The organism is Mesorhizobium sp. NZP2298 (assembly GCF_013170825.1).
GTDB lineage: Bacteria > Pseudomonadota > Alphaproteobacteria > Rhizobiales > Rhizobiaceae > Mesorhizobium.
The window spans coordinates 5,778,412-6,239,784 of record NZ_CP033365.1 but is presented as its reverse complement, the minus strand read 5'-3'; the positions used below and the strand labels follow the sequence as shown (position 1 = coordinate 6,239,784).

At 61.3% G+C, this 461,373-nt stretch carries 393 protein-coding genes and 5 pseudogenes (2 of these 398 cut by a window edge); 212 read left to right on the top strand and 186 right to left on the bottom strand.

What is annotated here, in order from left to right:
• From EB231_RS29930 to glcF, 4 genes and pseudogenes are all read left to right on the top strand, one after another.
• Positions 1-490 (top strand): annotated as a pseudogene (locus EB231_RS29930) (DUF3422 family protein); it begins 833 nt to the left of the window's first position.
• Positions 491-650: 160 nt separating this feature from the next.
• On the top strand, positions 651-2,147 hold the full coding sequence (locus EB231_RS29925; protein WP_172353087.1) for an FAD-linked oxidase C-terminal domain-containing protein: 1,497 nt from the start codon (positions 651-653) through the stop codon (positions 2,145-2,147).
• A 64-nt stretch (positions 2,148-2,211) separates the two neighbouring features.
• Entirely contained in the window at positions 2,212-3,417 is a 1,206-nt protein-coding gene (locus EB231_RS29920) for an FAD-binding protein (protein WP_172352021.1), read from the top strand.
• Between the two features lie 10 nt (positions 3,418-3,427).
• Complete coding sequence (gene glcF, locus EB231_RS29915) at positions 3,428-4,753, top strand: glycolate oxidase subunit GlcF (protein ID WP_172352020.1); 1,326 nt, start codon at positions 3,428-3,430, stop codon at positions 4,751-4,753.
• A gap of 10 nt (positions 4,754-4,763) precedes the next feature.
• On the opposite strand, the gene EB231_RS29910 is transcribed toward glcF, so the two are convergent.
• Entirely contained in the window at positions 4,764-5,684 is a 921-nt protein-coding gene (locus EB231_RS29910) for a bifunctional 5,10-methylenetetrahydrofolate dehydrogenase/5,10-methenyltetrahydrofolate cyclohydrolase (RefSeq protein WP_172352019.1), read from the bottom strand.
• Positions 5,685-5,945: 261 nt separating this feature from the next.
• Positions 5,946-6,686, bottom strand: coding sequence for a L,D-transpeptidase (locus tag EB231_RS29905; protein ID WP_172352018.1), 741 nt, complete (start codon positions 6,684-6,686; stop codon positions 5,946-5,948).
• Between the two features lie 214 nt (positions 6,687-6,900).
• Here EB231_RS29905 and EB231_RS29900 point away from each other — a divergent pair, with 214 nt between their 5' ends.
• Positions 6,901-7,539, top strand: a complete 639-nt coding sequence (locus EB231_RS29900; protein WP_172352017.1) for a DNA-3-methyladenine glycosylase I — start codon at positions 6,901-6,903, stop codon at positions 7,537-7,539.
• Between the two features lie 3 nt (positions 7,540-7,542).
• Here EB231_RS29900 and EB231_RS29895 read toward each other — a convergent pair whose 3' ends face one another.
• Together EB231_RS29895 and EB231_RS29890 are read right to left on the bottom strand one after the other, a co-directional pair.
• Positions 7,543-7,932 carry a hypothetical protein gene (locus EB231_RS29895; protein ID WP_172352016.1) on the bottom strand — a complete coding sequence of 130 codons (390 nt, stop codon included), beginning with the start codon at positions 7,930-7,932 and terminating at the stop codon, positions 7,543-7,545.
• 56 nt (positions 7,933-7,988) lie between these two features.
• Positions 7,989-8,240 carry a hypothetical protein gene (locus tag EB231_RS29890; RefSeq protein WP_172352015.1) on the bottom strand — a complete coding sequence of 84 codons (252 nt, stop codon included), beginning with the start codon at positions 8,238-8,240 and terminating at the stop codon, positions 7,989-7,991.
• Positions 8,241-8,491: 251 nt separating this feature from the next.
• Between EB231_RS29890 and hisS the strand changes: the two genes are divergently transcribed.
• The 5 genes from hisS (at position 8,492) to EB231_RS29865 (ending at position 14,993) form a co-directional block, all read left to right on the top strand.
• Complete coding sequence (gene hisS / locus EB231_RS29885; RefSeq protein WP_172352014.1) at positions 8,492-9,988, top strand: histidine--tRNA ligase; 1,497 nt, start codon at positions 8,492-8,494, stop codon at positions 9,986-9,988.
• Between the two features lie 11 nt (positions 9,989-9,999).
• A complete protein-coding gene (locus EB231_RS29880; RefSeq protein ID WP_172352013.1) occupies positions 10,000-11,121 on the top strand; it encodes an ATP phosphoribosyltransferase regulatory subunit in 1,122 nt (373 codons plus the stop codon).
• Positions 11,118-11,816, top strand: a complete 699-nt coding sequence (gene hisG, locus EB231_RS29875) for an ATP phosphoribosyltransferase (RefSeq protein ID WP_172352012.1) — start codon at positions 11,118-11,120, stop codon at positions 11,814-11,816. Before EB231_RS29880 ends, hisG begins: the two co-directional genes overlap by 4 nt.
• Positions 11,817-11,917: 101 nt before the next feature.
• Positions 11,918-13,690: an AMP-binding protein gene (locus EB231_RS29870; RefSeq protein ID WP_172352011.1), complete on the top strand. Its 1,773-nt coding sequence runs from the start codon at positions 11,918-11,920 to the stop codon at positions 13,688-13,690.
• 199 nt (positions 13,691-13,889) lie between these two features.
• Positions 13,890-14,993 carry a calcium:proton antiporter gene (locus EB231_RS29865; protein WP_172352010.1) on the top strand — a complete coding sequence of 368 codons (1,104 nt, stop codon included), beginning with the start codon at positions 13,890-13,892 and terminating at the stop codon, positions 14,991-14,993.
• A 48-nt stretch (positions 14,994-15,041) separates the two neighbouring features.
• Here the strand turns inward: EB231_RS29865 and EB231_RS29860 are convergent, their stop codons facing one another.
• Positions 15,042-15,950, bottom strand: coding sequence for a LysR family transcriptional regulator (locus EB231_RS29860; protein WP_172352009.1), 909 nt, complete (start codon positions 15,948-15,950; stop codon positions 15,042-15,044).
• Positions 15,951-16,048: 98 nt separating this feature from the next.
• On the opposite strand from EB231_RS29860, the gene EB231_RS29855 reads away from it, so the two are divergent.
• Positions 16,049-16,573, top strand: coding sequence for a hypothetical protein (locus tag EB231_RS29855; RefSeq protein WP_172353086.1), 525 nt, complete (start codon positions 16,049-16,051; stop codon positions 16,571-16,573).
• Positions 16,574-16,614: 41 nt separating this feature from the next.
• Here the strand turns inward: EB231_RS29855 and EB231_RS29850 are convergent, their stop codons facing one another.
• Together EB231_RS29850 and EB231_RS29845 are read right to left on the bottom strand one after the other, a co-directional pair.
• Positions 16,615-17,301, bottom strand: coding sequence for a TetR/AcrR family transcriptional regulator (locus EB231_RS29850; RefSeq protein ID WP_172352001.1), 687 nt, complete (start codon positions 17,299-17,301; stop codon positions 16,615-16,617).
• Positions 17,302-17,505: 204 nt separating this feature from the next.
• A complete protein-coding gene (locus tag EB231_RS29845) occupies positions 17,506-18,450 on the bottom strand; it encodes a nucleoside hydrolase (protein ID WP_172351999.1) in 945 nt (314 codons plus the stop codon).
• 104 nt (positions 18,451-18,554) lie between these two features.
• On the opposite strand from EB231_RS29845, the gene EB231_RS29840 reads away from it, so the two are divergent.
• The 4 genes from EB231_RS29840 to EB231_RS29825 all read left to right on the top strand — a co-directional run bounded on the left by EB231_RS29840 (position 18,555) and on the right by EB231_RS29825 (position 22,318).
• Positions 18,555-19,568: an isopenicillin N synthase family dioxygenase gene (locus tag EB231_RS29840; protein WP_172351997.1), complete on the top strand. Its 1,014-nt coding sequence runs from the start codon at positions 18,555-18,557 to the stop codon at positions 19,566-19,568.
• Between the two features lie 91 nt (positions 19,569-19,659).
• A complete protein-coding gene (locus EB231_RS29835) occupies positions 19,660-20,517 on the top strand; it encodes an ABC transporter substrate-binding protein (protein WP_172351995.1) in 858 nt (285 codons plus the stop codon).
• Positions 20,518-20,573: 56 nt separating this feature from the next.
• Complete coding sequence (locus EB231_RS29830) at positions 20,574-21,515, top strand: amino acid ABC transporter permease (RefSeq protein ID WP_172351993.1); 942 nt, start codon at positions 20,574-20,576, stop codon at positions 21,513-21,515.
• A gap of 50 nt (positions 21,516-21,565) precedes the next feature.
• Positions 21,566-22,318: an amino acid ABC transporter ATP-binding protein gene (locus EB231_RS29825; protein ID WP_172353085.1), complete on the top strand. Its 753-nt coding sequence runs from the start codon at positions 21,566-21,568 to the stop codon at positions 22,316-22,318.
• A gap of 9 nt (positions 22,319-22,327) precedes the next feature.
• Here EB231_RS29825 and EB231_RS29820 read toward each other — a convergent pair whose 3' ends face one another.
• Entirely contained in the window at positions 22,328-23,236 is a 909-nt protein-coding gene (locus tag EB231_RS29820; protein WP_172351991.1) for a hydrogen peroxide-inducible genes activator, read from the bottom strand.
• A 162-nt stretch (positions 23,237-23,398) separates the two neighbouring features.
• Between EB231_RS29820 and katG the strand changes: the two genes are divergently transcribed.
• Complete coding sequence (gene katG, locus EB231_RS29815) at positions 23,399-25,597, top strand: catalase/peroxidase HPI (protein WP_172351989.1); 2,199 nt, start codon at positions 23,399-23,401, stop codon at positions 25,595-25,597.
• 72 nt (positions 25,598-25,669) lie between these two features.
• On the opposite strand, the gene EB231_RS29810 is transcribed toward katG, so the two are convergent.
• Positions 25,670-26,347, bottom strand: a complete 678-nt coding sequence (locus tag EB231_RS29810; protein WP_056565223.1) for an MIP family channel protein — start codon at positions 26,345-26,347, stop codon at positions 25,670-25,672.
• A gap of 307 nt (positions 26,348-26,654) precedes the next feature.
• Between EB231_RS29810 and EB231_RS29805 the strand changes: the two genes are divergently transcribed.
• The 6 genes from EB231_RS29805 to EB231_RS29780 all read left to right on the top strand — a co-directional run bounded on the left by EB231_RS29805 (position 26,655) and on the right by EB231_RS29780 (position 32,859).
• Complete coding sequence (locus EB231_RS29805) at positions 26,655-27,944, top strand: RsmB/NOP family class I SAM-dependent RNA methyltransferase (RefSeq protein ID WP_172351987.1); 1,290 nt, start codon at positions 26,655-26,657, stop codon at positions 27,942-27,944.
• Positions 27,945-27,996: 52 nt separating this feature from the next.
• Positions 27,997-28,470 (top strand): TspO/MBR family protein, encoded by a 474-nt coding sequence (locus tag EB231_RS29800; RefSeq protein WP_445299332.1) that lies wholly within the window; start codon positions 27,997-27,999, stop codon positions 28,468-28,470.
• A gap of 97 nt (positions 28,471-28,567) precedes the next feature.
• A complete protein-coding gene (locus EB231_RS29795; protein WP_023686843.1) occupies positions 28,568-29,026 on the top strand; it encodes a PaaI family thioesterase in 459 nt (152 codons plus the stop codon).
• Positions 29,026-29,691 carry a 5'-methylthioadenosine/S-adenosylhomocysteine nucleosidase gene (locus EB231_RS29790; protein WP_172351986.1) on the top strand — a complete coding sequence of 222 codons (666 nt, stop codon included), beginning with the start codon at positions 29,026-29,028 and terminating at the stop codon, positions 29,689-29,691. Before EB231_RS29795 ends, EB231_RS29790 begins: the two co-directional genes overlap by 1 nt.
• 55 nt (positions 29,692-29,746) lie before the next feature.
• Entirely contained in the window at positions 29,747-31,309 is a 1,563-nt protein-coding gene (guaA, locus tag EB231_RS29785; protein ID WP_056565210.1) for a glutamine-hydrolyzing GMP synthase, read from the top strand.
• Between the two features lie 293 nt (positions 31,310-31,602).
• Positions 31,603-32,859, top strand: coding sequence for a tyrosine-type recombinase/integrase (locus EB231_RS29780; protein ID WP_172351984.1), 1,257 nt, complete (start codon positions 31,603-31,605; stop codon positions 32,857-32,859).
• On the opposite strand, the gene EB231_RS29775 is transcribed toward EB231_RS29780, so the two are convergent.
• The 4 genes from EB231_RS29775 to EB231_RS29760 all read right to left on the bottom strand — a co-directional run bounded on the left by EB231_RS29775 (position 32,822) and on the right by EB231_RS29760 (position 35,898).
• Positions 32,822-33,049, bottom strand: coding sequence for a helix-turn-helix transcriptional regulator (locus EB231_RS29775; protein WP_445299331.1), 228 nt, complete (start codon positions 33,047-33,049; stop codon positions 32,822-32,824). The two genes, EB231_RS29780 and EB231_RS29775, sit on opposite strands and share 38 nt — an antisense overlap.
• 352 nt (positions 33,050-33,401) lie before the next feature.
• Positions 33,402-34,550 carry an amidohydrolase gene (locus EB231_RS29770; protein WP_172351980.1) on the bottom strand — a complete coding sequence of 383 codons (1,149 nt, stop codon included), beginning with the start codon at positions 34,548-34,550 and terminating at the stop codon, positions 33,402-33,404.
• 50 nt (positions 34,551-34,600) lie between these two features.
• Positions 34,601-35,464: an SDR family NAD(P)-dependent oxidoreductase gene (locus tag EB231_RS29765; protein ID WP_246740765.1), complete on the bottom strand. Its 864-nt coding sequence runs from the start codon at positions 35,462-35,464 to the stop codon at positions 34,601-34,603.
• A complete protein-coding gene (locus EB231_RS29760; RefSeq protein ID WP_172351978.1) occupies positions 35,461-35,898 on the bottom strand; it encodes a PaaI family thioesterase in 438 nt (145 codons plus the stop codon). The genes EB231_RS29765 and EB231_RS29760 overlap by 4 nt, the downstream gene beginning before the upstream one ends.
• Positions 35,899-36,267: 369 nt before the next feature.
• On the opposite strand from EB231_RS29760, the gene EB231_RS29755 reads away from it, so the two are divergent.
• The 6 genes from EB231_RS29755 (at position 36,268) to EB231_RS29730 (ending at position 42,040) form a co-directional block, all read left to right on the top strand.
• Positions 36,268-37,452, top strand: a complete 1,185-nt coding sequence (locus EB231_RS29755) for an acyl-CoA dehydrogenase family protein (RefSeq protein WP_172351977.1) — start codon at positions 36,268-36,270, stop codon at positions 37,450-37,452.
• Positions 37,449-38,552 (top strand): acyl-CoA dehydrogenase family protein, encoded by a 1,104-nt coding sequence (locus tag EB231_RS29750; protein WP_172351975.1) that lies wholly within the window; start codon positions 37,449-37,451, stop codon positions 38,550-38,552. The genes EB231_RS29755 and EB231_RS29750 overlap by 4 nt, the downstream gene beginning before the upstream one ends.
• Complete coding sequence (locus EB231_RS29745) at positions 38,549-39,355, top strand: enoyl-CoA hydratase/isomerase family protein (RefSeq protein ID WP_172351973.1); 807 nt, start codon at positions 38,549-38,551, stop codon at positions 39,353-39,355. Before EB231_RS29750 ends, EB231_RS29745 begins: the two co-directional genes overlap by 4 nt.
• 308 nt (positions 39,356-39,663) lie before the next feature.
• The gene (locus tag EB231_RS29740; RefSeq protein ID WP_172351971.1) at positions 39,664-41,181 is read left to right on the top strand and encodes a FadR/GntR family transcriptional regulator; all 1,518 of its coding nucleotides are present in this window, start codon (positions 39,664-39,666) and stop codon (positions 41,179-41,181) included.
• Positions 41,182-41,559: 378 nt separating this feature from the next.
• A complete protein-coding gene (locus EB231_RS29735) occupies positions 41,560-41,826 on the top strand; it encodes a DUF982 domain-containing protein (protein ID WP_172351970.1) in 267 nt (88 codons plus the stop codon).
• Positions 41,813-42,040, top strand: a complete 228-nt coding sequence (locus EB231_RS29730; protein WP_172351969.1) for a hypothetical protein — start codon at positions 41,813-41,815, stop codon at positions 42,038-42,040. The genes EB231_RS29735 and EB231_RS29730 overlap by 14 nt, the downstream gene beginning before the upstream one ends.
• An 8-nt stretch (positions 42,041-42,048) precedes the next feature.
• On the opposite strand, the gene EB231_RS29725 is transcribed toward EB231_RS29730, so the two are convergent.
• The 4 genes from EB231_RS29725 to EB231_RS29710 form a co-directional block, all read right to left on the bottom strand.
• Positions 42,049-42,300: a hypothetical protein gene (locus tag EB231_RS29725; RefSeq protein ID WP_172351967.1), complete on the bottom strand. Its 252-nt coding sequence runs from the start codon at positions 42,298-42,300 to the stop codon at positions 42,049-42,051.
• Positions 42,301-42,303: 3 nt separating this feature from the next.
• Positions 42,304-42,564 carry a hypothetical protein gene (locus tag EB231_RS29720; RefSeq protein WP_172351965.1) on the bottom strand — a complete coding sequence of 87 codons (261 nt, stop codon included), beginning with the start codon at positions 42,562-42,564 and terminating at the stop codon, positions 42,304-42,306.
• Positions 42,565-42,762 (bottom strand): hypothetical protein, encoded by a 198-nt coding sequence (locus EB231_RS29715; RefSeq protein WP_172351964.1) that lies wholly within the window; start codon positions 42,760-42,762, stop codon positions 42,565-42,567.
• 115 nt (positions 42,763-42,877) lie between these two features.
• A complete protein-coding gene (locus tag EB231_RS29710; protein ID WP_172351962.1) occupies positions 42,878-43,633 on the bottom strand; it encodes a hypothetical protein in 756 nt (251 codons plus the stop codon).
• Between the two features lie 565 nt (positions 43,634-44,198).
• Here EB231_RS29710 and EB231_RS29705 point away from each other — a divergent pair.
• From EB231_RS29705 to EB231_RS29690, 4 genes are all read left to right on the top strand, one after another.
• Complete coding sequence (locus EB231_RS29705) at positions 44,199-44,963, top strand: ImuA family protein (RefSeq protein WP_172351960.1); 765 nt, start codon at positions 44,199-44,201, stop codon at positions 44,961-44,963.
• A complete protein-coding gene (locus EB231_RS29700) occupies positions 44,875-46,398 on the top strand; it encodes a DUF6504 family protein (RefSeq protein WP_172351958.1) in 1,524 nt (507 codons plus the stop codon). The genes EB231_RS29705 and EB231_RS29700 overlap by 89 nt, the downstream gene beginning before the upstream one ends.
• Positions 46,395-49,661 carry an error-prone DNA polymerase gene (locus tag EB231_RS29695; protein ID WP_172351957.1) on the top strand — a complete coding sequence of 1,089 codons (3,267 nt, stop codon included), beginning with the start codon at positions 46,395-46,397 and terminating at the stop codon, positions 49,659-49,661. Before EB231_RS29700 ends, EB231_RS29695 begins: the two co-directional genes overlap by 4 nt.
• 101 nt (positions 49,662-49,762) lie before the next feature.
• Positions 49,763-50,419 (top strand): hypothetical protein, encoded by a 657-nt coding sequence (locus tag EB231_RS29690; protein ID WP_172351955.1) that lies wholly within the window; start codon positions 49,763-49,765, stop codon positions 50,417-50,419.
• 34 nt (positions 50,420-50,453) lie between these two features.
• Here EB231_RS29690 and EB231_RS29685 read toward each other — a convergent pair whose 3' ends face one another.
• Positions 50,454-51,773: a hypothetical protein gene (locus tag EB231_RS29685; RefSeq protein WP_172351953.1), complete on the bottom strand. Its 1,320-nt coding sequence runs from the start codon at positions 51,771-51,773 to the stop codon at positions 50,454-50,456.
• Positions 51,774-51,994: 221 nt separating this feature from the next.
• Here EB231_RS29685 and EB231_RS29680 point away from each other — a divergent pair, with 221 nt between their 5' ends.
• Positions 51,995-52,834 carry a hypothetical protein gene (locus tag EB231_RS29680; RefSeq protein WP_172351952.1) on the top strand — a complete coding sequence of 280 codons (840 nt, stop codon included), beginning with the start codon at positions 51,995-51,997 and terminating at the stop codon, positions 52,832-52,834.
• Between the two features lie 154 nt (positions 52,835-52,988).
• On the opposite strand, the gene EB231_RS29675 is transcribed toward EB231_RS29680, so the two are convergent.
• Entirely contained in the window at positions 52,989-53,582 is a 594-nt protein-coding gene (locus EB231_RS29675) for an SOS response-associated peptidase (RefSeq protein ID WP_172351951.1), read from the bottom strand.
• A 233-nt stretch (positions 53,583-53,815) separates the two neighbouring features.
• Between EB231_RS29675 and EB231_RS29670 the strand changes: the two genes are divergently transcribed.
• Positions 53,816-54,259: a very short patch repair endonuclease gene (locus tag EB231_RS29670; RefSeq protein ID WP_340163193.1), complete on the top strand. Its 444-nt coding sequence runs from the start codon at positions 53,816-53,818 to the stop codon at positions 54,257-54,259.
• On the opposite strand, the gene EB231_RS29665 is transcribed toward EB231_RS29670, so the two are convergent.
• From EB231_RS29665 to EB231_RS29650, 4 genes are all read right to left on the bottom strand, one after another.
• Positions 54,256-60,138, bottom strand: a complete 5,883-nt coding sequence (locus tag EB231_RS29665) for a DEAD/DEAH box helicase (protein ID WP_172351947.1) — start codon at positions 60,136-60,138, stop codon at positions 54,256-54,258. The genes EB231_RS29670 and EB231_RS29665 overlap by 4 nt on opposite strands.
• Positions 60,139-60,141: 3 nt before the next feature.
• The gene (locus EB231_RS29660) at positions 60,142-62,187 is read right to left on the bottom strand and encodes a hypothetical protein (RefSeq protein WP_172351945.1); all 2,046 of its coding nucleotides are present in this window, start codon (positions 62,185-62,187) and stop codon (positions 60,142-60,144) included.
• A gap of 59 nt (positions 62,188-62,246) precedes the next feature.
• Entirely contained in the window at positions 62,247-64,676 is a 2,430-nt protein-coding gene (locus EB231_RS29655; RefSeq protein WP_172351943.1) for a hypothetical protein, read from the bottom strand.
• A gap of 169 nt (positions 64,677-64,845) precedes the next feature.
• Positions 64,846-66,801: a DNA cytosine methyltransferase gene (locus EB231_RS29650; RefSeq protein WP_246740764.1), complete on the bottom strand. Its 1,956-nt coding sequence runs from the start codon at positions 66,799-66,801 to the stop codon at positions 64,846-64,848.
• A gap of 216 nt (positions 66,802-67,017) precedes the next feature.
• On the opposite strand from EB231_RS29650, the gene EB231_RS29645 reads away from it, so the two are divergent.
• Positions 67,018-69,111, top strand: coding sequence for a ParB/RepB/Spo0J family partition protein (locus tag EB231_RS29645; protein ID WP_172351941.1), 2,094 nt, complete (start codon positions 67,018-67,020; stop codon positions 69,109-69,111).
• Positions 69,112-69,974: 863 nt separating this feature from the next.
• Positions 69,975-70,286, top strand: a complete 312-nt coding sequence (locus tag EB231_RS29640) for a DUF736 domain-containing protein (protein ID WP_111542289.1) — start codon at positions 69,975-69,977, stop codon at positions 70,284-70,286.
• Between the two features lie 86 nt (positions 70,287-70,372).
• Here EB231_RS29640 and EB231_RS29635 read toward each other — a convergent pair whose 3' ends face one another.
• Positions 70,373-70,903: a MucR family transcriptional regulator gene (locus EB231_RS29635; protein WP_172351939.1), complete on the bottom strand. Its 531-nt coding sequence runs from the start codon at positions 70,901-70,903 to the stop codon at positions 70,373-70,375.
• 415 nt (positions 70,904-71,318) lie between these two features.
• On the opposite strand from EB231_RS29635, the gene EB231_RS29630 reads away from it, so the two are divergent.
• Positions 71,319-72,521, top strand: coding sequence for a DUF932 domain-containing protein (locus tag EB231_RS29630; RefSeq protein WP_445299330.1), 1,203 nt, complete (start codon positions 71,319-71,321; stop codon positions 72,519-72,521).
• A 228-nt stretch (positions 72,522-72,749) separates the two neighbouring features.
• On the opposite strand, the gene EB231_RS29625 is transcribed toward EB231_RS29630, so the two are convergent.
• Positions 72,750-73,013 carry a helix-turn-helix domain-containing protein gene (locus tag EB231_RS29625; RefSeq protein ID WP_172351937.1) on the bottom strand — a complete coding sequence of 88 codons (264 nt, stop codon included), beginning with the start codon at positions 73,011-73,013 and terminating at the stop codon, positions 72,750-72,752.
• Between the two features lie 115 nt (positions 73,014-73,128).
• On the opposite strand from EB231_RS29625, the gene EB231_RS29620 reads away from it, so the two are divergent.
• From EB231_RS29620 to EB231_RS29575, 10 genes are all read left to right on the top strand, one after another.
• Positions 73,129-73,407 (top strand): DNA -binding domain-containing protein, encoded by a 279-nt coding sequence (locus EB231_RS29620; protein ID WP_172351936.1) that lies wholly within the window; start codon positions 73,129-73,131, stop codon positions 73,405-73,407.
• A gap of 84 nt (positions 73,408-73,491) precedes the next feature.
• On the top strand, positions 73,492-73,788 hold the full coding sequence (locus EB231_RS29615; protein ID WP_172351934.1) for a transcriptional regulator domain-containing protein: 297 nt from the start codon (positions 73,492-73,494) through the stop codon (positions 73,786-73,788).
• Between the two features lie 16 nt (positions 73,789-73,804).
• Positions 73,805-74,341, top strand: a complete 537-nt coding sequence (locus EB231_RS29610; protein ID WP_172351932.1) for a DUF2285 domain-containing protein — start codon at positions 73,805-73,807, stop codon at positions 74,339-74,341.
• A gap of 133 nt (positions 74,342-74,474) precedes the next feature.
• On the top strand, positions 74,475-74,765 hold the full coding sequence (locus EB231_RS29605) for a helix-turn-helix transcriptional regulator (RefSeq protein WP_172351931.1): 291 nt from the start codon (positions 74,475-74,477) through the stop codon (positions 74,763-74,765).
• A 14-nt stretch (positions 74,766-74,779) separates the two neighbouring features.
• Positions 74,780-75,652 (top strand): replication initiator protein A, encoded by an 873-nt coding sequence (locus EB231_RS29600; RefSeq protein WP_340163192.1) that lies wholly within the window; start codon positions 74,780-74,782, stop codon positions 75,650-75,652.
• 315 nt (positions 75,653-75,967) lie between these two features.
• A complete protein-coding gene (locus EB231_RS29595) occupies positions 75,968-76,432 on the top strand; it encodes a DUF2840 domain-containing protein (RefSeq protein ID WP_172351927.1) in 465 nt (154 codons plus the stop codon).
• A complete protein-coding gene (locus EB231_RS29590) occupies positions 76,429-76,989 on the top strand; it encodes a S26 family signal peptidase (protein ID WP_172351925.1) in 561 nt (186 codons plus the stop codon). Before EB231_RS29595 ends, EB231_RS29590 begins: the two co-directional genes overlap by 4 nt.
• Positions 76,990-77,034: 45 nt before the next feature.
• The gene (locus tag EB231_RS29585) at positions 77,035-77,361 is read left to right on the top strand and encodes a DUF736 domain-containing protein (protein WP_172351923.1); all 327 of its coding nucleotides are present in this window, start codon (positions 77,035-77,037) and stop codon (positions 77,359-77,361) included.
• A gap of 451 nt (positions 77,362-77,812) precedes the next feature.
• Complete coding sequence (locus EB231_RS35750) at positions 77,813-78,427, top strand: lytic transglycosylase domain-containing protein (RefSeq protein ID WP_246740763.1); 615 nt, start codon at positions 77,813-77,815, stop codon at positions 78,425-78,427.
• 243 nt (positions 78,428-78,670) lie between these two features.
• Positions 78,671-80,410 carry a relaxase/mobilization nuclease domain-containing protein gene (locus tag EB231_RS29575; RefSeq protein ID WP_172353079.1) on the top strand — a complete coding sequence of 580 codons (1,740 nt, stop codon included), beginning with the start codon at positions 78,671-78,673 and terminating at the stop codon, positions 80,408-80,410.
• Positions 80,411-80,649: 239 nt separating this feature from the next.
• Here the strand turns inward: EB231_RS29575 and EB231_RS29570 are convergent, their stop codons facing one another.
• The 5 genes from EB231_RS29570 to EB231_RS29550 are packed head-to-tail and all read right to left on the bottom strand — an operon-like array spanning position 80,650 to position 83,418.
• On the bottom strand, positions 80,650-81,324 hold the full coding sequence (locus tag EB231_RS29570) for a hypothetical protein (RefSeq protein WP_172351921.1): 675 nt from the start codon (positions 81,322-81,324) through the stop codon (positions 80,650-80,652).
• Between the two features lie 2 nt (positions 81,325-81,326).
• Complete coding sequence (locus EB231_RS29565; RefSeq protein ID WP_172351919.1) at positions 81,327-81,734, bottom strand: DUF6527 family protein; 408 nt, start codon at positions 81,732-81,734, stop codon at positions 81,327-81,329.
• Positions 81,725-82,855, bottom strand: a complete 1,131-nt coding sequence (locus EB231_RS29560; RefSeq protein ID WP_246740762.1) for a ThiF family adenylyltransferase — start codon at positions 82,853-82,855, stop codon at positions 81,725-81,727. The genes EB231_RS29565 and EB231_RS29560 overlap by 10 nt, the downstream gene beginning before the upstream one ends.
• A 19-nt stretch (positions 82,856-82,874) precedes the next feature.
• Positions 82,875-83,150 carry a multiubiquitin domain-containing protein gene (locus tag EB231_RS29555; protein ID WP_172351915.1) on the bottom strand — a complete coding sequence of 92 codons (276 nt, stop codon included), beginning with the start codon at positions 83,148-83,150 and terminating at the stop codon, positions 82,875-82,877.
• 28 nt (positions 83,151-83,178) lie between these two features.
• Positions 83,179-83,418, bottom strand: coding sequence for a DUF2188 domain-containing protein (locus EB231_RS29550; RefSeq protein WP_172351914.1), 240 nt, complete (start codon positions 83,416-83,418; stop codon positions 83,179-83,181).
• A 271-nt stretch (positions 83,419-83,689) separates the two neighbouring features.
• Here EB231_RS29550 and EB231_RS29545 point away from each other — a divergent pair, with 271 nt between their 5' ends.
• From EB231_RS29545 to EB231_RS29475, 15 genes are all read left to right on the top strand, one after another.
• On the top strand, positions 83,690-84,085 hold the full coding sequence (locus EB231_RS29545; protein WP_172351913.1) for an antitoxin Xre/MbcA/ParS toxin-binding domain-containing protein: 396 nt from the start codon (positions 83,690-83,692) through the stop codon (positions 84,083-84,085).
• A gap of 101 nt (positions 84,086-84,186) precedes the next feature.
• Positions 84,187-84,792 (top strand): RES family NAD+ phosphorylase, encoded by a 606-nt coding sequence (locus tag EB231_RS29540; protein ID WP_172351912.1) that lies wholly within the window; start codon positions 84,187-84,189, stop codon positions 84,790-84,792.
• A gap of 446 nt (positions 84,793-85,238) precedes the next feature.
• Positions 85,239-87,236 carry a conjugal transfer protein TraG gene (locus tag EB231_RS29535; protein WP_172351911.1) on the top strand — a complete coding sequence of 666 codons (1,998 nt, stop codon included), beginning with the start codon at positions 85,239-85,241 and terminating at the stop codon, positions 87,234-87,236.
• Positions 87,237-87,290: 54 nt separating this feature from the next.
• Positions 87,291-87,692 (top strand): CopG family transcriptional regulator, encoded by a 402-nt coding sequence (locus tag EB231_RS29530; protein ID WP_172353078.1) that lies wholly within the window; start codon positions 87,291-87,293, stop codon positions 87,690-87,692.
• Between the two features lie 212 nt (positions 87,693-87,904).
• On the top strand, positions 87,905-88,867 hold the full coding sequence (gene trbB / locus EB231_RS29525; protein ID WP_172353077.1) for a P-type conjugative transfer ATPase TrbB: 963 nt from the start codon (positions 87,905-87,907) through the stop codon (positions 88,865-88,867).
• The gene (locus tag EB231_RS29520; protein ID WP_246740760.1) at positions 88,864-89,214 is read left to right on the top strand and encodes a TrbC/VirB2 family protein; all 351 of its coding nucleotides are present in this window, start codon (positions 88,864-88,866) and stop codon (positions 89,212-89,214) included. Before trbB ends, EB231_RS29520 begins: the two co-directional genes overlap by 4 nt.
• Positions 89,214-89,495, top strand: coding sequence for a VirB3 family type IV secretion system protein (locus EB231_RS29515; RefSeq protein WP_172351910.1), 282 nt, complete (start codon positions 89,214-89,216; stop codon positions 89,493-89,495). Before EB231_RS29520 ends, EB231_RS29515 begins: the two co-directional genes overlap by 1 nt.
• A 12-nt stretch (positions 89,496-89,507) precedes the next feature.
• Positions 89,508-92,057: a conjugal transfer protein TrbE gene (gene trbE / locus EB231_RS29510; RefSeq protein ID WP_172351909.1), complete on the top strand. Its 2,550-nt coding sequence runs from the start codon at positions 89,508-89,510 to the stop codon at positions 92,055-92,057.
• Between the two features lie 32 nt (positions 92,058-92,089).
• Complete coding sequence (gene trbJ, locus EB231_RS29505) at positions 92,090-92,803, top strand: P-type conjugative transfer protein TrbJ (protein ID WP_246740759.1); 714 nt, start codon at positions 92,090-92,092, stop codon at positions 92,801-92,803.
• 11 nt (positions 92,804-92,814) lie between these two features.
• Positions 92,815-93,165 (top strand): putative entry exclusion protein TrbK-alt, encoded by a 351-nt coding sequence (trbK-alt, locus tag EB231_RS29500; protein WP_172351907.1) that lies wholly within the window; start codon positions 92,815-92,817, stop codon positions 93,163-93,165.
• On the top strand, positions 93,162-94,532 hold the full coding sequence (gene trbL / locus EB231_RS29495) for a P-type conjugative transfer protein TrbL (RefSeq protein WP_172351906.1): 1,371 nt from the start codon (positions 93,162-93,164) through the stop codon (positions 94,530-94,532). The genes trbK-alt and trbL overlap by 4 nt, the downstream gene beginning before the upstream one ends.
• A complete protein-coding gene (gene trbF / locus EB231_RS29490) occupies positions 94,529-95,215 on the top strand; it encodes a conjugal transfer protein TrbF (protein WP_172351905.1) in 687 nt (228 codons plus the stop codon). Before trbL ends, trbF begins: the two co-directional genes overlap by 4 nt.
• Before the next feature lie 62 nt (positions 95,216-95,277).
• Complete coding sequence (gene trbG, locus EB231_RS29485; protein WP_172353075.1) at positions 95,278-96,276, top strand: P-type conjugative transfer protein TrbG; 999 nt, start codon at positions 95,278-95,280, stop codon at positions 96,274-96,276.
• Positions 96,273-97,487 carry a TrbI/VirB10 family protein gene (locus EB231_RS29480; protein ID WP_172351904.1) on the top strand — a complete coding sequence of 405 codons (1,215 nt, stop codon included), beginning with the start codon at positions 96,273-96,275 and terminating at the stop codon, positions 97,485-97,487. The genes trbG and EB231_RS29480 overlap by 4 nt, the downstream gene beginning before the upstream one ends.
• Positions 97,484-97,711: a DUF2274 domain-containing protein gene (locus EB231_RS29475; protein WP_172351903.1), complete on the top strand. Its 228-nt coding sequence runs from the start codon at positions 97,484-97,486 to the stop codon at positions 97,709-97,711. The genes EB231_RS29480 and EB231_RS29475 overlap by 4 nt, the downstream gene beginning before the upstream one ends.
• On the opposite strand, the gene EB231_RS29470 is transcribed toward EB231_RS29475, so the two are convergent.
• From EB231_RS29470 to EB231_RS29450, 5 genes are all read right to left on the bottom strand, one after another.
• A complete protein-coding gene (locus EB231_RS29470; RefSeq protein WP_172351902.1) occupies positions 97,703-98,122 on the bottom strand; it encodes a LysR family transcriptional regulator in 420 nt (139 codons plus the stop codon). The genes EB231_RS29475 and EB231_RS29470 overlap by 9 nt on opposite strands.
• Positions 98,123-98,226: 104 nt before the next feature.
• Complete coding sequence (locus tag EB231_RS29465) at positions 98,227-98,835, bottom strand: acyl-homoserine-lactone synthase (protein WP_172351901.1); 609 nt, start codon at positions 98,833-98,835, stop codon at positions 98,227-98,229.
• A gap of 77 nt (positions 98,836-98,912) precedes the next feature.
• A complete protein-coding gene (locus EB231_RS29460; RefSeq protein ID WP_172351900.1) occupies positions 98,913-99,695 on the bottom strand; it encodes a helix-turn-helix transcriptional regulator in 783 nt (260 codons plus the stop codon).
• Between the two features lie 424 nt (positions 99,696-100,119).
• On the bottom strand, positions 100,120-100,974 hold the full coding sequence (locus tag EB231_RS29455) for an SDR family oxidoreductase (RefSeq protein WP_172351899.1): 855 nt from the start codon (positions 100,972-100,974) through the stop codon (positions 100,120-100,122).
• 127 nt (positions 100,975-101,101) lie between these two features.
• Positions 101,102-101,896: a shikimate dehydrogenase family protein gene (locus EB231_RS29450; protein ID WP_172351898.1), complete on the bottom strand. Its 795-nt coding sequence runs from the start codon at positions 101,894-101,896 to the stop codon at positions 101,102-101,104.
• 343 nt (positions 101,897-102,239) lie between these two features.
• Here EB231_RS29450 and EB231_RS29445 point away from each other — a divergent pair, with 343 nt between their 5' ends.
• The 4 genes from EB231_RS29445 to EB231_RS29430 are packed head-to-tail and all read left to right on the top strand — an operon-like array spanning position 102,240 to position 106,196.
• Complete coding sequence (locus EB231_RS29445; RefSeq protein WP_172351897.1) at positions 102,240-102,809, top strand: VOC family protein; 570 nt, start codon at positions 102,240-102,242, stop codon at positions 102,807-102,809.
• 58 nt (positions 102,810-102,867) lie between these two features.
• Entirely contained in the window at positions 102,868-104,184 is a 1,317-nt protein-coding gene (locus EB231_RS29440) for a pyruvate dehydrogenase complex dihydrolipoamide acetyltransferase (protein WP_172351896.1), read from the top strand.
• A 58-nt stretch (positions 104,185-104,242) separates the two neighbouring features.
• Positions 104,243-105,118, top strand: a complete 876-nt coding sequence (locus tag EB231_RS29435; RefSeq protein ID WP_172351895.1) for an SMP-30/gluconolactonase/LRE family protein — start codon at positions 104,243-104,245, stop codon at positions 105,116-105,118.
• A gap of 58 nt (positions 105,119-105,176) precedes the next feature.
• Complete coding sequence (locus EB231_RS29430; protein ID WP_172351894.1) at positions 105,177-106,196, top strand: alcohol dehydrogenase catalytic domain-containing protein; 1,020 nt, start codon at positions 105,177-105,179, stop codon at positions 106,194-106,196.
• Between the two features lie 53 nt (positions 106,197-106,249).
• On the opposite strand, the gene EB231_RS29425 is transcribed toward EB231_RS29430, so the two are convergent.
• Positions 106,250-106,978, bottom strand: a complete 729-nt coding sequence (locus EB231_RS29425) for a GntR family transcriptional regulator (protein ID WP_172351893.1) — start codon at positions 106,976-106,978, stop codon at positions 106,250-106,252.
• A 579-nt stretch (positions 106,979-107,557) separates the two neighbouring features.
• Here EB231_RS29425 and EB231_RS29420 point away from each other — a divergent pair.
• The 5 genes from EB231_RS29420 (at position 107,558) to EB231_RS29400 (ending at position 115,944) form a co-directional block, all read left to right on the top strand.
• Positions 107,558-108,676: a sugar ABC transporter substrate-binding protein gene (locus tag EB231_RS29420; protein WP_172351892.1), complete on the top strand. Its 1,119-nt coding sequence runs from the start codon at positions 107,558-107,560 to the stop codon at positions 108,674-108,676.
• Between the two features lie 23 nt (positions 108,677-108,699).
• Positions 108,700-110,244: a sugar ABC transporter ATP-binding protein gene (locus EB231_RS29415; RefSeq protein ID WP_172351891.1), complete on the top strand. Its 1,545-nt coding sequence runs from the start codon at positions 108,700-108,702 to the stop codon at positions 110,242-110,244.
• Between the two features lie 92 nt (positions 110,245-110,336).
• Positions 110,337-112,286, top strand: coding sequence for an ABC transporter permease (locus EB231_RS29410; RefSeq protein ID WP_246740758.1), 1,950 nt, complete (start codon positions 110,337-110,339; stop codon positions 112,284-112,286).
• Between the two features lie 136 nt (positions 112,287-112,422).
• On the top strand, positions 112,423-113,715 hold the full coding sequence (locus tag EB231_RS29405; RefSeq protein ID WP_172351890.1) for an NADH:flavin oxidoreductase/NADH oxidase family protein: 1,293 nt from the start codon (positions 112,423-112,425) through the stop codon (positions 113,713-113,715).
• Between the two features lie 63 nt (positions 113,716-113,778).
• Entirely contained in the window at positions 113,779-115,944 is a 2,166-nt protein-coding gene (locus EB231_RS29400) for an alpha-ketoacid dehydrogenase subunit alpha/beta (protein WP_172351889.1), read from the top strand.
• Positions 115,945-116,315: 371 nt separating this feature from the next.
• On the opposite strand, the gene EB231_RS29395 is transcribed toward EB231_RS29400, so the two are convergent.
• From EB231_RS29395 to EB231_RS29370, 6 genes are all read right to left on the bottom strand, one after another.
• Positions 116,316-116,909 carry a hypothetical protein gene (locus tag EB231_RS29395; RefSeq protein WP_172351888.1) on the bottom strand — a complete coding sequence of 198 codons (594 nt, stop codon included), beginning with the start codon at positions 116,907-116,909 and terminating at the stop codon, positions 116,316-116,318.
• 14 nt (positions 116,910-116,923) lie between these two features.
• Positions 116,924-118,078, bottom strand: a complete 1,155-nt coding sequence (locus tag EB231_RS29390; protein ID WP_172351887.1) for a hypothetical protein — start codon at positions 118,076-118,078, stop codon at positions 116,924-116,926.
• Positions 118,065-121,574, bottom strand: a complete 3,510-nt coding sequence (locus tag EB231_RS29385; RefSeq protein ID WP_172351886.1) for a WD40 repeat domain-containing protein — start codon at positions 121,572-121,574, stop codon at positions 118,065-118,067. Before EB231_RS29385 ends, EB231_RS29390 begins: the two co-directional genes overlap by 14 nt.
• A gap of 488 nt (positions 121,575-122,062) precedes the next feature.
• Positions 122,063-123,928 (bottom strand): ABC transporter permease, encoded by a 1,866-nt coding sequence (locus tag EB231_RS29380; RefSeq protein WP_172351885.1) that lies wholly within the window; start codon positions 123,926-123,928, stop codon positions 122,063-122,065.
• A gap of 71 nt (positions 123,929-123,999) precedes the next feature.
• Positions 124,000-125,217 carry an alpha/beta fold hydrolase gene (locus EB231_RS29375; protein WP_206681868.1) on the bottom strand — a complete coding sequence of 406 codons (1,218 nt, stop codon included), beginning with the start codon at positions 125,215-125,217 and terminating at the stop codon, positions 124,000-124,002.
• A gap of 102 nt (positions 125,218-125,319) precedes the next feature.
• Positions 125,320-126,060: an SDR family NAD(P)-dependent oxidoreductase gene (locus EB231_RS29370; protein ID WP_172351884.1), complete on the bottom strand. Its 741-nt coding sequence runs from the start codon at positions 126,058-126,060 to the stop codon at positions 125,320-125,322.
• A gap of 545 nt (positions 126,061-126,605) precedes the next feature.
• Between EB231_RS29370 and EB231_RS29365 the strand changes: the two genes are divergently transcribed.
• Genes EB231_RS29365 through EB231_RS29345 form a run of 5 tightly spaced genes read left to right on the top strand, consistent with a single transcriptional unit; the run spans position 126,606 to position 131,396 of the window.
• Positions 126,606-127,457 (top strand): N-acyl homoserine lactonase family protein, encoded by an 852-nt coding sequence (locus EB231_RS29365; protein WP_172351883.1) that lies wholly within the window; start codon positions 126,606-126,608, stop codon positions 127,455-127,457.
• Between the two features lie 32 nt (positions 127,458-127,489).
• A complete protein-coding gene (locus EB231_RS29360) occupies positions 127,490-128,353 on the top strand; it encodes an alpha/beta fold hydrolase (RefSeq protein ID WP_172351882.1) in 864 nt (287 codons plus the stop codon).
• Between the two features lie 12 nt (positions 128,354-128,365).
• Positions 128,366-129,328: a C-terminal binding protein gene (locus EB231_RS29355; protein WP_172351881.1), complete on the top strand. Its 963-nt coding sequence runs from the start codon at positions 128,366-128,368 to the stop codon at positions 129,326-129,328.
• A gap of 14 nt (positions 129,329-129,342) precedes the next feature.
• Positions 129,343-130,329: a LysR family transcriptional regulator gene (locus EB231_RS29350; RefSeq protein WP_172351880.1), complete on the top strand. Its 987-nt coding sequence runs from the start codon at positions 129,343-129,345 to the stop codon at positions 130,327-130,329.
• 56 nt (positions 130,330-130,385) lie between these two features.
• Complete coding sequence (locus tag EB231_RS29345) at positions 130,386-131,396, top strand: mandelate racemase/muconate lactonizing enzyme family protein (RefSeq protein ID WP_172351879.1); 1,011 nt, start codon at positions 130,386-130,388, stop codon at positions 131,394-131,396.
• A 136-nt stretch (positions 131,397-131,532) separates the two neighbouring features.
• Here the strand turns inward: EB231_RS29345 and EB231_RS35565 are convergent, their stop codons facing one another.
• Positions 131,533-132,474, bottom strand: coding sequence for a LysR substrate-binding domain-containing protein (locus EB231_RS35565; RefSeq protein ID WP_172351878.1), 942 nt, complete (start codon positions 132,472-132,474; stop codon positions 131,533-131,535).
• A gap of 162 nt (positions 132,475-132,636) precedes the next feature.
• On the opposite strand from EB231_RS35565, the gene EB231_RS29335 reads away from it, so the two are divergent.
• From EB231_RS29335 to EB231_RS29320, 4 genes are read left to right on the top strand one after another with little or no spacing between them, the layout of a single operon-like run.
• Entirely contained in the window at positions 132,637-133,437 is an 801-nt protein-coding gene (locus EB231_RS29335; protein ID WP_172351877.1) for a transporter substrate-binding domain-containing protein, read from the top strand.
• 22 nt (positions 133,438-133,459) lie between these two features.
• The gene (locus EB231_RS29330; protein ID WP_172351876.1) at positions 133,460-134,116 is read left to right on the top strand and encodes an amino acid ABC transporter permease; all 657 of its coding nucleotides are present in this window, start codon (positions 133,460-133,462) and stop codon (positions 134,114-134,116) included.
• Positions 134,116-134,781 carry an amino acid ABC transporter permease gene (locus EB231_RS29325; protein WP_172351875.1) on the top strand — a complete coding sequence of 222 codons (666 nt, stop codon included), beginning with the start codon at positions 134,116-134,118 and terminating at the stop codon, positions 134,779-134,781. The genes EB231_RS29330 and EB231_RS29325 overlap by 1 nt, the downstream gene beginning before the upstream one ends.
• Positions 134,782-134,833: 52 nt before the next feature.
• Positions 134,834-135,886, top strand: a complete 1,053-nt coding sequence (locus EB231_RS29320; protein ID WP_172351874.1) for a RidA family protein — start codon at positions 134,834-134,836, stop codon at positions 135,884-135,886.
• Between the two features lie 40 nt (positions 135,887-135,926).
• Here the strand turns inward: EB231_RS29320 and EB231_RS29315 are convergent, their stop codons facing one another.
• Positions 135,927-136,898 (bottom strand): alpha/beta hydrolase, encoded by a 972-nt coding sequence (locus tag EB231_RS29315; RefSeq protein ID WP_172351873.1) that lies wholly within the window; start codon positions 136,896-136,898, stop codon positions 135,927-135,929.
• A gap of 4 nt (positions 136,899-136,902) precedes the next feature.
• The gene (locus EB231_RS29310) at positions 136,903-138,501 is read right to left on the bottom strand and encodes a class I adenylate-forming enzyme family protein (RefSeq protein ID WP_172351872.1); all 1,599 of its coding nucleotides are present in this window, start codon (positions 138,499-138,501) and stop codon (positions 136,903-136,905) included.
• A 504-nt stretch (positions 138,502-139,005) separates the two neighbouring features.
• On the opposite strand from EB231_RS29310, the gene EB231_RS29305 reads away from it, so the two are divergent.
• From EB231_RS29305 to EB231_RS29290, 4 genes are all read left to right on the top strand, one after another.
• Entirely contained in the window at positions 139,006-139,614 is a 609-nt protein-coding gene (locus EB231_RS29305; protein ID WP_172351871.1) for an FMN-binding negative transcriptional regulator, read from the top strand.
• A gap of 387 nt (positions 139,615-140,001) precedes the next feature.
• A complete protein-coding gene (locus EB231_RS29300) occupies positions 140,002-140,847 on the top strand; it encodes an ABC transporter substrate-binding protein (RefSeq protein ID WP_172351870.1) in 846 nt (281 codons plus the stop codon).
• A gap of 21 nt (positions 140,848-140,868) precedes the next feature.
• Complete coding sequence (locus tag EB231_RS29295) at positions 140,869-142,002, top strand: amino acid ABC transporter permease (RefSeq protein ID WP_246740757.1); 1,134 nt, start codon at positions 140,869-140,871, stop codon at positions 142,000-142,002.
• Between the two features lie 9 nt (positions 142,003-142,011).
• Entirely contained in the window at positions 142,012-142,755 is a 744-nt protein-coding gene (locus EB231_RS29290) for an amino acid ABC transporter ATP-binding protein (RefSeq protein WP_281411405.1), read from the top strand.
• Between the two features lie 672 nt (positions 142,756-143,427).
• On the opposite strand, the gene EB231_RS29285 is transcribed toward EB231_RS29290, so the two are convergent.
• The gene (locus EB231_RS29285) at positions 143,428-144,393 is read right to left on the bottom strand and encodes an IS481 family transposase (protein ID WP_172351869.1); all 966 of its coding nucleotides are present in this window, start codon (positions 144,391-144,393) and stop codon (positions 143,428-143,430) included.
• Positions 144,394-144,540: 147 nt separating this feature from the next.
• On the opposite strand from EB231_RS29285, the gene EB231_RS29280 reads away from it, so the two are divergent.
• The gene (locus EB231_RS29280; RefSeq protein ID WP_246741038.1) at positions 144,541-144,693 is read left to right on the top strand and encodes a DUF1365 family protein; all 153 of its coding nucleotides are present in this window, start codon (positions 144,541-144,543) and stop codon (positions 144,691-144,693) included.
• 230 nt (positions 144,694-144,923) lie between these two features.
• Here the strand turns inward: EB231_RS29280 and EB231_RS29275 are convergent, their stop codons facing one another.
• On the bottom strand, positions 144,924-145,268 hold the full coding sequence (locus EB231_RS29275; protein ID WP_246740756.1) for a DUF6894 family protein: 345 nt from the start codon (positions 145,266-145,268) through the stop codon (positions 144,924-144,926).
• A gap of 82 nt (positions 145,269-145,350) precedes the next feature.
• Between EB231_RS29275 and EB231_RS29270 the strand changes: the two genes are divergently transcribed.
• Positions 145,351-146,070 (top strand): Crp/Fnr family transcriptional regulator, encoded by a 720-nt coding sequence (locus tag EB231_RS29270; RefSeq protein ID WP_172351868.1) that lies wholly within the window; start codon positions 145,351-145,353, stop codon positions 146,068-146,070.
• A gap of 254 nt (positions 146,071-146,324) precedes the next feature.
• Here the strand turns inward: EB231_RS29270 and EB231_RS29265 are convergent, their stop codons facing one another.
• Genes EB231_RS29265 through EB231_RS29255 form a run of 3 tightly spaced genes read right to left on the bottom strand, consistent with a single transcriptional unit; the run spans position 146,325 to position 150,260 of the window.
• Positions 146,325-147,965, bottom strand: coding sequence for a family 1 glycosylhydrolase (locus EB231_RS29265; protein ID WP_172351867.1), 1,641 nt, complete (start codon positions 147,963-147,965; stop codon positions 146,325-146,327).
• Between the two features lie 2 nt (positions 147,966-147,967).
• Positions 147,968-149,098: a UDP-galactopyranose mutase gene (gene glf / locus EB231_RS29260; RefSeq protein ID WP_172351866.1), complete on the bottom strand. Its 1,131-nt coding sequence runs from the start codon at positions 149,096-149,098 to the stop codon at positions 147,968-147,970.
• A complete protein-coding gene (locus EB231_RS29255; protein ID WP_246740755.1) occupies positions 149,091-150,260 on the bottom strand; it encodes a glycosyltransferase in 1,170 nt (389 codons plus the stop codon). The genes glf and EB231_RS29255 overlap by 8 nt, the downstream gene beginning before the upstream one ends.
• A 171-nt stretch (positions 150,261-150,431) precedes the next feature.
• On the opposite strand from EB231_RS29255, the gene EB231_RS29250 reads away from it, so the two are divergent.
• Together EB231_RS29250 and EB231_RS29245 are read left to right on the top strand one after the other, a co-directional pair.
• Complete coding sequence (locus EB231_RS29250) at positions 150,432-151,256, top strand: amidohydrolase family protein (RefSeq protein WP_172351865.1); 825 nt, start codon at positions 150,432-150,434, stop codon at positions 151,254-151,256.
• Positions 151,256-152,452: a glycosyltransferase family 4 protein gene (locus EB231_RS29245; RefSeq protein WP_172351864.1), complete on the top strand. Its 1,197-nt coding sequence runs from the start codon at positions 151,256-151,258 to the stop codon at positions 152,450-152,452. Before EB231_RS29250 ends, EB231_RS29245 begins: the two co-directional genes overlap by 1 nt.
• 24 nt (positions 152,453-152,476) lie before the next feature.
• Here EB231_RS29245 and EB231_RS29240 read toward each other — a convergent pair whose 3' ends face one another.
• A complete protein-coding gene (locus tag EB231_RS29240) occupies positions 152,477-153,145 on the bottom strand; it encodes a methyltransferase domain-containing protein (RefSeq protein WP_172351863.1) in 669 nt (222 codons plus the stop codon).
• A gap of 136 nt (positions 153,146-153,281) precedes the next feature.
• Positions 153,282-153,467, bottom strand: coding sequence for a hypothetical protein (locus tag EB231_RS29235; protein ID WP_172351862.1), 186 nt, complete (start codon positions 153,465-153,467; stop codon positions 153,282-153,284).
• Between the two features lie 543 nt (positions 153,468-154,010).
• Here EB231_RS29235 and EB231_RS29230 point away from each other — a divergent pair.
• Positions 154,011-154,304: a hypothetical protein gene (locus EB231_RS29230; RefSeq protein ID WP_172351861.1), complete on the top strand. Its 294-nt coding sequence runs from the start codon at positions 154,011-154,013 to the stop codon at positions 154,302-154,304.
• A 422-nt stretch (positions 154,305-154,726) separates the two neighbouring features.
• On the opposite strand, the gene EB231_RS29225 is transcribed toward EB231_RS29230, so the two are convergent.
• The 3 genes from EB231_RS29225 to EB231_RS29215 all read right to left on the bottom strand — a co-directional run bounded on the left by EB231_RS29225 (position 154,727) and on the right by EB231_RS29215 (position 156,427).
• Positions 154,727-154,918 carry a DUF3606 domain-containing protein gene (locus tag EB231_RS29225; RefSeq protein WP_172351860.1) on the bottom strand — a complete coding sequence of 64 codons (192 nt, stop codon included), beginning with the start codon at positions 154,916-154,918 and terminating at the stop codon, positions 154,727-154,729.
• Between the two features lie 146 nt (positions 154,919-155,064).
• Positions 155,065-155,664: a general stress protein gene (locus EB231_RS29220; RefSeq protein WP_172351859.1), complete on the bottom strand. Its 600-nt coding sequence runs from the start codon at positions 155,662-155,664 to the stop codon at positions 155,065-155,067.
• Positions 155,665-155,686: 22 nt separating this feature from the next.
• Positions 155,687-156,427 (bottom strand): DUF4142 domain-containing protein, encoded by a 741-nt coding sequence (locus EB231_RS29215; RefSeq protein WP_172351858.1) that lies wholly within the window; start codon positions 156,425-156,427, stop codon positions 155,687-155,689.
• A gap of 344 nt (positions 156,428-156,771) precedes the next feature.
• Here EB231_RS29215 and EB231_RS29210 point away from each other — a divergent pair, with 344 nt between their 5' ends.
• From EB231_RS29210 to EB231_RS35605, 5 genes are all read left to right on the top strand, one after another.
• Entirely contained in the window at positions 156,772-157,926 is a 1,155-nt protein-coding gene (locus tag EB231_RS29210) for a zinc-dependent alcohol dehydrogenase (protein WP_172351857.1), read from the top strand.
• Between the two features lie 562 nt (positions 157,927-158,488).
• A complete protein-coding gene (locus EB231_RS29205; protein WP_172351856.1) occupies positions 158,489-158,956 on the top strand; it encodes a DUF6894 family protein in 468 nt (155 codons plus the stop codon).
• Between the two features lie 371 nt (positions 158,957-159,327).
• On the top strand, positions 159,328-159,558 hold the full coding sequence (locus tag EB231_RS29200) for a hypothetical protein (RefSeq protein ID WP_172351855.1): 231 nt from the start codon (positions 159,328-159,330) through the stop codon (positions 159,556-159,558).
• A 244-nt stretch (positions 159,559-159,802) separates the two neighbouring features.
• The gene (locus EB231_RS29195; RefSeq protein WP_246740754.1) at positions 159,803-160,048 is read left to right on the top strand and encodes a hypothetical protein; all 246 of its coding nucleotides are present in this window, start codon (positions 159,803-159,805) and stop codon (positions 160,046-160,048) included.
• A gap of 377 nt (positions 160,049-160,425) precedes the next feature.
• A complete protein-coding gene (locus EB231_RS35605; RefSeq protein ID WP_340163215.1) occupies positions 160,426-160,680 on the top strand; it encodes a cysteine hydrolase family protein in 255 nt (84 codons plus the stop codon).
• A 44-nt stretch (positions 160,681-160,724) separates the two neighbouring features.
• Here the strand turns inward: EB231_RS35605 and EB231_RS29185 are convergent, their stop codons facing one another.
• Positions 160,725-161,255, bottom strand: a complete 531-nt coding sequence (locus tag EB231_RS29185; protein ID WP_172351853.1) for a YciE/YciF ferroxidase family protein — start codon at positions 161,253-161,255, stop codon at positions 160,725-160,727.
• A 499-nt stretch (positions 161,256-161,754) separates the two neighbouring features.
• Between EB231_RS29185 and EB231_RS29180 the strand changes: the two genes are divergently transcribed.
• Positions 161,755-162,774 carry an ATP-dependent DNA ligase gene (locus EB231_RS29180; protein WP_172351852.1) on the top strand — a complete coding sequence of 340 codons (1,020 nt, stop codon included), beginning with the start codon at positions 161,755-161,757 and terminating at the stop codon, positions 162,772-162,774.
• Positions 162,775-162,816: 42 nt separating this feature from the next.
• Here EB231_RS29180 and EB231_RS29175 read toward each other — a convergent pair whose 3' ends face one another.
• From EB231_RS29175 to EB231_RS29165, 3 genes are all read right to left on the bottom strand, one after another.
• Positions 162,817-164,460: a M20/M25/M40 family metallo-hydrolase gene (locus tag EB231_RS29175; RefSeq protein ID WP_206681867.1), complete on the bottom strand. Its 1,644-nt coding sequence runs from the start codon at positions 164,458-164,460 to the stop codon at positions 162,817-162,819.
• Positions 164,461-164,595: 135 nt separating this feature from the next.
• Positions 164,596-165,045 (bottom strand): GFA family protein, encoded by a 450-nt coding sequence (locus EB231_RS29170; protein WP_172351851.1) that lies wholly within the window; start codon positions 165,043-165,045, stop codon positions 164,596-164,598.
• Positions 165,046-165,171: 126 nt separating this feature from the next.
• Entirely contained in the window at positions 165,172-165,438 is a 267-nt protein-coding gene (locus tag EB231_RS29165) for a hypothetical protein (protein ID WP_172351850.1), read from the bottom strand.
• 106 nt (positions 165,439-165,544) lie between these two features.
• On the opposite strand from EB231_RS29165, the gene EB231_RS29160 reads away from it, so the two are divergent.
• Together EB231_RS29160 and EB231_RS29155 are read left to right on the top strand one after the other, a co-directional pair.
• Positions 165,545-165,760, top strand: a complete 216-nt coding sequence (locus tag EB231_RS29160) for a hypothetical protein (protein ID WP_172351849.1) — start codon at positions 165,545-165,547, stop codon at positions 165,758-165,760.
• Positions 165,757-166,065 carry a hypothetical protein gene (locus tag EB231_RS29155; protein ID WP_172351848.1) on the top strand — a complete coding sequence of 103 codons (309 nt, stop codon included), beginning with the start codon at positions 165,757-165,759 and terminating at the stop codon, positions 166,063-166,065. The genes EB231_RS29160 and EB231_RS29155 overlap by 4 nt, the downstream gene beginning before the upstream one ends.
• Positions 166,066-166,096: 31 nt before the next feature.
• Here EB231_RS29155 and EB231_RS29150 read toward each other — a convergent pair whose 3' ends face one another.
• The 3 genes and pseudogenes from EB231_RS29150 to EB231_RS29140 form a co-directional block, all read right to left on the bottom strand.
• The gene (locus EB231_RS29150; RefSeq protein WP_340163189.1) at positions 166,097-166,402 is read right to left on the bottom strand and encodes a helix-turn-helix domain-containing protein; all 306 of its coding nucleotides are present in this window, start codon (positions 166,400-166,402) and stop codon (positions 166,097-166,099) included.
• Positions 166,403-166,438: 36 nt separating this feature from the next.
• Positions 166,439-167,262: pseudogene (ku, locus tag EB231_RS29145) on the bottom strand (non-homologous end joining protein Ku).
• 82 nt (positions 167,263-167,344) lie between these two features.
• On the bottom strand, positions 167,345-170,833 hold the full coding sequence (locus EB231_RS29140; protein ID WP_445299329.1) for a GAF domain-containing protein: 3,489 nt from the start codon (positions 170,831-170,833) through the stop codon (positions 167,345-167,347).
• A 732-nt stretch (positions 170,834-171,565) separates the two neighbouring features.
• Here EB231_RS29140 and EB231_RS29135 point away from each other — a divergent pair.
• Positions 171,566-171,973 (top strand): annotated as a pseudogene (locus tag EB231_RS29135) (SDR family oxidoreductase); the annotation flags it as partial.
• Between the two features lie 75 nt (positions 171,974-172,048).
• On the opposite strand, the gene EB231_RS29130 reads toward EB231_RS29135, so the two are convergent.
• Positions 172,049-172,522: an MgtC/SapB family protein gene (locus EB231_RS29130; RefSeq protein WP_172351847.1), complete on the bottom strand. Its 474-nt coding sequence runs from the start codon at positions 172,520-172,522 to the stop codon at positions 172,049-172,051.
• A gap of 654 nt (positions 172,523-173,176) precedes the next feature.
• On the opposite strand from EB231_RS29130, the gene EB231_RS35270 reads away from it, so the two are divergent.
• The 4 genes from EB231_RS35270 (at position 173,177) to EB231_RS29110 (ending at position 177,383) form a co-directional block, all read left to right on the top strand.
• Positions 173,177-173,659, top strand: a complete 483-nt coding sequence (locus EB231_RS35270; protein WP_246740753.1) for a phospholipase D-like domain-containing protein — start codon at positions 173,177-173,179, stop codon at positions 173,657-173,659.
• A 28-nt stretch (positions 173,660-173,687) separates the two neighbouring features.
• Positions 173,688-175,175: an ATPase domain-containing protein gene (locus EB231_RS29120; protein WP_172351846.1), complete on the top strand. Its 1,488-nt coding sequence runs from the start codon at positions 173,688-173,690 to the stop codon at positions 175,173-175,175.
• Positions 175,172-176,212, top strand: coding sequence for a sensor histidine kinase (locus EB231_RS29115; RefSeq protein WP_172351845.1), 1,041 nt, complete (start codon positions 175,172-175,174; stop codon positions 176,210-176,212). The genes EB231_RS29120 and EB231_RS29115 overlap by 4 nt, the downstream gene beginning before the upstream one ends.
• Before the next feature lie 91 nt (positions 176,213-176,303).
• Positions 176,304-177,383: a histidine kinase dimerization/phosphoacceptor domain -containing protein gene (locus EB231_RS29110; RefSeq protein ID WP_172351844.1), complete on the top strand. Its 1,080-nt coding sequence runs from the start codon at positions 176,304-176,306 to the stop codon at positions 177,381-177,383.
• A gap of 1,357 nt (positions 177,384-178,740) precedes the next feature.
• Here EB231_RS29110 and EB231_RS29105 read toward each other — a convergent pair.
• From EB231_RS29105 to EB231_RS29095, 3 genes are read right to left on the bottom strand one after another with little or no spacing between them, the layout of a single operon-like run.
• Positions 178,741-179,397 (bottom strand): hypothetical protein, encoded by a 657-nt coding sequence (locus tag EB231_RS29105; RefSeq protein ID WP_172351843.1) that lies wholly within the window; start codon positions 179,395-179,397, stop codon positions 178,741-178,743.
• A complete protein-coding gene (locus EB231_RS29100; RefSeq protein ID WP_172351842.1) occupies positions 179,378-179,791 on the bottom strand; it encodes a phage holin family protein in 414 nt (137 codons plus the stop codon). The genes EB231_RS29105 and EB231_RS29100 overlap by 20 nt, the downstream gene beginning before the upstream one ends.
• 12 nt (positions 179,792-179,803) lie before the next feature.
• Positions 179,804-180,328 (bottom strand): hypothetical protein, encoded by a 525-nt coding sequence (locus EB231_RS29095; protein WP_172351841.1) that lies wholly within the window; start codon positions 180,326-180,328, stop codon positions 179,804-179,806.
• 210 nt (positions 180,329-180,538) lie between these two features.
• Here EB231_RS29095 and EB231_RS29090 point away from each other — a divergent pair, with 210 nt between their 5' ends.
• Positions 180,539-180,910 (top strand): DUF1515 family protein, encoded by a 372-nt coding sequence (locus EB231_RS29090; RefSeq protein ID WP_172351840.1) that lies wholly within the window; start codon positions 180,539-180,541, stop codon positions 180,908-180,910.
• 48 nt (positions 180,911-180,958) lie between these two features.
• On the top strand, positions 180,959-181,294 hold the full coding sequence (locus tag EB231_RS29085) for a hypothetical protein (protein WP_172347045.1): 336 nt from the start codon (positions 180,959-180,961) through the stop codon (positions 181,292-181,294).
• A gap of 181 nt (positions 181,295-181,475) precedes the next feature.
• On the opposite strand, the gene EB231_RS29080 is transcribed toward EB231_RS29085, so the two are convergent.
• Positions 181,476-182,225 carry an outer membrane protein gene (locus EB231_RS29080; RefSeq protein ID WP_172351839.1) on the bottom strand — a complete coding sequence of 250 codons (750 nt, stop codon included), beginning with the start codon at positions 182,223-182,225 and terminating at the stop codon, positions 181,476-181,478.
• Positions 182,226-182,572: 347 nt separating this feature from the next.
• Between EB231_RS29080 and EB231_RS29075 the strand changes: the two genes are divergently transcribed.
• The 4 genes from EB231_RS29075 (at position 182,573) to EB231_RS35745 (ending at position 184,367) form a co-directional block, all read left to right on the top strand.
• Positions 182,573-182,926 (top strand): response regulator, encoded by a 354-nt coding sequence (locus EB231_RS29075; protein WP_172351838.1) that lies wholly within the window; start codon positions 182,573-182,575, stop codon positions 182,924-182,926.
• 77 nt (positions 182,927-183,003) lie between these two features.
• The gene (locus EB231_RS29070) at positions 183,004-183,183 is read left to right on the top strand and encodes a hypothetical protein (RefSeq protein ID WP_172351837.1); all 180 of its coding nucleotides are present in this window, start codon (positions 183,004-183,006) and stop codon (positions 183,181-183,183) included.
• A gap of 25 nt (positions 183,184-183,208) precedes the next feature.
• Positions 183,209-183,712: an ArsR/SmtB family transcription factor gene (locus EB231_RS29065; protein WP_246740752.1), complete on the top strand. Its 504-nt coding sequence runs from the start codon at positions 183,209-183,211 to the stop codon at positions 183,710-183,712.
• Between the two features lie 400 nt (positions 183,713-184,112).
• Complete coding sequence (locus tag EB231_RS35745; RefSeq protein ID WP_246741036.1) at positions 184,113-184,367, top strand: ArsR/SmtB family transcription factor; 255 nt, start codon at positions 184,113-184,115, stop codon at positions 184,365-184,367.
• Positions 184,368-184,640: 273 nt separating this feature from the next.
• Here the strand turns inward: EB231_RS35745 and EB231_RS29055 are convergent, their stop codons facing one another.
• The 3 genes from EB231_RS29055 to EB231_RS29045 are packed head-to-tail and all read right to left on the bottom strand — an operon-like array spanning position 184,641 to position 185,270.
• Complete coding sequence (locus EB231_RS29055) at positions 184,641-184,859, bottom strand: hypothetical protein (protein WP_172351835.1); 219 nt, start codon at positions 184,857-184,859, stop codon at positions 184,641-184,643.
• Positions 184,856-185,077 carry a hypothetical protein gene (locus EB231_RS29050; RefSeq protein ID WP_172351834.1) on the bottom strand — a complete coding sequence of 74 codons (222 nt, stop codon included), beginning with the start codon at positions 185,075-185,077 and terminating at the stop codon, positions 184,856-184,858. The genes EB231_RS29055 and EB231_RS29050 overlap by 4 nt, the downstream gene beginning before the upstream one ends.
• Positions 185,078-185,081: 4 nt before the next feature.
• On the bottom strand, positions 185,082-185,270 hold the full coding sequence (locus tag EB231_RS29045; protein WP_172351833.1) for a DUF3606 domain-containing protein: 189 nt from the start codon (positions 185,268-185,270) through the stop codon (positions 185,082-185,084).
• Between the two features lie 133 nt (positions 185,271-185,403).
• Between EB231_RS29045 and EB231_RS29040 the strand changes: the two genes are divergently transcribed.
• From EB231_RS29040 to EB231_RS29000, 8 genes are all read left to right on the top strand, one after another.
• Positions 185,404-186,267, top strand: coding sequence for an ATP-dependent DNA ligase (locus EB231_RS29040; RefSeq protein WP_172351832.1), 864 nt, complete (start codon positions 185,404-185,406; stop codon positions 186,265-186,267).
• Between the two features lie 63 nt (positions 186,268-186,330).
• A complete protein-coding gene (locus EB231_RS29035) occupies positions 186,331-186,537 on the top strand; it encodes a hypothetical protein (RefSeq protein WP_172351831.1) in 207 nt (68 codons plus the stop codon).
• Between the two features lie 11 nt (positions 186,538-186,548).
• Entirely contained in the window at positions 186,549-186,770 is a 222-nt protein-coding gene (locus EB231_RS29030) for a hypothetical protein (protein ID WP_246740751.1), read from the top strand.
• A gap of 103 nt (positions 186,771-186,873) precedes the next feature.
• The gene (locus tag EB231_RS29025) at positions 186,874-187,059 is read left to right on the top strand and encodes a hypothetical protein (RefSeq protein WP_172347044.1); all 186 of its coding nucleotides are present in this window, start codon (positions 186,874-186,876) and stop codon (positions 187,057-187,059) included.
• A gap of 663 nt (positions 187,060-187,722) precedes the next feature.
• A complete protein-coding gene (locus EB231_RS29015; RefSeq protein WP_246740750.1) occupies positions 187,723-187,878 on the top strand; it encodes a DUF1515 family protein in 156 nt (51 codons plus the stop codon).
• A gap of 685 nt (positions 187,879-188,563) precedes the next feature.
• Positions 188,564-188,857: a hypothetical protein gene (locus EB231_RS29010; RefSeq protein WP_172353064.1), complete on the top strand. Its 294-nt coding sequence runs from the start codon at positions 188,564-188,566 to the stop codon at positions 188,855-188,857.
• A 697-nt stretch (positions 188,858-189,554) separates the two neighbouring features.
• Positions 189,555-190,082, top strand: coding sequence for an ArsR/SmtB family transcription factor (locus EB231_RS29005; RefSeq protein WP_246740749.1), 528 nt, complete (start codon positions 189,555-189,557; stop codon positions 190,080-190,082).
• A gap of 127 nt (positions 190,083-190,209) precedes the next feature.
• Complete coding sequence (locus tag EB231_RS29000; protein ID WP_172351829.1) at positions 190,210-192,168, top strand: hybrid sensor histidine kinase/response regulator; 1,959 nt, start codon at positions 190,210-190,212, stop codon at positions 192,166-192,168.
• A gap of 1,018 nt (positions 192,169-193,186) precedes the next feature.
• Here the strand turns inward: EB231_RS29000 and EB231_RS28995 are convergent.
• Entirely contained in the window at positions 193,187-193,939 is a 753-nt protein-coding gene (locus tag EB231_RS28995; protein WP_172351828.1) for a Crp/Fnr family transcriptional regulator, read from the bottom strand.
• Between the two features lie 142 nt (positions 193,940-194,081).
• Here EB231_RS28995 and EB231_RS28990 point away from each other — a divergent pair, with 142 nt between their 5' ends.
• Positions 194,082-194,552 carry a DUF768 domain-containing protein gene (locus tag EB231_RS28990; protein ID WP_172351827.1) on the top strand — a complete coding sequence of 157 codons (471 nt, stop codon included), beginning with the start codon at positions 194,082-194,084 and terminating at the stop codon, positions 194,550-194,552.
• 247 nt (positions 194,553-194,799) lie between these two features.
• Entirely contained in the window at positions 194,800-195,174 is a 375-nt protein-coding gene (locus EB231_RS28985) for a hypothetical protein (RefSeq protein WP_172351826.1), read from the top strand.
• A 165-nt stretch (positions 195,175-195,339) separates the two neighbouring features.
• Here EB231_RS28985 and EB231_RS28980 read toward each other — a convergent pair whose 3' ends face one another.
• Positions 195,340-195,720: a hypothetical protein gene (locus EB231_RS28980; RefSeq protein WP_172351825.1), complete on the bottom strand. Its 381-nt coding sequence runs from the start codon at positions 195,718-195,720 to the stop codon at positions 195,340-195,342.
• Positions 195,721-196,741: 1,021 nt separating this feature from the next.
• Here EB231_RS28980 and EB231_RS28975 point away from each other — a divergent pair.
• From EB231_RS28975 to EB231_RS28955, 5 genes are all read left to right on the top strand, one after another.
• Positions 196,742-198,433, top strand: coding sequence for an amidohydrolase family protein (locus EB231_RS28975; RefSeq protein ID WP_246740748.1), 1,692 nt, complete (start codon positions 196,742-196,744; stop codon positions 198,431-198,433).
• Positions 198,434-198,753: 320 nt separating this feature from the next.
• Positions 198,754-199,533, top strand: coding sequence for a hypothetical protein (locus tag EB231_RS28970; RefSeq protein ID WP_206681866.1), 780 nt, complete (start codon positions 198,754-198,756; stop codon positions 199,531-199,533).
• A gap of 363 nt (positions 199,534-199,896) precedes the next feature.
• Positions 199,897-211,158, top strand: a complete 11,262-nt coding sequence (locus tag EB231_RS28965; RefSeq protein ID WP_172351823.1) for a hypothetical protein — start codon at positions 199,897-199,899, stop codon at positions 211,156-211,158.
• Between the two features lie 2 nt (positions 211,159-211,160).
• Positions 211,161-218,522 carry a hypothetical protein gene (locus EB231_RS28960; protein WP_172351822.1) on the top strand — a complete coding sequence of 2,454 codons (7,362 nt, stop codon included), beginning with the start codon at positions 211,161-211,163 and terminating at the stop codon, positions 218,520-218,522.
• Between the two features lie 76 nt (positions 218,523-218,598).
• Entirely contained in the window at positions 218,599-219,297 is a 699-nt protein-coding gene (locus EB231_RS28955) for a hypothetical protein (RefSeq protein ID WP_172351821.1), read from the top strand.
• A 123-nt stretch (positions 219,298-219,420) separates the two neighbouring features.
• Here the strand turns inward: EB231_RS28955 and EB231_RS28950 are convergent, their stop codons facing one another.
• From EB231_RS28950 to EB231_RS28920, 7 genes are all read right to left on the bottom strand, one after another.
• The gene (locus EB231_RS28950; RefSeq protein WP_172351820.1) at positions 219,421-220,176 is read right to left on the bottom strand and encodes a hypothetical protein; all 756 of its coding nucleotides are present in this window, start codon (positions 220,174-220,176) and stop codon (positions 219,421-219,423) included.
• A 500-nt stretch (positions 220,177-220,676) separates the two neighbouring features.
• Complete coding sequence (locus tag EB231_RS28945; protein WP_172347043.1) at positions 220,677-221,069, bottom strand: hypothetical protein; 393 nt, start codon at positions 221,067-221,069, stop codon at positions 220,677-220,679.
• A gap of 207 nt (positions 221,070-221,276) precedes the next feature.
• Entirely contained in the window at positions 221,277-222,071 is a 795-nt protein-coding gene (locus tag EB231_RS28940) for an N-acyl homoserine lactonase family protein (protein WP_172351819.1), read from the bottom strand.
• A 2-nt stretch (positions 222,072-222,073) separates the two neighbouring features.
• Positions 222,074-222,997 carry an NAD(P)-dependent oxidoreductase gene (locus EB231_RS28935; protein ID WP_172351818.1) on the bottom strand — a complete coding sequence of 308 codons (924 nt, stop codon included), beginning with the start codon at positions 222,995-222,997 and terminating at the stop codon, positions 222,074-222,076.
• A gap of 69 nt (positions 222,998-223,066) precedes the next feature.
• Positions 223,067-225,022 (bottom strand): heterodisulfide reductase-related iron-sulfur binding cluster, encoded by a 1,956-nt coding sequence (locus EB231_RS28930; RefSeq protein ID WP_172351817.1) that lies wholly within the window; start codon positions 225,020-225,022, stop codon positions 223,067-223,069.
• Position 225,023: 1 nt separating this feature from the next.
• The gene (locus tag EB231_RS34980; RefSeq protein ID WP_206681865.1) at positions 225,024-225,992 is read right to left on the bottom strand and encodes an electron transfer flavoprotein subunit alpha/FixB family protein; all 969 of its coding nucleotides are present in this window, start codon (positions 225,990-225,992) and stop codon (positions 225,024-225,026) included.
• A gap of 3 nt (positions 225,993-225,995) precedes the next feature.
• Positions 225,996-226,760: an electron transfer flavoprotein subunit beta/FixA family protein gene (locus tag EB231_RS28920; RefSeq protein WP_172351816.1), complete on the bottom strand. Its 765-nt coding sequence runs from the start codon at positions 226,758-226,760 to the stop codon at positions 225,996-225,998.
• 315 nt (positions 226,761-227,075) lie between these two features.
• Between EB231_RS28920 and EB231_RS28915 the strand changes: the two genes are divergently transcribed.
• The 11 genes from EB231_RS28915 to EB231_RS28865 all read left to right on the top strand — a co-directional run bounded on the left by EB231_RS28915 (position 227,076) and on the right by EB231_RS28865 (position 239,285).
• A complete protein-coding gene (locus tag EB231_RS28915) occupies positions 227,076-228,290 on the top strand; it encodes a substrate-binding domain-containing protein (protein ID WP_162258877.1) in 1,215 nt (404 codons plus the stop codon).
• Between the two features lie 73 nt (positions 228,291-228,363).
• Positions 228,364-229,905, top strand: coding sequence for a sugar ABC transporter ATP-binding protein (locus EB231_RS28910; RefSeq protein WP_172351815.1), 1,542 nt, complete (start codon positions 228,364-228,366; stop codon positions 229,903-229,905).
• On the top strand, positions 229,902-230,852 hold the full coding sequence (locus EB231_RS28905) for an ABC transporter permease (RefSeq protein WP_172351814.1): 951 nt from the start codon (positions 229,902-229,904) through the stop codon (positions 230,850-230,852). Before EB231_RS28910 ends, EB231_RS28905 begins: the two co-directional genes overlap by 4 nt.
• A gap of 2 nt (positions 230,853-230,854) precedes the next feature.
• Positions 230,855-231,823 (top strand): ABC transporter permease, encoded by a 969-nt coding sequence (locus EB231_RS28900; protein ID WP_246740747.1) that lies wholly within the window; start codon positions 230,855-230,857, stop codon positions 231,821-231,823.
• Between the two features lie 36 nt (positions 231,824-231,859).
• Complete coding sequence (locus EB231_RS28895; RefSeq protein ID WP_172351812.1) at positions 231,860-233,533, top strand: GMC family oxidoreductase; 1,674 nt, start codon at positions 231,860-231,862, stop codon at positions 233,531-233,533.
• A gap of 1 nt (position 233,534) precedes the next feature.
• Complete coding sequence (locus EB231_RS28890) at positions 233,535-233,942, top strand: hypothetical protein (protein WP_172351811.1); 408 nt, start codon at positions 233,535-233,537, stop codon at positions 233,940-233,942.
• A 28-nt stretch (positions 233,943-233,970) separates the two neighbouring features.
• On the top strand, positions 233,971-234,348 hold the full coding sequence (locus tag EB231_RS28885) for a carboxymuconolactone decarboxylase family protein (protein ID WP_056565175.1): 378 nt from the start codon (positions 233,971-233,973) through the stop codon (positions 234,346-234,348).
• Entirely contained in the window at positions 234,345-235,844 is a 1,500-nt protein-coding gene (locus tag EB231_RS28880) for an aldehyde dehydrogenase (protein ID WP_172351810.1), read from the top strand. Before EB231_RS28885 ends, EB231_RS28880 begins: the two co-directional genes overlap by 4 nt.
• A gap of 26 nt (positions 235,845-235,870) precedes the next feature.
• A complete protein-coding gene (locus tag EB231_RS28875; RefSeq protein ID WP_172351809.1) occupies positions 235,871-237,373 on the top strand; it encodes an aldehyde dehydrogenase family protein in 1,503 nt (500 codons plus the stop codon).
• A gap of 14 nt (positions 237,374-237,387) precedes the next feature.
• Complete coding sequence (locus EB231_RS28870; RefSeq protein WP_172351808.1) at positions 237,388-238,302, top strand: SMP-30/gluconolactonase/LRE family protein; 915 nt, start codon at positions 237,388-237,390, stop codon at positions 238,300-238,302.
• Between the two features lie 53 nt (positions 238,303-238,355).
• Complete coding sequence (locus tag EB231_RS28865) at positions 238,356-239,285, top strand: LysR family transcriptional regulator (RefSeq protein ID WP_172351807.1); 930 nt, start codon at positions 238,356-238,358, stop codon at positions 239,283-239,285.
• 239 nt (positions 239,286-239,524) lie between these two features.
• On the opposite strand, the gene EB231_RS28860 is transcribed toward EB231_RS28865, so the two are convergent.
• The gene (locus EB231_RS28860; protein ID WP_172351806.1) at positions 239,525-239,902 is read right to left on the bottom strand and encodes an ATP-binding protein; all 378 of its coding nucleotides are present in this window, start codon (positions 239,900-239,902) and stop codon (positions 239,525-239,527) included.
• Positions 239,903-240,169: 267 nt separating this feature from the next.
• Between EB231_RS28860 and EB231_RS28855 the strand changes: the two genes are divergently transcribed.
• From EB231_RS28855 to EB231_RS28800, 12 genes are all read left to right on the top strand, one after another.
• On the top strand, positions 240,170-241,330 hold the full coding sequence (locus tag EB231_RS28855; protein WP_445299328.1) for an ABC transporter substrate-binding protein: 1,161 nt from the start codon (positions 240,170-240,172) through the stop codon (positions 241,328-241,330).
• A gap of 97 nt (positions 241,331-241,427) precedes the next feature.
• The gene (locus EB231_RS28850) at positions 241,428-243,602 is read left to right on the top strand and encodes a YbhB/YbcL family Raf kinase inhibitor-like protein (protein ID WP_172351804.1); all 2,175 of its coding nucleotides are present in this window, start codon (positions 241,428-241,430) and stop codon (positions 243,600-243,602) included.
• A 35-nt stretch (positions 243,603-243,637) separates the two neighbouring features.
• Positions 243,638-244,042 (top strand): hypothetical protein, encoded by a 405-nt coding sequence (locus tag EB231_RS28845; protein WP_006326052.1) that lies wholly within the window; start codon positions 243,638-243,640, stop codon positions 244,040-244,042.
• 21 nt (positions 244,043-244,063) lie between these two features.
• The gene (locus EB231_RS28840; RefSeq protein ID WP_056565134.1) at positions 244,064-245,020 is read left to right on the top strand and encodes an alpha/beta fold hydrolase; all 957 of its coding nucleotides are present in this window, start codon (positions 244,064-244,066) and stop codon (positions 245,018-245,020) included.
• Positions 245,021-245,043: 23 nt separating this feature from the next.
• The gene (locus tag EB231_RS28835) at positions 245,044-246,423 is read left to right on the top strand and encodes an ABC transporter permease (RefSeq protein WP_172351803.1); all 1,380 of its coding nucleotides are present in this window, start codon (positions 245,044-245,046) and stop codon (positions 246,421-246,423) included.
• Complete coding sequence (locus EB231_RS28830) at positions 246,420-247,820, top strand: ABC transporter permease (RefSeq protein ID WP_172351802.1); 1,401 nt, start codon at positions 246,420-246,422, stop codon at positions 247,818-247,820. Before EB231_RS28835 ends, EB231_RS28830 begins: the two co-directional genes overlap by 4 nt.
• 9 nt (positions 247,821-247,829) lie before the next feature.
• Positions 247,830-248,519, top strand: coding sequence for a bacteriorhodopsin (locus tag EB231_RS28825; protein WP_172351801.1), 690 nt, complete (start codon positions 247,830-247,832; stop codon positions 248,517-248,519).
• A 59-nt stretch (positions 248,520-248,578) separates the two neighbouring features.
• Positions 248,579-250,774: a flotillin family protein gene (locus tag EB231_RS28820; protein WP_172351800.1), complete on the top strand. Its 2,196-nt coding sequence runs from the start codon at positions 248,579-248,581 to the stop codon at positions 250,772-250,774.
• 28 nt (positions 250,775-250,802) lie between these two features.
• On the top strand, positions 250,803-251,267 hold the full coding sequence (locus EB231_RS28815) for a hypothetical protein (protein WP_172351799.1): 465 nt from the start codon (positions 250,803-250,805) through the stop codon (positions 251,265-251,267).
• The gene (locus EB231_RS28810; protein ID WP_172351798.1) at positions 251,264-253,141 is read left to right on the top strand and encodes a hypothetical protein; all 1,878 of its coding nucleotides are present in this window, start codon (positions 251,264-251,266) and stop codon (positions 253,139-253,141) included. The genes EB231_RS28815 and EB231_RS28810 overlap by 4 nt, the downstream gene beginning before the upstream one ends.
• Positions 253,142-253,148: 7 nt before the next feature.
• A complete protein-coding gene (locus tag EB231_RS28805; RefSeq protein WP_172351797.1) occupies positions 253,149-254,099 on the top strand; it encodes a LysR family transcriptional regulator in 951 nt (316 codons plus the stop codon).
• A 617-nt stretch (positions 254,100-254,716) separates the two neighbouring features.
• Positions 254,717-256,201: an NAD-dependent succinate-semialdehyde dehydrogenase gene (locus EB231_RS28800; RefSeq protein WP_172351796.1), complete on the top strand. Its 1,485-nt coding sequence runs from the start codon at positions 254,717-254,719 to the stop codon at positions 256,199-256,201.
• A gap of 350 nt (positions 256,202-256,551) precedes the next feature.
• Here EB231_RS28800 and EB231_RS28795 read toward each other — a convergent pair whose 3' ends face one another.
• The 3 genes from EB231_RS28795 to EB231_RS28785 are packed head-to-tail and all read right to left on the bottom strand — an operon-like array spanning position 256,552 to position 260,109.
• On the bottom strand, positions 256,552-257,376 hold the full coding sequence (locus EB231_RS28795; protein WP_172351795.1) for an alpha/beta hydrolase: 825 nt from the start codon (positions 257,374-257,376) through the stop codon (positions 256,552-256,554).
• Positions 257,377-257,386: 10 nt separating this feature from the next.
• Positions 257,387-258,865, bottom strand: coding sequence for an NAD-dependent succinate-semialdehyde dehydrogenase (locus EB231_RS28790; protein WP_172351794.1), 1,479 nt, complete (start codon positions 258,863-258,865; stop codon positions 257,387-257,389).
• 17 nt (positions 258,866-258,882) lie between these two features.
• Positions 258,883-260,109 carry an iron-containing alcohol dehydrogenase gene (locus EB231_RS28785; RefSeq protein WP_172351793.1) on the bottom strand — a complete coding sequence of 409 codons (1,227 nt, stop codon included), beginning with the start codon at positions 260,107-260,109 and terminating at the stop codon, positions 258,883-258,885.
• A gap of 210 nt (positions 260,110-260,319) precedes the next feature.
• On the opposite strand from EB231_RS28785, the gene EB231_RS28780 reads away from it, so the two are divergent.
• From EB231_RS28780 to EB231_RS28760, 5 genes are all read left to right on the top strand, one after another.
• Entirely contained in the window at positions 260,320-261,021 is a 702-nt protein-coding gene (locus EB231_RS28780) for a GntR family transcriptional regulator (protein WP_172351792.1), read from the top strand.
• A gap of 11 nt (positions 261,022-261,032) precedes the next feature.
• Positions 261,033-262,628 carry a sugar ABC transporter ATP-binding protein gene (locus EB231_RS28775; RefSeq protein ID WP_172351791.1) on the top strand — a complete coding sequence of 532 codons (1,596 nt, stop codon included), beginning with the start codon at positions 261,033-261,035 and terminating at the stop codon, positions 262,626-262,628.
• On the top strand, positions 262,625-263,614 hold the full coding sequence (locus EB231_RS28770; RefSeq protein WP_445299327.1) for an ABC transporter permease: 990 nt from the start codon (positions 262,625-262,627) through the stop codon (positions 263,612-263,614). The genes EB231_RS28775 and EB231_RS28770 overlap by 4 nt, the downstream gene beginning before the upstream one ends.
• 56 nt (positions 263,615-263,670) lie before the next feature.
• Positions 263,671-264,621 carry a substrate-binding domain-containing protein gene (locus EB231_RS28765; RefSeq protein ID WP_172351789.1) on the top strand — a complete coding sequence of 317 codons (951 nt, stop codon included), beginning with the start codon at positions 263,671-263,673 and terminating at the stop codon, positions 264,619-264,621.
• A 69-nt stretch (positions 264,622-264,690) separates the two neighbouring features.
• Positions 264,691-265,284 (top strand): DJ-1/PfpI family protein, encoded by a 594-nt coding sequence (locus EB231_RS28760; RefSeq protein ID WP_056565099.1) that lies wholly within the window; start codon positions 264,691-264,693, stop codon positions 265,282-265,284.
• Between the two features lie 113 nt (positions 265,285-265,397).
• On the opposite strand, the pseudogene EB231_RS28755 reads toward EB231_RS28760, so the two are convergent.
• From EB231_RS28755 to EB231_RS28710, 10 genes and pseudogenes are all read right to left on the bottom strand, one after another.
• A pseudogene (locus tag EB231_RS28755) lies at positions 265,398-265,586 on the bottom strand (ribonuclease activity regulator RraA); the annotation flags it as partial.
• 302 nt (positions 265,587-265,888) lie between these two features.
• Positions 265,889-266,416 (bottom strand): cupin domain-containing protein, encoded by a 528-nt coding sequence (locus tag EB231_RS28750; protein WP_172351788.1) that lies wholly within the window; start codon positions 266,414-266,416, stop codon positions 265,889-265,891.
• The gene (locus tag EB231_RS28745) at positions 266,413-267,639 is read right to left on the bottom strand and encodes an NAD(P)/FAD-dependent oxidoreductase (protein ID WP_246741035.1); all 1,227 of its coding nucleotides are present in this window, start codon (positions 267,637-267,639) and stop codon (positions 266,413-266,415) included. Before EB231_RS28745 ends, EB231_RS28750 begins: the two co-directional genes overlap by 4 nt.
• Before the next feature lie 77 nt (positions 267,640-267,716).
• A complete protein-coding gene (locus EB231_RS28740) occupies positions 267,717-269,408 on the bottom strand; it encodes a hydantoinase B/oxoprolinase family protein (RefSeq protein ID WP_172351786.1) in 1,692 nt (563 codons plus the stop codon).
• On the bottom strand, positions 269,405-271,468 hold the full coding sequence (locus tag EB231_RS28735; protein ID WP_172351785.1) for a hydantoinase/oxoprolinase family protein: 2,064 nt from the start codon (positions 271,466-271,468) through the stop codon (positions 269,405-269,407). The genes EB231_RS28740 and EB231_RS28735 overlap by 4 nt, the downstream gene beginning before the upstream one ends.
• Before the next feature lie 85 nt (positions 271,469-271,553).
• Complete coding sequence (locus tag EB231_RS28730; RefSeq protein WP_172351784.1) at positions 271,554-272,507, bottom strand: ABC transporter substrate-binding protein; 954 nt, start codon at positions 272,505-272,507, stop codon at positions 271,554-271,556.
• A gap of 123 nt (positions 272,508-272,630) precedes the next feature.
• Positions 272,631-273,626, bottom strand: a complete 996-nt coding sequence (locus EB231_RS28725) for an ABC transporter permease (RefSeq protein WP_172351783.1) — start codon at positions 273,624-273,626, stop codon at positions 272,631-272,633.
• 35 nt (positions 273,627-273,661) lie between these two features.
• Positions 273,662-274,429 (bottom strand): ATP-binding cassette domain-containing protein, encoded by a 768-nt coding sequence (locus EB231_RS28720; protein ID WP_172351782.1) that lies wholly within the window; start codon positions 274,427-274,429, stop codon positions 273,662-273,664.
• A 94-nt stretch (positions 274,430-274,523) separates the two neighbouring features.
• Positions 274,524-275,795, bottom strand: coding sequence for a M20 family metallopeptidase (locus tag EB231_RS28715; protein ID WP_246740745.1), 1,272 nt, complete (start codon positions 275,793-275,795; stop codon positions 274,524-274,526).
• Between the two features lie 158 nt (positions 275,796-275,953).
• The gene (locus EB231_RS28710; protein ID WP_172351780.1) at positions 275,954-276,685 is read right to left on the bottom strand and encodes a GntR family transcriptional regulator; all 732 of its coding nucleotides are present in this window, start codon (positions 276,683-276,685) and stop codon (positions 275,954-275,956) included.
• 197 nt (positions 276,686-276,882) lie between these two features.
• On the opposite strand from EB231_RS28710, the gene EB231_RS28705 reads away from it, so the two are divergent.
• Both EB231_RS28705 and EB231_RS28700 read left to right on the top strand, forming a co-directional pair.
• On the top strand, positions 276,883-277,896 hold the full coding sequence (locus EB231_RS28705; RefSeq protein WP_172351779.1) for an SIS domain-containing protein: 1,014 nt from the start codon (positions 276,883-276,885) through the stop codon (positions 277,894-277,896).
• The gene (locus EB231_RS28700; protein ID WP_172351778.1) at positions 277,883-278,692 is read left to right on the top strand and encodes a PfkB family carbohydrate kinase; all 810 of its coding nucleotides are present in this window, start codon (positions 277,883-277,885) and stop codon (positions 278,690-278,692) included. The genes EB231_RS28705 and EB231_RS28700 overlap by 14 nt, the downstream gene beginning before the upstream one ends.
• 255 nt (positions 278,693-278,947) lie before the next feature.
• Here the strand turns inward: EB231_RS28700 and EB231_RS35740 are convergent.
• The 4 genes and pseudogenes from EB231_RS35740 to EB231_RS28680 form a co-directional block, all read right to left on the bottom strand.
• Positions 278,948-279,055, bottom strand: a pseudogene (locus EB231_RS35740) (hypothetical protein); the annotation flags it as partial.
• 288 nt (positions 279,056-279,343) lie between these two features.
• Positions 279,344-280,891 carry a hypothetical protein gene (locus tag EB231_RS28690; protein ID WP_172351777.1) on the bottom strand — a complete coding sequence of 516 codons (1,548 nt, stop codon included), beginning with the start codon at positions 280,889-280,891 and terminating at the stop codon, positions 279,344-279,346.
• A 243-nt stretch (positions 280,892-281,134) separates the two neighbouring features.
• The gene (locus EB231_RS28685; protein WP_172351776.1) at positions 281,135-282,187 is read right to left on the bottom strand and encodes a helix-turn-helix domain-containing protein; all 1,053 of its coding nucleotides are present in this window, start codon (positions 282,185-282,187) and stop codon (positions 281,135-281,137) included.
• 8 nt (positions 282,188-282,195) lie between these two features.
• Positions 282,196-283,176 (bottom strand): helix-turn-helix domain-containing protein, encoded by a 981-nt coding sequence (locus EB231_RS28680; protein ID WP_172351775.1) that lies wholly within the window; start codon positions 283,174-283,176, stop codon positions 282,196-282,198.
• A gap of 618 nt (positions 283,177-283,794) precedes the next feature.
• On the opposite strand from EB231_RS28680, the gene EB231_RS28675 reads away from it, so the two are divergent.
• The 3 genes from EB231_RS28675 to EB231_RS28665 all read left to right on the top strand — a co-directional run bounded on the left by EB231_RS28675 (position 283,795) and on the right by EB231_RS28665 (position 286,222).
• Positions 283,795-284,571, top strand: a complete 777-nt coding sequence (locus tag EB231_RS28675; RefSeq protein ID WP_172351774.1) for an META domain-containing protein — start codon at positions 283,795-283,797, stop codon at positions 284,569-284,571.
• A gap of 182 nt (positions 284,572-284,753) precedes the next feature.
• Positions 284,754-285,956: an alpha/beta hydrolase gene (locus EB231_RS28670; protein WP_246740744.1), complete on the top strand. Its 1,203-nt coding sequence runs from the start codon at positions 284,754-284,756 to the stop codon at positions 285,954-285,956.
• 71 nt (positions 285,957-286,027) lie between these two features.
• A complete protein-coding gene (locus EB231_RS28665) occupies positions 286,028-286,222 on the top strand; it encodes a hypothetical protein (protein WP_172351773.1) in 195 nt (64 codons plus the stop codon).
• Between the two features lie 232 nt (positions 286,223-286,454).
• On the opposite strand, the gene EB231_RS28660 is transcribed toward EB231_RS28665, so the two are convergent.
• The 10 genes from EB231_RS28660 to EB231_RS28615 form a co-directional block, all read right to left on the bottom strand.
• On the bottom strand, positions 286,455-286,799 hold the full coding sequence (locus EB231_RS28660) for a hypothetical protein (RefSeq protein WP_172351772.1): 345 nt from the start codon (positions 286,797-286,799) through the stop codon (positions 286,455-286,457).
• 73 nt (positions 286,800-286,872) lie between these two features.
• Positions 286,873-287,394 (bottom strand): DUF1269 domain-containing protein, encoded by a 522-nt coding sequence (locus EB231_RS28655; protein ID WP_172351771.1) that lies wholly within the window; start codon positions 287,392-287,394, stop codon positions 286,873-286,875.
• A 207-nt stretch (positions 287,395-287,601) separates the two neighbouring features.
• Entirely contained in the window at positions 287,602-289,281 is a 1,680-nt protein-coding gene (locus EB231_RS28650) for an alpha/beta hydrolase (protein ID WP_172351770.1), read from the bottom strand.
• Between the two features lie 205 nt (positions 289,282-289,486).
• Positions 289,487-290,029: an HdeD family acid-resistance protein gene (locus tag EB231_RS28645; protein WP_172351769.1), complete on the bottom strand. Its 543-nt coding sequence runs from the start codon at positions 290,027-290,029 to the stop codon at positions 289,487-289,489.
• Positions 290,030-290,706: 677 nt separating this feature from the next.
• Positions 290,707-293,865 carry an efflux RND transporter permease subunit gene (locus EB231_RS28640; protein ID WP_172351768.1) on the bottom strand — a complete coding sequence of 1,053 codons (3,159 nt, stop codon included), beginning with the start codon at positions 293,863-293,865 and terminating at the stop codon, positions 290,707-290,709.
• Complete coding sequence (locus EB231_RS28635) at positions 293,862-294,998, bottom strand: efflux RND transporter periplasmic adaptor subunit (protein ID WP_172351767.1); 1,137 nt, start codon at positions 294,996-294,998, stop codon at positions 293,862-293,864. Before EB231_RS28635 ends, EB231_RS28640 begins: the two co-directional genes overlap by 4 nt.
• Positions 294,999-295,020: 22 nt before the next feature.
• On the bottom strand, positions 295,021-295,602 hold the full coding sequence (locus EB231_RS28630) for an HdeD family acid-resistance protein (RefSeq protein ID WP_172351766.1): 582 nt from the start codon (positions 295,600-295,602) through the stop codon (positions 295,021-295,023).
• Between the two features lie 20 nt (positions 295,603-295,622).
• Positions 295,623-296,318: an MgtC/SapB family protein gene (locus EB231_RS28625; protein WP_172351765.1), complete on the bottom strand. Its 696-nt coding sequence runs from the start codon at positions 296,316-296,318 to the stop codon at positions 295,623-295,625.
• A 140-nt stretch (positions 296,319-296,458) separates the two neighbouring features.
• Positions 296,459-297,901 carry a metal-dependent hydrolase family protein gene (locus EB231_RS28620; protein WP_172351764.1) on the bottom strand — a complete coding sequence of 481 codons (1,443 nt, stop codon included), beginning with the start codon at positions 297,899-297,901 and terminating at the stop codon, positions 296,459-296,461.
• A gap of 79 nt (positions 297,902-297,980) precedes the next feature.
• Entirely contained in the window at positions 297,981-299,174 is a 1,194-nt protein-coding gene (locus EB231_RS28615) for a M14 family metallopeptidase (protein ID WP_172351763.1), read from the bottom strand.
• Between the two features lie 460 nt (positions 299,175-299,634).
• On the opposite strand from EB231_RS28615, the gene EB231_RS28610 reads away from it, so the two are divergent.
• The gene (locus EB231_RS28610) at positions 299,635-300,693 is read left to right on the top strand and encodes a helix-turn-helix domain-containing protein (RefSeq protein WP_172351762.1); all 1,059 of its coding nucleotides are present in this window, start codon (positions 299,635-299,637) and stop codon (positions 300,691-300,693) included.
• Here the strand turns inward: EB231_RS28610 and EB231_RS28605 are convergent.
• Positions 300,690-302,120, bottom strand: coding sequence for a basic amino acid/polyamine antiporter (locus EB231_RS28605; protein ID WP_172351761.1), 1,431 nt, complete (start codon positions 302,118-302,120; stop codon positions 300,690-300,692). The genes EB231_RS28610 and EB231_RS28605 overlap by 4 nt on opposite strands.
• A 266-nt stretch (positions 302,121-302,386) precedes the next feature.
• On the opposite strand from EB231_RS28605, the gene EB231_RS28600 reads away from it, so the two are divergent.
• From EB231_RS28600 to EB231_RS28585, 4 genes are all read left to right on the top strand, one after another.
• Positions 302,387-303,820 carry a basic amino acid/polyamine antiporter gene (locus EB231_RS28600; RefSeq protein ID WP_172351760.1) on the top strand — a complete coding sequence of 478 codons (1,434 nt, stop codon included), beginning with the start codon at positions 302,387-302,389 and terminating at the stop codon, positions 303,818-303,820.
• Between the two features lie 18 nt (positions 303,821-303,838).
• Positions 303,839-305,083, top strand: a complete 1,245-nt coding sequence (arcA, locus tag EB231_RS28595) for an arginine deiminase (protein ID WP_172351759.1) — start codon at positions 303,839-303,841, stop codon at positions 305,081-305,083.
• 306 nt (positions 305,084-305,389) lie between these two features.
• Positions 305,390-305,671, top strand: a complete 282-nt coding sequence (locus tag EB231_RS28590) for a YMGG-like glycine zipper-containing protein (RefSeq protein WP_172351758.1) — start codon at positions 305,390-305,392, stop codon at positions 305,669-305,671.
• Between the two features lie 254 nt (positions 305,672-305,925).
• Positions 305,926-306,966, top strand: coding sequence for an AI-2E family transporter (locus EB231_RS28585; RefSeq protein ID WP_172351757.1), 1,041 nt, complete (start codon positions 305,926-305,928; stop codon positions 306,964-306,966).
• Positions 306,967-307,164: 198 nt separating this feature from the next.
• Here EB231_RS28585 and EB231_RS28580 read toward each other — a convergent pair whose 3' ends face one another.
• The 4 genes from EB231_RS28580 to EB231_RS28565 are packed head-to-tail and all read right to left on the bottom strand — an operon-like array spanning position 307,165 to position 309,305.
• Positions 307,165-307,338 carry a hypothetical protein gene (locus tag EB231_RS28580; RefSeq protein ID WP_172351756.1) on the bottom strand — a complete coding sequence of 58 codons (174 nt, stop codon included), beginning with the start codon at positions 307,336-307,338 and terminating at the stop codon, positions 307,165-307,167.
• 32 nt (positions 307,339-307,370) lie between these two features.
• Positions 307,371-308,498, bottom strand: a complete 1,128-nt coding sequence (locus tag EB231_RS28575) for a WD40 repeat domain-containing protein (RefSeq protein WP_172351755.1) — start codon at positions 308,496-308,498, stop codon at positions 307,371-307,373.
• 13 nt (positions 308,499-308,511) lie between these two features.
• Positions 308,512-308,835, bottom strand: a complete 324-nt coding sequence (locus tag EB231_RS28570) for a hypothetical protein (protein WP_172351754.1) — start codon at positions 308,833-308,835, stop codon at positions 308,512-308,514.
• The gene (locus EB231_RS28565; protein ID WP_172351753.1) at positions 308,832-309,305 is read right to left on the bottom strand and encodes a hypothetical protein; all 474 of its coding nucleotides are present in this window, start codon (positions 309,303-309,305) and stop codon (positions 308,832-308,834) included. The genes EB231_RS28570 and EB231_RS28565 overlap by 4 nt, the downstream gene beginning before the upstream one ends.
• Positions 309,306-309,870: 565 nt before the next feature.
• On the opposite strand from EB231_RS28565, the gene EB231_RS28560 reads away from it, so the two are divergent.
• The 9 genes from EB231_RS28560 (at position 309,871) to EB231_RS28520 (ending at position 319,978) form a co-directional block, all read left to right on the top strand.
• Positions 309,871-311,544: an aromatic/alkene/methane monooxygenase hydroxylase/oxygenase subunit alpha gene (locus EB231_RS28560; protein WP_196772366.1), complete on the top strand. Its 1,674-nt coding sequence runs from the start codon at positions 309,871-309,873 to the stop codon at positions 311,542-311,544.
• 51 nt (positions 311,545-311,595) lie between these two features.
• Entirely contained in the window at positions 311,596-312,657 is a 1,062-nt protein-coding gene (locus tag EB231_RS28555) for an NADH:ubiquinone reductase (Na(+)-transporting) subunit F (protein WP_140775159.1), read from the top strand.
• A gap of 47 nt (positions 312,658-312,704) precedes the next feature.
• Positions 312,705-313,763 (top strand): aromatic/alkene monooxygenase hydroxylase subunit beta, encoded by a 1,059-nt coding sequence (locus tag EB231_RS28550; RefSeq protein ID WP_140610910.1) that lies wholly within the window; start codon positions 312,705-312,707, stop codon positions 313,761-313,763.
• 17 nt (positions 313,764-313,780) lie between these two features.
• Positions 313,781-314,152 (top strand): MmoB/DmpM family protein, encoded by a 372-nt coding sequence (locus EB231_RS28545; RefSeq protein ID WP_056565037.1) that lies wholly within the window; start codon positions 313,781-313,783, stop codon positions 314,150-314,152.
• Positions 314,153-314,243: 91 nt separating this feature from the next.
• A complete protein-coding gene (locus tag EB231_RS28540) occupies positions 314,244-315,320 on the top strand; it encodes an NAD(P)-dependent alcohol dehydrogenase (protein ID WP_172353059.1) in 1,077 nt (358 codons plus the stop codon).
• A gap of 41 nt (positions 315,321-315,361) precedes the next feature.
• On the top strand, positions 315,362-316,384 hold the full coding sequence (locus tag EB231_RS28535; protein WP_172351752.1) for an amidohydrolase family protein: 1,023 nt from the start codon (positions 315,362-315,364) through the stop codon (positions 316,382-316,384).
• A 5-nt stretch (positions 316,385-316,389) separates the two neighbouring features.
• Positions 316,390-317,187, top strand: a complete 798-nt coding sequence (locus EB231_RS28530) for an iron-sulfur cluster assembly protein (protein ID WP_172351751.1) — start codon at positions 316,390-316,392, stop codon at positions 317,185-317,187.
• Positions 317,188-317,264: 77 nt separating this feature from the next.
• Positions 317,265-318,896, top strand: coding sequence for a molecular chaperone GroEL (locus EB231_RS28525; protein WP_172351750.1), 1,632 nt, complete (start codon positions 317,265-317,267; stop codon positions 318,894-318,896).
• A gap of 38 nt (positions 318,897-318,934) precedes the next feature.
• Positions 318,935-319,978, top strand: a complete 1,044-nt coding sequence (locus EB231_RS28520) for an NAD(P)-dependent alcohol dehydrogenase (RefSeq protein ID WP_172351749.1) — start codon at positions 318,935-318,937, stop codon at positions 319,976-319,978.
• 104 nt (positions 319,979-320,082) lie between these two features.
• Here the strand turns inward: EB231_RS28520 and EB231_RS28515 are convergent, their stop codons facing one another.
• Together EB231_RS28515 and EB231_RS28510 are read right to left on the bottom strand one after the other, a co-directional pair.
• Positions 320,083-322,161: a sigma-54-dependent Fis family transcriptional regulator gene (locus EB231_RS28515; RefSeq protein WP_172351748.1), complete on the bottom strand. Its 2,079-nt coding sequence runs from the start codon at positions 322,159-322,161 to the stop codon at positions 320,083-320,085.
• An 86-nt stretch (positions 322,162-322,247) separates the two neighbouring features.
• A complete protein-coding gene (locus EB231_RS28510; protein ID WP_172351747.1) occupies positions 322,248-322,721 on the bottom strand; it encodes a hypothetical protein in 474 nt (157 codons plus the stop codon).
• 452 nt (positions 322,722-323,173) lie between these two features.
• Between EB231_RS28510 and EB231_RS28505 the strand changes: the two genes are divergently transcribed.
• Entirely contained in the window at positions 323,174-324,337 is a 1,164-nt protein-coding gene (locus EB231_RS28505) for an OmpA family protein (protein WP_246740743.1), read from the top strand.
• Positions 324,338-324,344: 7 nt separating this feature from the next.
• Positions 324,345-325,583 carry a caspase family protein gene (locus EB231_RS28500; protein ID WP_246740742.1) on the top strand — a complete coding sequence of 413 codons (1,239 nt, stop codon included), beginning with the start codon at positions 324,345-324,347 and terminating at the stop codon, positions 325,581-325,583.
• A 102-nt stretch (positions 325,584-325,685) separates the two neighbouring features.
• Here EB231_RS28500 and EB231_RS28495 read toward each other — a convergent pair whose 3' ends face one another.
• Positions 325,686-326,264, bottom strand: coding sequence for a DUF6931 family protein (locus EB231_RS28495; RefSeq protein ID WP_172353056.1), 579 nt, complete (start codon positions 326,262-326,264; stop codon positions 325,686-325,688).
• 189 nt (positions 326,265-326,453) lie between these two features.
• On the opposite strand from EB231_RS28495, the gene EB231_RS28490 reads away from it, so the two are divergent.
• Positions 326,454-326,990 (top strand): OmpA family protein, encoded by a 537-nt coding sequence (locus EB231_RS28490; RefSeq protein WP_172351746.1) that lies wholly within the window; start codon positions 326,454-326,456, stop codon positions 326,988-326,990.
• A gap of 59 nt (positions 326,991-327,049) precedes the next feature.
• Here the strand turns inward: EB231_RS28490 and EB231_RS28485 are convergent, their stop codons facing one another.
• The 8 genes from EB231_RS28485 to tagH (EB231_RS28450) form a co-directional block, all read right to left on the bottom strand.
• On the bottom strand, positions 327,050-328,672 hold the full coding sequence (locus EB231_RS28485; protein ID WP_172351745.1) for a caspase family protein: 1,623 nt from the start codon (positions 328,670-328,672) through the stop codon (positions 327,050-327,052).
• A 208-nt stretch (positions 328,673-328,880) separates the two neighbouring features.
• Positions 328,881-331,286, bottom strand: a complete 2,406-nt coding sequence (locus tag EB231_RS28480; protein ID WP_172351744.1) for a M23 family metallopeptidase — start codon at positions 331,284-331,286, stop codon at positions 328,881-328,883.
• The gene (locus tag EB231_RS28475; RefSeq protein WP_172353055.1) at positions 331,283-331,678 is read right to left on the bottom strand and encodes a DUF1036 domain-containing protein; all 396 of its coding nucleotides are present in this window, start codon (positions 331,676-331,678) and stop codon (positions 331,283-331,285) included. The genes EB231_RS28480 and EB231_RS28475 overlap by 4 nt, the downstream gene beginning before the upstream one ends.
• Positions 331,679-331,795: 117 nt before the next feature.
• Positions 331,796-334,354: a serine/threonine-protein kinase gene (locus tag EB231_RS28470; protein ID WP_172351743.1), complete on the bottom strand. Its 2,559-nt coding sequence runs from the start codon at positions 334,352-334,354 to the stop codon at positions 331,796-331,798.
• 5 nt (positions 334,355-334,359) lie between these two features.
• The gene (locus EB231_RS28465) at positions 334,360-335,133 is read right to left on the bottom strand and encodes a PP2C family protein-serine/threonine phosphatase (protein WP_172351742.1); all 774 of its coding nucleotides are present in this window, start codon (positions 335,131-335,133) and stop codon (positions 334,360-334,362) included.
• A 159-nt stretch (positions 335,134-335,292) separates the two neighbouring features.
• Positions 335,293-338,841 carry a type VI secretion system membrane subunit TssM gene (gene tssM, locus EB231_RS28460; RefSeq protein ID WP_172351741.1) on the bottom strand — a complete coding sequence of 1,183 codons (3,549 nt, stop codon included), beginning with the start codon at positions 338,839-338,841 and terminating at the stop codon, positions 335,293-335,295.
• 22 nt (positions 338,842-338,863) lie between these two features.
• Positions 338,864-340,339 (bottom strand): type VI secretion system protein TssL, long form, encoded by a 1,476-nt coding sequence (gene tssL / locus EB231_RS28455; RefSeq protein WP_172351740.1) that lies wholly within the window; start codon positions 340,337-340,339, stop codon positions 338,864-338,866.
• Between the two features lie 294 nt (positions 340,340-340,633).
• A complete protein-coding gene (gene tagH, locus EB231_RS28450) occupies positions 340,634-341,689 on the bottom strand; it encodes a type VI secretion system-associated FHA domain protein TagH (protein ID WP_172351739.1) in 1,056 nt (351 codons plus the stop codon).
• A gap of 249 nt (positions 341,690-341,938) precedes the next feature.
• On the opposite strand from tagH (EB231_RS28450), the gene tssI reads away from it, so the two are divergent.
• The 6 genes from tssI to EB231_RS28420 all read left to right on the top strand — a co-directional run bounded on the left by tssI (position 341,939) and on the right by EB231_RS28420 (position 348,295).
• Complete coding sequence (tssI, locus tag EB231_RS28445; protein WP_172351738.1) at positions 341,939-344,266, top strand: type VI secretion system Vgr family protein; 2,328 nt, start codon at positions 341,939-341,941, stop codon at positions 344,264-344,266.
• A gap of 10 nt (positions 344,267-344,276) precedes the next feature.
• Complete coding sequence (locus EB231_RS28440) at positions 344,277-344,702, top strand: DUF6484 domain-containing protein (protein WP_172351737.1); 426 nt, start codon at positions 344,277-344,279, stop codon at positions 344,700-344,702.
• Entirely contained in the window at positions 344,702-345,775 is a 1,074-nt protein-coding gene (locus EB231_RS28435) for a HEAT repeat domain-containing protein (protein WP_172351736.1), read from the top strand. The genes EB231_RS28440 and EB231_RS28435 overlap by 1 nt, the downstream gene beginning before the upstream one ends.
• Before the next feature lie 67 nt (positions 345,776-345,842).
• The gene (locus tag EB231_RS28430; protein WP_245303325.1) at positions 345,843-346,739 is read left to right on the top strand and encodes a DUF4150 domain-containing protein; all 897 of its coding nucleotides are present in this window, start codon (positions 345,843-345,845) and stop codon (positions 346,737-346,739) included.
• Between the two features lie 10 nt (positions 346,740-346,749).
• Positions 346,750-347,304, top strand: a complete 555-nt coding sequence (locus EB231_RS28425) for an SMI1/KNR4 family protein (protein WP_172351735.1) — start codon at positions 346,750-346,752, stop codon at positions 347,302-347,304.
• A 13-nt stretch (positions 347,305-347,317) separates the two neighbouring features.
• On the top strand, positions 347,318-348,295 hold the full coding sequence (locus tag EB231_RS28420; protein ID WP_172351734.1) for a type VI immunity family protein: 978 nt from the start codon (positions 347,318-347,320) through the stop codon (positions 348,293-348,295).
• Here the strand turns inward: EB231_RS28420 and EB231_RS28415 are convergent.
• Positions 348,282-348,926, bottom strand: coding sequence for a beta-ketoacyl synthase N-terminal-like domain-containing protein (locus tag EB231_RS28415; RefSeq protein WP_172351733.1), 645 nt, complete (start codon positions 348,924-348,926; stop codon positions 348,282-348,284). The genes EB231_RS28420 and EB231_RS28415 overlap by 14 nt on opposite strands.
• A 159-nt stretch (positions 348,927-349,085) precedes the next feature.
• Here EB231_RS28415 and EB231_RS28410 point away from each other — a divergent pair, with 159 nt between their 5' ends.
• Entirely contained in the window at positions 349,086-349,256 is a 171-nt protein-coding gene (locus tag EB231_RS28410; RefSeq protein ID WP_172351732.1) for a hypothetical protein, read from the top strand.
• Positions 349,257-349,368: 112 nt separating this feature from the next.
• Here the strand turns inward: EB231_RS28410 and EB231_RS28405 are convergent, their stop codons facing one another.
• From EB231_RS28405 to tssA, 14 genes are all read right to left on the bottom strand, one after another.
• Positions 349,369-350,424: a DUF2169 family type VI secretion system accessory protein gene (locus EB231_RS28405; protein ID WP_172351731.1), complete on the bottom strand. Its 1,056-nt coding sequence runs from the start codon at positions 350,422-350,424 to the stop codon at positions 349,369-349,371.
• Positions 350,425-350,503: 79 nt separating this feature from the next.
• Positions 350,504-351,046, bottom strand: a complete 543-nt coding sequence (tagF, locus tag EB231_RS28400) for a type VI secretion system-associated protein TagF (RefSeq protein ID WP_246740740.1) — start codon at positions 351,044-351,046, stop codon at positions 350,504-350,506.
• Positions 351,028-354,564, bottom strand: coding sequence for a type VI secretion system membrane subunit TssM (tssM, locus tag EB231_RS28395; RefSeq protein WP_172351730.1), 3,537 nt, complete (start codon positions 354,562-354,564; stop codon positions 351,028-351,030). The genes tagF and tssM (EB231_RS28395) overlap by 19 nt, the downstream gene beginning before the upstream one ends.
• 1 nt (position 354,565) lies before the next feature.
• The gene (icmH, locus tag EB231_RS28390; protein ID WP_172351729.1) at positions 354,566-355,888 is read right to left on the bottom strand and encodes a type IVB secretion system protein IcmH/DotU; all 1,323 of its coding nucleotides are present in this window, start codon (positions 355,886-355,888) and stop codon (positions 354,566-354,568) included.
• A 4-nt stretch (positions 355,889-355,892) separates the two neighbouring features.
• Positions 355,893-357,227, bottom strand: coding sequence for a type VI secretion system baseplate subunit TssK (gene tssK / locus EB231_RS28385; protein ID WP_172351728.1), 1,335 nt, complete (start codon positions 357,225-357,227; stop codon positions 355,893-355,895).
• A 39-nt stretch (positions 357,228-357,266) separates the two neighbouring features.
• On the bottom strand, positions 357,267-357,719 hold the full coding sequence (gene tssJ / locus EB231_RS28380; RefSeq protein ID WP_172351727.1) for a type VI secretion system lipoprotein TssJ: 453 nt from the start codon (positions 357,717-357,719) through the stop codon (positions 357,267-357,269).
• A gap of 3 nt (positions 357,720-357,722) precedes the next feature.
• Complete coding sequence (gene tagH / locus EB231_RS28375) at positions 357,723-359,186, bottom strand: type VI secretion system-associated FHA domain protein TagH (RefSeq protein WP_172351726.1); 1,464 nt, start codon at positions 359,184-359,186, stop codon at positions 357,723-357,725.
• Positions 359,183-360,268 carry a type VI secretion system baseplate subunit TssG gene (tssG, locus tag EB231_RS28370; protein WP_172351725.1) on the bottom strand — a complete coding sequence of 362 codons (1,086 nt, stop codon included), beginning with the start codon at positions 360,266-360,268 and terminating at the stop codon, positions 359,183-359,185. Before tssG ends, tagH (EB231_RS28375) begins: the two co-directional genes overlap by 4 nt.
• Positions 360,232-362,106 carry a type VI secretion system baseplate subunit TssF gene (tssF, locus tag EB231_RS28365; protein WP_172351724.1) on the bottom strand — a complete coding sequence of 625 codons (1,875 nt, stop codon included), beginning with the start codon at positions 362,104-362,106 and terminating at the stop codon, positions 360,232-360,234. Before tssF ends, tssG begins: the two co-directional genes overlap by 37 nt.
• Before the next feature lies 1 nt (position 362,107).
• Positions 362,108-362,863 (bottom strand): type VI secretion system baseplate subunit TssE, encoded by a 756-nt coding sequence (gene tssE / locus EB231_RS28360; protein ID WP_172353053.1) that lies wholly within the window; start codon positions 362,861-362,863, stop codon positions 362,108-362,110.
• On the bottom strand, positions 362,850-363,305 hold the full coding sequence (locus tag EB231_RS28355; protein WP_172351723.1) for an Hcp family type VI secretion system effector: 456 nt from the start codon (positions 363,303-363,305) through the stop codon (positions 362,850-362,852). The genes tssE and EB231_RS28355 overlap by 14 nt, the downstream gene beginning before the upstream one ends.
• A 48-nt stretch (positions 363,306-363,353) precedes the next feature.
• Positions 363,354-364,859, bottom strand: a complete 1,506-nt coding sequence (gene tssC / locus EB231_RS28350; protein WP_172351722.1) for a type VI secretion system contractile sheath large subunit — start codon at positions 364,857-364,859, stop codon at positions 363,354-363,356.
• 3 nt (positions 364,860-364,862) lie between these two features.
• Complete coding sequence (gene tssB / locus EB231_RS28345; RefSeq protein WP_172351721.1) at positions 364,863-365,402, bottom strand: type VI secretion system contractile sheath small subunit; 540 nt, start codon at positions 365,400-365,402, stop codon at positions 364,863-364,865.
• Positions 365,403-365,408: 6 nt separating this feature from the next.
• Complete coding sequence (gene tssA, locus EB231_RS28340; protein WP_172351720.1) at positions 365,409-366,581, bottom strand: type VI secretion system protein TssA; 1,173 nt, start codon at positions 366,579-366,581, stop codon at positions 365,409-365,411.
• Between the two features lie 337 nt (positions 366,582-366,918).
• Between tssA and tssH the strand changes: the two genes are divergently transcribed.
• From tssH to EB231_RS28320, 4 genes are all read left to right on the top strand, one after another.
• Positions 366,919-369,723, top strand: coding sequence for a type VI secretion system ATPase TssH (gene tssH / locus EB231_RS28335; protein ID WP_172351719.1), 2,805 nt, complete (start codon positions 366,919-366,921; stop codon positions 369,721-369,723).
• Between the two features lie 155 nt (positions 369,724-369,878).
• Complete coding sequence (locus EB231_RS28330; RefSeq protein WP_206681864.1) at positions 369,879-370,646, top strand: N-acetylmuramoyl-L-alanine amidase; 768 nt, start codon at positions 369,879-369,881, stop codon at positions 370,644-370,646.
• 355 nt (positions 370,647-371,001) lie between these two features.
• Positions 371,002-372,558, top strand: a complete 1,557-nt coding sequence (locus EB231_RS28325) for a peroxidase family protein (protein WP_172351718.1) — start codon at positions 371,002-371,004, stop codon at positions 372,556-372,558.
• A gap of 17 nt (positions 372,559-372,575) precedes the next feature.
• On the top strand, positions 372,576-372,980 hold the full coding sequence (locus EB231_RS28320) for a hypothetical protein (protein ID WP_172351717.1): 405 nt from the start codon (positions 372,576-372,578) through the stop codon (positions 372,978-372,980).
• Between the two features lie 22 nt (positions 372,981-373,002).
• On the opposite strand, the gene EB231_RS28315 is transcribed toward EB231_RS28320, so the two are convergent.
• On the bottom strand, positions 373,003-375,036 hold the full coding sequence (locus EB231_RS28315; protein ID WP_172351716.1) for a hypothetical protein: 2,034 nt from the start codon (positions 375,034-375,036) through the stop codon (positions 373,003-373,005).
• A 67-nt stretch (positions 375,037-375,103) separates the two neighbouring features.
• Between EB231_RS28315 and EB231_RS28310 the strand changes: the two genes are divergently transcribed.
• Together EB231_RS28310 and EB231_RS28305 are read left to right on the top strand one after the other, a co-directional pair.
• Positions 375,104-376,501 (top strand): YcaO-like family protein, encoded by a 1,398-nt coding sequence (locus EB231_RS28310; RefSeq protein WP_172351715.1) that lies wholly within the window; start codon positions 375,104-375,106, stop codon positions 376,499-376,501.
• Between the two features lie 281 nt (positions 376,502-376,782).
• The gene (locus EB231_RS28305; RefSeq protein WP_206681863.1) at positions 376,783-377,769 is read left to right on the top strand and encodes a DNA/RNA non-specific endonuclease; all 987 of its coding nucleotides are present in this window, start codon (positions 376,783-376,785) and stop codon (positions 377,767-377,769) included.
• A gap of 36 nt (positions 377,770-377,805) precedes the next feature.
• On the opposite strand, the gene EB231_RS28300 is transcribed toward EB231_RS28305, so the two are convergent.
• The gene (locus EB231_RS28300; RefSeq protein ID WP_172351714.1) at positions 377,806-378,606 is read right to left on the bottom strand and encodes an SDR family NAD(P)-dependent oxidoreductase; all 801 of its coding nucleotides are present in this window, start codon (positions 378,604-378,606) and stop codon (positions 377,806-377,808) included.
• A gap of 89 nt (positions 378,607-378,695) precedes the next feature.
• Positions 378,696-379,244 (bottom strand): glutathione peroxidase, encoded by a 549-nt coding sequence (locus EB231_RS28295; RefSeq protein WP_172351713.1) that lies wholly within the window; start codon positions 379,242-379,244, stop codon positions 378,696-378,698.
• A gap of 438 nt (positions 379,245-379,682) precedes the next feature.
• Between EB231_RS28295 and EB231_RS35260 the strand changes: the two genes are divergently transcribed.
• Positions 379,683-380,192 (top strand): hypothetical protein, encoded by a 510-nt coding sequence (locus tag EB231_RS35260; protein WP_246740739.1) that lies wholly within the window; start codon positions 379,683-379,685, stop codon positions 380,190-380,192.
• Positions 380,193-380,232: 40 nt separating this feature from the next.
• Here EB231_RS35260 and EB231_RS28285 read toward each other — a convergent pair whose 3' ends face one another.
• Genes EB231_RS28285 through EB231_RS28260 form a run of 6 tightly spaced genes read right to left on the bottom strand, consistent with a single transcriptional unit; the run spans position 380,233 to position 386,446 of the window.
• Positions 380,233-381,006, bottom strand: coding sequence for an SDR family NAD(P)-dependent oxidoreductase (locus tag EB231_RS28285; protein ID WP_172351712.1), 774 nt, complete (start codon positions 381,004-381,006; stop codon positions 380,233-380,235).
• 5 nt (positions 381,007-381,011) lie between these two features.
• On the bottom strand, positions 381,012-382,346 hold the full coding sequence (locus tag EB231_RS28280) for a dihydroorotase (protein ID WP_172351711.1): 1,335 nt from the start codon (positions 382,344-382,346) through the stop codon (positions 381,012-381,014).
• 22 nt (positions 382,347-382,368) lie between these two features.
• The gene (locus EB231_RS28275; protein ID WP_172351710.1) at positions 382,369-383,304 is read right to left on the bottom strand and encodes a polysaccharide deacetylase family protein; all 936 of its coding nucleotides are present in this window, start codon (positions 383,302-383,304) and stop codon (positions 382,369-382,371) included.
• Positions 383,305-383,316: 12 nt separating this feature from the next.
• Positions 383,317-384,342: an NAD-dependent epimerase/dehydratase family protein gene (locus tag EB231_RS28270; RefSeq protein WP_172351709.1), complete on the bottom strand. Its 1,026-nt coding sequence runs from the start codon at positions 384,340-384,342 to the stop codon at positions 383,317-383,319.
• 36 nt (positions 384,343-384,378) lie between these two features.
• Complete coding sequence (locus EB231_RS28265) at positions 384,379-385,128, bottom strand: SDR family NAD(P)-dependent oxidoreductase (RefSeq protein ID WP_172351708.1); 750 nt, start codon at positions 385,126-385,128, stop codon at positions 384,379-384,381.
• Positions 385,129-385,138: 10 nt separating this feature from the next.
• The gene (locus EB231_RS28260; protein ID WP_340163188.1) at positions 385,139-386,446 is read right to left on the bottom strand and encodes an MFS transporter; all 1,308 of its coding nucleotides are present in this window, start codon (positions 386,444-386,446) and stop codon (positions 385,139-385,141) included.
• A gap of 250 nt (positions 386,447-386,696) precedes the next feature.
• Between EB231_RS28260 and EB231_RS28255 the strand changes: the two genes are divergently transcribed.
• Genes EB231_RS28255 through EB231_RS28225 form a run of 7 tightly spaced genes read left to right on the top strand, consistent with a single transcriptional unit; the run spans position 386,697 to position 393,852 of the window.
• Complete coding sequence (locus EB231_RS28255) at positions 386,697-387,047, top strand: RidA family protein (RefSeq protein WP_056564911.1); 351 nt, start codon at positions 386,697-386,699, stop codon at positions 387,045-387,047.
• Between the two features lie 24 nt (positions 387,048-387,071).
• Positions 387,072-388,502: a dihydropyrimidinase gene (gene hydA, locus EB231_RS28250; RefSeq protein ID WP_172351707.1), complete on the top strand. Its 1,431-nt coding sequence runs from the start codon at positions 387,072-387,074 to the stop codon at positions 388,500-388,502.
• Complete coding sequence (locus EB231_RS28245) at positions 388,487-389,401, top strand: nitrilase-related carbon-nitrogen hydrolase (RefSeq protein ID WP_172351706.1); 915 nt, start codon at positions 388,487-388,489, stop codon at positions 389,399-389,401. Before hydA ends, EB231_RS28245 begins: the two co-directional genes overlap by 16 nt.
• Positions 389,402-389,413: 12 nt before the next feature.
• The gene (locus tag EB231_RS28240) at positions 389,414-390,730 is read left to right on the top strand and encodes a Coenzyme F420 hydrogenase/dehydrogenase, beta subunit C-terminal domain (protein ID WP_172351705.1); all 1,317 of its coding nucleotides are present in this window, start codon (positions 389,414-389,416) and stop codon (positions 390,728-390,730) included.
• A gap of 13 nt (positions 390,731-390,743) precedes the next feature.
• Entirely contained in the window at positions 390,744-391,910 is a 1,167-nt protein-coding gene (locus EB231_RS28235; RefSeq protein ID WP_172351704.1) for an NAD(P)/FAD-dependent oxidoreductase, read from the top strand.
• Positions 391,907-393,190, top strand: coding sequence for a Zn-dependent hydrolase (locus EB231_RS28230; RefSeq protein ID WP_172351703.1), 1,284 nt, complete (start codon positions 391,907-391,909; stop codon positions 393,188-393,190). Before EB231_RS28235 ends, EB231_RS28230 begins: the two co-directional genes overlap by 4 nt.
• Positions 393,187-393,852: a cysteine hydrolase family protein gene (locus EB231_RS28225; RefSeq protein WP_172351702.1), complete on the top strand. Its 666-nt coding sequence runs from the start codon at positions 393,187-393,189 to the stop codon at positions 393,850-393,852. The genes EB231_RS28230 and EB231_RS28225 overlap by 4 nt, the downstream gene beginning before the upstream one ends.
• Here the strand turns inward: EB231_RS28225 and EB231_RS28220 are convergent.
• The 5 genes from EB231_RS28220 to EB231_RS28200 all read right to left on the bottom strand — a co-directional run bounded on the left by EB231_RS28220 (position 393,837) and on the right by EB231_RS28200 (position 400,266).
• Positions 393,837-395,321: an N-acyl-D-amino-acid deacylase family protein gene (locus tag EB231_RS28220; RefSeq protein WP_172351701.1), complete on the bottom strand. Its 1,485-nt coding sequence runs from the start codon at positions 395,319-395,321 to the stop codon at positions 393,837-393,839. The two genes, EB231_RS28225 and EB231_RS28220, sit on opposite strands and share 16 nt — an antisense overlap.
• Before the next feature lie 12 nt (positions 395,322-395,333).
• Positions 395,334-396,875 carry a trimethylamine methyltransferase family protein gene (locus EB231_RS28215; protein ID WP_172351700.1) on the bottom strand — a complete coding sequence of 514 codons (1,542 nt, stop codon included), beginning with the start codon at positions 396,873-396,875 and terminating at the stop codon, positions 395,334-395,336.
• Between the two features lie 22 nt (positions 396,876-396,897).
• Entirely contained in the window at positions 396,898-397,866 is a 969-nt protein-coding gene (locus EB231_RS28210) for a D-2-hydroxyacid dehydrogenase (protein WP_172351699.1), read from the bottom strand.
• A gap of 8 nt (positions 397,867-397,874) precedes the next feature.
• On the bottom strand, positions 397,875-398,783 hold the full coding sequence (locus tag EB231_RS28205) for a dihydrodipicolinate synthase family protein (protein ID WP_172351698.1): 909 nt from the start codon (positions 398,781-398,783) through the stop codon (positions 397,875-397,877).
• A 64-nt stretch (positions 398,784-398,847) separates the two neighbouring features.
• On the bottom strand, positions 398,848-400,266 hold the full coding sequence (locus tag EB231_RS28200; protein WP_246740738.1) for an MmgE/PrpD family protein: 1,419 nt from the start codon (positions 400,264-400,266) through the stop codon (positions 398,848-398,850).
• Positions 400,267-400,433: 167 nt separating this feature from the next.
• Here EB231_RS28200 and EB231_RS28195 point away from each other — a divergent pair, with 167 nt between their 5' ends.
• From EB231_RS28195 to EB231_RS28180, 4 genes are all read left to right on the top strand, one after another.
• Positions 400,434-401,321 (top strand): LysR substrate-binding domain-containing protein, encoded by an 888-nt coding sequence (locus EB231_RS28195; RefSeq protein WP_172351697.1) that lies wholly within the window; start codon positions 400,434-400,436, stop codon positions 401,319-401,321.
• Positions 401,322-401,515: 194 nt separating this feature from the next.
• Positions 401,516-403,171, top strand: coding sequence for an ABC transporter substrate-binding protein (locus EB231_RS28190; protein ID WP_172351696.1), 1,656 nt, complete (start codon positions 401,516-401,518; stop codon positions 403,169-403,171).
• 125 nt (positions 403,172-403,296) lie between these two features.
• Entirely contained in the window at positions 403,297-405,717 is a 2,421-nt protein-coding gene (locus EB231_RS28185; RefSeq protein WP_172351695.1) for a GcvT family protein, read from the top strand.
• 111 nt (positions 405,718-405,828) lie between these two features.
• The gene (locus EB231_RS28180) at positions 405,829-406,731 is read left to right on the top strand and encodes an SMP-30/gluconolactonase/LRE family protein (RefSeq protein ID WP_172351694.1); all 903 of its coding nucleotides are present in this window, start codon (positions 405,829-405,831) and stop codon (positions 406,729-406,731) included.
• Positions 406,732-406,820: 89 nt separating this feature from the next.
• Here EB231_RS28180 and EB231_RS28175 read toward each other — a convergent pair whose 3' ends face one another.
• The 16 genes from EB231_RS28175 to EB231_RS28100 all read right to left on the bottom strand — a co-directional run bounded on the left by EB231_RS28175 (position 406,821) and on the right by EB231_RS28100 (position 425,185).
• Positions 406,821-407,726: an allantoinase PuuE gene (locus tag EB231_RS28175; RefSeq protein ID WP_172351693.1), complete on the bottom strand. Its 906-nt coding sequence runs from the start codon at positions 407,724-407,726 to the stop codon at positions 406,821-406,823.
• A gap of 32 nt (positions 407,727-407,758) precedes the next feature.
• Positions 407,759-408,940, bottom strand: a complete 1,182-nt coding sequence (locus EB231_RS28170) for a pyridoxal phosphate-dependent aminotransferase (protein WP_246740737.1) — start codon at positions 408,938-408,940, stop codon at positions 407,759-407,761.
• Positions 408,930-409,343 carry a hypothetical protein gene (locus EB231_RS35255; protein WP_246740736.1) on the bottom strand — a complete coding sequence of 138 codons (414 nt, stop codon included), beginning with the start codon at positions 409,341-409,343 and terminating at the stop codon, positions 408,930-408,932. The genes EB231_RS28170 and EB231_RS35255 overlap by 11 nt, the downstream gene beginning before the upstream one ends.
• Positions 409,344-409,492: 149 nt before the next feature.
• Positions 409,493-410,305 carry an NAD-dependent epimerase/dehydratase family protein gene (locus EB231_RS28160; RefSeq protein ID WP_172351692.1) on the bottom strand — a complete coding sequence of 271 codons (813 nt, stop codon included), beginning with the start codon at positions 410,303-410,305 and terminating at the stop codon, positions 409,493-409,495.
• A gap of 3 nt (positions 410,306-410,308) precedes the next feature.
• Positions 410,309-411,511 carry a pyridoxal phosphate-dependent aminotransferase gene (locus EB231_RS28155; protein WP_172351691.1) on the bottom strand — a complete coding sequence of 401 codons (1,203 nt, stop codon included), beginning with the start codon at positions 411,509-411,511 and terminating at the stop codon, positions 410,309-410,311.
• Positions 411,508-413,127: a hydantoinase B/oxoprolinase family protein gene (locus EB231_RS28150; RefSeq protein WP_172351690.1), complete on the bottom strand. Its 1,620-nt coding sequence runs from the start codon at positions 413,125-413,127 to the stop codon at positions 411,508-411,510. The genes EB231_RS28155 and EB231_RS28150 overlap by 4 nt, the downstream gene beginning before the upstream one ends.
• Positions 413,124-415,220, bottom strand: a complete 2,097-nt coding sequence (locus tag EB231_RS28145; RefSeq protein ID WP_172351689.1) for a hydantoinase/oxoprolinase family protein — start codon at positions 415,218-415,220, stop codon at positions 413,124-413,126. The genes EB231_RS28150 and EB231_RS28145 overlap by 4 nt, the downstream gene beginning before the upstream one ends.
• Positions 415,217-416,887 carry a thiamine pyrophosphate-dependent enzyme gene (locus tag EB231_RS28140; protein WP_172351688.1) on the bottom strand — a complete coding sequence of 557 codons (1,671 nt, stop codon included), beginning with the start codon at positions 416,885-416,887 and terminating at the stop codon, positions 415,217-415,219. Before EB231_RS28140 ends, EB231_RS28145 begins: the two co-directional genes overlap by 4 nt.
• A gap of 116 nt (positions 416,888-417,003) precedes the next feature.
• Entirely contained in the window at positions 417,004-418,410 is a 1,407-nt protein-coding gene (locus EB231_RS28135) for an FAD-binding oxidoreductase (protein ID WP_172351687.1), read from the bottom strand.
• A 54-nt stretch (positions 418,411-418,464) separates the two neighbouring features.
• On the bottom strand, positions 418,465-419,229 hold the full coding sequence (locus tag EB231_RS28130; RefSeq protein WP_281411403.1) for an amino acid ABC transporter ATP-binding protein: 765 nt from the start codon (positions 419,227-419,229) through the stop codon (positions 418,465-418,467).
• A 12-nt stretch (positions 419,230-419,241) separates the two neighbouring features.
• On the bottom strand, positions 419,242-420,315 hold the full coding sequence (locus EB231_RS28125) for an amino acid ABC transporter permease (RefSeq protein WP_172351686.1): 1,074 nt from the start codon (positions 420,313-420,315) through the stop codon (positions 419,242-419,244).
• A 3-nt stretch (positions 420,316-420,318) separates the two neighbouring features.
• Complete coding sequence (locus EB231_RS28120) at positions 420,319-421,482, bottom strand: ABC transporter permease subunit (RefSeq protein ID WP_172351685.1); 1,164 nt, start codon at positions 421,480-421,482, stop codon at positions 420,319-420,321.
• 82 nt (positions 421,483-421,564) lie between these two features.
• A complete protein-coding gene (locus EB231_RS28115; protein WP_172351684.1) occupies positions 421,565-422,599 on the bottom strand; it encodes an amino acid ABC transporter substrate-binding protein in 1,035 nt (344 codons plus the stop codon).
• 88 nt (positions 422,600-422,687) lie between these two features.
• Positions 422,688-423,635: a LysR substrate-binding domain-containing protein gene (locus EB231_RS28110; RefSeq protein WP_172351683.1), complete on the bottom strand. Its 948-nt coding sequence runs from the start codon at positions 423,633-423,635 to the stop codon at positions 422,688-422,690.
• Positions 423,636-423,713: 78 nt separating this feature from the next.
• On the bottom strand, positions 423,714-424,463 hold the full coding sequence (locus tag EB231_RS28105; protein ID WP_172351682.1) for an SDR family NAD(P)-dependent oxidoreductase: 750 nt from the start codon (positions 424,461-424,463) through the stop codon (positions 423,714-423,716).
• Positions 424,464-424,474: 11 nt separating this feature from the next.
• On the bottom strand, positions 424,475-425,185 hold the full coding sequence (locus EB231_RS28100) for an SDR family oxidoreductase (protein WP_172351681.1): 711 nt from the start codon (positions 425,183-425,185) through the stop codon (positions 424,475-424,477).
• 14 nt (positions 425,186-425,199) lie between these two features.
• Between EB231_RS28100 and EB231_RS28095 the strand changes: the two genes are divergently transcribed.
• Positions 425,200-425,439 (top strand): hypothetical protein, encoded by a 240-nt coding sequence (locus tag EB231_RS28095; RefSeq protein WP_172351680.1) that lies wholly within the window; start codon positions 425,200-425,202, stop codon positions 425,437-425,439.
• 38 nt (positions 425,440-425,477) lie between these two features.
• Here the strand turns inward: EB231_RS28095 and EB231_RS28090 are convergent, their stop codons facing one another.
• The 5 genes from EB231_RS28090 to EB231_RS28070 form a co-directional block, all read right to left on the bottom strand.
• Positions 425,478-426,266, bottom strand: a complete 789-nt coding sequence (locus EB231_RS28090; RefSeq protein ID WP_172351679.1) for a FadR/GntR family transcriptional regulator — start codon at positions 426,264-426,266, stop codon at positions 425,478-425,480.
• Positions 426,267-426,417: 151 nt separating this feature from the next.
• Positions 426,418-426,792, bottom strand: coding sequence for a RidA family protein (locus tag EB231_RS28085; RefSeq protein WP_206681862.1), 375 nt, complete (start codon positions 426,790-426,792; stop codon positions 426,418-426,420).
• Positions 426,793-426,832: 40 nt separating this feature from the next.
• Positions 426,833-427,639 (bottom strand): SDR family NAD(P)-dependent oxidoreductase, encoded by an 807-nt coding sequence (locus tag EB231_RS28080; RefSeq protein ID WP_172351678.1) that lies wholly within the window; start codon positions 427,637-427,639, stop codon positions 426,833-426,835.
• Positions 427,632-428,444, bottom strand: a complete 813-nt coding sequence (locus EB231_RS28075; RefSeq protein WP_172351677.1) for a shikimate dehydrogenase family protein — start codon at positions 428,442-428,444, stop codon at positions 427,632-427,634. Before EB231_RS28075 ends, EB231_RS28080 begins: the two co-directional genes overlap by 8 nt.
• Before the next feature lie 4 nt (positions 428,445-428,448).
• Positions 428,449-429,339, bottom strand: a complete 891-nt coding sequence (locus EB231_RS28070; RefSeq protein ID WP_172351676.1) for a 2-hydroxy-3-oxopropionate reductase — start codon at positions 429,337-429,339, stop codon at positions 428,449-428,451.
• A gap of 119 nt (positions 429,340-429,458) precedes the next feature.
• Here EB231_RS28070 and EB231_RS28065 point away from each other — a divergent pair, with 119 nt between their 5' ends.
• The 3 genes from EB231_RS28065 to fghA all read left to right on the top strand — a co-directional run bounded on the left by EB231_RS28065 (position 429,459) and on the right by fghA (position 432,628).
• Positions 429,459-430,223 (top strand): HpcH/HpaI aldolase family protein, encoded by a 765-nt coding sequence (locus EB231_RS28065; protein WP_172353046.1) that lies wholly within the window; start codon positions 429,459-429,461, stop codon positions 430,221-430,223.
• Positions 430,224-430,237: 14 nt separating this feature from the next.
• Positions 430,238-431,455, top strand: coding sequence for an NAD(P)/FAD-dependent oxidoreductase (locus EB231_RS28060; protein ID WP_172351675.1), 1,218 nt, complete (start codon positions 430,238-430,240; stop codon positions 431,453-431,455).
• Positions 431,456-431,770: 315 nt separating this feature from the next.
• The gene (gene fghA, locus EB231_RS28055) at positions 431,771-432,628 is read left to right on the top strand and encodes an S-formylglutathione hydrolase (RefSeq protein WP_172351674.1); all 858 of its coding nucleotides are present in this window, start codon (positions 431,771-431,773) and stop codon (positions 432,626-432,628) included.
• A 46-nt stretch (positions 432,629-432,674) separates the two neighbouring features.
• Here the strand turns inward: fghA and EB231_RS28050 are convergent, their stop codons facing one another.
• Together EB231_RS28050 and EB231_RS28045 are read right to left on the bottom strand one after the other, a co-directional pair.
• Complete coding sequence (locus tag EB231_RS28050) at positions 432,675-433,958, bottom strand: NAD(P)/FAD-dependent oxidoreductase (protein ID WP_172351673.1); 1,284 nt, start codon at positions 433,956-433,958, stop codon at positions 432,675-432,677.
• Between the two features lie 167 nt (positions 433,959-434,125).
• The gene (locus EB231_RS28045) at positions 434,126-435,229 is read right to left on the bottom strand and encodes a histidinol-phosphate transaminase (protein ID WP_246740735.1); all 1,104 of its coding nucleotides are present in this window, start codon (positions 435,227-435,229) and stop codon (positions 434,126-434,128) included.
• Between the two features lie 233 nt (positions 435,230-435,462).
• Between EB231_RS28045 and EB231_RS28040 the strand changes: the two genes are divergently transcribed.
• From EB231_RS28040 to EB231_RS28010, 7 genes are all read left to right on the top strand, one after another.
• Positions 435,463-436,236 carry an SDR family NAD(P)-dependent oxidoreductase gene (locus EB231_RS28040; RefSeq protein ID WP_172351672.1) on the top strand — a complete coding sequence of 258 codons (774 nt, stop codon included), beginning with the start codon at positions 435,463-435,465 and terminating at the stop codon, positions 436,234-436,236.
• 83 nt (positions 436,237-436,319) lie between these two features.
• Positions 436,320-437,642, top strand: a complete 1,323-nt coding sequence (gene hisD / locus EB231_RS28035) for a histidinol dehydrogenase (protein WP_172351671.1) — start codon at positions 436,320-436,322, stop codon at positions 437,640-437,642.
• Between the two features lie 15 nt (positions 437,643-437,657).
• The gene (locus EB231_RS28030) at positions 437,658-438,683 is read left to right on the top strand and encodes a zinc-dependent alcohol dehydrogenase (RefSeq protein WP_172351670.1); all 1,026 of its coding nucleotides are present in this window, start codon (positions 437,658-437,660) and stop codon (positions 438,681-438,683) included.
• A 31-nt stretch (positions 438,684-438,714) separates the two neighbouring features.
• Complete coding sequence (gene hutC / locus EB231_RS28025) at positions 438,715-439,446, top strand: histidine utilization repressor (protein ID WP_172351669.1); 732 nt, start codon at positions 438,715-438,717, stop codon at positions 439,444-439,446.
• Positions 439,447-439,708: 262 nt separating this feature from the next.
• Positions 439,709-440,716 (top strand): ABC transporter substrate-binding protein, encoded by a 1,008-nt coding sequence (locus EB231_RS28020; protein ID WP_172353044.1) that lies wholly within the window; start codon positions 439,709-439,711, stop codon positions 440,714-440,716.
• A gap of 28 nt (positions 440,717-440,744) precedes the next feature.
• Positions 440,745-441,608 (top strand): ABC transporter permease, encoded by an 864-nt coding sequence (locus EB231_RS28015; protein ID WP_172351668.1) that lies wholly within the window; start codon positions 440,745-440,747, stop codon positions 441,606-441,608.
• A gap of 10 nt (positions 441,609-441,618) precedes the next feature.
• A complete protein-coding gene (locus EB231_RS28010) occupies positions 441,619-442,401 on the top strand; it encodes an ABC transporter ATP-binding protein (RefSeq protein WP_172351667.1) in 783 nt (260 codons plus the stop codon).
• Positions 442,402-442,474: 73 nt separating this feature from the next.
• Here EB231_RS28010 and EB231_RS28005 read toward each other — a convergent pair whose 3' ends face one another.
• Together EB231_RS28005 and EB231_RS28000 are read right to left on the bottom strand one after the other, a co-directional pair.
• A complete protein-coding gene (locus EB231_RS28005) occupies positions 442,475-442,831 on the bottom strand; it encodes a hypothetical protein (RefSeq protein WP_172351666.1) in 357 nt (118 codons plus the stop codon).
• Positions 442,832-442,942: 111 nt separating this feature from the next.
• Complete coding sequence (locus EB231_RS28000; RefSeq protein WP_172351665.1) at positions 442,943-443,263, bottom strand: hypothetical protein; 321 nt, start codon at positions 443,261-443,263, stop codon at positions 442,943-442,945.
• A gap of 321 nt (positions 443,264-443,584) precedes the next feature.
• Between EB231_RS28000 and EB231_RS27995 the strand changes: the two genes are divergently transcribed.
• Complete coding sequence (locus EB231_RS27995; RefSeq protein WP_172351664.1) at positions 443,585-445,030, top strand: DHA2 family efflux MFS transporter permease subunit; 1,446 nt, start codon at positions 443,585-443,587, stop codon at positions 445,028-445,030.
• Between the two features lie 1,518 nt (positions 445,031-446,548).
• Here EB231_RS27995 and EB231_RS27985 read toward each other — a convergent pair.
• Both EB231_RS27985 and EB231_RS27980 read right to left on the bottom strand, forming a co-directional pair.
• Positions 446,549-448,444: an ABC transporter ATP-binding protein gene (locus EB231_RS27985; protein WP_172351662.1), complete on the bottom strand. Its 1,896-nt coding sequence runs from the start codon at positions 448,442-448,444 to the stop codon at positions 446,549-446,551.
• The gene (locus EB231_RS27980) at positions 448,441-450,297 is read right to left on the bottom strand and encodes an ABC transporter ATP-binding protein (RefSeq protein WP_172351661.1); all 1,857 of its coding nucleotides are present in this window, start codon (positions 450,295-450,297) and stop codon (positions 448,441-448,443) included. The genes EB231_RS27985 and EB231_RS27980 overlap by 4 nt, the downstream gene beginning before the upstream one ends.
• A gap of 265 nt (positions 450,298-450,562) precedes the next feature.
• On the opposite strand from EB231_RS27980, the gene EB231_RS27975 reads away from it, so the two are divergent.
• Positions 450,563-452,002 carry an NAD(P)-dependent oxidoreductase gene (locus tag EB231_RS27975; protein ID WP_172351660.1) on the top strand — a complete coding sequence of 480 codons (1,440 nt, stop codon included), beginning with the start codon at positions 450,563-450,565 and terminating at the stop codon, positions 452,000-452,002.
• A gap of 29 nt (positions 452,003-452,031) precedes the next feature.
• On the opposite strand, the gene EB231_RS27970 is transcribed toward EB231_RS27975, so the two are convergent.
• From EB231_RS27970 to EB231_RS27965, 3 genes are read right to left on the bottom strand one after another with little or no spacing between them, the layout of a single operon-like run.
• Entirely contained in the window at positions 452,032-453,300 is a 1,269-nt protein-coding gene (locus EB231_RS27970; protein ID WP_246740734.1) for an MFS transporter, read from the bottom strand.
• A complete protein-coding gene (locus tag EB231_RS35250) occupies positions 453,297-453,677 on the bottom strand; it encodes a hypothetical protein (protein WP_246740733.1) in 381 nt (126 codons plus the stop codon). The genes EB231_RS27970 and EB231_RS35250 overlap by 4 nt, the downstream gene beginning before the upstream one ends.
• A gap of 1 nt (position 453,678) precedes the next feature.
• The gene (locus EB231_RS27965; protein ID WP_172351658.1) at positions 453,679-455,883 is read right to left on the bottom strand and encodes a TonB-dependent receptor; all 2,205 of its coding nucleotides are present in this window, start codon (positions 455,881-455,883) and stop codon (positions 453,679-453,681) included.
• A gap of 231 nt (positions 455,884-456,114) precedes the next feature.
• Here EB231_RS27965 and EB231_RS27960 point away from each other — a divergent pair, with 231 nt between their 5' ends.
• Positions 456,115-457,041 carry a helix-turn-helix transcriptional regulator gene (locus tag EB231_RS27960; RefSeq protein WP_172351657.1) on the top strand — a complete coding sequence of 309 codons (927 nt, stop codon included), beginning with the start codon at positions 456,115-456,117 and terminating at the stop codon, positions 457,039-457,041.
• Positions 457,042-457,053: 12 nt separating this feature from the next.
• On the opposite strand, the gene EB231_RS27955 is transcribed toward EB231_RS27960, so the two are convergent.
• From EB231_RS27955 to EB231_RS27940, 4 genes are all read right to left on the bottom strand, one after another.
• Complete coding sequence (locus EB231_RS27955; protein ID WP_172351656.1) at positions 457,054-458,550, bottom strand: HAL/PAL/TAL family ammonia-lyase; 1,497 nt, start codon at positions 458,548-458,550, stop codon at positions 457,054-457,056.
• 136 nt (positions 458,551-458,686) lie between these two features.
• Positions 458,687-459,796, bottom strand: a complete 1,110-nt coding sequence (locus EB231_RS27950; RefSeq protein ID WP_172351655.1) for an alcohol dehydrogenase family protein — start codon at positions 459,794-459,796, stop codon at positions 458,687-458,689.
• An 8-nt stretch (positions 459,797-459,804) separates the two neighbouring features.
• A complete protein-coding gene (locus tag EB231_RS27945; RefSeq protein WP_172351654.1) occupies positions 459,805-461,184 on the bottom strand; it encodes an aspartate aminotransferase family protein in 1,380 nt (459 codons plus the stop codon).
• Between the two features lie 37 nt (positions 461,185-461,221).
• On the bottom strand, positions 461,222-461,373 hold the end of the coding sequence (locus tag EB231_RS27940) for an NAD-dependent succinate-semialdehyde dehydrogenase (RefSeq protein ID WP_172351653.1). The gene runs 1,342 nt beyond the window's last position; only the last 152 of its 1,494 coding nucleotides appear in the window; its start codon lies off the right edge, out of view — the gene reads right to left on this strand; it ends in the stop codon at positions 461,222-461,224.

The window sequence follows — 461,373 nt, the reverse complement described above, 5'->3', positions numbered from 1 at the left end:
CAGCCGCGCCTATGACGGCATCGTCGTCGAGCGGCTGGAAGCGCTCGAGGAGGAAGCCGTGCCCGGCTATGACACCTGGGGCGGGTTCCTGCAGCGCCGGGTGGCGCCAGCCATGCGCACCTGCCGCTCGGTCGAGGAGCGCCAGGCCAATTTGTCACGAAAGCTGACCCGCGCCACGACGCTGCTGCGCACCTGGGTCGATGTCGAGGTCGAGAAGCAGAACCGCGACCTGCTCGCCTCGATGAACAACCGCGCCCGCCTGCAACTGCGCCTGCAGCAGACCGTCGAAGGCCTGTCGGTCGCCGCCGTGTCCTATTACGTCGTCGGCCTCATCGGCTATGTCGCCAAGGGCGCCTCGATCTTCGGTCACGCCTTCGCGCCGGAGGTCGTCACCGCGGCTTCGGTGCCGGTGGCCATTCTGCTGGTCTGGTGGGGCGTGCGCCGCGTGCGCCGGATGCATTCCGAGCCGGCAAAGCACCCAGGCGAATAGCGGCTGCCTCACCCCTTGTGGGAGCGTAAAACAGCGGCAGATTGCCGCTACGGAAGCTCGTCTCGGGCCTTTGGACGAGTGTCTTCACATCGCGGCATTTGCAACCGGCTCGCTTAACTGGTAAAAGATATTGACCAGTCAAGCGAAATGGGGGCTGCTGATGTCCGGCCTGGCCATGCCGAAACCAGACGACGCCACGATGCGCCGGCGCGACGAGATTATCGCGGATATGCGCATCATCGTGCCGGGCGAGGGCGTCGTTGACGCGACCAACCAAATGCGCGCTTTCGAGAGCGATGGCCTGACCGCCTATCGGCAATTGCCGCTGGTCGTCGTGCTGCCCGAAACGGTGGCGCAGGTCTCCCGCGTGCTGAAATACTGCAATGATCGCAACATCCGCGTCGTGCCGCGCGGTTCCGGCACCTCATTGTCCGGCGGCGCGCTGCCGCTGGAAGACGCGGTCCTGCTGGTCATGAGCCGCTTCAACCGCATCCTTGCGATTGACTATCCCAACCGCACCGTCGTCGCCCAGCCGGGCGTCACCAATCTCGGCATCACCATCGCCGTCGAGCAGGAGGGTTTTTATTACGCCCCCGACCCGTCCTCCCAGATCGCCTGCTCGATCGGCGGCAACGTCGCGGAGAATTCCGGCGGCGTGCATTGCCTGAAATACGGCCTTACCGCCAACAATGTGCTCGGCATCGAGATGGTGCTGATGAATGGCGAGGTGGTGCGGCTGGGCGGCAGCCATCTCGACACCGAAGGTTACGACCTGCTTGGCGTCATGACGGGTTCGGAAGGCCTGCTCGGCGTCGTCACCGAGGTCACGGTGCGCATCCTCAAGCGGCCGGAGACGGCGCGTGCGCTGTTGATCGGTTTCCCGACCAGCGAGCAGGGCGGCCAGTGCGTTGCCGACATCATCGGCGCCGGTATCATTCCGGGTGGCATGGAAATGATGGACCGGCCGGCGATCCATGCGGCGGAGGATTTCGTCCATGCCGGCTACCCCCTGGATGTCGAGGCGTTGCTGATCGTCGAACTCGATGGGCCGGGCGTCGAGGTCGATCATCTCATCACCGAGGTCGAGGCGATCGCCATCCGCAATGGTTCGACCACCTGTCGCATCTCGCAATCCGAGCAGGAGCGGCTGACTTTCTGGGCTGGGCGCAAGGCGGCCTTCCCCGCCGTTGGCCGCATTTCGCCTGACTACTACTGCATGGACGGCACCATCCCGCGCAAGGAATTGCCGCGCGTGCTGGCCGGCATGCGCGAGCTGTCGGAAAAATACGGGCTCGGCGTCGCCAACGTCTTCCATGCCGGCGACGGCAATCTGCATCCGCTGATCCTCTACGATGCCAATGTGCCTGGTGAACTCGACAAGGCCGAAAGCTTTGGCGCCGATATCTTGCGTCTCTGTGTCAAGGTCGGCGGCGTGCTCACCGGCGAGCATGGGGTGGGGGTCGAGAAGCGCGACCTGATGCTGGAAATGTTCAACCAGGCCGATCTCGACCAGCAGATGCGCGTCAAATGCGCCTTCGATCCCAACCATCTGCTCAACCCGGGAAAGGTGTTCCCGCAACTGCGCCGCTGCGTGGAACTGGGGCGCATGCATGTGCATCGGGGACAGGTGGCGTTCCCGGATATTCCGAGGTTTTGAGGATGGCCCATCAGAACGGGGGTTCCTCGCCCCGCAAAGCGGGGGCGAGGAACCAGGGACAGCCATGACCACCTTCACCCCGACCACCTCAGACGAAGTCCTGTCCTCCGTTACCTCAGCGGTGGTGGAAGAGTCGCCGATCGAAATCCTTGGCCACGGCTCCAAGCGCGGCATCGGCCGTCCGCTGCAGACGGAGCACACGCTCGACCTGTCGAAACTCACCGGTGTCACGCTTTACGAACCCGCCGACCTGGTGCTGTCGGCAAAGGCCGGCACGCCGCTGGTCGAAATCGAGAAGCTGTTGGTGGAAAACGGCCAGCAACTGGCCTTCGAGCCGATGGACTACGGCCCGCTGCTCGGCGGCGAGCCGGGCAAAGGCACGATCGGCGGCGTGCTGGCCGCCAACCTCTCCGGTCCGCGCCGGCTGAAGGCGGGGGCGGCGCGCGATCATATCCTCGGCATCAACGTCGTCTCCGGCCGGGGCGAGGCCTTCAAGTCCGGCGGGCGCGTGGTCAAGAATGTCACTGGCTATGACATGTCGAAGCTGATGGCCAACAGCTGGGGCACGTTGGCCGTGTTCACCGACGTTACCTTCAAGGTGCTGCCGGCCGCCGAAACCGAGGTGACGCTGGCCGTGCGTGGCCTGCTCGACGATGCCGCGGCAAGCGCCATGGCCTTGGCGCTCGGCTCTAGCGCGGAAGTGTCGAGTGCCGCTCATCTGCCCGAGCGGATCGCCGCGCGGGTCGCGGGAGGCGCGCTGGGCAGTGAAGCCGCCACCTTGCTTCGGGTCGAAGGTTTTGGCCCGTCCGTCGCCTATCGCATCGCCGCGCTGAAGACGCTGCTTGGCAAGGCCGGGCCGTTGGAGGAGATTTCGGGCGAGGCTTCCCGGCTGACCTGGCAAGATGTGCGCGATATCAGGCCCTTCGCCGACGGCAGCGAGAAACCGGTCTGGCGTGTCTCGATGACACCTTCCCAGGGTCACCAGATGGTCCTGACGCTGCGCATGCAGGCCGCCGTCAGCGCCTTCTACGACTGGCAGGGCGGACTGGTGTGGTTGCGCATGGAAGAGGGTGACCCGGAAGCTGCTCTGCTGCGCGGACTGTTGCGCAAACATGGCGGCGGCCATGCGACGCTGGTGCGCGCCGCCCCCGCTCATCGCGCCGCCCTGCCGGTATTCGAGCCGCAGGCACCCGCACTGGCCGCGCTCAGCCAACGGCTGAAGCAGGAGTTCGACCCCAGGAACCTCCTCAATCCCGGCCGCATGGCTTAGGAAATCAGCGATGCAGACCAATTTTTCACTTGCCCAGCTTGCCGATCCGCATGTCGCGGAATCGGAAAAGATCCTGCGCAAATGCGTGCATTGCGGCTTCTGCACCGCCACTTGCCCGACCTATGTGACGCTGGGCAACGAGCTCGATTCACCGCGCGGGCGCATCTACCTGATCAAGGACATGCTGGAGAACGGCCGTCCGGCCGACAAGGAGATCGTCACCCATATAGATCGCTGCCTGTCGTGCCTGGCCTGCATGACCACCTGTCCGTCGGGCGTCAACTACATGCATCTGGTCGACCATGCGCGCGCTCACATCCAGGAGACCTACAAGCGGCCGCTGCCCGACCGCCTGACCCGCGCCATGCTGGCCTTCGTGCTGCCCTATCCCCAGCGCTTTCGCGTCGCGCTCAAACTGGCGAAACTGGGCAAGCCATTCATCGGCCTGTTCGAAAAGGTGCCGTCATTGAAGCCTCTCGGTGCGATGCTCAAGCTCGCTCCGGCGTCGATCCCCACGGCTTCACCGATGGCCTCGCCGGGCGTCCATGCCGGGCAGGGGGTGAAAAAGGGCCGCGTCGCCATCCTCACCGGCTGCGCGCAGTCGGTGCTTGATCCCGCCATCAACGACACGACGATTTCGCTGCTGACACGCCTCGGCGTCGAAGTCGTGGTGCCGCCGGGCGAGGGCTGTTGCGGCGCGCTGGTCCATCATATGGGGCGCGAAGAGGCCGCACTTGCCTCGGCGAGACAAAATGTCGATGCCTGGACACGCGCCATCGACCAGGGCGGGCTCGACGCCATCATCATTACCGCGTCGGGCTGCGGCACGACGATCAAGGATTACGGCTTCATGCTTCGGCTCGATCCGGCCTATGCCGACAAGGCCGCGCGCGTGTCGGCGCTGGCCAAGGACATAACCGAATATCTGGCCGCTTTTGATATGCCCGAGCCGGTGCGCAAGCCAGGCACGGTCGTTGCCTATCACTCGGCCTGCTCCATGCAGCACGGCCAGAAGATCGTCCGCCAGCCAAAGGAACTGTTGGCCAAGGCCGGCTTCATCGTGCGCGAGCCGCGCGAGGGTCATCTGTGCTGCGGCTCGGCCGGTACCTACAACATCCTGCAATCCGAGATTTCGGCCAAGCTGCGCGATCGCAAGGTGAAAAACATCGAGGCGACCGGAGCTTCCATCGTCGCCACCGGCAACATCGGCTGCATCACGCAAATTGCCGCCGCCGCCAGGATGCCGGTGGTGCACACGGTAAAACTGCTCGACTGGGCCTATGGCGGGCCAAAGCCGGGCGGCGTTCTGGACGAGAGCCTGATCGCCGCCGAGTAGGGGCCGGCGCTTATTCCGCCGCGAGCCTGTCCGCCGTGCCGTAGGTCGCCTCGTAGAGCGCGCGCTGGCGGCTGAGCGCCACCATCGTGTTGCGCAGCAGGATCGCGACCGTGATCGGACCGACGCCGCCCGGCACCGGCGTGATCCATGAGGCGACTTCACGCACGCTTTCGGTGTCGACGTCGCCGACGATGTGGCTCGTCCCATCCGGTCCGATCTCGGAATTGATGCCGATATCGATGACGGCCGCACCCGGCTTCACCATGTCGGCCTTGATCAGCCGGGGTTTGCCCACCGCGACGAACAGCGCGTCGGCACGGCGCGCATGTGCTGCGACCGATCGTGTCATGTGATGGCAGACCGTAACCGTCGCGCCTTCGCTCATCAGCAGGAACGCGATCGGTTTACCGACGATTTCCGAATGGCCGACGATGACGACTTCCAGCCCCTTGAGGTCGAGGCCGGTTTCCTTGAGCAGTTCGACCGAGGCGGCCGCTGTGCAGGGCGCCAGATCGAGCTGATTGTAGACGATGTTGCCGATCGAGGCCGGGTGCATGCCCTCGACGTCCTTCAGCGGATGCACCGCTGCCTGCAGCGTCCTGATCGGGATATGGGCGGGCACCGGCCGTTGGATGATGATGCCGGTGACGCGTGGATCCGCGTTCAGGCCGTGGATGGCGGCTTCGAGTTCACCCGCGGTGATGGTGGCGGGAAAACGCCGTTCCTCGAAATCGATGCAGGCGAGCTGAGCCTTGGCGCGCTGGTTGCGCACGTAGACGTCAACCGCATCCGTATCGCCGACGGTGATCGAGATCAGCTTGGGCGGAAAACCCTCTGCTTTGGCAATTGCCGCATCCTCGCGCACGGCGGCAATGATGCGCTGGGCAACCGGGCCGCCCTTGAGGTAACGGCTGTCATCGGACAGGGACATGGCTGAACTCTTTCTTTCGTTGGCGCCGACATAGCAAAAGAACATCGAAGATGGCAGCACGAAAGCGAACCGCCATGCCTTTTGCGCGACGCAACGACGCGGGCCGTGTCGCAGGTACGGGACGCCGATCAAAAGAAAGGGCAGCGCGGTCTCCCGCGCTGCCCTTCTCGACCGACCGCATCCCCATACGGCCCGTCCCCCGTTATTCCTTCCAATTTCCGGAAACGATGTATGTCCGGGTCAAGTGATTCGCTTAGGCTATTATATCACCTCAACCGTGGTTCCGACATTGACCCGTTCATAGAGATCGACGACGTCCTCGTTGCGCATGCGGATGCAGCCCGACGACACCGCGCCGCCGATCGTCCACGGCTGGTTGGTGCCGTGGATACGGTACTCGGTCGTGCCGAGATAGAGCGCACGGGCGCCAAGCGGATTCTCGATGCCGCCGGCCAGGAAGGTCGGCAGATAGCGGCCCTTGGCGGCCTCGCGCTTGATCATTGCCGCCGGCGGACGCCAGTCCGGCCACTCGCGCTTGTTGGTGATCTTGTGCGTGCCCGACCATTCGAAGCCGGGCTTGCCGGTGCCGACGCCATAGCGCCGCGCCTTGCCGTTCTTCTCGACCAGGAAGAGGAAATTCTGCGTCGTATCGATGACGATCGTGCCCGGCTTCTGCGGGCCGTCATAGGCGACTTCCTGCGGCAGGTAGATCGGGTTGATCTGTGGGCGCATCACCATGCGCTTGGCCGGCGCCTGCACGGCGGCCGTCTGCACCCGGTCGGGCTGTGCCGATTGCGCGGTGCGCAGGCGTGGCTGCTGCACGATCTGGCGGTTCTGCCGTACGATGCCCGGCGCGCGGCCAAGCTGCAGCACCCAGGGGGCGGAAAGATCGGGGCTCACCATAACCGGCGGCCTGTCGGCATAGCGGTCGCCAGCGGCCGAGGGTGTGACGCCGGCAAATACAGCCACGGCGCCGAGCACGGAAAACAAAACTCTCTTCATCGGGAACGCACCTTGATCGTCTGATACAACCGGGTGGAAACACTGCCCGGTTCAGCGATCATTGGCGCGCAAGCAGCAACCGAAACATGAATCGGAATGCGTAAAATGCGGTTCTGTCAGTAAACCTTTTGGTGTGGTTACCGCCCGGTTCAGGAATCTGGTAAAGCCACGGTAAAAGCGGCGCAGAAGCGCGTTAACGGATGGATTTTTCGCAATGAGCAATGAAAGCACCGGCCTGCTTGCCGGTCCCGACGGTGTCGCGCGCTGCTTCTGGCACGGCAACCTGCCCGATTATCTGCACTACCATGACCATGAATGGGGCCGGCCGGTGGCCGATGACCGCAGGCTGTTTGAAAAGATCTGCCTCGAAGGCTTCCAGTCGGGCCTCTCATGGCTGACCATATTGCGCAAGCGCGAGAATTTTCGCGAGGCCTTCGCCGGCTTCGACTTCGACAAGGTCGCCGCCTTCACCGACAAGGATGTCGAGCGCCTGCTCGGCAATGCCGGCATCATCCGCCATCGTGGCAAGATCGTCTCGACCATCAACAACGCCAAGCGCGCCCGCGAGATGGTGGACGAGTTCGGTTCGCTCGCCGCCTGGTTCTGGAAATTCGAACCCGGCAAGGAGGAGCGGCCCAGAATTGTCGATCTCGCCCATTTGCGCGCCAATCCGACCACGGCGGTCTCGGTGCGGATTTCGAAGGAATTGAAGAAGCGCGGCTGGAGCTTTGTCGGCCCAACCACGGTCTATGCCTTCATGCAAGCCATGGGCCTGGTCAACGACCATCTCGAAGGCTGCATCTGCCGCAAGGAGGTCGAGAAGGAACGGAAGGCTTTCAAGCGGCCGAAATGAGGCTCACCTCTCAAACCGTCCCTTGTGTCCGCTGCCGTTGATGGCCCACACCAGGCTGCGGCCGGAAATGGTCAGCACCAGACCGCTGAAGCCGCTGTCGTCGGGTGTGTGATGCGTCGATGCCGAACTGCGTCCAGCCGGAATGACCTCGACGGTCGATCCCTTCTTCACCCAGCAGCCCTTGCCGTACTGGTCGTTGGCACCGTAGGCGAGCATGAATTCGAAGCTGCCGTCCTTCCTGAGCAGCAGTTCGGAGCCAACCTCCATGACGCCGCGCAGGTAGTAGTGGCCGGCAAGGGCGGCATCGCTGGGCTTGCAACCCGCGGCGCTGGCAGGATCTGCCGTTCCAAGAAGAAGTGCGCAGCCAAGCGCGTATGCGTAGCCCAATCGCATGCTCAATCCCCCGATCAAGAAAATTCTTGGATATCGCTCCCGACGAAGCGGGCGGTTCAGGTGCCGTTGGCGCTGGCCAGGAAAAGTCCGGCAACGATTGCCACCACCGTGGCCACCGTCGGATAGATGACCAGCAGCCCGGTCACCAATGCGTCGCGCAGGGAAGTCCCGTTGTCGGTGGCGACCGGCACATCGAACGGGCCTGCAGCCTGGGCGAGCACTTTCGGTGCATGGATGCTCGCCGGGCGCAACCGCGCCGGCAACGCGCCAGCATCGCTATCGGCATGGAATTTCACTGCGCTGGTCATGTTCCGAACCCCTTCATGTCGATGCGGTGTATCGGTTCCGATTGTGTCGGTACGATGCCGCGCTCATGGCGGGATTGTTTCATTTTCAGCGCGTTTTGTTTCACGCAAGTTCGCTTCCGTCTTCTCTTGACCCGGGCATGCCCGAGGAGGCGACCCTTGCCGCTCTGGGCTTCATCGGTTAGGACACGCGCGTTGCGAAGATCGCAACATTGTTGACCTGCAAGCACCACGAAACTCCGGGCAAACATCTCATGGCCGATAAATCGGAAAAGACGAAAGCGCGGCTGCCGCGCGGTTTTGCCGACCGCAGCGCCGAGGACATTCGCGCCGTCGAGAAGATGATGGCGACGATCCGCTCGGTCTATGAGCTCTACGGCTTCGAGCCCGCCGACCAGCCGTTGATCGAATACACCGATGCGCTCGGAAAATTCCTGCCCGACCAGGACCGGCCGAATGAAGGCGTGTTCTCCTTCCAGGATGATGACGACCAGTGGTTGTCGCTGCGCTATGACCTGACGGCGCCAACGGCACGTTTCGTCGCCGAGAATTACGAACGCCTGCCAAAACCCTATCGCAGCTACCGCTCCGGCTGGGTGTTCCGCAACGAGAAGCCCGGCCCCGGCCGCTTCCGCCAGTTCATGCAGTTCGACGCCGACACGATCGGCACGCCGGGCGTCGCCGCCGACGCCGAAATGGCGATGATGATGGCCGACGTGATGGAAGCGCTCGGCATCAAGCGCGGCGACTATGTCATCCGCGTCAACAACCGCAAGGTGCTCGATGGCGTGCTGGAGGCAATCGGCCTCGGGGGCGATGAAAATGCCGGACGCCGCCTGACCGTGCTGCGCGCGATCGACAAGCTGGACAAGCTCGGGCCGGAAGGGGTGAAGCTCCTGCTTGGGCCCGGCCGCTGGGATGGCGGCAAGGAAGGCGAAGGCGACTTCGCCAAGGGGGCCGGCTTGAACAACGGGCAAGCCGAGGCGGTTCTTCAGGCAACAGCGAGAAATGCACAGGTCGGCCAGGATTCCATGGTCAATTCGAACGCGACCTACCAGGAAGGCGTCGGCGAACTCTCGACCATTGAAGCCTTGGTCAGGGCGGCAGGATATGGCGAAGACCGCATCGCCATGGATCGCTCCGTCGTGCGCGGCCTCGAATATTATACGGGCCCTGTCTTCGAGGCTGAATTGCTGGCGGAAATTCCCAATGAGGACGGCCAGATCGTGCGCTTCGGCTCGGTTGGTGGTGGCGGCCGCTATGACGGTCTCGTCTCGCGCTTCCGTGGCGAACCGGTGCCGGCGACGGGTTTCTCCATTGGCGTTTCCAGATTGATGACGGCGCTGAAGAACCTCGGCAAGCTCGACAGCGCTGATGTGATCGCGCCCGTCGTCGTGCTGGTCATGGACAAGGATACCGAGAGCCTCGGCCGCTACCAGAAGATGGTGAGCGAATTGCGCGCCGCCGGCATCCGCTCCGAAATGTACCTCGGCGGCGCCGGCATGAAGGCGCAGCTCAAATATGCCGACAGGCGCGGCTGCCCGGTCGCAATCATCCAGGGTGGCGACGAGCGCGCCAAGGGCGAGCTGCAGATCAAGGATCTGATCGAAGGCGCGCGCATGTCCGCCGAAATTACCGACAACGCCGAATGGCGCGCCGCCCGCCCGGCGCAGGTCACGGTGGCTGAAAGTGAACTGGTCGCCGAGGTGAAGAAGATCCTGGCGGCGCAGGCTGCCGATCGCGCGAAATAAGAGCGCGGCCAGTGACCTCGCGCTACCCCGCCATCGCAGCCGACATCACCAGCCTCTTCGCCGCGCGCGACACGCACGCGGTCGAGGTCGCCGTCCTGCAGCCGGCGGACCCGTTCCTCGACATGGCCGGCGAGGATCTGCGCCGCCGCATTTTCCTCACCGAAAGCGAGACAGGGCAGACCTTGTGCCTGCGGCCGGAGTTCACCATTCCGGTCTGTCTCGACCACATAAGCTCGCAGGCCGGCACGCCGCGGCGCTATTCGTATCTGGGGGAAGTGTTCCGCCAGCGCCGCGAAGGCGGCAATGAATTCTTCCAGGCCGGCATCGAGGATCTTGGCGACCGCGACACGGCGCAAGCCGATGCCCGCTCCGTGGCCGATGCGCATGCGCTGCTGTCGCTTGTGCTGCCCGGCCAGCCGCTGACGGTCACGCTCGGCGACCAGGGCATCTTCGAAGCGGTGCTGGCCGCACTCGGCCTGCCGCGCGGCTGGCGCATGCGGCTGGCCCGTGCCTTCGGCTCGGCGCCAATGCTGCAGGCGGCACTCGCCGACCTCGCTAACCCGCCGCGCAACGGCCAGCTCTCTGGCGATGTCGCCGCCCTTGTCCTCGATGGCGATCTCGAAGGTCTCTCGACCCGCATCGCTGGCGGCATGGAAGAGGCTGGGCTTTCGGCAACTGCCGGGCGCTCGCCCTCCGACATTGCGCGGCGGTTGATCGAGAAGGCCGAATTGCGCAGCGTTCGGCTGTCGAATGAGGCGTTCGCGGCATTGAAAGGCTTTCTGGCGATCGACGTCCCGCTCGATGGCGCGGCTGAGGCGCTGGAGACCTTCGCCGCCGGTGCTGGGCTTTCTCTGGGGGCCGCGCTGGAGAAATTCGCCGCCCGTGCCGGGGCGATCGAGGCCCATGGCTTGCCGGCAGGAAACATCCGCTATGACGCCGCCTTCGGCCGTCCGCTCGACTACTACACTGGTGTGGTTTTCGAAATCGCGGCGCAAGGCGGCGAGCGTCCCTTGGCCGGCGGCGGCCGCTACGACCGGTTGCTGACATTGCTTGGCGCCAAGACAGCCATCCCCGGCGTCGGCTTTTCCGTTTGGCTCGACCGCATCGAGGCGTTGCGGGAGACGGTACCATGATCACGCTGGCCATTCCCTCGAAGGGCCGGCTGAAAGAGCAGGCGCTGGACGTACTGGCCAAGGCCGGCCTCGCCATCAGCCTGCCTGGCGACGAGCGCAAATATCATGCCCGTGTCGAAGGCCTGGACAATGTCGAGGTCGTCTTCCTGTCGGCGTCCGAAATATCGGGCGAGATCGGCCAGGGTGCGGTCGATCTCGGCATCACCGGCGAGGATCTGGTGCGGGAAAACCTGGCCGACTGGGAGGCGCGTGCGGAAATCGCCGCCCGTCTCGGCTTCGGCCATGCCGACGTCGTGGTGGCCGTGCCCGAGATCTGGCTCGATGTCGACACCATGGCCGACCTCGACGACGTCGCCGCCGATTTCCGCCAGCGCCATGGCAGGCGGCTGAGGATTGCCACCAAATACTGGCGGCTGACACAGCAATTCTTCTCGCAGAAGCACGGCATCCAGGTCTATCGCATCGTCGAAAGCCTGGGTGCCACCGAGGGCGCGCCGGCGGCGGGACTTGCCGATGTCATCGTTGACATCACCACGACCGGTTCGACGCTGCGGGCCAACCACCTCAAGGTGCTGGGTGACGGCGTCGTGTTGAAGTCGCAGGCTTGTCTGGTCGCATCGAAGAAGGCGCGTGCCTCAGGCGATGAAGCCATCTTGCGCGACATCGTCACGAAGATGGCGGCGGCGGTCGTGTAACGATCACTCCCCCTCCATGGAACAGAACTCCAGTACCATCGGCGGGATTTCCACCGTCCCGGCAGGCTGATAGGCTCGATGCGGTCTGGGAGGAGACAGCGATGCCGGTCAATCTCGACGAGCTGAAGAACGCCACCAATCTGCGCGGCCGCGGCGCGCGCGCCGGCAGCGTCTTTATCGCACCCGTCGATGGCAGGGCGCATGTCTCGGGCGAGCGCAAGGTACCGCTGCTCGACAAGACCATTCCGGCACTTTTCTCCGACACCGCCAGCAAATACGCCACGCAGGATGCCGCCGTTTTCGTCGGCCAGGACAAGCGCTTCACCTGGAGCGAACTGTCGGACACGGTGGATGCGCTGGCTGCGGGATTTCTGGCGCTCGGTCTCGAAAAGGGCGACCGCGTCGGCATTTGGTCGCCCAACAGATGGGAATGGCTGGTGACGCAGTTCGCCACCGCCCGCATCGGCCTGATCCTGGTCAACATCAACCCGGCCTACCGGCTGACCGAACTCGAATATGCGCTGAACAAGGTCGGCTGCAAGGCGCTGGTGACGGCCGCCAGTTTCAAGACCTCGGACTATCTCGGCATGGTCGAGACGCTGGCGCCGGAGATCGCCAAGGCCACGCCGGGCAAGCTCAAGGCGCAAAAATTGCCGGCGCTGAAAATTGTCATCCGCATGGGCGACGACAATTCGCCAGGCATGTTCAATTTCGCCGACGTGCTGGCCATGGCGGGTCGCGACGAGCATGACAGTCTCGACCGCATTTCAGAGGGACTGAAGCCGAACGATGCGATCAACATCCAGTTCACCTCGGGCACGACGGGTGCGCCCAAGGGCGCGACGCTGACCCATTTGAACATCGTCAACAACGGCAATTTCGTCACCTCGGCGATCAAGCTCACCGTCGACGACCGGCTCTGCATCCCGGTGCCGCTCTATCACTGCTTCGGCATGTCGATGGGCACGATGGGCTGCGTGTCGAAGGGAGCGACCATGGTTTTCCCGGGCGAGGGTTTCGATCCCGGTGCGACGCTGAAGGCCGTGGCACAGGAGCGCTGCACCGGCCTTTATGGCGTGCCGACCATGTTCGTCGGCATGCTCGATCATGCCGATTTCAGCGTCTTCGATCTCTCCAGCCTGCGCACCGGCATCATGGCCGGCTCGCCATGCCCGATCGAGGTGATGAAGAAGGTGGTATCACTGATGCATATGTCCGAGGTGACCATCGCCTACGGCATGACCGAGACCAGCCCGGTCTCATTCCAGAGCGGCGTCGACGATCCGCTGGAAAAGCGCGTCTCTACGGTTGGGCGCATCCACCCTCATGTCGAGGTCAAGGCCGTCGATTCTGAGGGCGCCACCGTTGCCGTCGGCACGCCGGGCGAACTGTGCACGCGCGGCTATTCCGTCATGAAGGGCTATTGGGACGACGACGAAAAGACCCGAGAGGCGATCGATGGCGACGGCTGGATGCACACTGGCGACCTCGCCACCATCGATGCCGAGGGCTATTGCAACATCGTCGGCCGGGTCAAGGACATGGTCATCCGCGGCGGCGAGAATGTCTATCCGCGCGAGGTCGAGGAATTCCTCTATCGCCATCCCAAGGTAAGGGAAGTGCAGGTGTTCGGCATTCCCGACCAAAAGTATGGCGAGGAGTTGTGCGCCTGGATCGTGCTCAAGCCCGGCCAGATCGCCACCGAACAGGAGATCAGAAACTTCTGCGCCGGCCAGATCGCCCACTACAAGATCCCCCGCCACATCCGCTTCCGCACCGAATTGCCGATGACGGTGACGGGCAAGCCGCAGAAATTCCTGATGCGCAATGCGATGGTGGAGGAACTGGGGCTGGTGGCGCAGAAGACGGCGTGAGGGGTGGACGCCTCGATTTTGTCGTTGCGCTCAATAATGCCGACGTCGCGCGACCTTGCGGCATCTTCAGGAGCCGCGGGTCGGTGTCGTTTGCTGGAGTCGAACGCCGGGTGATGGGCTTGCCGGCCTTGCGATGACATTGGCTGAGGCGCTCCCCACAGGCTTTCCGCAAAGGTTCGCAGAACACATGGGGGCTTGAATGACTGGTTTCGGACGATCGGCGATTTCCTACGCGATGCCCCTCGCTGCGCTGGCGATGGCTGTCGCGGTCAGAGCCAGCGGGCTGTCGGTGGACCAGGGTTCGCTGAACGCCAGGATCCTTGTTGGTGCGCTGTCGAGTGCGATCATGTTCGTCACCATTTTCGTGGTGCTCGACCACGCCGAGGCGGTGGCTCGGCGGGTAGGGGAGCCGTACGGCACGCTGGTGCTGACGTTTGCCGTCACGGCAATCGAAGTGTCGATCATTGTTTCCATGATGCTACACGGAGAGAACAACCCGACGCTGGCACGGGAGTCCGTCTTCTCCACGGTGATGATCACATCCACCGGCGTTGTCGGCGTGTGTCTCGCGCTTGGCGGCTGGCGTCATCGCAAGCAGGCCATCGTGCGGCAAGGGACCAGTGCCTATCTGGCGGTTCTGATCGCGCTGACCGTCATGACGCTTATTCTGCCGACCTACACCCAGACCACGGATCCCGGCACGTTTTCGGCAGCCCAACTTGGTTTCGTCAGCGTCCTCTCGGTGCTGCTCTATGCAAGCTTCGTGTTCGCGCAGACCGTCCGGCACCGGGAAGACTTTATCCAGGGACAACCACACGACGTTTCGGTGCGCGCTGCCCCTCACGAGAGCATCTCTGCCAGCGCTCTTCTGTTGGTGGCCGGGCTGATCGGAATTGTCATGCTCGCCGAGCAGGTCGCGGCAAGCGTCGAAGATACGCTCGTTGCCTATCAGGTGACCCAGGCTGACAGCATTGTGGGGGCAATGATCGCGGGGCTGGTGTTGATGCCGGAGGCCATTTCGGCGGTGCGCGCTTCCCTCAACAACGAACTGCAGCGCGGCTTGAATGTCGCGATGGGTTCGGCTTGCGCCACGATCGGCCTGACCATACCGGGAGTCGCAGCCGCCAGCCTGCTGACGGGGAGAGGACTGACCCTGGGGCTGCCGGCTGCCGATGCGGTCCTTTTGGTCCTGGCGCTTTTCATATGCAATGTAAGCTTCAGCACTGAAAGAACGACGTTCCTGACCGGAATGGTCCATCTTGTGGCATTTTTTACTTATGTATTTCTGATATTTATACCGTGAAAGCTGTGGTGCAAGCGACACGCCAAGGTTCCGGCATCCTTCGCTATCTCAGACCGCGGATTTGAGGTGATCGATGAAGGCGCGCAGCTTCGGCAGGATCTGGCGCTTGCCGGGATGATAGAGGAAGACGCCTGGCGTCGTCGCGGCGATGGTGTCCAGCACGGGCTCGAGCTTTCCTTGGGCAATCTGAGCTTCGGCGACCGGTCGAGGGATTTGCGCCAGCCCTACGCCTTGCATCGCGGCCCCCAGCAACGTCGGATAGTCATGCGCGATCAGCGGGCCTGAGACTGCCGCCTCGATCGTTCCGTTGCCGTCGACGAAGGACCAGGGCGCGATGGTGCCGTTCGAGCGGCGCAAGCGCAGGCAGGCGTGGTGGCGAAGGTCGTCGACGCGCTCGGGGCGGCCGCGGCGCTCGAGATAGTCGGGGCTGCCGACAACCACGAACGAGAACGCCGGAGCGAGCCGCACCGCGATCATGTCCGGTGCGATGAACTGGCCGAGGCGGATGCCGGCATCGAATCCGCCGGTCGCCAGATCGACCATCTCGTCGCTCGCGGCGATCTCCAGTTCGATCTCCGGATAGGCCCGGCAGAACGAGGCGATCATCGGCTCCAGGATCAACGGCACGACGGCGCGCGGAACGGACAGGCGCAGCAGTCCGGTTGGCCGTTGGCCGACATCACGCGCCGCCTCGCCGGCCGCGACGATCTCCCCGAAGGCAGGGCCGGCACGGTCGAGGAACCGCTCACCGGCCTCGGTCAGGCCGACGCTTCGTGTCGTGCGGACAAACAGCACCGCACCAAGCCGCGCTTCCAGCGCGCGCACCGCCTGGCTCACGGCCGACGGCGTCACGCCGAGATCGGCGGCGGCGCGGCGGAAGTTCCGGCGCCTGGCGACAGCCAGGAACACCTCGACACCCTCCAGCGCACCGTGCCGGATTGTGTAGTTCTGCTTCATAGGTTGTTGTGATTACAGCGGATAGTCCAACGATGGAAGCAGGTTTAAATGTTCTCCTGAAGCCGAAAGGTCGCGCCAACTGCCAACAGGAGGCCAAATTGCCAACGGAAATGCTGTTCCAGACCCATCTCGTTCTGGGTTATGTCGCGTGGCTGCTTTGCTTCGCTGCGTATATCTGGCCCTGGCTGAGCGCGATGGACCGCGTCGCGGCGCATCGCGCCATTGCCACCCTGCATAGTTTCCGCTTCTTCGGGCTCGTCTTTATCCTTCCGGGCGTCGTCAGCCCAGATCTGCCCGCCAGCTTTGCCACCTTCGCCGCTTACGGCGACTTTGCAACGGGGGTGCTGGCTATGCTGGCGCTGCTCACGGTGCGGATACGCCAGCTTTTCTGGCCGTTCGTCGTCGCCTTCAATGTCGTCGGGATGGTCGACCTCATCGTCGATTATTACCAAGCCATTCAGGCTGACCTCCCTGCCCATGCAGGATTGTTTGGCGCCACCTATGCGATCCCGGTCATCTACGTCCCGCTGTTGATGATCACGCACATCACCGCATTCTATTTTCTGCTGCGCCCGCACCAGAACGCGACGCGCGCCGTCGCCAACGAGGCGACTGCTTCGTAGATTGTTTGGAGATCGGCTGGGTGTCCCGCAACCTGCCGCCGCTACGCCCCTTGCTGGCGACGGCCGATCCGCATTTCGCTCGGTCGCGGCGCCGAACCCGGCTCCTGCACGAGCGGTCCAAGCAGCACCTCTCCGAACAGCGGCTGGTAGCTTCTGCGCACCGCCGGATCCTCCTTGAAGGACAGAGCGTACTGGCCGATCTGGTGGAAATAGGTGATGCGCGCCCTGACCAGGCTTTCATCCTCGGGATAGCCCATGGCGCGGAAGGAGCGGATCAAGAGCGCGATGCGCAGGTCGTCCATGTCCTTGACCTCCTGCGTCAGTTTCTTCGACGTGCGCGACCAGTCGCGTACCGCCAGATCAAGCAGAGGGCTGAACGGCGCTTCGTCCACCCAGACATGCACGATGTCGGTGAAGAACTGCAGGCCGTCGATGCCGTGCATGTCGCGCATCGCCCAGAACGGCGCGCAATTGATGTTGCGCCATTCCTGCAGCAGGCTGTCGCGAAGGTCGGCCAGGCTGGCGAAGTGGAAGTAGAAGGAGCCGCGCGTCACCTTGAACTGTTGGGCAAGGCGGTCGATCTTGACCTCGCCGATGCCGCGCTTTTCCAGCACCTTGCGTGCCGCCGCGATCCAGGCCTCGCGGCTCAGCGTCTGACGCGCCGCCTTCGCACGCGAGGCGGTCCTGGGAGGTTTTTTGGCTCGGGCCGGGGCAGTGTCCGCTTTCATGTGGTCAAGACCTTCATCGCCATGCGCGACGCCTCCAGCCCGTTCGCCGGCTTCGGTGCGCTTCGCGATTCTTAGAGCGGTTCATCGTTTCATGGAAACGCCGAACTGCTCTATCTCTTTGTTTTGACGCAATTCCGGAAGGAAAACCGCTTCACACTTTTCCTGGAATTGCTCCAACTGCCCATCTATCGCGGAACGCCGGGCTCAGGGCAATGCGCTGATCCGCTCCAGCATGAGTTCGAAGAACGGCGCCGGGTCGATGCGCCGCAGCACGTTGCAATTCTTGCGTCGGCCGGTCACGTGCCACCAGTCGACGACGGTCATGCCGATCGTCTCCGGCGAGACGATGTCGACCGTCACCGCGCACTGGCGCTGCTCATAGATCTGCGGCGCCAGCAGATAGCCGGTGACGCAGGCATCGTGGATGGGGCGCGCCGCCGTTTCGAATTTGTGCGTGCCGTACTGGCGGAAGAAGTCGGCCAGGTTGGCGGCCTCGATCGCGGCGCGGCTGCCAGTGGCGCGCAGGCGGTCGAGCCACTCGGGCGTCATCAGCGCGGTGTAGGTGCAGTCTATGCCCGCCATGGTCACCGGCACGCCGCTGTCGAACACCTTGTGCGCCGCATGCGGGTCGACGAAGATGTTGAACTCGGCCGCAGGCGTGGCGTTGCCGCCCTGGAAGAAGCCACCGCCCATCAGCACGACTTCGCGCAGCCGGGGCACGATCCTCGGCTCCATGGTCATGGCCATGGCGAGATTGGTCATCGGCCCGAGCGTGCAGACGGTCAACTCGCCCTCCGGCGCATCCATGATGGTGCGCACCATGTAGTTGACGGCGTGTTCGTCCTGCAGTGGCGTCACCGGTTCTGGAAGGTCGGCGCCGTCAAGACCGGTTTCGCCATGGACATACTCGGCCGTGATCAGCTTGCGCACCATCGGCGCCGGGCATCCGGCATGCACCGGCACGTCCGCGCGCCCGGCAAGCTCGACGACCTTGAGCGCATTCTTCGACGTCAGGGCCAGCGGCACATTGCCGCCGACCGTGGTGATGCCGACCACGTCGAGCTCGGCCGGAGAGCCCAATGCGAAAAGGATGGCGAAGGCGTCGTCCTGGCCCGGATCGGTGTCGATGATGATCTTGCGTGGTGCCATGATGCCGCGACTCTCCTTTTTGCCATCGAAAGCCTATTGATGAGGCCGTTCGGATGTGTAGAAATACAGTACTGTATCTTATGTTCAAGACAGGGTGTTCGAAAATGGATGCACGAGAGCGCGGCGATTTTTCCGAAATTCCGATCCTCGACGTTTCGGCGCTCTATGGCGACGACGAAGGCGCGATCCGGGCAACGGCGGCGACGCTGCGCCGCTATCTCGAGACGATCGGCTTCCTCTACGTGACCGGACATCCCATTCCGCGCGCCGACGTCGAAGCCGTCCGCGAAGCCTCCAAGCGCTTCTTTGCCTTGCCCGAGGAGGAAAAGGCGAAGCTCAAGATCGACAAGAATTTCCGCGGATTCCTGCCCTTTGCCGGCTCGACCATCGTGACCTCGTCGGTGGCGACCGTCAGCAAGCCCAACCAGAGCGAATCGATCTTCTTCATGCACGAGGTCGGCGCCGACGATCCCAGGGCCCTGGCCGAAAAGCCGCTGCAAGGCCCTAACCAGTGGCCGGACGAGGCCACCGTGGCGGGCTTCAGGCAGACGATCGAGCGTTATGTCGATGAGATGGGCACGCTAGCCCGCAAGATGGTCCGCGCCATCGCGCTCTCGCTCGGACTACCCTCCGACAGCCTCGACCGCTATTTCGAGCAGCCGACGACCTTCCTGCGGCTGCTGCACTACCCGACCCAGCCTCAGGAAGAAGGGCTCTTCGGTTCGGCGCCGCATACGGACTATGGCTTCATCACCTTGCTGGCTCAGGACAATGTCGGCGGCCTCGAGGTCAAGAATAAGGCCGGGGATTGGGTTCCCGCGCCTCCGGTTCCGGATTCCTTCGTGATGAATGTCGGCGACATCCTTGCGCGCTGGTCCAACGACCAGTTTGTCTCGACGCCGCACCGCGTCATCAACCGGTCGGGACGCGAGCGCTATTCGCAACCCTTCTTCTTCGATCCCTCCATGGACGAGACCATCGAGGCGCTGCCGGTCTGCGTGCCGGCCGGCACGCAGCCAAAATACGCACCGGTGCTCTACGGCGACTATCTGATGGAGCGCATCGACAAGAACTACCACTATCGCAAGAAGAAGGCGGCCGAAGCGGCAGGCGCGTAAGCGAATGTCGAGCCCGAGCCGGCCCCCGAACGGAGGCCGGCTCGGGCTTTGCCTGGTGAAGACTGCAAACAAGCAAGAAAGGGGAACAGCAATGAATGCATATCTGCGAACGGCCAGCCTTGCGCTGGCGATATCCACCATGGCCTGGGGCGGGGTTTCCCGGGCCGCCGAGGTTGCGAAATCCACCGACGTCAAGCAGAGCGGAACGCTCGCTGTCGCCAACACGCTGGACTATGCGCCGTTCGAATATCTCGATGCCGACGGCAAGCAGACCGGCATCATCATCGAACTCGCGGGCGAGGTGGCCAAGCTGGTCGACGCCAAGCTGGATGTTCAGCGCACGCCATTCCCCTCGATGATCCCCGGCCTGGCCGCTGGTCGCTTCAAGATCGCCTGGGAGACATTCTCGGCCACGCCAGAACGGCTGAAGCAGGTCGATTTCGTCATGTTCCTGAAGGCCGGCCTCGCCGTCTCGACGTCGCCCGACAAGAAGGCGAGCTTCAGCGGTGACACGCCGCTCTGCGGCAAGCGCATCGGCGTTTCGGCCGGCAGCGCCTCCGACTTCCTGGTCGACAAGCTCGGCAAGGAATGCACCGACAAGGGCCAGGAGGCCATCGAGAAGTCGGTCTTCAACTCCTCGACCGATATCGTCCAGGCCGTGCTGTCCGACCGTGTCGACGCCCGGATGGACGATGCGACCGCGTCGAGCTATTTCGAGGTGACGAGCAAGGGCCAGCTGGTGGTGTTGCCTACGCTTTACGAGGTCGCGCCGCTCGGCATGGCGATCGCCAAGGACGACAAGGAAACCGCCGACATGATGGTGGGCGCGCTCGCCGAGCTGTTCAAGAACGGCACCTACAAGGCTATCCTCGACAAGTACGGCATGGGCGCTTACGCCATCAAGGAACCCTACTTCGTCGGGACCATGGACGCGCTGCGCGCCGAATAGAAACGACCCGGCGCCTGATCATCGTCAGGCGCCGGCCAGCAATCAGGAGACGATTGATGGGCGTGGCCCACCCGACCGAGATCGGCGTCGAGCCGGGCGTTGCCGCTGCCGTGTCACGACTGACCGTCGTGCCGCAGCGCCGCTATGGCATCTGGATCGGCACGGCGTTCGCCTTGCTGCTGGCGTTCCTCATCATTCGCGCCTTCGCCAGCAATCCGGCCTTCGCCTGGAGCACGGCCGCCGGCTACCTGTTCCACCCCTCGATCATGCGCGGCCTTGGCAACACGCTGGTGCTCACCGTCATCATCATGGTGTTGGCGATCGTGGTCGGCACTGTCATCGCCATCATGCGGGTATCGCCAAGTCAGGTGCTGCGCGCCTTCGCGGGCGTCTATGTCTGGTTCTTCCGGGGTGTCCCGGCCCTGATCCAGCTGATCTTCTGGTTCAACCTGTCGCTGCTGGTGCGCGAAATCTCGCTCACTGTGCCTTTCCTGGGCACGCTGTTTTCCGTACGAACCAATGATTTCATGACCCCGTTCTTCTCCGCTGTCGTGGCGCTTTCGCTGTGCGAGGCCGGCTACATGGCCGAGATCATCCGCGCCGGCATCAAGTCAGTGCCGCCGGGCCAGTCGGAAGCGGCGAGCGCGCTCGGCATGCCCTACCGCATGATCCTGAAGCGCATCACCCTGCCGCAAGCCATGCGCTTCGTGCTGCCGCCGACCGGCAACGAGGCGATCAACCTGCTGAAGATGACCTCGCTGGTGACGTTCATCGCCGTTGATGACCTGTTCTATACGGCGCAAAGCATCTATGCCCGTACCTTCGAGACGATCCCGCTCCTGATCGTGGTCGCCTTCTGGTACCTCGCCGTGGTCAGCATCATGTCGGTCGGGCAGCATTTCCTGGAGCGCCATTTCGGCCGCAGCGACACGCGCCGCGATCCCCTGACGATGCGCGCCTTGCGCAACTTGATCAGCCTGCGCGGCGTTGCCCGATGAGCGACGTGAAGTCCGAAAATCGCGCCCGCTTCGGCGTCCCGGCCGATTCCATGGTGTTCGCGCGCGGCGTGCGCAAAACCTATGGCCAGCTTGAAGTGCTCAAGGGCGTCGACTTCGACGTGGCCGAGGGAACGGTGGCCTGCATCATCGGTCCGTCGGGATCCGGCAAGAGCACGTTCCTGCGCTGCATCAACCATCTGGAAAAACTCAGCGGCGGCATCCTGCTGGTGGACAGCCAGTTCGTCGGCTACGACCTCCAGGGCGACAAGCTCCACGAGGTCAAGGACGATCTCCTGTGTCAGCGCCGGGCCGAGATCGGCATGCTGTTCCAGTCGTTCAACCTGTTCTCGCACATGACGGTGATGGAGAACCTGATCGAGGCGCCGACGCAGGTGCGGCGCATCCCCGTCGACCAGGCCAAGGCCGAGGCGGAAGTCCTGCTGCGGCGCGTCGGCCTTGCCGACAAGGTCGACCGCTATCCGCGCGAACTGTCCGGTGGCCAGCAGCAGCGCGTGGCGATCGCGCGCGCCATGGCGATGAAGCCGAAGGTGCTTTTGTTCGACGAGCCGACATCGGCGCTCGACCCCGAACTGGTCGGCGAGGTGCTGCAGGTGATGCGTGATCTGGCCGAGAGCGGCATGACGATGGTCGTCGTCACCCACGAGATCGGCTTTGCCCGCGAGATCGGCGATCAGCTCGTCTTCATGGATGGTGGCGTGATCGTCGAACGCGGCGCGCCGCGCGAGATGATCGCCAACCCGCAATCGCCACGAACCCGCGAATTCCTGTCCCGGGTTCTCTGACGCCTGGCTTTACGCGGCCAGCACCGTGGTGCCGAGGCCGCGGATGATCTTCGCCAGTTCCACGCACTCGCCGTGCCTTGCATTGTTGCGCCGCCAGGCAAGGCAGATCATGCGCTGCGGCATCGGCTCCTGGAACGGCACGATCTTGAGGTCGGGGATGGTGCCGGCGGGCCCCGTGGCCATTTCGGGGATGAGCGTGACGCCGAGGCCATGCGCCACCATCTGCAAGAGCGTGGTCAGGCTGGTGGCGCCGTAGCTTGCCATCGCCACCGGACGCACATTGCCACAGACCGCCAGCGCCTGTTCGCGCAGGCAATGCCCTTCCTCCAGCAGCATCAGCCGCTCCAGTGCCGGGCTTTCTGGCGGAACCGGCGGCGAGGCGAAGGCCGGATCGCCAGCTGGCACGGCGAGGAAGAACCGGTCGGGAAACAGTGCCTCGGTGGTCAGGCCCGGATGATCGAGCGGAAGCGCCGCGATGAAGGCGTCGAGCTTGCGCGATGCGGTGTCCTCGACCAGGGAGGTTGTGACGGCCTCGCGCAATTCGAGCAGCAAGGCCGGAAAATGCTTCTTCAGTTCGGGCAGGGCGCGCGGCAGAAGATAGGGCGCGACGGTCGGGATGATGCCCAACCGGAAGCGCCCCTCCATGGCCGTGCGACCGCGCCGGGCTGTCGTTTCGACGTCGCGTATGTCGGCCAGGATGCGTTCGATACGCGGCAAAAGGGCAACCGCCTCGTCGGTCATTCGGACCGACTTGCCGCCGCGCTCGAACAGCCGGCAGTTCAGCCGTTGCTCCATTTCCGCGATCTGCGAGGACAGTGCCGGTTGGCTGACACCGGCGAGTTTTGCCGCGCGTCCGAAATGCAGCGTCTGCGCCAGGGCGTCGAAATAGTGCATCTGTCGGACAGTCAAGCCTATCATAAGAAAATCCTATCGAAATGAACAGGAAAGGCAATTTGTTTTTATCAGCAATGCGGCCTAGTCTGGAATCATTCCAGATTGGTGCGGTCGCTGGCCGCCCCCAAAATCTTGGCAAAAATCAACCTCGGCGAAGTCAAACCTCGGCAAAATCGGAGCAGTAAGATGGACGCGAAAACCGACGACAACAGCGCGGGCAAATGCCCTGTGGCGCATGGATCCGCCGGCCGGACCAACCGTGACTGGTGGCCGAACCAGCTGAATGTCCAGATCCTGCATCAGCAATCGTCTCTGTCCGACCCGATGGGCGAGGCGTTCGACTATGCCGAGGAATTCAAGAGCCTCGACCTAGACGCTGTCATCAAGGATCTGCATGCGTTGATGACGGATTCGCAGGAATGGTGGCCGGCCGACTTCGGCCATTACGGGCCGCTGTTCGTCCGCATGGCGTGGCACAGCGCCGGCACCTACCGCATCGCTGACGGCCGCGGCGGCGCCGGAGCCGGCCAGCAGCGTTTCGCGCCGCTGAACAGCTGGCCGGATAACGTCAACCTCGACAAGGCCCGCCGGCTCCTGTGGCCGATCAAGCAGAAATACGGCCGCAAGATCTCCTGGGCCGACCTTCTGATCCTCACCGGCAACGTCGCGCTGGAATCGATGGGCTTCAAGACCTTCGGTTTCGCCGGCGGCCGCGCCGATGTCTGGGAGCCCGAGCAGGACATCTACTGGGGCCCGGAAGGCAAGTGGCTGGCCGACGAGCGCTACGCTGGCGACCGCGACCTGCAGAACCCGCTCGCCGCCGTGCAGATGGGTCTGATCTACGTCAACCCGGAAGGCCCTAACGGCAATCCGGATCCGCTGGCCTCGGCGCGTGACATCCGCGATACTTTTGCCCGCATGGCCATGAACGACGAGGAGACCGTCGCGCTCATCGCCGGCGGCCACACCTTCGGCAAGACCCATGGCGCAGGCGATGCAGCCCTTGTCGGCGCCGAGCCGGAAGCCGCCGATATCGAGCTGCAGGGCCTCGGCTGGGCCAGCAAGTTCGGCACCGGCAAGGGCGGCGACGCCATCGGCAGCGGCCTGGAAGTGACCTGGACAACGACGCCGACCAAGTGGAGCAACAATTTCTTCGACAATCTGTTCGGCTTCGAATGGGAACTGACGAAGAGCCCGGCCGGCGCGCATCAGTGGACGCCGAAGGGCGGCGCCGGCGCCGGCACGGTGCCGGATGCGCACAATGCTGGAAAGCGTCATGCACCCTCGATGCTGACCACCGACCTCGCGCTGCGGTTTGATCCTTCCTACGCGACGATCTCGAAGCGCTTCCACGAAAACCCGGATCAGTTCGCCGACGCGTTCGCGCGCGCCTGGTACAAGCTGACCCACCGCGACATGGGCCCGCTCGCCCGCTATCTGGGCCCGCTCGTGCCGAAGGAAGAGCTGCCCTGGCAGGACGTCATTCCGGCGGTCGATCATGTGCTGATCGACGAACAGGATGCCGAAGCGCTCAAGGCCAAGATCCTGGCGTCCGGCCTGTCGGTATCGCAGCTTGTCTCGGCGGCGTGGGCGTCGGCTTCGACCTTCCGTGGCTCCGACAAGCGCGGCGGCGCCAATGGCGCGCGCATTCGCCTGGCACCGCAGAAGGACTGGGCGGTCAACCAGCCGGCCGAACTCGCCAAGGTGCTCGACAAGCTCGAAGCCATTGCCAAGGACTTCAACGCCGCTCAGATCGGCGGCAAGAAGGTCTCCCTTGCCGACCTTATCGTTCTTGGCGGCAACGCGGCAATCGAGAAGGCCGCGAAGGATGCCGGTCACAGCGTGGACGTCCCCTTCTGGCCGGGCCGCATGGACGCCTCGCAGGAGCAGACGGACATCCATTCCTTCGCGCCGCTTGAACCGACCGTCGACGGCTTCCGCAACTATGTCAGCGGCAAGCAGCGGCTGACCGTCGAGGAGGCGCTGGTCGACCGGGCGCAGCTGCTGACGCTGACGGCGCCGGAAATGACCGTTCTGGTTGGTGGCCTGCGCGTTCTCGGCGCCAATGCCGGGCAGTCCAAGCATGGTGTCTTCACCAAACAACCGGAAACGCTGAGCAACGACTTCTTCGTCAACCTGCTCGACATGGGCACTGAGTGGAAAGCGACGTCCGATGCCAAGGACGTCTTCGAAGGCCGCGACCGCAAGACCGGTGAAGTCAAGTGGACCGGCACCCGCGCCGACCTCATCTTCGGCTCGCACTCGCAACTGCGTGCCCTCGCCGAAGTCTATGCGACGGCGGACGCCAAGGCGAAATTCGCGAGAGACTTCGTCGTGGCATGGACCAAGGTGATGAACGCCGACCGCTTCGACATCGCCGGCTGATCCGGAAAGAGCTCTATCCAACAAAAAAGGCGCGGGCCGTGGCCCGCGCCTTTTGCATTCAGGCTCTTGAAATCAATCCTTCTCGAAAACGCGCGCCTTGGCGACGACGCCGGCGATGGCGCCGCCGATCAGCGGTGCGACGATGAACAGCCAGAGCTGGCTGAGCGCGGCGCCGCCGGTGAACAGCGCCGGGCCGATGGAGCGGGCCGGATTGACCGAGGTGCCGGTGACCGGGATCATGGCGAAGTGGATGCCTGCCAGCGTCAGGCCGATGACCAGCCCGGCAAATGCCGTCGAGTGCTTTTCAGCGGTGACACCGAGGATCACCGTGACGAAGGTGAAGGTGCCGATCAGTTCCCACAGGAACGCCGAGCTCACGCCCCATTTCGTCTCATCCCAGCCATTGGCGCCGAAGCCGGTCGTGTGGCCGCCGGCCTGGCCGGAAACGATGATCCACAATGCCAGCGAAGCCAGGATGGCACCGATGATCTGCGCGATCCAATAGGGGATGACGTCCTTGGCCGGCAACCGCCCGGCAAGAAAGACACCGAGCGTCACCGCCGGATTGAGATGCGCGCCCGAAATCGGGCCGATCGCGTAGGCAGCGGCGATGAGGCCTATGCCGAACGCCAGACCGATGCCTTCCTGGCCGAGCGGCAGCGCGCCGCCGAAGCCGCCCGTCACCACCGACGCCGTGCCGATGAACACCAACAGAAATGTGCCTAGAACTTCCGCCAAATAAGTTTTCATTGCCCTCTCCTCGTAGCGATCCGCCGGTCCGCGTTTTCCGCGCCGCGAATCATGGTGTGAAGAGTATTACCAACCGAAAAACTTGGAAAGCAGAGCGGTTGCCCCACGGGTCGTGCTTGCAGTCGGCAGTTACGAACATTAGACACCTTGCATCTATTGATCGATCTGCTGTTGCCGGCCCGCGAGATTTATTGATCGGACAGATTTCAGGCTGCCTCTTCGTCGCGAGACGGAGCGGGGTTCAATCCGGACGCGAAAGGCTCTAAGAGCAGGCGATAGTCACGTGTTCGATTTGATGGAATGACCGATGCGACTGGGCGGACGGCTGGCTGCGGCCATCGAAGTGCTGGAAGACATTGGCCGGCGTCACCGGCCGGTGGCCGATGCGCTGAAGGATTGGGGCCTGTCACATCGCTTCGCCGGCGGCGGTGATCGCGCGGCCATCGGCAACATCGTCTACGACGCGCTGCGCCACAAACGCTCCGCCGGCTGGCTGCTTGGCGAAGACACGCCGCGCGCGATCGGCTTCGGCGCCTTGCTGCTCGAATGGGGCCAGACGGCGCAGTCGCTCAACGACGCGCTCGACGGTGACAAGTTCGCACCGCCGCTGCTCAGCGCCACAGAGTTGCAGACGATCGCCGGTCGCCAGCTTGCCGATGCCCCATCTGCGGTGCAGGCCGACATACCCGATTGGTGCGAACCGCTTTTCGAACGGGCCTTTGGCGAGGCATGGGTCGGGGAGGGCGCGGCGCTGGCGACCCGCCCGCCGCTCGACATCAGGGTCAACACGCTGCAGGCCGATCGTGCCAAGGTCCTCAAGGAGCTGGCCGATACCGGGGCGCAGGCCGCGCGGATCGCGCCGCTCGGCATCCGCATTCCGCCGATCGATGGCGACGGCAGGCACCCGAACGTGCAGTCCGAGCCGGCCTTCCAGAAAGGCTGGTTCGAGGTGCAGGACGAGGGCTCGCAAATAGCGGCCACGCTTGCCGGCGCCGAGGCCGGCATGCAGGTGCTGGACTTCTGCGCCGGCGCCGGCGGCAAGACACTGGCGCTGTCGGCTGCGATGGGCAATACAGGCCAGATCTTTGCCCATGATGCCGAAAAGGCGCGGCTGGCGCCGATCTTCGACCGCATCCGACGCTCGGAAAACCGCAATGTGCAGGTCGTCACCAAGCCGGCCGAACTTGCTCCACTCTCTGGCCATATGGATATCGTGCTTGTCGACGCGCCCTGCACCGGCAGCGGTACCTGGCGGCGCCGTCCCGATGCGAAATGGCGGCTGACGCAAAGGCAGCTCGACGCCCGCAAGGGTGAGCAATCTGCGATCCTCGATGCCGCCAAGGCGTATGTGAAACCCGGGGGCCTGCTGGTCTACATCACCTGCTCGGTGTTCGACGAGGAGAACAGCGAACAGGTCGCCGCGTTTCGCGAGCGCAACAGCGGCTTTGCCCCGCTCGATCACCGCGCCCTCTGGGATAGCTGTTTTCCGGGCCACGAGGCGGCCGCGAGAATTGGCGCTGGCGCGGATATTTCGCTGTCTCCGGCGCTGAGCGGCACTGACGGGTTTTACTTCTGCGCCATGCGCAAGGCGAGTTGAACGCTGCCGTTGACAAGGAGCGCTAGTGCCCCAGTTGCAGATGCGCGGCGCCATGTCGCTCCGGGTGGGATTCTTGAAAAAATATCTGTCGCTGCTGCTTTTCCTTGTCCTGGTGCTCGGTGGAGGCCTGCTGATCGGCTATGCGACGTTGCCGGGCGCCTGGTATGCATCGCTGGTCAAACCACCCTTCAATCCGCCCAACTGGGTCTTCGCGCCCGCCTGGACACTGCTCTACGTGCTGATCGCGGTGGCCGGTTGGCGAACCTGGGGGCGAGCACCGGCAGGTGTGGCGATGAAGGTCTGGGGCGTCCAGCTCGCCCTGAATTTCCTGTGGTCGCCAACCTTCTTCGGCGCAAAGATGATGGGACCCGCCTTGGTCGTCATCGTGCTTCTTCTCGCAAGCATCGTGCTGTTCATCGTGAGAGCCTGGAACCGCGACCGGCTTTCGGGTTGGCTGTTCTTGCCTTACGCGGCGTGGGTGGCCTTCGCCACCGTACTCAACGCCTCGCTTCTCTGGTTGAACTAGGCCCCTCCAATGTCGTTTTGTTGCAGTGCAGCAAAAGCATTTGCCTGCCGCTCGTGCCTCTGCGATAAGCTTCTCCGGCAAACTGAAGGCAATTGCGATGGCAGCAAAGATCGTACCGGCTCCGGACTATGAGGATCGCGTCAGGGCGTCCTTCGCGCGCCAGCAGGCGATGGCCACGATCGGCGCCGAACTGACACTGGTGACGCCCGGCATCATCGAGATCGAGATGCCCTATTCGGCGGCACTGACCCAGCAGCACGGCTTCCTGCATGCCGGCGTCATCTCGACGGCGCTGGATTCGGCTTGCGGCTACGCGGCCTTTTCCCTGATGCCGGAAAATTCGGGCGTGCTCACCATCGAATTCAAGGTCAACCTTTTGGCGCCGGGCAGGGGCGAGCGTTTCCTGTTTCGCGGCTCGGTGACCAAGCCTGGCCGCACCATCATCGTCGCCGATGGCCAGGCCTATGCCTTTGCCGCCGACGGCGAAGCCAAGCTGATCGCGACCATGACGGGGACGATGATGACGGTGGTAGGCCGCGATGGGATTGCGGGCTGATGGCTAATGTTACGCGAATTGGCGGCAAGGATGTCCTTTTCGTCATGGCGGCGCAGGCCGAATATGGCCCGCATCTGCAAAAACTGTTCACGCCGCTGATGACGGGTGTCGGGCCGGTCGAGGCCGCCGTCCGGCTCGGCGCCGAGCTGTCCTGGCTGAAATCGGAAAAGGCCTTGCCGGACCTTGTCGTGTCGCTCGGCTCGGCCGGCAGCCGGACCCTGGAACAAACGGAAATCTATCAGGCCATCTCGATCAGCTATCGCGACATCGATGCCTCGCCCTTGGGTTTTGAAAAAGGCGCGACGCCGTTCCTCGACCTGCCGGTCATCGTGCCGCTGCCGCTGCGGATACCCGAAATCAGGGAAGCCACGCTGTCGACCGGCGGCGCGATCATCACTGGCGCGGCCTATGACACGATCGCGGCCGACATGGTCGACATGGAAACCTTCGCCTGCCTGCGCGCCTGCCAGCTGTTCGATGTGCCCCTGATCGGGCTGCGCGGCATTTCAGACGGCGCGGCTGATCTCAGGCATGTCGGCGACTGGACGGAATACCTGCACGTCATCGACGAGAAGCTGGCCGAGGCCGTCATGCGCCTCGAACAGGGGATCGGGTCGGGCTTGCTCCGGGCGGCTCCATCCAACGACCAGGCCAGACCCGTCTGAAAGTCAGACTACGCAACCCATTGCGCAGACTCATTTCTTTCTCTAAACGCTCGCCATGACAACAGCCAATCACCCCGACACCGTCCTGATTGTCGATTTCGGCAGCCAGTTTACGCAGCTCATCGCCCGCCGCATCCGCGAGGCCGGCGTGTTTTCCGAGATCGTGCCGTTCCAGTCGGCCGAAGCCGCGTTCAAGCGCATCAATCCCAAAGCCGTGATCCTGTCCGGCGGTCCGGCCTCGACATCGGATATCGGCAGCCCGCGCGCGCCGCAGATCGTCTTCGATGCCGGCGTGCCGGTGCTTGGCATCTGCTACGGCCAGATGGCGATGTGCGTGCAGATGGGCGGTGTCGCCGAAAGCTCCAACCATCGCGAATTCGGCCGCGCCTTCGTCGAGATCGAGAAGGACAGCCCGCTGTTCGAGGGCCTGTGGGCGACGGGCCAGCGGCATCAGGTCTGGATGAGCCATGGCGACCGCGTCATCGCCCTGCCGCCGGGTTTTCAGGTCTTCGGCAAGTCGGAAAGTTCGCCCTTCGCCATCTTCGGCAATGTCGAGCGCCGCATGTACGGCATCATGTTCCATCCCGAGGTGGTGCATACGCCCGACGGCGCGAGGCTGCTCAGGAACTTCGTCCATAACATCGCCGGCATCGAGGGCGACTGGACGATGCGCGCCTACCGCGAGCACGCGGTCGAGGCGATCCGCAAGCAGGTTGGCAAGGGCAAGGTCATCTGCGCGCTGTCGGGCGGCGTGGACTCCTCGGTCGCGGCGCTGCTGATCCACGAAGCGGTCGGCGACCAGCTCACCTGCATACTCGTCGACCACGGCCTGATGCGCAAGGACGAGGCGGCAGGCGTGGTGGCGATGTTCCGCCAACACTACAATCTGCCGCTGATCCTGGTCGATGCCTCGGAAAAATTCATCTCGGCGCTGGAAGGCGAGGTCGACCCCGAGAAGAAGCGCAAGACCATCGGCCGGCTGTTCATCGAAGTATTCGAGGAAGAGGCCAAGAAACTTGGCGGCGCCGACTTCCTGGCGCAAGGCACGCTCTATCCCGACGTCATCGAAAGCGTCTCCTTCACCGGTGGTCCGTCGGTGACCATCAAGTCGCACCACAATGTCGGCGGCCTGCCCGAGCGCATGAACATGAAGCTGGTCGAGCCGCTGCGCGAACTGTTCAAGGACGAGGTGAGGGCGCTCGGCAAGGAACTCGGCCTGCCCGAGAGCTTCATCGGCCGCCATCCGTTCCCGGGTCCGGGCCTTGCCATCCGTTGCCCGGGCGGCATCACGCGCGAAAAGCTCGAGATCCTGCGCGAAGCCGACGCCATCTATCTCGACGAGATCCGCAAGGCTGGCCTCTACGATGCCATCTGGCAGGCCTTTGCCGTGCTGCTGCCGGTGCAGACCGTCGGCGTGATGGGCGACGGCCGCACCTACGAATTCGTCTGCGCGCTGCGCGCCGTCACCTCGGTCGACGGCATGACGGCGGACTTCTATCACTATGACATGGCCTTCCTGGGCGCCGCCGCCACGCGCATCATCAACGAGGTCCGCGGCATCAACCGCGTCGTCTACGACGTGACGTCGAAGCCGCCTGGTACGATCGAGTGGGAATGATTCACGCCTACTCAAACGCCGCCGAAAATACGCCGATCTGCGACGTAACGTACTGAAAATAAAAATAAATCCTTTCCGGGACAATCAGCGACAATCGGTACGCAGAGATTGGCTTTGACGGACCGCTTGACGGACCTTCCGCATATTGCCCACCCGAATTTTTCGAAGTACCGTCGGAGCTAATGAGGCTCGTGACGGTACTTTTTTGTGCCTTAAGGCATTGAATAAAAGAGGAATTTTCTGCCGCCGAGCCTCGAAATTGTACTGACGGTACTTTTCAGGAGGCAATGGGTATGTTGACGGACGCCGCCCTTAAGGCGCTGAAACCAAAGGAGAAAGTCTACAAAATTGTGGACCGTGATGGCATGTATGTCCGCGTCATGCCCAGCGGCGCGATCTCGTTTCGGCTGGATTACAGGCTTAACGGGCGCCGCGAGACGGTCTATCTAGGCAGGTATGGGCGCGACGGGATATCGCTTTCATTGGCTCGAGAGAAATGTCTCGACGCGAAGCGCGTCATTGGCGAGGGACGGTCGCCGGCAATCGAGAAGCAGCGCGACAAGCGCCGCCTGAAAGAGGCGAAGAGTTTTGGCGAGTTCGGGGAAAAATGGCTCACAGCCGCGGCGATGGCTGATAGCACGCGCGCCATGCGACGCGCCATTTTTGAACGGGAGCTTCTTCCGGTCTGGCGCAATCGCCTCCTGCCGGAAATTACCCCGGACGACCTAAGGGTCCTCTGTGGCAGCATCGTCGAACGTGGTGCTCCCGCGACAGCCATTCACGTACGAGATATCGTGAAACAGATTTACGGCTTTGCTATCCTGCATGGAGAGAAAGTCGCCAACCCTGCTGATGAAGTCGGACCCGCATCAATTGCGACTTTCGTGCCAAAGGACCGCTCGCTCTCACCTTCCGAAATTCGCGTAATGCTGAAGCAGCTAGAGTACATCCCCACACTTCCTACGATCCGTTTGGGAATGCGGCTTTATCTGCTCACTATGGTGCGCAAGAGCGAGCTGCAGGAGGCGGTGTGGGACGAAGTCGATTTTGAAAATGCGGTCTGGACGATCCCGAAGGAACGCATGAAGCGGTCGAAGGCACACAACGTCTACCTGTCACGCCAAGCGCTCGACATCATGATTGCCTTGAAGACCTGTGCGGGAAATTCCAGATACCTTCTTCCATCGCGGTACGATGCGGACGCCCCGATGTCGCGCGCTACATTTAATCGGATCACTTACGCAGTCGTTGAACGGGCGAAGGCGAACGGACTGCCTCTGGAGCCGTTTACGGTTCACGACCTGCGGCGAACGGGCTCGACCCTGTTGAATGAACTTGGCTTCAACAGCGATTGGATCGAGAAATGCCTGGCCCACGAGGATGGCCGGTCGTCGCGTGGTGTCTACAACAAGGCCGAATATGAAATGCAGCGCCGCCACATGATGCAGGAATGGTCAGACATCATCGATGCCTGGGTCGGCGGCAAGAAGTTCGTTCCGACGCTTATCCCGCCTATGATGCCGCTCCTGGAGCCTGATCCGGCTCTCTGAGCGGCCGGGTTCGGCGCTGCTTAACGTCCGGTTTGGGGGCGCGGAGAATTGGTTTTGCGCGGCGCGCAGCCAACCATGCTTGAATCTCGCCCAGATCCCAAACAACGCATCTTGGGGTCAAGGCGAAGCGTCGCGGAAATTCGCCACGCTGTTCCATTTCGTAAATCGTACTGTCTGCAAGCGGCACCATTTCACGCAGCTGATGCCTGCGGATTGTGCGTTTCAGTGGTTCTTCATTCGATCGGGTCATCTCGTACTCCTGAGCCGTGCTCCGAGATTGAAGGCGATTGTTTTCGATTGGAAAGAGCCTCAGTTCGGGCGTCGTGTAATCGGCGGTTTCGACCTGTAGGAAGGACAAGTCCAACGCGTTTCAGTGTGGCGCTTTTCAATTGCACGCAGGAACACGCGCCACGGGGACGCGACATACGTGGCGACCGGCCAGGTTGTATGGATGCGGCGTCGCCGCCCTGTGGGTCGAAGAGCCGCCTGAATTGGGCGAGTTCAACTAAGGGGGCAGGTTCTTTTGAAGTTGACCTACTCGATCAGCCCAACACGTCTCGGACAACCCGCATAAAGATGCGAGCGCCGGTTTCGATGAGGGTGTCGGGAAACTCGTAGTCAGGGTTGTGGAGGCTCGGGACATTCTCTCCCGCTCCAAGCAGAAACATGGCAGCCGGAGCGATAGCGCCGAAGCGCCCGAAGTCCTCCGAGCCTCGCATAGGCAGGTCGCCACGATCATGGGAGATGCCCTCGGCGTCGAGCGCACGCCCAAGATGTTCTACGGCTTCCGGCGCGTTTTCGCAGTGTGAAAAAATATCGGCGTATGAGATCGACAAGATGAGTTTCTGCTTTTCTGCAATATCTCGGGCCAATGCCTCCGCATCCCCGCAAAGCCGTACCATCCGGTCGTCGGTAAGGGTTCGCAGCGTAACCCAGATCTCCGCATGACCGGGTGCTACCCCGAAGGTGGGCTCACCCATTGTCGCATGGGTCACCGTCGCCATGGCAAAGTGCGGTGCTGGCGGCAGAGCAACGCCGAGGCCAGTTAGCGCCGACATCATCAACGCCACCGCCCTCATTGGTGATGTCCCATGTTCGGGTGAAGAGGCGTGCGCGGTCTTGCCGTCGAGTACGATCTTCATGCCCCGAGACGCACAATTTGCGGGGCCTTCTGCAAGAGCGACCTTGCCGAGCGGAATGCCGGGCATGTTGTGGAATGAAAAACACAGGTCGGGAGAAATTTCGCCAAAGCGCGGGTCCGCAATGACCGCAGCGGCACCCGCCCCATTCTCCTCGGCCGGCTGGAACATGAGGACTACCCGCCCGCTGGCTGGTCTTTGCCGGGCAAGCCCACGGCCCAATGCGGCGAGCGCCGCGGTGTGCCCGTCGTGGCCACAAAGATGAGCCTTCCCGGGAGTTGTCGAGCGATAGGGGACGGCTGTCAGTTCCTCGATCGGCAAGGCGTCGAGTTCCGAGCGGAACAACAATGTTCTCCCCTTTTTCGCGCCTTCAAAAATCGCGGCAATGCCGTGGCCGCCAAGACCGGATATGACGCGATCCGGCTTCATCGGAGCAAGGAATGTGAGGACTCGTCGTGCCGTGTCCCGCTCCTCGCCGGAGAGCTCGGGGTGGCGATGAAGCTCGTGGCGGAAATCGATCAGGTCGATCATGTCTTGGTTCGTCAGAAACATTGAAGGATCACTTTCCGTCAGACAAGGTCAGACACGTTGCCGCGTCCTCTTCAGAGTTCTCCGGCGAAGGCGTCGGCCGGCGTGCCCCAGGACATGTATCCGCCATCGACGGGCAAGGTCACTCCTGTGATGAACGCGGATTGGTCCGAGGCCAAGAATGCCATCGCGTTTGCAATCTCCTCGCTCGTTCCGAACCGGCCAGCGGGGGTTCGGCGACAAATCCGCTCCGCGTCTACCTTGCCGGCATCGATGAGCTCCTGAACGAGTGGTGTCAGTACATACCCGGGTGCAACCGCGTTGACGCGGACGCCGCTGGCCACCCATTCGCAACCCATGGTTCGAGTCATCATGCTGATCGCTGCCTTGGCAGCGCTATATGCGGTCCGCGGAACGAGCCCCACAATTCCGGCAATCGAACTCACATTGATGACTGAGCCAGCCGCGCCGTTTGTAAACATCGCTTTGGCCGCGACCTTGCTCATCATGTACGTACCCGTCAGATGAACATCGACCAAGCGGCGGAAATCACCGACATCTTGGTCGACAGTGGCCCGAAACGAATCCGACTTGCCTGCGCTGTTTATGAGAACATCCAGTCGGCCAAAATGGTCCAACGTCGCTTCCACGAAGCGGGATACGTCTGGTTCGTCGGAAACGTCGCCAACAAGACCGATATGGTTGCCTGTCAGCTCGCGGACGCGTGTGTCCACCCGACCTCTGTCCAGGTCGACGATCACCACCCTTGCACCCTCGGCGGCCAGCCTGCGAGCGGCAGCCCAACCAATGCCGCTTGCGCCGCCCGTGATAATCGCAACTCGTTCGTTCAATTCTGGATACATGATCCCACAATCCTCACGTTGTCGTTTCAATGCGTTGGCGAGTAACCGGTTCGTCGGTTGCAAAGCCCGCGTCATGCTGATTGCCGCGTGTGATCGGCCATTGCGTAGAAGGTTGCATGCGCCTCCGCGATTGCTCGATCGCCTACCTGAATCAGGCATCGTCCGAAGCGGACGCGGCCTTCGATTTTGCTAAAATGCGCATACGCTTCGACCCAATCCCCGCTACTGCAGCCACCAATAAAGTTGATGGAGAGGTTGAGGGTTGCGGCAGCCGCTACCTTCTCAGCCCCCCGCATGATGTTCATTCCTATCGCCACATCAGCGAGCGCCGCGAGCATCCCTCCATGCGCGGACCGATGGAGATTCAGGTGGCGTTCGCTAACCCGAAACGCGATCACATGGATGCCGTCGACGCCTTTCCTGGCGTACAGCTGGCCAATCAGATTGGTGAATCCCTCGTCCAAAGGTGCCGGGACGAAACCGGGTGGCGGGCTGTCGCGGTGGTTCATGACTGAATCAAATTTGGGCCGGTGAAGGAGTCTCGAGGCAATGGCATCGGCGCCAACTCCTTGAATCACACAAGGCGAATACGCGGTGACATTTCAAGGCGCCTGATGGGCGGTCCATAAGACCAGTCTGACTGTTCGCTCCAACAACTCCTTGCTGGCCGCAGCCCGGCATGGCGGAACCGATTGGTTACACGGGGAGGCCATCGACCACGTTGCAATATCGCGTCGGCTTCGCTTCCTAGCGGCGAAAGCGAGACCGATCGCTTGCAGCAGCTTCTCGCGAGCGGCCTTGCAGTAGGAGGTCTCGACATGTGCCGCCGAACCGGTCGGGTGACCCTTCGGCGGAAGCCCAGTTGGTGGAGAGGCAGTATGAGGGTTTTCTTCAACGACGAAGAATGGGCCTTCCGTGACGAGGTCCGGAATTTCATCCGGACCAATCTGCCCGGCGAGCTGGCCGAAAAAACCCGTCAAAGCATCCACCTGTCGCGGGCAGATGTGGCGCGCTGGCACCACATCTTGCATGAACGGGGATGGAGCGTGCCCCACTGGCCTTCAGAGTATGGCGGGCAGGACTGGACACCACTCCAGCGTTATCTGTTTGAGTCCGAATGCGCCCAGGCCGATGCGCCACCCCTAAGCGTGTTCGGGATGTATCTCGTTGGGCCGACGATCTACACCTTTGGAACCGCCGATCAAAAGAGCCGCTTCCTTCCCGGGATCATTTCGGGGCGGGCTTTCTGGTGTCAGGGTTATAGCGAGACCGAGGCAGGTTCGGATCTCGCCAAAGTTCGGACAACTGCCAGGAAGGTCGATGGGGGTTACATTCTGAACGGCTCGAAAGCCTGGACGACGGAAGGTCACATCGCCGACTACATGATTTGCCTGGCCCGTACAAATCCGGGCGTCAAGCCCCAGGCCGGACTGTCTTTGTTCGTGGTGGACATGAAGGCTGATGGGGTTTCAATGCAGCCGGTCATGACCATTGACGGTTGCCATTCGGTCAACACGACATTTCTGGATTCGGTGTTCCTTCCCGAGGATGCCCTGATAGGCGAGGTGGATCGGGGATGGGGCTATGCCAAGTTTCTTCTCAGCCACGAACGCACCAACAACGCCCAAGTTCACCGGTCTCGGCGTGAATTCGACAGGCTGGTGGACCTGGCAAGACGGACCCTCGACGCGCTTGGAAGTCCGCTCCTGAGCGATCCTGTCCTCGGATCACGCTTCTCGGCTCTGGAGGCTCAATTGAATGCCCTGGAGGTCACGATACTGAGGGTGCTTTCGGATCAGGCCGAACAGCGCGAACCAGGACCGGAAGCATCGATTGTCAAGGTGATTGGCTCTGAACTGCAGCAGCAAATCAGTGAGTTGGCGATGGAGATGCTAGGTGAGCAGGGTATTTGCCTGACGCCATTCGGAGATGATGCCGCCTCGCAGGAAGCCACTGGCTGGATTGAACGCCATCTCTATCGTCGCGTTGTCACCATCTATGCCGGCGCGAACGAGATTCAGAAGAATCTCATCGCGCGCAACATCCTTGGGATGCAATCATGAGGCGCTCCGAACAGGCCCGGGCGGAAGATGCGTTGCTGCGCGATGCGACTCGTCGTTTTCTCGAAGAAGACTACAAGTGGGCAGCAGATCGGACGCGAACCTCAGACCTGATCAAGACATGGCGCACTTGCGCAGACCTTGGGTGGTTTGCGCTGGGTCTACCAGCCACTCTCAATGGTGCTGGTGGCGATAGTGTCCAGTGTCTGGCAATCCTCGAGGAAGCCGGGCGGGTGCTCCACGATGCACCCCTGCTTGCAAACATCCTTCTCGCGCCGCCAGTGCTTTCCAAGATGCCGGCAGACATTGCAACCGAGCTCGGCAATGGTCTTGCTACAGGCGATGTACGATTTGCCTATATTCCGCAAGACACAATCACACTCTCTTCCGATGGCCGCCTTGACGGAAGCAGCGGTCTGGCACTCGGTGTGGACATAGCCACGCACTGGATCGTCCCGGCCAGTTCACCGAATCCTTCTGAAGCAGCGGTGATCATTGTTGACCCGAGCGACAGCGGCTACCGACGCGATACACGCCTCATCGATGGGCGTGCCGCGAGCGTCATCACGTTTGACCGGTGGCGCCTTCCTGCGCATCGCACGGTCATCCGGTCCATAGAAGCCTCACGCCTTGCCGCGAGCCTGTCAGACCGGGCAACGATTGGTGCATGTGCGGAAGCTTTGGGGGCGCTTGATGCCGGCTTGAGCCTGACCGTCGAGTATCTCAACCAACGCGTCCAGTTCAACGCTACGCTATCTTCGTTTCAGGCCATCCAACACATGATGGCCGAAAGCTTCTGCGAGATCGCACAGATCCGATCCCTGCTTATCTGGGCCGCGGCTGCCCTTGACTCAGATGCGCCGGAAAGGCCGCGCGCCGCATCGGCTCTCAAGACCTATACCTCAAGACAGGGGGTCAGGGCGGCCGCACGATGCGTCCAGGTAAGCGGCGGCATCGGGATGACTGACGAATATCGAATAGGCCACGTCTACAAAAAGCTGCTCGTGACCGCAGCTCTTTTCGGCAACGTCGACCACCATGCGTCCCGGCTGCACACGCTTTTGACTGCGCAACCGAAATCCATAGAGAAGGCAAAGGCATGAAGAAGATCCCGCTCGAAGAACGCTATGAAACATTAAAGATCGAGCGCCATGGCCGGCTTTTGACGGTGATCATGAACCGGCCGGAGTCGCTGAATGCCACGGACGCGTTGATGCACGAAGAGCTCGCGGACGTCTTCTACGAGATCAACTGCGATCTTAGCAGCGACGTCGTCGTTTTGACGGGTGCGGGCCGCGGCTTTTGCGCGGGAGGCGATATCAACTGGATGCAGGACATGATCGACAATCCCGACATGTTCGAGAAAACAGGCCGGGAGGCCAAGAGGATCATATTTTCGATGCTCGAGCTGGAGAAGCCGCTCATTGCCAAAATGAACGGCCACGCCACAGGGCTCGGCGCGACGATCGCTCTCAGCTGCGATGTAATCTTCGCATCTGAAAAAGCAAAGATTGGAGATCCTCACGTCTCGGTCGGTTTTGTCGCTGGGGATGGCGGTCCCGCCATCTGGCCGCAGCTCATAGGCCATGTCAGGGCAAAGGAATATTTGATGAGCGGCGAACTCATTCCGGCGCAAAAGGCAGCCGAAATGGGGCTTATCAACTACGCCGTTCCAGCCGAATCCCTTGATGAGAAAGTGGACGAGTACGTGCGCAAGCTTCTCAACGGGGCAACGAAAGCGATCCGTTGGTCGAAGGTAGCGACCAACATAGAACTGAAACGGGTTGTCCATGGCGTGATGGACGCCAGCCTTGCGTACGAGGCGCTGTCGAACCTGACTGCCGATCACCAGGAAGCGGTCTCGGCATTCAGGGAAAAGCGCAAACCTGTGTTCACAGGTCGATAAGAACAGGGTCGAGCTTCAGCTCCGATTTTGCCTTTGCAGCGACGACAGCGCACCCCCCAAAAGTATTGGCTTGATACCTGTGTGATTCGTGTAGCGCATGGGTGCCAATCCGATTGATGTGCCTTTGGCCATCGTGCCCGACATTGCTGAATTGGTCCTGTGACCAGTCCAGCCAGGCCCCTTGCGAAAGCGGGTTGCACTTTCCTGCCCCCTGCGGTTGCTCTAGGAAGGAATTGGAGGAAGCACGCCGCAGTACGAACCATGCCTGTGGATTTGCTGTTGGGCTAGGTTTTTCAACGGAGGACAACATGCAGGGCCTGGCATTGCAGCTCGCACTGCTCCGCGGCAATACGTTCTGCTCGATTGAGCTTTCCGAAATCGGCCGGCTTAGCCAGGTTCGAATGCAAATACAGAAAAAGCCAACACTGTCCGACGGCTTGGCGGTGAATATGATGAGCGCCATCGCTATGGGGCGGCTGCCATTGGGTGCTCCCCTTCCGGCAGAAAGGCGCTTGGCCCGAGCGACCTCGCTGAGCAGGATTTGCGTTCGCTACGCGCTCACACAGCTGAAAAGCCAGGGCTATGTGACGACCGTCCGCGGCTCCGGCACGAACGTAACCGACAGCGTCGAATTGCTTTCGAATTTGCTTGCTGCCAACCGGGACAACCTGAGCCAGGTTTCGCAATTCTGCAGCTACTTCGATGAGGTGCTGATCGACTATGCGCTGGAGGCCGGGGGTGAAGCGGAAGTCGCTGACGCGATAGGCGGCGCGACGCTGTCGAAGTCGAGGGCGCTCAGTCCCTCCCGGGAGTTCGAACTTCGCAGCAAGCTAGCAGCACTTTCCGGCAGCCGTACCCTCCAATTGCTCGTCCACAGCCTCCGCAGGGGGCTAGCAGCCCTGTTTGGCGATGCACAATTCTTCGTGCTCTCGGGTTCCGAAAGCATGAAACTGGAGGCGATTGAAGAGACGTTGCTGCAACATGTGTTCGCTGCCGATCGACAGGGGGCGCGACAAAGCATGCGCGAAAGAAGTGACTGGCTGAGTGGATTCGCCGTGCGGAATCAAACCAGGCAGCAGGACATCCTGAACCAAAACGAGGAGGAGGAACTCCTTCAATACCTGACGACGACGCAGCCCCTGAATTTGAGCGATAGTGTCGCTCACGAGATTGGGAAAATGATTGCGACCGGTCAGTTGGAGGTTAATGACGAGACACTTAGCGAAAGACGCTTGTCTGACCTTTTCGGCGTGAGCCGGACGACGATCCAGGAGGCGTTGAACAGACTCAAAGCCCAAGCGATCCTGACGCCCAACACCCGGCCCCGCAGCCCCGCGATGGTGGCGGCGATTGCACTGCCGTCAAAAAGTGAATCAGCCCGCAACGTGCGGGAACTTGCCATCATAAGTCAGATCAGGGTGCAGCTGGAATCCTGGTCGGCCCGACGGGCAGCGAACCATGGCAAGGACGAAGACAAGAAGAAGTTGCGTAGGCTTCTGCTGGAGATGCAACGCCCAACCGAGGACCGCCGGCGCCTTACGGACCTCGACATGCAGTTCCACCTGAGTATTGCACGCATCGGCGGAAACGCTTTGAATCTTTTCGTATCCGAAACGCTTCGAACCATGCTGCTGAGTTACTTCAAAGCGACGGTTCTCGACCCCACTGTTTATCGCCGGCCAGATGACCTGACGCGCGACGAGCATGCGGCTGTCGCCGCGGCGATCATCGGTGGCAACGGCGATTTGGCCGACCGCTCGATGCGCGCGCACGTTGACGGTTTCTTTCAGATTCTCCAGCGTGTCGCGCCATCCGCAACTCATTAGGTCATCGAAGTTCTGCATTGCGAGCCGCGACGACGAGATGAGAACTAGAATCTCGGCGTTCGGTGACAAATCTGAATCCGCTGTCGGTCCCATGGTTCAATGGAGTGCTCGCCGCATCAACTCTCCATACGAATGGATGAACCAAAACGTTCCGGATCGTCCCTCCACCGATCCTCCCTGCTGACAAATCTCGCCGACCGGGCGATGGCGGATGCAGCCATGGTGGGACCCTAAAGAGGTGAATGAGAAGGTCTGCAGCGCTTTCGCGATCAGGGTGGCGGCCGTCGCCAACAGCGCGGGCGGCATTCCGGAATGCCACGCCGGAACTGAATCGCGCGCCGATACTTGAATCGGGTTCGAGTAGCTCTGGGTGGCATGATGCAAGACAAGCGTTTCGACATGCCCGTTTCGGTCGCGTTAGGCCGGTCCGGCAACATTATTTACAAGGTTGAACGCGTGGCGCAGGCGGCCGATGTGCTTCTCAATCGTTGGCCGGCAGTGGCCGGGAAAAGCCATGTGGCCGCTCGAAAGGCCTGCCTGGCGGTCTTGGACGGGATCAAAGAAGCCAGCGTGGCAAGGGCGGCGTTCGTTAAGGCCGCGGCTGACGCCGACATCTTGCGCGAGGACGACTATGGCCGTGGCTAAGAGGGATCAGGAGCGCGTCGGATATGCCTGGCTCTATGGGGTACAAGCGCGCAAGGACGGAAGGGAACGCGTCGTGCCTGAGTTCTGGAAGGAATATGCCGACGCCTGGTTGCAAGGCTTCGATGGCGAGTCCATCCAGGGTGCCGTCAAGGCCGAGCCGGTCGGCGATCAGATGGAAGCGGAGGTCGATGAAGCTGGGGTCCGCAAACTTTAGCCGGCAGCCTAAAGCGGCTTGCCGGCGCGTACCAAAGCACGAGCGATCGCGAGATCGGCTTCCATCTTAGCATTCTCTTTCTGGGTCATGTTGTCGGCGGCAATGAGTCGCTTCAGCGCGCGCAAAGTCTCACTCCGGGTCCAGCCCACTTCCAACATGCAATCGATGATTGCCTGAAAGCCGGGCTCCATGGCCTCCTGGCAGTCTAGGGCGCGATCTGCGTAGTCATGGTCATCCAGGTACCTGGGTGGATCGATCATTCTTCACTCCATGTCCGGCACGTCGCCATTGGTGAACAGCACTGTTGGCTGCCCGTAGTCGCCAAGCGCCGGGTCGGCGTCGCGACTCCATGCTATGACACCGACGTGATTTGAAGCCAGCGCCTTTGCCGTGCGGATCGCACGGTCCTCGCTTTGCTGGTCGGTCGGGCCGTATGCGGTGAACAGGTCGCCGTCCTCGCCACGGTCGAACGCCACGACAACGATCAGCTTCGGCTTTTTTTGATCTGCCACATCGTCGGACACTCAGTGCGTCCTGCCGGAGCGGAGATGCATCTCGATCTTATTGATTGCCTTGGCGAGGACATCGACTGCCTGCAGATTAACGGCGAAGTCGAAGTTACCTTCCGCAGTTTCGAATATCAGAACGCCGACCTTGGTCTCGTCGTCGCTCATCATGCCCATTCCAATGCCGGTCGGCATATAGGGTGGTTTTTCTGACATGGTCTTTCTCCTCAGACGTGGTGTGGCCTCGTCAGCCTTTCGGCCATCTGGCCGTGCGACTGGAGTGGCCAATCACGCATCGATAGACGATAGCGGCCGTGTAACCCGTTCACCACTATTCGAAATGCATCGACTGGCCGCGCATCATCGCCAGGGTCAGTGCGATTGCAGGATTTGCAGGCGGCTTCTCCATAAGCAGGGAGCCGTCGAAATCGCGCCACGCCGCCATGCGCAATTCGTCACCGTCTTCCCTGGCTGCCGGGTCGAAAACGTGGGCATCATAGGGGTCCCGGTCAATCTCGATCGTCCAGTCCTTGAGCGCCTTGCGAGCCATTTCTTCAACCTGGGCAAGGTCGCTGGTGAAGAAGGGGATACGGTCGCCATCTTCCGAAAGCGGCTCGACCCGATCCAGCGTTGGCCGCTCGGGCACCCAACCAAGAACGAAGGCAATATCGAAATCGATCTGGCGGTCCGGACCAGCCGTAACCTCTAGCCGTTTGACCACGTCAGGATAGAGGTTCTTGCGCTCCGGCCAGGTGTCTGGAAGCGCCTCCGCTTGCAATTTCGTTCGGGGAACGTCGATCAGTTCCATGATCTGATGGCGCGGAACTTTGTCCTCCGGCCAGCCCGCACAACATGCAGTCGTCGCAGCCTCGTCGGCTTCCATCCAGACTGTAGCGGCTCGGTCCTCGTCCTCAGTTGGCTGGTCGTCTTCCGGAAAGCCTTTGATATCCCACCCTTCCAACGCGAACAAACCTTCCGCGCCTTGCAAAGCCGTAATGCCGGCTCGGGCGAAGACTGCTTCGGCTGCCGCGACACCGCGTGCCAGTTCCTCGGGCGTTGCACCTTCAATGCTCAAGCGAAGTTCCATGGTTCGCCTCCTGTGCCAATCGTATCGACAGTGAACAAAATAAGAACATTGGAGTCAATAGGCTCTTGGCAACAGTGGAATAAGGTCTGTTTTTTCAATACGGTAGCCAGCAGACAATGATCGGCACTTCGTCCCAGGTTCCCAAGGCAACTGCATTCATGGGCCGATGCTACACGCGGACCACCGCGGACGGGGACAGTCGGTCCCGCGTCCCGTCCTGCGGCCGGCGCTATGCTGACGCTCCTACGGCTGTCCTGTTAACCGCCCGCGGCGGGGGCGAATTTCCTCCGTCCCGCGCGCGACAATGTCCGCATTGCGGACGCGCGCAGGACTGCGGTTTATGCGCCGTCTTTCCTTTGGGCGCCGGCAGTCGCCGGCGCGACGTCCAGAGCGGCATAGTGGCCTTCGACCGTATCGTCCTGTCGGCAAACGACTCTATCGGTGTCCCGAGGCAGCGTTCGCGCCAAACGTTTCTTCCGCAACGCCACCTCACATGCCATTGACTCTTTATTAGGAAGAGAACAAATGAGGAACATACCGCAAGCTTTTCGCGTTCAGGGGACAGATGAGTGCATCGGCGTCAAACGCTGCCATTTCCGATCTTCGAAATCGCATTGCGCGGCTCGAAGGCGGCAATACGCGCGAAAGAGCGGTGCTTCCTTTCGGCATTTCCTCTATCGACAGCCACCTGCCCGGGGGCGGTGTGGCGCTTGGTGCTCTGCATGAGGTTGCCGGTGGCGGCAATGGCGCGATCGATGGTGCTGCCGCGTCGCTTTTCGCGGCAGGAATTGCAGCCAGGACGCAAGGCAAGGTGCTGTGGTGCGTGACGCGCCAGGATCTGTTTGCGCCGGCAATCGCCCAGGTCGGACTGCACCCCGACCGGGTGATTTATGTCGAAGCCGGTGACGACAAATCCTTGCTCGCCTGCTTCGAGGAAGGTCTGAGGCACGTGGGGCTTGGGGCTGTGGTTGCCGAGGTTGCCCGGCTGTCGATGACAGCGTCGCGACGTTTGCAGCTTGCATCGGAAGGCTCGGGCGCGATGGGCATCGCCATCCGCCGCTGGCGCCGCCAGACCGAAGCTGCCGATTTCGGGCAGCCGACGGCGTCTGTCACCCGCTGGCGGGTTTCTGTCCTGCCGTCGCGGCCGCTGCCCGTGCCGGGTATTGGCCGGGCGCGATGGCAACTTGAACTGATCCGGTCTCGTGGAGGCGAAACACTCGATATCGAAGTGGAGGCTTGTGATGCAAAGGGTCGTCTCGCTCTTCCTTCCAAGCTGGTCGACCGACCGGCTCAGAAGGAAATTGGGCGACGTCTCGCCGCCACCGGATAGGCCCTTGGTGCTTGTCGGGCGGCACGGCAACCGCCGTTTGGTGGTTGCAGCCGACCGCGTGGCACTGGAGGCCGGCTTGCGCGTCGGAATGCCGGCGACGAAAGCACAGGCCCTCGTGCAGGGGCTGGCGGTCATGGATGCCGAACCCGAGGCCGACGCGGAGGCATTGGAACGGCTGGCTTTGTGGGCATTGCGGCGCTACGCGCCGATCGTCGCTGTGGATCCTCCGGACGGATTGGTCATGGACACCACCGGCGCCGATCACCTTCATGGCGGCGAACGCTTGATGCTGGTCGATATGGTCGAACGCCTCGGCCAGGTCGGCTTCCTGGCGCGGGCAGCCATTGCGGATAGCTGGGGTGCCGCTCACGCCGTTGCGCGATACGTCAGGCAGACCGTCAGCGTGGTCGCCGCCAACGCAACCTGCGATGCGATCCTGCCTCTGCCCATCGCGGCACTGCGGTTGCCCGATGCGATCGTCAGCGGTCTTCGGGTTTTGGGTTTCGACAGGGTGGGTGAGCTTCTGAAGCAGCCCCGCGCACCGCTCACCCTGCGCTTCGGGCCGGAACTCGGCCGTCGCCTTGACCAGGCCACTGGCCGCCTCGCCGATCCGATAGAGCCAGTGCGGCCAGCCGATGTGGTCGAGGTCAAACGTGCCTTTGGTGAGCCCATCGGCGCGGCCGAGACGATCGCCCGCTATGTCGGCAAGCTTGTTCAGGTGCTGTGTGCCGAACTGGAGACCAAGGGCCTTGGCGCCCGCCGGCTCGACCTGCTGCTTTACCGCGTCGACAACCGCGTCGAAGCCATTCGCGTCGGCACTGCCTTGCCGGTCCGCGATGTGAAACGGCTGACCCGGTTGCTCTGCGACAAGATCGAGACGGTCGATCCGGGCTTCGGCATCGAGCTGTTGCGCTTGTCGGCACCCCTGGCCGAACCGCTGACACCCCGGCAAACCATTTCATCGCTCCTCGAGCAACGCGACGCTGACATCTCGGACCTGATCGACATACTCGGCAATCGTGTCGGCGAGGAAAAGCTCTATCGGTTTACTCCGGTTGCCAGCGACGTGCCGGAGCGCTCATTGCGGCGCGTAGCGCCGGCCTCGGTGGAAACGGGCGAGGCATGGCCGGACCATTGGCCACGCCCGGCCCGCTTGTTCGCTATGCCGGAACGGATCGAGGCGATAGCGCTGCTGCCCGATCATCCGCCGGCCAGTTTTACCTGGAGAGGTATTCGTCGAAGAGTGAAGCGTGCCGATGGTCCCGAGCGGGTGTTCGGCGAGTGGTGGAAACGTGACGCCGAGCTTGCCGCCGTGCGTGACTACTTCCAGGTTGAGGATGAAGCCGGCGAGCGGTTCTGGATTTTTCGCGCCGGCGACGGCGAGGATGCCGCGACCGGTTCGCATCGCTGGTTCCTGCACGGCATCTTTGGATGACCGCGTCCTATATCGAACTGCAATGCACCTCGCATTTTTCTTTTCTGCGCGGCGCCAGCTCCTGCGAGGAATTGTTTGCGCAGGCCGCGATCATGGACATGCCCGCACTTGCCATCTGTGACCGCAACAGCCTGACTGGCATTGTCCGGGCGCACGAGGCGGCGAAGGCGACCGGCGTCAGGCTGATCGTCGGCTGCCGGCTGGATTTGGCCGAAGAGATTTCCATCCTGGTCTATCCGACCGATCGTGCGGCCTACTCGCGGCTTTGCCGCTTGCTGTCTTTGGGCAAGAAACGGGGCGGCAAGGCGAAATGCGTGCTGCATTGGGCAGACGTCGTCGCTTATGGCGAGGGCTTCGTTGCGGTGTTCGTTCCTGACCAGGCCGACGATACATGTTCCCTTTGGCTGCGGCGGCTGAGCGAGGCATTTGGCGATCGGGCTTACATGGCGCTGACGCTGCGCCGCCGTCCCAATGACGCGTTGCGGCTGCACGCCCTGTCCAACCTTGCCGGACAGGCCGGCGTGCCGACGGTCGTTACCAACGATGTACTGTTCCATGAACCGTCACGGCGCATCCTGCAAGATGTCGTCACCTGCATCCGGCACAATGTCACGATCGACAATGCCGGTTTTCGGCGCGAGCGACATGCCGATCGTTACCTGAAACCATCAGATGAAATGGCACGGCTTTTTGGTCGCTACCCCGAAGCGCTCGCCCGTACTCTCGAAATCGCTCAGCGCTGCCGGTTCTCGCTCGATGAACTCGCCTATCAATATCCCGAGGAGCGCATGCTGCCAGGCCTGACGCCACAGCAGGCGCTGGAGAAGCTGACCTGGGAAGGTGCCGAGGAGCGTTTTCCCGAAGGGGTGCCCGACAAGGTTATCGCCACGCTCAAGCATGAATTGCAGCTCATTGAGAAGCTGCAATACGCGCCGTATTTTCTGACGGTGAATTCGATCGTACGCTTTGCCCGCAGCCAGGACATTCTGTGTCAGGGCAGGGGCTCGGCCGCCAACAGCGCCGTCTGCTATGTGCTGGGCATCACCTCGATCGACCCCGACCGCAATGATCTTCTGTTCGAGCGCTTTGTCTCGGAAGAGCGTCGCGAGCCGCCAGACATCGACGTCGATTTCGAACATGAGCGGCGCGAAATCGTCATGCAATGGGTGTTCGACACCTACGGCCGTGAGCATGCAGCACTGTGCTCAACCGTCATCCGTTATCGCTCGAAAGGCGCCCTGCGTGATGTCGGCAAGGCTCTGGGTCTGCCCGAAGACCTCATCAAGATGTTGTCGTCGCAAGTCTGGGGCTGGTCGGACGAAGGCGTTCAGCCGAAACATGCCGAGGAGCTGAACCTCAATCTCGGCGACCGCCGCCTGCGGCTGGCGCTCGATCTGGCCAGGCAGCTGATCGGCGCGCCGCGGCATTTGTCGCAGCACCCCGGCGGTTTCGTGCTGACCCGCGACAGGCTCGATGATCTGGTGCCGATCGAGCCCGCCGCGATGGAGGATCGTCAGGTCATCGAATGGGACAAGGATGATATCGACGCGCTGAAGTTCATGAAGGTCGACGTGCTGGCGCTCGGCATGCTGTCCTGCATGAAACGCGGCTTCGATCTGCTGGCGCAGCACAAGGGCATCACGCTCGATCTCGCAACAATCCCGGCCGAGGATCCGCGCACCTATGCGATGATCCGCAAGGCCGATACGCTCGGTACCTTCCAGATCGAATCCCGCGCCCAGATGTCGATGCTGCCGCGCATCAAGCCGCGGACTTTCTACGACCTGGTCATAGAGGTGGCGATCGTGCGGCCAGGACCGATCCAGGGCGACATGGTGCACCCCTATCTGCGCCGGCGCGAGGGCAAGGAAGACGTCGTTTATCCCAAGCCTGAGTTGGAAAAAGTGCTCGGAAAAACGCTTGGTGTGCCGCTGTTCCAGGAACAGGCGATGCGGGTGGCGATCGAATGCGCGGGCTTCACGCCGGGCGAGGCCGATCAGCTGCGCCGTGCCATGGCAACCTTCAAGCATACTGGCGGCGTGTCCAGCTTCGGCGCTAAGCTGGTCGGCGGCATGGTCAAGAACGGCTATGAGCGCGAGTTTGCCGAAAAGACCTTCAAGCAGCTCGAGGGCTTCGGCAGCTATGGCTTTCCCGAAAGCCATGCCGCGAGCTTCGCCCTGATCGCCTACGCCTCGTCCTGGCTGAAATGCCATCACCCAGATGTCTTCTGCGCCGCTCTCCTCAACGCCCAGCCGATGGGCTTTTACGCCCCAGCGCAGATCGTTCGTGACGCCCGCGACCATGGTGTTGAGGTGCGCCCGGTCTGCGTGAACACCTCGCGCTGGGACTGCACGCTTGAGCCCACTGAGGACGGGGACCGGTTCGCCGTGCGTCTTGGCATGCGCATGGTCCGTGGCCTAGCCAATGTCGACGCGGCAACGATCGTCACCATCCGTGCCGACCAGCCCTTTGCGTCGGTGGATGACCTTTGGCATCGCGCCGGCGTGCCCGCGGCCTCTCTGGTTGAGCTCGCCCAGGCCGACGCGTTCCAACCCTCCCTATCGCTGGAGAGGCGTGAGGCACTGTGGGCGATCAAGGCGCTGCGCGACGAGCCGCTGCCGCTGTTTGCGGCGGCCTCGGCTCGCGAGCAGCAAACGGTGCCGGAAATCCAGGAGCCGGTCGTGGCATTGCGGGCCATGACATCAGGCGGCGAGGTCGTTGAAGATTACGGCCATGTCGGGCTGACCTTGCGCGATCACCCTGTGTCCTTTCTGCGTGCCGACCTGCACCGCAAGCGCATCGTCTCGTGCCGCGAGGCCATGCAGGCGCGTGATGGTCAATGGCTGGAGGCAGCAGGCCTCGTGCTGGTCCGGCAGCGACCCGGCTCGGCCAAGGGCGTCATGTTCATCACGCTGGAGGATGAGACCGGCATCGCCAATCTGGTCGTTTGGGTCAAGGTGTTTGAAAAGTACCGCAGGGTGGTGCTCTCCGCGGGCATGATCGGCGTTTACGGGCGTATCCAAAGGGAAGGCGACGTGGTGCATCTCGTTGCGCATCGGCTGAGCGATCTTTCGGCCGATCTCGCCAGCGTTGGCGATCGGGATACTGCCTTCCCGCTGCCGCATGGGCGCGGTGATGAATTTCATCACGGCAGCCCGACGCCTGACCCGCGCGGGCTGCCGAAAGGACCAAGGCCGCGCGACATCATCGATCCCTATCTGCACATCGACCAGATCAAGGTAAAGACGCGGGATTTCAAGTAGGTGCTGGAGCCCCCAAACGGTAAATGCCATAGTTGGTGGGTGCGTCACGCGGCGGCTCAGAGCGCCCCAACTCAAGGCACGAACAAGGATAGTGGAGCACCATGAAGAACGCGCAATCGCTGACGTCGACTGAGCTCTTGTCGATCAGGGCATTACTGGATGAAGTCCCTTCGCTCTCACCGTTGACCAAGCTGACCGATTCTGAGCTCGACGGTGCGATCAACGCGCTCAGCGACACCGCCGATAGTCGTTGGCAGGAAGCTCCTTCTGAGATCATCTCGCCTCGCCGCGAAGGAGTTCTGGGAATGGTGCTGGTGCGAAAGCGCCGGCAACTCGCCTATTCTCTCAAACTTTCCAATCTGACGCGGGATCCTTTCGCCTCTATGCCGGCAATTACCATGACCGCTCTTCCCGTGCTCGTCGCAACATGGCCGTCAACGTTTCCCAGCTTTCTGCTAGCCATCGCGCTGGCTTGGTTGCGAGCATATGCGCAGCCCATCGGCTACGGGGAGGCGGCGCTGCTTCACCACATGAACCAAATCTCAGTTGTTAAGGGAAAAGTCTCCGAGCAGGATCTCGCCGATGCAGGACGTGTCCTGGTCGACTCCTACGGTTACGTCAAAGGCCAGAACAGCAACGAGATTTCGGCATTGCTAGCATCGTTGCTAGCCTGGAAGGCTATCGAGCACTTCGACGGTGGCTTTCGGGCTATTGAAAGCGTTCCCTTCGGCTTAGGTCCGATGGAGTACGTCTCGTAATTCGTCAGAGCGTGTCCCGCGACCCTCAGCACGCTTAGCGACAACCCGAAAGAAGGTTGCGGGTATATCCGTACAGAGCCCAGTCCAATTCGATCATAGCCTCAGGCACGAATCTTGTAAGTTCGAATTTGTCGTTCGGGAACAGATAGATTTCACCCTCCGAATCGAACATTGGCGGAACCACGCCCATATAAGATTGAGCGTGCATCGGGCTAAACGCCGGGTTGTTGGATCGACCCCTCGCGGCCAGTAGGCCTAGCTCAAGCATGTAGCGTTCAGCCTCGTCAAAGGGAGTTCCGTTTCCTCCGGGCTGATGCATCGCGATCACTTCTGTTGCCTGCTCTATGATCGATTGACGATCCGGGAGACCCGCGCGAATGAGCGCTCTATCGATCCAGTTGGTCTCGTCAATACCATCCTGCCATACCTCAAGATTGGAACAGATCACCGCGAACGCAAATGCGCGGTCGCCCCTCTGTTTAAAGGCTGGGTACAGGTTCGCCCACAGAGCCATGCTCTCAGGCAGTTTGATGCCCTCAAAATGGTCGTCACAGAGGTTGAGACAAATGTGGGCGATGGTGGCGGCTTGCCGATACGCTAAAGCAGCGTCCTTGATGCCGGCGTAGTGCGCAAACAGGTGGACCGGTGCGGAGTACAGGGTCAGACTCGGTGCGTATAGTCTGGAAAGAGCGTCCTTCGTTACGTCGTCGCCCATAGCCGTCCTTTGGTTTTCGGGCACCTTGGCCTCGAGATAAGTACGGACAACCGAATACTCGGACGCTACCGCCGTTGTTTCTAGGAGAGCACCGACGGTCAGCGGTTGGCGTATAAGGAGAGCGCCGGTTTTATGGTCGAGGAAGCGAACGAATAGGATAGGTTTGGTCGGATCCAATCTGCCTAAGGGGTCGATCTCCTGGCCGGCCGAGAAGCCGATTTGCCAGGGGTGCGCGGCGCTATGAGGCTGGTTGGCTTCCACTACGGTCTGATAATATTTCGGAAACGTCATGCGGCGCGCTTCGTCGTGAAGATCCACGAACGAAGGGAAATCCACCTCCGAGGGTGGTTTCTCCGGTGTGGGAAGCAGCCTGAAGGCTTGATAGACGCGTTTCATAAAAGTGCGTCCCCAAATGGTCCCCACTAGGTCAGCCCAATGCGTGAGTTCGTGACTTATGGTCGCCAAAATCTCCGCGGCCTTGCGGTGGTCGTTGGCCAGGAGCGCTTTGGGCAAGTCCGTGCGGCTGTATTGTTCCAAAGTAACCATTTGGGAATGAGGAGAGAAAAAGGCCATGGTTACGACGTTGGGGAAGCGGCTTTCCCTTCGTTCGGCCATCCACGCCCTCACGAAATCTGACATGCGTGTCGTGTCTCCCCTCTGCTTCAACACAGCTGGATAACAATTGTCTACAGTCCGTGTCGAGGCATTCAGTTGTGAAACAACGGCGATTCACCGAAAGGGCTAGGGGCAACGGTGTTCATTGATCCGCTGGACCACTCCATGTCGTTTCGAGTCGTTTGCCTTGCTGATGACGATCATGCAGTCTGGCGAATGAAGTGGCGAGTTCTTGAGTCGAATAGATGGACCAGACCGATGACAGTCCAGGTTGGGGACATGGCGACGCACTGGAGTTCTTTGGCCGTCATCTCTTGGCGATCTGTGTCACCTATCGATTGGCCAACGCCTCTAAAAACGACGCCCTATCCTTTGCCGCCTACATTGGAACGCTGATTGATATCGCGGGTTCGGTCTGCTTTCTAACAGCGGGCCACGTTCTGGCTGACCTCAAACAAAAACTCGCCGACGTCAGAGTAGAGATCGTTGATGTGGTTCTGGCCGACACCTTCGCGAAGGGCCGCGTCAGCGACAAGCCAGTTCCGTTTGATATAAGCAGCGAACCGTTCTTCTTCATCGATGACGACGAACAGGGGCTTGATTTCGGCGCGATTGTCCTGCGTCCATACTACGTCAATCTTCTGGCAAAAAATGGAACGATTGCACTCGACGAGGAACGGTGGATACACCAACACCGTGTTGATTTTGATGGCTATGCCGTGCTGGGTCTTCCTCGCGAATCAACCTCGCCCTTCGTCGACTCCCGGGGTAACGGAGCAGTTTCACCGACAATGATATGGGTGTCGCGCCGGGAGGCGGCGCCACAAGGCACGCGCCAAACGACATACCCTCGCTTCATTGCAGAAATCGGCGGAAGCCTACCTATCAATGATATAGTTGGCATGAGCGGCGGACCGATATTCGGCTTTCGGATCGAGGGCGAGAAAGCTGTTCGGTATTGGGTTGTCGCGTTGCAGAGTGCTTGGCTTCCGAAACAGCGTGTCATCTTCGGGTGCCCTCTACCCATTCTTGCGCCGCTATTGAAGAACCTAATGGCCGAAGGCTCCTCGTCCGCGGGACGATAGCAGCGACTTTCGCTAGTTGCGCTGCCCCGCACTTCCTAGACTTGTTGTTCCTGCACTCACGCTGCTCTGACGTTATGTGGTCCGATCTATGTTAGGATGATGTAAATTCAGGCTGGCAGGCGCCATCCTGGCAACAAAATGCCTAGCATCGAAGTCAGCCAGTCCCTTCTCGCACGGTTTGTGCCGTCAGCGACCCTGCGGGTAAGGCCTTCAGTATGTCGGCCTCAGGTTTCGTGAGATGGATCCATGCAGCCCAATCCTCCGGGCGCAACACTACGATCTGACGATTGTGAATGGGCGCAACGTCGGGTCCAGGCTCCGTCGTCAGCATCGTGAATGTAGGTGGCTTGTTGCCTTCGCCATCGCGCCACAGTCCCGCGATTGCCATGAACGGGGCATCGTTCAGCGTGAAGCGATGTTTCGCTTTTGGATATTTCTTCCCGGTGAATTCGAAGAAGGCTGATGCCGGGATGAGGCAGCGTTTGCTGTTGCCGAAACTCCGGCCTTCAGAGCGGAAGTTGAAGACTGGCCCGCCTTTGGGACCGGATGGGGGAAAAGCAAAGGTCATCCGCGTGAGTTCCATCGTGTCACCCGCGGCGCGCATAATCGGAGCGGGGTCATTGATGCGGATGTCGTCCGCCAGGGGCAAATCCAGTTCGGTTTGGTGGCTCGGAATATCGAGCGCCATCGATTGCATCATCCGGCAATATTCGGCCCAGGCGATATGCTGCTCGTAGTCATTGCACATAGCTGCCCCCGGCGTTTGGTTCGTTATAGAGTTGGGCAAAATAGCGCGCCTGGCCCGCAACGACACCATGTTGAGATTTTCGGCTATGCCCCGAAATCTTGGGCGACGCGCTCAAGTAGGCATGCAAGCACCATGCTTAGTTTGCATCGATAATTGCTGCATGTGAATTTCGTTCCGCGCCGACACTGCGTTCAGCCGCGTGGAGGTTCAACATCTGCGATCCAGTTGCTGTGATGTGCCGCGGCCTCGCGCAGGTAGGAGATCGAATGTCAAGTCCAGCGAGTCACAGAATGAGGAGGACGCCAAGCCGAGACAACGCTTTCGAACGATCGGTTCGCTCATTGCTATTCGCACGCGGACTGAGATATCGAGTTCACTTTTCGCTTCCTGGGATGCCACGCAGAACGTGCGACGTCGCGTTTCCCAAGAAGAAGATCGCCATCTTTCTCGACGGATGTTTCTGGCACTGTTGTCCTGTCCATGGTTCGCTAGCCAAGACAAACTCGGACTTTTGGTCGAGAAAATTCAAGCGCAACACCGATCGCGATCACGAAACGGACGTTCACCTATATTCCCAAGGTTGGCGAGTACTGCGTTTCTGGGAGCACGAGCAGCCATACGACATAGCCGATTGCATCGTCGCGGAGGTGGCGGCGAGGACGGCGGCAGATAGCTAGAGTCCGGTTGATCCCGTACGTTGACTGCGAGCTCGCTCGATTGCGAGAAGCGGTCGTCGTGCGAGTTCGAAGGTGTCGATCGGAACATAGCGGTCATCGAGGCCGAGAAGACTTAGAAGGCCCTCGCGCCTCCAAAGCGGGTGGACTACGACAGCCCATTTGTCGGAACCCTCGGATAGTGAGAATGCCGGCAAGTTGAGCGTGGAACCTACTATGGATCTTGAGTTTCGCGGGATGAATGTGGCGGAATCCGCCGCACTCCGGTCGGCCAATGCCCGCCAGTCGGTCAGCTCGTAGGCGTCGTAATTTCCGTCGAGACCACACGTATGGTTCTGGTCCACCAGCGATCTGAGATAAGAGAGCCCGAGGCGCCAATCGAGTAGGCCGTGGTAGTTGCGGTTGTTGTAACGCTGAAGGCATCGGTAGCACGAGGTGCCACATGCGTCCGAGTGGCCGCGGTCATCGAAAATCCGCCTCGGCCAAGCCGATGTGTCATTCAGAACACTATTGATGAGCGACGTCACCGGCAGAGAGCTATCACTCAGAAGATGTCGGCAAAATCCCGAGCCGTTGGGCAATGCGTCCGCGATCTGAATGTACGGAAGTAGGACGCCGGTCTTCCCAGGCATGGCATTGGGAACGAGCGCATCGAACTCTTCGGGCGCAATGTCGAGTTCGAATGCTGCCCGCTGCACCACGATCTCCGTCGCGGAAATGGCGGCAGCTCTAACGCTTGTCCGACCGGGGTTGCGATTTCCCATCGACAACCCACCGTCCAGCTCGTTTAGCCTCAGTCTATCGTTCAACACTGAAGCGCCGATCTGCAGCGAGTTGGTGATCTTGGGAGACGCGAGCCATGCTCTCTCGCTAGGTCCAGTGCCCACCCACCTTGTTGGTGCCTCAACGACGACATCCGTCATGATCGCTTGGTTGGACAACTGCAGTTTCTTGGGCGCGAAAGGGAGATTGGCGGCGTAGAGATCAATCGATGGAGTGACGTCGAACCCGGTGAACCCCTGTTCGTCGCGACCACCGGGGTTGACGATGAATATCTCGGAACGCTCGGCGAAATTGACCCGCAGATTTCCACTCTCGACCGTCTCGTCGGCTTTGCCCAAGCTCGCAAGGGTGATGCGTTGACCGACCTTCGAGGCGATCGATTCTTCGGACGGCCGCAGATCGCTCCTATACCCCGACGGGGTGATGCAGCGGATCGCGTTCTCTGCCAGATCGGTCCCGCATCCACCGCAGACGACGGAACCGAACGAACTGCGGGTCCAGGTGCCGCAATGATCGCAGTAGCCGAGAAGAAAATCATCTTTGAACCACGTGGAATAGGGCTCCATAGGCTTTGTAAGGTCATCCGTGAACTGGCTAGGTACTGGAAGGGGACCCGTGAAGCCTATACTTCTGTGATGCAGTTTTTCTCTCGTACGCACGCTACCGGGTGCAAAATCGAAGATCGCCATATCCTGGTCACGGTCGATCGTATCCCACTCTAGGGCACGATCCTGCTGAGATCCCTTCCAAAGCAGGTCGACATAGAGATCCCGGGATCTAGTCGGCATCCCATACATGGGAACGAGACCGCGCTCAGCTAAGGCGGAAGCGATGCCAACAGCCTGCATGGAATATTCTGCTCGCAGAGATTCCACATCGGCAAGCACGCTGTCGACAGCGACCACGTTCCGAAGCTGGTCGATGTCACATCCGGCGCCTCTTGCGAGGATGCCAGCGAAGAGCTCGTACTGCGGATTGGTCTCCACCAACGCGTCATGTAGGAGTTGGGGCCACGTCTTGTTGGGATCGAAGTACTCACGGCAGTAGAGAAACTCACCGTGGATGTCCCCGGGTATCATGTCGTCGCCGGCCCAAGCGCCGGCCGCGTCGTTTCTCAACTTGTTGAACGCCTCAACCAGCCAGAACTTTCGCAGCAGTCTCGACGGGATGTCCACGAGACCGGTCGTTATGAAAGGCGGCGGCGGGGCTGCACCAGTCATGTCGAGCGGGTTGCGGAAATAGTGTATGTCATGGCTCTTACTCCGGCACACCGTAAGAACCGTCGAGAACGCCTGTCCCCGCCGACCGGCGCGGCCCACTCGCTGTTGATAGTTGAAGCGCTGGGGAGGCATGTTGCCCTGATAGACGGCCTGCAACGAGCCGATGTCGACGCCGACCTCCATCGTGGTGGTGACCGATATGAGATCGACTTCATCGAACTTTTTGCGAAGTAAGAAATCGCTCTCACTCTCTCCGTCGTCCGGTACGAAGACACCCTTGAACTGCTGCAACCGGGTCGCCGGATCCTCCGTTTGACCCGTCAGCTCCTCGCATCTCAAGCGAAAGAGTGCCCCGCCAGTTTCGAGCGAGCGCATTACGCGGCGACCGAGGAAATTTCCCGATGACACCAACCCGGCAGTCAAAGCCGTTTCGGTAGGTAGGCGTTCGCCGCAGCGCGTGCAGCTCTCCAGGCCCCTGTGAAGGTGGACGCGACCGCATTTTGCGCAACGCCAAGCCGGCGCATCGGGGTTTGCCATCCTAAAGAATAGGCGCGTGACGTCGATCGTCCCATTGGTACGTTGTCCCAACTCGGCGCCGAGCTGGGAGAGGAACTCGTTCGCAGCGGCGGCTGGATCGGTGAAGAGCTTTTCCATCAAGTGCCGAAGTCGTCCCGTTCGTCGCGCGCCTAGCATATCGCGAGCGTCGTTCCAGTTCTTCTTGGCCTCGCTCTGAAACTCGTTGGGTACCAGTCGATATGCGTCGGCGAACAGTCTTAGCCACGCGTCCTTCTTGGAGAGCTCTGCCGTGTATTCGCTCGGTCCGTAGAAGCTAGGCCAACCCAGGCCTGTTTCCTCGAGCGCGAAATACGTCTTACTGAACAGTAGATCGGTAGCTTCTGGCTTCTGTTGTTCCTCGACCCAATTACGGGCTTTTCCAACCAGGCTATGTAACGGTTCTGGCTCATCGGATTTCCAAAAGCTTTCGCCATCGCGCTCGTTGAAGAAACGGTACCATGGTTGGCGCTGCACACGGTTCAGCACGGTGTCGGCGCCTTTCACGGGCAAGGCCCCGATCTTCAACAGTCCGCCGACGATGGGGCGGACGTCGTCCCCGGCTCTACCCCGATTGAATTCGAACAATTCCGAGAGCGGCAGGCTGGGCGAGTATTTGCCTTCTTCCTTTTTCTGCCGCAGAGCCTTTCTCTTGGCAACCATGGCCTCCAGTGCGTCCTCCTCTTCGGGAAGGTCGCGTTGCATGAGCGCCTTGATGTCGAGGCTTAGCTGCTCCAACACCCGTTCATCAGCGGCCGTAAACGCTCGCTCGCGAGCTAACCGCTCCGCTGAAGAGATTAGAATTTCTCGACGAAGGTCGGTCTGGTGTTGTACCTCGACGTCCAGGGCTAGGTTGGCAGCGTCTTCCCGGCTGTCGGAAAACGCGACGAGCTTGCCATCGCCTCCTTGCGACTTCAATGCGGCAACCAATTCTGTTGCCAGCAGCTGCGAGGTTTTGGAAAAGCCCGTTCGGAAGCTTCTGATGGGTGACAGCCTGCCCTCTCTCCGCAATGAGTTGGGGGCACGGTAGCGACCGGAATAGTCGGTCCCACATTTGGGACAGCAGTAGGGAACGGCCGTGCCGCCCGTAGTTCGATCGCGATCGTGATGGTCCTTCGCATCGCGCCGATGGAGGGAGTAGCCTGGGACAGCATCAGGAAGCTCCGATGGCGAGATCAAGCCTGTTCGAGAATCGAGAAACGCAGCGTTCCACCGAAACGCGGGATCATCGCGCAATTCGTTGATCGGCTCCGTCCCGCCTGGCCAGAACATTGCGAATTCCTCGTAGCTGGCGTCCTCGAAACGCAACGACGCAGCCACTTCAGGCAATTTCTCCAGCTCCTCCGGTGCGGGCAGCAGCGAAATGAAGCGGCCAGATTCGCCACGTTTACCGCCCACGTACAGTTCCCCGCAGGCTTCGCAATAGAGGAGCTCGAAGATACGTCGCTTTTCGCCATCCGTAGACGTGTCGTAGTCGACGCCACGTTCAATGCTCGGAGCGCCCCAGACGGGCGCCTTGTCGGGGCCAGGCAACACGGATGCAAACATCCCTTCGACATTCCGTACGAAGGTATGCATCCTGAAACTAGGGAGAGAGGAGATCTCGCTCCGCCGTGGTCTAAGATAGTCCGGCAGCACTTCGGTCGGAATGTCGGGAATCGCTCTGAGAACCAACAGCCCCCTAACCGCATCGTCATCGCGTTCCCCGAACAAGCGAGTACCAATTTCCCCAACCGAGCTGGGACGCCTCCTCCCGTGTACTTCAGGATCTTGTGTTGCGAACTCGAGCATAGCTGCGGCGGTCTTGGTCGCCTTCTCTAGGGCCTCCAGGTCCGTGTTCGCGCTCGGGTCCTCAATCGTTTTGGATGCTGTCAGAATGCTCGCTAGCAGCGCGCCCGCACCAGCAGGGGTCGAGGTGCCGCGTTCGACCGAATCGGCAACAGCTCGCAGCGATTCCGAGGTCGGAGTATTTTCCGGGCGGGGCGTAACTTCGGTCGTCCCTGTGACGACGCTGTCACGCCAGGCTCTATCGAGGTCTGTGCTCCCTGAAGTACCGGCGTTGCCGAACATGCTTTTCAGATATTGGACGCTGAAAGCGGAATCGGCCCCCTCCATAGGCAACGATGCGCTAGATGACAGTACGCGGAGCTTATGGGCATGATCGGGATGCGACAGCCCCAACCTTTCGATCAGGATCCTTAACAGCGAAGCCATCTCGGCGCCGGCAGATCCACGAACGAGATGCAGTTCATCCAGGATCAGGTAAAAGCGGGCTGAAGGTTCCCGCAATATCCAGTCGCGGGTCTGATCTATGATCGGTGCATCGATCTCGCGCACCAGCATGGCATTTAGGATCGACTGGTTGGTGACGAGGATATCCGGAGGCGTGGCCTGCATATCCCAACGCGAGATCAACTCTCCGCCATCGGTAGATGGGAACAAGTACCTCAGATCGTCGGGGAGCGTCGGGTCAGCACCGATCTTCGACTGGATTTCCCGGTAGCGTCGAAGCTCCTTTCGGAGTTCGCCAGTGGCCCGCTTCGAGCGCTTGTCCCAATATGGCGTGTCCGCCAAGCGTGGGTGTTCGAGGTACCCAGTAACGGGAGATTTGCCCGTGTACCGCCCAAAGAAAATTCGGTTCCCCGCGAAGTACCGATCCATCACGGCCCGGGCCTCTGGCGAATCCACCGCCTTCCTAAGTCGAACCATCTGGTCTTCGACGAGGGCGTTCAGCGGATAGAGGACTATCGCCCTCATCGCCTTTGGCCGATCGGGATGTTCGTTTCTGCGGTGGTATTTGAATCTTCCGTGCGGATCCAACCAGTCGTCGTCTATCGGCTGGAGGGGAGCCGGCCAGGAAGTCGCCTCTCGAGAGATTTGCGCCAGCAAAGGCAGAAGGAAGCTCTCGGTCTTTCCTGAACCCGTTCCCGAGGTGACGATACCCGGCAGACCGTCGGCGACCCCGCGGCGCAGCATGTCCATTTGGTGAAGGTATGGTTTGTAAGATCCCTTTCTTCCGAGCTCGGAGTCATCGGCAACGCTGTCGAAAAGACCGCACAGAACCAACTCGGCAAACGCTCGCCTTTGTACTTTGGAAAAGCCTTCGAGCCGCCCCTCGGAGTCGGCCACAAGTTCCTCGATGCCATGACACCACTGGACGTACCGTGGCACCGCCTCGAAGATTGGATCGAGGGCGAGCTCGCCGGGAGCCGATAGCAAGACGTGCCGCGCAGCTGCCACGGTCGGATTCTCGATTCGATAGGCGGTGTCGAGGTAGACCATGAACTGGTCGATCATACGCTTGAAGCCACCGATCGGATCGTACATCGTTCAATCCTCGAATTGCTGAAAATACTTGGTGCTCGGGTGCTGTGGCGAAGTCGGTCCACGAACGGCCGCGAGCCAATCAAGGCAGTCTTTGAGTGCGGGAACAAGGTCGATCGCGGCGATGTCGACCGATGCTTGGCAGTCGTTGGATATCTTTCCGAGGAACGCAATTGTCGTTCGATCTGAGACCTCGAGCAGGTCTTGAAGTCCGACACGCAGGTTCTTGGACTCTTCAGTCTGCATAGCGGGCAAGGCCGGCCATGCTCCCGCCGGCGTCAAAGGTGGCGGTAGATCGACCAACCGGGACCGATCGGCGCCGATGTCGATAGGAACGATTGCGCGAAGCAGAGAGTCGGGCAGGGGCACTCTGATCCCATCTGACGATACGGTCGCAAACAGCCTCAGGTTCTGCGGGAAATAGCCAGATCGCTGGCCATCTAAGAGCGCCGGCAGCCAGAATTCGCAGGGAGCCTTTGTGAGACCGCAGAGGGCTACCGCAACGAGTATGTCAGGATGTGCCATTGCGGTTTCGATCGCAGTAGATAGACCTGTCGCGCGCGTCACGGTCGGGGCGAACAAGTCCTGCAAAGAAACCAATGTCGGGTCGCAGAAGATTGCGACACCTTCATCGGAAATGCTCCTTGCCAAGGCCAATGCCACCACGTCGGGGTCGGATCCAACGAATACAGGAAGCAGTCCGGCTCCGCCAAGCGCGATCGCGAGCAACAGCTTAGCTTCATCGATGGACAGTGCAGAAGAGAGGGCCCGCAACGCAGCGATGCGCTTCGAACGAGGTAGGATGTCCCGCGGTGAAATGAGACGAACGTCGTGGACTACGGGTGCTTCGGTTGGAACGGGCTCGGCTTCAAACTTGCTTGCGTCCCTGATGAGTTCGACCTCGCCTTTCAGATTAAGCCATTCTTCGCGGTCCACATGCGGCTCGGCTTTGATCTCGGCTATGCGTTTCTCGATGACCGAGTCAATCTTGTCGCTCACCCTCTCCTCGATGTCTGCCAAGGTGTCTCGGTACGCTCTTTCTCGTTCACCGAGCCGAGAGAGCTGAGCCTCCCGTTCCCGCAGGACGATATCGAGAGCATCGATTGCAGCTTGTTTTTCAAGCGCTTCCGCCTTGAAACGAGATTCTAGCGCGTTGAGCTTGCGCTCGACCTCCCGATCCGTCGCTGCCTGAACCCTCGCAGACCAAGCGGCATTGCGATTGAGGATCTCGGGGAGGGCATCAACCAGTGCTGGGCGTTGTTCTAAGGTTGTCAGGGTGGCGAACAGGTCGTTCAGTTGATGATCGCCGACGGTCTCCTCGGCGTATCTGGTGAGCAACCCGCGCAGCTCTGCGATCCTGGCCCGATCCTCGTTCGTTGACTTGAGCGATTCCGAAATACGAGCTAACCATGCGTCTGCCGACTCGAGCACTTCCTCCTCGGCACGGAAGTCTCTTGTTCCGCGATGTTCGAACAGTGGAGGCTCTGGAAACAGAACGATATTCGCGCCCGCAGGAATAATTGACGTCTCGATTGGCAAAGTGACAACAGGTACCGCGAATTTCTTGATATCCGTGGCGAATCGGTATGTGCCGCTCCTTTCGGTGAACTCGGTATCGCGTAGCCAATAGCCTTGTCCGAGGTCGATCGCATCCACGCGGCCCTTGATGGGCGACTTCAGTGTTCCGTCGATCAAAGCATCAATGAGCTCCGCAGCCACCTCGCGGTCGGGTCTGTAACCAACGGTGAGCCTGGTGACTTCTTTGAACGATTTGAAGTCGGTCTGAGCTTCGATCGCTGGAAGCCCGAATACCTTTGACGGCACCGGTCTTGGCTTGCTGCCGTCAAAGATCGGAAAGGAGACGCTCTCGCCGCTCATGAGTGGCGAGGAGATCGTACGCTTGTCTCTTTTCGTCATCGACTTAGGCTTCGGCTCAGCACTCTCTCCCGAAACACGCCAAAAACTATCTGCTCCACCTCGAGCCAAGAGCGACGAGCGAACAACTCGGTCGGCAAGCATCGGGTCGGCATGCTCCGTGATGTCGGAGATCAAGACCGAGTCTGAGCCCAAAACCACTTTGACTCGAACAATTGCCACGTGGACTGGCGGGCTCACGTTGGGGCCCCATTACGCACTCGATTGGCTACCGCTATGCCGCTCTTGGCATCGAAGACCGATCGATCCCGCCTTGATCGAGAGGTGCCGAAATAGGGAACCCAAATGGAGGTTGAGTTCATCGTTGCATGATCGATCTTAAGTAGGATCGACAGTGCTCGCAAAGAGGCTTCATCGACTGGATATAGGTAGTCCCACCGTCCATCGATTTGGACCGGCGCAGGATTGCATGAGACCTTAGCTGCGAGCCAACGCGCCCAAGATGACGGCAAGAACAAGCGGGGCGCTTTCGCGACCAATGCGTTCCTCCGGACGAACATGGCAGAGACAGACATTCTTGAAATATGCGCCAGGATCGCGAGGGAGGGCGACCGAACGCGTGTCTCGGGCATGCCGGCCAATCGCGAGCTGAACACATGGGAAGCGTTTCCCTCGGTGCGCTCGTATCGGATCAAGCCGGTCGCCGGAGCCTCGGCCACTCGATCGAAGAATCCAGTCAACTGGTTCCATACGGCGCCGACGGCATAGCCTTCTAGAGTCAACTTCTCGTCCACCGTGTTCACCGGTGTTGCTACCGAGCCGTTGACGTACTTTCCCAGACGTGAGCGAGCTACGAACTCTTCGAGCTGTGACGTGGTGGCGAAGCGAACGAAAAATCGCGGCAATCCCCACTCCCCGATAGCCCCAACGCTTTCGAAAGTCCCCCCACAGGCAACAGCAGTCGCCGCAAGTCGAGCTTGCACTGCATCCGGTGTCGGTCCGTCGATCCAACAGCGCGTCGGGTCCGTCGGCATGATGGATACGGTTGTGGGTCTGAGCAGCAGGCGGCGCGCCGGCACGTGCCGCAGTATCGTGAGATCGAACCAGCCCGCGTCGGATAGAGCTCGAAGGATCGTCCAGGGGGATGGGCAGTCTGCGACACTTCTAACTACTCGGGCGATGATCCCAACCGCAGTTGACATAGCAAGGCCACGCATCGATTTGGCATAGAGGCCTTCGCAGATAGTGCTGAGAAGCATGTTTGTTGCGTGCCGCTCGCCGGACCAAAAAGCGGATGGGCCTGGTATGTCAGTTGGTATAGTTCCGAACAGTAGGCCATCCTCACTGAACTCATTCTGGTCATCGAGAATTTGTCTAGAACCGGAGTCGGATTCGCTGGCCTGTTCCACAAGATTGACCGACCGTTGAATGCCGTCGAGGGTTCCCGTGAGTCGCCCACGATAGCTCCCGGACGGTAGCGTCAGCTTTCCATCGACAACGATGCAGGAAATGCTCGCTGCTTCCACCGTCACTTCTGGCCAAATCTCACCCGTGAATTGAAGTGCTGGAGTGAGTGGTGCCCGTCCCAAGAGCGCTCCGCCCACCCTAATCCCTTCGACCCATCGCAAGGAGGTCGGGACGGAGGACGTCTGCCGTTGCTCGGGCATTCCATTGTTGATGAACGTGACGAGCGACCAGCCATTTCTTAGCGGTCGTACTGACCGAATCGCACTCGAGTGGAATTTGGCTAGGTGCGCTGCGGTCACCAACAATGTCGGCGATCCCGGCTTGGTATTGGATCGGAAACGTCCGAGGCCAAGGTCGTCCATGAACACCCAGCCTTTCTTGACGAAGGCCCACAATTCAGGTCGTAGACGGTCTTCATGTGCGATGAGGTCGATGACAGGGCTTGTACGACCATCCGGGGCGACAGAGAAAAGTTCGATCTCACAATACTCGCTCTCGATCGCCTCAAGTTCGTTCTGACTAGACCCCTGGAGCGTTTCCCGCCATGCTCGCCAAAACGGCATGTCTGCGGCCGCCAGGTCCCCTTCTAGCCGGGCTAGGTCCCACTGTTCGAAGGCATACTTGAACGATATTGGCGAACCGGCGAACGTTTGTGAATTTCGGATCCGATTCCCGATCACCAGTTCGTTGAGTTGGTATCGGCTTTCGATCGCCGCATGCAGCTTTGCAAGGACTCTCTGATCGCGCCACGTCGGAAAGCTAATCCGAATTGTCCGCCCGATACGCGAATGCGGCATCGCGCTGGGCAACGCGAGATGCACCGAATGCTTTGTCTCGAGGAATTCCTGCAACGACGACCAAAGTCGATTTAATCCTGCCAGACCCTGAAATCGATGGTTGAAATATCCTTCTAGAATGTCTCGAAAATTTCGATCGGCCTGTTGCCTGAGACCTGTGACCTGCATCCAGCATAGGAAAACGAGTATGCGAACGAAATCTGGTTTGCCATCGCAGAAGGGAGGACGAATCTCGCCATCGATAATTTGTGCAATCCGGTTCGGGTGAGGTAGAGCGCGTACAAAGGCGGAGGCGGCGCTTTCGATATCTGTTGTCTCGAACAAATCGAGCAAGTCATCGTCCGAGACCTGTACGCCATAAATTGGCCCCATGCTGCCAGGGCCGAGAAAGAAACGGTCCAAGCAGTTTTCCTCGACGGATAGACCCACGATCCCCCCTAGCTTCCTATCAAATTAGTCGTTGGCACATGAAAGTGCTCTCAGTTAAAGTAAATTGAAGCCGAGAACGTCGCGATTGCAATATCCGAAAATATTATTTTTGAAATGATCATCGGGCGGGACTGCTTTGCCTCTAGGCCGATGCGGTCGCCTTGGGTTGGGAGTGGAATGCGCTCCAGTCGTGCCGAGGCGCATCCAGCACGAGCAGGAGAGACGCGCCATCCTCCGCCGCCTTGCTACTGGCGAATTCACCAAAGCTCAGCCTTGCTGCGGATCTTTCACCCTTCGCGGAAACTAGCCGCACAACTCCGGACCGCGCTCGCCTATCCATGTGAGGCAGGCCGCCGGCATTCTGTTGCTTGAGAGACGTCCATAAGAGCTCGATGCGCGTTCTGAGATATTCAACCGGCAGTTCAATATCGATTTGCCCGGGAAGCGAACTGATGGATGCGAGTAGTTTCACGAGGGCATGATCGATCGAGTCGGTTCGACCAGCGGCGATCAGTGGGACCGCGAGCACCCGATCCGACAATGCCGCAAGTCTAACTGGCGAGTTATAGAGTGTGAGCAAGTCATGCTGGGAAAATTGATCGCGATCGACGCGCCATTCGTCCCGACGCCGATATCGTAGCGGAACGTTATGCAGCCGATTGCCGCTCTTGATCAATTCGTCCACGGTCAGACGTTCTCCCCAGCCCAGAGGCCAGTACGTTCCGCCTCCGTAGCCGCCCAACGAGCGGGCCGATTCCGACTTTTTCGTTTTGAACCGTCGTACCAGCGGAGGAAGTGCTTTGCCTGTATTCAACGCGGCAGAAGTGATCCGCGCAGGAATGCCGTGTTGTCCCGCAGCAATGTGCTCAACGATCTGAGCCATGAAGAATGGAGGTACGGCGTTGCCGACTTGCCGGTATTGCGCCGAGCGCGGGCCGGCGAATTCGAAGTCGTCCGGAAAACCTTGAAGCCTGGCTCCCTCCCGCACGGTCAGCGATCGATCTTTTCTGGGATGGGTGAAGCAACCCGAGGTCACGTTCGCGAAACCTGCCGAGATTGTATAGGCGGGATCGTCTTCATGCAGCCGTCCGTACAGTGTGGTGTAGTCTGTAAGTCGCACTCGCCGAAAACGATCGGGCAAAAGGTCTTGTGGGATGTCCTTCCATGAGCCGCCTTGCGGCACGCTAGCGATACGTCGCCGATTGATGTCGGAGACGTTCGCTCCCCAGTGGCAGGCGATTGTTTGGCTTGGTCTTTGTACGAAAGCTGCGAACTCCCCAGCGATACGCTGGGAGTTTGCCTTGACGATACCTGTGCTATTGTTCGGCTCTATGTCGAAGAGGTCGCCGATAGCATCACGCACACTGAGGTATGACGGGAGCCCGATGCTTGCGTCTTCCGAACGTTTGGCCCGAGGAAATGTGGCTGGAATTGCATCCGATGTGGCCACTAAAATGAACCGATTGCGAAGTTGCGGCAGCCCGTATTCGGCCATGTTCAGAACATCTGCGAAAACGTAGTAGTCGCGGGCCTCTAGTGCTCGGAACAATTGCCGTATGATCGTGACGTTCTTGCCGTAAACGACGCCGGGCACGTTTTCCAAAACGATTTTGTCGGGCCGACGGCCTGCGGTGATGAAACCGTCCAAAAGCCTCAGGAAGTGCACGAAGAGAGCGTTTCGGGGATCGTCGGGATGGAAGATTCCCATCGTGCTTACGGCCTGGCAGGTCGGGCCTGCGAAGAACCAATCGATACGGTCGATTGTCGCCCGCTCCAAAATATCGGTGGCCGACACTTCGGCAACGTCTCTGCAATCGACGACTGCCTTTGGATGGACTCTTGCGAACGTTTTGGTAGCATACTCATCGATGTCGAGGGCCCACTTGATCTCGAGATCAGGTAGCGCGGCGCAGGCGCCAGCCGACATGCCGCCACAGCCCGAGTACAGATCGATTCCTACCTGACGCATCGAAACGACCCCGGCGCAACTTCCATGAGAATATCGGAGTTTTTGAGGCTCGTCGAGCCGGCAAAATGGCATGATTTGGCCCTTTCCGACCTTGCAAGTTCGAAATGGGGGAGTGATGGTCTTGGCCATCTCTCCCCCGCGAGTGCCGACTGCGCAGAGCGGGGCCGCCCGCTCGCAAGGCGGCGCATGACCATCATCGTCTGAGCCGATCCGAACCACCCCGCTCGACGCGCAGCCCAGCTCCGCTCGCCGGCATTCGCCCCCCTCTCTGCCGCGCGCTCACGCGCCCCCGGAAGGCATGCCGAGGGGCATGCCTTCGGCATTTAACGGAGAAGGATCAGGACCATGACGACCACTGAAAAGAACGCGAAGGCCGGAACCGCCGGCGTGAGCGGCACGGAAGTTTTCATTCCGCTGAATAAGCTCAAGAAGTCGCCCCGCAATGCGCGCAAGACGCCGCACAGCGAGGCGATCATCGAGGCCTATGCGGCCAGCATCGCGGCCAAGGGCATGCTGCAAAACCCTGTGGTTGAGCCGGAGGTTGACGACGAGGGCGCGGAAACCGGCTTCTACTTCGTCACCATCGGCGAAGGCCGCAGGCTGGCGCAATTGCTGCGCGTGAAGCGCAAGCAGATCAAGAAAACAGAGCCGATCCGCTGCGTCATCGATACGGTCAACGATCCGCACGAGATCAGCCTGGACGAGAACATCACCCGCGAGGCGATGCATCCCGCCGACCAGTTCGAAGCGTTCCGCGATCTTCACGAGAAAAAGGGGTGGGGTGCGGAGGAAATCGCCGCCCGCTTCGGCATCACCGCGCATGTCGTACGGCAGCGCCTGCGTCTCGGCGCTGTCAGCCCCAAGCTGATGCAGGTCTACCGCGACGGCGAGCTGAGCCTCGACCAGCTGATGGCGTTCGCCATCACTGACGATCACGCCCGGCAGGAGCAGGTTTTCGAAAGCCTCACCTACAATCGAGAGCCCTACATCATCCGTCGCGAACTGACGCGGACCCATGTTGCAGCGAACGACCGACGAGCCGTCTTCATCGGCGCGGAAGCCTACATGGAAGCTGGTGGCGCTATCCTGCGCGACCTGTTCACCGAGGATCGTGGTGGCTTCTACGAGGATGCCGGGTTGCTCGACCGCTTGGTGATCGAGAAGCTGCAAGGCATCGCCGAAGCCGTCAGGCAGGCCGAGGGCTGGAAATGGGCAGATGTCCATATCGACTTCCCCCACGCAAACGGCTTGCGCCGCACTTACCCGCAGCCGGTGGGTTTGTCGGCGGAAGACAAAGCTGCCTACGCGACGACATCGGAGGAGTTCAACCGGCTGACCGAAGAATGGGATAGCGCCGAGGAACTGCCCGACGATGTCGATCAGCGTTTTGGCAGGCTCGAAGCCGAGATCGAGCGCATCGACGCTCAGCGTCACGCCTTCGATCCTGATATTGTTTCGCGTGGCGGTGTGTTCGTCGTGCTTTCCCATGACGGAGCGGCGCGCATCGAACGTGGCTTCATCCGCGCCGCGGATGAGCAGGCAAGACCGGAAGCGGAAACGCGGCCAGACGGCGAGGACTACGCCGTCAACGACGATGGCGAGATCATCGAAGACGGCAGCGGTTCGGATTCCGATGGTGGCAGCGACGAGGAAGGGGAGGATGACGGCAAGCCGTTGTCGGATCTTCTCATTCGCGACTTGACCGCTCATCGGACGCTTGGGCTTCGCCTTGCGCTTGGCGAACAGCCGGACATCGCCCTTGTCGCGGTGACCCATACGCTTGCCGCGCAGACCTTCTATCAGGGTGCGGAAGCCCACTGCCTCGAAATCCGCCCAACCAGTGTCTATCTCGCCGGTCACGCGGACGGCATCGAGGATACGGCGGCAGGCAAGGCACTGGCAGATCGACATGCGGAATGGGCTGCGGACATGCCTCGCGATGTGGTTGACCTGTGGGGCTTCATCGCCTCACTCGACCATGCAAGCGTCATGGCGTTGTTCGCCCATTGCGCCTCGCTCACCGTCAATGCCGTAAAGCAGCCTTGGGAGCGCAAGCCTCGCGCCCACGAGACTGCGAACAGGCTGGCGACAGCAGTCAACCTCGACATGACGGCACATTGGTCGCCGACCGTCCGGACGTATCTCGGGCGCATCACCAAGGCACATATCCTCGAAGCCGCGCGCGAAGCTGCCAGCGAAGAAGCGGCAGACAGGCTATCCGACCTGAAGAAGCAGCCGATGGCGGAAGCGGCCGAGCAGTTGCTCGCCGGAACCGGATGGCTGCCTGTGGTCTTGCGCACAGAGCGACCTGCGATGTCCGTTGAAAGGCAGGACGAGGCAGCAGATGCCAGATCGGTGGCCGTTTCCGAGTTGGACGCGAAATCCGCTCAGCCAGATACGGCCGAAGAAACCGAGGCCTTCAACGTTGCCGCCGAGTGAGCGCGACGGGGCAGGAGCCGCGACGCGGGTCCTGCCAACGCTCCAAGAATTTTCGGCCGCGCCATTGGCGCGGCCGGACACCTTGACAACACGAGGTTTTGAAAGCGTTCGAACCCCGATGACGCCCACCGAGGCGAACTTGGTTCCGGGGCGACCTGCCACCTAGCCACCGGCGCGTATCTGGGTCGGGCGCATTCACGCGTCCCTTTCCCGACATGCATCGCCATGCGTGGTTGCTCAGCATAGTCGGATCAGTCCGCCATGCCAGGGATCGGATGTGATTAAGTGCCAACGCGTTCGTTCTCAACCGGGCGCACGTCCTGCAAATCTGAGATGCGAAATCGTCTAGATTGGTGGCCTGGAAGTCGCTGCATGCACAAGTTAGTCGATCGTCTTCGCAGCGGCCCGGTACTCGATGGCGGTTTGGCCGAATATGAAGGGAAGTCGGGCTGTCCCTTTTGCACCTGATGGAGGAGGGACCGCACTCTCCCGGTGTTTAAGGCCAGTTCTTTGATAGAACGGAGTAGCGTCACTACACCGACGATACTAGCCGATGATCCATCGTAGCCTTTGGTGTTCCCTCCGTTTGCGCCAAGCCACGCCCACGGCGTCCTCGAATGGATTGGGTCTGACCGAAGACCGTCTTCGCTTTGCTTCGCCTCGATCGTCTTCCCGCAACGACGCCGCTGCGTTTTCTTCCCCTGGCCGCTGCGCGTCCATTCCTCGCGGTTCAAGAAAGCCTCCCGCCGCCATCTTCCACTTCGTTTCAGCCCCTTCGGGGTGCGGACCGATCGTCCCCGGTCTCACGACCACCATCGAGGCCGCGATCGGCGCGGCCCGAGAAAAACAGAAGGAACACCACAATGGCTACGATCGGCACATTCTCACGCACCGCGAACGGCTTCTCCGGCTCGGTCAAGACACTCAATCTCAACGTCAAGACGGTGACGTTCGCTCCGGCAGATGGCGAAAACGAAAAGGGTCCCGACTTCCGCATCTTCGCCGGCGCAACCGAGTTCGGGGCGGCATGGAAGAAGACCTCGCGCGAGGGCCGTGACTACCACTCCGTCAAGCTCGACGATCCCAGCTTCCCCGCTCCGATCTATGCGAGCCTGGTCGAGACCGACACCGAGGGCGACTTCTCGCTCATCTGGTCCCGCCGCGCCGCAGAGTGATCCGACAAAGCACGAAGCCCCGCCGCAAGGCGGGGCTTCGTCATGTTCAGGTCCGGCGGCGCCCGACCACTCGTCTGACGTGCCAGTTAAGCCTTGGCAGTCGTCTTGCGCGGCTTCTTCACCGGCGACTTGATTGCAGGAGCGGTGGTTCTTGCCGCCGCCGCTCGTACGGCGGGTTTCCTATTTCCTGCAACGGCGGATGTGGCCGGTGGCGCCTTGCGGCCGAGCCCAATTGATTTCGCCAGGGCCGACCGGGTTGCCGCATAGTTCGGCGCCACCATCGGATAGTCGGTCGGCAGGTTCCATTTCTGCCGATATTGATCGGGGGTCAGGTTAAAGTGCTGAAGATGGCGCTTGAGCGATTTGAATTTCTTTCCGTCTTCCAGACAGATGATGAAGTCCGGTGTCACCGACTTCTTGATCGATACTGCCGGCTCCTGCTTGACCACCGGTTCTACCGCTGGCGTTCCAATGCCGTTCAGAGCGGCATGAATATCGCCGATCAGCTTCGGCAACTCGCCGACCGGCACCGGATTGTTCGATACATAGGCGGCGACAATGTCAGCCGTTATCGACACGGTATCCAGTGCGTTGTCATGTTCGAGAGCAGTGGTCATATAATTTCCTTCTTTTGTACCGGATGAATTGAGCGACGTTCAATTTCAGCGCCCCGCCAACCAGGCAAATAGTATGTTTCTTTGTAAAATCCACGTCTCCGGCGCGACATTATAAGAGTAAGCTTCGCTTTTATCGTCCCGATCGGCTGCGGATGCCCTTGCCGATCCTATGGGAAGCGAGGAACTTCCCCTCGCTTCCCCGCCAGTGCCGGCTGTGCAGAGCAGGGCCGCTGGCTCGCAAAGCGGTTTACTTCGGCAATGATCTAGATCGAATTCCATCCGCTTCGCTCGACCATGCAGCCCGGCTCCGCGCGCCGGCACTGGCCCCCATCACTCCCGCGCGCTCTCGCGCCCCCGGAAGGCATGCCGGCGGACATGCCTTCGGCATTGACAAAAAGGAGCGAGCGAAATGAACATGACCACCACCATCAACAGTGAAAGCAACAGCCAGCGCGAGGTGCCTAGCGGCTTCCGTGTCGACATCACACGGGGCGAGCGGATCGGACGGGTTTCCTCGGAGTGGTTCTCGCGTCCCGATGACGAGCGCTATTTGAGCCTCACCGATCTTTACGACGCCGTGAAACGGCGGGCGGACCCCGCGACTGCCCGCACCGTCGAGAGTCGCGCCGTGCGCGTGGAAGCCACCCGCGACAATGCGGAGCGGCTTTCGCTTATCGTGCCCGGACAAGAGCAGCCGATTGCGCCGACGCATTGGAGTTTTGGCCAGCTTTGCAGCCTTGTTGGCGCACCGGCAACCTACATGCGTCAGCTGCCCGCACCGTTGGCAGGCATCAATTTGCAGCACGGCCTTTCGAGCCATCGGGCGGAATTGATGAAGACCCTCGAGACGGAGGACGGACGCCTTGAGCTTCGCGCCGTCACGGGTCCGGACTATGGCCGTATCTGGGATTATGAGCTTGTTGCCGCCGTGATGAAAATCGCGGGCAACGGCACTGGAGACACCATGTGGAAAGTCCCGGGCGTTCTGGATTGGGCGACGATGACGCACAATCCGTTTGTAGACATCACCAAGGATACCACGACGCTTTACGCCAGCGACCGCGACGTGTTCGTGTTTCTGGTTGACGATACGCATCCGATCGAAGCCGGGCGGCTCCCGAATGGCGAACCGGATCTGTATTTTCGCGGCTTCTATTGCTGGAATTCCGAGGTCGGCTCGAAGACGCTGGGCATTGCGAGTTTCTATCTCCGCGCTGTTTGCATGAACCGCAATCTGTGGGGCGTCGAAGGCTTCGAAGAGATTACGATCCGGCACTCGAAGTTTGCCGCGCAGCGTTTTGCCCATGAGGCAGCGCCCGCTTTGACGAGCTTTGCCAACTCAAGTCCCGCGCCGTTCATCGCCGGGATCAAGGCCTCGCGGGAGAAGATCGTCGCCCGTAGCGACGAAGACCGCGAAAGCTTCCTTCGCAAGCGCGGTTTCTCCAAGAGCGAAACGAGCAAGATCATCGAGGCGGTCTTGCAGGAGGAAGGTCGCCCGCCTGAAAGCATATTCGATTTTGTGCAAGGCATGACCGCGCATGCCCGCACCAAGGCGCATCAGGATAGCCGGCTGGAGTTAGAGGGTAAGGCGAAGACCTTATTGGAACGGGCGGCATGAGCAAACGAAAGACCGCGCAGCGGACGTTCGCTGCGCGGCCTATTAGGTCCGCCTCATCGACGAATCCCTCATATCAGAAGAACGCCGGTCGGCCGGTACCGTGGATCGGTACATATGGCCGCGCCAAGAAACCGGCGGCCGCTCGCCGGGCTCCGCCGGCTCGCGATGCAACTGCTGTCATGTAGGTAATAGCAACGAAGGGTCCAATGTCGTCCCGGCGCAGATCATCTATCTGCGCTTTCTGACGGGTGTATTCGGAACCGTTGCCACCTCATCCAGGATCTCATGAGGATCGAATCCGATTGTCTCGGCGAGATCAAGGAATTCGATCACGTCCAGGCGTCGGCCACCCGACTCTATGGCTGCGACTACCGACTGATACCGATCGATTGCTTTTGCCAGATCGGCTTGGCTCAGGCCCGCAGCCTTACGCCTGTCCACGATCAACTGAACAAGTCGCAAATGTCTTGGCGACCGAAGTGTCTTTTGCATTCGCTGCCGGTCCTTGACGAAGCCGGCAGATCAATTAAATGGAAATTCAGATAACCAGAAAATCTGGTTATCTGAAGAACGTAACCGCCTTTGATTCTGTGATTTTGGGTGCGCTGTGCTTCGACCACTCCTCGATCCTGATGTCGCCGACGTTGCGCCGGACGTGCCAATCCTGACGGGCTATGATGAAGAGCGCCTGCTCACCTACATCCGCCTGCTCGACGCTGCGGCTGAAGACGCGGATTGGCGCGAGGTGGCCAAGATCGTCCTGCACATCGATCCTGACCGAGAACCACAACGGGCGTTTAAATCTTGGGAGACCCACCTTGCCCGCGCGCGCTGGATGACGACAAACGGTTATCGATATCTGCTTGCAGGCGGCCCGCCACACTAAGAGCGGCCGGCGCTTGCCACGTTGTGCTGAATCAACACAACGGTGTGCTGAATCTCCGACTACCAAGCCTGCCCATGGCCGCCGATGCTGCTTCCGAAGCCGCACGTCGATGCGGACATTTGGCGAGGATCTGCAACATTGCAGCGCGATTGGATGGAGCCGAAAGCCTATGCTGATATGCGCGAGTATGACGCCGAGGAGTTCGCCGCCGAATACCTGATCCGCAACCACGACTTCATCGCCGAATGCAGCCAACTTGCATTGCCGGTCTCCGGCACCGGACAGCTGGCCGGTCCGGCCGAATTCGCCGCCCGTTGGGGCGCGCGATTTCGCGGTCACCAGTGGCGCCCTCCCGTCGGCCGAGAACATCGTCTGGACTGAAGCGGCCTCGCCGCGCGTGCTGCGGGTCACGCAGATTCATTCGTCAGTCAGTACCTCGCTTCAAACCGTTCAACTTGCTGAGGATGGTGGTGTCGCCCTTCTGAAATCCGACGAGCTTCACTTTCTTTGGCAGGCATCGACTGGGAAAAACAATCTCGTCGCTGACGTCGGTAGTGCCGCGACCGAATTCAACGCCATCGTCCTGCCACTCGACGACGCTTTCGAGACACGGCTCGACGCAGCACGTCGGCTCTGGCGCGGACTGAACAACCGGCCGCTTGGTTCGGCTTATGGCCGGCTGCCGAAACAAACGAAGACAAGACACACGCTCAATCTGCGCGCTCTTGATGGTCGGCGCGCGGGTGCCACTTACCGTCAGATCGCTGAGGTGCTGTTGTCACCACGTGAGCCGATCGCGCCGCGCGACTGGCGCGATCATCATCTGCGGCACAAAGTTCGGGCGATCCTGAGAAGAGCGGACCGCCTTGTGGCCGGCGGCTACCGAGATCTTCTCTTCTATCCGCATAGCCGCAGCCGAAAATCCGATCGCTGAAGTCGTTATTCGCAGGGGGCAAAAACACATCCCCCGATCTTTGCCCTCCCTCGTCTTTTCCCCTTTCGACCATCGTCCTTTTCGCGCGTCCCGGCAGGCCAGGACGACACCAGAACCGAATGGAGATCAAGCGATGTCGAAGGGTCCCGCGGACGCGCCCCAGAAATACCTGCGAACGAAGGAGGCGGCACCAATCGTCGGCCTTTGCACTCGTACACTGGAAAAGCACCGGACCTATGGCACCGGTCCCAAATACCGAAAAATTGGTGGTCGCGTCCTCTACGACATCGATGACCTGCATGCCTGGATCGAGCTTGGCACGCGCACGTCCACCAGCGATGCCGACGCGACCTTCGTTCCGCCGGCCAAGCCGCATGCCGCTCGCGCGCCGGCCTATGTCGGCAGGCGCGATCGCGCTTCCTGATCGGTGAAATGGGAATGCAGCTTCGCTCGACCGATCATGGCCAACTCGATCTGTTTCACGCACGCGCTAGCGTTCTCACGCCACGCGACGCGCAGGATCTCATGTCGTGGCCGTTCTTCTCGCTCGCCAAATCCCGCCGCGTGGCACCGATCGACTTTCGCATGGGCGACGTCTCAATCCGCGTCGAGGCGACGGTCGAACATGGCATGGCGACCATCTGGGACGCCGACATCCTGATCTGGGCAGCCAGCCAAATCGTCGACGCGCGCGACAAAGGCCTTCGCACATCGCGCCTGATGGCGGCGACACCATACGAAATTCTGGCCTTCATCGGACGTGGCGATTCCGCTCACAGCTACAACAGGCTGAAGGCCGCACTCGACCGGCTGCAATCCACCACGGTCGCCACATCCATCCGCCAGGCGTCCGAGCGGCGGCGACATCGCTTCTCCTGGATCAACGAGTGGAAGGAGCGAATGGATGTCAACGGACGTCCGCTCGGTATCGAACTCATCCTACCGGATTGGTTCTATGCCGGCGTTGTCGACGAGGCCCTGATCCTCACCATCGACCGACAGTACTTCAGCCTGACGGGTGGCCTAGAGCGTTGGCTCTATCGCCTCGTGCGCAAGCACGGTGGCCGCCAGACCTATGGTTGGAGCTTTGACTTTCGCCATCTCCATCTGAAGTCGGGCAGCCTGTCACCGTTCAAACGTTTCACGTTCGACTTGCGCGAGATCGTCCGTCGCCAGCCGCTGCCCGGCTACCGGCTTGCGTTGAGTGTCGATCCCGATGGGCGCTCGCGCCTGAACTTCCAACCCAATCCGGTCGATCCGTTCGCGAGTGTCCTCGTGCGGCGCGACCGCACGACCAAGGCTGTGAAATGACTGTGGACAGCGCCGTGCTATCAGGAACTGCTACTCCCGTGCCATTGGGAACCGGATTCCCGTGCTATCAGGAACCGGAATCAGTCGTAAGTCCTTGCGACGATTGCCGAACCCGCTCCTCTAACGTTTCTAACTGTGAATCCTTCGGATTCTTTCTAACGGAAAGCGCTGATCCGCGAGGTTGTGGGCGACCGCGCCGCCGTGGGTTTTCGGTCATGCCGAGAATGATCGGTGATCGTTGGCCCTCTCCGAGCATCGACTTCCCATCCGCCCGGTTTGCGATGTCGACAGTTGGCTCCTGCCACGGAGGCCACAATGAGTGATCTCACCCACGTCGAACTGTTGTGGCTGAAGAAGCGGATCGAGAACTATATCCGTTTCGGCGCGGTGGCTTCGAACAGGACCATCGACCGCACGCGCCGTGTCGTTTCCTTCTTGCCTGGCAGCATCTTCGCCTTCGTTCGCTGGACCGCGAACGACTTCGGTACGGTCGCCTCGCGTATCGACATTCTGCGCGCGGTCGCACCCGGCAAGCGCTGTTCGACCGTCGCCTATGTGCGGCCTGGCGCCGACATTCTGCTTACGGCCCTCGGATGGGCAAACGTCGAGAAAGTGTTGCAGATCATCGATGGGATCGAGGCTATCGGCATCGATCCCATCGACGCCTCGCCTGACTACTGGCGGCATGCACATGGTCGGTTCGCGGCGCGGGAGACGCCCAGGCGCTACACACGCCAACGCCATGACGCGTGGCTTCTGCGTCGGCGGATTGATCCATGAGCGCGCGCGCAATGACCATCGCCATGATCCTTGGCGGTGCGGCCCTGGTCGCCTTACCAGTGTGGGTCGGCCATCGACCGCGGCTCATCTGGAACGCATCGGCGAGCGTTCCGATCGGGCTTTACAGCGTCGAGGCGGGCGACAAGATCGATATTGCCGATCTTGCTGTCGTCATCCCACCCAAATCGCTGGCGACCTTTCTTGCCGAGCGCGGTTACCTGCCGAACGGGGTACCACTCTTGAAGCGCGTCGTGGCGCTTGGCGGACAGACAGTGTGCCGCTCCGGCGCGACAATAACCATCGGCGGCGTGATCTTGGGATATGCGCGCGAGCGTGACAGTCGCGGCAGAGCGCTGCCGCTCTGGCAGGGCTGCCGTGCCATCGCCAATAACGAAGTCTTCCTCATGAATCGGGACGCTCCCGACAGTTTTGACGGCCGCTATTTCGGCCCGCTTTCGCTCGCTTCGATCATCGGCCGCGCAGTCCCGATCTGGACCGAGGATGGTTCGTCTCTGGCGCCGAGTGGTTCCAACCATTCCGTCCCGGGCGAGCTGTGACGGCGATCACCATTCATCTCAACCGCTCATGAAAGGAGCATCCCAATGGCCCAGATAGGCGCCTTCACCCGCAACGAAGAGGGCTTCGTCGGCAACATCTCAACTTTGACACTCGACGCGAAGCTCACCATCCTGCCTGCCGAAAAGTCGGATGCGGAACACGCGCCAGACCATCGTGTTTTTTGCGACGGCATGGAGATTGGCGCCGCATGGGATCGAACCGGCGACAAGGCCGGCGCCTATCTCTCCGTCTCCATCGATGACCCGTCTTTCACGCAACCGATCCTCGCCAATCTGTTCCAGTCCGATGCAGACAAGGACACCTGGGTCTTGCACTGGAGTCGGCTGTCGAAACGCGACGAACGGGGCTGATCGGATGCTTCCGCAGCGCTTTGGCGAACGTCCTCTGTCAAACCCTTTGATCGATCAGGCGCCGGTCAAACCCTTCGACCCGATCGCAAAAAAGGCGGCCGCCGCGCGCAGCGAAGGTCAAGGATCGCTGGACACGTCCGGGTCGGTCTCATCATTCCCGATGAGAAAGAGCTCCAGCCGGCGAAGCCTTGTCCTTGACGGGAGCGAGCACGGTGGCAGGCTCCGGATGTCTATGTGTACGGACATGTGCGCCGCTATCTGGCGAAGCAGCGCAGCCCTGTCTGCAATCGTTGTGCTCGCACTTCAAGTGTCTCCCACCTATGCAAAGAGTTCCGCAGATCGTGGGAGGCCACCCCATTCCGCCAGCACCAAGTGCTCCGATACATGGTCGGCGCATATCCGCGAGGCTGCGAAACGTTTTGGCATACCAGAGCGATGGCTTCGCGCCGTCATGTACGTCGAGAGCGTTGGTGATGCCCATGCCATCTCGAGCAAGGGTGCAATGGGTCTGATGCAGATCATGCCGCCGACGTGGGAGGAACTGCGCACCAAGTATCATCTTGGTGACGATCCGTTTCAGCCGCGTGACAACATTCTTGCAGGCGCAGCGTATCTGCGGGAGATGCTCGACCGCTTCGGCACCAAAGGCTTCCTCGGCGCATACAATGCCGGCCCTGCGCGATATCAGGAGCGTCTGGTGGCCGGTCGGCCGCTGCCGCGCGAAACGATCGACTATATCAGAAAACTGGCGCCGTTGATCAATGGGTCGATTGCTCTTCCCGTGTGCCTACGCAGTGTGGAAGACAGATCAAGCGGAAGTCGATCGACGATTTTCCCGCATCAAGCGCACGTCCGGAATGACGCCCTGGCGCTTGACGCCGATCGCCCCGTTGACACCGAAATGGTGTTCACGGCGATCGTTGGCCCACAGACTTCGGCCATTTCAGTCACCGATTTGACAGCGTTCGAGCCGCAGCCAGCCGCATTCTCTGTCAAGTCTCTCTCGGCTACGGAACCTGCAACAGACAGCCTTTTTGTTCAGCGCGCTTCCACGACACGCCGATGATCACCGCTTCAGCTCAATCGCGTTCCGGCCTGTTCTGTCGCGGACGTTGCGGCGGTAGATCTGCCATAGGGGAGGCGAAGAGGGATGGCAGGATAAAGGGCCGCGATGTGCGGCTCGGTCGGTCGGTTGTTTTTGTTACGGTTTTCGACCCGTTTTGCGATGTGGCCGGGCAATCGGCGATGTGCGCGACTGCCATTTGTTCAATCTTTCCAATAGAAACCGCACCTCGTGGGTTCATCCACCGTGACCGGGGACGATGAGTTTCGTGTCCGCCCTGGCCGCATCCGCACTCGCGCCGGTCAGCGTGCACGTCCCTTCATTTTCCAGGCGCTCGCATCTGCCCAGCGGGCCGGCGGCCATGTCTCGCGCGAAGGCAGGATCATCTCAGCACGCGCTTCGACGTTCGGTCGCGGCCGATCGGCGAGCATCCGTGCCAATCGCCTCATCACCGGTCGCTCGCGCGGCGCGATCGTCAAGGCACGTGTCGTCCGTCAGTACCGAGGATCAACGCCGCTAGCCGCCCATCTGAAATATCTCCGCCGCGAGGGTGTCACGCGTGACGGCGAGAAGGCAAAGATGTTTGGCCCGGATACCGACAAGGCAGACCACGAGGACTTCGCGGAGCGATGCAAGAACGACCGGCATCATTTCCGGTTCATCGTCTCCCCAGACGACGCCCATGTGTTGGGCGACCTCAAGAGCTTCGCCCGCAACCTGGTGGGCGAGATGGAGCAGGACCTCGGCACGAGGCTTGAGTGGATTGGCGTCGACCATTGGAACACTGAACATCCCCACATCCATATCCTTGTGCGCGGCATTGCCGATGATGGCGAGAACCTTGTCATCTCGCGCGACTACATCCGTCAGGGGATGCGCGACCGGGCGGCTGATATTCTTACCCAGACGCTCGGGCTTCGCTCCGACCACGATATTCGCCAGACGATCGAGCGGCAGGTCGACAGCGAGCGTTGGACACAACTCGATCGCCAGCTTCTTCGTGACGCTGGTCGTCACGGCATCATCGACCTCGCTCCGCAATCGGATGGCCAGCCCGATGAGTTTCTGCCGCAGAAGGTCGGTCGGCTGCGCAAGCTGGAAAGTCTCGGTCTCGCCAACGAAATCCGTCCCGGCCAATGGACGATGACTGACGAAGTCGAGTCCACCTTGCGCGCGCTTGGCGAGCGTGGCGATATCATCAGACGCCTGCACCGCAGTCTTGCGGGCCAGGGCATCGACAGGGCGTCGACCAGTTATGTTCTCGCCGGCGAGGACTCAGGGGCATCCGTCGTCGGCCGGCTGTTGGAACGCGGACTGGATGACGAACTACGCGGGACGGCCTATGCCATCGTGGACGGTGTCGACGGTCGTACGCATCACATCCGCTTTCATGATCTTGACGCCACCAGCGATTCCGCTCCGGGCTCAATCGTCGAGTCGCGCCGCTTCGAGGATGCAAAGGGATGTGCCCGCATCACACTCGCCGTCCGCTCAGATCTTGCCATCCAGGATCAGGTCCGAGCTGCCGGCGCGACGTGGCTCGACCGTCAGCTCGTCGCGCGCGAACCCGTCGAAGTCGGGGAGGGCGGTTTCGGCAGGGACGTTAGGCAGGCCTTACAGGACCGCACCGATCACCTTGTCGAGCAAGGCCTCGCACGACGCGAAGGGCAGCGCGTAGTGCTCGCACGCAACTTGGTCGACACGCTGCGCAGCCGGGAGATCGAGACACTCGGCGCACAGCTCGCCGTCGAGACCGGTCTTGCGTTCGCGAAGGCCAAAGCTGGCAGTCATGTGGCTGGTATTTACCGGCAACGGTTCTCGCTTGCGTCCGGCCGGTTCGCGATGATCGATGACGGGTTTGGTTTCAGCCTTGTGCCTTGGTCGCCGTCTGTCGAGCGACAGTTGGGCAAACATGTTTCCGGCCTCACCGGTGCAGGGGGCGGAGTCGATTGGACCTTTGGAAAGAAGCGAGCGCTTGGTTTGTGAAAGCAGGCGACTATCGTGCGAATTCATTCAGCAGCGGAGATTCCGGGATCCGTGATCAATGGCCGCTATGCGCCTCATTTCGGTCGTCTAAGGGTAGAGCAGCTAGCTCGAAAGCGGACCGGGGCTGGGAGCACCGGGGTTAACGTGTAACGCCCTATATACCGCATTATGGCTCGATGATCGGCCTGCAGCCGGCATAACGCAAAGGACCGTTCCGGAACGCAGAGTGACAGCTCCGGCTAGCGTGTCTTCGCCGCGCGCTCGACCTGGTGCCGGATCGGGATCTTCCGACGTTTATGGGTACAGCGGGTGTTGAACAGTTTGATCCACGCAAATTGCACGTCCATTAGAATGCCCATAGTCCGGGCTACCAAGGTGTCGTCGATGGCTTCCGGATCGCCGTGGATGAACGCATTGCGGCGCTCCTGGATCGTGCGGATTTGCTCGGCCAGCGATACGTAGTCCAAGGCGGCAAGGTCCTCCCAGAAGGACATACCCCACAGCGACTTGTGCAGCTCGTCCAGTTGGCCGCCGACGAACTTGAACTTGCGTAGGATCTTAGCCGCCTCGGCTTCGTCGAGGTCGCCAAGTGCCGCGTGATAGAATCGGTCCATCAGGGACTCGAAGAATGTCCAGAACAAGATGACGATAACCAGCTTCCGCGATGTCTTGCCCATCGGCGCCGGGCCATCGTCCGCGCGCTCCCATTCCCGCCTCATCATCTCGAGCAAGAGATGGGTGGACCAGCCCAGGGCACCCGGCACGGTTCGCCGCTCGACATAGCTGCCGTCAGGCTGCCTGACCTTTTCGGCTTCTATTACGTGGCCGCAAACAGGGCAGGGGATGCGGTCGTACAGCGCGTTGCACTCGTAGCAATGCACCTGAGTTATCAGGCCTCTGTGAAAATCGTCCACACTTACCTTCCGAACAGCCGGACAATCGCGTTCCAGATCCGCCGCGGTAGGCCGGGCTTCGGTTCGCGCGACCGATAGTAGGCTTCGCGCTTCAGCTGGTCGCTCTGAAGAGCCGCGGTGGTCTGCGCCGCTGACATCGTTGCGGCCCAATCGACGCGGCCGTTTGATATGACGTAATGGGAATTGCAGGGCAGCTGACCGCTGCCGATGGACGGCCACAAACTCGGCTTGCCGTCCTTCTTACTGAATGTCCACTCGGCGGCGCCCAAGGGCACGGCTACCTTGCTGCCGCACCCGCAAGCGCAAAGGTGCACGGCGACGCCGAACTCTTCGGACACGTACAGAATGCCCGGCTCGAGTTCGCGGGGAACATACTGAACCTCCCTCAGCGCGATCTGGCTCAGGGGCATGTGAAAGAGAACAGGCGGGCTGAGGCGGTTTCCATAACCAGATGATACGTCGCGGCATCGCTCGCGTAAAACCCTCGCCACTGCTTGTAGCGGAGGACGGCGATGCCGGCGTTGATGGCATTCAACTCGGCAATCTGGATATTGGTGCGGTATTCGTCGCCTGGCTGATCGGACGTCTCGACCAGTTTCTGGCTGAGGATATCGGCCGCGGTAGCGGGCTGCAGGAGGGTCGCGCGCATCATCCCGGCCAAGGCATCGTCCTGCCGGGTGAGCCCCATGCCGACGTCGATGAACGGAATCCCCAGCGCGATCAACAGGTCGAAGATTTCCTTGCGGGCTGAGCCTTTGTCGACACAGACGAAGGCAAACGTGACGCCGGCCAGATCCTCAGCGCAGCCCGCGTCGATAAACTTGTCGACCAGCTTTAGCCCGTGGCGAAAATTGTCGTATCGGGCCTGATACACTTCGGCCTTCGGGCGCCGGAATTCGGCCTCGAGGACACTCCCCGGCGAGCGGTAAGCATTGTGAATGTAGTAGGCATCGGAATCGAAGCCCCTGACCTCTTTCACATTGGTTTTCACCAGGAAGTCCAGGAGATAGCTGCCGGTCCCACCCAGGCCGATCAAGGCCACCACATCTTCTTTGAATTTCGCCGCCAGATCGCCGATCTCGGCTCGGCTAGTCAGGGTGTCGTGGAACTTGAAAATGCTGTCTTCGACGACGTCATGGTCGACGTCGAAGGTGTAAATCTTCGCGTCTGGAAATCGGCTGAGGGCGGGGCCTGCCAGGATCGTAACGTAATGATCGATCTTCTCGGCAAGGTTGGCAAATCCGTTCGGGGGCTTGTTGGAGAATGAGCGCTGTACAACAACATCCGGCTTGGCCAGCTGCATAGTCGTGGCTCCGCCTGCGAGATTGGGAATGGGCTGCCCGTTCAGGCCATACGGCACGTTGCCGGCGAAGTAGATCTGATGGTCATCTTGAATGACATGGTTCTGGTCGGTGAAGACGAGCTTGGAGACGATGGCCCCGTAACAGAGTTCCAACTGTGAGTTCAGGTACGGGATGTCGCGTACGACCAGGCATTTGCTATCGAACCGGAGCGCGTAGCCCCGGTCCATCAGCTGCCGGATGTCCGCATTATGATTGGCTAGTGCGATTAACACGGAAAACCATCCCATCCTTCGCCTTCACCGAGGTGCCCGGCGCAAGGATGCCTTCCTTATCGTTGTGGCCCTTGGTGTACGTGACGGAGTAAGTCGCGCCCGGGTTTTGCGGGAAGTCGGGGTACGCGAGAGTGACGACTTCCTCGAACGACAGTTCTTCCTTCTTCGGCACCTCGTAAGGCGTGCCGTTGACAATGATCTCGATCATCTTGTCTTTACCTTTACCTTGGGCTTCGTTCTCGTTCTGCATTGTCTATTCCTTTGCTTGTTCGAGTGCCTTATCCCCGCGGAGGGTAAGGGTCTCGGCCGTGGCTATCGCTCTGCGCGATCTTGCCATCCTGATTATGGATCTTGAGCTCAGTCGATTGATTGCGGCTGACGCCGCGGCCGTAGTCGATGGCCTCGCGCTTGGTGTCGAAGTGGCCGGAGGCACGTTCGCTGCCGCCGCGCTTCACGTCCCAACCCCCATCGGGGTTATGGACAACATGATGGGTCTTTCCGGGGCCTTTACCAGCCATATGAAGCTCTCCTATCTAATTCCAGATACGAAAAGTACGCCTGCTCCGAGCGAGATGGGTGCGGGCAACCCGGCGGCGCGGTCCCGCCGGGGTTCGCTTTCCACTTGGCTGGACATAAGCTCCTCCTCTCCCGCCGCGTGTGTTTCATCGCGTCAAGCCTTGACGAAATCCCAATAGAGACGGATATTTAAGAATCAGTCCGTTCTGGGACTGTAGCTAATCGGACTACAATGAAAAATCAAGTCCGATTTGACACAACATCGAGGAGCAGATGGAAACGCATGAGACGGTTACGCCCCAATCGACAGCCACAACCCATCCCGAGCTGCCAAGCCCCCTCGGTTTTTTCTTCAAACTCGCCGACATCTGGGACCTGAACACCGACCAGCAGATCAAGTTGCTGGGATCACCATCACGATCAACCTACTTCCGGTGGAGAAAGGACGGCGGCGAAGTCTCTGCCGATACGCTTGAGAGAATTTCGCACCTCGGATCTATCTACAAGGCGCTGCGCATCGTCATGGATTCGGAGGAAGCCGCCATCGGATGGATCAGAAGGCCCAACAGGTATTTCGAAGGCGCGTCCGCACTCGACGTGATCATGACCGGTAATCTGAGTGACATCATCAGGGTCCGACATTATGTCGACGCCCAGCGTGGAGGTTAGCTTACGTGTACCCCCGGATCAGCATCGACGGCCTTTACCGGAGGCTCATTCCGTCGAAATACCCGACCATCGATATCTATGAACGTTTCGGCTCCCGCGAGATGCAGGCATTCGCGGCGGAGTTGGAGGCGGTGACGAATCCTCGACTTGCCGCGAAATCGCGCATCACAGGTGGCGATATCTCGGCGGATGCAAGTTCACCGCGTCTGCAGAATTGGAACCATGCCCCCTTCTCTTATCCCATGCCGGAAGGGAGCGATTTCCTTCCGGCACCCTACTCGGTAATGGACCTCGCCTCCGACACGCAGGCGGCACTTGCGCGTGCCGTCCTGCGCCGCGAGCTATTCTTGTCACGCACCGACGAACCGTCGTGTGGTATAGACATGCGAATGCTGGCGCACCAGGTCAAAGGTGAGGTCATTGACCTGCGGAGTGTCCCGACGGACATGTCGGTCGCCGCACGTCGGCTGATCGGTCGGCAATTGTTCGAGGACGGCGCCAACGGCGTTCTCTACCGAACCGAGGAGGTCCCCGGCCACGATTTCCTCGCAGTGTTTAGTGTCGAGATCCTCGTCGACAAGGCGGTCCAGGGTGCCCATTTCAGGTTCAGGTGGGACGGCCTTCAGGTTAGCCGAATATTCGATTTCACGCGCAACGAGGATATCGACCGCGGCGACGTTTTCGCCAAGCCGAGGGCAGCTGCCTAACAGCTACCCCATTCAGCGAACTAGCAACCCAACGGGCTGGACTCCTCAGCGCAGACACGCCGCCGCCAGCGCAGCTCGGTTGCCATCGGCTGGTCCGATCGAAAGATTGTCAGCTTCCAAAGACCTGGATCTCACAGTGGCCGTCCGCAGCTTCAGTTAGCAATGCGGCTGCTTCTCGCCATCTGTCCCATAAACCGGACTGTCAGCAGACGGCCCCATTGCGGCCATTTGAGAACTGGCGGCAGATGACCTCCTCTAGCGCAAAGCGGATGTGATTTTAACCGCATCAGCGATTGTCGCCTTTTCGCGATGGCAAACCGTGCCGCCGGCCGCAAGTCTCTGTAGGTCGAAATGCGACTCGTTCTGGCAGGCCACTCCTGGTTCTTGCATACGCGGAAATTCGACATTTTCTGTGGCTTCCGATCCTTAGCCAAAAGAGATGCGACGTGCCGGCAACTAGAATACTATGGGGCCAAGTCCTGACGGTCCTCTTGATCGTGCTCGTTACCACATGGTGCGCTTCACAGTGGACAGCGTGGCGGCTGGGATTTCAACCGCAGCTTGGTCAGCCCTGGTTCGAATTCGCCGGCCAGCCGATCTATCCACCCCCCGCATTTTACTGGTGGTGGTTTTTCTATGATGCCTATGCCCCAGCAATTTTCGTTGAGGGGGCGCTGATCGCGGCGAGCGGCAGTTTCATAGCAATTGCGGTCGCGGTAGGCATGTCGGTCTGGCGTGCACGCGAGGCGAAGAACGCGGCAACCTACGGCTCGGCGCGCTGGGCGACGCGCGACGAAGTCCGCGCCGAGGGTATGACTGGTCCGGACGGCGTGGTGCTTGGCAAGCTCGATCATGACTATCTGCGTCATGACGGCCCGGAGCATGTTCTTTGCTTCGCACCGACACGGAGCGGCAAGGGCGTCGGTCTGGTTGTGCCATCGCTGTTGACCTGGCCAGGGTCGGCGATTGTCCACGACATCAAGGGCGAGAACTGGGAACTGACCGCGGGTTGGCGTGCGCGCCACGGCCGTGTGCTGCTGTTCGATCCAACCAATGCGACCTCGTCCGCTTACAATCCTCTCTTGGAAGTGCGACGCGGTGAATGGGAGGTCCGCGACGTGCAGAACGTCGCCGACGTTCTCGTTGATCCTGAAGGTTCGTTGGAGCGCCGCAATCATTGGGAGAAGACCAGCCACGCGCTCCTGGTCGGAGCCATTCTGCATGTCCTCTATGCCGAACAGGACAAGACGCTCGCCGGTGTGGCCAACTTCCTCTCCGACCCGCAGAGGCCTATCGAAACAACGCTACGCACCATGATGCTCACGCGCCACCTCGGCGACGCCGGCCCACACCCGGTGGTGGCATCGGCGGCGCGCGAGTTGCTCAACAAGTCGGAGAATGAGCGATCGGGCGTGCTCTCAACTGCGATGAGCTTTCTCGGCCTTTACCGCGACCCCGTGGTGGCAAAGGTGACGTCGCAATGCGATTGGCGGATTGCTGAGCTAACCGAAGGGGATCGGCCGACGACGCTCTACCTCGTCGTGCCGCCATCGGACATCAGCCGCACGAAGCCGCTCATCCGCCTCGTCCTCAACCAGATCGGCCGCAGGTTGACGGAGGAGCTTCATGCGAAGGATCGACGGCATCGTCTACTAATGATGCTTGACGAGTTTCCGGCGCTTGGCCGGCTCGACTTTTTTGAAAGTGCGCTGGCCTTCATGGCGGGCTACGGTATCAAGTCTTTCCTGATTGCCCAGTCGCTCAACCAGATCGAAAAGGCGTACGGGCCGAACAACTCCATCCTCGACAACTGCCATGTGCGCGTGAGCTTTGCGACGAATGACGAGCGTACCGCCAAACGGGTCTCCGACTCGCTCGGAACAGGAACCGAGATGCGTGCCATGAAAAACTATGCCGGGCATAGGTTGTCGCCCTGGCTAGGACATTTGATGGTGTCACGGCAGGAAACGGCACGGGCGCTGATGACACCCGGCGAGATCATGCAGCTTCCGCCGACCGATGCCATCGTCATGGTGTCCGGCCTGTTCCCGATCCGGGCGAAGAAGGCGCGCTATTTTGCTGACCCCCGCCTTGCCGAGCGCGTCCTGTCGCCTCCTAAGCGCGAAACGGCTTCAGGGCCATCGCGTCCCGACGATTGGACAGGCGCAACGATCCTCTCGGCGTCAGAAGGCGGGCTACCGCAAGCGAAGTCTGCGATGGAGGCGCAAGACGAGGATCCAGCAGATGGCGGGATCCGACGCCAACCGGAGCTTCCAGAACATGAGGACATTACGCCGGTACGAACAGTTCAGCGAAACGAAGAATTCGACCTCGACCGAGACGAAGCTGATGACGACGCCCTGCGGCGTCGCGCGGTGGATCAAGCCATGCGGCGCACTGCGCGACAGGCGAGCCTTGATCCGAATGACGGCATCGAGCTCTGATCGGTGAAGAACGCGAAGAAGAAGCGGCTCTCCGCTTATCTCGATCCTGACGTCATGAATGCGCTTGGCGATTATTCGGCGAGGCGGGACGTCTCACTGTCGCTGATAGCCGAGGCCGCGATCGCGTCGTTCCTGTCACCAGACGCCGAGGAACGGAAGGAGGCAGCGATCACGCGGCGCCTCGACCAGATCGACCGGCGCGTGCAACGTGTCGAGCGCGATGTCGGCATCGCGATCGAGACACTGGCGCTGTTCGTCCGCTTCTGGCTCAACTCGACCCCGGCGTTGCCGGAATCCGCGCAAGCCGACGCCCGCGCAAAGGGACTGCAGCGCTATGACGCGTTCGTCGACGCGCTTGGCCGCAGGTTGAGCAAAGGGCCGAAGCTCAGGCAGGAAATCGCCGACGATGTCCCGCCGGCGCCGCCGGCCCACGAGGATGATTCCCCAGCGCGATAGACAGCGGCGACTACGCGGCAAAGCCGTCGCACCGCATTTTGCAAGTCTCTGCACGCCGGGGGGCGATCACCGATTTTGCTTGTTGCAAGGGTGCTATTCCTGCCTCTTCTAATCATCCCCGACCGCAGCACCAACAACTCGCTGCGGTGAATGGGGACACCGTGGCAATCAATTATCAAACCGGCACGGAAGCTGTCTCGCGCGGCGCGCGCATGCTGCGCACAGCGCTTGGACCCGCCATAGCCCGATTCCTTGAAGACCCGGCTGTGGTTGAGGTGATGCTCAACCCGGACGGACGCCTCTGGATCGATCGTCTGAAGGACGGGCTCTGCGCCACGGATGAACGTCTGGTCCCAGTCGACGGCGAGCGCATCGTCCGTCTGGTCGCTCACCATGTCGGCGCGGAAGTGCATGCGGGATCGCCGCGGGTGTCGGCCGAGTTGCCTGAGACGGGCGAACGTTTCGAGGGCTTGTTGCCGCCGGTCGTCGCGGCGCCAACGTTTGCCATCCGCAAGCCTGCCGTCGCTGTTTTCATGCTCGAGGACTATGTCGGCACCGGTGTCATGACGGAAGCCCAGGCCGATGTGCTCCGGCTTGCGGTCGAAAAGAGGAAGAACGTGCTGGTCGCCGGCGGCACGTCCACCGGAAAAACCACGCTGGTGAATGCCCTGCTTGCCGAGGTGGCCAAGACTTCGGATCGCATCGTGCTGATCGAGGACACGCGCGAGCTGCAGTGTGCGGCGCCCAATCTTGTGGCGCTGCGCACCAAGGATGGCGTTGCCTCGCTGTCCGACCTGGTCAAGTCCTCGTTGCGGCTTCGCCCCGATCGCATTCCCATCGGCGAAGTGCGGGGCGCCGAAGCGCTCGATCTTCTGAAAGCCTGGGGCACCGGTCATCCCGGTGGGATCGGCACCATCCACGCGAGTTCCGCGCTCGGCGCACTGCTGCGTCTTGAGCAGCTGGTGCAGGAGGCCGTCGTTACGGTTCCGCGCATGCTGATCGCCGAGACCATCGATCTCATCGCGGTCCTCGCCGGCCGTGGCTCGGCTCGCCGCCTCGTCGAAATCGCGCTGGTCAACGGGCTCGATCCGACCACCCGCGACTATCGCATGCTCGATGCCAGGCTCGAGAGCGACCCATCCGTGCAGTCCCAGTCCCAATGGAGGCCAGAATGAATGTCCTGCGTTCCACTTCGTCATCGTTTCGTCAGCTATGCCCATTGCTGACCCTGACTTGCGCCGCAGGCGCGGTCGCGATCCTAACAGTCGTGCCGGCTCGCGCGGCCGGCTCGTCGATGCCGTGGGAGCAGCCGCTCCAGCAAATCCTTGAATCCGTAGAGGGCCCGGTCGCCAAGATCGTGGCGGTGATCATCATCATCGTCACCGGGCTCTCGCTTGCCTTTGGTGACACTTCGGGCGGCTTCCGCCGGCTGATCCAGATCGTCTTCGGTCTGTCCATCGCGTTCGCAGCGAGTTCGTTCTTCCTGTCGTTTTTCTCATTCGGCGGCGGAGCGCTCGTCTGATGGCCGGGTCCCTGCTGGAAGACGAAGACGTCCAGGGGTTTTTCGCGCCGGTGCATCGCGCCCTGACCGAACCGATCCTGCTCGGCGGAGCGCCGCGCGCGGTCGCCATCGCCAACGGCACGCTGGCAGGCGCGGTCGGGCTGGGACTGCGCCTCTGGATCGCTGGTCTCGTCATCTGGGGGATCAGCCATTTCGCGGCCGTCTGGGCCACCAAACGCGATGCGCAGTTCGTCGACGTCGTTCGTCGGCACCTGCGGTATCCCGCGCATTTCGGCTGCTGAGAGGTCTTCGACATGATGAACCTTGCCGAATACCGCAAGAAGAATTCGGGCCTTGCCGACTATCTGCCGTGGGCGGGCTTGGTGGCGCCGGGCGTTGTGCTCAACAAGGATGGCTCGTTCCAGAGAACCGCCCGTTTTCGCGGCCCCGATCTGGCCTCCGCGACGCCGTCAGAACTGGTCGGCACGACGGCACGGCTGAACAGTGCGCTCCGTCGTCTCGGCTCAGGCTGGGCTCTCTTCGTGGAGGCGCAACGCAATCCCGCCACCGACTACCCCGACAGTCGGTTCCCCGATGCCGCATCGGCTCTTTTCGACATTGAGCGGCGTGAACAGTTCGAAAATGGGGACGGTCCTGGAGCGTTGCGGTGGAGCGATCGCCGGCCGAACGGAGAGCTGTTCGAAAGCAGCTATTTTCTGACCTTCGTCTGGTTGCCACCGGCCGAGGACGTCTCGCGGATGGAGAACTGGCTTTACGAGGGGCGGGAAAGGAACGGCGTCGATCCCTGGGGATTGCTGAAGGGTTTCATCGACCGCACCGACCGGGTGCTGGATCTGATCGAAGGCTTCGTTCCTGAAGCCGCCTGGCTCGATGATGTCGAGACACTGACCTACCTGCATTCGACGGTCTCAACCAGGCGGCATCGTGTCCGTGTCCCCGAGACGCCGATGCATCTCGACGCACTTCTTGTCGATCAGCCCCTTACCGGTGGACTGGAGCCACGCCTTGGCGACGTCCATCTTCGCACGCTCACCATCATCGGTTTCCCAACCGTAACCTTTCCGGGAATTCTCGATGATCTCAATGCGCTTGCCTTTCCCTACCGCTGGTCGACCCGGGCAATCCTGCTCGACAAGACGGATGCGACCAGGTTGCTGACGAGAATCCGCCGCCAATGGTTCGCAAAACGGAAGTCCGTCGCCGCCATCCTCAAGGAGGTGATGACCAATGAGGCGTCTGTCCTCGTCGACACCGACGCGGCCAACAAGGCCGCCGACGCGGACGCGGCCCTGCAGGATCTCGGCTCCGACCAGATCGGACAGGCTTATGTCACCGCTACAGTAACGGTGTGGGATGCCGATCCATCGATCGCAGACGAGAAGCTGCGGCTGCTCGAGAAGGTCATCCAGGGACGGGATTTCTCGTGTATTGGCGAGGGCGTCAACGCAGTGGAAGCATGGCTCGGCAGCATTCCTGGACACGCCTACGCAAATGTCCGCCAGCCACCACTATCGACGCTGAACCTCGCTCACATGATTCCACTGTCGGCGGTCTGGGCCGGGCCACCGGAGGACGAGCATTTTCGCGCTCCGCCCCTCTTCTTCGCCAGGACGGACGGCGCGACACCGTTCCGGTTCAGCCTGCATGTCGGCGATGTCGGCCATACCCTTGTCGTTGGCCCGACCGGCGCCGGCAAGTCCGTGCTGCTCGGCTTGATGGCAATGCAGTTCCGCCGCTACGAGAACAACCAGATCTTTGCCTTCGACTTCGGTGGGTCGATCCGTGCGGCCATGCTCGCCATGCACGGCGACTGGCACAATCTCGGCAGCAGTGCGGCGAACGGGGAGGGAGCGGACGATCCGCTTGCTCTGCTGACGCTCACAGACCTGTCGAACGACATCGACGCCGTTTCGCTGCAACCGCTTGGCCGCATCCACCATATTCCGGAGCGTGCATGGGCGGCGGACTGGCTCGTTGACATTCTTCTGCGCGAAGGCGTGCCGATCACGCCGGAGGTCAGGGAGTATCTCTGGTCGGCGCTGACGTCCCTGGCCAGTGCACCCGTTCAGGAGCGGACACTGACCGGCCTCACCGTGCTGCTGCAATCCTCACCGTTGAAGCAGGCGCTGCGTCCCTATTGCGTCGGCGGTCCATACGGCCGGCTGCTCGATGCGGAGCACGAGCGTCTCGGGGACGCATCCGTGCAGGCATTCGAGACCGAAGGTTTGATCGGAACGGGAGCGGCACCCGCGGTGCTCGCCTATCTCTTCCACCGGATTGAGCAGAGGATGGACGGTCGTCCTACGCTCCTGATCATCGATGAAGGCTGGCTGGCGCTCGACGATGGTGGCTTTGCCGACCAACTCCGCGAATGGCTGAAGACGCTGAGGAAGAAGAACGCTTCCGTAGTCTTCGCAACGCAATCGCTCTCCGACATCGACGGCAGCAGGATCGCGCCGGCGATCGTCGAAAGCTGCCCGACGCGGCTCTTCCTGCCAAACGAGCGCGCCATCGAGCCACAGATCACTGCCATCTATCGCCGGTTTGGGCTTAACGATCGCCAGATCGAGATCGTCGCCCGCGCTACCCCGAAGCGCGACTACTACTGTCAATCACGCCGCGGCAATCGGCTGTTTGAGCTGGGGCTGGGCCCGATTGCGCTGGCATTGGTCGCCGCATCGTCCAAGTCCGATCAGGCAGCGATCGACAGGGTGATCATCGAGGCAGGTCGCGAGCACTTCCTTGCGGGCTGGCTTTCCGAACGAGGCCTCCCGTGGGCGGCTGAACTCATTCCCGATCTCAGCGCCGTCATCGACCAATCCGCAAAGGAGGTTTTGTCATGAATTCCGTTCGCAGACGTCTTCGCCTTCGTCATATGGCGACCGCCAGTTTTGTCGCCCTCGCCATCGCGCTGTCGTCGGCGCCAGCCTCGGCACTCATCGTTTATGATCCGACCAATTATAGCCAGAACCTTCTGCAGGCTGCTCGCGCGTTGGAGCAGATCCAGAACCAGATCACATCGCTCCAGAACGAGGCACAGATGCTGATCAATCAGGCGAAGAATCTCGCCTCACTGCCGACGTCGTTGCTGGGTCAGATTGAAGGCAACTTTGCCGAAATGAAGAGCCTGCTCGGTGAGGCCGACAAGCTCGCCTACAGCGTCCAGAACATTGAGAGCCAGTTCGCCTCCAGCTACCAGAATTTTGGCTCGGACCTGTCCAGCCAGCAGCTTGTCGACGGCGCGCATGACCGCTGGCAGACCTCGGTTTCCGCCTTCGAGCATTCATTGAAGGCTGGGGCCGTCGCCGTCGACAACATCGAAGGAACGCAGCAACAGACAAGCGCACTGGTCGACACCAGCCAGTCGGCCGTTGGCGTGCTCCAGGCCACGCAGGCGGGCAACCAACTGCTTGCCGTGCAGGCAAAGCAGGTGGCCGATCTCACTGCGATGTTGGCTGCGCAAGGAAGGGCCGCCGCGCTTGAGCAAGCCAGGCAGGCGGCGGCGCAGGAGCAGGCACAAGAACAGTTCAGTCGCTTCATGGCCGGCAGCGGCTACAGCCCGTCATCAGTGCGCATGTTCCACGACTGAAGCTTCCAGCCATGAATCTCAAGATCGCCGCCCGGATGACAGCCGTCCTCGCCCTTGGCGCCGCCATGACCGCCGCCTTCATGGTGTTGCGCGGCGACGGCTCGCAGGACGCGTCCTCCCCGCGCTCCACGCATCCGGGCGGCGAGCCAGCAAAGGTCGAGCTCGCACGATGCCGGGATCTCGGCATGGCCGCCATCGCCGACGAGGCCTGCAGGAGAATCTGGGCGGAAAGCCGCAAGCGGTTCCTCAACCCACCACGGTCGGCTGCCCCTCATGCGCCTCCGTCAATTGAAAAGGATCAGAGCCGGCTTCTGCCCCTTCAGCCGTCGAACGCTCCGGGCACGAAGACGGTGTCGCCATGAACGACACTGGCGTCATCGATCGCTTTCTGGATACCTTCACCCGCTACATCGATTCCGGCTTTGGCCTGCTCGGCGGCGAAGTGGCCTTTCTGACGTCCACCTTGATCGTCATCGACATCACAATCGCCGGCCTGTTCTGGGCCTGGGGCGCGGACGAGGATGTGTTGCACAGGTTGGTGAAGAAGACGCTGTATATCGGTTTCTTCGCCTTCATCATCGGCAACTTCAATCACCTAGCCGGCATCGTTTTCGAAAGCTTTTCCGGGCTCGGCCTGAAGGCGGGAGGATCGGCCCTTTCCGGTTCCGCGCTCCTGCAGCCCGGCCGCGTCGCACAGGTCGGCATCGACGCTGGCAATCCGATCCTCGAGGCCGCCAGCCAGCTGATGGGCTATGTGTCGTTCTTTGAGAATTTTGTCCAGATCGCGGTGCTGATGATCGCCTGGGCGATCGTGCTGATCGCGTTCTTCATCCTTGCTGTCCAGATCTTTGTCACGCTCATCGAGTTCAAGCTCACGACGCTTGCCGGATTCGTGCTGATCCCCTTCGCGTTGTTGAACCGGACCGCTTTCCTCGCCGAAAAAGTTCTCGGCAACATCGTCGCTTCCGGCGTCAAAATCCTGGTGCTGGCTGTGATCGTCGGCATCGGCTCCGGTCTCTTCGGCGAGTTCACTCAAGGGTTCGGCACGGAGCAGCCGACGATCACGGATGCCCTGTCGCTCGTGCTGGGCGCCCTCTCGCTTATGGGGTTGTCTATCTTCGGTCCCGGCATCGCAACGGGCCTTGTTTCCGGAGCGCCGCAACTGGGCGCGGGCGCTGCGGTCGGCACCAGCCTCGCCGCCGTCGGCCTTGGTGCGGCCGGGGCCATGGGGGCTCGCGCCGCTTTGGGCGGTACTGCGAGTGCCATTGGCGCCGGAGGGCGCATGTCGGCAGCAGCTGCCCGTGGCGGCGCGCATCTTGCCGGTAGCACCTCGACCGCGTGGGGACTTGCCGCAGCTACATCCGGGCAGAGCGGCATGGGCGCATTCGCCGCCGGCGTGGCGGGGGTTGCCAAGGCCGGTGCCGGCGCCGCTCTTCAGCCAGTGAAGCAGGCGACGATGCGCGCAGGATCGGCGCTGTCTTCCAGTCAGCAGGCTGGTCGTTCGGCCGCATGGATCGCCACTGGAGGAGCGCAGCCGTCAGGAGCAACAGCTTCAGGACTTGCGTCGAGCATCGAACCCGGTGCCGGATCGCCGCCGGCATGGGCCGCTCGCATGAAGCGCGGCCAGGCCATGAGTCACGGCGCCAGCACGGCCGTGCATTCCGTCCGCTCCGGCGATCATGGCGGCGGCTCGATGAATGTTTCCCTCAATCAGGATGACCGCCGATGAAACTCTTCAGACGTCCTTCCATCCGGTATGGCAAGACACCGCAGCCAGAGACGCCCTATCAGCGTGCTGCACAGGTCTGGGACGAGCGCATCGGCTCGGCACGCGTCCAAGCAAAAAACTGGCGGCTGATGGCCTTTGGAACCCTCCTGTTGGCAGGCGGTTTCGCATCCGCCCTGGTCTGGCAGTCGGCGCGAGGCACCGTGGTGCCCTGGGTGGTTCAGGTTGACAAGTTCGGTGAAGCGCAGGTGGTCGCCTCCGCGGTGGCCGATTATCGACCGACAGATCCGCAGATCGCGTGGCATCTCGCCCGCTTCATCGAGCAGGTGAGAAGCATCCCTGACGACCCGGTCATCGTCCGCCAGAACTGGTTGCGCGCCTACGACTACACGACCGATCGCGGCGCCGTCGCCCTGAACGACTACGCTCGCCTGAATGATCCGTTTGCCAAGGTCGGCAAAGTCCAGATCGCGATAGAGGTTTCCAGCGTCATCCGCGCTTCGCCGGACTCATTCCGCGTCGCGTGGATGGAGCGGCGCTACGAGAACGGCGGCCTGACCGGCACCGAGCGCTGGGCCGCCATTCTCACCATCGTCATTCAACAACCCCGCGACGCCGACCGGCTGAAGGCCAATCCACTCGGGGTCTACGTCAATGCCATCAACTGGTCGAAGGAGCTTTCATGATGTCTGCGGCAGGAACGCGCAAAACGACGAGACAGGCCGTGGCTGACATCGCAAGGCTGCGCATGCTTGGGCTGGCATTGCTGTCGGCGACGATGCTGGCCGGCTGCGCTTCGAAAAAATACGTTCCGCCAGTGATCGACTATGACGCAGCGGTGCCTGCGTTGGAAAGGACCGATCCGCCAACTTCAGTGAGAGTGGTGGAAGTGCCGAAACCGCTTCCGCTGCCCGGACAGATGAAGCCGATCGAGGTCGGCAAGGCGAAAACCGAGCCGGCCGATCCCAAGCAACGGATCAGCCAGGCTAACGAGGCGGCAAGGATGCAGCCTGTTCGCGACGGCTTCATCAACGCGATCCAGCTCTATCCCTGGAGCGAAGGCGCGCTCTACCAAATCTATGCCGCGCCCGGTCAGGTCACCGACATTGCGCTGCAGCCGGGCGAACAACTCGTCGGTTCCGGACCTGTCGCTGCCGGCGACACCGTTCGCTGGATCATTGGAGACACGCAGAGTGGGGCGGGGGACCGACTCCAGGTTCACATCCTCGTCAAGCCGACGAGGCCGGATCTCCAGACCAACCTCGTCATCAACAGCGACCGTCGCACCTATCATCTCGAGCTGCGTTCCACCGAAAAAACCTACATGGCGTCGGTGTCCTGGCAATATCCGCAGGACCAGCTGATTGCTCTGCGACGCCAGAATGCTCAGGCCTCGGCCGCGCAACCGGTGGCAGCCGGCGTCGACATCCAGAAGCTCAACTTCCGTTATCGGATCGAGGGCGACGCGGCACCCTGGAGGCCGCTGCGTGCCTTCGACGATGGCGCAAAGGTCTATATCGAATTTCCCTCCGGCATTGGCCAGGGAGAGATGCCACCGCTGTTCGTTGTTGGTCCGTCAGGCGGCTCCGAGCTGGTCAACTATCGCGCGCGGCAGAATTATTATGTCGTCGATCGCCTGTTCGCCGCGGCGGAGCTGAGGCTTGGCGACAAGACGAGTGAGAAGCGCGTCCGCATCGTGCGCGCCGATGGGGTTCGACCGCAGCGTAGCGCGGGATTGTTCCGATGAGCGACCCTGTCAGCGGCGCGAGCCGGGACATTCGCGCTGAACTGCGCCTGCGACCCGAGCCTGCCAGGGTGACGCGCCTTTCGCGAAAGGCGCTGGTCGGTTTGGGAGGCGTCGCCAGCATCGCGATCCTCGGTGCGCTGGTGTGGGCGCTCGACACCAGGCGACGCGGCAACGAGCAACCGTCCGAGCTCTTCACCATCGAAAACCGCTCGACCGCCGATGGGTTGCAGACACTGCCTAAGGACTATGCCGGCGTTCCGAAACTCGGGCCAGCGCTGCCAGGCGATCTCGGCCGGCCGATCCTGCGTGCACAGGAGCAGGGCAGGCCGGTCATTGCGCCCGGCATAACCTCGCCCCGCGTCGATCCGGAAGAACAGCGCCGCCTCGCCGAGATCGAGGCCGCGCGCATTGCAAAGCTCTTTACTGATACCAACACGCGGACAAATTCAGGTCGGCAGGGTGCTGTCGAAGGAGAAGCCATGGCGGGGTCCATGTCCGGTCTGACGCTCCCTGCAGAACAGCGCCCGCTCGACACGGGCGCCACTCCAGACAGCCAGGACCGCAAGCTCGCCTTCGTCAACGCGAATCCGGATCGCCGCACCGTGAGTCCCGACCGCCTCGCCGGGAAAGCCTCACCATATGTTGTGCAGGCCGGGTCTGTCATTCCGGCCGCCTTGATCACCGGCATCCGATCCGACTTGCCGGGCCAGATCACCGCCCAGGTTACCGAGAACGTCTATGACAGTCCGACAGGATCCTATCTCCTGATCCCGCAGGGCGCGAGGCTGATCGGCCAGTACGACAGTCAGGTCGCTTTCGGCCAGTCACGCGTGCTGTTGGTCTGGAATCGGCTCATCCTGCCCGACGGAAATTCGATTGTACTCGAGCGTCAGCAAGGCTCGGACGCCCAAGGGTTCTCCGGGCTGGAGGACGAGGTCGACCATCACTGGGGTCAGCTGTTCAAGGCCGCCGCGCTCTCGACGTTGTTGGGGGTCGGCTCCAGCATCGGTTCCAGCAACAACGAGAGTGATATCGCAAAGGCTATCAGGGAAAGCGCTCAAGATTCAACGAGCACTGTTGGCCAGCAGATCGTGGGCCGCCAGCTCGATGTCCAGCCGACCCTGACAGTACGCCCTGGATACCCGGTTCGCGTGGTCGTCAACCGAGACCTTGTGCTGGCACCCTACGGAACAGGAAGGGACCCGTCATGACGAAGCTGAAGCTCTCCGCAATTCCCGATGATCGGCCAGTCAAGCTAACGGCCGAACTTCCTGCCGCCGTCCATCGTGATCTCGTCGCCTACGCCGAAGTGCTCGGTCGCGAGACAGGACAGGCGGTCCTTGATCCGGCGAAACTCATCGCGCCGATGCTGGCCCGGTTCATGGCGACGGATCGTGCCTTCAATCGGACACAGCGCGATCCCAAGTCACGGTAAGCGGGACGCGGCTTGTTTCGTCTCCACCAGGCGAAGGGCGACATCCGGCCGGCTTCGAATGACATCCGTGACGGCATCCAGGAACTCTGTTGCGGGCAGGGTTGGGTCGAAGCCGATAGAGAGGCGTTCCGCTTCTCGTCCCTTGGCCATCTTGACCATTGCGAGTGTTCCGTCGAGGTCGTTCAGGACGCGGCGAAGGTTTCGGATAAGGCCCGCACCCACCGGCGTCGGTCGAACGCCGCCTGCATGACGTTCGAACAGCACCGTTTCAAGCGACTCTTCAAGGTCGCGCATTCGCCGGCTCAGAGCCGAATGGTGCATTCCCATGCGCCGCGAAGCGCCAAGGAAGCTGCCTTCCTCGGCGACCACGATCGCGCAATCAAGAGTGATGAGCTGGACGCGTCGCCGCATCACTTTTCCTTGCTAAAATTCTGCTTGAAAGCGGAAGCCGGGGAGGAACGCTTTCCCGGCTCCATCTCCTCATTCCCCAGACGCCCCCTCAGGCTGTGCTAGGCTCAACTGTCGTCAGTGCCGGCGGGCTGGCTCGCCTTCCGCATCTCGCGCAGTCTGGCAAGGGTCCGCCCATCGAAGCTGGCAGTCACAGCCACCGTTTCCTCGCCGCCGATCATCTTTGGCAAGCCGAGCGGTGTGACCCGAAAATGCAGTTGGACAAGGCGCAAGAGCCATAGCGGATTCATCTCGATGATGATGGTGTCAACCCCGCAGCCAAGACCCCATTCGACAATGCCGGAAAGAAGGGCATTCGCGACGGGGCTCAGCATTCGCCCTCGCTCGCGATGACCCGCCTCGACGCAATAGCGGGTCCATTCCCAGATATTCGCGCCGACCGGTGGCTCGCTTTCGCAGAGATCGGAGAGCACATCCGAAAGCAGATGCGGACGGGTTGACGGCAGCATGCGCTGATAACCGATGACGCGCCCGTTCATCGCATAGAGCATGTGCACGGCGTGCTCGTCGTCGAAGCGGTCTGTTTCAAGGCCGTCCTCCCGTGCCAGGTCAGTCCAGCCCTTCTCGTCGACAAACACCTTGTGGCGCAGGCGGAATGCCTGCTCCATTTCCGTGCGGTATTGGTCAGCATTGCTCGCCGTTACAACATGAAGCATTTCGGTTGTCCTTTCCCTCAGGTCAACCGATCGTGCTTGAACCATGGACAGCGCGGCATCACGCGATGCCGTGAGGCTCAGCGGATTATTCGAAGGCGGAACGCTTCCGCTACCGCATGAACGGTGCTGGCGACGCCAAGCCTTTCGCGCACGGCCCGCAGATGGGTATCCACGGTGTTGCGGCTGATGTTTAACCGCAGGGCGATACTGTCGACGCTGAGCCCTTCGGACGCCCAATGAAGGACATCGCGCTGCCTCGGCGAGAGCCTCACAGGCTCACGGTTCAGGATCCCATCGACCAGAGCCAACGCACGGCCGAGCGCAAAGGCTGCGACGAATTGCAAGCTGACATACTCGCCAGAACCGATCTCAAGTCTTTCGCCAGCGATGGAAAAGCCAACCGCCTGCCGCTCGACAGTGGCGAACGAGACGGTCAACCCTTCATGCAAGCGAAACTCGGTCGCCTCGTCCATCACGCGACGGCCGGAGGGACCTATGTTCAAGGTCTCTCCGACCTCGCTCCAAAGGAATGGCTGGCTGCCGCGGCTGACGAGGCGAATGGTTGGATCCTGATCGAGATAGCCTCTTGAGAAATAGCGCTGCGACCATTCCTCAGGCCAAGCTGTTAGCAGCACATGGGACAGCTGTTTGCGTCTCGATGCGCGTGGTGGCGGGATTGCGCCCGCGAGAATGTGCGTCGCGCCGAAGCGCCCGCAGTGCTTCAGAAGACATCGACAGATCTCGTCGGCGCTACGGCAGTTCCAGATGCCCTCGAGAATGCTGTAGGTCTGGTCAAGATGACTGCGCCAATTGCGCGGTTTCATCTCCTGCCGAGGAGACCGGGAAAACGAACGCAACATCGTCCCTCCCGAGTGGTGATCGATTCCACCCTCCTTGACCATGAATCTCTACAGGGACAAGTCAGAGGACCTGCATAGAGGCCAAAGCGCCACGCTCGCGATGGCACATGATGGGACCACCGAACTGCACGGAATGGTCCCTGCGCGCGGCAAGTCGCGGGACATCCAGCTTGGAGAGATCTGGAAAGGGGACCTACTTTGAAATATTCGGAGAGCCGGCCAGTGAACTGGGTGCGCTGAAGCCCATCTCGGTTGGAGCCTGCCACCTGTTCACATTTGCCTTTACGGTGGATGACCTGACCGTGTTGCGCGATCTCCGATCTTGAAGCCCGCCTGTGGGTGAAGACCCGCTGCTGCGCAAAGCCTTTAGACGGATCCATCAGACAGTCTGTCGCGCCCGACCCATCAGGCCCAGAGGCAGGCATCACGCGCTTTGCCGGGGGATTTGACTCGCGAGGCGCTCGCTCTCCTCCCAAAGTCGGGCGGCGACGGCATCATCTTGCGCACCGGCCGATGGCGCCATCGGCGAGCATCTGTAGAAATACTGTCCCGTCACACCCTCAACTTCTGGAGAACTGGCAAGATATATGATCGTCTCGGCTCCGCCTTCCGGGGACGTCGCAAACAGTGAAACGATTGGGTTGATGAGCCTGACTATGCCTCCCATGTTGGCAGCTATTCGCGTGGCAACGAATCCTGGATGCAGACAGTTGGCCGTCACCCCTGTCCCCGCCAGGCGGCGGGCAAGCTCGCGAGTAAACAGGATGTTGCAGAGTTTCGAGCGGCCATAGGCGCTGAGAGCATCTGGCGACTCCAGGCCTTGAAGATCGGCGAAATTGAGTTTGGCGCCCTTGTGAACGGATGACGCAGTATTGACGATACGCGAAGGGGCAGAAGCGACCAGCCGATGCAGTAGTCCTTCGGTCAGCACGAAGTACGCCATATGATTGAGGGCAAAGGTTAACTCCAGCCCCTCCGGCGTTATTATCCGCCGATCGAGCATCGTGCCTGCGTTGTTGATCAGGATGTCGATCCTCGACTCGGCGGCGGCGATGTCGGCGGCGACGCGCCTGGTATCGGCGACGCTGCCGAGGTCGGCGATGAACATTCTGTGTTCAAGGTTTGGGGCGAGGCGATGCAGCTTTTCAAGGGTCTCTGTACCCCGGATGGGGTCGCGTGCGACGAAAATGATGCGCGCGCCCCTCTCGGCGAGCCGCATTGCAGCGACGGCGCCGATGCCGGAAGTTGCCCCGGTTATGACGACGACACTATCTTTCATGCTGTACTCCCATCTTGCTGCGTTCTGTGACGACACGCACGCGGTTGCGACCGCAGCGCGAGGTCAACGGTGTCCTGTGGACAGGTCTGAACCACTGGCAAAGAACGCCAAAGGGTTTTGCTTCGACTTAGAACGCTCCGACGTAACGACCCATCGCGTCGAGTTGCGCGGCGAGCATGTGGTACCCTTGGTGAACGGATGCGCCGTGGCTTTTGGCGATTTGCAAAAGCTCTGTTTCCGGCGGGTTCATGACTGCTTCGGCGACCATATGATTCGAGCGAATAGCGTCCGCAGGGATCGGAAGTTCGTCTTCCGCCCTCATTCCAAGCGATGTCGCATTTACGATCAGATCAATGCCCGATGTATCGCGGTGCGGATCAGCGCGCGAAGTCACTCCGGTCGATGTTCGCACCCGTTCAGCGAGCGCCTCAGCCTTATCTATGCTGCGGTTCCAGATCGCCAGATCTGCAACTCCGGCATCGGCAAGCGCAAAGGCTATTGCCGATGCTGCTCCTCCACTGCCCAGCAACAACGCACGTTTGCCCAGCACATCGTAGCCTGCGCTCAACAGCCCCTGAACGAAGCCGATCCCATCGAAGTTCTCGCCAATCAGCCTGTTGTTCTCGATCCTTACGGCGTTCAGACTTCCAGCCCGTTCAGCCGCTGGCGCGAGCTCGTCGCAAAGCGCCACCATGGCCTGCTTATGAGGGACGGTGACGATCAGGCCGCCAACGTTCTTGATCCTGCGGAGCCCAGCTATGAAGTCCGCCAGGCCCGCTGGTGCGACTTGAGTAGCGACCATCACGGCATCGGCTTCGGCTGCGGCGAGACGCGCGTTGAAAGCTGCTGGCGTCCTGACGTGATGAACAGGATCGGCGACAATGAAGTAGAGTCTTGTCGTCCCTGTGATTGGCTTTTCCATCCCTTGGCCTCCTCATCCAGCCCATCGTATCCGCGCGTTCATACGGACACCGCTTAGCACTTCCGCGAGCAACAGGCGCCAGTGCACCACCAGCGTTTGCCGCCTCGTTGCGTCCCCTGGATCGCGTACACCAGAACGCGTGCGGTGTGAAGATGTATCCATTGGAACACATAGAATCAGAATTTGAGCTATTTGCCGTTGACTAGACGCATAATTGGATACAATAGTCCCGGAATATGAGGTCGCCACCTTATGGGAGGCTGCATCCATTGCGGGGGAGGCCTGCGCAAGTCAGTTGATCGCGTGACCGATGGTAGCGCGTCACGCGAGCCAGGGAGGAAATATGAGTCAGTCGCGTGCGAACGCCACAGAGCGAGCCGGATCGACCGGCATGCCCGGGATGCGTGGCATTGATCACATTGGCATCACGGTACCCAAGCTCGAAGAGGCGGTCGAGTTCTTCGTGAACGTGCTGGGCTGTGAAGCATTCTACGAACTGGGACCGTTTCAATTCGCAGACGACTGGATGCAGCGGCAGCTGAATGTCGATCCGCGCGCCGTCATGCGGCGCCTGCGCTTCCTACGCTGCGGCCATGGATCCAACATCGAGCTTTTTGAGTATGAGGCAGCCGATCAGAAGCTCGTTCCACCACGCAACAGCGATGTCGGCGGTCACCATCTCGCGTTCTACGTCGACGACCTTCATGCCGCGCTTGCCTACCTCCGGGAGAAAGGCGTGCGAACGCTCGGTGAACCGATCGTCCGGACCGAGGGTCCCAGCGCCGGGCAGACCTGGATCTATTTCCTGACGCCGTGGGGCCTGCAATGCGAGCTCGTGAGTTTCCCGGGCGGCAAAGGATACGAGAAAGAAACCGAACGCCGCTTGTGGGACACAAGGCTGCCCGGCCGGTGAGCGTTGAGCCCTACCATGCATTGGTCAATCGAGGCCGTGGCCGAAGGATCGCAATCTGATGTCGCAGGAACTTTTGATGCCAGCGCTGGCTCCTTCAATGACGGAAGGCAGGCTCGCGCGATGGCTGGTCAAGGAAGGGGACACGATCAACGCGGGAGATGTTATCGCCGAGATCGAAACCGACAAGGCCACTCTCGAATTCGAAGCTCCAGGCGGCGGGAAGGTTCTTCAGATATTGGTGCCAGAAGGAACGGACGGCGTTCCGGTCCAACGGCCGATTGCCATTTTGCAGGGCGAAGGCGAGGCCGCGCCTTCACCCCTGATCAGGCTGCCGGAGAGGGAGCCGGCAGCGAGCGCGCTCGCCATGCCGCTGGAACACCCCCCGGCGATGCCCGGCGAGGCCAATCCGGACGACGCTGGGCCAGGTGCCCGGATATTCGCCAGCCCGCTGGCCCGCGCCATCGCGCGGGTCAACGATCTCGATCTCGCGGGGGTGATCGGAAGTGGTCCCAGGCAGCGTATCCTGAAGGCGGACGTGCAGCAATTGCTGGACCGCGGGTCTCGGGTCGCGCCCGCGACGTCCCCTGTGCGCGCGCCGACAATCGACACGGTCCCGGCGACCGATGGAGACGCGCCCTTGCCAGTTGGTGGGGCATCCGCATCGTCTGGGCACACGCCGTTGCCATGGCAGAAGCATACGGCAGTCCCCAACAACGCGATGCGTCGGACCATCGCCAGGCGGCTCCTCGAGTCAAAGCGGACGGTGCCGCATTTCTATCTGACGGCTTCGATTGACCTAGAAGAACTGCTTGCCACCCGGGCAAAACTGAACGCCCGCCCTGGCGCCGACTACAAACTGTCGATCAACGACTTCATCATTAAGGCGTCTGCAACTGCATTACGCCGCGTTCCTCAGGCCAATTCAATGTGGACCGAGGAGGCGATCCTTCAGTTCGAGGATGTCGACATTTCCGTCGCCGTATCGACCGACGGCGGGCTGATCACGCCAGTGATCCGCGATGCTGACAGGAAAGGCCTTGTCGAGATCAGCAATGAGATGAAGGCGCTGGCCGCGACCGCGCGCGCTGGGAAGCTCAAGCCCGAAGAATATCAGGGTGGCGGTTTCAGCATTTCCAATCTCGGAATGTACGGGGTTGAGCATTTCGCGGCGATCATCAACCCGCCCCAAAGTTGCATCCTGGCGGTAGGTGCCGGCGAAAAACGAGCCGTGGTGCGCGGCGATGAGATGGCGGTGCGCACAATGATGACTGCCACGCTTTCGGTCGACCATCGCTCGGTTGATGGTGCCCGTGGGGCGCAACTGCTGGCGGCTATCAAGGCCGCTCTTGAAGATCCGCTGAACATGATCCTGTGACGAAACAGCAGCGCGTCCGCGCTGATCGTGAATGCATGCCCCAAGGGAGGAGAAGACGATGAAAATCGAGGTTGTGTGCGATGTCAAAACGCACCTTGGCGAAGGCCCGCTCTGGGACGTCGAGCAGGAGCGGCTCTACTGGATCGACAGCACCGGGATGAACGTTTTCAGGTCGACTGCTGATGGGCGCGAAGTGCGTGCCTGGGATCTGCCCCAGATGATTGGTTCGCTGGCCCTCTGCAAGAACGACCGTGCCGTGGTTTCGCTGCAGCGGGGTTTTCACTTCCTTGATCTCCGCACCGGCGACGTCGAACTCATCTTCGATCCTGAGCCCGACAAGCCCAACAATCGCCTGAACGATGGCAAGGTCGACAAAGCCGGCCGCTTCATTGCCGGTTCGATGGACACCAAGGAATCGGGCAAGAACGCCGCGCTCTATCGTCTTGATCCCGACCTCACGGTGCACAAGCTCGACGACGGTATCATTGTCTCCAACGGTCCCTGCTGGAGTCCATCCGGTGACATCTTCTATTTCGCCGACTCCTGGTCCGGCGAGATCTGGGCCTATGACTATGATTTGTCGCGCGGTCAGGTTTCCAATCGGCGGACCTTTGCCCGACTGGACACATCGACCGGCGGCGCTGCAGACGGGTCGACGGTCGACGCCGAAGGCTTCCTCTGGAATGCGCAGGTCTATGACGGCAGGCTCATCCGCTATGCACCAGACGGTTCGGTTGATCGGGTGGTCGAAATGCCGGTCAAGAAGGTCACTAGTGTCATGTTCGGCGGGCCCCGCCTCGACATTCTGTATGTCACCTCGATGGCAAAGCGCCATCTTCCCCACCTCCCTGCCGACGGCGCAGCCCGCGGCAGTGTGTTCGCCGTCCATGGCCTGGGAGTGACCGGACTTCCGGAGCATCGCTTCGCGGGATGATCGAAGCGGCAGCGACCAACGAACCTTCCAAACTCAAGAGCCAAGCACGAGGTCCGCTATGAAGGGCGTAGCCAAACTGAGCAATGGTCCTGGTGACGTCGAACTCATCGACCTGCCGGAACCTGAGATCTTGCCCGGGCATGCCATTGTCGCCGTGCGGGCGACAGGAATTTGCGGCACTGACCTGCATATTCTGAAAGGCGAGTACAAGGTTACCCCGCCGGTGGTGATCGGTCATGAAGTCTGCGGACTGGTGAGTGAGATCGGTGAGGGTGTCGATCGGTCGTGGCTGGGCAAACGCGTGGTTCTCGAGACGTTCTTCGATACGTGCCGCCAGTGCCGCTACTGCCGGGGCGGACGACCCAATCTCTGTTCCAGCAGGCGGTCGATCGGCACGCATGTCAATGGCGGCATGGCTCCCTGGGTTCAGGTGCCCGTCTCGAACCTTCACGAAGTTCCCGACTGGCTCAGTGACTACGGCGCGTCCCTGGCTGAACCGCTGGCCTGCGTATGCAATGCGGTTTTTGCTTACGGTTGTGCCATCGCACCGAGCGACAACGTCCTGGTTATAGGCCCCGGGGCTATCGGCGCCGTCGCCGCCCAGGTCGCCAAGGCCTGCGGTGCGTCCGTCGTCGCGCGCGGGACTTCCAGTGATCGCGGCCGGCTGGATCTCCTGCAGTCGATCGGCTTTGACTGTTCGGTGGCGGGTGAAACCGCGCTCCCCCCGGACAGTTTTGACGTCGTTATTGAATGCTCTGGAAATGGCCATGGACAGGCCGATGCACTGAAGGCATTGCGCAAAGGAGGGCGGCTGCTGCAGGTCGGGCTGTTCGGCAAAAACATCGACGTGGATTTCGATGCCGTATGCCGCAAAGAACTGGTCGTTACCTCAGGCTTTGCCTCTACGCCTGCATCGTGGCTGCAGACCATGGCGCTGATCGAGAAAAGGAATGTCGACCTCGACGTACTGGTCACCGAAGCCGGTTCGCTGGAGAACTGGAACCATCTGTTCGACAGCGCCATGGCTCAGAAAGGCATGAAGTACATCATCGATCCGAGGTTGGGTTCAGCGAATTGACATATCGTGCGACGTGTCGCGTGAACGAGGGCTGGCGCGCCTACCGAGGGGCATTACTGCAATCCCAGTTCCTTGGCGCGCTTGGTAAGTTCGAGCCGGGTGCGGCGGATGTGCCCCAGAAGAATTCGCTCAGCCTCATCCTCGTCGCGGCGTTTCAGGGCTTCGGTCAGCAATCGATGTTCTGCATGGATGATCCAGGTTCCTTCATTACCCGCGCCCTGCGTAAAGGCACGCCTGTAATGCTGGGTGGTGTTCCAGAAACGTTCGATCATCTCTCGTAGAGTGGTCATATTGGCGCCGGCGTAGCTCAACAGGTGAAACTCGCGGTCGAGTTGAAGAAATTCTTCGACGCTTTGCGAATGATTGATCTGTTCACGCAGCTCATTGAGGTGTCGGATCTGTTCGTCGCTCAGATTCCGCAAACTCTCCCGGATGGCCAGCGGTTCGAGGCGTTCCCGGATTTTGTATATCTCGATGAATTCGGGCAGATCGATCTTGGCGACCCATGCTCCGCTGTTGGCGCGCAGCACGACCAGCCCGTCACTCTCGAGTTGCCGCAACGCCTCGCGGACAGGAATGCGGCTCACACCAAATTGCTGGGCGAGGTCTTCCTGTCTTATTCTGCTCCCAGGCGCGAGTTGGCCGCCCAGAATGCTCTTCCGGAGCGCCGTTGCTACGCGATGACCGAGAAGATTGGCCGAAGAATCGACGTCCTCAGAGTTTCCGTTTCTTCCGTTGCGTCCCGCCTCGTTCGAAAAAGTGTCGGCATCATCGTGTGACATTGCTATTCCATTCCTCCTGGACATACATCGCCGCTTCGCGCCGTACCGCTGGCAAACCGAATGTATCCAATGCCTACCGTTTAGCACAGGGGCGAAAATCAGGAAACGGCCGGTCTAGCCATTCCGCTTTTTGCTGTGACGCCGTGTAACCCGCCTCAGAGCGAATCCTTCATACATTTCAACGCTCGCCGTAGGTTCCGGGCCAATCTGCGCATTTGCGGCCTTGCTCCCCTCGGTGCGATGCCGGGTCGTGCTCGCAGATGCGTCCCGGCATCGCTGACGCCGGCAGCGTATCCGATAGGGCCTTAAAACAGCTGAAAACCCGCAAAAATTGGGCAAAATGCAGATCATTGTATCCAATGGGATTGACGTCGGTAAACTTTGATGTTTTTGTATCCATCTTGACGCCGCTTAGGCGCAGGGTGGACGTTCGCGGAGGAGCGCCCGTTCCATAGGCAGTGAGATGATTCAGCGCGGCTGGGGTTGAGAGCCGACGCAGACGATCATTCGGCCTGGGGACGTACTTCCTTCCGTTCGGCAGCACTGCAGGCGCGTCATTTCACGCGAAAGGGAGGAACTATGCGCAATTTCTGGAAAGCGTCGGTGCTGGCGTTGGCGGCGACCACGAGTCTGGTTGGCAGCTCGCATGCTCAGGACAAGATAAAGGCATTCCTGTCGATGAGCTACATCGGCAATGACTGGCAGGGCGAGGCCGCGATGATGGTACGCGCCATGACCCTGTCTGCCGCGTACAAGGACAAGGTCGAATTCGAGACCCAGGTAGCCGGTCCGAACGCTCAGAAGCAGATTCAGCAGATCAACGCGATGGTGCAGGCGGGCGCCAAGATCATCGTCGTCTACCCGATATCGCCGACCGCTCTCAATCAGGTCGTCAAGAACGCCTGCAGCAAAGGCGTCGCCATTTTCACCTACGATGCCGAAATTACCGAGCCCTGCGCGCACAACGTCCACATCGACCAGGTCGCGGCAGGCAAGCGCGCGGCGGAGTGGCTTGCCGAGGAACTCCACGGCAAGGGCAACATCGTCTATTTCTCCGGCGTCCCGGGAACCTCGACCGACACGCAGCGGACCGAGGGCTCGCTCAAGGCGTTTGAAAAATATCCGGGTATCAAGATCATCGCGCAGACCCCCGGAATGTGGAGCCAGGCGGTGACGCGCACCGAGATGTCGAAGATCCTCGCAACCCACGACTGGAAGGACATCGACGGCGTCCTTGGCCAGGCCGGCTGCTACACGATCTTCTCGATGCAGGACGAAGCCGGCATTGCCGACAAGGACAAGAAGCCCTGTTCTGGCGAAGGAACCAATGGCCATCGCCTCCAGATGCTGCCGGCCGACGCGAAGGTCGAAGGCGCCAGCGGCACCTATCGGCCGATGGGTGCACGCAGCTTCTCCTACGCCTCGCCGCCGGTGTCCGGTGCCTATGCGATGAAGCTTGCGCTTGAACTCACCCTCAACGGCAAGAAGGTCGGCCACGACGTCATCGTGCCACTTCCCGACATCACCAACGCCAATGTGAAACTCTGCAAGGAGGGTTCCTTCGCCGAAATGGCGGCGGGCTGCAACGTGCAGTCGCCGGTGCTCGTCGCCAATCCGGGCTGGTTCGCGGAAATCTACAATTCCGAGACGCCGGAAATCGGGCTGAACGCGGCGCTGACCGGCCAGCCGGAAATGTAATCCTGGCTATCGGGAACAAGGACATGCAGGAAATCTCCGTACCCGCGATAGCCCTGGATGGGGTCCAAAAGGCCTATGGTCCCAGTGTGGCGCTCCAGGATGCGAGCTTTTCCGTCGCCGGGGGGAGGGTTCACGCTCTCCTCGGCGAAAACGGCGCTGGCAAATCGACCACCGTCAAGATTCTGAGCGGCCTGGTTCGCCCGGATGCCGGCCGGATCAGTGTTTTCGGTCAGGACGTCTCAATGGAGCGGCCGCTGGATGCGCACCGTTACGGCCTTCAGACTGCCTTCCAGGAACTGACCCTCGTGCCGGATCTGACCGTCACCGAGAACATGTTGATCCCGTATCAGCCCACTGGGCTGTTCGGCCAGCTCAAACGCCGCGAAGCTGAAGGGCAGGTAGCTGCACATCTGGCAGGCATTGGCCTTGGGCAAATCTCGCCGCGCACCGAAATTCGCGATCTCGAACTTCCGCTGCGGCAAAAAATCGAAATCGCAAGAGCGCTTTTTCGCAAGCCGCGCGTCTTGCTGCTCGACGAATCGACGTCGGCCCTTTCAGGCGCCGACGTCGCCTGGCTTGCCGGCCTGGTGGAAGCCCAGAAGCGCCTTGGCACAACGGTCCTGTTCATCACCCATCGCATGCCGGAAGTCAGGCTGTTCTGCGATGAACTGACGATCCTTCGAAACGGCAGGAGTGTCGGTTCGTATGCGCTTGGCGACGTCAGCGACGACGAAGTCATCGAAATGATCATCGGCAGGTCAATCGAGAAGACGTTCCCGGTGCGCGTGCCGATCGAGACGGATGCAGCATCGGTGCTCGAAGTGCGGAACCTGACTTCGGGACGCGCAAAGGATGTTTCCTTCTCGATCCGGGAAGGCGAAATTCTGGGCGTCGCCGGCCTCCAGGGCATGGGCCAGCTCGACGTCTTTCTCGCGTTGTTCGGCGATCGTGCCCGACAGAGCGGTGAGATCCTCGTCGATGGAAATGCCGTCCGGATTGGCTCGCCACAGGATGCCGTCAGGGCAAAGATCGGCATCAACTTTGTGCCCGAAGAGCGCAAGACAGAGGCGCTGTTCCTGAAGCTTGACGGCCGGCGCAACGTGACGATGCCGATCATCAACAAGTTCACGCGCTTCGGCATCATCGATGTCGGTGCCGAAGAGGGAGCGGTGTTGAGTGCCCTCGATCGGGTGCAGGTGGCTGAACGGGCCCTTGACACGCCAGTCAACGCTTTCAGCGGCGGCAACCAGCAGAAGATCGTCATGGCGAAATGGCTGCTCGCCGGCAGCCGGGTGCTGCTTTTGTACGACCCCACGCGCGGCGTCGACGTTGGCACCAAGCACGAGATCTATCTCCTGATCAGCGACTATGTCCGATCGGGAGGAGCAGTGCTCCTGTACTCGACCGAGATCGAAGAGGTCGTGCATCTCAGCCACAGGGTCATCGTCTTCTACGCAGGAGGCGTCGCCGCGGAAATGGACGGCTCGGAAGATGAAATCAGAGAAGCCGCGATCATGCGGGCTGCGCTGGGATCGGATACCGGGATCATGACAAAGGCAGCGGAATGACAATCCAGGGACATATGGGAACCATGCCAATCGCTAAGGCCGCTCCACTGATCCGAATGAACTGGGGGCGCAGTCGTGGCTTGATTTTCGCAATGGCTTTCCTCGCCGTGCTCGTTCTGCTGGTCAACGGGCTCTCGACTGCCCCGCTTGGCTACTTCGATTTCGTCTATCTTTCATCGGGAGGCCTCACGCTGGCCATCGCTGCGGTCGGCGCCACCATAGTCATCCTGACGGGCGGGTTTGACCTCAGTGCCGGCGCGGTTATCGCATTGGTGAATGTGGTGCTTGCCACGCATCTCGGCGACGACCTTGCGAGCCAGGTGTTCTGGGCGGTTGCGGGGGTCCTGCTCGGGGCGGCAATTGGGCTCTTCAACGGGTTCTTCGTTGCGGTGCTTCGGTTGCAGTCCATCGTTGTCACGCTGTCCACGATGTTCATCATCGGCGGATTGACGCTGCTGCTTCTCGACATACCGGGCGGCCACGTTCCCGAGTCCTTTTCGAACTTCTTTGTCGGCAGCGCGATCGACGATCTGTTTCCGTCCGCGATCGTGGTCGTGGCGGCGGTGGTGGCTGTCTGGCTGCTCGTCAAGAACACCCGGTTCGGAATGGCGATCTACGCCATTGGAAGCGATCAGGATGCCGCCAAAGCGGCGGGCCTGAACGTCGTGCTCAACAAACTTGGTGCCTATGCCTTGGCTGGCGCTTTCTATGGTATCGCCGGCGTCGTCGTGACCGCGCAGACCGCGACCGGTGATGCTCTGGTTGGCGAGCCGCTCCTTCTCCAGATCTTCACTGCGGTGGTCCTTGGCGGGACGCTGTTCGGCGGTGGCAGGGGTGGTGCCGTTGGATCAATCGTGGGCGCCTACAGTCTGATGCTGATCGTCAACATCCTGCTTGTACTGAATGTATCAGCTTACTACTCGACCGTCGTTGAGGGATGCGTGCTTGTCGCAGCGGCCCTGCTCGGCGCCTGGTCTACCCCCGGCGTCCGCAACTGGTGGACGCTGTTTCGCCAGCGACTGGCTCCAATGCCGGGGACCGGGCAGGGCAGGCCGCTTGTTTCGTTGATCAGCCAGCGATCGGACAGGCGCTCGCGTTCCGCATGGCTTGCCCGTAACGGCGAGACGATACGCTATATTTCGCCTGCCTTTGCCTGCTTTGCCATCGTGCTCGCGATCACCGCACTGTTCATGGCACCGCTGAGCTTCAGCTATTTCAATTCCATTCTGCTGCTCAGCTCCTTCCTGATCATCCTTGCGCTCGGCCAGGGCACGGTGATCCTGGCCGGGGGGCTGGACCTCTCGATCCCGTGGACAATCGGCCTGTGCGGCATTCTCGCGGGAGGATGGTTGCATGGCAGCGATGCTGCGCTCTGGTGGACCATCCCGCTTGTTCTCGCGGTGGGAGGCACAATCGGGTTGGTCAACGGGATCGGCGTCGTCGCGTTCAGACTGCCTGCAATCGTTGTGACCCTGGCGATGAACGGGATACTCCAAGGACTGGCCCTGCTGTATTCGAATGGAACCCCGGACGGGTTTGCTTCCCCAGCCCTGCGATGGTTCATGACCGGTCGGTTTGCCGGCATTACGCCGGTGGTCTGGTTCGTCATCGCGTTTGCAATTTTCGGATTGGTGCTTCTATCGAGGACCCCCTTCGGGCGCCGTGTCTATGCGATCGGCAACAATCCCCGCGCGGCGCGGCTTTCGGGTGTCAATGTCGATCGCACCACTGTTGCCGTCTACGTCCTGAGCGGGTTGTGCTCGGCGGTTGTTGGCATCCTGCTGACCGGCTTTGGTGGACAGGCGAGCTTGGGGATGGGCGACATCTACCTGTTACCTTCCATCGCCGTCGTCGTCATTGGTGGCACCCTGATTACGGGCGGTCGTGGAAATTACATCGGCATGATCGGTGGCGTCCTGCTGCTGACCAGCCTCCAGACGCTGCTGGCAGGAACCACCGTTCCACCTTCCATGCGGGAGATCATCTACGGAATCGTCGTCCTTTTCGCCGTCGTGGCCTTGCGGGAGCGCACCAGCCACTAAGCGATCCAGATGAACCGCAGGCCGCCAGCTGACCTTGGCGCGCCTGACTTGAGAGAGACCACCTCACCGGTTGAACAGACTGACCGGGCTCCGCGGAATCATGTCCGCAGAGTGAGTAGCCTATTGGGAGAAATCTATGACCGCCGTCGCACTCGATACACCTCTGAACCTGCCCTGTGGAGCCGTCCTGCCCAACCGGCTGGGTAAGTCTGCAATGACCGAAGGCCTAGCGGATCCTTTCGGTCGCGCGACCGAAGACCATGTCCGGTTGTACCGTCGCTGGGGCGAGGGTGGCACCGGCTTGCTCCTGACCGGAAACATTCAGGTCGATCGTCGTTCACTGGAGCGCCCAGGCAACATCCGCATTGAGGGGCCTCAGGATGCCGAGCAGATGAAGCGACTGTCGGCGCTTGCCAGCGCCGCCCAGCATCATGGCGCCAAAGTATGGGGTCAGATCGCCCACGCGGGACGCCAGGCGCCTGCGGACGCATGTCCCGATCCCGTTGCGCCTTCCGCGGTGCCACTCAAGATGCTCCGATGGACGCAAAAGGCCCCGCGTGCGCTGACCGAGTCTGAAATTGAAGATCTCATTTCGCGTTTTGGCAATGCCGGGAAAGTCCTCAAGCAAGCCGGTTTTGACGGTGTCCAGCTTCACGGCGCGCATGGCTATCTGATCAGCGAATTTCTGAGCCCGAGCGTGAACCTGCGAACCGACAAATGGGGAGGCAGCCTGGAGAATCGCGCGCGCTTTCTGATGAGCGTGCTGCGGGCGGTACGGCAGTCTGTCGGTCCCGACTTTCCAGTTGGCCTGAAACTCAACTCCGCAGACTTCCAGAAGGGTGGCTTCAGCCATGCCGAAAGCCTGCAGGTGGTCGAATGGCTGAACAATGAAGGCCTCGACCTGCTCGAGATCACAGGCGGGACTTACGAACACCTCAGCATGATCGGCGTCAAGATCGACAACCAGTTCGATCGTGAACCGGCACGCGCATCGACGAAGGCTCGGGAAGCCTACTTTGCGGTTTACGCGGCCGACGCGCGTCGTATCGCAAAGATGCCGGTCATGGCGACTGGTGGGTTCAGGCGCCGCGACTCGATGGTATCCGCTCTCAATGACGGGACGTGCGATCTCGTCGGCCTCGCCAGGCCGCTCTGTGTCGACCCCACCATCTCGAAAAAGCTTGTCGCCGGTTCGTCCGCGGAAACCCAGACACTCGAATACACCATGAAACTCAGCGATGAAGAAAAGGCTGGGCTCGATCCCGACGAGCTCCAGATCTCAACTGTGCTTGGCCAACAGGCTTTCTTCTTTCTCACTCTGTTCGACATGGGTGAGGGCAAGGATCCGGATACCAGCCGCAGTCTGCCGGTTGCCCAGAGGGAATTGGCAGCACGCGAGGCTGCAATCACCGCCGCCCTGACCAACTAGTCGACAATCGACCGGCATCACAGGCCGGAAGTCTTCCGTATTCCCGACTTCGACGAGGTTTCCATGTCAAAAGCCAAGCGCCTGTCTCCCAAAGCGGAGTGGATCGAACTTGTTTCAGAAAAAGCAGACTGGGACAAGGCGGACCCGGCCATGCTGGGCACCATGCTGTCCAGCCTGCACCTCATTCGCGCATTCGAAGAAAAGGTGCTTGATCTGGTCGGTGAGGGGCTTGTCCATGGACCCGCGCATTCGTCGATCGGTCAGGAAGGCGGGGCAGTCGGATCCGCGCTGGCGCTTCGGGTTGACGACCAGGTCAACGGTTCTCATCGAGGCCATCATCAGTTCCTGGCGAAGGCCCTGAATTACGCAACACGAGGGGTGATCGAGCCGGATCACCCGATCGTGGGCGACACACGTGGCATCCTCTACAAGACCCTGGCGGAGATCCTGGGTCTCGCACCCGGATACTGCAAAGGACGGGGCGGCTCGATGCATCTGCGCTGGGTCGAAGCCGGCGGGCTTGGCACAAACGCCATCGTCGGGGGCGGTGTTCCGCTCGCGCTAGGTGCAGCCTTTGCCCACAAGCATTCCAACACAGACGCAATCGCCGTAAGCTATTTTGGCGAGGGCGCCATCAACATTGGCTCAGTGCTGGAAAGCTTCAATCTCGCCGCAGCCTGGAAGCTGCCGGTGTTGTTCTTCGTCGAGAACAACCGCTACGCGGTTGCCACGCATGTTGAAGAGGTTACAGCCGAACCAAGCGTTTCGGCACGTGGCCCTGGCTTCGGCATCCCATCCTGGCGGGTCGACGGCATGGATCCTCTTGCTGTCCTTCTCGCAACCCAAGCGGCCGTCGCGGGCATCCGCAGTGGCGCCGGTCCGGCAATCATCGAGGCCGACGTCTACCGCTATTTCCATCAAAGTGGCCCGATGCCGGGCAGTGCCTTCGGCTATCGAACCAAGCAGGAAGAAGCCGAATGGAAGAAACGCGATCCGTTGGACCGGGTCGCCGACAACATGCTGCGGCGTGGGCTCATCACGCGTGAGGGGATCGAAAACCTTCGTCACGTTGCCCTTCAGACAATGGCCGAACTGGCCGACGAACTGACGGAACGGACCGAAGGCAACAAGCGCAAAATCCGACCTTCATTGTGGCCATCGCCGGACTTTATCGATGTCGGCATACGCGGCGACCTTTCGGAACTGAACGGGGTGCGCGTCGAAGAACAGGCCAGCTACACGGGCCAACTAGTAGACCGGAAGTTCGTTGATGCAATCGCTGACGTCATCGGCCGTCGTATGGAATCCGATCCGCGTGTCGTTGTGCTGGGCGAAGATGTGCATCGGCTGAAGGGCGGTACGAATGGTGCCACAAGGGGACTGAAGGATCGCTTCCCGGAACGGGTACTCGGCACCCCGATCAGCGAGGCTGCCTTTCTCGGTCTTGGAACCGGAATGGCAATGGATGGCCGATTCAGACCCATCGTCGAATTCATGTATCCGGACTTCATGTGGGTGGCGGCCGATCAGGTCTTCAATCAGGCCGGCAAGGCAAGGCATATGTTCGGTGGCGAGTCCGCGGTACCACTCGTGTTGCGCACCAAGGTCGCGATGGGCACAGGCTACGGATCGCAGCATTCGATGGATCCGGCGGGGGTCGTCTCCTCCTCACCGGGCTGGCGAATTATCGCCCCGTCGACGCCCTTCGACTATGTCGGCCTGATGAATACCGCTCTGGCCTGCAACGACCCGGTGCTCGTCATCGAACATGTCGATCTTTATCAGCAGTCTATGCCGGTGGCCGCTGACGACCTCGACTATTTCATTCCATTCGGAAAAGCAGCTGTCCGCCGCACAGGTTCGAAAGCGACGATACTGACCTATCTGTCCATGGTGCATCGGGCAATCGAGGCCGCCGACGAACTGGGTGCCGATGTCGAAATCATCGATCTGCGCAGCCTAGATCGGGCGTCGCTGGACTGGAAGACGATTTCGGACAGTGTCATCAAGACCAACAATGTCATCATTGTCGAACAGGGCGCCCGCGGCACCTCCTGGGGTGGCTGGCTGGCCGACGAAATCCAGCGCCGCCTGTTCGACTGGCTGGATCAGCCCGTGCAGCGTGTCACCGGTGGCGAAGCATCGCCATCGATCTCCAAAGTGCTGGAGCGGGCGGCGTTCGCCGGCAAGGAAGAGATATCGGCCTCGCTGCGGGAATTCGTTAGGTAGGGTTTGCAGTCACTCTGAGCGCCATCCATCCTGATTTCCCGGAGCCCGAAAGGGCATCCTCCCCGGAGCGGATCGCGATGACCTGGATATGCGGCCAGGTCTCGCGATCCGTGACGCGGCATGCACACTTTCGGCCACAGGAGTCGGGCTTACGGTGCATCCCGCCACCCCTTTCGCACCTCGTTTCATTATCTGAGGTTCAAACGAAACGACACGAACCAAAGCCACTTGGCGATCAAATCTTTAAATTAACCGGGCATGGCCCGGCCACCAACGCCGTGAGACGGGTGGTCCAGACACGGTTTGAAGATAAGTATGCATTTTGCCTGTGGCATCGTATTGGGGCCCGATTTTTCGTGCCGGATAGAAAATCAGTGACGACCAAATTCGCCGAACACGCCTTCGCTGACGGCTAGCAGACTACTGATGATCGCCAACAGGCAGGAGATGTAGAGTGCCATAAGGATGATATAGGACCAAATGACGGCTCCCCACGGCCAAAGTCGAGGGATGACCTCGTCGCAGCCAAAGAATTTTATCATCTCAGTGGCATTGGCTAATCCTCGATTCTTGGCTGTCTGAAGACCCTCGGGATCTGTCCAGAGTCCGATCACGACCCTGTTTCCCGACAACTCGGGACTGCTGTCATAGATGGCTGCTGTAAGGCTTTGACGGGAAGCAAGATACGTAGGCGCCAGCACTATCGACGCGAGGAACAGGGCAATCGCCCACAACCACCAAGTTCGCTGCAGCGCGCGTGTTCGGCGCTGCCGGGTTGCTGCGAGAACGACTAGTGTCAGCGCTAACACGATGAAGGATGCGATCCCCGAGTTTGCGGTCTCGCTACCAAGCCCGTTACAAGCTGAGTCTGGTAGAGGCGGAGCAATAGCGAGCAGCACCGCACCGAACAGTGCGAGAACCGATCCTACAAATTGGCCCGCTCTGAGAATAATGTGAGAATCCATGGATCTCATGTCGATTACTGCTGGCATCGGTTGGGGGACTTTTGAGCTTTCTTGCCGAGATATATCAAGTCGACCGGCGGAGCCTGTTCGTCGAAATGATTGGGTGGCTCCAACATCGCTATCTCGGTGACGACCGTTCCAACGGGCTCCTCCGCCCAGACGCAATACATGCCGTACATCGCCGAAAACGTGACGGGCGAAGACAAGCCAGCACGGCGGAACTGGCTTGGATTGGTCAGATAGGGCTTTGAGTAGAAAATCGTAATTCCTCGTTGGGGCTTTGTCATCGCTAGGTCTCCCCATAGCCGGACTTCGACATTCATCGCCATCCGGGTGCCGCCAGCAGGGTTCAAAGTGCTGCCGAGTGTCTCGCTGAGGAAGCTCGCCTGATACTGTCCATCGGTGAAAATGTCCTCGGCCGTGGCAAGAGCGGTATCCTCCAACTTCTCGCCCCTTGAGAACCGCAGTATCAACTCGTTTAGCGTCTTATACTGTTCGTTGAGGTCTTCGAGCGACTGTATTGAAAACGGGCGCTGCCTTGCATCGAGCGCGTTTGCCCAAGCCTCGGAAAGTGGCCTCATCGCCCCGATCTGTTGCGCGAGCACTGCGTTGGAGCCAGCCATCGCTCCCAGCTCCTGTGTTGCCTTTCTGAAAGCCTCAAGCTCGTTTCTCAGATCATCCTTGAGTTTGCGGTCCAGGACGACAACCAGCTGATCGCCGCCTTCGATGCGCGCCCTGATGTCGGCGGAACCGATCTCCGCGGTTGGAACCAGAACAGTCGGCTTTTGTGCCAGACTGACAAGATCCGGAGCGTTGTTGACCCGAAAAAGAAACTCGACGAGATCGCCGTCGAGCCTGAAGTTGTGACTGCCCGTGATTTCCCGGATCTGAGACAAGAGTTGAGCCGGTTCCTGTTTGACCAATGTCACGCTACCTAGGCTTACCTTTGCGTCGGTTGCCGAGACCTGGCTCACCTCTGAGTTGTCCTTGTTAACGGCGAGCAGCTCAAACGGCAGCGCTCCCGGAATGGCACTATTTTCAACCGTATGGAGCACGCCCGACTCCTGAGCCTTGACGCCATTGTTCGACAATCCGAACAGGCAGATCAGGGCGCATACAGTCCATGCAACAGAATTGAAGTGCCTGCCGTTATCCCTATGGCTTATCATCTTCCCCTCCGCCACCAGATGAACTATCAGTCGAAATGGGCAGCCCGGCAGGCTGTCTCAGAGTTATCTCTCGCGCGCGATCCTCTATCGACTTGCTAAGCCTATAGAACCGCGCACGCTCCGCCTCATTTACTCCTGCAGTGCCCAGACTTGGCGCGATCAACTCGACGTAGTCGAGAAGATCCTTGAGGCTAGAGTGCGAGGGATAGGTCCACAGCCCCTTGGCTGCCAGCGCATCGTCGAAGAACGCTTGCGTCAGATTGGTCTTGCCGAGCGCTGTGGCCCGCTTGGTTGGCTCGGATGATGACATCACGATCATTTGCTTGTCGTAAATCAACTGTCCAAGCTTCGCACCGTTGAAAGGACCGGGCTTTCTTCCTTCCGCAGTGACCGCCGACGCCGACGAACAGGTATCAAGTACAACGACGAGATGTCTGGCGTCGATCGCTGCAAATGAGGTGGCGAGTTCCGAGTCCGTTATTGCGCAACTGCAAAGCGCCCCGCTCGTGACGTCGAAGCCAGGTGTGGTGTCCTGAGGCATGATCTGGAAAACATTTTCTTGCGCGATGCCGTGGGCGGCAACGTAGAGAACCACCGCGTCGTCGGCACCCACAGGCTTCAGACTCTCGACGATCTCTGGCGGCCAGCCATCAGTGTTCGCATTTCTCCCGGCCAGAATATCAAGAACGCCAAGGATGGTTTTCTTGTCTGCCGGCAGGACAGCCGGCTTGCGCTCTCCTGGAATGAGCCGTCCGGGCGAGCGTGCTTCGATAGGGATCTTCACGAGTTGGTAGTGCAGTCCCGCAAGATCAACCGCGCGAGGAAAACCATCAAGGAAAACTTCCGCGCTGGCGACCGCATGGCTGAGGACCAGACTGCTATTGTCGTTCGCATTGATACCGATGGCAATGACATACATGGTTTTGCTGAACGACTGTCCGGTCCGCCCCTGCAGGGCAAGGTGAAACGGTTTTGACGGCACTGAGCGCACTCCTGTGCCGTTGAAGGCGTAGGCGGAAAAAACTGTATCGGAAACAGCCGGGTCCCGTGGCAGCATCACACCATACGTCACCTCGATCGTCCCGTCGGAGGCGATTTTCGCCTCGTGCGATTTCTGGATTTCGCCCGACGTCCCGGCTACAAGCTGGCCGTCGCGAAAAAGCTTCAGGTTGAACGCAGTTGTTTGCTGGCTGGCAGCCGAGGACCCCGGTTTGACCTTGACGGTGACCTCGGCGCGCGCCTGACCAATCAGACGAGCTGAGTCAATCGAGACTTCCGGAAGTTCTTCGCGCAATCCATTTTCCGCAACAATCTCCGGTAGCTTTCCTTGCAGCACAGTACCGATCAGGCCGGGAGTGAAGTAGGGCTCCATCAATGCTTCAAACGATATCGAGCTCAGCAGATCGTGTCCGGACAAGCGCCACCGAAAGTCACCCAGAATATCGAAGTTGTTGGTGTCGAAACGGCCCGTCGGATCAATCGCGATCCAACTGCCATTCGATGTTTCGAAGACGCTTAATTTTGGCTCAAGAGTGGCTGCGTCGAATAGGTCAATGCCAAGATTGGCTGCCAGCAACAGCTTCTTGTCCGGGCTGAAAACGACGCGCCGCACATCCTCGTACGGCCCCCAGATTCGCCGTGGCGCGCCAAAGGCTGTCCCGCTCCGGGGCACGGAGATCAGCTTTCCGCCGTCTGCGCCAAGCACCAAGCTGCCATCCACTGGAGAGATGGCCAACGTGCGGACAAACTGGGTTTCGGGATCGGAGTTCCACTGGCTGACGGGTACTACAAGTTCGGGCTGGCCACCGGTTCGGAAGTTAAAGCGCCAGACACCGTTCCGTCCTGCGAACAATACAGACTGATCGTCCGTATCGAACACCGCATCCATGACCACGTCGTTGCCGTTGAATTCCGCAATTGGCAGTGGGTTGCCGGATCGAAAGACACGCAGGCCGTACTCAGTGCATTGGATAAAGAGATCGGAACCGGGATGTGGCACGAGACAGGTGGTACGCCACTGCGAGGCAGGCACGTATTGGGTCTCGATTTCGAATGAATCAGCGCGCAACTGATACAGCTGTCCGTAGATCGTGGCGTAGAGGAGATGTTGCCCATCTGCGAGATAAGCGATTTCGGACGCTGGGTAGAAACCCCGTTTGATGCTGGAGACCTGCGTCGGTCCATTGGCCGACCAGAGCGTAAATTCGTGCTGCGGCGGATCTACATCTTCATCGAGGCGCTGAATCGTCAGCATGTTTCCGTTCTTGGGATTCAACGCGAGGATTCGTCCCGCAATATCGACGTCGCGTCCAGATATCGCATCGAGCAATCTGATATTGGGAGGAGGAGGATCGACATCCATACGCCTCGGTCCAGAAATGGTGTTCGCAAGCGCAAGAGCGGTCGTCTCCCCTAGAAAAGACATTTTGGCGCGACGCTCGAATTCAATCTTTGGATTCACACGGCTTGAAATAGCGGGTGATGGCTGGCCGCCCTGTGCCTGGGCGCCAATATCCCAGACAGCCAAAGTTCCATCCTGGCACCCGACAAAGAGATGGTCGTCATCCAGAAAGGAAAGTACCAGTGTGTCGGTACTGCCGAACCGATCGAAGGCCGCATGGAAACGCGTGTGCTTCGAGGGATCGGGCAAGTACGCCAAGTCGATATTGCAACTTGTATCCCCATGTGCCAGCCAGGATCTGTTGGGAGACACCGCGAGCGTATGCCCGTCGAGTCCATCGATCCCCGGCAAGCCTATCGTAGGCTGGGCAGGTGAAAGTTTGTCATTGAGGATCGAGAGTGCCAGGTGGCCCCGGCCCGGCCCGGTCAATTTCAATTGAACGTTGTCTGCATCATCGAAAACGGCAAGCCCAAAGGCATCCATGGGACTCCTGCCGACTTCCACCAGGTTGCGTGTCTCCCAGTTTATAACGGCCGTTGCTTCGATGTAACCGAAGAGCTTTTGATCGTTGGCGAAGAATTTAAGGCTGCGTGGCCGTCGATCATAAAGGGGGGAATGTCTCAACACATGGCCGGTGTTGACGTCGACAGTAGTGACGTCAAAGGTTTCGTCGTTGTGCGATATAGACAGGGCGAGTATGGACCCGTCAGAACTAAGAGCGGCATCTTCGATCCAGTCGGGTTCCGTTGTGAACTTGGACCTGATGGCGCCCGTCGCACTCTGAAGCAGTTCGCCACGCCGTATTTCCTGAGATGAGAAAATCGTTTCGCCCTTGCGACTGACGGCGATCGTGTCGATCGCGTTCTTGTGCTCGGGATACCGTGAAACCGGTCGGCCGGTTTCAAGATCCCACAGGATCACTACGCCGTCGTCGCCGCCAGTCACAAGCCAACGGCGGTCCGCGCTGATGGCGGCGTCGCGCACTGGACCGGAGTGGCCGAAAGGTATGACCAGCCGCGAGAGATCGGCACCCAGGGAAGGTGCTGAAGCGAGCAGCGCAAATAGGAAAAAACCGCATCTAGCCTGCGGAGACATGGTCGCCCCCCCCTCGTCTAATTCTATTGGCGTAGTGAAAGCATATGTGCGGCTCTGTTCAATAGCATTCCTTCAGTCTGTTGAATACATCTGCTTGTCTTGATTGACGTGCTCCGTCTTTTCCCGCCAGCCAATAATTTGGTCAGATGGTCACTGCTCTGTTCCTGAAGTCTTGATCGCCGAAAACTGGCCATTCAGGTGTCCGGTCCACAGCAAGATTTCGCTGCCTTAGCAGCTCAATTCTGGATCACGTCACGGAGGAGCGTCGTCAGGCAGCAGGCCCCGTCCGGGAACTTCGGAGTGGCAGTTGACGGCAAAACACCAAGCTTAAACGGCCTCTCCGAAAATCCATGCCCCACGGTGTCGCTGGCTCCGCCGATTCTGCTTGGCGGCTACCTCGTCGTTTCGCTGATCCGGCTGGCAGGAGGGGAATGCCGGGATGCTTGGACAGCTTCGGCCAGCACACGAGCCCTTGGCGGCCAGGGAGATCATGGACTTCCCGGACGGCGCCGGATCTGGAAAGCACGAAAACACTCGCCGCAGATCAGCAGCGCCGCCAGGCCACCAATGCGCACCGCATAACCTGCCTCCCACATGACCAGGACCGTATCTCCCAGAACGAGCAGGACGGCGAGCGCCAGTACGGACAGTGTGGAACCCTTGTCGCCTTTCGACAGACTGCATGTGAGCATTGCTGCTGTGATCGCCGGTAGACTGTAGCTGTCGACAAGGCTGTAATGTACGGAACCACCGAGACCCGCGATGAAAACCCCAAAAACAGCTGCAGCGAAGCTGCATGCCAAGTAGCTGGGATATCGGTAACCTGGTCGAACATTGATCCGTGCCAGACGATCGAAAAACAGAGCCATCGCGCTGGCCAGGCCGATCATGACCCATGCAGAGAATGGCACACCGAACCAACGTGTCGTGGTTGTTGCTGCAAGCAGTCCGGGTGCATAGCCGGTCGGAAGTGTTATCAGCAATCCTGCGGACAGCGCCTGGGTGATCCCGGCCGTGGCCAGCGTGCCGACAATCGCAGCCCGCCCAAAACGCGATGCAAGCCAGCCGTGGAAAAAGCCGACCACCATTGCCAAGACGATGATCACGGTCAGAGCTGCCGGGAGCTTGGAGTCCGCTCCCCCGGTCAGGGCGACAGTCGCTATGGCCGAGACCGAAATCATGCTTGGCATGGAAAGATCGACAGTACCATGCCTCCACACAGCAGCTTGGCCAACGGCCAGCAACGCGATCCCGCTCATCAAAATAGCGAGATCGCCCGCTGCCGGCCGGAGGTTGAACAGGAGAAGAGAAACCGGGGCAAGTAATGCCAGATATCGAAGCCGCGAAGACGTCTGGCCGAAGCTCGCCAGGCGCTGCGGTTGTTCTCTGGCCCCTCGGGCTATCAAGCAGGCCGCAAATCCCAGAAGAAGCCATAGCGCGTCGATCGACGTCGAAAAATAGTCCTGGACCCCGAGTGGCACCAGAAGGTTTCCTGTCGCGACAACAATGAGGGCTCCAAGCAGCGAGCCAGCGACTGAGCCTCCGCGAAGGCCGGGGATCCCTCCACCAAGAGCGATCGCCGCAAGGATTTGCAGCAGCACTGGCGCACCCAGCGAGGCATTGACGCTGCCGAATGCACCAGCCAACAGGACGCCGCCCAGGGCTGCTCCTGCACCCGCTGCCGTGTAGCTCAGAAGCACCGGCCAACGGAAGTGACGCATATCTGTGATTGGGTGTGCGGCCCGCGCCCTGAGGGCCGCGCCTGTTCGCGACAACAACAGCAGTTCTCCTGCCACGCAGATTGCGAGCAGCACGACTGGCGGCAAAACCGAGATGCCGCCGGCGGTCCAGTTGTAGAGCAGGGATTGCAGGGGCTCGGGGGCAGGGACGTATGCTGTACTGAGGTGCTGCAGGGCGACGGCCATGGCAGCAGCCCCAGTTGCCAGCGTAACGGGGGTGGATCGCAGGCCGAAGTAGCCAATCAGGACGCCATTGAGGCATCCAATGCCGGCACCGATTGCGACGCCGAAGCCCACGGCCAGCACTGCATCGGCCTGTGACGACATTGGCGTGGTGGCCACCAGTGCGGTCACAAGGACCATCGTGGCGCCAGCTGAAAGTCCCTGGCCGCCGGCGATGATCGGAAGGGTCTGTGCCATCGCTGCGACAGCCAGGGGGGTCGCCGCAAGAATAAACCCTTGCCAATCATTGGCAGAAAGACCGCCCGGCGACAGCTGCCGCCACAACAACAAGAGGGCGCCTAGCAGGAGAAGTTCCAGGTAGAAAATGCCGCCAGGATGGAAGGCGGCATTCCTGTTTGGCGCGGCTACGGCTGGTTCAGCTGCGTTGGCCATCTCGTCAGGCTCTCGCCACATACTTGGATTGCGGGGCCCACGCGTCAGGCGCGTCGCCCCCGGACCGGGAGTCAGGCCGCTTTGCCGACGCCGTTCTTGTGCAGGAAGGTCCTCACCGCTTCATTGAACTCATAGGGGTTCTCGATCATCGGATAATGCCCAGTGCCGGCAAGGACCGAGATCTCGCTTCCCGGAATCCGCGCGGCGGTTTCCTCCACCTGTTGCTGTGAGACGAGCCAGTCGCCATCGCCCCGCAGCAGCAGCACTGGCGATTTGATCTTGCCCACAGCATCGCGTTTGTCGAAGCCGGCGTAACCGACAAGGTCGCCCCGCATCACCTCTGGATTGACCTTGCGGATCTGCCACACCACCTCGCGTGCGCGATCCGGTGGGGTCCGGTTACCCGTCAGTGACTGCGACCAGCCCTCCAGGATCTGCTGGCCGTTGACCAGCAGCATGTCGAGCAGAAACTGCGAGACGGTCGGCGTGTAATCGGCGCCTTCGGACGAGATGATGGCAGCATATCCATCTGGCCTGCGGCTGCCGAGTTCAAGCACCTGATTGCCCGACATCGAGCAGCCGATGATCACGGGTTTCACCAGGCCGAGCTTGTCCATCAGCTTTTCATTGAACGCCGCATGGCTGGTCAGGCTCTTGAATTCACCGTCCTTCGGCTCGAGCGATTTTGCATGCGAGGGGGCGTCGACGGAGATGACACGGAACTGGTCGGAAAGACCATCGAGCACATGACGATACATCAAGGTGTCCTGGCAGGCGGCATGGAAGCAGATGATCGGGTATCCTTCTCCTGCTTCTTCGTAGTAGGTCCGGATGCCGTCGATTTCGATATAGTGACCTTTTGTCGGCTTGCCCGATGGCTTCGGCGCCGGAGAGTAGGCCGGCGGTGCAGGCAGCGCGCGGCCAACGCGACTTACCGCCGCCAGCGTCAGCCACATTGTTTTGACATTGCGAAGGGCGCCGACAGCGTCGCCTTCTATGCCTAGTTCGCCAAGACCCGGCGACATGCCCTGAAACCAATCGGTTTCACCGTTCTGGACGCGCTTCCACTCATGGTCCGGGCCGGTGATGGTGATATCGGCGCCTAGCGGATGTGCCGACCCGATTGCCGAGACCGCGACGCCGTCGCGGATGTCGACCGTTCCGACAGCGTCTCCGTTTTTCAAGGCAACGCGCGCGGAGAAGTATTTGGACGCAGCCTTCCAGCTCTCGTCCTTGTTCAGTTCGGCTTTGAAAGCCTCCATCCACTGATCGCTTAGAAGTTTGGGCATTTGTATTCCTCCTTTGAAGATTGAATTCGGATTGTTCGCGGAACGCTGGTCGTCACGCGGATGCCCTGCCGATCGGCAGAGACAACGCTATCGAGACGCCGGTCAGCTCGTGATGTAGAGTCCGCCATTGACGTGCACCGTCTCGCCCGTGATGAAGCTCGCCCAGTCGGAGCAGAGGTAGGCAACCGTCTGTGCTACCTCTTGGGGGCGGCCAAAGCGTTTCAGCGGGGTTGAAGCGATCAGCTGCGGACCTTGTTTGTCGAGCAGCGGCTGGACGAGAGGCGTATCGATGATGCCGGGCGAGACGGCGTTCGCCCTTACCTTGGGCGCGAGTTCAAGCGCCAGCGTTCTGGTGAATGTCAGCACGCCACCTTTCGACGCGGCATAATGGGAATGCATGTAGCTTCCACGATGCCCCGCCATGGAGGCGACGTTGACGACAGCTCCTCCTTCCGCAAACAGCGGAATGGCCGCGCGACAGGTGTAGAAAACGCCGTCCAGATTGACCGCAGTGCTCTGGCGCCACTGCGCATCGGTCATGTCATGGATCATTTGATCCCGATACAGACCGGCGCTTGTCACGAGAAAGTCCAGCTTTCCAAACCGCTTTGCGATCGCTTCCGCGACCGAGATCGCGTCAGCTGACTGGCTGGCGTCCTGCTTCAGCCCTACAGCTCTCTGCCCGCGGGCGTCGAGGGTGCTTGCAAACGAGGCCACCCCCTCTTCGTCAAGGTCCGTCAGGACACAGGACGCCCCCAGTTCAAAAAACGTACTGGCAATCGCCCTGGAGATTGCGCCGTTGGCACCCGTCAGCCACAGCACCTTGTTTTCAAAATTCAGCATCTGCTCCTCCCAGACAAACGAATGTCAGCGGTATCGGGGAGACCGAATGCGCGGCGGCATGCAGATCGGTTGCGCGCAAGGAACGACTCGCGGTCGCGTCATTTGTCGTCATTTCCCTGAACCGCCGGTTTCATTGCCCGAAAACACCACCGGCGGATCCTTTCCACCAGAGGCTCGCTCGTGTTCGGACAGTGACCGCATGGACACAGTGGTCCAGTCGCACCCGCACACAGTCGCCGTTCCTCCCGCAGGTGCCTCCCATGCACCATCTTTCACGAAATTGACATCTCACTCTTTGGCTGGAATGTCAATTCAATTGGATACATCATTTCATGATTTGTCGGTTTTCGAAGGCATATCTTGCGCGAATCTCCTCGTATCGGATACAATCGCGCCGGTATCCGTGGTGCCCGCATATCGGAATTGTTATGACCTCGATCCAACTGCGCATTGGACGGCCTAAACACCCTCAAGTCTGATCATCGGCACATCAAGCGCAGCGGGAGGAGCCGCGCGAAAATTCGATGTGCTAACGGGAGGAAGTCATGCCGCTTACCATCTACCCCCTCAACCTCGGCGAGGTGATGCTCGATGCGAGTTTTCTGGTCCTGTTCCGCCATCCAGGTACCATCACCCGGGTCCCCTGCTACGGCTATCTGATCATGGGCGGCGAGGCCCCGGTTCTGGTGGATTCCGGGTTCAGGGATACCGCAATCCTTGCCAGCATCGGTATGGTCGCCGAGCAGCCGAAAGAGATGACAATCGAACATCATCTTTCGCAGCATGGGCTGCGGTTCTCCGATATCCGGCACGTGGTTCACACGCATGCCCACATCGACCATGCGGGTGGCGACGATCGGTTCCCCATGACCACGACGGTCTGTCTCGCGCGGCGCGAACTCGAGTTTGCCGTCTCGGGCGTGATGGGTCCTCAATATCCTCTTCAGGACACAAAGCATCTGATCGACCGCCTGCACACGCCCTGCGCTCTCAGGCTGTTCGATGTCGACGGAAGCTTCGAGGAAGAGGTCATCCCTGGCGTCGCTGTCAGACTGGCGGGCGGCCATACCCCTGGATCGCTTTCGGTGATGGTCGAGACCTCGGAAGGGGTCGCGAATATCTGCGGGGACATTCTCTACGATTTCCACGACAGCCTGGTCTCGCCCCTGCTGGATATCAATGACAGCGAACCAACGGTCACGGGCAATCACGCGATGGCCAAACGGGACGAAAAGACGGCGATCAAGAAGGCAATGTCTGACTGCAGGTTCCTGCTTCCCGGCCATGATCGACCGGCACTCATCGAGCATGGTAAGATCGCCGGCCGCCTCGAGCACGCAATACCTGGGCCGGTAATCAGGTCCCTCCCTTCACGCGTGACAGCCCCGGCCGCGTAGGCCAGCCCAGCAAAACCGAAGCGCGAGGTCAAATGGACATCCGACGTTCTACGGCGACGGTCAACGGTGTCAGGCTACACTACCTGGAGGCCGGCTCCGGGCCACCTGTCTATCTGCTGCATGGCTTTCCGGAGACCTCCTATGCATGGAGGAAGCAGGTGCCGGTGCTAGCAGAAAAATATCATGTGGTCGCGCCGGATCTCAGAGGGTACGGCCACAGCGAAAAGCCTGCTGCCGGTTATGACAAACGAAGCATGGCGAAGGACATCTACGAGCTTATGACTCGGCTGGGGCACAGCAAGATAGCCCTGGTGGGTCATGATCGCGGAGCGCGCGTCGCCACGCGGTTCTGCAAAGATTACCCTCAGTCCGTCGATCGCGTGGTCATGATGGACAATGTCCCGACAAGGTTTGTCCTGTCATCGATCAACAGCAACATGTTGCGCGGTTACTGGTTTTTCTACTTTCACCAGATTGCCGATCTGCCGGAAGCTCTTATTCACGGGAAAGAGTCTCTCTACATCAGGCATTTCCTGCGAGAGTGGTGCTTCAGTCCCGAGATCTTCAGCGAGGCGGAGCTTCAGGTCTACGACCGTGCCTACTCCGCTCCAGGCGGCTTGCGCGGCGCGCTTTCCGATTATCGCGCCGCCGCGATCGATTGGGACCAGGATCAGCAGGACGCGGACCAGCTGATCGCGTGTCCGACACTTGTGCTGTGGGGTGCCGATTTCGAATGGGTCGGCAAAATGGTCGACATGAACCAGGTCTGGAATGCAATGGCCCTCAACATGCGAGGGGTCGCCATTCCGCAGTGCGGTCACCTCCCACATGAAGAACAGCCCGAAATCGTCAACCGCGAACTCATCGAATTCCTTTCCGGTTGGACAGGGCAGTAGGGGGCAATTTTGTTGAAGGTTGTCATCACCGATTCAGTCTTCCCCAATCACGATCCGGAGGCATCAGCCCTGGCCGGACTGGCGGAAATCGTTGTAGCCCCGGCCGGAGACCATGACCGGCTCATTCAGCTTCTTGGCGAAGCAGACGCAGTGCTCAATTGCTACGTCAAGATCACGCCCGATATGCTGACATCCATGCGGCGATGCCGGATCATCGCCCGCTATGGCATCGGCGTCGATACCATTCCGGTGGCCGCGGCCCGAGCCGCGGGAATTGCCGTCACCAATGTCCCCGACTACTGCGTCGATGAAGTCGCAGACCACAGCATGGCACTCATCCTGAGTCTGCTGCGGAAAATTCACATCGGCCGGACCGTGACCGCCAGGGGAGAGTGGTCATTCGCGCCTCTGAAACCTCTGCATCGGCTAAGAGGACGGACCCTGGCGGTCCTGGGGTTCGGGCGCATCGCACGCGCTTTGGCCACGCGGGCTCAGGCCCATGGCATCCGTGTAATCGCCTATGATCCGTATATTGATGATGAGATCATAGCGGAGCATGGAGCGCAGTCCGTAAGTCTGGGCCAGGCGTTGAAATCGGCGGACATACTTTCGCTGCACCTGCCGCTGACCGAGGCGACGACAAACCTGGTCGGCGCCAGCGAACTTGGCCAGATGCGACGCGATGCCATCCTCATCAACACGGCCCGTGGTGGCTTGCTTGACCTCGATGCAACACTGGTCGCGCTCGAGGGGGGCGCGCTGGGTGGCGTCGGATTGGACGTACTGCCATCGGAGCCCCCACAATCGGGTCTTCTGAAGCGAATTTCCGCCTGCGCGAATGCCATTGTTACTCCGCATTCCGGCTTCTATTCCGAGGAGGCCATGGTTGAAATGCAGCTGAGGGCGGCGATGAATGTTGCGGCGGTGCTGCGTGGCGAGCCTCCCGTGACACCAGTAAACCAGCACTCAGGTTGAGGGTGGACCTGCAGATGGGCACCAGGCGTCATTCACTGCCATCACAGCGGTCCCTGGTGACGTTTGAATGTGTTGCCCGGCTTATGAGTTTCACCAGGGCTGCCGATGAACTCAATACAAGCCAGCCCTGCGTCAGCCGTTCAATCCGCGAGCTTGAGGCTTTTGTGGATGCCAGGCTGTTCGCACGAACTCCGACAGGCATTGATTTCACCGAAGCTGGGCGGGTGCTGTATGCAAAAGTCTCGTCGGGATTGGAGCAGATCAGCAACGGTCTTGCGGCGGCGAAACCGCGAGGGAATCCAAGGTCGATATCGATCCTGTGCAATTACGACATCGCCCATCTCTGGTTGATGCCGAGATACGATACGTTGCTGGAGGGGCTCGGCCGTGATGCCGAGCTGAGGGTGGTCACGACAGATGCCAGTCCCGATCAGCTTCTGGAAACAGGCAAGGTCGACATTGTCCTGACCTGCCAGCGTCCCGTGTTTCAGGTTTCTGCAAGGAAACTGTTGCTGGAAGAAGAGGTTTTTGCCGTCTGCTCTCCAGCCTTCGCGGCCAGGCACCGAACAGTCCTGCAGTCGGGCGATCCACGCGCCCTCCTTGATCTGGAATTGCTTGAACTCAACAAGCAGAATTTCGGCTGGATGACATGGGATCGATGGTTCGGGCTGCTCGATGTTGACGCTTCCGCGAAGAGGGGCAGGCGTGAATACAGCAACTACGTCTACACGCTCGAGGCCGCCTCACGAGGTGTCGGCCTGGCTCTTGGCTGGCATGGCCTCGTTGAACGTTATCTCGCTTCGGGCGAACTCTTGGCGCCAGCACAATGGCGTTTGAAGGGGCAGTCTGGTTTGCATGCTCTGATGATCGGTGACGGCCTGGGGTCCGCCCGGGGTCGCAAGGTCATGAATCTCCTTGCCAGCCTTGAGCCAAGAAAGCTCGATCATGGAGCGCCCAGCAAGGCAAACCTGACCGTGATATCCGGCCTCAGGAAAGCCTGAAACCGCCAGCGCACCGGCTGCGCGAAGAGCATAGTAAAATAGGACACGTCCACCGTATGCCAGTTGTCTCTCACACCTCCCCAAAATCCATGAAGATAGAGCAAGTCAGATCGCGCCTGATGGGAGGGGCTCATTTTGTCGAGGTTGTCACGGACCACGGTGTCGTCGGCACCGGCCAGTCGGCCTGCTGGGCCTACCCCGGGGCCGTGGACGCCATCGTCCAGACGTTCGGCAGATATCTGGTCGGTCAGGATCCCGGTCGCATCGAGCATCATTGGCAGCACCTCCACAGGATGGGGCCTTTCCGAGGATCGGCTCTAGGCGGCGCCCTTTCGGCAATCGATATTGCCCTGTGGGACATTAAGGGGCAGGTCCATCAGGCGCCGATTTGGGACCTGCTGGGCGGCAACTGCCGCGAGCGCATCCGGCTGCATCTTCTCATCCTTGGTGATTTCGGTCCCGAAGAAATCTCGAAGCGCGCACTGGCCGCAGCCGACGAAGGCTACACCGCCATCAAGTTTGACCCGATCCCGGCGCAGGAGATGGCACTCGACAGGTTGTCCCGGGAGGTGACCGCGCGCGTTGCCGCGGCCCGCGAAGCGGTAGGCAGCGATGTCGACATCATCCTGGAATATCATCGCCGGCTGACGCCGCTGCAGGCCTTGCCGCTTATCCAGGCCGTCAGCCAGTTCAACCCCCTGTTCGTCGAGGACCCGATACAGGTCGACAGCATACTCTCACAGGCGGACCTTGCACGCCGGCTGCCGATACCAATGGGCAACGGCGAGCGGCTTAACACGATCTGGGAATTCCGAGAGCTGCTGGCATCGGGAGGCACCCAGTTCGTCAGACCGGATCCCGGTCTTGCCGGCGGGATTACCCACTGCAGAAAAATCGCCGCCATCGCCGAGTCTTACCATGCGGCCGTCGTGGCCCACAATTTCCTCGGTCCAGTGCTCACCGCTGCCTGCGTGCACCTGGATGCCTCTATTCCCAACTTTGTCACGCAGGAATATTCAACGATCACGAGAGCCCCGCAGCAGTGGCAGCCTACAGGAGCGCTCTGAAAAGGGAGGGTGGATATCTCCTGCTACCCGAGGCGCCGGGACTCGGCGTGCAGCTGACCGGTGACGCGGATCAGTGGCTAAGTCCACTTGTCGGGCCTTTGCATGATATTCCGTTGCGCGCGGACGGCTCGGTCGCCTATGCGGTTTGACTGAACGGTTCGTCGCCAGGCTCGGTGTTGGATTGTTTGCGCCTATCCTGGGCTGACAGTTGCAAAAGCCAATTTTTAGTACGCTCTACAGAAAACCGCCGACTTGCCCCAGGCCTAACCACAAGAAATTCGCGGTAATCACTCGTACGTTCCGGTATGGGCAATCGGACCAGGGTTCCCCTGTCGATCGCGTCTCGCACATAGTGGTGCCATCCAAGCGCAACGCCGTGCCCAAAAAGTGCAGCCTCCAGGACCATGGCGTATGTTGTGAACCGTCGGACGATCGGCTTTTGATCCGGTGGCAACCAAACCCTCCAGTCCATCAAGGGGCTGGTATAATTGGCGAGTTGCAGCAACGGAGCCTTCGCTACCTCCTCGATTTGGTTCATCGAATAGGTTCGACAAAACTCCGGGGACGCCACCGGATAGACTGTCTCCTCAAGCAGGGGATAACTGTCCCATCCGGGCCAAGGCCCGACTCCGAAACGAATCTCGAGGTCAAAGTTTCCGCCGCCAAATTCCGGCAGTTCATCGATGCAAACCAGATGCAGGCGGATGTCTGGGAAACTCGCGTAAAACGCGCCTAGAGCTGGCATCAGCCAAAGAGACGCAGCAGCGACGTTGACGCGTAGCGAAACAATCCCGTCATCATCGCGGGGCAGCGTCCGTGCTGCCTGCTCGATGCTGCGAAAGGCGGTCGTTACAACGCTCTGAAACTGGTTCCCGGCAGCGGTCAGGCGAATCCGCGTGCCATTCCTTTCGAAAAGGTCCGTCCCCAGGGACTGTTCCAAGAGCTGTACGCGTCGGCTGACCGCTGGCTGGGCAACCAGAAGCTCTCGCGCTGCACGCGTAAAATTGCCGTGTCTTGCCGCCGCCTCGAACGCGACGAGATTGTCCAGCGACCCCACCGTCTTCCGTAAATCGCTCACATGGCGTCCTTCCGATCGGGTTCAGCTCTCATAATGACAGCTTATCAAGCCTATCAGCCTTTTCGACCTTCTCATACCTCTGAACTCACGTCAGGTTTCCGGTATCCGGCGCTTCTCGCTGCTCGACGCCAACGGGCTGCAGCGCCCACAACGGGGAACAGCATGATGAACAAACTCGCCTCAATCGTCGCGGCCGCACTTGTCTCGGTCTGCCCGCCAGCGTCATCAGCTCTGGCCAATGATCCAATCGACACCCTGGCTCTCATCAAGCAGGAAGGCGTTCTCAAAGTTGGGATGGCGGACTCGGTTCCGGCTCAACAGAAGAACCCGATATCTGGCGAGTGGCAGGGCTTCAATGTTGACATGGCCAAGAATCTCGCAGCAGCGCTCGGCGTCAAGCTGGAGATCGTCGACACCACCTGGTCGACCATTATCCCTTCGCTGACGCAGAAGCAGTTCGACATTGCGATGGTCGATATGTTCCGGACGCCGGCGCGCGCCGTGACCGTCGACTTCACAGACAGCTACATGACGACGGGAAATACGTGGCTCGTCGGGGCGGATCTCGATGTGACTGACTGGAAGCAGTTGGACGATCCGAAATACACCGTGATCAGTATCGCGGGGACGGCGGCAGTCGCCCAGAGCGATCGTTTACTGCCCAAGGCACAGAAAAAGACGATCGTCTCTGACAATGCCGTGGCCGGGCAGCTCGAAGTGGCGGCTGGACGGGCAAGCGCACATCTCAGCGACTATCTGCAGAACGCGCTCTTCATGAAAGCCAATCCGAGCGCGAAAGTAAAAGTGCTGGGCGGGGACGCGCCTATCGAGGCGACGGGGTATGCTTACGCCATCCAGCCTGGCGACTATCACTTCCTGGCATTCCTGAATACCTGGATCGCCTACAATACAACAACTGGATTCATCTCCGATCGCAAATTGACTTGGTACGGCATCAAGTAACGCCGAACCAACAGGGCTCCAGATGATCCCCGCTATCACTCCATTTATTCCCGCCCTGTTCAATGGCCTGCTGCTGACGCTGTTCTACTTCCTCCTGGGCGCAATCGGTTCAATGGCATTTGGGCTGCCAGTGGCCTTGGGGCTGGGCAGCCCGTCATTGACGATCCGGCTGCCAACCGTCGCCTATGTCGAGTTTTTCAGGAACACGCCTCTGCTGGTGCAATTGTTCTGGATACAGTTCGCGCTGCCGATCATCACAGGCGTCAACACCACCGCGCAGCAGACAGCAGCCATCGCCATCGTCGTCGTCATGACGGCCTATATGTCGGAAATCTATCGAGCCGGGTTCAACTCGGTGGCGCCGGGGCAGAACGAGGCAGGCCTCGCGCTGGGCCTGCGGCCGGTGCAACGCTGGTGGTTGATAATCATTCCGCAGGCATTTCGAACGGTTCTTCCGGCAGTCGGAAATACCCTGGTCAGTCTTTTGAAGGCGACCGCGATTCTGTCTGTTCTTTCGGTGCCCGAGTTGATGCGGACGACAGGCCGGATCAGTGATTACACAGCCAATCCGATGCTGTTCTACTCGGTCGCCTCGCTGATCTATATCGGCCTGGGTCTGCTCCTTTCGCATTCACTCCGCCGTCTGGAACGGCGTCTGGATCGTGCAAGGAAGGTTTGATGTTCGACTACACGTTACTTCTCAATGCGACGCCGGATCTCGTCATAGGTCTAGGCACGACAATCCTGGTCACGATTGCTGCATTCCTCATTGCAACTGGATTGGGCTTGGGCCTGAGCGCTGCGTCTTTTTCGCCAAGACGATCGATTGCAAAAGCGGCCGGAGGGTTCGTTCAGGTCGCCCGGGCCACCCCGGAAATCATCGCGATATTCTGGGCTTATTACTGCATGCCGATCCTGGTGGGTGCGAACTTGTCCGGCCTCACATGCGGGATCGGAGCCCTCGGATTGATCGGCGGCGGATATATGGCGGAGATCGTCAGAGGTGGAATTCTCTCGATTGACCGTGGCCAGTGGGAGGCTTCCGCCTCTTTGGGGCTGCCCCGGTATGTGGTGTGGTTTCACATCATCATGCCTCAGGCCACCAGGAAGATGCTTCCGGCGGTGGTGAACTACTTTACCGACCTGTTGAAGGCCACGACTTTGCTGGCAGCGATCGGGGTAAACGAGGTCGCCTATGCTGCCTACACAAATGGTTCCGCATCCTTCCGGTACCTGGAGCCGCTTACTGGCGTCGCGATCCTGTTCTTCCTCCTCATCTTCCCCCTTAGCCTTCTCGCCCGCCACCTGAACAACGCAAATGGCGCCAGCCGGAAGAGCCGTTAGGTCCATGCACAGACGATCTTTGAGTTTCCTGTCGTTCGACGACGTCTGGAAAATGAGAATTGAACATCCCTACTCGCTTTTTGTGAAGGATGGCGATCTCCTCTGGTCCTGTGGTCAATGCCCACTCGATAGCATCGGGCAAGTATTGGATCCAGGGGATCTGCTCAAACAGGCAGTCGCCGTTGTCGGCTTTATCAGACGCTTCATTGCCGAGATGGGCTGCGATGTCTCGGATGTCGGCCGGCTGGTCGTCTACTACGTCAAGACAAAGGATGGTGACGCCGAAGCTCTGATCAATCTGTTCGGACAGCAATTTGGCAAGAACGTCCTGATCACACCCGTAGCCATACCCTATTTCTACTACGACGGCATGTTGGTCGAGGTAGACGTCTTTGGCGCGTCTTCGGACAAGGAACATAGGAAAATCATCGATCAGAAGAGCGGCATCGAACTCGAGGTCGTCGATACCGGGACCCTGCTCTGGGCAAATCTGAGCGCCAGGAACCCGTCCGTTGACCGAGGTTCACTTTCGGCGGCGCTGGATTACCTTGCCACGGAAGCGGGGCTGTCCACGCAAAACATGCTTTCCGTGCAATGGTTTGTTGGCGACGAAAGCGCGTTGGCACTGGTCGATGCGGCAATCCTGACGGGCCTTTGCTGGAGCAGGTGTGATGTCGTGAACACCGAATTCGATGGGTACTGGGCCATGGCCGAGTTCACATTTTGCAAGGCACCAGTGAGCCATCATTCGGTTACGATGGGCGTTCGCGGGACAGAGGACGGGTCCATCGAGGTAAACTTTCGGCATTGCGACGATCGTTTTTACATCGACGGACGCGACAATTCGGGCACCAGAGGGCTGGTTGCACAGACCGAAGCGATCATGACAGCAATCGAACACGTCCTGAAGGCTTCAGGACTAGGATTTGCAGCAGTCCGCAAATCGACCACGTACTATGTCTCCAGCAGCTCCGCCGAAGAACTGCATGACAATATGGCGGTCAGAAACCGCTACTATTCGAAGCCAGGGCCAGCATCGACTGGTTTGCCCGTTAAGAGCTTCTGCAGATCGGATGCGCTTATAAGCGTCAAATTGATCGGATGAAGTCTGTATCGCCGCTGTCGCGCAACGAGCCTGGATTTCGTCACGCTATCATGCCGGAGAGCCAGACGGACGTCTCGGCGATGGCTCGGCGGCTAACCTCAGCGATGGACATGGCCTCTAGAAAACTATGAACGGTTCCAGGATAGACCACGGCCGTAACGTCGACGCCCGTGTCCCTGAGCGCTTTGGCCCAGGCAAGGTTGTCATCATAGAGCGGGTCGAATTCGGCGATCGCCATGAAAGTTGCGGGCAGACCGGTCTTGGCTGCCCGCAGCGGGCTCGCCCATGGATGCAACATTTCCTCGGCCGTGTTGAAGTAATTCATTTTGAACCAGAGCATTTCATGGCTTCCCAGGAGATATGCGCCACCGCCGTATTTAAGGACGGACGATTTGAACTCGCCCATATCGAATGAACCGTAGTTGTAGACCGTGCATGCGGGCAGCTTCCTGCCCTCGTCACGCCTGCAGATACAGCAGGCTGCTACAAGATTGCCGCCGGCGCTGTCGCCGCCAAGCGCTACCTGATCCGCCGAGAAGCCCAGTTCGCCGGCATGATCGAACAGCCATCCGAGGACGTCGTCGACTTCTTCGACGGGGCGCGGAAACCTCACCTCCGGCGCGCGCGTGTAATCGACGCCAATAACGATCATCCCCGTCCGCGCTGCATATTCGCGCATAAGGCGATCATGCGTGATGGTGCTGAACAGGGCCCACCCGCCACCTGGAAGGTAGACGAAGCAGCCACTGCCGCGGATTTCCTTTGGCTTGTAGATTCGAATGTGAATCGGTCCATAGGAGGTCGGCACATCCATATCGAGGATTTCCGCCATTCCCGGACCGCCCTCATACCATTGCGCGCGCGCCAGTTCGGCCGCCTTGCGCGACACCGCTGGTGGGACGTCGCCCAGAGCTGGCGAACCGGCTCCGGCAGCGTCGCTCCGGCGCACGAATTCTGCGATCTCCGGATCGAGGCGCGAAAGCGGGTCCGTAGTGGTCATTTCGACTGTCATCTGCTCACATCCGTTCGATTATTTGCTGACGCAGGTCCCGTTTGAGGATTTTCCCCATCGGGTTCTTCGGCAGCGCATCGAGCACATGCCATTTGCGCGGGGTTTCATAGTCAGCCAGATATCTGGCGCAGTGGGCGCGGATCTTGTCCAAGTCGAGCGTCGTACCAGGTGCCGCGACGACGCAGGCGGCGATGTCCTCACCCAGGCCGGGGTGAGGCACTGCGATCACAGCTGCCTCGGCTACTCCTGGAAACCGGTAGATCACGTCTTCGACGGCGGCGGAGGCAATCTTGAGCCCGCCGCGATTGATGATGTCCTTCTTGCGATCGAGAAAGTGCATGTGGCCTTCGTCATCGATCATGCCGATGTCGCCGGTGCGGATCCATCCATCGACGAAGGTCTGGTCTGTCGCTTCCGGATCGCGCCAATATCCCAACGCTGCCGACGGCCCCGCGAAAGCGATCTCTCCAGGCTCGCCGTCCGCAACCGGCTTGCCATGATCATCCACGACCTGGACTGCACAGCCAGGCTGGGCAATACCTATGCAACCCGCCTTTCGTGGGAGGAACCACGGCGGCAGATAGGAACCCGCAGGACCGGTTTCCGTCATTGCCCAGATGTGAACCTGATCCGCCCAGGGCAGTCTCTTGCTGAACTTCTCGATAATCTCCCGTGGCATGGCAGCGCCGCCATAGCCGATCCGGCGAACGCGACGCAGGTCGTAGCCGTCGTTCGGATACTCCTCGATCATAAAATGCAGCGGTGCTGTAACACCGTGATAGACAGTCGTACCTTCGGTCTCGATCAGTCGAAGGCGCTCTGCATTGTTCAGGCTGGCACCCTCCAGTACGACTCCGGCGCCGCTGACCCAGGCCGCCATGCAGGCAAGATTGAGCACTGAGCTGGTGTAGATCGGCCACGCACCCTGGTACGTATCCCTGTCAGTGAGCCCTATGGCCCCGCCGATTGCGTAACCCGTATAGAGCTGGCTGCGGTGACAATGGGTTACGGCTTTCGAACGTGCAGTGGTTCCAGATGTAAGAAGCAGAACGCTTGGGTCCTCTGACGCCGCGACGTCTGGCAGTAAGCCCTGGCGGAACTCCCGCTCCGGTTCAGGCCAGGTGCCGTCTTCGCCTTGCTTCCCTTCCAAAAGGATCAGCTGTGCCGTCGGGTAGAGTCTTCCAATACGTTCGGCACCAGACTGCATCGTGACGATGTGTGATGGCTGAACCAGGCCGAGCGCGTGGCCGAGTTCTTCGTCGGAAGCCCGGACATTCATGGGCGCAACAATTGCCGCCAGCCGGTAGCAGCCGACAGCTGTGAGGATGCATTCTCGCACCGCGTCGTTGGAGAGGAAAAGGGCGACGCGATCGCCCTTTCTTACGCCTCGTCGGGCAAGACCCTGGGCGACTGCCTCCATCCGGATTTCGAGCTGTGCAAAGGTGATCCGATCACGGTGCCCACGAAAACTCTGCGCTGACAGGGCCAGATTGAAAGGATACTGCCGCGCGCGTTCGCGCAGCAGATCGGGTATGGTCAATCCTTGTAGCTCGTTGAAGCGATTGAGGTCGTCATGATGCGTTCGCGCCATGTTGCGGGCCATGTGCAATCTCCTCCGTTACTGCCGTTCGAAATCGCCGCAGCATGATCCACACGATGAGAACGAGTGCGGGCAGGCGGACCTGTTCTCATCTGAGTCCCACTATTTGCCGTAGAGGGCATGTGCAAGGCGTGGGTTGGGCCGCCGGTAAGACCACCTGGAACGCGGCTCGGGCCCTCAACAGGGACGTTAGAACGCGATCGGCGGGTCGCCCTTGCGAGGGTGGGTGGTCATACAAAGTGGCCACGGCGGACGTTGTAATATTTGCGCGTCTCCGCTCTCTAAAGAGCAGGCTGGCTGAGCCGGGAAGGTTAACCTCCGACCAGGTCGGACGGATATGGGTGGCGGCGACGGTGTGACGCGCTGGCATCGGGAGCCTCCGGGTAAACCCCGATGAGCGATCGCGCAGCTCACAAGTCAATCCCGATAGGCTGATGGCTGGATGGTTCAGCTGGAACAGGCACGCTGATTGCGTGCCATATGTCTTCGCACCTTTGGAGTTTCGACATGGCAGGAAAATTCGAGATATGGACGAACCGCGATCTCGAGGACCTGATCGACGCCTACCCACTGGCATCCATCGTATCGAGTTCACCAGGCTACATCGTCAGCGAAATGCCGATGCTGCTCGATCTGGACGCGAATGGGACGCCGGTGAGTCTGACCGGTCACCTGCCACGGAACGGGCCTCATGCAGGCATACTGCACCGGGACCCCGCGGCATTGTTCATCTTTCGAGGCGCCAATGGCTACATTTCCCCCGGCACAGCCGGGAAGAAGGACTGGGCGCCGACCTGGAACTTCGCCGTCGCGCACGTGGTGGCGGAGGTGCAGCTGGATGACAGGCTGACCGACGAGTCTCTTGAGCGCGTTGTCGCGCATATGGAGCGCGAGCGGAAGGAACCATGGTCGATCGCCGATCTAGGATCCCGGTATCAAAGCCTTCGCGCTGCGGTCATCGGTTTTCGGGCGCCGATCCGATCCATTCAAGCGCGGTTCAAGCTGGGTCAGGACGAGACGCCTGACACGCTGCAGACCATTGTACAAGGTGTCGGCGATGAGGCGCTTGCCGGCTGGATGAGGCGGTTCAATCCGAGTCTTATGGATACGCGATGACGTTCCGGGTGCATCTCCAAGACTGGTCCTATCAACGGGCCATAGGACGGCTTGAATGGCTAGCATCCGAAATCTAATACGAATGCAGCTACGCCAAAGATAACAAGGGGCATCTGGGTAGCGCGAGGATAGATATTCACCGGGCATCCATAAAGTACATCAAGGATTTCCGCGATCAGACCGCCCGGTCGCGATCCGGTAATCTGACAGTCGCATCCAAGAAAATCTGGATCTGTTGTGCATTCCGTCATCTTGGCAGAGCGCCGTGACGGTTCACGTCACGGCATGCTCTGAAAATTTGCGATGAGACTGGCGACGACGACCAGATACTCCAGAAATACCTGCCAAAACCTGGTTCCGAATACCAGCCAAAAGGAGATCAAACTGATGAAGAGCACAAAGCCGTCCCGGACGCTTCTGGTTGCACTGGCCCTCTCCGCTGCGGGCGTTGCCAGCGCTCAGGCCAACGATATTTCCGGCTGCGTGCTGACGGGCCAGAAGGGATCGGTCTCTCTGCAGCCAGTCAATCCCGGTGAGATCACAGTCGAAACAGCGCTGCCCAATCCGGCCTGGTGGAATGGCGACACGGTCGACCAGATCAAGGATGGCTTCGAGTTCTGTCTCGCCGCAAACATCGCGCATCGTGCCGGGCTCGATAAAGTCAAGGTGATCTCGTCTTCGTTCCCGGCACTCATCGCCAACCAGAACAAGCAGAAAGACCTTTCGATGGCGACGATCTCCATCACGGATGAGCGCAAGAAGGTCCTCGATTTCTCCGTGCCCTACTTTTCGTCCGACATCGGCGTGCTGGTGAAGAAGGGCGTGAAGGTCGATCAGGAAACCATCAGGACGTTTCGCATCGGCGTGCTCCAGGGCACGACCGGAGCGAGCTTTGTCTCGGATCATATCAAACCTGCCGAGATCAGGGTCTATCCTGAAAACCCGGGTATGTATGCCGCGCTGATTGCCGGCCAGATCGATGCCGCCGTCAACGATACATCGATCATCCTCGGTCAGGCGTCGAAGTCCAATGGGACGCTCGAAGTCGCGGGTCAGTACTCGACCGGCGAGTCCTATGGGGCGATCTATCCGAAAGCGTCACCAAACAAGGAAGGCATGAACAGGATCATCGATGAGATGGCCAAGGACGGCACATTGGCAAAACTTGCCTCCACCTATCTGGCCGAGGCCTGGGGCGCCGATCCGACCAAGGTCCCGTACCTGAAGCCGTAAGCAAACAGAGACGAGAGAATGATGACGGCAATTCCGCGACAACTGGAGGGGAGGCGCTCTAGCCTCCTCAGCGAAAGACGGACATTCAGCGGGCCGACACCGCCGCGAGACGTGAGCGGGTGGGGAACTGCAGCCGCCATTGTCGCGCTCTTCGTCGTCGGCTCGACCTGGGCCACGCTGAGGCATCTCTTCGACGCTGCGACTTCCCTCGGAATCGATCGCATTCTCTGCGGAAGCATCCTTCTGGTCACAGGCGCGTGCGTGGTTCTTTTGCTATGGCCCGCGCTCAAGAGCGTGGCGCGCGCGAAATCTGCGCGCCTGTCGTTTTTGGCTGGTGATCTCGTTGCGGCACGGATCGCAACGTCAAAGGCGCTGGATTATGCCCACTACACGTTCGGGTTTGCTGCGCTGGTCGTCACCGCAGCGGTCTTCGCGCAGTTCCTTGTCGCCAACGACCTGGCAGTCAGCCGAACCTTCCTGTTCGTCCCACTGATGTTCGAATCGTTCCCGCTTGTGCTCCGCGCATTCTGGACGAACGTCTACATCTTCGTGGTCGCGGAGGTTTTCGTGCTGATATGGGGACTGGTCGTCGCCATCGCCCGCCTCATCCCCGGCGAGACCGCGCGGCCGGTGCGTGCGATAGCGACTTTCTACACAGACGTCTTCCGTGGCATGCCTGCGATCATCACGATCTATCTGATCGGCTTTGGCCTGCCCCTCAGCAACCTTCCACTGTTGAAAGACCTGTCGGTCGAGACCTATGCCATTCTTGCGCTTACGCTGACCTTTGGTGCCTATGTCGCCGAAGTCTATCGCGCCGGCATCGAAAGCATCCATTGGAGTCAGGTGGCGGCGGCTCGTTCCCTCGGCCTGTCCTATGCCCAGACGATGCGCTACGTCGTCGTCCCGCAGGCGGTGCGGCGTATCGTGCCTCCGCTTCTCAATGACTTCATTGGCCTGCAGAAGGACACTGCCCTGGTCAACGTGATCGGGGCGGTGGACGCGTTCAATCAGGCAAAGATCGTGGCGAGTAATCACTTCAACCTCTCGCCTGTTACAGTGGTGGCCTTCCTGTTCGTGGTTATCACAATCCCCCAGGCGCGTTTCGTCGATCGCATGATCGAAAAGGACCAGCGTCGAACACGTGCCGGCTGAGGTTTGTCCATGCCAATGATCGAAATAAAAGACATCTCGAAGCGATATGGCGATTTCCAGGTTTTTGACGGGCTGAGCCTCGAAGTCGAGGAGCATCAGGTGGTGTGCCTTATCGGCGCATCAGGCTGCGGAAAGTCGACATTGCTTCGCTGCATCAACGGACTGGATCCGATTGGATCTGGTGAGATCCGCATTCACGGCGACCGCGTCACGGGCCCGGGCGTCGATGTCAACGGTCTGCGCCGTGACGTCGGGATTGTGTTCCAAAGCTATAATCTCTTTCCGCATATGACCGTCCTGGAGAATGTCACGCTCGGGCCTCGGAAGGTGCTGAACCGTGGTCGCATGGATGCGGAGGTTGCCGCCATCTCGTTACTCGAACGCATCGGGTTGGCTCACAAGGCGAAGGAGTATCCCGACCGCCTGTCTGGTGGCCAGCAGCAACGCGTTGCCATCGTCCGCGCATTGGCGATGGGCCCGATGGTCATGCTGCTCGACGAGATCACTTCCGCGCTTGATCCGGAGCTTGTGTCCGAGGTGCTCAACATCGTGCGCGATCTTGCTGCAGACGGTATGACCATGCTGCTGGCGACGCACGAGATGGGGTTTGCGCGGGAAGTGGCGAACAAGGTCTGTTTTCTTGCTGAGGGCAAAGTTCATGAGGAGGGGCCGCCGGAGCAGATTTTCGGTTCTCCGAAGAGGGAGCGTACACAGGCATTTTTACAGAGAATTGTAGAGGCTGGCCGGCTGTAGTGTCGAGCAGGGGCCCCCGTTTGAAATAATACAATCTTAGCCCGCAGGATGTAGCTACCACCAGCCAGGAGAAAATCATTCCATCGGCGCCAAGGGTTCCCAGCTATGGTCGCCCAGACGAGGACGCGTCAGATATCATGTCCTTCAACCAGGCAGACCTTAGGATTATCGCGGTCGTCAATACGCTGACCGAGGAAGGGATGCGATCCTTCCCGTTGAACGAAGCAAGGTGCGCGCATGATGGTGACGGCGATGCTCTCGTTTCTCGATCTTATTGACGGATCTACTTCCGTGACACCGCCCAAAGGCCCCACAAACTGAGAGCAACCATCATCAATCGTCGAAGCTGCAGGACGACTATGACGACCGCGATGTGGACTGCCAAGAAGCAACAGAGCCCGGCCTCCAGGCGATAGTGGGTATGCATGTGGAAGCCGGCTGCCCCGGGGCGAGACCTTGCGGGCGCTGAAACGGCTGATTGCCGCCAACAACATGGCCCAGAAAGAGAACGCAAAAACGGAGAGGCCATGATCCTCGCCGGAAAGTCCCTTCTGCAGACAATGGCGATACCTATATCGCGCTTTCTGCGATCCACCACATAAGAAGGCACAGGGCCGCTGCGGTAGGATGTCGCGATCGCTCGGATTAGAGGATTGGAAATTTCATTCTAGACTAGGTGTGTGGTCCCGCAATGAGATGGTGCGGGTTGATCTTGAAGATTGACGGATCCTTTGTCCATGCGTCGCAGATCACCTGATAGGGTGTTTTCCATCTCAGGGCCTTGAGGTGCTTGGCGAAGTTGTAGGCGGTGACGAAGGTCAGGACATGGGCCTTGAGGCTTTCCAGATCGTCGTAGTGGTAGATCTTGACCGTGGCGTCCTTGATGGTGCGGTTCATCCGCTCGGCCTGACCATTTGTCCAAGGATGGTAGGGTTTGGTTAGCCGGTGCTCGATGCCATTGGCCATGCAGACCCGGTCGAAGATGTGCGGACCGAGGAAGCGTCGGCTGGGCCCGTGACGGTTCTTGGGCAGGTCGGCGAAGGCCATGCCATTGTCGGTGAGCACGGTGTGGATCTGGTAAGGGAAGACTTCGACCACGCTCCTGAGGAAGGCCGCGCCTTCCATCTTGCCGGCACAGTCATGGAACTCGACAAAGGTGAACTTCGAGACACGATCGATCGCCAGGAACATGACCAGCTTGCCGTCCGCATGGCGCAGTTCGCAGCTGTCGATATGGACATAGCCGATCTCGTAGGTCTTGAACCTCGTACGCTGATCCTTGATCGCCTCGACCGGCAGCCGGGAGATGCCATGGCGCTGGAGGCAGCGGTGCAATGCGCTACGGCTGAGGTTGGGGATGGTATCCCTCAGGCAACCGAGCACGTCGTCCAGCGGCAGCAGCGTCTTCTGGCGGAATGCCACCACGATGGCTTCCTCCGCCGGCGTAAGCACCGTGCTCTTGGGTGTCTTCGGACCCATCGGCGTATCGGCCGTCGTGGTCCGCTTGCGCCATTTGGCTACTGTCTTCGGGTTCAGCCCATATCGGATGGCAAGGGACCGGGTGCTCTCTTGCGACGCTTGGAGCTCGGCTCGAAGACGCGGCGTCGTGCGGGCGCTGCCGTGAAGAACACTTGCCATAGGGCATCCTCATCCTGACGACTCAGGTTCGATGATGCACCATCACACTCAGGGACTACACACCTAGAATACATCCTCGTTGTTTTCTCCAACTCCAGCGCTCGGAGTTTCTCCGGAAAGCGACGTGACGTGACCGATGCCGCGCTCATGCGCGCGTTCCTGTCGTATCCGCTGCTGACGCTGAAAGTGGTTGCCGGAATCCACTGGGAAGCGCTGCGGCTCTGGGCAAAGGGGCTACGCCCCCGCGGCGCCCCGCTCCGCCTTATCATCCCGTCACCCTCGTCGCCGTGCATAGCCTAAAAAAGACCGAGCCCGATGTCGTTGGGTACTGAAGCTAGGCAGCTAGGCGGAAAAACCGCTCTATGGTTCGGCATATTCGTCGGTCCGGCTGAAGATTAGCGTGAGCAACGATGCGCGATAGTTGATCACCAAACTGGCATATCCGGTCTTGAAGTGGCGGTGGTGCTCCATCGGTGGCGGCGCTACACGCCTGCTGGCGACCAGTCGTGGCCGAAGCTCGGCGATGATGTCTATGCGCTCCAGCCTGACGTCAAGATCAGCGACGCTTCGAACATCTGTGCGCCTCCGTCACTCCTGACCTTCACAGTGAGCTTGACAAGGTCGCGGTCAGGCATCTCATCTCGAGCTATGTCATGCAGGATTCGCAGCGCCTCGGCGCGGGCCCGATCCCGCGATTCGAAAAACTGGCCGTCATCATCGAGAACCTGGCCGTCACTGTTGTAGACATCGAAAAAATATCGGTTCATCGGGAAATCACCGCGGGATGCCACATCATAAATCCGCTCGATGAATCGTGGTTCCTTCACTGCTGGCGTTTGTGTGGAAAATACACCAGATTGTGGCGGCGAGCTCATTTTGAGGTAGGGACTGCCAGCTCTTCTCGCTAATCCGGCAAGGCAGTCAGCTATTGTACGCCTATACACTTCGGGTCACGTAATGCTTGAATCGCTCTTTTTGCAGCTGGAACAACATGATGCTCTCTCAGAGTCCGAACGGGCTTTGCTAACGCAGACGATATCAATCGGACGTGATTTCGCCATCGGTCAGGATTTGGTGTCTGCGGGCTCCCGTCCAACCTACAGCACCCTGCTGGTCGAGGGACTGGCTGCGCGATACAAAGTGCTGGAGGACGGCGGTCGCCAATTCACGTCGCTTCAAGTGCCGGGAGACTTCGTCGACCTTCACGCTTTCCTGCTGAAGACAATGGACCACGGCATTATCGCCTTGTCGGCTTGTCGCGTGCTCTTTGCCGATCATAATCGACTGCGAAGACTTACAGAGACGGCGCCTCACCTTACGCGCCTTCTCTGGTTGGATACGCTAGTGGATGGGGCGATACACCGGGAATGGATCGTTGCTATGGGGCGTCGATCGAAAATTTCCCATCTAGCCCATCTGATTTGCGAACTTTATGTCCGATTGAATGTGGTAAATCGCACAGCCGGCCGGAGTTTCCGTCTACCCATAACGCAGGCAGAACTTGCCGACGTGCTGGGACTGTCGGTAGTCCATATGAACCGAATCGTAGGCGAACTTCGTAAGCTTGACGCGATTACTTGGGCTGATCAGTTGTTGACAATCATCGATTGGGAGCGCCTGCAAGAGATCGCGGAATTTGATCCGACGTACCTCAGTATGGTGCGAGATCCGCGCTGACGAGCTCAGGTAACTTACCAACGAAACATCACACGTTGCAGCCATTGATATAGGTTGAATCGATCGCTCTTGCTGGGCGCCGCATTCATCCCGTCGGCGCAAGCGGAAAAAAACGTCCGAGATGACCCGCTACGGCCTGCACCCAAGGAATTCTGCAGCACGAACTTCCGAGGAACGGCGGTGGAGCGGGCGATCCGCTGCGTCCGCGTGTTATGCAAGTCGGCCAATAGGATCAGTTGAAGACCAGTGCTATATCAGCGCTGAAGCGACATGGTCGCGGCAAGGGAGATCGGGCGTTCGGCGATTCGATACTGGTTGTCCCGATGTGCGGAAACCAGCTCATAGGACCCTGTAAGGCCGTCGACTACCAAGTCGAGAAATGCGTTGCAGGCGGCAACCCAGTCCACACTATCAGACACCGCCAGCGAAAACATCTTGCTCCGGCAATATCTTCCAAACAAGACAGCTTGCGAGCCGCGTCCCGAGCCCCCCACGCTTAGCTCAACCCACGCATCCGGAGATCCTGCCTGCTGGGGCGCCGCCCTCGCTGAAAGTCGCCGGCGGCTGCAACATTCTCCCAGGATCGATAGCCGCCGGTCAAACCCTCTGAGCTGGATCGTGGGCGATTTTCCCAACCTGTTGCGCGGCGCGCGCCACCAGCCGGTCTGTGCAAGCACGGGATGGCAGAACGATTGCTTGTTGACCAAGGTCGAAATGGCATCGGCCATAATTGTGCGGCGCGGAAGATCCGCCCTCGCGTCGAATACTCCGCATTCGTAGTATCCATCCTGGCGCATCATCATGGAATTCCAGTCCATGGCGCCGAACATTGACCAAGCCGTCACAGCCCGTACGTCAATGCCCTCAGCCGCGCAGTCGGTAGCAGCTTCCCATCCCTCCATGAACCAGCGAAGCTGTTCCTCGCGGGTGCAGGCGTTGTGCACTTCTCCGATAACCACCGGTAGAGAATAGCGGCGCCACACCTCGCGCAGGCGCGAGGCAAACCCCAGTTCGCAGGCTGGCGCGTCGGTACGGAAAGCAGCGATGTCGACATAGGGAACGATGCCGTTGCCGCCGACCGGTTCTCGAGGGTGCCTATCGACCCGGTGGTCTAGGAACCGATCGCTGGTGAGGTAGTAATCAACGCCGATCAGGTCCGGCGTGCAGGGCGTGCCCTCCAACTCTGCCAAGTGGGCTGGATCGACACCAGCGTCGAGGAGGCGTTGATGGAACGGATGATACTGACCGACATGCCCACAAAGCAGATCCAGCGATAGCCATCGCCGGCCGTTCTCGTATTCAGCCTGATATGCTAGCTCTGGTGTGGCAAAAATCTTTCCGACATCCTCGGTCTGCAGGAGGCGCGCGTCGGGGATGATCTTGCGGATGGCCGACATTGTCATCGCTATCGCACGGCACTGGGCTACCAGAAGCCGCAGGCAAGTTGACTCGTCCGTCCGGTGTGGGTGCCAGAAGCCATAGAGGCCGCTGAGACGGGCGGTTGTCATTGGTTCGTTGATTGGCGTGAAAGTCTTTATCCACGGGTATCGACTTGCGAGCCGACCGGCAAACGCGGCTAGCCGTTCGGCAAAATCCGGAGCGAGAATGGACGTCCAGCACGGCCCACTGCCGTGATGGACAAGGGCAGCTATTGGAGCGATGCCGAGCTGGTGCATCTGTTGAAGCCGCTGGTCGAGCCAGCTCCAGTCATCGCTGCCTTCCACCGCCTCGACGTGCTCCCACAACGCAGGATATCGAAGCGTTTTGATGCCGAGGGACGCGACAAGATTCAAATCCCCGATACGCTTTGAATGCCCGGTTTCGGCGAGTTGATCGCGGATCACGCCACCGACTCGAACCACGCTGCATTCAATGCCTCCCCAAACTTCCACCATGACTACCCCGCCGCGCCCTTGGCGAGGGAAAGCTGCGGCGCGCCCGCCTTCTGAATGCGATTGAAGGCGGCCAGCGCCTGACCAATCACCTGATCCATATTGTAGTACCGGTAGGTTGCCAGCCGACCGACGAAAATCGCATCGGTTTGCTGAGCGGCGAGTGCCTCGTATCGCTTGTAAAGCACTTCATTCTCCGCCCTGGGCACCGGATAGTAGGGATCGCCGTCATCCGTCGGATATTCGTAGGTCAGGCTGGTTTGAGGATGCTGCTGTCCCGTCATATGCTTATATTCCGTGACCCTGGTGAAGGCCTCGGTTTGGGGGTAATTGACCACTGCGACTGGCTGAAACCGTGGCGTGTCGAGTGTGACGTGCTCGAAGCGCAACGATCGATACGGCAATTTGCCCAGCCTGAAATCGAAGAACTCATCGATTGGACCGGTATAGACGAGGCGGCGACAGGGGATGACATCTCGAACCTCGCGGTAGTCTGTCTGCAGCAACACCTTGATATTGGGATGGGCCAGCATCCGTTGAAACATGCGTGTGTAGCCGCCCGCCGGCATGCTTTGGAACGTGTCGGCGAAATACCTGTCGTCGCGATTGGTTCGTGTCGGCACGCGCGCCGTGACAGATTTGCTCAGCTGCGAGGGATCGACCCCCCACTGCTTACGCGTGTAGCCTTGGAAGAATTTCTCGTAGAGTTCGCGCCCCACCGTGCCCACGACAACGTCCTCGGCGGTGCGGATCTCTTCCACGCTCTCTTTGCGTTCGGACAAAAAATGCTCCATCTGCTCGGAATTCAGGTCGAGCCCATAGAGGCGATTGATCGTGTCCAGGTTGATCGGAATTGGCACAAGCTGACCGTCGACCTTGGCCAGAACACGGTGTTCATAGGGACGCCAAACCGTGAACTGAGACAAGTAAGTGACGATGGGTTCAGCGTTGGTGTGGAAAATGTGCGGCCCGTAGCGATGCACCAGAATGCCGGCTTCATCGTACCAATCGAAAGCGTTGCCACCGATGTGACTGCGACGGTCGACGACAAGGACTGTCTCTCCGCGCTGGCTGGCTAGCCGCTCTGCCAAAACGCTTCCGGCGAAGCCTGCGCCGACGACAAGCCAATCAAACATGGTCGACCAAGCTCCGGAAACCAGGATGACGCAAAACTTTCGCCGGCTTGAGCAGATCGTGCATCGCGCTCCAGGTCGTGTCCCAAGACATTCCCGAGAGGAACGTGTCGACCTTGGCCATGGGACCGCGACCTTGGCGCAGAGCGATGCTGAGAGCAGCTGGCATCGAGCCTGCATCCGCAATCTTGACCAGTCCGCGATGACCGTAGGTTTGAACCACATCGACGATTGCAGTCGATACGACCGGCAGCCCGCCGGCGAGGAACTCAGGCGTCTTCGTCGGGCTGATATATCGCGTGGCCTCGTTCAAGGCGAAAGGCATCCATCCTACGTCCCAACCAGCCAAGTATCTGGGCAATTCGGCGTACCGCTTGGCGCCCAGCCAATGAATATTTGAGCCGACCGGCAGAGTGGCCGCGTCGATCTTGACCACTGGGCCGATCGAGACGAACTGGACCTCAGGCATCGCCGCAGCGGTTTTAGCAACCAGGTCGATGTCCAACCGTTCGTCGATGACACCGAAGAAGCCTACACGGGGATGGACAATGCTCCGTTGGTCTGCTGGGTCTGCCTGGGGCCGGCGCGCCTGATGGAAGTGTGCCGCATCTATGCTGCTTGGAAATGCATGGACGGAGGGATGCCGGCTGCGCTTGGACTCATAGAGGCTCATTCCACCGGTGAACACGACGTCGGCCTTGCCGAAGAGCTGCTCTTCCAGTCGCTCGAGTTCGGGAGGTGCGTTTTTGAAGGCAGAAAGTTCGTCCATGCAGTCGTAGACGCAGACATCCTCCTGCAGCGCTTCCGTGATCTTCAAGGCCATGGGTGTGTAGTACCAGGTCACCAACTGGTCGTGCTCGATTCCGGCAACGAGCTGCTCAAGCAGAACGGCGATGGCTCGCTCGACATCCGTCCCGCATTGATGCTGCGGCACAATCGGAGTGACAACTTCAAGGCCTGGCGCAACCGCCTTGCGGCGCAGAAGAGCGGTCTGGACAGGCTCGAAGACGGGCTCTTCGAAGAACACAACGGCGTAATCCGCCGCGGCGCGCGTCATCAAATGCTGTGGGCGTTGATAAACAAAGTCCCACCGCAGGTGGGAAAAACAAATCAGAAGAGGCTTATCAAATGGCACGAGCATGGGGTTGGATACAGTTTGATCCATTGCAAAGATCCGCATTCGGGTTGGCTTGTGGTGGATCAAGCTCCGTTCGCAAATCGGGTTCCATGGCGACGCGGAATTTTGTCTTTCCCACCCTAGATCAACGAACCCACGATTTTCTTGGCAGGGCGGGAACGGGCATCACCTCCGCAAGTTGTCGGCGGGGAGGCGCCAATGATTGTTGATGCACACCTTCATACTTCGGGCCGAGAGACGACGGCAGATGTGCTACGGACGCTGGACGATGCGGGCGTGGACATTGCCTTCCTGCTCGCTCCGTTCCTGACCCCGCCTTACTCGCTCAACGACCGCGAGTCGCTGCGTGCCGGCAACCGGTACCTTTCCGAGCTCGTCAAGGGCCACTCGGATCGGCTGGTTGGGTTCGCGGTTGTCAACCCGCTCCATCCGCAAGCAGCCGACGATCTCGAGGAGGCAGCCGCGCTCCCCGGTATTCGCGCGCTGAAGATGGTCCCAACCGGATGGTATCCGTATGATGAGTGCGCTCACCGTGTGTACGCCGTCGCCGCGAAACTAGGTCTTCCCATCCTGTTTCATAGCGGAATTTTTATTGACGGCCGATCTGGCCGGTTCTGCCGGCCGTCCTTCTATGAAGCGGTTCGCGATCATCCCGGCCTTCGCGTGACTTTGGCCCACCTTGGCTGGCCTTGGTGTGACGAAGCCAATGCTGTCGGTGTTATCGACCGGATCAATGGCGTAGATCCAGCCGAAAGCCAGTTTCGCTTCGACCTGTCCTTTGGACCACCTCCGATTTATCGTAACGAGGTTTTTCGCAAGGCAATCGACGTGATCGGGCCACGCTCGCTGCAATTCGGAAGCGACCGTTTCTTGCCCTGCAGCGGTGCTCATATCCACGCTGCATTAGACGAGGTCGGGGGGATTCTCGATCAGCTCGATGTCGCTACCGATGAGCGAAATGCAATCATGTCGGGGACGGCAATGGATTGGCTAAGGCTGCGACCTGCGCAAGGAGGAAACTGATGGCCCGGACCCCACGAGTGCTACCAGGCGGCCAAACTGATGAGCGCACACATGTCCTTGAGGTGTTGGGCAATGCCATTGTCGGCGGCATGGAAAATTACGTGCGCAATCTGGCTGCGAACCTGCCATCGAACGAGTACAAAGTCTCGCTCCTGTGCCCCTATGAGAGCCCTTACACCGCATTGTTGAGATCGGAAGGCAGGGACGTCTACATTGCGCCGCTGCGTGACGATCCACCTTGGAAGACAGTCGAATTTATCTGTACGCTCGTCCGTGAAACGCGTGTCGACCTGCTGCACGCTCACCTGATGAACGCCCATACCGTGGCGGCGGTGGCCGGCCGACTGAGCGGGACGCCGACCGTTGCTACCTTGCATGGCATGAGCTTGCATCCGCAGGAAATCAGTGTGGCGCGCACAACCGAGAGCCACACCATTGTGGTATGCCGCGAAGCCTGGTCACAAGCACTTGCCGTGGGTTTGGCGCCGGAGCTTGTCAGTCTCGTTCCAAACGGGGTCGACCTGGCAATGTATCATCCTATGTCGGCTGACCCTTTGGATTTCCGCCAAACGATCAGCATCGGCCCTGACGATCTGTTGGTCGGGTTCGTTGGCAGATTGGCTTGGGAAAAAGGCCCCGACAAATTTCTCAAAGCAGCCGAATTCATATTGCAAAGGCGCCCCGAGGTGCATTTCGCAATGGTTGGCACCGGGTCCATGGAAAAGGATCTCACCGCCACAGTTCATCGTGCGGGACTGGGATCCCGCATCCATATGGTCGGGCTCGCACGCGAACCACATCGCATCTATCCGGCACTCGATTTGCTGTTGCATACGTCGCGCGCTGACGCGATGCCTCTCACCATCCTGGAGGCCATGGCATCTGGCGTGCCGGTCGTGGCGATCGGCGTCGGCGGCGTACCGGAAATCGTCGCGACGGGTGAAACAGGAATTCTTATAGGAACCACCGAATGGCCGGGCATCGTCTCGGAATACCCCGGCGACTGGGAAGGTGTGGCCCTTGCTGCAATCTCACTTTTATCAAACCCAGCTAAGCTAAAATCAATGGCTGGCGCGAGCGTGAGGCGGGCGCAGGCCAGCTTCGATATCCGCCAGTCTGCAACCCTGACGAGTCATGTCTTCCGGCAGCTGCTAGGATCCCGTCCCGACAGGGCCCGCCTTCACTCTGTTCCCTGAATTGTTTCGACGAGAACAGCAGGGTCAGGATTTGGTAGCCTTGATCCCTGTAATAACAGGGTAAAGGGGATCGACAATGTCGAGCCTTTCGCGGTCGATCTCCTCGAAAGAGAGGCCTTGCAGAAAGGCTGTGGCTGCGAGCACATTGCCGAATTGCTTTACCTCCACTCCGGCTGCCCCAAACTTTTCCTCGAACAGGCGTCGTGCAGCACTCTGTGTCATGGCCCAGAACCACTTTTCTGGCCCGTCATGCGCGTCGATCGGGGTGATGCCTGGTACTGTCGCCAACACGACGCCACCTGATGCCAGGGCACGATGGATCGTAGAAATTGCACCCCGCACGTCGTAGATCATGTGGAGAGTCTGGGTCACGATGATGCAGTCAAGGCGCCCGCCCTCCACGGCATTCTCGTTCTGGAGATCAATGCGCATCGTGGCGTGAGGATTGGTGCTCTCCGGCGAGTCGATAATGTCGGAAATTACAACTCGTGCCCGGCCAAAACGGCGCGTGTAGACATCGTCGCCGATCTCCGCGACGCGTCCTTGAATATCCTCCGCATGGCGCTGCAGGAAACTCTCGATGTAGTAGCGGTCGAGTGGTGTGCCGCGATCGCCGCCAAATTTACGGCTTAGGGGCTCGACCTCGCCAAGGTCACCAAAGACCACCGCGCCGGGCGCCGGGATATCGCGCATGTGAATTTTAAACCGCTGGGTCGTAGCGCAACGAGAACCTCGCTCGACGTATCGTCAAATCGCGCCGGACGAAACCAGCCGACCGGGAAGCAGGTCGCTGGCACTCCGGTGGAGATATTCCCGGGTTCCTTCTAGATCACCCATCGGAATTCTTCCTCGCTGCCTTCGCATTTTGACCGCTGGGAGCTGAAGTCTTTGCATCCTTTGAGTGGGCCGCCAGAGCGGGGCCAGCCCCGGTCGTCTTGCGCATGTCGCCGCTGCGCTTTTCTGGCTGTTCTCTTTTGCCCAAGAGGCCTGAAAAATACTTGCCGAAAAACCCCATCGTTTCCTCCTTGCTAAAGGTTTAGCTATGCCTGCTACGAATTTGCCGGGAGATGATTTGTTCCCTCTGGGAGCGCGTCGTGATGTCCTTCAACCCGTCAGAACGGTTTGCGGAAGAGGCCGTGGAACGTCCTTCATCGATCGACGTTGCAGCTGCTCTCCACTTGAGGACTCTTCGATATGGTGATGTTCGCCGAGACCAAGGCTCAACAGATAGCCGAAGACGGGTTGCTGTCTACGGAAGCAAAGATCGGTCTGTTGTGTGAATTGGACACTTGTCAAGACGCGTCAAGGCCGGTCTGCAATCACGCCCCTTGGTGGCGGTTTCTTACCTTAAGTCCGCTCCGCAAAGTGTATAGTGCATGCGTGGGCCGGGTTTCGACCAAGGCGAAATTGCTTGGGCGACCGAGGTCAATAGCAATGCGGGATCGGCGATCACAAGAGCGTACACGCTCCTTCCGTTTAGATGAATTCCCGTCGAAGCACGGCATGTCCGACAAGTCGTTCTTTATGGACCATCAAGGCTGGAATGCGACGCTGTGCGATGAACTGGATTCCGCTCGCGATTGAGTTGCCCAACCCGCCTCCGTCTGCGCCGTCAACCAAACTCCCGGAGGTCTTTTGCTTCTCGTTCGAGGATTGCCGCGACCTCCTCATGACCGAGATGGGTAAGCATCACCGCGATGCAACATTCCAAATACGTGAGCGACGAGCGGCGGAGAAATTGGGCGGTCGCGTTTTCCGCCAACTGGTCGATCCGTTCGACATCACTCCGACGAACCTCACCCATCGGGTCTACCTCTCAGCTTTTTTGATCCGCGATCGCAGGACAGCATGACACCTTGTCGACGTGCATGACGCGCGTGAAGCAGGACTGTGAGCGCTCGCGGCGATCATAAGAGAATCACATCCACATGGCACCAAACGCACGTTCGAATTCAACGTTTGTGATGAAGCGGGCCGACACCATCTGAACCTCACCATCACGATAGAATGGAGGGATGCACCTGGTCATCCTTCCAAGGCAAGCCATTAACCCAGTGGGCTTCAGGAAGACACGCCGTTGGGCCGGTGTGCACATTGCCCGCGCTGTCTGCTGCGGACCTGTGCTCTTGCGTTGGTCTTCGATCTTTTTTGGCGTGAGGGCGAAGATGCTCGTGCTTGACGGGTCTTGCGAATGATCTGGTAGAAGCCAACCGATACGGTTGGCAGAACCCATATAGCATTGCGCACCCGGCTCAACCACTTCGAACACCTACCTCAAGCTCGGCCTCGCAGAGCCTGTGCTTCCCTTTCCAGTTTATCGCGATTGTTGCCGTGCTTTGCGATGAGTTCTCTCACTTGCTGAGGAGTGATCCCTGCCTTGCTGGCGAAATATTCGACCTCATAGTCCTCGTCAGCGGACACGCGATCGCGGTCGCGAAAGTCTCGTTTGCTTCTATCATCAGCCATTTCAATCCTCCACAAAAAGGCGATGTACCCGACGCCACTTCAGTCGATTTATTGCAACCTATCAGTTTGGCGGGTTACCCAATTCATGCTGACTTGATCCCGAATTGGTGAAGCAAGGCGGCCTTGGCCGCCTTGCGAGTTTCGCTTCAAAGATCGCGTCCACGTCTAACCTGCTGCAGGTCGTCTCCGGTATAGACGTCGGCGTTCGGGTCGAAACCGGTCCAGCCTCCAGCCTCATATTCACTGCGTCGGCCTGCGACGTCGACCGAATTATATTGCTTGAGGATTTGTTCGGCATTCGGCGCAAGTCTATCGTCGACCTTAGCCGTGACCATCGTGCCGCCGCGGCGAACGCCTTCGGCATAGACATGCGCATCGTTTTCAGGGACGCCAGCGTTCGTCATGGCGCCGATGATGCCTCCAGCAGCACCACCAACCACTGCCCCGCCAACCGCGCCGACAGCAGCGGCAGCCAGCCATCCGGCTGCAACGACAGGTCCCACGCCGGGGATGGCCATCAGGCCGAGGCCTGTTGCCAAGCCGCCGGCGCCGCCAATGACGGCGCCCACGCCAGCTCCCGTAGCCGCATCCCCGGCAGCTTCGGTCTCGTCGTCTTCCTTGTGCCAGCCGGTCGCGTTGTTGGCCACAATGCTGATATCATCGCGCGGGACGCCGGTGGCTACGAGTTCGCCTACTGCATCATTGGCATCGTCGTAATTGTCAAACAGTCCTGTTACGGTTTTCATTTAAGTCTCCTCGCTTTCTGAATCACTTGGTGCCGGCAACGACGTTGCCTTGGTAGTCGAGCGCGATCGGCGTCGACTTACCGTCCTTGCTTGCTGTGCCGCGCCAGATGCCTTGGTCGTCCTTCTTCAGGCCAGAGACGTCGGCATAACCCGCCTTTTCGATCGCGCTCTTGGCCTGGGCCTCGGTGAAGCTGTTGGCACCGGGAACAGGAGCTGCCGGATTGGTGGCGCCGCTGTTGACTGCCGGTGTGGTGCCGTCAGAAGCAGGCGCCGTTATTGCGACCTTCTGAATCATATCCTGATGCATCCTGAGTGTAGGCAACGTATCGGCCGCGAAGGATTTAAGTGCGGCGTTGTCGCCGTCCTTGGCATAAGCCTCGAACAGCCCGACCGCATCCGCGTGGGCCGCCTTCTGCATTTCGAGATAAGACGCGTCTACTGGCGCCGTACCCGCCTGCAGCTTGTCGACATCGCTCTTGCGTGCAGCATCGAGGTCGGTGGGCACCTTCAACTTCTGTTCTCCGGCGATGCTCTCAAGCTTCGCGTTGGCGGCCCCATGATCGGAAATCATCTTCTGGGAGAAGTCCTTGAGACCTTGATCCTGCAGCTTGTCTTGGGCGGCCTTGCTTGACTGGACTTCGAACATTCCGCCGATCGCGGCCTTGGTGACGAACTCCTGGGCTGTCTCGACAGCGAGTGCTGGCCACGCAAATACCATCGACGTCGCTAGCGACAGCGACGCCAGGAGAAGACTGTTTCTCATGATATTATTCCTCAGTTGAGAGTGGTGAATCCAAACCTGCTTGCGGCGGGTTTGTTCCCAGACGATGGGAACGCGCTCAAATTGATTGGGGATGCTGCCGGCATTCACGCACTGAGCAGGCGACATCGTTTGGGCCGCGCGAATTCGCGCGTACGAGCCCCGATGGTCGTCATGGAGCCTGTGAGCGGTCTGCTCGGTGCACCAATCAACACCCGGCCAAGTTCGTAGCGGTCGCTCTCACAGGTCGTTGCGGTGTGGATATTCGAACCGAAGCATAAGCGCTGTATCAGGAACATTTTGTCGAGCGGCAGGTTAGCGGGCACACAAACCAAAGGAGAATGACGATGAAGGCGCTCACCTGGCACGGCAAAAGTGACATACGTTGCGAGCAGGTGGATGACCCGATCATAGCGGACGATCGCGATATTATTATCAGGGTTACGGCTTGTGCGATCTGCGGGTCTGACCTTCATCTGATGGGAGGATTTGTTCCGGAAATGCACGCCCATGATGTGCTTGGGCACGAAGCCATGGGCGAGGTCGTTGAGGTCGGGAAGGGGCACTCCAAGTTCAAGATCGGTGAGCGCGTCGTGGTGCCGTTCACGATTGCCTGCGGCGAGTGCCGGATGTGCAAGGGGCAGCTGTTTTCGCTCTGCGAGAGGTCGAATCCAGCCGGCAACAAGCAGGCCAAGCAGATGGGGTATTCAACTGCTGGCCTGTTTGGCTATTCGCACATGTACGGCGGCTTCGCTGGCGGCCAAGCAGAATTCCTGCGCGTGCCTTATGCCGACGTCGGCCCTATAAAGGTGCCAGATAGCCTGACGGACGAGCAGGTCCTGTTTCTTTCTGATATTTTTCCGACAGGCTATCAGGCGGCGGAAAATTGCAACATTCAACCCGGTGATACTGTGCTCGTCTTTGGCTGCGGACCGGTCGGCCAGTTCGCAATCAAGTCAGCGTTTCTCCTAGGCGCGGGCCGGGTAATCGCGCTGGACATCGTCCCCGAACGCCTGACGCTTGCCCAAGCGTCGGGGGCGGAGACGCTGAGATATGACGATGAAGATTTGCAAAAGCACATCCTGGCTATGACGGATGGTAAAGGCCCCGACTCTGTCATCGAAGCGGTCGGCATGGAAAGCCATGGACCCGGTGGCGTCATAGAGACCTTGCAGACGGACCTTACAGCAATGGAGAGACCTTATGCGCTGCAACAGGCGCTGATGGCCTGCCGCCCCGGCGGCACTGTCTCGTTGCCGGGAGTGTTCGTTGGGAGCGTCACCATACCGATGGGATTGTTCGTGGGCAAAGGGTTGACAATGAAAACGGGCCAAACACACGTCCAGCGCTACTTGGAACCGTTGCTGAAACTCATCGAGGACGGCGAGATCGACCCGTCCTTTCTTGTTACCCACCGCATTGGGCTGGAACAAGGACCGGAGGCATACAAGACCTTCCGGGACAAAAAGGATGGCTGCATCAAGGTCGTGATCAAACCGTAGTCTCGATCACCGGCCTGTCATTCGCTTTCGATGGTCGAGAATGGACTTGCTGCCGCAATGCAGCGTGTCGCAGAGCGTGGCGGCATTCTAGAACATCGGTAAATGCGGCGTTCGCCAACAGCACAAGCCCTATCGGCGCTTTTGGAATGCATGTTGGCTGTGGAACCTCGCCTCGTTTGGAAAGTTCCACGAAGGAGACCCGACGGGTAAACGACGCCTTGGAATTCATGTGGCGGAGCACGTTGGATGACGTCGCAAATCTTCAGCTGGAGGGGCTTCTTATGGCGATCGCGGCGACCCACAACGCCTTGGTTCGTAAAGGGCTCCTCACCATCGACGAAAATCGACGAGGCGTTGAGAACCGGGAAGGCTCCTTCACCGGCGATGAGCGCCTGTACGAGGATATGTCACCAGCTAACCGCGATGCCATCTACTTCCCCGTTGCGACTTGCAACTGGCGAACACATGTCAGTTCGAGGCCGGCGTGCCGCCAATTTCAGAGCTGGCCAGGTCGGAATCACCAAACAACCTTACAACGATCAGATGTGAAGGAATCATAGCCATGGAAGTTCTGGAAGTCCGCGTTGCCAACAACGTTGTGGAGTTCCGCGGCGAGGGGGGTGACAACATACTGGTTACCGTTGCGCAACAGGCAGCCCTATCTCCTGAAGAGCTGATCGAGAAATCCAAGATTATGCTTTTGCACGCCGCCAAATTTAGTGTCGACGAAGAGAGCGCTCGCAAGCAGCTGATACCCGACGCCGGGGACGAGTATCGGCTTGAGTATCATGACGATGGGGAAATCCGTGAGGTGGCTGGCCTGGTCTTTCCCAGTCTGGACGCGGTGCGCGATGAATGCAAGCGATCAGCCGAGGATTTGTGGAAAGACGCCCTGTCTCGCGGGGACGCACCGGTGGGATGGGCCGTCAGGGCGCGAGACCGTAGCGGTGACATCGTCGCCTCCGTCGATTTTTCCGAATTGCAACACGCCTCGGCCGAACTGGACCAACCGCCTCGTTCAAAAAATTGAGCCGATCATTCTCAAGCGTTTCAATGAAGAGCACTATGCCGGGCACTCCAGCAGCCGAAGCCAACGCATCGGCTACGTCGCGCCAGTTTTGCCGATCATTAAATCCAAGCTGCTCCGTTCTTCAACAGCCAGATCCCACCGGGCAAACGCCACGTTTGCTATGTCTCGCTGGTGACGTTTGGCACCTCAACGACGACTCTTACGCCGCGATCTGACCATTGCCGCTCGGTAGACCCTTGAAGCTGTCGCCTAATCTAAGTTGAGGACTTCGCACCTGGCTTATCGCAGCTCGTATTTCGGAAACGGCGATCTTGGATGTTGCGGGACCCTAGAGGAACCGGCAATTTCTGCCAGAACCTCCCCTGCACTGTATGACACGCCAAGACGTCGTCTCGGCCCTCGGATCGATCGACGACGTTACGATTACGGAGATCATCGCGTCCGGTGCCTCGCTCGAGGAATTGAGAGAGGCGTGGGCCTGGGCCTTTGCTGATGAGGCGCTGATGAGCCAGGGACGACCATTGCCGGGAACACGGGTGGCAACGCTAATAGACCTGATCGAGGCCGACGACGAAGACGGCGACCTGGCAGATCACGATTAATCCGGGATGCACGGATCGGCACGATGTTTCGGCGACTTAACGCCGTTTAAGCGCTCCCGCGTTGCCAACCGTTGGCGAATTCGTTGCTGGTTCAACTCCCGTGAAATCGTTGAAATGCGACACCTCGTGCCCGGGCGGGGGAACAAGGATCAGAGCCGCAAATTAACAGCGATTGAAATCCTAGCCGGGTGCCACCAGGGGCACTGTTGCGGTGCTCGATCTGGTGGAAAGATGGAGGATGAAGATGTCACACGAGGTAGAGGAGCGTCGCCTCAAAATGCTTATCGAGCAGTACGTCGAGGTGCGCAAGAAGCGGCACGATGTTGTATCGATGAGGCAGGCAGCGGCGGCTGTCCTGACTGTTATGAAAGCCTGTCCGGTTTCCAGAAGCGAACTGGATGCCATGATCGCCGCAAGCGCCGTGGCTCACGGCTTGGGTGTTGCGTTCGATGCGCAGCAATCCCCGTCGCAATTTTCGCTGTCGCGCTGACATGGCCGCCGACCCTACGTTGCGAGAGGAACCCATCGGCGGCAATGCAGTGCATATCTGCGTCGACATGCAGGCGATGTTCCGAGAGCCGTCGCTGTGGTCGTTGCCGTGGATGGAACGTGTGCTTCCCAGGATCGTAGACCTGTGCACAACGCAGCCGTCAAGGTTGGTCTTCACGCGGCTTATACCGGCGAGGCGGCCCGGGGACGGGCAGGGTACTTGGAAACGCTATTATGAACGATGGGCAGACATGACGCTTGAGCGCATTGGCCCGGGACAGGTGGACTTGGTGCCGGAACTTCGACCGTTTACGCCCCCTGCGCCAGTTATAGACAGCGGTATATTCTCCATGGCTTGGTTCGGACCTTCGCACTCTACTGGCGCAGCGGCGCTGTGACACCGTTATCGTCACCGGCGGCGAAACAGATATGTGCGTGCTTTCGACCGTGTTGGGCGCGGCGGACTATGGCTTGCGTACCATTGTGGTCCAGGATGCGGTCTGCAGCGCCTCTGATCAGGCCCATGATGCCATGATCGGGCTCTTCAGCAATCGATACGGGCAGCATATTGAGACAGCTACCACCGAGCAGCTTGTAGACCGTTGGACAAGCGGTGTCCTACGTGCACGGTAAGGGCCACGACGATGTCGCCATGGCCCTTCTTTTTCTGTCTGGGCTCAGGCCGCTTGTTGCTGCTCGGCTGCTCTGTCGTTCACGCCCGACTCACCCAGAGAGGTCAGGGCGTCATCGGTGGCCTTCTCCTCTTCAAGTGTTGCGTTCAGCAGCTCGACGATGTCATTCTTGCCAAGCGATGTGGCCCAAGCGATCAGCGTGCCATAGCGCGCGATCTCATAGTGCTCGACTGCCTGCGCGGCGGCGACAAGGCCGGCGTCGATCGAGGTCGAGCCCTTGTATTCCTGGAGGATCTCGGATCCCTCCTCGATGATGCCGTCGATGGCAGGACAGGTCTTGCCGCGCGCGGCAACGCCAAGGATATCGAACACCTGCTCAAGCCGCTCGACCTGGCCCTCGGTCTCGACAAGATGTTTTTCGAAGGCGGAGGACACCTCGGCGTCCTCCGCACCCTTGGCCATCTTCGGCAGGGCTTTGAGAATTTTCTTTTCGGCGTAGTAAATGTCCTTGAGACCGTCGAGGAACAGATCCTCGAGGCCCTTGGTGCCGGCACTGGCTTTCTTCGTGGGTGCCATCTGACAATCTCCTTTGGTTGACCCCCTTCGGGTGCTAATCCAACTTGTATGGTCGCGGCGGGTTCCTGCGGAAATCAGCTGTGATCGATTTTCTTTGCGGTTTCGAAAAGCTGTTCAAATGCGCGGCGCGCGCTCGTGTTGTCATTTTCCAATGTTTGTTGCTGTTCTGCAGCGCCGCCTTAGATGTCATAACGACAAGAGCGAGCGTAACTCTTGGACAAGCTCCCGGCGCATCGCAGAGAAAGCAGGCGGTCCAATTTGTCTCTTCCGATCGTAGTGACGACGACGATGATTAGGCGGAAGTAGCAATCGGGCCGTAACCCGTCATACACGATGGAACTAAACTTTCCAATCAAGCTCATCTTAGCGTGATACAAAGATATACACAGTCTACCGTGCCTGGCTTGCTGAAGAGGACGCTCAATCGGGCCGACTACGACCCGTCCGGGAGGTTAAGCAGCACTGCCGTCAAGCGGCTTGATCCTGCGAAGCTCGGGGCATGAATTCGAACACAGAAAGGCTATCTTTCGCCATTCCAGTGGTGACGGAGCCGATGGAGGCGAAGACCGCGAACGCGTTGCCGAGTGATAGAGGCAAATGGCAGTACGAACGCAAATGGGATGGCTTTCGCTGCTTGGCCTTCAAAGCCGGTAATGAGGTGGACTTGCGGGCAAAATCGGGCAAGCCACTCGGCAGATACTTCCCGGAAGTCGTTTCGATGTTGCGTGAGCTGAAGGCCAAAGACTTCGTGGTCGACGGTGAGATCGTCATCGACATGGACGGCTCGCTCTCTTTTGCCGCGCTGCAAATGCGCTTGCATCCAGCGGAAAGCAGGATTCGGAAACTGTCTGTCGAAACGCCGGCCAAGCTGATCCTTTTCGATATGCTGGCAAGTCCGGATGCCAGCCTGATGCGACAACCGCTGTCTGCACGGCGCGAGGCGTTGGATGCGTTTGTTAAGTCAGCGGGACATCCCGATCTCGAATTGTCGCCTTGTACTCGGGATTTGACAACGGCAACGGAATGGCTTGGCGAATCTGGTCACGGTTCAACAGACGGCGTAGTCGCCAAGCTTGTCGATGACGAATATCGGCCCGGCGAGCGCGCCATGGTCAAGGTCAAGCGGCTGCGCACAGCCGATTGTGTGGTCGGTGGCTTCCGCTACTTGGCGAACACGCGCGAGGTCGGGTCGTTGTTGCTTGGGCTCTACAACGACCAGGGCAAGCTCGACCATGTGGGATTTACGTCGACGATCGCGCAGGAGGATCGATCAGAGCTGACCCGGCAACTCGAAGCTTTGCGCGCGCCTCCGGGCTTTACCGGCAAAGCGCCGGGAGGACCAAGCCGTTGGAGCACCGAGAGGAGCGGGGAGTGGGAGCCATTGAAGCCCGAACTGGTGGTGGAAATCCAGTTCGACCATGTCACCGGCGATCGCTTCCGACACGGTACCAAGTTCATGCGGTGGCGCCCTGACAAGGCTCCGAAACAGTGCACGTTCGCGCAGATGCTGAAAACATGAGACAATCGCCGTTGATGGCGCCACAGGGGCGCGTGTTCCACATCACCGGATAGTGGAATTGAGAAGTGCCTCGCAGACATCCCGGAGGATCCGTGGCAGGACATCGAACGCATAGCCTGTGTGCAAACGTTCCAGCGGCGTGTGGTAGTCTCGGCCCCATGGACCGATGTTGATGGTCGGTATATTGGCTAACCCATTTGTCTTCGGCCATCGAACCCCGTCTCTCCACATTGGCGTGTTCCTGCCGACCACATCGAAACCCGACGAGGCGGCCTCGCCAAAGAAACTCATGTCCGAAATGCCGGCGAAGTACTCCGCGCAACTGATAGCGCTGCCGTAACGAGCGCTCGATCCAGCTGCTATGTCGGAGGCGACTGCCCTTAGTCTCGCTGCTATTGGCATGTCTGAAAGGCTCGTGGCCAGATAAGGGGTCGAGCCAAACCCCGTGATGATTGCCGGGCCTGATAGCTGGCTCAGCTTCCAGGCTTCCTCGGTCACGATCCGGCATTGTTCGGGCAAAGAAAGCAAGCCAGTGGCGAGGGAAGCGCTGAGCGCGTCAAGCTTCGATATCGCTTCCGCCTCGAGGCGGCCCAGCACGGCTTCGTATCGATACAGGGGGATGCTCTCGATGAAATCGCTGCGCCTCGAACCGATCCGCCGAGTGAGCTGCGCCCGATAGTCTCTCTCGGCATCGAGGCATAGCCTGTCGAAACGCTCCAGCACCTCGTCTGGCGCTCGCCGATAGCTCAGCACGTTGAACGTGGCAAAGGCTGTCGCAGGCGTCGTCACGTCATAGCCGGCCTTGCCATCGCGGATACTGAGAAGGCTTGGCGGGGTTCCCGGCAGCGCCTGGGAGCCGTCGGTAAGCTCCGGGGCCCATTCAATGCGCGCTGCGATGGCGGCAGCGATCGCGCCCGCATTGAGCCCATTCAAGGGAAAGCCGCTATGGACGGGAACGCCTGCCACGAAAACGGTGGGCAGCAATTTGCCGACTGTTCCCAATGCGATGACGCGACCCTTTCTGCCGTCGCCATCGTCGGCGATGGCGTCCAGGTTGACGGCGGCCCCAATATCGAGGTCATGCTCCCTGGCTATTTCGGGGAGCACCTGAACAGCCTTGCGCGCGCCTGCGGAATTGTTCTCTTCGTCGGGCACGGCGATGAAGAGCAAGTTGCCGATAGGCCCAACACGGTCGGCGAATTCCGCGCAGACGGCCAATCCAGCGGCAAGGCCAGCCTTCATGTCCAGGAGGCCACGCCCGGCAAGAAATTCTCCTGAAGCGAGATCCGTTTTCGCCAGTTGGGCGGCTGACGTCTCGGCCATGTGCAAGCTCTTTGCCAGGGCAAGGGTGAGCTGTTCAGGTTCGGTCGCCAGGTCTTCCAATTGTCCATAGTCATGGGTCGAGACCGTGTCGTAGTGCCCTGTCAGGACAATGGTGCCGCGCCCAGCACCCCGGACCAGCATGGCCACGCAGTGGCGGCCGTCCCCAGGTTCGATCTCGATCGTCCAGATTTTTGCGTCTCGAAACACAGTCTCCGCGCCAAGCATGTTGGCGAACCACAAACCGAACGACATCTCGCCATCGGTTCCGGTGACGCTTTTCTGCTGCGTTAAGGCGATAGCCCAACGCCTGGCGCGTCCAAACAGATTGCTTGCTGTCGCGTTGCCCATCATGTCCCCGGTCAAATGGCAAATCCGATAGTAGAGGTTGGGGACGGGGCCTCAAGTGCATGCGAGGCCGTGTGTGATCGGCCACCACCCATCGCCCATCGATCGCTGTCGACCTGGATGGTTGACGAGGCAGGACACGCCTGGTTGCAGTCAACTGTCCTGCTGCTGAGGTGGGGCTGGGATTTCAGGCTCAATCGATGGCGCGTCGATAGCACGCGGCTCTCGGTCATGCTCAAACTGCTCAGCCCACTGCAAATCCATCAGCCACGGTTCGCGACGGCCGATCCAAAGTTCATAGCCGGGTATGACATCGCTGGGGGCATGATCGAGGTTCCCGAGCATGATCTCGGCCTCTTCCTCCCGCAGCGAGGCAACGCGCGATCCGCATTCTGGGCAAAAGCTTCGTTCTTCGAAAGCCCGCAGGTTTCCAGCGCCTTGATAAGCAGGTCGCGGCCAAACGCCGAAGAAGGTAAACGCACTGCCGCTTGTGCGCCGACAATCCTGGCAATGGCAAAGTCCGACGCGCAGGGGTGCGCCTCTCACCAAAAAGCGAACCGCACCGCAAAGGCAGCCACCGCTGCGCACCACATCGATGCTCATTGCAGCGCTCGCTTCGGGGGATCACGGTTCTCGTCGGGATTGGGGAGAGGAAGTTCGTTCGGCAGAAGATCCGGGTCAGGCTCTCGCACGTCGGGAGTCCAGGCCGGGGCATCTACCGGGGGTTCTTCATTTGGCTCTGGTTTGGGCGGCATGATTATTCTCCCGGTCGGTTGGTCGGACGAGGTGCTTTGCCGGCCACCGGCCGCGCATCGATTCGTATGGCAGGGAAAGGGTTCTGCCAGCGGGCGTTTGTTTTAGGTAAAGCGCCTGCCGGCTTGGGGTGCGTGACGTTTGCTCCTCGTCGCTGCCGTTCAGGCCTTTACGCTCTATCTTCGCGCCGGCTGGCTCCGGCTCCCTGACAATCGCCCGGCCGAGGTTCTTGATCGTGGCCATTTCCGTGTCTCCTCTCTGGCCAACGACCGGCCGTAGGGAATGTTCCATCTGGGCGGAACTAGCACTGCCGAGGGTGGTTACATTTAACCACATGGAGAACCAACACATGTCTAACAACGAAAACCATCGCGAAACCGGGGCAACAAAATATCCAGCAAAGACCGGCGCCGATTCTTCGGATGCGTTCTCTCAGGACGCGGCGGGAAACAGGAGACCCAAGAATGGCGTTGGACTGACGCGCCCCGTCAATGAGGTGGACGACAAGACTCACCAGTCAGACGGGCAGAACCCATCCGACCAGGTAAAGAGTTCCAGGCCATGAACGTCGCCAATCTCCAGCTTGAAGGTCTGATGATGGCGATCGCGTCGATCAACAATTTGCTGGTCCACAAAGGCCTGCTTTCAGTCGACGACATCGATATCGCCTTGCGGAAGTCCGAAGCCAATTTCACGGGCGATGAGCGCACCTACGAAGACATGCCGCTGGCCAATCGCGACGCTATCTGCTTTCCAATCCGTCTTCTGCAGATCGCGAACAATTCCCAAGGCGAATCCGACATTCTACCGTTTTCGGAGCTGGCGAAGATGGTTGGACAAACGAAAGAGCCCTACAACGATCAAAGGTAACGTCCACCGATGGGCCGATCCAAGCGGCGGCTTACATTTCGCTGTTCTGAATAATTCCCGCTTCGCCATCCTGAATAGGCGAGCGCGGCGCCGTTGGCGTCTTGAGCCGAACGCCTGGTCCGCCATGGATCGTCTCTCCATCACCTAGAAAGGCAACTCCCGCCCGCTCAAGGGCGGATCGCATCGCAACCAGCATGTCGCCGGATGGAACGCGCTTGCTCTTCTCGAAGTCCCGAACGGTTCCCTCACTGACCTGCGCTTTGGCGCCGAGCCTGGCTTGTGACCAGTCCACCAAAGCTCGCGCCGCCCGACATTGCTCGACAGTCAATTGAGTCACAAATGGCTCCTTGATCAACTCTGTGGTGGGTTTGCATTAAGCGCTCTTGCGCCTCGGCGCGCTCGTCTTTGGCTTCGCCAATCCTTCCTGCGTGAGGCTTTTCTTGAGCACCTCGGCCAGGTTGATGACGTTCTCCTGAGGCTTGGGCGCCGCCTTTGGGGGCGCCTTGCCCCTGCGCTTCGCGTCGATCATGGCAATCAGCGCATCTTCGTAGGTGTCTTCGAATTTCGACGGATCGAAAGTGGTCACCTTTTTATCGACTAGCATGCCGGCGATTTCGAGCAACTCAGGATCGTATTTCGCCCCGGTAAGACCGCCGAAGACACTCTCTACGGAAACCATCTCGTTGTGGGTTCGCAGCTCGGTCACCACCATGCCCCTGCCGTAGGGCTGAATCACAACCTCCCGGCCGCGCTGATAGAGCATGATGCAGGACCGAGCAGCGACGCCCTTGTTCTTCATGGCATCGCGGATCACGCCGTAAGCCTTGACGGCCGCGCCGTCGGCTGGAATGAGAAAGTAGGGCTTCTCCAGATAGCGGGTGTCGATCTCGCCGATCGCGACGAACTCACCACCTCCAATGTGTGATCCGAGGTGAGCTTGAGTGCCTTAATGTCGTCCGGCTCGATCTGGAGGAATTCGTCCGTCTCCACCTCGAAACCCTCGACCTCGTCTTCCGTTTCGACCGGCTCCCCTGTCTTCTCGTCGGCGTAGACGCTTTTAACAGGCAGGCCGTCTTTGCGGTTCAAAATCTTGAAGTGAATCTTCGAAGCTTCGCTGGCGGCGCCCACAATCTTGATGCCGCAGGTGACCGAGCCAACCTTCAAAAAGCCTTTCCAGACAGCACGCGGCGCAACCATTTCATTCATCCTGTTTCCGGTCAGGGCAAACGACAGTGCATGTAAATCGTCCGTCGCGCGGGAGATGCTGAGCTGGTGCGTACTAGGAAGGATCGTCGAGAATCGTCCTCACCTTTTCGGCGAGGTCTTCAAGGCTGAAAGGCTTCGGCAAAAGCTGCGTTCCAGGATCGAGCATTCCGTTGTGAACGATTGCGTTGCGCGTGTAGCCGGTGGTGTAAAGAACCTTGAGCTTGGGGTTATTCTTGCGCAGGATATCAACCAGCTGCCGCCCCGACATCTCAGGCATGACGACGTCGGTAAAAAGCAGGGACAATTGCTGCCCGCCTTCAATCATCTTGATCGCTTCGGTGGGACCACTGGCTTCGACGACGGTATAGCCAAGCTCGCGCAAAGCTTCCGACGATACTGCCCGCACGCGATCCTCGTCCTCGACCACCATGACGATTTCACTTGGAAGGCCACCATCGATCGACTTTGATCTGGGCTTTTGGGAGTCTTGATCGGTGCTGCCGTAATACCGGGGCAGATAGATCTTGATCGTCGTGCCCACGCCGGGCTCGGAGTATATCTTCACATTGCCGCCCGATTGCCGGACAAAGCCGTAAACCTGGCTTAGGCCAAGCCCGGTGCCCTTGCCGACATTCTTGGTCGTGTAGAAGGGATCGAACGCCTTGGCGAGAACGTCCGCGGTCATGCCCGTACCGGTATCGGTCACGGCAATCAGCACGAATTGACCCGCGGCGATGGCGGACTCACGAGCGTATCGCTCATCGACATAGGCGTTCGACGTCTCGATGGTCAGCTTGCCGCCGCTGGGCATGGCGTCCCGCGCGTTGACCGACAGGTTGAGCAGGGCGCTCTCCAACTGACTGGGATCGGCCTTGACCTGCCAGAGACCGGCTCCGAACGCCGTCTCCACCGTGATCGTTTCTCCGAGTGTGCGCATCAACAGTTCGGTCATGCCACCAACTAGGCGGTTGGCGTTGATGGGCTCCGGCTTGAGCGGTTGTTGTCGAGAGAAGGCCAGCAATCGCTGAGTAAGGGCGGCCGCGCGATGCGCTCCATCCATGGCCCCTTCGACAAATCGGCTGACGTCAGTCTCGCCTTTGGACAATTTGCGCTGAAGCAGATTGAGCCCACCGATGATGACCGCGAGCATGTTGTTGAAGTCGTGCGCAATGCCGCCTGTCAACTGGCCGACCGCTTCCATCTTTTGAACCTGCCGCAGTTGCTCCTCTGTCTTCGAGCGTTCTGCCACTTCATCGATGACCCGTTGTTCGAGCGTGGAGTTGAGTGTCTGCAGTGCGGCCTCGGCACGCCGCCTTTCCGCCAACTCACGCTCACTGGATTGGAAGAGGCGCGCATTGTCGATCGCCGTTGCGGCATGGCCAGCGATGCCAAGAAGGGCACTTTCATGTTCAGGACGAAACTTGCCAGTCTCCGCGTGACCAAAGAACAGACCGCCCAGAACTTCGCCTGAGTTGGACACAACCGGTACCGCCAGATAGGATCGAACCGGCAGATGGCCTTCCGGCATACCTTTGCGCGGCGCGTTCTTGCCGTATCGTGGATCCTTGAGAATATCGTCCGATCGAACGACACCTGTCCCGAGGAAGGTCGGTTCGAACACAGCCGTCGCGCGCGGCATGGGGTAATCCTGGAAGGCCGAACGTGGAGCGCCTGACAGGGCATAGAGCATGTAGCTGCCGCCGTGATCGTCGAGCACATTGTAGAAGAAAGCCCCAAACTGGGCTCCGGAAAGTTCCAGGCCGGCATCGGTGGTGATTTGCACAATCTTGTCGAGATCGAGTTCCGCAGCGACCGCCGCTCCGGTGTCGTTCATGATCTTGAGGTGCCGCTCTGCCTTCTTGCGATCGGAAATATCGATAACTGTGCCGATAAATCGAACGGCCTTGCCGGCTTCGAAAATCGCATGCCCACTTGCGGCTACCCAACGCTCGATACCGTCCTCCAGGCCAATGGTTCGGTACTCGATGTTAAATCCCTCCAGACTGTCTGGAGCAGTTGCCCGCTTGACCGCCTCATCTGCCCGGATGCGGTCATCGGGGTGGAGGCCGCCGATGAAGGATCCCTCGTACGAAACTGTATCGTCCGACGTAATGCCGAACAATGCGCGGCATTGTGCATCCCACCGCAACCGGTCGGCGACCGGGTCGTAGTCCCAGATGCCGATCGCGGCCGCCTGGGTCGCTAGGCTCAGACGCTCCGCAGTCTCGGCAGCGCTCTGATCGGACCTGACGCGTTCTATATGGGCCCACGACCGCTCGGTCACCTCGGTCAGAAGCGCAAGCTCATTTTGTGTCCAGACGCGCGGAGCACTGTCGTGGATCGCCATAAGAGCGGTCAGGCGTCCTTCTTTGACCAGGGGCATGCAAATGGTCGCGGCAATGCCGATGCTTTGAAATGTCGCGGCTTCTTCCGGGGCGAGTTCGAGCCGATTGTCATTGATGATCAGCGGCAAACCCTGATGGAGCCGGAGAACGGCAAGTTCTCCAAACTCCCGCAGACTATAGTAGCCAACGATGCTGGAAGAGCCTTGCCGGTGCCAGTCTCCCCGGATGGTGAAATGGTCCTGGTCAGGCTCCATATCGGCATAGGCGCAGATTGCGACGTCGACATGCTCGCCAAGCATCCTGGTCGTGATTTCGAGCACCGCGTCCGCGTTTTTACTTTTCGACGTTTCTTTCCCAAGTCCGTCGAGGAAGCGCAAGCGACCTTCATTCTGTCGCAATTCCGCCTGTGCCCGCCGTCGTTCGACCGCGGTACGGGTTCGCTCCGCCATCTCCCGAACAAACTCTATCTCTTCCCTGGTCCAAGCTCGGGGCCTGTCATGATTGAGGTAGAGGAGCGCCACAAAACCACCCCGTTCGGTCACTGGCATGTTGATGAAGGATTGAGCGCTGATCGCTTTCAGAGCCTCTGGGTTCTGGCTCGTCCGAAGGTCCTTGTCCGCGTCCTCAACGACAACGGTAGTGCCGCGCTTGAGGTCATCGATATACGTGCCATAGTCACGAAAATGCAGCACTCCAGCCAAGCTCTTGATCCCAGGTGCATTCCAGTCGCGCTCGATCGAGATGGTCTCATTCGCCAGATCGATCGTGCCATATCCGGCCCGGCTTACCTCCAGTTCGCGCCCAATGATTTCGGCTGCGGCGTAAGCCAGTTCGTCAGGGTCTTCGACCAAGCGGACAATGTCCCCAAGTTCGGCGAGGGCGGCACTGCGCTTTCTCGCACGAAATGTGTCCGTAACGTCAAACCCTTCGCAGAATATTCCTGTGATGATATTCTCGCCATCGTAGAGGGGGGCGTAGATAAACGTCAGGTAGCGTGTCTCTTCGGGACTATCCGCCGATCGGCGAAATCGTGCCGGAACCCCCTGCGCTTCAAACGTCTTACCGCTTCTGAAGACATCATCGAGGCGTTCAAAGAAACCTTGTCCCTCGAGGCTAGGAAAGGCATCCCGTATGGGCTTCGAGAGCCAGTCACCGCTGTTGAACACTTGGCGATGGGCGTCGTTGACGAACTCGACCACATGGTCGAAACCGCGCATGATAATGATGAAACCAGGGGCCTGTTCGAACAGGTGGATTTGACGCTCAGCGGCAAGGCGCTCGCGCTTTTCGGCTAGAAATCGATCCGTGGTCTCCGTGCACACCCCAAACAGTCCGCCGATGGCCCCGGTTCCCGCCTCCGTGATCGGGTTGTAGGAGAATGTAAAATGTGTCTCTTCCGGCGAGCCATGCTTGTCGATCCTAATCTCGAGGTCATCCATGTGGACGGACTGGCCCTGGTAAACTTGATCAAACATCGGGCCGATCGTCTGCCACGCTTCCGCCCAAACCTGTTGGCTGGGCAGGCCGAGAGCCATCGGATGCTTGCGGCCAAGGATTGGGATGAAGGCATCATTGTAGAGCCAGATGCGATCCTGGCCCCAGACGACGAACATGGGCTGTGCGGAGCCTAAAAGGAGATCAACGAGTGTCTTGAGCTCGGTTGGCCACGAAGAGACCGGTCCAATAGAGGTGGCGCTCCAGCCAAACGTGCCGATACGTTCAGCCATTTCTCCGGTGCTGCGAAACACGGCGCTCGCCTTGCCCTCATTGGATGGTCCCAAGAAATCCCCCAAAAATATTGAACCGGCCAAAACGGCCCAACTCGGTTTTGGTTGCACTGGCAGGGGGCCGGAATACCCGGCACCGCCTTTTCCTGAACAGCACCATCCGAAACCCGGCAATGAGGCAGAGATCAAACCAGCCGTTTTATACGACGCGCTGTTCAGGGGTGGCACATGGGCAGGAATGGTCTGGTGATGAAGCCGGGCTCCGTAATTGTCGATACGGGATCGATCACCGGCATAGATGGGTTGGTCGATTACTCGATGACGAAGGGCGGAATCCACGCCAGTACGAGAGCGCTTTCAGGCAATCTGATCGACAAGGGAATTCGCGTGAACGCCACCGCGGCGGGCCCGGTCTGGGCCCCCTCAACCCATCTGACACCGAGCGATGTCGTAGTGTTCGGCGCAAAAACGCGCATGAAGCGCCTGCACAACGAGGTGCCGTCCCACATCCTGGTGAGTTCGGCAAGGAAACCGCCGCGAAGTAAGCGCAAATACTGCTTCGCGGCGGCGGATACCGCAAGCGGCGTGTATGGTCCCGGCGGTCGGGCGTCGCGAGTGAATTTAGGATGAAGGAACACGGCAGATTGCGACCTGTGGACGGGAAAACGACTTCGTGCGCCGCCCCGATAAAGAGCCAACCCTATTTCAATCCTTTTTGCCCGTTTGAAATAGTTGCAGAAGCCCCAACACGATCAACGCAAGTAACGTAGCTAGCGACGCGATCTGCCAGAACCCGAGTCCTACCGCTAAACCTATGGCTCCGGCCAGCCACATGCCGGCGCCAGTGGTAAGCCCCTGAACTTCTCCCTTCGAGAAAAAAATGATGCCGGCAGCCAGAAACGCCACTCCTGCGGTAGTGGCTTCAATCAAGCGAAGGGGATCAATTGCTACCTCCTGACCGTCAAATACATGGAGGTGGGTGATCTCGACTGCCAAGATAGCGATCACGGCCGTCGCAACGCAGACGAGAATATGGGTCCGCAATCCGGCAGGCCGGTTACGCCATTCCCGTTCGGCACCGACAGCCGCTCCGAGGAGCGCAGCAAGCATAACCCTGGCCGAAATTACGGAAAAGGGTAGCCAAGTCGTTTGCCCAAATCGCTCGATGAACTCGTCCATGTGGTCAGGAACGCAGCGTCGGTTGCTCGGTTCCCCATCGTGCTAGGGAGGCTCTGACATCCATACTACGCTACCATCATTCAAGACGATGATGGACAGGAGGGTCGTTTCGAACATTGTTGAGATTGATCGAAGTGTGTGCTGTACCGCCCTGGTAGACTTCGGCGAGATAAGAAGTTCGTCGACGGCATCGGGTTTGCCAGGACGCGAAACCCATGGAAGAACTCGCTTCGACCGCGCCAGGCGCGCATGCCGTTATTTTTGCGGGAAGCGACGATAAAACCCAGTCGATACTTTTGAGCGGTATAGGCGACAAGGGTTCCATCGCCGAACTTATAGCCGCTGGCCGCAGCGTACGGTGGACAGCGCGCGCGTGAATTCAGACCCTCGGGAAAGGTTCGAGGCTGAGACCGTGCGGTTGGCTGATGAAGGAGTTGCTCCCAATCATTCAGTCGGCGCGCAAGCGTGTCGAAATCGTGTCCCCCTTATTTCATCACACGCAAGAGGGGCTTGTGGGGTGCAGGTGGCTGTTTTGACAAACTCCTTGGCCGCAACCGATGTCGCGGCCGTCCACGGGGCCTATGCCAACTATCGCAAGCGCTTGTTGAGCACGGGGCCTATGCCAACTATCGCAAGCGCTTGTTGAGTAAGAGCGTGCAGCTCTTCGAGCTTCAACCCTTTAGCCGGCAAGCCAAGATCTCTGTATTTGGGTCCAAAGGCGCCAGCCTGCACACCAAAGCATTCAGTGTCGACGACCGCGTCGGTTTCGTCGGATCCTTCAACTTCGATCCTAGGTCCGTATCGTTGAATTCGGAAATGGGTGTGCTTTTTGAAGACGAGAAGTTGGTCGCGGAACTGCGGCACCGGTTCAAATCGGAGATAGCGCCGGAAGCGAGCTGCCGACTCGAGCTGAAGAATGAGATTTTACGTTGCACGGTTGCGAGCAAGGCGGATCGCGAACCTCCGCTCACCGACCCACGTCGATCCGCCGTATCCTTGGCCGCCCCTGGTCAAACACCTACCGATCAAATCCCAGCTTTAGCGATTTGTCGCCAATTCTGGGAATGCTTCGCCGACCGGCTAGTATTGCATCCAAAGTGCGCGTTGAGGGAACCATTGAAAATGCTATCCGTTTAGCAGCTCACGATAAAGCAGGCGGGGCACCGTGGACAAAAACGACGCTTCACCAATATCATCTGGCGTAAAAGGCCTCGACTACGTCCTGCGAGGCGGATATGCGAAATTTCGCTCACATCTTGTAGAGGGCAGGCCTGGTTCAGGTAAGACCACACTTGGTCTGCAGTTTCTAATCCAGGGCGCGGCGGAAGGCGAGAAATGCCTTTATATAACGCTGTCCGAAAGCAAGCGTGAACTGCATTCGGTCGCGGAAAGGCACGGATTTTCTCTTGACGGTATCGAGATCCTCGAACTGGTCCCTCCCGAATTAAGCCTCGATCCGTCACAGTTACAGACCTTGGTGCATTCGTCCGATCTGGAGCTCGGTGAGACGGTGCGGGCCGCGCTCGCCGAGATCGAGCGCATGAAGCCGGACCGTGTGGTGTTCGATTCTCTGTCGGAAATTCGCCTCTTGTCGCAGGGTTCGTTACGCTATCGGCGGCAGGTCCTGGCTTTGAAAAGCTTTTTCTTGCTCAACAATGCAACGGTGCTTCTACTTGACGATCTCACCGCTGAACATGACGATCTAAACCTCCATTCGATCAGTCACGGCGTCATCCGGATGGAACAGCTATCGCCGATCTACGGCGGCGAGCGGCGGCGGCTACGCATCATTAAAATGCGCGGCGTCCAAATTCGCGGCGGCTTCCACGACTTTGTCATTCGGCCGGGCGGCGTGGTGGTCTTTCCTCGCTTGGTTGCTTCCGAACATGAGATGGCCGAGCATGGAACGCCGGCAACCGGTAACGGTGCTGTCGACACGCTTGTGGGTGGTGGTCTTGATCGCGGCACCAGCACTCTCCTGATGGGACCTTCTGGCGTCGGCAAGTCGACCATAGCGTGCAGCTATTGCCATGCGGCTCTCAAGCGCGGCGAACATGTGCTGGTGCTTTTGTTCGATGAAACCAAGCGGATTTTCCTGGCGCGCGCTTCAGGCCTGGGGATGGATTTGGGGCCATTCTCCGCTGATGGCGGCTTGATTTTGGAGCAGATCGATCCGGCGGAATTGTCGCCTGGTGAGTTGTCGTCGCGCATCCAGTCCGCTGTCGAGCGCTCAAATGCAAGGATCGTCGTTATCGACAGCCTGACCGGCTACCTCAATGCCATGTCGGAGGAGCAGCACCTTGTGCTGCAGATGCACGAGATCCTGACATATCTCAATCAAAAGGGCGTTGTGACCATCCTCCTGCTGGCCAATCATGGGCTGATAGGGCAAATGTCCGCCCCTGTCGATTTGACCTATCTCTGCGATTCCATAATGCTGCTGCGCTTTTTCGAAAGCGGCGGCCGTCTGAGACGGGCTATTTCCGTGGTCAAGAAACGCGTCGGGCCCCACGAGGACACCATTCGCGAATTCAAGATAAGCGCAGACGGCCTGGCTGTCGGCGAACCTTTGGAGGAGTTCCGGGGGATCCTGACTGGCGTGCCCACTTACGAGGGAAAGCGAGGCAACCTGCTACAAGACAAGGCCTCGTGATGCTTTCAGATCGCATTGTTCTGGTGCTCGCGCCGGTCGGGCGCGACGCGAAGGTCGCGTCGTCTATCCTCGCGGACAACGGGATCAAGTCTCAGATCTGCGCCACGCTCGAGGAAGCAGTTCCGCTGTTGGACCAAGCACATTGTCTTTTGGTAACGGAAGAGGCCTTGATCAGTTCTGATCGAAATCGGCTCGCATCCTGGCTCAATCATCAACCGGCGTGGTCGGATTTTCCGATCGTGTTGCTCACGATGCGCGGAACGGAAATCGACAATCGCCTGGCCTTTCTGGACCGCTATCTGATCGTTCTCGAAAGGCCCTTCTTGGCGTCGAGTCTTACAAATTCGGTGCGGTCGGCTCTGCGTGCCCGCGCCCGTCAGCTTGAGGTAAAATCTTACATTGAACAGAAGCAAGAGGTCGCAGACCGACAGAAACTGCTGATCAGGGAGTTGCATCATCGCGTCAAAAACACGCTCGCAAATGTCCGGGCGATGATGGGGGCGACGGCTAAGTCGAGTGGTAACGTGGATGATTTCGTCCGTGATTTCTCAGCCAGGATCGTCTCTCTCGCCGACACGCACTCGATGCTCACCGATGACTATTGGCAGATGGCTTCCTTGCACAAGCTGCTAGAGTCGGAACTGCGCCACTATGACACGAGCCACAAGTCACGTGTAGTGCTCGAAGGGCCGTACGTAGCGCTAGTCGCCGATATCGCGATCCCGATCGGAATGGCCTTTCACGAACTCGCGTCCAATTCCTCCAAATATGGCGCGTTGTCCCGCTCGCACGGCCGTCTCGAGGTCAGGTGGTCGGTGGACAATTCGCACGACGAACGAGTCCTCAATCTGGATTGGCTCGAAAAAGGCGGACCGAAGGTCGAGAAGCCACGACGGCGCGGTTTCGGTACGACACTGCTCGAGAAAGTCGTCGCTGTGCAGTGCCAAGCCAAGGTTGAGTTGAACTATCATACTGAGGGCCTGCAGTTCACTATGGCCTTGCCCCTACGAGACACAAGGCTGGTCCCCGCCTATTGACCTCTGCAAGCAAAGGTGATGCCCCTTCGGCGGTGGCCTATCCGCCCTATCGCTGATACTGATTGGCGTTCTTTGCAGCGTAGGCGCAAAAATGACATCGGATCCAGGGAAGCCTGGGGCGGTCGAGCAGTTACTCGATACCCCCGAACTCGCCACCGCGCTGGAGAGCGAACAGTTCAAGAAATTCCTCGACCAGATACCCATCGCGATTGCCGTTTCCGACCTGATCAAAACCGAGCGCGTCGTCTATGCCAATCCGGAATTCGAAAAACTTTGCGGCCTGACGGCCGCCAGTCTGGCACGAAGAAACTGGGCCGCGCTTTCCGGTATCGGTATTCGTGAACAGAAGGACAAGGCGCTGGCTGAGAGCGTTGTCAAAGAATCGGATTTCGTGGGCACTTTCCGCCTGGAGCGCGGTGTCGACGCACCGGCAATCGTTGATGCCTATTCCAATTTGATAGTCGACGACGACGGCAAGACTTGCTTTCGGCTGGTTGCCTTGGTGGACGTATCCGTTCATGGCGAAGAGACGCCCTCAGTCGAAGAACGTGTTCGGGAAAAGGATACGCTGCTGCGGGAACTGCAGCATCGGGTAAAAAACAATCTCCAGATGATTACCGCACTCATCAGGCTGGAGACCCGCAACGCGGCGGAGCCCGATCAGAAACGATTCGAGAGGCTGGCCGGGCGTGTCGACGCTCTTGCGATACTCTACCAGGCGCTGTCGAATGACGACGGCCAGAAAGATGAGGTCGATCTCGGTGTCTATCTTAGCCAGATAGCATCCGCGGTGATGGCTTCACACGCGGTCGAAGGCATCCGCCTGGACATGAAGGTGGATACCTATCCCGTTTCGATCAACGTCGCTATGCCGACTGGACTGGTTGTGAACGAACTGCTCACCAATGCGCTCAAACACGGCTTCAGGGGACGGGAAGGCGGCACGATAACGCTCCACAGCGTCGTCGACGGCGACGGATGCCGCATCACGATCGCCGATGACGGGGTTGGATTGCCTGAGGGCGAGACATGGCCGAAACCCGGCAAGCTCGGCGCGCTGATCGCGCGCTCCTTGACCGAGAACGCCAAAGCGCAATTCGAAGTCAAATCCAGCGCCATCGAAGGGACAAAAGTCACCATCGTCTTCAAACGCTCCGCAGCGGCGAGCTGATGGCGATTTGCACGTCCATGCCAACAATCCTCTGAAGCGAAGTCCATAGCCTGGTCTTGGCGCCTACCGCGCGACATCGATACCGAGATCGTTTGGGTTGACGGCGATCGTGCAGGGATGACATCCCGTCTCGATCGCTAAACATTCTGGGTTCGCGCCCTATCGAAAGCTGAGCACCGCGACTCGACCGCGCGACGCCTCCGGTGCTGGCCATGAGCGCGCTTTCCGTATCCTAGCGGAGCGCTAAGTTGTTTCGGACGCTTAGTCTTTCGAAAGGGATATTTATGCCTGGGAACCCAAAGACATTGGATCCGAAAGACGAATTTGTGCGCAAGTCGCACGGCAGACAGGTATTTCTGAGAAGCAGGTGACGGAATTGATTTTGATGGTCCGCTACGATCTTGGTCGCTGATGGGCGAAGCCTGAATGCTCAAGAAACGCCAGCAATAGAAAGTCGATTGCTCTTGATCATCTTTCAGCGCGGGTCGACAGGGGGCCAGCTTAGCGTTGACATGCAGCGGCCAGCCGCCCGGAATTAATCGGAATGCGAGAAGCGAGATGGAACATTAGGCGGTTCTAAATGTTCAGTGCAGGTGGAGACTATGGCAGCCGAGGCTGCTTGGTCTGGTTTTTAGGAGGAGTCAATGAACAGCATAATCTACATTGTGGGGCTAGTCGTGGTTGTCCTTGCAGTTCTTAGTTTCTTCGGCCTCAGAAGGTAATCGAGCTGCAGCGCCATCGACCGCGAGAAATCGTTGCGCACTCACTCACCCTATCCATCCTAGACGCCGAATTCTGGTAGGCGGTCTCTTGTGCCGTGTCATGAAGAGACTAAAAGGCGTCAGCGCGGAAATGGCCGCAAGATGACAACGAAACGACGATTGCGAACCTGCAAGCGACGGGCCGGATCTTGCGCCCTGCGGTCAATTATCAGATGGGAGCTGTTCGCCATAGACGCCCAAATGCCGTTAGAAACGCCGCAAAAGCTAACTGGCGTCTTATCATCAGTGCTTTAGGTGAAGCAGATTGCCGCGAGATTGATCTTCCGAGCGCCTGTCTGCGATGCCGGCGGGCACCGAATATTTCCGAGGCCGATGACCGCCCTTGCCGAGAAAAACACCGCAATCAGATTATGGCAGTCAGTGAAGCCTGCGGATAACCTCCGCTTCGCCGATCGCCGCCTAATACCCTAGTCGGCGCCTCAAACGATAGAATAATGGTGAGCTTAGCAAATCACGCGCGGCATGCGTCATGAGCAGGATCACGAGAAAAATGAGTAAGGCGAAAGCAGTTCCGGCTACAATAGACATTATAGTCCTTTACAACTGTCGGAGCGAGTCGGATTGCCGCATAATCTTCAGTCCGAGCAGCTCCCAGGCGGACTTCCAATATCGTCACTTCTCACGAAATAGTCGCTGGCCACCGCTAGGATTGCCAAGAGCGTGGCGCCGTATCGTGCGAGGCCGAAAGCCTCCGCAGCGGCAAGTTTGGCGCCCCGCTTGTGTTCATGGACAAACTTGGCGGCCGTTTCCCGAACTGTGTCTCCAGCGGCGCCGAATAGGGCGCGTTCTTTGGCCGTCGTCCGAAAAGCCCGCCCGATGACGTGCCCGAGCGAAAGCGCCATGGCCGAGCCCGCAATTACCTTCGCCTGATCGAGCCCTGTCACCTCACGGGTCGCAACGTGACGGCCGGGGCTCGAGTCGGAATTCCCTCTGCGTGCAAAGTTTTCGAAGTCGGTGCCACCGGCATTGCCGTCCACACTTCTTCTTCCGGCATCGAAGACAACGAGGGCACCCAAGGCCACCGCCGCCGCAGTGCCGCCATTTTCCTTGACCGCGCCGGAGACGCGATCGATTGCCCCGGCGAATTTTTGTCTGGCGCAGTTTGTAGAGACTTGCACCAGATGTCTGGGTTGGAGTCTGCGGCTTACTTCGCTTACCGGACCAAACAGAGCCTGCCTTCCAGCGCGACTTTGGACCAAGATGTCCCGAATTTCATTGCTGGGTTGAGCCATACCGTATCCCCTGCTTTAAGGCCGCGAGGTCTGCCCGCACCTGATTTACGGTCTCAACAGGGGCGATGGTCCATCCGATCAGCGCGCGCTTGGCCAGATATAGGGACAGCATTCCTGCGCCGACTAAAACGGCACCGGCGGTGAGACAGGCGAACATCGCGTCGACCCCGAAATGGATCATCGCAAGAATGAGGAATTCAACCAGCGCGAACGCAGCCAGAACGAAGAAGAGCGCAGCCGCCACGCCACATGCGCCCGATGATACGATCGGTGTGGCTTTGGCTCGCATTTCTGCCTCGAGCAGGCGAAGATCAAGTCGCATCAATGAAGCGAATTGACCTATCGCGTCGTTGAGCACGCTCCCGAACGGCCGGTGATGCGCACCATCATCCATTTGAATGGCCTTTCAGGATCTGTCAGAGCTTCGCATGAACCGCGTTAGGACCACGCCGGCGAGGATGCCAACGCCAAAAAAGGCGGCAGGCTGGCGCTGCGCGAACTTGGTGACGGCATCGAGCAACTCGCCCACATTGCGATCTCTGATATCGCTTGAGACGCGCTCGACGCCTTCGGCTGCATTGCGCACCATGCCTGCGATCCGAGGCGACTGCTTTTCGATACCATCGGCCGCGTCTTTCACAGAATGGGCGATGTTGGCGATGGCGTCGGCACCTGCGGTCTTGTTGGCCTCGACAGCGTCCTTGAAGGCACCGGCGGCACCCGAGGCGACAGTTCCGGCGTAGTCTTTGGCGTCGCTTGACACGGACGCGGCGGCGCTTTTCAGATGCGAAGCGGTTTCCGCGGCACTCGTCTTCAAATTGCCGATTGCTTCCTTGGTGGCCGCGCCACGTTCAGTCGCCGCACTGCCCTGCCATTCGTTCTCGTTGGCATTTCCTGATCCCGAGAGATCGTCTGTATTTAAGGTGTTCACGGTGAGTCACTCCTGTTGTGTCAGAGGTGAACTTCGCCAGCATCAAGCGGTTCCTGGAGGTGGCGAAAATCGTTCCACATCCTCCCCTCGGCCATTGCATACTATTGGTGGCTCGGCCAACGAGTTTGCTCATGACGCTCCTTGGCGACCGGCTTGGCGTCTCGCGCCTGGTCGGCAGCGTCATCGGGACCATGCAACAGAAGCCTCGAAATGATGATCGGCGGTCTCCTCGAGGCGACGAAGAACATGCAACGCGACATCACCGAGATCCGTCGCGATATCAAGGACAGCGATTCCCGCGCCGCCCTGAGCTACGAGCAGTCGGAACAGCGGGCCGCCGCTAGCCGCGCGAAAATGTATCAGAAGACCGACGAGCTGGTGGAGCGAGTGAGCGCCACAGAAAGCGCGGTCAGCAAGCTCAATGCCGACATGACCAGCGTCAAGGAGGTCACGGCCGAGGTGACGCGCTGGAAGCTCATGGGCCTTGGCGCCCTTGGCGTCACCGGCATGGCGGCCGCTGCGGTGGCTTCGCTGGTAACGGCGTATTGGGGTGATATTTGGCGAGTGCTGCGCGGTGGGTGAGGGAACCTTGAAAGTCTGAAGTGGTTTGGCTTCAAAGGAGAACCACACATGCACCCCAAATCATCGCGCGATATTCCCGGCACCGATCCCCGAAAGGACACAGACCGGGAGACTCGAGAAGCTGTCGTCAAAACGCCAGACAAGACCAACGACTGGGACCGCGATCAGGTCCACGGTGAGGGCGAGACGATCGGCATCGAATCCGAAGGCGACGACAATCTCGCAACAGCCGAGACCAATGCCGGTATTCAAATGGATGGCGAAGTTGTCGAGGAAGACGACGACAACCCGTATCAGAACAGCGACGACGCCTTACCTGACGATGAGGAAGAGGCCGCCATCGCCCGTCATCCCACCCGCGAAGGTCGGTTTGACGAGATATAGTTACCAGGCAGTCCGTGGTCGCAACCAACCCTGCCGCCGCTCGTTGATCGCTGCTGGATGATCCCAGCGCACTTCCTGGACTTGCCCGCTGTTCCCCCAAGGGACAGCGGGCTTTTTCCGACACGTAAACGCAAAAGCCCGGCTATCTGCCGGGCCTTCTTGTGACTTTGTGGCTAAAAAATTACTGGCCCATTCCGAACTTGTAGGTCAGCCGGGCCATGACTGCATCAACCTTGGCCTTGGTGCGATAGGTCTCGGGATTGTCACCGAGGTGACCGTCATCGAACACGTTGTCACCCGTGCTCGTCTTATGGCCGAGGTCGACGTGGGTATAGTCCACGCCCAGCGAGAGGTTGTTCGTGAGGGCATAGTCGATGCCGGCGCCAAGCGCATAGCCGTTCTGCCACTCATTCTTCTCGTAGGTGACGAGGACGTCATTGTCTCGGGCGCGGAAGTCCACCTTGCCGCCGGCATAACCCGCCTTGGCGTAGATCAGCACGCGATCGAAGGCGTAGCCGACGCGGCCGACGACCGTCGCATAATTCGAGATTTTGGCGGTTTCTGTGTCCGTGTCCGGGAAGTAGGGGCTGGTGATGGTCTTGCGGATGCCCGTTGCCGTCCAGGTTGCCTCGCCGCCCAGAACCCATTGTCCCCACTGCCATTGCGCGCCTGCATGGATACCGCCTGCCACGGCGCCCTTGTTGAAGTCAAAGCCTTCCGTGCCGGCCGGAACGGCGTCGGTGAAAAAACCACCATCCGGCTCCGTTACGTCCGTAGCAGTGATGTCACCATTGGCAAAGCCGACATGGCCGCCGACGTAGAAACCGCTCCAATCATAGGTCGACCCCGCGATCGGTGCCACCATGTCGGCTGCGGAGGCGGTGCTTGCCGACAGGGCGGCAACAGCCAGAACTGCTAAGAATTTGTTCACCTATTTTCTCCCAACCCAAGTAAAACCCTCGTTGAGGATAATAGCCGAGATCGCTCGGAAATTGTGTGGCGATTGTGCAACCACTTTTATTTTATCTTGGACCAACCTCCTATCGATGTCTGGACCCGCATTGCGTGACACGCGCGGGAGGCAAAATGCCGACTAGTAAAGCTGCCCGGGCTCTTGCCAGGGTCCACGCATTTCTTCGGACTTCGGGCGGCATCTTTGATCTTGCCGACTTGGCGATTTTATACGATGACTCGGGCGCCGGACGCTTGGGAGCGTAGCGGGTGAAGCACTGACGATGCCCACTGCGTGTTACCAGTCATCGAGGTCCAAGCGTGGGCGTGGAAAAACAGACCGTCCTCGTCCTTGAGGATGAAGTGCTCATCAGCATGGACGTTGAAGAGGCGCTGATCGAGGCCGGCTTTCACGTGGCCGCTCTCAGGTCGTGTGTCGATGCAGCGGCTTTCCTCGCGGATCATAGGCCGGACGCGGCCGTCCTTGATGTTCGCCTTACTGATGGAGACTGCTCGGCCATTGCCAGGCACCTTGTGGACCAAGGCGTTCCCTTCGTCGTTCATACCGGCATGATTAGCGAAGGCCAGGATCCTGTGTTTTTGCTTGGCGCGCGGGTTACCAAACCGGCGGGCGCCACCGCGATAGTCGACCGGGTTAAGGCGCTTCTCACCGTGGCCTGAGCGGCCAGAATCTTTTTCCGCGATAGGAACACAATCCTGCTCCGGACGCTTACCCAAGCGAGCAGGAGTTCGCCGTGATGAGCGAAGAAGAAAAAGAACAAGAGCAGCGCTTTGATCGGAAAGCCGAGTTCGTGCGCAAGATGGCGCGCGAGACAGGAATTTCGGAGGCGCAAGTCAGGGACATCATCGCAATGGTCGGATATGACCATTCCTCGATCGTCCGCGAGGCCCGTATTCTAAAACAGGGCCGGACTTGATCCGAGGTCTTTCAGGCGCGCTCGCATGAGCGGAACCATGCTTCCCAGCCGGGGAAAACGCGACGCTGCTAGTCCTGCCTTTTTTAGAACCAGCTTGACAACCAAACCGATCGCCGAGATTTTGCCGCCCTGCGCAACGGTGAGCAAAAGCATGGCTTCGTACGTCAAACAGCGATTGGCGGAAATTCGCGCCGATACGACTGCCCGCCGGGTGCCGGCTGGACAAGCTCACCTTCGAAATCAGGCAGAGGTCGCAGCTCGCTGGCTAGCCAGCATGGGCAACAGCAAGCGCCTGTTGACCATCGTAAAATTGATGGACGGTGAGAAAAGCGTGGGCGACCTCGCCCTGGAAATGGGCCTCAGCAATTCCGCCATGTGCCAGCATCTCGGCATTCTGCTCGAACAAGGGATCCTCGAATACCGCTCCGAAGGTATCCGGCGGTACTATTCCTGCAACTCGGAAGAGGCCGGGGCTATTATCAGGATGCTGGATGATCTAGCCCAAAACGATAGGCTTCCCGATCTATAGCCTGGCATCCCACAGCGACCCATGAGACCTTTCACGGCCGCGCACATCCCCTGCCCACCCCCTGCAAGCTAATCGGCTGCTTGCCTTTGGGCGCGGGCTGTTTGTTGGAACCATTTTCAATCGGTGAAGTTTCCTACGTGCTCGGGCGTCCACCCGACCGAGCGGACAAACAAGAGCCCGTCACTGCCTTAAACGCGGTGGCGGGCTTTCCAGTGGCGCGGCCTCTCTGCGCTGAAAATCACAAAGGTCGGCCGTGGTGTCGTACGTCAGAAAGCGGCTCGCAGAAATTAAGGCGAATCCGGCATTGCGTCGCCGGCCGGCGACCCGTCTGAGCGTCCGCAACGATGCTGCCTACATTGCTCGTTGGCTTAGCACCTTGGGCAACGACAAGCGTCTTCTGATGCTCGTTCACTTGATTGACGGTGAAAAAACGGTGGGCGAGTTGGGCCGGCGGATCGGTATCTCCGCTTCAGCCACATCTCAGCACCTAGCGCTTCTAACAGGCCAAGGAATCGTGGAATCGCGAGTGGATGGACCGCGCCGCTACTATTCGTGCAAATCAGAAGCGGCGAAAGGCGTCTTCCGACTGCTGGATGATTTGGCCAAAACTGACAGGCTTCCCGATCTATTGCCTGGCCCTCCAACCCGACCGTAAGCCGTTGTGCCGCCGCGCCTACACCGGCTGGCCGAGGCGGCCGGATTGACAAAAATAGCCAGCTCCAACACATTTCGCATCGAGGGAAAAGCGAGAGGACACCACATGAAAAAGTCATATGAAAAGCCTACGCTGATCAAGCGCGAACGTCTCTCGAAGGTTACGGCAGTTTCCACCCCTTCGGTGATTGTCATCATACCCCCAGGCTGAGACAGCAAAATTCTTTCTCGAAAGCCCGCTGGCTCCGGCCGGCGGGCTTTTTGTTTCTAGGGGTTAATTCCGGGCCTCCGGGAATATCAGGATTGTTGCCCCGTCCTCCGGCTCCAACGGCTCGTGGCCCGGGCCTTCGTGCCACATCACCTGACGCAAATCGCGCTGGTCGACCATCTGGCCACAATAGGGGCAGGGATAGAAATTGTCCTCTTCCCGCTCCGGTTCGCCGCCGTGACGCTCGCCGGGGATCGGCGGGCCTAGATCTGAAAGCTTCGTCATTTCGCAAAATCTCCAGGCTTGCCTGGTTCGGCCAAGCTGAACTCGTGCACTGCGGATCGGCGTTCATCTACGACCCTGAACCAGTGCTCCTGCAAGGCTCTCGGCGAAACCGGGCCGCCAACCACTTGTTCAGCTGCTTTCATCGGCTCGTCATCCTGCACGGTTTTGGAGGAGACAAGCTTCTCACCATAGAACTCTTCAACCTGGTACGTCGGCATGGAGTTAGCGCCCCTTGAGCGCTTTGGCTTCCCGTTCCAGCGTAGCGCGATCGTTGCCGTGCTTTGCAATCAAGTCCCTGACCTGCTGGACTGTGATGCCGGCCTTCTCGGCGAAGTACGCCACCTCATAATCCTCATCGGCGGATACCCGGTCGCGGTCGCGAAAGGCGCGCTTGCTCTTGTCGTCGGCCATGCTCTTGTCCTCCAGTCATGAACGGATGGAGCGCAACGTCGTGACCCGCGATTTGTTGCAACTGGGAATTAATTGCGGTTTTGGAACTATTTTAGCTTAAGCTTATTGAATCGCGGTTTGTGCGAGTCAGCGTATGCGTTTGAAGTTCATCAAGCCGATGGAGCCGGAGCTTTACGATACCCCGCCGGAGGGTGACGACTGGATTCATGAGATAAAGTTCGACGGCTACCGGACCCAGGTCATCAAGGATGAAGACGGGATTCGGATGCTGACGAAGAACGGCTTCGACTGGACCGCTCGGTATCGTTACCTTGCCGAGGAAGCCGCCGCGATCAAGGCCGAAACCTTCATCTTCGAAGGCGAAACCATCATGATCAATGAGGCCGGGCTTTCCGATTTCCACGCGCTGCAAGGCATTATTGGCCGCCGCCGGCCTTCTCCCGACCTGTACCTTGTCGCGTTCGACCTGATGTTTCTCAATGGTCACGATCTGCGCGCCATGCCGCTGGCCGATCGACGCGAGATCCTGCAAGGCATGATCCCGGAAGGCGGGCGTATACAGTTCAGCGAGGCGCTGCCGGGCACTGGCGCGGCCGTCTATCATATCGTCGATAAGGCAGGCCTTGAAGGCGTGGTGTCCAAGAGGAAGGACAGCGCCTATCGCAGCGGCCCCACGATGGCCTGGCGCAAGATCAAGTGCTTCGAAGAGAAGCAGATGGACATCATTGGCGTGCAGCGCGAGCCCGGCAAAGCCGCCCAGGTGATAATGGCTGAAAAGGGCCACTATAAAGGCGGCGCGTTCGTGAGGCTAAGGGCCGACAAGAGGCAAGCCCTGTGGGACCGTGTGCAAGGCAAGGTCGGCGGTCCCGTTCCGAAAGGACACAAGAAGGACAAGGCCGAGTGGCTGAAACCTGGCCTGGTCGGGCGCGTGAAGACGCTCAAGGGCGAAGAAAAGCTGCGACACGCGAGACTGCTGGACTACTGGGAAGAGAATTGAGACGGCTTGCCTTGGGCAGGCGCTGTGCTTTTATCGCGGCTTCCGATTGTTGCGGAGAGATCGATGCCAATCCGACACAAGGCCCATGAGGCTGGTAACTTTGATCCATCCGAGGTTGAACTGCTGGGGCGTGTTTTCGACCAACTCAAGACGGATTTTCTGACAGAGGAGCGCGACGCGCTCGCATCCCGGATCATTGCCAATTACATGGCAGGTATCAAAGACGAGACCGAGCTGCTCACTCTGTCGAAGCAACCGCTCGGCCGGTAAGGAGAACGCTGATGGCCGTCGCAAAGAAGGACCAGGAGCGCGCGAACTACGCCTGGATGTACGGCGCGCAGGCGCGCAAGGACGGCAAGGAGCGCGTCGTGCCCGAGTTCTGGCAAGAGCATGCCGACGCCTGGCTGCAGGGCTTGGACGGCGTGGTGTTGGATAGTGAAGTCAAGGCAGGCCGGTCAGTGACCAGATGGAAGCCGAAGTTGACGAGTCGGCTTTTGCCCTAGGCCTTCATCACAATAAAAAATGATGTGAAACCCGAAAAATTTCGCCGGGAACATTTTCGCAGATCAGCACTTTTTTGGCCCATCAGACCAAAGGGAGGCTGTTATGAGCCGGCGCAAAGTGGATCGCGAAAAGATCGAGAGGGCAGACCGCGAGAGCAGGTTGGTGCTCGACGCGGAGAGGCAGGCGAGAGAAGCAAAGACCGCGCGGCTAAGAGAGTTGCGGCTCAAGGAGGCGACCCAGCAGGTGTTGCTGGAACTCAATTCGGGAAGCGAGCTTAAGGCTCGATGAGCACGCGCGGTATCAATTTTCTCGACAAATGGATGGCGGGACAACTGCCAGATACCATTACCGACGATCCGATGGCGATCGGCGTCCTTGCGGACCGAGCTATGGAGGCGACCATAAGGAGGGATTGCCCGCACTGAGATCAGCGAGGAAGTCCCGAGCGTGTTCGAGGTCATCGCTGAAGCAATGGACCACCGCGAAGGCGGCTCGCCCTAGTTCTCAACGTCGCTATCAGCACCGGGCTCGACATCATTGCCGAGATCGGTCGGGATCCGTCTGACCTGTTCGACGTTTAGCGACCGCCGGCGGGCTTTTAGGCGCCCTCGCTCCTCCAGTTCGGTCGAGAAAGGTTTGAAGCGCCAGCATCATAGTCTTGGCGCCTTGCTTGCTCAACGCGAACGAAGTGACGCCGTCTTCGGTCGATAGGCCTATGATGCACGTGGCCGGCCGTGGGTCATCGCCTTCCATGTCGAGCGTTGAGTCACGAACGGCTGACAACATCTGATCTTTAGGTCGTTTTCGCATCCTGAACCTCACAGATACCGATCGCTGTTGCGGCGGTTGTCGGCACCGGCACGGGTTGGGCTGTCTCCGTGGCACGGCGGCACGCTCAACATCTGACCGAGGCGGTGAAGTGGACCGGGGCGAACGGCACGTATTGCCGACATGACCAGCGTCAAGGAAGTGACGGCCGAGGTGACGCGTTGGAAGCTCATGGGCCTTTGGAGCCTTGGAGCCTTGGGGGTGACGGGGATGGCGGCCGCCGCGGTTGCTTCGCTCGTCACTGCCTATTGGGCTGATATCTGGCGCGCTCTAAGGTGATAGCGCCTCACATCATCTGTTCGGGCCGCCAATAGTGAAGGGCAAACCATATCGCTAGTGCGATCATCGCAACGATTGCTGCGTACTCGATTAGAAGACGTAGTCCGGGCATGAACGACCTTTGTCTAGATGCGACTGATTGGAGACATAGGCCTGCGCACCGAAAGGGAATGGTCCGGAGAACTCAGATCATCACTGTCTCGCCGATCTTGGTGAAGACCCATAGTGCGAATGCGATGATCGCGATAAGCGCGGCGTATTCTAAAATACAAAGCAAAGAGGACATACCGACCGTGTTGCGCTGGCCTGACGGCAGTTAACTAGTGTCGGCCGGTGCCGGATCAAGCTTCCCGCAACCAACGCTGCCGCCGCTCGTTGATCGACGCTGGATGATCCCAGCATGACTCCAGAACCTGCCCGCTGCTCTCCCCAAAGAACAGCGGGCTTTTTTGCGCATAAGCGGAACAAGATATTCGTCGGCTGGTTCTTGAAGTGCGGCAATTCCCTCCGCTGCGACTAGGGGAATTCGCTCCTGGCCGGGCCCGCTTCTTCGGCCATTGGGGCGGGCCCGCTTGAGATGCCCCTGTCGGACTGGTTCGCAATATCGCGGGCGAAACTTTTCATCGAGAACGGAGTTGATGGAACAAGCTGCTCTATGGGCGGCCCTCAACAGGAGGAATTTTCCATGAACTTCAAGATGATAACTATGGGCGCAATGTCGCTCGCAATGATTACAGGATCGGCGCTCGCAGGCGCCAGCACCGGGACGTCGGCGCTCGACGATCCGGCGAAAATGTCGCCGTTCTTCACCGATGCCGGCATGAAGACAATGAAGTCCGAGGCGGAATTCAAGGCCGCCTGGATGGCCATGAAGGAAGAAGACCGCGCGGGCATTATGAAGGAATGCGGAGACGAGGCCATTGCCAAGTCGCATGACAATTTCTGCAAAATGACCAAGCAGCTCGGCGGCGCAAACTGATTAAAGCGCATCGCCGGTCGCTAGCCCGTCACCTCACGGTGGCGGGCTTTGTTTTCCGGCGCAGGAACCAACCAACCTTTGGCGGGTTGGAAGACGGCGACTGTCCTCAACGGTCCCGTCGCTGACCAAGGCCTGCAATCTTGGTCGGCCCGCGCTCCTGCCGAGGTAGCGCGGGCCTTTTCATGTTTGATGGCAAGTTCCGAAATCTCGGGCCCGCTGACCGGCAGGGGTCTTAGCGGAACAATTTCCAGCTTGCGAAATTAGACGGCTACACTGCCGCCCATGCAGTGTGAGTTCCCCCTTGACTGTGCCCGCTGCCGAAAGGTGGCGGGCTTTTTTGGACATTTCAGAGGGGGATGTTTCATCTTGCGGAGCTAGCAATTTTATACGACGACTCGGGCGCCGGACGCTTGGGAGCGTAGCGGGGTGAGGCACTGACGATGCCCACTGCATGTTACCAGTCATCGAGTTTGGTTCTGCTTGGCGCGCGGGTTACCAAACCGGCGGGCGCCAACGCAATAGTCGACCGGGTAAAGTCGCTCCTCGCGGCTGCAAGATGGCGCGCGAGACAGGAATTTCGCAGGCGCAAGTCAGGGACATCATAGCAATAGTCGGAAATGACCATTCTTCGATCGTCCGCGAGGCCCGTATTCTAAAACAGGGCCGGACTTGATTGAGGTCTTTCAGGCGCGCTCGCATGAGCGGAACCATGCTTCCCAGCGGGGGAGACTGCGGCGCTGCTAGTCCTGCCTTTTTTAGAACCAGCTTGACAACCAAACCGATCGCCGAGATTTTGCCGCCCTGCGCAATGGTGAGCAAAAGCATGGCTTCGTACGTCAAACAGCGATTGGCGGAAATTCGCGCCGATACGACTGCGCACCGGGCGCCGGCTGGGCAAACTCACCTTCGAAATCAGGCAAAGGTCGCAGCTCGCTGGCTCGCCTGCTTGGGCAACAGCAAACGCCTGTTGACCGTCATACAGTTGATGGACGGTGAGAAAAGCGTGGGCGACCTCGCCCTGGAAATGGACCTCAGCAATTCCGCCATGTGCCAGCATCTCGGCATTCTGCTCGAGCAAGGCATTCTCGAATACCGTGCCGAAGGCATTTGGCGCTACTATTCATGCAAGTCGGAGGAGGCCGCGGCTGTAATCCGGATGCTTGATGATCTGGTCCAAAACGACAGCCTTCCCGATCTATTGCTTGTCACCACACAGCGACCGTAAAGCTTTGCACACCGCCGCACGCCGCCCTCGTAGCGCCCCTGCAGGCTCGTCGACTGCTGCGCGGGATTTTGATTGGGACCTCCACCGCGTGGTGGCTTTGTGATTGCAAAGCACTAGATAGAGTCTGATGCCTAACAACGACCACAGAAACCTAAAGCTTTCTCAGACCGCTGCAGAGCAACTGGTTCAAAGTGTCGTGGACTATGCGATATTCATGCTCGACACCGACGGCAGGATTCAGAGCTGGAACACTGGCGCGGAGCGCATCAAGGGATACACCGCCGGTGAGATCATCGGCGAACACTTCTCGCGTTTCTACACAGAAGAGGATCGGGCCGCGGGAGTGCCGGAGGTGGCGCTGAAACAGGCCGCAGAGGAGGGCAGATTTCACGCCGAAGGCTGGCGCGTTCGTAAAGATGGCAGGCGGTTCTGGGCGATGGTGGTAATCGACCCGATTTTCGAGAACGGAAAACTCGCCGGCTTCGCCAAAGTCACCCGCGATATCACGCACCATCGTGAGATGCAGCTCGCGGCCTTGGAGGGCGAGCGCCGCTTTCGGCTCCTGGTGCAGGGCGTGACAGATTACGCCATTTACATGCTTGACCCAGAAGGCAAGATCACGAACTGGAACACCGGGGCCGAACGCATCAAAGGCTATAGCGCCGCTGAGATATTGGGGCAGCATTTTTCGACCTTCTATACAATTGAGGATCGCGAGGCCGGTCTGCCGCAACGAGTCTTAGAGGCGGCGGCTAGGGAGGGCCGTTATGAAGCTGAAGGGTGGAGAGTCCGCAAGAACGGAACCCAGTTCTGGGCGAACGTGATCGTTGACGCCATTCGTGACGACAGTGGCCAGCTTGTCGGATTCGCAAAGGTCACTCGCGACCTAACAGAGCGAATGGAAATTCAGCGCCAGCTGGAGCAATCCCGAGAGCAGTTGTTCCAGGCGCAGAAAATGGAGGCGATCGGTCAACTGACCGGCGGTCTGGCGCATGATTTCAACAACTTGCTGACTGGAATCTCAGGAAGCCTGGACCTGCTGAAAACGCGTTTGGCCCAAGGGCGTGTCGATGAGCTTCCTCGCTACATCACGTCGGCTCAGGGAGCGGCGAAAAGAGCTGCCGCGCTCACGCACCGGCTCCTGGCCTTCGCCCGAAGACAGACGCTCGATCCGAAGCCCACCAATGCAAATGATCTGGTCACAGGCATGGAGGAGATGATCCGCCGCACGATCGGGCCAACGATCGAAATGGAAACGGCGCTTGCCATTGGCCTCTGGACCACGATCTGCGACGCAAACCAGCTTGAGAACGCAATCCTGAACCTCTGCATCAACGCCAAGGACGCTATGCCGGATGGAGGGCGGATCACGATTGAGACGGCGAACAAATGGGTGGACGACCAGATTGCAAAGGAGCGCGATATGCGTCCTGGACAATACATCCAGGTCAGCGTGAGCGACACTGGCACAGGCATGCCGCCAGATGTCGTGGCTCGTGCATTCGATCCATTCTTTACGACAAAGCCCACAGGAGAAGGCACGGGGCTTGGGCTTTCCATGATTTATGGCTTCGTCCGCCAGTCCAATGGGCAAGTGCGCATTTATACAGAGGTCGGCAAAGGGACGACCGTGGCGATGTACCTCCCGCGTCATTGGCTCAGCGGCAAGGCAGAGGAAGGCGAGAAAATGGTTGATGAGCCTGCCCATCAAGGTAGCGGCGGCACGGTTTTGGTGGTGGACGATGAGCCCCTCATTCGAATGCTGATCTGCGAAGTGCTGTCCGATTCCGGCTATCGCACAATCGAAGCGGGAAATGGCGCCACCGGCCTGCAGGCTCTTCGTGCCGGCGAAGCGATCGATCTGCTCATCACCGACGTGGGTCTTCCCGGAGGCATGAATGGGCGTCAACTCGCGGACGCAGCGCGAGAAATCCACGCCGGTTTGAAGATACTCTTCATCACCGGCTACGCGGAGAACGCCGCGGTTGGAAACGGACATCTCGCCCCGGGCATGCACGTGCTCACCAAGCCGTTCGTCATGGAAAAGCTAGCAGCAAAGGTTACCGAGATATTACAAAACGAGTAGTGCCTGCCGGCGTGCACCGGCTGTGCGGCCTAGCCAAGGGTGGTAGCGACACCGCCTCGAATTCGAGGGCGTCTCCTCGACCGCCCCGGACAAACAGGAGCCAGACTGCGAGCTTTCGTTTCCCCGAATGCCGGCATTGGCCGAGGCGAGGCCGGATTGACAAAAATTGCCAGCTCGAACAAATTTCGCACTGAGGGAAAAAAGCGAGGACATCACATGAAGAAGTCGTGTGAAAAGCCTACGCTGATCAAGCGCGGACGTCTTTCGAAGGTTATGGCAGTTTCCACCCCTTCAGTGATTGTCGTCATCCCCTGGGCTGAGACAAGCAAATTACTGCTCGAAAGCCCTTCGAGATCCAGCGGCGCGTGCTCTGGCTGTTCGTGCCACATCACGTGGCGAAAGTCGCGCCGGTAGACCTTCTGCTCACAGACGGCGCAGCTGTAGAAATTGTCGAGACCCTTATTGGCCGGTCCGCCCCGTGCGGATTGCCGGGGAGCGGCGGTCCGAGATCGGATGGTTTTGTCATAGCGAACTGTCCAACACGGGTTTAGGTTCGTTGGCGGATTGTTGACCAGCTGACGAGTTGACCGCTTCCTTGACGCACTGCTCGAACATCTTGACCTTCTCTTGGTAGCCGAGCTGAACCTTTGCTCCGCACCTCGCGCATTTAAAATTGCGGATGGTCGTCACCCAGGAACCTTTTCTGAGGGTTGGATGGGAACAGGTCGGGCAACGAAGCTCGAAAAGTTGATCGCGCAATTCAAACGACAACGGCATGGCAGGGCTCGCATCAGCTTGGGCCGCCGTAAATCTCTGTTTGCATGAAATGTTCCCTGAGCTTGGACCTTTGCGCGCTCGTGTCAGACTTTGGTCTGGTCAGTGCCATCGGCGCACACTACCTCGCGATGTCGCCGACAGTCTGGAAGCCGGCCGGCACCGAAGGGAATGAAGTGGCCGGGTGAAGCACTTGCGCGGCGAGGAGACTTACGGCCTGCTTCGCTACAGGATTTCCGCGAGGCTAATCGGTTGCAGGTCGGAAATCCAAATACGCGTAGTCCCGTAGGTTTAGATAGCCTGGATCGAAGTCTGCCGCCTCGCTTAATCTCTCCCAGTTAATGATAATCAGTCGCCCGCCCTTGTGCTCCAAGAGGCGGTCGGCGCGCATCTTCTTCAATACGCGATTTATGTGAACAACGCTCGCCCCGACGGTCTCGCCAAGCTGAACTTGGGTTAGTGGCAAGGGGTAAGAATTGTCCCTTACCAGGCCCATGACGTTCATGCGCACGTAGAGCTCACACGCGAGGTGGGCTAACCTGCCGAACGCATCATGCCCTCCCAACACCTTGACCCAGGCGCGTGCGACCGCCGCATCGACTAAACTCTCCCGCCAAAACAGGTTCACCAGGCGCGGTGATTTGCGGAGCACCTCGAGAATGTCGCGGTGCGCTATCATGGCGATCTTGCTTCTTCCGATCGACGCGAGTGTGTGATCCATCGTCCTAAGGTGCAGGCCCTGGAGATCTGGTATGTCGCCAGGGACATGAATTGAAAGCGTTTGAAGATTGCCGTTGCTTACAATGCTATATCGTCGCACAAGTCCCTCAACCACCAAACAACAGCGGCTCGGCTCTGCACCTTCAAGTTCAATCTGCTGACCGGGTGTCAACTGCTTACCTAGCAGCGGTATAGCTTCGACGCTTTCGCGTTCATCCGATGAAAGCTGACCTAGGCTTTCGAGTTTTCGGATCAGGGGCGTCGTCAAACTGGACATGGCTGACCATTAGCATGTTTCGCGATCAGACGGAGTGGATTTGGCCCTCTCATTCACGGTCCCGTGGAGGGGCTTCGGTGTCCGGTAGCGGGAGTCACACCAGTAAGGTGGAACTTTAGACTGCAAGCGAACTTAAGGCTCGATGAACACACGCGGTATCGATTTTCTCGACAAATGGATGGCAGAAGAACTGCCGGAAACCGCGACGAATGATCCGATGGCGATCGGCGTCCTTGCGGATCGAGCGATGGAGGCCGCTCATAAGAAAGGGATTGCCAGCACTGAGATCAGCGAGGAAGTCCCGAGCGGGTTTGAAGTCATGCCGAAGCGTTGCGCGTTGAGTTCGTCCAACCTCTCCGTGATCTTCTCGCTGCCCCGGCTGAACTGCAACGCCGACCCTCCCTTTGGCGAATGGTCATTAGCAACGATGCATAGAACGCCAACAGGTCATTTTCGTTCCGATCGCTTATCTGCGTCCAAGGCTCAAATGCTCGAAGGCGCTCGTCATTCGATTGATCAACGTCCACAGTTGGCATCTTGCCTCGGGGGCATTCTTTCGCGGCTTGGGCGCCTTCAGCAGGGACGGGGAGCTGGCCTGCGCCAGACAACTTGATAGCCTCCACCACATTAGCGGAGGTAACGGCTAGGCCGGAAAGCGCACCGTCCATGTTCTAGTATCCGGCGACGGGCGCGTTATCGCGCGCGTCGCGGATCTTGCGGCCGCCGACGTCGAGCTGGCGATTCTGGCGGCCGAGCGCGCGCTCTTGGACTGGCGCCAAGCGCCCGGCCAAGGAACGGGCCAAGCTACTGCGCGCTTGGTTCGACCTGATCACCGCCCGACGCAGGATTTCGTGGACGTCATGGTCACCAACGCACTTTCTCCCCTGCGCGTCATTGGAGCGCTCCACGATCTGGTCGATCCCGAAGGCGTTGTCGCAGCGATGTCTTCGGGTGTGGGCAGCATCAACGACAATGTCGGCGGCAGATGGGAGATCGATCGCGCCAGCAGCGAGGCCCTCAATCAGATGATGAAAGGTTTCGCGATCCGCAAAGGAAACGGGCGAACCTATATCGCCATGTCGACGGGATGGGTACGCACGGAGATGGGTGGCAATGGGGCGGCGCCGCTCGACATAGAGACGAGCGCCCACGCAATTGCCGAGACGCTGATCGCCCGTTCGGGCGCAGGTGGCGTTCACTTCGTCGATTTCCGCAACCAACCTCTTGCTTGGTAGGCGCTGCGCAGAGGGAGTGACGTCGCGCGCAGTTGTTTCTGTCCATCGTGCGTCGCTCGGCCTTGCCGATGCCTTTCCGCGTGGCGGTCGAAGGGGTCATCGGTTCATTCGTGGCGGCACTAATGCCATGTGGGCGCCGGGAACTTGTTGTGCCGATGCCCAAGACTAGGAGAGTTTTCGTAGCAAAAAGTCGAAAAATCTTTCGTCATCCGCCCGTGACACATTTATGCGGATCCCGGCGGCTATTGGACTCTGTTTGTCGACGCAAAAGACGCTTCCAGGCGCTATGAAAATGCTTTCCTTGGCGCCCAGTCGGGCGAGTTCTATGTCGTCGATGCCTCCGGGCAGCATGAGATAGAGGTAGTAGCCACCGCCATTGCCGGCGAAGATCGAATAACCATTCCGGCTGAGCGCTGAATGCACGCGAGTTGCTGCCGTCTCGATGCGTTGGGCAAGCCGCTTGAGGTGGCGATCATAGTGGCCTTCCGATGTCAGACGGTGAAGGAGCCGTTCTACGTGGCCAGAACTGTTCACTGTTGTCAGCATCTTGAGTTGCCGGGCCGTCTTGTTCCAGCTCCGGCGCCGAACGCAGGGCGGCTTACCCTTGCCCCATCATTTCACCCGGTTGCTTTGTGGTAACATGCTCATCTCGTAAAACGGCTCGGAAGCGTTTCCTGAAACTGTAATAGTCGACAAGCAATCTGATGACGACATAGGATGAGATCAGCTTCGCACCGAATGACACGACACTGACCCACTTGCTCGTGTGCACACCCGACACTTCAATATCGAAATAGTCTATGAAGTCCAGTATTATCCCGGATGAGATGGTCTTCGCGCCATATACCAACAAGTTGCATCGTTCTGTGCAATGGATGGCGTCAGGGATCCTGTAGCTGACGTAGTAAAGGAATATGAAGTAGTATACGATCGAGCATATCCCATAGGCTAGAGACCAAAGTTTGGATTCCATCAACGCCAAGGCATAATTCGCAAGTCGGTGCTGTGAGGCCATCTTGAGCTTTGGGATATTCTGGACTGTCGGATGCGGCAGGGTGAAAAGGGGGAGTTTGTCGCGATTGTTCCACTGGTAGAACAAGAATTTCCTTGAACCAATCAAAACTGAGTAAATAACCGCTATCATCATCAGAAACGCCAATAATAAGGCTCCTGCATAGGGGTAAAAATACTGATACCTAGAAAATGAAACGCAAATGTATATTGCTGAAAATATAACGTAAAATCGCAGCATATTTTTGAAAAATACGATAGGGATTTTTGGTATGGCAGGAATGAAAAAATCGACTATCGAAATGTGTCTCGCCATCAGTCGATCCTCATGACGTCCCAGCCTTGAGTTGTCTTTCGAGTTATCGCGCACTTGGACAAATCTACGTTTCACATGCCTAGAAGGCAAGGTAGCCGCACGATCGCGGCGATTAGTACTGGTTGTGGTGTTGCCTGTCGCCGCGGTCGGATATTATGAATGGATGGACGTGATCGCGCGGGCTTCGCCTCATGGCGTTCTGGGTCTGCCGGGGGGAGAGCGATGAACCGTCGAAGTTTCATGAAGCAGTCATCCTTGTCGCTGGTTGCCGTTGCTGCCGGCTGCAAGACGGAAGGCGCAGGCGAAGCCGGTCACGACGCACCTTTGATCGATGCTCATTGTCATGTGTTCAACGCATCCGACTTGCCCACAGCGCGCTTCCTTCGGCAGGTCGTGTTTGACGATTTTCCCAAGCAGTCAGCCAAGATCCTGGCGATACGCGATCCGGATGTCGCCGATGAGTTCTACAAGCTCATCGTGCGATTGCTGGGAGCCGACAAGGCGCCGAGCGCCGATCAGGAGGTTGCTTTCCTGACGACAGGGCGGCACGCGCAGCCGTCGGCGCAATCGGCCGACAAGGCGCGCGGGGCTGCGGTCGAGGACACCGCACGGCATCTGCTTGAGCTCGATCGGAAAAGCAAACGGATCATCAGCCTGAAAGGTCTGGCGGGCGGCTCCGATCGGGCTCCGTTGGCGCAGGAGAAATTCCTGAACTACATGGTTGGGGAACCGACGCTCACGATCCGCGCGGACAAGGCGTTTTCTTATGAGCATGCCCGAGCGGCAAGTCAAAGAGCATTCGATGGCCAGGGCGCGCTCGCCAGATATCTGAACTGGTTCAGCCTCTTCAGGCTCTATCGCCACGTTCTCGTCGAGCGCCTCGTCTCAGACACTGAACATCAGGGCTTCCGGCCTCTGATGCTGACCCCTGCGCTGGTGGACTATGACGAATGGCTTTACGAGGATGTCGACGCCTCGCCGCTGCCACGCCAGATGCTGGTGATGGACAAGATTTCCCAGCGCATGGCCAGGAAAGGCCCTGTCGTTCATGGCTATATGGGCTTTGATCCGCTGCGAGAGGTTGCCTATCGTGCCGGCAAGAGCGCTGTCAGTTCGCTGGCAACAACGCGGGCAGCACTGACAGAGCACGGCTTCATCGGAGCGAAACTTTATCCACCCATGGGTTTTCGCGCTTCCGGGAACTCCCGACCCTATCCCTTCCGCACCGTTGCGGCTCTGGGTTTTGATCCAAGCAAGCAGCTGGATGTCGCCCTTGAGGATCTCTATCGGTTGTGCGTGGATCTGGATGCTCCCATCCTTGCCCATGCCGCAGCGTCCAATGGCTCAGGTCCTGGGTATGAAAAGCGGGGAGACCCCTTCTATTGGATCCCGATCTTCCGGAAGTTTCCGAGATTGCGGGTATGCTTGGCTCATTTCGGCAGCTTCGATACGAAATCGGCAGGACGTGAAAACATGCCTTTGCCGCAGGGGAGTTGGGAATGGCGGCTCGGCGAGTTTGTCAAAGCCCACCCGCGGCAGAATGTTGTCGCTGACATCAGTTACTTCTCCGAGGTCCTGACAGCCAAGGCCGAGACGAGAAAATCCCTGGCATTCTCTTTCAGGCGCTGGTTGGCGGAATTTGATCCTGAATGTGACCACATCCTTTACGGAAGCGACTGGATCATGCTTGGCAAGGAAGCCGGCTACATTCATTATATTGAAAGCGTCAACGCCTTCCTGCGGACCGACTGTGGGCTGTCGGAAGACGCTTGCGATAAGATATTCCGGCGCAACGCATTGCGATTTCTTCCGCTTGCACAGGGCAGCCGCGGGCGGGACCGTCTCCTGGCATATTACAGAAAAAATGGACTTGACGCATCGCGTTTGCCGTCCATGAGCCCCCGCCTCCTGGCGGGTTTGTTCGGCAGTTAGGGATTTGTTCCCTGGACAGCACTGCCGGCCAGACCGCGCTGAAGAAGGCCAGCCTGGACTGTCGATAGTGCACATAGTCTTCGCGTCTGGGCGCGGCGCGAAAAAATCGAAAGAGATCGAAACTTTAATCTCGCACGCCGAGGCAAATCAAAGCAGTGGGGCGGTAGTGGCGCGCCGTGGCAAGTGTTGACTTTGAACGCTGCATTCAGGGCAAGGGGTATGCTGAGACATTTATTAGATGTTGCGCAGATTTAAGTAGAAACCCAAGGGCTCAGGTAATACGATCAAAGTCAGGGAGAGAACAAAAGGGGGAGGCGCAAGTGCCACTGGGACAGAAAAAGTCCGTATCTCGTCAAGCGGCTCCAAAGCTCGAGAGCGGACTTGACGAAGCCAGGCTCGACGGGTTGGCAATCGTCACGCAAGCCCTGCAGGCCCTGGAAGTCCTTTCTCGTCTGGAACTGGCGGGCGGGGCCCCAGCAAACCGAGTGGCGCTGCGGCGTAAGCTCGAGGGCGTATGCAATGCGTTCGTCAACGGGCGTATCGGCATCCTTGCCAAGACCCCAAGCGGGGCAAACTGGGTTAGTCAGTTTCCTGGAAGCACGTCGACTTCGGACCTGAATGCCTCATTCCGGCCCGGAGTGGACTCGTTCATATCGGCCATGCGATCTGCCGGGGCCACGGTCTCGATAGGCACCACGCTCAGGCCGGTGGAACGCGCCTATCTGATGCACTACTCATGGCGCATCGCGAAAATGGACATCGACCCGGCGAACGTTCCCGCCCTCGCAGGCGTCGACATCGAGTGGGTGCACGACACACTCGAGGCGTCGCGGCAGGCCGCTCAGGACATGGTGGCCGGTTATCAAATCGTCGCCAAGCCCGCCTATCCAACCAAGCATTCCGACGGCACGGCCATCGACATGACGATCAGTTGGACCGGAACCCTGGCGATTGTCGACAACAGCGGCACGTCAGTTTCCATAACAACAACGCCACGCACCGGCATGAACGCTGACCTGGCCGTCGTCGGGGCGACCTACGGCGTCATCAAGGCAACTTTCTCTGGCGATCCGCCTCACTGGTCAGATGACGGCAGTTGACGTCCAGCTCGAGCCCGATCTGCTTGCAAATCACGAGAAACTTCCTGTTGAGATGGAATAATCAACGGCGGGGCGCCGATAAAAGGCCAAGTGAGGGTCAGTTTGTGAGTTACAGATCATGAGATGGTTTATTCCATCTCTTGATTTACTGTACTTTTCTGTTTTTACGTTATGAAATGCTTGAAAATAGTCCAAATACTAAACAGATATATCTTGTTATTTACTTTCGTGCATGTCTAAATAGGGAAACCAAGTTCAAATCCTACTTTTAGATTGTCTTCCAGCGGGCGGAGTTCGTCGGGCTGGGTGATCCTGCCTCTCGTGAGGGACCATCACGCGACTGTGCAGGACGTGGGGGGTGATATGGCGGAAGTCCAACTCGTCCTATTCAGCCAGACCGGCGTCGAGAGCGCTACGCAATACACCTTCGAGCTTGTCGGATTGGGTGTATTTCTCAAAACCGGCGATCTGACACTTTCCAGCCTCACAACGGCGGTAAAATCGACGATGGCGACGTCGGTTACGACCGTCCAGTTGGAGTTGTACGACAAGCAGCCTCTGTCGCTCGACATACCCGCCAATCTCCTGATTTTGGACGATGGTCGTTACCGCTTCAAGAAGGGCGAAGAATTCCCCGACAAAGACGAATGGGCGGCGTTGAAAGACCGTGTGCGTCGGCGTTTGGCGAGCCCGATCGAGGCCAATGTCGGCGCTAGCAGCGACACAGGTCTGTTCGGCGTCAAGGCGATTGGCGCCGCCGAGCTCAAGGCGCGAATTTTCCTCAATCCAGCCCTGGTCGATGGCGCCATCAACGACCAGGATTGGGTCCTGCGGGCGGAAGCCTCCGCCGATGTCAGCCTCACTTACGAAAACGCCAGCGGGAAAGGGCTGGATCTCACGGGGCGGTTGCTCGCGACCGTATTGGTAAGAAAAGCAGCGTTCAAAGACTGGGTCGCCTGGGACGAGATCGGTTTCGACATGCCGGGTCTGTCTGGTTTGAACCTGAGGCTGCCCAGGATTGCATTCAGCACTTCGTGGCTGGACAAGACAATTCTGCATGTGCCATCGGTCGACGTCGACTTTTTGGACGCGCCGTCGCTGTTCAGCCTGGCTTTGCCCCCCTTTGTGTACAAACTCGACTACACATGGACGACTAACCCCAAGCTAAAGGTCACGTTCCTCAACGGCGCACTTTCGCTCTCAACCTCAACGGCCGGCGCCGGAACGTTCTATGTCAACGCTCAGCCCTGGGTTAACGTCACCAAGGTCACCCTCGGCTTCGATGATGCAAAAAAATTCACTCTGACGGCCGTGCTCGATGTCAAAGCGCAGACGATCAGCGTGCCGGACATGCAATACAGCCCGCCCCTGTCGCCGTTCACAATAGGGGTGTCTGGCAGCACCCTCACGCCAACTTTCAGCGACATTGACCTCGGTGGCGGCGAGGTCCTGGCCAAAGCCAGCCTCTCGATCAACTTCAAGAGCGACAAGATCGTCATAGCAGCCAAGGACGATCCCTCGATACTGATCGCCTTCGCAATCGAGGTCGAAGTCAGCTACTACTCACAGAAGACCAAGACAACCCTCAAGTCGCTCAGGATCGTTGAGCCTTATCCGATCGAATTGATCAGGCTGGCCGGCGATGTGCTCGGCGAACTGATCCGGCTGATCGCTGCTGTTCCCGTGCCCAAGCTCACCGCGACAAAGCCCGAGATGAACGGCTTTTTCGCGCTGCTGGAGCGCATCGCCCAGCTGTTGGCGGCCGCCGGAAAGTGGCTTGCCAGGCAGGCTGGCGATGCCGCGGCGGCGCTCGCGGGACTTGTCGAGGGGGTATTCGACGGACTGATCCAACTGGCGCGCAAACTGGCCGAACTCGGCGGCGACGTAGTGAGTCACATTGCAGTCGAGGTCCGGCTCGATCCCAAGACATACCAGCTGCGACAGATCGTTCTCATGCCGGCCGGCAAAGACGCCAATCTGAATACAACACTAAAGCTCAGCGCCCTGGGTTTCGATTTAGATCTCGATGCGGCCCTGAGGCCGTCTCTCGTCATTGACCTCGGTCCCTCGAGCTGGGTAGGCCTCGTGATCCAGCCGACCGCCGATAGCAAAGCGGTGCTTGGCACCGATCTGTGGTTGGACAAGGAAACCACGCCTCAACAGGCGATGGGCAGCACCGACGAGACAGGTAAAGAGCCTGAGCAGAGACTGATCCAGCTCAAGGCCAGTCCCTCGAAAGAGGCGAGCGGCAACAGAGTTCAGGAGATTGTCGTTGCAGCGGTCCAGAGTGGGCGACCGCGTTTTTTCCAGACCTTCGAGGACGGCAAGAAGTTCACCGAGCTCCTCGACTTCAAGGACGGCAATGTCGCTGCGGCGCTGCGCGAAACCGGAGTGCTGAAGGACGCCAGCGTGCGGTTGACCACTCCGGCGGGGTCGACCGATGGCGGATATCCGGTTATCGACGTCACTCTCGAAGCCCGGGCGCTCAAAAACAGGCTGCTGTCGTTGCTGACGAGCGCAGACCCCGCAGCGCAAGGGGACGGTTTCCTCGACAAACTTAAGCAGAAGGTCGAGGTCAACTCAGTCACCTACGATGGGAACGCGAAAGATTTCTCGATCGAGGTCGAGCTCGAGGTCACTGTCCACATCGACGATAGTTTCGCGCCGCAGACGGTCCTGGTCGTCTCAGCCTCGCTGCGCGATTTGTCGATGCGGATCACCGGCGGCGACAAGATCTACATCAACAGCAAGAAGGATCAGCCGACGGTAAGCTACCATCCCTTGGGACTGGACCTCACAGTCTCGCCGAAAGATCCGAAGAAGGATATCTACAAACAATTCTACCTCGATCTGTCACGGGGTGGAGAAAGCCTTGGCCTTGCTGATGAAGCCAACGCGCTGCTTTCCTATGGCAAGGTGTCGAGCGCGGGCAAAGGCCTGCAGTTCGACGTCTCGACATTTCGGGTCGGGCGTTCCGGCTTCGATCTGGAGGCGGCGATCCTGCCCGAGCCTGTCAGGCTCGGCGGTGTCGATATGCCTTTCCGCTTCACATCCGGCCAGGTGACGATCAAGGGATCGAAATTTGGTGGCGGTGCGCTGACCGGCGCCGGTCAGTTGCCGCAGGCTCTCGTGGGCGAAGCCAACGCGACTGTTGCCCTTCAGCTCGGCGCTGGCGGCGATGGCAACGTCATCGTCAAGGGGGCGACCGCCAGGCTGGATAAGGCCGGTGACCCGATCCGCTGCAACGCAACCCGCTTCGAACTGACAATCACCGAGCTGGGCTTCGACTTCGTCAATGCCGGCAGCTACCATTTCTACTTCCTCTTAACCGGCTCCGCTGTCTTCAAGCCCGGCAGCTCGGAATATACGACCGGGCTTCTCAAGAACTTCAAGGACATCACCATAAAGCTCGACAAGGCGCCGCTGGCGGCCGACCCGCGGGTGCTGATGAGTGCCATCTCCTTCCAGGTGAAGGTGGATCCGCCAAAGAAGATATCGCTCTTCGACGTCTTCGACTTTGAACTGCGTGGCTTCGGCTATCATCCCGCCATCCCGAAATTCGACGGTGCGCCGGGCATTTCGGTTTCGGGCCAGGCCAGGTTATCGCCGTTCGACAAAGACGGTCTGGGCCTAGAGTTTCATTCAATGTTGATCGGTCTGCCGCTAGAGGGCTCCGCGATGCCGCGGGTGCGCTTCGACGGGCTGACCGTCGGGCTCAAGACCGGCGCGGTCAATGTCGAGGCGACCGCGATCGCCGTCGACGGCTCCATGCCTGACCTTTACGATCCAGGCGTGCTGCCGAAGGATGTCACGGCGCAAGGGTTCCTGGCGTCGGGCAAACTCGACATTGACGGCTGGGCTTCGATGTCGGGCGCCATGGGCTTTCTCGAGCTGCGCAAAAAGAACGATCCGTCTTCGACGCCGAAATATTCCTTCTTCATTTACGGGCAGGAGGAGAAACTCGCCGAGCCGATCGACACGCCCGTCGGCCAGATCTATCTGCGCGAGTTCGGTTTCGGCTTCGGATACAAATACACGCTCGCCGGCATTGCGCAGGCCGAGGCGGCCACGTCGCCGCAACAGCTGACCAAGGTGCTCGACGATGTTTCGAAATATCAAGGCAACCTGGCGACCTTCAAGGCCTGGCAGCCCACCTATGAAAATGACGACCTGACGCTTGCGTTGCGCGGCATGTTCGCGCTCTCAGCGGCTACGCAGGGAACGGCGGAGTACAGGCCGAAAGAAGAAGCCAACCTGCCCAATCCGCTGTTGTTCGACATCGTTGCCGCCTTTCGCACGGACTTCACCTTCCTCATCAATCTGCGCGCCTGGTTGAGCGTCAATTACAACGACTGGGTTTCCTCCGGCCTCAACGAGAGCTGGAAGTCTATGCCCACCATGCGCGGCTATCTCTATTTCTCGGTGCCGCGCAAGGAGTTCCTTGGCCGCTTCATCGCCGACGGATCCGGATATGTCGGCGAGCATCCGAAATTGCCTGAACAACTGGTCAAGGCGATCAGGGCGACGAAGTTCTCGGCCACGCTTTATATCAGACCCGGCCTGTTCCACGTCGAACTCGGTTGGCCCTACGAGCTTGGTTTCACGCTTGGCGCCCCGAACGACAAGTTCTACCTCGACCTTAAGGGCGGGCTGATCCACCGCATCGAGGATCTGTCTGTGCTGAACGGCATCGCCTTCAAGGCGCAAGGTTCCGTCTATCTGGAGGGCAGGGTTGGCGGCAGCAGCCTTGGCGCTGCTGCGGTGGCGCGCGCCAACTTTGCCATCGAGGCGCGCGTGCTTTCTTACCTGTCGCTGAAGGATGTCGGCGATTCATTCTACTACGGCTACATGCGCATCGACGTTTCGGTCGGCGTCAGCGTCGAGGTCTGGCTGAGTTTCTCGGTCTTTGGCGGGCGCGTCACCCTTTCGGCGAGCTTTTCACTCACTCTTGCCGTCTCAATCGCGTTGGAGGCGGTGATCGGGCCGTCCTTGCTTGGCGGCCGGGCGGACGTTTCCGTCGGCGTGCGCGCCTTCGGCCGCTCGCTCTCGGTGCGTATCGCGCTGTCCTTCAACAATGACAAACTGGCGATCGCCAGAGCCAAGGTAGCCCGCTTCATGGACATGGGGCTGGCCGCGCCCATTCCCGACAAGGCGCAGGACGGACAAAGGATTGAAAAGAACCCGCAACCAGATCCGCCCCGCGGCGAGACCGCGGCACAGGGCGACAGCGCCGTCGAAGATCAGATTGGCGCAGAGCCACTGCCGCCGGTCGCTCAAGACGAGATCGTCAAGGGCAGGCCGATCGGTCCTTCCGACTTCTGGGCAATGCTCTATCCGACCCGCGCGCCGCTCTTCTACGCTGATCTTGCAAGCTATAGCGATGACGACGGCGAATGGTTCGTGATGCAGCTTCTGCCGCGTGACCACACCAAGATCGGCCCTGAGCCGGAGGCCGCAACGCCGGAAGAGAAGGCGCGCGAAACGGCGCGCGCGACATTCTACGCCTCGCCAAAAGCACCTGTGGTCGAAGACTTCACCGCCCCAGGTCACAGACTGATCTTTGCCGGCGATATTCCAACATCCAAGGGAAAGCCTTATCTCGGGCACATTCCAGTCAAGAGCAGCCTCACCAGGGTCGATATCGCACCCAATGGCGCGGACACCAGCTATATGCTGCTCGACGCGCTTGTGGCGCGCCAGGACGGCCAAGAGCTTCGGCTCGGAAAAATGCTGCAGTCACTGTTTACCGGCAAGCCGGACGAGACCGGCTCTGGCGGTGACCTGACCGAACCCTCGGTCCGCAGCGTTGACGTGTCGATGACCGCCATAGATCCCGACGCCAGGGCTTCCGCCAGCCAGCTGGACCGGGCGGGACGCAGCCGTTCCAACCTTTCTGGAGACCAAAGGCGCGAAGCTGAGATCGAAGATACTCGCTCCGCAGTGCTGTCTTCCGTGACAGAGACGGCCGCCTCGCTCGCTGCAACCGGCGCGGACTCGCATGGCGTCTGGCCGGACCGGCTTTCGCAGATAGATGCCCGCGACTTTGGCCTGACTTTCATCGTCAATCGTTCCGCGCTCGACATCCTGTTTGACATCGACGACGCAGCCCTCACACCGCCGCCGGCACGGTTCGTCATCCTCAAGAGCGATGTCGTCGCCAGCGGCGAATACGACCGCAACGGCGCCGTCGCTCTGTTCAATCCGCCGGCCCGCATGTTCCGCGAGGCGCAGCCGAAATTCACGCCGAGAAACACGATTGATGCCCAGGGCATTAAGCTTAACTGGGACCTGGAGCCGGCCTGGGGCGCCTCGCAGGGCGCCTATGACGATCCGGAATTCCATCTCAAGCATTATCGCATCCGACGCACGGTGCGCGGCATCCCAGGCAAGGAGTACCGCGCCGATTTCCTGGTCAAGGCCGGATCTGCCCTCAAGTATCAGATCGGCATGGATGAAAGTGGCAAGACGACAACCGCAGTCAGCTTCCTGCGTCCCGACTTTCAGTTTGTCGACAGTTTGCGCAAGCAGGACGACGGCTCGGCCGCAAGCACGGCCGAAACAATTCCGGATCTGCTGCGAAAGATGCTGCTCGGCGAGGCGACGACCGTTGAGTGGGGACCCGAATTTCTGGGGGTCAAGGACGTCGACGTGAAGAGCGTCATAAACCTCCTTTACGAGATCGTACCGGTCGACAATGCGGGCACGTCGGACTTCGGGCTGGCTTATGTCGTCGATGGCTTCGGACTGGTTGAGACAGCGCTGATCTCGCCGAGCGAAGTGACGCTTCAAATCTCCTATCCAGCCATGCCAAGCCATATCGCGGCGCCCGGCGGAGCTGTTGCCGCCTCCCCGGCGAAACTTCGCTTCCTGCTCATGCCGGGCATGAAGCCGCAAAAGCAGGGCCAACAGATCGTGCTGGGTCCGCAATGGCCCGATGAGGTCGTCTATCTCCTGCGCATCGCACCGCAGCCGATTGCGCCGTCCGGCGGTTACGGGGCGGATGCTATCGATGAGGCCAGGCGGCGGCCCGACCAGGATGCCATCGACCGGCTCAGTTCAGTGGACATCCACCAATTCTATCTGCAGATGACAAAGGTCGAGGCCAACGACGATTATGCGCTTGTTGCGGAGTATCTTGAGGACGGGAGCGACACGTCGGAAATCCGCTACTATGCGGTGACCGCCTATGATGCTTCTGACGGCAAGACCGAATTGCCGAAGAAGGTCGACAAGAAATCGTCGCTTGGCGATCTCGCCAAGGCCCTGGATGCCCTCAATGAGCAGGCCCCTGAACGCCTGGGCTACAGGCTTTTCCTGGCCTCCGTTCCTTGGCACCCGCTCGAAACGAAAAAGATCTCTGTCGATCCCACTGGGCGCGGCGAGTGGAGAACTGCCGCCTTCAATATTGCGATCAGCAAGGCCAATGGGACGACAGCCATCAGTTCAGTCGTGGAGGTTCTTGAACAGCCGGTCCACTACGAGTTCAAGGCCCTCCAGCGCACCGACATGAGGGCTGAGAGCGGCCGACTGATTGTTATCCATCCCGGCGTCAGATCGACGATCGACAAGGTTGGGTATGCAAGCGTGCCCGACGCAGCGCGTCGCACCGCCGCGCGCCTGGAGTGGAACGCTAACCCGACATCGCTTGCGTTGACCACCAGCGCCGCCGATGTCGACAACCGCACGATCGGCGGCTTCGACCTGTTCTGCGTCGATCCCGACGCATTGCCGGGACGAGATGAAAAGGTCGTCGAAGACGTGGTCTCGGCCGCCCGGCCCATGGGTCGCGTGGCACTGCTTCCAGCGGAGATGGATGGGCTTGATCCCTCCGGCTTTGGCGATCTCGGGCGTATCGAGAGTGCCTACCCGAGCGAGACCCTGCGCCTGGTCAACGGTAACAAGATGCAGGGCGCCAGCGGCCTGCCCAAAGCCGGCTGGTATTCGGACGCAGATACAACGGCGATATTCCCGCAACCGGCCATCCGGCGCTCAATCATACCCGATCCTGACGAAGGGCTGATTGCAGCACTGTTTGCCGGCGGCAAACCGGATGCGATCCGGGTATCGATCCCGGCATGGCTGGCCGCCGACGGCAAGACGCCAGTGCTTGATGGCTGGACGATATCGGTCCGCAGTGCGGCGCAGGACGCAATCGGCTGGGACGAATACCAGGCCGACGCGCCCGCGGAGTCGCGCGACCCGCGCGGCTGGAGCGTGTCTTATAAGCTGGCGGAGGGGATGTCCGTGCCCAAGCTGCGGCGCCTTCTGCAAAACCTAAGACTCGCTCCGGGCGACGATCCAACGCTAGCCGTCAACCGCGAAGCGGAGGTTCTGCGGTTGAGAATAAGCCAGCCGGATTTCATGGCGTCTATTGGTGTTCTCATCGAGGCACTGCGCATCGGTCGCGATAAGCAAGTGCTGGTCGTTGCAAGCCAGGAACACAGTTTCGACCCGATGCCGGCCATGCATCCCATCCTGGCGGATGCGCTTGCCTTCCTTCAATACGATAGCCAGGACGACAACGGTCTGAAGAATGCTGACGGCAAAACCTATCGCCGCTTCGCCGTGGCGCCGGACACCAACCCAAAACTCAACTCCAAGGATTTCCTCGCGTACCTAGATGAGGTGCCCCCGGGACGCGATCCTTGTGGCTGGGGTGCCCTGCGTACCTTGGGCCTCGCCGCAGGATTCCGGCTCTACGACACCGACACGGGCGACTATGTCCGCTTCGGTGCCGGGCTCGAGAAGTGCGTCCAACTGGCGTTCGAGCGCGCGCTGGAACGCTACGGCGACGAAGGAGCTCGCGACAACGGGCAGCCATTTTTCGATCTTTTGACGCAGCCCTGGGGCAACGTGAAACTTGAGTGGTTCGACGGCGGCGATTTGGGCGTGTCCAGCGCCGAGGCCGACCAAGTTCGCGACCAGATGCTGGCAGTTGCGCAGATCGCGCTGCGGCCGCGTCCCGACCGGCTTTTGCCAATCGCCGGTGTCGACGAAAAGGCCGCCTTGCAGGCCCTGGCTGTCGCGTACTACGCGCTGGTAATCGACGCGAACCAGCCAATCGCCAGCGAGCCCTGGCGCATCACCCAGATGGACAAAACATTCGACAAGGTGCGCTACGATGTTCTCAGTGTCGTGCGCACAGTCACGACGCAGAAGCCAATGCGGCTGAGCGAGGATGCGCCTTACGTCGAGTTCCATGAGCCCGCCAAAGCCATCGACTGGCTTGAAACCGGTATGCGGCTGATCGCAATCGTGCGTGAGATCAGGATCGCCCCGCCAGGTCCCGACGCGCCCCTGCTGGTCATCCTGCCGCCGAAAGGCGCCACTGTCGGAACGGACGAACCATGGAAAAAGATCGTGCAGCCGGCGGTTTTCAATGCCCTCGAAGGGTCCGACGTTCCGGGAGAGGAGTTCTGCTTCGGGCGGTTTGAGCGCCTGATCGCGGCGGATTGGGGAGATGCGCTGTTCTCGGGCACCGGGAGCAGTATAGCAGTTCATCAAGCGGTTGATCGGCTCGCATACTATGCCGGCCGCCGCTTTGCGCCGCTCATTTTCCCTGTCAGTGCCGGCGAGGACGAAACCGACGCACGTCGGTTGCGGTCGGATATTGCCAATCGGTTTGTCGCCTTCTGGGGCCGCTTCCTCGATCATTGCGCTCCGGCCTGGGGCAAAGCGGCCTCGAGCGAAATCAAGCCGGCCCAGCCGCTTTCGGTCTTCCTGTCCCTGGGCACAGTTGCGGATCCAGGCCAGTGGCGGCGTGCGCCTGGTGCGAGTGGAACGGTCTCCGTTACCATGGTCGATGCTGACCGCAGGGGTGCCCGGCGCAAGTACGCCATACGTCCATATGGCCGCTACGAGGCATGGGCATGCGCGGCGCCTGACAAACTCGACGTCACCGGAAAAAAGAAGTTCGCATGGACTGGTCCGACCGATCTTAAGGGGGCGCTTTCAGACGTTGCGGCCGAGGCCGTGGGCAGGACTTACTTCGTTGACGTAACGCTGCCACGGACGGAGCCACTTGAGAAACCTGTCATACTGTCGTCGGTCACGCGTCAGCCCGGCGAAAAAGTGCCAGGTCGAATGGAACTGGTCATCGCCCACAGTTCAGATGTCGTGTTGGCGGAGGCCAACCGGCGCAATGCCGCTCTGCTTGCGCCTCTCGATATCTCTGTCGGGTTCTGGCGCGAGTTCGCCAACATGCCCTGGTTGACGTCATTGGAGAGCAAGTACGCTCTGACACTGCAGCCGATGGATCAACTCGGCACGCTCGACGGGCCAATCGACACCAGCAGCCTGGCGATCACACGCTATAGCGCCGATGAGCGTCTGACGGACCTCAGGAAACGCGTTCCCGATGCCTGGCTCGGATCGACAATGATCAGCGCGATGAACCTGCCTTACTTCTTCAGGGTGCACGCGCTTGTCCACGCGACGGCCGGCGTGGTCGTGTCCGAACAGGTGGCAACGACGTTCGAAGAAGGGTTCTTCAAGCTGGGCTGGCCGTATGACGCGAAAGGCTACAAATATCGAGAGCTGTCCAAGCAGCATCGCTACAGCGTAAGCCGCAGGCCGACCGAGCCGCCGCCAGACCCGGAGAAATACCCGGGCAAGCGCATCGGTGAAGTGACGATCATCACCTTCGACCTTGCCGCGATCCGATTCGTCGACTGCATGGCGGATGCTGAGGCTGAGACCTGGTTCGGCAAGGATGGCACCTTATGGTCAACGGCGTTCAAGGCCGTCGCACACCTTCCCGAGCCATCGGTCAGTTACCGGATTTCGGTCGAGACATCGTTCCGGGTCGTCTCCAGCGACACCGGCAGCAAGGAAGTGCTGGCGCGCACCTCCGAGATCGATGTGCTGCCAAATCCGCCAATTGAGACGACGGCGGACGACCTCTATCTGCTGCAACAGTCCGGAGTACGGTTTACGCCCGCTCTCGGCTTCGATGAGAAGGGCAATCCAGTTGCCCCGACCCCGGTCTACACCGCAACGCCTGTCCCGATCGGGAAAGACAAAATAATCTGGCGCATTGCGGTCCCGGTCCGTCTGGCGCGAGAACCGGCGCCAGTCACCCTGCCGGTCGATAACGACCTGGCAAAGGCCCTGCAAGAAGCCCTGAAAATGCTGCCGCCGCCCATAGCGGGAACCAGTCCAGCCGTCGCCGGACTGCAGACCTTGCCCGTGGAATGGAAAACCTTGCCGACAGCCACGCAGTGGAAGAACCTGGTTGATGCCCTCGAGGCACGCGCGGATTGCCCGGAGGCGCTTGCGCTGGCAGGAGCGGCAGCGCAGCAGGCACTTCCACAACAGGGCGTTCTCATGCTGCCGCTGCCGCCTGAGGCGTTGGAAGACGCAAATGTCGCTGCAGCTTTGAAATCCATCGCTGGCGTTGATCCGGTTCCCGGCATGCTCGATCTGCTCGTTCTGCGCAGGCCGCCCACCGACATGGAACTGAAGGCGTTTGTCGATGGCGGTGGCAAGGCCTCCGAACTTCGCGACAAGGTCTACGATCTCGCAGAGCAGCAGCTCTTTGGCGCCGGCCGTCAACCGGCCGTGGCCGCGTCGAAGAGCGCCACGGTGCTGCAGAGCGACGCCTTTGTTTCCCGCAAGGAGGCCTAAACATGGCTGACCTGAAGATCGACGACTTCCTGTCAGAAGCAGCGCCCGACAGCGAGAGGGATCTGGCTCGGGTCAACATCGCCGGTGGCGACCAAAATCCGTTCTACATCGCACAATTGCGATCGTTCTGGCGCGAGTATGAAGACGACACCCGCCAGGTTGTCGACGAAAGCTTTGGCCTGCGCAGCCTGCTTGTCGATGCCAGTGCGCGCGACATTCTAAACCCAAAGACCGCGATGAATCCGCCGACATTGCTGCGGGCCTATCCACGATCACGACAGTTCGCCTATGACCCGGGCCACGGCACGGGTGTGCGCTCGAGGCGTCTCTTTCTGTGGTCCACGAAGGCGGTGATTTTGGGGCGGCTTGAGGAATCGAGTGCCGCCTTCGATCTGATGGTTGTGCCGACCGACCCATGGCCAGAGACCAACAAGGGATCCAATGTCCGCCTGCCTGCTATGCGCCTGGTCGACGGCATCGCAGACGTCCGGCTCGATCTCAAGAACGCTGGTCTTGGCACGTTCTTCTCCTATTCCGACACGAAGGGCGTGAAAACCCTTTTTGGCGGCCTTGTGATTCAGCCTCAAAAGGATCTGCTCGATGCGCGTCTTGTTCCGACCGGCATCGAATTTAAGGGTTCGCTACCGGATCCGACGCGCGACTTCGGCGGGAACTCGACCGATCTGATCCAGGGAACCTTCAGGCTCGAATGCGACGCCCGCGGCCTGGAACCGCAATACCTGCTGCGCCTGGTGGCCGCAGACAAACAGGAGAACATCGACAAGACCGAGGGGCGCATCGCTCTGGCGCTGGCCGAACTTAGCTCGGCCTCGGCGCCTGTGGCCATCCGCTACGACAAACGGCCCGTGGTGCCTCCACTCTCATGGCGTCTGAAGCAGGGCGACAAGGCTCTGACCCTGGTGAAGAATGACCAGGACTTCGAGATGCGGATCGACGCATCCGCCATTGACGTGCGCATCAGGACGGAGGGCATCAGCAGCGATGAGCGAGGTCTCGCCACGATCTTCGCCAAAACCGTGACCTGGGTGCGCATGGCCAAGCCAACGGTGGAACTCACGATAAGCGCGGGCGTGATTGCGATGAAACAGGAGCCAAGTCCGGGCGACGTCGAGATTACCTTCGACAACGACTACGAGGCCGGCTGGACCGCTGCACTTGCAGACATCAAGAATTGTGGCTTCTCGGCGCCCCTCAGGCCGGTCGTCGAAAGGCTGCTGCCCATCTATCAGGAAGGCGGGGCGATCGGCCAGGGGACAGATGAGGTGCCTTATGTCTTCCTGCCGGTACAGGAAGGTTGGCTGCAGATCGCGTCGCCAGGGTCGCTTCAGCATACACTCCGCGCCGTTGCGAACGATGCCGCCGCACCTGATTCCGCCATGAGTGGACGCATTTTTGTCTCCCACGAAAACTCCAATCGTGGAGTTGTCATAGACGACGCCAGTGCAATCGAACTCAAGATCGGCTGGTCTGCTGCAGGAACGTCCACGCCCAGTCTGATCAAGCTTCGGGCAGGAACGCCGAAAGGCCAGCTCCTGGGCATGATTTATGTTTCCGAGAGCAGCCCCAATGCCCGCGAAGCATTGCCGACGCTTCGCGGCGGTCCGGCTTCAACCCGCGATCTGCCTTTGTGGTTTGGCGCCGAGCCCGCCGATCCATGCATCAGGGGAGATTTCGATTGGAACCATGACACAGGCGTATTCTCTGCGCGGATCACGGGCGTGCCCGTTCCGACTGATGGAGAGTACGCCGCGCTTTCGTGGCTGCCGCCAGCCGACAGCGCCTATATTTCGAACTTCGCATTGACCCGCAGCTTGCCGTCTGCGCCTGACCCGTCCGTTTCGCGTGGCCTCTTGCCGCGACGGATACTTCCCCGTGCCAATCCCACTTTCCAGCTTTCGTCCAATCCAGGAAGCGAGTATCTCCCCAAGCTCACCGCCGCAAACACTAAATGGTTCCGGTTCCTGGCCAAGCCTGAAGATGGCGGGACCGAAACGGACGACGATCGTCTTGTTCTTGTCACGCTGTCGGGGACCGAGTTCCGGTCAAGCGCCGACTACGCGATCGACAAGGCGATTCTACGGTTCGACCTGCCGGTTCTCGACGAACTGTTCGCCTGGTCGGATCCGCCAAAACTCTCGGCGGCCTCGCCGCCCGTAACGACAACGAAGCCACCGGCTCTTCCGACCGCCTTGCAACCGGGGCAACTGGCCGACAGCTGGCAGGCAAGTCGCAATCGGATGGCGCTGACCCGAACCCAGGACGCCGAGGTCACCGACTGGCTTGATGTCGGCAAGAATGTCAACCAGGCGGTTGGCGGTCTTGTTGCGCCTTACGAGTGGTCGGTCAAGGTGGAGGTTCATCCAGAAGCCATGGACGGTTGGGGCGAGTATCTCCTCGAAAAGGTCAGATACTCGAAGGATCGCGCGGCCGAGGGGCTGGGCGGAGAAAAGGCAGTGCCTTTCTATTTCGACGGAGGGGAAATCAAGGTCGGCGATGGCGCGATCCAGGTGGAGGGATACGCGGCCAACCTGTTCAAGCATTCAGCCAGTATGAATGCCCCAGAGAGGCTTTGGGACTCGCGCGGCTTTGGCTTATCATCACAGCTTCAGAAAGGCATCCGCGGCGCGGCCTATCTCGCGGATGCCGCGAAGGATGAAAAGTCCATCAGTCTGCTGACCAGCTCAGAAGTGGCGGTCATCGAGGCTGTCGATGACAAACAGGTCTGGTCATTCGCGGCCAAGCTCGGCTTTTTCGTCCGTGACCTGCCGCTGGACAACATGGTCTTCGACGGCGAGAACAAACTGTCGATCGAAAGCGCCTGCGGCACGGACGGCCAGGCCTTCAATGCGGACCATTTTCCTTATTCGCTTTACGAATGGCGCTTCTTTGAAATCAGGAAGGACGGCGGGCCGAAACCATATGACATCCGCTGGGGGCCGTTCACGTTCAAGCCCTTGCGCCTGCGCAAAGCCATATTCGACAAGTCAGGTAAGCCAACGGTGATTGCCATCCTCGGCGGCCTGCGTTTCGATCCGGATAGCGTCGATGCCGATCCCAAGGCTGACGGCCCGTTCGGCCAGGACGAGGTCTACGCTCGGCGCGATCTCTTTACGCTAACGCTGACATTGGCCGATGGACACTGGTCCTACGCATGGGCCGGGACCGGAGTCTCAACTGCAGGCGACACGTTCACCTTCTCTGACAGGACAAAGCCGACGGTCACATTCCAGACCTCGCTTGGCAATACTGGCCGAGCATTTTTCAAGTCGGTGGACGACGTTCAGACCATCGTAAGCGTCAACGTCGCGAACGACAAACCAACCGCCGACTTCACCTTCCGGCTGTTCGGCACTGACTTTGCCATGACCGATACCGTTGTTGTGCCAACGCCTCACGGCTTTACGGTCGAACTGCCGGTTGAAATGCCGTCGGCGCCGCTGTCGAAAGGGGCAACCTGTGTCGTGTTCTATCCGCGGAGCGCGTCCGTATCGATAGACGGAAAATCCCGCACCTTGACCATTGAGGGAGAGGTCAGGGTCTATCCTCAACCTGGCGGCAAAACCCTGGCCGATGAATGCCTTGTCACGTTGGAAAAGGGCAGGCTGACCTGGCTTGGTCTGCCAATCCCCGTCAATGACCTGGCTATCAACGTCGACCATCAGGCAGGAGTGCTTTCGTGGCGCCTGGACAGAGCTGAAAGCAAGGCTGCGATGGCACCCTTTGGATTCCAGGCGAACGGCCTGACCTTGTCCGCGGTCTTGACTGCTGCAGCACCAGTTGTGGCTGGAGCTGTCGCCTCCAGGATCTCCAGCTTCGATATGGCATCGGCCTGGATGGAGGTCCGCGCCGTCGACGCAAAGCAGCCCGAAAGCGAGATGGAGCATGCGCTGCTTGCCTCGGCGGACGGTCAGCGCGATCACAGCCTCCACATCAGTTGGGCAAAACGCGTCAAGAGTCCGATCCAGTGGCCGGTTCGGTCCCAGTTTCAGGATGCCACCGGAAAAAGCATTCCTGATACCTGGCTGAGGCCCGATTACGCCGATCAGACTGTTCGAAGCCGCGAGCTTCATATCGCGGCAAGCGATGGTTCGAGGCTCGAGCATGAGGTGGTCTTCGTTCTCAATCAGCACCGGATCGACGGCGATTGTCTGGCATCGATCAAAGGCGTTGCCACAGTCAGCCAACCGGTGCGGTTGCTTGTCGTAGCCGCTCATGCGCTGGGACAGGCGGGAGCGCAATCGCAATGGACCACGCTTGACCATCTTGTCATCACCACCGCGAAGCTCATTACCGCCGCCAAGGATGCCAGAACCTTCGCCGCGCTTGAAAGCAATGACAACTACCGAGGTGAAAAAGCAGATGTTCACAACGGGATCGCGACCTTCCCGACGGCGGTGTCTGGCTTTTTTGACGATTTCCTCATCGAGCAATGGTGGTCGAAAGGCGACGATGCTCCGCTCTTCATTGGCGGGGCAGTCGCGCAGTTTCCTGACAATAATGCGCAGACCTACTCTGCGGTCGTGCCATGGGCGGACCTGTCATTGGCGAAGTCGCCGATAGGTGAGAAGCCGCTCAACACGAAAGCCGGCGTCTGGCAGGTTGCAAGCGCGGACCTTTGGCCCGCGACGCCGCAGAAAACGACCGGACCGATCGCAAACGTCACCATAGGAAGCCTGGCCGAAGGTGCGGCGATCGATGCTGCGTTCGTTGCAGGGCCGCTAACGTCTGACGGCTCGGATAGCGACCCACGGGCTCGCGAGGTCATCCCTGTAGAGCAAGCCTATTTCGAGAAACGTAAAAGCAACGCAGGCGTGCCTCTTGAACCGGCAGACCTGGAAGCTGCGCCCTTCTTTCTGCGAGCGATGGTAGCGATCGCCGCGCGTCGCGATCTCGATAAGGTTGGCGCCTATCTCATGGCGGTTGACTGGAAGGCATCGACGCTGCAGGGCGGACGCTTTCTTGCAACAGGAAGCGTGATCAGCAGGCCCGCGACCCCTGCCGTGCGGGTTATCATCCGCTCCGACACGACCGGGATGTCGGCTGATCCGCAAGCTGCGGTGTTTGCAGATTTGATCGTCCTGTCGCGCGGCCGGGCAACCCGGCTTGACAGGTACCGGCGTGTCCTCGCCGGGGGCGGAGATGATCTTTCCGACAAAGTCATGCGCGATGAGCTGGTGGAGGCGGCGCTCAACGTCGACGCCAACGCTTTGATGGCGATCCGTATGACATCTGCTCCTGGCGACCTGCCTGGCGTCGCCCTCCGGCGAGTTTCCCGACCCCTGGCAGGGCTAGTCAAGGGAGCCGCGCTCACCCCGGCCGAAAGCGATGTCAGTCCTTCCGCCGCGCTTGGGTGGCCGACGGGGCAGGGAACGCAATGGCTTGCACAACTAGGGCCGGCACTGGGCGACGAGGTGCCGCTGCTCGGTCACGATTCAGGATTTGCGGGACGTTTCCAGATGTTCGGCTGGCCAGCCTTTGCGCCAGCCTCTTCCGACGCAATCCCGATATCGATGGAGCAACCATCCGTCGACCCAGCGGGTCTTTATCTGACTTTCGCCAACCAGATAGCCTACGATCGCGGCGCTGCCGCCAAATTCGGCTTTGACGGTCCGGCCGCGCGACACCTGCTGCCCTCGGTCGCGCGCCGGCGCGCTCCCTTGTCTAAAGCCACAGAGGCAGTGCTGGAAACAGTGCTTCATACGCTGGCGCCGCAGAAAGCAGACGCAACCGTCGCCATCAAGGCAGACGGGAAGCCGCAACACAAACAGGCGGCGGCCATACTACCGCCGGTCATCGAGCGAGGGACCATAGGCCGCAGGCCTGGCGTCATCGACGTTTCGGTCGCCTCATTGACCGTGCCCGCGGACGAGGCAGCCTTCGACGAGGGACAGGTTCAGTTCGGCCGGCCGGCGAATTCCGGCCCCGTCGTCGCGCACCAGCTGCGCAACCCGCGCTCTCCGGTTCTTCCGGCCGATCTTATGCCACCGGACAAGGATGGGAAGCCGGCAATCCTGGCGGAGATCGAACGCATCACGTTCGGCCTTCGCCGCCGCACCTACGTATCGCTGGCCGATTTCGATGAAAAGGCTGGCCGGCTCGCACTTTTCCACGCTCAGGATGGACTGGCCGATGCGGCCCGTTTCGAGTACTCGTCCCCAGACGCCCGCCGACACGACCGCGCGCTATTCACGCTCAAGGGCGGGGCTACGATCAGCGCCAGCTGGAATGGGCTGGCGCAGATCGCGATCGAGGTAGCATCGCGTATGGAAGGCGCCGGCGTTGAACAGAAATTGACGGCCTCAGGTCGGATCGAGATCGGATCGCTGTCGTTTCCGGTTCAACTGTCAATCGACGCGAATGGGCCTTTCGCGTCCTCGCTCGACCTAAGGCTTGCGACCTCGATATTCTACGTCCAGCCCCAGGACGGACTAGGCGATGTCCAAATGGCGCTGCGCGAGGCGAACGCCGACACGCATCTGCGGCTGGTGGTAGACCTCAAGACCAAGGAGGATGGCGGCGGCGGGGGGCCTCCCGGTGACCTGCCCGATGGCCCACGACGGCAGATACTGCTTCCGCTCCAGCTTGACCCCGGCGCGCGTCGGGTGCTGCCGGTGTGGTCGAAGACCGTTCTGTTCGGCGATCCGTCCTACGACCGCCAGCTTGCCAGCCCGACGGCCAGCGACGCAGTCGGCGGCGCAGGCTCGTTCATGCTGGCTGCCGACCGCGTGGCCTATGATTTGGGATCGACCCTCTACTTCGCTGGAGGGCTGACTGCCACTGATGACGGCGAGTTTGTCAAAGACAAAGGCAAGTACGAGATCGGTTTCTCGAGGTTGCCGCCGCGAACCCTCGGGGGCGACCAGCCGCCTCCGGAGCCGCTGGTGCTGCAGGGGATCGCACCCGATAATTACGGCCGCTACAGTCTGTCCAATGCGACGGTCTTTGAAGTGGCCCTTGCAAACCTCGTCTCGCCAAGCCTGGCGGAGGGTTCCTTGCCTGGCAGACGTTGTCCGCTGGCGCCTGGCGATCGGCTGCAACTCGTTGCCGGCAAAGCGATGATCCAGGTCGACATCGTAGCCGAGCCGGTGATCGGACCGCCCCCGTCGGTCTTCTCCGTCGTCGAAACATCAAAACACGTCGCACGCGTGCGCGTGCATGCAGCAGCGCCACTGCCGCAGAAGATCGAGTTTCCCGGACTGCTTCGGGATCTGGCGCTCGGCCACGTCAGGCGACGGGCGCTTTTTGTCTGGTCATATGCCCTTGCTGGCGCCGAAACCAAGGATGCCCGCATCGACCTCTTGAAATTCGATCGATCGGGGGGCGCACAAATCAGCGACTCGTGATGCTGCGAAATGTTTAGCCGCGGTGGCGGTAGCTACACGACGTAGCCGAACGCCGGCGCGTAGTGAGGGCAGGTTTATGATCGACTCAATCTGCAATTGGAACTTTGGCTCAATCAGCGAAGTGGTATCTGCGTGTATCGCGCTGGCGGCGTTCATAGGCGTTATCTACGAATACTTGAACGCGAGGCGTCAGAGACGACTGGAGTTGGCTCAGCAATTATCTTATCAGCTCGAGCAAGACGAAATGTTGAGGTTTGCAACAACGAGCTTAGACTGGGGCGTAGGTCTGGTACCTGTACCTGAAGAATGGCGCCAGATCGTAGACGAAAAAGCGATAGTGCCCGATCGGAAATCGATGCAGATCGCTCTCACCCCGGAGTTCTCGCGGTCATTGCAGCAGAACAAGGTCGCTCTGATGTACAGGCACGCATTTGTGGCACTTTACAATCACTTGGAAAGAGCGAAGGACCTATGCGACAAGCGGGCAGTCTTGCTCGAAGATCTGTCGACGCTGGGCTGGGTATCAGCCCAGTTGGTGGATTGGGAATATGCGCCGAAAGGTCTCGCCCCTGGCTTTTTCATGGATGCGCTACGCGGCTGGTATCCCGAGACGCGGCTGGACAAGTTCGTCGAGAAGTTAGCGCAGCAATTCCCCAAGAGGAGAACGGCAGCCGCGCACGTGTCCCACAAAAATGTTGAGTTCCCTGCTGAGAATGATGGTTTGTCATCCAGCCAACCACCCGGAGACACACATAGCGATCCCGAGTCCGCTTGAATGGCCAATTAGCTTGGTTCCAAGGAGGACGAGCTTTGCGCTGGACGGTGAAATACTCGACGAAACCAAAGGGATAGTTCAATCCTGTACCTTATCGCTCGGCAGGTCGCGGACAGCGATCTGCTACTGAAAATTGGGGCCAGGGCGGTCGAAGAGCTTTGCGGCTATGCTGGTAAGCGTTTGAGTGCGCTTCCGCCATTGATCATGTGCATCCTCGAAGGCAGTGCCGCAATGGAAGTCATACTGAACGGACTTCTTCTCCTCGTCGTATTGCGCTTTGCAGAGTTCCTCGAGCTTCCAACGATCGATGCCGGCGCCTTTAAATCGCGTATTTGCTCGCGTCTCTATGATCTGTACCTTGTCCAGAAAATCTTTTACCTCGTCACGGAGCATCTTGGAGTAAATCCGCATTGGCTTTGAGATATCGGGATAGCTTGTTAACGCTCGGGAAATATTGTCTCTAAGAAGATGAGCGCTGTCCACGACTGCGGATACGTAGTCCGGCTCATCATGGTCCATCAGTGCTCTTCGGTCGGTAAGGCTAGCGTCCAGATCACTCCAAAACTGCCGGTCAGCGATTTCAGCGGCCTCGGTTTCTCTTCTATTCTTGGCGGCTTCACGAACTTCAAACTCGCCCTGGACCTTTGCCTCAGCCACTGCGGCCATTAGGTTATTGGAAGCTTCCTGCCGATTCCGTATGAACTGCCCCATCAACAACACGACCGCCAGCAATACGGGCCACGTGAGGATGAAAAACCGACCGTCAAGTAAGCTAACCGGATAATGGACATGCTGTGTTGTTACAGCGTAGAACAAAAGGAGGCCAAAAGCGATGGCTCCGAAAACCCCTACGGACTCCACCAGTTCGCGCAATTTCATTGCTGCTCTCCGAGATACGCCAAAGGTTAGCGCGTTTCGAGGCGGCAATGCAATTAGGCCCCGAGGGAAATGCGATGGGCAATAATCTTGGCCGCACGCTCTTTTTAAAGGAAAGCTTGTGCGTGGTTAAAGGAAAGCTTGTGCGTGGCTGTTTCCAACCGACATCGGTTAGCAGGGCACGATCAAGAGGAACGGTGCTTGACGGCGCCATCGAGTTTGCCTTGCAGGCGATCAGATCTGGGATATTCAGGTCTCTTCTTTGGGTCGCCAGACCGTGCGGAGAACATACAACGGGGAGAACCATCCGCTTGCCCGTTGCGGGGGGCCACCATGACCATTGATTTTGCAACGAAAACAACGCGCTTAATTGAAGCGGTGACGGTACTTTTCGATGGGGGTTGGGTGCGGCCGTCGAACGCGGCAAAGTGCAAAAATCGTCCGATTGACATCGATAGTTGGTGAAACCCAAATTTTTTTGGGGGGCGATTTTCCCTTTAAAATCAAAAGCGTAACTTTTTGACGGCCTCGATGTCGGAGCTTTTGCTATGCTGAAGAATATTTGACAGCAATTTCAAGGGGTTATATGCTGTTTGAACAATCGAGTGGGAATGATTTGAGCCTACCCAAACGCCGCCGAAAATACCCCCGTTCTCGTGCCTTGAGTGACCTGCATCGTGAGTGTGGACCGCTAAAACTGCATCCGAACGGCTTTCGATGAGTTCCGATACCGGACCCTGATCCCCGATATCATCCAGAAGTCGCTTTCTCCAGGATGCGCCCCCTGGAATGTCAGCGCGGAATAGAGCTGGTTTGCGCTCATCACCATGTGCATCGGCGGTGGGCAAGGCATAGCGCTGGCTGTCGAAAGGATCTGAGCCGGCGCTCCCGGCCACCGTCTTATTTCTGTCTCGGCAGGAACGGATCTCCCGCCTCAGGCACCGCGTTGGCGATGAAGTCGGTCGTCGCCTTGATCCGGGCGAGACCGCGCGTGTCCGAATGCCCGGTACGCGCTTCTGACGAGGGCCGGGAACCAGCTCATGGCTGACCCGCCCGCTGACCGAACGTGTCGCTGGATCCCGGCCGTCACGGCATCGACGTGATCAGTCCAACGGGTGGGCAAGGCTTACAATGTCCTCGACGTCCTGGCGGCTGCGCGCGAAGCGCTCGAGCACCAGCGGATCGTGCCCCGGCACGATGTGAGCGGGCGAACTGGCAAGCTGCTTCATCCGTTCCACCCCGAAGATCACGTCGCTCAGTCGGTCGAAGACCGGAAAGGGCTTTTCGCGCTCCATATTGGCGTAAAAATGGGCCGCGTCGGACGCGATCACGACCGCGCCATTGTCGGTTTCCACCCGCACCACCTGCAGTCCGCGCGAGTGGCCGCCAACCTTGTGGAGCGTGATGCCGGGCGCGATCTTCGAGTCGGGATCGTGGAAGCAAACCTTTCCGGCAAAGACGCGCCGCACCATGGTGGTGACGTCTTCGGCCTCGAAGGGATGGCGCATGGCATGATGGCACATGCAGCGGCCGGTCGCGAACTCCATCTCCGCATCCTGCAGGTGAAAGGTCGCGTTCGGGAACAGATGATGGTTCCCGCAATGGTCGTAATGCATGTGGGAGACGATGACGTCGCTGACATCGGCGTGGTTGATGCCGATTGCCGCCAGGCCGTCATCGACGGGCCTCACGACACTGCGTCCGCGTTTGTCACCGGTCGGTTTGTCGAAACCGGTGTCGACGATGAAAGTGCGCTTCTCGCCGACGATCGCCCAGACGAAATAGTCGAGCGGCATGGGAACATCATGTGCGTCCCCGCCCAGGAAGTTCTCACCCGAGCGGCGTTCGAAATGGCCGTAGCGAACGGCATGGATCTCATAGCGTTCGGAGTCACCCATGATCAGCTCGCTTTGGCGACATCTGGAGTCTGGGCTGAGCCAACCTCCACATGCGCCCATGTCTCAACCGTCTTGACCATACAGGTAAAATCGGAATCCGGCCCGTAGAGCTGGTTCGTCACGCTCAGCAACTGGCGCACGGCACTGCCCACCACCATTGGCACGCCCATCGCCTCCGCCTCATCCACGCACAGCCGCACATCCTTGAACGACAGGCCGGTGGCGAAGCCGAAATCGAAGGTGCGGGGCAGGACGGATTTCGGGAACTTGTCCTCGGTGGCACTGTTGCGGCCGCTCGATGCGTTGATGACGTCGATCATGACCTTCGGATCGAGGCCCGCCTTCACGCCCATCACCACCGCCTCGGAGGAGACCGCAAGGGCCGCTGCCGCAAGCAGGTTGTTGGCTAGCTTCATGGTCTGGGCGGCGCCCTGAACCTCGCCCATGAAGAATATCCGGCCGAAATTCTCGATGACCGGCCTCGCCGTCTCGAAGGCGGCCTTGGGACCCGAGACCATGACGGCGAGGGTGCCGTTGCGTGCTCCCTTCAATCCGCCGCTGACGGGCGCATCGATCATGGCGATGTTCTTGGCTGCAAGGCCTTCGGCGACCCTGGCGGCCGTTCGCGGGCCGGTGGTGGAAATGTCTACGAAGATGCGGACCGCCTTGCCGTCGGCGATGCCGCCATCGCCGAGCACGATCTTTTCCAGGATCTGCGGGCTGGGCAAGCTGGCAAAGACGATCTCCGCGGCATCGGCAACCTCGCCTGCGCTGCCGGCAGCCTTTGCGCCCGAATTGGTCAGTTCCAGCACGGCGTTGGCGTCGATATCGTGGACTATCACCTCATAGCCGGCCTTGATGAGACGGGTCGCCATCGGCGTGCCCATTTTTCCAATGCCAACAAAGCCGATTTTCAGGGTCGACATGATCGCTCTCTCCTCCTTCGGGGCCTATTGCCCATGGTGCTTGGTCTCGATTTCCTGGATCGCATTCCGTCAGGTCGTTTCCACCGTGGGCATTTCGAGCGCCTGGCTTGCACGCGGCACGAGAAGTTCCGCTATGTCCACGACCTTCAATCTGTCGGCCACGCCGAGTGCATCGATCGCGGCTGTGTACATCACCTTGTCCTTCGGACAGGCGACGACGAAATAAGCGACGTCGCCCAGGCTCAGCGCCTCACGGATGCGGTTCTCGCTCGGCCGCTCGGTCACGCCGTCGTCACCTTGCCAGATGCGGCCGCCGCCGGCGCCGCAGCAAAAGGAATTCTCCCGGCAGCGCGGCATGTCATGAAGCGTGTAGCCGGCGGCCCGGATCAGTTCGCGCGGCGCATCGAAGCCGCCATTGTAGCGTCCAAGATAGCAGGGATCGTGATAGGTGACCCTGGCGCCGTCGGCGACATGCAGGTCGAGTTTTCCCGCCGCGATGAGTTCCGCCAGCAGCGCCGTATAGTGCAGCACCTCGAACGCCGCGCCGAAATGCTGATAATCGTTCTTCAGCGCATTCAGGCTATGCGGATCGGTGGTCATGATCCGGTTGAAGCTGCACGCCTTGATCTCGTCGATGTTGGACTGAGCGAGCGTCTCGAACAGACCTTCTTCGCCGGCGCGCCGTACATCGTTGCCGCTGTTGCGCTCGGCATCGAAGAGAATGCCGAAGTCGACACCGGCCGCGGTCAGCAGTTCGGCAACCTTGCGGGTGATTTCCTGAACGCGCGGATCGTAGGACGCGTAGTCTCCGACGAACCATAGAACGTCGACAGGTTCCTCGCGCGCGTCCTTGACCGGAAAGCCGAGGTCCCTGGTCCAGCGGGCCCGCATCTTGGAAGGCTTGCCCATGGAATTGCCGAGACGGGTCAGGTTCGACAGCGCCTCCTGCAGACCTGGGCTGACACGGCCTTCGTCGACCAGATGACGGCGCATGTCGATGATCTTGGGCAGATGCTCGATCTCGACCGGGCATGCTTCCATGCAGGCACGACAGGTGGTGCAGGCCCAAAGCGTCTCCTCGGAAATCACGCCGCCGACCAGCGGGGCGGCCGATGGTCCCGCGGCAAGCGCATCGCGCATGTCGGTGACCAGCAACTTCGGGCTGAGCGGCAGACCGGCCGCATAGGCTGGGCAGACCGCCTGGCAACGGCCGCATTCGGTGCAGGACAGAAGGTCGAGCTGCTGTTTCCAGTCGAACTGTCCCAGGCTGTCGATGCCTGGAGCCTCACGCGCTTCCGGGACCGCGGGCGCCAGGCCGCGGGGCTCGAGGTTGCGGAAGTAGATGTTGGGCGCGGCAAGGAACATGTGCCGGTGTTTCGAACCGGGGATATAGACGAGGAACGCCAGAATGGCGCCGACGTGAATCCAGTAGAACAGCTCTTCACCCGCATGTCCCGGCATTCCGGCACGCTCGAGCAGTCCTGCCAGTGCCGACGCGACGGGCCGCCACGAGCCGTCGGCGCCGCCGGCTATGCGCGCCGCCGCCTCGAGCAGCAGAGACGCCACGATCAGAACGATCAACACATAGATGATTGCCGCATCGCTGCCGCTCGAGCCATCGAAGCGGGCAGGCCTCAGCACGTAGCGCTGATAGAGCGCAAGTGCGACGCCGACCAGCATCAGCACCGAAAAGATATCCTGCAGAGCGGCAATCCAGGTTTCGCCTCCGATGGGTGCAAGCGAGAACCCGGGAAACAGCCGTGAGCCGAAGGCATCGATCGTGGCGGTGAACAGCACGAAGAATGAAATGAAGATGATCGCGTGAAGCACGCCGGAAAGCGGCTTGCGGAGCATTTTCCGGTGCATGCCGATGGCGACCATCACGCCCTGGAGACGCAGCATCGGGCGGTCGAAGCGGGCCGCTGCCGGTGCATTGGCAAGAGCAGCCGCGTAACGGCGAGAGCGCCAGGCCGTCAGCGCGAATGCTGTGACGACCAGGATCCAGAGTGGCAGGGTCGATGCCATCTCAACGGCCAGAACCGGCCCGCAGCCTGTCGCTCAGATTGGCGACGAGATCGAACAGGTCACAGGTCGCGCCGTAATGCGCGACATTGAAGATGGGCGCCTTCGGATCGGTGTTGACGGCAATGATGAGGTCGGCCTGCGACATGCCCTCGAGATGTTCGGGCGCGCCCGACACGCCGAGCGCCAGGTAAAGCTTCGGCTTCACCTTCTGGCCGGATTTGCCGACCTGGCGCAGCTTCGGCAGCCAGCCATTATCGACCACAGGACGGCTGCCGGCGATCTCCGCCCCCAGCATCGTCGCCAGATTGCGGGCAAGGTCGATGCTTGCCTCGTCGCCGATGCCGCGGCCAACGCACACGATCCTGTCGGCTGTCGTCAGATCGACATCGGCATAATCCGGCATGTCGATGGCCACCATCTTCACCTTGCCGCTGGTGAGCACGGGTTCGGCATCGATCGTTTGCACGTTCACGGGCGCGATCGGAGCCGGCGCTGCCGCCGCGAAGGCACCTGGGTTGATCATCAGAACCGCGGGCAGCCGCACTTCGCATTCGGCGAGTATCTTGCCGCCATACATCTGCGCGACGATCGTCAGGTTTTCCCCAAGTCGCTTGATTTCATTGACATAGGAGATGAGCGGCCAGCCGGTTCGCGCCGCGATGTCCGCTGCCACGTCCAGCCCGTTTGCCGAATAGGGGACCAGGACCAGGCCGGGGCTTTCGGCGATGATGACGTCGCGCAGAAGCAGCGCATAGGTCTCGGCGGGAATGACATCCGATCTTGTGGAGCGGGCCACTATCAGGCGATCGGCGGCACCGAGGCAAGCGGATGCGCCTTCCGCGTCACGACCGGCGAAAAAGGCAACGACCTCGTCGTCGGCCTGGGTCAGCGAACGCGCCGCGGCGATCATTTCAAGTGAGAAGGCTTCGATCTTGCCGGAATGGCCTTCGGTACAGGCAATCAATTTCATGGCTTAGTTCCTCGCCAGGCCTTTGGCTGCCAGGATGGTGACCAAGCGATCCGCGACTGTCTCGGCATTGCCGCCGAGGTTCTCGCCAGAGCCGCCCTGGACTGGCAGGCGCAATGTGATGATCTCGGCGGTAAGCTCGAAGCCCGACAATTCGGGCGTGGCCCGGCCGATGGGCGTCTTGGACGCCTCGCGAAGCTTGCTGCCCGAGACATAGCGGGGCGCCTTCGACGCGGTCTGAACGCCGAGCACCGCCGGCGTGGCCAGCTCATAGGTGACGGCGACGCCCGCGCCGCGCTCTTGCGTGACCCGAAGCACGGCGCCGTTCGCAACGATGCGGTTGGTTCCCGACACATGCGGCCAGTCGAGCAGCGCGCCGACATAGGGCGCCAGCTGGCCAAAGACATCCTCGGTCGATTGGACTCCGCACAAAACCAAGTCGACCGACTTTGCCCTCGCCATCGCCGCGATGGAAGCCGCGATCTCTCGTGAGGAGATCATGGCGTCCTCCTCCGATTGAAGTGCCACGACTTCGTCGGCGCCGCGCGCCGCGGCCATCTGCAGGACACGGTTGGCGCCTTCGCCAACGGCCACCACCGTTACCTTCGCACCGCTGGCTTCCTTGAGCAGGATTGCTTCCTCGAGGGCATGATCGTCGAAATCGTTGAGCTGGAAATCCAGCCATTCCCGATCGATGCCGCGGCCGTCCTCGGCGAGTTGCAGCTCGCCCGCGGAATCCGGGATCATGCGCAAGACGACAAGAATATTCACGGCCTCTCCTCCGACGGGACGCACCTCGATCGCCCAGAACCGGCTGCTAGATAAGTCGTATTCTTCGCTGCTCCCAATGGCCAAAAAGGTAATAGCAGCTATTACAAGACGGCAGATTGACGATTGTGGGTAATCGACTGCTAATTTGCGTCAAATCGCTTTCAATCGAATTTTCCTGAGGTGGAGGTTGTCAGGAGAATGTTCGTGCGATTTGCTCGAGATATAGACATATATTCTTTGTTTATACTGTCTCGTGCGCGAGAATGTCTGAGGAGAATTTTAAACGCTCTGTCGAGCGTTAAGGAGGAGGAACCAATGTCAATAAAGAGCATCCTAGACCACAAGATTTCCCGTAAGGGCTTTATCCGGGGCATGCCGGCCGTGGCGGCAGCCATGGCCGCCGCGCCGGCCATCCAACTCGCCCAGACCAGCGCGGCCGTCGCTTCAGAGACGGCGGAAAAGAAGCCTGGCTACTATGGCGCGCCGCGCACCTGGATGTGGAACCCCAATGCCAACACCATGGTCGACACCTCGAAATGGAAGAAGGCGGGTCCGTACACGATCGGGTTCTCCAATGCTTCAATTTCCAATGCCTGGCGCGTCGCCTTTCAGCATGGCGTCCTGTGGTCCGCCGGCCAGCATCGCGACGAGATCGCCCATCTTCTCGTCACCGACGCCAATGACGATCCTTCCAAGCAGATCGCGGATATCCAGGATCTGATCAGCCAGGGCGTCGATATTCTGCTCATTGCGGCCTCGACCGAGGACGCGCTTGATTCCGTCGTCGGCCGCGCAACCGAACAGGGCATTCCCGTGGTCATGGTCGATCGCAAGGTCAAGACGCCGGCCAACTACATCACCTACGTCACGGCATCCGATTGGGCGTTGGGCCGTCTCGAGGCGCAGTGGTTGTGCGAGACGCTGGGCGGCAAGGGCAACATCGTGATGCTGCCAGGCATCGCCGGGTCGAGCGTCGCGGAAATCCGCATCAAGGCGAACGAGGAAGTGTTCTCGAAGTTCCCCGGCATCAAGGTGCTGGAGAAGCAGTATTGCGACTGGAATCCGGCAACCGGCAAGTCGGTGATGGCCGCGCTGATCCAGAAGCACGGCAAGGCCATCGACGGTGTCTTGGCCGACAGCGCGCTACAGGGCTATGGTGCGATCGAAGCGTTTCTTGACGCCGGCTACAAGGACGGCGAATTCCCGCCGATGACCGGTGGCGACGTTGCCCGGATGTATCAGCTGGCCAACCAGCACAACATCAAGATGGTCGGCATCGACTATCCGACGTCGATGGGCATCACCGGCATCGAGACCGCGCTCGATGTGCTCAAGGGCATCTCGGTCCCGGACAAGGTAGAGGTGAGCTTCCAGGTTGTCACGTCGCCCGGCGCGGATACGGTCTCGGTCAAGGGCGACAGGCATCTGCTCGACCATGTCAGCATGAGCGACCCGGGCGATCTGTCGCCAAGCAACGGGCTGCCTGCCGGCTACAATCCGAGCACATTCAATCCCGACTATCCGAAGTAAGCCTCCCAAGCGACCCGGTGTGCGCCCTCCTGGGCGCACACCGGACGTGCATTGAACAGTTCGAGCACCGGATATGTCAGCGTCTGTTATTGAACTCAGTCAGATCGAGAAGGACTATCCTGGAGTCAAACCCCTGGACAAGGTCGATTTCGCCGTGCAACCCGGCGAGATTCACGCCCTTCTCGGCGAAAATGGCGCGGGCAAGTCGACGCTGATCCGCGTCATGGGCGGCGTAACCAAACCGAATTCCGGGACCATGACCTATCTCGGCAAGCCGGTTTCCTGGCAGTCGCCGAAGGAGGCACGCGCTGCCGGCATCCACGTGATCCATCAGGAGCTTGCCCTTTTTCCCGAGCTGTCCGTTGCCGAGAACATTCTGGTCGATACGCAGCCCCGCGGCATGCTGGGCCTCATTTCGAACCGCGCCCGCCACGTCCGCGCCGCTGAAATCCTCTCACAGCTCGGCGTCGATATTCCAACCCACGCCAGGATCGACGAATTGCCGCTTGCCGACCAGCAAATGGTCGAGATCGCGAAAGCCCTGGTTGGCAAGGTGCGGCTGCTCATCCTGGACGAGCCGACGGCGGTCATCGCCGGACGCGAGGTCGATCTTTTGTTCGAGAACATGCGCAGGCTGCGCAACGAAGGCGTCGGCATCGTCTACGTCTCCCATAGGCTGGAGGAAATCTTCGAGATCGCCGACACGGTCACGATTCTCAAGGACGGCCAGCTCGTAGGCACGAGCCCGGTAAGCGCGCTCACGCGTGAGGAGATGATCACCCGGATGGTGGGTCGCCGGCTCAGCCAGATCTATCCGCCGCGGCGTACCGCACCGGCGAGCGGCCCGGATGTGCTCACCGTTCGCAATCTCAAGGCTGGTCCGCGCGTCCGTGACGTCAGCCTCAACGTCAAGGTTGGCGAAATCGTCGGCGTCGCCGGCATGGTCGGTTCGGGCCGCACGGAGGTCGCCGAGGCGATCTTCGGCACGCGTGCCGTGGAGAGTGGTGTGATCGAATTCGATGGCAAGCCATTTGCGGCGAAGCTTCCGAAGGGCTCGATACGCCATGGTCTCGGTTTTCTGACCGAGAGCCGAAAGGATGACGGCCTGTTTCTCGGCCTGCCGATTTCCGCCAATATCGTAGCGCCCGACCTCGAAGGCATAACGAAACATGGCCTGATCGACCGCAAGCAAGAACGTGCGGTGGCCACGCGGCAGATCCAGGACTTTTCGGTCGCGACGCCGTCGCCTGACGTGAAGATCGGCAATCTCTCCGGTGGGAACCAGCAGAAGGTGTTGTTCAGCCGCTGGTCGCGGATCGCCAGCAGGCTGCTTATCCTCGACGAACCAACGCGCGGGGTCGATATCGGGGCCAAGGTGGAGATTTATCGCATCGTGCGTCGGCTGGCGGATTCTGGCGTCGGCGTGCTGATGATCAGTTCGGAACTGCCCGAAATCGTCGGCCTTTCCGATAGGGTCTTCGTGATGGCGCAAGGCTATGTCGTTGGCGAAATCAAAGGCGATGCGCTCGGCGAGGAGGCGATCATGGATCTCGCCGTGCGATCTGTCGGGCACCGCAAGACGGAAATTGATCAGCGTGCGGAGCCGGTAGGATGAGTGCCATCACGATGGATCTTCGCCGCAACCGGCTGATGCTTTCCTACCTGATCGTGGCGGTGCTGCTGGTCCTGCTTGCGGTCGCGGGCGGCTTCTTGTCCGATCGATTCCTGACCTGGCGCAACATCGGCAACCTGTTCCAGCAGCTCATCGTGCTGGGCATGGTCAGCCTAGGCCAGACGTTTGTCGTGCTGATGGGCGGCATTGATCTGGCGGTCGGTTCGCTGGTTGGTGCGCTCACCGTCTTTCTGGCGAACTTCCTCGAATGGCGCCCCGATCTGGTGTGGCTTGCGCTGCCGCTCGCATTGGTCGCCGCGACCGCTGTGGGCGCGCTCAACGGGTTGTTGACGGTCGTGCTGCGCGTCCATCCGTTGATCGTCACGCTCGGCATGTCCTCGATCATCTTCGGCGGAACGCTGATGTACCGCAAGGAGCCCGGTGGCTCCGTACCGCGTGCCTTCGCTGATATCGCCTATGCAAAGGTCGGCGGCATTCCGCTCAGCGCCGTCGTGCTCGTCGCGATTTTCGCCCTTGCCGGGCTTTGGCTGCAGCGCACGCGCACGGGCCGCAGCATCTACTTCGTCGGCGGCGACCGGGAAGCGGCGCGGCTGAACGGGTTGCCGGTCGATCGTATCGTGGTGCTTGCCTATGCGCTGTCGGGCCTGTGCGCGGGCATAGCGGCGATTTTCCTGACTGCGCGAACTGGCGTTGGCGACCCGCGCATCGGTGCCGCGCTGACGCTGCAGTCGGTGACGCCGGTGGTGGTCGGAGGCACCATCCTGGCCGGCGGAAGAGGCGGCGTGCTTGGCACTTTCCTTGGCGTGCTGCTCGTCACCATGCTCAACAGCCTGCTGAACTTCGTCAATGTCTCGTCCTACTACCAGTGGGTCATCCAGGGTCTTATCATCATCATCGCGGTCGGCATCCACACACCAAGGCGGAGATAATGATGGCGCCTCTCGATACCCCGATGCCGCGATCGCAAAGCATTTCCCTGGCGTCTGTCTTCGAGCGCTACGGGCTGGTGGTCTTCCTGGTCGCTCTGATGACCGTCGCGGCTCTTGCCTCACCGACCTTTCTGCGGCCGGCCAACCTGGTCAATGTGCTGACCATCGCGGCACCGCTTGGCATGGTTGTGATCGGTCAGACCTTTGTCATCCTGGTGCGCGGATTGGACCTGTCAGTGGCCTCGCTGATGGCGACGGTGGCGGTGCTGGCGACCGCTTTCAAAGCCACCACCAATGAAGCGATTCCGATGATCTTCATCGCCGCGATCGCCCTGTCGGCCGTGGTGGGCCTGGTGAACGGCTGGCTCGTCGCCAAGCGCAATGTCAGCCCGTTTCTCGCGACACTGGCGATGATGATCATCCTGCAGGGCATCCGTTTCGCCTATACCGGCGGGGCGCCGATCAGCACCTTGCCGCCGGGCATGGGCTTCTTGGCCTCGGGGCGGATTTTTGGCGTGCCAGTCAATCTGATCACCCTGGCATTCCTGGCGATCGCGTTCGGCATCGTGCTGCACCGGTCACGCCTTGGCCGTGAGATATTCATGGTGGGAAGCAATCCGAAGGCCGCGTTCCTCAACGGTGTCGCGCCCGATCGCGTGGTCATCCTTTGCTACGTCATCTGCTCGGTCTGCGCGGGAATAGGCGGCCTGTTCCTGCTCGGCTATGTCGGTACCGTCTCGAACTGGGTCGGCCAAGGCTACGAACTGGACTCCATCGTTGCCGCCGTGATGGGCGGCGTGGCGCTTACTGGTGGGCGCGGCAACGTTTTCGCGGCGCTGCTTGGCGTGGCTGTTCTGGTGGTGATCAACAATCTCGTGCTGCTGCTCGGATTTCCGATCGAGATGCAGCTCATCATCAAGGGCGTCATCATCATCGGCGCGGCGGCGTTTTACCGGACGCGGCTCGCCTGATCCGATGCTGCCGTTGGACCCCAAGGGAGGAAGAAAATGACCGTTGAAGTTCTGGCGGATCGCGGTGCACGGGCAAGGCGCGACGAGGAAGTGGATGTCGTGATCGTCGGGGCCGGTCCATCCGGCTCGGTCGCCGCGCTTCATCTGGCGCGTGCCGGCATTTCCGTTGTCGTGCTCGAACAGGGCGAATGGCCTGATTATGCCGACTATACCGGCGCGCGTCCGGAGCACGAGCTTGTCAGCACCAAGCTCTGGCATCCCAATCCCAACGTCCGTGACAATCCCAACGACTATCCCGTCGACACGTCGACGACGGACATCAACCCGCTGATGTTCGCCGGCGTCGGTGGCAGCGCGACGCTTTATGGCGCGCAATGGATGCATTTCCTGCCGTCGGACTTCCGCGTGCGGTCGATGGACGGCGTGGCCGAGGACTGGCCGTTCAGCTATGAAGACCTGCTGCCCTACCAGCTCGAGATCGAGCGCGAGGTGGGCGTTTCCGGTCTCGCCGGCGATCCGGCCTATCCGCCCCGCGGTGCCTATCCCTTCCCGGCGCTGCCCATCGGCTCCGTCGGTCTGCGCGGTGCGCTGGGCATGGAAAAGATGGGCTGGCACTGGTGGCCCGGCAGCAATGCCATCCCGTCGGAGACGTTCGGCGAACTCAATCCGTGCGTGCGCCGCGGAACCTGTCTTACCGGGTGCCCGGAGGGCGCGAAATCCACGACCGACCGGTCGCATTGGCCGCTGGCATTGAAAGCCGGCGCGCGGCTGGTCACCCGTGCGCGGGTCAAGGAAGTCGAGACCAATGAGCAAGGGCTGGCGACCGGTGTCGTCTATATCGACGCGAACGGCCGGGAGCGGCGCCAGCGCGCCAAGGTGGTCATCCTGTGCGCCAATGGCGTCGGCACGCCGCGACTGCTGCTGATGTCGGGAGGATCCAGGAATCCGGACGGCCTTGCCAACTCATCGGGCATGGTCGGCAAAAGGCTGATGATGCATCCCTTCGCCAGCGTACTCGCCTCTTACGCGGATCCGCTCGATTCCTGGCGCGGCCCCTTTGGCCAGCAGGTCTATTCGCTCGAGTTCTACGAGACCGACGAAAGCCGCGGTTTCGTGCGCGGTTCGAAATGGAACTGCATGCCCTCGGGCGGACCGGTTGGCGTATCCGGGGCAACCGGATCCAAGGTCTATGTCGCCGAGAGCGGCCGGTTCCAGGATTTCTGGGGCGCCAACCTGCACGAGAATGTGGCGCGCCGCTTCGGCCACTCGCTGATCTGGGGCATTGTCGGCGAGGATCTTCCGGAAGAGAGCAACCAGGTGATCCTGTCCAAGGATCTGACGGACTCCGACGGGCTGCCCGCGCCGCAGATCGTCTACAAGGTCAACGAGAACTCCAACCGGCTGTTGAAGTTCAACATCGATCGCTGCCTGGAATCGGTGCGCGCCGCCGGTGCCATCGAGACGCTGGTTTCGACACCGGTGCGTGAATCGGGCTGGCATCTCATCGGAACCACCGTGATGGGCGACGATCCGAAGCGCTCGGTCGTCGACCAATGGGGCGCCTGCCACGACGTCCCGAACCTCTACGTCATGGACGCGTCGACCTTCCCGACATCAGGCGCCACCAACCCGACGGCGACCATCATGGCGGTAGCGCTGCGCAACACGCGCCGCATGATCGCCGAGCGCCGCAACCAGAAGGTGGCCTGACATGTCGAACGAGAACACCTTCTTCGCGCTCGCCGATTTCCTGATCCCCGCGTATGGCAAGATGCCGAAGTTCAGCGACGTCTGCGGCTACGCCGACGTCGAGAAGTCGCTGGATTTTCGCACGGACCTGAAGCCGGGCTTTGCGCGCGGCATCGCGGTCGATCCGGCCAGCGGCGCCGAGGCTTGCCTGGAAAGCCTCAACAAGGAGGATGGCGAAGCCTTCTCGGCGATCACAACGATTGCCATCGCCACCTACTACATGAGCCCGCGCGTGCGCGAACTGATCGGCTATCCCGGCCAGGAGAACGTCCCCTACGATTCAAAGGCGACGCAGATTTACCTGACCAACGGCTCGCTCGGCCACGTCATTGCGCGCGGCCGCAAATATCGGCCGACTCCCGGCCTTTGATCTCCCAATCAACGGAAAGGACAATCCAATGGGCAAAGATGTATTCGACAAGGGTTTTGAAATCCGCAAATCGGTTCTGGGCGCGGAATTCGTCGAGAAGTCCTTCGCCAGCGCCGACGATTTCAATCGTCCGCTGCAGGAACTCGTGACGGAATATTGCTGGGGCGCCGTCTGGGGCCGCGACACGCTCGACAAGAAGACCCGCAGCATGCTGAACCTCGCCATGCTCGCTGCCCTCAATCGTCCGCACGAACTGAAGATGCATGTCAAGGGCGCGCTGACCAACGGTGTGACCAAGGACGAGATCCGCGAAGTGCTTCTACAGGTCGTGATCTATGCCGGCGTGCCCGCAGGCGTCGATTCCTTCCGGGTGGCGCGCGAAGCTTTGCAGGAAGTCGGAGCATGACAACCCGTCCGCCGCTCGCCACGGAAAAGCTCTCCATGCTGATCGGCGGCCGCTCGGCCGCCGCGCAGTCGGGGGATTTTTTCGAATCCTTCGATCCCTTCACCGGCAAAGCCTGGGCGCTGGTTCCGCGCGCCGGAGTCGCCGATGTGGATGCGGCCGTTCAGGCAGCCGCGGCCGCCTTCCGCGGCGAATGGCGGACGATGACCCCAAGCGCACGTGGGCAGATCATGACGCGCTTTGCCGACCTCGTGGCCGACGAGGCCGAAAACCTGGCCGTTCTCGAAACCCGCGACAACGGCAAGTTGATCAATGAAATGCGGATGCAGTGCAAATACATCCCGCAATGGTTCCGCTTCTTTGGCGGCCTCGCCGACAAGATCGAGGGGCGCGTCATCCCGATCGACAAGCCGGGCGTGTTCAACTACACGCGCCGCGAGCCGCTCGGGGTTGTGGCCGCGATCACGCCATGGAACTCGCCGCTGATGCTGGCGACATGGAAGCTTGCTCCAGCGCTCGCCGCCGGCAACACGATCGTCTGGAAGCCGTCGGAATTCTCCTCGGTGTCGGCATTGTTCTTCGGCCGGCTTTTCGAGAAGGCGGGCTTTCCCAAGGGCGTCGTCAACATCGTCACCGGATTCGGGCACGAGATCGGCGACCGGCTGGTCACACATCCCGATGTCGCCAAAGTGGCCTTCACCGGCGGCGACGCAACCGGCCGCCGCGTCTATCAGGCCGCCGCCGGCGGGCTCAAGAAGGTTACGCTCGAACTCGGCGGCAAATCCGCCAACATCGTCTTTGCCGACGCCAAGATGGAGGCCGCCATTCCCGGGCTCGTTTCGGGCATCTTCGCCGCGACCGGGCAGACCTGCATCGCCGGATCGCGCGCGCTCGTGCAGCGCTCGGTCTATGACCAGGTGACGGAGAAGCTGGTCGCTTTCGCAAAGACCGCGAGGATCGGCGATCCGCTCGATCCCGAGACCCAGGTGGGGCCGATCACCACCTTGCCGCAACGCGCGAAAGTGCTCGATTACATCGGCATCGCCAATGGCGAGGGCGCTGCGCAATTGCTCGGCGGCAAGATACCCGAGGACACATCGATTGCCGACGGCTGGTTCGTCGAGCCGACGATCTTCGGCAACGTGAAGCAGTCCATGCGCATCGCCCAGGAGGAGGTCTTCGGACCGGTGCTGTCGGTCATTCCCTTCGAGGACGAGGACGAGGCGGTGGCTATCGCCAACGACACCATCTACGGGCTTGCGGCCGGGATGTGGACGCAGGACCTCGGTCGGGCGATACGCCTGCCCGAGCGGCTCGAGGCCGGCAGCGTCTGGGTCAACATGTACCGCGCCACCAGCTATCTCTCGCCTTTCGGCGGCTACAAGCAGTCGGGCATCGGCCGCGAGAACGGCCAGACCGCTATCTACGAATATCTTCAGGAAAAAAGCATCTGGATCGATGCCGGGAACTCCATTCCCGCGCCGTTCGTCCAGCGCTGATCGACCAGATGCTTCGGGAGGAAACCATGACCATACGTTTCGATGCCGTGCCGCCACTCGATCCCAAGGTGGCGGCGTTCGTCGGCGGCAGCCATGCGATGCTTATCGGCAATGCGTGGCTACCGGCGGCCTCGGGAAAGACGTTGGAAGTGGTCGATCCTTCGGACGGCCGGATCATTGCCGCCGTGCCGGCCGGCGACAGCGCCGATGTGGATCTGGCGGTCAAGGCCGCGCGCAAGGCGATCGATGGTCCATGGTCGAAAATGGTGCCGGCCGAGCGCGCCAGGCTGATCTGGAGACTCGCCGATCTGATCGATGCTAATGTCGATATGCTGGCGACGCTCAATTCCTATGAGAGCGGCAAGCCGATTGGCGATTCCCGCAAAGGCGAAGTGCCGTTCACGGCAGAGACGTTCCGCTACTATGCGGGGTGGGCCACGAAGATCAATGGCGAGACGATGACGATCAACGCGCCCGGCGACTGGCATGCCTACACCCGCCGCGAGCCGGTCGGCGTCGTCGGCCAGATCATCCCGTGGAACTTCCCGCTCAGCATGCTTGCCTGGAAGGTGGCACCGGCACTGGCGGCCGGCTGCACGATCGTGCTCAAACCAGCCGAGCAGACGCCGCTCGGCGCGCTTTATTTCGGCAAGCTGGTCCAGGACGCCGGCTTTCCGGAAGGCGTGGTCAACATCCTGACCGGTTTTGGCGAAACCGTCGGTGCGGCGATGTCTGCCCATCCCGACATCGACAAGGTGGCATTCACCGGTTCGACCGAAGTTGGCAGGCTGATTGCCCGCGCCGCGACCGGCAATCTCAAGAAGGTCAGCCTGGAACTTGGCGGCAAGGCGCCGACCATCGTGCTGGGCGACGCCGATATCGACATGGCGGTGGCGGGCGCCTCGAGCGCGGCATTCTTCAATGCCGGGCAGAGCTGCGGCGCGGGAACGCGTTTCTTCGTTCACAAGAAGATCTATGACAAGGTCATGTCCGGGATCGCGGCGCGCGCCGAAAAGCTGAAGCTCGGCGCCGGGCTTGATCCTGCGACGGAGCTTGGTCCCGTCGTCTCTCAGCAGCAGATGGAACGCATCACCCGGCTGATCTCGGAAGGCAGGAGCGATGGCGCCGAGATCGTCACCGGTGGCACACGGGCCGGTGACACCGGCTATTTCGTCAAGCCGACGGTCATTTCCCGCACGCGGCCGGACATGTCGGTGATCCGCGAAGAGATATTCGGGCCGGTGGCCTGCGCGATGCCGTTCGACGACGAGGACCTGGACAAACTCGCCAAGGATGCCAACGACACCGAGTATGGCCTTGCTGCATCGATCTGGACCAACAATCTGGGCGCCGCGCATCGGCTGGCCGCGAAGATCAAATCCGGCACGGTCTGGGTGAACTGCCATAACTTCAACGACGTCACCATGCCCTTCGGCGGTTTCAAGCAATCGGGCTGGGGGCGAGAACTTGGCGAACAGGCGCTCCAGCTTTACACCGAGACCAAGACCGTCGCGATCCGGCTGCCATAGGCGAGGGGCGGCCGATGTCCTGCTACGAGATGATCGATGCGCGGTTCGGGGATCTGATCGATCCCGTCGCATTCCTCGAAACCATCCACACGGGAAATCGCTGGGCGGAGGGACCGGTCTATTTCGCCGACCTTCGCTCGTTGATCTGGAGCGATATTCCCAATGACCGCATGCTGCGCTGGGACGAGGAGACGGGGGCGGTTTCGCTGTTCCGGGGCCATGTCTCCAACCCGAACGGCAACACGCGCGACCGTAGTGGAAGGCTGGTCACCTGCATGCAGGGGGAACGCCGTGTCGTGCGTACCGAATGGGATGGCTCCATCACGGTGCTGGCCTCCGCCTACGATGGCAAGCCGCTGAATTCGCCGAACGATGTGGTCGTGAAGTCCGACGGCAGCATCTGGTTCACCGATCCAAACTACGGGATCATCTCCGACTATGTCGGGCGCAAGGGCCTGCAGGAGCAGCCGGGCTGCCGCGTCTACAGGATCGATCCGGTATCGGGGAAGATCACCGTCGTTGCCGATGATTTCTCCATGCCGAACGGGCTCGCCTTCTCGCCCGACGAGAAGCGCCTTTATATCTCGGACTCCGGCTTTCTAACCGACCGCAGCGCTCCCCATCACGTCAGGCAGTTTGACGTTGACGGCGACAGATTGGCAAATTCCCGCATCTTCGCCGACATATCGCCTGGCATTCCGGATGGTTTTCGCGTTGATGTTACGGGCAATCTCTGGATCAGCGCATGGGATGGCGTACAATGCCATACGCCCGAAGGTGAACTCATCGGGAAAATCCAGGTACCGGAAATGGTTGCGAACCTGGCCTTTGGCGGGCCGCGCAACAATCGGCTGTTCATCACGGCGACAACATCGGTCTATGCCGTGTTTCTGAATGTCCGAGGCCAGAAGTACCCGTTCGGCACGTGACACGGACCACTGGGGGAGCCTGGAAGCGCTGCAGCGAATGGTTGGGGTGAAAGTTGGACACGAAGCAGCTACAGGTATTCATCGCCGTCGGTGCGGCTGGCAGCTTCTCGAAGGCCGCACTCGACCTCAGCGTCACCCAGCCGATGGTCACGCGCCATATTCGCGGGCTTGAGGAGGAACTCGGCGTCGAGCTGTTCTATCGCAACGGCCGCGGTGTCGTGCTGACCGAGGCGGGCGTGCTCCTGAAGGCCCATGCCGACGAGATCGTCGAGCGGATGCGGCTGGCGCAGAATGCGGTCTCGAACCTCAAATCCTCGCCGAAGGGGAGGTTGGTGCTGGCCGTGCCGCCTTCAGTCGGCACCGTGCTGACGGTGCCGCTGGTCAAGAAGATCAAGAACGAGTTTCCCAATGTCGCGCTGCAGGTGATCGAAGGTTTCAGCGGCCATATCCTGGAATGGCTGATTGCCGGTCGCATCGATGCCGCCGTGCTCTACAATTCGCCGAACCATCCGTCCGTGTTGACCGAACCCCTGGCCGATGACGAGCTTTTTCTGATCGGACCGGTCTTGTCAGAGCGCGTGCTGCCGCGCGCGCCGGTCGGCCTCAACATCTTCGCCGAGCTGCCGATGATCCTGCCCAGCCGCCCGCACGGGCTGCGGCGGCTTATCGACAACACCCTGGCGGAGCATGGCATCTATCCGCGTGTCGAGATGGAGCTGGAGGCAATGCCTTCAACCCTGCTTCTGGTCGAGGAGGGCACAGGCTATACGGTTCTGCCCTATGCTTCCGTCCATCTCCTTGTCGAGGCTGGCCGCATCGAGGTCTGGCCATTCGACCCGCCGATTACCCGACAGCTGATCCTCGCGACCTCGTCGCAGCGACCTATGTCGTCGAATTTTCGCCCGCTCTTCCGTGCGGTGCGCACGGAACTGAGGGACATCATTTCCACCCACATCTGGAAACCGACAACTTATCCAGAATGAGTGTTGGTGCCGTCATTCCCGATCGAGTGGAAAGATCGGCCGCGGTACATTTCGATACGGCATCCGCTCGGAGTGAGGCGTACAAAGCGCGCCACTGTCGCAGACGATGATCTTGCCGGCTGATCGGAGGAGCCGTCACCGGCAAGATCGTGTCGCAACTTGCCGCCGGTTCGCCACCGGCGATCGATCTGGCACCTTTCCGGGCGGATAGGTTCTGATCCAGGACGCGTGACGCGGCTTCAGCGGGAAGTCGTGCGCCATTGTAACTCGGCTATCAGCCCCTGCCGGTCGGATCGATTCCGGAAACTGAGGACCGCTCCCAGTCGCGCCGCCGCCATTGTTGCGATCGTAAGGCCAAGCCCGGTGCCGGAAGCGCTTCTGTTGCGCCCTCGATAGAACCGCTCGATGATGCGTGGCAGCTCATCGTCATCCACGCCTGGCCCCTCATCGGAGATCGCCACGCCATTTCGGTCAGGCAGCGCGTACCACGTAATGCGCCCCGCACTCGCCAAATGCTCGAGCGCGTTTTCATTCAGGTTGCGAAGCACGAGTTTGAGATCGTCGGGATCACCGTTCAGGGTTATGGCGTCGAGAGCATCATCGATCACGACCGACACGAGCCTGGGGGATCTGTTCTATCGCTCAAGAGCTGACTGGCTACTTCCTCCCCAAAGCACATCAATCCTTGGGAAACTCCCATAGCTTCGGTTTTGGACCCTCAGCCGAGAGATCTCCATAGCGAAAGCGTATAGAGCGCATTTGAAAAATGTATTACCTCCAAGGTCCTGATTGCCCGATAGTCCCTCGCGGGTTCCACTGAACTCAGCGTGCACACGGCTCAACGCCCGGCACTAAGGGAGGAAAAATTGACGACATTCGCAACCATGTTGCGATCGCTTGCCGTTGTCGCAACGATCGCCAGCTTCAGTCCGGCATTTGCCGGTGGCGTGGATGAGCTGCCCAAGAACATCCAGGACGAACTTTACAACAAGGACATGATGGATCCGATGCAGCCGCTCGCGGAGAGTGCGTATCGCGACTGGAAGCCAAAGAAGGGTCCGCCGTGGACGATCGGCTATGCGAGCTCATATGCGGGCAATACGTGGCGCGCTGATGTGATGAAACGTCTGCAGGAGGAGCTCATTCCGAAATGGAAGAAGCTCGGCCTCGTCAAGGACGTGATCATTACCCAGTCGAACCTGAACGACTCCACGCAGATCCAGCAGATGCGGCAGCTTGTCGACCAGGGCGTCGACGCAATCATCGTCTGCTGCTCCAATCCGACCTCGCTGAACCAGACCGTTGAATACGCTCACCAGCGTGACATACCGGTGTTTTCGGCCACCGGGTACCTGACATCTCCATATGCTGTGAACGCCTCCGCGAATTTCGTGGTGGGTGGCAGCATGCTCGGCGAATGGATGGCCAAGCAGATCAATGGCAAGGGCAACGTCCTTGTTGTGGAAGGCATTCCCGGCGCTTCGGCATCGGATTCCCAGAACGTTGGCGTGCTGAAGGCTCTGGCGAAATACCCTGACATCAAGGTGGTGGGTCAAGTCGCCGGCATGTGGACCGACCAGGTTGCCCAGTCCGAGATCCAGAAATGGCTGGCCACCAATCCGGGCGATCTGAACGGCATCATCATCCAGTCGGCGTCTGAGCTGGGTGCCTTGCGCGCTCTGCAACAGAGTGGACGCGACATGGTGCCGTTCTCGATCGGCGGCGAAATCGGTGCGCTTTGCTATTGGCGCAACAACAAGGATTTCGTCAGCCAAGCGGTCCAGGCATGGCCCCCAGGTGATGATTTCGAGTTCGCATGGAACATCATGATGCGCACTCTTCAGGGACAGGGGCCGAAGGTCCAGTCCATCCTCACGAAGCCGCAGACGCTCACTTACGAGCAGCTCGAAAAGGCCGTCCCGGCCGACTGCAGCGAAGACTCTGACGGCTGGTACAACGTCGGCGCCGAGAACTGGGCAAGCAAGGATTACCTGGACCAGTTTTTCCTGCGCCCGGCTGATCCCGAGACCTTCAAGGCGCAGTGACCGCCAATGGTCTGGCCACCCCTTCGACGCCGACGGGGTGGCATTTCCTTCATTCCATGCAAGTCTAGCCGACCAACGTCGGCCAACTGGACCTATGATGTCGTACCCCACGGTTGAACTCTCATCGGTCAGGAAGACCTTCGGGCCGACGGTAGCGCTCGGCGGGTGCAACCTGACGGCCTATGCGGGCGAGGTTCACGCGATCATTGGTGGTAATGGCTCGGGCAAAAGCACGCTCGCGAAGGTTATTTCGGGCGTTCTGATTCCGGACAGCGGACAGGTCTCAATCCTGGGAAAGTCGGCAACGTCTCCACACGAAGCGCGCCAGCTGGGCATCTCCAATGTTTTTCAGGAGGTGCTTGTTGCAGATGAGTGCTCGGTGCTGGACAACCTTTACCTAGGGGCGGACAGCCTGCTGGGTTCATCCATGAACCGGGAGGAAAAGGAAGCCAAGGCAGCCGCGCTGATGCGCGAGCTCCTCGGTTTCGACATCGACCTCTCCGGCCTCGTGGGCGAGCTGCCCCTGAGCGTCAAACAGTGGGTCACGATCGCCAGGGCTCTCCTTACCGATCCAAAGGTCCTGATCCTCGATGAGTCGTCTGCCGCGCTCGACTTTGATTCCACGGAGAGGCTGTTCCGTAAGATGCGGCAGTTGAAGCAAAGGGGGGCGAGCATTCTGATCGTCACCCACCGTATCGCCGAGCTGGTGCGTATTGCAGACCGCGCGACGGTCCTGCGCGACGGCGTGGATGTCGGCAAGCTGGCTAAAGAGGAGATCACCGAGTCCAGGATTCTCGAGCTCATTGCCGGCGCCGAGCGCAGCGGGACCAGCCGTGATCAGCCTTTGCCGACGCGTCTTGGCGACCGACCGGTCCTGCGCGCGACTGATCTTCGGGTCTGGTCAGACGCTGCGGCTGTCAATTTCGCGGTGTACCCTGGCGAGGTCATCGGGATCACCGGCCTGGACGGGCAAGGGCAGGCGGACTTCGTAAGGTGCATCGCCGGCATCCAGTCTCCGATTGCCGGCCGGCTGGTGGTGGTTAGTGACGGCAAGGCCAGCGAGGTTACTGATCTTGCATCGGCGCGACGAAACAACATCAGCTACGTGAGCGGCGATCGCAAGAAAGAAGGCATCTTTGCCAATCTGAGCATATACGAAAATCTGCTGCTCCCAGTGTATCGCGAGTTCCGATCCGGCGGTGTGCTGAACTTCATCAACCGGACCAAGCTGACGCCGGTTTTCGAGTGGGAGTCCAGCAAACTGGCCGTCAAGATGGGGAGCCCCCAGAACCTGATCACATCGCTGTCAGGCGGCAACCAGCAGAAGGTGCTGATTGCCAGGGCCTTTGCCGAAAAGCCGGTGGTTTTGGTGCTCAACGATCCGGCCCGCGGCATCGACGTCGGGGCCAAGCTGGACCTCTACCGCAACCTCAAGGAATTCGCGGCCCGCGGCAACGCGGTGGTGTTCCTATCCAGCGAGCTCGAAGAATTCCTGAACCTGTGCACGCGGGTTCACGTGTTTCGCAATGGCGCGATTTCGGCTGATTTTGAGCCGCCGTTCGACGGACATGTCATCCTCAACGCCATGTTCGGTCGCCGCGCAACGGCGCGGTTGCCCGGGGAGGCCGCCAACGAGAATGATCCGGACAGTCCGATGCCGGTCGCAGATAGCCACAGTCCGAGACTTGAGCAGGGCCGGCCGGTGCCGAGGTCTGTGACCCTGCTGAACCAGGAGGTGAACCATATGGCGGCAACACCATCTTTCGTACTGAGTTGTCCGGATATTGCGCCGGGGCGCGTTATCCCCGACCGGTTCGCCGAAGACAACCGCCTCTCGCCCAGGTTGGTTTGGTCAGGTCCTCCAGAAGGCACGCGCAGCTTCGCGTTGGCCATCACCGATCCTGATCTGCCAGAAGCATTTAATTTTCCCCGCTCGTTTGCACACTGGCTGGTGGCAAACATTCCGGCGGAACTTAGGGAACTGCCGGAAGGGGCGAGCGGGAGCTTGGGAATGCCGCACGGCGCTGTCGAGTTCAACAGCGACTTCGTGACGTTCAGGATCCCGGGATTTGGCAAGGGATACGGCGGACCTTGGCCGCCGGATCGAGCGCACCGGTATTTCTTCACGCTCTATGCGCTGAAGGTGGACAAGGTCGAGTTGCCGGCCGAAGCCGATTTCGCGGTATTCGCGGCTGCAGTGATGCCGGTTGCGATCGATGCGGCGTCGTTCGTGGCAGTTTACGGGCCCGCAAAGAAGTCATTGCCCGGTTAGGAACGGGTCAGGAATTCCCCAATCAGGAGGATCATATGAGTAGATATGGAAGCAGGAGCAGCTTTGATCTGGAATGGATCGAGCGATGGGCCAGGAAGGTCAACGATGATCGTATCTTGCCGGTTGTCGGCCGTTTTTTTACGAGCAAATTCGTCCTGGGTTTCGATGACACCGAGTATCTGGTGGATGTTCGGGGGGGCAAAATTCAGAAGATTGCACAGGGTCTCACCCCCAATGATATGGGCGTGGAGTTTTGGCTCAAGGCTCCGAGCAGCGCTTGGTCGAAGTTTGCCCAGGAAATCCCGCCGCCGATGTTCAACGACATCTGGGCGATGGCGCATCCGCTGCACAAGCAGCTGATTATTGAGGGCAATTCGCTCCCCTTCTGGCAGAATCTGCGGGCGCTGACGCGTATGCTCTCGCTGATGCGACAAGTTTAACGGCAGCGCAGGAGAGTTGTCATGAATACACACGATCCGATTGTCGGGCGTTACGTTTATGTCCAGTGCGAAGGCAAAACGTATCGCACGTACTACGAGGAACACGGCGAAGGCATTCCGATGGTCTGCCTGCATACCGCCGGCACTGACGGGCGCCAGTACCGGCATCAGCTGTGCGATCCCGATATCAGCCAGAATTTCCGTGTCATCGCCTTCGACATGCCTTGGCATGGAAAATCGATCCCGCCGGCAGACTTCCATCTGATGGAAGACGAATACAAACTCACGACCAAATTCTATTGTGAGTTCATCGTGGCCTTCTGCCGGGCGCTGGATCTGCGCAAACCGGTCCTGATGGGCCAGTCAATGGGGGGCAACATCTGCCTGGCACTGGCACTGCGCTATGAAAGCGAGTTTTCTGCCTTCATCGCTCTTGAAGCCTGCGACTATTCGCCGGGATGGTGGATCGATCCGCTGCATCACCCCCACATCCATGGTGGCGAAGTGGTCGCGACCTCGGTGTTCGGTCTGATGGCGCCGCTCTCTCCCGACGATTACCGGTGGGAGACCTGGTGGTACTACGCGCAGGGCGGCCCGGGCATTTTCAAGGGCGACCTCTATTTCTACAGCGTCGATTCGGATTTCCGCGACCAGTGCCAGAAAATCTCGGGGAAGGTGCCAATCTACTTCCTGACTGGCGAGTACGATTTCGCCTGTACGCCGGAAATGACCCAGCGTACCGCCGAAAAGGTCAAGAATTCCGAGTGCATCATCTTTGGCGGCGGTCACTTCCCGACGTCGGAAGACCCGGCGAAATTCAAGGAGGTCATCTCTCCCGTGCTGAAGAAAATCCTCAATGCGGATCCGGAAAGGCGCGGTCAAGGCAGCAATGCCCTGTCGGGGCGGAGCATTTCCGAAAGCCGGTCATCGTCTCGCAACGAGCGGCCCAACGAGGGCCGGAAGGTCATTGAGTTCTAGGTTGCGTTAGCAACGAAAGACAAATGGTAATGTCGCAGTCCAGGGCCTCCCAAAACACCTACCTGCTGGTCCCGATCCTGCTGATCGCGCTGCTCCTGAGCACTGCGGTCATCAGGGGGCCGAACCTCGTATCGCTATCGGGATTCGGCAGCGCGATCATCGTGTCGGCGCCCCTGATACTGGCGACATTCTCCCTTGTGGCCCTGGCTGTGGCGGGACGCGGCACTGTCGACTTGGCGGTTGGACCGCTGCTCGCTTTCATCAATGTTACGATCGTCAAGCTCAACGGGCTTGGCATCGTGACGGGTCCCTTTGGTGTCATCCTGGTCGCCCTTGGGATCGGCGTGCTCTACCAGCTCTTTTTCGCGCTCATCATCATATTCGTGCGTGTCCAGCCGATCATTGTAGCGCTGAGTGGCTTTCTGGCCCTGACCGGCATCAACCTCGTCATCCTCCCGAGACCTGGCGGCACTGCGCCCGCCTGGATGTCGTCCTGGGGTCTTGGCAACACCATCTTTTCACCGGTCCTTCTGATCGTATTGCTGGCTATCGCGGCATGGTTGCTGTTCACCATGACCTCGTTCTACACAAACCTGCGTCTGATGGGTTACGATGAGCGTGCGGCCTACACCAGCGGCGTGCGCATCAACGTGGTTCGGATCGGTGCCCATGTCATCGCCGGTCTCTTCGTTGGCCTCGGCGCGATCTGCTATACCGCGCTGATTTCGTCCGGAGATCCGACACAGGGCACCACCATGACGCTGACGGCGGTGACCGCCCTCGTACTCGGGGGCGTCAGCCTGTCCGGCGGGCGCGGTGGCGTGGCGGGCGGGCTGCTCGGCGCGCTCAATCTCTTCCTGATCGGCTATGTGCTCGCCACGTTCAATTTCGGCTCGACGCAAGCGTTTGTGACGCAGCTTTTCTATGGGCTAATCCTCGTTCTCTCGCTGCTGCTGACCCTGCTCGTCCCAGTTATCGGCCGATACCTTTATTTCATTTCGCCCTTTGCGGCATTTGTCGTCCTGGGCTGCGTGGTTCTCGGGATCATGCTGTATGTCAGTACCCGCGATACCTATGGCGTGGCGGCGGTGGCCAGTGATGCCTTGAAAACCAATCCGGACGTGTTGACCCGCTATTTGCTGCTGCCCCCGCAATCGGGAAGCGGAGCCGCTTTGCCCGACCTTTCCCCGCTTCAAAAGGCCGTCTTTGGCTTCGCCGCGATACTGGCCGTGCTTACCTTTACGGTCCGTGTGGTCGTGTCTGAAGCCGTATCAGTGCGCCTCGGCGCGTTCATCTATGTGTTCGTCTCGGCACTCATCCTGCTCCTGTTTCTTGTCGTCGGCGAGCAAAGCCATGCGGCCGGCATTTTGGCGGCCGCACAATTGGTGGGGATCACGACATGACCCAGACGTTTGGCGACGGCAGCCGCAGTGGCGGCCTATTTGTTCCGCGATCACGCGCTCTGGTGTGGCTTAACCTGGCGGTCACGTTCGTAGTTGCCGCGATCAGCTTTGGCTTGGGATTCTGGCAGGGAATCAGCGCCCAAATTGTCATTCTCTACACGGTCGTGCTGGCCGCTGTGCTTTTCTGGCTGATCAACTACATAGCGGTCATATTTGAGCCGCGGCCTTCGTCACTGGACTCTGGGAGCGCGCCCGCCGCTGCCGGCGGCGTCTGGGCCGGTAACCGGGTTCTGATCGTCACCATGTCGGTGATGCTGATTGTGTACCTGCTGATTACCGCTACGGTCCCGTCCTTCAGAAGCCTTGGCAACCTGATCGCCTTCCTGCTGCTGGAAGCGATCCTGGTCTTCGCGTTCAAGGTCAGCAACCGTTTCGCTCACGGCCGGAGCGCGTTTATCGGGCTGATTGTCCTGCTGGCGCTGATTGTGATCAGCTCCTTCACGATCAACGGGTTTCTCTCCGCCCCCAATATCAAGGCAATCCTGCTGTTTGCCGCTTTCCTGGGTATCGCCTGTGTTGGCCAAACGCTGGTGGCGCTGCTGGGCGGCTTGGACCTGTCGATCCCATTTGTCATCGGGTCTTCGAATATCGGGCTGCTCTTCCTGATCGGGCTCGGCGTGCCATCGTGGCTGGCAGTCGTCTTTGTGCTGATCATCGGCGCCACTCTGGGTTTCCTCAACGGCGTCCTGTCATACAGACTGCAGGGCCAAGCTTTGATCCTGACGCTCGGCATGGGCTTTGCGATTGCAGGGCTAGTCCAGATCCTCACCAGCATCGGATCGTCATTTGGCGGCAATGTTTTTGGGACAGTGCCCAAATGGCTCCAGAACCTCGCTGCCATGAACGGTCGTACCTTCGGTTTAGCCGTTCCGCCGACAATCCTCCTGTGGATCGTCATTGCGATTATCGTCATTGTCGGGCTGCGGTATTCCGCCTTTGGCAGGTATATTTATGCTCTTGGCGGTAATCGCCGTTCCGCCAAGCTCATCGGTGTCTCCGAGTTCAAATACTGGACCGTGGCCTACACCATAAGCGGCTTCTCGGCCGCCCTGACAGGATGCCTGCTGCTGGGATGGAGCGGCGGCGGATTCATCGGGGTCGGCGACCAGTATCTTTTCACAACCCTGGCTGCGGTGGTGATCGGCGGAACCTCGCTTATGGGGGGTTACGGCGGCTACGGCTACACAGTGATCGGGGTTCTCGTCCTGCAAGTCCTGAGTGCCTTCCTGATCGGCATCGGGCTCAAATACGAATGGCAACAGTTCATTTTCGGTCTTCTGATCCTGCCGATGGTCGCGCTCTACGGCCGCGCCCCAGACATCAGAGCCCAAGTTTAGGGAAAACCCATGTTTGGAACACTCTTTCAGTCCAGCGCCGTTGTGAGCACCGCGCTCAGCGTTGCCACCCTTGCCACGTTTGCAACCGCTGCCCTGGCGATGCTGGGCCTGACGTGGACGTCCGAGCGGTGGCGGGTTCCGCTGGCCCTGTCAGGCGTCGCGCTTCTCGCATCGGGTATTGAATACTACGCTGCATCGAACATTTGGCTGACGGGCCAGCAGCTCAGTGCGGCTTCGCGCTATGTTGCGTGGTTTGTGGTTCAACCGATGCAGGTGGCGTCGGTGTTCTTCTTTGCGAGTATCGCGGGAAAAGTGCCCGTCGGTGTCTTCTGGCGGACACTGGCAGCTGCAATCCTGATGGTTCTCGCAAGGTACCTTGGCGACGCACGGATTTTCAATCCAACCCTTGGCGTGCTGCTGTCGATCGCCTTCTGGCTCTACATTCTCGGCGAGATGTATTTCGGCGCGATGGCGGATGCCGTCAGCAAGTCGACGCGGCCAATCCGGCTCGGTTATTTCTGGATCAGGCTGATCCTGACCATCGGTTGGGCGATCTACCCGATCTTGCATTTCGTGGATGTCGTTATCGGCACGGGACATGTGGCGCCGATCATCGTGCTCTACACTGTCGCTGACCTTATCAATCTCATCGCCGTCTCAATGATCGTACTTGCCGTCGCCGGCGAGGAACGTTTCTGAGGGCTGTCAATCTTCGCGCCAACCTGTTCGGCGCCTGCGGTTAAGTGGAGGATCTTCCAATGAATGGCTCAGATGTGATCGCAGTCGTTATTCTCATAACGATCATCATCGCGATCGGTGTCTATCTGCTGCACTGGCTTTACAGACACTCGTCAAAAGATCAGTCCTTCGTCCGGACCGGCCTCGGGGGCGAGCGAGTGGTCATGGGCGGTGGTGCGCTGATCATTCCGATCGTCCACGACATCACTCGCGTCAACATGAACGCGATCCCGGTGGAAATCAGGAGGCTCGGCGAGCAATCCCTGATCACCAGGAACAAAATGCGCATCGATATCATCGCAGAGTTCTTCGTACGGGTCGTGCCGACGGAAGCCGGTGTCTCGACCGCCGCCCGGACGCTCGGCGAGCGCACCCAGAATCCGGCCGCGCTAAAAGAGATCGTTCAGGGCCGGTTCGTCGACGCAATGTCGGCCATCGCTTCTACAATGACGATGGATGAGATCCACACCAACCGCGGTCGTTACATGAGCGAGGTCGCCGCTCTGGCCGCGACAACTCTCGGCTCCAACGGTCTCGAGCTTGAAAACGCCTCGCTGACCAACCTCAACCAGACCGCCATTTCTGTATTTGACCCGTCCAACGCGTTCGATGCTGAAGGACTGACGCAGCTGACCGAGCAGATTGAAGAGCGCCGTCAGCTCCGCAACCGCATCGAAAACGAATCGCGGATCGGCATCAAGCTCAAGGATTTCGAGACGGAGCAACGGGCTCTGGAGATCGAGCGTGACCTTGAGTACGCCCGCATTGAACAGACACAGGCAATCGAAATCCGCAAGGCCTCCCAGCTGGCGGAAATCGAGGCAGAGCGGTCCAGTTCCACGATCAGTATTCAAAACGCCAGGATTCGCAGCGAGCAAGAAGGCGAGCGGATCCGGATCGCCAAAGACCGGCTGATTGATTCCGAACGGATCACTACCCAGTCGGAGGTGCGGTCGCTGGAGATCAAGAAACAGCAAGAGACTGAATTGACGGAGATCATGTCGCGCCGCGAGCTCGAGATGCGACGGATCCAGAACCGCCGGGAAGTCGAGGCTGAGAGGATCGAAAACGAGCAGCATGTGAAGGAGTCGGAAATCCGGTCGCGACAGGAGTTGTCAATTATTGAGACGACGTCATCGGCCGAGATCGACCAGGCCAAACTGCAGAGCCAACGGGTCACCGAGACACACCGTATCGAAACCGACAAAACCATTGAATTGCTGGCTGTGGCGAAGTCAAAGGAGGTTCGCATCAGCAATGAGCTTGCCGAAGCGGACCAGGAAAAGGCGCGCCTGCAGAAGCGCTACGATGTCGACGTCGAACGCTTGAGGGTTGACGAGGAAATCGTGCAACTCGAGATCGAGAAAAACCAGAAAATCAAGCTTGCCGAGACCAAGGCATTCCAAGAAATCCAGGACGCGTCGATCGAGGCCAACCGCCAGATTGATGAGCTGCGCATCGCGGCGCGGAAGTTTGTCGATAAGTATGAGATCGAACAGCAGAAGGAGGTTGAAATCGTCGACAAGGAACGGCTCATCGCGGTGATCAACAAGTCGATCGAGGAAGCCTACGCGAAGACGGAAGCCGCGGAAGCCCTGAAAAAGCAGGTTGAACAGGAAGAGCAGGTCAACAGCGCACGCGAACAAGAGGTGGCCGAACGCATCAAGCGGATCGAGCTTATCCAGTCTTCGTCCAGGATCGAGCGCGACGCCCAACGCGTGGTCTCTTCGGCAAAAGCCGAGAAGGAAGCTACGGAACTAAGGGCGCAGGCGGAAATCGCCGAGTCCAACGCAGCCGAAATCCGCTACGCCAAAGACGCCGCCGGGCAGCGCATGCTCAACGAGTCGGAAAACACCCGTTCGGACGCCAGCAGGCGGAGTGCCATCTACGAGAACCTCGTCAGCAATCTGCCGAGTATTATTCGCGAGACGGTCAAGCCCATGGAAAATATCGAATCTATCAAGATCCTGCAGGTCGATGGACTGCCAGGCCTCAACAGTCCCTCGGAAACGGCTGGCGCGGGCAATGGCGGCTCGGGTGGCGGCAACATGACGGACCGCGTCGTGAACTCCGCCATGAAGTACCGCACCCAGGTAGCGTTCGTAGATGGGCTCATGAAGGACCTCGGGCTGCCGATCGAGAATCTCGGGAGCGCGGGCGGGATGTCGTTCCGCAACTTCCAGGGGCCGGATGCTCCCAAGGACAAGGACGACTGAACGCGACCCGCTTTAGCGAGAACCTTTCATGACCCCGCTCGGCCCAAATGAAACGCTAGACCGCCACGCCCTGGTTATGGCGTGCTGGTTGGCAGCGGCCCTGCCGGCCGCATTCTTGTTTGACTACGGATTCGGCCAAGGCGGGGCGCCTTATCTCCTCTCCGGGTTCGCGATTATTCTGGCGGGATTTGTGGCGCATGTGATCGTAAATGCTGTTTACGGCACAGGGTTCTCGCCCCGCGAATTGGGACTTGGCCTCATCATCTATGGATTCGGCCTCGTCCTTTTCGTGGCTCTGTCGCTCGTTGGGGCGCCATTGGCCGCGCATAACTTCATGCCGCTCAGCGTCGGCTTTATCACCACAGGGGCCGTGGTGATTTTCTACCTGATCATCCGGTATGGAGCGCGACAGGCATTTGAAGGGTTCGACGCCATCCGCGACTTCCGTTCGGGTGACCGAGATCCAGCCCGTTCGACGGGAGGCTCCGAATGACCTCCCTGCTGGTTTCCATACTCGTCATCGTTGCGGTCTTCGGTCTCTATCTTGCAACCATCAGCGGCCGTCACACCCAGCAGGCGTCTGACTTCGTGGATGGCGGTCAATCATTGCCGCCTTGGGTGATCATCTTCGCTGGTGCCGGCATTACCTTGGCAAGTCTTAGCCTTTCGGACCACCTGGTTTTGCTCTCCACCTTCGGCCTGCAATACAATCAGGTTGCTGTCGGGATCATCTGTGTTGCCCTCGTTGCGGCCCTCACGCAGAAGCGCCTTTGGCTCGCTTCGAGACTAACCTCGTTGCGAACCCTGGGTGACCTGCTCGGCGATTATTTTGGTAGCACCACCCTGCGTATTTTCATGCTTGTCTTGTTGTTTCTCTTCACCATTCCGTTCGCGGCGATGGCTCTGTCTCAGGCGGGCGAACTGGTGGACGCTTCAACCGCGGGCGACATCCCGTCCGGGCTTGCAATCTGGGCGATTGCGTTTGCACTCTTCGTTTGCAGCGTGATCGGCGGCTGGCGCGGCACCGCCTATTTCGTTGCCGCCCAGTCCTTGCTGGTCCTGGCCCTCCTTCTGTTCTTCGGCGGTTTCACGGGCTTCACGGTTGGCAAGCTCGCTTTTACCGCTGGCGGCATTGCGACAACCGGGGGCGTGCTGCCCGACATGATCCCCGGAGTGATCCAGTTCACGGCCGGTATCGGCAAGGAACTCCCGATCGGAGGCATCTGGACGACGTTTGCGGGATTGACGTTCGCACTCTCTTTGGGCGGCATCGCCATCAGTCCCGGGTTCAGCTTCCTCGGCATGACAAGTAAGCCGCATCGCGGCTTTGCATTTGGCCAGGTCTGGATGATCGCGGGGGTCGCGGCCGGTGCACTGATATTGGTAGGGCCGATCCTGGCGGGCGAGATCGCGGCAGGAGGGTCCCTGACCGCCTTCACCGCGCGCCTGGCATCGCTCGACCAGATGGTGGCGGTGGGCTTCATTGTTCTTTTGGTGGCGGCATCCCAAATCGCCGTGGCGTTCTTCGCCGGATCGGGTGCTTCCATTTGCACGGTCGAACTCACTTCCCGCTACATTGTTCCGGGCATGGACCAACGCACGACGCGGTTTGCCGCACGCGTAACCTTAGCCCTCGTCTATGGCGCCGTCGCCATCGCCGCGAGTTATGCGCCGCTTGGCGCGACGATCTTTTCGTCTCTCACGCTCAGTCTATCCGTGCAGCTCCTGCCGGCAGTATTAGGCCTTTGCTGGGTGCGTTGGATTAGCCGTAGCGGTGTGTTGACGGGGCTAATTGTCGGAGGTCTCTTCGTGGTGTTTACAGAGAGCTTTGGCTTGGCCCTGTTCGAGCGACTGTTCATCGACCTGCCGTGGGGCCGTTGGCCTCTATCGGTGCATTCGGCCGGATGGGGGCTGATCCCGAATTTTGCGGCGTGCCTCCTGGTCTCTCTGTTCACGCGAAGTGGTGCTGAAAGAGATCGCAGGGACCGCCTCCACGATGCATTTGAAAAAAGCCAACCGGCGCGCAATGGCAACCCTGCGGCCACGACCGCGAAATGGTCGCTGACCCTGCTCTGGGCGTTCTTCGCGCTCGGGCCCGGCGCGATCCTCGGCAACAAGTTCTTCAGCGAGCCAATTTTTGCCGGAACTGTCGTGGCGCCGGGCGTGCCATCGCTGCTAATCTGGCAGGTCCTGTTCTGGTTCGTCGGCGTCTTCATCGTGTGGTGGCTAGCCTATCAGGGCCGGCTATCCGTGATAGATCAACTGCCGCGCCACCAGATCAACCTTGTGCCTGACGTCAACCCCCTGTTTGAGCCAACCACGACGCCGTGGATTGCCCGGCTCCTTGACCGTGTCACGGGCAGGTAGCGGGGAGATGGATGGCATCGATCTCAGGCGCCTGCGCTATTTCATTGCGGTGTGCGAGCACGGGGGATTTTCTCGCGCGTCCCAATCCATCGGCGTAGCGCAGCCTTCGCTGACGCGGCAGATCAAACTGCTTGAGAAGGAGGTTGGGGTTTCCCTGATCAACCGCAGCGGACGGGGCGCCGAGCCCACGGCAGAAGGCCGGTTCCTGCTGGGCCAATCCCGCCTTCACATTGATGGCCTGGATGACGCCGTTCGCGAGATGCGTCGGCGTTCCAATGGACTGAAAGGCGAGATATCGCTGGGCATCTGCCCAACTATCGCTTCGCTGTTCCTTGAGGACATCCGCAGTTTCGTCGGAGGTCAATGTCAGGGCGTGACACTGAACGTGGTCGAGGCCTACAGCGGCGACCTCGCCAGCCTCATGCGTGGCGGACGTCTCGACGCCGCGCTTACCTATCGACCTACTTCGCCGGAAAGGCTCGATATCATCGATCTGTTCTCAGAGCGCCTTGTACTTGTAACGTCCTATGCCGGTGTGAAGCTCCAACCACCACGCCAGCTCGGCGATATCAGCCGTCTGAAGCTGATCCTCCCCAGCGAAATCCATGAGTTGCGGCGAATTATCGATCGGGTCTACCGGGCAAGGGGCATTGCCCTCAAGCCAGAGCTGGAACTCGATTCCCTTGGCGCGGTCAAAACCGTGATCGCGGATAAGGCCACGCAATATGCAACCATTCTGCCTCACTCAAGCGTGGCCCGTGAACTCTCTCAACACGCATTAAGTGCCTCCGCCATCGCCGACAGGGACATGACGCGAACCATCGCCCTGGTGCGGCCGCAGGAAAGCGCTGCCCAGCATGTCGTCCTCCCCGTCCTGATTGGCGAAATCCGCCGGTTGGCGCAGCGGCTGAAGAAATCGCAGGGTAGCGCGGACACGGTGTCATTGGGGCAGGGCTAGAATAGAGCTCAATTCGAGGCATTGCCTCGTGGTCCTACCATCACATCGTAGGGAGCCGGATTGGACCTTCGTCAGCTTGAATATTCTCGAAAGTCGTTGAGAGCGGCTCATTCTCCAAGGCAGCGACGTAACTGCACGTGGTGCAGCCTTTGCCAGCTCTTCGATACAGGAAGTGGACACCTTTCAGGGTTGGTGGCGAACGGCCGAGTGTGCCGTTTCGCTATATCTCCCATTACAAAACGCTATTTGACGGAGGGACCCCTTCCGATGCGATGGTATCGGAAAAGCAGGATACGGAGCGAGCCATGCCAGGCGCGCTGGAGGGAACGGCCGTTACCTCAATCATGGGGAGCCAAGATCGTAATGGAAACTGCCCCCGGGAAGACCTGTCTCCGCTGCGCGCCACGACACCAAGGGCGATCCCGACAACCCGGTGACGGCGACCGAACTCGTGCAAAAGCCCGCACGCAACTTGTCGCCGGCGGCAGTTCGGAACCGCTCGATACGTTCGCTGGGGCTCTTCGACGCCGCCGGGGATGCTCGTCCCCAAGTCCGTACCGCGCGGAGCGCCTGATGTTTAAGCGCGGGCGCCAGCAATCCAGTAAAGGTGAATGGTCATGGCCGTATCAGCGACGCTCCTAAGCAAGATCAAGGATAGGGACCTGGTCCGCGAAGCGGGATTGATCGGCAACGAATGGCTCGGTCGATCGCGGTCCGGCCAAACCTTCGACGTTACCAACCCGTCAACGAACGAGGTGCTGGCAACATTGCCTGATTTCACACGAGCTGAAATCGCGAAAGCCATCGACGCAGCTCATGTCGCACAGAAGGACTGGGCTGCCCGTACGGGCAAAGAGCGCGCGGCCGTTCTGCGTCGCTGGTACGATCTCACAATCGCGAGTCTGGACGATCTAGCCACCATCTTGACCGCCGAGATGGGCAAGCCGTTCGCAGAGTCGAAAGGCGAAATCCTTTACGGCGCGTCCTACATCGAATGGTTCGGCGAGGAGGCCAAGCGCGTCTATGGTGACACCATCCCCGGGCATGCTCGTGACAAGCGGATCGTCGTAATCAAGCAACCCGTAGGCGTCGTCGGGGCCGTGACGCCTTGGAATTTTCCTTCGGCGATGGTGGCGCGCAAGATCGCTCCGGCCTTGGCGGTCGGTTGTTCGATGGTCTTCAAACCGGCAGCCCTGACCCCTTTGTCTGCCTTGGCACTGGCCGTGCTTGCGGAAAGGGCAGGGGTTCCGGCCGGTTTGCTGAGCGTAGTCCCGATCACCAAGAGTTCGGACTTCGGTGATGAGGTCTGCGAAAACGAAAAGGTACGCAAACTCACCTTTACCGGATCCACTGAAGTCGGCCGCACACTTATGGCGCAAGCTTCGGCGCAGGTGATGAAGCTCAGCATGGAGTTGGGCGGCAACGCACCGTTTATCGTGTTCGACGATGCCGACATCGATGCTGCCGTCGAGGGAGCCGTAGTCTCAAAGTATCGAAATGCCGGACAGACCTGCGTTTGCGCCAACCGCCTATACGTGCAGACCGGCATTTACGAGGAGTTTGCGGAAAAACTTGTCCGTCGTGTGAAAGCTTTCAAGGTGGGCGACGGCTTCGAGGAAGGCACCGAGATCGGTCCCTTGGTCGACGATCGCGCCGTGGCCAAAGTCAGGCGCCACATCGAAAACGCCGTCGCTCATGGCGCCAGCATCGTGGCTGGCGGCCCGGACCACCCCCTGGGGGGCAATTTCATCTGGCCGACCGTCCTGACCGACGTGACGGCCAAAATGGCGGTAGCCCGTGAAGAAACGTTTGGTCCCCTGGCACCCCTGTTCCGTTTCGATGCCGTCGAGGATGTCATTGCCATGGCGAATGACACCGAGTTTGGGCTGGCGGCCTATTTCTACGCCAAGGATATGTCGCGCGTTTGGGCTGTGGCCGAAGCCCTTGAGTACGGCATGGTCGGCATCAACACTGGCCTGATTTCGACGGAAGTGGCGCCGTTCGGCGGCATCAAGCAGTCCGGCTTTGGGCGGGAAGGCTCGAAGTACGGCCTCGATGACTTCACGGAACTCAAATATCTCTGCTTCGGCGGTATCGCTTAACGCACGGCGTGTGGTGCAGGAGACCTGAGCATGCGTCCCGATTAGGGATTTTCTCCAAAAACAGATCATTCCGGTTTTGCTTTTGGTCGCCGCGCCTATCCGCTGCCGCTCGGTGTCCATCACCTGCGCACGCAGGGTTGGTGCTCATGTGTGGAGGTGCATGTGGGATCCCAGGGATTGTTGCATGGAACCAGGGATCAGCACGCGCAAAAGTTCGACCTTCAGCCACATAAGCCCGAGAGCGGACATTCTCCTTCGGCCCCGTTGCGGTCATCTGGGAACTGACGGCAGATGACCCCTCCAGCGCAAGGCGCTCAGTCCGCCCCTGGGTTGCGCGGAACCCAGCCGGACTAGCCGCGCGTCGCTTCGATGATTTCTAGCAGGCGATCGCCAGCTTGCGTGCTGGTGATGCCCAGATCCCGTACGCTGTTCATATGGTTCCGATCTTTCAGGGACAGGTTGCGGACACCGAGCCCGTGCGCGCGCAATCGCGTTGCGAAATCAGCCGCCTGCTTCTGGAATGGCGGCGTTTCTTGGGCGCCTACCACGATCGTCACGTCGGTATCGGGATCGTATCGCCGCGTCATCGGCGTGAAGGCCACAGCCTCCTCGTCGGTGATGCCGATTAGTGGCTTGAGGAAAGACGTCTGCAGCGGCTTCAGGTCGTAGAGGCCGCCCAACAACAGCACTGCATGGATGTGCGAAGGCGCTGGCGTCTTTTCGAACAGGAATGTCGCCAGATGCGCCCCGGCGGAATGGCCGCTGAGGCTTATCCGGCCGGGGTCGCCGCCATAGCTGGCGATGTTGTCCAGCACCCATTGTTTGGCGCGCCGGACCTGATCCACGATCGCCGCCATCCTGACCTCAGGCATCAGCGCATAATCGACGATCACCGCGATCGCGCCAGCCTTGGTCACGGTATCCGCGATATAGGAATAGTCGGCTTTGGAGAACATGCGCCAGTAGCCGCCATGGATGAAGATATGAACCGGAAGATTGCGGCCCCGGGCGGGCGGAAAAAGCAGGTCGAGCTTCTCGGCAGGGTGCTCGCCATAGGCGAGATCGCCGGCCATGGGCAGCGTCGCCCGGGTCGCGGCGCTGCGCGCCACGATATCGGCCACGATGTCGTCAAAATCGGCAACGTGGTCGCGGGTGCGGAAGGGGTCTTTCTGCATGGGATCCCGATCAGAAGGTGACGGCGATGTATTTCGCCTCCATGAATTCGGCGATGCCGTGGTGCTGACCGCCTTCGCGGCCAAGGCCGCTTTGCTTGACGCCGCCGAAGGGCGCCGCTGGATCGGACATCAGCCCGCGGTTGAGCCCTATCATACCGGCCTCGATACCCGACGCCACACGCATTCCACGTCCCACATCGCGCGTATAGATATAGGCTGCAAGGCCATATTCCGTGTCATTAGCGTACGCGATGGCCTGCGCCTCGGTTTCGAACATGGTGATGGGCGCCACCGGCCCGAAGATCTCCTCATGCGCCATGTCGGCTTCTGGCGATACCGCCGAGAGTACGGTCGGCGGATAGAAAAAGCCTTCGCGGTCCAAAATCGAGCCGCCGCAAAGCACCGTGGCTCCCCGCTCCACCGCGTCCTTGACGAGACGGTTGATCTTGTCCACTGCCTTCTTTGTGATCATAGGGCCGCACTCGGTATCGGCATTGGTGCCCGCTCCCACTTTGAGCGCCGCCATGCGTTTGGAAAGCCCGTCAGCGAACCGTTCGTGGATGCCTGACTGGACATAGAGGCGGTTGGCGGCGGTGCATGCCTCGCCGGCATTGCGCATCTTGGCGATCATTGCACCGTCGAGCGCCGCATCAAGATCAGCATCGTCGAACACGACGAAGGGCGCATTGCCGCCGAGTTCCATCGAACAGGAGATGACATGCTTGGCCGCCTCGCCGAGCAAGGTTCGGCCGACTCCGGTTGAGCCGGTGAAGGAGAGCTTCCTGACACGCGGATCGGCCAGCATGGCCGATGTCAACGGACCAGGACTGGTCGTGGTGAGGACGTTGACGACGCCGGCCGGGACCCCGGCCTCACTGTAGAGTGCGGCCAAAGCGTAGGCCGTCAGTGGCGTTTCGCTGGCGGGTTTCAGGATGACCGTACAACCTGCCGCTAGTGCCGGTGCAATCTTGCGGGTCGCCATCGCGGCGGGAAAATTCCAGGGCGTGATCAGCACGCAGATCCCGATCGGCTCATAGTCGACCACGATCCGGTTGGTGCCGGATGGTGCGGTGCCGAATTCGCCGGTGATCCGGACCGCCTCTTCGGCGTTCCACCGAAAAAACTCGGCCGCATAGGCCACCTCGCCACGCGCGTCCCGCAACGCCTTGCCGTTCTCCAGCGAGATCAGCATGGCGAGCGTTTCAGAACGTTCGACCATGAGTTCGAAACATCGCCGAAGGATTTCCGAGCGCTTGCGCGGCGCTGTCTCCCGCCATCCCTTGGCGGCCCTGGCTGCGGCCTCGACGGCAGTTGCGGCATCCTCGAGCGTTGCATCGGGAACCGCCGCGATCACGGCCCCGGAGGACGGATCGACCACATCGATGAGCCGGCCATCGGAAGAGGGGCGCCACGTGCCGTCGATGTAAAGCCCGTGCGAAAACCGGCGCACGTCGTAGCCATCCTGGTCGATTTGCTGGGCAAGGGTCATCGTCTTGTTCCGTTCGTTCAATTGGCGCAGGCCGCGAGATCGCCGTCGTGGGCTGCCTGAACCAGGCGTCGCATGGTGGCGAGATCGAATGGGCGCGGATTGTTCTTGATGAGGCGGTCGATGCCGAGCGCCTGCTCGGCGGTCCAGTCTAGCTTATCAGCGGGTAGGCCAAGATCCGCCAGCGTCGAGGTAATGCCGATCGCTGCGAACAGCCGCCTGATCTCCTCTATGGCAGCGCCGGCCTGCTCGTCTTCACTGCGCCCATTTGGGGAGAGCCCGAGCGCGCGGCCGATCTCGGCCATTTCAGCGGCAGCCACACGCCTGTTATAGGTCATGACGTAGGGCATCATGGTTGCCACACCCAAGCCGTGCGCGGTGTGTGTGAGCGCCCCGGCGGGATATTGCACGGCATGCGCCGCCGCCGTTCCGGCGGTACCGAATGCACACCCTGCCGCCAACGCGCCCATCATCACATCGGCACGCGCATCAGCATCGGTGCCGTCCGTGCAGGCTTTCTGCAGACTGCGACCCAGCAGCTTTATGGCCAGCAGCGCGAAATGATCGGTCAGCGCCGTCTTGCCGATGAACACGTGCTTTTGCGGCAGGTCCGGATCCTCGCCGCGCCGCATGGCGGTGAAAGCCTCGATTGCGTGTGTCAATGCGTCGGCGCCGGCGATCGCGGTCAGCCCGGGCGGACAGGTCATCGTCAGGTCGGGATCGCACAAGGCAACCGCGGCGATCAGATACGGGCTCGATATGCCGACCTTGAGCGTGCGATCAGGATCGGAGATCACCGCGACCGGCGTCACTTCGGAGCCAGTGCCCGCTGTGGTGGGTACGGCGATGAGCGGCAGCGTGGGGCCGGGCACCTTGAACTCCCCATAGTAGTCCTGGAGTTTGCCGCCATGGCTGAGCAGCAAGGTGGTGCATTTGGCAAAGTCGAGGCAGCTGCCGCCGCCGATGCCGATCACCATCTCGGGCCGGAACCCTGTCGCCTCGTCGACGCAGATGCTGACTGTTTCACGCGGTACGTCGGGAAGGACGCGGTCATGCACCAGCACCTCTATTGAGGCGTCCTGGAGCGATTTGACGACCTCCGCGAACACCGCCGTGCCGGCGAAGCGCTCGTCGGTACAGACCAGCGCGCGCCGCCCGAACCTGCTGGCGACTGTCGGCAGCGCATGACGCTGGCCTTTGCCGAAAAGGATTTCACGCGGAAGCCGGAGGGCGGCGAAGAGGCTCATGATGATCTTTTGTCCTTTGACGGCGGCTCAACTGAGAACTGGGAAAGGCTATCGCGACATGTCCGCCACCTGTCGGCGAAGGCTGTTGGACGCGCCGCCGCGACATCCAGGTGACGGTTCAAAAACATATCCGCTTTAAAATCGTATAGGATATAGGATTGCATCGGTCGGAGCATCGTGTTAGCAGTCCTCACTGTCAAGAGGCAAAAAATGCAGACCGCGAACTCAACCGACACGACCGAAACGATTGGCGCAGCGGGGCGTATCCAGCGCTCCAACAGCCTGGTCGAAGATGTCTACGAAGCTATCTTCGCTCAGCTTATGGCGCTGAAGATCGCGCCGGGTTCACGCATCACTGTCGATAGCCTGGTCAAGGAATTCAACGTCTCGCACACACCGATCCGGGAGGCGCTCGGCCGCCTCGAAGGCGAAGGCCTGGTGCTCAAGACGCATCTCATTGGTTACCGCGCAGCACCCCAGATTACCCGCCGCCGTTTCGACGAATTGTACGAGATGCGTCTTCTGCTTGAGCCGCATGCCGCGGCGAAAGCCGCCGCTGCCATGGACGAAGCGAAGCTCAACACTTTGCTGGAAGCGGCCGGCGTGATGTCACGGCGCGAAGGCAAGGACGATCGCCTGCGCTATTCGAATTTCGCCCGGCAGGACGCGATCTTCCACGACAAGATCATGGAGTTTTCCGAAAACGAACTCATTCGGGAGACGTTGAGCCACCAGCACACCCATTTCCATATCTTCCGCCTGATGTACCATTCCCGCGTGACCGAGGAAGCGCTCGACGAACACGAGGCGATTCTCGCCGCATTCGGTCGGGCCGACCCGGACGCCGCCCAAGAGGCCATGCGCGTCCATATCGAGCATTCCCGCGATCGCTTGCTTCCGGCATTCGATTGAGGCTGGAACCGATGTCCATTGCCGCCAATATCGCAGGGGAGGGAGGAAGCACGCTGCCCTCTGGCGACATGCCGGGCGCCGTCGAACCGGTGCTGCGCGCCGGGCACCTGTCGAAACAATACGGCCCGGTGACGGTGCTCGCGGACGTCACGCTCGACGTCCTGCCCAGTGAGATCCACGCCATAATCGGCGAAAACGGTGCCGGCAAATCGACATTGATGAGGCTGCTTTCCGGCTATGTCGAGCCAAGCAGCGGCACCTTGTCGATGAACGGCCACCCGGTGGAATTCACCAAGCCCAGCCAGGCGCAGGATGCCGGCATCGCGCTGGTGCATCAGGAGATCCTGCTCGCCGAGGCGCTGACGGTGGCGGACAATCTGTTTCTCGGGCGTGAGCTTTCGCGCGGCCCGGTCGTGGATGACCGTACCATGCGGCGGTTGGCGGCCGAGAAGCTGGCGCAGATCGGCTGTTTCGTATCGCCGACCGCGTTGGTGCGCGACATCTCGCTGGCCGACCGGCAGATGGTGCAGATCGCGCGCGCGTTGCTCGACGACTACAAGGTGGTGATCTTCGACGAACCGACCGCCGTGCTGACCGGCGGTGAGGTCGAACGGCTGCTGGAAATCGTCCTGCAGTTGAAGGCCCATGGCACCGCAGTGCTCTATATCAGCCACCGGTTGGACGAGGTGCAAAGGCTCGCCGATAAGGTGACCGTGCTGCGCGACGGCAAGATGGTTGGCACCTATCCCGGCAAGACGATGAACCAGATGGACATGGCGCGCCTCATGGTCGGCCGTGAGCTGGCTGCGCTCTACCCCGAAAAGACCGGGGCATCATCCGATATCCCGATGCTGAGCGTCAGGAACGCCACCGTTCCCGGCTATGCCGAGGATGTGTCGTTCACGGTCCACAAGGGCGAGATACTCGGCTTTGCCGGGATGGTCGGCGCCGGCCGCACCGAGCTGTTCGAGGGTATCGTCGGCCTGCGCCCGGCAACCGCCACGGTCGAGCTCGAGGGCAAGCCGGTCCACTTCCAGTCGCAGCGCGCCGCGATCGACGCCGGCATCGGCTACCTGACCGAGGACCGCAAGGGCAAGGGATTGCTGCTGCAGGAGCGCCTGGCACCCAATCTGACACTCTCTGCGCTCGGCGTCTTCCATCCCGGCCTTTCGATAGGCCGCCGACGCGAAACGGAAGCCTTGGAAAAGGCCGTCGAGACCTATGACATCAGGGTGAAAAGCCCGGCCGCAAAGGCGGCTCAACTCTCGGGCGGCAACCAGCAGAAACTGCTTCTGGCCAAGATCCTTTTGACCAACCCGTCGGTGGTCATCATCGATGAGCCGACGCGCGGCATCGATATAGCCAACAAGGCGCAGATCTACGCCTTCATCCACGGTCTGGTCGCCAAGGGGAAGGCCTGCATCGTCATCTCCTCGGAGATGCAGGAGCTGATCGGCATCTGCGACCGCATCCTGGTGATGCGTGAAGGGCATGTCACAGGGGAAGTCAGCGGCGCCGAAATGACTGAAAGCAATGTGGCGCTGCTGGCAACCAGTGGCCCGAAGCCGGGGCCAAAGGCCAAGGGAGGAACAGAATGGCTGTCATGATCGGATCCCCGACGACGCGCCGGATCAGTGATTTGAATCTCACCTGGACCGACGTCGGACCTTTCCTGGCATTGGCTGCCCTGCTCGTAGCGGGCTTTCTCATCAATCCGGACTTCCTCTCGGCCACCAACCTTGCCAACGTGATCACCCGCAGCGCCTTCATCGCGATCATCGCGGTTGGTGCGACGTTCGTCATCTCGTCGGGAGGGCTTGATCTTTCCGTCGGCTCGATGGCCGCTTTCGTCACCGGCATCACGATCATGTTCATGAACGCGATGGCGCCGCATGCCGGCCTCTGGGCCATTCCCGCCGGAATGGTCGTTGCGATCCTGGTCGGGTTGCTGTGTGGGCTCGCCAACGGGCTGATCGTCACGGTCGGCCGGATCGAGCCGTTCATCGCGACGCTTGGCACTATGGGAATTTTCCGGGCGCTGATCACCTATCTGACCGACGGCGGCACGATCCCGATCGACCGGTCGCTGCGCGACGCCTACCGACCTGTCTATTTCGGTACGGTCGCGGGTATTCCGATCCCGATCCTGATATCCATCGCGGTCGCGGCCGTCGCGTCCTTCATCCTCTACAAGATGAAATACGGACGCAAATGCGCGGCTGTAGGCGCCAATGAGGATGTCGCGCGCTATTCCGGCATCTCGGTCATCAAGACCCGCACCATCGCCTACATCGTCCAGGGCGCGTGCGTGGCGATCGCCGCGATCTGCTACGTGCCGCGCCTGGGGGCCGCCACGCCGACCACCGGGCAGCTCTGGGAGTTGCAGGTGATCACCGCCGTGGTGATCGGCGGCACCGCATTGCGCGGCGGCAAGGGCCATGTGTGGGGAACAGTCGCCGGCGCGGTCATCCTGGAACTGATCGCCAACCTGATGGTGCTGTCGGACTTCGTTTCCGAGTACCTCGTGGCCGCCGTTCAGGGCATCATCATCATCATCGCCATGCTCATCCAGCGGTTTTCCAATTCGAAATAGCCCCGTGTCGGGACCACGCGGGAGCCAAGTTTTTGTAGGTCCAATGGGAGAAGAGAATGTTGAGTAGAAAATGGATCGCGGCGGCCGCCCTTGGCTCGCTGCTGCTGGCCGGACACGCCATGGCACAGGACAAGAAGGTCGTCGCGGTGTCGATACCGGCGGCCGACCATGGCTGGACCGCGGGCGTCGTCTATCATGCCCAGCAGGCCGCCAAGGAAATCAACGCGGCTTTCCCGGGCGTGGAAGTAGTCGTCAAGACTTCGCCATCGGCCGCCGAGCAGGTCAGCGCGCTCGAGGATCTGTCCGCCAGCCGCAAACTGGATGCCTTGGTCATCCTGCCATACAGTTCGGAAGAACTGACCCAGCCCGTCAAGGCCATCAAGGACGCGGGAACCTTCATCACCGTCGTCGACCGGGGCCTGACCGATTCCTCGATCCAGGACCTGTATCTCGCCGGCGACAACATCGCGGTGGGCTCCAATACCGCGAAGTTCATGATCGACAAGCTGGGTGGCAAGGGCGATCTCGTGGTGCTGCGCGGCATTCCGACGGTCATCGATGACGAGCGCATCAAGGGCTTTGAGGACACGATCAAGGGCACCGGACTGAAGGTGCTGGACATCCAGTACGCGCATTGGAACAGCGACGAGGCCTTCAAGCTGATGCAGGACTACCTGGCCAAGTATCCGCATATCGATGCGGTCTGGGCCAATGACGACGACATGCTGCTTGGCGTGCTCGAGGCCGTGAAGCAATCGGGCCGGACCGATATCAAGCTGGCCCTCGGTGGCAATGGCATGAAGGACATCGTCAAGAAGGTGATCGATGGCGACGCGATGACACCAGTCGAGACCCCATATCCGCCGTCGATGATCAAGACAGCGATCTACATGACCGTTGCCAATCTAATCGGCCAGGCACCTGTCCGCGGCACCGTCAAGCTCGATGCGCCGCTGATCACCCAGGCCAATGCCAAGGAATACTATTTCCCCGACTCGCCATTCTGATCCGATCCGATTCCCAGAAAGGCAAGGCGCGATCTGCGCCTTGCCGAGCCAAAACCGAGAGGAAGAGCCATGCCAGGCAAAAAGATACTGATGCTGACCGGTGAGTTCACCGAAGAATACGAAATCTTCGTCTATCAGCAGGCGATGGAAGCCGTGGGTCACACGGTCCACGTCGTGTGCCCGGACAAGAACGCCGGAGACGTGATCAAGACCTCGCTGCACGATTTCGAGGGCGACCAGACCTATACCGAAAAGCTCGGCCACTACGCGCTGATCAACAAGACGTTTTCCGACGCTGAGAAGCAGCTCGACCAATACCACGCGGTCTATTGCGCCGGCGGTCGTGGCCCTGAGTATATCCGCACCGACAAGCGCGTTCAGGCGATCGTGCGTCATTTCCATGAAGCCCAAAAGCCTATCTTCACGATCTGCCATGGCGTTCAAATTCTCATTGCAGTCGATGGCGTCGTGCGCGGCAAGAAGGTTGGCGCATTGGGGGCTTGCGAGCCGGAAGTCACACTCGCCGGCGGCACCTACATCGACCTGTCTCCGACGGAGGCTTATGTCGACGGGACGATGGTTTCGGCCAAAGGCTGGACGGCCTTGGCAGCCTTCATCCGGGAATGCCTGAAAGTGCTCGGCACGGAAATCCGGCATAACTAAAGATAGTCCAGGCAGAAAGTACTTGGAGCGGTTCACCACCCTGGTTTGAAGTTGCACCGCTCCAAGTGCACAAAGCTCTGGTCAAGCCGCGCTGGTGATCCATACGCTGGCTGGTTGTGTTGGCGCTTTGCGCTGCGCCACGCCTCGTACTCTGCGCGGGCATCGTCATGCAGCGGATAATAGCGTTGCAGCTGCACGCCCTGCAGGAGCTTCTCGCGCGAGAACTCTTCCCAATCGTGGTGCTTCTTCGAGTCTTCGATGACCCGCGGCACCATTGCGACGGGAACCACCACCCCCCGCGAAACGGCAATCAGGGCGAGACGGTTGCCTGCGACTGCACGTCAAAATCGACCTGGCATCTCTGACCTACCGGAATTTGGTCATCGGGATTGGGAAGTTCCAATCGAACTCCGAACGTACCGCTGGCGGCGTTGAAGACCTTGTCCACCACGGTGACTGCTGCTCCACGCCGTGTCTGCTGCGCCTGCACGGCCTCGTCGGCCTCCGCCTGTGCCTTGGAGGATCGTGATGCCCTGCTTGGCGCCGGCAGTAGCTATGTTTCAGGCGCGATACTGGACGTCAACGGCGCCGTGTTTTTCAATAGCTAGGTGTACGCCGTCATGATGATCGGCCTGAACAGTTCCTTGACGTCGAGTTGCACGCAGTGCCCGGCGCCTTGCCAACAAGCTCCCCTTGCGCAAGCTGATATGCAACCGCGTCTGGCATGGGAACCAGGCATGAGCGATGACCAGAACTCGGCCGGCTGATCGTCACCTTCGTGGTCCCAGCGCAGGAAGCACTTCAATACGGGTTCGGGCTGGATCCAGCGGCAAGGCAGGCCGCGCGGTACCAAGGCCGACGTGCCAGGGCCGATCTCGTGCGTTGCTTCGTCGAGTTCAAACACGATCCGGCCGCGCAGCACGGTCAGCCACTCGCAGCCGCCAAACGCAAAGGGTTTTGTAGCAAAACATCCGCTGAGCCAGCTTCCCGCCGTGACGCGACCCGAATCTGCGAGCGTGCGATCGACCAGGCGGTGTCCCCGCTGCCAGACTTCGCCACCTTCGAGTATCAGTTGGAAAGGCAGATCCTCCTGACTTGGCAGATCGTCGAGGGGGATTGCCAGCGATGTCATCCAAAACGGTCCTTGAACGCGTACCAAGCGAAGGCAAAGGGTAGGAACCAGGGTCGGCCGCGGTAAAACGGCGCCGACGCAAATGGCATGCCATCGAGCGGCGTCAGCGTCTCGTTACCTTCACCAGCGGCCCGGCGGCCGAGCACATTGCCGAAATAGCTGGCCATCGCCACGCCGGTGCCGCAATATCCCATCGCATGATGGACCGCGCCGTCGCTGCCGATATGCGGCAGATGATCGAAGGTGTAGCCCACCAGCCCTCCCCACAGATATTGGCTGCGGACCCCGCGAAGCTCGGGAAAGAAGCGTTCCATGCGCGCGTGCATCTTGTGCCGCGAAGCCTCGGGGTCGCCTGGTCTGAAACGGACCCGGCTGCCGACCAGCACTCGCGTTCCGTCGGGGGAGGGGCGTGTATAGGTGACCAGCCTGCGGCTGTCGTAGCTCATGGCGCGGCGTGGATGAAGTTCGGCAACCAGCGCCTTGTCGAGGGCCTCGGTCGCGATCTGGACCGAGGCGATCGGAATGATCTGGCGACGCAAGCGTGGGGTGGCGGGGCCTGTTTGCGCATTGGTCGCAACGATGACCGAGCGGGCACGGATGGCCGCCCCGCCTGCAAGGCCGACCTGCACGCCGCTGGCCGATTGAGCTAGCGAAACGACCTCCTGCGCCCCATGGATCCGTGCGCCAGTCGCCATCACGCGTTCGGTCAAGCCGGCGACGTAGCGTCCCGGGTGCAGAGATTGCCAGGCGGGCATGAACACCCCGCCATGGAAATGATCGGTGCCGCAATAGCTGCGTTGATCTTGCTTGCGGACGAGCTCCACCGGGTTGCCGAGCGACTGTTGTTCTTCGGCCCATGCCGCGAGGCCCGTCATTGCCGACGGCTTATGTGCCCCGGTGAAATGACCGCAGGTTTCCAGATGGCAGTCGATGCCCTCCTGGGCGATCAACTGGTTTAGATAGCGTACGGCGGAGAAGCCGATGCCCAGAACCTGCCGGGCCTGTGTCTCGCCGATCCTGGCCGACAGTTCCGCCAGGCCTGGTTTCATGGATGTCGAAATATGACCGCCATTGCGTCCGCTCGCGGCAGAACCCGGATGCTCGCGGTCGAGCACGACGACATCGAGCCCGGCCTTGGCCGCGGCGAGCGCGGCGTTGAGCCCGGTGTAGCCGGCACCGACGACGACGAGATCGGCGCTCTTGGGTGGATCCGTGGCAGGCATCGCCGGCAAGGCGACACCTTCTTGCCAATATGGCTTTCCGAACGCACTGCTAGGCTGGCGCGCCTGGTCCATCCGTATCAGGCCCTCGCGCCGGTCGCCGGATCTACGCCGTAGAGGCTGCTTGCCGCGTCGGCGCTGATGAAGCCGGCGCGCAGGTCGGCCAAAACAGTCTCGATGGGGCGGCCGCGTGGATCGCCGCTACCCCCGCCGCCACCGCCGCGCATGGAGACGGTGCCGCCGGGCGGGATCGAGAAGTAGCCTTTGGAGGGCAGCGCCTCTTCCTTGCCGTCCGCGATCATCCAGACCGAACAGTTCGTGCCCGGCCGACCTTCGGCCAGAGGCCACGGCGGCGAGTCGGCCGCACTTTGTTCGACCTCGGTCTGCACGTCCATCGCCTTGCCGGAGATGTTTCGGTAATCGGCCCGGATTCCGAGGCCGCCGCGGAACTGCCCGGCCCCACCGCTGTCCTGGATCAATTCATAGCGGTCGATCCGCAGGGTGTAGTTGCTCTCGATGCTTTCGGCCGGAATGATCGCGCAATTGGATAGATGGACATCCATGCCGCTTGCCCCGTCGCGATCAGTCGCGGCGCCGGCACCCCCGGCAATGATGCCGAGCAGCACCGCGCTGTCGCCGGTCTTGGGAGAGACGCTTTCGCAGATGAAGACGGGGAAGCCGACGCACCAGCCCGCCGAGCCGCGCTCCGGAGCGATCTGGCCCATTGCATTGACCAACACGTCACAGAGCCGTTCGCAGGCGATATGCCGGTCTCCCACCGCCGCCGGATGCGCCGGGTTCACCGCCCCTCCCACCGGCGCAACGATCGTGACGGCGTCCATGACGCCTTCATTGACCGGAATGTCGTCCGGCAGGATGCAGGTCAACGCATACTGCACGGCGGAGCGGAGCGACGCCCAGGGAATGTTCATGCCGCCGGGCATCTGCTTGTCGCCGCGCGAAAAGTCGAAGGTGATGCCATCCTCCTCGAGCGTGACATCGACGACATAGCGGACGCGCGCGCCCGGCGTGATGCCATTGTCGTCGATTGCGCCTTCGGCGGTCCATGTGCCGTTGGGCAAGCTGGTAAGCTCGGCGCGCACGCGCTTGGCGGTGTAGTCGATCAGGCCGGAAAGGATTGCCCGCAACTCCCTCGGGCCGTAGGTCTTGCTCAGCTGGACAAAGCGATCCCGCCCAGCTCGCGCTGACGCAAGCTGGGCGCGCAGATCGCCCATGTTCTGATCAGGATGACGTACGTTCTGGTGTATAATATCGAAGATCGCCTGTATCGGCTGGCCGGCCTCGAACAGTTTGAGCGCGGGCAGCACGACGCCTTCCTGATAGAGCGACCGGCTGTCATAGGCGGCCGTGCCCGGCACGCGACCACCCCAATCTGCGTGATGCGCGATGGCGCCCGTGAACCCCACCAGGCCGCCGTCGGAGCCGAAGACGGGGACGAAGATGTTGATATCGGATGTATGTGCGCAACCCATATAGGGATGGTTGGTGATGAACACGTCGCCTTCGACGACATCATCGCCCCACTTCGCAAGCGTTGCCTGAAGCGCCGGCGCCATGGCGGCCATGAGGCCGGGAATGTCCAGTGCGCAAGCCAGCAGGCGTCCCCGCGAGTCAAACACGGCGCAGGAGTAGTCCCGCAGGTCCTTGATGACCACGCTCATCGCCGTGCGGCGCATGGCTGTGCCCATCTCCTCGGCAATGGTCTCGAGGGCATGGCGGACGACTTCGGTCGTTATCGGATCGTGCTTCATGCTTCCACCTTGGCCGGGGCGCGTTCGAGAACGATGTTGCCACCACCATCGACATGACCGGCGACGCCCGGCGTGACGATCACCGTCGCCTCGCGTTCCTCGATGATGGCCGGGCCTTCGAACGACGCGCCAGGCCGGAATTCACTTCGGTTGTAGACCGCCACCTCGCTCCAGCCGGTTTCCTTGAAGTAGACCCGGCGGAAGGACTGTGCTTCGGTTGGTTGGCGAGCGGGCGTCGGTCCGATCGGCTCGGCCCGCGCATGGCCCATCCGGCCGAAGGCTTCCAATGACAGCGAGACGACTTCGATCCTGCCTTCCGGATTGTTGTGTCCAAACTGGAACAGGTGAGCGTCATGGAAATCGGCGGCCAACCTATCCAGGGCTTCGGCCGAAAACTCTCCGGTGGGCAGCCTGATCTCGACCTTGTTGTCTTGGCGCATGTATCGAAGCTGCGCGGTCTTGACGAGGTCGATGGTCGCACCGGAAGGCATCCTGCGGTTCAGCCTGTCGACCGCTTGCGCATTCATCGGCGCGTAGACGTCGTCGAATTCGGTCGGCCGCATTGCATCCAGCGGCTTCTCGACCACGCGGATGAAATCGTATTTGACGTCGGAACTGGCTAGCCCGACTGCGGAGAAGATCCCCGCTCGTTGCGGAACGACCACGCGCCCGACCTCGACCAGCGCACCAACGGTGAGCGCATGCATGGCGCCGGCCCCGCCGAACGGCATCAGCGAGAAGTCGCGCGGATCATGGCCCTTGTTGACGCTGACCACCCGAACACCGCGCGCCATTGCGGCGTCGGCAATGTCCAGAATGCCCTGGGCAGCCTCCTCGATGCCGAGGCCAAGCGGCTTCGCAACGTGCTCGTCTACAGCCCTGCGCGCCGCAGCGACATCCAGCGTCATTTCGCCACCCAGGAAGCTCGACGGATCTATGCGTCCGAGCACGGCATGCGCGTCGGTCACCGTCGGCTGCGTTCCGCCACGGCCATAGCAGACTGGCCCGGGGATGGCGCCTGAGCTTTCGGGCCCGACCTTGAGCATGCCGGCGGCGTCGACCCGGGCAATCGAGCCTCCGCCAGCGCCGATCGTGTGGATCGCGAACTGGGGCACACGCAGCGGCCTGCCCTCGAACACGGATTCGCGTTCGAGCTCGGCGCGGGCATCCTTGATGAGGCATATGTCGGTCGAGGTGCCGCCCATATCGAATGTGATCATGTTGGCGTAAGGCGTCGCCTCGGCCAGCCGCTGGGCAGCCAGGACGCCGGCCGCTGGGCCTGACAGGATCATGCGATGCGCGTTGGCCGCCGTTTCCTCCGCTGTCATCACGCCGCCCGAGCTCTGCATGACATAGACCGGTGCCGTGAGCCCCTCGGCGACAACGCCTCGACTCATCTCTTCGATGTAGCGTGCCACCAGCGGTTCGAGCGTGGCGCTGATCGCGGTGGTCGAGGCGCGCGGGTATTCATTGATCTCGGGCGCGACGTCGGCGCTTACCATGACCGATACATCCGGAAGCGCGGCACGGATGGCCTTGGCGAGCACGCGTTCGTGCCGATCATTGCGGAAGCTGAATAGCAGGCAGATGGCGACCGAGCGCACCGATACCGAGCGGAGCTTCTCGATCAGCGCGTCGATCGCTTCCTTCGTCAGGGGCGTGTCGATGTCGCCCGCACGGCCGATCCGCTCCTCCACTTCGAAGACGAGCTCGCGTCGCACGATCGGAACTGGCTTCTGCGCCCTCAGATCGAACAACGACGGCCGCATCATCGAGCCGATCTCGAGAACGTCCCGGAAGCCCTTGGTGACCACCAGCGCCGTCGCCGGCAATTTACCTTCCAGCAGCGCGTTCGTCGCCACCGTCGAGCCATGGCAGAACAGACTGAGCGACGACAGATCGACGCCGTGCCGCGATTTGAGGACCTGCAGGCCGTTGACGATGGCTTGAGCTGGATTGGCGGGCGTGCTCGGGACTTTCTCCACCACCGCTCCATCCTCTCGCATGAGGATCAGATCGGTGAACGTTCCACCAATGTCTATTCCAAGCACGTTGCTCATGTCGGATGCGTGTTCCTGTATGTGGCCGCTGTTGCCCCCGGGATGACAGCGTTCACCCGGGGGCACCGATGATGTTACCGCCAGCTCAGATGCAACTGCCCTTGTAGAGGTACTTGGAGACTTCAGGCGTATCGATATTGGCCTTGGTTCCAATGATCGCACCGGTGGCGGCTTCCTTCTCCACCGCGCCGCCGTTGGCGACTTTTACGGCGTCTTCGACAGCCTGATATCCCATCGCATAGGGTTGCTGTATGACCAGTGCGTCGATCACACCCTCCTTGAGAAGCTCGATCTCGGCTTCGCTGGCGTCGACGCCAGCAAGAGAAACGGTGTCCGCCACGCCGGCATTGCGGATGGCGCCGGCAACGCCCATCGTGGGGTTCTCGGAAGGGGAGGCGACACCGACCAGATCCGGATTGGCCGAGAGCAGCGACGAGAACATGTTCTGCGCCTGCGACACCTCGTTGCCGGCATATTGGGTGCCGAGGAAGGTGATGTTCTTGAATTTCGCGATCTCTTCCCCGAACCCCTGGATACGCTGGTCGACCGTCGAGATTCCGGGGCTCGACCCCACCATTACGACCTTGCCATTCTTGTCACCGATCTGCTGGGCAAGCGCGCGGGCGAGCTGGCGGCCCACTTCGACATTGTCCGTGCCGATGCGCGCGGTCAGCATCGAGGTGTCGTCGAGCGTGGTGTCGATGGCGATCACCTTCACGCCCTGGCTCACGACGTCCATCAGCGGCGCGACAAGCGACGTGCGGTTGGTCGGGTCGAGCACGATGAAGTCGGGCTTGCGGGCCAGAACCGAGTTCAGAAGCGGCACCTGGTCTGCCGGACCGTAATTCTTGGCGGCCTGGATCTTGATGTCCGCGCCGAACTTTTCCGCGGCAGCCCGGGCACCGCAGGCAATGGCTTCGTGGAAGCCGATCTGGATACCGAGAACGAGTTCGACCTTTGGACGAACCTCCTGTGCATGTGACTGGCCGGCGAGCATCGCCATCACGGCTATCGCCATTCCCAACCGAGGCAATTTCATTGTGATCTCCATCTGGATGTTGGATTGGGGGCAGGTTGCTTCCGCCTCTTGGTGCTTCTTCTTGCCGTTGCGCGCGGGCAGGAGCCGGATCCGGACTTGCACACCGCAGGGAGGTCTCGTGCCTTATCGACTGCGGCTGTTGCGCCTCCACTGATCGACGAGGACAGCGGCAAGCAGGACGATGCCAACGGCCACTTCCTGCCAGAAACTCGGGAGACCGACGATGACCAGCCCGGAGGCCAGAACGACGGGGATCAGGACGCCGATCGAGGTGCCGAACATTGTTCCGACGCCGCCGAAGAGGCTTGCGCCGCCAAGTACGACCGCCGTGATCGCTTTGAGATTGTCCATCGAATGTCCGGCGATGGTCGTCGAGGCGAAACGCGAAAGCGTCAAGTAACCGGCCAAGCCTGCGCAAAAGCCTGAGATCGCGTAGACGACGATCAAATGACGCGTGACGTTGATGCCGGCGCGCTCGGCCGCCTGCGGGTTGGAGCCAATGGCGAAAGTATGCAGGCCGAACCGCGTACCGTGGAGAATGACGCCTGCCAGGACCGCGAAAGCGGCCGATATCAGAAAGATCACCGGTACGCCCATTACCCTGCCGATGCCGACGGAATTGACGAGCGAGCGCGGCACGCCTGTGATGTCGACGCCGCCCGAAAGCAACCGCGCGAGGCCGAGCGTGATGCCCATGCTTGCAAGCGTGACGATCAGCGGGGAGAGCTTGGTCTTGGCGACGAAAAAGCCGTTCACCAGCCCCCAGAGCGTCCCGCAGGCCATTGCCGCGGCAAGCCCGATCCAGGGCGCTAGCGGATGATCCACGCCGACAGCGCGCATGACCATCACCGCGCATACGCCGGACAGTACCAGAACGGAGCCGACCGAGAGGTCGATGCCGGCGGTTATGATGACGTAGGTCATGCCCACCGCAAGGAACATCATCATGGCTGACTCGATCGCCATGTTGCGGATATTGATGCCACTCAGGAAGGCATCCGGCCGCACGGCGACGAAAAAGCCCACGATGATGACGAGGGCGATGATGATCATCATTTCCGGTCGATCGACCATGATGCGGCGAAGAACCGAATTTCCTTCTGGCGCTGTGGGATCCATGGATACGGAAGTCTCCTTGCGGCGTTCGATGACCGTCACTGCGCCAGTCCTTCCATCTGCAACGAGCCGGTCATCGCGGCCACGAGATCGTCGGACTTGGCTTCGCCGCGATTGAACTGGGCCACGGTCGCACCGTGCCGCAGGACGACGATGCGGTCGGAAACCGCAAGCACGTCAGGCATCGAGTGACTGATGAGGACGACCGAAACGCCCTGGTCACGGACCCTCTGAATCAGACTCAGGACGTTGCGCGTCTGGGCAACACCCAGCGCCGCGGTTGGTTCGTCCATGAACACGACGCGCTTGGCCCAGATCAGCGCGCGCGCCACCGCGACGCCTTGGCGCTGACCGCCCGACAGATTGGCGACGGCGCCGCGTATGTCCTTCAGGTTTACGCCCAGATCCTTGAAACGCCGCTCCGTCTCGCCAAGCATGGCACGCCGATCCATGAAACCCAGTTTGCCGAGGATCCCGGCACGTGGGATCTCGCGTCCCAGGTAGATATTCTCTGCCGGGCTCAGGTCGACGGCGAGCGCCAGGTCCTGATAGACGGTCTCGATCCCGTGTTCGCGAGCGTCCTGGGGGGACTGGAAGGTGATCGGCTGGCCGTCGATGAGGATTTCGCCCCTGTCGATCCGCGTTACACCGGAGAGTGCTCTCGTCAACGTCGACTTGCCGGCACCGTTGTCCCCGATCAGAGCGACGATCTCCGCGGGATAGAGTTCAAGACTGGCGCCTTGGAGCGAACGGACATGGCCGTAGCTCTTGTAGACGTCCCGCGCTTCGAGAATCGGAGATACCATGCGGAGATATTCCTGTTCGGATTAACACGTGAGGCCCCGTGCGACCGGGCACCCTTGCGGCGAGCATGCGCCCCTTCGATGCGGGCGCTCGCAGTCAAGCCACACCGCACCACCTCATCATCGTTCGGGCGAGAATGCGCGCGCAGTCGGAGACTTCGGTCAACTGCACGAATTCGTTCACCGCATGCGCGCAGCGCAGGTCTCCCGGGCCCATGGCGGCAACCGGGATGCCTTTCTCCGCGATGAAGGAAGCGTCGCAAACGGCGTTGAAGGAATGGGTCTGCGCCAATCCGGCCGGCAGTGCGCCGAGCACGTCGGCGCGATCCGCCACCAGCGACTGGATGAGGGGATGGTCAGTCGACGTATCGAAAACCGGCCAGTGGCTCTCCCAGCGGAAGACCGGCGGATTATGCCGTAGCCAACTGTCGAGCTGCGATGCATGGTGCACGTGGTTCTCGATCTCGGCACGGATCGCCGCGGGCCTTTCGTTCGGCGGATACCAGACGAGGTAGCCAACGGTCGCGGATTCGGCGAGATATCCCACGCTCGGCACGCCGGCGTCGCCGTGGAAGACACCGGGCACCATGGAGAAGATGCCGGCTGGAAAGGCGGGGTGCGACTTGGTGATGCCCCATTCCTGCTCGAGCTGCTGCAAGGCCTGTACGACCAGCATCGCCTTTTCGACGGCATTGACACCCGCGGCGTTGCCTTCGCCGCCCGCCCGGATCGAAGGACCGCGATTGCCGGAATGCGTGCCGTAGCCCTTGACGTCGATCTGCAGGTTGAAGTTTCCGGCCGACACAGCGGTCACCGAAAGCGGCCGTGGCTGCGAAGTGGGCTCGACGACGATCGCGGCGTCGCCGCCGAAACCCGCATCGAGAACCGACGAGGTGCCAAGCTCGTGGCTCATTGTTTCTTCGCCGACGACCGCATGGATCTGGAGTTCGCCCTTCAGTCTTACGCCGGCCGCATCAAGCGCGGAGGCGGCGAGTGCTGCGGCGACGAGGCCGGATTTCATATCGGTCGAGCCGAGGCCGTAGAGGCGGCCATCCTTGATTGTGGCCGACCAGGGATTGCCGTCGAGCCATTCGGATGGCCGGAACGGCGCGACCGTGTCGACATGGCCGTTGATGAACAGCGACCGCCCGCCGCCGGTACCTGATTTGCGCATGACGGTGTTCTTGCGCTCCGGATCGTGAGCAACGGTCTCGGACGCAAAGCCGAACCGGGACAGATGATCGGCAAGCATCGCGCCGCAGGCAGTCTCTCCGCCGATCACGTCTTCCCGGCGGATTCCGGGGAATAGCGGATTTATGCTGTTGGTCGCGACCAGGCGCCGCAGGAGCGAGATCGCTTCGGGCAGCATCGCTTGGATCTTCGCGTCAACCAGGGTCGACGGGTCGTGATTCAAAGCTGTCGCCGTGTAATCCATGCAATCTGTTCCCCTGGCGCTGATTTCGGTGATCGCGCTCAGGCATAATGGAACTCGTTGTCAGACATCTGTCAAGTTATTTTGTCGAGGTCCTATTTTCTGAGCAAGCTGAAAGCAAAGTGGCTGCCCTTGTGGAAATCAACCGCATGGCTCACCGACAGGCCCGAATCCGTGAACGTGGTTTCCTCGATGACGAGCGCCGGACCGAAGTCGCGAAGGTCGTGCCGCTCGATGACGTCCTGCGGCAGCAATTCCGCCCGCACCATTGCCGACGACATACGGGGCCGTGCCCCGTAGCCCTCCAGGACATCCAGCAATGAGCCGGACCAGTCGACGTCGAAGATTCGGTCGCTGACGACGTCGCGGCGCACGAAATCGAGGCAATAGACGACAGGCTCGCGCTCATGCAGCCGCAGGCGCTCAAGGCGGATAATCGTCTGGCCTGCCTCGAGGCCGAGAAGGCGCATGATATCGCGCTGCGGTTTCTCCTCCTGGATCGATAAGAGCTTGTTTTCCAAGGCATAACCGTAATGCCCTGCCATCTGTGTGATGCTCTCGAATTTGGTGATTGGTCGGTCGACATGTAGCGAACCGGCCGCGGTCAGGTAACGGCCGCGACCATGCTCCACGCGGATGAGACCATCCTGTTCAAGCAATTTGAGCGCTTCGCGGATGGTCGGCCTTGAGCCACCGAAGGTCTCCTTGATCTCCGCTTCGGTCGGGATCTTCCCACCCGGCCGTACTCCCGTCTCCATGATAAGGGCCCGTATTTGATCCCTGAGCTGTAGCGCCACCGTTTTGCCGGTGCGTCCGTTCTCCAGCATTTCATGCCCTCCCGCTCATTGGCGAACAATTGCGAGATGTGACAGGTTTCGGCCCGGCGCACAATGTCGTGGATGTCTGACGTCAGGTCGTTTGGTGTGGTCCTCTTGACTTGCGATTGAGACTCGATCATCAATGTTGTCAGACAACATGGGTGTGCGAGGTCATGATTGTGACCCCGACATGGACGAGGACCACGATGCTGAATTTCGACAGGGAACGCTTTCTGAAGATCCAATCGGGTGCCGTTGCCCTTGCGGATGGACTCGAGAAGACCATTGGCCGCCTGATCGAGGCGGGCGCGCCGAACATTCATTTCCTCGGGGCTGGCGGTGCGGCCATCCTCATGCAGCCGGCCGTGCAACTCCTCAGGCGCAAGAGTACGTTCCCGGTCTTCTCGGACAATCTCGCGGAACTCATGGCCGGCAGCTCGGTCAACCTGACCAAGGGTTCGATTGTGATCCTGCCTTCGCTCTCGGGCACCACAAAGGAGAGCGTCGAGTTTCTCGACTTTGCCAAGAGCCAGGGAGCGACGATCCTGACCCTCGTCGGCCATGCAAATACGCCGCTGGGCAGGGCCGGCGACCATGTCTTTGTCAATTTCGCGGCTGACGACACATCATCCGAAAGCTTTTACATGCAGTCGCTGATCGTGGCGCTGGCAGTGATGAAGCATCGCGGTGAACTCGATAATTACGACGCGTTGTTGACCGAGATGAAGCAAATGCCGCAGGTCCTGCTGGCCATGAAGGAGGCCTTCGAGCCGCAGGCCGCCGAGTTCGCGAGAACGATGGCTGCGAGCGACTACCACATCTTTACCGGCGCTGGTAACGTCTGGCCCGAAGCCTTCTATTTCGGCATGTGCATCCTGGAAGAGATGCAGTGGATCAGGACGCGTCCCGTTCATGCGTCCGACTTTTTCCACGGTACGCTCGAACTCGTCGAAAAAGGGGTCAGCGTGGTGCTGCTCAAGGGCGAGGATGTGGCGCGACCTCTGGCCGACCGCGTTGAGCGCTTCGTACCGCAGGTCGGCGGCAGCCTCACTGTGCTCGATACGGCCAGCCTGCCGGCTCGGAACATCTCGGCGGAGCTTCGCGGCCTGATGTCGCCGGCCTTCCTCGCAACCGTGCTCGAACGCGCCGCGGCCCATCTGGAAGTGCTGCGCAACCATCCGCTGACAACCCGGCGCTACTATCGTCGTGTCGCTTACTAAGCGCCGTCCGCGCATCGCCGCCGTCGGCGACAACTGTATCGACATCCTCTTGCCACCCATTGGCCGGCGCCTGGTGGGGGGCAATGCGGTGAACGTTGCCGTGCAACTGGCGCGGCTCGGCGCGGAAGTCTCCTATTACGGGGCTGTCGGCAAGGATGATCAAGGCGGTCAGGTCGCCTCGGCATTGATCGGCAACGGTGTCGGCGTGGACCATCTGGTCCAGCGGCCGATGGTCACCTCCCATACCGTTATCTCGGTCGATGCGGACGGTGACCGGCACATGGACTTCGAGGATTTTGGCGCGTGCGATGGTTATGCGCCTGATGCCGCCGCTTTTGGCGAACTCCTGAGCATGGACCACGTTCACATCGGTTGGCTCAACGACGGCGGTGATCTGCGCAGGCGGCTCGCCGGGGCGAGTGTATCGGTCTCGCAAGATGTTTCCGTCAATGCCGATCCGCGGCATCTCGGTGTCGACGGGTTGACCGTCGTCTTTGCGTCCTGCCGTGGGGACCACGGCCAGGCCGCCGTCCAGGCGGCTGATCTCCTGGCTCGTGGAGCGCGCAATGCCGTCGTGACGAGAGGAGCTGCGGGCAGCTCGATCTTCTGGGCCGGATCGGCCTTCGAGCGCCCCGCTGAGCCGGTCATTCCGCTTGATACAACCGGCGCCGGAGACAGTTTCGCCGCGGGCTTCATGTTCGGCATCTTGACCGGGCAATCGGTGCGCGACGCCTCTGATCTCGCCGCCAGGGCAGCTTCGGCCACCTGCCTGCACCTGGGCGGATTCCCGCAATAGGCTCATTCGAGGCATTCGACCGCCGCCACGCGATCCGGGACCAAGAGACCTGGCGCGCCGCCTTCGCTTCGATGGCTCGGATCCGCTGAACGGGGGCGAAAAGGACCAAAGAACGGACAGCAGGTCCAACGATGTCGTTCCGTTCGGCCCGATGCACGTCAGCGGCCGACGGAACCAGGCCGGCTTGCGCGGCCTCGCGCGCATCGGTGGGCTGATGCCGAATTCTCGCCGGAATGTACGACTGAACTGGGAATGGTCCGGCATCCCCAAATCGTCGGCGATCTTGACAATCGGCTTCCTGTTGCATGGATCGCTCAGTTGCGCAAAGCTGCTCCAGCAGGCGCATGCGCTGTAAATGGACACCTGCTTTCGATCACATCACTCCCGGCTTTCCGCGAGGCGGAAGGCGGCCATGGATTACGCAGCCAGAGCCGTGTGACCGCGTTCCTCGAGGCTCCTGCCTCCCAACACGCTGTTCAGGAATGCCTGGCGCTCATTCGAGGACAAATCATCGCAGGCATCTGTGCTTGGAATGCGGGACACCCCAAACCCAGAGAGTTCAGAAGAGCCTGATCGTGCCCTCCGCAGTGCTTTTCCAGGGCACGCGCGATTTGATCCCACACCCAGCCGGCGACCGCCGCACTCGCGTCGTCAGGCGGATCCTGCGAATCCCAGATCATCCCGGATTACCGTCATCGGACCGATGGGCAACACCTCTGCCTGGGCCAGGTTGAGTTTTACAAAGCCGATCTTGTTTTTCCAGACCGTACGAAGGAAATCCTCGAACGCATTGATGGTTAGTTGCTCGCCGGGGCAGCGCCGGTAGCCGAAACCAAAAGGCGCGAAACCGGCATGGTCGCACACCGGCAGGGGGTTGCCATCGGCGACACCAAAAACGGTTCCGAACGCGCTGTTGTGCATTGATGCCTTCCGGCCGTCCTTCACGTCGAAGCTGGTTTTCTCGAAGGGACACCGGGCCATCCCGATTCGCTCGACATGCTTTTCGTCGACCTGTGCGCTCGTCGGGACACGCTCGTATCGTGACGGATCGAACTCCTCCGGATTCTTCCAGTGAACCGGGTCGAGGCTGGTCGAGGTGTGAGGGCTGATGATGTAGCCGGACCGCTCGAACGCAGGCGGAGAAGTTTCCTGTAACGACGAGATGCTGCCGCTGTTCGGCGAGATGATGCGGAAAAGCTCCATGACGAAACGATCGAGTGGGCTGAACGAGGATTCGCCGGCGCTATCAAAGCTGCCCTTCATCGTCTTTGCAAACGACGCCCGTGTGTCCGGGTCGCCGGTCGCCGTGCCGAGCCTCAGCATCATGTTGTAGAGCGAGTTGCCCCACTGGCTGAACGCCACAAAGTTGTGAAAGCACTCAAAGACCACGTCCTTGTGAGCGAAATTGTCGTCACCTTCGCCGTTCTTGAGCCAGTACCAGGCAAATGTCTTTTGTGGGTGGGGCGTCTTTCCCGTCTCGAGATCGGCAAGCCGCTCGCCAATCCAGGACTTCAGGAAATCGAGATTGTCCCGGACGACCATGTAGTTTTCGTAGACGATGCGTTGGGTTGGATCGAGATAGGCGAGAACCGTGTTGAAGCTCATGCCGATCTGTCGCACCTTCGCGGGTATTGCATCGCCGCTGACCCCGAGGTGCAGGTCCCAGTACATGTCCCAGAACGTATCGAGGTACAGGCGCATCAACGGCTTGCCGGCATTGCCCTTCGACAGCAGGCCTTCAAAGAAGGCGGTCACCTTGGCGCTGTACATCTCCTGATAGAGATCCGGTGTGACGGCGCTCATGTAGATGCGCTTGCGGCGATTGTCTGGGCCGCGCTTGTCCAAGCCCTGAAGGAAGACGGTTACGCCTTTCTCCGGAGCGGGCCGCCAACTCTCGCTGATCAGGCCCCACAGATATGTGGGAAGGGCATTCTCCTTGCTCAGCGCCTCATCGATCATGGGCAGCATCGCACGCTCCCCCTGATAGACGCTGACCAGGAAGAAGGGAAGGATTGCGTTTTCGATATAAGCGGGATCGAAGTCCCGAGAAAAACGGCTTCGAAGCTGGGCGGCGGAGTTTTCAAGGTCCGTGACGGTGAGGGGCTGGCGGTCGGTGGTGGCCGCATGTGAAAAGACAGGATCTACGGATAGTCCGGCAACGGCAGCCGCGCTCCCAGTCAGAAATGTGCGTCTTTTCATTCGGTAGCTCCCTAGGCAAGGTTCCGAAGAAGCATATTTCTCATCGCGAAAAGTCGAAAGCCATGGAGTTCGAGATTTACGGCGATTAGCCATCGATCCGATAAAAATGGACTCCACGCATAGGGTTGGGATAAATTGGACAGACTGCAGAATTACTGGCTACACTTCAAATCAGCCCGGAATGGCGCATCTAGGACGCGGCAATTACCCATTGATCGCCGCAACGCGTTCGCTCACGCGTGCCTACAGTTGGCGGCCAAGCAGATAGTTGCTGGCCAGAAGGCTGTTTAGGGAAGGTCTGTCGTCGTTGGGTCGCTCGGCCAGGGGCGGATGCTTGATGCCCAGCCAGCCTGCCTCGCGCGCCTCCTTGGGTGAGATGCCAAACTCTCTCCTGAATGTTCGGCTGTATGTGGAAGGGTCTACAAAGCCCCATTCCTCGGCGATGCTGGAGATGGGGCGTCCGTCCGTGCTGTCGCCCAGGACGTCCCTTGTCCTCAGCAGCCTTTGACGCCGGATGTAGTGCGAGACGCCTCCAGCCGGTTCGAAAATCCGATAGAGGCGCGAGCGTGAGATGCTGAGTTCCTGGCAGAGCCTTTCCGGCGTCAGGTCCCGATCGGCAAGCCTGGCGGCAATGAGCTTGTTGGCGCGGGCCATGATGACGGAATCGATCGGTTCCTGGGCCTCGGAAAAGTGATCCCGGGACGGGGAGATGCAGGCGGCGAGCAGGCTGGTGGTCGCCGCCGCGATATAGGGAACGTCGTTCTCCGTGCGGTTTGGAAGGGAATGATAAAGCAGCAGGATGTAATCGGCGACGAACGCCGCCATCTCCTGGCGTATGTCCAGCGTGAAGGGCTGCGAGAACGCGAAGTCTCGCGGAAGGAACAGGCAAATCACGCCATCATCCTCGCCCTGACCCTGATGCGGTGTCGCCAGGCACTGCCAGCGCAACGGTCCAGTCCGGGGTTGCCCGCCGTCTGAAGGGATTGTTTGCGGCACGCAGAGAAGCCAATGATCGAAGACCGGATTCTTCTTGCTGCTCCAGCGGCGATGATAGCCGGTTCCGGGATATTCGATGCAGGCCAGGACGAGGCCGCCCAGCTGCCACACCCGCTCGCGCGCGGCGAACGAACCGAACTTGTCCCGGAGCAATTCGATGTCGGCAATGTTGGCGTGCCAGCTTCGATAGAGGTCGAACTGTTCAGCGGGCGGCGCCGAAGAGGTGTCGATGTCGACGGCGCACCTCAGAGGCTCCGTGGTGCCGATCCTGGCGCTTCCGCTGATAATGCGTGCCTGCATGAGACAACTCATCGCTTGGAAGAAAGTGACAGCCCCAGGGAATTGTTGATGAGAAGGGTGCCCAGGGTGCCGACACCGTCGATCGGCTGGTCGATGCTCAGCCAGGTGGAGTGCTTGATGCCTTGCCATCCGAGCTCGCGCGCCTCCTTGGGAGACACGCCGAACTCCAATTTGAACATCCGGCTGTAGGTGGAGGGATCGGTGAAGCCCCATGCCTCGGCAATGCTGGAGATCGTGCGCCTGTCCGAACTGTTGGCCAGGGCATCGCGTGTCTTGAGCAGCCGCTTGCGGCGCACATAGTTGGCCACTCCGCCCGCCGGCTCGAAAATCCGATAGAGGCGCGAGCGTGAGATGCCGGCCGCGCGGCACAGCTTGGCGGGCGTCAGATCGGGGTCGGTCAGCCTTTCCACGATGGTTTTGGCGATGCGCGCGATGGTGACGGCGTCTGCCGGTCCCTGCGCGGCCGCGAGATGATCCTTTGAGGGCGTCAGTGCCGCCGCGAAGAGATTGGCGGTCGCCGTGACGATGTGCGGCAGGTCTCCTTCCTTCAGATTGGGGAGAGAGCGGTAGAGAAGGATGGCGTAGTGGGCCAGGAAGGCCAACGTCGCGTCGCTCGCTTCGATTTTTGACGAGCGGGTCGCCGGCCATGTGCGCGGCAGGAAGAGCGTGACGGTCAGGTCATCGTGGATCACCGCGACATCGGGCAGGGCCAGGCACCGCAGGCGGGGCTTTCCAGGGGGCATCTTCCCGCCACGGGATCGTGCAACCGGCGCGGACAGGACCCAATGGTCCAGCAGCGGCCGCTTGCGATGCTCCCATCGGACGTCGTAGCCGGAACCGGGAACTTCGATTGTGCCCAGTGCCAGATCTCCCAATTGCCACACCTGATGATGGGCCGGGAACAGGGGCTGTTCGGCACGAAGAAGCTGCATCTCGGCAACCCCGGCGTACCAGGTCCGGAAGAAATCGAACTGTTCGGCTGGAGGCACCGACGAGGTGCTCTGCTCGATGGCGCATCTCAGAGGCTCGGCAGCGTAGGGATCGCTGGGAATGCCGGCTGCGCTTACTCTTGCGTCCATGACAAAACTCCTGTCACGCATGAGAGCTGCCATGATCTGGGCAGTTCATTGCGCGACAGGCTGATTTCCCGCAAAGGAAAACCAACAATAAATTGGATCGTCAACCTGCCGCCGCGGATGAGATCGGATTGAAGTAACTCTAAGCCCGCACTGCGTTTTTTTGGAATATGCCGTGAATCCCAAACGTGGATCCCACGTTTATTTCTTGTACTTCGGAATGAGGTTCATCAAGCAACAACTGGACCTCTCGTGGCTCACAGAGAGGACGCAAAGTCATGTTTCGGATCGTTGAGGTTGTTGGCTCCGGGAAGACCATCGCACAGACAGTCGTCGTTTTCTGCCTCCGATGACGCCGGGAGCGAGCAGATGTCGGAGGTAGGCTCTTCCCACTGGAAATCCGGCGAGTGCGCTGGCCATCCCAACTCTAGGCATCCCGTCCATTTTTTCAGTTCCGGGCTTTGTTCTCCAGCCGGTAGCGTGGACTCTCAATCGGACATGGGACATTCGGTTTGAACAACCGTTGGTGATTTGACCGTCATTCGGCTGGTACTGACCCGCGCTCAGAAAAATATGGTCGGCTGGCGATCATGGGAGGTAGCAATTCTGTCCGGAAAATCGTGCTCCCCCTTCAGGATCGCCGTGCCATTCTTGGCCTTCTGCCTTGCAGTCGCAGACAGTGCCGAGGCTGCCACCTTGACGGCGCGCGGCAACGAACCCGGTTGGCAAGTCGTGGTGTCCGACAAGGCGATTTCCTTTCGTGCCCTGGAGGGAGAGACCTTCACGATTGAACCGGTGCCGCAGCCCACAACACAGGACGTTACCGATGTATACACCGCGACTGTTGATGGCCGACACTTCACGCTGACGATTGCGGAAGCGGTATGCGCCGACACGATGACGGGAATGCCATATCCGAAAACCGCGACCGTGACGGTGGATGACCGCAAGTTGGCAGGGTGCGCCGGCGAACCGGCAGACCTGCTCCGCGGGGATTGGCCTGTCGAAATGATAGCCGGATCGGCCCTTGTCGCGGGATCCCAGCCCAACCTTGCCTTCGATCAGGACGGAAGCATCCACGGGAATGGCTCGTGCAACCGATTTCTTGGCAAATTCACCGTGAGCGGGGAAGGTTTGACGATTTCAGAGACGGGCGCATCCATGATGATGTGCGATCAACCGCTCATGGACCAGGAGCGCAATCTTCTGGCCGCCCTCGAAGCGGTTCGTCGCTTCGAGGTCGCATCGACAGGGCAATTGCGGCTTCTCGGCAAGGACGGCCAGACGCTCGTAAGCCTGGGGAAATAGACTCTCTTCGCGCGGAGAGCCCTAACACCGGGCGGCCTGGGTGGTTACGCAGCGAAAGGTATAGGCAATGACGACTTCATCAAGAACTCAGTGCTCCATCCTTCACTAGTGGCACGGCTATTATGTGTTTCCAGTCTGTCATCGCCGCACGCGCAAATTGAAACGGGTCACGGGACAGCCACATGGTCGGTGCCGTCAACCGCATGAAGAAAACCGCGATACGGCTCGTTCCGGTCATCTTGTTGGCGGCGCTTCCGCAGGGTTGCGCCGGTCCAAGGGCCGCCACTGGCCTTGCCTCTCCCACTCAGTCCGATGCGCGGTACCTGTCGACGATCCCCTTTCTGGTAGCCACTACGCGTGCAGCGTCCGCCACTGCCGAACCGCCTTACTCTCGTGATCGCTCTTTGGCGTTGAATTTTTCGCAGGTGAACGTTCTCGTGCCGGCGGCCCATAGACCCGGTTCGGTCGAGACTTCATCTGATGTCCCCGATCCGGCCCGCCATTTCTCGGCACGCAATCTCACCCGCATTGCCGACAGAAAGTCATTCCTGTCCCTGTTGAACGCGCGACTGGCGGAGCGCCCCCCATCACAGCGGGAAATTTTGATCTTCGTTCACGGCTACAATAACAACTTTGCGGAGGGCTTGTTTCGCAACGCCCAGATCGTTCACGATTACAATATTTCTTCCGTGCCGCTGCATTTTTCGTGGGCGTCCGCCGCATCCTTCAGCGGTTACCTCTTCGATCGAGACAGCGCTCTGCTGGCCAGGAACGGCCTTGCCGAAACGATCGAAATCGCGGCGCGGTCCAATGCGAGCGGGATCGTCATCGTTGGCCATTCAATGGGCGCCTATGTCGTGATGGAGGCGCTGCGGACCTTGGCATTGAGAGGCGAGAGCCGCGTTTTCCCGAGAATCCGTGGCGTCATGCTGGCCGCCCCGGACATCGATCCGGATGTCTTCAGCAGCCAGGTCAATGATATTCCCGTGCTTCCGCAGCCGTTTACCATCATCGTTTCGCGTCGCGACCGGGCATTGAATATCTCTAGGCGCCTGACGGGCGGCGGCCACAGGATCGGCAGCGGCTTCAATATTCCGCTTCTCCAGAAGAAAAATGTTCAGGTGATCGACATCTCCGACGTCGATGGTGGCGGACACAGCGGGTTCGCGAGTTCGGGCACGCTGATCAAACTGCTGGGCTCCAACCGTCTCCTGCGCCGGCTGATAACCGACGAAGACGCAACTGCCAACGCCAAGGTTTCGGAGGCGGGACAGGCCGTATTCGAAAATGCCGCCCTGGCGGTCCACCTGCCGGTCAGAATTCTGGAGGGACTGAGCACTGGACAATCTCGGCCGGCTTCGAATGGTGGCAATGTGTCGAGATAAGCTCAAAGGATCTGATCGGGAATGCGGATGACGAGTGCTCAATTTCTTTCTTTGTTTCTATGGAGGTGACTATGGCTGCAAATTCAGGGTCTCTGCTGGTCAACAAATTGACCGCTATCGGTTTTCTAGTTGTGGGATTTCTCATTCTTGCATCTGGTTACCGCTATGGTTCGACCTCAACCCTATTGGGCGGATGCCTTATTCTGATTATCGGCGTCATTCTCTTGATTCTGAAGATCGCCCGTCGAAATAACGGGACACCTTGAGCGGCGATTTTTCGTTCGGGGTTGCGCAAGAGCAAATAGTTAGGGTGGTTCAGCGATCCTGCCAATCGCTGGACCGCTCCGTAGCGGTCGTACCTCAACTCGGCACGCGGCCAGTTGGAGAAGCGTCCCATTCGGCAATCGCAGGCTGGTTCGCCTATTGCCCGACGATGCCATTGGGCCGATACGACGAGGCCAATACCGTCGATCAGCGTCGAGTTCCTGTATCGCGGCTTTATCGAGGCGAACGATTTGGGCCCCGGGCAAGCCGAGCAATGCAGATTGCAATGATGCCGCCCAAAAGTCCGGCAACACCCACACCGATCAACATTTCGAGTGTGAACCCGCCGGAGCCACGTGACAGGGCGTCAAAAGCACTTCCCATATAGCCGACGAAGCGCGCCAGGCCTGGAAACAGCGTGGCAAGAAGTGTCAGAATCAAGCCCCCAAACGCGCCGATGGCAGCGATGGATTTCCATTTAAAGCCGATCCCGCGCCAAAGCCGGGCCACGGCCATGGCGCCGGCGGCTCCGCAAACCGCCTCGAATAGAAGCAGGATCGCTATTTCAGGACCGGACATGTCAAATCGATGCGGCCCGACACGCAAGGAAGCCGGAGGCCGCACCCTGGAAAAATTCCGACGCTGCGGGCCATCAGGTGTTTGAGCCGGATTCCTGTCCGGCCGCCGCCGACGCACGCTGAAGTGCGTCGCGCAGGACTTGCTCCTTGGTTTCGTCCAGGGATGTCTTGAGCACCACCCCACCGAAACCCTGGATTTCCTTGAGCACCTTGTCTGCCGTCATTTCCTGGACGAGGACGAAAAGCGCGGCGTTGCCGGGCTGGATGCTGGTCGACAGATCGCGCATGAACGCGTCGTTGATGCCAACATCGGTCAGGGCACCGCCAAGGGCCCCGGATGCAGCGCCGACGGCAAGGCCGACCAGCGGATTCAGGAAGAGGAGACCGACGAGCATTCCCCAGAAGCTGCCGGAGATCGCGCCCGTGGCAGTGGTATTCATCAACTGGTTGAGCTTGATCGTGCCTGCTTCGGTTTTGGTCGCGATAACCGCGTCACCCAGCTTGATGATGTATTCCTTCTGCAATGTCAGAAGGAGCTGGCGCACTTCTTCAGCCTTGGTCTCGGTCGGATATACGATGACAATCAAGTCGGACATATGAACCCCCTAGGGTGAGACTCTACGCAGTCGAGGTTTCTTACACAGCCGAGACGCCGAAGGATTGAGCCGTAAATCCAGGCACTGTGCCGTCAGTCCCATTTTTACATCGGGCTCGGCGATTTCCCCGTTGGGCGGCTTTTCGCAAGGTATGTCTGATGAGCGTTTTGGACGCGGTTGCGGGGCGCTCCGCTGCACCGGGTGCGGCTATCTTCCACTGCGCTGCGCGAGGTGTCGTTTCAACTGTTCTATCCGCTCGGGGGTCCAACCCTTGGGATCAGTCACGGCAAGCCAGGCATCGACATAGTGCTCGGGCGCGTAGACATGCCCGTAACCCATCGGCGTCGAGGTTGCCATGCCCATATCGAGTGCCAGTTGCAGCATCGTCACCACCGGATACCACCGCAACTGCGGTGACACATCGGGACCGCGCGGTGCGCTCATCCAGTCGGGGCGCCGGTAAAGATCCCGATAGTCGAAGAAGGTGATCGCATCGCTTGCATACTGCAGGTACACGATGCGCATGGGCCCCCATCGTGTACCTGGCGCGACCGTCCCGCCATGCTGGTTCATGAAGCGGACAACCGAGCCGTCTCCGAACCGCGGCAACCAGGCAGGCGACCCAGGGTTTCGCGCATCGGTGGCCCGCCGCCAAATCCTGCTTTCGAAAGGCGGACCGCTCCACAAGGCACCTTGGATCGGATCGCCGAGTATCTCGAAGAGTTCAGCCGAACGTTCGGAATTCATCGCCCCAAGACTTAGTCCGTGCAGATATAGTTTCGGCCGGTGGTCCTTCGGCAGGGTCGTCCAATAACCGTAGACAGCAGCGAACAGCGCCCTCGACGCCTCCGCGCCATAGCCCGGCTGTACGAGCAGCGACAGCGGGCTCGATAGATAGGAGTATTGCAAGGCGACGCTCGCCACGTCGCCATTGTGCAGGTATTCAACCGCATCCATCGCCGAGGGATCGACCCAGCCGGTCCCTGTCGGCGTGATGACAATCAGCACCGAGCGGTCAAAACCGCCAACGCGTATCAGCTCGTCGAGGGCCAGCTTCGCGCGCTGTTCGACAGTGTCGCTTGCCCCCAGGCCGACATAGACCCTGATCGGCTCGAGCGCAGGCTCCTGGGTAAAGGCCTGGATCTCGGCCGCGCTGGGTCCGGTCGCGACGAATTCGCGGCCCGCTCGTCCAAGTATCTCCCAAGCGACCAATGAGGCCGCGCTGCCTGTCTTGAGCGGGGAGGTTGGGCGCACCCGGTCGGGTTCGATGAGCGCGTCGAACGCCGCAAAGGACGAGTCGAGAACATGCAGCGCTGTGCGGATGAGAAGGCCGTTCGCGATCGTCCAGAACAATAGGACGCTCACGGTGAAGCCGATCACCTGCGAAATCCGCGGCGGCACGAAGCGGCCGACGGCGTTCGACGTGAAGCGCAAGACAGCCTTGAAGAGGCGAGCCAACACAATGAGTGCGACAAAGGTGATGACCGCGATCACGCAGACTTCGAATGGGTGGGCGCTGGTCACGGGTTCGAGCCCCATCAGCCCGCGGATCGAGTTCTGCCACTCGGTCGTTCGCCACAGGAATGACAAGGCGATGACGGTGCACACCAGCGCCGACGCGATCTTGAGCCATCTCTGGACGCGACCATTGGGTTCCGGCAGTTGCATATATCGCCAGAGCCACCGCCAGGCGACCCCGATCCCATATCCGGCTGCAAAGCAGGCGCCGGAGAGAATGCCCTGTGTCACATAAGTTCGGGGAACGAGCGTGGGCGTTAGCGAGGCCACGAAGAACAGGGTACCTAGGACAACGCCTCCGGCGGAAAGCGAGCGCAAGAACCTCATCAGGAGGTCGGCAGATAGCCGCGTTGCAACGAATGCTACCATGCCTGTTTTGCCAGTTTTACTTTGTCGAATAGAGGAGGTGTTCGGCGGAGATCACTCTAGTATCTCAAGATACAGTTCGGAACGTCGAAATCAATTCACAGTCAACGCCGCATTATCGCGTCAGGAGAGACCGCGCAAGCAGCCGTGCCGTGGCGCCCCATCGCAAAAACCACATGGCAGCAAGAGTGCCAAATCAGACCACGCTCTATGCCGAGACCGCGGGCCGGCCCCCAGCCGCCAGCCACCCGAGTCCGTGGGCTACGAGGTCGATACCCAAAAGCGCCCCTATCACCCAAATTCCGGTTGAGGGCCATCCAAGCAGTATCAGGAGGCCCGCGGCCAGGCCGAACAAGCCGGAAACAAACATCAGCCGCCTGCCGCTACGCAAGTAGCGGTTTCCCAACAATATTCTTCCAATCCCCGAAATCAAAAGCGCGACCCCCAAAATCCAGGTGAGGATCGCGGATCCAAGAGCGGGTATGCCGATCAGCACACAACCGAAAATGACATACAGGATGCCCAGAAATGTTTGCCACAGAAAGCCGCGCCATCCTCCGGCCCATACCGCCATGGCGATCTCAACAAACCCCGCGCATATGACGATGACGCCAAGAAGAAGGGTACTTATGGTGGTGGCAAGGGTCACGTCGGCCAGGACGAAGAAACCCGCAAGGATAAACACCACTCCTATGGCCGAATTGGCGGAAGCGGATCGCGCTGGCTGTTCAACGGTCGACGGGTTCGTCATTGTCGATGGCTTCCCGACTGCCTTGAATGCGACGCCACTCACCAACGGACACGGCGTATATCCACGACGCGAGCCGTTCGGGAATTAAGCGTCACTTCAAATCGGCCGCCGGCACGGCGTGTATGATACTTGAAAAATGGCCCGCGGCAGTTCACGCGGCGGACATCTCGGAAGCCACGATTCTGGAGCAGCCTCTGACCTTGGCCGCACGTGATCGCTCTGCCGTTGTTGAGGCTGGAGCCGACCGGCATGTTGAACGCCGCCACCTCCGCGAATGAGGGAACCGCGGTCGGCACCGTAAGGCTGATCGCGACTGCCAGAGCCGCCAGGGAATTTCTGAACATGTTCGTTCTCGCCACGAAAGTATTGTGAGAACCATCAGTTCACAGGCCGCTGCGATGTCAACAAGCTGGCAAGGCGCCTTGGTGCTTTAGGGACGCCAGGCCAAGGATCTGGACTATTTGTCCATGCTTGCAGCAAAGAGACTCGGGCACGGAGGGCTGCTACGAATTGACGGTCGGGACGTCCGCTTGTTGTGCCTGGAGCGGATCGAAGAAACCCAGCGCGTGGTTTTGCACATTTAGGCAGGCCTGTGCGGCCACAGCCTGAACCGTTGTGAAGTAGATCACGTCATACCGTTAGCGCTGGTTCTTCCAGCAGATCGTCGGCCGACACATTCACTGGCGTGGGTTGATCGAATTTTGTTGAGCATGATCTCGTGACGCCCTCAGTGACAGGCGTTCGGTCGCTGCCTGGACAAGAAAGTAGATCCCGGGAACGATCAACAAGCCGATCGTCGTGGCTGCGATCATGCCTCCAAAGATTGTAACGCCAACCGCCCTCCGCGCCCCTGCGCCAGCGCCTGTCGATACGACAAGGGGAATGATTCCGAGAATGAAGGAGACCGCTGTCATCATGACGGCCCTGAAGCGCTGCTCGGCCCCGGTCCGCGCGGCCTGCATTATGCTTAGCCCTTCAGCGCGCCGCTCCTTGGCGAATTCGACGATCAGGATGGCATTTTTCGCCGCCAGCCCGATCAGCAGCACGACAGCGATCTGCACGTAGAGGCTGTTCTGCAATCCGAAGGCCCTCAACGCCGCCACGGCGCCAAAGAGAGCGGCTCCGAGCGAAAGAATGACGACCAACGGAAGCGACCAGCTCTCATATTGAGCGACAAGGAAGAGATAGGCAAACAGGAACGCCAGCGCGAAGACCAGCCCCTCCTGGCCACTGCCGCGGCGCTCCTGGAACGACAGTCCCGACCACTCGAAGCCATAGCCGTTCGGCAACAGCTGGGCGGTCGTCTTCTCCATGGCATCCATGGCGGCGCCGCTGCTGCTCCCAGGCGCTGTAATGGCGTTTATCGGCGCGGCAACCGACAGATTGTAACGCTGAATGGCGAACGGCGACAGGATGGTCGTCAACGACGCCAGATTATTCAATGGCACCATGGTGCCGTTCCGGCTGCGCACGTGCAGCTTGAAAATGTCCTCCGCATGGGCGCGGAAATCGGCATCCGCCTGCAGATTGACCTGGAACACGCGGCCATTGAGCGTGAAATCATTCACATAGCGCGATCCGAAGGCCGCGCCGATGGTGGAATAGACGTCCGACACGCTTACCCCAAGCGCCTCGGCGCGCGTCCTGTCGACGTCGACATAGACCTGCGGGACATTCGCGCTGAAGGTGGTGGCGGCGCCGCCGAGCTCCGGCAGGTGATTGAAGGCGCCGAGCAGCGCGCCGACGACCTGGGCGATCTCTTGCGGCGGCTGTCCTTCCAACGCCTGCAGGCGGAAGTCCAGGCCACCCACCGAGCCGATGCCGGCAATCGCCGGCGGAGCGAAGACGGCGACGTTCGCGCCCGGTATTTGGGAAAACTTCATCCGCAGCGCCTGCAGGATACCGGCAAGCTGCAGCTCCTTGGACGTGCGCTCATCCCACGGCTTCAGCGCCGCTACCGCCATTGCGCCGCTTGGCGAACTCGTCGACTGAAGGATGCTGAACCCCGCAACCGTTATGACGTCTTGCACGCCGCCGGTGTCGGCGAGAATCTTGCGCACATCCTCCACGATGGCTTTCGTTCGATCGAGCGAAGCGGCATTCGGCAACTGGATGTCGACGAACAGCGCCCCTTGGTCCTCATCGGGCAGGAAAGTCGACGGTAACGCGGTGAAGATCAGATAGGCGGCGACAAAACAGGCAAGCAATCCCGCCAACGGCACGTACCAACGCTCCACCAGAAACCCGACGAGCCGTCCATAGCCGTCGCGCGTCTTGTTCATGAATGCCGTGAACCAGGCCAGCGGGCCACGTTTGAAATAGCCCACATCGCGCCGCAGAAGCAGTGCGGCCAGCGCGGGACTCAGGGTCAAGCCGACGAAAGAGGAAATCACCAGGGCCGAAGACAAGGTCACAGCGAACTGCCGGTAGAGCTGGCCGCCTATGCCGCCGAGAAACGCCGTCGGCGTCACCACGGCAAGCAGCACCAGGGTCGTGGAAATGATCGGCCCGGTGATCTGATGCATCGCCTTGCGCGCGGCGTCGGCGACCCCGATGTCGGGCGAATCTTCCAGCACATGCTTGACGTTTTCGACGACGAGGATGGCGTCGTCCACCACCAGGCCGATCGCCAGCACCAATGCCAGAAGGGAAATCATGTTCAGCGAATACCCGGCGGCAAACAGCACCGCCACGGCGCCCAGCATGGAAACGGGGATGGCAAGTGCCGAGATGAATGTGGCGCGCCAATCCTGCAGGAACACATAGGTGACCGCGAGCACGATCAGGAATGCTTCAAGCAGGGTTCTGGTCGTCAGCGAAATGCTGGCATTCACGAAGCGGGTCGCATCGTAGACGATGTGATACTGCATGCCTTTGGGGAAGCGCGACGAAAGGCGCTCCAGTTCGGCGCGGACCGCCGTTGCGGTCTGGATGGCGTTGGCACCGGGAGACTGATTGACCTGCATCATCGCCGACGCGTGCCCGGCGAAGCTGGCGCTCGAAGCGTAGCTTAGCGCCCCAAGTTCGAGCCGGGCTATGTCGCGCAGGTAGACCTTGGCCCCCGAGGGGCCCGTGCGCACGACGATGTCGCCGAAGTCCTCGGCGCTCCTCAGTCGCCCCTGCGCGACCAGCGTGTATTGCAGTTCCGAGCCTTGTGCCTGCGGCGGCGCGCCGGCCTGCCCGAGCGTGGCCTGGATGTTCTGTCGTTGGATGGCGGCGGAAACGTCATCGGGCGTCAACCCGAGCGCGTCCATGCGCTGCGGATTGAGCCACACCCGCATCGAGTATTCCGAGGCCCCGGCAACGGAAGCTTCACCCACGCCCGGCACGCGCGATATCGCGTCAGCGACCGTAGTGGTGATGAAATTCGTGATCGCCAGAGCATCGAGGCTGTCGTCCGGAGAATAGAAAGCGATGCCCAGAACGAAATCCGGCGAGCGGGCACGCACGGACACCCCTTGCTGGGCGACCGCCGCCGGCAGGCGCGAAATCGCCAGCTGGGCGCGGTTCTGCACGTTGATCTGCGCCGTCTCTGGATCGGTTCCAACTTCGAAGGTCACCGACAGCGTGTACTGGCCGGCGTTGGAGCTGGTGGACGACATGTACATCATGTGATCCACGCCGTTGATGGCCGTCTCGAGGGGGCCGCCGACCACGTCGGCGATCACTTCCGCGCTTGCTCCCGGGTAGGAAGCCGAAACGGTGACCGTCGGAGGCGTAATCTGCGGATATTGCTGTATCGGCAGGGAAAACACCGCGATCGCACCGGCGATCGAAATGAGGATCGAGATGACTATCGCGAGCCTTGTGCGGTGGATGAAGAGATCGGAGATCATTGCGCGCGCTCCGCTTCGCGTGGTGTGACCTGCTGACCATCGGAGATACGTTGCAACCCCTCGATGACGATTGTTTCGCCGCCCTTCAATCCGCTCGTCACCGCCCACCGATTGTCGATGCGCGCGCCGGTCGTGATCGCCTGCCTCGTCACGGTATTGTTGTTGAGCACGAAGACGAACTTGCCCTGGCGGTCCTGAAGAACGGACGCCATCGGCACCAGCGGCAATTCCTTGGCTGCTTCGTCGACCACAGTGAGCCGGACGAACTGGCCAGGCGTCAATATGTGGCCGGGGTTGGGAAACAGCGCGCGGACGGCCACGGTCCCGGTCTGCAGGTCGACCTCATTGTCAATGAACTGCAGCCGCCCCGGCGAAGCGTATTGCGTGCCGTTGGCGAGCGACAGGCTCAGATGGAATTGGCTCCGATCGATGCTCTGCCCGCCGGCGAGTTTCTGCCTGATGTCGACCAGGGTGCTGTCGGCGATCGAGAATGCGACGCGGACAGGATCGAGTTGCACGATGCGCGCCAACGGTCCGGAGCCAGGCCCCACGAGATTTCCGGGCGTCACCAGGAAGCGGCCGATGGTCCCGTCGATGGGCGACTTGATCTGGGCGTAGGAAAGATTGAGTTCGGCCGTGTTGAGGGCTGCATTGGCGCTTTGGACGTCCGCTGCGGCGACGTCGAATGCAGCCTGCGCGTCATCCAACGTGGCCTGCGGAATGGTCCTGCGGTTGAACAGGTCCCTGGCGCGTGACAGGCTTTGTTGTGCGGCGTTGCGCGTGGCTTCCGTCCTGGCCACCTGCGCCTGCGCGGACATCAGTGCCGCCGACAGTTGATCCGGCTCGATTTCGAAAAGCAGGTCGCCTTCCTTCACGCCTTGGCCCTCCGAGAATTTGAGCGCCTTCAGTAGGCCGGAGACGCGTGCTTGTATGTCGACCGCCTCGATCGCCTCGACCTGCGCATTATACGTCAGCGGCGGTCTTGCTGGGCCGGACAGAACCTTTTCCACTACCACCGGCATTGCCGCCGGCGGTTGCACGGTCTGCGCATGCGCCGTACCCGTGAAGCCGGCCACTCCGACCAGGAATACGGCCGCCACGACCGCGGGTCGAAAATCGAAGGTGCTTCCCATAGCGGATCCTCGCATCCTGTTCTCAAGACAAAATCTTCGTCTTGCGCACGCTCAGCGCAATGACGAGATACGCCAGTCCGGCAATCATCAGGGAGAAGCCGGCCACAAGCCCAGTTGGCATCTCTCGGACCATCGGCCACTTCAGAATTATGGATAGACTTGCCAGTACGGCAACGGCGCCGGAAATAACGAACCAATACCATCGGCTCGCCTTCCTGATCTCGATTGCTACTATTATATGAAGAATTCCGTGGACGAATAATACAAAGGCTATGAACAGCGATATCGCGGCAGAAGCCTTTACAGGATTGAAGTAAATCATGATGCCGCCAATGAGTTCGAAGAAGCCGGTTAGCTCCTGCCATACGAAGCCGGTCCAGCTTTTGATCCAAAGGGACTGTATAACCTTGACGACGCCAACCCCGATCAGGGCGACGGCGAACACGACACTGGAAGCGAAATTGGAAACGGCCGGAACCGCGACGGAAAATACTCCGCCCGCCAGCAAGAGGAATCCAAACAGCAGAAACCTGCGCCATTTGCCTTGCTCGATTTCGGCTCTTTCGGATGCCGTCGAGGGAGATTGGTCTGGATTTCCTGTCATCTTGCCGCTCCGAGCACCTTCTAGATATCGGTCTCGCGCCCGACGAAATGAACAATTTCCTTCATGGCCAAGAACCCGATCAAGGCGTCAATAGATTTTTCTTCTCCCTTTTCAGGGGCAACGGAGATGTGTATTTCCGAAAGACTTTTATCTTCATTGGTGTCGCTATCCATGGACATAAGTCTAAGATTTTTCATTGCTACTGCCTGAATGACTGAAGACTTCACGACATCCGATTTTTGCAGATCGCATTGTATTTTTATAAGATAAATTCTCTCGCTATCGGCGGGCAGCGCAGAGTATCCCGCCACATGAAGAGCAAGCCGGGGAAGAAAAATATTCGACAAGATCACGAACAAGGTTGTTTCCGCCGCGAGCAGCAAGAAGCCGTAGCCGACAAACACCCCCACGGCTCCAGTGCTCCAGACCGTAGCGGCCGTGCTCAGCCCCTTTATGCTGGTGCCATCCCTCATGATCAGGCCGGCACCCAGAAAGCCGATGCCGGTCACCACCTGAGATCCCATGCGCAGATCCAGTTCCAGACCAAGCGCGCCGGGCAAGGAAGCATAGGACGCGGCGCCCAGCGCAACCAGGGCATGGGTCACGAGCCCGGTATGGCGCTGCTTGTATTGGCGCTCCACGCCGATCATGAGTCCAAGCAGCAGCGATAGCGCCAGCTTCAGCATGATCGAATGCGCTGCTATCAAATCGGCCATCATTAGCGGCGCCGATGCCTGGCGTCACGGCCAGCCGAGGACGAGGCCCTCGGCGATCGCTTGTTCGCCAAGGGCATGAAGTCAGGATGGATTGACTGAGCGCCGCGGGGTGAGTGCAGCATGTCCAGTTCCGCCGCTGCTCACAGGATATTCTTGTGCAGTCGACCGTCCTTCACGATCACCGTGAAGTTCTTCTGCGGGTCTTCAAGCAGCCTGATGTCGTCGACCGGGTTGCCGTCGACCACGAGCAGGTCCGCAAACGCACCCTCCTCGATGACGCCGATCTTGCCAGGATATGGATTGCGGAGATTGGAGAGGCCAAGCAACTCGGCATTGACCGATGTCGCTATCTGCAGGACCTCGGCATTCTTGTACCAATTGGCCAGATGCGTGAGCATGACATTCTGGCGTGGCCCCAGTTCGGGCGAGAACAGCACGTCGGAACCCCACCCTGTCTTGATGCCGTACTTGCGGACAAAATCGTATACCCTTGGCGTTCCGGCGAAGAGTTGCTTGGCTCGCTCGACGCCTGGGCCGCTTGCCGATGCGGCATCTTCCATCGTCAGGAAGGGCTGCATGCTGAGCCACACGCCCTTCTCCGCGATCATCCTTGCCGTTTCCTCATCCATCAAATGGCCGTGTTCGACGCACGTCACGCCAGCGGCCAGCGCACGCTGCACGGCGCGGGGGGTGTAGGCGTGTACGGTGACGTAGGTATTCCAATCCTGCGCGACCTCGACGCCGGCCCGAAGCTCATCTTCACTGAAGGTGACCATGTCCAGAGGACTGCGCGGCGACGACACGCCGCCACCGCCCACCAGCTTGATCTGCGATGCGCCCTGGAGAAGCTGTTCGCGTATGCGCATCTTCAGGTCATCTATACCGTCGACGATGGCCGATCCGCCCAGCAATTCCCCTTTGCTGAGCTTGCCGCCGTCACGCGGAATCTCGCTCGGCAACCGAAGGTCGCCATGCCCTCCGGAAGTCGTGATCATCGCGCCAGCCGGGAAAATGCGCGGACCGGGAATCATTCCGGCATCTATGGCCTGCTTGAACGAGAAGGAGGGGCCTCCCAAATCGCGAACGGTGGTGAACCCGCGCATCAGGGTGTGATCTGCCTCGGCGGTGGATGCGGCGAAGATGATGCCAGGATCGCCATTCAGCAGAATGTTCAGCGGAACCGCCGCGAAAATCGTATGCCAGTGGGCATCGATCAGACCCGGCATAAGCACACCATTGCGGCAGTCGACCACTCTTGCGTCGCTCGGCGCCGGCGCATTCGTCATGTCAATGCTGGAAATCCTGTTGTTCTCCACCAGGATTTGAGCGCCATCCTTCACCGTGCCCGATTTGCCGTCGAAAAGCCGAACCTTGCGAAACAGGATCTTGGAAGGAGGCGCGGCCGTCTGCGCGAACACAGGCTTGGCCAGCACGCCGGCAATGGTTGTGGCCCCAAGACCGGAAAGAAAACTGCGCCGCGAGAAGGCTTCCAGGCGACGGGAAACCTTTTGAAGGTCGGGGTTGAAACAGCCACAACCGGAACTGTGAACGAGGTGGCCGTACTTCGAGCCTAGCCGCAGCATGTCTTTTGCTTTCGGTTGAGCGACACTGGCACCTGCCGGGCGGCGCTTCGTGTCGCTGTTCTTGTTGTTTCAGGTCCCGTCACTCGACCAGCACATCTCCGCCGACAGGATTGGCGCTGTCGAAGATGAGGAATACGATCGGAGTTCCCGGCTCGGCTGTTGCATCGGTCCGCCTGGCGCCGACTTCGCCGCCGAGAGACACGGAATATTCCGCGACGATTTCACCGAAGGTGTTCCTCTGGACGGCAACTTTCTGTCCGGGCCGAACGGTTTCATTGAGTTCGACCAACAATTCGACGAAACCGCCATGCGTCGCGATCACGGGAAACATGCCGTCCGCGACGAAAACGTTCGTATCCTTGCTGGTTCTGCCGATAGGGCCTGAAATTATTCCGTGATGCTTGATGACGTTCATCGTCCCTTCGACGAACAGGGCGATCTTATCGTGATCGAAGACCCGCGGCTTGCCGATTTCGGGCGTGAAGGCCGGGATGCCGGCATCGATGAGAGCATTGGCGAGAAGACCATGCTCACCCAGGTTGTCGAAAATCTGGTCGACCGGATAGAGCTCCGCCATCGCCCGCACTTCGGGGAAATCCATGCGAGCAAGGTGGAAGGCCGTCGCGTCCATGCCCGTGGCTGCTGTATGGAAATCGATACCGTAGTCGAGGTTTGGCCGCAGAAGCCGGTTGAATATGAGGCCGGCGTGGCGCGACGGCGCGTCGGGTGCGCCTTCATTGCCAGGGAACAGCCGGTTGATGTCGATCAGGTCGATCCCGCGCCCTGAATTCGGCCATCTCCGTTCCATGCCTTCCATTGCGGGGCGCGAAATGTCGAATACCGCAACCACGGATCCCGACATCGCGGCCGGATCGAGCTCACGCATGACGGATTGCACGGTGTGGATAGGGCTCATTTCATCGCCATGCACGCCGCTCATCAGCCCCAGACGTTTGCCCGGCGCTGCCCCCTTGGCGACCATCACCGAGACGTACCAGTGCTGGCCCGTCGGCATTTGGACGCCCTGGAAATAAAAGCTGTGCTTGCCCGGTTCCAGATCCGAGATGTCAAGCGAACTGATGACCTTCTTTCCGTCGATGACATCGCCGGTGTAGACGGTTCCCGACGTGCCGGCGGGGGACGCGGTCGCAGGTGCCGAGCCCGTCTGTGCCTGCGCCGGTCCGGCCATGAGCGCAGCGGCAGCGCCGATCGTGGCGACGGATGCGATCATGAAGTTCCGACGGCCGAGGCCCTCGCTGGTTTCATTCGCCATGGCTGTGCCCCTTGCCGATCAGGATCATGCTGCGGATCTCGCGGTGACGCCTACAAGGACGGCAGATCATCTCTGCCGATCCCCGTTGAGCGCATGGTGATCGGGCATTAGTCCACCGGACGTTTCAGGGAGTACAGCCTCAGGCAAGAAAAATGGACTGGTGGTCTATGATTGGGATGCTTTGCATACTGAAGGACAGCCGCCCGCAACTCATGTGAAAGCGCCGGGTACGATACAACCGCCTCCGCGGCTTCGATGTACGCGATCAGGATCGGTCCGCGGATTAGCCGGCAGATCAATCAGAAAGATCGGATAACAGTTTAACGATTGGTTAATGTGATTTCGATGCTGCGAAACTGGCACGCGCTACATTAGTTCTCGGCAACTGGTCTGCTTGAGGCGGCTAGGTTATCATGAAGAAGACGTGATCCGTGTTGCACCGATAAGACGGAGAGTTGTCATGGATGCCAAGGATAATGCCGCCGGGCGATCCGGAAAAGCAGATGACGAGCCCCTGCAATGCGTCGTCGACATGGACACCTTCACAGCACCACCCGCCGAGCAATTCGACCTGTTTCGAAGCTGGCATCAAGGTGTTGCCGACGCCGAACTTCTGCAAGAACAGAGCCATTCGTTTCCAGCACATGAGACGGTGTGGGATTTGGGAACGTTGGGTGTCATGTTCCTCGAATTGCCCGGCAATGCCTACCGCTGTCGCTGGCGCTGGCGGCATTTGAAAAACCCTTCGGTAGACAATTGGTATTTGAGCCTGCCCTTGTCCAAGGGCAGGCATCCTGGAAATTGGCAGGTCGTGAAAACGACCCTGCAATCTTTTGCAGAGCCCTACGAATGCATGATGGAGCATGATGCCCTCCTTGCGCTTTTCTTGCCCCGAGATCTGCCTTTCATCCAATCATCCAGGATTGAAATTCGCGAGGAGTCGAAACGTTTCCTGGCGGACTATGTGCTGCTGCTGCACCGCTCGCTTCCCGATCTGAAAGCGGTGGACATACCGCACATTGCCACTGCGACCACCAATCTGCTGGCCGCGTGCCTGTTGCCGTCGCATGAGCGCATCATCGAGGCACAGCGTGTGATCGACGCCGTGATCGTCGAGCGCGCCGCCAAGATCATTGCAAAGAACCTGAGCGATCGGAACTTGACACCCGACAGGCTTTGCCGCGACCTCGGCGTGTCCCGCTCCCGCCTCTACCGGATATTTGAAACCGCTGGAGGTGTTTCGAATTATATTCGCCACAAACGTCTCATCAAGACACGCGATATACTTGCTGACAGTCTGGATGGGCGACCGATCTCCACCGTTGCCGGGGATTGGGGCTTCACGGATCCATCGGCATACAGCCGGATGTTCAGGAAGGAATTCGGCATCACGCCAAAGGAGGCACGCGCGGAAGGCTGGCGTGGCGCCCAGGCCGCGACCTTGCAGCACATCAGTCACGCCGACAGCAGGGCGCACACATTGAGCGGTCTTCTGCTGCGAAACAGCTTTGGGCCCTAGACCGCGATGAGGCCGGCAAGGATGCCGTAGATTGCGGCGACCGCGCCAAGTGCGGCGACGACGAACATCCCCATCTCAACGGGAGTAAATATCCTCTGCCCGCGCTCCTTCCGAGCCATGACAAAGAGGATCGTACCCGGTCCGTAGATGACGGCCGAGAGCAGCAGGTGCTTGGCGCTGGCGGCGTAGATGAGACCGGCCGTATACACCAATGCTATTGCTGCCCTTGCGAAATCGACACGCCGCGCCGTGGGGTCGTTTTCGTAGCTCTCACCACTCCATGCGAGCTTGAACCCGTAGGCGGCGACGAGAAGGTAAGGGATGAGGATCATGGAACTGGTGAGCTCGAGCGCGAGCCTGAAAGCCTGTTGAGCAAAGAGCGTCAGGATCAGAAAGACCTGCACGACCGTATTGGTCAGCCAGAGCGCCCGCGACGGCACACCATGCTTGTTCTTGTGCGCAAGAAAACGCGGCATGCTCTGGTGATGTGATGCGGTGAACAGGATTTCGGCGGCCAGCAGCACCCAGGACAGATAGGCGCCGGCAACGGAGATCAGCAGGCCGAAGCTGACGAACTTGGCGCCCCATGGTCCGACCACCGCCTCCAATACGCCGGCCATGGATGGATTGCGCAGCGCTGTCAGCTCGGGACGAAGCATGATCCCGTAGGACAGGATGGTCACCAGCACAAGCAGGCACAGCACGCCGAGGAAACCAAGGAGCGTCGCGACCCCGACATCCCTGCGGTTGCGTGCGTAACGCGAATAGACGCTCGCGCCTTCGATTCCGACAAAGACGAATACGGTCACCAGCATCGTCCCACGAACCTGGCTCGCGATGTTGCCGACGCTGACTTCATCCCCGCCCCAGAAATTGGCTGTGAAGATATCGGCCTTGAAGCCGTAGATGACGAAAACGATAAAGAGAAAGATCGGAATGATCTTGGCGTAAGTAACGACGGTATTGATCGCCGCCGCTTCCTTGACGCCGCGCAGGACCAGCGAATGCACGATCCACAGAAGCATCGAGGAAATGACGATCGCCGTGACGGTATTGCCGTCGCCAAACACGGGAAAGAAAAGCCCGAGCGTCGACTTTATCAGCACGAAATAAGAGACGTTGCCGAGAACGGCGGCAGACCAGTAACCGAGGGCCGAGAGGAAGCCGAGATAGTTGCCAAAGCCAGCCTTGGCATAGGCGTATACGCCCGCGTCGAGATCTGGCTTGCGAAGCGACAAGGTCTGGAAGACGAACGCCAGCATCAGCATGCCGACGCCGGCAATGGCCCAGGCGATCAGGGCCCCGAACGGGCCGGTTTCGCGGCCGAAGGCCTGTGGCAACGAGAAGATACCAGCGCCGACCATCGAACCGACGACCATGGCCGTCAGGGTCCATATCGAGAATTTCTGCTGAACGGCTGAGTTCATCGAATGGATCAACAATTCCTTTGGCCGATGGACCGTTCAGGAGGTCTCTTTGTCGCCCCTGCAACCTAGCCCGAGTCTGACGCCCATGTGATTGGCATAAAATCCCGCCAGTATACATGACGTCCCAAACCTTTGCCGCGCCTCGCGTAACCGGTTGCCGATGTCCGGATTTACTGCTTCTGATCGTACATAACCTTGCTGGATCGAGACGTGTCGGCGAGGCGTCTGATCGCGAACTCTGGTTCGCGCAGCCAGGAGAGAGGTTCATGGCTTCAAACGAAAATCAGAAGCTTTCGCTGTTTGCGCTGACCAGCATGGTTGTGGGATCGATGGTCGGCGCGGGCATTTTCAATCTGCCTGGCCGGTTCGCGACCGCGACAGGTCCGTTCGGCGCGATCATCGCCTGGGCAATTGCGGGAACCGGCATGTACATGCTGGCGCGGGTGTTCCAGGCGTTGGCCGAGAAGAGGCCAGACATCGACTCAGGCGTCTTCGCCTATGCCAAGGCCGGCTTCGGCAACTACATGGGCTTCCTGTCCGCCTTCGGCTACTGGCTTGGCAGTTGCCTGGGCAACGTCTTCTATTGGGTGCTCATCGGCTCGACGCTGGGGCGGTTCTTTCCCGGCATTTTTGGGGACGGCAGCAGCGCCATCGCGATCATCGTGTCGCTGATCGGCATCTGGGCTTTCCACTTCATGATCCTTCGCGGCGTCGAGCAGGCGACCTTCATCAACACTATCGTGACGATCGCCAAGATCGTGCCGATCCTGGTCTTCATCCTGCTCCTGATCTTCTTCTTCCATTTCGGGCAGTTCCGCGAGAATTTCTTCGGCGGGCTGGACATGCCGCCGAAGTCGCTGATCGCCCAGGTGCGCGACACGATGCTGATCACGGTCTTCGTCTTCCTTGGCATCGAGGGCGCCAGCGTCTATTCCCGCTTTGCCAAGGTGCGTTCCGACGTCGGAACGGCGACGATCCTCGGCTTCGTCGGCGTCACCGGCCTGATGGTGGCGGTCACGCTGCTGCCCTACGCGGCACTGCCGCAATCAGCCATCGCCGGTGTCCAGCAGCCGTCGATGGCCGGCGTTCTCGAGGCGGTCGTCGGTCACTGGGGTGCGGTCTTCATCTCGATCGGCGTTCTGGTCTCGGTGCTCGGCGCCTATCTGGCCTGGTCCCTCATCTGCGCCGAGGTGCTGTTCGCGGCGGCAAAGTCGCAGGACATGCCAAAGCTCTTCGCGGCGCAGAATGGCAACAGGGTTCCCGCCAACGCACTCTGGCTGACCAACATCGTCGTATCGCTCTTCGTGATCTCCACCTACTGGTCCCGGGATGCGTTCAACTTCATGCTCGACATGACGAGCGTCACCGCGCTGCTGCCCTACCTGCTGGTGGCCGGCTACGGCATCCTGCTCGCCCGCAGCGGCGTTGGCTATGAAAAGACGCCGGATCAGCGCGGCCGCGACCAGATCTTCGCCTGGATCGCGGCGATCTACACGATCTTCATGTTCGTCGCCGCCGGGCTCAAATACGTGCTGCTTGTCGCCGTCCTCTTCGTGCCCGGAACCATCCTCTATGTCTGGGCGCGGCGCGAGCAGAAATTGCAGCTGTTCACGCTCGCCGAACTTTTCGTGTTCGCCGTGACGCTCATCGCTGGCCTGATCGGAGCCTACGGGCTGCTGACAGGCGCCATCGCACCTTGAACAGAAGGCAGGAAGGTCATGACAAACAATACTCCATTCGGCGTTCATTCCGAGGTTGGTCAGTTGCGCAAGGTCATGGTGTGCGCCCCCGGCCGGGCCCACCAGCGACTGACACCCAGCAATTGTGACGCTCTCCTCTTCGACGACGTGCTCTGGGTGGACAATGCCAAGCGCGATCATTTCGACTTCATGACCAAGATGCGCGACAGAGGCGTCGAGGTGGTCGAGATGCACAATCTGCTGGCCGAGACGGTCGCCATCCCGGAAGCCAAGAAGTGGATCCTCGACCAGCAGGTCGTCCCGAACCAGGTCGGCCTCGGCCTGATCGACGAGGTTCGTTCCTATCTCGAGGGCCTCTCCAATCGCGAGCTCGCCGAGACGCTGATCGGCGGGCTGTCGACCTTCGAATTCCCGGAAAGCATCGGCGGCGAACAACTGGCGCTGATCCGTGACGCCGCCGGCGTCAACGAATATCTGCTGCCCCCGCTGCCGAACACGCTCTATACCCGCGACACCACCTGCTGGATCTATGGCGGCGTGACGCTGAACGCCCTTTACTGGCCCGCGCGCCACGAGGAGACCATCCTCACCACCTCTATATACAAGTTCCACCCCGACTTCGCTGGCAAGGTCAATGTCTGGTGGGGTGACCCGACCCAGGATTGGGGGCTTGCCACATTCGAGGGCGGAGACGTCATGCCGATCGGCAAGGGCAATGTGCTTATCGGCATGAGCGAGCGCACCTCGCGCCAGGCCATCAGCCAGGTGGCGGCGGCCCTGTTCGAGAAGGGAGCTGCCGAGCGTGTGATCGTGGCGGCAATGCCCAAGCTGCGCGCGGCGATGCACCTCGACACGGTGTTCACCTTTGCCGATCGTGACTGCGTCCTGCTGTATCCGGACATCGTCGATGGCATCGATGCATTCTCCTATCGCCCCGACGGGAAGGGCGGCGTCGAACTCCACAAGGACAAGGGCAGTTTCGTCGAGACGGTGCGCGATGCGCTTGGTCTCAAGAAGATGCGCGTCGTTCAAACCGGCGGCAACGATTACATGCGTGAGCGCACCCAGTGGGACAGCGGCGCCAACCTTGTCTGTGCCTCGCCAGGCGTGGTGTTCGCCTATGACCGCAATACCTACACCAACACGCTGCTTCGCAAGGAAGGCATCGAGGTCATCACCATCACCGGCGCCGAACTCGGGCGTGGACGTGGCGGCGGTCACTGCATGACCTGTCCGATCATCCGCGACGCCGTCGATTATTGACCGTCAAGGACAAGGCGCGGACGTTGTTGAGCTGGTCGAGGTGGGAACATGGCCCCACCTCGACACTCCCGGTGCCCAAGAGGCCGCGGCGGCATCCTGTCAACCCAAAAGTGCGCGCGTCATCATCGGGCGGCCTCTGGCGTGCCCACGATCCCATCGTTTCGGGCTTGAGCTGGAGCCAGATGAATCAGAGACGGAGGACACATTTTTTGGATTTCCCGCTCATGTGCCTCCTGTTGAAATAATAAATAATTCAAGATGATAGCTCTAATTCAGAGCTATGCGAAATCGTTCGGAGAATAGAGAATGCGCAAGATTGCTTTTGCTGCTGTGTTGGCCGTACTGGCGTCAGGATGCACGGCTACTGAACAGCGGACCGCAGGCACGGCCTTGGCCGGCGCAGGCACTGGTGCGGTCATAGGCGGCCTTGCCAACGGTAGTCGTGGGGCGCTCGTGGGCGCGGCAATCGGCGGAGGCACGGGTGCCGTCGTCGGCGCTGCCACGGCGCCTCGCGAATGCTGGGCTCGCGACCGGTGGGGCCACAAGATACGTGACCGCAACGGACGGCCTGTCACGAGGCGTTGCTGAACGCCCGGTGGAACTGGGGCCGGAGCATCGTCGCATCCTGCCCCTGTTCTCCTTCGCGCATGGCGGCAATTGATGTTGCCGCGATTTCGACCCGTCGGAATTGATCCGAATAACGCTATTTGCAGGCTTTCGGCAGCAAGTGTCATGTATGATAGTGCTGTCTTGTGTTGTTGCTCCGAAAGTCTGCCTGTCTCCCGCGATGTTCTAGAAGTGTCTGCGATGCAATCGCTGCACGCGAGGTCCGAAATCATATCATGACAGAACGAGCGCTTGTCGCACCTATCTGCATCCTGGCGATAATCGCCGTGGTGACAGCGCTCTACACCGCGGCCTCGGTTTTGGCGCCCGTCGCCTGTGCTCTGTTCCTGATAGCGCTCGTATGGCCCTTGCAACAGAATTTGCAGCGATTTCTTCCAAAGCTACTCGCTCTGGCGGTTGTCGTCTGCGTCGTCGTCCTTGGCTTTTTCGTGTTTGCATCGGCCGCGACCTGGGGATTTAGCCGCATAGGTCGATCGGTCATTGCCGACAGTGCCCGCTTCCAGTTGCTTTACGGCCAGCTTGCCGATTGGCTTGAGGGCCATGGTATCGTTGTGGCCGGGGTATGGGCCGAGCATTTCAACGTGGGTTGGCTCGTGCGGATAGCGCAAGGCGTGACGGCGCGGCTGAACACAATGATCTCGTTCTGGATCGTGGTTGTCGTCTATGTCTTGCTGGGCCTGCTTGACACCAAGACGATCGCTGACAATGCCCGTGCGGCGTTAGACCCCGGCACCGCGAGCGTGCTGATCGATGGAAGTGTCCAGACGGCATCGAAGTTGCGCCGCTATATGCTGGTCAGGACGCTGATGAGCCTTGCAACGGGCTCGATGGTTTGGGCGCTCTCAGCCGTCTTCGGCCTGAGATTTGCAGCCGAATGGGGCGTCATCGCCTTCACGCTGAACTATATTCCGTTCATAGGCCCGCTCGTTGCGACGTCCTTGCCCACGCTTTATGCCCTGGCGCAATTCGGGTCACCGCAGGCCGCCATAACGATCTTCGCCGGCCTCAATGTCATCCAGTTCGCGATCGGCAGCTACATCGAGCCGCGGGTGGCTGGCTACGCATTGGCGGTATCGCCTTTTGTGGTCTTGTTCTCGGTATTCTTCTGGTCTTTTCTGTGGGGTGTGTTCGGTGCGTTCATAGGCGTTCCCATCACCATCGCAGTGCTCACCTATTGCATGCAATCGCCATCGACGCGCTGGGTCGCTCAATTGCTTGGCCCGCCGGGCCGCATCCCAAACAGGGATGAAACTTGAAGCCTGCAAAAACCGCGCTCGATAGCCATGCACCTTCGGCAAGCGGTCCAATCGTGCGGGACTGGTCGACATCACCGCCCTGACCTTCACTTTCCCAAGCTGGAGCAGTTCGCCATTTCATGGAAACGGCGAACTGCTCCAACTATTTGTTTTTACGCAATTCCTCTGGGAAAACCGCTTCACACTTTCCTGTAATTGCTAATTGGTCTTTAGCTTGCCGACGCGGTTCTCGGCGATCCAGCGGGCGGCCAGCACCAGCGCCCCCATGCTGAAATCCTTGCCGTGCTTGGCCACCATTTCTTCCGACAGATCCGCAAGCCGTTCGAAAAATTCGTCCTTGCTTTTGTCCTCTGCGGTGAGTTCGGTCTGCATTTCATCCTCCTGTGTCATGCGGACAGCGTCCGCTATTTGAACATCTGCGCGGGGAAGGTGACGATCGCGGCGGTGCCGTCGACGGCGCCCATCGCCAGATGCCGTCCATCGCCCGACCAGGCAAGCGCCGTTACCGCGCTGCCCAGCGGTCTGACGAGGAGCTCGTCACGCATGCCGACCTGGGCGACGGTGACGCGGCCATTGGCGTAGCCTGCCGCGATCAGCTTCTTTTCCGGGTGCGCCGCCACCACCTCGACCAGAACCAGCCCGGCGCGACCCGTTTCCAACGCACCCGAGGTTTCGCCGCCAACCGGCGGGGCGGTCATCGACCAGCCAGCGATCCTGAACGCGCCCGAGGCAAACAGCGCATTTGCCGGCGAGCTCCAGCACACGGTCCGAACAGGCGAGGGGAATCCCTCGACGATGTCAGCTTGGCCATCGGCGGCGCTCACCAGGCCAAGGCCTCCCGTCTCCAGCCCGCAGGCCAGCCACGTGCCGTCACGGCTCCATCGGATCGACACCGGGCGTGCCGGGAGGGAAACATCGCGTATCAAGGCCGCGTCGCCTTCGACCGCCCAGATCGACAGCCCCTCGCCAAGGCCCAAGGCGAGGCGCCGGCCGCCTGGCGAGAAGGCAAGGGAATCTGTCGGCGATGTCTCATCGCGTTCCAGTCGCGTGGCGCCGCTTTCGCTTTGCGAGAGGAAGACATCATGCCCGTTGCTGACGGCTGTCTTGCCAGCCCTCGCGCTGTGGTCGATCGCGACGATCGGCCCGTCTATCCTGACCAGAGGGTTCGCGACTTCACCGCCGGCGGTCAGATGCAGCACCTCGCCACTGGCCGCGCCAACCAGAAAGCCGGAATGCGGATGGGTGGTGAGCGGGACATCGCCCTCGGCGAATGCCGCCGTGGCGATCAATGGCACTGCGGGCTTTTCCCGGGGGCGGATCGTCGTCTGGCCGAGATCGTTGCTCACCCGGATCCGCGCTTCCGGCGGCTCGTTGTCCGCCACCGCGGCAATGGCGACGGTTCCGTCCACCGAAGTGAAAGCGACAGCAGAGCCGTCGGCGCTGAAGCGCAGATCCGCGATCGCCGACGGTCGTTGCCAGGTGCGCGCCAAGAGGTCGAACAGGGTCAGGTTCTGCATCGTCTGCTGGTTCATGCTTTCTCTCCCATCAGTCCTTGTTCGTCGTTGCGGCAAGCCGGCGATCAACGTCATCCACATCACCTTCGGCCGCGACAATGCGTTGCTCGCACGCCGCGCATGCCTGCATGATTGCCGCCGCGCTCTGCTCTGCATCATGCAAGTCCCGCACCAGTTGCGCGCTGGCCCCGCTTCTGCCGATTTCCAGCTCCAGGCGCAGCACGTCCATTTCGATGCCGGCGCGCTTCTGGTTGAGCCGCAACGCTTCCGCGGTGAGAGCCGAGACGCTGGCGACAAGATCGAGTCGGCGCGCAAGCAGCGCGTCACGCCTGGCCGTTTCGGATCCCTTGGTCATTTTTCGCTCCCCAGAGGCCCGGGTGGTTTTTCGAAGGCCGAGAGCAATTTGGGCAGCGTGCCGGCCTGCGACTGGAACTGCTTTTCGGCGGTTTCGATGTGGCTTTTGAGCTGGTCCCAGATGTCGACGCGGATCATCGACGTCGTGTCCCCGGTCAGGCGCTCGATCTCCTCGACACGGAACTGACGCGTCAGCGAAACACCTGAAAACACGAAGTCCCGCAACAGGATCGCATGGCTTTCTATGAACAGATGGATCATCGGATGCGTCTCAGCGGTGACGCCACCGGCGGTGAGCTCGGCCCTGATGAAGTGCTGGAAATGGGCCTGCAGGCGGTGCTGGCTCTCGCCCATGAAACGCATGACGAAGACCAGGTCGCGAGGCATCAGCTTGACAAGATCGCCGGCGACGCCCTCGGCATGGCTGGACATTGGTCCGGGCGGCCCGCTTCTGTCTTCATCGTTCGGCATGGTCTTTCTCCAGCGCGCAGCCCCCGTTCATGGGTTGTGGCTTTCAAATAATGGAGAAAGACGAAGAATTAAACAGCTGATGTGGATTTTGATATTTGCTGCGATTGCTAACTAGATATGTTGCAGGTGCGAATATATTTCAAATATTACAGGCGTAACTTACAGGTGTAAAGAAACGTTACATTCGGATGCCGGGTTGTGTGCCGAAGGAGTGGCGATCTTGTTTTCAACCCCGGCCATGAGTGCTATTCTGGAATTGGCACGCTGCTTGCTTTGCTCATTCTCATAAGAAGCCCATCGCGCTTGGCGCGGTGCCAAAAGAACGAAGGAACGGAGGAAGCAGAGACACATTCCGCTTCGATACGCCCATCGCATATGCGGTTGGCGCCGCGGGTTTCTGCCAAGCGCCTCGAGAACCTTTGCCGCGATCCACTTGAATGGCCGGACCATGAGTCGCGCGTCGATGCGCAACCCATTGTCATGCCGTTCGCACTCTCACTGGCGGCGTTTTGTGCCGCTTCATGCCGGGGTCAAGGGACCCGCGGCTCAAACCTGGTGGAGGCTTATGACCATGACGTCTCTGACGCTCAACAAGATTACCTCGCAACGCGGAATCTCCGTCGGCGAGGCGACCAAGAAGATTGCCGATCTCGGCTGGAATCCTTCCTACGTGCAGGAAGCGATGACGTTTCCGACCGACTACAAGATCAACAAGACGCCGCGCGACCCGATGAAGCAGGTTTTGCGGTCCTACTTCCCGATGCAGGAAGAGAAGGACAACCGCGTCTATGGCGCGCTTGACGCGGCATTGCGCGGCGACATGTTCCGCAACGTCGAACCGCGCTGGGTCGAGTGGATGAAGCTCTTCCTGGCCATCATTCCCTTCCCGGAAATCTCCGCCGCCCGCTCGATGGCGATGGTCGCCCGCATCGCGCCCGGTGAGGAACTCAGAACCGGCTTCACCATGCAGATGATCGACGAGTTCCGTCACTCGACGATCCAGATGAATCTGAAGAAATGGTACATGGAGAACTACATCGATCCGGCCGGCTTCGACATCACCGAGGAAGCTTTCGGAAAGTGCTACGCCACCACCATCGGCCGCCAGTTCGCCGAAGGCTTCATCACCGGCGACACGATGACCGCCGCCTGCATGTACCTGACCGTGGTGGCCGAGACCGCCTTCACCAACACATTGTTCGTCGCCATGCCTTCGGAGGCCGCCCGCAACGGTGACTATGCGCTGCCGACCGTCTTCCTGTCGGTGCAGTCGGACGAGAGCCGGCATATCGGCAATGGCCATTCGCTGCTGATGGCGGCACTCAAGGAGCCGGAGAACCATCTGCTGCTCGAACGCGACCTGCGCTACGCCTTCTGGCAGAACCACGCGATCGTCGATGCCGCCATCGGCACCTTCATCGAATACGGCACCACCAACCGCGACAAGAACAAGGAGTCCTACGCGGAGATGTGGCACCGCTGGATCTATGAGGACTACTATCGCACCTACATGCTGCCGCTCGAGAAATACGGCATCAAGGTCCATCACGACGACGTCCAGGCGGCTTGGGAGCGCATCACCAAGAAGAACTACGTCCACAAGGTCGGGCAGTTCTTCGCGGTCGGCTGGCCGGTCAATTTCTGGCGCATCGAGGCCCAGACCGACAAGGACTTCGAGTGGTTCGAGCACAAGTATCCGGGCTGGTACGCCGAATTCGGCGACTTCTGGAAATGGTACGCCAAGCTCAGCCACAAGGGCGAGAAGGTGCTGCTGTTCAACAGCGACGTCGGCTACGTCTATCCGCACCGCTGCTGGTCTTGCCTCGTCCCCTGCCTGATCCGCGAGGACATGGTGGTCGGCGAGATCAACGGCGAACTCTACACATTCGCTCACGAGCTCGACCGCTGGACCACGATGGTCGCCTTCAACGACGAGTATGAGGGCCGTCCGACGCCCGCGATGGGCCGTTTCAGCGGCAAGCGCGAGTGGGAGACGCTCTATGACGGCTGGGACCTGGCTGATGCCATCAAGGACCTGAACTTCGTCCGCTCCGACGGCAAGACGCTGGTTCCACAACCGCATCTGCGCTTCGACGACAAGGAGATGTGGACGCTTGACGATGTGCGCGGCAACACGCTCGGATCGCCGCTCAACGCCCTGCGTGCCATGTCGCCGGCGGACCGTGAGAAGCATCTGGCCGAATACCGGGCCGGCTTCACCATCAATCCCTGCAACTGATCAGGCCAGGGGGCGGGTTCGTCCCGCCCCTTGCTCTCACTGGAGGTCCGTATGTCGGAAACCCACACGGTCAGGCTCAGCCCAGTCGGTGTCGAGTTCGATGTCGAGAATGGCGAAACGGTGCTCAACGCCGCGTTTCGTCAGGGCATCGCGCTGCCGCACGGCTGCAAGGAAGGGCAGTGCTCGGCCTGCAAAAGCGTGCTGCTCGAAGGCGAAGTCGACATGCTGAAATACTCGACCTTCGCCCTGAACGATATGGAGAAGGAAAGCGGGCACGTCCTGTTGTGCCGTTGCATCGCCTACTCCGACCTGGAAGTCGAGCTTCTCAACTACGACGAGGAGATTCTGGCGAAGGCGATCGCCGTTAAAACGTACAAGGGCCGGATTGCTCGCATCGAGCAGCTGACCCACGACATTCGCGGCATCGAGATCGAACTCGGCTCGCCGATGAAGTTTTGGGCGGGGCAATATGTCGACATCACGGTTACCACGCAAAAAGGGGAGACGATTACGCGCTCGTTCTCCATGGCAAATACGCCGGACCAAACCCAAAAACTCTCCTTCATCATCAAAAAATACCCCGAAGGAAAGTTCTCGGGAGAACTCGATTCCGGAGGCATCAGGGCCGGAGCCGAAGTCACCGTCGTCGGACCCTACGGAACCTGCTTCCGCCGCGACGAACGGCAAGGACCACTGATCCTGGTCGGTGCCGGATCGGGCATGTCGCCGATCTGGTCGATCCTCAACGACCACCTGAAGAGCGGCGAGAAACGTCCGGTCTATTTCTTCTACGGCGCCCGCACCCGCAACGACCTGTTCTATCTCGACAGGATCGCCGAGCTGGTCGGCAATCATTCCGACGTCACCTTCATTCCCGTGCTGTCGCACGCCAATGACGACGCCGAATGGCAAGGCGAGCGTGGCTTCGTGCACCAGAGTGTCGATGCCAAGCTCAAGCAACTGGCGGTCGACGGGCAGGGCGATGTCCATGCCTGTGGCCCGCCGCCGATGATCGATGCGCTGCAGCCGGTGCTGTTCATGAACGGCTTCGAGACCGAGCGGATCTTCTTCGACAAGTTCACCACATCGGCAGGCGCAACGCCGGCCCATTGAGGGCGGTCGTGCCAAGCCAACCACAACTGCAACAAGGGAGAGAGACTATGCCTGCAACCTCGAGTTCAGTCGGTTCCGGAGCCGCTGGTGCCGCGATCTTCGCCGACTCCGACAGCCGGAAATACCGGTACTTCGAGCCGAAAGGCCAGCGTGCCACACACTACGAGGACATGACGGTCGACGTTCAACCCGATCCGGAACGCTACCTGATCCAGGACTGGATCATCTCCTTCGCCGACGGCAAGGGCGCCTATGTCAAGCAGAACACCGCTGCCCAGAGCTCCAACTGGCACGCCTTCCGCGCCCCCGACCAGGAGTGGGAGCGCACGCACTATCAGCGCCAGTCGAAGATCGAGACGATGGTGCAGAGCGTCATCAACAATGCCCGCAAGTCGGGTGCGCCGAAGACCTTCGACAAGGCCTGGGTCAAGATCCTGCAGACGCAACTCGGCGCCTGGAAACATGCCGAATTCGGGCTCGGCACCTCGCTGATGCAGGCGCAGCGTTACGGCTACACCCAGATGATCAACAACGCGACGCTGACCAACTCGTCCTACAAGCTGCGGCTTGCCCAGGACATCACGCTCTACCTTGCCGAGATCGGCATGGACCTGCCGGGCTGGGACGACGAACTCGGCAAGAAGGCCTGGCTCGAGGACAAGAACTGGCAGGGCACGCGCGAAGCGGTCGAGACCATCATGGGCGCGACGGATTATCTCGAGCAGTATTTCGCCATCAACATCGTCTTCGAGCCGCTGGTCGGCGAGGTGTTCCGCTCCGGTTTCCTGATGCAGATCGCCGCCGCCAACCACGACTTCATCACGCCCGCGGTGATCTCGGCGGCCGAGGCGGACTACGAGCGCAACCTCGCCAACACGATCGACCTGATCCACATGCTCGCCAACGACGAGAAATACGGCGCGGCGAACAAGAAGCTCTTCCAGGGCTGGGTCAAGAAGCACGGCGCGCTCGCCGACAAGGCAGCCACCGGCCTGCAGCCGATCTGGTCGATGCCGCATTCCAAGCCCGTCGCGTTCGTCGATGTCCGTGCCAAATCCGAGGAACGGATTGGCCAGATCCTCGGCGAACTCGGCCTCAAGCGCTGAAACAGGAGAAAATCGTCATGTCACTATCTGCACGCGACGCAACGCATTCCAACATCTTCAAGGCGATGAAGGACATCACCTTCGAGCAGACGATTTCGCATCAGTGCGGCGTCACCATGAACGACTCGGTCGAGGCACGCGCCATTGCCGAATTCATGGGCCAGAAGCCTGGGGTGACCATCACCTATCAGCCGGCACTGATCCGCATCGACGGCGACGGCAAGCTGATCTTCAAGATGGACGCGATCGGTGAATATCTCGGCCGCGAGATGTCGGCCGAGACCTTCGAGGTCAACACCTCCACCCATTACGGCCGCATGGTTCGCGTCGACGACAACACCGTGATCCTGTTCGGCAACATGGACGAGATGTTCGAATACATCGAATAACCGCCAAAACCAGTGCCGGGAAAGCAGATGCTTTTCCGGCACTGAACCACGCAAGGTGATTGAGAATTGCCGGACTACAGAGGGAATACGAATGTCTTCGAAAATGAAAGCCGCGGTATTTGTCGAGAAAGGGCGCATTGTCCTTGAGGACAAGCCAATTCCCGATATCGGTCCTCAGGACGCGCTTATTCGCGTAACCACCACGACCATTTGCGGAACCGATGTCCATATCCTCAAAGGCGAATATCCGGTCGCCAGAGGTCTGACGATTGGCCACGAGCCCGTTGGCATCATCGAGAAGCTCGGATCAAGCGTAGACGGCTTCAAGGAGGGTCAGCGTGTCATCGCCGGCGCGATCACCCCTTCCGGCTGGAGCCATGCCTGCCTCTGCGGATGCGGTTCTCAGGATGGTGCCGGCACCAAGCATGGCTGGCAGGCAATCGGCGGCTGGAAGTTCGGCAATACCATTGACGGCTGCCAGGCCGAGTATGTCCGCGTGCCGGACGCGATGGCCAATCTGGCGCCCGTTGACGACGGGGTCACCGACGAGCAGGTGCTGATGTGCCCCGATATCATGTCCACCGGCTTCGCGGGCGCGGAAACCGGGGGTATCCGGATTGGCGACACCGTCGCGGTATTTGCCCAGGGACCGATCGGTCTTTGCGCGACCGCTGGCGCAAAGCTCATGGGCGCAACGACGATCATAGCGGTCGACACTGTGCCGGCTCGCCTGGAAATGGCACGCCGGATGGGCGCTGATATCGTCGTCGACTTCAAGAAGGAGAACCCCGTCGACGCCATCATGAGGTTGACGGACGGGCGCGGTGTCGACGTCGCGATCGAGGCATTGGGCACTCAGGCAACGTTCGAGTCCGCCCTGCGTGTCTTGCGTCCGGGCGGCGTGCTGTCCAGCCTCGGCGTCTACTCCTCCGATCTCAAGATTCCGCTCGATGCATTTGCCGCGGGCCTGGGCGACAAATCCATCCGGACGTCCCTTTGCCCCGGAGGCAAGGAGCGGATGCGCAGAATGCTGGGAGTGATCTCGGCAGGCCGGGTCGATCTCGGCGGCCTGGTCACGCACCGCTTCAAACTCGACCAGATCGAGGACGCTTATGAGCTGTTCGCGAACCAGCGCGACGGCGTCCTCAAGGTCGCAATCACAATCTAACCCGCAGCCATTCAAAGCAACCCATTCGCGTGGAGGAAAACATGTACAGAACACCGGAAGGCAAGGACATCTTCATAGTCGACGGCCACACCCATTTCTGGGACGGCAGCCCGGAAAACCAGAAGAACATCCACGGCAAGCAGTTCATCGAGTGCTTCTATGCCTACCACACGGGTTTGAGCCCCAAGGAGCAGCTGTGGGAGAAGAGCAAGTTCGAGAAGTACAGCGCCGACGATCTCTATCGCGACCTGTTCATCGACGGTCCCGACGATGTGGCGATCGTCCAGTCCACCTATCTCAAGGACTTCTACAAGAACGGCTTCAACACGATCGAGCGCAATGCCGAGGTGGCCAAGCGCTACCCCGAGCGTTTCATCGTCAACGGCGCCTTCGATCCGCGCGATGGTGAGAAGGCGCTGGAATACATCCACTTCCTCAAGGAGACCTACAACGTCAAGGGCGTGAAGATGTACACGGCCGAGTGGAACGGCGCCTCCAAGGGCTGGAAGCTCACCGATCCCGATGCCTACAAATGCTTCGAGCTCTGCGACAAACTCGGCATCAGGAACATTCACGTCCACAAGGGCCCGACGATCCTGCCGCTCTCGAAGGATGCGTTCGACGTTCATGACGTCGATCATGCGGCGACGGATTTCCAGGGCCTCAACTGGATCATCGAGCATTGCGGCCTGCCGCGCCTCGACGATTTCTGCTGGATCGCGACGCAGGAAACCAACGTCTATGGCGGCTTGGCGGTGGCACTGCCCTTTATCCACGCACGCCCGCGCTATTTCGGCGAGGTCATCGCCGAGCTTCTGTTCTGGCTCGGGCCGGAGAAGATCCTGTTCGGTTCAGATTACGCGATCTGGACGCCACGCTGGCTGGTCGAGAAATTCTGGGCCTACCAGATCCCGCAGGACATCGCCGCCGAACGGGGTGTGCAGCTGACCGACGAGATCAAGGAGAAGATCCTCGGCCTCAACGCGGCGCGCCTCTACAACATCGATATCGAAGCCAAGAAGAAGGCGCTCGCCAGCTCGCCTTTCAGCATCGCGGCGGAGTAGGGGGCATGGCAACCGCCACCGTTTCCGGCGACCGCCAGAAGGAACTCTGGCGGCGCCTTGGTGAGGTCAATGACCCTGAACTCGACGAACCCATCACCGAGATGGGTTTCGTCGAGCGGGGCGAGGTGAAGGGCGATGGCAGCGTGGAGATAGATTTCCGGCTGCCGACCTACTGGTGCTCGCCCAACTTCGCGTTCCTGATGCTGGACGGTGTGCGCAAGGCACTCGACCAGCTTTCCTGGTCACCGGCCTATCGCGTCAAGCTGCACGATCACATGTTCGCCGAAGAGGTCAATCGCGGCATGGAGGCCGGCAAGGCGTTCGGCGACATCTTCGCCGTGCTTGCCGAGGATCAGGATCTCGGCGCCTTGCGCGAAACCTTCGCGATGAAGGCCTTCAAGCGGCGACAGGAGGCACTTCTGCGCGGCCTCAAGGCGCACGGTCTCACCGATCGCGAAATCCTCGGCATGGACCTGCCGGCATATGACGTCGCGCGTTTCAAGCCGGGCGAGGCAGCCAAACAGAAGCCGAGATACCGGGCGGCCCTGCTCGAGCGTTTTCCCGGCCGCAGGGCGGACGAACCCGTTTTCGTGACCTGGGAAGGGCGACCCGTACCGCCTGCCGCACTCAGCGCCTACCTCGCCGAATTGCGCGGTGTGCGCATCAACATGGAGTTCAACGGCGCGCTGTGCCGGGGACTCAAGCAGACCAGATACAAGGAACTGGATGTGGTCGACGGCGAACCGACGTTGGTCGATTTCATCATGGATCGCGTGCCGGTGCGAGTCGCACCAACCGCTTGAAGCAGAGCCGACAGCAACGGCCTCCCTTGCACGAGGCCCCTAACCAACAACCCGCCCGTAAGGCGGAAGGAGGAACCATGCCCAAGATAATGCTTCATAATTCCGAAGCTCGCCGCGCTCTCGCCCGTGGCGTCTTTCGGCTCGCCGCCGCCGTCGAGCCGACGCTCGGCCCTAAAGGCATGAACGCCATGATCGACCGGCCGATCGGCACGCCGATGGTGACCCGCGATGGTGTCAGCATCGCCTCCGAGATCGAGTTGCACGACCGTTTCGAAAACATGGGCGCGCAAGTCGTCCGCGAAGTATCGATGCAGACCAACGAGGTCGCCGGCGATGGCACCACGACGGCCATCGTGCTCGCCAATGCGCTGATCCAGGGCGGCGTCGAAGCGAACGAGCGCGGGGTGAAGTCGGTCGATCTGTGCAAAGGCATCGACCTTGCCGTGGCGGCGGTGGTGGCCGCGCTCAAGACTTCCGCCAAGCCCGCCAAGGGCAACGGCATCCTGGCGTCGGTCGCCAACATAGCGGCGACCAACGCCAAGCTTGGCGCCCTGGTGGCGGAGGCGCATCAGCGGGTGGGTGCCGAAGGCGTCATCACCACCGATTTCAGCGTCACCACCGAAACCACGCTCGACGTCGTCGAGGGCATGTCCTTCGAACGCGGCTATCTCTCGCATCACATGGTGACCGACCAGGAGAAGATGGAGGCGGTTCTCGAACGGCCCTACATCCTGATGACCGACCTCAAGATCAAGGAGCCGGGACAGCTCGATGCGGTTCGCCGCATTGCCGACGAGGATGGCCGGCCGTTGCTGATCGTATCCGAGGAGATGTCGCCGGAAGTGGTGGTGACGCTGCTCGGCAAGCAGGGGCCGGGACGATACCTCGTCGTTCATCCGCCGGAATATGGCCATTGGCGCAAGGCGATGATGGAGGATCTGGCCATCATCACCGGCGGCAAGGTGATCGCGCGCGATCTCGGCGGCCGGCTCGAGGATGTCACCGCCGAGGATCTCGGAACCGCCGACCGGGTGAAGACCAGTTCGTCCTACACCTCGATCATTCGCGGCGGCGGCGACCATGCGGCGATCGCCTCGCGCCGTGCCCAGGTTCAGCGGCAGTATGAAGCTTCGCAGCCGAACATCGACCAGGACAAGCTGCGCGAACGCCTGGCCAAGCTCTCGGGCGGCACCGCGATCCTCTATGCCGGCGGCGTTACGCCGGTCGAGCAGAAGCGGACCATCCAGTTGATCGAGGATTCCTTGAATGCGGTGCGCGCCGCATCCGAAGAGGGCGTGGTCGCCGGCGGCGGCTCGGCACTCGCACAGATCGCGCCGTTGCTCGACAAGGTGGTGGCCGGGGTCGACGGCGACGTCGCCGAGGGCGTGCGCCTGGTGCGCTCGGTCCTGACGCGACCGCTCTGGCGCATCGCCGCCAATGCCGGCGCCGATCCCGAAGCCGTGGTGGTCGAGGTCACCCGCATCAACGGCGGCTATGGCTACAACGCATCGACCGGCGCCTACCAGAACATGTTCGAGGCGGGGATCATTGATCCGGTTCGTGTCACCTACACCGCGCTCGCCAACGCGGCGTCGGTGGCGACGCTGATCCTGACCACCGAAACGCTGATTGGCGACCTCGCCGAGGATGAGGATCCGACGGCCGGTCCGGCGCGCGGCGGCGGCTCGGAAAAGCTCGGCCGCGCCTGAAGCAATCCAGACAATCTCGACGTTGAAGGAATACGACGATGAAAGCTGCCAGACTCTACGAATACGACCCGAAAATGAACGTCCAGCTCAAGATCGAGGAGGTCAAGGCGCCGACAATCACCGCACCCGACGAGGTGATCGTACGGGTGGGTGCCGCCGGTCTCTGTCGTACCGACCTGCACATCATCGAGGGTGTTTGGAAGCCGACCATGGATCCCGAGGGCACGCTTTTGCCCTACATCATGGGTCACGAAAATGCCGGCTGGGTCGAAGAGGTCGGCAGCGGCGTCAAATCGGTCAAGCGCGGCGATGCGGTTATCTGCCATCCCTTTCGCTCATGCGGCATCTGCCTCAACTGCCGCCATGGCGAGGACATGTATTGCGACAACGGCCAATTCCCTGGCCTTGGCATGAATGGCGGCTTCGCCGAATACTTCATCACCAGCGAACGCTCGCTGATCAAGCTCAACGCCAACATCACGCCGATCGAGGTGGCACCGCTGGCCGATGCCGGCATTACCGCCTACCGCGCCGCCAAACGCGCCGCCAAGCTGCTGCGGCCGGGGAGTTATTGCGTGCTGCTCGGCATAGGCGGGCTCGGCCACATCGCGTTGCAATCGCTGCACGCGATCTCGGGTTGCCGCATCATCGCCGTCGATCGCGAACCGGCAGCACGGGTGCTGGCCAAGGATCTGGGTGCCGACTTCATCCTTGATGGCGGGCCAAACGTCATCGAGGAGGTCAGCCAGATCACCGGCGGCGGCGCGCATGTGGTCATCGACTTCGTCGGCGAACTCGGCGTCGAGAACATCTGCTGGAAGATGGTGCGCAAGGGTGGGCAATTGTTCGTCGTTGGCTATGGCGGCAACATCAATGTGCCGACCGCGCATCTCGTCATCGAGGAGATCAACATCGGCGGCAGCCTGGTCGGCAATTTCACCGAGCTTGTCGAACTGATGGAGCTCAACGCCGACGGCAAGGTGAAGATGCACTACACCGAATACAATCTCGCCAGCATCAACACCGCGCTCGACGATTTCAAGAACCGGCGGTTCACCGGGCGTGGCGTCATCGTTCCCTGACGCTCGGCCGGAATGCAGGCGCAGGCCGGTCGCCAGTCCGATCCATCGGCCGCATTTCCCCAACCCCATGGCGCGAATGCCGTGGGGTTCTTTTTTGTCGCGTGTCAGAGGAACCCGCGCCGGATGCCGTACTGGCCGAGCTTGCGATAGAGCGTCGGCCGCGAAATGCCGAGTCTCAGCGCAACCTTGCTGAGATTGCCGCTCTCCGCGACAAGCGCATTCTTGATCGCCTGGCGTTCGGCATCCTCGAAGGTGCATACAGGTGCTTCGAGCATGGTCGCGGGATGGTCGCCGTGCATGGCCATGGTGTCGCGATTGCCCGCGCTGATTTCCCCGGGAAGGTCCTGGAGGTCGATCGTGCCGCCGCGCGCCAGTATATGCAGGCGCTCGACCAGGTTCTTCAATTCGCGCACATTTCCTGGCCAGCGATAGGCTAGCAGCGCGTCGAGGGCGTCGTTTGAAAACTCCAGCGGGTCGTTGCCGGCCAGCTTCGCGATCTGCCGGTTGAAATGCTCGACCAGCAGCAGCACGTCGTCACCGCGTTCGCGCAACGCCGGGACATGGATCGAAACCGCACCGATGCGGTAATAGAGATCGCTGCGGAAGCGCCCGGCCGCCACTTCCTGCTTGAGGTCGCGGTTGGTCGAGGCGACCAGCCGCACATCCACCGGCCGGCCCCTGGAATCGCCGATGCGGTGGACGACGCGTTCCTCCAGGACACGCAACAGGAAGGGCTGGATTTCGAGCGGCAACTCGCCGATTTCGTCAAGGCTGAGCACACCGCCATTGGCGAGTTCGAAGATGCCCGGCTTGCCCTCGCGCGAAGCTCCGGTGAAGGCGCCGCCGACGTGGCCGAACAATTCGCTGCCGAAAAGCTCCTTGGTGATCGCGCCACAGTTCATGGCTATGAAAGGGTCGTTTTCAGTGCGTCGGCTGCCGGCATGGACAAGCCGGGCAAACAGTTCTTTTCCGACGCCCGTTTCACCTTCTATCAGCAACGAGGTGACACCGTTCGAGCCGGCTACCCGGGAGGCGACATCGACGGCAGCCAGCAATTTCTCGCTTTCGCCGACGATCATCGCCGCGGCTGTCCGCAGGTGCTTGTTTTCCTCTCGGCGGATCACCGTCATGCTCGAGACGGCCGGCACCGATGGAAACACCAGAGCCGCGCCACGAAGATCGCCGTCAAGCTTCAGCGGTGTGACATGGCAGGATCGCAGATGCGCCGGCAACGCGTTGGCGAGATCGGTCTCGGATCCGGAGGCCGGCAGGTTCATCAGCCATCGACCACGCCCCGGTTCCATCGGGCCGTCCATCATCTCTGTCGTGTCGCCATTGGGCACGTTGTTGCAGAAGATCGCGCGGCCACGATGATCGACGATCACCAACCCATCTTTGCGGCGGTAACTGGGTGCCGAGGAAATGAAGGCTTCGAGCAGGCGCGTGCGCTGCTCCTGCTGCTGTTCGGCCAGGGCCTTTTCGATCTGCCTGGCGGTGGCCGCGACCAGCGCCGTGTTGTGCGGCCGGAAGATCGGCGAATAGCCCGACAGGTCGACAACGCCGATGATCTTGCCGTCCAGGGGATCGCGGATCGGCGCGCCGGCGCAGGTCCAAGATTTGATGCCGGCGCAGAAATGTTCGGCGGCATGGACGAAAATCGGCTCTCCAGTCCACAGCGCGGTGCCGATGCCGTTGGTTCCAACGGCATCCTCGTTCCATTTGCCGCCGATGCCCAGATGAATGTCCCGGCCGTCATGCAGGGTCTTCTTGTCGCCGATCGCGTCGATGAGCACGCCGTCGCTGTCGGCGAGCACCAGCATGGCTCCCGTCCCCTCCAGCAATGGGCCAAGGGACGCAAACGATCGCCGTGCCGCCGAAAGCAGTTCGGCGTTGGCGCGGGTCAGATATTCGATCTCGTCACGGTCGCTGCTGAGCGGTGCCTCGATGCCTTGAGCGTCGATGCCGCCGGTGGCGCTACGGTACCAGGAATCGTGGATCAGCGAGCGGACATGGACCGGATCGCGGGCGCACTTCGGCGCGTCAGCCAGAAAACTTTCCCAAGCGCGCATGGTGGCGCGCTCGTCATAGTCGACGTTGTCCAGAACCAACTGTCCGGTGGCCATCGACGCACGCGCCGGAATAGCCTTTGTCTTCATCTGATCGGGGCCGTTCGCGTGTCTCATTCAGTCATCACAGTACCTTTTGAGGTATGCCATTTCTGTATGCTGTCGCGGATTGGGCATGCTCAGCGGCGCCCAACAGCCTGCCGTCAGTCGATGCCGAGTTTCGCGCCGATATCGGCTGCAAGCTGCTCCTCGGTGTAAGTCGCGGTCAGCCGAGACCCGTCCAACTCGGTGAGCGCCTCGCCGATGGCTTCGTCGACCGGCGAGAAAAAGCCGTTCTGCTTTGTTCCCAGAACGAAGATCTGCTCTCCATCCCGATTGCGGATATCGCCGATATGATGAAGCTGGCGGCCGGTATTCTGGTCCTTGGAGATCACACGGCCATTCATGGTGACGCGGATGGACGGCTTGGCCTCGGCCACGGTGGCCGTGCTGCCGCCAACGTGGATGATCAGGCCTTCAGCCTTGGGTTGCTGGCGTGGCTTCCTGGAAGCCGAATAGCCGCCGCCGCTGATCTGGTCGGCAAGTCGAACGATGGTCGAGCGGTTCTGCTCGATCAGCCGCTTGACCTGAACATCCTCACGACGCGGGCCGTCCCGCTTGGAGATGATCTCGACCATGAATCCTCCCAGATTCGTCAGCTTGGCGGTGCCGCAGGTACGGTCATTCTTATGTGCGGCGGAACCCTACACTGCCATCGCCAGATGCGCCATTCACAATAGGTAGCGCCGAAATTCATGTCGCTGGTAGTAGGTGGCTGCTACACGGGATTTCCGGCGCTCCGGCGTCTGAGCAACCCGCGAGGGTCACAGACCGAAGCTGCTTCGCACCACGTCCACGAAGATCAGCCAACAGAAGAAGGTCACTGCCAAAGAAGGTGATTAAGCCGGTTGATCCACCTCTGGACGGTGGTAACGGCGGCGGCTGGGGATGAGCTGTTCTACAGCAGGTCAAGGTTTTCGCGGCGCGCCGCGGTTGACTTGGTGCAGCCACACCCGCTCGCCACCATTTGGCCCGCCAATTTCGCAGCGGACCTCGACCGGAAGACTGGCTGCTCGCCAAAAGGGTACAAGTGCTCTATACTTCAATTGCGTTCGCGCGAAGTAGGTACGGTTGTCCTGGGCAGGGGCGTTCCATGTTCGAAGTCGTCGCATTCCGGTGGAGAACGGGTTTTGGGAACCTCACCATAAGGGCCCTCGGCCTGATCGTCGCTTTCTCGGGGCTGTTGCTGTTCGGATCGCAAACCGCGGGCGCCGCGCCGAACTGGACGCTCGATCCCACCGCTTCGGTGATCACCTACCAGTCGGTCAAGAAGAACACGATCGTCGAGACCAACAAGATCAGGAACATCACCGGCACGCTGAGCTCGGCGGGTGATGCCAAGGTCACGTTCGACCTCAATTCGGTCGATACCGGCGTCGATCTGCGCAACGTTCGCATGCGCTTCCTGTTCTTCGAGACATTCAAGTACCCGACCGCCGAGCTTACGGCGAAGGTGGATCCCGCCGCATTCGCCGACCTCGCGACAAAGCGCAGGATGAAGGCAACGCTGCCGTTCCGCCTCAATCTGCACGGCGTCGACAAGGACCTCGAGGCCAGCGTCGTCGTCACCATGATCAGCGACACCATGGTGTCGGTTGCGTCGGAGGCTCCGGTAGCGGTCCATGTCGAGGATTTCGGCCTGCTGCCGAACATCGACAAGCTGCAGCAGGCCGCCAACGTCACCAACATCGTGCCCACCGCGTCGGTATCGTTCGATTTCGTCTTTACCGCCGATGGCAGCAAGCCGGCCGCCACCCAGGTTGCGGCGGCGAGTTCGGCCGATGTGGGTCCGGTTGCCACGGATGCCGCCAAGGCGAACTTCAGCGACGAGGAATGCCTGAACAGGTTCGCCGTGCTCTCGCGCACCGGCGCCATCTATTTTCGGCCTGCCAGTGCGCGGCTCGATGCGAAAAGCCGCCCCTTGCTGACCGAGGTTGAAGGCGTCGTCGGAAAATGCCCGAGCCTGAAGGTCGAGGTCTCCGGTTATACCGATTCAGATGGATCGCCGGAGGCGAACAAGCTGTTGTCGGAGCGCCGGGCCCAGGCGGTTGCGGATGCGTTGGTTGCCGCCGGCGTCCCGCGCAACCAGGTCAGTTCCGCGGGTTATGGCGAGGAGCGGCCGGTTGCCGCCAACGATACCCCCAAGAACAAGGCGCTCAATCGGCGGATCGAGTTTTCCGCCACCAAGCTTTGAGGTCGCGGTGAAGTCCGATCCGATCGCCCGTTGCGGTGGCTTCTTTCGCGCTGCCTGTCTCGCGGCGCTCGCCTTGCTGTTGACTTTGACGGGCGCCAGCGCCGAGCGCCGCGTGGCGCTTGTCCTCGGCAACGCCCAGTACCAGCACGCGGCGGCGCTCGCCAATCCGGTGCGCGACGCCCAGGTCATGGCTGAACGCTTGAAGAAGCTCGACTTCGAGGTCGTTTCCGGCTTCGACGAGACCAAATTGCAGACGCAGGCGACGATCGCCCAGTTTGCAAAACAGGTGCGCGGTGCCGACATCGCACTCTTCTTCTACGCCGGCCACGGCTTGCAGGTTTCGGGCAAGAACTACCTGCTTCCGGTCGACGCCGCGCTGGAGGACGAGACCTCTCTCGACTTCGAGGCTGTGTCGGTTGATTTCGTTTTACGACAGATGTCGCGGGAGACCAGCATCAGGCTGGTGTTTCTCGACGCCTGCCGTGACAATCCTCTCGCCGAGGCGCTGGCCAAGACCGCGGGCGTCAACGGCGCGAGCAGCGGCCTGGCCGAGATCCCGATCGAGAATGGAGGCGCCGGCACGCTCGTCGCCTTCGCCGCCAGCCCCAATCAGCTCGCCTATGACGGGTCGGGTGAGCACTCGCCCTTCACCGCGGCGTTGCTTCAGCACATCGGCGAATCCAACGTCTCCATCACCGAGGCCATGAACAGGGTCACCAGCGCTGTTTTCAAGGCAACCGCCGGCAAGCAGCGCCCCTGGATCAACGTTTCGCTGACCACGGAGGTCGTCCTGCACAAGGTCGATCTCAATGCGCCATTGATCGTTGGCGAGGCGAGCGCGCCTCAGGCGGAAAGCGGCTCCGAAGCGCGCAACACCGGCGCGGCGGCGAACCAGGGCGATGACCAGCTTGCGCTCGATGTGCTGCGTCAGAAAATCCCCAAGCTGGCGTCGGATGCCCCGATCCTTTTCGATCATCCGATCGACTTCGGCGATGCGGCGATCGACGGCAAGAGCATCGCCGAACTGATCAAGGGCAAGCCGCTGTTCAGTCCAGTGGAGGGGTTGGACAAGTCGGTATGGGAGGGCAAGCACTGCGACGGCTGCCACGAATGGAACGAGGCCCGGCTGTGTGATCAGGCGAAGAATTTTGCCGCCAACGATGTCTCGGTGCTGCGCCTGCAACATCCCCTGGGCACACGCTTCAAGGTGGCGCTTGCCAAATGGGCGCAGGGCGGCTGCAAATAGGCAGGAAGGGGACGGCGTCCATCCGATCGGGATGCGGCTCTAACTCTTTGTTTTGACTCAATTCCTGTGGGCAAACCGTTTCACACTTTTCCTGGAATTGCCCTAAAAGGCATCTTCCGATTGGCGCAACGCCTCGATCTCGGCCATCTGGATGCCCATGTCGACAAATGCCGAAAGAACGGCAAACCGGTCCGTGAGGGCGACACGGGCCAGTCCGGCCAGTATCCCGGCATTGACTGCATGGGCAGCTGGAAATGGTTGCAAGGCCGCTACCTCGGTCGTGGCCATGGCCGAGCCGTTGTCACGCCATCCGGCGGCGAGAGCAATCCAGCCGACCGGCGTTGTCGGTGGTGCCGCCGCGGCTTTGCCGACGGTTGCCCGATGGCGGGGATTGTCCGGTTCACCCACCCAGTCGCGAACATGCGCAAGCAGTTCCTGATCGGTTCCATCGAACAGGTCGGTCAGGTGGCTCAGGCATTCATGCGCCCACCAGATCGCGGCCCGCTCGGGAAGCAGGTAGGCACAAAAGGTAATAGCTTCCTCGGGAACGCGCCCGGCAAGGAGGTCGCGGCAAAACGTGATCGAGTTCTGTTCGGTTGGAGGGGTTCTCATGTCCCTGGCAATGGCGGGACAAGCCATGAAAAGATCCCGTGCCGTCTTGAATCGGAGCCCATTGGCCATGACCGCCACGCTTTCATCGAGAAGCCTTGGCCACTCAAGCCTCAGGCGCGGCGCGGGTCAAGCCTGAACCTGTGATGCCGCGGGACCCGTTGGCACTATCGTGCCCCAGCGTTTATCGACAGACAATCGCCTTGGAATTTGATATCATCACGATCGTCGAAATCGGATGCTCAAACAGGAGTAACCGCTATGCAGTGGGGCAGTACAGCCTTTGTGTTGGCGGTCGTGTTTTTCTCGACCCACGCTTCCGCCGACCCCGTTCAGAAATCAGAAGACATCGTGAAGTTTTTTGCCGGCGCGGCCGATCTTGGCAAATCGCGAGGAATTTGTGTCGGCACCGAGGAGGAGTGCAAAAGCAAGAGCAAGGCAAAGGACGGGCCGGCCGAAAAATCCAGCCTCGATATGCTGATCAATTTCGGATTGGATTCGGCCGCGCTCGACACCACCGCGCGCGCTGAACTCGACGAGTTCGCCAAGGCACTCAAGGACAGCAGGCTGAGCACTTTCAGCTTCGTCGTCGAAGGCTACACCGACGCCACCGGCACGGTGCATTACAACGAAGGCTTGTCGCAACGACGAGCGCAATCGGTGGCTGCCTTCCTGACGGCCAAGGGGATCGAGGCGGCCCGCATCGACGCGATCGGCATGGGCGAAAAGAATCCACGCAGCCCCAACCCGTACGATCCGGTCAACCGCCGCGTGGAAATGCGGATAAAGACGCAGTAGCGCGCTAAACGAATCCCAGGAAAAGTGCGTAGCGCTTTTCCTGGTAATTTCTCTAACCGTCACGGCTTGAGCACGCCGCCCACCGCCACTCCTGTCCCGAAGATCAGAGCCTTGGTCAGGAAGTCGTTGTTGTCGCGGGGTGGTGGCAGATCGTCCTCCCGCGCGATCGTTTCGCGGTAGCGCCGCTTCTGAACGACCTGTTGTTTTTTGCGGGGTTTCTGAACCGCCGGTTTCTGGGTGCGGACCTTTTGCACCACCTGCTTTTTCAGCCCCGCCGCACGGGCTTGATCGGCAGCGTATCTGGCGCGCACGGCTTCCATCATCGGGTCTGTCTGGATCACCAGGAACGCCAGTTGCTCCCGCGTCAGATAGGTGGTCTGCGGCAGGCCGTTCTCGACTTGCCAGATACCGATTGCTTGCCGGGTCTTGGGCCCGATGTTTCCGTCAACGCGCCCAAGTTCGTTGCCCAGCGCTTCGATGCGCAATTGCAGGTCGATGCGACCCTCGCGATCAAGACCAATGGCGCTTTCCGTCAACTCGGTGCCCGGTGTTTGCTTCACCTCGTCGGGGACGCTCACCGAGGTGCGCACGGCAGAGCCGGAACTGGCGTTGGCCTGGTCGGCATCAAGTGCCGCGACCTGCCGGTTTTGCGCTTTCGGGTCGTTCAATTCGTCGATGTTCAGCCGCGCCACAGTGGCGAAGCGGCCGTTCGGAAACTGGTCGAGATAGGCCTCGTAGAACGGAATTGAATTGCGCTTCGAAGCTTCATCCCAAAGACGTTGCTCGACCTCCCAAGAGGGCGGATCACTGGCAACAGGGGCGGGAGCCGATGTCGCTCCGGCATTCGATGCATCGGCCGCTGGATTTACATCAGGCGCCTCTGCCGCGACGGGTTTTCCAATGAACACCTCGCGCCCCAGCGACGCGTTGTGCCATGGCCGCTGGCGACCTTGCGTAGTCTCGCTCACTTCGCCGCGCACGCGCGTCAAAGCGCTCTGGATCTCGACGCCGGGCTCGGTCAGGTGTCTGGCGAGTGCGGTGGAGTAGGGACTGTTGACGCCGTTGCCGTCGAAAGCGATGGCGCCCGGATCCGTGGCATATGCAATCAGGATGCCGCCTGTTCCAACGCCCTCGGATTTGGCTTCGATCGGTGCCAGGCCGGACCCCAGCGAGCGCGACTTCGGCAGCGAGGCAGCCAGCGTCCTGGCGAGTGGATTGTCGCGGCAGGCATCGAGGATGATGACGCCGACCGCCGGGTCGGAGGGCAACGCCGCCATGAACTCGTCGATCTGGACGGTGCGTGTCTTGAGATAGGCGGGCGACGTCAACTCGGCGTCGACCGGAATGAGAAAATTCTTGCCGTCGACCTGCATGCCGTGACCGGCGTAGAAAATCACCGCGAGGTCGGCGTCGTAGGATTGCTCGGTGAACCGGCTGATGAGGCTGTGCATGCCGGCATTGTCCTGGTCGACCCCCTCGATCACCTCGAAGCCGGCGTTGCGCAGCGTCGATGCGATGAGGTGGGCATCGTTGGCCGGGTTGGGCAAGGTAACCGCATGGACATATTTGCTGTTGCCGATCACCAGTGCGACGCGTTTGGCCTCAGGCACCGCAGCCTCGGCGCTGAAAACGGCAAGGAAAAACAGGGAAATCCCGCTCAGAAATATTGCGAACGCTTTCATGGACCAGCCCTCCGCCGATTTGGGCGCACTGTTGATGTCTGCGTATGCTAAATTTCATCAGCGACAGCGTCGCTGGTGCCGAAACATGGCTCTTGGGCATATGTGATCTTAACCACAATTTTGGTTCACAACGGCCCGAAAAAAGTCAGCTATGGTAACACTTGGCAACAGGAACACCAATAGTCCGAGTGACTGATGCCATGGTAGGTCAAAGCGTATTCTGAATCGAACCTATGAGGGCGGCGACGGCCTGCTTGTATTTTTCGAACTCCGGCGATGTCTGGCGGATCTCCGTTGTCGTTGTCTGCGGGCTGGCGTCGGTGGCCACACGGCTCAGCTTTTGGCCCATTTTCCTTTCGGCCCAGTCCACCACATAGCTGGCTGTCTTGCCGGTAAGAAACGGGTTGGCCTGGATGACGGCCGCCCCCAGCACGGCGCTCAGTTGCGCCGAAGCTGGCGCCGCCAGCACCTGATGCGCGCCTTCCATTCCCAGGAAATGACAGAGATAGAGCCGGCCGGCCGTGATCTGGTGGCCGCGCGCCCGAAGATAAGCCTCGCCTTCGCGCGCCAGGTTGCGCACCATCTCACGCGAAATCGTGGCGTCGTACCGCAGAGCCAAGAGGTCGGCGGTCGACAGCGTGCGCGCCAGTTCCGGACGATAGGTATTCATCATCCGGATCCAGGTCTTCGTTATGAACTGGCCGGCGCCGGTCGCCGAGGAATTCGGGTTCTTGGCGCGGGCGCTGCCGCCGCTTTCGACATGAACGATCCGCTCGGTCAGCGTTTCAACGGCGACATCGCCGGAATTGCCGGCATCATAGACGGCGGCGGTGGTGACCGTCCCCAGCGGATCGATCGCCTCACCATTCTGGTAGAGCTCGAAATGCAGGTGCGGGCCGGTCGAAAGCCCGGTGGTGCCGATATAGCCAATGATGTCGCCGGCCTTCACCTTGGTGCCGACGCCGCTCGCAATGGCGAATTTTTGCATGTGCGCGTAGCGCGTCTCGCGCCCGTTCGCATGCGAGATCTTCACCAGATTGCCATAGCCGCCGCCATCGCCCTGGAAACTGATCTCGCCGTCGAAGGCGGCCTCGACCGGCGTGCCGACAGGGGCGGCCCAATCGACACCCTTGTGGATGCGAACGACACCGAGGATCGGGTGTTTGCGCGGGCCGAAGGTCGAGGTCATGACCCCGTTCACCGGCGTGACCATGCCGTTGGCGACAGTCAGCGAGCGCACCTCGTCATTGCCCGTGACGCAGGCGAACTGGCCGTCGCTCTGCTGGAAGACGAAACAGTCGATGGTCTTCTCACCGCCCTGGACGCCGACATAAAGGACCCGCCCGGACGTCTCGTCCTTGCCGCGCGGCGTCTGTGAGTAGATCAGCACCAGGCGCTGGTCCTCGCTGGCGAAGGCGTCGAGGTCCTGTCCTCGCGACAGGTACATGATCGCCTCGCCGATGACGCCGGTTGGAACCTTGTTGCGCGCGGCCGTCGAATAGATCGCGTCGAGCAGGCGGTATTGTCGCTTGGGCCCGCCTTGATCGGTACCGGAATAGTTGAACAGGTCCTCGCGCACCCAAGGGTCGACACCCGACACGAAGGCGCCGGCAGAATTGCGCGTCAGTGTGCCGACAAAGACATTCTTGGCGTAGATCGAAACCTGCATGAGCGACATCGTGGTCGTCCCACGATTTGGCCGGAATCCGCGCATGGCGACGACATAGCCCGGTTCCAGCCCGTCCCGGTTGAAGAGCGCCTTCAGCGCTTCGCCCGCCAGCTTGGCATCGTCGGCGGAGAAATGTGCATCGAGCGCAACGCTGTCCAGGCTGCGGTCGTTGAGGATCTTCACGAACGTGTCTTCGGTCGCCTCGAAGCGCTGGTACTCGCTGGTCACGGTTGCGACGGTCGTATTGTTCTCGATCTGGGTCTTCGTGAAGGCGGGCAGCGCTGCCTCGCCCTGATTGACGGTCTCTCCCCAGCCGGCCTCCGGGTCGTCGGCATCCTGCTTGGGCACTGAACCGGCTGGGGCCCCGCTCGCATCGGGTGCCGCCTGAAGGTCATTATCCAGGTCGCCCTGCTGGTCGTCCGATGCCGCCGGGGCGGGCGGAGCGGCCTGCTCAGCGGGTGCGGCAGCCGGAGATGCCGGAGCGGTCCGCCGCTGTGCCTGGAAGAACGCGAAGTCCTCCTGCGTCGACGGGATAGTCGTCATGAACTTTTCGCTGGCGCTAAGCATCACGTCGGAGAGGATCTCGATCTGCGGCGAGGCGCCGGAACTGTCGAGCTCGGCCGGGCGCGCCACCGTATGGCCCTTGCTTGCCGTGTCGGCATCGGGCGCCAGGGTGATCCACATCGGATCTCCCGCAAGGTCGATGATGGCAGGCACGTAGACGGATGCATCGGCCGGCACATCGTCCACGCCTTCGACCGCGTGCAATTCCTCGTCTTCGTCGCCGAACGACCAATAGTCCGCGGTAAAGTAAAGACCGGCTGCGATGGAGAGCAGGACCATGACGGCGAAACCGGCAATGAGCCTGCGCCAAAACGTGCGCCTGCGCAGCGCGGCGCGCGCCTCCTTCTTCTGCTTGAAGCTCGTGTCGATACTGTGCGTCACGGACTGCTTCCGGTCAGGAAGAAGGTCCACCGCACCTGTTCAAGCGTATCGACTTCGAGAAATTGCGCCGCGATATGGCCACGCTGCCAGCAATCGTCGATGCCGCGTATCGAAAAGCGTCGTCGCTCGATGCACATCTCGGTAGATCCGGTAAGGATCGCATGGCCAAACACGTCCGTTGCATAGATGTAGATGTAACGGTTCGTCAGTTCCTCGCGGATGACGTTCACGCATTGATTTGCGCCGATGGTCCACCAGCCGTCGGTCTGGTCCGCATTGTCGACCTTCTGGCCAACCGCGAGATTGACGACGTCGAGTGTCTGGTTGCAGACCGTGAATTCGGCGCGCGCCTCGCTGGACAACAGCACGGCCAGCAGTGCCGCTCCCGCCATGACCGCGAGCTTGATGCGGCCCGTCAGGGCAGGCAGGGTTCGAGCCGGATCACGCTGCTCTATGGGCAGGCCGGCAGGGGGCAAACACGCGCGGCTGAGTTCCATCGGGCGCCCATGCTATCCGCCGAGCCGGAAATACTTGGCAGTCGCTGAAAACTGAGATCCGTCGGTTTCGATCTCCTCGAGAATTTTGGGCAGCAGCACCGAGGCCGGCGTTGGCGTGGAGAAGGCAGCCGCCTGAATATCCTGCGGGCCTGTGATCACCATTATGATCTGAGGCACGGCCTTCCCGGTGGCTTTGTCGGCGGCGCCCAGCCCGATCGGGATGCTGAAGGTAGCCTTGTCCGATTGCACGACGATGCGGTCGTCGAGGTTGAACACCATGCCCTTGTGGTCGATCAGCAGCACACTGGAAATGAGCCCGCCACGCGTCACCAGCGTGCCGCGGATCGGCGTACCGTTCGGCACCGATGTCCGGTCCAGAACAAGCTGCGGTTTGTCGGCCGCGGTCTGGCCCAGAAAGCGCAGAAAGTTGGTGACTTCGCATTGGCTCTGCTCAATGAGGCGGACGCTGATGTCCGGCTCGACATGGAATTTTGCCTGGAAAGCGCCCAGCATCTGTTCGAATGGCTGGACCGTCGTACCAAATCCTTCGATCGCGGGGGCCTTGTCGGCTGACGACGTCATGGTCGCGTAGAAACAGTCGCCGCCGCTGAAGTCGCGAATCCAGGAGACTTGTTGCGCGCTGTCGTCGACGGCCGGGGGGATCGCTGGTTTGGGCACGGTCAACGCGACGACAGCTTGGTCCGGCTGTTTGGTTGGCGGCAACGAGGCGTTTTGGCCCTCGGTATTCGCGGCATCTGTCTGGCCTGCAGTGGGTTTGGGTGCCGGCACGGCCGCCTTGGGTGCTGCCGGCTGGCTGATCTGTGGCTCGGGCTGCACGGGCTGGGCCGGCGGCGGTGTTGCGACCTTCTCGGCTGGCGGGGTGGGAGCTGTCGTCTCGGATGCTGGGGCCGACATTTGGCTGTTGCTGGCCATCGTATCCGGCTGGATTGCCGGCGATGCCTCTGGCGGCGCGTTCGTTGCCGAAGGCTTCACGGGTTCCGCCGTTTGCGGGGCAGTGGGTTTCGCCGGCTCCGGCGCTTGCACTGGCTTGGTATCTGCCTGGCTTTCAGCCGATGGCGTGCTCGCTTCTGCTTGCGGTTGAGCCGCCATTGCCGGCGGCTTCGGGGGTGCCTCGGTCGGCGAGGGCGCTTCCGCGGTCTTGGCCGGCTGCGGCTTTTGAGCCGCCTGTGCCTCCGGCTGTTTTTCAGCCGGCGCTACGCTTGCTTCCGGCTGCGCGGGCGGAGCCGGCTTTGCCGGTTCCGGGGCGTTCGCGATCTTGTCGGTCGGGAGCGGCCTTGCCATTTCCGCGGCAGGCTTTGACGGTTCGGGCGCGGAAAGCGACGTCTTGCCGGCAGTCGGTGGCGCAGGCGTCATGAAGCCGGTCAGGTAAAGGCCAGCGCCTGAGGCGACAGCCAGCGTCGCCGCCAGGGCGGCGATCGCGGCGGTACGGGTCCTTGCGGGTTTTCCCGGGGCGCTGCGGGCGGCAGCGCGCGGCGGGCTGGGGTTCGCCCGAGGCTGCGGTTCGGACAAAAGCGCGGGCCGGACATGCGGGACGAAGGGTTGCGCGCCCGCGCCAATTGCCGCCGGCGCATTGTGTCCCGGGACGTTGGATGGCTGAGGCTGCGCCCTGGGATCGGGAGCAAGGGTCTGCCCGGCTCGAGGCAAGCCCGGCCGGTCGCGGGGGGTGATCGACGTCGGCGGCGTTGTTCCTTCTTCTTCGTCGCGCGTCATCCTGGCAATATCCGCCATGCTGACCGGCCGGTCCTGCGGATCCGGTTGCAGCATGGCTTCGACAATGCCGCGAAAATCCTCGTCGATGTCGGATAGGTCGGGCACGGTCCGGCGCTTTTCGATGATCTCGAACTGTGATCCGCTCATGTCGATCGGCTTGCCGCGCAGCGCGGCGGCCAGCACCAGCCCAAGGCTGTAGATATCGGACTGTTCACGGACGTCGCCGCTGTAAAGCCCGAGTTGTTCAGGTGAAACGTAATTGTACTTTCCCGCGAACTTTCCGCCGATCAGCGTCTCACCACCCACGGTCGCCGATCGCGCGATGCCGAAATCGATGATCTTTGCGCGGTCGACGCGGCCTCCCGGCAGGATGATGTTGTCGGGTGAAAGGTCGCGATGGATCGCGCCTGCCTGATGCACGGCGCTCAGGCCGGATGCGAGGCGATGGCAAAGCTTGCGTACCTCTTCCGTCGGCATCGGCCCGCGTCGCATGATGTCGAACAGCGACTCGCCGTCGACGAATTCCATGGCAAGGTAGGGACGGCCGATCCCGGGATCGATGGTGAAGACGTGGTATCGCACGACCGCGTCATGCGACAAATGGTTGAGGATCGAGGCCTCCTTGCGGAACAAGGACAGGATCGTCTGGTCACGGGCAAACTCGGGCAGGACGATCTTGATCGCGACATGGTCTCCGGTCTGGATGTTGTGGCCACGGTAGACCTCACCCATGCCGCCGAATGCGATCCGCTCGTCAAGTTCGTAGATGCCGCTGAGCTGTGTGCCTACGGCGGTGTTGGCCACCTGCGGCGATATCCGCGTCTTGTCGTCGGCGCTCATCAGCCTTAGCCCTCCGCTCTCGACAGATCAGCGCGAAGCGATTGTCCATTGCGCCCGTTTCCGATCTTCACCAGCACAATGGTGACATTGTCCGTTCCGCCCCGCGCCAGCACCGTTTCCAAGAGATTCTCGCAGGCCGCCTGCGGCGTTGCCGACACCACCGCTGCCTCGATCTCCGCGTCGGTGACATGCGCTGTCAGTCCATCGGTGCTCAGCACGAAAATGTCCCCTGGCATCAGTTCGCCTTGCTGGAAGTCGATGATGAAGTCATCGCTGACGCCGACCGCATGTGTGATGACATTGCGGCGTGGCCAGGTGAGCGCCTCGGCTGCACTGATCATGCCTCGGTCCAACAGTTCCTGCACTTCGGTGTGGTCTTTCGAGATCTGCGAGATCGAGGCGTTGCGGATCAGGTAGATCCGGCTGTCGCCCGCCCACAGACAGGCAAAGCGTCCGTCCATCGCCAACAGGGCGGCGACCGTGGAGCCGATGGTGATGCCGCGCGATTCCGATATCCTGCGGATCTCGGCATTGGCCCGGCTCAGCCTGTCCTCGAAGCGCGCCCGCAGGTCCGGAGCGGAGCTTGCGATGCCGATCGTGGCCAGATGGTCGACAATGCTGGCCGAGGCGACCTCTCCTGCCTCATGCCCGCCCATTCCGTCAGCCACCACCCAAAGCCCGGTTCGCGGCTCGAGCAGATAGTTGTCCTCATTGTGCTCGCGGACACAGCCCTTATGGCTCACGCCGAAGCTGTCAAAGGGTAGGGCGACATCGTTCAACTTGCCACCAAACGCGTCCGACGCGTCCTCTGCGGCGCACTCCCGGGCGCCCGCTCAAGCCAGTCTGCCACAGGCTCGGCTGATAAAGTATCGAAATTACGGTCCGGGCGCCTGCGGCTCATGCAGGGTGTCACCGCGTTGAAAAGTTCGAAGCCCATCTCAAAACGCCTTCGGACAGCTGAATCCGGAAAGTGCCGGAAGCAGGAACGGGTTGGGGCCGGAGCCGGTCTGGATCGTATAGGTGACGTCGCGCCCGCCGATCACGAAGCGCGCTTCGACATTGCTGTCGGTGCCGGTCATGGCCGCCTTGTCCATGAGCCGCTTCAGCGCCCACGGCCCTTCGAACTTGATGCTGGAGTCGCGGCCTGGCATCTCCGGCGTCAGGCTCAGGCTGGCGGATCCCGAGGCCGCTCCGCTCGGCCAGGTCACTATGCTTGGCGCGTTGCCTGCCTGGTTGCTCTGGACGGTCTGGCCATCCACATCGAGCACCGCGGCATCGGCATCGCCATGCAGTGAGAACGGCGTGAAGGTTATGCTGATCGACGGCGTCGAACCGCCCTGGGGAAAGAACGCGCTGCGGATTTCGGCCGCCTGCTGGAAGGTTTTCAGCGTCGATTTCGACAGGTCGCGGCCGAAGCGCGCATCCTGCTTCCAGCTCCAGTCCTGACCGCTCATGTCGATCAGCGATGCGAGGTTTTGCGCGAAGAACCGGTCCAGCAGCCCACCCGGAGCGAACAGTTTGGCGAAATCCGCCATCGCCATGTCCTCGGCGCCAGTACCGGAGAACGGATAGCGGCCGTTGATCGCCGCTTCGCAAGGAGCCGTGACCGCCTGGTCGAGCATCTGGTTCAAATTCGCCACCGAGGTCTCGGTTACGTTGCCTTCAAATTCGTCCGCCGTCGCATTGACCATTCTGGCGAGCGGCTTGGGCAGGCGCGAGGAATTGGCACGAAGGGTGGCTATCTGCAGCTGCAGATTGGCGTTGACACGTTCCGTCTGCGACGGCACGTCGGTCGCCAGTTGCAGGCTCTGGTAGATGTCGCGGAAATTCTGGGTCAAGGCATCGATCGGTCGGCGTCCGGCTGGGCCGCTCACCAGGGCCTGGAATGACCTGAACTGCGCTTCGATATTGGCCCCGGGATTCTGGTCTGCTGCCGATCCCGTGCCGGCACGGCTTTGCGATTTTCCGGTGGCGATCTGTATGCCGATGCGAGCCAGACCCTTGGCCATTTTTGCGGCGTCTGGAGACTGGCCTTGAGCCGTGCCGGCCTCAACCCCGGGGCCTGAGTCTTTGGCCTCCCGCGTCAGCGCTGTTTCGTCGGCGACCGCCGTAAACAGCTGTTCGATCGGCGAGGTTGGCGAGGCGACGGCGGAAAGCGCGATGTAGTGCGGCTTGTCCTTCAGCATCGCCTTGAACTTCAACCCGTCGAGAACGCCGTTCCATGCCGTTGCGAACTCCTTCCCGTAACGATCGAGAAGTTCGGGGCCGAGCTTGAGCAACTCCTGGTCGATGCCGCCTTGCTCGCCGCCACCGCCGAGCACCCACTGGTCGTCGACCAGCATCTGCGCAATGTGCGAGAGCTGTCCGAGATAGAATTGGTTGAAGCCGGCCCAAGTGTAGAGGCCGGGCACGCGAAGGCCTGACAGATCGCTGCCATCGACACGTTCGAACAATAGCTGCGCTTCCGGTCCGCCCTTCATGGAAACGGGAAAATCGTCCAGCGCCGCCGAATACACCGCTGACTTGATCAACGCGGAGGCACGGTCTGCGAGGCTCATGCGCCCGAGCGAACGCTGGGCGGCTTCGATGAGCGGCTGGTTGAGCTCGAAAACCGGATCATAGGCGTCGTCCAAGGCAAGCATGGCGCGCAGGTGCTTTTCGAGTTGCTCGCGTCCCGCGCGGTTGTTTTCGCCCGGATACCGGTTTTGCTCCCAATCCTGCTTCATCCAGGAAACGATCAGCGCGTCGTCGACCTTCGGCGCCTTGCCGCCGAGCATCAGATAGATCTTCAACGGCTCGTAAAGCGCGGCGGGGTCGGCCATCTTGGCCTGGATCGTCCGCTCAGCCTGGATCAGCAAACGCGACCGCAACAGGCGTTCCAGCGCTTGCCGGTAAGCCGTCTTGGATGCCGAAAGAAGTCTCTCCCGTTGGCCGAGGCCGAAGGTCTCCTCGATCGGTGTCGGCATGTCGCCGGTTTCGAACCCGGCCGGCAGGTCGCGCAACTGGTCGAGCGGGCCAATGACGTTTTCGAGGTCGACGTCGGTGACCTCGGTACTCTTGAGCAGCGTGTCCGCCGTTGCGCGATACTGGCCCATGGCCTGCGTTGTGGAGGTGATCAGCGACCTGTTGGCCGTGAAGCTCAGGGCCAGGGTGCCGAGGGCCGCCGCGACGATCAACACGATGGCGCAAAGTCCTGCAAATCTGGCGATCGCCGCACGCCTTACAGCCGATTTGTCGTAGGAGACCCATCCGGATTCGGCAAAAATGACGCCCGTCAGCAGATCATGCAAGAAGAAGCTTTTGCCGGTTCCCGAAAGATGGGCGCGGGAATCGCCACCGAAGCTGCGGCCGATCGCGCCCAACACCTGATCGATGGGCGTTCCCTCTTGCGTACCTGACGAAAAATAGAGGCCACGCAGGCTGACATTCACCTGGCTGCGGGCCGGATCGAACAAGCCGGCGATAAAACTCGCAATTCGGCTCTTCAGCGCACCAAACTGCGCCGGAAAGCCAAAGACGGATATGCGCGCGACCGGATCGACCTCTTCCTGAAGGCGGTCGGGCATCTCCTCGACCAGGCGTCTTGCCAGCGCATCGAATTCGGCCGGGGCCTCGGCCGCCATGTTCTTGTTGCGATCCGTGGTTTGGAATGTCGCGCCCCAGACCTTGCGCCGGCGGGGTTCGTCGAAAGCGCCGAAGTAATCCATGAACCCGGAAACAAGATCGGCCTTGGTGAACAGCAGATACACTGGAAACTGGATCTTCAGCGTCTCGTGGATTTCCCGCAGCCGGCTGCGTATCTCCACGACGTGAGCATCAAGCTGCTGATCGTCGAGGCCGATGAGATCGGCGAGGCTGATCGCCAGGATGACGCCGTTTATAGGCTGCCGCGTGCGGTATTGCTTGAGCAGCGACAGGAAGGCGAGCCAGCTCTTCTTGTCGCTCTCGGCATTGGAATCCTGCGTCGTGTAGCGTCCGGCGGTGTCGATCAGCACGGCCTCGTCGGTGAACCACCAGTCGCAGGCGCGTGTTCCGCCAACGCCGGCGACCGGCTGGGCATCACCCGAACCTGCCAGCGGAAAGTTCAGACCCGAATTGACCAGTGCCGTTGTCTTGCCCGCGCCGGGCGGGCCGATGATGATGTACCAGGGGATCTCATAGAGGAAATTGCGCTTGCCGCTCGACCGTTTGAGCGCGGCGATGGCTTCGTTCATGCGCGCCTCGAGCACCCGTGAGTCGTCATCCCTGTCGTCGTTGCGGGCAACGGCGGTCTCCAGCGCCTTTTGTGCCTTGCGCATCCGCCAGAAACGCAATCCATAGAAGAGCGCCACGGCCGCCACGATCACACCGATGATTGCCGCGCGCAGCCAGGCCGGCCCGAGAGGACGGCTATCGGCGAAGCGGATCAAAGGTCCGGCAAACCACACTGCCGCTGAAAAACCGGCCAGCGCGATCATGCTGAATATCCGCAGCAGCCAACGCGTCATCGGCGCATCCAACCGGCCCTGCTCACAATGTCTCCTCCTTGGCGATCATCACATCGACCCGGCGGTTCTTGGCGCGGCCTTCCACGGTTGTATTGTCGGCGATCGGCTCGTCCTCGCCCTTGCCGTCGACCGTCAGTCGCGAAGGATCGCTCAACTTCTGCGCCATCATGGTTTGGACGGCCTTCGCCCGGGCGACAGAAAGATCGAAGTTGGACTTGAACGGGCTCGATTTTCGCGGCTTCACATTGTCGGTATGGCCGACGATCCTGATTGGCCCACGCTCGGGTTCCAGGGCGGCGGCGATATCGGCTGCTATGGGCTGGAACTCCAGCTTCGCGTCGGCTCTTCCGGACTGGAACACCAGGAGATTGTTGATTTCCACGACGATGAAGCCGCCCTTCGTGCCGACGGTCATCCCGCCGGCTTCGATATCCTTGGCCAGTGCCGAGCGGATGCGATCGATCTGCGTGGTCGTGGCTGCCGGAGGGGTGACTTTCTCCGGCTCTCCCAAAGGCGCGACACTGGCGCGCTCGATGGCGATCGGTGTCGACGGGTTGAGGGCCAGCAATTCACCAGCGGTGGCGTCGCCTTCATTGGTGATGAAGACCCGCAACGCGAAGAATGCCGCCGTCAGCAGCGCCGCTGCCGCTGCCGCAACGGCCCAGAGCGGCAGGCGTGTCGAAGACTGCGTCATCGTCGCCGCCAGGCCCTGCCAGCGAGGCGAGATGTCTTCGTCCGCGCGGGGCCTGAAATAGCGAAGCGTTTCGTAGACGTCGCGCCGAACGCGTTCGAGATTGGTGTCCTCGCGCGTCAGGCCGCGATATTGGCCTTCGTACCCCAGCGACAGACACACATGCATCAGTTCGAGCAGATCGTAATGTGCCTCCGGGCTGGCCAGGATTTTGTTCAGCGCTTCGAAAAAGCCCGTGCCGTTGGGCTCGACGTGGAAGAACCGCGACAGCATGCTGTGCTGCACCCAGGCGTCCTTGCGTGGCCAGGGCAGGTTGCCGATGAGATCGTCGGCGGTTTCGCAGAGGACAAATTTCGCAATCCGCGCATCCTCTTCGGCAACGCCTGCTTTCTCCAGTGCGCTGTCGAACTTGTCGATCGCCTCAGTGATATGCTCCGCCAATGGCTCCGCTTGTCTCTCGACCGGGATAAGCCTGAGCTGACCGAATAGCATCAGCAACGGTGCGGCCGCGGCAAGGATCGGGTTTGCCGCGGAATATCGGACGTTGTCCGTGACGTTGAGCAAGGTCTCCTGCGGCAGGGCCGGAGCCGCCACGGGAGGAGTCCCCTGATAAATAACGGTCCCGGATGTCCAACCGGGCGGCGTATGCCGGCCGACACCGGGATCGAACACGGTCGAGTCCTTGACCTGCGAGGGCTGTCCGCCATCCGCGACGGGAGGGCCCGGTGCCGGCTTTCGCTCACGCCGTGGCGTGGCGCGAATGACGGTCTTGCCCGCCGGGCCGAAAGGATCGTCCTTCGAGCTCATCGCCGATCGTCCGTCGGCGCCCGGCACCCGCGCTCTTGGCGGACAGGCGCAAAGCTTCTCGCGGTCAGGTAAAGCAAAGGCAGGCCCTGCAGGTCAGGACTCTGTGTTGAGGAAGGCAGACTAAAACTTGCTATCCCGCCGTAAGATGACATCTGCCGCAGACCCCCAGGTCGATCAGGCTTACCCGCTTGGCGAATTGTCGTATGCGATCGTAATCCCGGAAAATCTCGATTGGAACCGGATGCCGCACACCGAAGAGGTATCTTCATTGGCTGCAACGCTCCCCTGAAGCGCCTATTTCTGCTTGTCGGCCTTGGCATAGGCTTCGCTGAAATAGGCCAGGAATATGTCCAGCATGCCGTTCTCGTGTGCTTCCTCCATGGTTCGCCAGGTCGCGACAAAAGCGTCCCAGGCCTGGCTCTTTTTCGACGAGAACGATGTCGGCGGAAGCTTTCTTCCGATCGCTTCGGGAGACAAGTCGTCGAGCAGCCGCGACAGCGCCGCCTGCATGGCGGCATAGGTGGCGAATTCGTGCGTCTTGAGATCGCGGAACGCATCCTCGATGCTGCGCCTGGCATCGAGATAGCCGGCACGGCGTCGCGCAAACATGATCTCGAGGATGTCGTCGGTTCCTGGGACGAACTTCAGGGGATTGTTGTCGGCCGCGCTGATCATCGTTCGTTGTGTGCTCTTGGCCAGCATTTTCGCGGCCGCGCGTGCTTTCAACAGCAAGGTCACTTCCTCGACCACTGTCCGCAGCACCGCGCCGATTTCGGCGGCGACTTCATGCGGGTCGCGCGATTGCAGCAATTCCGGCGAGATACCGGCCGCGATCGCGATTTCTCGCAGCACCTCGTCTCGCGTCGAGGGAAGCGGCGAGGGTTGCGACGAGAATGCCGGAGCCCTAACCCGCTGCCCGGACCGTTGCTCCGCGGGATCGAAGAAGGGTCCCTCTCCGAATTCCAGCGACCGATTTGTCGCGGCCGGCATTTCTCGCTGCGTCGAGCCGCGGTTGGGATGACTTGTCGCTGCGCGCTCCTCATCGATCGACACGAAGATGACATAGCGGCCAATCAGCATCCGGTCGCCGTTGGCCATCCGATGCGGGCCGGTCATGCGCTGGTTTGATCCGTTGATGTAGGTTCCGTTGCGCGAGACGTCGTGCAGCCAGAATGCGCCTGCCTCGTAGCGGACCTCGCAATGCCGGCCGGAGATGAACTTGTCGGGGTCCGACAAGGTCCAGTCGCAAGCATCGCGCCCGATTTCGAAGCTGCGATCCCGCGCCGCGTAGCCGGTCGAGATGCCCGCAGGCAAGGCGTCGACATTGTTGATTTGCAAACTGATGTACATCCAGGGTCGCCGTCGAACACTGACCGATACTCCACATTCTAGCAGTTTGCACATACAACAGGACAGCAGTGTTTCGAGCCGATGCATCATCGACAGGGCAAGGTTTTGACGCTGTGTGTCCTCTTTGGTTGGCAGGACAATATGTGGTAGGCTCAACATGGCCTGGTGCGGTGGGTCTTAAAAGGTTCCTCAGCAGATGGGACTTCAAATCCACCGCGTCGGCGGCCGCGTCCAGGAGGGGCACGACCCATGCCGAACGAACGTGCCACGGTTGTACAGACACCGGTTGGCGCCGAGCTGTTGACCTTCACGCATCTTGTCGGGCGCGACGAGATCAGCCGTTGCTTTGCCTATACGGTCGGGTTCGTCAGCCCCAGCTCCGACATCGATCCGCTGAAGATGCTGGGGGGAATGGTTTCGGTCGAAGGTGAATCCGATCCGAAACGGTGGTTCAGCGGCCTGGTGTCGGAGTTTCGCCTGACCCGCATCGAAGACCGGCTGGCCTATTACGAAGCGGTCGTCAGGCCGTGGCTCTGGTTCCTCGGCAATGCGACCGATTGCCGGATCTTTCAAAACATGACCGCTGTCGAGATCGTCGAAAAGATCTTCTCGAAATACGGGACGGCGAAATTCGAGAAGCGGCTGCAAGGGTCGTACCCGTCGCGTGAATACTGCGTACAGTACGACGAGAGCGATCTCGATTTCGTGCAACGCCTCCTCGAGCACGAAGGCATCTTCTATTTCTTCGAGCATGACGAGGGCAAGCACACGCTCGTTCTGTGCGACGCGATGAGCAAGCTGAAGCCGGCGCCGGGCTACGAGAAGATACCGTACAATTTCGAAGGACAGGGTTCGCGGCGCGACGTCGAATACATCACCGAATGGATTCCGGGCAGTTCGGTGAGGCCCGGCGCCTATGCCCACACCGACTATGATTTCAAGAAGCCTGGCGCCGATCTGATGGCGAAGTCCGCCCAGCCGTTCAGCCACAAGGAAGCTTCCGGCGAGAATTATCGCCAGCCTGGGGCGCATCTCGATGTGGGGCGCGGCGACACCTTGGCCGGCATCCGGCGCGAGGAACTTCAGGCCGCGCATCAGCGCATCACCGCCGTTGGAACCGTGCGCGGCCTCCATTCCGGCTGCACCTTCAAGCTGGAAAGCTTTCCGCGCGATGACCAGAACCAGGAGTATCTGGTTGTCAGCGCCGAATACAGGTTGTTCGATCCGGGCTACAGGACCCAGAACGAAGCCCACAGCGAGAATTACAAGATCGTGCTGGGTGTCGCGCCGACTGCCTTGCCCTATCGCGCGCCGCGGATCACGGCGCGGCCGATCATGCGCGGGCCGCAGACGGCGACGGTGGTCGGCCCTTCAGGCGAGGAGATATTCACCGACAAATATGCCCGGGTGAAGGTGCAGTTCCACTGGGACCGCCTGGGCAAGAAGAACGAAAACAGTTCCTGCTTCGTGCGTGTCTCGCAGACCTGGGCCGGCAGCGGCTGGGGCTTCATCCAGATACCGCGCATCGGCCAGGAGGTGATCGTCGACTTCCTCGAAGGCGACCCTGACCTGCCGATCATCACCGGCAGGGTCTACAATGCCTCGCAGATGCCGCCCTACGGCTTGCCGGGCAATGCAACGCAGTCGGGCTGGAAATCCAACTCCTCGAAAGGCGGCGGCGGCTACAACGAGCTGATGTTCGAGGATAAGGCCGGCTCCGAGCTGGTCAACTTCCAGGCGCAGAAGGACCACAACCTTCTGATCAAGCACGACCGCACCAAGCTCGTCCAGCACGACCAGTCCGACCGCATCGACCACGACGCCAAGCATTCCGTCGGCCACAACCTCGACGAGGACGTCGGCAACAACAAGACGGTCAAGGTCGGCGTCGACCAGACCACGAATATCGGCAACAACGACACCGAGACGGTGGGCGTCAATCGCTCGCTGACGGTCGGGGCGAATGAGACGATCAGCATCGGTTCGAACTCCACCGAAACGATCGGCGCCAATCACACGCAGACCGTCGCCATCGTCCAGACGGTGAGCGTCGGCGCGGCCCGGGTCGATTCGGTGGCGGCATCCGAAACACGAACCGTCGGTGGCCCGCAAGCCAATACGATCGGCGCGACACGGTCGGTCACCGTGGGGTCAGCGCAAAGCCACGACATCGGGGCAGCCGACAGCTGGAACATCGCGGCCGCGCAAAGCGTCAATGTCGGCGCCGATCAGAGCGTGACTATCGGCAGCGCCCAGACGTTCAACGTGGGCGCGGCGCGTAGCGCCAGCATCGCGGCCGACGATTCCACGACCGTCGGCGGCGCCCATTCCTTGGGTGTTGCGAAAGGCAGTTCGATCAATGTCGGCGAGAACAGCTCCATCAAGGTCGGCAAGAAGCTGGTGATCGACGCCGGTGACGAGATCCTGATCAAATGCGGTTCGGCCAAGATCATGATGAAGAAGGACGGGTCGATTGGCATCGAGGGCAAGGATATTTCGGTGAACGGGTCCGGCAAGATCACCATCAAGGCTTCCAGCGACATTGTGATGAAGGGTTCGAAGATCAGTGAAAACTGAGGATGTGACGATGGTCGAAACACGTGAGCGTATCGAAGGGGTCGTGATCGGGATTTTCCTGGGGTTCGGCGAAGGTGCGCCGCTTGTCGTCTTCCCCGGCAATCCAGAAGAGACAGCCATCCCGGCCCGCAGCCTGACCGAACTCAGCTCCGATATGATCGGTGCCGAAGTCGCATTGCTGTTTCAGGATGGCAATCCGGGTCGTCCCTTGATTGTCGGGCGGGTAGTCGAGCCGGCCCGCAACGCGGCCTCGTCGCAGATCATTCGCGACGGCGAGACCGTGCGAATTATGGGCAAGGAGCGTATCGAGTTGCGCTGCGGCGAGGCGGCGATCCTGATGGAAAAAGACGGCCGCATCACCATTCGCGGCACCTATGTCACCAGCCAGGCCAGCGCCGCCAATCGTATCCGGGGCGGATCGATCGATCTCAACTGATGTTGGCGGCACAGGGCAAACCGAAAGCGGAAGGTGCGCCGGAGCGGCGAATAGTGCGGGATATTGTTCGGCAACATGCCGAGCAGGCCGCGTTCTTCTGGGCGCAGCGCGACACGTTGATGGAGAGCGACCCGCCCGATGTCGATGTGGTCGCCGGTGTCGACAGGCGTCTGGAGGCCAACCTTGATGGTTTGCGCATCGCGGGTCCGTCCGCCTGGCCATATATCGTGCGGGCTTATGAGGACTTCCCTGAAAAGGGCGAACTGTTCCTCTACGGATGGATGGGGATCGAGCAGACCGATGGTCGCCGTGTTGCCGAGGCCGTCGAGTTCGGCCGTCAAGGTAGCGACGACGCTCGCGGGCTGATCGGTGCGCTGGCCTGGCACGAGCCGACAACGATCGCCCCCTTGGTGCGGGACTGGATCGGAGCGCCGGATGCGTTCAAGCGATTTCTCGGCGTATCCGCCTGCCTTGGTCACAATGTCGATCCCAGGCAGATGCTGGTTCGACTTGTCCGCGATCCGGATGCACGGGTTCGCGCCACCAGCTTGCACCTCGCCGGAAAGCTGAAACGTGCGGACCTTGTGGAGGAACTGAGAGCCGCCTTGAATAATGCCGACGAGAAGTCGCGGTTCTGGGCCGCCTGGGCGCTGACCGAACTTGGCTCAGGGGATCTGGCCAGCCCTGAATTGCGGAAGGTGGCGGTCAGTGGTGGTCCCGATGCGATGATGGCCTTGCGCGCGGTGGTCAAGGCCGAGCCGGACAAGGATGTGCGCGGCTGGATGGGTGGATTGCTCAAGACGCCGGAAACCGCGCCCTTGGCCGTGCGGGGCGCGGGTATGCTCGGCGACCGCACCCTCCTGCACTGGCTCATCCACCAGATGCGCACACCGGCGCTGGCGGTGCCCGCGGGGGCGGCGTTTTTAGAATTGTTTCCCGAGGCGCGGCTGGAGGACAGCTTGTTTTCCGTCGAGCCGGAAGTGCTCGGCGACGCCTTCGCGACGTATTTCGAGGACAACCCACCCTACCTGCCAGTAGCGGACCGGGTGAAGGATTGGGCAAAGGGGCTGTAAGGCGATGCCGTCACACATCTCCGTCAACAACCTTGGCCTGACCTACAAGGGCACGGTCGGCCTCTCTATGGCGACAATCCCGGATGTCTGCAAGACGCCAAGCCCCGGCGGGCCTGTCCCGCTTCCCTACCCCAATATCGCGGAACAATCATCGCTCTCCGATGGAACGACGACGGTGTTCGCAAAGGGCAAGATGATTGCCATCAAGGGATCCCACTACAGCCGAAGCAATGGTGATGAACCCGGCACCGTTGGCGGCGTAAAATCCAACGTCAACATGAAGGCGACGGACTGGATCACCTACTCTTTCGACGTGAAAATGGACGGTCAGAACGCCTGCCGACACACGGACAAGAAGTTTCACAACGACAAGAATACGGTGGATCTTGGGGGCAATGTGGATCCCCGGAGCAAGACCGAAGGCACGGTTTTGGTGATCCTGTGCGAAGATGCGCCGAAGGGAAAAACGAAATCCGGAAAGCCGCGCAAGAAATACGACGAGTGCGAGCTGGAAGAGATATGCGCCAAGATCAAGGCGTACGATGCCGCGCTCAAGGGCAGAAAGAGTTCGGAGTTCACCGAGGTCAAGCAGGCCGGCAAGAGATACGGGCCGGATGGCGACGGAACGAGAAATTCCGGCAACAACGTCTGCAAGTCGATCAAGCGCTACGCCAGGCTGGGCAAGGGGCCGGGCGGGGAAGGAAAGCCCGAGGACATGGGGTTCCACGACGTTTCCCCGGACTGTCAGAAGAAGCTCAAGGAGAAGGCCGAGAGCACGCGGCCAAAATACAGGCTGTTCAGCCCGGATCACGTCCAGGAAATCCAGCACAACGGCCATCCTACCCGGGGATCCAATCTTCGTTGGATGTCACGCCGGCCGAACAAATGGATCGGTGGTGCGATGAGCGATCTGAAAACGAGCGGTCCAAACCGACATACGGGCGTTCGCGGGGACTGCTGCTGATGGAGCTGCCATGCTGAACGATCGGGAGCGCACGGATCTTGTGGCCCAGCTTTTGGAGGCCAAGCGGGAGCTCGACATGCTGACTCTGGATGAGGACATGACCGATCCGCCGTCGAAGCCGGCAACGGAAAAGGACATCGCACGCTTCGAGAAGAAATGCGGGTTCCCCATCGAGCCGTCCTATCGCGAGTTCCTCTTGATGCATGACGGCTGGACCGACTTCGACGGCGACGCCGCGATCCTGGGGACGAGAGGAAGCAACGAGGAATGGTTCGAGGACACGCTCGAGATGGTCTGGGAAGTGTTCGAGGACTTTGGTGACGAGAACCCGGCCGACGACGCCGTCGCCGTTGTGCTGGGCGAGGACACCAACAACTACCTGTTCATGTGGCCGCCGCAGGAGGGTTCGGACGGCAAGGCGACTTTCAAGGAGTATGAGGACGGAAAGCTGACGCGCGAATACGCTGATTTTGACGAATACCTTATCGAATTCCTGAAATCATTGAGGCACTCCATCGAAGTGGAGCGCGAAGGTGCGGACCGCGGCGATGCCGACGAACAGTGATCCAGGAAAATCCTTGCCGGGATTTCCCTCGGCGCTCTTGCGATCGAGAGTGGTCGACGATGCACCACTCAACAAGATCCTGCTTGAGGTTGTGATTTACCCGAAACGATTGACGGTCGACGATTTCGACTGGATTCTGGATGTATATGAGGCTGTGTGCCCGAAGAGCCGCATCAAGCTGTTCAAGATAGCGGAATTGCCCTTCTGGTCAGCGGTCGCGGATCCGGTTCTGACGCAATCGGCGCGAAGCGCCGGCCGATCGAACTATCGGTTCTTCGAAGCGGCAAGGAAGCGGATCCGCGAGGGCAGGGGCCTGGAGGCCCAGCTTTGGGACGGTTGTGAGATCGACGATGATCGGGGAACATTCAGCCTCAACATCGAGGCGATGAAGCGACGATCGCTGGGGTTGGCCTGGTATGTCCGTTTTCTCTTTCCGTTGGATTTTCCCGTCGAGCAATTGACGCGTCTTCTGCGCACCCTGGCGGATCGAATAGATATCTATTCAGGGCATGGCGGGCCTGTCTTCGCCTTCGCGAGGGACAAAAAGGACGAGGCCTTCACCGAAATCTACGCCAAGGCCCGACGGTTCTGGGGCGTCGATATCGACATGCTCGACCTCATTCCGTTCCGGATGCGAAGCGAACTGAAATCACCATGTTGGCTCAACCTGTTGGGCGCGCCCTTCAAGGACGACGCCGGCGTGGCTGCCCGCATCAAGGACCTTCGTGCGGACGCCGATATCGCCATATTCGAGCAACGGTTCGGAACGGTGTTCATGTTGGCGGCCGAGCCCGACTCGCTCGATAGAAACCGGCTAGCCAGGAAGGTGCTTGCCTATCAGCAAATGGCCAAAGTGATGGACGGTTTTGTCCTCAACGGCGTCGGCCCGCTGGCCGGCGACGGTTTCATATCCAGCCCCGAATCCGCCGACGAGTGGCTTCACCGCTTCTCGGCCGATTCGAAATGGCTGACCTTGCCTACCGTGCAGTAGGCCGGGGGCCGTCGGCACCGGAACTCGGCCGGACGCCCGGTGAACCGAGCAGGGCGGCTGCGCGCGAGCCGTTCTCGGAACTCGCCCAGATCAGCGACAGCGGGCCTTTCTGGTAGTTACGCGCTTGCGCCTCGGCGACGAGGCTGACGTAAAGCGGCCCGGATGCCGCGCCTACATCGCCCCAGCAGTCGGCCGGGGTTTCGAAATCAGCGGCGTCTCGGAAGCGGCCGGGATTGCGGATCACCGCGAAGCCATATTCGTTTCCGCGGTAACGTTCCCCGTTCATGTCGCAGATGATGCGATCGACGGGGTCTGCCGGCGCATCCTCGAACAGATTCCGGAACGCCGCTCCCAAGCCCTCGCCAAGCACCACGGTTTCCGTCTTGATCCTGTTTTCTTCACCCGCGGCCGACGTCGCGACAACCTCGAGTAGTGATTGCAAACCAAGCGCGCGCGCCGTCGCCAATGTGGTCAACAGGCAGAATCCCGCCGCTTCGCCAGGGCAGAATCCGTAGATGTTCCCTTCCGAATGCAGCTGTCCGTTCTCGTCGAGCCATTCAAGCGTTTCGGGTTCGAGATAGGTGTCGACCCCTCCGGCGAGGCACAACTTGGCCTTGCCTTCGCGCAGCAACTTGCACCCGTGGTAAATCGCCAGCAAACCGCCGGCATGCCCGCCCGCGGTCGACCGCCCTCCAGCATGACGTGCTGTGAAAGCCGCCTGCGCAGCTTGGAGTTCACTTCAGCTGCGAAGCCTTCCGGTTGACCCGGGCGGGGTTCGCCGGTGGAGAGTATGAGCGAAACCTCGGTCGACGGCGTGCTCGCCAGCAAGGGCCGCAGCGCATCCAGCGCCGGCGAGACTGCGATTTCAACGGCACGGTCCGGACCTTTGAGCGTGACATCGATCCCGGTGTCGCGCGTTACCTTCATCAATTCCCCGAACCGGTCGACCATGAAAGGGTGATCCTGGATGGACGAAAGGCCGGCTCGCACCGCTGCCGCGCTCGACGCCGCGTCGAAGCCGAGAGGCGTGCGCGCGCCAACGCCGACCACCACGATGACCGCGCCCTCCGCCATCACGAATCCTCCGCCGACCACACTCCGGTGGCCGCGATTGTCGGTGACACACCGATCCGCCTCTTCAGCCGCACCGTCGTGTTTTTCAAATGCTCCTCGTCATAGGGGACCGGCAGGATTGACATCCAGGTGATCGAGAACTGCCGCAAATCGGGTTTGATGCGCAGTGTGTGGATCGACGCCTCGTCATGCCTTCGGTCCGGCCTGCCGTAAAACTCGGTGGTGATCACGAACGTCACGCGCGGCAGCAGGAACCGCCAGAAGCCGTCAGCCGTGACGTTGCCGAGACGCACGTCCTCGTAGCCGACGAGCGGCAGTTTGGTCTGCTGGTCTTCAGGGGCGCATTGATAATACAGGCGGCTGAAATCATGCGGCAAAAGCGGGTCCCGCGTTTTCTTCCACTCCTCGCCATAGGTGCCGGCGTGCCTTGCCCGTGGCTGCCAATGCCGGGCCACCGGACCGAAAGCTGCCGGCTTGCCGCTTCGATGATCGCGATAGGGTGCGTCGGGATATTCAAAGTTCGGTGCGGTCTTGCCGACCAGTCTTTGCGGGTTCACCGCAAAGCCAGTGCCGAGTGGATTGCGCTGATCCCAGTCCGGCGTCGAGGCCTCCATGTCGATGCCACCATAGGTTCGGCGCCAGCTGATCGGCATCTGGACAAAGGGTTGCGGACGGCTCATGCGAACCGAAACCGGGCCGGGCACGAAGATACGGTCGCCGCTGACCCTGACGGTCTTGTCCAGATCACCAACCTTGACACGAGCGATGGTTTCGAGGCTCGGCTGGCCGCCCGGTGCGTAAACATGCCCCTCGATCAGCACATCGGTATGTCTCTTTTCGATATTGAAATCGCTCTCGTCCAGCAATTCGTTTGGATCCGCGCCGTGAAGCGGAGCCTTGGTGACCGGGGTCTGGTCTTTCAGCAGCGTCTGTTTGCCGTCAGGATCGATCTCGAATGAGCCTTTGATCGCCACGAGCCAGACCTCATGGCCGCGTTCGTCGCGTGTCCAGTTGCGCTCTACGGCGAATGGCGTCTGGTTCGACAACAGCCACATCAACGCGCTCTTTCAACCGGTCCCGGGTGGCGGCACCCGGCCGCGCGTGGCAGCGCCACCGCCCAAGGCGCCTCGTCCATCAGCTGGTCTCCCAACTGGCGGCGAGGATCTGCTCCAGAACCGCCTGTGGCGATTGCGGATCGATGTCGAAAATGTCCGAACGGGCCGTCCACATCACCATGCCGCTGATGATCTCGTCGCCCGGCTCGACGGACGGCACTGGCAGTCCGGCCAGCGCGGTATCCAGTTCGTCCGGCGTCAACTCGCCGTTCTGGGCGGTGATGGCCGCCGCTTCGATGCCGGAAAACCACGCCTCGGCGGCAGCCAGTTGAATGGGCGCTTCGGCAAGCTGCGCAACGACGCTCAGAGGGAACTTCCTGCCCACCCTGTCGGCGCTTTGCACGATGATGCCCGCCGAGGCGCCGAAGGAAGCCGGGCCAGCCAGAAAGCGCAGCGCGGTTGCGCCTGGCCAGAGTTCCGAGCCAAACAGCGGCACGAGATGCTGCGCCAGCCAGCGGTCCCAGCCGCGAACAAAGTCGCCCGACAGCCGCCGCGTCACGAAATCGCCGGTGGCGGGCATTTTGCCGTAAAAGCCGGGCACGGTCATATCTGCGGCGGACATGAGAATTTCTTGAACATCTGCAGATTGTAGGGGTTCTCGACGCTGGCGGCCTTGAGTTCGAAATCGGCCCACATTCCCTTCGTGCCCAGGCGCAGGCTGTAGACATCGGACAGCGACGTGCCGGCGAAACGGCCGTTGCGCAGCAGCCTCAGCCACGCCCAGCTACCGGTCTCGTTGAGCATGATTTCGGGCGAACCGTCGATCGGCTGGAAGGCGAGCGAAATGACCCCGGTGCCGTCCTTGCCGGGCCATGTCATCGGTTGCGGCCGCGTCGCGTTGTTGAAGTAGACCAGCGTCTGGCCATCGAGGTTGAGCGTCACGCGCGTGACGTTGGGAGACAGGTCCTTCGGTTCGAGCGTGAAGCTCATCACCGGCCCGGTGCCTCCGGGAAAGAGATCGTCACGGATGTGCCTGGCCTGCTCGAACGCCGCCAGCGCCGAAGGATCGAGGCCGAAATCGGCGCGCCATTTCCACGGCTGGCTGGTGGTGTCGACATAGTTGATCAGGTGGTCGTTGATGAAACCGTCGATCAGCCCGGCCGGTCCGAACAGGCGGGCGAAATCGCGCACATTGACGTCCACGGCGCTGTCGGCGCTGAACGGATAGCGGTCGTTCAGCGCCGCCTGGCAGAACGGCAGTATGTCGGCGCGCCAGATGGCGTTGAGCTCCGAAGTGACCGCCTTCTGCGTCAGATTGCTGGTGTCACCGGCAATGCCGCCGAGCCAGGCGTTGATCGGGTCGGGCAGGATCTGCGCCTGCCTGGCGACCGCGCCCGTCAGTTCGGCAAGGCCGCCCTGTTTCTTGATGGCATCCTGCGGATTGGGGTTGGCGCTGACCGTCTGTAGCACATTCGACAGCGCGGTCAGCGCGACAACGGCGGCATCGAGCGCCGGCGGCTGGCCGTCGACCTCGGCAATGGTGCTCTTCAGCGGCTTGAAATGTTCGGCCACCAGATTGCCGGTCAGGTCCACCTCGGTGGCTGACCCAGCGCGGGGAAGCAGTTTCGCGCCTGATGTCGCCAGCTTGCCGAGTTTTCCCAGCTTGCCGAGCAGTTTGGAGGCGCCCTTCGCCGCCGCCTTGTTGTCGGCGGGCGCCTCGTCGGAGCGCGTCAGTTCGGTCTCCTGAACGACCGCCGTCAGCAGCCGCTTCAAGGCTGAATCGGCGCTCGAGAGATCCTTCAGGTTTTCGCTGGCGACGTTGAGGTCGGTCAAAGGCGCGAGCCGCATGTCGCGCAGGAAGCTGTCCCATTGCGCGATGTAGTCGTCATAGTAGAGCTTCAGAATATCTTCCGACAGCGCCGAGACCGAGGTCTCGGAATTCTCCGAGCAGCCGCCGGCGAAAACCGCGCGGTCGAGCGCCGCCTGGGCGGCGACATCGTCGATGCGGTCGAGAATGGCGTCGTGGAAGCCGGCATAGGTGAATGCCCCGGCAATGCCGACGCGAAGTGTCTTGTCGGAACGTCGCGCAAACACCTTGCCGCCATTGGGGCCAGCGAAATTGGCCGGGATCCACTCCTTGAGCCCGGCCACCTCCGGATCGGCCAGCAGCTGCTTGTAGGCACGCGCCGGCAACGAAATCGTGCAGACCGTTTTCAGCGCTTCGGCAACCAGGGCCTGGTCGGGCGCGACATAGCTTTCGTCGACCGCCATGCGGCGGATGGCGGCAAGCTGATGCTCTTCGGCGTCGGCGGTCGGAAATGGTGCCGCGGCCGCGAATTCCGGCAGGCTGTTGACCCACCAGTTCTGCGCGAAATCGGGGTCCATCTGCGACAGGCCGGTCATCATGCGATAGGTCTTGAGCGCGCCGAGCATGAAATCCGGATCGCGGATCTGTCGCCACATGGTCGCCTCGAGCAGCGCCACCATCCTTGGCTCGAGCACGTTGCGCAGGGCGTGGTCGTAAGTGTCGGTCTGCGCCCGCACCAGTTCGGCAGAGGCCGATGGCCCCAGCAGGTCCTGGGGCGCTCCCGGCGGTGGGGTCCTGGCGTTCGCGACCGCGTCCATCGCCTCGAGCGCGCCGTCGATCGCCGGCTGCTGCACCGATGCCGGGTTTGCGGCAATGGAGGTCAGCGGTGTCTGCAGTGCCTCGAACTGACTTGCCTGCGCCGTGATCGCGTTGCGGTTGTCGAAATAGGACCAGGTGAACAGCCCGGCGGCCAACAAGGCGACCGCGGCACACGCGGCCGCCGCACCGCGCCAGATCCAGGCGCGGCGGCGTTGCGCCAGCGGATCGAACGTGCCGAGGCCGGCTTCCTTGAAGATGACTTCGGTGAGCAGGTTCTTCAGGAAGAAGCTGCGTTTCTCGACCCTTGGCGCGGGCAGGGCCCGCCGTGGCGGCAGGCCGAAGGACGACGACAGCGCTGCGGTCAGCCGGTCGATGGGCGCCCCTTCCTGCGTCGCCGATGTCAGATAGAGGCCGCGCAGCCAGGCCGCCTCTTCATAGCGGCTTTCGCCGAACATCGCCTCGACCAGAACCTGGATCGGTTCGGACAGGCTGGACAGCTGGGCTGGAAACCTGAAGATTTCGGCGCGGGCGGCGAGTTTGTCCTCGTCCTCCAGGCGCGGCACCAGCCGCCGCTCGAGTTCCGTCGCCAGTATTGAAATTTCCCGCTCGATGGTCTTGGCATCGACGCGTGCATCCAGCGCGAAGGTCGTTCCCCAGACCTGTTCGCGCGAGGCGGTCGACAGGCCGCCGAAGAAAGCCTCGAAACCCTTGATCAGGTCGGCCTTGGTCAGCATCAGATAGACCGGAAGGCGGATTTCGAGCCGGTCGTTGAGTTCGGCCAGCCGGCGGCGGATCTTGCGGCCGTGCGCCTTGATGGCTTCGTCGCCCTCCGAAAGCACGTCGATCGAAAGCGCGACGATCACGCCGTTGAGCGCGCGGCGGCCGCGATGTTTCTTCAGAAGGTCGAGAAAGCCCAGCCATTCCGCCGCGTCGACATCGGGCTGGCTTTCCTGCTGGACATAGCGGCCGGCGGTGTCGATCAGTACCGCGCTCTCGGAAAAGAACCAGTCGCAGTTGCGCGTGCCGCCGACCCCTTGCAGATCGTCAGTGAGGTCGATCGGGAAATTCAGTCCGGACTGCCTGAGCGCCGTGGTCTTGCCGGTGGCCGGCGGCCCGACGATCACATACCAAGGCATCTCGCGCAGGAACTTGCGCCCGCCGAGCTTGCGGCGTTTCAGTTCCGCCATCACCTCGGCGAACTTGGCGCCTACGGCGGCGACATTCTCTTCGCCGGGGCCGAGCGGCTTCTCCGCAACCGGCGCGGCGATCTCGGCGACGAACAGGCGGTTGGCGCGGATGGCGCGGCGCTGCGCGATAATCAGCCAGATCAGCCACAGGATGATCAGGCCCGCGATCATGGCAATGCGCACATTGTCGGAATCGAAAGGCGAATAGGGACCGACCCTGACGATCGGGCCGAACACCCAGATGACCAGGGAAAGCAGCGTGATGCCGATCAGCGTCCATAGCCAGCGCGATGTCAGGACCGCCCAGAGGAAGCGCAGGATGAACATCTCACAGCCTCTTTTCGACGAGCACCTCGACGCGGCGATTCAAGGCTCGCCCTTCGCGCGTGCTGTCGCTGGCCACCGGATCCGTTGCGGCGCGGCCCTCGGAGCGGACGCGGTCCTGCGGCACGCCGTTCTGGACCAGCATGTCGGCGATCGTCTGGGCGCGCGCCTCCGACAGGCGCTGGTTGGTCGACAGCGGATTGGTCTTTTGCAGGGGCACGCCGTCCGTATGACCGATCACCGTGATGTTCCCGATCAGCTCCTGATTGGCGAGGATCACCTTGGCGATCGAAGCGATCAGCGGCTCGAAGCCGTCGCTCAGTTGCGGCCGCGACGATTGGAACAGTTCGGGGTTGGAGGCCTGGATGATCAGCTTGGCCAGCGAAACGCTCTCGGTGCCGCTGAGTGCGGATTTGAGGCCGGCCGGCGCGCCGGCCTGGAATTCCGGCAACAGCGCAAAATCCACTTTCTCCGGCGGCGGGGCGTCGACCTTGGGCGAGGTCCGGCTGATATCGCCGCGTTCAGGCGGCGGCAGGGCCCGAACAAGCGCTGAAAGCTCGACCGCCTGACTGCTCAGGCCCATCGACAGCCCGATATGGACGGCCGCGGCGACAACCGCCGCACCGAGCGCCATGACCCAGATCGGAACGATGAAGCGCTGCGGCTCGTCGGAGGCGATCACGCCCTTCCAGTTTGGCGACAGGGGCGCGCCTTCGGCGTCGGCGTCGCGCAGGAAGCGTGCCGCGGCCACGCGAACGGCGTTGAGCGAGCGGTCGCCCGACCGGCCGGGCACGCGATATTTGCCGCGGAAGCCGAGCGCCATGCAGTCATATTGCAGCTCCAGCAATTCGCGATCGCGGTTGGGATGGCGTTCCAGTTCGTCGAGACGCGTGAAGAACTGCGTGCCGGCATCGACATCGCCGCGCAGCATGACCACGAGCGGCTGCCGGGGCCAGGCGCTGGCCCCGCCCCACGGCGTGTTCAGGGCGAGATCGTCGAGCAACGCCGCCACCACCCAGGCTGCCTGGTCGGCCCGCTCCAGCGAGGACCCCGTAGCCATCGCCGTGTCGCGTGCCCGAACCAGTTCTTCGAGCAGACGGGTGCGCAGCGCTTCCGGGTTCTCCGGCGCCAGCGCGCTTTCAAGCTCGGGCGCGAATTCGAGCAAGGGCGCGAACGCGTTGACAAGCGCGTTCGGATGCGTGCGCGACCTCTTGACCGCCGTGCCCGGCAAGAGCGGCGCCATCGGCCGCGGCATCGGCGCGCCGGTCAGCCGTATGCGGGTTCGTTCGCGATCCTCCGACAGTCCGAAAGGATCATCGCGGCTCATCATCTCACCTGTTCACCGAATAGCAGTCCACCTGCGGCTCGCTTGGCAACACGCCCGAAACGCCGATGACGAAGCCGGGTGCATCGAGCAGCGACGCCCAGTGCTCGCTTTTCTGGTCCAGTTCGAGGCACAGCCGATCGCCGTCGTAAGGGATCTCGCGCGGCTGGGAGTGAAGCGGTTTCAGCGGAATGCCGGGCAGGCGCGATTTCCACAGGCCCTCGAATTGGTCGGCCGAGCCGACAGTCGCCTGATTGACGAATATCTTGCGCAGCGCGTCTTCCGACAACTCCGAGCCGACCCGGATGACGATGCGGCTGGCGACCAGCAGCTTCGGGTTGTCGATGCGGATTTTCCAGACATTGGTCGAATGCCGCATGACCGGCAGCGCGCGCGATTTCGGCTCGATGTAGCGCAGGCTGAGGATGAGCGAGCGCAGCGCATCCGCCAGCGCCATGTATGCCGGCCCCGGCGCCATGTGATCGTAAGCCGGCAATTCGCCCAGCCGCCGCGCGCTCGATCCGTAGGTCGCCATCGAACCGGCGAGCCCGGCAAGTTCCAGGTAAAGCTCGGCCGGATGGAAGACATCCTGCGCCAGCATGTGGGCCAGCCGCGGCCGCGCCGCATTGGCGAGGTTGAGCATCAGCAGGTCTTCGACGCTGCGCCCCGGTCCGCCCATCACCATCTTGCCATGCGCCTCGGCGATCTGGTCGAGGCCCGTGACGACTTCCAGCAGCAACTGCCGATACCAGGCCACCGCGCCGGTCACCAGTGTCGGTGGCAGGAAGGTCTCGTCCAACGAGACGCCGCCATCGGCTCGAACCCCCTTGAGGTCGGCGATCGGCAAGGCCGTGTAACCACCGACCGACTTGCCGGGTGCCAGCAGCAGCGCCTGTGGCCGGGCGATTTCGATTTCTTCAGGGTCCGAGCCGCCCTGGACGGCGTCGCGCACCGAGACGATCCGCCCGTGATAGCGCGCTCCCGAGGCGGCGGCGTGTGCCGGATCGAAGCCGACACCGCCGGGCGGCTCCAGCGGCAAGGCGACCAGCACCGGTCCCGTAGCCGTATCGGAGGTGACCGGCAGCGGCCGCGGCGCGTCCATCATCTCGGGAATGGCGAAAGGTGTCCCGTCCGGGAAGATGCCCCGTGCCGACAGGATGGCGATCTGGCCGGCGTCGAGCAACGCCTGATCCAGCGTCAGCTGTTGAAAGCCGAACGTATGCAACTGCCCGGCCTGCAATGCGCCGCGCACCGTCGCCTCGAAGAAGCGATCCTGCTGCTGGAAATGCTGGGTCCGCAGGAAAAGCCCTTCGGACCACAGCACCCTGTTTGCATCGCTCATGCCGCTGCTCTCTGCATTGAGCTCTCCTTGCCTTGGCCGCTAGGCGGAAATACCGCCGCTGCCAAGCGTGACATTGATCGTGAATTTGGATCCCGGCGACACCGACTTGGTCGTCCGCCAGTTCCTGCCTGTAGGCTCGCGGATCAGCGCAACGAAGCCCAGCGCCGTGGCATCCGGCTCGACGGTGATGGTTTTGGACGCGGATTTTCCCGGCCCGACGGCAATCTGGTCGGATCCGATAAGATCGCCTGCCAGCGCCGTACCGGCATCGCCCTGCAAGGCAAAGTAGTCGGCGGAATTGAATTTGCCGGTGCTGCGCAGCCGCATCACGAGGACAGTCACCGGCCGGTCGCCGCCGCCTGGTCCTGGGTTCATGCCGGCCCCGCCGGACACGTTAACGGTGATCACCGAAGGTTTTGGCGGACCGCTCTGGCAAGCCGTAAGCAGCCCGGTCGCGCCCAGGGCAACGATAAATTCGCGTCGGTCGATCATGTCTCACTCCTCCTCATATGCGTCCCGGAAATCAGCGCCGATTTCGCCAAGGAAGCTTTTCTCCGCGCTCTCGGCGATTTCACGATGGCGTTTCTGGTAGAGCTCCCACAGCTTGGCGCCGCGCCCGCCCGAAAACAGGGTGCCGATCGCCGAATTCGATTTCAGCTCTTCCTCGATCACTGCAGGATCAAAACGGTCGACCATCCGGCGCAAGGCGGCCTGCACGCCGCGCCAGGCGCGCACGTGGTGTTGCGCGAGATCGCGGATCGCGTCGGCGATGGCCGCGTCGCCGGCGAGAAAGCCGGGGCTGCGCTCGGCGATAAGCGTGACGATGGCGTCGTCGACCGTCGGCAGGAACTTGAGCGGATTGACTTCGGAAGCCCCGACCATGGTCTGGGCGACGCGGGCGTTTCCCTTTTCCTCGGCCCGCTTGCGCAGAAGCTGCATCAGGCCTTCCATCATCAACCGGTATTCGCGGCCAAATTTCTCCATTTCCGCGATGCTGTCACGCCCGGGGAAATCGGCTTCCTCGACGCCCATGCCGCGCAGGAATGCGGAGCGAAGCGCCATGTCGCCCAGCTGTGCCGCTGCCGGCATGCGGGCGGGTTTGGCGGCAGCACCTGTGCGCGCTGGAGGCGGGGCGTCTGCTGCCTGCACAGGCAGATCCCAAGGATTGGCGGATTGCGGTCGTGGGACGATGCGCTGTCCGTTCGAGCCGGCGCCGCTTGTCGAACTGGGCGCCGCGGCTGGTCCGAAGCCAAAGTCGTCCTTGAAGTCGGATGGCTTTCCGGCGGAAGGTTCGGTGGACCCGTTAGGGGGAGGCACCGGGTCGAGGCTGAACGGGTCCGCGAAGCTTGGCGGGCCAGTTTCGGGATGAGGGCCAACGCCCGTGGACACAGGCGTCGAAACCGGATCGAGGCTGAACGGGTCATCGAAAGCAGGCGAGCTGCGCTGGCTGGAGGCGGCACGCTCGAACGCGCCCGCAACCGGCTGCTCGAACGGGTTGGGCAGGTCGGCCGGACGTGGCCGTCGCGGCTCTTCCTCGACCTTGGCGGAAAAGAAGTCGTCACTGCCGATGCTTAGCGGCGCCCGCGATGCCGGCGGCAGGCGTTCGGGAACCGGCTGGCTGGCCGCTTGTGCCTGGGCGGTTGGCGTCTGCAGGTCGACATGGACGACATAGTCGCCAAGTCTCAGCCGCATCCCGCTTTGAAGGCGCGTCGACTGGCCGGCACCGAGCGGGCTGTCGGAGTCATTTATGTACAGCCCGCTGCTCGACGTGTCGGTGACGAAATAGCCGTCTCGCCCGCCCGTGATCTTGCAATGGGCGCGGGAAACGAACATGTCGGGATCGTTGATCTGCCAGCCTGCGTCGGCGCTGCGGCCGATCACCAGCTCGCCTTCGTCCAGCCGGGTCTGCCGTACCGCCTGGGTGCGTGGCCCTTTCTCCAGCGTCAGCAGCAGGCTCATGCCGCGCCCCCCGCCATTTCCGGCCGCCATCCGACAATTGTCCGCAGCCGCAGATCGTCAGCATCCCCCCTTTCGGTGGGCCGCGCAAGCCAGGCGGTCCGGCCGAGCTGGACCGTTCCGATACGAGGCGGCGGCACAGCTTCACGCGCCAGCACGATGCGCAGGTCAACGTCGAGCGTTTCCCCGACCATGTCGCGAACGGCCTGCTTGAACAGTTTGAGGCGCGGCCCTCCCGGCAGGAATGCCTTGAATTCCTCAAGACCGAGAGGGCCGACACGCAGTTCGATCCCACTTTGGCGGTTGAAAACGCGCGGACCGATGGTTGCCCCCCGGCCGAGTCCCGCATAGGCTTTTGCGAGGCGGGTCTGGAGCCCGGTTGGGATGGTTATCCAGGCGGCGATGAACTCCTTGATTTGAACCGGTACCTTGAACGCTTCCGCCAGGAACAGCGTCAGCCTTTCCGGGCCGTCGACCTGGTTGGCGAGCGCCGCGGCCTGGCGAAGCTTGACGGTGTCGAGATCAGGATTTTGGGTGCCGGGAAGCCCGATCCCTGCCATCGCTTCAAGCATGGCGCGAACGCGGCCACCGACCGCGCGCTCGACCTGGACAGCGGGATGCGCATCCGCCCAGGCCCGGTAGTAGAGGGCAATCATGCGGTGCTGAAGGATGTTGACGAAGTCCACGAAGGTCGTGTCGCTGGTCTGCTGTGCGTCGGCGCCGGCGAACCAGCGCTGCGACAGGCGGTCGAGCACCCAGCGCGTCAGATGCAATGGCATTGGGCCCTCGGGGCCCAACAGGCCTAGATTTGCAACCGTGACCCGGGCCGGCATCTTGTCATTGGCTTCGCGGAATTGAACCAGGTCCCGCGCGGAAAAGGCCAGCCGCACATGCTGGCCGAGCCTTGCGGGCTCGCGGTCGGGCCGTCCGGAATGGCCGAACAGACCGCTGCGCTGTTCAAGACGGCGCAGCAATTCGAAAAAGTCGAACACTTCGGACAGACCTTCGGCCCGGTCCGGGCCAGTCCTGTCCAGATCAGGTGTCTTGTCTAGATCAGGTAGCGATTGCCGGGCGTCATCGGCCATGGCACATCCTCCTGCTTCTGCAGCAGCCGCGTGCGAGTTCGCACGAAGCCGTTTATTCCGGCATGACGGGCAAACAGCCGCGCCAGCAAGGCCGAAAGCAGCAAGGTGCTCTGCCCCGCCAGCACCGACTGATCGACATGCAGCGTCACTTCAGTGCCGCGCCCGAAGCACATCGGTCCATCGATCTGCAGCCGTTCGACCACCGGCCGCGAGTCTATGCGCACGATCGAATGCACGTTGCGGGCAAGGCCCGGGTCACCCCGGTCGGCATAAAGATCAAGCAGCGCATGCAGCGGATCGACTCCGCGGCCTTCCTTGGCGAGGCTCAAGAAATTGAGTGCGAGCTGCGCCACCAGCCGCCAGGCGAGATCGTCGGCCCGGGATTCGCCATCGGCCCCGGAGGGCAGTGCCGCGGCGATGGCCGGCTGTGGTGGGCGCAACGCACCGAGCAGCCGAACGGATTCGACCGGGTCACCGGCCTCCAGTGTCAAGGTCGGATTGTCATCGAGGATCGGCAGATCGCGGTTGGTGCAAAGCGCCAAGATGTCGAGCCGCTTCAACGGCCGGTTCGCGGGACTGCCAAGCGGCCGCGATACCGCCAGGAAAACATCGTCCCCGGTATAAGAGGTGCGGGTCAGGCCGTCGCTGCGCTCATCTTCCGTCGCCCGGCGTGGGCGCCGTTCTGTCGAATAGACCCAGCCACTGCCGCGGTTCTGCCCGAGGCTGAACAGCTCCGGTATCTCGGCGTCGCTGCCTTCACTGTTGGCATCCTCGACGCGCAGGACACGATAAATCTCGAAGTCGCGCGCCCGCGTGCGGTCGGCGTGCAGCACCTGCCGCGTCTTGCGTTGATCGAGCTCGACGACGTTGCACTCACGCTCGAACAGATTGATGATCGGCGTCGCGAAAAGTTCGAAATCCGCCGGCGTCAGGTCGGCGAGTTCGGGCACCGGGCGCCGGAACAGGAAGATGATCTCCAGGCCGGCCTCGCATTTGCGCACCACGGTCTGCAGTCCCAGGACCCGCACATAGTGAAAGCGCTCCGGCATGACGAAGTATTCGCGCAGCAGGCGGTACCCTTCGAATGTCGGGCGGGTGCGCGGCATCAAGGCCTCGTCGTCGCTGATGCCGACCATTTCGGGTGCCGGCAAGGGCGACAGCCGGTTGGTCTTGCCTTCCGGTCGCGCGCCAACAGCCACGCAGGCGCCGAAGATCGCGTCGAACAGAAGCGGCGCCTTGGTGCGTCCGGCAAAATAGAGGTCAAGCTGGTCGAGCGCCAATTCGTCGAGTTTGCCTTTTCCGGTCCGCGTCATCGCCAGGCGCAGCGCCGCCTCGCCGCCGGTACCGCCGATCGGTCCTATGCCGGCCGCGGCCAACGCGCTGCGATCCTGAAAATAGCTGACCGAAGTGATCGCTATCGGCCACAGCGTCATGTCCTGCGCGGTGGAGAAAGTGCAGCGCGTCGACAAGCCGGGTTGCAGGCTGGAGACCAGCCGCGTGTTGCGCTTGACGACGTGGCCGGCGGGCATGGTCTGCACCTGCTGGCCAGGTTTCAGCACGGCCATAGCCGTTGCCGGCGCCGGCGTGACCAGATCTGGATAGAGGACGTCGAGCACGCTGCGTGAAAATCGCGAGCGCTCGGCGTCGACTTTCAGCCGGGTGCGCGCGGCGAGGAAGGCGACGCCGTCCAGCAGCCGTTCGACATAAGGATCCGGGCAGGGCACCGTATCGAGGGAAAGGTTGCGCGCCACCGCCGGATGCATGTCGGCAAATTCCGCCGCGAGGCCGCGGATATGGGTCAGTTCCTCCTCGTAATATTCGACGAAGACCCGATCCATCTCAGGCGTCCCTAATTTCGGTCCGCGCCAAGCCGTTGTCGAGATTGATGGTGGTGCGCAGGCGCATGCGTTCCGGTGTGGGCGTCATGATCAGCACAGCATCGATCTCGATCTTCAGGCCCACGGTCTTGTCGCCAAGGGTGACGGTAACCTTCGTCGCGCTTTCCTTGAGGCGTGGCTCGAAGGTGGCGAGCACCGAGCGGATTTCGCGCGCCAGCACGTCGCGGTCGAAGTCACGGGACGAGCGGCCCGAGAAGGACGGCACGCCGTAATTGACCACGCTTCGACGCACCTCCGGAAAATCGGCGAGCGAGGGTGGATTGTCGTTCATCTGCTCATTTTCCAGGTCGGAAAGCAGCGGCGTGGCCTCGAAACGCTCGGTATTGAACAGAGCCTCGATGTCGCGCCGCACCGCCTCCCTGAGCACGCGGGCCGATACCACCACGCCACGGCTTTCGATCTCGGCGCGGTGCTGGGTCTGGAAAGCCAGGCGATGCAGACGCCGTTTCTGGTCGGGCGTCAGTTCCGCATCGGCGTCGATGGTCCGCGCACTTCCGGCAACGAAGGCGTCGAGACGGTCCGCGCCAAGCTCGTCCAGCAGGACACGGCGCAGTCCATCTATCTCCGAGGTCAGGCCCGGCAGGTCGTTGACAAGACGATCCCATAGCGATGGCTGGACGGCCTCGCTTTTTGCCCGCAAGCTGCCCGCTATCTGCTGCTTGCCCGCGCCGGGCCGCCGAACCTCACTTGCCGACATAGACATCCATTTCGGCTTCATCATTGCCGTCATAGACGAACTTGATCTTCTTGTAGGCGAAGCTGACCTCTTCCTGGATCAGGTCTTCCTCATCCTCGGCCTGCGACATGTCGTATTCCATGATTGAGGCGTCGGTAAGCGTGACGACCAGGTAGTCCTTGGTCTCGCCATCGATGGTCCGCCGTGCGGAGAACACCACTTCATCGAGCGCCTTGTTCTCGAACAGTGCCTTTGCCAGGTAGGGCGAGGACTTGTCGTAGTGTTTGGTGAACTTGATCATGCCCATGGACACGCGGCCACGGCGTGAGAGCGAATTCGGATCATAGGGTGCGACCATCTTGTAATCGACGCCATGGATTTCGATCTCGTCCGAGTGGCCGTCGCGGGTGCTTGGGCCCTTGATATCGGGAACCTTCAGAAAACCATCGATCTTGACTGGCATTGTCTTTCTCCACCGCTTTCAAACAAAACAAGGTCTGGTTGTTGCAAATCAGGTCTTCACGGACGGCAGTTCCGACACCAGCCGCAGCGAGGCGTTGATGCCTTCCAACTGGTAATGCGGGCGCAGGTAGAAGCGGGCGTTGTAGTAGCCCGGCCGCCCCTCCACGCTGTCCACCTGGACTTCGGCCGCCGCCAGCGGGCGCTTGGCGCGCGCCTTGTCGTCGGCGAAGGCAGGGTTGGCCAGCACGTAGCGGTTGATCCACTCGGTCAGCCAGATCTGCATGTCGGAGCGTTCCTTGAACGAGCCGACCTTGTCGCGCGCGATCGCCTTGAGGTAGTGCGCGAAGCGCGAGACCGGGAAGAGATAGGGCAGGTTGGCGCTCAGCCGTTCGTTCGACTGGGCATCGGGGTCGACCAGCCGGCCGGCACGGGTTTCGTCGTCCTGCAGCGAATGGGCGCCGATGAAGGCCGCGAGATCGGTGTTCTTCCGGTGCAGGATCGGCATCAGGCCGAGCTTGGCCAGTTCGGCCTCGCGCCGGTCGTCGATGGCGACTTCGGTCGGACATTTCATCGCGATCGAGCCGTCGTCGGTCGGGAAGCTGTGCACCGGCAGGTTGAGCACCGTGCCGCCATTCTCGACGCCGCGGATCTGCGTGCCCCAGCCGAAAAGCTTGTGGCTGCGGTTGATGTTGACGCCCATCGGGAAGGCGGCGTTCATCCAGACATATTTGTTGTGATCGCCCTGCACCTCTTCCTCGAAGGTGAAGCCCTTCACCGGAACGGTGTCGGTGCCATAGGGCAGCCTGGCCAGGACGCGAGGCATGGTCAGGCCGATATAGCGGGCGTCCTCGCTCTCACGCAGCGACTGCCACGAGGCATAGGCGGGGTTGGAGACGATCTGCTGCAGGTCTTGCGGATTCGGCAGTTCCTGCCAGCTGTCCATGCGGAACAGGCGTGGCGAGGCGGCGGCGATAAACGGCGTGTGCGCCGAGGCGCAGATGCCGGAAATATTGCGCAGCAGGCCGACATCGCGCGGGTGGTTGGAGAATTCGTAGGCGCCGATCACACAGCCGATCGGCTCGCCGCCCAGCATCGAGTACTCGTCCGTGTAGACTTTCTTGAAGATCGGGCTCTGGTCCCACATCTGGCCTTCATAGTCTTCAAGCGTGTCGGCCAGCTGTTCCTTGGAGATGTTCATCACCCGGATCTTCAGCTTCTGATCCGTTTCGGTGTTGTTGACGAGATACCAGAGGCCGCGCCATGTGCCCTCCATCTCGCGCACTTCCGGTGCGTGCAGGATCTCGTTGACCTGTGTCGTCAGCATCTTGTCGATGCCCGCGATCAGCGACTTGATCGACTTGATCGCATTGGACGAGATGGTCGTGGTGTCGGAACGCGACTGTGCTGCGAGCGCGAGATTGCGCACGAGCTGCTGCAACTTCTCGCTGTCATCCTTCTTGACCTTGAAGTCCTTCTCGAGGAGCCCGCTGAATTCGTCGAGGTTTATGGCTTCGGCCTCGGCGGTGACGGCGGCGGTCTTTTGCTGTTCGGCCATGGTCTACTCCCCTGCCTTGTCGTCGTCGGCCAGTGCCTGGCTGGCGATCTTGCCAAGAAGCGGCTCGTTGTTCAGAAGCTGCGCGATGCGTTTTTCGGCGTCGACGCGGCCGTCCATGAAGCCAAGCAGTTCCTCGAGCTGGCGACGCATCTTCAGGATCTCGGCCAGTTGCGGCACCTGCTCGGCAATCTTGTCTGGAGCGAAATCGCCCATCTTGGTGAAGGTGAGATCGAGCGCCAGTTCCTCGTCGCGCTCCTGGCCTTCGGCCTGCGGCAGCGTGTTCTTCACCCGGGCTTTGACGCGGGGCCCGAGCGCCTCCATGAATTTGGGGAAGCGGTTCGCGTCGGTCTCCACGAAGGCTCGGTCCAGCACCGATTTCGACGCTTCCTTGGTCTGCGAAGCGCCGGAAAGGTCGGCCATCACGGCCATGACAAATGGCAATTCGATCGTCGTCGGGCTACCGTAGGTTTCCACATCGTAGGCGATCTGCACCCGCGGCGCGCGATTTCGTTCGATGACCTTCGCTTTGCTTTCGGCTGGCATGTGCTGTTACCTTTCATCCTTCTGAGCCGTCTTCTTGGCATCGGGAACGCCGGCAAGGAGCCGGAATTCCTTCAACCCAGACGGGGCGAGATCTTCCATCAGTTCAACGAAATCCATGTGCACCATGCGGCGCACGCGCCGCGCCAGATGCGGTATCGGGCTCGACGGTTCGGTGCGGTCATAGAAGGCGACGACCAGGTCGAGGCATTTGACCACGTCCTCGCGCGAGGAGATCCGGTCAGGAAGCCCCGTGCTGGTCTCCGTGTAGCTTGCCGCACTTGCCATAGTCTCGGCTCCATGACCGTTTCGAGCAGGCGTTCCCGGTTCTGCCGGAGTGGGCGGCTTGGCCGCGCCATTGGCCGCCGCACCCGCTGCGGCGTTCCGTTCGAGGGTCGTCAGCAAACGCTGCAGAAACCGTTTTAATTCCGGAACCTGAGCCCCGCCGCCCTCGAGGCGGGCGCCGAGCGCGGTCTCGACCGCGTCAAGGGCTGCGATCGCAGCCTGGGCATCGGCGACCAGCGAGACCATCTCCGCACCGGCCTGATCCACCTGTGCCGCACATCCGGCACGCACCCGGTTCAACGATTGTCCGTGCGCGCTGACCAGTGCCGCCTTTTCCGCCGTATTCAAGCCGGAGGCGGCTTCCTGGAGCATGACACGGTCATCGAGCGCGCTTTGTTCCAGGTCGCGTCCGCTGATCGGCCCGATCGAGCGCGGCGCAAAGAAAATCATCTGCCGCAGGTTCGCCAGCAACCCGTCCTGACTGTTCTGGAGGTCGAGCAGCGCGTTGATGCGGCGCAACGCGGCATCGCGAGGCGAAGCGTTGGGCCGCAGTGCCGGATGCATGGTTTCCCAATGCTGGTCGAAGGTCTGGGCAATAAGGGTCAGCCCCTGCGCGAGCCCGGCCAGCCCCTCTTCATTGGCCAGCGCGCGCGTGACGATGACCAGCAGCCGCAGGTCCCGGCCATGCGCACGCAATTCCCCCGCCTTCGCCAGCACGCCGGACCAGTCGACCGGAATGGTGCTTTGCGACGTGGGCTTGTTGTTGCCGTCGTGGACGACCTTGATCTCGGGTTCGGTCAGACGCTCCAGCTCGTGAAAAGCCGGGTCGTTGCGCAAGTCTTCCCCTGACGGATTTCCACCGTCGAGCGGACTAAGCCAGAGTGCGACATCAATCACACAAACCCCCAGCGACCAGCCTCAAGCCATACGTGACGCAACGTTATCACACGGTTGCACTTTACCACAATTCAACGAGCGCTCAAAAATTAACATAAGCTAAACGCGATCGCCTCATGAGCGCCGAAATCCACGGCTTGGTTGCCTTGGATGCATGCGAACCGCGTCGCGGAGAGGCGTCCAATGCCGTGGCTGTTTGCAGTCGGCGATGCGGGACTTTCCACAAATGGAAAGGAGTCGGCTAAACCGGGTACCGGGACAGCGGTCCATTACCCGCTTTGTCAAGTGACATCTTATGTGGCAGTTTATCGGCTGGTAGACTGCAGGAGCAGGTTCGATGGAACAGCGCCGGTCATCGCAGACTTTCAAACGCAAGGAACTGGTCGGCAAGCTCAATCCTGTGGGTGTCCGCGCCTTCAAGGCAGCTGCCGACACCGCTAAACTGCGCGGCAATCCCTATGTCGAACTCGTCCATTTCATCGAGCAACTTGTGCTGTCCGACCGCTCGGACGTGCAAATGATCATCGCCGATGCGGGCGTGGATGCGAGCCGGCTCACGGCCGAGATGACCCGCGCCGTCGACAAGCTGCCTTATGGCGCGACATCGATCGAGGAATTCTCCGACCACATCTTCCATGCCATCCAGGAAGCCTGGAACCTGGCAACGCTCGAGTTCGGCGTCGAGGAAGTCCGCAGCGCACATATTCTGCTTGCCTGCCTGAAGACGCCGGTGCTGGAAGGCCTGCTGTCGAAGATCAGCGGCGAGTTCGACAAGATCGACGCCGACACGGTCATCGCGCGGTTCGCCGATGTCGTGGAGGGCTCACTCGAAACCGGCGCTTCGACCACCGTCTCCGCCCCGGAGGCGCCGAAGCGGGCTCCGGGCGGGGATTCGGCGCTGGCGAAATACGCCACCGACCTGACCCAGCGCGCCCGCGACGGCAAGATCGATCCGGTCGTCGGCCGCGACCCGGAAATCCGGCAGATCGTCGACATCCTGATGCGGCGCCGGCAGAACAACCCGATCCTGACCGGCGAGGCCGGGGTCGGCAAGACCGCCGTCGTCGAGGGCTTTGCCTTGCGTATCGCCCAGGGCGACGTGCCGCCCACCCTGCAGAATGTCAGCGTGCGCATGCTCGACGTCGGGCTGATGCAGGCGGGCGCCAGCGTGAAGGGCGAATTCGAAAAACGGCTGAAGGCCGTCATCGACGAGGTTCAATCGTCCGAAACGCCGGTTATCCTGTTCATCGACGAAGCCCACACCTTGATCGGCGCCGGGGGGGCTGCCGGAACCGGCGATGCGGCCAATCTCCTGAAACCGGCGTTGGCGCGGGGCGAACTTCGCACCATCGCGGCAACGACCTGGGCCGAATACAAGCAGCACATCGAGAAGGACCCGGCGCTGACCCGCCGTTTCCAGGTGGTGAAGATCGACGAACCGTCGGAGGCGGTGGCCGTTCTGATGTTGCGCGGCGTGGCCGGCGTCCTGGAGCAGCACCACAAGGTGCAGATCCTCGACGAGGCGATCGAGGCGGCGGTCGGCCTGTCGCATCGCTACATCCCGGCACGGCAACTGCCTGACAAGGCGGTGAGCCTTCTCGACACCGCTTGCGCCCGTGTCGCCATATCGCAGCACGCCACGCCGGCGGAGGTCGAAGACATCATGCGCCGCCGCCAGGCGCTGGAGGTCGAGCGCGGCATTATCGGCCGCGAGGCAGCGATCGGCATCGAGGTGACTGACCGGCAGGCGCGGGTTGACGCCGGGCTCGCCGAAACCGAGACCACGCTGGCCGCCGCCGAGGGGCGCTGGGAGCGCGAAAAGGCGCTGGTTGCCGAAATCCTCGAGTTGCGCGCAAGGCTGCGCGGCGAGGGCGTGCCGCTTGATGCGGCGGCGCCCGCTGAGGCCGATACCGAAACGGCAGCGGCGGACGCAGAAAAGACCAAGGTGCCCACGACTGAGCCACCCAAGACTGAACCGACGAAGACCAAGGCGGCCAAAGCCAAGGCTGCCAAGACCGACGTGGAAACACCGGCCGCTGCCGATCCACCTGATCCTGTCGCCGATCTTGCCCGGCTGCGCGAGCTGATGGCCGAACTGGCCGAGGCGCAGGGCGAGACACCGCTGATCCTGCCATCCGTCGACCGCAATGCGGTGGCGGCCGTGGTCCAGGACTGGACCGGTATTCCGACCGGACGGATGCTGTCCAGCCAGACCGAAAAGGCGCTCAAGCTCGCCACCACGCTTTCGGAGCGGGTCGTCGGCCAGGATCACGCCATGGAGATGATCGCCAAACGCGTGCAGACCAGCCGCGCCGGGCTCGGCGCGCCGGAAAAGCCGGTCGGTGTGTTCCTGCTCTGCGGTCCCTCTGGCGTCGGCAAGACCGAAACCGCATTGGCACTGGCCGAGACGCTCTACGGTGGCGAGCAGAACCTGATCTCGATCAACATGTCCGAATTCCAGGAGGCGCATACGGTCTCGACGCTCAAGGGCGCGCCGCCCGGTTATGTCGGCTATGGCAAGGGCGGCATCCTGACCGAAGCGGTGCGCAGAAAGCCCTATTCGGTGATCCTGCTCGACGAGGTCGAGAAGGCGCATCCCGACGTGCACGAGATCTTCTTCCAGGTCTTCGACAAGGGCATGATGGACGACAGCGAGGGGCGCCGGATCGATTTCAAGAACACGCTGATCCTGCTCACCTCCAATGTCGGCTCGGAGGTCATCATGGAGCGGACCGGGAACGGCACGATACGGGCCGGACTTGACGATCTGGACATCGCCTTGCGCAGCCCGCTGCTCAAGGTCTTTCCGGCCGCCTTCCTTGGCCGGGTGGTGACCATTCCCTATTACCCGCTCTCGGACGGGATGATCGAAGCCATCACCCGTCACCAGTTTGCCAAGATCGCTCGCCGGCTGCGCACGACCAACGATGCGGAACTGGTGATCGGCGACGGTGTCATGGATCTGGTCAAGGCCCGCTGCACCGAGATCGAATCCGGCGGACGGATGATCGATGCCATCCTGACCAACACGCTGCTGCCGGAACTGAGCCGCGGCGTGCTCAACCGGTCGCTCGCGGGCGAAAAGATGACAAAGGTCACCGTTGGCGCCTCCAAGGAAGGTTTCACCTATTCCTTCGAGTAGCTTCGGGCGAACGTCGATCAAGCAAGGCTTGCCACGGGCGCAGCCGCTTGGGGTATGGGATATCCCGGCAATCATCCCCCAGAACGTGCTGGATTCTCTTGAGAATCGGACCGATCGGGCGCTCCTGGTCGACGGAACTCTCTTGATGGCCGGCGATGCCTCCCGGGCGGCGGGACATGATTCACGCTCGTTTCACGCCAACGTTGCGATACACGGATCGTCAAACGCGAGCTTTGCAGGAGCAAGCGATGCCAGATCCGAAGACATACCTGTTCGATTTGCCGGCCGCGGGCAGGCCGGCGCCATTTGCGATCCCAGAGGTGCTCTATCCAGGCGTTCAGGATTACTGGGCGCGCTCGACGTCGTTGCGGCGTTTCGATCCGATCCTTGGCATCAACGCGGTGGTCATTCATGCGACTGCCGGCGGCAGCTCGGCAAGGGCAATGTCGGTGATGCAGGCCGGCACCGGCAGCTTCCACTGGCTGGTTCCCGATGAGAACGAAAGCCAGCACGGAAACATTGTCTGGGCGTGTGCGCCGGAATCGCGGGCGGCCTGGCATGTGGGAGACGACAAGAGCCATCCGCGGGTCAATGGCGGCGCCAAGCGCGTCAACCACTGGAGCCTTGGCATTGAAGTCGTCAAAACCCAGGTCGCGGACCCATTCTCAAGCTGGCAGGTCGAAGTGACGGCGAGAATTGTGCGCTATTGCTGGGCGAAGTACCCGAACCTCAAGACCATCGTTTCGCATGCCGCGCTCGATCCGGCCTGCGGGACGGATCCAGGTGTGGACTTCGACTGGAACCATTTTCGCCAGCTCGTCATATCGCCTCCCGGCAAGGAATCCGTGTCGTCGACGATTGCCGGCGCGACCCCGATGGGCAAACTTGCACCGATTGATGTCCGGACTTTTTGCACCGGGTGATCGGTAGGCTTCAACTATGCATCTCAAGTCGGCCGGGGGGCTGGCGGCGGGGCGGATTTTGGGCCTCCCAACATAATCCGTCCCGCCCTCGGGCTGGGCCGCTTGGCCAGGCGCAAGATATGGCCGGCTGGTATCGCCGACCGCGTGCGAATGGAATAGTCTTCGACGAAAAGGGGTGGCGATGAGACACGGCGAGTATGTGGCATATGAAACCCTGGTAAATCATCGCCGCGCGCTCAACGCGAGGGCGAGGCCTGCTGGAGGTCCCACCGTCGAAGCCGCGGGTGCGGGCGCGGGCGACGCTCTTCGGCACCGGCTCCTGTTTCCCGATCTCGCCGAAAAGCCGATAAGCCTCATGCCGGCTGGAGAAGATGGCTCCGCGACGGAGAGAACCCAAGCGGCGCTCGCCGACATCTCGAACTGCATGCTCGGTCCCATCGATTCTCCCGACCTCAGCGACAATCCCGCAGCTTATACCTATTTCGGCCAGTTCGCTTTTCACGACATCGTCTTTAGCCGCATATTTGGCATGCCGAGCGATCGTGCCGGGCGCACCTTGAGGAATGCCGTCTCGGGCAGTCTCGATCTGTCGGGCCTTTATGGACGAGGCCCGGTTGTGGACTCGCATCTCTATGACTCGGCATCGGAAAGCGACACCACCCTTTGTCGATTTCCGATCGGCCTGCCCGGGGTGAGCGACAAGCAGGTCAAACTTCCCGTCGATGGTGTGGTCGAAAGGGCGCGAGACGTCCCGCGCGTCGACGCCTCCAGCGGTTTTCTGAGCGTGTGCGGACGAAAGGCGCCTTACCGTCCGCTGATCGGCGACCCCAGGAACGACGACAATCTCATTCTCTCCCAGTTGCAATGTTCGTTGATGCAGGTGCACAACCGTCTCGTCGATTTGCTAATGGCGCGCCGCGCTTTGCCGCCGCAGAACGCCTTCGATCAGGCGCGGCTTTACCTGACCGGTGTCTATCGCCGAGTCGTCGTGAACGACTATCTCAGGCGAATTCTGACCCCGGCAGTCTGGGCGCACTTCTTCGATGGCGAGGAGTTTCGCGGACCCGGCGTCGCATCGTTGAGGCCGCTGGCGGACCTGCCGATGGAATTCACATTTGGCGCCTCGCGGTTTGCGCATTCGATGGTCCGCGACCGCTACGCCCTCAACAAGGCATTCGAAGAGGAAGCCGGCACCTTGCGCGAGATCCTGGCATTTTCGAGCCAGCGCCCGAACGGTGACGTTCCAGTCCGCGTGAATTGGGCCGTTGACTGGAGCCGTTTCATCGAATCGGACGATGCTGCAAAGGCACTGAAGGCACGCCGTATCAGTCCGTTTCTCAACTACGAGATGGCGGTGGTACAGCACGCCGCCGACTTCGACGGGGCACCTCGATCCATCGCCTTCATGGATTGTTGGCGCTGTTACGATCTCGGCATCGCATCAGGCCAGACGATTGCCGGGGCCGTCGCTGCCGCGCTTGCCGCGGATGTGCCTGTACTTTCGGGCGCTGCCATGCTGCCCACGCAAAGCTGCAGGAAACGCTACAGCTTCCAGGCTGGCGTGCTTGAGAAGACGCTGCTGGCCCATCCGCAGTTCCTGACCGAAACACCTCTGTCCTATTACATCTTGCAGGAAGCCGCCGTGCTCGGCGATGACGGCAACCGGCTGGGACCGACCGGCTCGTTCATCGTCGCGTCCACCGTCGCCGCTGCACTGTTCAATGCCGGGGACAGCGAAATCCAGGTGCCGCTGTCCCTATCATCGGCCGAACCCGGCAATCTGGCGGGGCTCTTGGGATTGGCCGACGACAGGCTGGTTTCAGACGACGAGCTCTACGAATACCTCAAGCGGTACGCTAACCTGGACATGCCGGGGCGGGCCTATCGAAGAACCGGCAACGTCGCAACCTGAAGAAATGGAGAGGGGCCATGGCCAAATTCGAGAATGTGCAGTTCGAAGCGTTGGGAGCCTTTATTCGAGAAGCCATAAAGGATCCCGCCACCATGGAGATATTCAGGAACGGCACACAGGACGAGAAGAAAGACCTGCTCAAAGGGTTCATGAACCCGCGCGGCAAGACCTGGGACGAGATCGAGATCATCGCGCATTTCGATGAAGAGAACGTCGTCAACATTGCCTTTCCTTTCACCGGGGACGTCGAGGAGACCGTGCGGACGATCGCGCCCGAGGTCGGCCCCGGAGAGGACTATCCTTTCCCGGCTCACTACAAATTCGACCCCAACGCAGGCTCGACGGTCGAGGAGAAGAAGGCAAACCGGCTTCGGGGCTACCGTTGCCGGCTTGGCGACTATGTTATGTCGCGCTGCAGATAGGATGCGCCCGGCTTCGGCCGCGTCATGCCAGCCGTGAGGCGCGGTCGATGCCTTCGCTCAGTCTCGCGCGATCGGCGTCCAGGCGGATCGGGAAGACGTTCTTGAACCAGTCGATCGCACTTCGCCGGGTCGGGCGCTCGCCATTGTGCCATGCGGTCGTGATACCCTTCAGAAATATTCTGAAGTCGGTGGCGGCTTTCGCGTCATCGCCCATGAAGGCATGGGCGGCAGCCGACCAGCCTCGGATATCGGGAAACAGGCCGTCGCTTTTCTCGACAGCCTCGATGCAGCCCTGCAGGTCGCCCGCCAGGAATGCAACGGTCGCATGGTAACCGTGGTAGTGCGGCTCATGCAGCGGGTTGAGCTCGAACGACCGTCGCGACAGCTCGACCGCTCGCTGATGGTTTCCGATGAACGCACTGAAAAGCGAATAGGCGATAAGGGTTGCCGGATTGGCGGCGTTGAGGTCGTGCGCCAGTCCGAAATGAAATTCCGCCAGTTCCCAGCGCCGCGCCAGGAGGTGGCTCCAGGCCAGGTTGACCTGGTTGCGGTGATCGAGCGGATCGAGCGCGACCGCCTTCTTGGCGAGGTCGAATGCGCGGTCGAGGTCGGCGCTCTCGACTGGATAGCCTGGCAGCACGATCCACCGCGAATTCAGGATCACGGCCAGGCTCGAATAGGCGCAAGCCAGGCTAGGGTCCTGCCGAATGGCTTCTTCGTAACGCGCGATCGCGACGGCGTCGGTGTCTTTGCGCCACAACGTCGAAAGCCGCTGTCCGTCGAGCCAATTGTCATAGGCGGAGATGTAGTTTGGCGACTGTTCGTCTATGCGATGGAGGCGCGTGGTGGAAATCACCAACTGGAGGCGTGAAGCAACCCGCGCGCAGATTTCATTGAACACGGGTCTCCATGCCGCCGGTTCTCGAGGCGCGGTGGTGGAGAACTGCAACACGCCCGTTGCGATCGTGCGGCATGAAATATCGAAATGCGGCTCGTCCTCGTCATCGGACGCGGTTATGATCACGGCAAGGTCGGCGGTTTCCCCGACGGCGGCACGAAGCGTCTCGACAGACCCCGATCGCATCGTGTCGCGATCAAGCTCGGTGTGGATCGCGGTCCAATGCCTGAACCGCGAGAGGGTGGCGGACAGTTCACTGACCAGAGCGAACTGAATGTGCGCGTCGGCGCTCCTGTGTTTTTCCGTGACGAGCACGATCGTCGGCCTTTCGACGAGCTGCCGCGGCGCCGCAGGGTCGAGGGCGGCTTGCGGCTGCGCATCCGCCCCATCCTGGGCCGCTGCCTTGAATCGCTCCAGTTGCTGGATGATTTCGCGTGGCGGAGCGAGATCGAGTTCCGATCTCAGGTCATTGACATAGCGTTCGAAGAAAACGCGAGCCCTCGCATAGCCGCCTTCCCGATGCAGCGCCCCCAGCATGCTGACGACCGCCGATTCATGGAAAGGATCGAGGCGCAAGATGCAGCCGGCGATCGCCTTGCGTTCCGCCAGGCTCGAATTCGCCTCGTTGAGCGATTTCGACAGTTGATGCGTCAGACCATCCGACCACTGGGTCGAAATCATCCCGATCCAGTTGTCGAATACCGGATCGCAATCCTGAAGCCCGATACAAAGTGATCTGTCGCTTCGCGCCAGGATACCGTCGACAGTCGGGAAGTCCCGGGCCCTGAGCGCATGGCGCAGAGTGGCGAGATCCGTGCGCAGGACATTGGGGTCGATCCCGACGGAGAGCTTGTCGAGGACCAGAAACTGCACCCCCGTCTTGAGTTCGATCTGCTTCAGATCGCGGATGGATTGCCTCAGTGAGGCACGTGCGTGTTCTTCATCGCTGTCGCTCCACAGCAGCGCGGACAAACGCCCGCGTGTTTCGCGCGTCTGTTCGGACAAAATGAGATAGGCCAGGATCGCGCCGGCCTTGCGTTTGTCGAGAGCATAAACCTTGTCGAGGCTGCGTATCTCGAAATTGCCGACGAGTTTGATCTCGAGGCTTTTCCTGGAAGAGCCCCTTTCTCTTTGCCTGTGGATCATGGTTACTGACATGATCGGCCCAAACGCCCTTCGATCATCTAATACCAGAACCGGGCGGACGTTAAGCGAAGATCGAGGAATGCGGCTAGAAAAAAGTCATTGGGAAGCACTTTGCGCACAGCCGCATTCCGCTGTCGGCTCTTCGAACGCGGTGCTCGACAAGGTGCCCGATACGACAAGGCGGGATATTCGGTTCGCGGGATTGGAGCTTCGGCCGGAAACGGATGTCGAGGCTTCCGATCGCCTGCGTCTGTACAGCTTCGCCGCCGATCATGGCCTGATTGTCGATCTCTTCGAGATACCGGGCGGCATTCTGGCCGCGGCGAACCTCGGTCTGCCGTGGGGCGGCGGTATCCGCCAGGTGACTGTAAGCGGAAAGGGATACAGCCGGTCACAGGCCTTGTTGGGATGCCTTGGCGAAGCCGTGGAAATCGGCAGTTGGATGTATCAGGCCTTGGACGAGAGCACGCTTGTAGCGGCCGACCGGGCCAGCGATATCATCCCGGCCGAAGCGGTACTCGGTTTTTCCAGGCGTCAGATACAGCAGCGCCGCCGTTTCAACCGCATGTGGGATGGCTGGGATGCGATACCCCCGCCACGGCAACTGCGCAATCCGGACCGGCTGGCCCGCGTGCGCGACTTCGCGGGCTCGCGCACCGCGATGTGCCCCGCATTTCTTTGCTTCGGTGGCTTTGGCGAAGCCGTCCATGGAGACGACAGCCTGAACGCCGATTCCAATGGCTGCGCCGCCGGAAGCACGATCGACGCCGCTATGTCGCGCGCCGTGCTCGAGCTCGTTGAGCGCGATGCAACCGGCATATGGTGGTGGCGAGGCTGCCGGCGTCGGCGCTTTGCTCCCACCCTGGACGATGCTTCCCTGGCAGCGGCCCTGAAGGAGCACGCCATCGAAACCGGGCGGCGTGTCTGGTTCCTCGACATTTCAACCTTTCACAGCGCGCATGTGGCAGCCGCGATATCGTCAGAGGGGGACGGCCGGCGCGTGGCGGTCGGATTTGCGGCGGCCTTCGATTTGCAGGCGGCGGCCAAGGCCGCGTTCCTCGAGATGATCCAGACCGAGCTGGCGTTCGACGCCCATGAGATGCGGGTCGCAACAAAAGGCGATGCGCCGATGTCTGCCGCGGACCGTCGCGTCGCGGCCTGGCTGGAGCACGCAAATCTCGACACAATGGGCTTTTTGAGCGGCTCCGATCCCGGCTCGGCAACGCAGGCAGGCCAAGCAGGGATGCTGTCGCGCCTGGTGGAAGAGATAAACACCGCCAGCGGCGGCAATGTATGGTTCGCGGACTTGCAGCGGCCCGCATTCGAGGTCCCCGTGGTCAAGGCGATCTGCGTCGGTCTCGCGCACTTCAAGCCGCGGCCAGGGTGTGAGCGGCTCTGGATGTTACCTCAACAGCGGGGTTGGCAGGCAACTTACGGACGCCGCGATTTTGAGCGGCTGATGCCTCTCCTCGTCTGAGGTTTGGGCCCCGCCTGAGGCTGGTTTCACGCTGAGTTCACGGTGCTCCTCCCAAATTGCCACGACGGATAGGGGAGGGGGGCGGCGATGAAGAACCGATACATCCTTATGGCACAGGCCGCGTGCACTTTGGCGGGCAGACGCCGCGGCAGAACCTCGCCCACGATCTGGCCAGCATTCGCCATGCCGTCGAGGACGATGCGCAACTGCTCGACCTGAAGGCCTTTGGAAATTTTTTCAACGCCGGGTGATGTCCTCGGCTTTTTCGATTGGAGAAACTCATGTCCGTGACTGAACTTGCGACCGTAAGGATGGACCGGCGACCGCAGCTTCGCGATATGCGGCGGCTGCGCGGGCCGGGGGCCGGGGCAGCTCTCGAAACGCACATTCGCAGTGAGGGTGCCATGGCCGAGCGCGCGGCACGGCCGCGCACGTCGCCGCCTCAATCCTTTGCTGGCCGTACCGGTTTCGATCGGACTTTCCTGACCAGATTCCCGATCGACCTGCCCAAGCCGACCGGCCAGCGATCCCGCGACATAACGCCGGTTGGCGGCGATGCCAGCGGCCGGCTCGACTATTGCAACTTTTCCGTCGTCATGTGCGCGTCGCGGCGCATGGCCATGTTCACCGCCGTCAATATCGAGGGCGCCCGCTCCATTTCGATTGGGCGCGAGGACAACAGATGGGCGCTGGACGGGCGCCTGCCGGCCGAAGCGCAGCTCGGTGCGGACCTCTATGCCGGCAATCGCCTCGACAGAGGACACCTCGTCAGGCGCGAGGATCCCAATTGGGGCGCCAACGCCCTCGGCGCCAATGCGGACACGTTTCACTTCACGAACTGTGCGCCGCAGATGGACATCGTCAATCAGAAGACCTGGCTCGGAATAGAGAACTACATCCTGCAGAATGCGCGGGCCTGGGCCGAGCGGTGTTCCGTATTCACCGGCCCCGTCTTCGGCGGCACTGATCTTCGCTACCGCGATGCGCTCATTCCGAAAGCTTTCTGGAAAGTGGTGTCGTTCATCTCCGATGACGGCCGCCCGTCATCGACGGCCTACGTGGTTGAGCAGGAGAGGGAGCTCGGTGAGCTGGAGGCGGCGTTCGGCGCCTACAAAACCTACCAGCGCAGCGTCAAATACGTCGAAGGGCTTTCCGGCCTCTCTTTTGGCTCGCTCGCCAATTTCGACGGGTTTTCCAACGAGGAAGAGATCGAAGGCGGCCTGTCCATTTCGTCGGAGATCAGGGTGCTGGGCGATGTGCGCGTCTAGGCGGAAAACCGTTTCGCGCTTTTCCTGGATTTTGCTCTAGTAATGTATCGGCCCGATGACCCCGCCGCCGCAGGCGATCGCATCGCCGTTGATGGCGACGCTTCGCGGCGACGCGAGGAATGTGACGACATCAGCGACTTCGGCCATATCGACGAGGCGGCCGATCGTGACATTGGCGGCAAGTCGCCGTTCGATCTCCTCAGGCGAAACGCCTGCCGAAGCCGCGCGGGCGGCGACCAGCGGCGTGGTCTTTTCCGTGCGGGTCAGGCCAGGATGGACCACCGTCACGTTGATCCCCTTCGGGCCCAGTTCGTCGGCGAGATTCTTGGTCAGGGCAGAGACGGCAACATTGCGGATCGAGCCGATGATCGAGCCTGTCTGCCGGGCAGCGAGCCCGCTTACGTTGATGATCCGGCCCCAGCCGGCGGCAGCCATATGAGGAGCGGCCTCACGCGCCGTACGCAGATAGCCCATCACCTTGACGTCCACGTCATCCCAGAACAGGTCGTCCGTGATCTCGGCCAGCTTGGGCGGTGGTGCCTGCCCGCCCGGCTTGGCTGCGGCGTTGACCAGGATGTCGAGGCCGCCGAGCGCCGCGATCGTCCCTGCCACCAGCGTTTTGACCGAGCTGTCGTCCTGTGTGTCGACGCCTAGCCCAACGATCTTGCGCCCGGTTTCCGCAGCCAGTTCGCGCTCGGCGATGCCCAGATCGGCAGCGTTGCGGGCGGCGATGACAAGGTCCACGCCTTCCAGGGCCAATTGCCGGGCGATGGCACGGCCAATTCCCTTGCTGCCGCCTGTGATCAGGGCGCGTTTGCCGTTCAGTTGCAGATCCATGGCTTGGTCCTCGGTTATGCGGGCGGCTTCTCCGCGGAAGCCGGATGTTGCCGCAAATTTAATCTGTGTTGGGAGCTTCGCTTCTTGCCTCAAACCGCCAGGAGCTTGCGGACAGCGCCGACGATCGCCTCGTCCTGCGGCTCCGTGTCGGAACCGAAGCGGGCGACGACGACACCCTTGCGGTCGACCACAAACTTCTCGAAATTCCAGCTCACTTCGCCGGCTGCGGGCATGGCGCCCCTCCCGGCCAGCCGGCTCACCAGCGTGCTGTCCGGCTTGAAGACAGCCTGTGGCCGCGCCTCGATCAGCGCTTGATAAAGCGGATGCTTTCGCGGTCCCGTCACCGCGATCTTGGCGAACACAGGGAATTCGACACCATAGGTCAACCGGCAGAATTCCTGGATTTCGGCATCTGTGCCCGGTTCCTGCCCGGCAAAGTCATTGGCCGGAAAGCCGAGCACCACAAGGCCCTGGTCGCGATACGAGCGATAAAGCGCCTCCAGTCCGTCATACTGTTTGGTGAAGCCGCATTTGGAGGCGACGTTGACGATCAGCAAGACCTTGTCGGCATATTCGCCCAGGCTTGTGGTTGAGCCGTCGGCGCGGCGGAACGGAATGTCATGGATCGCGGCTGTCATAAGCAAAATACCCTGCAGGTGAGATCGCCCGGTACATTGGTGGCTTCCTGGCTCCCGTCAAGGAAAGCTATTCTCCGGAGCTGAGATTGCCGGATTTGCAAGATCACGTTTTCGCCACCCTCACGCCGTGGCTGATGCTCAGCCGTAACGGTCTTATGGCAAAGGTCGTGCTGAGCTTCACTCTTCAACACTGGAGGGAACAGCCAAGCCAGAAATTTCTGGCGAACCTGCCAATGGCGGCTGGTCCATGGAGATAGTCCGTGAAAGAAGAGGACTTCCGAACAGTGGAAATTCGGTGATGAAATCAGAAGCTCGGTTGTTGACGGCGTCTTTGATGTAGAACGCTATACGCTCTGGACAGGGCGGTGGCGTAGAATGACGTGCAATTCGGCGGGTCTGCGACCCGCCGACAATCCGCGAAACGATGTGGAGAATTCGATGCGGAACATGATGCTGGGCTTCATGGCACTTGCTCTCGTCGCATGCCAATCCGCTCCCGCAGGGCCGCAACCCGCCGCTCTCGAACCTGCGCCGGATCCTGCTGGCACTCCTGCTCAGCCGGTCTCGAGCTCCGCCGCGGCCTCCGCGGGTTCGGCAATCATGGATCCATCCGTGACGATCACTCCCCCTGCGAAGGGCATTCCAACAAAGTACGCCGCTTTTTCGGGCATGTGGGCTGGGCGATTGGAGGGCGCGTATGAAGCCAAAGTCGCCGTGCAGACGATTTCTGCAAACGGCAAGGTGACGGTCACTTTTGCCTGGGGCAATCTGGGCGACAACAATCCGGGGGAGGCCGCCGGTGAAGGAAGAATTGTCGGGAGCACATTGAAGCTCGGGCGCCTGCCGAATGGCGCGGACATCAGTCTGACGATGATGCCTGACGGGACCCTGGCCGGAACCTATGCGCTCGCCGGCCAGACCTATAGGGGCCCGTTCATAAGGCAATGATCAAAACCCAACTGGTCGCCTTGCGAGCAGCCCGTATCCGTCAGCCCGCCATCCAGCCGCCGTCGACCATCAGGTTGATGCCGGTGACGTAGCTTGCCATGTCGCTGGCAAGAAACAGCGCCGCTCCCGCCACATCGTTCGGGGTTCCAAGTCGCGGCCAAGGCGTGCGACGGAGCGAGTAGTCGAGCGCGTCGGGGTCGTTGGCCACGCCCGGCTTGCCGGTGATGATCTTGCCGGGTGCGATGGCATTGCAGACGATCAGATCGTCGGCGTGGTCGACCGCGATTTGCCGCGTCATCTGCACGATGCCGCCCTTGCTCACCGAATAGGGAAGGTCGCCGGGGCAGGCCACCATGCCATGCTGCGAGGAGATGTTGATGATGCGGCCGCGCACGTCGTCGACGGGCACCTGGGTGAGCATCTGCATCACCGCCCGTTTCGAGCAGTAGAAGAAGCCGGTCAGGTTGACGCCGATGACGCGGTTCCATTGCTCCGGCGTGGTGTCGATCAGATTGGTGCTGGTATAGATCGCGGCGTTGTTGACCATCACATCAAGCCGTCCGAATTGCTCGACCGTCGCACCGACCAGCGCGTCGACGGCGCCCCAGTCAGAGATGTCGGTCCGGATGTAAACGGCAGCTCCGCCGGCCGAGCGGATCAACTCCACGGTGCTCCCACCCCCCTCGATCGGTTGCTCGACCGTGTCGGCGATGACGACGCTCGCGCCCTCGGCCGCGAATTTCAGCGCGATCGCGCGGCCGATGCCGGAACTGCCTCCGGTGACGATGGCGGTCTTGTTGGCGAGCAGGGGCATGGTCTTCAGCTTTCCCGGGTGACGATGTTCCCGACTTTCGGGCCGATCAGTTCTCCTTCGCGCACGATCTCGCGACCGCGCAGGAAGACGCTTGTCAGCCGCGCTTGAACGATCCAGCCGTCGAATGGCGTATAGCCCGCTCGCGACACCTGATCGGCATTGGCGATCGTGTTGGACTGGCGCGGATCGAGGATGAGCATATCGGCATCGTAGCCGCTGGCGATCTTCCCCTTGCGCCGGCCAAGGCCGAAGCGCTCGGCCGGATTGCGGGCGCACAGGCGCACCAGATCGGGCAGGGCGATCAGGCCGTCATCGACCAGTTTCAGCATCACCTGCAGCAGCGTCTGCAGCCCCGGCATGCCGCCCGGAATGTCGGCGAAAGCCGCGCAAGGCGTTGCCTTCTCGGCCGGTGTGTGCGGCGCGTGGTCGGTGGCGACGATGTCGATCAGCCCTGCGCCGAGTGCCGCGCGCAGCGCATCCACGTCATGCGGCGAGCGCAAGGGTGGCGAGGCCTTGAGATTGGCGCCGTGCATCTCATAGTCGCCGGCGTTGAAGAAGAGGTTCTGCGGCGTGGTTTCGACGCTGGCGTCAGCCATGCCGCGCAACCGGCCCCACGTCTCGACGCCAAGTTCGGAATTGATCTGGCGGACATGAATTCTGGTCCCGGCCGAGGCGGCGGCGACAAGCGCTCGGGCGATGCCATTGGCCTCGGCGAGCGGCGGCCGGCTGGCCTGAAAGGCGGCGATCGTGCCGGAGCGGTCACGCAGTGTGCTGCCGGTCAGGATCGATTGATCGCCGGGCGAGATGCCGATCAAAGTGTCTGCGCCGGCGAAAGCCTTCAACGCCTCGGCCACCGCGTCGAGCGTCGCGAAAAGGAAGTCATCGGGCACATCGGCGGTGAACAGCTCGAACGAGACCGGCGCCAGATCGAGCAGGCCCGGGATGCGCGACAGGTCGCGGCTGACGACACTCTGGAGACCGACATCGACATGGATGCGGTCTTTGGCCATCGCCATCTTGTCGGCAAGCTGGTCGGCCGTGGCTGTCCATGGCTCGTCGGTCGGCATGTCGAGCACCGTCGTCACACCGCCAAGGGCCGCGGCATGCGTGCCGGAGGAAAAATCTTCCTTGTGAGTCAGGCCCGGCTCGCGCAGATGCGCGTGCGCGTCGACCAGGCCGGGTAATAGATAGGCACCGGCGGCATCGAAAACGGTCCGGGCCGAAACCGTCTCACCGGGGGCGACGAGCGCTACGATCCTTCCGTTGGTGATGCCTACATCGCGCCGTTCGAACCCTTCGGCGTTGACGATGGTGGCTCCCCGGATCAGCGTTTCGAACATGCCGCCATTCTCTTTGCTCTTGTCAGCCGCGTCGCTCGAAGACGGCATGGCTGGCGAGCCAGAACCGGGCGATGTCTTCGCGCCGCATGAAGGCAGCGGCCGGGTTCTGCTTCACATGTTCGATCACCTCGCGCAGCCCGGACGTCCGGTTGGGCTGGCCCATCCACCGCGCATGAATACCGATCGTCAGCATGCGGCCGCCAGTCTCGTCCGCCTCGTCGAGCATGTAATCGATGGCCGAGCGGCAATCCTCGGCGAAGTCGCGCGGATTGCTGTAGCCGGGCGCCACCAGATAGCGGCTGTCGTTGAGTGTCTTGGAATAGGGAACGACCAGGATCTCCGTGCCTTGGTGATCGACGAAGTAGGGCAGATCGTCATTGCAGGGGTCGGAGTGGTAGAGGAAGCCGCCTTCCTCGACGAGCAAATCGCGCGTGTTGACGCTGGGCAGAGAGCGGCAGTTCCAGCCCAATGGGCGCCTTCCCAGCAGCTTCTCGTAGAGGGCCACGGCTTCATTCAGATGGCGCTTTTCCTCGCTGCGCTCCATCGTCGTGTAGTCGATCCAGCGCAGGCCGTGGCCGAGCAGATCGTGCCGCCGCATCTTCATCCATTCGACGAAGGGCGGGTTTTGCTCCAGCGCCACCGCGCAGGCGGAGATGGTGATCGGGATATCATAGCGGTCAAACAGGCGCGCCAGACGCCACACGCCGGCCCGGCTGCCGTACTCGAAATGCGTCTCGGTGCCGAGGTCGCGCACCGGCGGGCTCGAGGTGAGATTGTACTCTCCCCAATTGTCGTTGCGACCGTCTTCCAGCCAGGAGTATTCCGAGCCTTCCTCGTAGTTGAGCACGAGGTTGATGGCGAGCTTGACGTCGCCCGGCCAGGCCATGAAGGGTGGGCGCGGACCATAGCCGACGAAGTCGCGCGGCTGGGGCGCTTGCGAGGCAACGCTCTGCGTCATGACAATTTCCTCTCAGTTCGTTTCGTTGGCGGCTATCCAGTCCATGTAGGCGTGGAAGGCTTCCTTGCCGGGACGCGGCCGCCATGTGGTGTCGCGCAGGATGCGGGCGATGTCATAGGCGCCCCACATGCCGCCTTTCAGGCTCACATCCTGGACGATGTTGGCGTCTTCTCCCGATGTCACCTCGACTTTCAGTCCGGGCACGCGTTCCCTTGCCCAGCCGATGATCTCGCCGATGGTCTGGCTGGAGCCAGAGCCGATATTGTAGTGGCGGTAATTGAGGCGTGGCGCATCAATCAGCGCGAGGATTGCGGCGGCAACGTCGGTCGAGGCGGCGTAGTCACCGACCGGCTCCAGGCTGTTCGGCCTGATCGTCTCGCCGGCCAGGGCCATATGCGCGACGCGGTTGGGAACATGGCGAAAGTTGCGGCTCTCGGTGGCGCGGTCCATCGGGCCATATACGGAAGCAAGCCGCACCGAGACTGCCGACAGGCCGAAAAGGTCGGCATAGCGGTTGGTCACCATTTCGGAGGCGAATTTCGAGATGCCGTAGAGCGTCAGCGGCGCGACATAGCCGTCTTCAGGCAGCGGCTCGCTGCTCCAGTCGGGCCCGTTGTGGCGGTAGACGGATCCGGAGCTGACATAGACGAAGCGCTTGAGACCCTGTCTCTCGCGCGCCCAGTCCAGCATCCGCACGGTGCCCATGAGATTGACGTCGACGATGCGGGCAGGGTCCTCGGCCTCCGGCTGGCGTTTTGCCTCCGAGGCGCTGCCGCGCGAGATCGGCGTGATCGTCGCGCCATGCACGATTGCCGTGATGCCTTGCTCGTCAAGCGTCGCGGACCAGCTCTTCGGCTCGAGCACATCGGCGGCGATTACCGTGAGCCGGTCGCGCACCGGAGCGAAATGCCTTTCGGCCGCCGCGTCGAGGCCGGAACGGTCAAGGATCACGGCACGGGCTTGCGGGTCACGATCCAGCCATGCGCGTGCGACCACGCTCATGACAAAGCCGGTGCCACCGGTGACGAGCAGCGTCATGCGAACTCCTTTGAAGCTGAACGAAGAGAGACGAAGTCAGCGCGTCGCATAGCCGCCATCCACGAGTATGTCGGATCCGGTGACGAAGGACGCGTCCGATGACAGAAGGAAGGCCGCGGCGGCGGCGATTTCATCCGGCTCCGCGATGCGGCCGAGCAGATGGGCGGGTCCAAGACCCGCATTGGCGGCCTCGAAGTCCGGAAATCTGCGCAACAGGCGCGCCGTCGCCACGGCGCCCGGCGACAGGCTGTTGACGCGCACCTTGTCCGGCGCATGGTCGACCGCCATCGCCTTGGCGAGATGGATCAGTCCCGCCTTGGCGGCACAGTAGGCGACGGCCTTGGTGGTGGCGACCCGTCCGAACTGCGAGCCGATGAACACCACCGAACCGCCGCCGCTGGCCGCGATCAACGGCACCGCGTACTTGCTCATCAGGAACGCACCGGTCAGGCTGACATCGAGTTCGCGGCGCCAGGACTGTTCGTCAAGATCGACGACGGTGGCGTTCGTCGACGGTGCGGCGGCGTTGTGCACCAGTCCGTCCAGCCGGCCAAGTTTTTGTCTCGCGAATTCGACGGCATCCCGGGCGGAACCGATGTCGGTGACGTCACATTGGCAGGCGGTAGCCGAGGGACCAAGTGTATCGGCAAGCTCTGTCGCCGCCGCGAGATCATAGTCGGCGCAGACCACACTGGCGCCCTCGGCGACGCACCGCCGGGCAATGGCGGCGCCAATGCCGCTTGCGGCGCCCGCGATCAGGACAACGCTGCCTTGCAATCGGTTCATTGCCGTGACCTCAAGCCCGTTCCTCGACATTTTGCATGACCGGCGCCGTGACCGGCCGGCGCAGAAGATTGTAGCAGGCCGCGAGCGTGACCAGTGCAGCGCCGCCGCCGAGCAGCAGGAACATGGCGGGAGGGCCAAGATGCGCCATCAACCCCGCGGCGACGCCTGGCGTCGCCACATTGCCGATCGAGTAGAGCAGGAGCAGCGTGCCGGACGCGGCGACCATGTGCCGGCTATGAAGCTGCGATGCGCCGAAGGCCATCGCCACCGGATAGATCGTCAGCGCCGTGGCCCCATAGAGGAAGAACAGCACAAACAGCAGCGGCACCGACAGGGTCCCGACCCATGCGATCGCGGCGCAGGTCGTCACCGATACCAACCCTTGCACGAGCAGCATCAGGCGGCGGTCGAACCGGTCCGACAGCCAGCCGACCGGGGTCTGCGCGAGCATGCCGGCGATGCTTATTGTGGTCACCAGCCAGACCGTGGCCACCGCTGACAGTCCGATCTGCGTCCCGTAAAGAGGTGTCAGCACGAAGATGTTCATGTTGGTGATGCCGGCCTGGAAAATGGCGACGACCGTCACCGGCGCCAGCCTGAAAAGCGCCAGCGGTCCGAGCCGCCTGTCTGCCTTCGCTCCGGGCGCGGGCGCCGTATCGGCCGGCATCGAAGGCAGCGCCGGCCAGCGTAGCCCCGCGAACTTTGGCGCGAAGGCCAGAAGCACCGTTGCTGTCGCCACCAAAAAGAGATGCGGAGATTTCGGACCGACCAGCGCGACCAGTATCTGGCCGAGCAGCACGGCGATCGCTGTCGTCAGCATGTAGATCGAGAACATCGCGCCGCGATTGTGCTGTTCGGCATAGAGATTGATCCAGCTCTCGCAGACGACGAACATCGAGGCCATCGACATGCCCCCAAGCAGCCGGAAGCAGAACCAGCTCGGCATGAAGTCGGTGAAGATGAAGCCCAGGGCCGACAGCAGCGCGGTTGTCAGGATCAGCAGAAAGGTCCGCTCATGGCCATAGCGGGCGACCAATGGGCGCGTCATCAGGCATCCGATCAGGAAGCCGACCGGATAGGCGGTCAGCACGATCTGCACGACGTCGGGGTCGACGCCAGGTTTGCCCAGATGGAACGAGACCGCGGTCGTCAGCATGGCGCTGCCGATGCAGGCGAGACAGACGCTTGCCATGATCGGCAGCGTGGCGCGGGAGCGCTCGGCGTTCCGCCAGAAGCGCATCGCGGATTGAGCGATCGACCCCATGAATGCCGCCGTCAGCCGGCTAGGACAGGCGCCGGCGATCGCAAGCAGGGTCAATGACCGACGCTGAACTTTGATGCATTGCGACGGCTCCCCTTGGCAGTCACGCCGGCCAGCGGCTGCTCTCCCAGACGTAAGCTACACCTAGCCATGCATGCCACAAGCGAAGATTGACACGGCTATGGCGTCATTTTTTTTGGCCATCCCGGTGGCGGAAAACGGCGTTGCGCCGTGCGACAGGCTTTACAGGCCTTTTGCACGCTCCCTACGATAGGTCGCCTGCCGAAGATCGAGAGGAGACCAGGGGATGACGATCGAACGTCTTGAGAACGGGCAACGCTTCTGCCGGGTGCTGCGCTACAACGGCACCGTCTATGTCTCCGGCCTGACGGCTGACGACCTTTCCGGCGACACCACCGCGCAGACGAAGCAGATTTTCGCCAAGATCGATACCCTTCTGGCCAAGGCCGGCAGCGACAAGTCGAAGCTTCTCAGCGCCCAGATCTGGCTGCGCGACATCGCCGACTTCGAGATGATGAATGCGGCATGGGACGCCTGGATAGACCGCAGCGCCATGCCGGTGCGCGCAACGGTCGAGGCACGACTTGCGGGTGATCAGTATCGCGTCGAGATCATGGTCACGGCGGCTGTCGGCTGATACCGATTGGGGTGGGCAAACCGTATGCATGAGCTGGTGATCAAAGGCGGAAGGGTTGCGCTCGACAACGGTTGGGCCGAATGCGACATCGCCATCGATGATGGCCGCATCGCCGCCATCGGGACCGGCCTGTCCGGTAAATCCGTGATTGGTGCCGGCGGTCGTTGGGTCATGCCCGGCGGCATCGACGCTCACTGCCATCTCGACCAGCCGGTCTGGGGCGGGGCCGGCAATGCCGATGATTTCGAGTCCGGCACCATCTCTGCGGCCTTCGGGGGCACCACATGCATCGTCCCGTTCGGCATGCCGGGTCCGGACATGACGACGATTGGCGCCGTGGATCGCGCTCTCGATCGCGCCGCAGGGCGCGCGGTGATCGACTACGGGCTGCACGCGGTGGTGACCATGGGCACCGGCCCCGATGTCGAGCAACAGCTTTCGCAACTCGCCGGACGCGGCATCGCCTCGGTCAAGCTGTTCATGACTTATCAGGGTTTTGCGGTCGACGACGATCTCTTCTTCAGGGTACTCGATACCGCGCACAGGCTTGGCTGGATCGTCATGGTCCATGCCGAGAACGACGCCGCCATCCGGCGCACGCGCCAGAGGCTGATCGATCTCGGCCGAACCGACATGCGCTACCATGTCGTTGCCCACAGCGAGACGATGGAGCGCGAGGCCACGCATCGTGCGCTGGCCTTCGCCGAAATGACAGGCGCGCGCATGACCATCGTCCACGTCTCCTCCTGGCAGTCGGCCGAGGAGGTGGCGCGGGCGCGGGCTCGTGGTGTGGATGCGATCGCCGAGACCTGTCCGCAATATCTGTTCATCGGCGCCGCCGATCTCGACCGGCCGGCCCTGGATGCGGCGCGTTTCGTCTTTTCACCGCCGCCGCGTTCGCCGCGTAGCCATGACCATCTGTGGCAGGCGCTTGTCGATGGCGGCATCGATCTCTGGTCCTCCGACCATTCGCCCTATTTCTTCGCGGACAAGATCGCACGATCGCGGACGCCCGGTTTCACCACCACGCTAAGCGGCATCCCAGGCATCGAGACTCGTCTGCCGCTGCTCTTCTCGGAAGGACTGCTCTCCGGCCGGCTGACGCTGGAGCGCTATCTCGATCTCACCTCGCGCAATGCAGCGGCGATCTATGGCCTGGCCCACGCCAAGGGCCGGATAGCGGTCGGCCTCGATGCCGATCTGGCGCTGTGGGATCCCACGGCGACCTGGACGCTCGGCCATTCGGCCCTGCATTCGCGCGTCGACTTCACGCCCTACGAAGGCAGGAGCGTGACCGGCAAGCCGACCACCGTGCTGGTGCGCGGCGTGCCGGTGGTCGCCGACGGTGTGCTGCGGGTGCAGCCTGGGTTCGGACAATTCGTAGAGCGCACCGCGGCCGATCCGGCCCGCTCGGGAAAACCAGTCGAGGAGACGACGCCATGGCTCGATGCCTGACCATAGCGGTCGCCCAGACCGGACCCATCCAGCGCAGGGCCTCGCGCGCCGAAACCGTCGATCGCCTCGTCCACTTGCTGGAACAGGCCACGGCCGCGGGTGCGGAGATTGTGGCGTTCCCCGAGATGGCGCTGACCACCTTCTTCCCGCGCTGGCGCATCGACGATCAGGCTGAGATCGACGCCTTCTTCGAACAATCGATGCCTGGCCCCGAAACGCAGCGCCTCTATGATGCCGCCGCGCGCCTCAAGGTTGGCTTCGCGCTCGGCTATTGCGAGATTACCAGGGAAGACGGCCGCACGCGTCATTTCAACACCATGGACCTTGTCGGTCCGGATGGGCGCTTCATCGGCCGCTACCGCAAAATGCATGTGCCGGGGTCCAGCGAGCCGGAGGAAGGCACCACCACGCATCTGGAGCGGCGCTATTTCGAGCCCGGCAATCTCGGCTTCCCGGTCTTCGACTATCGCGGCGTCCGCGTCGGCATGGCGATCTGCAATGACCGCCGCTGGCCCGAAACCTACCGCATGCTTTGCCTCAACGGCGCCGAGGTCGTGCTGCTCGGCTACAACACGCCGCTGCTGCTGGACGAAGCGCCGGCGCTGGCGCATCTCAGGATGTTCCACAACCATCTGCCGATGCAGGCCGGCGCCTACCAGAACACGCTGTGGGTGGCGGCCGCCGCCAAGGCCGGGCTGGAAGACGGTCAGGCACTGATCGGCGGCTCCTGCATCATTGCGCCGACCGGCGAGATTGCCGCGCAGGCGATGTCGCTCGGCGACGAGATCATCGTCCATCGCGCTGACCTCGACCTGATCGAGACCTGCCGGAAGGTGAATTTCAACTTCGCGCTCTACCGCCGCCCCGATCAGTACCGGCGTATTTCGGAACCGGTCTGAGATCGAAACGAGATGGGCCTGATCGAAGCCAGCCATAGCCAAGCCACGATGATGCTCTCGACCGATCCACTTTCGCTGAGCGAGATCGTCGAGAACGGTCTTTGCATTGGCTGCGGCCTCTGCCGATCGATCGCCGGTCCCGGCGCGGTCGAGATGGTGATGACGCCGGAGGGGCGCGAGCGGCCGGTGGCGAGGCAGACATTGGACAGCTCGACGCTGATGCGGATCAACGCCGTCTGTCCGGGAACGCGCATCGCCGGTCCACCGCCGGCGCAGGCAAGCAATGCCGCGTTGACGGACACCGTCTGGGGCCCTGCCGAACGGCTTGTGCTCGGCCGCGCGGGAGATTCCACGGTGCGGTTTGTCGGCTCGGGAGGCGGGGTGCTGACCGCGCTTGGCCAATTCCTGCTGAGCTCCGGACGCGTCAAGTTCGTGCTGCATGTCGCCGCGTCGCATTCCCAGCCGATGCGCAGCGAGCGCCGGCTTAGCTTTGATGCCGCTTCGGTGCTTGAGGGCGCCGGCTCACGCTATGGCCCGGCTGCAGCCCTGGTGGATTTCGGCGAAATCCTCGATCGCGGCGAGCCCTTCGCGCTGATCGCCAAGCCTTGCGACATTACCGCCGTTCGCAACCTGGCGCGGCTCGATCCCCGCGTCGATGATTTGATGCGATATGCCTTGGCCTTCGTCTGCGGCGGTGCCTCGGATCTGTCGAAATCGGAACAGGCATTGCAGCGCTTCGACCTCGGCGAGGATGAGCTCAGATTGTTCCGCTATCGAGGTCACGGCAATCCCGGCCTCAACCGAATCGAAACCAGCGACGGGCGCGCCTTCGAACTCACCTATCGGCAGCTGTGGGAAGACGAGGACAAATGGATGATCCAGCCGCGCTGCAAGATCTGCCCGGACGCGATCGGCCAGGTGGCGGATATAGCGGTTCATGACGCCTGGTTGAACGGCGGGCCGGCGGTCGAGGACGAGCCGCTCAACGGCATCATCGTGCGCACAAGGCGCGGCCTTGAGCTGTTCGACGCGGCGGTCGAAGCCGGCGCGCTGGAGATCAAGCGGGAAACCAATATGGCCGAAGTCAGCGAATTGCAGTCGCACCAGGTGCGCAAGCGGCGCGCCGTCTGGGCGCGGCTGAAAGGCATGGCTATCGCCGGCAAGCCGATGCCTTTTGTCACCGACCTCGCACTTGAGGATTGCGCTGCGCAGAATTCGTTGGCCGAGAATCTGGCCGAGGGGCGCGGCGCCCGCGACCGCGCCCGGCGCGGACGCCTGGGCGAGCCGCCTGCCGTGCCGCGTGAAAGCAAGGCTGTGCGATCGTGTTGAAGGATGAGTTGATATGAGTGCCGCCGAGCAAACCGAAATCATCATCATTGGCGGCGGCATGGCCGGCGCCGGCGCTGCCTTCGAGATCTCCCGCTCCGCCAAGGTGGTCGTGCTCGAGCGGGAAAGCCATTGCGGCTACCACACCACCGGCCGCTCGGCGGCGAGCTTTACCGAAAACTACGGCAACGGCATCATCCGCCGGATCGTGCTGGCGAGCCGGTCTTTCCTGACCGAACCGCCGGCTGGCTTCACGGATTATCCGCTTCTCAGCAAACGCGGCATGATCACCGTGGCGCGCGCCGATCAGCTCGATCTCCTGGCTCAGGATCTCGAGGCCGCGCGGGCGCTGGTCCCGTCGATCGCCGCCATGACACAAGCCGAGGCGATTGCGCGCGTGCCGGTGCTGCGCGCGGACTATCTCGCCGGCGCCTATATCGAACCGCATTCGATGGACATCGATGTGAACGGCCTGCATCAGGGTTTCTTGCGCGGCGCACGTGCGCATGGCGCCAGGATCGTCACCAATGCCGGCGTCAACGCCATCGGTCGGCAAGGCGGCCAATGGCGGGTCGAAACCCCGGCAGGAACATTCCTTGCGCCACAGATCGTCAATGCCGCCGGTGCCTGGGGTGACGAGATCGCCGTCATGGCCGGGGTACGCCCGATCGGCCTGCAGCCGAAGCGCCGCACCGCCTTCAACATCCCGGCGCCCGCCGGTGTCGACATCACCGAGTGGCCGCTGGTCAACGGTGTCGGCGCCGAATTCTATTTCAAGCCGGATGCAGGGCAGTTGTTCGTCTCGCCTGCCGATGCGACGCTCTCAGCGCCGATGGATGCCTATGCCGAGGATATCGATGTGGCGATCGGTGCTGAGCGTCTCGAACGGGCGACGACGATCGAAGTGCACCGCGTGTCGCGCTCATGGGCGGGCTTGCGGACCTTCGTCGCCGATGGGTCACCGGTGGTCGGACCGGATGACGAGGTCCCGGATTTCGTCTGGCTGGTCGGGCAGGGCGGCTACGGCATCAAGACCTCGCCGGCGCTGTCGCGCATCTGCGCCAGCCTGATCGCGGGCAAGGGCTTTCCAGACGATGTCGCAAGGCAGGGCGTGTCGATGGACGATCTTACGCCACACCGGCTGCGCAACGTCGAGTCCCAAGCCACGCAGGTTGCGTCATGAGCGATGCCTCCCTCCCGGCCGGCGGCAGGCTGGCCGGGCATCTGCTGGAGAGGCTTGCGCACGCCACCACCGATGCGCCGGGGATCACGCGCATCGCCTATGGACCCGGTGAACGCTTCGCCCACGATCTCGTGCGCGACGAAGCGGAAAAGCTCGGCGCGACGGCGCGTGTCGATGCCGCCGGCAACCTCTATTTGACGCTGAAAGGCTACAACCCCGACCTGCCGGCGATCGTCGTCGGTTCGCATCTCGACAGTGTGCCGCATGGTGGCAATTTCGACGGCGCCGCGGGCGTCGTGGCCGGGCTGGCGGTAATGGCCGAACTGGTCGGGCAAGGCATCCAAATGCCGCGCGATCTTGTCGTGCTGGCGATGCGCGCCGAGGAAGCGGTGTGGTTTCCGTTGTCCTATCCCGGCAGCCAGGCCGCACTTGGGCTGCTGGAGCCGGCGGCGCTGGACGCGAAGCGGTCGGACAGCGGACGCACGCTTGCGGATCACATGCGTGATGAAGGCTTCGACCCCGATGCCGTGCGGCGTGGTGTGCCGGGCATCGATGCCGGCCGCATCGCGGCTTTCGTCGAAGTGCATATCGAGCAGGGACCGCGCCTTGTCGAATCCGGCGCGCCGGTCGGCATCGTCACCGGTATTGCCGGGGGATTCCGCTATGTCGATGCGAAATGCCTTGGCGCCTACGCGCATTCCGGCGCCGAGCCGCGCTTTGCCCGCCATGACAGCGTGCTCGGCTTTGCCGATCTGGTCGCCGGCCTTGAGGCGGAGTGGGACGCGCTCGAGCGTGAAGGGCATGAGGCCACCATTACCTTCGGTCGGGTGGAATCCGATCCGAGCCAGCACGGCGGCAGCCGCGTCCTGGGCGAACTCCGCTTCACGCTCGATGTGCGCAGCGCCGAGGCTGCTGTTCTTGAACGGGTCGACGCAAGGCTGCACGCGCTCTTCGCCGAAGTCGGCACGAAACGCGGCGTCAGCTTCGAGGCCGGGCCACGTTTCACCTGGGAGCCGGCGACCATGTCGCCGGCTCTGATCGCGAGGCTGGACCGCGCTGCCGCCGAACTGCAGATGCGGGCGCCGCATGTGCCGAGCGGGGCGGGGCATGACGCGGCCACCTTTGCCGGCGCCGACATTGCGACCGCCATGGTCTTCATTCGCAACGAGAACGGCAGCCACAACCCGCATGAAGCGATGGAAATCGCCGACCTCGATCAAGCTATCCGTCTTCTTTTCCGTTTCGTCGCCGACTTCGACAATCCCATGGGACAGCCATGAACCTTGCCGCGACAGCCCTACTCTCCATCGATTTGCAGAACGAATACCGCCCCGGTGCGGCCTGGCCGGTGATCGGCTATGACGCCGTGCTCGCCAATGCCGCCGCGCTGATCGCGGCCGCCCGTGCGGCGGGCGTGCCGGTCATCCATGCGCAGGCCTGGGTGAAGCCGGAGGAACGCGACGGCTATGCGCGGCAGGAGGAGATCCTGACCGAGGAATTCCGCTCCGCCGTGGCCGGCAGCGATGGCGCGGCGATCTGCGCAGAAGTGGCGGCGCTGCCCGGTGACATCGTCATCCACAAGCACTGGCCGAGTGCCTTTCGCCGCACCGATCTTTCAAAATGGCTTGCCGACCTTAAGGTCGAGAACCTGATCGTAACCGGCGTGCTGACCGACAGTTGCGTGACCGAGAGCGTGTTCGACGCGGTCTACCAGGGTTTCAGGGTCTGGCTGGTCAAGGATGCCTGCGGCAGCATGAGCGAAGCCATGCACCGTACCGGCATGCTCGACATGGCCAACCGGCTCTATGGCGGCGGCATTCTTCGCCTGCCCGAGGCGCTGAAGGCGCTCGGCGGCCAGCCCTTCGACGGCTGGCGCTGCACGCGGCCGGTGGAATTCGTCTACACGCTCGAAACGGTGGACCGGATTTACGAGGCTCTGTGATCGCCGCAGCCGCATGCGCTCCTGACGACCCTTGAGGCCGAGGGCTTGAGGACCGTGCCAGGCAGTGCGCCGGTCGCCCTGCCGCCGCGCCATACCGATACGCCGTTGACGAAGACATGCTCGATGCCGGCGGCGGGCCGACGCGGCTCCTCGAACGTGGCGGTGTCGATGATCGTGTCGGGATCGAAGACGACGAGATCGGCGAAATTGCCTTCGACGAGCAGCCCGCGTTGCGCGATGCCGAATTCCTTCGCGGGCAGACCGGTCATCCGGAACACGGCCTCCTCCAGGCTGAACAAGCCGACATCCCTGGCATAATGGCCGAGCACGCGCGGAAAGGTGCCCCACAGGCGCGGATGCGGGTGGATATCGTGCGGCAGGCCGTCCGAGCCGATCATGGTGCGCGGATGGGCGATGATGTTGCGCACATCCGCCTCGTCGAGCTGGAAATAGACGGCACCGGCCGGCAGCAGGCGCTCACCCGCCTCCCGCTCGCTGCAATTCCAGTCCCGCGCGATGTCGGCGATCTCGCGCCTGGCCATCTCGGGATGCGGATCCGACCATGTGACGAGGATCTTCAGGCCCGTGTCGCAGCGCTCCAGGCGAAGTACGGTAGAGCTTGCGGCATAGGGATAGACATCCATGCCGATGTCCATCGTCTCGCGCGCCCGGTCAATCCTTTCCAGTGACGGACGGCTCTTGCCGAAATTGGCGCGGCCGGTGCACTGATGGTGCGAGATGAACAGCTTGCCGCCGGCATGATCGGCAATGTCGATCGCTTCCTCGATCGCCTCGTCCATCGTCTCGAAATAGTTGCGTGTGTGGGTGACATAAGGGCCGCCGAGGCCGGCCGCCATGGCTGCGAGCGCCTTGACCTCCTCGGTCGAGGACTTCACCGCCGGCGGATAGTCGAGCCCGGTGCTGAGGCCGAAGGCTCCTTCGGCCATCGCCTCGGCGACCGCCTCCTGCATCGCCGCCGTCTCCGTTTCGTTGGCCGGACGGTCGGTCACCGGCATGCAGCGCTGGCGCAAAGTGGTGTGCCCGACCAATAGAGCCGCGTTCGTGGCGATACCGCGCCGCTTGAGCTCGGCGACATAGTCGGCAAAGCGATCGAAGCGGAAATTCTCGCGGCCGCCGACCAGCGTGAAGGGCGGCGGTGGCGTCCTGTCGAGAAGCAGCGGCGCCAGGCTGACGCCGCAATTGCCGGCGATCACCGTCGTCACGCCCTGGCTGATCTTCGGATCCATGCCGCGGGGCGCCAGCAGTGCGCTATCGTCATGGGTGTGCACGTCGATGAAGCCGGGCGCGACCACCTTGCCCCTGGCATCGATCTCCTCGATGCCCTGTGCGTCGTCCAGCCGCCCGATGGCGGCGATCCTGTCCCCGGTGACGGCGATGTCGGCCTCGAAAGGTTTCGAGCCGTCGCCGGCGATCAGCGTCGCGTGACGGATGACGAGATCATAGTGCATGGGGCAGAGGTCCTAACCTTCCGGATTGGCGGCGATCTCCTCGCGGCGGTGCGCGACATAGGCGTCGAGTTCCTCGCGGATCGCGGGGTCCATCACCGGTTCTTCGTAATCGTGCAGCGCCTGCTGCCAGAGCTCCGTCGCCCGCTCCAGCGCATCCTTGCCGCCGGCCTCCTCCCAGGCGCCATGGTTCTGCCAGTTGGAGAGCATCGGCTGGTAGAAGGCGGTGGTATAGCGCGACATGGTGTGCTCGGCGCCGAAGAAATGGCCGCCGGCCGGCACCGACTTGATCGCTTCGAAGCCCAGGTCGTCTTCCTGGAACGGCAGCGGCCGCAGGAATTCCATCATGTTCTGCAGGATCTCGACGTCCAGCACGAGCTTTTCATAGGACGCTGTCAGCCCGCCCTCCAGCCAGCCTGCCGCATGGTAGATCAGATTGGCGCCGCCGAGCACCGCACCCCACGTCGCCATCTCGGTTTCGTAGGCGGCCTGCAGATCAACCACGTTCGAGGCATTCGCATTTGAGGTGCGATAGGGGAGGTTGTAGCGCCGCGCCAACTGGCCGGCGATGATGTTGGCCTTGGCATTCTCAGGCGTGCCGAAGGCCGGCGCGCCCGACTTCATGTCGACATTGGAGGTGAAGGCGCCATACATCACCGGCGTGCCGGGATTGACGAGCTGGGTCAGGACCACGCCGAACAGCGCCTCCGCGTTCTGCTGGCAGAGTGCGGCGGCCAGCGTCACCGGCGTCATCGCGCCCATCAGCGTGAAAGGCGTGACGGTCACCGGCTGGCCGTGCTCCGCCATGGCGATCAGGCCCTCCGCCATCGCATCGTCGAACAGGCGCGGCGAGTTGATCGAGATGATCGTGGTCACGCCAGGCGAGGCGCGCATCTCCTCGACGGAGATGCCGCGCGCGATCGCCATCATGTTGATGCCGTCCATGGCCCGCGAGCGGCCGATCGCGGTGCAGTGGAAGGAGAGGTCGCTCAGCGTCAGATTGGCATGGTAGGTGTCGAGATGGCGCGCATTCGCCGGCAGCTCCATTGGCGCCACCACCTGGTTGCCGATGATGTGGATGGCGTTGAAGTGGTGCGCCAGCCGGATGAAGTTCTGGTAGTCGGCAAGATTGCCCTGACGTCGACCGTTGATGCGGTCATGTACGTTGGGCGGGCCGGCCACCAGGCCGAAGACCAGCGAGTTACCGCCGAGATGGACCTGCTTTTCGGGATTGCGGCTGGTCAGCGTGAAGGAGGACGGCACCGCCCGCAGCGCTTCGCGCACCAGGCTCTCATCGATGCGGATGGTCTTCTCTTCGCGATCGACGATGGCGCCGGCGGAAGCGAACAGGTCCATCACCCGCTCGCTCATGACGCGGATGCCGAGTTCGGACAGGATGCGCATTGAGGTGTCGTGCAGTCGCTGCATCCGCTCTTCGTCGAGAAGCTGCATGGGCGGATAGGGATTCTTGACGCTCTGCCACGGCAGTTGCGCGATGCCGCCACCGCTGCGCCCGAGCTTCGATCTGCGGCCGCCGCCGCGCCTGTCCTGTGACATCGGATTTATTCCTTCCCGGCTTTCAATAGCCGCGCTCCGGACTGACCACATTCTCCAGCGGCTCGCCGCGGCGATAGCGCGCCAGATTGTCGGTGAACATGCGCACCGACTTTATGTCCCAGCCGTCATAGACCGCCGCGCAATGCGGCGTGATGGCGACGTTGTCGTAACCCCAGAGAGGATGCTCGGCGGATAGCGGCTCGGTCGCAAAGACGTCGAGCGCCGCCCCCTTGATCCGCTTGTCGTCGAGGGCTTCGAGCAGCGCCGTCTCATCGACCACGCCACCGCGCGAAATATCGATGAGCACGGCGGAGGCCTTCATCGCGGCGAAGGCCGCCTTGCCGAGCAGGCCGCGCGTGGTCGGCAGCAAAGGCACGCAGCAGATAATGAAATCGGCACGGCCCACGAGTGGCAGCAGCGCGTCAACGCCATGAACCTCATCCAGGTTTGGTGTCGGCTTGGGGCGCGCGCGGATGCCCAGCGTGCGCATACCCATCGCCTGCGCCCGTTTGGCGACGGCCTCGCCGGTCTTGCCAAGGCCGATGATCAGCACCGTCTTGCCTTCGATCGGCTCGACGCGGCCGCTGCCCCACTGTCGTGCCTGCTGGCGGCCCGCAAAGCCGCGCAGGTCGAGCGAGAAGGACAGCATGGCGCCGAGCGCATATTCGGCAAGCATGCCGGCGGCAACGCCCGCGGCGTTCGTCACCGTCAGCCGCTCCGGGTCCCAGTGTCCGAGATGATCGGTGCCGGAGCCACCCACCGAGACCCATTTCACGGTTGGGCTTTCGACCAGGGCCTGGCGCGGAAAGCGCGGCGTACCGTCGAAGCGGACGGAATAAACCACCTCCGCCGCCACGCGCTCGATCAGCTCGGGCAGGGCGGCGTAACTGTCGCAAGCATGGATCGCGAGGTCCGGATGCGTCTCCATCAGCACGGCCAGCGCCGCGGCCGGCCGGTCTGTGTGCAGGATGACGGATGGTTCAGCCGACATGATGCCGCTCAGTTCCGGCCAATGTGATCTGCCGAAGAGCCGAGCGCCGCGAGCAGTTTCTCACCGCTTTCGAGCGTTGCATTCTCGTGTGGAGCGCGCAGGTTCAGCCAGCGCTGGTCGCCGGAGCGCACCGCCAGCACGGCCTTCATTGCCGGGATCAGACCGGCATCCTGGATGATCTTGCGGAACGCCTTGATCGTCGCATCCGCCTCGGCAATGTCCTCCCCGGCCAGCGTACGCTCGTAGAGCGAGCGGATGGCCGCGGCGTTGAGGTTGACCGTGGCCGAGATGCAGCCTGCCGCGCCGCTGGCCAGGCCCTTGGTCAATTGCGCTTCAGAACTCGGGAACACCGCAACCTCGGGGGCGGCGGCAATCACCGCTGCCGTGTTGTTCCAGTCACCGGCGCTGTCCTTGTAGGCGACGACCGTTTCAGGAAACGCCGCACTCAGCCGGGCGGTCAAGGCCGGGCTCACCGGCACACCGGAGTTCTGCGGAATGTGGTAGAGGATCATCTTCATTGCCGGGTTCGCAACCCGCTCGATCAGTTCGCTGTAGTAGCGTGCCTGGCCGCTGTCGCCGGCGGCGGTGTAGAAGAAGGACGGCAGCACCATCACTCCGGCACAGCCGAGCCCGACCGCGTGCTTCGACAGTTCGACGGTTTCGGGCAGCGCGGTGACGCCGGTGCCGGGCATCAGCCGGTCTGGCGAAATGCCGGCTTCGATCAGCCACTCCAGCGCCCGCATGCGCTCACCCAGCGAGAGCGACAGTGCCTCGCCGGTGGTGCCGAAGGGGGACAGGAAATGCGCGCCCTGGTCCAGCACCCATTTGGCATGGGACACAAAGAGATCGCGTGCGATGCTGCCGTCGTCAGCGAATGGCGTCAGGATCGGTGCGATGGTTCCTTGCGGGCGGGTCATCTGTGTCCTCTGTGCGTGATGGTATTCGATGCCGTGTGTGACCGCCGCTGCCGCCGTCCGGCCGCTACCACGCTGGCCGTTGCAGCATCCTGGTGATGACAGGAGGATCGTAGAGCAATGCCGAGAGATCGCTGAAGAGGCTGTCGCGGTCGCTGAGCGACAGCACCGCGTCGCGGATCGCCTCGGCGCGGCCCTGTCCGAGCACCGGTGCGGCGAATTCCATGTACTTGGCCTCGATTTCGGCTTGCGTTAGCGGCGCCTCCGGTCCGCCGCGCGCATGGACGTCGCCCGAAGCGAGGATCCGCCCATCTGATGTCGTGATCGCCACGTCGGCCCAGCGGCCCGCCGGAAAACGGGCACTGTGGCGCTCCGACTCCAGGACCGTGATGCGGCTCAGCATATCCGCCACGGCGGCATCCTCCAGGCCGCTGCCGGAAATGTGCTCGAGTCCGATACGGCCATGGACGATAAAGGTCGCGACGGCGAAGCGCAGGCTGTACTGCGCCTTCGAGGTCGTGTCCGGCATGCCGTCGAACAGCGTTGCGGCATAGTGGAAACTGTTCACCTCGACGTGGCTGATGTCGGAAGGCGCGAGATGATGCACATGGCAGAGCCCGCGCGTCGCGTCGATCGCGGCATGCGCCCAGCGGCAGATCGGGTACGGCTTCACATACTGATGCAGCACCTGCCAGAAGGCACCGAGATCCTGCCAATGCGGCGCGACCTCGGGTTCCTCGATCGTGATCGCCGGCGCGCCGGTAAAGCCGCGTTCGGCGAGCACGGCCGCGGACAGGCCGATCAGCGTGCCGATGCCCGAGCCGTCATGCAGCATCGTCGGGTTCGCGATCTCGCGCATCATCTGGCTGCGTGGGCCGTGATATTCCGCAATGCCAAGCGCCTGGCGCAGTTGATCGTCGCCGAGCCGCCGCAACCTCGCCGCCACCGCGACGACGCCCAGCGCATTCCAGGCGCCCGATGTATGGTAGTCCGACACGGTCGCGTGCAGCGCGATGCCCGCCCGCCCGGCAATTTCGTAGCCGACGACCAGGGCCGCCAGTGCCTCCGGCCCGCCAAGGTCGGGGCGTGCTTCGGCAAGCGCTGCCAGCGCCGGCACGACAGCGACGCCGATATGGCCCTTGGTCGGGCTGTATCCGTCATGGCCGTCGAGATTGTCGATCTGTGTCGCGGCCGCATAGGCGGCTCCCGCGATGCTGGCACGGCGTCCATCGAAAAGCATGCGTGCCGAATGCCGCGGGTCGGTAGAACCGTAGAGAAGTGCTGCGGTGTCGCGGGCAATCCGGCCCGCTTCCATCGGACCGGCGGCAACGGCAATGCCGATTGTGTCCAGCAGGAGGTAGCGCGCCTGCTCGAGGACGGAGGCGGGGAATGCCGCCGCCGGCCGCCGTAACACGAAATCAGCCAGGCGGACGGTAACGCTGGTACTCGCGTCAGGCCCTTCACGCCGATGCGACGGCACAGCCACTTGCATTACTCCCCTCTGCGTCACGACATCATTAATTTGGGTTCATCGCGCTTTCACGCAATTAGTTCGGCGGCATTGGCCAAAAAAATTCACGTCTTGTGGTCGGTCACGATTGAACGCCAGCCCGTCTGTGGGATAGCTATCACTGCGTCTTGCAGGAGTTAGCGATGAAGCCGCCACCCCCGTTGAACTATATCAGATCCTTTGAGAGTTCGGCCCGGCATCTCTCCTTCACCGCCGCTGCCAACGAACTCGGATACACGCAGGCCGCGGTCAGCACGCATGTCCGCGCGCTCGAACATTACATCGGACGGCAATTGTTCATCCGCTATCCGCGCAGCCTCAAGCTCACCGAAATGGGCGAGGCCTTCCTGCCGACCTTGCGCCAGGCCCTCGATCAGATCGACCAGGCAACGGAGGCGATCGTAACCTCGTCGCGCAACCGCACCGTGGTCGTCTCCTGCCCGATGAGCCTGGCGGAGAACTGGCTGGCCGGCTGCATGGCCGCGTTTCGCAAGAAGCATCCCGAGATCGAGATCGTGCTGCACGGCACGATCTGGGAGGATATGAGCGAGCAGATCGCCGACATCACGATTTCGACGCGGCGTTTCGACGACCGTCCGCCCGCCGGCATCCCGCTTTGGAACGACGAACTGCTGCTGCTCTGCGCGCCTTCGCTGCTCGAAGGCGAGCATGCCGTGAAGGCGCCGGCAGATATCCTCAAGGTGGATTGGATCTTCGTGCATGGCCGCCAGGAATACTGGCAGGTTGTTGCCACCGCGCTTGGCGTCGACATGGACGACCACGACAAGGGGCTGTCGACGAACGCCTCCAACATCGCGCTCGAACTCGCTGCCATGGGGGCCGGACTGGTCGCCACCCAGCGGTCGCTTGCCCATGCCTATCTGCGTCGCGGACTGCTCGTCGAGCCCTTTCCGGTTCGGCCGCCAAGCCCCTGGAATTACTACCTCACCGAGAGCCAGCTCTCGAAAGGAAACATCGCTCGCATCGTGCGCGAATGGATCCTGTCGCGAGCGCGCGAAGACGGCGCCTGACAGCCGTCCGCGAGCGGGCAGCAGGCCTGCGCTCAAAAATTTGACACGCCAATGGCATCGTTTTTTTAGGTCTTTAGGGCCGGGTTTTGGCGGTTCTTCACGGCTTGAGCCCTTCCGGGATTTTTGCATCACCCCTAACATGGATATCGCAAGGGGAATGTAACGGGCGGAAAGCCCTGAACCGGAGAACAACGATGACAATGTTCAAGAGCAACGGTGACCGCGTCCCGGCGGTCATCGAAAGCTACGCAGCCGAAGTCAAAAGCGGTAAGATGGATCGCCGCGAATTCCTGGCCATGGCAAGCGCGATGGGCGCGTCCACGGCGTTCGCCTATTCGATGGCCGGTATTGCCCCGGCCAAGGCCGCGACGATCGTGCCCGGCAAGAAGGGCGGCATCCTGAAGATGCAGATGATCATCAAGGACATGAAGGATCCGCGCTCCTGGGACTGGTCCGAGATCGCCAACGTCATGCGCCAATGCAACGATTACATGATCCGCTACACCACCGACTTCACCTTCGAGGGACATCTGGTCGAGAGCTGGGAAGTGAGTGACGACGCCACGCAATACACGCTGCATCTGCGCAAGGGCGTGAAGTGGTCGAATGGCGACGACTTCAACGCCGACGACATCGTGCACAACATCGAACGCTGGTGCGACAAGGCGGCCGAGGGCAATTCGATGGCCGGGCGCATGAACTCCCTGATCGATCCCGTTACCAAGAAAGCCGCGGCTGGCGCCATCACCAAGGTCGACGACCACACGGTGAAGCTGAAATGCAATCAGTCCGACGTCACCATCATTCCGGGCTTTTCCGATTATCCGGCGGTCATCGTCCATCGCGACTTCGACAAGAACGGCGCCGACATGCTCAAGACGCCCGGCACCGGTCCCTATGAGCTGATCTCGTACAAGGTCGGCGAGTCGGCCTCGGTGCGGCGGCGCAAGGACTTCACCTGGTTCGGCGGCGAGCCCTATCTCGATGGCGTCGACTGGACCGACTACGGATCGGACGCGTCCAACCCCGCCATCGGCAGCGCCTTCGAGGCCGGTGAGATAGATTGCAACTACCAGACGGTGGGCGGCACGGTCGACCTCTATGACAGCATGGGGCTGGTCAAGGAGCAGGTGGTCACCGCCGGCACCATCGTGCTGCGCACCAATGTGACCAACAAGCCGTATGACGACAAACGCGTGCGCAATGCCATCCAGCTCGCTGTCGACAATGAGACGGTGCTGAAGCTCGGCTACAGCGGCCTCGGGCAGGTCGCTGAGAACCACCATGTCTGTCCGATCCATCCGGAATACTACGCGCTGCCGAAAGTTCCGCGCGATCTCGCCAAAGCCAAGGCGCTGATGGCCGAGGCCGGCCAGACGGATCACGAGTTCGAGCTGATCTCCTACGATGCGGACTATGTGAAGGACCCGGCCGACGTCGTCGCCGCGCAGATGCGCGAGGCCGGCTTCAAGGTCAAGCGCACCATCATTCCGGGCTCGTCGTTCTGGAACGACTGGACGAAATATCCGTGGTCGACCACCGATTGGGGCATGCGGCCGCTCGGCGTCCAGGTGCTGGCGATTGCCTATCGCAGCGGTGAGGCCTGGAACGAGTCGGGCTACGCCAATCCGGAATTCGACAAGAAGCTCAGCGCGGCGCTCGCCGTGGCGGACGTCGACAAGCGCAAGGAGCTGATGAAGGACGTCGAATCCATTCTGCAGGACTCCGGCATCCTCGTCCAGGCGTTCTGGCGTTCGCTGTACCGGCACCACGCCACCTATGTGAAGAACCTTGGCATGCATCAGACATTCGAACTGCAGCTGGATAAGGTCTGGCTCGACAAGGCATAGGTCGGTTCAACCACAGCAAATATCTCGGGGGCGCATGTTGCGCCCCCGAACTCGCCGGGCGACTGCGATCGACCAGTCAGCTAAGTCAAACGCCAGGATAAAGTCGCCGTACAAAGGGAAGAAACATGCGTACTCATGCACAAGCCGTCGTCATCGGCGGCGGTCTGATCGGCTGCTCGATCCTCTATCACCTTGCCAAGTTCGGCTGGACGGATGTCGTCCTCCTGGAGCGCAGCGAACTGACCTCCGGTTCCACCTGGCATGCGGCGGCAAACATCCACGGCTTGCACGATTCCACCAACATCAGCCGCCTCCAGCACTACACCATGGCGCTTTACAAGGAGCTGGAAGCCGAGACAGGCCAGGGCTGCGGCATCTTCCAGCCGGGCTCGCTCTATCTCGCCCAGACCGAGGCACGCGAGCATCAGCTGAGGCTCCAGGAAGCCAAGGCGCGGCGCTACAAGATGAATTTCTACGAGGTCGCGCGTGACGAGGCGGAGCGGCTGCATCCGCTGGTCGACTTCGACGGCATACGCTGCATCATGTACGAGCCGGAGGGCGGCAATGTCGATCCGTCCGGCGTCACCGCCGCCTACGCCGCCGGCGCGCGCCAGCGGGGCGCCGAGATCCATCGCTTCACACCGGTCACCGCGACCGAGGCCCAAGCAGACGGTAGCTGGATCGTGCGCACGCCGAAGGGCGACATCCACACGCAATGGGTGGTCAACGCCGCCGGCCTGTGGGGCAGGGAGGTCGCCGCGATGGCTGGCCTGCAGCTGCCGCTGATTCCGACCGAGCACCAGTATTTCGTGACCGAGACCATTCCGGAAATCGCCGCCATGGGCCGCCGCTTGCCTTCGGTCGCCGATCGCGACGGCGAGTACTATCTGCGCCAGGAAGGCCTTGGGCTGCTCATCGGCGCCTATGAGCGCAAGATGAAATTCTGGGCCGAGGACGGCACGCCGCTGGACTTCGGCCACGAACTGTTTCCCGACGATCTCGACCGTATCGAAGAGAACATGCTGCGCGCGATCGCGCGTGTGCCGGCCGTCGGCACAGCCGGCGTCAAGAAGGTCATCAACGGGCCGATGATCTGGTCGCCGGACAGCGCGGTCCTGTTCGGGCCGGTGCCCGAACTCAGCAACTATTTTTGCTGCAACGGCATCATTCCCGGTTTCTCGCAGTCGGGCGGCATGGGCAAGCTGGCAGCCGAGTGGATGATCGAGGGTGAGCCCTCGCTCGACATGTTTGCCTGGGACATGGCGCGCTTCGGCCACTGGGCCGGCAAGGCCTTCACCAAGGCTCGCGTCCAGGATCAGTACAGCCATCGCTTCAAGATCCATTTCCCCAACGAGGAACGCGCCGCCGGGCGACCGGTGCGGACCAGGCCCGCCTACGACATGCAAAAGGAAATGAACGCCGTCTTCGGCCTCAATTTCGGCTGGGAGCACCCGCTGTGGTTCGCCGCCGAGGGCGAGCCACGCGAGGAGACGATCGGCTTCACGCGCCAGAACTGGTGGGAACCGGTGGGCCGCGAGGCGCGCATGCTGCGCGAACGCGCCGGCATCATCGACATCTCCAATTTCGCCAAATACGAGGTCAAGGGCACTGGTGCCGAGGCCTGGCTCAATGCGCTGTTCGCCAACCGCATGCCGGCAAAAGTTGGCCGCTCCTGCCTCACGCCGCTGATCGGCAAGCGTGGCGGCATCGCCGGCGACTTCACCGTGACCAGGCTCGCCGACGACGAATTCATGGTCATCGGCTCCGGCATGGCCGAGCGCTTCCACCAAAGGTTCTTCAAGGCCGTTCCCTTGCCCGAGGGCACGACCTTCCGCTCGCGCACCGAGGAGCTCTGCGGCTTCAACGTGGCGGGACCGAGCTCGCGCGAACTGCTGCAGCGCCTGACCAATGAGGATCTGTCGAACGAGGCATTCCCCTTCATGCAGTCGCGCCGGATCGCCGTCGCCGGCATCGATGTGGTGGCGCTCAGGGTGTCCTTCACCGGCGATCTTGGCTGGGAGCTGCATTGCAAATCCGCCGACCAGGTCGAGCTTTACGATGCGCTTCTGAAAGCTGGCAATGAGGTTGGTGCCGGACCGGTCGGATCGCGCGCGCTGATGTCGCTGCGCGTCGAAAAGGGCTATGGCAGCTGGAGTCGCGAATATTCGCCCGAATATTGGCCGCAGGAGGTCAAGTTCGATGGCCTTGTCAAAATGGACAAGGGAGCGTTCCTGAACCGCGATGCCTATGCCGCCATCGCCGGCAAGCCGGCGCGCGATGAACTCATCATGCTGTCGATCGATGCCAGGGACGCCGACGCAACCGGCGGCGAACCGATCTTCCTCACCGATGGCACGCCGATTGGACAGGTGTCTTCGGGCGCCTATGGCTATTTCGTCGAGAAGTCCCTGGCACTCGGCTATGTCAAGGCCGGCTCGGCCAAGGCCGGAGACAAGGTCTCGGTCGCCATACTGGGAAGGCCGCATGAAGCGATCTTGCTGCCGCATCCGCCATTCGACCCCGAAGGCAAGCGGTTGCGCTCATAGAGACCCGACCATCCCTCCATTTGACGAACTGACGAAAACCGTGACCGGCCGGAAACGCCGGCGAAGCTGAACGAGGAAGATTTCGACCATCTGAAAACAAAGGGGAATCGCATGATCAAATGGCATCTGCTGGGCACCATGCTTGCCCTGGCCCTCACATCCTCCGCGCATGCGGGAGACGTCAAGGTCATCAATGAAGACGCGTGGTTCGCCGAAGGTCCGATCTGGTATCAGGACAAGCTCTTCTACGTCGAATACGGCCGCGGCACAGTGACTGTATGGGACGGCAAGAAGAACGAAATCTTCTGGAAGATGGACGGTTGCGGCCCTTCAGCGGTGTTGCCGACGAGCTCTGGCGAGTTTCTTGTTACCTGCTACGACAGCAACTCGATCGGCCGCATCTCCGCCGACGGCAAGACGCTGCCGGCCTATGACAAGGACACGGACGGCAATCCGTTCAGCGGACCGAATGACTTCGCGCCCGACAAGGATGGCGGCATCTACTTCACTGGGTCCGGCAAGGGCGGACCGCTGATCGACGCCTCGGCCTACTACATCGGCAAGGACGGCAGCGTGAAGAAGGTTGCCGGCGACCTGCACAATGCCAATGGCTTGGTCATGTCGAACGATGGAAAAATCCTCTACCTGGTCGAGACCGAGGATAACAGGATCATCGAGTTCGATGTCCAGCCCGACCACGGCCTGAGCAACCGCCGCGTCTTCCTGCACCTCGATGATCTGTTCCCGAACCAGCCGCATATCTGGCCCGACGGCATCAAGATGGACAAGGCTGGCGAGATGTATATCGGCCAGAGCCCACGCTCGCTTGATGCGCCAGGCAAGATCATCGTCGTCGACAAGGACGCGAAGCTGCTGCGCACGCTTTCGGTTCCGTCGCCATCCATGCCGAATTTTGCCTTCGGACCGGATGAGAAGGTGCTCTACGTGATGGCTCTCGACCAGATCGATGCAGCACCCTGGCACGGCAAGGTTTACGAGGTTCCGAATAAGTAGGGTGTTGCCGGCGGCCAGAGCAATTCCAGGAAAAGTGCGAAGCGGTTTCCGTCCGGAATTGCGTCAAAACAATGCCGCCGAATGCTTTCTCAGCCGCCGAACCGATTCAGCCAATGTTGGGCAAGGTCGGAGCGGCGGCAGATCCATATGTCCGGATTGGCCCTGATCTTGTCGAGGAAGCGGGCGAGCCCGATCATGCGGCCCGGCCGGGACGCCAGCCGGCAGTGCAGCGAGACTGTCATCATGCGCGGCGTCTTTTCGCCTTCGGCCAGCAGCCAGTCCACGCCATCGCTGACATATTCGAAGAACTGGCTGCCTGTCTCCAGGCCGGAGCCGCGCGAGAACCGGCTGTCATTGTTGTCGAAGCTGTGCGGGACGACCAGATGCCGCTTGGCATCGACGTCGACAAAATAGGGCAGGTCGTCATTGTAGTCGTCGCAGTCGAACAGGAAGCCGCCGTGCTCCACCACCAGCCGCCGCGTGTTGAGACTGGGCCGGCCCGTGTACCAGCCGAGCGGGCGAATGCCGGTGATCCGCTGGACGGTGTCCGCGGTCATGGCAATGTGCTGGCGTTCCTCGTCCTCGCTCAGCGGCGCGTAGTCGATCCAGCGCCAACCATGGCAGACGATGTCGCTGCCAAGTGCCGCGATCGCCTTGCCGGCGGCCGGATTGAGTTCGAGCGCTCGCCCGACGACGTAGAAAGTCGGGATGATGTTCTTTTCCTGGAACAGCGAAGCCAGCCGCCACACGCCGACGCGCGAGCCGTATTCGTAGAGCGATTCCATGTTGCGGTTGCGTAGACCCGGCGCCGCCGGGGACACGGCAAGGTCCGACAGGATCGCCTCGGAGACGCCGTCGCCCTCGCCGATGCTGTATTCGGCGCCTTCCTCATAGTTGACGACGATGTTGAGGGCGAGCTTGGCGCCGCCGGGCCACTGCGCGGCCGGCGGCTTGTCGCCATAGCCGATGAAGTCACGGGCGGGCAGGTACGTCATCTCTCAATCTCCCCAGGATGCAGTCGCCGGATCTATTCGCCGCGCATGTCGATCAGTATGCGCAGCGCCCGATCCATCATCTCTTGCGGGCCGACCGTCGCGCGCAAACAGTCGGTGAGCCCGTAACCCCCCAGGCTCCGCAGGATGATATCGGCACCGCGCAAGCTTCTCTCGGCCGCCTCCGCGGCGGCTGCGCTGGAGAAGCGGATCAGCACGAAATTCGTCCGGCTTTCGGGAACATGGTACCCGGCGGACCGCAGATCATGCGCAAACCGATCGCGGATCACGGCCGTGCGGGCCACTGTTTGGCGCATAAAGACCTGGTCCTGAACGGCCGCGACCGCCATTGCCAGGCTCGGCGTCGTGACCTGGTTCGAATTCTGCATCTTGCGCACTTGCGCCCCGACCGAAGGTGCAAACAAGCCCCAGCCGACGCGCGCCCCAGCCAGGCCGTAGGCTTTGGACAGGGTGCGCAGCACCACGGTGTCGCCGCGCAAGGCAAGCGCGAAGATCGGTCCGGGGTCCTGGTCGTCGAATTCGCCATAGGCCTGATCGATCACCAGCAGCACGTCCGGCCGCAACGCCGCGCGCAGCCGCAGCAGTTCGCTGTTGCCGATACGGGTGCCGGTCGGATTGCCGGGATTGCAGACGAAGACGATACGCGTTGCTGGCGTGACGGCAGCCAGGATGCTGTCGATCGAAACGGTGAAATCGCGCTCTTCTGCCTTGACGTAGACCGCACCGACGCGCGCGGCGGCCGATGCTGCGAAATTGTAGGCATAGGCGGTGCCCAGCACCTCATCGCCTGGTCCGGCGAATGCCGCGACGGTGCAACTGATCAGCTCCATCGAACCGGCGCCGCACAGGATCAGGTCGCGCTCGACCCCATAGGCTTGCGCGATCGCCCCGCGCAGTGCCGTCCAGTCCGGGTCGGGATAGAGATGGCTGCGGCCAATCGCGTCCTGGCCGGCGGCGATCGCCTTGGGGCTGGGCGGAAAGGCGCTCTCATTCTGAGCAAGGGTAGGCCCGTCATAGCCGCCGAAATTCGCAAGCGCGAAGGCGGACATGGCCTCGATATGGGTGGCTGCTTTCAACGGCACGCTGCATCCATCGAAATTCGGATGTCGATCATCTCGCGCACACCCCTTTTGTCGGACCGGCTCGGGCAAGCTACAATCCGCCGGCATGTTCACAAGCAAAAACTTACCGCGCAATGGCTCCGAAATTCTGGCCCTTGTTGTGCGATGCGCTTGTCATCCGGCAATGCCACTTCTGTCGTCGGCGAGGCGGACCGTGCGAAGCAGCGCGGCGCGGCCTGCTCGTTCTCCAGCGGGCGCGCGCCGGCGTCAGGTATTGCTGCACTCCCGAGCGGGCGAGCACGCCCGACTTCAGCCGCTCGTTCTTGCCGTAATCCTCAGCGGGGTGGAAGAACAGGCGCGGCGTCTTGTCGATCTCTGCCAGTCTCTTGCCGTAGGCCTCCAGATAGGCCTGGCGGCCTTCGTCGCCGACACGGTCCGGCATGTGGGCGACGAAGGGCGGCAGCGCATCGAAGCCCGAGTAGCGCAGCAGACCGTTGTGCACGGGCCACAGCACGGCATACGAATCCGATGCCGACATCGGGCGTGATGCCGGATTCCGCGGCGCAGCGTTCGACGATGATGCGCAGCCCATGCGTGATGCTGGGCATCAGCAGGCGCGCCTATTTGGGCGGCGCGGCTGCCTGAAAGCGAGCCACCGTCTTACCGAAACGGCGGCCCGCTCTATAGTCAGGCGGGCTTGTCGTCCGGATGGCCGAGTTCGCAGAACCAGCCGCCGAGATATTTTACCGACGGTCTTTTCGGATCGGGAACGGGGGTCTTTGCTTCCACCGCGGCGCGGAACGGCTCGGCGCTGTCCTGGGGGATGAACCCCAGATGTTTGGCGCCGTTGTTGTCGACCGTCTTCACCTTGTTGTCTGAAATGCCGAAGGAGATCGTGTGGCCGACGCGCGGCGCGGTAAGCGATGCCTCGACCAGGCGCACGCAGTCGGCAAAGGAAAGATATGACCACAGCATGCGCCGGTCCGCCGGTTCGGGGAAGGACGAGAAGATGCGTAGGCACACCGTCTCTATGCCGAATTTGTCCCAGTAGAGTCGGCTGAGGCTCTCGACGAAATTCTTCGAGACGCCGTAGAGGCTGTCAGGGCGCACCGGCGCGTCGACGCCGATTTGGGCCTCGACCTCATGATAGCCGATCGCATGCACCGAGGAGGCGTAGATGATGCGCTTCACGCCGTGTTTCCGGGCGCCTTCGTAGATGTGGTAGGAGCCGCGTATGCTGGAATCCAGGATCGTCTGCCATTCGCATTCGAGCGGCGCGCCGCCGAAATGCACGATTGCATCGCAGTCCCTGGTGGCCGCGATCGTCGCTTCCATGTCGGCGAGATCGAAGACCGCTTCCTCTTCGTGAGGCGCGAGATCGCCGAACGGTTCACGCCCCGCCAACCGGATCGTTTTCGCCAGCGGCACCAGCCCCTTGCGCAGTTCCGAACCGAGGCGGCCGGCGGCGCCGGTGATCAGGATACGTTCGTAATGTGGCATCATCTACTCCACTTGCGCGACAGCGGCATTGATCCGCGCGATCGCCTCGGTCAGCACCTCTTCGCTGGTCGCGGTCGAGATACGAAAATAGGGTGAAAGTCCATAGGCCATGCCCGGCACTGATGCCACGCGGCCTTCGACCAGAAGATAGTTCGCCACCGCCGCATCGTCCTCCAGCACGACACCCTCGGGCGTCTTGCGGCCGATCAGGCTGGCACAGCCGATATAGGCATAGAAGGCGCCATCCGGCGGCGACAGCGTCAGCCCGTTGATTTTCCTGATCCCATCGACAACGAGGTCACGGCGCGCTTCGAAGGCTTGCCGGAAGCGCGCCACTTCGTCCTGCGGACCGTTGAGCGCGGCGACCGTCGCCGCCTGCGCGATGGAGCAGACGGAGGTGCAGGACTGGCTCTGGATGGTCGACATCGCCTTCACCAGCGGCGCCGGTCCGGCCGCATAGCCGACGCGCCAGCCGGTCATCGCGTAGGATTTCGAGACGCCATTGACGATCAGCGTGCGGTCCCTGAGTTCCGGGCAGGCCTTGCCGAAGGAAACGAACTTGCGGCCGTCGAACAGGATGTGCTCATAGATCTCGTCGGAAAGCACGAGCACTTGCGGGTGCCTTGCCAGAACCGCGCCCAGCGCTTGCAGATCCGATTGCGAATAGACGGCGCCGGACGGGTTGCCCGGCATATTGAGGAAAAGCCATTTGGTTCTCGGCGTAATGGCCTTCTCCAGCACATCAGGCGTCAGGCGGAAACCAGATGTCTCCGGGCATTCGACGGTGACAGGCGTGCCGCCGAGCAGCTTCACCATTTCGGGATAGGAGACGAAATAGGGCGCCGGCAGGATCGCCTCGTCGCCGCTCTCCAGCGTCGCCATCAGCGCGTTGAAGATGATCTGTTTGGCGCCGTTGGCCACCACGATGTCGTCGGCCGTGTAATCCAGCCCGTTCTCGCGTCTGAATTTGCCGACAATGGCTTCGCGCGCTTCTGTCGTGCCGGCCGCACCGGTGTAGAGCGTCTGTCCTGCCTTCGCCGCGAAATGGGCGGCGTCGATGATGTGGCTGGGCGTCGGGAAATCCGGTTCGCCCAAGCCGAGATCGATCACGTCGACGCCCTTGGCGCGCAGCGCCTTGGCGGCTTGCGAGGCAGCCATCGAAGCCGAAGGCTTCACCGCCGATAGGCGCGAGGCAATGTAGCTCATTTGCCGTTCTCCGAAATGTATTCCTTGGAGCGGTCGTTCGCCCGCGCCTCGGTGCTGCGTTTGGCCGGATCGCCGTAGCCGCCGCCGCCAGGCAATTCGAGGATCAGCCGGCGCCCTGCCGGGACGTGCTGCCAGCCCTTGGGCCGCATCTGCGTGCCATCGTCCAGTCTGACCACGCCGGCGACGCCAGGCTCGCCGCCATTGCGTCCATGGGCGGGGTGATTGACGCGGTCGAACATGGCCGAGAAATCGAATTCGTGGCCTTCCAACGCGGCGATTTCGATGACTTGTCCGAGGCCGCCACGGAACTCTCCGTCGCCGCCGGAACCCGGCCGCAGTTCCTTGCGCCAGATGACAATAGGACCGGTGTGCTCGGTCGCCTCGATCGGCATCGTGTGCACGCCGGACGGGAAGGCGGTCGCCGACAGGCCGTCGAGTCCAGGCCGTGCGCCCATGCCACCGGAATTGAACATCAGCACTTCGGCGCGCCGGCCCGAACCGCCCGCGACCGGACGCACCGAGATGTGGATGTTCCACAGCGCGCCGGCACCTTCGGCGAGGATCTTGCCCGGCAAGGCCTGGGAGAGCGCGCCCAGCACGAGATCGGGGACCATGTGGCCGAAAATGTGCCTGAGCGCCACCGGCGCCGGCCGCACCGCGTTCAAGATGTTGACCGGCGACGTCACGGTGAAGAAGGCGAGCGAGGCGGCGTTGTTGGGAATGTCGGGCGCCACCACGCATTTCAGCGCGTAGCAGGCATAGGCCTTGCTGTAGATGATCGGGCAGTTGATGCCCCACCGGCTCATCGCATCGGTGCCGGTGAAATCGACCTCGACATGGTCGTCGCGGACCGACACCTTTGCCACCAGCTTCACCGGTGCGTCATAGCCGTCGGTGACGAGCTCGTTTGACCAACTGCCCTTCGGCAGCGCCTTGATGCGTTCGAGCATGGCGTCGCGTGTGCGCGAGAAGATGAAGTCGCCAAGGCCATCAAGTGATGCCAGGCCAATCTCCTTCATCATATCGACGAGGCGCCGGTGGCCGACTTCGTTGCAGGCGGCGAGCGAATAGAAATCGCCGACCACCTGGTTCGGTTCGCGGACATTGGCGCGCAGGATCCGGACCAGGTCGAGATTGACCTTGCCCTTCTCCGCGAACTTCATGATCGGGATCTGGATGCCTTCCTCGTAGACCGACTTGCCGTCGGCGCCGAAGCCGCGCCCGCCGACATCGACGACATGGGCCGTGCAGGCGAAGAACGCCACCAGCTCGCCATTCAGGAAAGACGGCGACACCATGGTGATGTCGTGCAGATGGCCTGTGCCCAGCCAGGGATCGTTGGTGACATAGGTGTCGCCCTCGAACATGGCCTCGCGCGGGATTTCATTCATGAAATGCAGCACGGCCTCGGCCATGGTGTTGACGTGGCCGGGCGTGCCGGTGACCGCCTGCGCCAGCATCTGGCCGCGCGGGTCGAACACGCCCGCCGACAGGTCGCCGGACTCGCGCACCGAAGTCGAGAAGGCCGTGCGCAGCAAGGTAAGCGCCTGCTCCTCGACCACCGAGATCAACCGGTTCCACATCACCTGCATGCGGATTTCGCTGATGTCGCTCATGACTGGCTGCCTTTGCGGACCAGAAGGATTGCGCCGTCGCTCTGGATGACGGCGTCGAAGCTGGTGGTGACGACGGTGGACGTCTCGCGTTCGACAATGACCACGGGACCGGCCACGCGGTCGCCGGCGCAGAGCGCATCACGTTCGACGATGCCATAGATTTGCGGTTCGCCGCTCGCCGGATCGAACACCGCGCGCGTGGTGGCGGGCTGGCTGGTTCGCGTGCCTGCCGTGAGTTCATGCCTGGCGACATCAGGCCTGACATCGGTCGCCTTGACCGACCAGGTGACGATCTCGATCTCCAGCCCGTCGAGCCCTTCGATGGCGCGGCCGAAGAAGCGCTGGTAGTTCGCCTCGAACAGGTCCTTGAGCCTTGTCACGGCATCCTCGCCGAACGGCTCATCCGGTACAGCCACCGGGATTTCCCAGCCCTGGCCGGCATAACGCATGAAGGCGGTGATTTCGCAGGTGATGCTGCCGCTGGCGCCGCTGCGCACGAAGCTTTCGGCTGATGCCTTGAGGTCGCCGAGCAAGGTGTTGATCTCCTCCGGCTTGAACCGCGACAGGCGGGTCAGCTTCGACGCCAGCGCCTCGTAGCCGAATGGTGCCTTGAGGAAGCCGATCGCCGAGCCGACGCCCGCACCCTTGGGGACGATGCAGCGCTCGATGCCGAGTTTTTCGCAGAGCCTTGCCGCGTGAAGCGGGGCAGCGCCGCCAAAGGCAATCATCAGATTGTCGGAAATGTTCTTGCCGTTCTCGACCGCGTGGACGCGGGCGGCATTGGCCATGTTCTCATCCACCACCTCGCAGATGCCGAAGGCCGTCGACATGGCGTCAAGTGACAGGCGCTCGCCGACATCGCGCAGGATGGCCTGTTCCGACGCCGCCGTGTCGAGCCGGATCGCGCCGCCGGCGAAATTGTCGGGGTCGAGCTTGCCGAGTACCAGGTCGGCGTCGGTGATTGCCGGGCGCTTGCCGCCGCGGCCGTAGCAGGCAGGCCCCGGCTCCGATCCGGCGCTTTCCGGTCCGGTCTGGATCCGGCCCATGGCGTCGACCCAGGCGATGGAGCCACCGCCGGCGCCGATCTCGATCATCTCGATGACAGGGATCGAGATCGGCATGCCCGAACCCTTGCAGAAGCGGTAGGTGCGCGCCACCTCGAAGGTTCTGGCCGTGCGTGGCGCAAAGTCCTCGATCAGGCAGATCTTCGCGGTCGTGCCGCCCATATCGTAGGAGACGACCTTTTCCAGGCCGAAGCGCCGGGCGATGTCGGCGGCGAAAATGGCACCGCCGGCCGGGCCGGACTCGACCAGGCGCACGGGAAATTCGGAAGCCGTTTCCACCGAGATCAGGCCGCCGCCCGAATGGATCATGAAGACCGGGCACTCGGCGCCCATCTCCTTCAGTCGCGTCTGGAAGCGGGCGAGATAATCGGCCATCTGCGGCCGCACATAGGCGTTGGCGCAGACCGTGTTGAAGCGCTCGAATTCGCGCATCTGCGGCGACACTTCGGCACTGAGCGAAATCGGGATGTTGAGGTGGCGGGAAAGGATCTCGCGCGCACGGCGCTCGTGAGCCGGATTGGTGTAGGCATGGATGAAGCCGATCGCCACCGAGCCGAAGCCGCCGGCCGCGATCTGCTTCGCGATCTCCTCCAGGGCGGCTTCATCGAGCGGCTTCAACTCCTGTCCTTCGGCGCCGATGCGGCCCTTGACCGTGAAGCGGTGCTCGCGCGGGATGAGCGGCGTTGGAAGTTGCAGGTTCAGATCGTATTGCTCGAAACGGTTTTCAGTCCGCATCTCGATCACGTCGCGAAACCCTTCGGTCGTGACCAATGCTGTCTTCGCGCCGCGGCGCTCGATCAGGGCGTTGGTGGCGAGCGTCGTGCCGTGGATGACAATGCCGATCTCGGAGGGTGAAATGCCGGCATCGCGCGTGACGACCGCAATGCCGTCGAGGATCGCCTGCTCGGGCGCCGCATAATTGGTCAGCACCTTGGTCGAGAACAGCGTTCCCCGGAGGTCAAGCGCGATGTCGGTGAACGTGCCGCCTATATCAGCGCCAAGACGGATGTCGTCGGTTCCGGAGGTCATGCCTTGGCCTTCTGCGAAGCGAGAGCGGCTTCGCGCATCTGGGAGAGGGTCTGCCGGGGTGTCAGCGCTTCGGGCGAGATGGCGATATCGAGAACGGCGCCCGTCGCCGAATCGAGCGCGCGACCGAAGGCAGCGGCGAAATCCGCCGTCGTTTCGACCCGCTCGGCATGGAAGCCATAGGCCTTCGCCAGCGTGACGAAGTCCGGGTTCTCAAGCGAGGTTCCCGAGACGCGGGCCGGGTAGTTGCGTTCCTGGTGCGCGCGGATCGTACCGTAGATACCGTTGTTGATGATCAGCACGATCGGCTGCGCGCCGGCTTGCATCGCGGTGCCGAGCTCCTGGCAGTTCATCTGGAAATCGCCGTCGCCGGCAAAGCAGACCACCGTGCGTTGCGGGAATGCGACCTTTGCCGCGACGGCCGCCGGCAGGCCGTAGCCCATGGCGCCGGATTGCGGCGCGAGCAGCCGCGCCCGCGGCCCGAACTTGAAGAACTTGTTCGGCCACACCGTGAAATTGCCGGCGCCGTTGGTGAGAATGACGTCGGCGGGCAAGGTCTCGCGCAGCCAGGCGCTGACCGCCACCATATCCACCGGGCCAGGCTGGATGGGCGCCGCGAATGTCCCTTCATAGGCTCGGCGCGCCGACGCGCGCCACTCCGTCCAGCCGCCCTTCACCGGCGTCAATGCCTTGGCGAAGGCGTTCGGGCCGGCGTGGATGCCGATTGCCGGCACATAGATCTTGCCGATCTCGCGGTCGGAGCCGTGGACATGGATCAGCTTCTGGCGCGGCTGCGGCACCGACAGCAGCGTATAGCCGTCCGTGGTCATCTCGCCGAAGCGCACATTGACGGCCAGCATCACATCGGCATCGCGGATCAGGTTTTTGACATGCGCCACCATGCCGACACCGGCCTCGCCGACGAAGGCCGGCGAATGATTGTCGAATTGGTCCTGGTAGCGGAAGGCCGCCACGACCGGGATGTCGGAAGCCTCGGCGAAAGCCTGCAGCGCCGTGCGTCCCGCCTCTGTCCAGTTGGCGCCGCCCATAAGTAGGACCGGCCTCTCGGCTGCTTCCAGCAACTTGAGTGCCGCAGCCATCGCGTCCTGTGCCGGAGCGGCTTCGAAGATTGCGGCTGGCCCGCTGAGCGGGGCGGCTTCAGTCAGGCTCGTCAGCATGTCTTCCGGCAGCGCGACCACGACGGGGCCGGGCCGTCCAGTCAAGGCGGTGGTCCAGGCCCGCGCCACGATCTCGGGCAGGCGGGAGACGTCGTCGATCTCGACTGCCCATTTGGCGACCGTGCCATAGACGGCCCTGTAGTCGATCTCCTGAAAGGCCTCGCGGCCCCTCATGTCGGTGCCGACCTGGCCGACGAAGAGGATCATCGGCGAACTGTCCTGCATGGCCGTATGCACGCCGATGCTGGCATTCGTGACACCTGGGCCGCGCGTCACGAAGCAGATGCCGGGCGAGCCGGTCAGCTTGCCATAGGCCGAAGCCATGAACGCCGCGCCACCCTCATTGCGGCAGAGCACATAGTCCAGCTTCCCATGTGTGTCGTGCAGCGCGTCGAGAACGGCCAGGTAGCTTTCGCCGGGCACACCGAAGCTCTTGGCCGCGCCAAGAGCGATCAGGCATTCGACAAGAAGGCGGCCGCCATTGCGGATCATGTTTTCGGCATCCTCGGTCTGGCGGCAAGCGGATCCGGCCTGCCTTTCGGATTCATACGTGCACGCTGGCGGATCGGGACGAAATCAAGAAATGCGGTCTATTCGAAAGTTTTTCTTTACTTGGCAGTCCGCACCAGAACGCCGGGGTTCATTGCGCCCAATGGATCGAATGCGCCCTTCAACCGTGCCATGAGGTCCCGCTCCACCAGACCGCGATTGCGCTCGGCCAGGGCGATCTTTGCCCGGCCAAGCCCGTGCTCGGCCGCGAAACTGCCGCCCATTTCCGTGGCAAGCGCCGACAGCGCCTCGGCGAACTGCCCGGCCTTGCCGTTGAAGTCGGCGCGACCCTCCGGTGGCGACAGATTGTAGTGGATGTTGCCGTCGCCGAGATGGCCGAACGGGTTGATCCGCACGCTAGGCAGAATCTCGTGGCAGAGCTTGGCGCCGGCCTCGACAAAGCGGGCGATCGCGCCCGGCGGCACCGAGATGTCATGCTTGAGCTGCTCGCCCTCCAGCCGCTGCCCTTCCGGCTGCTCCTCGCGCAACCGCCAGAACTGCGCCCGATGCGCGCCCGATGTCGCCAGCGCACCATCAAGGACGAGGCCTTGCTCCATGCCCCATTCCAATGCCGAATTCAGGATCTCGTCCAAGGGAACGCGGGGCGAGCCGGAAGCCAGTTCGACGAGTAGATAAACGTCACCGCGTGCCTCCAATTGATAGGCGAGATCAGGCAGGTGCTTGAGAGCCAGTGCCAGGCCGACATCGCTGAAGAATTCGAGGCCGGAGAGGAATTCGCTTGCCTCGCCGCGCAGGAAGGCGCCGAACGAAACGGCGGCGGCAAAGTCGGGCATGACCAGAAGCGCGCTCGCCTGCTGCCTCGGCGTGGGATAGAGCCGAAGCACCGCGCGTGTCACGATGCCGAGTGTGCCTTCCGCGCCGCAGAACAACTTGCGCAGCTGATAGCCGGCATTGTCCTTTTGTACCGCGCGCAGTCCGTCCCATACCGCGCCGTCCGGTATCACGACTTCGAGGCCGAGCACGAGATCCTGCATCATGCCGTATCGGAAAGCCTGGCTGCCGCCTGCATTGGTGCCGATCAGCCCGCCGATCCTGGCGCTGCCTTCCGCGCCGAGATGCATGGGAAACATCAGGCCATGCGGCTCCAGCGCATCGTGCAGCGCGGCAAGCACGACGCCAGCTTCGACGATGATCGAGCCGCTCTCGAGATCCGGTTCGCCGATCGCCGCCATGCGCGAGAGCGAGACGATCACCGCGTTCGGCTGCTCCGCGACGGCACCGCCGCAAAGCCCTGTATTGCCGCCCTGCGGCACCACCGCCAATCCGGCCTCCCGGCATGCCACGACGACCGCGGCCACCTCAGCGGTGTTCGCTGGCCTGGCAACGCCCAGCGGCGCAACGCCATAGCGGTTGAGCCAATCGCGCTGGTAGGGCTTCGCATCGGCGCCCGAAAGCCAGCCTTTCGGTCCGAGGATATCGCGCAACGCGGCGGTCGGGTCAGTCATGGAAATCCCTGAAGGTTGTGTGCTGCTTGAACGTTGCATCTTCAAAAATGCCGTTCAATGGCCCAGCACCTGCGACAGGAATTGTCGGGTGCGCTCGTTGCGGGACGCAGTGAAAAACTCTTCCGGCGGCGCCTCTTCGACGATCTCGCCGCCATCCATGAAGGCCACCCGGTCGGCGACCCGGCGGGCAAAGCCCATCTCATGCGTGACGCAGATCATGGTCATGCCTTCGGAGGCAAGCGTGACCATGACATCGAGCACTTCCGAAATCATCTCGGGATCGAGCGCCGAGGTCGGCTCGTCGAACAGCATGATCTGCGGCTGCATGCACAAAGCGCGTGCGATTGCGACCCGCTGCTGCTGGCCGCCAGAGAGCTGGCCGGGAAACTTCATCGCCTGCTCGGGAATGCGGACCTTCTCCAGATAGCGCCTGGCAGTTGCCTCGGCTTCAGCACGCGGCTTTCTGCGCACGATCATCGGGGACAGCATGCAGTTCTCCAGCACCGTCATGTGCGGGAACAGGTTGAAGTGCTGGAACACCATGCCGACCTCCCGCCTGATCTCGTCTATGTTGCCGACATCGTCGTTGAGTTCGGTGCCGAGTACCGTGATACGGCCTGCGTTATGTTGTTCGAGGCGATTGATGCAGCGGATCATGGTCGACTTGCCGGAACCGGACGGACCGCAGACGACGATCTTCTCACCGCGCTCCACCGACAGGCTGACGTTTCGCAGCGCGCGGAACGATCCATAATATTTATCGACCTTTTCGATGCGGACCGCGGGTCCGGCCGATTGGGTCGACTTGGCTGAAATCACGACCGCGCCTCCTTAGCGTTCGCTGGCCGACATGCGGCGCTCTAGGAAGGCGCCGTAGCGGGACAGGCTGAAAACGAAGACGAAATAGATGAAGGCGATGAAGGCATAGACCTCGACATAGGCGAAACGCCATTCGCCGGTGCCGTAGGCAGCATTGCCGGAAGCCAGGATCTCGAAGAAGCCGACGATGACAACCAGCGAGGTCTCCTTGAACGAGATGACGAACTGGTTGATCGTCGCCGGCAACGCGTTCCGCATGGCCTGCGGCAGCAGGATGCGGCCGATGCGTTGCCAATAGCGCATGCCGAGCGCCATGGCTGCCTCCTCCTGTCCCTTGGCAACACCCTGCATGCCGCCGCGCACGATCTCCGCCTGGTAAGCGGAGAAGAACAGGGCCGATCCCAGGATCACCCGGTACAGCTTGTCGCCCTGCAGCCATTGCGGCAGTGCGAAAGGCAGGACGATGGCGAATGTGAACAGGATCGAGATCAGCGGCAGCGAGCGCACCCCATCGATGATCAGGCCGGTGGTGCGGGAAATCCAGGGCAGTTCCGACCGGCGCAGCAAGGCCAGGCAGATCGCCAGCGGGAAGCCGATCAGGCAGGTGGTGACAAAGATGAACAGGGTCAGCGCCAGCCCGCCCCACGCTTCCTCGCCGACGAAGGGCAGGCCGAGCATGCCGCCTTTCATCAGCGCGTAGAAGACGGTGGTTCCGATACCCCACACCAGCGCGATGCGGCGGCCGGTCCAGAAGGCTGGAATACAGCTCAGCACAGTCATCACCACCACGGCCACGCAGGCCAGCGCCGAGCGCCATTGCTCTTCATAGGGATAGAGGCCGAAGAGGATGATGCGCCACCTGGCCGCGATGACCGACCAACAGGCTCCGGCCGCGGCCTGGCAGGCCTCGGGCCCGCCGGCCGTGGTGAAGACAGCGGAGAAGACCGCCCAGGTCAGCAGCTTCCAGACGATGAAGGCCATGATCGCCAGGCAGATCAGAGACATCACCGCCTGAAGCGGCGTCGCGAAAAAGCGTCGCCTCAGATCCTCGAGCTTTCCGGGGGCGGGCGGAGCGACAATCTCCATGGCTTAGCCCCTCAGCTGATTGCCCTTGAGGGCAATGGCCTTGTTGAGGCGGTTGAACAGGGCGGCCAGCGAGAGGTTGATGGCGAGGAAGCCCGCCATCAGGATGCCGATCACCTCGAGGGTTTGGCCGGAATGATTGATCGTCAGCGCCACGATCATGAAGAAATCCGTGAAGCCCACCGCAATGCCCATCGTGGTCGCCTTCATCAGCCAGACATACTGGTTGGCAAGGATCGGCAGCATGGCGCGCAACGCGAGCGGCAGCCGCACCAGCGTGAACACCCGCCAGGGGCTGAGGCCCAGCGAGAGCGCCGCTTCCATCTGACCCTTGCCGACAGACTTGAAGCCACCGCGCACGATCTCGGCGATGTAGGAGCCGCCATAGATCGCGATGGCGATGGCCAGCGCGGAAAACTCCGGCGGAATGCGCAGGCCGCCCCTGAGGTTGAGGCCCTGCAGTGCCGGAAAGTCGATGAACGGCGCGTCGGGCAGGCGGCCGATCGCCAGAATGATCGCGGCACAGGCAAGTGCTGCCGCCGCGACGGCGAACTGGATGGCATGCCGCCCGCCAACGGGTTGGCTGAGCCGTGACGTCCTGCCCAGCCAGACCGGCAGCGCTATTGCCGCGATCAAGGCAAACAGGGCCAGCACCATTGTCACGCCGCGGACATTCGGGAACGGGATATAGAGCCCCCGGCTGGTCAGCAGAAAGCCCCAGGCTTCATGCGCTGCGCGTGGCGTCGGCAAATGCGTGATCAGCGCGTACCAGAAGAAGACCTGGAGGATCAGCGGGATGTTGCGGAAGATGTCGACATAGGTGCGGCCAAGCAGCTGCGCCAATTCGTTGCTGGAGGTCCGCGCCAGGCCAACGATCGTTCCGACTATCGTCGCCAGCACCAGGCCGACAGTCCCCAAGAACAGTGTGTTGGTGATGCCGATGAGGAAGAACCACCAATAGGGGTCATTGGCCGTGGCGGGCAGCAGCGTGAAGTTCACGTCCCAGCCTGTCGACTTGAACAGGAAGTCGAAGCCGGAGGTGATCCCTTGCTCGGCCAGATTCCGTCGCGCGATCACCACACCGGCAAGCACCAGCGCTGCGATCGAGCCGACATAGAGAACCTGCAACAGCGTGTTGCGGACCTTCTGATTTCTCAGCAGGCTGCTCATTGACCAATCTTTCTCGAAATTGCCGTCGGCTCCGCCCGGCTTCTGCCGGGCGGAGCCTGAACCGGGATGCGTTCAGACCGGATCAGTCGATGACCAGCGGGAACAGGACGCCGCCATTGTTCCACAAATTGGTCAGTTCACGGTCCATCTTGTAGGGCGAATCCTTGCCGAGATCGCGGTCGAAGATCTCACCGTAATTGCCGACATTCTTGATCACCTTGTAGGCCCAGTCGTCGGAGAGTCCGAGCCCCTTGCCCATGCCCGGCGTCACGCCGAGGAACTTGGCCACCTGCGGCGAGGTCGGCTTGGCCTTGATCTCATCGACATTCTTGGAGGTGATGCCTTCCTGTTCGGCGAAGATCAGGGTGCTCAGCGTCCAGTTGGCGATATCGACCCAATTGTCGTCGCCTTGCCGCATGATCATCACTTCAGGCTCGACCGCCAGCACGTCGGGCAGGATGACATGGTCTTCGACCTTGCCCTTGGCGATGCGTGCAATGGCAAGTGTGGGACCCCACTGCGCGTAGAGATCGCAGCGTCCCGAGAAGTAGGCCTGTTCGAGCTCCTCGGTCTTTTCGATGAGCACGGGCTCGAGCTTGATGCCCAGCTTGGCCGTATAGGCCGCGACCTGCTGCTCCTGCGAGGTGCCGGCAGGAATGCAGATCGTGCCGCCCGCGGCATCCTTGAGCGACTTCAGATTGAGTTCCTTGTGCGCCATCACCTTGGTCGTGCCGAGGTAGTAGGACATGGAGAACTGCAGCCCCAGTTCCGTGTCGCGGCTGAGCGTGCCGCCCGACGCCTTGATGATGATGTCGACGTCGCCCGACTGCAAAGCCGGCCAGCGCTGCGCCCAGCTGATCGGAACGACCTTCAGCTTTGCCGGATCGCCGAACACCGCCGTGGCCACTGCCTTGCAGAGATCGATGTCCATGCCCTTCCAGTTGCCCTTGTCGTCCACCTCGGCGAAGCCGAGATAGGAGCCGTCATGGCCGGTGCAGTTCAGCACGCCACGTGCCTTGACCGTCTCGAGCGTCTTGCCGCCGGCGGCTTGCGCCGGCGCCGAAAAATGCACGAGGCCAAGGGCCAGGGCCGCAGCCCCCCATTTCATCGTCTTCATGATGTTGTCTCCACTGTTGAGGTTGTTCCGTTTCTTGTTGTTGGAGTCCCGAAAGAAACTTTCCGAGGCTCGGTCTCGAAGCCGCTTCCTAGTCGGAAAGCGGGGTCGGTTTCGGCAAGGGGATCGTGAGGTCGCTTCGCCAATCCTGTTGGGCCAGCCATCGATGCAGGGCGGCCACAGCCTTCACGCGCAGGTGCCCGCGTGGGACGACAAGGAAGAAGCCGGGAACTTCCTCCGGCCTCATATCGGCGATAGCGTCGCGGCCGATCGGCGCGACCAGCGTGCCCGCCCGGAAATCTTCCTCGGCGTCGATGACGGAAACCAGGCCCACGCCAATGCCCTGCAGGGTTGCGCGGCGCATGGTCGCCGCGTCGTCGAAGCTGATGCTGCGGTCGCCATCCGTCAGCTCGACGCCAAGGTGGCGCAATATGTCCGGCCACAGGCGCTTCGACTTGACGGTGTCGAGCAGCGTGAACTTCGTCAGATCATGCGCCGACTTGATCTTTTCGCCGATCGCCGGCGTGCAGCAGATGATCTTCGGGTCCGGCACCAGCAGCGTGGTTTCATAGTCCGGCCAGTTGCCGTAACCCCACTGCACGGTCATATCGATGTCGTCGCGCCCGAAATCGGGCAGGTCGACCATCGTCGTCAGGCGCAGATCCGCGCCCGGCAGGATTTCCCGGAACAGCGAAAGCCTGGGCAGCAGATAGTGCGTGGCGAAATACGGGCTCGCATTGAGGTTGATGCGGTCGCGGTAGTTCGACTTGGTGACGCGGCGCACACCTTCCGAGAACTCGTCGAAGCCGGCCTTGACGTAGTGCGAGAGAAGGATGGCGGACTCGGTCAGTTCGATCGACCGGCCCTTGCGCTCGAACAGCGTCACTTGAAGTGTGTCTTCCAGCAGCTTGATCTGTTGGCCGACCGCTTGCGGCGTGACCAGCAATTCATCCGCGGCCTGCCGAAAACTCCTGTGCTGCGCAACGGCGTGGAAGACGCGAAGAGCATTCAGCGAGGGAAGGCGCAGCTTGCCGGTCATCGAAAATTCCGCTCCTTCCGCTCGAGGCTCCGTTGATCATGCACTGCCGTATTCAGTCGCCGGTTGCGGAAAACCGCCTCAGGCGTAGATATAACCACCTGAAACAATTACGTTTTCACCGGTCATGTAGGTGTTCTTCGGGCCGCCCGTCATGAGTACCCATTCGGCGATCTCGGTCGGCTCGGCGCCACGGCCGAGCGGGCTTGCCTTGGCCAGCTCCTCCAGGAAGCCGAGCGCTTTCGCCCGCTCCGTGGCCATGCCGGCGGGTGCCACCGAATTCACCAGGATCCCGTCCTTCGCCACGTGATGGGCGAAGGAGCGCGTCAGGCTGACGACGGCGGCCTTGGTTGCCGCGTAGTGGGCATTCTGCGGATGCGCCTTGAAGGCGTCGACGGAGGTCAGGTTGACGATACGGCCGCGGACATGCGCCTTGGGCTCCTGCGATTGCATGTGGCGAACCGCCGCCACCATCATGTGATAGGTGCCCTTGATGTTGATGCCGTTGGAGGCATCCCAGTCGGCGTCACTGATTTCCAGAAGCGGACGGCGTGGGTAGATGGCGGCGCAATTGATCAGCGTGTCGATGCGCCCGAGCTTTGAGACGATGGCGTCGAAGGCCGCATGGCACTGAGGGCCGACCTGGATGTCGCAGGCAGCGGTCGCGGCCGGCAAGCCCTTGGCCTTCGCCGGCGCGAGCGCGGATTCGGCAGCCTCCTGATTGATGTCGATGATGCCGATCCTTGCCGCCCCGGCCTCCACGGCCATCCCAGCCAGGAGCGCGCCGAGGCCGGCGCCGCCGCCAACGATCAGAACGGAAAGATCCTTCATTCCAGTCTTCCTTACTTGGTGCCGCTCGGCGAGGTTGGCCAGGTCGGCATGATGTCGAAACGGGTAACGTCGGCCCATGCGGGGAGCGCAAGCACACCGACCACCATCCTGGCCACGTCATCCGGCTGCACGACTTTGCTGGCGTACATGGCTGCACGTGCCTTGGAGTCGAGGATGTCCTGGTAGAGCTGCGTCTCGACACGACCGGCCACGATCTCGGTGACGCGTATGCCTGATGGGGAGAGGTCGGCGCGCAGCGCGGCGGCGAAGCCTGATATCGCCGCCTTGGTGGCCGAATAGACGGCAATGTTGGAATATGCCGCGTGGCCCGCCGTGGAGCCGGTGAACAGGATGTGGCCAGACTGCCGCTCGCGCATCTGCGGCACGACGAGGCGGGTGAGCAGGATCGCCGCGCTGAGGTTCACCTCCAGCGTGGTGTCGATGTCCGATATCTTCATGTCGGCGAAATTGCCGAGTGGCGGCATGATTCCGGCATTGTTGATCAGCACGTCGATCGTGAGATCCGCCAGAACCGCCTCCAGCGCCTCACGATCGGTGACGTCGACGGCGATCGGCACGATGCCCGGCCGCTCGGCCTGCAGCTCCTTGAGCGCGGCCTGGCTGCGCCCGACCGCATAGACGTCATAGCCGGCATCGCTCAACGCGATCGCCATCGCCCGTCCTATGCCGCTCGTCGCTCCGGTGATGAAGGCTGTCGTCACGTGGGCTTCCCCGTTTGCCTGGTTTTCAGTCTGCGGCGCGGGCCAGCGCCGCGAAACCAAGAAAACCAGCAAAAAGGAAAGATAAACTTTCGAATTCTTTTTTCTTGCCTGAAAACTGGACGGGTGGTCAGCCCGGCGTGGAGGCGGAAAATCCGGGGAAACGGCGGGAAAGCAACATTCTCTGCCTGTTGAAAACGGTTTCGGTCAGCCGGCCGAGCAAAAAACATGGCTTTCGCAATGCGTGGCCAATCTGATTCCCGGCGAATGCCTATGCGATCGACGTCACCGGGCACTATCCGCCGGTCGGAGAGGGCCTTTTCATATCGGTGAACAACGAGGCCGCCGCCGCCTTCTGCTGCGCCTCCGTTGCCTCGATGCCGGAAGCCCGAGCCAGCGCGCGCACGCGCCCGAGGCTGTTATGCAGGTGCTTGCGCATGGCCTGGCGCGCGGCGCGGCCGTCCTGCCTTTCGATGGCGTCTACGATGGCTTTGTGCTCGTTGTGGATGCGCGTGTAGTAGCTGTCCTTGCGCTCCGGCGTGACCACGTAGCCGAGCTGAAAGCGCGGCACGATCATGGGCCTGAGATAGGCCAGGAAGCCGTGAATGAATTCATTGCGGGCCGCCTTGGCGATCGCCAGGTGGAAATCATAGTCGTAGTGGATCTGGACCACGGCCGGATCCGCCTGCTGGGCGTCGACCTGTTCCATCAGGGCACGGATGCCGTTCGCCTCCGCGTCGGTCCGCCGTTCCGCGCAGAGCCCGGCGGACTCCACTTCGACGCTCAGCCTCAGTTCGAGCAAGGCGATGGTTTCCGGCAAGGTCCTGAGCGCTTCGTCCGGGATCGAGAAATTGCGTGGCGCCGGCGTCTCGCTGACGAACATGCCGCGCCCTTGCTGAGGCACCACCATGCCGTCGGAGCGCAGCCGCGCTACTGCTTCCCGCACCACCGTGCGACTGACGTCGTATTCGGCGCAAAGCTCCGCCTCGGTCGGCAACTGCGCGCCGGGAAGCAACTGTCCGGAACGGATCTTTTCGGACAGGCTTTCCGCCACGACGGTGGAAAGCGGCTTGCGCTTCGTCATCAGTCTCCCCTTAGAGCGATTCCAGCAAAAGTGTAAACGGTTCTCCGTCCGGAATTGCGCCAAAAACAAAGAGTTAGAGTGGTTCGTCGTCTCCGTGAAACGTGAACTGCTCTAACCAGATTCGCGATGATGCCCGAACCGGCAGGACCATTCAAACTGCCGCGGTGACGATCAGCTCGACCAGCATTCCGGGCTTGGCCATCCGTCCTTCGCCGGAGGAGCGCGCCGGCGCATGTTCTTTCGGTATCCAGGCGTCCCAGACGGTGTTGACCTCGTCGAAATCCCTGACGTCATCCAGCCACATCTGGACGTGCAGGATGCGGGTCTTGTCGGTACCTGCCTTGGCCAGCAGTGCATCGATCTTGCCCAGCACCTCGCGCATCTGGTCGGCGGCGGACTGGCCCGGTCTCGCGACCTGGCCGGTGAGATAGAGCGTGCCATTGTGGATGACACCATGGTGGATGCGGGTGTCGAAGTCGAAACGCTTGATATCGCTCACGGGTTGTCCTTGTCGGTTTGCCGGCATCCGCCGGCTGGGTCAGTTTGCCGGCATCCGCCGGCTCGGGTCAGATTGCCGGCGTGCGCCGGATGGGATTGCCTTGCAGGTATTGCGCGTAAGGCGCCTGCACGAGCCAGCCGGCGTCGACAGGCAAGGTGACGCCGGTTATCGATGCCGCACGATCCGAGCAGAGGAATAATGCCGCCTCGGCAACGTCGCGCGGCTCGACGAAACGGCGCAGCGCCGTGGTCGCCTGGATGGCTTCGGGGTTTCGCTCGCCCTTGGCGATCCTGGCTTTCAGCCCATCGGAAAGCGTGTAGCCGGGCGCCACCGCGTTGACGCGGACGCCGTGCGGGCCGAGTTCTGCCGCCAGGATTTGGGTGAGTGCCAGAACCGCATGCTTTCCAGGCGTGTAGGCTGGTAGCGACAGCGGCGCGAAGGAGGCGAGCGAGCCGACGTTCAGGATGGCGCCGTGCCCGGCGGCCGACATAAGCCGACCGAACACCTGGCACCCCAGCAGCGTGCCGCGATAATTCACCCGCCACATCTTCTCGTCCTCGTCCAGATCCTGATCGAGCACATGCTTGCCGCTCTGCAGGATGCCGGCGCAGTTGATTGCGACTTCAGGCGTGCCGAACGCAGCGCTGACGGCCTGCGCCAGCGCCTCCACCGAAGCGGCTTCGGCGACATCGGTCTGGACGAACAGAGCGCGCGGTGCGCCCGCCGTCTCGCAGGCGCTGGCCGCCTCCTTGCCTCGTGTCGCGTCCCGGCCGGCGACGACAACCTGGTAGCCGTCCTCGGCGAAGCGCAAGGCGATCGCGCGGCCTATGCCCGAAGTGCCGCCGATGACGACGGCCGTCATTGTCTCAGCCATGGCCGCGGTCCTTGCGCTCGATGTCGAAGAATTCGGCCATGGCTTCAACCTGGAAGTCCATCATCGGGCGTCCAGGCTGGACGCGGCAGCCGATCTCCTTTGCCGCCTTGAGCAGCGCCGTCTCGGCCGGCTCCATGATGATGTCGACGACCGTCATGTCAGGCGTCAGCTTCGTCACATCCATGGGCAGCGGATCGGTAGCCTTCAGCCCGGAAGGCGTGGCGTTGATCGCCATGTCCATGCCAGACGGATCGGGCTGGCCGATCTCGATACGGCATTTTGGAAAGGACTTGCCGACCAGCGCGGCCAGCTTCTCCGCGCGTCCCCTGTCGATGTCGGTCAGCCGGATCTCCGCTGCGCCTTCCTCGGCCAGACAGTAGGTCAGCGACGCGCCGGCGCCGCCGGCACCGACCTGGAGGATGCGGCGGCCGGCAATCTGGTGCCCGCCAGCCCTGAGGCCGTCGATGAAGCCGACGCCGTCGAAATTGTCGGCGTACCAGCTTCCATCGGCCTGGCGGCGCACGGAATTGGCGCTCTCAACCCGCGCGGCGCGGTCATGCGCGGCGGAACATTTGTGGTAGACCGCGACCTTGTACGGCACCGAGATGATGACGCCGCGGATGTTCTCGGCCGCCGTGATGCCGGCCCAGAAGGTCTCGAAATCCTCCGGGCGGCAACTCAGCGGCACCATCAGGCTGTCGAGGCCCTTCTGCTCGAAGATTTCGTTGAACATGCCGGGGCTCTTGGCATGGCCCACGGGATGGGCCAGCATGACGAAGACGTCGGCCTTGCCGGTTCCGCGCATCGATTTATTCCTTTCCGTTTGACAGTTCATGGTCGCTCAGCATCTCGAGCGCCTTGACGAGGGACGAGTGGTCGGCTTCCGCGCCGCCTGTCCGGGCCGAGCAGGCATTCATAAGCTGCTGCGCCACGGCGGTGTTCGGCAGGGCCACGCCAAGCGCGCGGGCGCTTTCGAGCGCGAGATTGAGGTCCTTCTGGTGCAGCCGGATGCGAAAGCCCGGTGCGAACGTGCGGGCAATCATGCGCTCGCCATGCACGTCCAGCACGCGAGAAGCGGCAAAGCCGCCCATTAGCGCGCTGCGCACTTTGGCCGGGTCGCAGCCGGCCTTGCTGGCGAAGACAAGCGCTTCGGCCACGGCTTCGATGTTGAGCGCGACGATGATCTGGTTGGCGATCTTGCAGGTCTGTCCGGCGCCATTCTGTTCGCCGATCAAGGTGATGTTCCTGCCGAGCGTCTCGAAGATCGGCAGCGCCCGTTCGAACTCAGCGGCCGGCCCGCCAACCATGATGGTGAGTTTCGCCGCCTTGGCGCCGACCTCGCCGCCCGAGACCGGCGCGTCGAGATAGCCGGCTCCGGTCTCGCGAACCTTCGCCGCGAACTCGGCCGTGGCGATCGGGCTGATCGAGCTCATGTCGATCACCAGCTTGTCGGCCGATAGTCCCTCGACGACGCCGTCCTTTCCCAACAGGACGCGCTCCACGTCAGGGGTGTCGGGCAGCATGGTGACTGTCATCTCGGACAGCCGCGCCACCTCGGCTGGGGAGGCGACGACCGATGCCTTCAGGTCGCTCGGCAGAGGGGAGCGGTTCAGAACCGTCATGATCTCATGCCCGGCAGCGGCGAGATGGCGCGCCATCGGTGCACCCATGACGCCAAGCCCGATGAAGCCGATCTTCATGTCCAAACTCCCAAGCAGACCCCTCCAGTGAAACCGGCCTTGCAGCCAAAGTTAGCCATATGATATAGGACATCATACAAATTTCAATGCATCTTATTTGGCTGGAGACCGATCGCGAAATGCAGGAGCGCCGCAACACATTGAAGGCCGCCGTGACGGCCGGCCGGGCTCATATCGGCATCTGGTGCTCACTGGCTTCGGCCCTGACCACGGAGATCGTCGCCGGCTGCGGAGCCGGTTGGGTGCTGATCGACGGCGAACATAGCCCCAACGATCTGCGCAGCATCATGGCGCAGCTTCAGGTCATGGGCGGCTTCGACAGCGAGGCCGTCGTCAGGCTGCCGTCCGACGATCCCAATCTGATCAAGCAGGCGCTCGATATCAGTGCGCGCAGCCTGATGATCCCCAATGTGCGGACCGCCGAGCAAGCCCGCGCCATCGTTGCGGCCATGACCTATGCGCCCGGCGGGTTTCGCGGCTATTCGGTCGGTCACCGCGCCAACGCCTTCGGCCGCATCGCCGGCTACCACGCCAAGGCGCGTGAGCAGCAGCTTCTCGCCGTGCAGATCGAGGATGAACTGGGTGTTGCCAATGCCGCCGAAATCGCGGCCGTTGATGGCGTCGATGTCCTCTTCGTCGGCCCCGGCGACCTCTCCACCAATATGGGCTCTATGGGCAATCCGGGTGCCGCGCATGTGCAGGAGGCCATCGCCTCGGTTCGCAAGGCCGCAAAGGCAGCGGGCAAGGCCAGCGGCATACTGGCGCCGGCAAAGGCCGATGCCGACCGCTATCTCGCCGACGGCTTCACCATGGTTGCCGTCGGCTCGGACCTTGGCCTTTTGGCTCGCGGCTCGGATGCGCTGATCGCTTCATTCAACCAGTAGACCGGAGACAGACCGTGGCAATTCCTCCCTACAAGGCGCCGACGCGCACCGCCTACGACATCGTCATCGTCGGCGGCGCGGTCGTCGGTTCGTCGACGGCCTATTGGCTCAGCCAGGCGCTGGGCAATGGCGCATCGATCCTCGTGGTCGAGCGTGACTCGAGCTACACCTTTTCTTCGACGGCGCTCTCCACCAGCGCCATCCGCCAGCAATATTCCAATCCGATCAATGTGAAGATCAGCCAATTCGGCATCGACATCATCCGTGGGTTTCCGGAACGGATGGCGCCCTTCTACAAGGATGAGCCGGCGCCCGATCTCGGCTTCAAGGAATATGGCTATCTCTACTGTTGCTCGCCTGAAGGCGTGGAAGCGGCGCGCGAAAGGGTGGATCTGCAGCGTAGCCTCGGCGCCCACACGGTCTTCCTCGAACCCGGCCCGTTGAAGGAACGTTTCCCCTGGCTGAACGTCGATGATCTCGGCGGTGGCTCCTGGGGCTCGCGCGAAGAGGGCTGGTTCGATTCCATGGGCCTGCTCAATGGGTTCCGCCGCGCCGCGCGCGCCAGCGGCGTCGAATATATCGACAACGCCGTGACCGCACTGGATGTCACAGACGGACGCGTCGTCTCGGCGCGTCTGGCGACCGGCGAGACGATTTCCTGCGGAACCCTGGTCAACGCCGCCGGCCCGCGTGCCCAGCAGGTCGCCGCCATGGCCAACCTGTCCATCCCGGTCGCGCCCTACAAGCGCTACAGCTTCGTCTTCGCCAGCGCCAATCCGATCCCCGGCCGCATGCCCAACGTCATCGACCTCTCCGGCACCTTCGTGCGGCCGGAAGGCGAGCTTTTCCTCACCGGCAACACGCCGCAGGGCGACGGCCCAGCCGACTATGACGACTTCGAAATGCATTTCGAGGAGTTCGACGACTATATCTGGCCGTCGCTCTGGCATCGCATTCCGGCCTTCGATGCGCTGAAGGTCCAGACCAGCTGGACCGGCCACTACGAATACAACATGCTCGACCACAACGGCATCGTCGGCTTCCACCCCGAGGTGAGAAACTTCATGTTCGCCAATGGCTTCTCCGGGCATGGGTTGCAACAGTCGCCGGCCGTGGGGCGTGCGGTCTCGGAACTCATCGTCCACGGGTCTTTCCAGACGCTCGACCTGTCGCCGTTCTGCTACGAGCGCATTGCGCGCAACGAGCCGTTCCTGGAAGAAGCTGTTATTTGAGGCGAGGGGTCGTCTGGGCTTTGCCCGGCCTGGTGGCGGCGAATCCAATGCATTCGATGAAGACTGGACAAAGATCGCTTTCGAGTATTCGGCCGATCTCAAGCCATCCATCGTCAGTGTCGTTACCCGCACCACCTCGGCCGACTCGGACGCCCGAACCGGCACTGGGTGACGGTCAATGGCTTGGCCCTTATGGGGATGATTTTAGGCCGCCGCCTGGCCTGGGAACCATGGTCCAATCCATCAGGGTTGCCGCGCTCCCGGCCCATGCCGTAGACAGGCGGCCGTGAAGGACGTTTGGCGGAGAAGAAACACATGTCGGACCGGATGAAGACCATCTCCTCGGCCAAGTCGCATGGCGGCGTGCAGGGCGTCTATTCCCACGCTTCGGATGTCTGCTCCTGCGACATGATTTTCGCCGTCTTCGTGCCGCCGCAGGCTCGTGAAAAACCTTGTCCTGTCGTGTGGTACCTCTCCGGCCTTACCTGCACCCATGCCAACGTCATGGACAAGGGTGAGTACAGGCGCATGGCCGCCGAGCTTGGCCTGATCGTTGTCTGTCCCGACACCAGCCCTCGCGGCGCCGACATTCCCGACGAGAAGGACAATTGGCAGTTCGGCGCCGGCGCCGGCTTTTACCTCGATGCGACGCAAGAGCCCTACGCCAGGAACTACCGCATGTATTCCTATGTCGCCGAGGAATTGCCGGCGTTGATCGCGCGGGAATTTCCGGCTGACATGACGCGCCAGGCGATCTTCGGCCACTCGATGGGCGGGCATGGCGCGCTGACGATCGCGCTCAAAAATCCCCAACGTTTCAAAAGCTGCTCGGCCTTCGCGCCGATCGTGCAGCCGAGCACCGCCGGCTGGTCGCGGCCGGCTTTCGAAAAGTATCTCGGCGCGGACGAGACATCATGGCGGCCTTACGATACCACCTTGCTCATCGAGGATGGCCACCGTTTCCCGGAGTTTTTCGTCGATCAGGGAACGTCGGACGGATTTCTCAATGATGGGCTGAAGCCCTGGCTTCTGGAGGCTGCCTGCGCCAAGGCTGGCATTGCGCTGACGCTGCGCATGCAGGATGGCTACGACCACTCGTATTTCTTCATTTCGACATTCATGGACGACCATCTGAGATGGCATGCCCAAAGATTGTCTGACCTGAAAGCATAGTTTTTCTCGCGATCCGTGAGCCGTCAGGCCGTGCGGGCTCACCGCGTCAGATCCCGAACCGGTCCTTCAGCCGCCCGGAAAGGATCGCGGCCTTCACCCCGAGCGGCCAGAAGCGGTGAAACCGGATTGGCTGGAGCGGCGATATCGGCATGGGAAACAGCGACGTCTCGTTGCCTCGCAGGCGCCGCGCCAGGGCAGCGCCTATTGCCGATGCCATGGCGACGCCACGGCCATTGTAGCCAAGGCAGATCAGGACGCCGTCTTCCGGCTCGTGAATGTGCAGAAGATGGTCCTTGGTGATCGCTACCCGGCCGTTCCAGGCGTGTGTCCAGCGTATGCCCGCAAGCGCCGGCCACAGCCGCAGCGCATAATCGGTGAGGTAGCCGATGGCGGAAGCATCTCCGATGGGCCTCATCGGTCCCCGGCCGCCCATGAGAAGACGGTTCTGGGCGTCGATGCGGTAGTACACGGTGATGTTGCCGGCCTCGTAGACGACAGGCCTGTCGGGGAGAATTTGGGTCGCGACCGTCGATGAAAGAGGTTCGGTCGCCGCGATCGCGCTGAACACCGGAACCAGCGACTGCTGCAGGCCCGGCCACAGGGTTCCGGTATAGCCATTGGTCGCGACAAGCACTTTCTCGACGCTGATTGAGCCGTTCGCGGTTTTGAGGACCCATCGCCCGGCCTCCCGCTTCAGCGAGAGGACTTCGCTGCCGCCAAATATCCGCGCGCCGGCGTCCCGTGCGGCTTCTGCCAGGCCAAGGCTGTATTTCAGAGGGTGGAGGTCGCCGCCGCGGGCATCGAACATGCCCGATATGTAGCGATCGGTTCCGGTGCGCGCCGCCATCGCCTGTGCGTCCAGTATTTCGACCGGCATTCCCCGCCGCACGCATTGCGCGGCCGTGGTCCGTACGGCGGCTTCCGGCTTCGGCCGGATGGCCGCGCGTATGGTACCGTTCTGCCGCGCCTCGCAGGCGATCGACAGGCGCCTGATAAGACCGAAGGTGAAATCCGGCGCACTGTAGGAGAAATCGATCATCCGTGGCCCAAGCTCGGGGCCGAACATCGCCTCGATCGTGTCGGGATCGTATTTGAGGCCGGGATTGACCTGGCCGCCATTCCTGCCCGACGCGCCCCAGCCCGGCTGTCGGGCCTCGATCACGGCAACGTCGTCGCCGGCTTCCGCCAGATGCAGGGCGGTCGAAAGGCCGGTGAAGCCACCGCCGACAATCGCGACCGTCGCCCGCCGCGCGCCGGCGAGGGCAGGGTAGTCGCCGGTGCCGCCGGCCGTTTCGCGGTAGAGGCTCTTCGGTGGGTTGCTCTCAAGCATGCTGGGCATCGTCAAGGTGACAGGGAAGAACACAGGCCCGAGAGGCTGGACGGAAGCCGTCGGGCGAAAGGGGATGCGCCACCTGCGAAAAACTCCATATTGCAACGGCAGACCGTCGGATATCGTGCCCGGTGCGCGCCAGGCAATTCAGCATGGCTTTCGGGAAATCACAACAGCTGCGACAGCGCCGCCATGAAGTGGTCGTTCTCCGCTGGCGAGCCGATGCTGACACGCACGTAGCTGTCAAAACCGTCCTGCCTCCACGGTTTGACGATGACGCCTTCGCGCAGCAGGCCTTCGACGAATGCGCTGGCATCTTGCCCGCAGTTGAAGAACAGGAAATTGCCTCGGGAACGGGCGACTTCGAGGCCCTTGCTCGCCAGGAAATTCTCGAGACGCGCTCTCTCCGTCCTGGCCAGTGCGACGACCTTGGCGAGGTGTTCCTCATCCGCGAGCGCGGCCAGCGCGGCCGCCTGCGCAACGCCATTGGCGTTGAACGGTGTGCGCACCCTGTCGAGCAGCGCACGCAATTCCGGATCGCCGACGATGCCGAAGCCGATCCGCAATCCAGCCAGGCCGAACGCCTTGGAAAATGTCCGCAGCACGATCCAGGGCCGGTCGCGTTCGCTGAGGTAACGCAGTGACGAGGCATAGTCCTCACCTAGCGCATATTCGGCATAGGCTTCGTCGATGACGATCAGAGTCTCCTCACCGACGGCATCCAGCACCTTCGACAGATCCCTGCCGGAGAGCCAACTGCCGACGGGGTTCATAGGGTTCGAGAACATCAGCAAGCGCGGCCTTTCGCGCACCGCCTCGATCAGGCCGTCGACATTGATCGTGAGATCGTCGTTGACGGCCACACGGTGGATGGTTGCGCCCATCAGCGTCGCATAGTCCTCGTGCAGCGGGAACGACGGATAAAGCGTGACGATGGTATCGCCGGGCCGCAACACCGCGCGGCTGATGACGGAGAGCAAGTCCTCCGACCCATTGCCGAGGATAATTTGGTCCTCGTTGAATTCATATCTCGCGGCGATGGCCTGGCGCAGTGCGCGCCCGGCCGGATCCGGATAGAGCCGGAACATCTCGCCGCCGGCCTGCATCATGGTGGCGAGCGTCGGGCTCGGGCCTAGCGGGTTTTCATTCGAGCCCAGCTTGGCGATCCTGGCTGGAGCGTATCGCTGCATGACTTCGGCGATGGTCAGCCCGGAATTGTAAGGCGACAGGCGCGTAACCTCGGCTCGGACCATATTCGCGGCTTTTGACACGAGCGGGCTCCTCTGCGGCCATGCGACGGACTCCCGTCATCGACCGGGTTTCTCAAACACTGGATTTCGCTGCATCGTCCCCGGGGGGCGAGCCGGGTCACCGACAGGCGTGCGGGTGCGGCGAATTTTGACAGGAGTAGCGTAGCCGAAACAGTTTGTACATGCTTGTATATGGAACCTGATCTGATAGTCTCGCCATGCAAGCGGGAGCCGACAGCGGCAAGGAGGATCACATGCGCAATGCTTCTCTGTTCGATCTTGCCGGCAGGAAGGCGCTGGTCACCGGCGCCAGCCGGGGCATCGGCCGCAGCATCGCCGAGGCGCTGAGCGCTGCCGGCGCCGATGTCGCGGTCACCGCGCGCAGCCTGGCCTCGCTTGAGGAGACGACAGCAGCGATCCGCGCGGCCGGCGGGGTTGCGCATGCGGTTGCCCTCGACGTCACCGATGTCGATCGCTGCCGGACGGCCACCGCCGAGGCTGCAAGCCTGCTTGGCGGTCTCGATATCCTTGTCAACAATGCCGGGATGGAAGAGGTCAGGCCCTCGCTCGACGTCGACGAGGCGCTGTGGGATCGGATCGTCGATACCAATCTCAAGGGCGCGTTCTTCTGCGCCCAGGCCGCGGCAAGGCAGATGCGCGACGCCGGCCGACCCGGCGCCATCATCAATCTCTGCTCGCTGACCTCGGAAGTCGGCATCCCCACCGCGGTGCCCTATGGCTCGTCGAAATCCGGTCTGCTCGGCATGACGCGGGCGCTGGCAGCGGAATGGGCGGATCTCGGCATCCGGGTCAACGCCATCGCTCCGGGCTACTTTAGGACCGCGATGACGGATGTGTTCTACAGCAACGCGGCATGGCAGCAGTCGATGCTGGCCAAGATCCCGCAGCACCGTTTCGGCGATCTCCGTGACCTGCACGGCGTCGCCGTGTTCCTTGCCTCGGATGCGGCGGCCTACATCACCGGCCAGTCCATTCCGGTGGATGGCGGCTTCCTGGCATCGATTTGAGGCGGCTCGCACCAAGGTTCGAAATCAAAATCTTTCGCACTGTGACCGGCCGGCACATTGCGTTCCAACAACGAGGAATATCCATGTCCGACATCAGCTTCCACGATCTGTCATCCCTCGACAACACCCAGCGGGGCGGCCTGCTGAAACGCGCCGAGAGCGATCTGTCTGTCTTCGTCGAAAAGGTCCGCCCGATCATCCAGGCCGTCAAGGACGAGGGCGATGCCGCGCTGATCCGCTTCGCCAGGGAACTCGACAAGGCTGATGTCACGGAGGGCGGGCTGAAGGTCTCGGAAGCCGAGTTCGACGCCGCATTCGACAAGGTCGAAAAAGAGGTCGTGGAAAGCATAGGCTTCGGCATCGACAACATCCGGCGTTTCCATGAGGAGCAGAAGCCGGAAACCATGTGGCTCAAGGAAGTTCGGCCGGGCGCCTATGCCGGCGACCGCTACACGCCGATCGCCTCCGTCGCGCTTTACGTGCCGCGCGGGAAGGGTGCGTTTCCGTCGGTGACGATGATGACGTCGGTTCCGGCGGTCATTGCCGGCGTGCCGCAGATCGCCATCGTGACGCCGCCGACATCGGATGGCTCCGTGGATGCGGCGACGCTCGTGGCTGCTCGTCTCGCCGGCGTGCAGACGGTGTACAAATGCGGCGGCGCCCAGGCCGTCGCCGCCGTCGCCTACGGCACCGAGACGGTCAAGCAGGCGCTCAAGATCGTCGGCCCCGGCAGCCCGTGGGTGGTTGCGGCCAAGAGCGTGCTGTCGTCGATCATCAACACCGGTCTTCCGGCTGGCCCGTCGGAAGCCGTCATCTTCGCTGATGACAGCGTCGACGGCGGCCTTGCCGCGCTCGATCTGTTGATCGAGGCCGAACACGGGCCGGATTCCTCGGCCTATCTGGTGACGCACAGCCGCAAGGTCGCCGAGGCTGCACTTGCCGCACTCCCGGAGCACTGGTCGCGGATGACCGAACAGCGCGTGGAATTTTCGCGCGCGGTGCTGACCGGAAAACGCGGCGGCATCGTGCTGACCGCGTCGCTGGAAGACAGCTACCGCTTCATCAACGACTATGCGCCGGAGCATCTGGAAATCCTGTCGAAGGAGCCGTTCGCGCATCTCGGGCACATCACCGAGGCGGCCGAAATCCTGATGGGTCCGCATACGCCGGTGACGCTTGCCAACTTCGTCCTTGGGCCAAATGCCGTGCTGCCAACCAGCCGCTGGGCGCGCACCTATGGGCCGCTCTCAGTGACGGATTTCGTCAAGCGCTCGTCGGTCGGCTATGTCACCTCCGCCGCCTATCCGGAATTGGCGAAACATGCCCGCAGGCTCGCCCGCTACGAGGGCTTCAGTTCGCATGAGAACGCGGTCTCGGAGATCCGCGACCGCTACCTCGCCTGCTGAGCGGAGACGATGGCGATGAAGGCGGCACGGCTTTATGGACCCGGCGATCTGCGGGTGGAGGACATCACCGCGCCGGGCGCGCCGGATGCGGGCTGGGTGAAACTCAGGGTCGACGCCGCCGGCATCTGCGGTTCGGACCTCCACAATTTCCGCACCGGCCAATGGATAGGCCGGTCGCCTTCAACGGCCGGCCATGAACTGACCGGCACGGTGATCGCGCTCGGCGAGGGCGTCGACACCATCGCCGTCGGCGACAGGGTGGTTGCCGATTCCCGCTTCTGGTGCGGGGACTGCGTGCAATGCCGTGCTGGCCGGCGCCATCTCTGCGCCTCGCTGGGCTTCGTCGGCGAGGTCTGCGACGGCGGCTTCGCCGAGCAGGCGGTGTTGCCCGAGCGTCTGCTGCATGGTGTCGATCCAGCGATTGACGAGCGGGTCGCCGCGATGGCCGAGCCGCTTGCCGTGGCGCTGCACGCGGTGCGGCGTCTGCCGAAGACGGCAGGCTCCGTGCTTGTCGTCGGCTGCGGGCCGATCGGTGGTCTTGCCGCGCTGCTGCTCTCCCGAACCTTCCCTGGCACCGTGCTTGTCGCCGACCGCAACCAGGCGCGCTGCGCCCGCGTGGCAGGGGTGACCGGCGCAACAATCGTCGACCTCGACCGCGACGCCATTGCCGCCGCGACCGGCAATGCCCCATTGCTGGCCGCCGTAGAGGCGACCGGCAGCATCGCCGCGTTCACCCAGTTGCTCGGGGTTCTCGATGCCGGCAGCGCGGTGGCGATGGTCGGCATCTTCCATGGCCGTCTCGACTTCGATCCCAACCTTCTGGTCGAACGCGAGATCGCGCTGCTGGGGTGCCATGCCTTCGCCGACGAACTGCCCGACGCTGTCGGGATGCTGGGTGAATTGAGCGAGCCGCTGCTGGCCCTGATCGATCGCGAGATCGGCCTCGACGACATTCCGGCCACCTATGAGCGGCTGTTGGCGGGGGAGAGCGACGGCTTGAAAACAATCATCCGCATGCGGCAACCTGTTGAGCCGGCGTGATTTCCGATAAATTGCCGGAAAGGATTTTGAAATGATCGATTTGCCCGATACGGCAAGCCCCCTTTACGAGAAGGTGAAGGACTACATCCTGGCCAACATCGGATCGGGCAAGTGGGGCAAGGATCGCAAGCTGCCGTCCGAGAACGAGCTGGTGGTTTCGCTGGGTGTCTCGCGCATGACGGTTCACCGCGCCTTGCGGGAACTGACCGCGGCGGGCTTCCTGATCCGGCTGCAAGGTGTGGGCACCTTCATCGCGCCGCCCCGGCCGCAATCGACGCTGATCGAGATCAACAACATCGCGGCCGAGATCGTCGAGCGCGGCAACCGGCATCGCTCGGAAGTCCTCGTGCTGGAAACCATCACGCCGACAAAGGAGCTTGCGCTGTCCTTCGAGTTCCCGAAGCGTGTGTCGATCTATCACTCGGTCGTCGTCAATTTCGAGAACGATCTGCCGGTGCAGCTGGAAGAGCGCTTCGTCAATCCGAGCCTGATCCCCGACTACGACAAGCAGGATTTTTCGAAGACGGCGACCTACGACTACCTCATGCATAAGACCCCGGTGACCGAGGTCGAGCACATCATTTCCGCCATCCCGGCCGATGCCGAGACGGCGCGGCATCTCAACATCGATGTCGGCAGCTGCTGCCTGTTTCTGCACCGCCGCACATGGACGGGCGCGATCGTCGCCACCATCAGCAAGCTGACCTATGCCGGCAGCCGCTACTCGCTCGGCAGCCGCTATTCCCCCACCAAGACCAACTGACGGCAGCAGGGCGAGTGCGTGACAGATGGCGGGAGGCTGATGGGCCGAATTGCCAGGAAATCTGTGCCAGTCTAACTTGTATATGCATGTATGTATTTTAGTCTTGACATCCGCTGCCGCTGCCGCTGAAATATCGCTGCACTTCACCATGAAGTGGTGGGCAAGACGCCGAGGCACAGTGCCGCGAGAGCAGAAACCCGCAGTCTCACCAGACCGGATGCCTGGGTAAAAAAGCGGTCTGATCATCAAGGGGAACTGGATGATGCGTAACCTAGCAGCACAATTTCGCGCGCTCATGATGGCCGCCGCCATCGGGCTCGCCGCCGCGCCAGCGGCCCACGCGGCCGATGCCGCCATTCCCACGACGCCCGAGGCCGGATCGTTCAAGATCGGCATCGAGCCCTGGCTCGGCTATGGCCAGTGGCACGTCGCCGACGCCAAGGGCCTGTTCAAGGCGAACGGACTGCCGGACGTCCAGATCGTAAACTTCGCCGAGGACAAGGACATCAACGCCGCTTTGGCCAGCGGCCAGCTCGACGCGGCCAACATCGCCACCCACACGGCGATGGGCATGGTTGCCGCCGGCCTGCCGGTGAAGATCGTGCTGCTGCTCGATGTCTCGATGACGGCCGATGCCATCATCGCAGGCAAGGACGTCACCACCATCGCCGACCTCAAGGGCAAGCAGGTCGCCTTCGAGGAAGGCACGACGAGCGACATCCTGCTCAAATATGCGCTCGCCAAGAACGGTATGTCGATCGACGATGTGAAAGCCGTTCCGATGCCGGCGTCCGACGCCGGCGGCGCGCTGATCGCGGGGCAGGTGCCGGTCGCGGTCACTTACGAACCATACCTCACCGTCGCCATGGCGCAGAACAAGGACGTCAAGCTGCTGTTCACCGCCGGCGAGGATCCCGGCCTGATCAGCGACGTGCTGGTGGTGCGTGACGAGGTGATCAAGTCCCGGCCCGGCCAGGTGCTGGCGATGATCAAGAGCTGGGACGCCGCACTCAAGGATTACAACGCAGACACGCCCGGCGGCCGCGCCATCATCGCCAAGGCGGTCGGTTCCGACGTCAAGGACCTGAACACCGCTTTCGACGGCGTGCGCTACTACTCGCTGGCCGAAAACAAGACGGCGCTCACCGGCGATTTCACCACCAAGACCTTCGCCGACGTCGAGGCGGCGGCCAAGAACGCCAAGCTGCTGCAGGCCGACGTGACGCCGGAGCAGATGATCGACCCGTCCTTCGTCAAGGCGGCGCAATGACCAAGGCCGGATCGCGGTGGTAACGCAGATGCCCGCGGAGCCTCCGGCGAAAACCGGCCCGGCGCGCCCCACGCCAGCGGCGGCCACGAAACAGGCGAGGCGCCGCCGATCCTCGGGGATCGGCGTCCCCATAGCGAGGTCGCGTTTCCTGATGATCGCGGTGGCCGTCTTTGTCGGGCTTGGCCTTGCCTGGTGGGCGGCGACCGGCCTGGAATGGGTGAAGCCGATCTTCCTGCCGTCGCCCGGCAGCGTCGCGACCCAGATCGCCAAGCTCGCCACCGACGGCACGCTGTGGGTGGACCTCACGGCCTCGGCGTATCGCATTTCCATCGGCTTCCTCATCGCCTCGGCGCTGTCGATCCCGATCGGCGTGCTGATCGGCAGTTTCCGCTCCTGGGAAGCGGCCATCGAGCCGCTGGTGGATTTCATCCGCTACATGCCTGTCGTCGCCTTCGTGCCGCTCTCCATCCTGTGGGCCGGCACCGGCGATACCCAAAAGTTCCTGATCATCTTCATCGGCACTTTCTTCCAGCAGGTGCTGATGATCATGGACAATGTGAAGCGGGTTCCCGCCGATTTCATCGGCCTTGGCCGCACGCTCGGCCTGCCGGACCACAAGATCCTGACGCGCATCGTGGTGCCCAGCGCCTTGCCGGGCATCTGGGATACGCTGCGCATCAGCCTTGGCTGGGCGTGGACCTGGCTTGTACTGGCCGAACTCGTCGCGGCGACGTCGGGGCTTGGCTATCGCATCACGGTGTCGCAGCGCTATTTCCAGACCAACACCATCATCGGCTACATCCTGCTGCTCGGCCTTCTCGGTCTCATCACCGATCAGGTCATGAAGGCGCTGGAAAAGGTCCTGTTCCGCCAGGATGGCCATTCGCAATGAGGAACCGCCGATGACCGTTCCCAAATTGCGCATCGCCGGTCTCGACAAGAGCTTCGGCACCGGCGAGCGGCGCACGCAAGTGCTGCGCGACATCAACCTCGATCTTGCCGACAATGAGTTCGTCTCGCTCGTCGGCACGTCGGGCTGCGGCAAGAGCACGCTGTTGTCGATCGTCGCCGGACTGCAGGACTTCGACGCTGGCGATCTCAGCATCGATGGCGCGCCCATCCTGCAGCCTGGTCTCGACCGTGGCGTCGTCTTCCAGTCCTACACGCTGCTTCCCTGGTTGACGGCGCGGCAGAACATCGAGTTCGCCCTCAAGGCCGCCGGTTACGATCGCACGGCCTGCCGTGAGATCGCGCTCGAGCATCTCGACCTCGTCAAGCTGTCGCAGAGTGCCGACCGCTTTCCGTCCGAACTGTCGGGCGGCATGAAGCAGCGTGTCGCCATTGCGCGCGCGCTGTCCTATCGCCCCAAGATGCTGCTGATGGACGAGCCCTTCGGCGCGCTCGATGCTCTTACCCGGCATCAGATGCAGGAACTGCTGACCCAGATCTGGGAAGAGCACAGGCTGACCGTGCTCTTCGTCACGCATGACGTGGAGGAAGCCGTCTATCTGTCGGACCGGATCGTCGTCATGGGGATCGGTCCGGGACGCATCATGCAGACCTTCGACGTCGACATCGAACGCCCGCGCCGGGAAGAGGTGATGGAAACCCCGACCTTCATGGATTTGCAGCGCGGCGTCCACAAGGCGATCCGCGAGGCATCAAGGCGCCCCGAAATCGCCTAGCATCCGGGCGCTCGACATTCCGAGCCCGACGGAACCATGGCACCAGAGCGCAGGTGCCATGGCCGGACAGGGATCAGAGAATTCCGAATGGGCCATAATAATAGGGGCGGTATGGGACACAGAGCCCAAGCGCCAGCTGAACGGGTCCGCAATAGTAGTCATCATAGTACCCGCCGTAATAGCCGCCCCTCCAGCCACCGCCGGCCCAATGGCGACCGCGTTCATATCCGTGGTGAAAGGCGTATCTATGCCCGCCACCGTAATGGCGGCCACTTTGGCGGCCGCCAAAGTGGCCGCCGCCGAAATGACCCATGGCATGGCCACCGCCATTGTGCCTGACGAACGCGGCGTCGGCCGTGGTGGCGAATGAAGTCGTGCCTGCTGCCAATGCCAGCACGACCGAGCTTGCGAAAACGAATTGTCTTTTCATGAGCGTCACTCCTATCTGTTTGCGACACTGCGTACGGGAGGAAAACGGCCTCCTTGGCGTCCCGGAACATCCGGGCGCCTGTCTTGCTCAGGCCGGCGGTGCGGTCAGCGATCAGGGGCCGTGGGGACCGCACAGGTCGAGCGTCCACGCGATGGTTCCGCAGAAGTCGCCAGCGTAGCCATGGTAGCTGCCGTAACCGTTGTAGTAGTTGTCCATCCAGCCATTGCCGGTGGCCGAATTGCCGCCGGTCCAACCGCCGCCAACCCAGCCGCCGTGACCTCCATGCCCGCCATTCGAATGGCCGCCATGGGCAGCGGTGAGGTGGACATAATGATGCTTGACGACGGCGGCATCGGCGACGGTTGCAAACGGGATCGCGCTGGTGGCCAGGGTCAGCAGGATGGAGCTGAGGAATACGAGTTGTCTTTTCATGGGAATGTCTCCTTTCCGTTCCAAAGATATGGGAAGGAAAGCCGTCCCGCGTCGGACACGTTCCTTCACGAAACCGGGACGGCGCTCGCTGAACTGCGCAGCGTCTTTGGGTGACGTCGCTGGTCCAGCCGGTGCCCAGTCCGCTCACGGCGGCCGGTCAAGATTTGTTGACTTCCGGCAGGGTGGAAAGGACTACCCCCAACCTATTTGTCGGACCATAAGACGTCCGTGCGATCAGGTCCCGGCTGGCTGGCACAAGTGAGGCAATCTTGCCTTTGAACCGGGATGCGCCACTTTGGCCACAACTTGTAAGCAGCCTGCATGACGGAATTGGCCGGAGCATTGGAACAGCCTCAATTTGCCACCGAGCGCGATCCGCGGCTGAGGCTGATCATCCCGATCATCGTCGCCATCGCCTTTCTGATGGAGCAGCTCGACTCCACCATCATCACCACCGCGATCCCGGCCATCGCGCAAAGCCTCGACACGACGCCGGTCCGCCTCAACCTTGCGATTACCACCTACATTCTGACGCTCGCCGTGTTCATTCCCGTCAGCGGCTGGTTTGCCGACAGGTTCGGCGCGCGCAGGGTGTTCGCGCTGGCGCTGTTCACCTTCACCCTTGGCTCGGCCCTATGCGGCATGGCCAACAGTTTCGGTATGCTGCTGGCCATGCGCGCGCTGCAGGGGTTGGGCGGCGCCATGATGACGCCGGTCGGGCGGCTCATCCTGCTGCGCAGCTTTCCGCGCAGCGGGCTGATCACCGCCATGACCTACATGACCTTGCCGGCCATCATGGGGCCGGTCATCGGGCCGCTGCTCGGCGGCCTGCTGACCACCTACGCCTCGTGGCGCTGGATATTCTACGTCAACGTGCCGTTTGGCTGCGTTGGCATCCTGGCGGCGCTGCGCTTCGTCGACGATTTCCACGAGGAAACAGTGCAGCGCTTCGACTTCGCGGGGTTCCTGATGGTGGGATGCGGCGTCGCGCTGCTGCAATTCGGGCTGGAAAACATCGGCCGGCCGATCATTCCCGTTTCAGCCACAGTGCTGGTCCTGGCCGCGTCCGTCCTGCTGCTGCTGGCTTTCGGGCGCTATGCGCGCCGCGTCGTGGCACCGGCCGTCGACCTGACGCTGTTTCGATTTCGCTCCTTCTGGGTCGGCACGCTTGCCGGCGGCCTGTGCCGCGTAGGTCTCAACGGCGTGCCGTTTCTGATGCCGCTGATGTTGCAGGTCGGCTTCGGCATGAGCCCGGTCACCTCGGGCTCGCTGACATTCGTCGGCAGCTTCGGCGCCTTGCTGATGCGGCCGCTGCTGTCGCCGCTGCTGCGTCGCTTCGGCTTCAGTGCCGTGCTGATCGGCAGCGCCATCGTCGGCTCCGCCACCGTGGCTGGTTTCGCCCTGATGAATGCCGATACGCCGCATTGGATGATCGGCCTTTACGTCTTCCTGTTCGGCATCGTCCGCTCGGCCCAGTTCATGACCTCCAACACGCTATCCTATGCCGACCTGCCCGCGGACAAGCTCAGCCGCGCCACCAGCCTTGGCGGCGTGCTGCAGCAGCTCAGCGTTTCGCTTGGCGTCTCGATCGCAGCCATGCTGCTGGGCCTGATCGCGGGGGAGACCCACGTGCTCACGCCGGAACGTTTCCACCAGGTATTCCTGTTGACCGCGATCATCCCGCTGATCTCCATTCCCGGCTTTCTGTACCTGCGCGCCGAGGACGGCGTGCAGGTCAGCGGCCACGTCAGGGGAACGCGCAAATAGGTCTCTCGGAGAGCGTGGCAGGCAGCGACCTCTTCGGTTCGAACTCTGCCCGCACCGGCCACGCCGCCCGGCCGACTGCAGCGTCCAATTCCATCTCATCCTGCGAATGTCGGCGAACGAGGCGTAGTTCGCCGTTTCCGAAACAAATGCATCTGTCAAAGCCGTTGCGGGCAATCGCGAGAAAAAAGGCTGAACCGCTATGCCGGGCGTGAAAGCGTCGCCTGGGATATTGCAGTTTCGGAACCATCGCCTGTCGCTGAAGGTTGATGTAGCCCAGACTGGTCGTGAGGCCGAAGCCGAGCCAGGCTGTCTATCATGCGAGGCACAAATGGCTGACACAAACGCGGGCATACCCCAAGACGAGCCTTATGGCGTCACCTACTTTGCGAAGAAGTACGGTCTCACGCTGAAAGATGCCAAGTTCATCATTGCGGCGAATGGGCCATCGCGAAGGGCGTCTGATGCGGCAGCTGCTGCATTCCTACGGAACAAAGCCGCGAGGTTCAGGAAGTGGCTTCGCTGATTGTGCCAAGACCAATGCATCGGCCATCCGCGTCCAGAATCAGCTATTCCTTCGGTAGCGAAGACAGATGCCGGCCGTCGCTCATGCGAGGCGATGAACGTGCCACGGCCAAGTTCAGCTCCTGGGCGGCCGTGTCGCACCTGACGCGTGAGGGGCCGAAATCCTTGGTGATCTGTCGTGCCTGAGCCTGCGTGATCCCATGCTTCCTGGCGAAATATGCTATTTCGTAGGGTTTTTGCATAGCCGGTTAGCGCCATCTCTTCTTTTTATCGAGCGGCAGAGGACGAACTGCCCCCGCCGAAAACGTGTATGTGGCAAAAGGATCCGGCCTGTGAGCGGGATGTCCATATCCAAATCGACCGCCGAAATCTCCTTCAGCATTCTGATTTTGGGATGGGAATTCGGGCGGCATACCGACTGAACCGGTGTGATCGTGATCGTCCGTCCCCAGTATGCCAGGTTTCTTCATGCAGCTAAAGAAATCGGCAGGCCAGTTGGTTCCTTGACGAGCCAGGACATGGTTGCTGAAACCTTCCAACGGGGGTGAGAGGGCTAGCGGTTCCGATAAGCTAGCCATGCTTGATAAGTCCATTGGAACAAGAATGCCGTGCGGAACGTTGGTGTATGTCGAAATAAACAAGAACAATTCATGCTCTACAAGCAAGAGCGGTGGCCGCCAATCCGGCCACGCGCGCTCAGGAGGCGTAAATGGATATCACCACAATTCTGGTCATAGTTCTTATCGTTATTGTGCTCGGCGGTGGCGGTTTTTATGGTCGCGGTCGCTGGTACTAGCTTCAGTAACCGATGACGGTGTTGTCCCGCGCATCATGCGCCAGATATTAGCGGCCTTATTACCTCGTCGGCCGCACGGCCAGCGGGTTGCCGCTACCAGAGACGCGCCAGTCCCAATCGCCGCGGATCTGATCGCGAGTTGACGTGAGCCCGCGAAAAATCGATTTGTCGGACGGTCGGGTCGACTCGGCAAGAACCCCTCACGTCGCTTTGCCGATCGCCGCGTCCATTCCCATCTCTTCTTCGGAAATGTCGTCGAACGAAGCGTAGTTCATGTTGTAGAGGCGGGCGTAGAGGCCTTTCCTCTGCATCAACTGCTCGTGGTTGCCGCTTTCGACGATCTCGCCATTCTGCAACACGATGATGCGGTCGGCGCCGCGGATGGTGGCCAGCCGATGGGCGATGACCAGTCCGGTGCGGCCCTCCAGAAGCTTTATCAGCGCCTTCTGGATCAGCATCTCGGTGTAGGAATCGATGCTGGCGGTGGCCTCGTCGAGCACCAGGATCTTGGCGTCGGCCACCAGCGCGCGCGCAAAACTGATCAGCTGGCGTTGGCCGAGCGAGAGATTGCCGCCGCGCTGTTCGAGCTCGGTGTCGTAGCCATCGGGCAAGTGCTCGATGAAGTCGTGTGCACCGACCGCCTGTGCGGCGCGCACCACCTCTTCGCGGCTGGCTGATGTCTTGTGGTAGCGGATGTTTTCCAGCACCGTGCCGGAGAACAGGAACGGCTCCTGCAGCACCATGGCCACCTGATCGCCGAGCGAATCCTGCGTCAGGTCACGCACATCATGGCCGCCGACCAGAACCTCGCCCGACCAGACATCGTAGAAGCGGTGCACCAGCGCCATCGAGCTCGACTTGCCGGACCCGGTCGGGCCGACAAGGGCCACGGTCTCGCCCGGATTGACGCGGAAGGAGATGTTCTTCAGCACCGGCTGGTTCTGCCGGTAGCCGAAGGTGACGTTCTTGAATTCGACCGAGCCGTCCATGTCGCGCGACAGCGCCACCGCGTTTTCCTTGTCGCTGACATCCACCGGAACGTCGAGCACCTCGGAGATGCGCTGGCCCGAAGCCATGGCGCGCTGCATGACGCTGTACTGCATGGTCAGCGAGCGGATCGGGTCGAAGAAGCGCTGGATATAGAACAGGAACGCCACCATGACGCCGACATCGAGGCTATGTGACAGCACCATCGAACCGCCAACCACTATGACCGTCGCCATGGCGATGCCGGTCAGCGTGTCGACGATCGGCACCATCACCTGCGCGTATTTCGCCGACCGCAGATGGGCGTTGAGATTGGCCAGCACCTTCTCGTCGTACAGGTCGAAGTTGACATGCTGGCGCTCCAGGCTCTGCACGGTGCGCACGCCGTGGATCCCTTCGGCCAGAGCGCCATTGGCGATGGAGTTGGTCTCGTGCGCGGCCATGAAGGCGACCTTGGCGCGCGGCAGCCAGAACAGGCGCACGATGAACAGCATCGGCATGGTCGACAGCGTCAGCAGCCCGAGCCGAAAATCGAGCCAGAGCAGGACGGTGACGATGCCGAACAAAAGCACGATGTCGCCCACCGACATGACCGACGTCTCGAGGAATTCCTGCATCGAATTCACGTCGCCCTGCAGGCGCGACATCAGCCGGCCGACTTCGGTCTTGTCCATGAAGCTGAGCGAGACACGCTGCAGATGGCTGAACATGGCGCGGCGCAGGTCGGACAGCACGTTTTCGGCCACCTTGCCGACCACGCTCTCCTGCACATGGCTGGCGGCGTAGTTGACGAGGATGATCACGGTGAAGGCGGTGATCGCGAAGACCATCACCGAACGGTCGAGCCTGCCCGGAGCCATGCCGTGATCGATGGCGTAACGAATGACCAGCGGGATCGCGAGCTGCGTCAGCGTGAATACCAGCACCGCGGCGACCGAGATGAATATCCGGCCCCGATACGGCCTGACGAAACTCCAGATGCGCCTGATGATGCGGGGGTCATAGGCCTTGCCGAAAACCTCTTCCTCGTCGCGGTGCGAGCCGACGACCGCCTTTGTCGGCCGTCCGCTTTTGTCATCCTTCTCGTCGTCGTCCTGTGTCGGCATCATGCGGCTCCCTCGAGCCGGTCTTCGTCCGGTCGCAGTTGCAGGTCGTAGAGCGCGCGATAGCGCCCGCCGAGCGCCAGCAACTCCTCATGCGTGCCGCGCTCGACGATGCGACCGCCCTCCACGAACAGGATCTGGTCGGCATGCATCAGCGAGCTCAGCCGGTGCGAGATGATCAGCGTTACACGATCCCTGGCGAAGCGCTTCATCGCCGCGCGGATGCGCTGCTCGGTGCCGGCGTCGATGGCCGCCGTGGAATCGTCGAATACCAGAACCGATGGCCGCAGCATCAGGCTGCGCGCGATGGTCAGCCGCTGGCGCTGGCCGCCGGAAAGCGACGCGCCGCGCTCGCCGACGACCGTGGTGTAGCCGGCCGGAAGCCCGATAATGTAGTTGTGCAACTGGGCATACTCGGCGGCCTGTCCAATGCGGGTCTCACGCGCCCAGGGATTGCCGTAGGCGATGTTGTTCTCGATCGAGGTGGTGAACAGGAACGCGTCCTGCTGCACGACGCCGACCACCTTGCGCAGCGACTGCAGCGTGACCTTGCTTATGTCCTGGCCGTCGATGGTGATCGCGCCAGAGGTCACGTCGTAGAAGCGCGGGATCAGATGCGCGATGGTCGACTTGCCGCTGCCGGGCGGACCGACAATGCCGACCGTCTCGCCGGACCTGGCCTCGAAAGAGATGCCGGACAGGGTCGGGCGGCCGCCCGTGCCCTCATACCGGAAGCCGACATTGTCGAAACGCAGCACGCCCTCGGTGATGACCAGCTCTCTGGCATCGGGAACGTCCTTGATGTCGAGCTCGGTGTCGAGCAGTTCGAACAGCCGCGTGCCGCAGGTCGAGGCGCGCGCGAACGAATTGACCATCAGGCCGAGCTGGCGCACCGGCATCTGCAGGATGGTCATGAAGGTGAGGAACTGGGCCAGCGTGCCGACGCTGATCTGGCCCGCGATCACCTTCTGGCCGCCGAACCACAGAACCAGCCCCATGGCGGCCAGGAAGGAAAAATTCATGGCGCTGGTGTTGGAGACGCGGATGTCGACGCGTTCATTGGCCAGCTCTAGCGCGTCCTGCTTGGCGCGATCGAATTTTGCGAGCTCATGGCGCTGCGCCGCGAAGGCGCGCACGACACGGATGCCGCCGAGGTTCTCGTCCATCACCCGGCTCAGCACCGACAGCCGTTCCTGCAGGGTCAGCCAGGTGCTGCGCAGCTTCAGCTGAGTGACCGAGGAGCGCCAGGCAACGAACGGCACGAAGCTGAGGCTGAGCAGCCCGAGCATGAGATCGGTGCTGATCAAGAGGTAGGCGCCAACGCCGATCAGCACGCCAAGCAGCACCACGCGCAGGATGCCGGTGGAAAAGAACATGCGCACACCGTCGAGATCGAGCAGCCCGAGCGTGATGAGATCGCCGGTATGGACCCGGTCGTGGAAGGAGAAGCTCAGGCGCTGGATCTTCTCGTAGAAGGCGAGCCGCAATTCATAGCCGGTCTGGTGGCCGACCGCCTCGCCATAATAGTTCTGCGCCATGGTGAAGAGGCCACGCAGGATACTGACGACGAGCAGTGTCAGCGCCGTGTTCCAGAGCGCCTGCTCGGCCGCGGTTCCGGCGCCCGCCGCCATCACGCCCTGAGCCTGGTCGATGGCTCGTCCCAGGAGGCGCGGAATGAAAAGCTGCAGCGTCGCGGCGATGGCGGTCGAGACAAGGGTGATGGCGACTTGCCAGGGATGGCGCAGCGTCATGCGTACGATCCGCAACAAGGTGCCGAGGCCCTTGCCCCACGAGGCTTCCGCCACATGGGCAAACGATTTGCCGCGCTTCGCCACGCCGCTGGCTGCATCCGTGCTCAAAGGAAAATACCCAGTCCAATCCGGACATTAGCCCGGATGAATAAAGCAGACTCAGTTCTGATGGCGCGATGTTACGCGTGTCGGACTTGACCCTTCAAGGGGCCAATGGCGGCATCGCACTGTGCCTGAAAGGCGATCGTGTCGCAACTTGCCGCCGGTTTGCCGCCGGCGATCGATCTGGCACCTTTCCGGGCCGATAGGTTCTGACTTATTCAGGATACCCTGCTGCCGAAGCAGGGCTTGCCGCGCTTGCATGGGGAACGACGTGACCACAAACACCAACACACAGGCCGCGGAGCTGATCGATCCGCAAACCATCTACACGGTGCTGATCTGCGATCTGGTCGGCCTGCGACTCGGACCCGACGGGAAGCCTGATCCGAACGAGGCGCGCGTCCATGTCGAGGCCAAGGGCGGCCGCTTCCACTTGTCCGCGCTTGGCGACAAAGCCGACCTCGAACAGGGCCGGGTGCATTTCTTCTACCAGCCGGACCTCAGCACCCGGGAAGAGCTGATCGAAGCCGCGGGCGACGGACGTTATGACGCCGTCATCGCGGCGGCGACCTTTCTGCCCGCCGAGACCGTTTTTCCGCTAGCCGGCGTGCGCATCGGCGCCGGCACCGCCAATATGGGCTCTCGCTCCTGGGGCGGCGGCGGGGGCGAGGGCGGCACCGCGGTGCTGATGAACACGCCCGGCATCAATAGCCGCGCCACGGCGCAGATGGTGATGAAGGCGATCCTGAAAGTGCTGCCGGATCTCCCGGTCAACTTGCTGCACGACCGGGTGGCGCGCGGCGCCTTCGACACCGGCAGGGAACTGCGCGATTTTCCGACCGAGAAGCTCGAAGGCAAGACGATCGCGATCATTGGCTATGGCAATATCGGCCGCGAGGTGGCCAAGCTCGCCCGCGCCTTCGGCATGCACGTGGTGGTTCATGCGCGGCCACGGCACCGCGACTGGATCGAGGCCGAAGGTTTCGCCTATGCGGCGGACCTCGTCGATGCGGCGGAAGGCGCCGATGTGCTGAGTGTCCATGTCGGCCTGGGCAAGCAGGACGCGCAGACTGGCCGTTACGCCAATGCCGGGCTCATCGGTTCGGATGTCCTGTCACGCATGAACAGGGGCGCGGTGCTGGTCAATTACGACCGCGGTGAGCTTGTCGACGTTGCGGCGCTTGGCGACGCGCTGGATGCAGGGCAGGTGCGCCACGCCGCCATCGATGCCGATCTCTTCAGCGATGTATCGACCGGGCGTCTCTCCGGCCCGATGCTGCCCTATCTCGGTCTTGTCGAAAGGCATGGTGCCAGGCTTGAACTTCTGCCGCACGCCGCGGCCGACACGGACCATCCCTCGCGCGTGGCCGGCGCCAAGCAGGCCGTCGACCAGATTTTCGATGTCATCTGCCGCAAATCCGTGACCAATGCGAAAGGCACCGTGCCGCCGGGCTATCTTTCCCTTGGCGCGACGACGCCGCCCGGCATCGGACCGGTGACAGCGGATCATCTCCTGAAATTGACCGCCAGCGAGTGCTCCGAACTGGCTGATGTCTGCGACCGGCAAAGCCGGTTGTGGAAGGCTCTATCGGAGGCGCCTCCCGCCGAGCGCGGCGCGATTGTCGGTAGACAAGGCGAAGAACTTGTCCGGCTGATCGACCGCTTCTGCCTCCTGGCCGAGAAGCTCAATCTCAGGGGCCCTTACCAATAGTTCGGCCTGCCGTGCGCCACCCAGGTGCATCATTTCAGGACGCATCCTGCGCTCGGCAGTTTCCTCGCGAGCCTCGAGACAAGATGCGCCGTCAGCACTACGGCCAGACCGGAAACAAGCGTGGCGATGAAGAAGAGCGCGGAATAGCCGATGCGGTCGGCGATTGCCCCGGCCATCATCGAGCCAACCAGATAGATGATGATCTGGGCGCAGGATAGAATGGTGAAGTCGGTCCCCGGCTGGTCCTTCGACGACACCGCCATGAACAGGCTGTAAAGCGCGACGATCTCCATGTAGCGGATCAAGGTCTGAAATCCAGCCGCTCCCAGCAATGCCCATATGCCTGTCACTTGGCCGACCGCGTGGAGGGCAAACAACAGGAAACAGACCGTGCGCAGCGTGCCGAGCAAAAGCAACGTCCCGCCCGCACCCGAGCGTCGAACCAGCATGGCCGCTACGAAGGAACCGGCAATGCCGGCCGTTGCCGCCGAGATGCCGCTTAGATATCCGATCGCCGACAACGGCAAGCCGGCGTCGACCAGATAGGACCCTTCCATGGATTTCACCAACCCCTCGCTCGCGCGGTAGGTCAAGGCGATCATCAGAACCGTCACGGCCTCCGGCCGTTTCAGGAAGCTGGAAAGCGACGGTCTTGCACGCGTCTCCACAGTTCTTGTGATCGTGTCCTCCGGCATGAAGGCGATCGCGATCAGCGGCAATGCCGAGATCGCCGCGATCGTCAGCACCATGGCTTGCCAGCCGACCCAGCCGTAGAGAAGCAGCGAAACCGTGCCGCCGACGATGACGCTGAGCGCAACCGCTCCGCCCTGGATCGCATTGCCCATGGCGCGATCCTCTTGCTTCAAGGCAAGCGTGGCATAGCCGTCGGTGGCGATGTCCTGCGTCGATGTCAGGACCGCAATCGCGAACCCTATGACGAATATGGCTTTCAGATCGATCGGTTCCACCAGGGCAAGTGCTGCGATCGCAATCACCGTGCCGATCTGGGTGGGAAGGATCCAGCCACGGCGATGCCCGATCGCCATCGGCCTGATACGGTCGACCAGCGGCGCCCAGAGGAATTTAATCGTCAGCGGGATCATCAGTATGGCAAGCATGCCGATGGCGGTTCGCGACACCCCAAGCTCGCGCATGATCGGCGGCACGGCGGCGACTAGGAGATACCCCGGAATGCCTTGCGCGAGATACAGACCGGCCAGGACGGCAAAGAGCCGCAGGCGGCCCGAATCCGGCTGGCCGACTGGTGTGCCGATGGCTTGCGACGCGAGCTCGGTCACGATCTTGCGGCCCTGCCGAGATGCCTGGCGGCAAATTGATGCGCTTCGTCGCGGTTGCTGGTGACATGGACCGGAATGGCCCAGAGCCGTTCGAAGGACTGGCGTGATCGTGGATTGGGATTCTCGCGCACCAACGCCAGCGCCCGGCACGAACTGGAAATGCGTTGTCGTGTCGCCTTTGCCCATGCCGCCTGACGAATTTCACCCTCGCGGGACAGATGCGTGTTGCCCGAAATGTCGACCACGATGGCATAGGGCCCATCGAGATGGCCGATGCGGTCGAGCGCAGAGAGATAGTCGGCCTCATCTGTTTGCGCGTGCGGCGGGTAGAGCCGCAGATCGACGATACCGTCATCATGCATCTCGAAGTGGACCATTTCAGAAGGTGACCTTGTAGCCGAGCGAGATCGTCCGGCCGAAACCGTTGACGACGTTGTTGCGCGTGGCGCTCGCTGTCGGGTTCATGTAGTCGGTGTCGAACAGGTTCTCGATACCGACGCTGAGGTCGCCCTTGCCGATCTTGTAGCTCGCAAGGACGTTTACCAACGCCGCTCCCTTGATCTCGGGCACCGTCGTGATCTTGTCCCGGCCGGTGAAGAACTGAACTTCGCCGCGCAGATTGAGGCCGTTGTCGAAGACATAGGTTCCGTAGACCGTGCCATGTACCGGCGTGGCTATCCTGTTATTGGGTAGCCAGGCATCGATCTTGCCATCGCCATCCTTGTCGTAGCGGCCTTCGGTATAACCGAGGATGCCGCCCACGGTGAGGTTGCCGGTGATATTCCACCATGCGGTGGCCTCCACACCCCAGATTTCCTCCTTCTGCTGCGAAACGCGATTGGAGGCGATGTCATAGTTGACACCCTGGTCGGAGGTGGAAAGGAAAGCCGACAGCGAGCCGCCATGGTCGGCCTCGCCGCCGCGAACACCGATCTCGTAATTGTTGACGATCTGCGGGTTGGGAGCGATGTCGGCGTAGCTGACCGTATAGTCCGGTGCACCGGCGCCAGGGCACGCCAGCGCTCCATAGGCGTCGCACAATTCGGCGCTGCTGTTGGCGCCGGCCCGGCGCGTGAAGCCGCCGATGTCGGTCAGCGAGAACCCTTGCGAGAAGCCGCCATAAAGCTGGACATCGGGCGTCAGGTCGAACGTGCCGCCGATGTTGAATGTCAGATTGTCGTAGTCGAACGAACCGCCGATGACGTCGATCGCCGGATAGGGCCGGTTGATGTAGAAGATGGCCGGGCGATTGAAGTCCTCAATGTCGAGGAAGTAGCGCTCGTAGCGCAACCCACCCTGCAGGCGAAGCCGGTCCGTTACCGGAACCTGCAACTGGGCAAAGCCGGCGACCGAATTCTGCTTCATCGGGCTGATGACGTCCCAGCCGTTCTCGAGCTGCTGGAAAGTGTTGTCATGAACGAAGTCCAGCCCCCAGGTCAGCGTCGAGCCTTGCAGCAGCACGTCGAGAGGGGTCTCGACCGTCGCGGTGACACCCGCGCGTTTGCTGAAGAGCGTGGTCTGGGCAAAACTGGCCTGCGGGTTGAGCGGGTTGCCTGAATAATAGACCTGGTTGTTGACGAAGCGGTCGAAGCGCGTGAAGGGAAAGCGCTTCTCCATGTCGTTGTAGAAAGACTTCACTTCGAGCGAACCCAGTGCGAAGGCGGTATCGGTATAGCGGGCGGTGAAATACTTCGAATTCTCCATCACGGATTCGCCCGTATAGGGCGCGGTGTAGTCTGGCACCGCCGGCGTGGCCTGGAAGTTGGAGAACCAGTCCGGATTCTGCTCCATGCGCACGAGTTCGCCGGAGACCTCGAAGCGGCGAGACCCATCCTCGTATCCCAGCCTTGCATAGAGGTTGCCGAAGTCCGTGCGGTCGCCGCCGCCCTGGCCAAGCATGGCATCGGATGGCAGCTCGCGGCCATCGCCGTCATAGGTCCGCCGCGTCCGCTGACCGCTTGCCGAGATCAGATAGTCGAACTTGCCGATCTTCTGTGTGGCCGAGAGCGAAACTTCGGGTGCCGCGGATTTGCCGGGGTTGGCGGTGAAGGCCTTCACCTTCGTCTCCACCGTCACGGTCGGCTTTTCGGTCGCGTCCCTCTTGGTGATGAAATTGATGGTACCGCCGGTGGCGCCCGAGCCGTAGAGGCTGCTCGCCCCGTTCACCACCTCGATGCGTTCGACTTTGCCGAGGTCAATCAGCGCAAGCGTGCGCGAAACGTCGCGCAGCGGGGTGTTGCGCGCAACGCCGTCGACCAACACGAGCACGCCACGGCCCCGAAAGCTTTCGGAGGCTCCCGAAATCGTCTGGTTGGCTATCGAGAATCCAGGCACCAGCCTGGAAATCAGCGTTGCAGGGTCGCTCGTCTGTTTCAGCTCTTGCGCAAGCTCGGCACCTTCGATGACTTGAACGGACCCGGGAATGCTGGAGATCGGCTGCTCCGTTCGGCTCGCCGTCACCACCACCGTCTCGAGCAGCGTCGCGGGCGCCTGTTCCGTCCCGTCCTCAGCGCTAACCGGAAGCGTGGTGAAAACAATTGGAAGCAGTGCGAGGCAAGTTCCCGCGAGCAGCCTGTCAAACATAGTGGCACCCCCAAATTGGCCATCCGGGCGCCGTCAAGGCGCGAGCCATAAAGCACTGGCTCCGTTGTCCCGGATCGAATAAACATGTCTCAATTACTCATGTTATCAATCGGGGCGGCGGCACACTTGGGGTAAAGCGAAGCCGGCACTGCTGAAAACGAACTCGGACAAGCCGAATTGGAAATGTTGCAGTTATATCACAGACCTATCAATGCCGGCGGGATCAGCCCGGTGAACTTCGATATGTCGGGTCATGACGATGCCGAAGCCAGGCGGTCATGCGCCGCTCATTTCCGCGAGATCATCGGCGAGGTTGCGCTGGAGGCAGGCCGGGGTGTCCTTCCGGGGATGCGCGGCGTCAGATGCGGTCTCGACAATCTGAGCGTCATGACATGCTTCTTCCCGTCCTCGCCATTGCGACTGTTGGGCAAGGGAACGTCCGGTTCGGACAGGGTTCTGATGCTGCGAAGCATGGAAGGTCCCCTCGTCGTCGAGCAGGGCGGGCTGAAGACGGAAGCCGCGCTAGGCGATTTTCTTTTCGTATCCGGCGAGATGCCGTACAGCTGGCATCTGCCGGAGGGAGGCCGACTGGACTGCGGCAGCCTGCCGGGCAGCGCGTTCAGGATTTCTGGCGAAACCCTGTCGAAGCTGATGCTGCGACCGATCCCCAGGACGTTCCCGCCGCTGCAGCTTCTGATCACCTATGGCGCCTATCTGCTGATGCGTGGACCGCATTCGGCTGGCGAGGCTGAGATGGCGAATGCCCATTTCAACGAAATACTGCCACTGGTCGTTGCCTATCTGGAAGCTCCATCGGAGCAGGACAGGGATCGGCTGTCGCCTGTGAAGCGCTACGTCGACAACCATCTGCGCGATGGCGATCTCAACATTTCCATCGTGGCTGGGGTTCTCGGTGTCACGCCAAGATATGTCCAGCAGCTGTTTCAGCGTGAGGGGACGACCTTTTCGAAGTATCTTCTCGAACGGCGGCTCGCCGAGGCGCGCAAACTGCTGTCGCAGGGCTCGGGCGCGCGTTCAATCGGCGCCACCGCCTACGAAGTCGGCTTCGGAGATATTTCCTATTTCAACCGCACTTTCCGGAAGCGCTATGGCGTGGCGCCGTCCGCCGTCCGGGAGCAAAGCGCGGCAGAGGAGTGAGGTCCGCCTTGCTCAGTATCTTGGTCCCGCCACCATCCGCGCAACCCGCGTCATGTCGGTGCTCATCTCGCGGTCGTCGTCGAGCGGGCTGACAAGCGCGCGGACAGCGGCGAAGGTGCGCTGCGGCCCTTCGCCCATGCTGTCGACGACGCCGCGCAACTCCACGCCTGTCGCCGCGAAGATCAGTTCCATCGCAACCAGATAGCGCATGCGCTCGATAATCTCGGCCGTCTTGGCCACCACACGCGGTGCCATCGACGACTGGTCCTCGATGCCGTCCGAAACCGCCAGCGGGCTCAGCGACATCGGGTTGGCCAGATGCCGGATCTCGGCTTCCAGCGCCGACAATGGTTTCTGCAGTTCCGCATAGCCCTGGCGGCTGCCGCCTCTCGCCGACAGAAAGCGCGGCAGGTCGGCGATAACAGGTGACATCAGCTTCATGCAGCGGTTGGCGGTGCCGACGGCGCAATGCGTTAGCGCTTGGCCGAGCTGTTCCCAGGCGAGCGTCATTGCCGTGAGGTCGAAATTGCCGTTGGAAACCACCCGCTCGTCCTCCGGCAGGATGACGGGGTTGTCACCCGAATGGGTCAGTTCGATCTCCGTTGCCTGCTTCGCCTGTTCGAACGCATTGAGCAGGCCACCCCAGACCTGTGGCACACAGCGATAGCTGAGCGGATCCTGGAGGCGCCGCGCCGCCTTGTCCTGCCAGAGGCCGCTACCCACGAGCTCTTTTCGTAGCCGCACACCGATCTCGCGCTGGCCGAAGGCCGGCCGCGCGGCAAGGGCATCAGCGTCGATCGCGGTGAGGGAGGAGCGAAACGCCTCATAGTTAAGCGCCACGGCAGCCAACGCCCAGTCGATGAGATGGGCGACGTCTTCGAGGCACAGGCACGCCGTCCCGGTCGACAGGCTGTTGGCGACGATGATGGCGTGGCCGTCCTTTTCGCGCAGGTCGAGCGGCTCGAGCCCGGCGAGAGCCAGCGCCTCGGCGGAGGGCATGATCCTGCCCTGGAACTCCGTCTCGCCATCGCCGCGCAGCGCCCTGGCCATATGGCCGAGATGGGCAAGGTCGGCCGCGCCGATCGATCCCCAGGTGGGGATCACCGGATGGACGCCGGCGTTGAGCGCCGCCACAAGACCCATGACCACGCGTTCGGAGGTGCCGGTGCCGCCGGCGGCCATGCCCGAAATGCGCGCGGTCATCAGCGCCCGCACCGCTTCGGTCGGCAGGGCAGGCCCGATGCCCATGCTGTGGCTGAGCGGCACGCTGTGCTGGAAGGCGATCAGGTCGGCCTGCGCGAGCGGCGTGTCGACACAGGCGCCGAGGCCTGTCGTGACGCCGTACATCGGCTTGCCAAGCCCGGTGAGATGCTCGATGAGGGCGCGGCTCGCCCGGATGCGGCGCATCGCCTCCTCGCCCAGCATCAGGCGGGCTCTGCGTCTGGCAATCTCAGCCACATCCGCGACGCCGAGAGGATTGGCGTCGAGCACTATCATTCGGGCTGTCATGTCTCGCTGTTCCTGTCACCAGACGCCCGGGCCAAATGACGATGGGCATCGCCGTTTGTGGCGACTTGCTGGCTGGACTGCAAGTCATTCCCATTGTGGCAGCGGCGAGAAGGCCGGCAGAAGCGGGGGGAGATTTCTAGAACGACGCCGGCTGCTCCGCGACAGCATCGGGCACCACCACCAGCTTGCCGACAAAATCCTTGGCAACGAAATCCGCCTGCGCGTGGTGGAAATCGGAGAGCCTGTAGACGCCGCCGACCAGCGGCCGGATTTTTCTCGCCTCGATATATCCAACGATCCGGCGGAAATCGGCGCGCGTGCCCTGGCTGGAGCCATGCAACTGCAGTTGCTTGAGATACATGGTCCTGAGATCGAGCTGCACGACCGGACCGGCGATCGCACCGGCGGTGGTGTAACGGCCTTCGGGCCTGAGAATACGCAACAGGTCATTGAAGATCGCGCCGCCGACGAGATCGGCCACCACATCGACCGGCTGGCCGTGGGTCGCCTCGGCTACCGCTTGCGGCAGGTCGGTGACACCACGGGTGATGACGGCCTCGGCGCCGATGTCGAGCACCGCCTGTTCCTTGCCCTTGCCAACGACGGCATAGGGAATGGCACCGCGCGCCCGTGCCAGTTGCACGATGCCCGAGCCGACGCCGCCTGAGGCGCCGGTGACCAGCACCCGCTCGCCGGCCTTCAGGCCAGCGCGTTCCAGCATCTGCTCGCCGGTGAGGTAGGCACAGCAGAAGGTGGCCAGTTCGACATCGCTCATCTCCGTGTCGACGACATGCGCGTTCTCGGCCGGCACGGTTTGATACTCGGCATAACCGCCGTCGCGGCCGTGGCCCATATAATCTATGTCGGCCAACGAATCGTCGTCGCGATTGTAGATCGAGAAATCGACCATAACCCGCTCGCCGATACGGTCTGGCGAAACGCCATCACCGACCGCAACGATGGTGCCGACCGTGTCGGTGCCCTGGATGCGCGGGAAAACAAGCGTGTTGCCCTGCCGCCGCCAGGTCGACACGGCGGAAGCGTCTTCTTCCGTGCCATAGGCGCCCTGGCGCACCCAGACATCAGTGTTGTTCATGCCGCAGGCGCTGACCTTGACCAACACTTCCCCCGGGGCGGGCGCAGGCACCTTAACGTCGGTGCGATAGACGAGCTTTTCCGGTCCGCCGTGCCCGGTGAGCAGCACGGCGGCCATGGTGGCGGGGAGATTTTCTGTCATGGCATTCATCGTCGATTTTAGAGATTGGCAAACACGCTTTTCACCGCATCGGCGGTCTTGGCCACCACGATGTCGGCTTCTTCGCGCGTCAGGCAGAGCGGCGGCGCGAAGCCGAGTATGTCGCCCTGCGGCATGGCGCGGCCGATGACGCCGCTGGCGGCAAGCGCCGTCGCCACTTGCGGACCGATCTTTTGCGAAGCATCGAAGAACACCCGGTCGTCCTTGTCGGTGACGAACTCGACCGCCGCCAGCATGCCGTCGCCGCGCACGTCGCCGACATTCTTGTGGCCACCGACGGCCTTTGCCAGTTCGGCCCGGAAATAGGCACCGGTCTCGCGGGCATTTGTCACCAGATCCATCTCGTCGATCAGTTCGAGATTGGCCACGCCCGCGGCAACGCAGATCGGATGCGCCGAATAGGTCCAGCCATGGCCGAGCGAGCCGAGCTTGTCGGAACCTTCGACCAGCACCTGCCACACCTTGTCGGCGACAATGACGCCCGAAAGCGGCGCATAGGCCGAGGTCAGGCCCTTGGCGATGGTGATCAGGTCCGGTTTGATGCCGTAATGGTCGGAGCCGAACATGGTGCCCAGCCGACCGAAGCCCGTAACCACCTCGTCGGCGACCAGCAGCACGTCATATTTCTTCAGCACCGCCTGGATCTTTTCCCAATAACCGGCAGGCGGCGGCACGATGCCGCCAGTGCCGAGGATCGGCTCGCCGATGAAGGCGGCAACGGTTTCTGGCCCTTCGGCCAGGATCATCTCCTCGAGCCTGTCGGCACAGTGTTGCGAGAACTGCTCCTCGCTCATCGAGCGGTCGGCGCGGCGGAAATAGTAAGGCGCTTCGGTGTGCAGGATCGGCGCGCGCGGCAGGTCAAAAGCGTTGTGGAACAGGTCGAGCCCGGTCAGCGATCCCGTCATCACGCCCGAGCCGTGATAGCCGCGCCAGCGCGAGATGATCTTCTTCTTCTCCGACCGGCCGAGCACGTTGTTGTAGTACCAGATCAGCTTGATGTTGGTTTCGTTGGCGTCGGAGCCGGAGAGGCCGAAATAGACCCTCGACATGCCCTTGGGCGCGCGGTCGATGATCATTTTGGCAAGCGTGATCGAGGCCTCGGTGCCGTGGCCGACATACGCATGATAATAGGCAAGGTTCTTCGCCTGGGTTGCGATCGCATCAGCGATCTTCTGGCGGCCGTAGCCGACATTGACGCAATAGAGGCCGGCAAAGGCATCGATGCTCTTCTTGCCATTGTTGTCCCACACGGTGACGCCTTCACCGCCGGCCATGATGCGGGTCGGGCTCTCACCCCGCGCATGCGTGCCCATATGCGTCGAGGGATGGAAGAAGTGGTCGCGATCCCAGGCATTGAGTTCGTTGGACTGGTCGAGCATCTTTTCTTGACTCCTTGAAAGACAAACCGGGCGCGGCTTAAGCCACATTCAGGCAGAGATATTTGAGATCGGTGAAAGCCTCCAGCCCATGGCGCGAACCTTCGCGGCCGATGCCGGATTGCTTGACGCCGCCAAAGGGGATCGGCGCGCCGGTGATCTTGACGCGGTTGACGGCAACCATGCCATAGT

What these genes read in the sequence shown, in the direction of transcription:
- EB231_RS29450 (WP_172351898.1), bottom strand. Translation starts at nt 101,896, where the DNA reads ATGGAAAAGCCAATCACAGGGACGACAAGACTCTACTTCATTGTCGCC.
- hisG (WP_172352012.1), top strand. Translation starts at nt 11,118, where the DNA reads ATGATCACGCTGGCCATTCCCTCGAAGGGCCGGCTGAAAGAGCAGGCG.
- tssI (WP_172351738.1), top strand. Translation starts at nt 341,939, where the DNA reads ATGCCGAACGAACGTGCCACGGTTGTACAGACACCGGTTGGCGCCGAG.
- EB231_RS29625 (WP_172351937.1), bottom strand. Translation starts at nt 73,013, where the DNA reads ATGCAAAAGACACTTCGGTCGCCAAGACATTTGCGACTTGTTCAGTTG.
- EB231_RS29270 (WP_172351868.1), top strand. Translation starts at nt 145,351, where the DNA reads ATGCTTGAATCGCTCTTTTTGCAGCTGGAACAACATGATGCTCTCTCA.
- EB231_RS28155 (WP_172351691.1), bottom strand. Translation starts at nt 411,511, where the DNA reads ATGAGCTACATTGCCTCGCGCCTATCGGCGGTGAAGCCTTCGGCTTCG.
- EB231_RS28125 (WP_172351686.1), bottom strand. Translation starts at nt 420,315, where the DNA reads ATGGAGATTGTCGCTCCGCCCGCCCCCGGAAAGCTCGAGGATCTGAGG.
- EB231_RS29545 (WP_172351913.1), top strand. Translation starts at nt 83,690, where the DNA reads ATGGAAACGCATGAGACGGTTACGCCCCAATCGACAGCCACAACCCAT.
- EB231_RS28955 (WP_172351821.1), top strand. Translation starts at nt 218,599, where the DNA reads ATGATCGACTCAATCTGCAATTGGAACTTTGGCTCAATCAGCGAAGTG.
- EB231_RS29595 (WP_172351927.1), top strand. Translation starts at nt 75,968, where the DNA reads ATGAGTGATCTCACCCACGTCGAACTGTTGTGGCTGAAGAAGCGGATC.
- EB231_RS28640 (WP_172351768.1), bottom strand. Translation starts at nt 293,865, where the DNA reads ATGATCTCCGATCTCTTCATCCACCGCACAAGGCTCGCGATAGTCATC.
- hisS (WP_172352014.1), top strand. Translation starts at nt 8,492, where the DNA reads ATGGCCGATAAATCGGAAAAGACGAAAGCGCGGCTGCCGCGCGGTTTT.
- tagF (WP_246740740.1), bottom strand. Translation starts at nt 351,046, where the DNA reads ATGTCCGCCGCAGATATGACCGTGCCCGGCTTTTACGGCAAAATGCCC.
- EB231_RS29615 (WP_172351934.1), top strand. Translation starts at nt 73,492, where the DNA reads ATGCTGCTTCCGAAGCCGCACGTCGATGCGGACATTTGGCGAGGATCT.
- EB231_RS29520 (WP_246740760.1), top strand. Translation starts at nt 88,864, where the DNA reads ATGAATGTCCTGCGTTCCACTTCGTCATCGTTTCGTCAGCTATGCCCA.
- EB231_RS29425 (WP_172351893.1), bottom strand. Translation starts at nt 106,978, where the DNA reads ATGTCACACGATGATGCCGACACTTTTTCGAACGAGGCGGGACGCAAC.
- EB231_RS28425 (WP_172351735.1), top strand. Translation starts at nt 346,750, where the DNA reads ATGCTGAACGATCGGGAGCGCACGGATCTTGTGGCCCAGCTTTTGGAG.
- EB231_RS28855 (WP_445299328.1), top strand. Translation starts at nt 240,170, where the DNA reads ATGTTGCGATCGCTTGCCGTTGTCGCAACGATCGCCAGCTTCAGTCCG.
- EB231_RS29235 (WP_172351862.1), bottom strand. Translation starts at nt 153,467, where the DNA reads ATGGGGTTTTTCGGCAAGTATTTTTCAGGCCTCTTGGGCAAAAGAGAA.
- EB231_RS29745 (WP_172351973.1), top strand. Translation starts at nt 38,549, where the DNA reads ATGAAGAAGATCCCGCTCGAAGAACGCTATGAAACATTAAAGATCGAG.
- EB231_RS28775 (WP_172351791.1), top strand. Translation starts at nt 261,033, where the DNA reads ATGTCCATTGCCGCCAATATCGCAGGGGAGGGAGGAAGCACGCTGCCC.
- trbL (WP_172351906.1), top strand. Translation starts at nt 93,162, where the DNA reads ATGAACGACACTGGCGTCATCGATCGCTTTCTGGATACCTTCACCCGC.
- trbJ (WP_246740759.1), top strand. Translation starts at nt 92,090, where the DNA reads ATGGCGACCGCCAGTTTTGTCGCCCTCGCCATCGCGCTGTCGTCGGCG.
- EB231_RS29310 (WP_172351872.1), bottom strand. Translation starts at nt 138,501, where the DNA reads ATGGCCCGCAACATGGCGCGAACGCATCATGACGACCTCAATCGCTTC.
- EB231_RS29540 (WP_172351912.1), top strand. Translation starts at nt 84,187, where the DNA reads ATGCAGGCATTCGCGGCGGAGTTGGAGGCGGTGACGAATCCTCGACTT.
- EB231_RS28235 (WP_172351704.1), top strand. Translation starts at nt 390,744, where the DNA reads ATGAGTGCCGCCGAGCAAACCGAAATCATCATCATTGGCGGCGGCATG.
- EB231_RS28285 (WP_172351712.1), bottom strand. Translation starts at nt 381,006, where the DNA reads ATGCCCCTGCTCGCCAACAAGACCGCCATCGTCACCGGAGGCAGTTCC.
- EB231_RS29585 (WP_172351923.1), top strand. Translation starts at nt 77,035, where the DNA reads ATGGCCCAGATAGGCGCCTTCACCCGCAACGAAGAGGGCTTCGTCGGC.
- icmH (WP_172351729.1), bottom strand. Translation starts at nt 355,888, where the DNA reads ATGAGCCGCGATGATCCTTTCGGACTGTCGGAGGATCGCGAACGAACC.
- EB231_RS29870 (WP_172352011.1), top strand. Translation starts at nt 11,918, where the DNA reads ATGCCGGTCAATCTCGACGAGCTGAAGAACGCCACCAATCTGCGCGGC.
- EB231_RS29630 (WP_445299330.1), top strand. Translation starts at nt 71,319, where the DNA reads ATGACCACCACCATCAACAGTGAAAGCAACAGCCAGCGCGAGGTGCCT.
- EB231_RS28705 (WP_172351779.1), top strand. Translation starts at nt 276,883, where the DNA reads ATGCTGAATTTCGACAGGGAACGCTTTCTGAAGATCCAATCGGGTGCC.
- EB231_RS28770 (WP_445299327.1), top strand. Translation starts at nt 262,625, where the DNA reads ATGATCGGATCCCCGACGACGCGCCGGATCAGTGATTTGAATCTCACC.
- EB231_RS28670 (WP_246740744.1), top strand. Translation starts at nt 284,754, where the DNA reads ATGGTCGGTGCCGTCAACCGCATGAAGAAAACCGCGATACGGCTCGTT.
- EB231_RS29560 (WP_246740762.1), bottom strand. Translation starts at nt 82,855, where the DNA reads ATGGACCGGGGCTACGCGCTCCGGTTCGATAGCAAATGCCTGGTCGTA.
- EB231_RS29735 (WP_172351970.1), top strand. Translation starts at nt 41,560, where the DNA reads ATGCAAGACAAGCGTTTCGACATGCCCGTTTCGGTCGCGTTAGGCCGG.
- EB231_RS28280 (WP_172351711.1), bottom strand. Translation starts at nt 382,346, where the DNA reads ATGTTCGAAACGCTGATCCGGGGAGCCACCATCGTCAACGCCGAAGGG.
- tssG (WP_172351725.1), bottom strand. Translation starts at nt 360,268, where the DNA reads ATGGCCGATGACGCCCGGCAATCGCTACCTGATCTAGACAAGACACCT.
- EB231_RS28430 (WP_245303325.1), top strand. Translation starts at nt 345,843, where the DNA reads ATGGCGACAATCCCGGATGTCTGCAAGACGCCAAGCCCCGGCGGGCCT.
- EB231_RS28150 (WP_172351690.1), bottom strand. Translation starts at nt 413,127, where the DNA reads ATGAGCGACATCAGCGAAATCCGCATGCAGGTGATGTGGAACCGGTTG.
- EB231_RS29325 (WP_172351875.1), top strand. Translation starts at nt 134,116, where the DNA reads ATGTTCGACTACACGTTACTTCTCAATGCGACGCCGGATCTCGTCATA.
- EB231_RS35255 (WP_246740736.1), bottom strand. Translation starts at nt 409,343, where the DNA reads ATGTCGGCATCGGATTCGTATGCCGTGCTGTGGCCCGTGCACAACGGT.
- EB231_RS29250 (WP_172351865.1), top strand. Translation starts at nt 150,432, where the DNA reads ATGATTGTTGATGCACACCTTCATACTTCGGGCCGAGAGACGACGGCA.
- EB231_RS28975 (WP_246740748.1), top strand. Translation starts at nt 196,742, where the DNA reads ATGAAGCAGTCATCCTTGTCGCTGGTTGCCGTTGCTGCCGGCTGCAAG.
- EB231_RS28850 (WP_172351804.1), top strand. Translation starts at nt 241,428, where the DNA reads ATGTCGTACCCCACGGTTGAACTCTCATCGGTCAGGAAGACCTTCGGG.
- EB231_RS28220 (WP_172351701.1), bottom strand. Translation starts at nt 395,321, where the DNA reads ATGCACTATGATCTCGTCATCCGTCACGCGACGCTGATCGCCGGCGAC.
- EB231_RS29345 (WP_172351879.1), top strand. Translation starts at nt 130,386, where the DNA reads ATGCCAGTTGTCTCTCACACCTCCCCAAAATCCATGAAGATAGAGCAA.
- EB231_RS28550 (WP_140610910.1), top strand. Translation starts at nt 312,705, where the DNA reads ATGCCTGCAACCTCGAGTTCAGTCGGTTCCGGAGCCGCTGGTGCCGCG.
- EB231_RS28435 (WP_172351736.1), top strand. Translation starts at nt 344,702, where the DNA reads ATGTTGGCGGCACAGGGCAAACCGAAAGCGGAAGGTGCGCCGGAGCGG.
- EB231_RS29195 (WP_246740754.1), top strand. Translation starts at nt 159,803, where the DNA reads ATGTCACACGAGGTAGAGGAGCGTCGCCTCAAAATGCTTATCGAGCAG.
- EB231_RS28845 (WP_006326052.1), top strand. Translation starts at nt 243,638, where the DNA reads ATGAGTAGATATGGAAGCAGGAGCAGCTTTGATCTGGAATGGATCGAG.
- EB231_RS29380 (WP_172351885.1), bottom strand. Translation starts at nt 123,928, where the DNA reads ATGGCCAACGCAGCTGAACCAGCCGTAGCCGCGCCAAACAGGAATGCC.
- EB231_RS29210 (WP_172351857.1), top strand. Translation starts at nt 156,772, where the DNA reads ATGAAGGCGCTCACCTGGCACGGCAAAAGTGACATACGTTGCGAGCAG.
- EB231_RS28000 (WP_172351665.1), bottom strand. Translation starts at nt 443,263, where the DNA reads ATGAAAAGACAACTCGTATTCCTCAGCTCCATCCTGCTGACCCTGGCC.
- EB231_RS28740 (WP_172351786.1), bottom strand. Translation starts at nt 269,408, where the DNA reads ATGAAGCACGATCCGATAACGACCGAAGTCGTCCGCCATGCCCTCGAG.
- EB231_RS28870 (WP_172351808.1), top strand. Translation starts at nt 237,388, where the DNA reads ATGTCCTGCTACGAGATGATCGATGCGCGGTTCGGGGATCTGATCGAT.
- EB231_RS29070 (WP_172351837.1), top strand. Translation starts at nt 183,004, where the DNA reads ATGAGCGAAGAAGAAAAAGAACAAGAGCAGCGCTTTGATCGGAAAGCC.
- EB231_RS29905 (WP_172352018.1), bottom strand. Translation starts at nt 6,686, where the DNA reads ATGAAGAGAGTTTTGTTTTCCGTGCTCGGCGCCGTGGCTGTATTTGCC.
- EB231_RS29790 (WP_172351986.1), top strand. Translation starts at nt 29,026, where the DNA reads ATGGCTAATGTTACGCGAATTGGCGGCAAGGATGTCCTTTTCGTCATG.
- EB231_RS28255 (WP_056564911.1), top strand. Translation starts at nt 386,697, where the DNA reads ATGACGATCGAACGTCTTGAGAACGGGCAACGCTTCTGCCGGGTGCTG.
- EB231_RS29300 (WP_172351870.1), top strand. Translation starts at nt 140,002, where the DNA reads ATGAAGAGCACAAAGCCGTCCCGGACGCTTCTGGTTGCACTGGCCCTC.
- EB231_RS29650 (WP_246740764.1), bottom strand. Translation starts at nt 66,801, where the DNA reads ATGGCCAAGACCATCACTCCCCCATTTCGAACTTGCAAGGTCGGAAAG.
- EB231_RS29715 (WP_172351964.1), bottom strand. Translation starts at nt 42,762, where the DNA reads ATGTCAGAAAAACCACCCTATATGCCGACCGGCATTGGAATGGGCATG.
- trbK-alt (WP_172351907.1), top strand. Translation starts at nt 92,815, where the DNA reads ATGAATCTCAAGATCGCCGCCCGGATGACAGCCGTCCTCGCCCTTGGC.
- EB231_RS28030 (WP_172351670.1), top strand. Translation starts at nt 437,658, where the DNA reads ATGAAGGCGGCACGGCTTTATGGACCCGGCGATCTGCGGGTGGAGGAC.
- EB231_RS29085 (WP_172347045.1), top strand. Translation starts at nt 180,959, where the DNA reads ATGCACCCCAAATCATCGCGCGATATTCCCGGCACCGATCCCCGAAAG.
- tagH (WP_172351739.1), bottom strand. Translation starts at nt 341,689, where the DNA reads ATGTACATCAGTTTGCAAATCAACAATGTCGACGCCTTGCCTGCGGGC.
- EB231_RS29045 (WP_172351833.1), bottom strand. Translation starts at nt 185,270, where the DNA reads ATGGCCGACGACAAGAGCAAGCGCGCCTTTCGCGACCGCGACCGGGTA.
- EB231_RS28015 (WP_172351668.1), top strand. Translation starts at nt 440,745, where the DNA reads ATGCCCGCGGAGCCTCCGGCGAAAACCGGCCCGGCGCGCCCCACGCCA.
- tagH (WP_172351726.1), bottom strand. Translation starts at nt 359,186, where the DNA reads ATGAGCCTGCTGCTGACGCTGGAGAAAGGGCCACGCACCCAGGCGGTA.
- EB231_RS28230 (WP_172351703.1), top strand. Translation starts at nt 391,907, where the DNA reads ATGAGCGATGCCTCCCTCCCGGCCGGCGGCAGGCTGGCCGGGCATCTG.
- hydA (WP_172351707.1), top strand. Translation starts at nt 387,072, where the DNA reads ATGCATGAGCTGGTGATCAAAGGCGGAAGGGTTGCGCTCGACAACGGT.
- EB231_RS28900 (WP_246740747.1), top strand. Translation starts at nt 230,855, where the DNA reads ATGGCGCCTCTCGATACCCCGATGCCGCGATCGCAAAGCATTTCCCTG.
- EB231_RS28600 (WP_172351760.1), top strand. Translation starts at nt 302,387, where the DNA reads ATGGCTTCAAACGAAAATCAGAAGCTTTCGCTGTTTGCGCTGACCAGC.
- EB231_RS28730 (WP_172351784.1), bottom strand. Translation starts at nt 272,507, where the DNA reads ATGAAATTGCCTCGGTTGGGAATGGCGATAGCCGTGATGGCGATGCTC.
- EB231_RS28645 (WP_172351769.1), bottom strand. Translation starts at nt 290,029, where the DNA reads ATGACGAACCCGTCGACCGTTGAACAGCCAGCGCGATCCGCTTCCGCC.
- EB231_RS28530 (WP_172351751.1), top strand. Translation starts at nt 316,390, where the DNA reads ATGGCAACCGCCACCGTTTCCGGCGACCGCCAGAAGGAACTCTGGCGG.
- EB231_RS28560 (WP_196772366.1), top strand. Translation starts at nt 309,871, where the DNA reads ATGACCATGACGTCTCTGACGCTCAACAAGATTACCTCGCAACGCGGA.
- EB231_RS28620 (WP_172351764.1), bottom strand. Translation starts at nt 297,901, where the DNA reads ATGCTGCGGCTAGGCTCGAAGTACGGCCACCTCGTTCACAGTTCCGGT.
- EB231_RS29050 (WP_172351834.1), bottom strand. Translation starts at nt 185,077, where the DNA reads ATGCCGACGTACCAGGTTGAAGAGTTCTATGGTGAGAAGCTTGTCTCC.
- EB231_RS29850 (WP_172352001.1), bottom strand. Translation starts at nt 17,301, where the DNA reads ATGAAAGCGGACACTGCCCCGGCCCGAGCCAAAAAACCTCCCAGGACC.
- EB231_RS29475 (WP_172351903.1), top strand. Translation starts at nt 97,484, where the DNA reads ATGACGAAGCTGAAGCTCTCCGCAATTCCCGATGATCGGCCAGTCAAG.
- EB231_RS28820 (WP_172351800.1), top strand. Translation starts at nt 248,579, where the DNA reads ATGAATGGCTCAGATGTGATCGCAGTCGTTATTCTCATAACGATCATC.
- EB231_RS29420 (WP_172351892.1), top strand. Translation starts at nt 107,558, where the DNA reads ATGCGCAATTTCTGGAAAGCGTCGGTGCTGGCGTTGGCGGCGACCACG.
- EB231_RS29845 (WP_172351999.1), bottom strand. Translation starts at nt 18,450, where the DNA reads ATGGCACCACGCAAGATCATCATCGACACCGATCCGGGCCAGGACGAC.
- EB231_RS28780 (WP_172351792.1), top strand. Translation starts at nt 260,320, where the DNA reads ATGCAGACCGCGAACTCAACCGACACGACCGAAACGATTGGCGCAGCG.
- trbG (WP_172353075.1), top strand. Translation starts at nt 95,278, where the DNA reads ATGCTTGGGCTGGCATTGCTGTCGGCGACGATGCTGGCCGGCTGCGCT.
- EB231_RS28630 (WP_172351766.1), bottom strand. Translation starts at nt 295,602, where the DNA reads ATGACAGGAAATCCAGACCAATCTCCCTCGACGGCATCCGAAAGAGCC.
- EB231_RS28495 (WP_172353056.1), bottom strand. Translation starts at nt 326,264, where the DNA reads ATGGCCAATGGGCTCCGATTCAAGACGGCACGGGATCTTTTCATGGCT.
- EB231_RS28115 (WP_172351684.1), bottom strand. Translation starts at nt 422,599, where the DNA reads ATGAAGACGATGAAATGGGGGGCTGCGGCCCTGGCCCTTGGCCTCGTG.
- EB231_RS28765 (WP_172351789.1), top strand. Translation starts at nt 263,671, where the DNA reads ATGTTGAGTAGAAAATGGATCGCGGCGGCCGCCCTTGGCTCGCTGCTG.
- EB231_RS28655 (WP_172351771.1), bottom strand. Translation starts at nt 287,394, where the DNA reads ATGTCCGACTTGATTGTCATCGTATATCCGACCGAGACCAAGGCTGAA.
- EB231_RS29240 (WP_172351863.1), bottom strand. Translation starts at nt 153,145, where the DNA reads ATGCGCGATATCCCGGCGCCCGGCGCGGTGGTCTTTGGTGACCTTGGC.
- EB231_RS28710 (WP_172351780.1), bottom strand. Translation starts at nt 276,685, where the DNA reads ATGCTGGAGAACGGACGCACCGGCAAAACGGTGGCGCTACAGCTCAGG.
- EB231_RS28145 (WP_172351689.1), bottom strand. Translation starts at nt 415,220, where the DNA reads ATGACCTCCGGAACCGACGACATCCGTCTTGGCGCTGATATAGGCGGC.
- EB231_RS28240 (WP_172351705.1), top strand. Translation starts at nt 389,414, where the DNA reads ATGGGCCTGATCGAAGCCAGCCATAGCCAAGCCACGATGATGCTCTCG.
- EB231_RS29645 (WP_172351941.1), top strand. Translation starts at nt 67,018, where the DNA reads ATGACGACCACTGAAAAGAACGCGAAGGCCGGAACCGCCGGCGTGAGC.
- EB231_RS28980 (WP_172351825.1), bottom strand. Translation starts at nt 195,720, where the DNA reads ATGCTGACAACAGTGAACAGTTCTGGCCACGTAGAACGGCTCCTTCAC.
- EB231_RS29800 (WP_445299332.1), top strand. Translation starts at nt 27,997, where the DNA reads ATGTCGCTCCGGGTGGGATTCTTGAAAAAATATCTGTCGCTGCTGCTT.
- EB231_RS29370 (WP_172351884.1), bottom strand. Translation starts at nt 126,060, where the DNA reads ATGCTGAATTTTGAAAACAAGGTGCTGTGGCTGACGGGTGCCAACGGC.
- EB231_RS29480 (WP_172351904.1), top strand. Translation starts at nt 96,273, where the DNA reads ATGAGCGACCCTGTCAGCGGCGCGAGCCGGGACATTCGCGCTGAACTG.
- EB231_RS28895 (WP_172351812.1), top strand. Translation starts at nt 231,860, where the DNA reads ATGACCGTTGAAGTTCTGGCGGATCGCGGTGCACGGGCAAGGCGCGAC.
- EB231_RS29065 (WP_246740752.1), top strand. Translation starts at nt 183,209, where the DNA reads ATGAGCGGAACCATGCTTCCCAGCCGGGGAAAACGCGACGCTGCTAGT.
- EB231_RS28265 (WP_172351708.1), bottom strand. Translation starts at nt 385,128, where the DNA reads ATGAACCGATTGCAAGGCAGCGTTGTCCTGATCGCGGGCGCCGCAAGC.
- EB231_RS27985 (WP_172351662.1), bottom strand. Translation starts at nt 448,444, where the DNA reads ATGATGCCGACACAGGACGACGACGAGAAGGATGACAAAAGCGGACGG.
- EB231_RS28555 (WP_140775159.1), top strand. Translation starts at nt 311,596, where the DNA reads ATGTCGGAAACCCACACGGTCAGGCTCAGCCCAGTCGGTGTCGAGTTC.
- EB231_RS28020 (WP_172353044.1), top strand. Translation starts at nt 439,709, where the DNA reads ATGCGTAACCTAGCAGCACAATTTCGCGCGCTCATGATGGCCGCCGCC.
- EB231_RS29280 (WP_246741038.1), top strand. Translation starts at nt 144,541, where the DNA reads ATGCGCGCGTTCCTGTCGTATCCGCTGCTGACGCTGAAAGTGGTTGCC.
- trbB (WP_172353077.1), top strand. Translation starts at nt 87,905, where the DNA reads ATGCTGCGCACAGCGCTTGGACCCGCCATAGCCCGATTCCTTGAAGAC.
- EB231_RS29665 (WP_172351947.1), bottom strand. Translation starts at nt 60,138, where the DNA reads ATGTACGATCCGATCGGTGGCTTCAAGCGTATGATCGACCAGTTCATG.
- EB231_RS28270 (WP_172351709.1), bottom strand. Translation starts at nt 384,342, where the DNA reads ATGACGCTGCTCGTCACCGGTGGCACCGGCTTTGTCATGAGCGTGGTC.
- EB231_RS29255 (WP_246740755.1), bottom strand. Translation starts at nt 150,260, where the DNA reads ATGGATCAAACTGTATCCAACCCCATGCTCGTGCCATTTGATAAGCCT.
- EB231_RS29550 (WP_172351914.1), bottom strand. Translation starts at nt 83,418, where the DNA reads ATGGCTGGTAAAGGCCCCGGAAAGACCCATCATGTTGTCCATAACCCC.
- EB231_RS29455 (WP_172351899.1), bottom strand. Translation starts at nt 100,974, where the DNA reads ATGAAAGATAGTGTCGTCGTCATAACCGGGGCAACTTCCGGCATCGGC.
- EB231_RS29315 (WP_172351873.1), bottom strand. Translation starts at nt 136,898, where the DNA reads ATGACAGTCGAAATGACCACTACGGACCCGCTTTCGCGCCTCGATCCG.
- EB231_RS28930 (WP_172351817.1), bottom strand. Translation starts at nt 225,022, where the DNA reads ATGGCATCGACCCTGCCACTCTGGATCCTGGTCGTCACAGCATTCGCG.
- trbE (WP_172351909.1), top strand. Translation starts at nt 89,508, where the DNA reads ATGATGAACCTTGCCGAATACCGCAAGAAGAATTCGGGCCTTGCCGAC.
- EB231_RS29750 (WP_172351975.1), top strand. Translation starts at nt 37,449, where the DNA reads ATGAGGCGCTCCGAACAGGCCCGGGCGGAAGATGCGTTGCTGCGCGAT.
- EB231_RS35745 (WP_246741036.1), top strand. Translation starts at nt 184,113, where the DNA reads ATGCTCGTTCACTTGATTGACGGTGAAAAAACGGTGGGCGAGTTGGGC.
- EB231_RS29025 (WP_172347044.1), top strand. Translation starts at nt 186,874, where the DNA reads ATGAGCCGGCGCAAAGTGGATCGCGAAAAGATCGAGAGGGCAGACCGC.
- EB231_RS28140 (WP_172351688.1), bottom strand. Translation starts at nt 416,887, where the DNA reads ATGATCCGCAATGGCGGCCGCCTTCTTGTCGAATGCCTGATCGCTCTT.
- EB231_RS29675 (WP_172351951.1), bottom strand. Translation starts at nt 53,582, where the DNA reads ATGTGCAATGACTACGAGCAGCATATCGCCTGGGCCGAATATTGCCGG.
- EB231_RS29305 (WP_172351871.1), top strand. Translation starts at nt 139,006, where the DNA reads ATGGCAGGAAAATTCGAGATATGGACGAACCGCGATCTCGAGGACCTG.
- tssL (WP_172351740.1), bottom strand. Translation starts at nt 340,339, where the DNA reads ATGAGCTCGAAGGACGATCCTTTCGGCCCGGCGGGCAAGACCGTCATT.
- EB231_RS28300 (WP_172351714.1), bottom strand. Translation starts at nt 378,606, where the DNA reads ATGGATCTGCAACTGAACGGCAAACGCGCCCTGATCACAGGCGGCAGC.
- EB231_RS29700 (WP_172351958.1), top strand. Translation starts at nt 44,875, where the DNA reads ATGCAAAGGGTCGTCTCGCTCTTCCTTCCAAGCTGGTCGACCGACCGG.
- EB231_RS29030 (WP_246740751.1), top strand. Translation starts at nt 186,549, where the DNA reads ATGGCCGTCGCAAAGAAGGACCAGGAGCGCGCGAACTACGCCTGGATG.
- EB231_RS28410 (WP_172351732.1), top strand. Translation starts at nt 349,086, where the DNA reads ATGAGCGAAACCTCGGTCGACGGCGTGCTCGCCAGCAAGGGCCGCAGC.
- EB231_RS28315 (WP_172351716.1), bottom strand. Translation starts at nt 375,036, where the DNA reads ATGTCAGTAACCATGATCCACAGGCAAAGAGAAAGGGGCTCTTCCAGG.
- EB231_RS28665 (WP_172351773.1), top strand. Translation starts at nt 286,028, where the DNA reads ATGGCTGCAAATTCAGGGTCTCTGCTGGTCAACAAATTGACCGCTATC.
- EB231_RS29350 (WP_172351880.1), top strand. Translation starts at nt 129,343, where the DNA reads ATGGGCACCAGGCGTCATTCACTGCCATCACAGCGGTCCCTGGTGACG.
- EB231_RS27955 (WP_172351656.1), bottom strand. Translation starts at nt 458,550, where the DNA reads ATGACAGCCCGAATGATAGTGCTCGACGCCAATCCTCTCGGCGTCGCG.
- EB231_RS29320 (WP_172351874.1), top strand. Translation starts at nt 134,834, where the DNA reads ATGAGAATTGAACATCCCTACTCGCTTTTTGTGAAGGATGGCGATCTC.
- EB231_RS28330 (WP_206681864.1), top strand. Translation starts at nt 369,879, where the DNA reads ATGCCTCCCGGGCGGCGGGACATGATTCACGCTCGTTTCACGCCAACG.
- EB231_RS29555 (WP_172351915.1), bottom strand. Translation starts at nt 83,150, where the DNA reads ATGCAGAACGAGAACGAAGCCCAAGGTAAAGGTAAAGACAAGATGATC.
- EB231_RS29160 (WP_172351849.1), top strand. Translation starts at nt 165,545, where the DNA reads ATGTCTAACAACGAAAACCATCGCGAAACCGGGGCAACAAAATATCCA.
- tssM (WP_172351741.1), bottom strand. Translation starts at nt 338,841, where the DNA reads ATGACGCGTTGGCTGCTGCGGATATTCAGCATGATCGCGCTGGCCGGT.
- EB231_RS29275 (WP_246740756.1), bottom strand. Translation starts at nt 145,268, where the DNA reads ATGAGCTCGCCGCCACAATCTGGTGTATTTTCCACACAAACGCCAGCA.
- EB231_RS28190 (WP_172351696.1), top strand. Translation starts at nt 401,516, where the DNA reads ATGACAATGTTCAAGAGCAACGGTGACCGCGTCCCGGCGGTCATCGAA.
- EB231_RS29040 (WP_172351832.1), top strand. Translation starts at nt 185,404, where the DNA reads ATGCGTTTGAAGTTCATCAAGCCGATGGAGCCGGAGCTTTACGATACC.
- EB231_RS29405 (WP_172351890.1), top strand. Translation starts at nt 112,423, where the DNA reads ATGACCGCCGTCGCACTCGATACACCTCTGAACCTGCCCTGTGGAGCC.
- EB231_RS29900 (WP_172352017.1), top strand. Translation starts at nt 6,901, where the DNA reads ATGAGCAATGAAAGCACCGGCCTGCTTGCCGGTCCCGACGGTGTCGCG.
- EB231_RS28660 (WP_172351772.1), bottom strand. Translation starts at nt 286,799, where the DNA reads ATGTCCGGTCCTGAAATAGCGATCCTGCTTCTATTCGAGGCGGTTTGC.
- EB231_RS29335 (WP_172351877.1), top strand. Translation starts at nt 132,637, where the DNA reads ATGATGAACAAACTCGCCTCAATCGTCGCGGCCGCACTTGTCTCGGTC.
- EB231_RS27995 (WP_172351664.1), top strand. Translation starts at nt 443,585, where the DNA reads ATGACGGAATTGGCCGGAGCATTGGAACAGCCTCAATTTGCCACCGAG.
- guaA (WP_056565210.1), top strand. Translation starts at nt 29,747, where the DNA reads ATGACAACAGCCAATCACCCCGACACCGTCCTGATTGTCGATTTCGGC.
- EB231_RS29395 (WP_172351888.1), bottom strand. Translation starts at nt 116,909, where the DNA reads ATGGATTCTCACATTATTCTCAGAGCGGGCCAATTTGTAGGATCGGTT.
- EB231_RS29385 (WP_172351886.1), bottom strand. Translation starts at nt 121,574, where the DNA reads ATGTCTCCGCAGGCTAGATGCGGTTTTTTCCTATTTGCGCTGCTCGCT.
- EB231_RS29365 (WP_172351883.1), top strand. Translation starts at nt 126,606, where the DNA reads ATGCCGCTTACCATCTACCCCCTCAACCTCGGCGAGGTGATGCTCGAT.
- hisD (WP_172351671.1), top strand. Translation starts at nt 436,320, where the DNA reads ATGTCCGACATCAGCTTCCACGATCTGTCATCCCTCGACAACACCCAG.
- EB231_RS28890 (WP_172351811.1), top strand. Translation starts at nt 233,535, where the DNA reads ATGTCGAACGAGAACACCTTCTTCGCGCTCGCCGATTTCCTGATCCCC.
- hutC (WP_172351669.1), top strand. Translation starts at nt 438,715, where the DNA reads ATGATCGATTTGCCCGATACGGCAAGCCCCCTTTACGAGAAGGTGAAG.
- EB231_RS28225 (WP_172351702.1), top strand. Translation starts at nt 393,187, where the DNA reads ATGAACCTTGCCGCGACAGCCCTACTCTCCATCGATTTGCAGAACGAA.
- EB231_RS29635 (WP_172351939.1), bottom strand. Translation starts at nt 70,903, where the DNA reads ATGACCACTGCTCTCGAACATGACAACGCACTGGATACCGTGTCGATA.
- EB231_RS28590 (WP_172351758.1), top strand. Translation starts at nt 305,390, where the DNA reads ATGCGCAAGATTGCTTTTGCTGCTGTGTTGGCCGTACTGGCGTCAGGA.
- EB231_RS28525 (WP_172351750.1), top strand. Translation starts at nt 317,265, where the DNA reads ATGCCCAAGATAATGCTTCATAATTCCGAAGCTCGCCGCGCTCTCGCC.
- EB231_RS29830 (WP_172351993.1), top strand. Translation starts at nt 20,574, where the DNA reads ATGGGCGTGGCCCACCCGACCGAGATCGGCGTCGAGCCGGGCGTTGCC.
- EB231_RS29165 (WP_172351850.1), bottom strand. Translation starts at nt 165,438, where the DNA reads ATGGCCACGATCAAGAACCTCGGCCGGGCGATTGTCAGGGAGCCGGAG.
- EB231_RS28050 (WP_172351673.1), bottom strand. Translation starts at nt 433,958, where the DNA reads ATGCTTGAGAGCAACCCACCGAAGAGCCTCTACCGCGAAACGGCCGGC.
- EB231_RS28800 (WP_172351796.1), top strand. Translation starts at nt 254,717, where the DNA reads ATGGCCGTATCAGCGACGCTCCTAAGCAAGATCAAGGATAGGGACCTG.
- EB231_RS29400 (WP_172351889.1), top strand. Translation starts at nt 113,779, where the DNA reads ATGTCAAAAGCCAAGCGCCTGTCTCCCAAAGCGGAGTGGATCGAACTT.
- EB231_RS28635 (WP_172351767.1), bottom strand. Translation starts at nt 294,998, where the DNA reads ATGGGAAGCACCTTCGATTTTCGACCCGCGGTCGTGGCGGCCGTATTC.
- EB231_RS28070 (WP_172351676.1), bottom strand. Translation starts at nt 429,339, where the DNA reads ATGAAGATCGGCTTCATCGGGCTTGGCGTCATGGGTGCACCGATGGCG.
- EB231_RS28905 (WP_172351814.1), top strand. Translation starts at nt 229,902, where the DNA reads ATGAGTGCCATCACGATGGATCTTCGCCGCAACCGGCTGATGCTTTCC.
- EB231_RS34980 (WP_206681865.1), bottom strand. Translation starts at nt 225,992, where the DNA reads ATGAAATTGATTGCCTGTACCGAAGGCCATTCCGGCAAGATCGAAGCC.
- EB231_RS27965 (WP_172351658.1), bottom strand. Translation starts at nt 455,883, where the DNA reads ATGTTTGACAGGCTGCTCGCGGGAACTTGCCTCGCACTGCTTCCAATT.
- EB231_RS29090 (WP_172351840.1), top strand. Translation starts at nt 180,539, where the DNA reads ATGATGATCGGCGGTCTCCTCGAGGCGACGAAGAACATGCAACGCGAC.
- EB231_RS28825 (WP_172351801.1), top strand. Translation starts at nt 247,830, where the DNA reads ATGTTTGGAACACTCTTTCAGTCCAGCGCCGTTGTGAGCACCGCGCTC.
- EB231_RS29835 (WP_172351995.1), top strand. Translation starts at nt 19,660, where the DNA reads ATGAATGCATATCTGCGAACGGCCAGCCTTGCGCTGGCGATATCCACC.
- EB231_RS28790 (WP_172351794.1), bottom strand. Translation starts at nt 258,865, where the DNA reads ATGACCCTTGCCCAGCAAATCGACCAGGATGGCTACGACGTGCGCCGG.
- EB231_RS28065 (WP_172353046.1), top strand. Translation starts at nt 429,459, where the DNA reads ATGCAGGAGCGCCGCAACACATTGAAGGCCGCCGTGACGGCCGGCCGG.
- EB231_RS28120 (WP_172351685.1), bottom strand. Translation starts at nt 421,482, where the DNA reads ATGAGCAGCCTGCTGAGAAATCAGAAGGTCCGCAACACGCTGTTGCAG.
- EB231_RS28040 (WP_172351672.1), top strand. Translation starts at nt 435,463, where the DNA reads ATGCGCAATGCTTCTCTGTTCGATCTTGCCGGCAGGAAGGCGCTGGTC.
- EB231_RS29430 (WP_172351894.1), top strand. Translation starts at nt 105,177, where the DNA reads ATGAAGGGCGTAGCCAAACTGAGCAATGGTCCTGGTGACGTCGAACTC.
- EB231_RS28215 (WP_172351700.1), bottom strand. Translation starts at nt 396,875, where the DNA reads ATGTCACAGGACAGGCGCGGCGGCGGCCGCAGATCGAAGCTCGGGCGC.
- EB231_RS29010 (WP_172353064.1), top strand. Translation starts at nt 188,564, where the DNA reads ATGAACTTCAAGATGATAACTATGGGCGCAATGTCGCTCGCAATGATT.
- EB231_RS28650 (WP_172351770.1), bottom strand. Translation starts at nt 289,281, where the DNA reads ATGGTAGCATTCGTTGCAACGCGGCTATCTGCCGACCTCCTGATGAGG.
- EB231_RS28815 (WP_172351799.1), top strand. Translation starts at nt 250,803, where the DNA reads ATGACCCCGCTCGGCCCAAATGAAACGCTAGACCGCCACGCCCTGGTT.
- tssK (WP_172351728.1), bottom strand. Translation starts at nt 357,227, where the DNA reads ATGAGCGATGCAAACAGGGTGCTGTGGTCCGAAGGGCTTTTCCTGCGG.
- tssC (WP_172351722.1), bottom strand. Translation starts at nt 364,859, where the DNA reads ATGGCCGAACAGCAAAAGACCGCCGCCGTCACCGCCGAGGCCGAAGCC.
- EB231_RS29435 (WP_172351895.1), top strand. Translation starts at nt 104,243, where the DNA reads ATGAAAATCGAGGTTGTGTGCGATGTCAAAACGCACCTTGGCGAAGGC.
- EB231_RS28535 (WP_172351752.1), top strand. Translation starts at nt 315,362, where the DNA reads ATGTACAGAACACCGGAAGGCAAGGACATCTTCATAGTCGACGGCCAC.
- EB231_RS29330 (WP_172351876.1), top strand. Translation starts at nt 133,460, where the DNA reads ATGATCCCCGCTATCACTCCATTTATTCCCGCCCTGTTCAATGGCCTG.
- EB231_RS28965 (WP_172351823.1), top strand. Translation starts at nt 199,897, where the DNA reads ATGGCGGAAGTCCAACTCGTCCTATTCAGCCAGACCGGCGTCGAGAGC.
- tssM (WP_172351730.1), bottom strand. Translation starts at nt 354,564, where the DNA reads ATGTTCATCCTGCGCTTCCTCTGGGCGGTCCTGACATCGCGCTGGCTA.
- EB231_RS29780 (WP_172351984.1), top strand. Translation starts at nt 31,603, where the DNA reads ATGTTGACGGACGCCGCCCTTAAGGCGCTGAAACCAAAGGAGAAAGTC.
- EB231_RS29825 (WP_172353085.1), top strand. Translation starts at nt 21,566, where the DNA reads ATGGTGTTCGCGCGCGGCGTGCGCAAAACCTATGGCCAGCTTGAAGTG.
- EB231_RS28610 (WP_172351762.1), top strand. Translation starts at nt 299,635, where the DNA reads ATGGATGCCAAGGATAATGCCGCCGGGCGATCCGGAAAAGCAGATGAC.
- EB231_RS28795 (WP_172351795.1), bottom strand. Translation starts at nt 257,376, where the DNA reads ATGCAGAAAGACCCCTTCCGCACCCGCGACCACGTTGCCGATTTTGAC.
- EB231_RS28885 (WP_056565175.1), top strand. Translation starts at nt 233,971, where the DNA reads ATGGGCAAAGATGTATTCGACAAGGGTTTTGAAATCCGCAAATCGGTT.
- EB231_RS28575 (WP_172351755.1), bottom strand. Translation starts at nt 308,498, where the DNA reads ATGAACCAGCAGACGATGCAGAACCTGACCCTGTTCGACCTCTTGGCG.
- EB231_RS29680 (WP_172351952.1), top strand. Translation starts at nt 51,995, where the DNA reads ATGGACCAGACCGATGACAGTCCAGGTTGGGGACATGGCGACGCACTG.
- EB231_RS29295 (WP_246740757.1), top strand. Translation starts at nt 140,869, where the DNA reads ATGACGGCAATTCCGCGACAACTGGAGGGGAGGCGCTCTAGCCTCCTC.
- EB231_RS28810 (WP_172351798.1), top strand. Translation starts at nt 251,264, where the DNA reads ATGACCTCCCTGCTGGTTTCCATACTCGTCATCGTTGCGGTCTTCGGT.
- EB231_RS28745 (WP_246741035.1), bottom strand. Translation starts at nt 267,639, where the DNA reads ATGCCTGCCACGGATCCACCCAAGAGCGCCGATCTCGTCGTCGTCGGT.
- EB231_RS28605 (WP_172351761.1), bottom strand. Translation starts at nt 302,120, where the DNA reads ATGAACTCAGCCGTTCAGCAGAAATTCTCGATATGGACCCTGACGGCC.
- EB231_RS28470 (WP_172351743.1), bottom strand. Translation starts at nt 334,354, where the DNA reads ATGAGCGCCGACGACAAGACGCGGATATCGCCGCAGGTGGCCAACACC.
- EB231_RS29285 (WP_172351869.1), bottom strand. Translation starts at nt 144,393, where the DNA reads ATGGCAAGTGTTCTTCACGGCAGCGCCCGCACGACGCCGCGTCTTCGA.
- EB231_RS29205 (WP_172351856.1), top strand. Translation starts at nt 158,489, where the DNA reads ATGGAAGTTCTGGAAGTCCGCGTTGCCAACAACGTTGTGGAGTTCCGC.
- EB231_RS29710 (WP_172351962.1), bottom strand. Translation starts at nt 43,633, where the DNA reads ATGGAACTTCGCTTGAGCATTGAAGGTGCAACGCCCGAGGAACTGGCA.
- EB231_RS29565 (WP_172351919.1), bottom strand. Translation starts at nt 81,734, where the DNA reads ATGCCCCTGAGCCAGATCGCGCTGAGGGAGGTTCAGTATGTTCCCCGC.
- EB231_RS29725 (WP_172351967.1), bottom strand. Translation starts at nt 42,300, where the DNA reads ATGATCGATCCACCCAGGTACCTGGATGACCATGACTACGCAGATCGC.
- EB231_RS28090 (WP_172351679.1), bottom strand. Translation starts at nt 426,266, where the DNA reads ATGACGAAGCGCAAGCCGCTTTCCACCGTCGTGGCGGAAAGCCTGTCC.
- EB231_RS29220 (WP_172351859.1), bottom strand. Translation starts at nt 155,664, where the DNA reads ATGAAAACCGTAACAGGACTGTTTGACAATTACGACGATGCCAATGAT.
- EB231_RS29820 (WP_172351991.1), bottom strand. Translation starts at nt 23,236, where the DNA reads ATGATAGGCTTGACTGTCCGACAGATGCACTATTTCGACGCCCTGGCG.
- EB231_RS29445 (WP_172351897.1), top strand. Translation starts at nt 102,240, where the DNA reads ATGAGTCAGTCGCGTGCGAACGCCACAGAGCGAGCCGGATCGACCGGC.
- EB231_RS28910 (WP_172351815.1), top strand. Translation starts at nt 228,364, where the DNA reads ATGTCAGCGTCTGTTATTGAACTCAGTCAGATCGAGAAGGACTATCCT.
- tssE (WP_172353053.1), bottom strand. Translation starts at nt 362,863, where the DNA reads ATGTCGGCAAGTGAGGTTCGGCGGCCCGGCGCGGGCAAGCAGCAGATA.
- EB231_RS29775 (WP_445299331.1), bottom strand. Translation starts at nt 33,049, where the DNA reads ATGGTGCCGCTTGCAGACAGTACGATTTACGAAATGGAACAGCGTGGC.
- EB231_RS29000 (WP_172351829.1), top strand. Translation starts at nt 190,210, where the DNA reads ATGCCTAACAACGACCACAGAAACCTAAAGCTTTCTCAGACCGCTGCA.
- EB231_RS28490 (WP_172351746.1), top strand. Translation starts at nt 326,454, where the DNA reads ATGCAGTGGGGCAGTACAGCCTTTGTGTTGGCGGTCGTGTTTTTCTCG.
- EB231_RS28880 (WP_172351810.1), top strand. Translation starts at nt 234,345, where the DNA reads ATGACAACCCGTCCGCCGCTCGCCACGGAAAAGCTCTCCATGCTGATC.
- EB231_RS28805 (WP_172351797.1), top strand. Translation starts at nt 253,149, where the DNA reads ATGGATGGCATCGATCTCAGGCGCCTGCGCTATTTCATTGCGGTGTGC.
- EB231_RS29245 (WP_172351864.1), top strand. Translation starts at nt 151,256, where the DNA reads ATGGCCCGGACCCCACGAGTGCTACCAGGCGGCCAAACTGATGAGCGC.
- EB231_RS29755 (WP_172351977.1), top strand. Translation starts at nt 36,268, where the DNA reads ATGAGGGTTTTCTTCAACGACGAAGAATGGGCCTTCCGTGACGAGGTC.
- EB231_RS29110 (WP_172351844.1), top strand. Translation starts at nt 176,304, where the DNA reads ATGACATCGGATCCAGGGAAGCCTGGGGCGGTCGAGCAGTTACTCGAT.
- EB231_RS28175 (WP_172351693.1), bottom strand. Translation starts at nt 407,726, where the DNA reads ATGACGTACCTGCCCGCCCGTGACTTCATCGGCTATGGCGACAAGCCG.
- tssJ (WP_172351727.1), bottom strand. Translation starts at nt 357,719, where the DNA reads ATGATCGACCGACGCGAATTTATCGTTGCCCTGGGCGCGACCGGGCTG.
- EB231_RS29740 (WP_172351971.1), top strand. Translation starts at nt 39,664, where the DNA reads ATGCAGGGCCTGGCATTGCAGCTCGCACTGCTCCGCGGCAATACGTTC.
- EB231_RS29805 (WP_172351987.1), top strand. Translation starts at nt 26,655, where the DNA reads ATGCGACTGGGCGGACGGCTGGCTGCGGCCATCGAAGTGCTGGAAGAC.
- EB231_RS28960 (WP_172351822.1), top strand. Translation starts at nt 211,161, where the DNA reads ATGGCTGACCTGAAGATCGACGACTTCCTGTCAGAAGCAGCGCCCGAC.
- EB231_RS29890 (WP_172352015.1), bottom strand. Translation starts at nt 8,240, where the DNA reads ATGACCAGCGCAGTGAAATTCCATGCCGATAGCGATGCTGGCGCGTTG.
- EB231_RS29600 (WP_340163192.1), top strand. Translation starts at nt 74,780, where the DNA reads ATGCAGCTTCGCTCGACCGATCATGGCCAACTCGATCTGTTTCACGCA.
- EB231_RS28105 (WP_172351682.1), bottom strand. Translation starts at nt 424,463, where the DNA reads ATGAAGGATCTTTCCGTTCTGATCGTTGGCGGCGGCGCCGGCCTCGGC.
- EB231_RS28990 (WP_172351827.1), top strand. Translation starts at nt 194,082, where the DNA reads ATGAACACACGCGGTATCGATTTTCTCGACAAATGGATGGCAGAAGAA.
- EB231_RS28510 (WP_172351747.1), bottom strand. Translation starts at nt 322,721, where the DNA reads ATGGTCGAGATCATCTCCAAGCGGGACGGCCCGCGTCGTGAGGATGTT.
- katG (WP_172351989.1), top strand. Translation starts at nt 23,399, where the DNA reads ATGGACGCGAAAACCGACGACAACAGCGCGGGCAAATGCCCTGTGGCG.
- EB231_RS28935 (WP_172351818.1), bottom strand. Translation starts at nt 222,997, where the DNA reads ATGTCGACCCTGAAAATCGGCTTTGTTGGCATTGGAAAAATGGGCACG.
- EB231_RS28440 (WP_172351737.1), top strand. Translation starts at nt 344,277, where the DNA reads ATGGTCGAAACACGTGAGCGTATCGAAGGGGTCGTGATCGGGATTTTC.
- EB231_RS29410 (WP_246740758.1), top strand. Translation starts at nt 110,337, where the DNA reads ATGGCTTTCCTCGCCGTGCTCGTTCTGCTGGTCAACGGGCTCTCGACT.
- EB231_RS28545 (WP_056565037.1), top strand. Translation starts at nt 313,781, where the DNA reads ATGTCACTATCTGCACGCGACGCAACGCATTCCAACATCTTCAAGGCG.
- EB231_RS28735 (WP_172351785.1), bottom strand. Translation starts at nt 271,468, where the DNA reads ATGAGCAACGTGCTTGGAATAGACATTGGTGGAACGTTCACCGATCTG.
- EB231_RS29690 (WP_172351955.1), top strand. Translation starts at nt 49,763, where the DNA reads ATGAAGAACGCGCAATCGCTGACGTCGACTGAGCTCTTGTCGATCAGG.
- EB231_RS29100 (WP_172351842.1), bottom strand. Translation starts at nt 179,791, where the DNA reads ATGGATGATGGTGCGCATCACCGGCCGTTCGGGAGCGTGCTCAACGAC.
- EB231_RS27950 (WP_172351655.1), bottom strand. Translation starts at nt 459,796, where the DNA reads ATGAATGCCATGACAGAAAATCTCCCCGCCACCATGGCCGCCGTGCTG.
- EB231_RS28685 (WP_172351776.1), bottom strand. Translation starts at nt 282,187, where the DNA reads ATGCAGGCACGCATTATCAGCGGAAGCGCCAGGATCGGCACCACGGAG.
- EB231_RS28485 (WP_172351745.1), bottom strand. Translation starts at nt 328,672, where the DNA reads ATGAAAGCGTTCGCAATATTTCTGAGCGGGATTTCCCTGTTTTTCCTT.
- EB231_RS29290 (WP_281411405.1), top strand. Translation starts at nt 142,012, where the DNA reads ATGCCAATGATCGAAATAAAAGACATCTCGAAGCGATATGGCGATTTC.
- EB231_RS29055 (WP_172351835.1), bottom strand. Translation starts at nt 184,859, where the DNA reads ATGACGAAGCTTTCAGATCTAGGCCCGCCGATCCCCGGCGAGCGTCAC.
- EB231_RS28760 (WP_056565099.1), top strand. Translation starts at nt 264,691, where the DNA reads ATGCCAGGCAAAAAGATACTGATGCTGACCGGTGAGTTCACCGAAGAA.
- EB231_RS28515 (WP_172351748.1), bottom strand. Translation starts at nt 322,161, where the DNA reads ATGAGACACGCGAACGGCCCCGATCAGATGAAGACAAAGGCTATTCCG.
- EB231_RS28585 (WP_172351757.1), top strand. Translation starts at nt 305,926, where the DNA reads ATGACAGAACGAGCGCTTGTCGCACCTATCTGCATCCTGGCGATAATC.
- EB231_RS28995 (WP_172351828.1), bottom strand. Translation starts at nt 193,939, where the DNA reads ATGTCCAGTTTGACGACGCCCCTGATCCGAAAACTCGAAAGCCTAGGT.
- EB231_RS29895 (WP_172352016.1), bottom strand. Translation starts at nt 7,932, where the DNA reads ATGCGATTGGGCTACGCATACGCGCTTGGCTGCGCACTTCTTCTTGGA.
- EB231_RS29730 (WP_172351969.1), top strand. Translation starts at nt 41,813, where the DNA reads ATGGCCGTGGCTAAGAGGGATCAGGAGCGCGTCGGATATGCCTGGCTC.
- EB231_RS29685 (WP_172351953.1), bottom strand. Translation starts at nt 51,773, where the DNA reads ATGTCAGATTTCGTGAGGGCGTGGATGGCCGAACGAAGGGAAAGCCGC.
- EB231_RS29840 (WP_172351997.1), top strand. Translation starts at nt 18,555, where the DNA reads ATGGATGCACGAGAGCGCGGCGATTTTTCCGAAATTCCGATCCTCGAC.
- EB231_RS29530 (WP_172353078.1), top strand. Translation starts at nt 87,291, where the DNA reads ATGAATGCGCTTGGCGATTATTCGGCGAGGCGGGACGTCTCACTGTCG.
- EB231_RS28690 (WP_172351777.1), bottom strand. Translation starts at nt 280,891, where the DNA reads ATGAAAAGACGCACATTTCTGACTGGGAGCGCGGCTGCCGTTGCCGGA.
- EB231_RS29035 (WP_172351831.1), top strand. Translation starts at nt 186,331, where the DNA reads ATGCCAATCCGACACAAGGCCCATGAGGCTGGTAACTTTGATCCATCC.
- EB231_RS29760 (WP_172351978.1), bottom strand. Translation starts at nt 35,898, where the DNA reads ATGAACCACCGCGACAGCCCGCCACCCGGTTTCGTCCCGGCACCTTTG.
- EB231_RS28625 (WP_172351765.1), bottom strand. Translation starts at nt 296,318, where the DNA reads ATGGCCGATTTGATAGCAGCGCATTCGATCATGCTGAAGCTGGCGCTA.
- EB231_RS28185 (WP_172351695.1), top strand. Translation starts at nt 403,297, where the DNA reads ATGCGTACTCATGCACAAGCCGTCGTCATCGGCGGCGGTCTGATCGGC.
- EB231_RS29910 (WP_172352019.1), bottom strand. Translation starts at nt 5,684, where the DNA reads ATGTCCCTGTCCGATGACAGCCGTTACCTCAAGGGCGGCCCGGTTGCC.
- EB231_RS29015 (WP_246740750.1), top strand. Translation starts at nt 187,723, where the DNA reads ATGACCAGCGTCAAGGAAGTGACGGCCGAGGTGACGCGTTGGAAGCTC.
- EB231_RS28320 (WP_172351717.1), top strand. Translation starts at nt 372,576, where the DNA reads ATGGCCAAATTCGAGAATGTGCAGTTCGAAGCGTTGGGAGCCTTTATT.
- EB231_RS28715 (WP_246740745.1), bottom strand. Translation starts at nt 275,795, where the DNA reads ATGCTGCCCGAAGCGATCTCGCTCCTGCGGCGCCTGGTCGCGACCAAC.
- EB231_RS29590 (WP_172351925.1), top strand. Translation starts at nt 76,429, where the DNA reads ATGAGCGCGCGCGCAATGACCATCGCCATGATCCTTGGCGGTGCGGCC.
- EB231_RS28275 (WP_172351710.1), bottom strand. Translation starts at nt 383,304, where the DNA reads ATGACGCAGAGCGTTGCCTCGCAAGCGCCCCAGCCGCGCGACTTCGTC.
- EB231_RS29185 (WP_172351853.1), bottom strand. Translation starts at nt 161,255, where the DNA reads ATGGCACCCACGAAGAAAGCCAGTGCCGGCACCAAGGGCCTCGAGGAT.
- EB231_RS28785 (WP_172351793.1), bottom strand. Translation starts at nt 260,109, where the DNA reads ATGAGCCTCTTCGCCGCCCTCCGGCTTCCGCGTGAAATCCTTTTCGGC.
- tssB (WP_172351721.1), bottom strand. Translation starts at nt 365,402, where the DNA reads ATGCCAGCCGAAAGCAAAGCGAAGGTCATCGAACGAAATCGCGCGCCG.
- fghA (WP_172351674.1), top strand. Translation starts at nt 431,771, where the DNA reads ATGTCGGACCGGATGAAGACCATCTCCTCGGCCAAGTCGCATGGCGGC.
- EB231_RS28720 (WP_172351782.1), bottom strand. Translation starts at nt 274,429, where the DNA reads ATGGTATCTCCGATTCTCGAAGCGCGGGACGTCTACAAGAGCTACGGC.
- EB231_RS28355 (WP_172351723.1), bottom strand. Translation starts at nt 363,305, where the DNA reads ATGCCAGTCAAGATCGATGGTTTTCTGAAGGTTCCCGATATCAAGGGC.
- EB231_RS28080 (WP_172351678.1), bottom strand. Translation starts at nt 427,639, where the DNA reads ATGGCTGAGACAATGACGGCCGTCGTCATCGGCGGCACTTCGGGCATA.
- EB231_RS29765 (WP_246740765.1), bottom strand. Translation starts at nt 35,464, where the DNA reads ATGACGCGGGCTTTGCAACCGACGAACCGGTTACTCGCCAACGCATTG.
- EB231_RS28205 (WP_172351698.1), bottom strand. Translation starts at nt 398,783, where the DNA reads ATGACCCGCCCGCAAGGAACCATCGCACCGATCCTGACGCCATTCGCT.
- EB231_RS28940 (WP_172351819.1), bottom strand. Translation starts at nt 222,071, where the DNA reads ATGGGTGACTCCGAACGCTATGAGATCCATGCCGTTCGCTACGGCCAT.
- EB231_RS28005 (WP_172351666.1), bottom strand. Translation starts at nt 442,831, where the DNA reads ATGAAAAGACAATTCGTTTTCGCAAGCTCGGTCGTGCTGGCATTGGCA.
- EB231_RS29640 (WP_111542289.1), top strand. Translation starts at nt 69,975, where the DNA reads ATGGCTACGATCGGCACATTCTCACGCACCGCGAACGGCTTCTCCGGC.
- EB231_RS29215 (WP_172351858.1), bottom strand. Translation starts at nt 156,427, where the DNA reads ATGAGAAACAGTCTTCTCCTGGCGTCGCTGTCGCTAGCGACGTCGATG.
- EB231_RS28565 (WP_172351753.1), bottom strand. Translation starts at nt 309,305, where the DNA reads ATGCCGAACGATGAAGACAGAAGCGGGCCGCCCGGACCAATGTCCAGC.
- EB231_RS28570 (WP_172351754.1), bottom strand. Translation starts at nt 308,835, where the DNA reads ATGACCAAGGGATCCGAAACGGCCAGGCGTGACGCGCTGCTTGCGCGC.
- arcA (WP_172351759.1), top strand. Translation starts at nt 303,839, where the DNA reads ATGACAAACAATACTCCATTCGGCGTTCATTCCGAGGTTGGTCAGTTG.
- EB231_RS28305 (WP_206681863.1), top strand. Translation starts at nt 376,783, where the DNA reads ATGTCCGTGACTGAACTTGCGACCGTAAGGATGGACCGGCGACCGCAG.
- EB231_RS28310 (WP_172351715.1), top strand. Translation starts at nt 375,104, where the DNA reads ATGCGGCTAGAAAAAAGTCATTGGGAAGCACTTTGCGCACAGCCGCAT.
- EB231_RS28180 (WP_172351694.1), top strand. Translation starts at nt 405,829, where the DNA reads ATGATCAAATGGCATCTGCTGGGCACCATGCTTGCCCTGGCCCTCACA.
- EB231_RS29770 (WP_172351980.1), bottom strand. Translation starts at nt 34,550, where the DNA reads ATGTTTCTGACGAACCAAGACATGATCGACCTGATCGATTTCCGCCAC.
- EB231_RS29470 (WP_172351902.1), bottom strand. Translation starts at nt 98,122, where the DNA reads ATGCGGCGACGCGTCCAGCTCATCACTCTTGATTGCGCGATCGTGGTC.
- EB231_RS29920 (WP_172352021.1), top strand. Translation starts at nt 2,212, where the DNA reads ATGACCACCTTCACCCCGACCACCTCAGACGAAGTCCTGTCCTCCGTT.
- EB231_RS28540 (WP_172353059.1), top strand. Translation starts at nt 314,244, where the DNA reads ATGTCTTCGAAAATGAAAGCCGCGGTATTTGTCGAGAAAGGGCGCATT.
- EB231_RS28520 (WP_172351749.1), top strand. Translation starts at nt 318,935, where the DNA reads ATGAAAGCTGCCAGACTCTACGAATACGACCCGAAAATGAACGTCCAG.
- EB231_RS29230 (WP_172351861.1), top strand. Translation starts at nt 154,011, where the DNA reads ATGAACTGGATTCCGCTCGCGATTGAGTTGCCCAACCCGCCTCCGTCT.
- EB231_RS28840 (WP_056565134.1), top strand. Translation starts at nt 244,064, where the DNA reads ATGAATACACACGATCCGATTGTCGGGCGTTACGTTTATGTCCAGTGC.
- EB231_RS29515 (WP_172351910.1), top strand. Translation starts at nt 89,214, where the DNA reads ATGGCCGGGTCCCTGCTGGAAGACGAAGACGTCCAGGGGTTTTTCGCG.
- glcF (WP_172352020.1), top strand. Translation starts at nt 3,428, where the DNA reads ATGCAGACCAATTTTTCACTTGCCCAGCTTGCCGATCCGCATGTCGCG.
- EB231_RS29225 (WP_172351860.1), bottom strand. Translation starts at nt 154,918, where the DNA reads ATGGCTGATGATAGAAGCAAACGAGACTTTCGCGACCGCGATCGCGTG.
- EB231_RS35250 (WP_246740733.1), bottom strand. Translation starts at nt 453,677, where the DNA reads ATGGTCCACTTCGAGATGCATGATGACGGTATCGTCGATCTGCGGCTC.
- EB231_RS28110 (WP_172351683.1), bottom strand. Translation starts at nt 423,635, where the DNA reads ATGACCGGCAAGCTGCGCCTTCCCTCGCTGAATGCTCTTCGCGTCTTC.
- EB231_RS29130 (WP_172351847.1), bottom strand. Translation starts at nt 172,522, where the DNA reads ATGGACGAGTTCATCGAGCGATTTGGGCAAACGACTTGGCTACCCTTT.
- trbF (WP_172351905.1), top strand. Translation starts at nt 94,529, where the DNA reads ATGAAACTCTTCAGACGTCCTTCCATCCGGTATGGCAAGACACCGCAG.
- EB231_RS28295 (WP_172351713.1), bottom strand. Translation starts at nt 379,244, where the DNA reads ATGACAGCCGCGATCCATGACATTCCGTTCCGCCGCGCCGACGGCTCA.
- EB231_RS35260 (WP_246740739.1), top strand. Translation starts at nt 379,683, where the DNA reads ATGCGGAACATGATGCTGGGCTTCATGGCACTTGCTCTCGTCGCATGC.
- EB231_RS29105 (WP_172351843.1), bottom strand. Translation starts at nt 179,397, where the DNA reads ATGGCTCAACCCAGCAATGAAATTCGGGACATCTTGGTCCAAAGTCGC.
- tssF (WP_172351724.1), bottom strand. Translation starts at nt 362,106, where the DNA reads ATGGATCGGGTCTTCGTCGAATATTACGAGGAGGAACTGACCCATATC.
- EB231_RS29695 (WP_172351957.1), top strand. Translation starts at nt 46,395, where the DNA reads ATGACCGCGTCCTATATCGAACTGCAATGCACCTCGCATTTTTCTTTT.
- EB231_RS29180 (WP_172351852.1), top strand. Translation starts at nt 161,755, where the DNA reads ATGAATTCGAACACAGAAAGGCTATCTTTCGCCATTCCAGTGGTGACG.
- EB231_RS28245 (WP_172351706.1), top strand. Translation starts at nt 388,487, where the DNA reads ATGGCTCGATGCCTGACCATAGCGGTCGCCCAGACCGGACCCATCCAG.
- EB231_RS28475 (WP_172353055.1), bottom strand. Translation starts at nt 331,678, where the DNA reads ATGGCGGGAGCGGCACTGCTGGCCGTGCTGTTGTCCAGCGAGGCGCGC.
- EB231_RS29810 (WP_056565223.1), bottom strand. Translation starts at nt 26,347, where the DNA reads ATGAAAACTTATTTGGCGGAAGTTCTAGGCACATTTCTGTTGGTGTTC.
- EB231_RS28875 (WP_172351809.1), top strand. Translation starts at nt 235,871, where the DNA reads ATGACCATACGTTTCGATGCCGTGCCGCCACTCGATCCCAAGGTGGCG.
- EB231_RS29865 (WP_172352010.1), top strand. Translation starts at nt 13,890, where the DNA reads ATGACTGGTTTCGGACGATCGGCGATTTCCTACGCGATGCCCCTCGCT.
- EB231_RS28405 (WP_172351731.1), bottom strand. Translation starts at nt 350,424, where the DNA reads ATGTGGCTGTTGTCGAACCAGACGCCATTCGCCGTAGAGCGCAACTGG.
- EB231_RS28915 (WP_162258877.1), top strand. Translation starts at nt 227,076, where the DNA reads ATGTCAATAAAGAGCATCCTAGACCACAAGATTTCCCGTAAGGGCTTT.
- EB231_RS28950 (WP_172351820.1), bottom strand. Translation starts at nt 220,176, where the DNA reads ATGAAATTGCGCGAACTGGTGGAGTCCGTAGGGGTTTTCGGAGCCATC.
- EB231_RS28835 (WP_172351803.1), top strand. Translation starts at nt 245,044, where the DNA reads ATGGTAATGTCGCAGTCCAGGGCCTCCCAAAACACCTACCTGCTGGTC.
- EB231_RS29415 (WP_172351891.1), top strand. Translation starts at nt 108,700, where the DNA reads ATGCAGGAAATCTCCGTACCCGCGATAGCCCTGGATGGGGTCCAAAAG.
- EB231_RS28075 (WP_172351677.1), bottom strand. Translation starts at nt 428,444, where the DNA reads ATGCGCGGAACCGGCAAGGCCGACGTCTTCGTCATGCTGGCCCATCCC.
- EB231_RS28195 (WP_172351697.1), top strand. Translation starts at nt 400,434, where the DNA reads ATGAAGCCGCCACCCCCGTTGAACTATATCAGATCCTTTGAGAGTTCG.
- EB231_RS29860 (WP_172352009.1), bottom strand. Translation starts at nt 15,950, where the DNA reads ATGAAGCAGAACTACACAATCCGGCACGGTGCGCTGGAGGGTGTCGAG.
- EB231_RS28580 (WP_172351756.1), bottom strand. Translation starts at nt 307,338, where the DNA reads ATGCAGACCGAACTCACCGCAGAGGACAAAAGCAAGGACGAATTTTTC.
- EB231_RS29170 (WP_172351851.1), bottom strand. Translation starts at nt 165,045, where the DNA reads ATGAGCATCGATGTGGTGCGCAGCGGTGGCTGCCTTTGCGGTGCGGTT.
- EB231_RS28615 (WP_172351763.1), bottom strand. Translation starts at nt 299,174, where the DNA reads ATGGCGAATGAAACCAGCGAGGGCCTCGGCCGTCGGAACTTCATGATC.
- EB231_RS29390 (WP_172351887.1), bottom strand. Translation starts at nt 118,078, where the DNA reads ATGATAAGCCATAGGGATAACGGCAGGCACTTCAATTCTGTTGCATGG.
- EB231_RS28210 (WP_172351699.1), bottom strand. Translation starts at nt 397,866, where the DNA reads ATGTCGGCTGAACCATCCGTCATCCTGCACACAGACCGGCCGGCCGCG.
- EB231_RS29705 (WP_172351960.1), top strand. Translation starts at nt 44,199, where the DNA reads ATGAGTGCATCGGCGTCAAACGCTGCCATTTCCGATCTTCGAAATCGC.
- EB231_RS28135 (WP_172351687.1), bottom strand. Translation starts at nt 418,410, where the DNA reads ATGACTGACCCGACCGCCGCGTTGCGCGATATCCTCGGACCGAAAGGC.
- EB231_RS29440 (WP_172351896.1), top strand. Translation starts at nt 102,868, where the DNA reads ATGTCGCAGGAACTTTTGATGCCAGCGCTGGCTCCTTCAATGACGGAA.
- EB231_RS29005 (WP_246740749.1), top strand. Translation starts at nt 189,555, where the DNA reads ATGAGCGGAACCATGCTTCCCAGCGGGGGAGACTGCGGCGCTGCTAGT.
- EB231_RS29375 (WP_206681868.1), bottom strand. Translation starts at nt 125,217, where the DNA reads ATGCCCAAACTTCTAAGCGATCAGTGGATGGAGGCTTTCAAAGCCGAA.
- EB231_RS28160 (WP_172351692.1), bottom strand. Translation starts at nt 410,305, where the DNA reads ATGCCACATTACGAACGTATCCTGATCACCGGCGCCGCCGGCCGCCTC.
- EB231_RS29265 (WP_172351867.1), bottom strand. Translation starts at nt 147,965, where the DNA reads ATGGTGGAAGTTTGGGGAGGCATTGAATGCAGCGTGGTTCGAGTCGGT.
- EB231_RS29605 (WP_172351931.1), top strand. Translation starts at nt 74,475, where the DNA reads ATGTCGAAGGGTCCCGCGGACGCGCCCCAGAAATACCTGCGAACGAAG.
- EB231_RS28725 (WP_172351783.1), bottom strand. Translation starts at nt 273,626, where the DNA reads ATGGATCCCACAGCGCCAGAAGGAAATTCGGTTCTTCGCCGCATCATG.
- tssH (WP_172351719.1), top strand. Translation starts at nt 366,919, where the DNA reads ATGGAACAGCGCCGGTCATCGCAGACTTTCAAACGCAAGGAACTGGTC.
- EB231_RS28985 (WP_172351826.1), top strand. Translation starts at nt 194,800, where the DNA reads ATGGTCACCAACGCACTTTCTCCCCTGCGCGTCATTGGAGCGCTCCAC.
- EB231_RS27945 (WP_172351654.1), bottom strand. Translation starts at nt 461,184, where the DNA reads ATGCTCGACCAGTCCAACGAACTCAATGCCTGGGATCGCGACCACTTC.
- EB231_RS28085 (WP_206681862.1), bottom strand. Translation starts at nt 426,792, where the DNA reads ATGCCGGCAAACCGACAAGGACAACCCGTGAGCGATATCAAGCGTTTC.
- EB231_RS35750 (WP_246740763.1), top strand. Translation starts at nt 77,813, where the DNA reads ATGTACGTCGAGAGCGTTGGTGATGCCCATGCCATCTCGAGCAAGGGT.
- EB231_RS29465 (WP_172351901.1), bottom strand. Translation starts at nt 98,835, where the DNA reads ATGCTTCATGTTGTAACGGCGAGCAATGCTGACCAATACCGCACGGAA.
- EB231_RS29460 (WP_172351900.1), bottom strand. Translation starts at nt 99,695, where the DNA reads ATGTTGCGTTCGTTTTCCCGGTCTCCTCGGCAGGAGATGAAACCGCGC.
- EB231_RS28325 (WP_172351718.1), top strand. Translation starts at nt 371,002, where the DNA reads ATGCCGGCTGGAGAAGATGGCTCCGCGACGGAGAGAACCCAAGCGGCG.
- EB231_RS29670 (WP_340163193.1), top strand. Translation starts at nt 53,816, where the DNA reads ATGTGCCGCGGCCTCGCGCAGGTAGGAGATCGAATGTCAAGTCCAGCG.
- EB231_RS28830 (WP_172351802.1), top strand. Translation starts at nt 246,420, where the DNA reads ATGACCCAGACGTTTGGCGACGGCAGCCGCAGTGGCGGCCTATTTGTT.
- EB231_RS29925 (WP_172353087.1), top strand. Translation starts at nt 651, where the DNA reads ATGTCCGGCCTGGCCATGCCGAAACCAGACGACGCCACGATGCGCCGG.
- EB231_RS28750 (WP_172351788.1), bottom strand. Translation starts at nt 266,416, where the DNA reads ATGACATCGCTGGCAATCCCCCTCGACGATCTGCCAAGTCAGGAGGAT.
- glf (WP_172351866.1), bottom strand. Translation starts at nt 149,098, where the DNA reads ATGTTTGATTGGCTTGTCGTCGGCGCAGGCTTCGCCGGAAGCGTTTTG.
- EB231_RS29155 (WP_172351848.1), top strand. Translation starts at nt 165,757, where the DNA reads ATGAACGTCGCCAATCTCCAGCTTGAAGGTCTGATGATGGCGATCGCG.
- EB231_RS29200 (WP_172351855.1), top strand. Translation starts at nt 159,328, where the DNA reads ATGACACGCCAAGACGTCGTCTCGGCCCTCGGATCGATCGACGACGTT.
- EB231_RS29140 (WP_445299329.1), bottom strand. Translation starts at nt 170,833, where the DNA reads ATGCGCGGTTTCGACCATGTGGTCGAGTTCGTCAACGACGCCCATCGC.
- EB231_RS28010 (WP_172351667.1), top strand. Translation starts at nt 441,619, where the DNA reads ATGACCGTTCCCAAATTGCGCATCGCCGGTCTCGACAAGAGCTTCGGC.
- EB231_RS29360 (WP_172351882.1), top strand. Translation starts at nt 127,490, where the DNA reads ATGGACATCCGACGTTCTACGGCGACGGTCAACGGTGTCAGGCTACAC.
- EB231_RS29795 (WP_023686843.1), top strand. Translation starts at nt 28,568, where the DNA reads ATGGCAGCAAAGATCGTACCGGCTCCGGACTATGAGGATCGCGTCAGG.